Raw genomic sequence first — 461,373 nt, 5'->3', positions numbered from 1 at the left:
ATACGTTGCCTATCCTGTTTCAAGCAGGGTATTTAACTATCAAGAGATATATCAACGATTTGAGGCTGTATCAGCTGGGGTTTCCGAATGATGAGGTACGGTACGGTTTTTTACAAAACCTGTTACCGGCATACTCCGATATACCGTTCGGTCAAACAGGGGTATGGATAGGACGCTTTGTACAGGACATCCGTAATGGCAAAGTGGATGAGTTTATGGAGCGGATGCAAGCGATTATCTCAAGTATTCCATATGACAACTTCACCGCAGAAAACCTGAAACTGCGGGAGCAGAACTACCAAACAGCAGTGTATCTCGTCTTTGCGCTGATGGGGCAGTTTGTACAGACAGAGGTGCATTGTTCAACTGGTCGGGCCGATTGTATAGTTACGACTGCTGATAGCATCTATGTCTTTGAGTTTAAGCTCTCCGGTAACGGTAGCGCAGAAGATGCCCTCGTGCAGATAAAAAAGAACGGTTATGCTGCACAGCACAAGGCAGACGGGAAAAAGATTGTGCTCATCGGTGCAGGATTTGATGAAGAAAAGCGTACCATCAAAGAGTGGAAAGTAGAGCTGCGGTGATACAAGCTAAATCCCGTACCGATCCTTTTTGTGCAGCACGAAGTAGATGCACACACCGCTACCGCTTTTGAAAACATACTCTCCGTAAGCCTTTTGAAATAGCCTGTCCAGAAGTGTACATCCGTGTACACTTCTGGACGCGAGTTTTTGCGAAGCAAAAACGTCGCTTCTGAGTGGAACCACGGACATCCTCGCCCAAAATGAACACGGATGTTCATTTTGGGCTACGAGTTTGTAAACAAACTCGCTTCTGAGTGGAACCAGTGGCATCCGTGCCAAGTTCAAAAATTGACCTCCTTGTCAATTTTTGAACGCGAGTTTTTGCTGCGCAAAAACATCGCTACTGCGTAGAACCACGGACATCCCTGTCCGTTTTGAAACGTCAAGTATTTATTTTTGTGCAGCACGAAGTAGATGCACACACCTCTACCGCTTTTGAAAACACATTTTCCGTAAGCCTTTTGAAATAGCCTGTCCAGAAGTGTACATCCGTGTACACTTCTGGACGCGAGTTTTTGCTGCACAAAAACATTGCTACTGCTTGAAACCACGGACATCCCTGTCCGTTCTGAAAAAAGCTCTTCCGTAAGCCTTTTGAAATAGACGGTGTAGATGCTAGGAGCGCACAAAAAACACCCGCAGGCGTACTTGTTGTACGTCGAGGACTGTTTTTTGTGAAGCGACAACGCAGATGCACCGTATATTTCAAAAGGACTCGCTGATGGCCCCAAGAGCGTCCACGGCCGCCTCTATCTCTTCCGTCGTATTAAACGTAGAAAAGCTGAAGCGGACAATCCCTTGCGCTTCCGTTTTATAGCTCTGGTGCACAAGCGGAGCGCAGTGGGCACCCGGACGGGTTGCAATGCCGTATCGTTCATCAAGGAGGCGGCTCACTTCAGAAGACGGCACGGTTCCAATGTTCAGCCCGATAACAGGACCGGCATTTTGTACGTTCGGTGCATAGAGCGTGATAAATGGAAGGTCTGCAGCGAGCTTGAAAAAGTATGCGCGCAGCTTTGCTAAATACGCAGCGGCGTTCTCTTGTCCAAGCTGTTCGATATATGCACATCCTGCCGTCAGTCCCGCAAAGGAAGGCACATTCATGGTACCGGCTTCAAAGACATCAGGCATTGTTGCGGGGTGTGTTTTGTCAAAAGAATGAATGCCGCTGCCGCCGGAAAACACCGGCTTAAAAGCAAAGTCGCCGTTCACGACGATGCCGCCGGTACCCTGCGGGCCATACAACCCCTTGTGTCCGGTAAAACAGACAATGGTTTGTTCATACTGCGAAATATCCATCGGCATGGTGCCGGCGCTTTGGGATGCATCGATAATCAGCGTCAACCCATTCTTTCTGCATAAGCCGTAAATTCTCTGCATATCGGGAACGGCGCCGATAACATTGGAGCAGGCGGTAACAATAATCGCCTTGGTATTGCTCCGTATCTGTGCTTCCATTGCCGTATAGTCAAGTTCGCCTGTTTCAAGGTCAAAGCCGATAATCGAAAGCTCCGCCCCCTGATTTTCCAGCTGATAGAGCGGACGCAAGACGGAGTTATGCTCGAGTGCAGTGGTAATGAGGTGATCGCCTGCTCCGAACAAACTTTTGAGCACGAGGTTCAAAGCTGCCGTTGCATTTTGGCACAGTGCAACTTGCAGCGGGTCTGTTATATGGAAAATACGGGCAACGGCAACACGGGTTTTATACAAAGAGGCGAGCGCCGCATGGGCGGTTTTATGCGCAGCACGTCCCGGATTTGCAAACTGCTGAGAGGCAATCGCGTTATACACTGCGTCCGCAACACTGTCGGGCTTATGGAGCGTTGTCGCACTGTTATCAAAATAAATCATACTACTTACCCTTCTGACTATTTCCCAGACATCTTCACCGCGGTTCTGTCTGCACCGTGGACGGTAAGGGTATACACATCCTGATACGCGGCTCCGCTTGTTTTTAATAAGTCAACCGCTTTTTCAGCATCTTCACGGTTGACCCGCAGCGCCATGCCGCAGCCTTCTGAAATTTCCGGAGGGAGCGGGATCAGGCGGGCGCCGGATAGACCGGTCACTGCCATTTCCGCTGCGATTGCCTGATGAGTACTATCAAATGAAATAACGCAAAATACTTCGTTCTGCATAACTTAGGGCTTTACGACCTTATTGGTACGCATAATTTCCGTAATACGGTACATGTTGGTAGCCGAACCGACCTGCAGTTTCTCTTTTAAGCCGTAGAAATCCAAACACAGCCCGCACGCAAGCACTTCCGTCCCCTTTTCCTGCAAGGTTTTTAAATCGTTGACGGTTTTTTCGTTCTCGGTTGCAAGGCGGACACCGGAGTTATACATTACCACCATTTTAGGAATGCGATCCTGTTCAGTCAGCGCATACACAAAGTTTTCCAACAGCTTTGTGCCGAAGCCTTCATCACCGGTGCCCATCTTATCAGAATTGATTACCACAACATATTCGTCAGCGCCTTGTTCCAACACGCTTGTGTCGTTCAAAATAGCACAAGCCTCGCAGCCTTGAAAGTCGTAGAGTACGGTATATTCCGCATCGTTCAGCTTGGTAACGCTTGCTTTGATATTCAGCTGCCCTGCCATCTTGGTCAGGTTCTGAGTCGCAATTTCGTTATCCACCCGTATCAGGATGTTTTCTCCTGCAGTGTTTTCGCGCAATACTTTTTTCGTCATAATGACGGGAATGGGACACACTTTGCCCATCGCATTTACTTCAATCATCATTTCCCTCCATAGATATTGGTAACCATTATTTCACCACAATCGGATAATCCGCACGCGGTTTTATACATCACATTCTTCAGGTTTGCTGTTAGGAGCTTTTTGTAAAACAGCTAAAAACTTTTCTCGCGATCCGTTTTTTGCCCGTTGCTCAATATACTGTTCCGTTTGTAGTGCCGATAATTTTTCTCCTATTGCAGCGGCAATAAATTGATTTATTGAAATGTTATCGATTTTAGCAACTTCTTTTATCATTGTGTGATATGAATCCGGGATTCTAATACTCAATGTGCTCATTTTTGACCTCCATTTAATATATCCATAAATTCCCGCGGTGTTAGCGCAACGATTCCTAACTGTTCCGCTTCTTTGAAATCTTTTTTATTAAATGTTATTATCATCTCACTGTTTGAATGAATCGCAAGCTCCAAAATATGATCATCAAAGCCATCTCTTAAATATGGCCGCCACAAATAGAATAGTTTTATATGCTTTCCAATCTGACATATATAATTTAAAAAATCATTAATATCAGCATCGGAATAGTATGCTCTATTTAAGTGTTTTTTCAAAACTGCTTCATATTCTAAAATAAGCGGAACTGAAATAGCAAAATCAAATCTACCGGTACCGATTTCTTGTAATAACTGATTTGACTTTCCATTTACACTTTTTAATGCCGATAGCATAACATTTGTATCTATAACGACTATTGGAACATCCATAATTGGTATTATATATGATACCAATTATTTGTCAATGTTAATCTTGTAAGCATTTTCCTCCATAGATACTAAGTAACCATTATCTCACCACAATCGGATAATCCGCACGCGGTTCAATGGCACCGATTTGGAATAGACTGATGCCTGCCTCGGCAAAGGCTGGTCTGATTTTTTCCGCTTCGGCAGGGCTGACGGCAAAGAGCAAACCGCCTGAGGTTTGCGGGTCAAAGATGATTTCTTCGAGCGCAAAATCTTTTATGCCGAAGTGAATTTTTCCTTGGGCAAAGTTCCGGTTCCGCTGTCCGCCGGCGGTAAGCAAAAATTCACCGGCTGCCTGATACGCTGCCTCGATATAAGGAATACGGTTTGCGTCAAGGCGGGCGGTAAAATCCGTGCCGGTCATTTCCGAAAGGTGTCCGCTCAAGCCGAAACCGGTTACATCAGTGCAGGCATGAACGGTAAACTTCCGGAGAACCTCGGCTGCGTACTTATTGAGGTAGGTCATTGAGGCAGCGGCTTCGTCAAAGGCAGAACGGGGGACTTCTCCTGCGCTGTAGGCGGTGGTGATAATCCCGATCCCCAGTTTTTTGGTTAAAAATAACACATCTCCCGCCTGCGGGGTGTTGTTCCGCCAAATGCGCTCAGGGTGTATTGTTCCCATCACGGAAAGTCCGTATTTTATTTTGGGGTCGTGAATGGAATGCCCGCCCACCAGCGCAGCGCCTGCTTCTTTTACCTTTTCCGCTCCGCCGGTTAAAATGCTTTGCAGCGCCGCGTATGCATTATCGCGGGTTGCTTCCTCAGGATAGCAGACAATATTCATTGCACATACCGGCTCGCCTCCCATCGCGTACACATCGCTTAAAGCATTCGCTGCTGCAATCTGCCCGAAAAGGGTAGGATCGGTTACCATTGGCGGGAAAAAATCAAGGGTCTGGATGACCGCTATATCGGGTGTCAGCTGAATAACAGCCGCATCATCGGAGCTGTCAAAGCCGACCAATAATCCTTCGTGTGAAGTCTTGGGGAGTGCTTTCAGTAAGGCGCTCAAAACACCGGCGCCGATTTTTGCATTGCATCCGCCGCAGACAAAAAGCGCCTCGCCCTGTCCGCTCGCGGATTTATTATAATTTTCCACGGATTTATTATAATATATGGGGATGCTTTTTACAAGCAAATTTCCGACTACACCCAGGATAAACGCATCAGGCCGTTTTTTTAACACCCCCCACGGAAAAATTGAAACTATTCGACCAGAACTGCCAAGGATGGCAGTAGTTCCACGCAGCAGCGATGTTTTTGCACAGCAAAAACTCGCGTTCAAAAATTGACAAGGAGGTCAATTTTTGAACGTGTCACGGACGGCGGTGATATTACATTCTTTACTGCGTATTTTCGTGTACCCGTACCAAAATCATAGAAATAAACTACAGAATACAGTACAATCTCATCCATTATGAAACAGTTTAAACTGATGGCGGATTATCAGCCTGCGGGTGACCAAGGCGATGCGATACGGCAGCTTGCGGACGGCATACTTGCCGGCGACCGGTTCCAAACGCTCAAAGGTGTTACCGGTTCGGGCAAGACTTTTACGATGGCGAATATCATTCAAGCGGTGCAAAAGCCGACGCTGATTATCAGCCACAACAAGACGCTTGCGGCGCAGCTCTACCGCGAGTTCAAAGGTTTTTTTCCGGAAAACGCCGTCGAATACTTTGTTTCATACTATGATTACTACCAGCCGGAGGCTTATGTCCCGGCGCGAGACCTCTATATCGAAAAAGACGCTGCGATTAACGATGAGATAGACCGGCTGCGGCTTTCGGCAACATTCAGTTTGATGGAGCGGCGGGATGTTATCGTTGTGTCAACAGTGTCGTGCATTTACGGCTTAGGTTTGCCCGAATCGTGGCGCGATTTACGCATTACCATAGAAAAAGGGCAGACCGTTGATCCCGGTAAACTCAAAAAGCAGCTGATCAGTCTGCAATATGAGCGCAACGATGCAGTGTTGGAACGCGGACGGTTCCGTGTGAAGGGCGATGTGATGGAAATATTCCCTGCTTATATGGAAGAAGCCTACCGCATCGAGTTTGACTGGGAAGAGATTGTGCGTATCCGCCGCTTTAGCCCGCTGACCGGCGAAGTGAGCCAAGAATACGAAGAGCTTTCGATTTATCCGGCAAAGCACTTTGTTATGCCGGAGAATGCTATCCCCAATGCCATCGAGCGGATTAAGCAGGAGCTTGATGCCCGTTTGGAAACGCTCACGGCGCAGGGAAAGCTCTTTGAGGCTGAACGGCTGAAAACCCGTACCGAATACGATATCGAAATGCTCTCCGAGATGGGGCATTGCCCGGGGATAGAAAATTATTCAGCGCCGATCGCAAACCGCAAACCCGGTGAGCCGCCTGCAACGCTTTTTCATTACTTTCCAAAAGACTTCCTCCTTTTTATGGATGAAAGCCACGTAACCTTTCCGCAGATCGGCGCGATGTACGAAGGCGACCGCAGCCGCAAGCAGAACCTTGTGGACTTCGGCTTCCGGCTCCCCTGCGCGCTGGATAATCGCCCGCTCAAAATCAATGAGTTTGAAACAATGCTCAATCAGGCGGTTTTTGTTTCCGCAACACCCGGACCCAAAGAATTGCAATATTCTACCCGCGTTGTTGAGCAGCTCATCCGCCCGACCGGTCTGTTAGACCCGCTCATCGAAATTCATCCGAGCGAGGGGCAGATGGAGCATATCTACGGTGAGGTGAAAAAGCGCATCGCAAAGGATGAGCGGAGTCTCATTCTCACCCTCACCAAGAAGATGGCGGAAGACCTTACCGACTACCTCACCGGTCTGGGCTTAAAGGTAAAGTACATTCACAGCGAGGTGGAAACCATCGAGCGGGTAGAAATCCTCAAAGGCTTGAGGGCGGGTGAGTTCGATGTGCTCATCGGAATTAACCTCCTGCGGGAAGGCATCGACCTACCGGAAGTGTCGTTTATCGGTATCCTCGACGCGGATAAAATCGGCTTTTTGCGGTCAACCACCAGCCTCGTACAGATTGTCGGGCGGGCGGCGCGTAATGCCAACGGCAGCGTGGTGATGTATGCCGACCGTATCAGCGACGCGATGAAGGAAACAATAGAAGAAACCACCCGCCGCCGTTCAATTCAGCAAGCCTACAACGATGAGCATGGCATTACGCCTAAAACCATAAAAAAATCGATTGAAGATATTTTGGTACGCGAAACGGAAATCAAAAAAGAAGCCGCCCGCGCCGAAACCGAGCCACTCGTCAACAGTTTTAATATTCTGAACCCCGCCGACCGTAAAAAGCTTATCAAAAAGCTCGAAGCGCAGATGGCTGAATACGCCGATATGCTCCTCTTTGAAGAGGCGGCGGTTGTACGTGATAAGATTGACGAGATTAAAAGATTGGGCTCTTTTTGAAAATATACGGCATATCTACTGCGTCGTACGGCAAAAAAGTGTCCTCAACGTATCAGAACGGACAGGGATGTCCGTGGTTCCATGCAGTTGCGACGTTTTTGCCTAGCAAAAACTCGCGTTCAAAAATTGACAAGGAGGTCAATTTTTGAACTTGCCACGGATGGCGGTGGCTCTCCGCAGTAGCGTGTTTGCATCGCAAACACGTAGTCAAACAATGTACAAGGATGTATATTTTTGGGTGGGGAATATCCGGTAATATCTTATGCGGTCGCCTTGAATTCCTCTTGCGTCGAAATTATCGATTATGCTAGTATACGGCCATGTTTAAATATCCTAAAAGATACATATTCGCTCTAGTATATGTACTCTTAGCAACGCTGCTCTCTGCTCAAACGGTAAGCGGTAAAAAAGATATTGCAGTTTTTAGACTTTCTCATTCAAGATATATCCCTTCCGAAGTTGCCGCAAGAATAGATCAACGGATTATGGGTGTTGTGACTTCTTTTAAACGGTTTAATGTGATTGGTATGGAGTATCGCCTCAACTCAAACAATATTGTGTCCTTTATCGATCAAATCAAAAGGATGAAAGAGCGTCAATCGGATATTTCGGAAACCGTGTTATCGGGAGAAGAGGCTTTTACCCGTGCCGATTGGGAACGGCTTACCGGAGCTTTTTTGGTATTTGCTCCCCGTATTACCGACTATGATGAACGTCTTATGTTTGAAGAAACTGTAGTTGAGGGCAAAAAAGTTATAAAAAAGTACTGGATAGTCAGAATAGAAGGGGCTATATCTATCCTTGACGTTTCCGGTTCCGCGAGTGAGCGGGTTATACCGCTGTCCGTTAGAAAAGTTGCAAAACGGCGTTCCGATGCGGTTGACGAAGCAATCGATTCTTTAATAAGTTCGGTTTATACGGCAATCAAATTTGAACCGGAGTTTGCATTGGCAAGCGGAGTACTTGCCGTTGACCATGAAAATAATACCGTTACAATCGAGCTGGGAAAGGATATCGGTATAAATGCAGGAGATGAATATATCCTTCAAAAATCTATCTCAGTTGCGGGGAAGCAGTCCGTAAAAGAAACCGGTTTGTTAATTATTTCGGAAGTACACGATACTTTTTCAGTTGCAAAAGTGATTTATGCAGACCAGCCGATTGTCGAAGGAGATCCTGTTAAAGAGCTTTTAAAGTCCGGTATTCTACTGCAAGAATATGCAGGTATAACGGTTCCCATTACCGGCGTAATGACAAAAGATTCAAAGGAGTTTTTGCGTGTTCAGCCGACTTTCGGTATACGGGCTGTATACAAGGCAAATTTTCATCTCAGTATATCGGTCGGATATGAGTATGCCATACAACAACCAACCGGAGCATCCGCTGTATTGAGTGCAAAACCGATGCGGCTTACTCCTTTCGGAACAGGATATTTAGGTATCGGGGTTTATAATTTCTATACATCCCGTTTTAAGATTACACCGGAATTACAATTTTGCTTTTCGGGTACATCCGTTGCCGCGCAATCAAATTCAGCAAAGACTTATACCGTTACTGCAACTCAACTCGGTGGGAGGGTGCTTGTATCGGCAGATTACTTTATTTCGCGGAATTGGACGATAGGCGGGAGTGCCGGATTCGGCTATATGCATAATTTACTGAGTCCCGCGCAGGCGGCTGAAAAATTGAAAAAAGAAAGCCTATTTCCCCAGCCGGAACTCGATAAGGTTAATAATTATGTATGGGATGTCCTATCATCACACATGAACTTTCATGTTTTTATAGGAATAACCCGCAGGTTCTAGGCACGTATCTCAATCTAAAGAAACTGTCCAAAAACGAAGTTTTTAGACAGTGGTCTGATATAACTCACACGATAGGGAGAAAACTATGAAAAGAAACGTTGTATTATATGCACTGCTGTCGGTGCTTTTGACATCATGTACCGTTATGCCGCGGGTTCCACAGTATACAGGCAACAACCCTTATTATGCCGGTTCCGGAGAGGGATATACGTTTTTGGAGGCACTGACTCAGGCAAAAGCGAATACCCTGCGGCTTGCCGTTATCGACCTTATCGGGGAGACGGAAGAAATGCAGAACCGCAGTAAGTTACATTCCGCTTTTTACGCCGGGACAAGACCGAATGCTTACCTTGAAACCGACTATATGCGTATTTTGCGACGTGCTCAAACGTATCGCGGATACTATTGTGAGATCACCGTACCGGTAAAAATGGATGAATTACGCCGTACACTCGATATGATCGGTACCTATTCTGCAAAGGGCGGCAATATTCTATCGAGTCCTGAAGTACGTGAGGCAAAAATCAAGAGTGAATTGCAAGGAAATAATGTCGGATTTATCACACAGTATGTCGATGGTATGCTGTATATGGTTGTGCCAAATCAAAAGGCAAAAGACGGAAGTACATTTTCCAAGTCTGCCGTCAACATGGCGAATAAATACCTGCTTGACAACGGGTACCGTGCCGTTGATTATGCTGCGGTAGAAGCATTAAAATCAGATAGTGCTACGCTGTTTACTCAAGAACCTGATACGGCTGATCTTTCGGTTGTACAGTGGATTGCACAAAAACTTGGTGCTGATGTCTATATTGAAGTGGACGGTTTTGTGCAGGGCGGTCGAGAAACAGGCGGTTACTATGCTCAAGCTGAAGTTAACTTGAAAATGTACAATCCGTCTACGGGAGAATTACTCGGCGCTGTACCCTATAGCAGCCCTAGGACGTTCGACCGCGGAAGTACCGAGGCTGCGGCGCAGAACGCGATAAAGTCAACAGTCTTTAAGGCAATGAGTGTTGCTGTTGATCAAGCGAAAAAAGCATTGGTGCGGGATTATGCGCAAGGTATTCGGTATGAAATTACTATTAACAATAGTTCCGACAGTAAACTGATGAACAAGTTCCGAAACGTATTGAACACTAAAGTCGAAACAATACGGGTTATGTATCAATCTACCGCTCAAACAAAGTATGCGGTACAATATTTCGGCAGAGTTGAAGACATGGAAACTATTGTCTATTCGGCAGCAGAAGGTGTTCCCGGTATGGAAAGTATTTCACTGGTTATGATCCGGGGCAAAACACTCATGTTCCGGTTAGGGCGGTAAAAGAACGCCGAAGGTATATCTTCTATATTTCGGTGCAGTTGTCCTGTGTGTGCTGCTGCACATACTCTTCCGCCCGTTTAAAGTCTTCAGGCGTATCGATGTCGAAGGCTTCCATTTCGGAACGGAGCGGGGAGTACAGAATCAAGTCTGGGTGAGCGTTCATCACGGTTCTGCCGCCGATGCTTCCGTCTAAACAGCTGAGTTCATTAGCTAGTACTGCCGGGAATATAACCGGAGAGCAATGCCTGCCGTTAAAGGCTGCCGAGACGATGCTGCCGGAATTGCGGCGGAATACAGAGCAGAGGTCGCGAATGCTATCGGCTTGCAAAAAAGGTTGGTCGGCAGTGCAAAATAAGAAGCCGCTTGGGGTATAGGCAGAGGAGGTATTTGCGGTTGCGGCAAAACCTTCGGCATAGCCGCGGCAAGCGGCTTGTACTGCAAGAGCCGCCGAATGTCCCTGTCCCCGCTCCGGTTCCGGATTAAAGACAATATCACAGTGGAATGGACTGAAGATTCCGCTTCCGGCAGCCGGTTCTTTTAGAGACTCGTTTTGCCCCCATTGGTTTTGTGCGAGGTGTTCTGTCATTTCTGTTATGGGCTGCTGTGTTTCGGCATTTACCGTAATCACCAGATGTGTAAGCCCTGCCTCAAGCAGTGTTTCAATAACGTATTCGATTAAAGGTTTTCCGCAAAGCGGGAGCAGCTGTTTGCAGCAGCCCATACGGGTAGAAAGCCCTCCTGCAAGGAGAATTGCAGTGGGGAGTTGGGTAGTGCTTCCGATAGTGTAGGAAACGTTTTCTCTTGTGATAGTATTCTTAGCAGTCGGTATCATTTTTTAGCGTTTGAAGATTCATTCGGCACCGATGGCATCTAAAAACGATGTAAAATTTTGCGCCTGTTCAAGCCGTTCATATAGTTTTATTCTATTTTGCAGCGTTAGCCGGTATACTATGGCTTCCGGCATTTGTTCCAAGACCGGTAAAAAGCGTGTTCCATGCGGCTTTACGGCGCCGATGATATAATAGCGGGAGTCGGAAAGCAGATCGCATACGGCTCGGAAAAAAAGCTCCGCCTCCGCTTCCATAAAGCCGAGTTCATCCATTAAGATTACCGGCAGAGCAGGGGACAGTGACGCTGCATCGCAATCGGCGTCGGAATGTTCGTCGCCAATCGAAGAAAGTATTACCTCCTCCGCTTGCTTCAAACACATAACCCCGAATATATCAAATATCGGAGCAAAACCGATCGGTTTTTGCTGGGGACATATTCCGACTTTGTTGCCGGTTGTGTATCGATATATTGCGGTACCGGCGACAACCGGATGCATATATAACGCAGGTTCCTTTACCGCTTCTTCTTTTTTTGTAATAAAGCCTGACGGCTGAAGAGCATATTTTTGCATAAGGGCTGCAAGAAATGTAGACTTCCCGCAGCCCTGTTCGCCGGTAACAAAGAATATCCGCTTTGTAGTAATCCGTTGCAAAGTTTTACGCGCCTTCTTTTTCTTTGGGTAGCACTATATTTAACAGAACTGAGGTGATAAAAGCTCCGACTATTGCCTGTTTAAAAATATTTTGGAACCAATTCGGTAAATGCTGCATAACGTGAGGGACGTGACTTAAACCAAACGCAATACCTAGCGATGCCGCAATAATGATAATATCACGTTCTGTGATCTTTCCATCTTGGTATATCAGATTTAAACCGCTTATGGTAATCATACTAAACATCAACAACATACCGCCGCCTAATACGGGATTGGGAATAGTTGATACGACTGCGCCAAGTTTAGGAAAGAAACTACACAGTACCAGGAAACCTGCGCCCATTCCGATTGTAAAACGATTGACTACTTTCGTCATGCCGATAAGCCCGACATTTTGACTAAATGAAGTTGTCGGTAAAACGCCGAAAAGGGCAGCAATCATACTACCGATTCCATCCGCATGAACCGCACCTTCTAATTCTTTATCGGTTATATCTCTTCCAAGTCCCCCTACCGCGATACCGGTATTATCGCCGATTGTTTCTACCATTGTCGCGAGATACACAAGCATAAAGGGTACTATTGCTTCCCAATAGAATGCAAAACGGAGATGTCCTGTGGCAAAGAACGGCAGCGGAGCGGAAATCCATGCCGCATTTCTTACCGGAGAGAAGTCAACCATACCGGCAAAGACTGCAACGATATACCCTGCGACTAAACCGATAAGGATGGATGACACACTTAAAAAACCGGTAAATAGCTGACGGATAAAAATAATCGCTAAAAATACGAACAGTGCGATCAATAAGTTTTTCATCGAACCAAAGGCTGATGTCCGTTCAATATCGACGCCGCCGCCTACAAACCGGATACCGACCGGAATAAGTGAAATCCCCAAGGTTGTAACAACGGTTCCGGTTACAACATGCGGTAAAAATTTATGGAGCGGCTTAACAATAAATCCGAGCAAAAATTCCATAAATCCGCCAATCAGTGTGGCTCCGAGAATGGCAGCATAACCGCTCATCCAATCCCCGCCTATCGCAGCAAATTGAGTGCCGACTCCGATGATAACAGGAATAAATGCCGAACCGGTACCCATAACAGTCGGTAATCCTGAACCGATTTTCCAAATCGGATGCAGCTGTATAAAAGTAATGGCACCCGCTGCAAACATCGCATTTTGCAGCAGCGATACTTTAATATGCGGTGGAATATTTAAAATTCCGGTAACTACTAAAATCGGTGCAAGGTTTCCTGCATACATGGCTAGAACATGCTGCATACCTAAGGGAATCGCCGTTCTTAATGGAACACGTCCTTCAAGTCTATAAATATTCTCTTTCGAGACGTCCATCGTTTCCTCCTAGAACTACTTTTTATACCCCCGATGCAAAGGAAGCCTCGGGGTATAGATTCAATCTTTTGCACTGTATGTGTGCTATCCGATATGGGGTATCGGTGTATTAAACCTTAGCTTAGCGCTCCTCATCATGTTGTCTCATCTTTTTTTGACTTCGGCAGCAGGAGGTTCAAAATAAGTGCGGTAACAAAGGCGCCGACGATGGCCTGTTTAAAGATGTTCTGGAACCACATCGGCATATGCTGCATGACTTCCTGTACGTTGCTTAAACCGAAAGCAACACCGAGCGATGCTGCGATAATGACAATATCACGTTCCGTAATCTTTCCGTTTTGGTAAATCAGGTTTAAACCGCTCATTGTGATCATACTGAACATCAGCAATACACCGCCGCCCAATACCGGGTTCGGGATAGTCGAAACGATTGCTCCAAGTTTGGGGAAGAATCCGCACAATACCAAGAAGCCTGCGCCGATTCCGATTGTAAAGCGGTTGACAACCTTTGTCATACCGATAAGCCCGACGTTCTGGCTGAATGAGGTGTTCGGCATAACGCCGAAGATTGCCGCAAACATACTGCCGAAACCGTCCGCATGAACCGCCCCCTGCAATTCTTTGTCTGTTATGTCACGTCCGAGACCGCCGACTGCGATACCGGTGTTATCACCGATTGTCTCTACAGTTGTCGCAAGATAGACGAGCAGGAATGGGACAATAGCATCCCAATAGAAGGTGAGGTTCAGGTGCCCTACTGCAAAGAACGGGAGCGGAGCGGAAATCCATGCGGCATTTCTTACCGGTGTAAAATCGACCATACCGGCAAAGATTGCAACAACGTAACCTGCAATAAGCCCGATTAGAATGGAAGAGATGCTCAAGAAACCGGTAAACATTTGCCGGATAAAGATAATTGTTAAAAAGACGAAAAGTGCAACTAACAGATTCTTTATCGAGCCGAATCCGGGTGTTTTTTCAAGACCGACTCCACCGCCGACAAATTTAATACCGACGGGGATAAGCGAAATTCCCAAAGTGGTAACAACGGTTCCGGTAACAACGTGCGGTAAGAACTTGCGGAGCGGTTTAACGATAAACCCGAGCATAAACTCCATTAAACCGCCGATAAGGGATGCCCCAAGAATAGCAGCATATCCGTTTGACCAGTCTCCCATTGCGGCATATTGCAGTCCTACTCCGATAGCAACGGGGATAAATCCTGAACTGGTTCCCATAACGGTGGGGAGTCCCGAACCGATTTTCCAGATAGGTCGCAACTGTACAAACGTAACGGCGCCGGCAACAAACATAGCGCTTTGCAGCAGCGAAACTTTAATATCCGCCGGGATATTAAGAACACCCGATATAACGAGAATCGGGGCAAGGTTTCCGGCATACATAGCCAAAACATGCTGCATACCGAGAGGGATTGCCGTCTTTAACGGAACACGGCCTTCGAGCTTATAAATATTTTCTTTTGAAATACTCATAATCTCCTCCTTAACTATAATACATATCACCCGCGTATTTTTACTCTATGAGTATATACTGATAGAGATGCGAATGTTTACTCATTCTATCAGTATAACTGCGAATATGGTAAATAGCAAGAAAAAATTGTAAGATTACCTAAAAATTATTTAGTGAACCTGTTCACCGGTTAAACCGGTAAGTTGTTCTAGAAGAAAACCGGTATCATCTTCAACGAGGACAACCAGTTTATCTCCGGGGTACAATACGGTATTTCCGTCGGGAATGGTTTCCTCTTCACCGTGTATAACGCCGACAATACGGCATTTTTGAGGCCAGTCCGTTTCTCTGATTTTCTTTAAAGCCACAATCGATTGGAGCCCGATAGGTAATTCATAAAGCTGCGGGCGATATGTTCCGTGTTTACCGCTCAAAGAATGCGTGTTACCTTGTTCGGCTTCAAATATTTGCGCTAATAAGATATGGTCATGCGCCTGCGAACCGATAAAACTTGCCGTCAGATAAGCGGTAAAACAAGTGAGTACCAAACCGCTCAGCTGATGGAACGCCCCGCTTGTTTCAAACACAATAACGCAGGCGGTAAGCGGTGCTTTAATAACGGTGGTAAAACAGGCAGCCATACCGAAAAGAATCATGGTAGTTACGTGTTCCTGCGCCAATAGGCCGAAATGCACAAGCACGGTTGCGTACAACGCACCGCTCACTGCGCCACAGGCAAGAAGCGGTACAAAGATTCCTCCGATTGCCCCTGATCCTGCGGAAATACCGGTAAAAAGCAATTTGACGATTAAGAACATCAGCAGCATTGTAAGCGGAAAGGACTGCTGTTCAGTCAGTGCTTTTATCAGCCCGTCTCCACCGCCGGATGCATAACTGTGCCACAAACCTATCGGCAGGGATAGCAAGAACGGAATCATCGGCCGCAGAATCGGCGGAATATGAAACGTTTTATAGCATCGCTGAAAAAAATAGATTGACTGTTTGAATCCGTGCCCGACAAGCGTTACAAACATCCCGAGTCCTATCAGCCATGTAAATTGCGAAAGCGGGAATTCTACGGTTGTAAAGAATCGAAAAATCGGGCCGGAACCTAAAAAGATACTTCCGGCAAAATCGCCGGCAAAAGACCCTGCCATAACGCAAGCTAAGAGTAACGGCGTTAAATGATGATGAATATCTTCCAGAGCAAAAACAATTGCGGCAAAAGGGGCATTAAAGGTTGCCGAAAGTCCGGCGGCGGCACCCGCAGTGATAAGGCATACTCGTTCGGTAAACGATCGTTTCCCCAGCCGCTCAACGGCATCTCCGACATAGGCACCAAGCTGCACGGAAGGCCCCTCGCGCCCCATCGAAAGCCCCAAGCCGATACTCAATACACCTCCGATAAACTTGAGCGGGAGTTCACACAGCGGCGAAAACTGCAATTTTTGCATAAACACGCCTTCTATCTGTGCAACTCCGCCGCCTTTAATCATCGGCCACTTTGTGATAATAAAACCGGCAAATAAGCCTATCAGCGCCAAACTAACCAGCGCAAGAACAACGCCAAGCGCACCTGTTGACTGTATGACCCCGTATAGTGCAACACGGATATTTTTAATATAAGAGATCGACAGCCTGAAACCCGTAATAACCAGTCCCGTCAATAGGCCCGTTAATAGGCTTTCAAATACCAAAAGCCACTTATTTTCTTGTCTGCTTTTAAGCAATGTACCTGTTTTTGAATATTGATTCATAATAATTATTATAACTGGATCTGGATACCGCGCGCTGCGGCAACCGCTTCTTTTAATTGACGGGCTGTACGGGTAATCGATTCAAAATCACCGGTTTTTGCCCCCTTTGTTAGTGCTCCTCCGATACCGAGTACTGCAGCTCCGGCTTTAATCCACTCGGCTGCATTTTCGGCAGTGATACCGCCGGTCGGCATATAGGTTCCCTGCGGAAGCGGTCCCTTAAAGGCGCTGATGATTTTCGGCCCGAAAAGCTCTGCCGGGAACAGCTTGAGGATATCAGCACCGAATTCAAGCGCTCGCACCGCTTCCTGCGGAGTCATCACACCGGGAATGTACGGCACCGCATACCGATTGCAGAGACGGGCGCAGCCTTCGTCAAAAGACGGCCCGACGATATATTGTGCACCGGCAAGGATACAGGCACGTGCTGTTTCCGCATCGAGTACCGTACCCGCTCCCAGTAATACATCCGCACCGAATACTTCGCTTAGCTCACGGATAATTTCGTCGGCGTGCGGTACGGTCATGGTAATTTCGATTGCCGTGATTCCTCCTGCACGCACCGCCTCCACGATTTTAAGCCCCTGCGCTTTATTTTCCGCCCGAATAACGGAAACCGCCCCCGCCTCAATCAACGCTTGTATCAGTTCGTATTTTTTCACTATTTCCTCCGCTCGGTCAATCTCATCAGACAGTTGCGAGAATATCCCCGCAGAATAATGGAGGCTGTCCAACCAGAGTTGAACCTCTTCGCGGTTCAAATGGTCGTCTAACCTCCATTCTTCTGCGATCCTTATCTATATTCTCTGATGAGATAGGCCTTCTTCTAAAATAAACTGTGCAAAATTTTGCCTAAAATTTTGCACAGTTCTTCCAAGGAAAAGGTAACCACACCGAAAATATTGCAAGCGCTTACCTTTTCTTTTGCGCAAAATTTTTTAAATTTTGCGCATTTTTTCATGAGAAGGATAAACACATCAGGCTGCTAGATAAAGATCGCAGAATAATGGAAACCGGGTAAGCATTTGAGCCGCAAAGCGGCGAAACTCTGCTTGAACGGTTTCCTTTATTCTGCGGGGTTTTAAAATACAATCTGATGTGTTTATCCTGATCCGCTAGTCTACTTGGATGGTAAACCGTTCCGATTTTTCATTGCCAGTAATATCCCGGGCTGTAATTAATATATCGGATTTTCCGCGGTTTAAGATAATCTTGCCTAAATAGAGTCCATTCTTTCGCCGGTATAGCAGCGTATCGGTAAAGGCGGTATTCCCCAGATATGATTCACCGTCTTTTTGGGTAATCGTTTCAAAGGGCAGTGTTCGAATATTAGTGCCGTTTACAAAAATCGTAATACGGAAAGGATTAAAACTCCGCCCGCCCGGTACAGCCGTATCGGAAATATCCGCGTATAGTTCATAGCTTCCCTGCCGCACATTTTTTTGCCCGCTCATTTGAAATACGGTATTTTGCTCATTTATCAAAATGATGTCTTGTATCTGCGGCGCTATTTTATCGTTGACTGACGGAAGTAGTAATAACGGATTGATATATACTTTTTTTTGATTATCGCTGACTTGAAAGATCAGCTCATTAGGATTTCCCCATCCGCTGTTTCCGGTTTTCCCGATAACAGCTGTTGATTCAGCGGTTACCCTGTTACGGAATACCGTGGTATCGTCAAGGTTTCCATAAACCGTTTGGAGTCCGTCATCGTGTAAAAATATCAATGCATTTCCAAGTGTAGAAGGGAAAGCTCCGGAGCCGTATTTTTTATCTATGACAATTAAGAGAATTCCGTCATCCGCAGCGCGTACCGTCGCCGCATCTTCAAAGGTCAAACCTTGTTCAAAAGTATTTTCACCGATGCGTTGCCCGAAAAGCCGTAAGAAATTTTGTGTATCGGCAGGCCATTCCAATGCGAATAATTCCGCAAAAAATACCGTTGCGGCTAAGAGGCAAAAGAAAAATCGTTTCATATCAGTATCCTATTTTTCACTTTATTTTATATCGATACGGGCTAACTTCGTGTCGGTTGCAAGGAATATCGTTTCCCGTTCTTGTACAAGGAACGTATTTTTTGAAGGAAAGGAGGTGTGTCCAACGACATAAAAAGGCGCTTCGATAAACGACAATGTTGAGCTTTGTTCTTGTCTGCTGATAATCGCCATCATATTCTTATACGGATTTTGACCGCCGGAAATGACCATACCGCGCTGCGGCATAATACCCGATATCAACCGATCGCAGTCGATAAAGCCGATACCTTCGGCACATTCAAACACGGCGTTATCGCCTTTTATATCGAAATCAACAAAGACCTGCCTGTGAAGATTTCCTTCCAATTTCCGGTGATGTATGATTTTATATTTATTACCGTCTATCCGTATAAGCAATGCGCGTTGACTGTTAATGCCGCACACACAGGCGGCAAGTTTTCCGTCGGTGGAGATTGCTGCTCCCAGTATAACCTGATAGTCACTGCCGCCCGGATAAAAGTCCGACCGTACATTACCTTCGGAATCAAGAACGACAAGTTTTCCATCAGAGAATCCGATAATAGCTCCGCTTTTTGTGCTATGAAAGGCGGTAATCGGCGCGGTGTGCAGATAACGCCAGCGCGGTTTCCCGTCGGCACCGTATTGCTTAACGGCGCTTCCTCCCGGCTCAAATAAGTAGAAACGGTCTTCGTCGATGTATACAAATCCTTGCTCTTCGATGACGGTTATCAGCGAACCGTCGGGGCGATAAATCGGTGTTTTAGCGGCATCGCTTCCGTATTCCGTCCACGCTGCGGAAGAAGCTGAAATGCGCTGGGTTACGGGAGATGAGCGGAGTAATTCACCGTCGGCAGTAAAGTAACCGAAGCGGCTTTCCGTCAAAAATACTTTCGGTGTTTTACCGGCAAATTGTTCCGGCGCCGCCTGCGAGACTGTATTTTCGGTTTCACTCCCCATGCCTTCCAACTCGGCTTGCGCACTATCCGGTGTTATGGTGCGTACCCACACAGGCTTTAGATAAAGATCCGATCCGAGCGGTACCGCTGCTGCAAAGATATATATGAATAAAAAAGAATAGGAAAAATAATAAAACGATTATCGAAAGCTGTAATTTTCATAGTCTATATGGTATAATAGTAGTATGAAAGATTCAAGTAAGTATGACCATCTCTTTGAACAAGCTATGAAGGCAGCGGAAAATGCATACGCCCCTTATTCTCATTTTAGAGTAGGCGCTGCATTACTGCTTGATGACGGGAGTGTTGTTACCGGCGTGAATGTTGAAAACCGTTCTTACGGATTGACCAACTGCGCCGAACGCACTGCTATTTTCCGTGCCGTTGCAATGGGCAAAAGAAACTTTACGGCTATTGCAATCGCAACCCCCGATGCGGATTATCCGGTCGGGCCGTGCGGTGCTTGCCGGCAGGTTATTTCCGAGTTTATGCAGCCGGATGCTCCGGTTATATTCGGATCATCCGCCGGTAATCGAATCGAAACAACCGTAAGCGGTGTCTATCCTTTCGATTCACTCCACGAGCTGCAACAAAAATAAGAAAATTCAACTGCCAAAAAGATTAGGAGGAAACAATGCGGCAAGAACATGATCTTTTAGGGTATCGGGATGTTCCCGATGAGGCGTATTACGGCGTACAAACGCTTCGTTGTATGGAAAACTTTAATATTACCGGCGTGCATCTTTCCGCCTATCCGGGCTTTATAAAAGCCCTTGCGATGGTTAAACAGGCGGCGGCACAGGCAAACTATGAATTAGGTTTGCTGGAAAAACCGACAGCAGAAGCTATTATCGGTGCTTGTAAAGAAATTATTGCCGGTAAACTGCATAATCAATTCCCTGCGGATATGATTCAAGGCGGTGCGGGAACGTCTACCAATATGAACGCAAATGAGGTGATTGCGAACCGTGCACTTGAATTGCTGGGGCATAAAAAAGGCGAATACCAATTCTGCCATCCGAATAACCACATCAACCTTGCACAGTCTACCAACGATGCGTATCCGACGGCAGCGAAGCTCGGTATCTGCTTACACACGGAAAGCCTGATTACCGAGCTTGAAAAGTTGATTGCTTCTTTCCGTCAAAAAGGAAAAGAATTCGGCGGGCATATCAAGATGGGGCGTACCCAGCTGCAGGATGCGGTGCCGATGACGCTTGGTCAGGAATTTGAATCGTATGCGGCGAGTTTGGAAGGGGAGGTGCCGCATATCCGGCATGCTGTTTCCGGCTTACTCGAAATCAATATGGGGGCAACCGCTATCGGCACCGGTATCAACAGCGACCCTGCCTATGCGGATTTGGTAACAAAACGGCTCGCAGAAATTTCCGGTTATCCTGTTACAAAGGCGAAGAATTTGATTGCCGCAACAAATGACACTACCTGCTTTGTTTCCTATTCGGGGCAACTGAAGCGCCTTGCGGTAAAAATTTCAAAGATATGCAATGACCTGCGTCTGCTTGGCTCGGGGCCGCGCGCCGGTTTGAACGAAATACATCTTCCGGCAATGCAGCCGGGTTCATCGATTATGCCGGGTAAGGTCAATCCGGTTATCCCCGAAGTGATGAATCAGGTATGTTTCCGTGTTATCGGAAACGATACAACGGTAATGATGGCAGCCGAAGCAGGGCAGTTGGAGCTGAACGTTTTTGAACCGGTTATCATTTACAGTATTTTGGAATCGATTTCGATTTTAAACAACGGTATGTCTACGCTTCGGCTGCGCTGTATTGACGGTATCGAAGCGAATGTAGAGCGGTGCAAGGAGCTGACCTATCGGAGTATCGGTTTGGTAACGGCGCTTAATCCGGTGCTCGGTTACGAAATCTCAAGCGATATTGCCAAGACTGCCCTCAAAGATGATCGCAGCGTCTACGACCTTGTGTTGGAACGCGGTTTATTATCGAAGGAAGCGCTCGACGAAATCCTGAAGCCGGAGAACATGACGCAGCCTAAGAAAATGCATAAACTGTAGGGAACGGGGCTGTCCAAAAAACTCAGGTTTTAAATAAACCTATTCGGAAACTTCCGTTTCCGAATAGGTTACCTTGAAATGCGATGTTCTAAATCGTGCTATTTGTGCGATTTAGAACTCGTCGACCTATTCGAAAACGCAGTTATCGAATAGGTCTAACGTATAGCCTATACTAACGCGCAAAAGAGCAGCGGTGCAGGCATCGTCCATGCATCGCTGTTAAAGCCAAAAGGGTAACTATAGATGATTATAAAAGAGAGCGTCTCTGTAGAAGATCAAATAAATATTACATTAGATATGTGGAAGCAAACAGGTATCCTAAGTAAAAATATCAAAAAGCGCAGAATACTTTCAACCTGTGTCATTATCAGCTTTCTTGTGCTGGTGCTCATGCTAAGTAAAGGCTACTTATTCCAAAGGATTATCACTGTCTCCTATATTTTATGGGCTCTCGCGGAAATTATTTTTGCAAAACAAATATATTTACGGAAATTGAAGGAGAATCTGCGGAAGCAGTATGCTCTGGCTGCCGAAAAATTTAATTTGCCAAAAGACAAAATTGAGGTCATTACAGAAATAACAGATGGTTATGTTGAGGCAATAAAGTTAGGAACATCGACGAAATTTTTATTAAAAGATTTTTTATTTGATATCGATAATGAAGCATTTTATATTTTAGAATTTACAAACGGACGTTTCTTGTATTTCAAAAAAGATGCATTTGAGACTAAAGAACAATATGAAGAACTGCTTGAGTATATAAAAAGATTTACAAAGAATAGTTAGCGATAATGCTTCAGCTTTTTGTTTGTTTTACACTTGACAGACAAAAAGAAAACCGATATGATACATTCCATATTTATGCCAACTTAGCTCAGCTGGCCAGAGCACGTGATTTGTAATCTCGGGGTCTAGGGTTCGAATCCCTAAGTTGGCTCATCAATATGGGGAGATTCCCGAGCGGTCAAAGGGGGCAGACTGTAAATCTGTTGGCTCCGCCTTCCAAGGTTCGAATCCTTGTCTCCCCATTTTTTATTTCAAAATAAATACAGGCGAATGTACCAGCTGAGGTTCGCCGGTTTTCATTTTCCATTTTTTTCATATCATCAATCACTTAGATGCTTAAAGTTTTTTAATTTTAAAATATGTTGAGTTTATTTGTACAAGGGTTTAATACCCGCCGTTCTTCTCACTTATATTGGAGCATACAATATAAAATCAACGGCAGCTATAAAATATATAATAAATAATAGATGATAGTGGAAATATTGACAGAAGATTAAAAAACACTGAAAAGATTAAATAATGCCGTCGGACAGAATCGAACTGTCGACACAAGGATTTTCAGTCCTTTGCTCTACCGACTGAGCTACAACGGCAAAAACAATAGAAAACTTATATCCGATTTTCCGATATGTGTCAAGTACCTGCTTGCAGTTTATACTTGACACTCAGAATAGGTGAACTTGTTACTCTATATCGTAGATAATTGTTGCCGGCGGTTGTTCAAGCAGTTCCGGATTTTCCAGATATTTATGCAATTCATGGAAAGCGGAGGCATAATAGAAGCCGTCACAAATCCGTTCATCGGTGGTAACGGCAAGGTCAAGGTTTCGTATATTGGTAACTGTACCGTCCCGTGCAATTTCTTGTGATCTCCGCATCGCGCTAAAAGTGATAAATACGGGTGCATTACCGAAGTCGTACAAATGATGAAATATAGGGCGGATACCTAACGAGCCCATCGAGGAAAAGACAACGGAACAGTGAAAAGGACTGAGCAGTCGCAAGCTTTCCGGCAACAAGTTATGGAAGTCAAGCCAGTTCAGAAATGCGATTGCTGCACGTAATTGAAAATTCGGCATAAATCCGAGTTTACGCGCAATTTTATCAAAGGCACTTTCTTTTTCTTCACGTTTATTTCGATACTCTTCTATTTTCTGAGTCATCTGGTGATACACATCGGTGACGGTTGCGCTTCGGTCAAAGAAAAATTTCATCATTGTTTCTTCGGCTTCCAGCGACATCTCTTTCTTAACGGCCATGACCACTTCTATGTTATGGCGGGCATAAAGTCTCAATCCACTTAAAAATCGATTAATACCCGGCCGCTGTGATATTGTCCGCACATAGGCTGCAACCAATACATGCATGATGCCGAAACCGATAAGGCCATCGGCTCTTTTTTTATGTACGAAATGTTCTATCGCAGCGACATTGATGCTGTCTTGAAATAAATTTTGTGCTCCTATTCTTGACGGCATAATAAAGGGAGCTACTACCGCCATGGGTTCTATCGAACGGATACGCCGTCCTTCTTTTCTATCGCCGAATCGCCGTTTGGTTGGAATGTCCATAGTTGTTTTTTTTAGTTCCGATTCAGTTTGTTTGTCTTCCATATTTCCTATTTCCATTAGATTTTATATTTCTTATTAGAGATGCTTTATTATTCATAAATTCCCGTTTTGTACTAGAGAACTGAATCGACCAGTGTTTTAAAAGAGCTATTCAATGCTTCGTTGTATCGTTGAGGCTGCACCATAAAAAGGCCGTTTTTAACGATAATTGCAGCATGTTCTTCTTCGTCATTGAGAGAATCGTTTTTCCGGAATTGCTGTGCTTTTTCTAAAAGCCCTGTTTGTTTATCAATTGCTTGCCTTTGTTGCACAGTCATCATTTTTGAAAGTAAATTCGCAAATTCGAAAAAGTCATCGGGAAATTTCTCCATAAGTGTGCGGCCGACATCCGCATCAGCTGTTTCGGATAACAAATCAGCAAACTCATCCCAATGCTCATTCAGAAAATGTATAATAATCTCTTTTTCCATTTTTTCCCTTGCTATAGCACTCTCTTTTTATATCGGCATAAGATGAGGGGCTTTCAATAATAAGAAAAAAAATCATCAATTAGGAAAATAGAGTTTTAGATACTGTTGGGTAAAAATATGCTTCCATGAAAATTCCGTATGGAGCGCTGTGCATGCTTGTAAAATAATATTTTTAAAATACGGAATATCGGTGAGCCTTGCTTTATCGGTTGCAAAAAAAGATTCTGCTTGGTTCAATACGGCTTCCGTCAATGCACTGATATGTATGTCGGTGTTTTGTTCTTCGCCATTCGGAAGCGTATATAAGAAGCCTGTTTTCCCGTTTATGATTTTTTGCAAGCCTCCTTGTGCGTTCGCAATCGGGATGGTACCGTAAACTTGTGCGATAAGATCTTCCAAGCCGCATGGCTCAAATAAACTCGGTAAAACAATAAAGTCCGCTGCCGCGGTGATGAGCCTTGCCGCATTGCGATTATATCCCTTGCAATACACAAATTTTCCGGGTAGTGCGGCAGCGAGGGCGATTGCTTCGGCTTCAAGTTCGGGATTTCCCTGTCCCATTACGATAAACCGCAGGTTAGGAGAGCGTTCCAGTATGCGGGGAATTGCTTTGAGTAATACATCGATGCCTTTTTGCCGAACCAACCGGCCGTGGTACATCAGGTAGAGTGTTCTCTTCTCTTCTTGTGTACTCATGCTGCCGTATTGTTGTATGCCATCATACAGCGGCGCTGTGCAGGTCTGCGATTGTAGTTTGTCCAGTAAAAATGAACGGCAGGCATATTTTCCTTCAAACTGCTCTTTTTGTATGTCAAACGCGAAAGGGAGTCCCGAACACTCCATATCGCAAGGATTATAGGCTCCAAAATCGATTCCGTTGGTAATGCCGGTAATGTGAATATGCTTTTGGGCGAGGGTTTTTGAAAAAAGATAAGAATACGGCGAATGTTCGGGTGAAATCAGCTGCTTTGCATACCACGGAGACACCGTCGTTAAATCAGCAAAGGCGGAACCGACAAGAAAGGGTTCGACCGTATAATCGACTCTGCCATATTCCAATACTCTGTGAGGAAGATCGGTTAAATGTGCCGCATATTCGAACGAATAAAAGGTTTGGCGGTAGCCGTCCCCTGCGTTATGGATGGTGATAAGTGTACGGGTATGCCGAAATAGCCGCCTGCCCGTACATCGGGCAGAGATGAACGCAGGAAGCAAAGCGGTGTGGGCATCATGGCAGTGCAATACCTGCGGAGCAGTATGGTTGCGTAATCCGTAACAATAGACCGCTTTTTGAAATAATACGTTCATTTCGTGGTTGTCGATGTAACCGTCTCCTTTTTTAAGATCAGGCCGGTGCAGCTTTTCCCGAAAATAATCGAGTTCTTCGGCGCAGTAGGTATAAATATCTTTTTTTTCCGTGAAAATACCGGAGTCGATAAAGATGAAACGGATGTTTTTCCTGAAAAGTTCAAAATATCTCACCAAATGCGGGGTATCACCGACACGTATCTGTGCTTCTCCGATGCAGTTATCGAGATCTTCGCTATTGTTTCCGTAACGGGGCAAAAATACCGTAACCGTAAGACCGTAAGCTGCCGCTGCTTCTGCCAATGACTTTACGACGTTTTTTACGCCTCCGGCTTCTGCAAAGCCGGCATATTCACGGCTTACAACCCATATCAATCCATTATTTTCCTTGGTGCTCATAAAACTGGAATATCCTTAAAGAAAGTAAAGGGTACCTCTTAAAACCGAAGTTTTCAGAAATATCCGCTATGTTGTGCGATGAAACAGATCCGGCCTGAGTTTTTCCGCCCCGCCCAAATAAACCGGTATCGCTTTCTTTTTTCCATAGTAATAGAAAAGGAAGCGAATGATACCGTGAGGACTGCCGTCGATATCCGGTTCCGTACTGCAAAAAAGGGCGACCGCAGAAGCATAACCGGCGGAGCGCAATAAAGTTGCAGGATTTGCCGCTGTTATATCGGATGTAATCGAAAATTGTAGGGAAACGATATCTTTTTCATGCAATCTGTTGAGTTCCAAAAAGCGTGTGTACGCCGTAACGACGGCTGTTTTGATCTGCTCCTGCGTATTTTGAGTACATACGGCTGCTCTTCCTGCGTACAGTTTTTTCCAAAACATCATTGTATGTCCTTATACCAGATTAAGACCGCTCGAAAGTAAAAGAATAGCGGAGGCTGCAATTGCAATTACGAGTCCGAATATACAAGCAATACCGCTGATAATACAGCGTCCGAGGTAGTAGGGCTTCCGTAAATAGATATTGTAGTTGATTTCAAACAATAAAGCAAAAACGGCAACTAAGAACAGTAAAATGCCGCCTGCGATAAGAAATTGCAGAATAATAATCTGGCTTGAATCCAAAAAGTTCTGAATATTCCCTAACACGAATAAAACGAATAAGGCAATCAGAACGGTAAAGAGGAAAAGTACGGTTCTATGCAAAAAACGAATAGTAACTTGTTTTCTAATTATCGGAGATGCCATCACTGACCGAGTATAACTTGTCCGATTGGAACATGCAAGCCCTCGCATTTCGGTTAGATTTTTACGTGAATGAATATGGACCTTTTTAGTGCGAAATTTTTCCTAAAATTTCGCACCTTTTCCTAGCAGACGGGTAAACGCATCAGGCAGAGTAAATAAAAAGCGCAGAATAAGTGAGGCTATGAGACCATTTGAACTGCAGAGCGGTTCAACTCTGGTTGAATAGACTCACTTATTCTGCGGGGCTACTAAAAAACGGCCTGATGCATTTACCCTGTCGTGTGCAGGTCGGATAAACATCAGTTCGGTGATGGGGTGCGCTTTATTGAGGCCTTTTTGTTCAAACTTGGTTTTGGGACGCCATGGCTGCGGAGGGGCGAACCCTTCGTATTTTGACCGGAGCCCTTCAGTGGCCGAAAGTTCGGCAAAGGCATCCTCTGCATAGTCGTACCAATCGGTTACCATATAGAGGTAGCCGTTTTCTTGCAGTTTTTGGGCCAGCAGGTCGGTTCTTGGGCGATGGAGCAGCCTCCGTTTATGGTGTTTTTTCTTTTGCCATGGGTCGGGGAAAAAGATATGGAAGCCTGCGATTGAGGCGTCGGGGATCATCTTTTCCAATACTTCAATAGCGTCGTGTTCGATAATGCGGATATTTTTAAGCCCGCGCTGCTCAATTTCGTTTAAGAGCTTTCCGACCCCTGCTTGAAAAACCTCAATGCCGATATAGTTGATTTCGGGATGCTGCGCTGCGATTTCAGCTGTTGCGACCCCCATGCCGAATCCTATTTCGATGATGACCGGATGATCATTCGCAAAGATTTCTTTAAAAGAAAGCTGTTGCGCTTTGTAGGGGATGCACCAGCGCGGCGCATATTCCGCATACGCTTTTTTTTGAGCCTCGGTAATCCGCCCTTTCCGCAGTACAAAGGTTCTAATGGGTCGTCCCTGCGGCGGCATATCGGCTACGCCGGTTTGTTCACTATGGTCTGTCTGTTCTGTTATCATGGTATTCCTTCTCTTAATTCGTTTTTTCGATAAGCGAAAAATACAAGGGGCCTGCTCCCCCGCAGGTATCGGGCAAAAACCGGCTGCCGAACAGCGTTTTTTCGCCGAGCATCAGCGGTGTGCTGTTTTTGCCGGCTGTTTTGGTATTGGTTGCGGCAAATTCCATTGCTGCGGTACCGCTATGAATGGCGGCTTCGGTTCCGTATTTTTTTAACAACTTTTGTACGACGCCGTCGTTTTCTGCATCGGCAAGCGCACAGGTTGCGTATACTAAAAAGCCGCCCGGTTTTAATAGTAAGAAAGCTGCCGAAAGGAGCGCCCATTGCCGCTGCACCAGCATTTTAATCCGTGCAGGTGTCCAGCAGGCAAGGTATTTCGCATCGGTAAGCACATGGCGCTCCGAAGAACAAGGCGCATCCAGTAAAATGCGGTCGTAATACGCTTGCCGATAGCGGGGGAGGGTAGCGGCGTCATAGCCGGTAACTTCGATGCGGGCGCTTATGTCCGGCGGCAGGTGCTCATCAAGTACGGTGAGCAGCCGCGCTCGGCGTGCCCGCGACAACTCGTTTGCCTGTATCTGGGCTTCCTGTCCCATACCGGAGGCAAGCACCAGCGTTTTGCCGCCCGGAGCGGCGCACATATCTAAATAGCTGCCCTCATCAATCGACGGAAGCGCCTGTGCCGCATAGATACTCGCTTGGTCAAGATAATACGGCTTTCCGCCGCACACCGAAAACGCCACCGGCTGCGTCTCTTTGAGAAGCGCTTCCCGAAGCGTCGGCCAACGGTCGCCGAAAAGAGCGCTGTAGTAAGCTTCAAACGCGGCTGCCCCACTTACCTGCTTCGACCGCTTCACGGGTGCCGCTCCGCGTCTATTTGATGGCTTGTAGGTAATGTAGCTGGAGCGGTTGTATCCGCACCTGCGTCCGCTTCTCCTTTATTTGTGAATATTATGCTGTTTGCGCATGCCGCCATGCAGGCATGCCAAAGGGTGTCGGGCTGCATAGGCGGCGCTTCAACAGTAATGTTTTGGTGCGTAACCGGATGGATAAACGAGAGCTTGTAGGAATGCAAGCGTATGCCGCCGCTCGATTCACTGCGCCGCGCTCCGTATTTTAAGTCTCCCTTGATGGGATGTCCGGCGGCTGCCATCTGTACCCTAATCTGATGCGTGCGCCCTGTTTCCGGCCTAATACGGATAAAGTCGTACCGGTCGCCTTCTCCGCACAGCGTCCAATATAAAACGGCTTTTTTAAGCGCCGGCTTCTTATGCTTTTTAGGTTTTGTGATATCGGCAGACGTTGCCTTTGCAGGAGTTATATCGATAGGAGCTGCGCCGATAAAGGCTTTTTGTGTTTTGGTATGAAAGCCGAGCCAATGCTCCAGCCGCTGCGGCTCCGATACTTCTGCGGGATGTTCTGTAGACCGTTCACATATTGCCCAATATTCTTTTTGCACAGCTTCGGCTTCAAATGCACGGGAAAACAGCGTTTGTATCTGGGCAGAAAAAGCCAGCAATACGATGCCTGACACGGGAGTATCAAGCCGGTTGACCGGAGCTACAAACGGTTTATGCGGAAAAAGCAGCGCGAAAAACGTCTGGGAATTTTCACCGCTTGCTTTATAGGCAACCGCACAGTAATCATCTTCAAAATAAATACGGGTAGTTTCTTTACACATAATTCAAGGATAACAGAAACGCATTATAGTTGTTTTTTTCTACCGAGACAATATGCTTGACAAACCATTATACGAGTGCTATGGTGATTTCAGAGGAGAAGATATTATGAAAAAGTGTATTTTTTATAGGATTACCCCCCCCCCCCCATTGGGTGTGGATTTATTGATAGTAAATTATCCGTTAGGAAAGAGTATTCGTTCTTTTGCTTCTGTTGATGACCTATACAAACAGCGGATTTCGGAATAGTATACTATGCTTGTAACTATTACGAAGGATGCTTTCTTTAACTAAGAAAAAAGTTAGGGCTGATATGGTATACAGAACAAAAACAGTAGAAGATACTATCAACTTTGGTCGGGCTTTAGGCCGCTTACTCAATGCAGGCGATGTGCTTGCTCTGCAAGGGACGCTCGCAGCAGGAAAAACGCAGCTGACAAAAGGCGTTGCGCAAGGGCTTGATATATCCGAAGCTGTTACCAGTCCCACCTTCACCATCATATCGGAATATTACGGACGTTTACCGCTTTATCACATGGATGTGTATCGGCTCAGCTCACCGGAAGATTTTTTAGATCTCGGTGTTGAGGATATGCTGTACGGTCAGGGCGTGTGTATTATCGAGTGGAGTGAAAAAATTATGTCGGAATTACCGGCACGTACCGTACTTATTCATATCAAGCCGGAAGAAGATACGAGCAGAACTATTACCATCACGAACTGGCCGTATGAAACGGACAGCTTAATCGAATATGAGGCAGCACCATGAATATACTTGCAATAGATACCCTCACTTCAACCCTTTCAGTTGCGGCATACGGTCCTAACGGATTAGTTACGCAATCCTTCGCCGGTAACGGTCCGTCCCACGCAGAACGGTTGCTCCCCCTTATCGATGCAGCCGTATCAGCCGCGGGATTTACTGCCGCCGATACGGAAACGGTATTGGCGCCGGAAGGTCCCGGTTCTTTTACCGGCCTAAGACTCGGATTTGCAGCGGCGAAAGCATTACAGCTCAGCAGTAACAGCTGTTTTATTCCTATTCCTACGCTCCCATGCATAGCATCGCAGTATGAGGCGTGGAACGGAAATATTGCCGTAGTAATAGATGCAAAAAGAGAACGCTTTTACGCTCAGCTTTTTAAAAACGGAACAGCGGTAACAGAAGCTTTTGACAAACCGGCGGCTGATTTACTCCCGCACTTTTCGGAAAACGAAGAATGGCTGGTTACCGGCTATGGAACGGCGGCGTTTAGAGACGCTGCTGCAATTTCACAAAGTAGTATCCGCTTTCATTTTATTGAAGCGGATGCCCTCTCTTTTGCATATTCGATGATTAAGTATATGCAAAAGCACGGTAATGTACTGAAGAATGCTGCAGACTATGCAGGGCCTCAGTATATTCGGAAGAGCGATGCGGAGAAGGACTAAACTATGGAAAAAAGTATATCGTTGGAGCGGAATCAGCAGATTACAAGAGATATGTCGGCAGAAGAACAACAGGTGTATTTTGATGAACTTTCTGAATTAACAAAGGCAGGAAGTATTCCTACTATGATTCTTGACAGTAATTTAGTTATACGCCACATGACCAAAAGTGTGTACACATTATTTGCAGGTTATTACGCATTGGAGAAAAAGCCGTTTTTTAATGTATTCGGTAGGGTTTTTACTCAGGCGGAGATAAAAGACTTTTTTGAAAGCATACGATCGCGAGAAAAAGGCTGGTCATGGATCGGCAATATGGTGCATAAATCGCATACGTTAAAAACGCTGTATACGCGAGTACGATTCCATCCGCTTTTTGATAAGGAGAACCGTTACCTGCTTGGATACTGGGTGATTATTGAAAATATAACAGCAGAGCAGATTGGAATGTATAAAATGATGCTAAACGGTTTGTTGCAAGCTTCAATGCTGAAAGACAACGATACCGGAAACCATGCACAACGGCTCAATTTCTATTGTCAAGAGTTTGCCGAATATTTGTTTTCGCTTAATCAATACCCGCAAATTACACCGGATTTTGTTGATAATATTTCTTTTTTGGCCGCTATTCATGACATAGGCAAGATCGGTACACCGGATTATATTCTGCAAAAACAGAGCAAATTAACCGGCATTGAATGGGAAGTGATGAAGGAACATACGATCAACGGTGCGCTCATTGTGTCATCTTATCCTATTGCAATGGCAAAGGAAATAACATTAAGCCATCATGAACGGTGGGACGGCAGCGGATATCCGTTTAAGCTTGAAGGTGAGATGATACCGCTTTCGGCAAGGATTGTCGCAATAGCCGATGTATATGATGCACTGCGTATGAAACGATCGTATAAAAGCGAGCTTTCACATGATGAAGCTGTCCAATATATTTTTGAGAACGCAGGGAAGCATTTTGATCCGCAGCTCGTAACATATTTTAAAGAGATTCACCACGTATTTGATAAAGTATGGCACACTCTCAAAGATGATGAGACGGAACATTCACGCGTACCTGAGGATCGGGCTGTAGTATAATCGGCGACTGCAGCAGGTGATCGGGAAGGCATCGCAGTAATGCAATGCCCCCATATTGTATTACCGTTTTTTACTTTAATCCCAGTTGAGCAAGCGAATCGATATTGCCGGTCGCGAGCGCCGCTTTATTTTCACGCTGAATTTCGTCGTAAATTTCTTCGCGGAATACTTTGACGGAGCGGGGGGCTTCAACGCCGATTTTAACCTGATCGCCCCGTACTTCGATAACGGTAATTTCAATTGAATCGCCGACGCGGATTTTTTGGTTTGTTTTTCGGGAAAGGATTAACATGACGAACCTCCGCGTTTCATTTCAGCGACGATATCATGCTTAGTCTTCCATTTTTCCCCGCCGATGACCAGCTGCATTGCCTTTTTATTCTTTTTATTGATAATGAGCGGGCCTTGCAGATTTGCTGTAATTGCCGACCCGTCCGACGGAACGGTAACCAATGCAAACACCAGTACGTCCGACGGAGATTCAATGCCGAGCGGTTCGAGCAAACTATCATCGATGTCCAGTTCATAGTCAGGCCGGAAGATAAAAGGATCGATGGCGATAAACGCAAGCTCTGCATCGTCAAGCGACTGAATCCATATAAATGGCTTTTGCTTTGCATCGAGCAACGCAAAGCGGTGATACTTTTTAAATCCGTAAAAACCTTCAGACAGGGTGATGATTTGATCTTCTTCAATCCGAACCGTACCCAGCGCCTTCGTTTTTATTTCCATACTAAAACTCCCTTTCTTTTGTCATCGTTATCTTAAATAATTGAGCAGCGTGTTTTTATATAAATTGCCGACCGTACTTAACGATGCTTGATGCGTATACTCATACATTTTAAGATCGGAAATAGCTTGTGTCAAATCCAAATCGGCTTCGCGGGATTCCGCTCCCGTTACGTTCGGTATCTGGGTATTCAAACGGGCGAGCGCCGCTTCCGCGCGTTCATAGCGGGAACCGTTTTCCGCAAGCCGCGCTGCGAGGTTGTCGATAGCTCCGTCCACACTGCCGAGTACTTTGCCGCCGAGCGATTCATGGTCTCCTGCATACATCGCGTTGCGCATCGCGATGACCGCATCAAAAAGCGAACCTCCCGATACGCGCACCGAATCGGCAAGGTTGTACGGCGGCCGCTGCTGAGGTTTGACAATACCGAGCGAGGCGAGTACGTTTCCCTCTCCGGCATCGCGCAGCCAGAGCTGCCGTGCATCGGTCGTTTCGATATTCATACCGTTGGTAACGGGGTCGAGCGAAGCCTTAACCGCTGCGCCTGAGCTGTTGATCTTAGACATAATCGCATAGACGTTATCGCCTGCGATGAGCGGGATAGTAACGCCGTCTATCTCGATGGCACTGTCCTGCTGTATGATAAAGTTCCGTGCATCGGTTGCGGAAAAGAGCGTTTGCCGTTCCGCCCAGAAGATACGGTTCCCTGCCTGATTTGCCTCCATAAACGAAAGCTCGTCGCTTTCCACCTGTTTGGTGTCGATGGAACCGTTGTACCGTACATTGGTGATAACCGCGGAACCTGCGCCGTCGATGTCGCCCATCACAATCTCAAAAGGTTCGGTAAAACTTTTAGTACCGGCAAAGAGACGGGTGCCGTCCGCACTAAAACTGTTTGCCGTTTGAACAAGCTCGTATAACAGCTCATCTACTTCCGGCGCCATCTTTTTAAGATCCGAAGCGGTATAGGTACCGGTTGCACCCGCTACGGAAAGTTCGCGGAGCCGCTGCATAATGTTGAGCGCACTCTGCATCGGCGCCTCTGCAACCTTATATTGGTCGTTGAGCGTCTTGGCATTTTTTTCAAAGCGGTCAAGCCGTGCCAAAAGCGATTTATAGCGTACCGAGTGTCCTGCAGCGATAGGATCATCGCGGAGCTGCTGAATACGCCGCTGAGTACTGAGTTGACTATTTACCTTGTGCAGCCTGCTTTCTTGTCTCCGCACCGAATAGCTGCTGTCCGAATGCTGCATATTTGAACTAATCCGTTGCATACTTACTCCTTTTTCCCGGTAAATATATCAGGGGTAGTGTGATATAGCCCGCAGAATAAAAGCGGCCGTCCAACCAGAGTTGAATCGCTTCGCGATTCAAATGGTTTTCCTGCCGCTTTTATTCTGCGGCTTCGATTAGTCACCGCCCCCTGATATATTTACCCATGGCCTAGACACCAAGGCGGTTGATAATGGTATCGAGCATCTCGTTGACGGTAGCGACAAAACGAGCAGTCGCATTGTAGCCGTGCTGGAATTTAATAATATCCGCCAATTCTTCGTCGATGTTGACACCGGAAATTGAGTCGCGCATATCGCGGAGTTCCTTGCCGATAGCGGTTTGTGTATTCAACGCAAGCTCGGATTGTTCGCCCTTTAAGCCCATATTGGTAACAGCCTCGGCGAAGAATTCGTCAAAGGTGCGGGTGTTGCCGACCATAACCGGCGTATTCCGTATCTTTGCGATAGCGACGGCGGCACGGTTGTCTCCGGGGTAGGGGATACCTTCAAGACTGGGGTAACCGGCGGCGATATTCTGTAAATCGCTTACGACAACCGGATTGATTTCCATCCAACCGGAGGGGTGCGCAATGGGGGAAACTGCATACTGTGCACCTTCCTGCGACAGTACGTTCACCGCATCGGGTTGCTGCCAGTCGTAGGCGTTTTCCGCACCGCTTCCGGTAAGCACGCCGGCGTATCCCGCTAAAAAGCGCCCTGAATCTTCGACGTGTCTGATAACAAAGTCGGGATTTTCGGTATCCTGCGCCGCTGTCCCCTTGAGCACGAGCTTATTGTTTTGGTCGAGATATGCGACGACTTCTGCGCCGGAACGGTTGATGCGGTCTACAAGGTCGGCGACCATATCAGTGGAAGCGTAGGGTACTTGAACTGTTCTCGTTCCTGCGGAAAGGGTGATCGTCCCTTCCAATCCGATTTGTTCGCGCGGATCAAGGCTATATGCGCCGGTCAAACGGAAGATATATGAAGAATCGTATTCACCGTCGCCGTTCCGGTCGAAATTACCGACCGTATTGTTGATAAAATATTGTTCTTTGAAAAAATCGATACCGGTTTTTCCGTTTAAGCCCATCGCATTGCGGTGAATGTCGTTAACAAGGTCGACAAAGTTCATTGCCATCGTATCGAGTTTATTGATTTCGTCGCGGACATCTCCGTCGCGCAGTTCGATAAGGGCAGCCAGCCTGCCGCCGCCGAAGTGCGCAAGATTGCCGGAATCTTCCCATACGACATTGGCATACCCTTCGTTTCCGGTACCGCTTTTAAGTCCGAAGGTGCGGAATGTCCGCCCTTGTACCAACTCCATACCGTCCGAATAAATGATGTAGGATTCGTCGGCATCCACCTTCTCTACAGAGATGGAGATAAGGTTGGCTAGTTTTTCGGTTAATACATCGCGCTTATCCATCAAGTCGTTGGGATTGTCGCCCATCGCTTTAACTTTTACGATTTCTTCATTGAGCGCCGCAATCTGCCGGGTAAAGGAGTTTACCTGCTTAACCCGCGCTTCAATGTCGCCGTTGATCATATCGCGGATGCCCTGCAAGCCCCGATACTGATGGTGCACGGCATCGGTCAGCGTTTTTGCGCGGGTAGCAACCGCACTGCGCGCCGCCGTCGATTCGGGATAGACTGACAGCTCCTGCCATGAATCCCAAAATTGATCGAGCCGTGTCCGAACGGAAGTATCCTCCGGTTCGTTATACAACTGTTCCAGCATATAGATGTAGGAATCGCGTGTTTCCCAGTACCCCTGCTGATCGGTTTGGGCGACAATCCGCTGATCCAACAGCTCGTCGCGCAGGCGGGTAATGGAGCTGACGGCAACACCCTGTCCGATTTGTCCGGGAGTTTCCGCCCGTGAAAGATCGGGACGGTACAGCGGCTCGTAAGAATCAAGCTGAACACGCTGACGGGTATATCCTTCCGTGGATGAGTTCGATATGTTATGACCGGCAGTTTGAATGGACTGCTGGTGTGCAAATAAACTGCGTTTTCCCAATTCAATCGAAGCAAATGTAGACATTTTTATCACCTTCCTCCTTGAATACTATCCGTTAAAATACCGTATCGATAACCAAACTGCTGTAATTCGATTGGCTCGGTGCACCGGTGCGGGTATAAAATGACGTTCTTGTACCGATTGCCGCGGCATCCATCATATCTTGTACCAACGTCTGTACATGCGTAACGTAGGCATCAAGCGTATCGTTTGCAGTTTTTGAGAGCTGCACCTGCTGTTGCAGGTTACGGTATAAATAACTGAGCTTTTTTTGACTTTCCACAGGCAGCAATGCAATGTAGCCGTAAAAATCGCGTACATCGTCGTTATACGGATCAAGCTGATTGAGAAGCAAAAAGCACTGCTTATCGAGCCGTAAAAACTCATTGGAAGCCTCCGTACTTTTCAGTACGCAGCGTTCAATCCCCTCCCATGAACGGTTGCGCACGGAGTCCGAAAGCTCTTTTTGATATGCATATACTTCTTTCATCACGGTAATTTGCTGCTGCAAGACCTGTTCGATTTTCTCTGCAGCCGATATTTTGTCCATTTTATACCCCTTCTGCTACAGTGTCGGAATTTAGCGGAAAACCTTGAGGAAAATCGGGAAACGCATCAGATTTCTTGGTGCATTGCCCGCAGAATAAAAGGGCTATTCAACCTTTCCTTTTGAAAATATGCATACCGTCTACAGCGTTGCAGAGTGAATAACAGTCCTCGACGTGCAAAAAGCACGCCTGCGGGTGTTATTCACTCTGCGCCTTGTATCCGGCACCCCTATTTTCAAAAGGCTAACGGAAAGGTTTTTGCCAAAGCTGTAACTTCTATGTTGCGGAATTTAATTTATTCATCTGATGCGTTTGCCTCTTTTAGAATAAAGTGCGTGAAATTTTGGATAAAATTTCACGCAGAAGGAAGGAAACGCATCAGACGTTTTATGAATATTCCCCGCTTTCTTTATAGAAGAAAAAAAATGCACGAAATTTTGAGGAAAATTTCGTGCATGCGGTATGAGGTGTGTTTTGTTTTATAGATTTAGCAAAGTTGAAAGTGCTTTCAAGTTTGCGGTAATTTCGTCTTGAATGGTTTGCCACTCATTGACTTTTGTTTCGAGAACATTGACCGTTTCTTTGGGCATCACAATATCCTCAAGGATGTTTTTGCTGAATATAACCGATGCATCGGTTCCGAGCTTAAGAGTATGCTTTTCCTTCTCGAGTTCCTCCATCTCAATGTTGATGGTATCGATGTTATATGTAATCATATCCGGTTCTTTTACAACACTGCCTAATGCCTGCATTGAGGCCGCTATGCTTTCGTTCATGTTGTCATTACGCGAGGGTGTTATATCCATGTCCGTACTGATTTTAAAGTTGTCGCTCTGTTTTGCGGTATCGGCATAAAATGAACCATGCATATCGAATACCGGAAGCAGCGGAGTATCGGGATTATCCGTAAACGATACGGAGACGGAACAATCGATATCGGCTGTCGTGTCGGTTACAGAGCCCTTAGAAGCGAACACACAAGATACTATACCTCCCACCTTCGAGTCTTTATCTGCGGTATTAGCCCCTGTAATATTGAGCGTGTATGTCATGCCGTCGATCGGGTTTTCATAATTTTTGATGCCGCAGCCGAATGTAACTATCTCTTTTCCGCTGACAGCAACCGTATACTGAGCTTTTGCGGCAAGGTTATCTTTAACGGTCAGCTCTTCCGTAAAGGTACAGTCTTTTATGTTATCTTTTATTTCCGTATTAAATTTTTCTTCAATCTCTTTAAATTCTTTTTCTAAGAGTTTTTCATAAAACTTCCAGAGGAATGTTAAACGGTTATCGTTTTTTACCGCATCTATCAGCGCAGGGATAAATTTAATGACATCATCATTATTGAATACGATGGAATACGTATCACCGTTCCGTGTGATAACTGCGTTCTTATAGAGAATATCTTGCGCTTTATCATAGCGTTTTTGCGAGGCTTTATTCGGACGGATGGAACTCAGTGTTCTCAATGTATTGTAGGTTAAATCGATATTGAGATTTGTGGGAAATTCCTTAGAGTCGATAAGCGCAAGGGCTTTCCCGAGGTCTTGTGCAGGAATGGAAAATGTTTTATTGAATATCGAAGGACTCGCCGCTTCAATATTTTTTTGCCCGATAATAATATTTATCAGGTCGGTTTTCTCTTCGTTTATTAAAATATTATTCAATGCATACGAATACTTAAATGCCTTAGCCTTTTTATCGTTGACCCAAAGCCCTGTTATACCGATTTTATTTGCGATCATCGTATCGGCAATCGTTTTTGTTTGTAATATGCCTTGCGCTTTAGGCCCTTGCAGATCATAGTCGGTAAGGAAAAATTCTGCTTTTGCAGAGCCGTTATCAAAAACATCACTGCGCAGCATAAAATTATTTTCAAATTTTTCGAATGCACTGATAAGCTTTTCGGTCGATGCCTTTTTAATGCTTATGATATTCTTTGTATCTTTATTACCGCATGATACCGTAAAAATAAGCATCATAAGGGTAAAGACACATAATTTGACGTATTTCATATTATATACTCCTTTGCAGAAACGGGCTTTTTTGCTCGAAATCCAACCGTACTATATACTTTTTTTTGATATTTGTCAGCATCTTTTAAAAGAGAGTACAGACTTTAAATGCTGCGTGTGCTTGTCTATCGCCTAATTTATCGGTATACTGCGTTTGTATATTGTTAAGGGGAACCTCTAAAAAACTCGGTTTTTTAGAGATGCCCTAAATACAGTCTTTGAATACGAGGTGATAGAAAAATAATGACACGCGATACAAATATACAAGGTAAGATCCTTTACGAAGATGAAAATCATAAATTTATCTGGCTGGGCGGCGAAACAAAATACCGGAAGGGTGCCGTACAGACCATGCAGTATCTCATCATTGATAACGGCCGCGGTATTCTGCTGGATCCGGGCGGGGTACATCTTTTTTCACAGGTAGTAACCGCCGTCAGTAGATTTATATCAGTAGATAAAATAGACATCATCTTTTTCTCTCATCAAGATCCCGATGTATCTTCGGGCATCGCTCTGTGGCTTGGTGTTACACAGGCACAGATTTATATTTCTTCTCTTTGGCTCCGTTTTATGCCTCACTTCGGTATTGTTGACGTTTCACGTATGACCGGTATCCCCGATAAAGGGATGAGCGTTTCTTTACCTTCCGGCAACAAAATACGTTATATTCCCTCCCACTTTATGCATTCTCCGGGGCAGTTTTCACTCTTTGACGAATGTTCCCGTATTTTGTTCAGCGGCGATATCGGTGCTGCGGTGTTTGAGAAAGAGGAAGATGAAACGCTCTTTATCGATGATTTCCAAAAGCATATCCCGTTGATCGAACCGTTCCATGTCCGATATATGGCAGCCAATAAGATTGTCAAGCGCTGGGTTGAAGCTGTACGGCTATTAAATCCTGTCATTATTGCGCCGCAGCACGGGGCTATTTATACAGACGACAAGGTAGAGCTCTTCTTAAATTGGCTTTCTCATTTGCAATGCGGAGTCGATTATCTTGATAGGTTATTTTAGGGAATAATATATGGTAGATGAACAAGCAGCTCTGCAGAATTTTGCCGATTTAGTAGATAAAATTGTTGTTAAGTACAATAAAGGCGTTGTATTAGACTATGTAACGCGACATTCGTTTCAAATTATCAATAGCTCCATGGAGCAGCTGGAGCAACGGTTTGAAACAATCCTTTCAGTATTTGAAGAAATCCAAAAAGAGAGTAGCTCTTCCGCTGCGAATGCGAACCATGTAGATGATTTATTAGATGCGGTGCTTAGCGGACGAAAAACACTGCAAAAAGAAATCCATAATCGGCTTGGTGAAATCGATGAAGCGGCAGCCACTGCACGAACCACAGCAGCCTCATTTGAAACGCTCAAAGAACACACCGGTGAAGTTAAAGCGATGGTCTCAGATATCCAAAACATTTCGATAAAAACCGGTATTTTGGCTATTAATGCTTCAATTGAAGCCGCTCATGCAGGCAAGGCGGGCGACGGTTTTAGAATTATTGCAAATGAGGTACGAAACCTTTCTACCAAAACCGGCACCTTTGCTAAAATGATTGAGACAAAAATGGCTGAGTTACAGTCATCGGTAAAAAGCATCAGTGAAAGTATGACCCTTTTTATTTCACTCTTTTCAAAGTTTCAAGAATCATTCACCGGTATTCTTTCCACCTATGATAAAAATTCAGAGACTTTGGATGCAGCCGGTCTTGCGTTGGCAGAAATATCCTCTTCGATTAAAGAGCAGGATACTACTATCCACGGCGGTTTTAGCTCGCTTAAAGATATTGAAGCATTCTTAAAAGAGACAAGCGCCGTATTGGAAGTAGTACAGACCAGCCACCAGCATTTGGGTACCTTATTGCAGAAAAAAGAATAGAGGAAACGTTGTTGCGGTTCTAAACCATTGCCGTCCTCGTCCAAAAATGTTTTCAGAACTACACTTTTGAGCCACGGCGGATTCTTAGGTTAAACCCCTAATTGATCTTAAATTTTCCCACTTCATTTGCCAGTTTTTCGATACTTTCTCGGTTCTTCTGCGTCATCATATTGACTTCTTGTACGGCATTATTGATCTGTATGGCGCCCGATGCCATCTCGTTCATGCTGTCGGTGATAGTGCGCGTTAATTCGTCAAGTGTATGCATTTCGTGTGCTGCACCTTCTCCGCCTTTCAACATTTCTTCAGAGCCGGATTGCACTTCCATTGTTACGGTATTGATGTTTTTAATAGCCGATAATATCTCTTTGCTGCCGTGTTCCTGTTCTCTTATTGCAGCGGTTAAAAGATCACTCATTGATTTTACTTGTTCCGCCAATCCAAAAATTAAGTTGAATTTTTCTTCTACGATTTTAGATGAAGCTGACAGTGTTTCAATTTCCGCAGTTAAAGATTTAAGCGTTACCGTAATTGTCTTTCCTTGTATTGCAGAGTCTTCGGAAAGTTTACGGATTTCATCGGCGACAACGGCAAAGCCTTTTCCTGCTTCTCCAGCATGAGCCGCCTCGATAGCTGCGTTCATTGCAAGCAGGTTGGTTTGCGAGGCGATATGCTGAATAACGTTAGAGGCTTCCATTAAAGAACCGGATTCTTCGGAAATCTTCTGTGTTACCGTATTGGAAGTTACCAAGGCTGCCTTTCCGTCCCCCGTGGCGGAAACAAAGTTTTTAATAATTTGATCGGTTTTTCCGAGTGTTTGCCCGATCGAAGCAATATTTGCAACCATCTGCTCTATTGAAGACGAAGATTGTGCGACGCTGCCTGCTTGCGTTTCGATGCTGCTATTCAATTGCTTGATTGTTCTGATAATCTCTTCAACGGTTGCCGCCGTTTCGGTAACACTTGCCGCTTGGTTGATCATCTTCTCTTTTACCGTTTCTGTTGTTGCCGTAATTTGCCGTATTGCACTTGCGGTTTCAAGCATATTATCTGCAAGATTGGTACCCGTGACCTCCATATCAGCTGTATTTGCTTCTATGGAACGGATAGCTCCGGCTATCTTTCCGATTGTTTCGTTAAAGTACTGTGCTATATCGGTAAGCTCGTCTTTTCCCTTAACAGGCAGCGAGACCGTTAAGTCTCCCGTTCCCTGTGCTATTTCTTTGAGCGCATCCGCTGTCTTCTGCAGCGATCGTGAAAGTCCGAGTGAGACTGCATAAATAATACAAACCACCAAGATGACCAGTATCGTATCGATAATAATGATAAGTCTAATGGCGCCCATGTATTTTTGACGATAATCCGTTGCAATAAGTGTCCAGCCCGTTGTCGGGATCTTTGCGTATGCAGCATCTTTTACCGCGCCTTTATATTCATAAGAGCCGGAACCGGAAGTTGCCGATTGAACGGCGGTATGTTCAAAATTTCCGACACTTTCAAGGCTTTTATCCGATTGAGATTTTACGTAGGAATTTTCTTGCGAATAAATGAGCTCGAGGTCATGGTCGGCAACAGTAGTGCCGTCTTTATCAAGGATATAAACCTCGCCGGTTTCTCCGATTTTTACATTCCGTATTGTTTCATATATTTTTAAGCCGTCATATACGGTTGCGATTGTGCCTATGATCGTTTTGTGTTTTCCGTAGATGGGCGCTGCTACCGTACAGACCAACGAGCCGTCTTTAAAGGAAGAGTACGGCGTACTAATGAAAAATTCCCCTTGTATGCTCTTTTGGAACCATTCAAGGCTTTTAACGTTCGCCATTGTACCATCTGTCCTATACGCATTTCCTTGGGTGTCGGTTACGAGCATACGTAAGCATCCGTCTTTCTTCGCTATTTCCGCCTCATTTTTTAAAATTTCTATTTTTTCAGACAGAGGAATATCTGTATTTGAAATTATGGAACCTCGTGCTAATGTTTCCATTTGTGTTCTAAATTTTTCAATATATGTTTGCTCAAATATTGCCGCTTGATTTTGTGCTACTGTTACTAGATGCGATGCCGCTTGCTGCATAAGTGCGAGACGGGAGCTGCTGATAGAAATAACATTAATGACTGTCATTGAAACGGCAAATAATAAACCGAAAGTAATTGATAAACGTGCTTTGAGCGGAAATCTTTTGAGCATAACTATCCCTTCTACTTTAATCGTATATTTTATATATCGTTAAAATAGAGCCGCTTATTGAGTGTTTTACTAATTTTTTTCTATTAAAATATATCCGAGGGATTTTAATTCACTGTAGAGCGGAGTAAGTGCTGGTGTGTATCCATAGCTGACAGCATAAAAGTTCACGCACCAGTATATTTCCGTTCCGCTCGAGCTGGCGGCCTGTACATCGTTATCGCCTACGGCGATATTGTCTTTATTAAATGCACGTCTGGTAGGAGAGATTCTAGTATTTCTCTGTGGGATTCCTTTTTGAACTGAGTTTACAATAAGCTTTGCTGGATCGCTAGGAGATGAACCGTAGTCTTGTAAGCGGAAGCGGACAGTAACATCTGCAGAATGTTTATCAATCAATGGACGTGTTGATATCAGATTTGTCTCTAAGCGATAGTATTTCTTTGTTTCTTCCAAATACCTTGCCGCTTCGAACGGGTTATCATCATTATACTTGTCGATTTGACTGCGGTCGTTTTCGCAGTCATCCTTCCGTGCATAGATTCGATAGTAAATTTCGGTTCCTTGAAAGCCTGTCACAGCACTATTTGCCGTATCAGCGGTCTTGAATTGACAGTACCGCTGACTTAAATCTTCACTATTACTGTTCTCACGTACTGAATGCGGCTTTTCAAGATAGGTCAAGTTCGGAATACCGCAGGTTGTCATAAACAGACTGCAGAGACAACAAAAAAGAAAAGTATATCGTTGGTATAAAAGCCGCAACAGCTGCATAGCCCCTTATAGTGTTTTCCCGCTAATTGATGGAAAGTGCAATAATCCGCGATTTTGCAAGCAGTGTCCAATCATTATCGGGATATGATTCCGTAAGTTTGGTATATGCTTCAATCGCTTTGTCCGGATGAGCGAGGGTTTCTTCAAGCCGTCCGATGTTAAACAATGCTCGCGGCTTCAGCGGAAAGTCGTCTGAGGCTGCCGACAAGGTATACAGTTCCAAAGCTTTATCATGCTGCTGCAATTCATCGGCGCAGACTGCTGCATTAAAATAGGCGATACCGGCAGTATACGCTTTCGGAAGAGCCTCTCCTGCCTTTTGGTAAGAGGCGAGTGCTTTTTCCCAATCCTTGCGCAGTACGTAGATTTCGCCGAGGGTTGTGTAGGCTCTAAATGCGGAGTATGAGTGGCCGTTTGCTGCGGCTTGCTTTTCAAGTTTTTCGGCAAGTGCATCTTCTTTAGCCGTCATATCTTCGGCGTTTTTATCCCGTAAATCCGTCCATTCGGAGATTATTGTCTCCGTTTCTACGGATGCCTTTTTCGCCGCGCGTGTAGTGAGTGATGATGCAATCAAAGCGATTGCCGCAACCGCACAGATTGCTCCCAGTATAATGACAATCGGTTTCCGATTCTGAGTTAAAAATTGTCCGCAGCGTTCCGAAAAAGAAAGCGTCTGGTCGTTTTGTTCTGCCATATAGGTCTCCCGTTAATCCTTTGGGCATCTCTAAAAACTTGGTTAGATTTTTAGAGATGCCCGACGAGTTTCAATTTAAGTCTTTTTACTGTAATGACTTAAATTGAAACATCGCAAAATAAATCTAAGGTAAACCTCTAAAAAACTGAAGTTTTTAGAGGTTCTCCTTTATGTTTAGCTCTTTCATCAACCGTGAAAGATATGTCCTTTGAATTTTCAGTATCGAAGCTGCTGCCGTTTGATTGCCGCCGGTTTTCTCCAGTACTGTTCGGATATATGTCCGTTTAAATACGTCTGTCACGGTTTTAAGTCCACCGGTCTCTCCGGTTAGTACCGCAGCCGCAGAAGGGGGAAATAAATATTCAGCGGTAACGAGCGGCGGACATCCGTTTAAGCATCCGTATTCTACGCTGTTTTTTAGTTCCCGTATATTTTCCTTCCATTCCGCTTGCAGTAACGCCTCTTGAGCATCCGCCGAAAAACCGGCAAAGGGTTTCCGCATTTCCTGTGCTGCCTGACGCAAAAAAAACTGTGCAAGCGCTTCGATGTCTTCTTTGCGTTGCCGTAACGGCGGTATGTACAGCGGCAGTACGTTTAATTTGCCGTACAGTTCCGACAGAAAGTCTCCTTCGCGAGTTAAGCGTTCAAGGTCGCGGGAGGTTGAAGCTATCAACCGTATGTTCCGGCCGCTTTGTTCAAGCTGTAAAATCCTGTCTAAAAGCCTTTTCTGCAGTGAAAGCGGAATGGCTGCCGCCTCATCAAGGAATAAGGTACCGCCTTCGGCTTGTTGAAAACAGCTTTTATCGGAGGCATCGGTAACGGACGTACCGTCTGCAGCACCGCCGAATAAGTGGTGCGCAAGCAGCTGTTCTGCCGGTTCGGTACAGTTCACACGAATAAAGGGATGATCCGCACGGCGGCTGTGAATATGCAGCTGCTTTGCAACCGATGCTTTTCCTACCCCGTTTTCACCTATAATGAGTACCGGTATATCGGAGAATGCAAGCTGTTTACAGAGTTCAAATTTCTCCCGCATTACCGGACTGGACGCTATAAAAGGTGTTTCTTCCGTTATATAGTCTGTTCTTTGCTCCCTTTGCTTTACAGCATCCGCATAAACCTGATATGCGCATGAAGTACGATAAAGCGGTGCAGCGTATCCGGCTGCAAGGCTCAATAACGAAAGATCGGACTCTGAAAAATTCCCTCCGTCTTTTTTCCCCACTGCTTGAAGGACACCGATACGTGAATCCTCCACACACAGCGGTACTGCGATAAACCCCGATGTTGAACAAGAAGTTCCGTCCATACCGTTGGAGGTAAAACGGCTTTCCGCATCGGGTGTATTCATTCTTAGCGGTTCGTTTTGCCGTAACACCCACGCCGCTGCTGCCGATAATTCTTTTTTTGCGTTAAAGCGATAAAAGGTATCATCGCATATATATGCAACCGTTTGGGCTTTTTCTAACGTTTCATCCGCTAAAAAAAGAGAAGCAGCGGTACTATCCACTGCTTGCATACTCGAACGGAGAATTATTTCGAGCAAGGTATCACCCGAAGCCGAAGCTCCGCGGGTGAATAAGGGGGTGTTGATGAGAGCAGCTAATCTTTCGGGTAAAATACGGCCTGAAATATACATACGCTGCTCTCACAGCAAAACTATTCCGATGCTTTATTCTTCATAAGATCGCCCAACGTAAAGGCTCCCTCACCGTCTTCCTGTTTGGTGGACATATAGCGTGAGAGTTCTTCTTGTTGAAGGCGCTTCTTATAGTCGCGAATTGAGAAAGCCGTTTTCTTATCCTTAACGTTAACGTCAAGAACAGCTGCTTTTACTTTATCGCCGACAGCGTATTTCTTTAATACTTCGTCGGGATTATCTTCGCGGTTTTCTACAAGATTTTGCTTGTGAATAAGGCCTTCGATATCACCGGGCACTTTTACGAATATACCAAAGTCCGTTACCGAGGTAACTTCGCCTTCAACGGTTGAACCAGGCTTATATGCTTCCGCAAAGGTCTTCCACGGATCATCGCTCAACTGCTTTACGCCGAGGCGAACGCGGTGTTCTGCCGGATTGCATTCGATAACGATTACTTCAAGCTCTTGACCTGCTTCAAGCTCGCTGTTCGGGTGGCGTACCCGTTTTGTCCACGAAAGATCATCGACATGCAAGAATCCGTCGATTCCTTCTTCAAGCTCGATAAACGCACCGGCGTTGGTCAGTTTAACTACTTTACGGGTTAAGCGGGTGCCCACAGGATACCGTTCGCCGATATTGTCCCACGGATTTGCCGTTACCTGTTTTAAGCCGAGCGAGACCCGTCCAGCTTGAATATCGTAGCCGAGGATCATGCATTCGACTTCATCGCCGATTTTAACCATATCGCTCGGCTTGCTCACCTTTTTCACCCAGCTGAATTCGCTGATGTGTACAAGACCTTCGATACCTTCGGATAATTCTACAAAGGCGCCGAAATCGGTAATCTTTGTAACATGACCTTTTACGATATCGTTTACTTGGAATTTATCTTCAAATTCAAGCCATGGATCAGGTGTAAAATGCTTTAATGAAAGATTGATGCGCTTTTCAGCCGGATCAAGTCTGATAACTTTTAGATCGATTTCTTGACCTTTTTTAACGAAATCCTTCGGACGGGTAACATGGCCCCAGCTCATATCGTTGATATGGAGCAAACCGTCAAAACCGCCGAGATCGATAAATGCTCCGAAGCTGGTAAAGCTTTTTACGGTACCTTTTACAACGTCACCGATATTGGTATTTTCAAAAAATGCCTCGCGGTTTTTTTCCAGCGTATCTTCAAGATATTTTCTTCTATTAACTACAATATTATCTCTGTTTCCCTTGCGGTCAAAGACCATCTTTTCAATATAGAAAGATCCCTTTTCGCCTAACAGGGATTCAGGCTTGTCTACTTTCTGCGCAGCAGCTTGACTGATCGGTAAGAATGCAATCATATTTGCACCGAGATCGACATCATATCCGCTTTTGTTTACAAGCTTTTTGATGACGCCTGTTACCGGAGTTTTATTCCGATATGCATTTTGCAACTCTTTGCGTAAAATGTTACGGTCTGCTTTTTCTTTGGAAATAATCAGCTTACCGTCAGTTGCCTCGGTCTTTTCAATGTATACCTGTACGGTATCGCCGATCTTGGGCTCTTCGGTAAATTCTTCGCGTGCGACGCGTCCTTCCGATTTACCGCCAACGTCAATAAAAACCGAATCATCAGTTATCGCGATAATACGGCCTTCTTTTAATGTTCCGACTTCAGGAGATTCAAAATTTAAATACTCCTCTGGTAATTGTGTTTGGATGCTCTGATCGGAATTTGTAACTGCATCCATTGCCACTTCCTTTTGTTCCATAAATAACCCTTTATCGTGTATTTTGTCTTTTATTTTCTCACAAACCTGCATTATGGTCAAGTCCGATGTATCTAAATAGAAAGCATCTTCAGCAATTTTTAGACTGCCTTCTTTTTTATTCCGGTCGATAGCATCCCGTTCTTCAATACTTTTCCGTATTTCGGCTTCCGAAAGATTGCTGGTACCTTGTTCAAAGCGGCGCCGTGCCCGTGCCTCGGCGGAAGCATCGAGGTAGACCTTGCATTCGGCATCGGGAAATACCACGGTGGTCATATCTCTACCTTCGCAGACGATGTTCAGTTTTGCCGCCGCAGCACGGATTTTTTTATTGATGAGATGCCGAATTGGCACAATCGCGGAGAGAGCTGCAACAACCGATTCCACGGCATCGCTGCGGAGATATGCTTCCACACAGGATCCGTCTAAATACATTCCGTCCTGCTTGTATTCAAGCGATACGGTTTTTGCGAAATCCGTCCACTTTACTTCGTTTTCCAAATCCGGTTTTTCTGCGCCGGCGCCGCTTTCATCCCCGCCTAATGACCGCAGAACTGCGAGGGTGAGCGCACGGTAAAAGCTGCCGGTGTTCATAAAGGTGAAGCCCAAATCCGCCGCGATCATTTTTGCAACGGTACTTTTGCCCGAACCTGCCGGGCCGTCTATCGCAATAATCATTGTTTACCGCCTTTCAGAGCTGCCGGAACATCTTTTAATAATAGGGTGGTTTCCGTCCGGGTCGGCAGGTGTTTAAGGCGCACCGACATTTCGGCACAGTTCTGCGATGCCGGAGAAACGGAGAGATTGTTCGGTTCGCTGTTGCTATCGGAACCTTCCGGCAGCGGCTCGATAAAAAGCCCCCAGTCGATGCCTTTCTTTTCGGCATAGCCGTACTGCTGCTGTATCTTCTTAGGTTCGGGGAATACTTCTACACGGCAGCCGCATTGTTCCAGATAAGTCGCCGCTGCACTGTTCAGGCGGATGGCGTTACCTTTCTCGTAAAATACGATTGCGTCGATAAAACCGGCCTCTTTGGATCCGATACCGAGCTGCTCCAATCCTGCGAGGAGACGGTCAAGTCCGATCGAAGCGCCGACCCCGCTCACCGTATCCTTCATGTAGAGTCCCGTTAAATTGTCGTAGCGGCCGCCGGAACAAACCGAGCCGAGCTGCGGAAGGTCGGTTAAAAAGGTTTCGTACACAATGCCGGTGTAGTAGTCAAGACCGCGTGTAATGGAGGGGTCAAGTATGAAGCTGTCCGCGATACCTGCGTCGTATAGGAGCTGATATACGTCCCGCAACCGGCCAGTATCGGGGGCGGCGCCTCCTGCAAGCGCTTCTATGTGCGCAAGGATTGTTTCAAAATCGCTGCCTGCTGAAAGGCCGCTGCTGTATTGCACGATTTTTTCAGCCTTTTCAGCTCCGGCAATTTCCGCGAGTTGTTCGATTACCTCCTCTTTGCCGATTTTTGCCAATTTATCGACAATGCGGAGAATGTCTTCGCTTTTATCCTTTAGATCCAGCCTGTCCAAAAACCGATTGAATATGCCGCGGTGCGAAATATGAATACGGAAGTTTGTAACGCCGAGCGCTTTGAGAGCACTATACATAACTTTTAGGATCTCAAAATCGGTATAGGCACAGTCCGAACCGACGCTGTCAAAATCACATTGAATAAATTCGCGGTAACGCCCCGCCTGCGGTTTTTCGCCGCGCCAGACTTTTGCAATATGATATCGCTTAAACGGAAAATATAATTCGCTGTAGTGCTCCGCAATAAAGCGGGCAAAGGGAACGGTCAGGTCAAAACGAAGCGCAATGTCCCGGCCGCCGTTATCGTTAAAACGGAATACTTGCTTTTCGGTTTCCCCATTGCTTTTGCGCAATAGCACTTCGGAATATTCCAAAGCAGGGGTGTCGATGGGCACAAACCCTGCATTTCTAAATACATTAGTAACGGTTTCGATTAAAAGAGCCCGCCGTATTTCATCGCGCGGCAAAAAATCTCTAAACCCTTTAAGAACTTTCGGTTGTATCAATTCACTCATTTTTTCAGTATACTGAAACTTTCCGTTTGTTACCAGTGTAATTCCACACCGCCTGTTTTCAAAAGGAAAGGTTGAGCAGCCCCAATTATTCTGCGGGGCTGTTAAAAAACAATCTGATGCGTTTGCCCGGATTTTTTCGCTTGCATAAGCGGGGAAAGCAGGGTATTCTCTTTATATGACTACACATAAACGCCTCGGCATTTTAACATCGGGGGGCGATGCTCCCGGATTAAACGCTGCTATCAGAGCTTTAGCTCGGACAGCGATGAACCGTTACGGAATGGAAGTGGTCGGTATTGAGCAAGGATACCGCGGACTCATCGAAAATAAGTACCATATATTGACGGAGCAAGATCTTTCCGGCATCCTCGCGCGCGGGGGGACGATCTTGGGTGCTTCCCGTGAAAAACCGTTTAAAGACCGCGGCTGGCGTAATGCGGACGGCAGCGGGGCGGTGGACTGTATCAAAAAAAACTACAAAGACTTACGTTTAGACTGTCTTGCCGTTCTTGGCGGTAATGGGTCGCAGACTACTGCCGATATGCTCGTAGATGAAGGGCTGAACATCATCGGTATTCCGAAAACCATCGACAACGATATTGTGCATAATGATATGAGCTTCGGCTTCCACACCGCGCTTGATATTGCAACGGATGCGATCGACCGGCTGCATACGACGGCGGCAAGTCATAACCGTATTATGGTGATAGAAATTATGGGGCATAAGGCGGGATGGCTTGCGCTCTACGCGGGTATTGCCGGCGGCAGCGATGTCATTATCATCCCGGAAATCCCCTATCGGATTGAAGCAATAGCCGAGCACTTACAGGAACGCCGTAGAAAAGGAAAAAACTTTTCAGTTGTTGCAGTCGCTGAAGGCGCCGTATCGTTTAGCGAAAAGGATATGAACAAAAAAGCTTTAAAGGAAGCGCGTAAATCTATGGTCGGTTCAATCGGCTATCGGGTTGCAGGGGAGATAGAAGCGGCTACCGGCGCCGATGCACGGGTGACGGTGCTCGGCTATTTACAGCGCGGCGGTACTCCTTCAGGTTATGACCGTATATTGGCGACGCGCTTCGGCGCTGCTGCTGCCGAGTTCGCCGCGGAGGAACGATACGGGGTTATGACAGCTCTGCAACAGGGTGTTATCACTGCCGTACCGCTCAGTAAGGTCGCCGATAAGGTTAAAAAAGTACCGGAAGACCACCCGATGATTCGTGCCGCGTGGGATGTCGGCACCTGTTTTGCCGGTTAACTTACCGGCTATGCGATTAGCTGCCGAGACCGCCTTTTTTAATTTCAAAATGGCTAAAGCTCATCGTAAAAGAGGCGCGGCCCTGCGTAACGGAACGTAAATCGGTGGAAAAGCCGAAGAGTTTCGCCATCGGCGCTTGTGCATGAACAACATCGATATTCGGCTTTGAATCCATGCCGAGTACCATGCCGCCGCGCTGCGTCATCTGACTCATCGCATCTCCGACAAATTCCTTAGGACAGAGGATATCGACATTCATTACCGGCTCAAGCAGTTCGGGGGCGGCTTTTTGGCACGCCTCGTCAAAGCCCATCGCAGCGGCGGCTTCAAACGCGAAGGTTGTCGCAGTCAGCTCGTCGTATTGGGCATCGATGAGGGTTACGCCGATGTCTACGCACGGATAGCCGTATTGAATACCCGAATTAAAGGCGCCGCGAATCGCGTGTTCCACCGCCTCGACAATATCTTCAGGCAGGGAATGCGCCTGCGGAGTGCCTCCCGTAGAAACCTTAACCGTGTTCTTAAAGCTGTTTCCCGAACCTCGTTCAAGCGGTTCGATACGGAGTGTGAGCTGTGCTGTCTGTTCTTTGCCGGCGAGCACCTTGCTGAACCGCTCGGTGTGTTCTACCGTTTGTGTAACGGATTCGCGGTAGGTTACCTGCGGCTTGCCGATACGGGCTTCCACCTTAAAATCCTGCAGCATACGGGTTGTAAGAACATCCAAATGCAGCTCGCCCATACCTGAGATAATGAGCTGTCCCGTTTCCGCATCCTCACGGCTTATAAAGGTAGGATCTTCCCGTGATAGAATCGCGAGTGTTTCTTTGAGTTTATCACTTTCCGAAAGACTTTTCGGTTCGATTGCTACGGAGATAACCGGTTCGGGGAACTGCATGGATTCAAGGAGTATCGGCATTCCCTCACTGCCGAGTGTGTCGCCCGTTTGTGCCAATTTGAGCCCGACAAATACGGCAATATCGCCCGCTTCCACGCTGTCCATCGGTTCGGACTTATTGGAGTGCATCCGCAGGATACGGCCGATCCGCTCACGTTTTTTCTTGCCAACATTATATACCTGATCGCCTGCCTTTATTTTTCCCGAATACATGCGGACATAACAGAGCGCGCCCGCTTCTCGGTCATATTGAATCTTAAAGACCAAGCCGAGCGGCACGCCGTCGCTTTTGCAGGGAACGGAAACAGGCGTTTCTTTTTTCAGCTGAATTCCTTCGGCAGGTGCAACTTCATCGGGAGCAGGGAGATAGTCTACGATAGCATCGATGAGCGGCTGAATACCGGTATTGCGCCGTGAAGATCCGCACAAAAACGGAATATACTGCCGTTTGAGTACCGCGGTACGGATTTCTTTTTTAATCAAGTCTGCCGGAATGGGTTCTCCTTCAAGCATCAACTCCGTTACCGTATCGGAGTAGGCGGAAACAACATCCAGCATTTTTTCGCGGTATTTTTCCGCCTCCGCACGGTATTGGTCGGAAAGCGGGCTGCGGGTGAATTTTTCCCCTTCGGTTTCCGCATCCCAGCGGATTTCTTCCATTGTTATAAGGTCGATAACGCCTTCAAAACTTTCTGCACTGCCGATGGGAATTTCAAGCGGCATTACCGTGCAGCCGAATTTCTCTTTGACATCCTCCATCGCCGCAAAAAAATCGGCGCCGATTCTATCCATCTTGTTTACAAAACAGATGCGCGGTACGTGGTAGTGATCCGCCTGCCGCCACACCGTTTCCGTCTGCGGTTGCACCCAGCCTACCGCACAGAGTACGGCAACCGCGCCGTCGAGTACGCGCAGTGAGCGTTCTACCTCGGCGGTAAAGTCAACGTGTCCGGGTGTGTCGATAATATTGATTTGATGATCACGCCAATAGGTTGTCGTTGCAGCACTTTGAATGGTGATACCCCGATCTTGTTCCTGCTGCATCCAGTCCATTGCCGCCGCTCCGTCATCAATTTCTCCGATACGGTGAATTTTTCCGGTATAAAAAAGAATACGTTCGGTTGTTGTTGTTTTTCCGGCATCGATATGCGCCATAATGCCGATATTTCGCATAGTGTTAAGCACGCGCTGCTCCTTGTTACTATTGAGAAGTGCCGATAAATCTATTTTAAAATTAACCGGTACATTAGTTACAGCTGATTAGCTGTTCCATTGTTGTGTCGTAAAATACCACTTTATTTCTTCCGGTCTGTTTTGCACGGTAGAGCGCACAGTCCGCTTTATGGATCATGTGTTCAAAGGTGTCTTTTTCGGTAGGTTCTCCTGCAAAAACTCCGATACTGATAGTTGCTTCTCCTACCATCTCTTTAGCGTGCCGCTCATGCATTGTTGCTATCGTTTTTCGGATTCCTTCCGCAATATGCATCGCTTTTTCGGGAAGCAAATTATACATTACAATCAAAAATTCTTCACCGCCGTATCGACCTATTAAGTCTGTTTCCGTTCTAATGCGCTTTTTTAAATCAGCGCCGATTAAATGCAGCAGTTCATCACCTGCCTGATGACCGAAGCGGTCGTTATAATTTTTAAAGAAGTCGATATCGAACATCATGACTGCTATCGATGTCTTATGCTCCATCGCCATTTGCCATATTTTTAAGCCGAGCATATCGATATACCGACGGTTGCCTATTCCGGTTAAGTGATCGAGCAGGGAAAGCTCTTTAAGAGTAAAGTTGTCTTGTATCAATACCAGCTGTTTTTCTTCAAGCAGATCTGCATACCGCTGCAACCAATAGAGCTTATGGATTTTGTAGGCTAAGAAAACCATAATCGAGACTACTACGATATAAAACCAAATCATAACGGGGGAGATAAGGAAACTTTGCCGTATCGTGAACGAGATACTGTCGTGTACGATATTCTTCCCCTCGGCTGCATTTTTTACTGAGAACGTATACGATCCGGGTGGTAAGTGTGTATATCGTACATAGTTTCGGTCTGATGAAACGATCCAGTCTTTATCAATACCGGTTAATTTATATGCGTAAACCGGCTTTTTGTGCCGGGAAGAGTAGGGCGCTGCAAATGAAATTTTAATATCATTGGTTTTGTAGTCGAATGTGAGCGGCTGTTTTTTTGTATAAAGATTAACCGGTTGTCCGTCTGCGGTAAGTGCCCGTATTTTAATAGGTACAAATTGAAGCCGGAAGGCATAGAGCTTTTCTTGAGATATCTTTAATATTCCCTTATCGGTACCAAAGAAAAATAATCCTTTATTTTTTAAAGCGATAGGGGGGCAGGAAAAATAACCATATTGGCGTATGTTGGCGATATTATATGCTTGGGCTGTTTCGTGTGCTATATCGAATAAATTTAAATATTTGAGTCCCGCTATCCATAAAAAGCCGTCATCCGCATCGGTTATGCCGATGATCTGATTGGAGGAGAGGCCGACATCCTTTGTATAGGTATGGAAGAGTTCTGTTTTGGGGTCAAAGCGGCAGATACCGCCATCGTTTGTACCAAACCATAGTGTCCCCTCCAAATCTTCGCAAAAAGAATCGACACGGTTGGAGGAAATTCCCGTCGGTTTATTTACATTATATAAATATGAAGTAAAATCCTCTGTTTCGGGAATGTACCGGCATAAGCCTTTATTTGTTCCAATCCACAGTGTACCGCGGCTGTCCCGATTGATAAAAAAGACAATGTCGTTACTTAACGAGCGCGGGGCATCGGAATGACGATACTGCTCTAGAATACCGTTTTCTGGGGAAAAATGGATAAGACCTGCACCATACGTGCCTATCCAGAGAGTATCATCTGAATCTTGATAGAGAGAGTGTACTAAAAAACTTGAGGTATCGGATATTCTGTTGTTATATAATGAAATAGGCGTAAATGAAGCAGTAGTTGAATCAAAGAAAAATAAACCTTTGTTGGTACCGATCCAGGCTTTCGTATCGTTTACAACGCTGATGGAATAAATGATCGCGCCGTTCACCTCATTTTTCCCCATTGTGACCGGAAACTCTTCCGGCTCACGCTCATTAAAGTTATAGCGTACAAGGATATTATTTGAAGCCGCCCAAATGCAGTTATCACTGGAGGCTAAACAGGCAATAGTGTCATCAAGATGCGATAATTTCTTGTTGTTTCCGGCAGTTTCGGTATAGAGCGGTACTGCGATGTCGCCCGACTGGCGGCTTAAATCTGCTATGTTTAGCGCATCCGCCGTTCCGACAAACAACATATTATATTTATTGATAAAGAATGAATATATGACATTATTGGTTAAAGACCCCACCATATTCGGATTGGCTTTATATGGAATGACTTCCTTTGTTCTTTTATTGATGATGTATATACCGCCGCCCCACGTTCCTGCGGCAATGTACTCATTGGTGATAAAATTATTATAGAGCGTATATATCCGTGCATCCGGCAGCGAATATACTTCATAACTGTTTTTGCCGGGCGTAATACGGACAAGCCCTACACCCCAGACGGAAAGCCAGTATACGCCGTTGGTATCTTCTATGAAGTGGTATACAACACCGTTTTTTCCGGGGCATCCTTCAGGTATAAGACTGCACGGTTCAAAAGACCCTTCCGATTCATTGTATTGCCATACCCCGTCATACGTTGAGGCGTAGATGATGCCGCGGGAATCTTCGCTGATTGATCTGATGGTATTGTTCCCGATAAAAGAATTATATTGATGGTTATTAAAAGGAATAAAGTTTTTACAGCTTCCGTCACGGCAAAAGTATAATCCATTGATCGTTCCTACCCATAGGTGCCGTTTTGAATCGCGGAAAATCGCTGTAATCACATCATCGCTGACAGGAAAATGATTGATCGTGCCGCTTTTGATATCGAAACGCTCTAATCCGTTATAGGTACCGAGCCACAGCACATCATCAGTGTCCATATACATGGTTTGAATCTGACTTGAACGCATGGTCGTATTATCAAAAGGGAGATGCTCATATTTTTGGGTGGTAATTCCGTTATATTTAATGAGTCCCGAATGGGTAGCAAAGTACAGACACTCATGACTGTCTTCTACAATACCTACTACTGCATTAAAGGGGAATAAAGCCGGTTCGGTATAAAATGAGAGCGGTGTTAAATCCGTACAAAATACCAGACCGGCCATTAAAAAAAGTATGCTAACGAATGTAATAAAATATTTCATGCCTGCTCGTACACCCCTTCTATAGAGGAATAATCCTAGAATGAAATAGCGATATATTCATCTCGCTGCAACTTATTTGAATGCATATTTCAAGCAACAGTTATTAAATACGAGGGTACTGCTTAATGAGATGTATTTTCGGCAGCAGTTTCCTCGGAAGATTGAGGCGCCGTTTCGGTATTCTCCGTATTGCCGGCTCCATTAGCATCGGATGATGTCTCTTTCCACCATTCGGTTGCCGTTTCCGCTTGCTGAATTTGAGCATCCTGCTGCAAACCGGAGTCACCGGGGCTTTTATTCAGCCATGCAAGGAAAAACGTAACAACAAAAAAGAGCGTTATCAGTGTATAGGTTGCTCTTGTCAGTACGTTACCGGAACGCGAACCAAACGCCGAATTCGATCCGCCTGAAAAAAGGCCACCTAAGCTGTCGCCTTCTTCATTCTGTAATAATACCAGTCCGACAATCAAAAATGCAACTATAATGAAAAATACCAATAACGCGATACTTACTCCGCTCATAAATACTCCAGAAATTTAGTAAATTGCCCTCTATTATATAAATATTTACAGGGTTATGCAAGCATTATTTTTGACAGCCTTATCTCTTTTTGATGACATCAAAACCGCAATAGGGAACCAGCGCTTCAGGGATTTTGATACTGCCGTCCTTCTGCTGGTAGTTTTCGATAATAGCGACAAGCGCGCGGGATACGGCAATTGCCGTACCGTTCAGCATGTGCACGTATTTATTTTTTCCGTCATCGTCTTTAAACCGTACATTGAGGCGGCGTGCCTGATAGTCGGTACAGTTCGAGGTAGAGGTAACTTCTCCCCATTCCCCGCCGTTGCGTCCGGGCATCCATGCTTCCAGGTCCCATTTACGGTAGGCGGGAGCACCGAGGTCGCCGGTGCAGGTATCGACAACGCGGAACGCAATGCCTAAACCGGTGAAGATTTCCTCTTCGATAAGGCGGAGTTTTTCGTGGATTGCATCGGATTCTTCGGGGGTGCAGTATACGAACATCTCCAACTTGGTGAACTGATGCACACGGTACAGTCCCTTAGAGAACTGACCTGCCGCTCCCGCTTCGCGCCGGAAGCAGTGCGAAAGGCCGCAATACATCAACGGGAGCTTTGCTTTTTCAAGTATTTCGTCCGAGTGATATCCGCCGAGGGTAATTTCCGCCGTGGCGACAAGGCAGGTGCCTTCATCTTCTATAGTATAGACATTTGACTCGCTTCCGCGCGGATTAAAGCCGATACCACGGAGAATTTCTTCTTTTGCGACATCCGGGGTAATAAACGGAGTAAAGCCGTGTTTGCGAAGGATATTCAGACCGTACAATACCAGCGCTTGCTCCAGGAATACCGCTTCATTTTTAAGATAGTAGAATTTTACGCCGGAAACCTTTGTTGCGGCATCAAAGTCGATTAAATCGAGTGCTTCCGCAAGCTGGACATGGTCTTTCGGCTCAAAATCAAACTGAGGAACGGTACCAACCTGTTTTACTTCGCAGTTTTCCGTATCTTCTTTGCCGACAGGAGCATCAGGGTGCGCCATGTTCGGAATCTGCATCATTGCAGCATCAAGTGCCGCTTCTTTTTCTTTTAATGCTGTTTCTGCAGCCGCAATTTCAGCTTTAATCGCCTTACCGGTTTCGATAAGCGCGTTACGCTCTGCAGCATCCTTTGCTTTCTTCATTGCAAGAGAGTTTTCATTCCGTTTTGCCTGTAACCCTTGCAGCGCAGTTACCATCTCAGTCCGTTCGTCAAAGAGGCGGACGGCAGCCTCTGCATCGGCATGCATAGCGCGGTTAATAATATTTTGTTTAACCGCTTCCAAATTATTTTTGATAAATCGATAGTCAAGCATAGCATTCCTTAAAATTCAACAGTTGAATAAAATGTGCATTTTGGAAACTGTTGAATTAGTGCGCGGAAAGCGCACATGTTTAATAAGCGATGTTTCAGCTTTGCCGAAACTCGACGGATAACGAGGCAGCCTTATTGTGGCTGCTGAAGTTACTCCGGTATTCTATGCAGTTCCGGTACTTTTTGCAAGCGTTTTATTATTTTTTGCTATAAAGTGCTTGCTTTAATATATTTTTTTCTCTAATATGTAAGCTCCTTGCAACAAAACTCATAGTTTGAAGTAAGGGATATCACAACATAAGGAGTTACACCATGAATAAGTGGTCTGACTATTTTTCTTCATTTAAGGGTGATTGTTGGCGCACCGGTATCGATGTACGCGACTTCATCCAAAATAACTATACTCCCTATACGGGAGATGACGGCTTTTTGACTCCTGCTACGGAGAAAACATTGCGTGTGTGGAATAAACTCACGGAAATGTTTAAAGAAGAGACAAAACGGGGCGTATATGACGCTGAAACCAAAAAGCCTCAAGGGATCGATGCTTACGGTGCAGGGTACATCTTAAAAGATGATGAAGTTATTGTCGGTTTGCAGACGGATGTTCCGCTCAAACGCGGTATCTACGTTAAGGGTGGTTGGCACGTTGTCGAGAATGCGCTGAAAGCCTACGGATATGAACTTGACCCGCTCACCAAAGAAATCTTTACCAAGTACCGGAAGACGCATAACGACGGCGTTTTTTCCGTCTATACCGATGAGATGCGTGCAGTGCGCAAGTCGGGCATTATCACCGGTTTGCCCGATGCCTACGGACGGGGACGTATTATCGGAGACTACCGCCGTGTCGCACTGTACGGCGTTGACAACTTGATACAGGAACGCAAAGAAGCGATGCAGCAGCTTGATGTAAATGAATTAAGCGAATCGGATATCCGCTACCGCGAAGAAATCAGCGACCAAATAAAAGCGCTGGAGGCCTTTGTCCGGATGTGCGAAAGCTACGGCTTTGATGTAAAGCGTCCTGCTGAAAATGCGCGGGAGGCGGTACAGTGGGTATACTTTGCATTCCTTGCCGCTACAAAAGATCAAGACGGAGCGGCCATGTCGATTGGGCGTACCTCCACGTTCTTGGATATCTTTATCGAACGGGATATCGCAGAAGGAAAGCTCACCGAAATGGAAGCACAAGAGCTTATCGATCAGTTTATTATTAAGCTGCGCATTATCCGCTTCCTCCGCACGCCGGAATACAATGAGCTGTTCTCCGGAGACCCCACGTGGGTTACCGAAGCGCTCGGCGGTATGGGCGTTGACGGACGTCCGCTTGTTACCAAAACTTCGTTCCGCTATCTGCACACACTGTACAACCTGGGCCCGGCTCCGGAACCGAACATGACCGTGCTGTGGTCTAACCATGCGCCGGAAAATTGGAATAAATTCTGTGCAAAGGTTTCAATTCAGACTTCTTCCATTCAATATGAAAATGATGATCTGATGCGCCCCGACTTCGGTGATGATTACGGTATCGCGTGTTGTGTTTCTCCGATGAAGATCGGTAAGCAAATGCAGCTGTTCGGTGCACGAGCAAACCTGCCCAAGTGTTTGCTGTATGCCATCAACGGTGGACGTGATGAAAAGTCCGGCGTACAAGTAGCACCGATGTTCAGCCCGATCACATCGGAATATCTCGACTATGACGAGGTGATGGAACGGTTCGAGCAGATGATGAAATGGCTTGCCGGTGTGTATATGAATGCGCTGAAAATCATTCACTATATGCACGACAAATATTCATACGAAGCGTTTGAGCTTGCCTTGCACGATGCGGATGTTGAACGCATTCAGGCTACCGGTATTGCAGGCCTTGCAATTGTTGCAGATTCGCTTGCAGCAATCCGCGACACCAAGGTAAAGGTTATCCGCAATGAGGACGGGCTCGCGGTTGATTTTAAACGTGAAGGCGAATATGTTCCCTACGGTAACGACAATGATGCGACGGATCAGCTTGCGGTTATGGTTGCACGTAAGTTTATGAACTACCTGCGCCGCCACGAAACCTACCGCCATGCAAAAGCAACGCAGTCGGTATTGACGATTACCTCGAACGTCGTATATGGAAAGAAAACCGGTGCAACACCGTGCGGACGCTGTGCGTATGAACCGTTCTCTCCGGGCGCAAACCCGATGAACGGGCGCGACACCAACGGAGCGATTGCTTCGCTTGCTTCAGTTGCCAAGCTGCCGTTTGAAGATATCGGTGACGGTATTTCGTACACCTTTGCAATCGCGCCGAATGCGTTGGGTAAAGAAACAAATAACCGTGTAGATAATTTGACCTATCTGCTGAGGGGTTACTTTACTCCGGAAGGCGGACAGCACCTGAATGTCAACGTGTTCGACAGGGCGCTGTTGGAAGATGCAATGGAAAATCCCGAAAAATATCCGCAGTTGACCATCCGCGTTTCCGGTTATGCGGTAAACTTCGTGAAGCTGACGCGAGAGCAGCAGTTGGATGTGCTTTCGCGTACCATCAACCAGTCCTTTTGAAATATACGACGCATCTACGGCGTCATACGGTAAAAAAGTGTCCTCAACGTATCAAAGATACGCCTGCGGTACTTTTTTACCGTATTCCTTGTATCTGCATCGTCTATTTCAAAAGGCTTACGGATAGGGGGCATCTGCGTTGTCGCTTAACAAAAAACAGTCCTCGACGTACAACAAGTAGGCCTGCGGGTGTTTTTTGTACGCTCCTAGCATCTGCATCGTCTATTTCAAAAGGCTTACGGATAGGGGAGCATCTACTGCGTCGTATCATTAAAAGTGTACATCCGTGTACACTTTTAATGGCGAATTTCGGCAAAGCCGAAACATCGCTGCTGGTTAATACGAGCGGCATCCGTGCCGCTTCTGCAATAAATGCGCAACGTATCAGAACGCCCAAGGATGGGCGTGGTTCTAAATAGCAGCAAGTTTTTCGCTAGAAAAACTTGTCGTTGAACAGTGTACACGGAAGTACACTGTTCAACAGGCTTACGGCAAAAGGATTTTATACAACAGTTTCTATGGCATATATTCATTCGTATGAAACATTTGGGACGGTAGATGGGCCGGGATTGCGGTTTGTGGTATTTCTGCAAGGGTGTCCGATGCGCTGCAAGTATTGTCATAATTGCGATACGTGGGAGCGAAAGGATGCTCGTATTCTGGATACTGCTGAGGAGACGTTTGAGCGGATCAGACGGTACAAGCACTACTACCTTTTTGCAGGCGGTGTTACGGTAACCGGCGGGGAGCCGCTCGGACAGCCTGAATATGTAAAAAATCTCTTTGAACTGTGCAAAAAAGATTCACTGCATACGGCGGTGGATACATCCGGCTATTTTCTAAACGATAAAGTAAAGGCGGCTTTGGAGTACACCGATCTTGTTCTGCTCGATATAAAATCGATTGATGAAGAGCAGCATCAGGAGCTGACCGGAGCGCCGCTTTCCCGTGTTTTAGCCTTTTTGGATTATCTTACTTCTATTAATAAACCGGTGTGGCTGCGGCATGTGATTGTACCGGGCATTACATATAATACAGCGCTATTAGAAAAGCTAGCCGACTTTATTAAGCCGCTGCCGAATGTGGAAAAAGTTGATCTTCTTGCCTACCACACACTCGGTGTATTTAAATGGAAAGAACTCGGCAAGGTCTATCCGCTGGAAGGCGTGCCGCCGCTTTCGGCTGAAGAGTATGCAGTTGCAAAGCAGATTTTTCTTGACCGCGGTTTACCGCTTACATCGGGTGCGGCAGAGAAATAGCGCGGCGCTCTGCTTATACAAATGAAACGGCTCGTCTTTGCATGAAAACGGAAGCACATACTGAAAACCGCTTACTTATACTGAGGATTTGTTTCGTAAAAATCTGCGGGTAGAATATCCATCAGGATGATATTGTGGTATTCCATATTTCGGATTAAACCGTCGCGGATTTCTCCGATTTTTTTAAAGCCGACCTTTTCGTAGCAGGCAACGGCACGCCGATTAAAGTCATATACTCGTAACAGAATATTATGCAGGTTAAGCTTTTTAAAAGCGTAATCCAGCAGCAGCGACAGTGCTTCTCGCCCGTATCCCTTACCCCAATAGCTCTTATTGCCGATGAAGATACCGATTTCCGCCGTCCGGTGAAGGTGATTGATGTCGATAAAGCCGACATTGCCGATCAGCTCATTAGTCTTTTTGTCGATGATACCGTAATTGTGATCTTGAGCGAGTTTTTTTAGAAGCTCCCTTTCTCCATCGACAGGAATAATCGATGAAACTAATTGCAGATTTTCGGTCACTTCCATATCGTTCAGCCAAACGGTATATTGTTCGGCATCTTCGATATTGAGTGGCGAAAGATAGCATTGAGTGCCTATCAATTTTTTTATGTACATACAAATCTCCAAAAGCCAACCGTATCAGGCTGCTGTGTGTATCCCCGCAAAATAAGTGAGGCTATTCAACCAGAATTTCGCCGCATTGCGGCTCAAATGGTCGCCTAGCCTCACTTATTTTGCGCTGTTTATTTACTTGTCTGATGCGGTTGGCTTTTTCTGAAATCAATAACCCCGACGCAAAGCATCGGGGCATTAAACCCTCCGCACGAATAAAAATTGCTCGCGCCTTGTATCTACACCGTCTATTTCAAAAGGCTGACGGAGAGATTATTTGCAAAAGCGCTGGCTATGCAAAATCACGATGGCAGCCGGTAGTTCTAATCAATAGCGTGTTTGCCCAATGAACTTGTAGTTAAACATGGACAAGGATGTCTATTTTTACCGTGCGCCGGGAATCTTTACGACGATGTTTGCAAGTTCCGGTTTCTTTTCGAGGTCTTTTTTTAGGCCTTCCGCGCGAGCTTTGTTGACATAGTCGGGCGACTGGAATGAATAGGTGAACTTGGTATGCACGTCGTAGGTTCCCTTCATCAATGCATATGCGTCTTCCGTCATAACGAGTTCTTCGTCGGTGGGGATAACGAATATCTTTACCGGCGAGTCATCAGCGCTGATGCAGGTTTCCGCGTTGCGGGTACGGGCAAGTGCATTCTTCTTGGGGTCAATCTTGATACCGAGGTGAGTTAAGCCTTCGCAGACGGCGAGCCGGGTGTCGAAGCCGAATTCTCCAACGCCGGCGGTGAAGACAATTGCATCCGGTTTTTGACCAAGCGCGGCGATATAGGCGCCGAAGTATTTTTGCAAGCGATATACTTCCATATTAAAGGCAAGCCGTGCCCGTTTATCGCCTTCTTCCATCGCCTTAGAAACATCGCGGCGGTCAACATATTGTCCGGTAACGCCGAAAAGTCCTGATTTTTTGTTCAAGGCAGTATCCATTTCCGCCGGTGTCATGCCGGTTTTCCGCATAATATAGAAGGGAAGGGCGGGATCGCAGTCGCCGGATCGGGTACCCATGACCAAGCCTTCCAATGGGGTCAGTCCCATCGAGGTATCGAAGCACTTGCCCTGCTTGACGCAGCACATCGAAGCGCCGTTCCCGATATGCGCGATGACGATATTGGTATCCTCCGGCTTTTTCCCGAGGATGACGGCAGCTCGCTTTGCCGTGTAGAGAAAGCTGGTGCCGTGGAAGCCGTAACGGCGGGCGGAATATTTTTCGTACCATTCGTGGGGAATGGCGTACATAAAGCTTGTTTCGGGCATCGTCTGATGCCACGCCGTGTCGATAACCGCACAGTGCGGAACATTCGGCAGTACTTTCTGAGCAGCTTCGATACCCATAATATTGGCGGGATTGTGCAGCGGTCCTAAATCCTGCACTTCGCGGAATGTGTTGATGATTTCGGGGGTTACGATAACCGACTTGATAAATTTATCTCCGCCGTGGGTTACGCGGTGGCCGACAGCCTTAATCACATTCATGTCGGTGATAACACCTACGGACGAATCCGTTAGGGTCTTGATAATGAGTTCAACCGCATGGGTATGGGTGGGACAGGGGCTTTCCAGCACATACTTGTCTTTTCCCTTTGCCTCGTGGGTAATAACGCTGCCGGGCTGAGTTACCCGTTCTACAACACCCGATGCAAGGACACTTTTGTTGTCCCAATCATACACCTGATACTTTACCGAAGAACTGCCGCAGTTCAATGTCAAAATAACCATGAAAAAACTCCTGTTTATTGATAATAAGTATAGAATATCGATAGACTTTCTTTCTTTAAAGAGCCTCTATCATTCATGAGCTTTCAGTATATAGCGAAATCGGAGAAATGTCAAAAAGTAAGAGCTATTCTATCTTATGGTGAGGTGGGCTGTAATTTTATCTTCTCCCCATCAAACATCATAGCAAGATTATCGATTTGAATAGATTGATTGAAATATTTACTGTCAAAACCTTGTATCTCTATTGAACCTATATAAGTTTCAACATCATACTCACCGATTATGTGATCTAGAAATAGATATGCAATTTGATAATAAATTGTGCTTTCGGATTCATTATATCCATTCAGAAAAAGTAATATTCCAATTTTATCTTTTTCATCATCATTAAATAAAAGGAATCTGATTTCTTTCGGCTCAATCTTCTTTTCATGGAATTGAACTGTATGTATTGTATCACGTCGGGGTCGGAATTTAATAAACTCCCATTCAGCGATCTCCGGTTTTGCCGAGTATAGTTTTTCAACCGCCGGAAATGAAGCTTTTATTCCGCCGGCACTTATTATAAATTCTCTTTTACCGTTTTGTATAGGACCAAATTCAAAAGTTAAGTCTTGATTTATTTTTCCAAGCTGAAAAGCAAGCTCATTAAATATTTCTTCTTGTTCATTTTCAAAATGAAACAACCGCGATGAATTTTTCTTAAACCAAGTCCAAAATACTTCTTCTTTATTTCTACTGTTAAAGCAAGAAAATAAACTCATGATCGATACCCCTATTATGCATATTCGTAAAATCTTTTTCATTTTTTGCCAAGACTTTCTGTTAATCATAAATGAATCCGGTATTTTAATTATTTAAAATAAATCCATCTAAAGAACAAAAATCAGGAATAATCTTAATGTAATTTATACAGGTGTCCTCCCATTTGGTTCCTTTATAAACTTCTTTAATTACCAGTTTTATAGACTGACATTTTTCTGCAATTTTAAAAATCTGAGGATTCGGCGTATCTTTAAGTTCAATTTCTTGAATTTTTTTGCCATCCTGATTATAGACATCAAAAAGTTTAACACGATTATTATTTTCATAAAGATCCGGTTTATTAAAATGTACATATCCATTTGAAATAATAAGCGCCTGAATCTGATCGTACTGTATATGTATATACTCACCGATTCCGTCTCCCTTTACAGCTTCAACCCAAGGCGCATTGCCATCTTGATTATCAAGATTTTTTGCAGAATATAAAGTGTTCTTTTCTTTTAACTCACTGGAGGCGGAAAAAATATGTGGCATAGAAAATCCAAATAATTCCTTTCTTAGTACGCTGATTCCATCAACGCCATAGTAAATTTCTTTGTTATAATCATTTATTAATGATATAAGATTATCATTTGCAAGCATTAGATATTTTTTATTATTAAAGTTGATATAATCTAATTGATATTCTACATCTTTCTTTAAAGGAAAAAGTCCGCTTATGTTATTATTTAATACATCCGTATCAAAATCATCTGTCGCACATATATGAATAGCATTTTCATAAAATACGATAGTCGTAAATTCATCGCTATAAGATTTTTGAAATTTCAACTCAGGTAATTCTTTTAGTGAACCTGTGATAAACTGTATGTTATTTACCGAAATCCACCGCCAGTCTCCTTCTAAAAGTTTTATATAGACCCATTGACCATCAACTTTTCCGCTTGCAAGAAATTCGCAATTAGGATGTATAAGGTATTGTGTATAATCATCTTTCTGAGTGTTTTTAAAATCGGTATATACTTTCGTTTTTCGGTACATTTAATAATGGTTGTTTGATTTTTACATTTTACGGAATTTGATTTTATTTCCCAGATATTATGATATTGTTTATTTCCCTGAGTTATTTTTACCCGCCCGGTATACTGGGTATTATTATTTACAGGCTTATTTATATATTCTTTTTCATAAGATTCGGAAGCATATGCAAATGAAAAGAAACAAAGATATATAATAGAAATAATAATATTTTTTCTCATTATTTTATCCCCTTAATTCATTGATATAACTGTTATTTTGGTTTTGAATTACATTGTTATTTTTCAGATAGACATATATTAATTGCAGATTTATTTTTATATCTTCAAGCATTGCCTTTGCTTTTTTTTCGAATCGATAATTCCTTTGTGTATATTTTCCAAATAAAAAATAATCTGTTATAGTGGCTTTTCCTACCCAATTTAATTTTATAAATAACTTTGGTAATTTTATATCAAAATTCACGGGAATATCTGAAAAAAGCTCAACTGATTTTAAGGCTTTACAATATTCTATATACGTTCTATGGATTTCAGATATTTGAAAGTAATCATAATATTCTTCATCAATAATCTTATTTATTGAATTGGATAATCTATTCAGAGAAGCTATAAAATCGTTTCTTAAACTTTCTGTTAACTTCATTATCAGTTCCTATATTGTGTAATAAAGACATAAATAATACATTGCCTAAAATAGCAGCGTTAAAAAAATTCGTGTCAAAATAAATATCTCTAATATTTATATATTCCGGTTCCTTTACATCTATGACACTTTCCAGAACCTTTACACGCAACACAATTATGATTATAATAATGCGTATCGTAATCTTGTCTAGTCCCATCGCAGTGTGAGCATTTTCCAGTTCCACGGCATTGCAGACAGGGTTCTTCTTTTACTTCACAACTTGCAAATCCAACTGCTACTGATATTGTCAATAGACAGACTAGTAGCACAACAAATGTATTCCTTTTCATTTAAGAACTCCTATAAATTTTCCGCAAGTGATTGGCTTGTCGACCTAACCTTATAGTTTCAGAGTTTTATTTTCATCCCATTTACATATTATATACATCTATACTATACATACTATTTTATCGATTTGTCAACACAAAATATTTTATAAAAATCGGTGAGTATGTGATGTGAAAAAGCTTTTTAAACTGAATCTTAAAGTTCGGCTTATGTTCAGCAACTAAAACTTGCTAAAAAAGATTTTTCTCATCTATTATCCCATTACAGCGCCCCAGCGGGTGTTATATCAAATAAATTGTTTAATAAGCATTCCAAAATATAATGAAAATAAATACACATCCCCATGCATTCTTTGTTATAGTTCTAATTATTGATGAAAAACTATTGTATAAAATAATAACAAGCATTGTTGATATAAAAATGATCCATAAATCAATATCCGATTTTTTCTTTAGTTCATTTTTTTTCATTCATGCTTTATAACTCCTGAATTGATAATTCGTACGATAGTACGTTCATCTAACATACAGTTAAGTTGTAAAACGTATCGGTGTATAGCAGACTGCCATTATTTATTTCTTTTTTTGCTATCAAACCTTTCTCTTATCCATTCAATTAGACAGTGAATTAACAGAAAAGGTACTAACAAGATTAAAATGATTATATTTTTTATACATTCTTCTTTTCTATACTTCTCTTTTAATTCAGGTTTCTTTTTTATAAGTTTTTTTATTCTTTTGTTTCGATTACGGTTTTTTTCGAATATGTAATTAACACATCTTGCTAATAATATAATAAATAAACCTCCCATTGCACGGATAAAATTTCCATTTATTTCATTTCTTTTATACGCTTCTTTTTCAGCTATTGGAAGTTTGAAATCATTTTTAGAATCGTGAATAATTTGTATTCTTTTATTTTCATAGTATTCTTCACTTGGCTTGAAATCAAAAGAACAAATTTGTTTTAAATTTTCACCAAGCAAACTATATTCAATTTTTACATGATAATATGTTCCACTTCCCTCTATATGGCTTTTTATTGAATATGATTTTATAATTGCGGTTTCAATGATTCCAAATTTTTCCAAGTGTGAAAGATTATAATAATTCTTACATGCTAAAAATAAAAAAATACAATTAGTAAATAACAAAGTATTTCCCAACCGCTATTTTTATCATTATTACTAGTCTTCTTCATTTTTTATAAAACACAAAAGTTGAGTATTAGCATAACTTTGTTTTAAACCGCATTTGTGGTTTTTGCCAACGGCAAAAATTGGCGTGAAAAGTTGCAGTGTGGCAAAGGCACGAAAAGCAATTTTTATGACAAAACAAATGTCAGGTTGAAGCGGGTGTTAGGAGTCTCTTGGGGTTACTTCATATTCAAAGATATAACGACCAATTGGAATTGACAGAGATTTATCTTTCGATGTGAAATTTATATGAAAATCATAAGTTGTTCCATTTCCAATATGATATGGCATTTTCTCGGAAATATATTCATGGGGGCTTGAAATTAGTTTTACAGTTGTCTGAGGTATATCATCAAACGGAGGTATTAACTTACATGTTCCAGTTGCAATTTTTGTTTCTCTTAAAACTCTTATTTCCATAGTTCCTTTCTGATAATTTTCACTTCTTTCGTCAATAGTATAATTTGTTATTACAGACCTTATCACAGACATTCTACTTGAAGGTAATATTTGCATTAACATCTGTTGCTTAAGCAGATTATTTTTTTCATTATGAATATCATACTTTGTATTAGGTGTTTGACGGCTATCATTGGTTTCAAAAACAACTTCTTTTATAGTATTAAATTTAATCTCAAGATTTTGTTTACAACTATCAGAAACAACACCAAGCCAATCACTTCTAAAAGTGTCATTTGAAGAACTTAATGAATTCACTCTATCCGCCGCTGCTAATATTCTTTGTCGATAAACAGCTTGAATAACATCAGAATCCTTCAATTCATCCTCAAGTGCCTCTTCTGTACTTAACAAATAAGTTCGTAAATTTTGCAGTTCTAGAGAAAGATTAACCATTTTTTCACAAGATCTTTCAGCAATTGTGTCTATTTTTTCTGTAGATAAACTTTTATTAAATAAATAACCAGAAATAACAGAACCAACTGTAGTAAAAAGAAATAATAAAACATTACTTATAATTATTTCATAATTCGATGATTTTGATCCACGTAGTCCCATGACAATCATTACAATAAAAGCTAATATAAAAGAAGCCCAAAATACAATACACAGCAATATTTCCTTTTTACTTCCTTTTGGCATACATACTCCTTGCCTTTTCTTCTTATTGCGCCGAAGGCATCAACCTAACTATGTAGCTAAACCGCAAACGGGCTTGTCCCGTTTGTCGGCTTTGAGCTACTTGTTATGTGATTTTTTACTCATTTGCAACCAATTTTACCACAGCTTCCACAAGCTTCTGATAATTTTCTTCGGAAAGTCTTGACACCTTCTTTTCAAGGCAAAATTTATTTACCGCACCAATAAGATGAATTACTGCGACCGAATCTTTCGAAAGCCCAGTTTCCTCTTTTTCAATAAGAATATTAGGCTCAAAATCTGCTCGGTTTAGATTCGAAGTAAAAGGAATTACCACAACTGTATTCAGATCTTTTATTCCAAGCAAATCATTTTGCATTATGACGGCAGGACGTATTTTTGACGGCAAGCTGCCTACCGGTTGCCCAAAATCAATTGTCCATATCTCACCATGTGTCATTTTTTAATTCCTCCCACATAGTGTTCATTGAACTTCGGGCAATATCATTTTCCATTTCGGTATAATTTTCTTCATTCCGTTTTGTTTTCAAAGACTCGAGCATTTTCCCCATTAAAATAATTGTCTGTTCATAGGAAAGAGAAAGCACTTGTTCCGTAAAATCTGCGTAGGCGGTATCTGACATATCGCACCTCCAACTTTCATTATACCATATTTCAAACAATTTTTCACAAAATTATGCTTTTTTTATCGGATGTCTGATGACCGTTTTCCATTTTTCCGGAGAACTTTTTCTGGGGTCTGAAAGATAAATTTCATGGTGCAAACGTTTTTCCGTCATATCGTTTTCATATCCATTTGATCGAATGAAATCATCCATAATTTTTACGCTTGCCGGTTCATCGTCATAAGAACCGTTATGCATTATCTGAACGCACAAGCCTTCTTCAATCGATAGAAATTCCGCAGAGGAGCAATCGATTTTTTTCTTTTCAGCAGCAGTCTTTACAGCCCAATCAAAATCTTTTTTTGTAACAAAATCTGGAATACGAATTACCGAAATCCAATTGAAGCTTGATTTGTCTGAATAGTCTACGCCGTCAATCCCGGCCTGCCATCAAAAACCTTCCAACGGAGGAACAACATATTCAAAAAATTCGTTAATTTTATAATCAGTCTTGTAACTCATTTTTAGAGTATACGCTACCGCATATAATACTCCAACTGCCCGCTGATAAGCGCCGCCTGCTTCATTTGGATTTCCTTTTCCCCTAACTGCAATATAATTCATTTTTGGAACTGTTACAATTTCCGGTTGATTTTTGGGAAGATAAAATTCCCGATATTCTTTCTTGAAATCAAATGCCATTCTTTTCTCCATAATAGCTGCCCACTGGGCAGTCCACATAACACCTTTTCGATCTTTCCTCATAATATCATAGAAACTATGCGCTTTCAATCTAAGCTGTACCTCTCCAAACAACTGTATCTTTCTACCATAATACTCGCTTGAACACATCATCAGCAGACAGATTAGGCCTATCTTCACTAAATAGGCCTAAGAAAATCACATCCTGTTTATAGGGCTTTTGAACGCCGAGACCGCCGCGGTTGAGGGCGTGGATGTCGTTCCAAATCCGGAATCGGTATGTACAAACTGCAAAAGCAGTATGGAATCCCTCTAAACAAGTTCTAAGTGAGTTTTTAGAGCTGCCCCATGTATTGTAGGTGTATCATAGACGAGAAAATCCATCGTATAAAAACGGTTCGAGCGTTTTTTTGCCGCCGAGCAGCATGATTAAGCGGTCAAAACCCATCGCGACGCCCGAACATGGGGGCATACGGGCGCAGATCCCGCCGAAGTTCTCCGGTACGGGATGCGGAACCCGCGCCGTTGCATTTTTGATCGCAGTCTCGTCCGTAAAAGAGCGGTTGATTTCTCCCGCATCCCGCGCTTCGGTATAGCAGTTTGCGAGCTCTACTCCGCGTACATACACTTCCCACCGCTCTTTTGTCTTCCATATATATGTCCGTCCGTCCGCGGCTGTACGCTGTTCCGACCGTTCCTGTGCAAGGCAGGGTACCCGGGCGGGATAGTCCAGCAGCGCAACCGGCACATCGGGCGGAAGCTGCGGTTCGATGCAGTGCACCAAGAGCAGCTCGTATAAATCATCCCACGCCCAGTCTTCATATTGCGCCCTGTCGCCGAGGCCGAGCTGTTCCGCATGAAAGGCAAGCTCCGGTGTTTCCGCTTCGGCAAGGGAAAAACCGGCGAATCGTTTAAAGGCTTCGTCCATAGTCAGCTGCAAAAACGGTTTGGAAAGCACCGCACCCAATTCGGGGGCGGCAAGCGGCAGTCCCGCAACTGCCTGCGCCATAGTCTGTAGAAAAGCTTCGGTAAGCGTGACGGAATCGCGGTAATTCGCCTGCATGGTGTAGTATTCCAGCATGGTAAATTCGGGGTTGTGAATATGCCCGACTGATTCGCAGTTGCGGTAACATTTGGAAAGCTGAAACACCGAGCGGCCGTGCGCGGCAATAACCGGCTTGATGAATACTTCCGGGGAGGGGACAAGAAAGAGCGGGACTGCCGCTTCTTCGCCGGTCTTAAAGGGTTTGAGGTATTCTGTGCGGAACACTTCGAGACAGCTTTCGGGGATGAGCGCCGGAGCAAGCGCCGGAGTGTCCAGCTCCAGATATCCATGTGTAATAAAAAAATTCCGCGCGGCCTGCAAACAAGCCGCACGGAATTCAAGCGCTTCGATGTCCACTGCTTATTCCCGAATGCTCAAGTGCAGTTCGGCAAGCTGCTTTTCGTCAACCTCGCTGGGGCTTTCGTCCATGGGGCTGACGGCAAAGGTGTTTTTGGGGAAGGCGATCACTTCTTTAATTGAGGTTTCGCCTGCCATCAGCATTACGATGCGGTCAAGACCGGGTGCAATACCTCCGTGGGGCGGCGCTCCGTATTTGAACGCTTCCGTTAAAAAGCCGAACTTCTTTTCCGCATCGGCGGGGTTAAAGCCGACAATGTTGAATATCCGTTTTTGCAGCTCCGGATTGTGGATTCTGATTGAGCCGGAAGCGACTTCGTAGCCATTGAGTACAAGGTCGTACAGGTCTCCCTTTACCTCGCCGGGGTTTTGCTCCAATGTATCAAGGTAGCGTTCCTGCGGCGCGGAGAACATATGGTGTGCGGGATCCCATTTTTGTTCATCTTCATTCCATTCAAAGAGCGGGAAGTCGATAACCCACAAAAAGGCGAATACTTTTGGATCGAGCAGATTTAAATCCTTACCGAGCTTGCTTCTGACGGCGCCGAGCGCGGTGCAGGCGGTTTTATATTTTGCATCAGCAACAAAGAGGAGAAGGTCGCCGTCTTGAGCGTTCAGCTTTTTGCATATTTGAGCCTCGGCACCGGCACAGTATTTGGCAATACCGCCTTCGAATGCGCCGCCTGCAACTTTTGTCCATGCAAGCCCCTTTGCCTTGTAGATTTTTGCCGCAGCTTCAAGCTCTTCAATCTTTTTGCGGCTGTAGTTTTGTGCCTGTCCTTTCACTACAAGCGCCTTGACAGCTCCTCCGGCGGCGACTGCATCTTTGAACACAGCAAACTCGGTGCATTCAGCCATCCATGCGGCATCCTGCATCTTCATCTCAAAGCGGATATCGGGTTTGTCCGTGCCGTACAGGTCGATGGCATCGTCATAGCTGATCCGCGGGAAGGATTGCGCCAAATCCGCATCGATCGTCTTTTTGAACACCGTGCGGAACATATTTTCGGTAACATCGAGCACGTCATCACGGGAAACAAAGCTCATTTCAATATCGATTTGGGTGAACTCAGGCTGGCGGTCGCCGCGCGCGTCTTCATCACGGTAGCAGCGGGCAATCTGAAAATAGCGGTCAAAGCCGGAGACCATCAGTATCTGCTTGTACAGCTGCGGGGACTGCGGCAGCGCATAGAACTTGCCCGGATAGAGGCGGGAGGGCACCAAATAGTCGCGCGCGCCCTCCGGCGTCGATTTAATAAAGGTCGGCGTTTCAATTTCCAAGAAGTTTCTTGCTGTGAGAAACTCCCGCACGGCGAATGTAACCTTTGAGCGCAGTATCAGGTGATCCTGCATTGTCTGGGAACGCAGGTCAAGGTAGCGGTACTTGAGCCGGAGGTCTTCGTTGGCGTTGGTTTTTTCGTCAATCTGGAAGGGCAGTACAGCGCTTTTCGACAGCACGACAATGCGCTGCGCCTTCACCTCGATATGTCCGGTTGTCATTTCGGTATTGACCATGGAATCGGGACGTTCCCGCACCATACCTTCAACGGCAATACAATACTCCATCTTCAAACCGGCTGCGGTTTCCTTCAGCTCAGCACTTGCATCGTCATCGACAACCACCTGTGTCAGCCCGTAGCGGTCGCGTAAGTTTATAAAAGAGATACCGCCGTGGTCGCGCTTGCGGTGCACCCATCCGTTTAATACTACTGTTTTACCGGCGTCGCTTTTTTGCAGCTCTCCGCAGGTAACTGTCCGTTTCATTTCTATCATAATAAAATAAGTATAGTTGAAACGGGGCGTTTATGCAATTCGTGTTCTGATTCATGCTGGACAGAGAAGAGCGAGTAATCCCCTCAACTTGCAAATAGGTGGAGCAGATGCTAGGAGCGTGCAAAAAACACCCGCAGGCACGGTACGAAATGTACATCCATGTACATTTCGTACCTACGTGTTTGCAAAGCAAATACGCTACAGACTAGAACCACCGCCGTCCGTGGCGGTTCTGAAATATCCGTCGGCGTAAATAGAGGGAGCAGATACGAGGCGCGTGTAAAAATTAACCGGTGGCGTATCTTTGATACGTTGAGGATTAATTTTTACTAAGCAACGAAGTAGATGCCCTTCTATTTACGCCGACCACTGGTCGCTTTCTCTCTGCAGCCGATACATCTCACGGTAAATACCGTCTTTTTCCATCAGCTCTGTGTGGGTGCCTGTTTCGGCAATGGTGCCTTTGTTGAGCACGATAATCTTATCGGCGTTTTCTACGGTGCGGAGGCGGTGAGCGATGACGATAACGGTTTTACCTTTTATAAGTGTACCGATGGCGTGCTGGATAAGCGTTTCGTTTTCCGGATCGAGGGCGGCGGTTGCTTCGTCCAAGAGGATGATCGGTGCGTCCTTGAGGAGAGCGCGGGCGATGGAAAGCCGTTGGCGTTCTCCGCCGGAAAGGGTATAGCCGTTTTCGCCGATTTCCGTATCGTAGCCCTGCGGCAGTTTTTCGATAAACGATTCGCACTGCGCGGCTTTTGCGGCGGCGAGCACCTGTTCTTTTGTTGCATTCCGGTTGCCGATTAAAATATTGTTGTACACCGTGTCATTAAAGAGCACGACATCCTGAAACACAATCGAAAATGCACTGAGCAGGGTTTCCGGTTCTACCGTGGAAACATCGACGCCGCCGATGCTAACCGTACCCGATGACGCATCCCAAAAGCGCGCAGCCAATCGCGCAATGGTGGATTTTCCGCAGCCGGAGTGTCCCACGAGCGCGGTAATTTCGCCCTGCTTTGCAGTAAAGCTGATTCCGCTTACCGTGTTTTCTCCGCCATCGTTTGCGGCGGTGCCTGCATTATTTGAATTATCGGCAGCGCTTCCGCCGATGTTACTCAGACCTTTGCTGCTCGGTTCATTATACGAAAACGACACATTATTGTAGCAAATGTCGTAGCCGTTTGGCTTAAAACTTTCACTGCCCGTCTGTTTGGGATAATTGACAATCGCCTGCTTCCGCTCAACAGCAATCAGTGTATAAAAGAATTCGGCGAGCAGCATAAACACCGTCGTCAACGGATCGAAGATACGGCATGAGACCAATAAAAAAATGATATATGTCAACAGTTCGATTTTCCCCTGCGACAGCAAGTACGCTCCGTAAGAAATGACGAGCGGAAAGCCGAACCGGATTAACGCGGCCACACCGAACATAAGCGCGCCGATTGCAGCTTCCGATTTGAGCGCAGCGTGCGTTGTTTCGGTAATATCGTCTTTGAGCTTTTGCACATACAAAGCTTTTTTATCAGAAGATTTCAACACCTTGATATTGTCTATCATCTGCTGCAGCGAATCGTATATTCCATCCTTCCGTACGATGACGCTTTTCATCTTTTTTTCCGACAGCTTCCGGCAACCGACAACAATAAAAAATCCTGCAAAGGCGCAAACAAACAATGCAATAGTCATCCGCCAATCCAAAAACGCTAAAAGAGCCGCCGCAATTAAAATCGAAATAATACCGCCGAACATTTCCGGCACGACATTTGAAAACGCTTGTTCAATCGTTGTAACATCGTTTAAAAGCGTTGAGGTTAAATACGATAAATCCTGCCTGCCGAAATACGACAGCGGGAGCTTCCGAAGCGACTCTGCAAGCGAAATACGCACGTTTGCCGCTTCTTCATACGCGCCGTTATACGTCCTGCCGTACTTTAATTTTTCGAGGATAAACAGCACGGCTATAAACGCCGCTCCGGCTGCTACTACCGCCCATACATTCGGGGCTTGAAAACCTTGCTGCATAATGCGCGCCAAAAAATACTGCAGCACATACAGCGAAAGTCCCAGCGGAACCATTATAAATAAGTTGATAATAACCGCGAGCGTAATCGACAAACGTAAATTCCGCGTCCCCGCATCGGATAATGCAAAAAATCTTTGTAACATAATTCCTCCTTCATTTAATTGGTAATTTCAATTGGTAATGTGTAATGGTTAATTGGTGAAGTTTCAAACATTACCAATTACCAATTATGTTGAGCTCTTCCCGTCCGTAAACATTTTAAGCCCAAACAAATCACTCATCAGGCTGAAATGTTTATCAAATGAAAACAAAAAAAGGTCATTATTAATCGCATTTTGAGCAATTATTAGATCGGGAATACCGACTTTATTTATACCGTTTAATAGGTTTTTAGTTTGCATATCGATAATCTTGTCCCAGTCTATTTCGATATCTATTTGATTAACCGTAAGCAGGAGCCGCTTCAATTTAGATTCTTTTTTCAGATTAATTGAAGGAATCAGTTCTGCCAGCACAAGGTTATTGATACAAAGCGCGTTGTTATTGATCAGCTCATTAAGCACAGCTGCCCGTCCGGTTCCCTTAAAATATTCTATCCAAACGGAGGTATCCACCAGTACCATCTTATGTCCTTTTTCTCAGCGCATCTAAATCGATATCCAAATCAATTTTTCCGTAATAGTTTTTCAGCTGCTGCACTTTCTCTTTTTGGATCAAATTTTCAAGCGCACGTGTGATAACCTCTGTTTTTGTCCGAATTTTTGTCAACGCCATTGCCTCTTCGAGCAAAGGAGCGGACAGATCAAGCGTCGTTCTCATAAAAATCCTCCATACGAGCATATTATAGCATTGAATTATATGCATGATCAAGAATTTATATATGCACTTCCGGAGCCTTTTCAGAAATTATCCATTATCAATTATTTCACACCTTCCACTCGATACCTTTTTGGAAATTGTCCCACATACTTGCGTACAAACCCTTCCGCGCAAGCAGTTCCTTATGTGTGCCTTCTTCTGCGATTTTGCCTTCGTCTATAACACAGATTTTATCAGCGTTTACGACTGAGGAAAGGCGGTGTGCAATCATGATGACGGTTTTATCTTTGAGCAGTACGTCGAAGGTCTTTTTGATTTTGTATTCGTTTTCGGCATCGGCAAAGGCGGTTGCTTCATCCAGCACGATGATAGGTGCGTCCTGTAATAAGGCGCGGGCGATGGCGAGCCGCTGAGCTTCTCCTCCTGAGACGTATGTGCCCTTGGTGCCGTACACGGTATCGATACCGGCGGGGAGTTTTTCGATAATATCCATACACTCGGCTTTGCGGAGCGCTTCCATTACCTCTTCGCGGCTTGCGTCTTTTTTGCCGTAGCGGATATTTTCTAAAATGCTTTCCTTAAAAAGCTTATTCTCTTGGAACACAAAACCGACGGTGTGCAGCAGGTCTTGTGTTTTTATATCGCGGATGTCAACGCCGCCGATGCTGATACTGCCGGAATCGATTTCCCAAAAACGGCCGAGCAAATTGACCAGTGTGGTTTTGCCGCCGCCTGAGGGACCGACCAGTGCGGTGAGCGAATGTTCGGGGATGTGCAAACTGATACCGTTTACCGCGGTTCGGTTCTGAGGAGATGGGGCTGCTCTGCCGGTGTTTCCTCCGTCTGTTTCCGGCACGGTCTTTGCAGAGGCGGCAGCCGGTTCCGTCTTATATGAAAATACTACGTCGTTAAATGCAATATCATATTTTTCAGGGAGTATGGATATTTCCGGTTCCTTGGTCAGCGGTGCTTGCAAAATATCTTCAATACGGTTGAGCGCATCGTTTGAGCGCTGATAAAACGTGTTTGCATACATAACTTTCATCAGCATCGTGTAGGTAACCGGTGCAAAGGCGAGGTAAAACACAAAGCTGTAAAAAAAGTGCGGGTCAAGCGTTGCCGTTCCAGCCATCAATAACGCTGCCGGAAGTAAAAAGACAAAGCCTAGTTTAATAAGCGATAAAAAAATCGAATAGCCGTTTTCCCACGACATCGAATATTGGAGAACGAACTCTTTATAGTTCATAATAGAGGTGTAAAAGTTTTTGAAATAGTAAACAGACTGATTAAAAGTTTTGATAACCGAAATACCGCGTACATATTCGGTACCCGCGTTATTCATTTGCTCAAGCGCGTCTTCATACTTTTGCATAAAACCGGAGTTTGTACTGATCCGCATTAAAGTAGCTTGTAAAACAAACGCAAGCACAAGCGGTAAAAGGGAAATCAGCCCGAGCCGCCAGTCGAATACCAATGTAAGCGCAAGTATTGCAAAAGGAGAGACCATGTTCTGTGCGGTGTCGGGCATATTATGAGCAATGAGCGTTTCAAGCTGATTAACATTTTTTTCAAACACCTTGCGCACCTTGCCGCTGACATGCGTAATATGCCAGCCGATGGGTAGGTCCGCCAGCGCTTCCGCCATTCGTATCGAAAGGTTTTGTTGAATGGTAAATGCCGTCGCGTGCGAAAGCATGAGCGCTGCGTAATACAGCACAAAGCCCGCCGCAGCAGCACCGACCGCCCACAGCCCGTAGCGTGTAAGAGCTGCTGCATTCACCGCTTCTTTTGCCGCAACTGCGGAAATCACATCGCGCATTACAAAGAACACCATAATGTACGGCACAAAACTGACGAGTGCGCTTAAAGCGGAAAGCACCAGCGACAGCGATAAAAATTTCTTGCTGCTGCCCGCATAGCTTAATAGCCGTTTAATGGCTTGCTGTTTCGCCGGATTGCGTTCCTGCTGCGGTGCATTTTTTTTCTGTGCCGGATTTTTCTCTGTAGCATTTGCCGGGAATTGTTGCTCTTTTGTAGAGCTTTTCCCCTGCGTTTTTTTTGTATCATTCATAGAGAATAGTCCTCCATATCAAATAATCGACGGCATCGTCAGTTGTTTAATATGAAAAAATATATCTAAACAGAAACAGATTGTCAACAACATCTAACAAAGATGCTTGTAGACAACAATCGCTTCTTTAAGTGCTTCATATAAGCCGTTTTAATTATGCAGCACCGATTACCAATTACACATTATCAATTAAACATTATTTTCGTCTTTTCCATGGAATAAAGCGATTAACCCATTTGCAATATGCTGCATATTCATCGCCGAAGCGTTCTGTGAGCCATTTTTCTTCCGTCAACTTCATAAACACGGTGAGGTATAACCAAAAGAGTAGCGGTAAAATCAATACATACCAATTTCGGCAAAATAGCAGCACGCCGGTGCAGATAAATAAAAAAGCGGAATAAATCGGGTTACGCACGAGGGCGTAAACACCATCCGTTGCAAGCTGATTTGATTTTATCTTAATATCGATACGGGAACCGAATACTGCAGCACACCACAATGCGATGCCGCCTCCAATACACAATATTCCGGCAATGACAAAAACGATTGCAATGATTGCACTACGCACGTTTCCGCTTGTCAGTAGATCGAATTTTACCACGGTAATACCTGCGGCAGTGAACGCAATCATAATTGCAATACATACAGGACCGATACCCATTACAGGGAGATGTTCTTGTTCAGTTGTTTTCATTTAAGTATCCTTTGTCTCCTTTTTACTACGAATAGTGCCGATCAGATGTTGTAAGCTCAAAATCGGATGTCGGAATAACATACGCGGGCCGCTGTAACGCATAACTGCGCGGATTTGCCGACGCATCTCCGGCTTGTAGCAATGTACCGGACAAACATTACAAAACGGTTTTTCATGCTTGCCACGGTATCGGCATTGTTCAATTTGTTTATGTGTATATGTCTTTAATGACTCTATGTCCGGTACCGCTGCCTCAATAACTTCCATATCAGACTTTGAAGAATCATACCGATGCGCCGTTGCATAGAGATCGATCATCGAATCAACTAAGCGCACTTCATCTTCTACCGTCATCTTATGCATATCGGTACCTCATTGTTGCGTAATCGGAACAATTTATTCGCACGAAGCGTTTACGACTTCGATGCTCTGCCTTTGGGAATTCGATTGCTCACATTCGGGTACTGTTATCGTTTGGTTCCCTTTTATATGAATGTCGAGCTGTTGGAAAGGTATCTCAATATTTTCTTGCTTAAGCCTTTCATCTATTTCGACAAACAGTGAATTACGTAAATTTACAAAGTCTTCGATTTTTGTCCATGCCATAAGAGTCAAATCAATACTTGAAGTTGAAAAACTTGTCCAAAGAATTGATGGCGCAGGATCATCAATAATAAATGCATTATTTTTTGCAACGGATAAAAGTATTTGCTCCAGCTTTCTTAAATCAGTACCGTAAGCGACACCCAATTCCGTCTTAACCCGTCTATACGGAAACTGAGAATAATTTATCAGGTTTGCTTTTATTATCGTCTCATTTGGAATTCTGACGTATTGACTGTCAAATGTTTTTAGGATAACCGACAATAAATTAATCGATTGCACCGTGCCGATAGCTCCTTCAACTTCAATGACGTCGTTTATTCTAAATGCTCGTTCGGTTATAACAAATAATCCGGAAATAATATTCGATATTGAAGTTTGAGCTGCAAAGCCTATTGCGACACCGGCAATTCCCGCAGCACCAAGGAGTGCCCTGATGTCTATCCCCAACCGATGAAAAACCGTCAGCACCATAACGGCAAAACCTGCGTATCTGATACCTTTATCAATTATATGCTGTATTTGCAATGAACATTTTTTTACCGTGATTTTTTTTACGATAGAATTCAGTATTTTAAAAAAGAGAGAGATAACAGAAAGAATAAAAACAAATTGTATAATACCAAATATTTTTGCCGATATGATTTCGTTATTTTTAAAAAAATCTATAAAAGTGCTTAAGCTATTCATGGGCGACAGTTTAACATAGTTATAAAAAAAATAAAGGCATGGGTACATCAGCGCGCAGCAGCTTAAAACATATCTGACTAAAATCACACAAATTAGCAATACTTGACATATCCTTCTTTTTTATGTTATAAACCCACGATTTAAATTAAAAGAGGCAATGATGATAAAGCGCTTACGGCAACACCAGTATAATCCTTGTGTACCATTCGGGGGTATAATCCGCAGGGGTTTACCCTTTCAACTGCCGGTAAGCATTATTACCGTAACCGATAAGGATACTGTTTTCTAAATGAAGACAGTATCCTTTTTTTTTGCTTGAGGAGTGTAAAATAAAAGCCGTACAAATAGCACGGCTTTTATTTACTCAAGTTTGCTCAAGCGCAAACTTGTATATCTTATGCACGTTCTCACTTCGTTGCGAACGCGCGTAAAAAGTCAATCGAAAGTTGATACTTTCTTCTTGACTTTTTATGGGAGGTTCTATGATAAACGGGAAGAAGGATATCATTTCAATGAATGATTTCACCGCAGAAGAAATTCTGCACATTTTGAAAAAAGCGGAAGCAATAGAAAAAATGTCTGATGAGGAAAAACTTTCGCTGATGCACGGCAAGATTGTTGCAACCATGTTTTATGAACCGAGCACGAGAACCAAACTATCATTTGAGTCGGCTGCAATGCGGCTCGGCGCAAATATCCTCTATTTCGATACGGAACATTCATCCGTTAAAAAAGGAGAATCCTTTTCGGACACCATACGCATGGTGGAATCCTATTCGGATATCATTGTGATTCGTCATCCGCTGGACGGAGCGGCGCGTCTTGCTGCTTCCGTTTCGCATAAGCCGGTGTTAAACGGCGGCGACGGTTCAAACCAGCACCCAAGTCAAACGCTCCTCGATTTGTATACCATTATGAAAGAAAAAGGCACTTTGGAAAATCTCCACATTGCTTTTACCGGCGATTTAAAATACGGCCGTACCGTTCATTCGTTGGTTAAAGCCCTCAAGCATTTTCATCCGGTTATCTACTTTGTTTCTCCGTCAAACCTCGCCATGCCGCAATATCTGCTTGACGATTTGGATGATGCAGGAGTGACTTACTATATAGAAGAAAACTTTACCGGCTGTTTGGATAAACTCGATGTATTTTATATGACCCGCATTCAGCGCGAACGCTTCCCCGATCCGGAAGAATACGAAAAGGTGAAAGGCATTTATATCATCAATAGAGGCAACATAGAAGGGAAGTGCAAAGACGATATGATTATCCTGCATCCGCTGCCGCGTGTGAATGAAATCGATGTGGATTTGGACACTACAAAATATGCGCGTTATTTTGAGCAAGCGCGGAACGGCATCCCGATTAGACAGGCAATGATGATGCTCTCTCTAGAACAATAACAGCTCAAGAAGCGATGGAGTATTAAATCCTCCGCACGAATAACGGAACGACAAGAAGGAGTTGAATGATGGAATTACAGATAACTGCATTGGAAAACGGAATAGTGATTGACCATATACCGCCGGAGCGTACCTTTGCGATCGTCAAAATGCTGAAATTAAAAGAGTATACCGACATGGTAACCGTCGGTTTTAATTTGCATAGCAAGGCGCACAATAAAAAAGGCCTGATTAAGATTGCCGATAAAACATTGACAAAATCGGAGCTGGAAAAAATTTCGCTGTTGGCGCCCCATGCGACGGTCAATATCATTAAAGACAGTAAGGTTGTACAGAAAATACCACTCGAACTGCCTGATGAAATTGAAGCGTTTATGCACTGCGAAAATTTTAAATGTATTTCAAATAATGAAGCGGTACCGTCGCGGTTTATAAAAGTACATTCGCATGGACAAGACTGCTACAAGTGTTTTTACTGTGAACGGGTTATTCCGGTCGCCGACATTAAGCTTAATTTAAATTAGCGGAGAAGCGGAATGGAACACCGGTGCGGAAAAAAGTATTTTGAAAAAACCGAAATTGTTTCCCATGAATATGCGGGAGCCGATTGTTACTGTCTCACTGTCCGATTGCCGCGGAAGGTGGAAGACTCCGAGCTTCCCCGTGCGGGACAGTTTTACATGATCAGTTTGCGCGATAAATCTCATATTTTACCCCGCCCCATCAGTCTGCATTCATTTGATGAGAAACAGGGGACTTTGAGCTTTGTATATCGCCCCATAGGCGCCGGCACACAAGAATTAACACAGTACCGTGCCGGTGAAAGTCTTGCTATTCAAGGCCCCTTGGGGAACGGCTTTACGGTTCCTTCCGCCGGCTCCTGTCATATTATCGCGGGAGGCGGTATAGGGCTTGCACCGCTGCCTCAACTGATACGGGCGATTCGCAGCAGGCAGCCGGAAGCGCGCATTGTTTTTTTTGCAGGAGGACGCGACCGGCATATTCAAGAACTTATCGATTTTTTTGCCCTGCCTGCGGATATTGAACTCATCCTTTGTACCGATGACGGCAGCCTCGGCATCCACGGCTTTGTGCCCGATGCGCTTTCAGCCTATATTGAAAAACACCGCAGCAGCGGGGCTTCCTCTGCGGATATTGCGATGATCTATGCCTGCGGGCCAACTGCGATGCTGAATAAAATACGTGCTTTTTCCCGGTCGGCGCAGTTACCCTGTCAGCTTTCCCTTGAGCGTCGAATGGCTTGCGGTGTGCGCGCCTGTATGGGATGTTCGGTTCAAACAGATGCGGGGGTTAAAAAAGTATGCGCCGACGGCCCTGTTTTTGATTCGCTTTTATTTCCGTACGGGCTACCGTAACAATGAGAGAATGAGCCGTAAAAATGAGAGAATGATATGAGCAAACTTACACTGGATTTTTTAGGTTTACATTTAGCGAACCCGTTAATGACGGCGAGCGGCTGTTTCGGCTACGGTACCGACTATGCGGATTTCTTTGATCCGAATATACTCGGCGCAGCGGTACTGAAAGGGTTAACGCTTGAGCCGCGAGATGGTAATGCAGGAGTGCGGATTGCAGAAACGCCGTCCGGTATGCTCAACTGCGTCGGTTTGGAAAATGTCGGTTATGATGAGTTTGTGCGGCGGGTATTACCGGAAATCCTTCCGCAGCTGCACATTCCGTTGATTATTAATATTAACGGTAAAACCGCAGAAGAATATGCGGAACTTGCCGCCCGGCTGAACGGCATCGCGGAAGTCGCGGCCGTAGAGCTCAATATCTCCTGTCCGAATGTAAAGCACGGAGGGATGGCTTTCGGTACCGATCCGGCGCAAACGGAGCGGGTGATCTCGCTGGTACGGGCGGCAAGCCGGAAACCGCTCATCGTGAAGCTGTCGCCGAACGTTACCGACATTACGGTTTTTGCCCGCATCGCGGAGGCTCAAGGCGCGGATGCCTTGTCGCTGATTAACACGGTTTCCGGTATGGCAATCGATATCAATACGCAAAAGCCTCTGCTCGGCAATATTTTCGGCGGACTGTCCGGCCCGGCGGTAAAGCCCATCGCGGTCAGGATGGTCTATCAGGTGTCGCAGGTTACGTCGCTGCCGATTGTCGGGATGGGCGGTATACGGACTGCGGAGGACGCAATCGAATTTATACTTGCAGGCGCTTCGGCAGTTGCGGTCGGCTGCGGTCTTTTTAATAATCCTTGCGCTGCGGTAGAAATACTTGACGGTCTTGAATGGTATTGTGAAAGGCATCAAACTGCCGTTACGGATTTGGTCGGCCGCAGCCATCCCGACGGAGGCGCTGCATACCGCAGCAAACTCAAACGCCGCGGCGCCGTTCGCAGTACTGTTCAATAAGAAGAGAGTAGGGAAGTCTCGAAAGCAACCAGCTTTGAGATACCCTCATCCCGGAGGAGTTTTACAATATGGAAAAGACACAATGCGGAACCATCAGCAGCGCTGTCCGCGAAAAATTGATTGTTGCGTTGGACTATAACACACTCGGCCAAGCAGCCGCCCTCGTGGAGCAGCTCGGCGATAGTGTTACAGTGTATAAGGCAGGGCTCGAAATTTTCTTACGGACGAAGGGAGCCATTGTCGATTACTTGCACGGAAAAACAAAAAAGTATTTTTGGATTTAAAGTTCCACGATATTACCAACACTGTTGTACAGGCCTGCCTTTTTGCGGTGGAGCAAAACGTGTTCATGTTCAATGTGCATTGCTCCAACAGCGAAAAAACCATGCGGGCAGTCGCCGAGATGCTCAAAGAAAAAGGTTCTCGGAGCATTTGCATCGGCGTAACGGTCTTAACCAATTTAAACGCACAGGACTTACAGCAATTCTACGGAGCTGCCGTCGATGTTGAAACAACCGTCGAAGCGATGGCGGCCGCTGTCAGCAATGCCGGTTTGCAGGGTATTGTCTGTTCCGCTCAGGAGGCTGCCGCTATTAAACAGCGTTTCGGCAAGAGTTTCATTACCGTATGCCCGGGAGTCCGCCCAGCCTTTACCCAAAGCGGGTCGTATGCTCAAAACCGCAAAGAAGATCAGGCGCGGGTGATGACTGCCTACGAAGCGGTAAAAAACGGAGCCGATTATTTGGTGGTCGGCCGCCCGATTACCCAACATCCCGATCCCGTTCAGGCGGTGCACGCGGTTTTGGAGGAAATTAGGCAGGCAACGGAGGGCTAAACGGTGCTCATACTCAAAAACGGGAAAACCGTCCGCAACGAAATTATCGATCTTGTCATCAACGGCGGTATAATAGATGACATCATCATCAAACAGGCGCTGTCCGGTCAGGACTATCCAAAAGAGGTGGATGCCGTACAGGATTCGCAGGAGATTGACTTGGAAGGTCGCGTCGGGGTTGTTGACTTGGAAGGCCGCCTCGTTATGCCGGGCATTATCGACCTGCACACCCACATGAGAGATCCGGGGCTTACTCATAAAGAAGATTTTTATACCGGCTCGCGCGCCTGTGCAAAAGGCGGCATAACGACTTTTTTTGATATGCCGAATACGCAGCCGCCGACGGTAACGGCTCAGGCACTTACGGAAAAAATTGCACAGGCGGCACGGGTTTCAGCCGTTAATTTCGGCTTCCACTTCGGAGCCTCAAAAAACAATAATATTGATGAAATCCGGCGTGTTATCGGCAGCGGTCAGGCGCGCAGCACGAAGGTGTTTATGAATGTGAGCACCGGTCTTATGCTGATTGAAGATACCGCTCTGCTGGCTGACATTTTTAAGGCCGGCGGCTTGGTCTTTGTCCATGCCGAAGCGGAGATGATCGGCAAGGCGATTGAGCTGAATGCCCGCTATGGGAACGGTTTGTATATTTGCCATATTTCTTCCGAAGAAGAGATGCGAGCGGTCATCAAGGCGAAGCAAAATCCTGAATTACATAACCGGCAGCATCCCATCTATGCGGAAGTAACGCCTCATCATCTTTTTTTACACGCCGGTATGCGGAACGCGAATGCCGAAGCCGATATGCTGTTGCGGATGAAGCCCGAACTAAAAGAGCAATCCGATACTGCATTTTTGATGCAGGCCATTCGGGACGGATATGTCGATACCATCGGCACCGATCACGCGCCTCATACGCTGGATGAGAAACTGGCACAGCTGACTTTCGGCATCCCCGGCGCCGAAACCTCGCTGGCGCTGATGCTCACTGCGGCCGCGGAAGGAACTATCACGCTGCCGCTGCTCCAAAAACTGATGAGTGAAAACCCTGCTGCAATACTCGGATTAACGCGCAAGGGGGTACTTGCAAAAGGCGCCGATGCCGATATTACCGTTGCCGACACCGCGGTACACTGGCAGCTCGACCGAAAGGACATCGCATCGAAATGCGGATGGTCGCCTTTTGAGGGCTGGAACTTTATCGGTAAAAATTATATGACTATTGTAAACGGCAAGATAGTCTACCGCGACGACAGTTTCACCGCCGACTTACCGGAACGCCCCGCCGGACGTTTCGTATTTCAGTCATAGGGCAACCGCATCACAATTTGTTTTAAGCGGTTGGCTTCCTTCTGTACGAAATTTTAATAAAATTTCGTACAGTTTTTTCAAGAGAAGGGTAAACGCATCACACAGAATAGATCAGAATCGCAGAATAAGTGAGGTAGGGAAACCATTTGAACCGCGAAGAGGTTCAACTCTGGTTGAACGATCTCACTTATTCTGCGGGGGCACTGAAAACGGTCTGATGCATTTACCCGATTAGGAGTATAATTATGAATGCTGTTCACTGTGATAAAAAAGAAATAGAAATTGCGGTTGCCCGCACGCTCTTTGAGGTAAAAGCCGTCAAGATTAACGTTGCGGAGCCTTTCACCTTTGCTTCGGGGATACGCAGCCCTATCTATTGCGATAACCGCTCTCTTTTAGGTTGGCCTCAACAGCGCACTCTCATTACAGAGGCTTTTACACAATTAATTCCTGCCGATACCGATGTGATTGCAGGCGTTGCTACGGCGGGAGTTCCGTGGGCGGCCTTCATTGCGAATGCCTTGAATAAACCGCTTGCTTACGTGCGTTCCGCGCCGAAAGATCACGGAACGGGCAGCACAATAGAAGGAGCGGCCGTTGCAGATAAGAAGATAGCGCTTATCGAAGATTTAATCTCGACGGGGAAGAGCAGCATCGGCGCGGTAAAGTCCTTACGTGCAGCCGGAGCCGCAGAGGTGAGTTTAAAAGCGATTTTTTCTTATCAATTTGCACAGGCTGATACCAACTTTAAAAACGAAAACTGCCCTTTTGAATCGCTCTCCCGTTTTTCGGTTTTAATTGAGCTCTTGCAAAAAGAAAAATATTTAAGCCCCGAAGAAGCCGCTATCGCGCTTGAATGGAACAAGGAACCCGAAACTTGGTTTGACCGTGTACGGCGCGGGTAAGGGGAAGGGACTATAAGCATTTTACGAGTGACAGAAAGATGGCTTTTGCCGGCTTTCTTTTACCTATCCAAAAACAGCGTTGTTTTTTCGTCAAAGCCGAGTGATACAATGTCTCCGCTTTGGTAGAGTTTCATATCCGGCTTAAAATCGACACTTGCTTTGATAGCTGTTTTTTCATTGAACAACAGATCGTATTCGACGTGACTGCCGACGAAAACAGAAGTCTGCACAACGGCTTTGACGGAACCGGCATCTTTATCCTGTACGGAAATATTTTCGGGACGGACAACAAAAAATACGTCTGCATTCACCGCTGGAGAGTCTGCACAGCCCCGTCTCGCAGTTACTTCATTGACGGAAGAAATCGACGCGGTAATCATATCTCCTTCGATTTTTTGCACTTTTGCAGGAACGATATTCGCTTGACCGATAAAATCGGCGACAAAAGTCGATGCGGGGCTGCCGTATATTTCAAGCGGTGTTCCGATCTGTTCAACTTTACCGCGGCTCATAACAACGATTCTGTCGGAAACAGTGAGCGCTTCCGATTGGTCGTGCGTAACATACAAGCATGTTGTTCCAAGCGCTTTTTGAATTCTGCGAATTTCCGTGCGCATGTGAATCCTCAGTTTTGCGTCAAGGTTCGAAAGCGGTTCGTCCATCAACAAGAGTGACGGTTCCATAACGATGACGCGGGCAAGGGCAACGCGCTGCTGTTCACCGCCGGACAGTTGATTGGGGTAACGGTTTTCGTCTCCGCTTAACCCGACAAGTTTCAATGCATTGATGATTTTATCATGGATGTCCGCGTCTTTTTCGCCGCGAGCTTTCAATCCGTATCCGACATTTTTGTAAATCGTCATATGCGGGAAAAGCGCGTAGTTTTGAAACACGAATCCGATCGCGCGTTCATTTACCGGTACACTCGTCATGTCTTTGCCTGCAATAGTGATGCTGCCGCTTGTCGGGCTGACAAACCCCGCTATCATGCGCAATGTCGTCGTTTTACCGCAACCTGACGGCCCCAAAAACGTAACCATCTCTCCTTTCGCGACTTCGATATTGACCTTATCAACTGCATTGAAAATGCCGCCGTGCCGTTCGGGAAATGTTTTTGTAACATCTTTTAAAACAAGTGATATATCTGCCATAATATTCTCCGTGTAAATCCGTTTATAATTTTTGCTTCGCTTCTTTTGTAAACTGCATCGAGTATAATTTCATGCACAGTGCGATAAGTGCATCGGCAGCAAAGACGATGATAATGAGCACGATCGAAAATGCAGAGGCTTGCGGAAATTGCAGTTCCGTCATGCTTTCGAGGATGCGTGTCGTCAAAAGTGTCCAGCGCGCCGAAACAAGGAATATCGTTGCACTGATCGCTGTCATACAATGGATAAAGAGGTAGCGCATGCCCGTAAGTATCGCCGGGATGATAAGCGGAATCGTTACATGTGTAAATGTACGCACGGCTCCCGCACCGAGACTCGCGGATGCTTCTTCGAGGCTAGGATCAATCTGCTGCAGCGATGCGATAACAGATCGGATACCTGTTGCATAGTAGCGGAAAATATACGCGGCGACGAGGATTGTCATTGTACCGGTTAATAAAATCGGACGTTTATTGAATGCCGCAATATACGCAATACCGACGACTGTACCGGGCAGCGCATAGTTAAGCAGCGAAGAAAAATCGAGCAGGCGTTTTGCCGGAAATTCCTTCCGCTGAATGATGTAACCGATGACAACCGAAAGCAAAGCACCGAGCAGCGTCGAGATAATTGCGATTGTCAGCGTATCGGAAAGCGCCTTTTTTCCATTTGCAAAAACGTATCGGTAATTTTGCAGTGTCAGCGTATTGTCGATGCCCCATACTTTAACAAACGAACCGGCAAGGATAATAAAATACAAGTAGATAACAAAAATAATTACGATAAAGGCAATACAATAGCAAAGTATTTTCATCCACTTCGGCAACGGAATGAATTTCGATTGCGCTGCACTCTTACCCGAAACGGTTACATAGCTTTTTCGTCCAACAAGCATCTGCTGGAAAAAGAATACGAACAGCGCAGGGATTATTAATAAAAACGAAAGGGATGATCCGCCATTCAAATCGAACATACCGGTGATTTGCAGATATGCCTGTGTCGGCAAAATGGGAAATTTATGACCGCCTAAAATGAGCGGCGTCGCAAAATGGAGTGATACAATAAAAGTACAGTGCCAAAATTGCCGAAAAAGAGAGGAGGAGAGGCAATGAAACGGTACGATGAGAACTTTAAAATCGAGGCATTGAAGCTGTCGGACTATATCGGAGTGAAGAAAGCGTGTGAACAGCTTAACGTGAACTATGGAACATTGGCAGGATGGAGAAAGCAGCGGGTAAAGAAAAACAAAGAAGGAAAAAATACAGAAGCTGACATTCACAAAGAGAACAGCAGGCTCAAAAAAGAAATAGCCGAGCTTAAAAATGCGAATGAGATACTCAAGGATGCACTCGGTTTTTTCGTTCAAGACCGGAAGAAATAGAAAAGGATGGTCTTTTCGCTTACATCCACCACCGTACTGCTGAGAAGCTGTTTTCAGCACGGATGCTGTGCGCGACTCTTCCGGTCAGTGAAAGCGGTTTTTATAAATGGAAGCGAAACAGGAAAAAGGTGAAAGCATGGCAGAAACTGCTTGCTCAAATGCATCAGATTCTTGATGAGGATGAAGAAAACAAGAACTATGGGGACAGGCGTATGCAGATAGCACTTGAACAACGGGGCATTAAGCGTTCATTGTCAACGGTAAGACGCGCGATGGCACGAGGAAATCTGCTGCATGAAGACAGAAGAAGCCCTGACGGTCTTACAAAAGCCGACAAAAAGGCGATGAGGCCGCAGAATATCATCAAGCAAGACTTTAGTGCACAAGAGCCGTTGAGAAAATTGCTGACGGATATAACGCAGATACTGTGCAAAGACGGAAAACTGTATGTGTCGCCGCTTTTTGACTGTTATAATGGAGAGATCATTTCTCTTGTAATGGACACAAACATGAAAAAGGAACTATGCATAAAAACGATAACGGAGGCATACAAAAACTTTGATATAAAAAGCAGAGCGATAATTCATAGCGATTGCGGAAGCCAATATACGAGTAGCGAATACAAAAAGACGCTCGGACAGCTGCACGCTGTCCAGAGTATGAGCGGAGTTGGGAAATGCTGGGATAATGCGCGAATGGAAAGTTGGTTTGCGACGCTGAAAAAAGAAAAGCTGTATCAGCTTGATACGACAAAACTCACTGTTGAGGAAGTCAAGACGATCGTCTGGAGATACACGTTTGCTTATTACAACACCAAGCGTGTAACGACGGTAAATCCCAATGGCTTACCTCCACTGGTATACAGAAAAACAGCAGCTAAAAAAAGTGCTGCTTAAATACATTTGGGGTATTTAGGCACTGCACTAATATTGACTATTCCATAAGATATACTCAAAACAAATTAGTAGATTTAGGCTTAGGAATTGCATCAGGCAATATCACTCGTGAGAAAATCAAAAAATGGATTTCGTTACATACTGAAAACGAGGAAGAAAAGGAACAGACCTATGCTTAAGCGTTTTCCCGAATACACGACTGACTACATTGCAGGAATAATGAGCCTCAGAAAACCTCAAAAAGAATCTCTTGAAATACTTGCAAAAATAGTCGATTCGGTAAAACCCGATAAACAAAGCAATAAACAAGCTGCCCTCAAAGCGGTACATAACAGCTATCCTACCTGCAGCGATTTTGAGCGTGATTTTATTTCGCTTACCTTTGCTCTTGCAACGGGAGTCGGTAAAACCCGTTTGATGGGAGCCTTCATTGCCTATCTTTATACAAACTACGGTATCAAAAACCTTTTTGTAACGGCTCCCAATACCACCATCTACTCAAAATTAAAACAAGACCTTGGAATGCCTCATAGCGAAAAATATGTTTTAAAAGGACTCGGCTGTTTTTCTTCTACTCCGGTCATCATTGCCGATGAAGACTACCGCTATAAAAATCTTGAACTCTTCGACTCCGATATCCGCATCTTTATTTTTAACATAGATAAATTCAACAAAGAGCGGGCAAAAATGCGGAGCCTTTCCGAATATCTTGGTACCTCTTTTTTTGGAAGTCTTGCTTCTATGAACGACCTTGTATTGATAATGGACGAGTCTCACCACTATCGGGCAGAAAGAGGTGTACAATCGCTGAATGAACTTAAGCCGATTTTAGGCTTGGAGCTTACGGTGACACCTTACACAAAATCGGGAACAAAGCAGATCAACTTTAAAAATGTTGTGTATGAATATCCGCTTTCAAAAGCGATTGCAGACGGCTACACTCGTACCCCCTTTGCAGTAACCCGTCAGGATATTCAATTTTTCAATTTCGGAGAAGAAGAAATTGACAAGGTTATGCTCAATGACGGTATTCTCTGTCATGAACGGGCAAAACTGAAACTTGAACAGTATGCCCAAAACACCGGTAAGCGGAAAGTAAAACCTTTCATGCTTATTGTCTGTAAAGATACAGCCCATGCCGAAAAGGTGCAAAACTACCTCAGTTCGGATTCTTTTAAGGACGGAGCTTACAAGGGAAAAATCATTACAGTACATTCAAATCAAAGAGGCAGCGAAAGCGAAGAGAACATGAAGCTTTTGCTTGAGGTCGAAAAATACGAAAATCCGATTGAAATTGTTATTCATGTAAATATGCTCAAAGAAGGCTGGGACGTTAATAACCTCTATACAATAGTTCCTTTGCGGCAAGCAGCTTCAAAAATCTTAAGGGAACAAATGGTCGGCCGCGGTTTACGCCTTCCCTACGGCGAGCGGACAGGCAATAAAGAAATTGACATGGTAATGCTTACCGCTCACGATAAATTTGCCGAACTTTTAGAAGAAGCGCAAAAAGGCGATTCCATATTTAAAGCCGAAAATATCATAAAGGCGGAAGACATTACTCAGGAAAATCTTAGGTACACTCAAGTATCCCTTCAATTCGATGAAGATGCGGAATTGGAAAAAGCCTATCGGATAACCGGAATGCAGAAAAACGAAGCACATGCTGCATTGTTCAAAGATACCCGAACACTCATACAAAAAACGGTAGGGACATATATTCGCCGGCAAACCGGTACGGACATAAAGTTGAGTTTCTCAAGTGGCCAAAAAACGGAAATTACACAGACCATTAAAAAGGAACTTTCATCGGATAAAGATTTAAGTGCAATCTATACAGAGAATGCCGATCCGCTTGCTTCGTGGATTAGCGAAACCGTTTCCGACTATTGCGAAACACTTTCTTCAAAATACATACCTATTCCGCATATTACCATTACCGATTCGGGCTTACCGGAATACCATTTTGCGGATTTTGATCTTGACCTTGAACCCTTTAATCATACGGTAACGGGTGAAGATATCCTTATACAAAATTTGGAAGATCAGGGGGACAGGCTTCATATCAAAGGTTCCGCCATTGACTTTGAGGCTTACAACCCGCTTGCAGAGATTATGAACTGCCTATGCGAAAAATCTGAAATTGATTATCGGCGTTCTGCAGCACTGTTACAAAAGCTGGTTATTCAAGTTTGTTCTCATTACAGAAATAAATATTCCGAAAACGGTATGAGAAATATCGCAATGATGAATAAAAAAGATATTGCCGATAAAATTCACTCACAGCTTATGAAGCATTTTTATTGTGAAGAAGCTTTCCTTGAAGAAAAAGTTTCGTTAGTGCAGCCCTATAATCTTGAACAAGCCTACAACTACTCGACCGCTTCCCGTTTCTTTGATTCTTATGACAAAGACATACAATCGGTTGTATTTACCGGTATAAAAAAAGGAGTATTCGAGGAAGCAAAGTTTGACAGCAAACCGGAACTCATTCTCGCCCGTATCATGGAACAAGATCAGACGGTTCAAAAATGGCTTCGTCCTGCAAAAAAAGAATTCAACCTGCAATACAACGGAGGCAAGCATTACGAACCCGATTTTGTAGCAGAAACATCTTCTTGCATTTATTTGATTGAAGTAAAAGGAGAAGACAAACAGGACACACCCGATGTCATTGCAAAGAAAAACAGGGCAGTCCGCTACTGCAAAACCGTTTCCGAATGGATCGCGGCACATAAAGGCAAACCATGGAAACATCTTTTTATTCCCTCAATGCAGATAAGCCCTTCTTCCTCTTTTACCCGGCTGGCAAAAACCTATACTATCGAAACGGAATCTACCGATATCTACAAACCCGAGCCCGGACATGGTACACAGATTGCTGCGGAAAGATAAAACCTTCAACTCTTGTCATTGTTTTTAAGATTGATCTATTATACTTCCTATAAACCCAATTGGACTTTTACCTTCATTATGTATAAATACACTTATGCAAATAATTGAAGTATAGGTTTTCATTAGCTACTTACAGATTAGTCATAAAAAACGCTTAATTATATTCTCATCTTTTGCTGCCTTTTTTTACTTGTAAATCGTTCGCATTTTTCCCATACCACCTACACACCACCGCAACGGCAAACAGGAACGATAAAACATCGGAGACCGGCTGCAGCAGGTAGATACCGGTTTTCCCGTATACGGCAGGCAGAAGGTATAGGAGCGGTACATAAAAGAAACCCTGCCGTGAAATTGATATCAGGAGCGCTGAAAAATAATTGCCGATATTCTGCATGAACATACTGCTGACGGCAAAAACGCCTAACAGCGGAAGCGAAAAACATTGCATCCTGAGTATCGAAACTCCGGTAGACACTACTTCCTCATCGGTTGACATCAGCTGCATCCAGTGGTCGGCAAAGATATATAAAATTATTGAGGCAGCTGTTAAAAAAAGTGTTCCCACGGCGACGGTAGTAATAAAGGCTTTTTTTACTCGCGCATATTGTTGAGCGCCGTAATTCATTGCACAAATCGGCTGAAAGCCTTGCCCCCAACCGATCATAATCATAAAAGCCACTGCAACAATTTTTGAACTTATTGTTAAAGCAGCGATCATACTTTCGCCGTAGCGTGCTGCCGTAACATTGAGCAGCACCAATGCAGCGCCGGTAATTGCCTGCCGCGAAAAATTAGGAAGCCCCCCTGCAAGAATATGATACACACGCGCTTTGCTGCATTGTACTTTTTTTAGATTGAACGAAATACTCTCGTGTCGTTTTGCTAAGAGCGTCAGCACAATACACCCGATTATTTGACCGATCAGTGTTGCATATCCGGCGCCGATAAATCCCATGTTAAGCGGAAACATCAGCAGCGGATCCAGCACCATATTGCTCAGCATTCCGGAAAGTAATCCGATCATTCCATCGCGTACATTTCCGCACAAACGCAGCTGATTATACACCGTTACTGCATATAAACTGAACGGAATGCTGATGATAATGATCTTTAAATACTGCACGGTAAAGGTGAGTACGTCCTGCGATGCGCTACCGCCGATGAGTTTTGCAAGCGGTACAACAAAAATATATGCTGCGATTGCGATTACGATGCCGGTTACGATTGCAATGACAATACCTATCGAAGAAATGATTTCCGCTTCTGCATAGTCTTTTGCTCCGATTTTTTTAGACATTGCATTACCGCTGCCGTAGCCGTACCAAAAACCGATTGCTTGAATAACACTGACAAAACTGAATACCACACCGATTGCCGCAATCATTGATCTGTTGTGTAATTGTCCGACAAAAAAGGTATCGGTTACATTGTATATAACGCTGATCAACATACCGATGATTGTCGGAATTGCCGTTTTAATGAGCAACGGAAAAATCGGTTTTGTTAAAATGTTAAACCGTCTTTGCTCTTTTGAATCCATCTCAACAGCTCCGTAATTTAAGGCAAACGTATCGAAAATCTTTTGAGCGGTTGCCTTCTTTTTGTGGGAAATTTTAAATAAAATTTCCCACTATTTTTCAAAACCAGTGCAGACGCATCAGGCGAGTATATAAAGTAACGCAGAATATGTGAGGCAGGGCAACCATTTGAGTCGCAAAGCGGCGAAATTCTGGTTGAACGGACTCACATATTCTGCGGGCGTAGCTAAAAAGTAGCTGATGCGTCTGCACTGCTCCGCACTTCTCCTTTGTTTCCGTCAACGGTGATGAGGTCACCGTCCTTGAATTTGACGGTGGCAAAACCGACACCCAATACTGCTGGGATAGTAAATTCCCGTGCAACAATTGCTGCATGGCTGAGCGCAGAGCCGGTGTCTGCAACGACAGCGCTTGCAAGTTTAAAAAGCGGTGTCCATTCGGGATCAGTGAGATGACACACCAGCACATCTCCTTTTTGCATCTTATAAAACTCTTCAGGACTACGAATAATGCGCACCGTTCCTACAACAGTTCCCGGGCTTCCGCTTACGCCCTTCAGTACATCACCAGTTGAATCGAACACCAGTAATTTTGAAGCTTCCCAAACCTTTTCCGCAAGCGGGAATTTTTCATTCCGCCTTGCGATCTTTTCTTTATAAACATCACTGATATATCCGGCTTTCAACACTTCCAATAATTCACAGTGAAAAAGATTTGTAATTCCGTGTTTATAATTTCCGCTGTTTAAGAGCAGAATATTTATCCGCTTTACACACTGCCTAACATAATAAAAGAGTGTTTCCCATAAATACTGCGATTCTTCTCGAACAACATGAAAATACCGGAAGTGCTGTATGTCTTGTTCTAGACGCGGATATTTATTTCCATAAATATGCTTTAATTGCTGCATTAAATCCGTATAATTTTTATTGTTGTTATTATGAGAATTTTGATCCGATACATCAGAGGTATTTAATAACGGGCGTATAATATTGACAAGTCTATCGGGATCTTCGATAAATGTTTTTGCTTCGATGCAATAGCAATTGTAATCAGACTTAAAACCGTTGCATTTAATAAAATCATCCGCAAGCTGCTTAAATACAGGGAAATCGGCACACAGTGTGTTGAATCTTTCGCCGGATAGTATTGCTTCCGTTAGAGTTGTGTTTTTCCGTATCGTATCCGCCATGCGAGAAATATCGTTTGTAACAACAGCTGTTTTATTATTGAGTTCCCAATAGAAATCAAAGGCAGAGTAGTTTGTATCTACACGTTTTATTATTTTGGAGAATTTTTTGCTCATTAGAAAAGACGGAAATAAGGCATATTTAAATCTATCGTATGCAAGTTTTTCTGTCAGCGCATAACTGTGTTCCATAAATGCAGTACATTCGGCTAATGTCATATTCTCAAAATCTAAGGTTTTAATATGCGCTAGCTCTTGCTCATATTGCGCCATAAAATCTTTACATACTTCCGCGCAATAGTCAAAATTTTTGAGCATCCGAATGATTGTAAAGATATGAAAAATACGCAGAGTAAGACCTTTTTTATTTTCAGGAAGTGTCTGAATACCATCGTCATCAATTACAGGATTTGAATTAAAAACAATACCGCCTTCTGCGAATATCCGGGCTTTTTGGTCATTAATTGCTAGCATATAATCAAAGTCCAGCGCACGGTAAGCAAACGGCATTTTTTCAAACTGAAAAGCCATATTTTGTTTCATCATGCGTGTTAATGTAGTACCTTTGATATATTCCTGAACCAGCTTCTCATCATCATTATTTTTTAAGGTTGTTATTGCGCGTGCCTGCAAAATATATACTTGGTTCTTTTGTATTGCCCATTCAATATCCATCGGCATACCGTAGTGTTTTTCTATTTTTAATGCAGCGCGCACCAGAGCTGCAATCTCACTATCATTCAACGCCCGCGCGGTTCTTTTTTCCTCGCTTACCGATTCTTCTTTGGTGTTTTTATCCGCGTAGACAATTTGCGTTTCTTTGGTTCCGATAGTAACTTCCAGTATATCGCCTGATTTATTTACGATATAACTATCTGCCGTTACCCTGCCGCTTACTACACTTTCTCCCAATCCGTAACTTGCGTTGATTTGCATTTCATCTTTGTTTTGTGTTACCGGATTGACGGTAAACAGAACGCCCGCTTTTTCGCTTTCTACCATTTCTTGAATAACAACGGCAATCGCAACAGCGCTCTGATCATATCCCTGATTAAATCGATAGCGTACCGCTCTCTCCCCCCATAGCGAAGCATAACAATGGCGTATTTGAATTAAGACATCTTCTATCCCTTGCACATTCAAATAGGTTTCCTGCTGACCTGCAAAACTCGCATCGGGTAAATCTTCCGCCGTTGCCGATGAGCGGACCGCAACCCTCGCAGCTTCCCCGAGTTCCGCATATTTCGCTCTTATCTCTTTTTCCAATTGAGCAGGAAAATGTCCTGTTATGATTTTTTTCCGAAATGTGCCGACTGCGGATAACAAGGCTTGTTCATCCGTTTGCGCCGCTGTAAGAACACGCAAGATAATTTCATCTATGTTATTTTCTTTAAGGAATTCCCGATACGCATCTGCGGTAATCACAAATCCCTTAGGAACCGGTATTCCCGCAGCAGTCATCTCACCAAGGTTGGATCCTTTGCCGCCTGCAATGAGTACATCATCTTTATGTATCTGTGTAAAATCAGCTATCCGCATTGTATTCAACTCCTTTAAGGGAAAACGCTTACATTCATACTTCTATATATTTATTTACGATTACAGATATAAATATTCGTAAGATTTCGTTAAAATAGGCTGCATCAAACTGATAGCATTGAGAACACAAAACCGCACTTCCGATAAATGCGCTCATCAGCCCTTTTTGATCTACCCGCGTAATTGCTCCGTGCTGTTCCCAATATCGTATCAGCTTTGCTAAAAAATCTTGATACAGTATTTCAATTTTATGTGCCTCATTTTGCCCCTTTGCTTCAAATAGCTTAAACGCATCCTGATAAATAGGCTGGCTTTGAATTTTTGTCATAAGATCAATCGAAGATTTGTATATCATATCCGTAAGAAATGCTGCCGGATTGGTAAGCGAAGTTGAAAACTTTTTTTCAATAGTGCGTAGTTTTTGATTTGCGCGGTACACAATGAGTTCTATAATGAGAGCGTCTTTATCCTTCCAAAAATTATAAAAACTCCCTTGCGCAATACCGACCCGTTTGGTCAATTCCGCTATGCTCAAGGATTTTGTTCCTTTATCGTGAAATAAATTGAGCGCGGTTTCCATAAGCGTTTCTTTTATTTTTATGCGTTCTTCTTCGGTAAAAGCTTTCGGCATAGTAATCCTTTTTTGTATGTGTGAATATCTTGTATAATATTCATTGCCAATATAGCAAAATGAAGGCTTTGTGTCAATGAATATCTTGTTTTATATTCACTGATAGTAATACGGTGGGGAAAATATGCAATAACAGAATATTTTTAAACATTGCACCTAAAAAGTACAATGGAGGGATTTTGACTAAAAACGTTCTGATTGACAAAAAGGTTCAAAATCCATGGATGTTTACGTAATGCTCAAAGGTTCATGCACCGAATTAAAGATTCCCACTGAACCTATCTATTTAACCGCAAGGCTGCGTCAGCCGCAATAGCGGTAAAGCCTGTATTGAAAACGTGCTGCCTTAAAAGCGACTTGCCTTTTTGATATACCCCATCTGATAAATATACAATCTCATTTCAGGGCTTTATCCTAGGCGTTTTTTGTGATATGCTATCTTTGTTTTTAAAGTCAGGCATTCCTGAAAAAACGACTGAGTTTTTCGAGATGTCTATGAGACATTTTTCACCGGCGTTGCCGGCGGGTACTGTCCGTCAATCCCTTTTCGGGCAGTAGGTTTTACAAAATGGTCTATATAGGAGCCATAGTTATGAAGAAAATCGGTGTTGTAGGCGCAGGCACGATGGGGCAGGGGATTGCCACATCATTTGCTTCAAATGGGTATCAGGTTACGGTATGCGACATAAAAATCGAATGGGCGCAATCGGGAATAGATAAAATCGTAGCAAATTACGATAAATTGGCAGCAAAAGGCAAAATAACGGCGGAAGCGGTCGCTGCCATAAAGGGAAATTTAAAGACCGGTTCATACAAAGATTTGGCCGACTGCGATTTAATTATCGAAGCCATACTGGAAACCAGCGAAGCGAAAAAAACGCTTTTTACCGAACTGGACGGTATTTGCAAAGAAGCTACCATTTTTGCAACAAATACCTCGTCTCTGTCCGTTACCGAAATTGCAAAGGGCATTAAACACCCCGTTATCGGGATGCACTTCTTTAACCCTGCCGATAGAATGAAGTTGGTAGAAGTGATTTCAGGAATCAATACGCCTGATGAAGTAAAAAATACTATTATAGAAACCGCTAAGAGTTTAGGAAAAACACCGGTTGAGGTACACGAAGGCCCCGGCTTTGTTGTCAACCGGATTCTTATCCCCATGATTAACGAAGCTGCTTTTATTCTGCAGGAAGGTATTGCGACTGCCGAACATATCGATACGGCAATGCAGCTCGGTGCAAATCATCCGATGGGGCCGCTTGCGCTCGGTGATTTAGTCGGTCTTGATGTTGTATTGGCTATTATGGACGTATTGTACCGTGAAACGGGAGACAGCAAATATCGCTGCTGTACGCTTATCCGTAAAATGGTACGCGGCGGATTACTCGGACGCAAAACCGGAAAAGGTTTTTACGACTATTCAAAGTAAAAGCGGAGGAGGTGTGACAGATGAATACGGTATTGTTTCATATAGATGGACATATTGCAACTATTACCATTAATAAACCGCAGGTTTTAAATGCGCTCAGCACCGAGGTGTTGACCGACCTTAATCATGCATTGGATGAGGTTGAAAAAGCTGAAAATATTTACGCGGTGATTCTTACCGGAGCGGGCGAAAAAAGCTTTGTAGCGGGTGCCGATATTTCGGAAATGAAAGATAAAAATAAGGCACAGGCAGCAGAATACGGCGCCTTTGGGAACAAGGTGTTTTTCCGTATAGAAAACTTCCATTGTCCCGTCATCGCTGCCGTAAACGGCTTTGCTTTGGGCGGCGGCTGCGAGCTTGCGATGGCATGCGATATCCGTATTGCTTCGGAAACCGCCCGTTTTGCCCAACCTGAAACAGGTTTGGGTATTACACCGGGATTCGGCGGGACGCAACGGTTGGCCCGGCTTGTTGGCGCCGGACGCGCAAAAGAGCTGATCTACACCTGCCGCACGATAAAAGCAGAGGAAGCGCTCGCAATCGGTCTTGTTAATAAAGTAACAAAACCGGAAGCCTTAATGCAGGAAACGCTCGCCATGGCGCAAACTATTTGCCAAAAAGCTCCCTTTGCAATAAAACAGGCAAAAGCAGCCATCAATAAAGGCTTGCAGGTAAGCATCGACAAAGCAGTTGCCGTTGAAACGGAAGAATTTGCTCAATGCTTTACAACGGAAGACCAAAAAATGGCTATGAACGCTTTTGTCAAAAAAGAAAAAATCGAAAAGTTCAATAACCGCTAGGAATGGTCATGGATTACAGTTCGTTATACAAACAAAAGCTGACTACAGCAGAAAAAGCTGCACAGGTAGTCAAGTCGGGCGATTGGCTCGATTACGGATGGGGCAATAACACCCCTGTTGCATTCGATAAGGCATTTGCCGCGCGGCTGCCTGAGCTTGAAGACGTCAATATTCGAGGTGGTGTGGTACTGCGGGAACCGGAAATCTTTAAAATAAAAGCTCCTGCGGCTCACCTTACGTGGAATTCTTGGCACATGTCGGGGTATGAACGTAAAACCATCGCTGCTGGATTCGGTTTTTATATACCGCTCCGCTATTCGGAATTGCCGTGCTGGTATTACGAAAATATTAAGCACCTTAACGTATCGGTTTTTCAAACGGCGCCAATGGATAAAGACGGCTTTTTCAATTTCGGATTGAATGCCTCGCACCTCAAAGCAGTTACGGATTGTGCGGACATCGTCATTGTAGAAGTCAATACCAATATGCCGAACTGCATAAACGGCGTCGATGATAAGATTCACATTTCCGATGTCGATATGATTATCGAAGGCAGTAATCCGCCGATAGATGAACTTGTCGATAAAGGTGAACCGACCGAAGTCGATAAGGCTGTCGCAAAGCTCATCATCGAAGAAATTCCGAATGGAGCATGTTTGCAGCTCGGTATCGGCGGTATGCCTAATACGCTCGGCGCGATGATTGCAAAGTCCGATTTAAAAGACCTCGGCGTACACACGGAAATGTATGTCGATGCCTTTGTCGATATTGCCAAAGCGGGAAAAATCACCGGCGCAAAGAAAGCAATCGATACGGGGCGACAGGTATTCGCCTTTGCCGCAGGGACAAAAAAGCTCTATGACTATGTGCATAACAACCCCGTATGTATGGGCGCACCGGTCTCTTACACAAACGACGCGCGGGTGATTGCTCAAATCGATAACTTTATGTCCATCAACAATGCAGTAGATATCGACCTGTTCGGTCAAGTGAATGCCGAAACGTCGGGAACCAAGCATATTTCAGGCGCGGGCGGACAGCTCGACTTCGTATTGGGCGCGTATTTATCCAAGGGTGGAAAAAGCTTTATCTGCTGTTCATCCACCTTTAAGGATAAAAACGGGGCACTTACCTCCCGTATCCGCCCGACGCTTGCGCCGGGGTCCGTCGTTACGGACACAAGAACTAATGTCCATTGGTTCGTTACCGAATACGGAAAGGTCAACTTAAAGGGCTTATCGACATGGCAGCGGGCAGAAGCCTTGATTTCGGTCGCGCACCCCGATTTTAGAGATTCGCTTATTGCCGAAGCGGAAAAGCTCCATATCTGGAAGCGCTCCAATAAACGATAGCTTTTCTCCTGCGCGGAATTCCGCACAGCTTTTTCAACTGAAGAACAAACGCATGAGGCTCTTGTCTCCAATGCGTTTGTTCTCGATATATCCTCTATAAGGGAAAAGAGTATGCAATCAATTAAAAATATAAAAGCGGTCTTTTTTAGCCCCACCGGCAATACCAAGCGGGTAGTTGAACAGCTGGCTTCGCAGTTTTCACAAAAGCTGAATATTCCGGTTGAAGTTGATGACTTTACGCTGCCGGCTGCCCATATCGAAACCAGGACATATTCACCTGAGGATTTGGTTGTCTTCGGTGTGCCGACCTACGCAGGACGCATTCCGAATAAGGTATTGCCCTTTGTGCAAAACCTGTTCAAGGGGAATCAAACACGTGCAATAGCGGTGGTTACTTTTGGAAACCGCAGTTTTGACAATTCTTTGAGCGAGCTTCACATGGAGTTGGAAAAGAATAATTTTTCGGTAATCGGAGCCGGTGCGATAGTCTGCAAACATGCGTTTGCAGAAATAGGCATTGGGCGGCCGGATGATGCCGATGAGGCACTGCTAACTGTTTTTGCCGAAGAGGTGGTTAAAAAGCTGCAAAATTCCGGAAAGCCCCTCGCCAATTCCAAGATAAAAAGAAACGAGTCGCTCACTGCCTATTATGTTCCGCTCGGCACCGATGGAAAGCCGGTTAATTTTTTAAAGGCAAAACCGATTACCGATAAAGCAAAATGCGACAACTGCGGCGTTTGCGCGGCCGTATGCCCGATGGGCTCCATCGACAAAAACGACGTTTCGTTAGTTCCCGGCATTTGCATAAAATGCCAAGCCTGTATTGTGCATTGCCACACAGAAGCAAAATCATTCGACGACCCGCTGTTCCTATCGCATAAAGCAATGCTGGAACAAAACTACGCACGCACAGCTATTTCGCAATGCTTTGCGTAATATCATACTGCCGTTGAAAGGCTATCATACTATCCATCGGTCTAACGGTCAGAAGCAAGAACACCAAAATGATGAGGGGCTTTACGGTTTGCATTTTAATCAGTATGTTATACGGAAATGCAATCGGTAAAATTTGCCGATTAATATGAGGAGCCTGCTATGGTGCGTTCGTTATTATTAACTGTTAGGCAGCTGATCAATGTCTATCTCTTTTTATGTTTTATTAAGATTTTGCTGTCGTGGGTTCCCTCTGCAGCCTATTCGTCTTTCGGGCGGATGTTGTCATCCATTTGTGATCCTTATTTGAATTGGTTCAGACGGTTCGGATTTACCCGCATCGGTATGGTTGATTTTTCTCCTGTTTTGTCGCTCGGTATCTTGTCCATTGCGGCGCAGCTTATCACATCCCTTCTAACCACCGGTACCATTTCGCTTTGGGGGCTCTGTGTCAGTATCATAGAACTGGTATGGTCGTTTATCGGTTTTATGCTGAACTTGCTGATCATCTTTTTGACTGTCCGGTTGATGTACGATCTCTTCGGTTCGTCAAGCAGTTCTCCGTTTTGGTATAATTTAGATAGATTTTTAAGTCCCGTTATTGCAAAGGTTACCGGTTTTCTCCCGCAAAAACCGCTGCAGTATCGTACTCGGCTCATATTGACGATTCTTATTATCCTGTTACTCCGTATTGTACTTGGCCTTTTTGTCGGTTCTCTGTTATTTCAATTTAAAGTGATAAGAATCATCTAAGAACTCCTATACGCATAGCCTCCCTTTTCTATTGTATTTTTACCGGTTTTTGTATATGGTATTATAGAAGAGGGGGGATGGGAAATTGTCTTCGGGAAAAAAACTGATAAAATACAATAGCGAGCTTATCCACGATTTACCGCCGTGGGCACAGGAGCTCGCAACCAAATATTGTACCGAAACGGTCAACCTTTATTTTGTGCACGGCAATATCCGCGACTTTTTACCGCACAACCATCGGGCAAGCGCTCATTTTGTTTTTGTAAAGATATGGGACTATATTTCGGAAGTTATTTTCGGCAATAAAGATATTATCGTGTTTTACGATAAATCAAGCGGCGTGTCTTTTTGTATGCAAGAGATGGAGCAAGCCTATATTGCGACGATGCACAGCCGGTACCCCGAAGTTCCCGTCGAAGATTTTTATTCCCGCGATCCCGTCAAAGCCTTTGCGTATCTTGAACGCTATTTTACACTCAATATGGGCAGCGGCCGCAGAATGGTGCTTATTATCGATTATGCTGAAACGGTTATTCCTGCGGAGGAGATTGGAAACCTCGATGCGGTTGACCGTTACTGCTTGGTTACCCTGAACCGCTGGTCGCACGATCCTCAGTTTACCAATGAAGATATTTCGATCGTCATGCTGACCGAGAACCTTGCCGATGTGAACTCACGGCTTGTCGCCTCTCCCTCAACAGTAAAAGTTGCCATCCCGCTCCCATCGGAAGCAATTCGTATCCATTTTTTAACGTATTTGCAGAATAAGGAAGAACTGTTGTTGGAGCGGCTCCTCAACGCGGAACGGGTGGGAAAACTGACGTCGGGATTAAATTTATTAAACCTTAATCAGCTGGCAAAAGAGTCGTATAACGAAGACGTACCGATTACGTTTGAATATCTCCGCAAAAAAAAGCAAGAGATTATCGAAAACGAAGCGGGAGGTTTGCTGGAATTTTTGGAAACGGAGCATGACCTCTCCTTTATTGCAGGACATGAATTTGTAAAAAAGCGCTTTAAGTCGATGGCCAAGGCGCTTAAACAGGGAAGAACCGATGTACTCCCGATGGGGTATTTAATTTCCGGGCCGATCGGTACGGGTAAGTCCTTCCTTGTTTCGGCATTTGCCGGAGAGATCGGTATTCCGATGGTACGACTTAAAAATTTTCATACGCAATGGCAAGGAACAACAGAATCTAATTTAGAAAAAGTGCTGAATATTCTGCGGGCAATGGCGCCCGTTGCCGTAATGATCGACGAAGCCGACGCTGTTTTAGGAAACCGTAAAATGCAGGATGGTGCCGGTTCCTCCCGCGTCTTTGCGCAAATTGCAAATTTTATGGGCAATACCGACTACCGCGGAAAAATCATCTGGTTTTTGATTACGAGCCGTCCCGATTTGTTGCCGATAGACTTAAAACGGCAGGGAAGAGCGGAGGAGCATTTGGCGCTTTTTTATCCCGAAACGTTAGAGGAAAAGGTTGAAATTTTTGAAACGCTGCAACGGAAGTTGAAGATTAAAACAAAAGATATTTCGTTTTCGAATGTCGTCAATAAAAAACTGAAATTTCCCGTATCGGGTGCGGACATTGAGGCTATTTTGGTTAGATCAAAAATGAACGCAACCGCCGACAACCGCACGATGCTGACGACGGAAGACATTGAACAAACTATCGACGATTTTATTCCGCCTTCATATCCCTATGATATTGAATTACAGAATTTGGTCGCCGTACTCGAATGTACCAGTAAAGAAATGTTGCCTAAGAAGTATCAGAAAATTCAGCGTTCGGAACTGGTTGCAGAGATACAGGAATTAAAACAACTACTTGGAGAAAAATAAACCGCTCCGGTCTATTCAAATAGCGAATAGCGTGCTCAGAGCGGTTTGGGATGCGGTTTCAATTACGCAGCCGTTTCCGGCTCTATACCTAATTATTCAGAGACAACCGATTATTTACCTGCGTTTTGCTCTTCCAAATTCGGCCATGTCAGAACCTTGGAGCCTAAAAGCGCAAATTCTTTTGCAGCATTTTTTGCATCACGAACCGGAATTCCGGCTTCCTTATTCAATGTCTGTTCAAAGAACAGTTCGATGGACTGGAATACATCCGGAAGCGGGTAAAACAGGAAAGCAAAGTTTATACCAGTTGGCTTTACGACAGTAAATGCCGACAGCGCTTCTTGCGGATCCTTGCTGAAAATAATCTTTGATTGATTCTTTGCAGTGATGATATTTGAATCTTTAAATCGCAACGGTACCTGAAAGTCACGTTCACGGCAATAGGGTTCCATAGATTTATGCGGATAGTTTTCGGGCTCAACAAACAGAAAAAGCTTTTTTCCGTTTGTTTGAAAAGTTAATCCGTTGCTGGTTAGGTAAATATCCTTTAGGGTCGCATAGGAAACGATCTCGTAAATACTGTATGCAGAATCTTCTTTAAAGAACGATGAAACAATATATCCTTGATCCATCGGTAGTTTCTGTTTTGCATACGCTTCAAAAAGATCCATCGCTTTAACTGTTGCCATACCTGTTCCTCCAAATTATATGCCCTTGTAGATGCAGCATACTACAAAAGTATATTCCATTTTTTGATAAACTGCAACGCTTCCTTTTGAAATATACGGTGCAGATACAAGGCGCGAACAAAAATAAAGCGGAGGCACGGTAAAAAATGTACTTCCCTGTACATTTTTTACCTACGTGTTTGCAAGGCAAACACGCTGCTGATTAGAACCACCGCCATCCGTGGGCGGTTCTGCATAGCCAGCGCTTTTGAAAATAGACGATGTAGATACAAGGAATACGGTAAAAAAGTACCGCAGGCACGCCCAAAAATGAACATCCCTGTTCATTTTTGGGCTACAAGTTTGCAAGAGCAAACTTGCTTCTGCTTGAAACCACTGCCCTCCTTGGCAGTTTTGATACGTTGAGCGGCGGCATGGATGCCGCTCGTATTAAGCAGAAGCAAGTTTGACACCGGTCAAACTTGTGTTCAGCGAAGTACATGGATGTGCTTCGCTGAACGAGTGACGCAGTAGATGTGCCGTATATTTTCAAAAGTTATAGGAGGGCAATCGTATGCAACACCAACATCGCCGAAATACGTGAGGCCTCTTTTGAAAATTGCTGATATGAGATTGCGGCAGGCTCCCCCGCATTGTCGGAAATACAGCGCAATATCACAAAGGGGACAGCGTTCATTACGCAGGTTTGAGCAACCGCAGCGCCTTCCATTTCGACACAGTCGGCATGAAACGTCGAGATAATTTCTTGCTTTACCGCGGGGTTTACAATAAAATGGTCTCCCGAAGCGATGCGTCCGGCAATCATGCTGTTGGTATTTGCAAAATCTTCCGTATGGTCATTTTTCAGCTGTGTAAAGGTTTTCATGAAAGCGGCGCGCAGACCGTCGTCAGCCTTCCAAAACGGAGAGGGGGTTCCGGCGATCTGTCCTTTTGCATAGCCGAAAACCGACACATCCACATCATGCTGTACTGCATCGATCGAGACCACCAAATCGAATACATGCAGCGAATCGTTTAAGCCTCCGGCAGTACCGGTGTTGATAATCACTTCCGCGTGAAATTCCGAAATCAACACTTGCGTACAAATTGCTGCATTCACTTTACCGATGCCGCCGCATACGCTGATAACCGTATGCTTACCATAGCCCGCTTCATAAAACGCGAGTCTGGCTCTTTCGATTTTCCGTCCTTGCAGACTGTGCTGGATATTTTCTATCTCTTGCTGTTCCGCCGCAAAAATCCCTATTCTCATCTCTCTTCCTTCTGGGGAAGCGCATCAGACATTTTTACGAATATCCCCGCGGAATAATGAGGCTGTTCAACCAGAGTTGCCAAGGATGGCAGTGGTTCCCTACAGCAGCGATGTTTTGTGCATGCACAAAACTCGCCTTCAACTGTTGTACACGGATGTACAACAGTTGAAGAAGGTTCAAATGGTCTCACAGCCTCATTATTCCGCGATTTTTATCTATCGGTCTGATGCGCTTCCCCTTCTTCATAATATAACCTGCACAAAATTTTTTCAAAATTTTGTGCAAAAGGAAAGCAACCGCTTAACTTTCGGGACGGTTGCTCTGATTTTTATCCTCTCACTCGTTAGAATTCTTCGACGGTTCCGTTTGAGCGGCTTAAAAAGACGCGCGGAGGTTTTTGGGTAAAAAATCCGTTTTCGATAATGCCCGGTATGGCATTCAGTTCACTTTCCAATTTAGCAGGATTGATTTTTGTATTGGCCGGCCATTTTATATCCATGATGAAGTTTCCGTTGTCGGTGATAACCGGCCCTTTTTTCCGGATTCCATCGCGGATAATCATTGAGACTCCGTAAGATTCAAGTTTTTTCATAATGCTGAGCCGTGCTTCCGGTACAATCTCAATGGGGAGCGGAAAATTGACGCCCAATGTTTTGACGCTCTTTGTTTCATCGCCGATAACAACGAACAGTTCGCTGTTATACGCGATAATTTTTTCACGCAGCAATGCCGCTCCGCCGCCTTTGATAAGATTTTTTTTGGAATCGATTTCATCTGCACCGTCAATTGTTAAGTCCAGCGAACCGTTGATTCGTCCCGAACTGAGGGAAAAAATCGGAATGTTGAATTCTTCACACGCTATCGATGTCTGAAAACTGGTGGGAACGGCGGCGATATTTTTTAGCTTCCCTTTTGCAATATATTCGGCCAAACGCTTTACGGCAGGCATTGCGGTAGAGCCGGTTCCAAGACCGATCTTCATACCGGAATGGATGAGCCCTTCGGAAACCAATTTATCGATAGCGGTATGGGCTACCAATACCTTCTGATCTTCAACACTGATAGTATTACTCATAGGAACCTCCTGTAAATAGTTCAAATTGTTTATAAGCTTGATACCGAAGCATATCGTATCCGTTGCAAATATCACAGCCGGCAGCTTCGGCTCGTTTTAAAAGTGCGGTTTTTTCGGGAGTATAGATAACGTCAAATACCTTTTCGGAGCCTGAGAAACTGTAAAATTCAAGCGGATCTTCATTTTCATGCATACCGACGGAGGTTGCTTGTATGATAACGTCGGAATATTTTTTAAGTGTACGGACGGAAGCCAAGTCCGACACCGCCCACCGGAAGTTATACCGCCCTGCCAGCTGTTTCGCCTTTTCTGCAGAACGGCCGAAGATACAGGCTTTTCCATGCAGCAGATGTACGGCATTGGCAACTGCATGAGCCGCTCCGCCGGTACCGATAATCGCGATATGTTTAAACCTAAGACTCCGAACGTGTAAAAATGCTTGCAAAGCCCGCGAAAACCCATCGATATCGGTATTAAAGCCCCGCCGTTTACCGCCGTCAAATAGTACCGTATTCACTGCGCCGCATGCCGTTGAAGCAGGCCCGATCGAATCCAAAAAAGGAATAATATCGAATTTAAATGGATGGGTAACCGAGAGTCCTGCTATTCCGGTGTAATCGGCAAATGCAATAACTTCCTTGCTGTCTACAGCGGAAATCGGGATATAGACGGCGTTGATTCCTTTTCGTTCAAAGCCTTTATTGTGAATAGCCGGGCTGAGGCTCCTTGTCGTATCTGTACCGACAACCCCGTATATGCTCGTTGCGCTGTTTATTGTGCGGAAGTGATATAGCTCGTTGAGCGTAATAGGATCGATGAATTCCCGTTCCAAATGATGCTGTGCAATATATTCCCGCGGCATAGTATATACAATTGAAGAATGCAGCTTCGACGCTAAAATACGGGATGGGATACCGTATTTGCCCATCGCAATCAGTATATTCTGTCCGTTAAACTGCGGGGCATGTTTGAAAAGCGCCGTTACATCCGCAAGGTTATCGGCCTTATATGCAATTTTTACAATCTCTTCATCCGTCCGCCGAATATCCCGTATTTTAGCGGCAATATCCTTGATCGGTGCTTTGATGCTGTGGACGCTGCGTATGATGCCGATATTAAAAGCTTGTGCCGCTTCTTCCAAACTCGATGCCTGCACATCGGATTCCAGGTCGAGAAATGCAAAATTATTCAGCGGTTCGGTATCCGCAAAGGAGAGCCCGCGTGCAAACAGGGTAATACGGGATCCTTCTCCGCCTTTGAATGCTCCGCCATCCAAAAACCTGCGGATGGTTAAAATAGCCGGTATACGGGCAAGCTTCGGAAACCTGCGGATATACAGCAACTCCTGCGGGTCAAGAAAGTCTGCCCGTAGTTCAACGATGTCGATCCATGAACGGTACCGTTCAATTAACTGAATATTTTTGTCGATAGTATTTTCCGTCAATACGAGACATATTTTAGGTACCATGTTAACAGTATAGCACAAAGCGATTTCTTTTGAAAATATGCATACCGTCTACGGCGTTGCTGCACAAAAATAAATGCTCGACGTACAACAAGTACGCCTCCGCTTTATTTTTGTTCGCGCCTTGTATCCGGTATCACTATTTTCAAAAGCGTTGGTTCAAAGATATACGGTGCATCTACTGCGTCTATTTCAAAAGGCTTACGGAGAGCATCTTTTCATCCGTGCCGCTACTGAAAGTCGGTATCGGGAAAATTAAAACTTGCAAACGAGGTGAAAGGGGTATATAATGAGCGTATGATAGCAAGAGTTTCTGCTTCGCAAGAAGATTATTTGGAAGTTATTTATGATTTATCACACGGTACCGAAGCTGTCCGTTCAATTGATATCGCTAATTTATTGATGGTTTCGAGAGCAAGTGTAAATAAACGCCTTGGTCTGTTAAAAGAGGCGGGTTTTGTTGAACATGAGCCTTATGGGTTGGTGCGTCTCACCGAAAAGGGCTGTGCCGTTGCAAAAAACGTTCGCGAACGGCATAACACACTGTATAAGTTCTTAACCGATATATTGGGTGTGGACGCAGAAATCGCTGATCATGAAGCGTGCGAAATGGAACATGCAATCAGTCAGGATACGGCAGATAAGCTCTATGCGTATCTGAATAAGTTGGATAAGGCTCCGACTCCGGAAGATAAGGTCTCTAAAACCCAAAGGGTTCAAAACTCTTACGACCGTCTTATTAAATAGAGGAGAGAGATATATTAGAACTTTGTGCTATTTCCCTAAAGATAATCTCGTTAATGGTTATTATCAGTTTTAACAATCCCTCATCCTCAAAACGGAGGAACGTATGCGCAAAGTTTTTACCCTTTTAACTGGAATTTTTTTCACTTTTTTATGTACCTCTTGTGAGCAGTTTACCTCGAATATAGATACATATTTGAGTTATTGGGCGGCGGAGGTTTCTGCAACAGGCTATAGCATTGATCAGCTTCAAAAGCCGTACCCAACAAATAAAGACGGTGTTCTGTGTATACCATCAACAAGCGATGTAACGGTTACGATTAACCTGCGTAATCCGAAAAACTTTCAGCTCGTTATGCCTGACTCCTCTTCTTCCTATGCAGGAAAGGTTATCACATTTCCCGGTCTTTCATCGCCGCCGAATTATAATACGGACTACACTTTAACACAAACCGCAAACGATAAACTGGAACTTAAATACAAATCGACCTTTTTGAAAGCGCACGAGTGGGGTAACGGTAACATTAGTCCTGAAATTACCTTCATCACTGATGATCCCAGAGTATTCCGTAGCAAGTTTAGCTTAAATTTAAAAGTTGACACCGCCCCTACGTTGGAGTACGCCGGAATCGGAAAAACGGCAACGGCTGATTCGGACGGCAATCATTTTTATGTGCTTATATTCCGCGTAAAAGACATGGATAAAATGATAGACAGTCAGAGTGTCCATAAAGACATCAACACAATGAACATTACGGCAGGCGGCGTATCACGTCCTCCTATTACTTTGAACGTAACAGGTTCTGATTTTACACCGGACGGAAACCTTTTAGCGGCAGATGCGGTACAAAAACTTAAACCGACCGATCCCGAACTTCCTACAGGGAACGGGCTTCTCCGCTTAAAGACCGATGTAAAAGTCGGCGGCCCTGAAAAAGCATACGAGGTGTGCATAAAAGACGAACAAGGCTTAAGTTCCGAAGTGATACGGGCAAGCACCCAAAAAAATAAGCTTGCTAATGTGCAATTGTTTGACGGTTCGACCGAAATAACGGGAACATCGGACAGCAATCCAAAAGGAATCCCCGGCATAAAGGGCAAAACATTGACGGCAAAAGCTGCATTCACCGGAACCGCCATAACGGGAACCGTCTATAAGCAAAGCGGCGGCGCTTGGATACCGATAAGCGGCGGAACGGTAAGCGGCACAACACCCGTTACCATAAACTTGCCGGCACTCGCCGCAAGCGGAACCGAAGTGCTCTACAAAATCAGTCTGAAAGCGCAGTTAAGCGGCTACGACGACAGCGACACAAAAGACTTTTTTATAAAACTGGTACGGCAGGAAATTCCCGTCCTTAAACTGAAGCAGGATTTTAGCTCCGGTGATAATAATTTGCACTGCATCAGTGCAGGCACTAAAGCCTATGTTACGGAAGACATCATACCCGATGAGGGACAGTATAACAACTCCTCAAAAGCGCTGCTTATTTACACCGCCCCCTCATCAAACTTCAAGCTTGAACTGAGTGCGTCCGCAGGAACTGCGGTAAAGTATAAGCTGGACAGCGGCAGCGAACAGTCGCCATCGGCGCCGGCGGAAATAACGGTAACCGGCGGTACAGAACACACACTTGAAGTATGGGCTGTAAGGGGCGGAATAGCAGGGCCGCACACTACCGTACATATTAAGGGGATTGCCACCCTAAACACCTATAGCGAGCTTAAAAACGTTGTAAAAAACGCTCCCGAGAAGGGTACGGGACCGGGGCAGTATGATTACAGCAGCAACATAGATATTAAAATCGGCGGCGACCTGAACGCTTCCTCCGCCGATACCGAAATAGCGGTAACGGGCGGCAAAGATCTGATGCTGTCAGGTTCGCCATTCGGCACCGTCCGCACCGTCAACGCAGGCAGTCTTGGGCGCATCCTTAAAATAAGTGACAGCGACACGGAGCTTACGCTGAGTAATATAAAGCTTACAGGCGGCTATGCCGCCGACGGAAAAGGCGGGGCGGTTTGCGTCGAAACCGGATGCTCGCTTTGGCTGTACGGTAAGACAGTCATTACCCCGTCAACGGGAAGCGACATAAACACGCCGGGCAAAAACGATGTGTATCTTGCAGACGGCGCCAAAATCAAGCTGGACGACGCTTTGCAGAGTCCTGAGCCTATTGTTGCCCGCATTACGCCCGAACACTACAACGACGGGGATGAGGTGCTTGGCGGCGGCAGTATAGGGTCCGGTACACCGCCAAACTACACCAAGTTCAGCGTAACACAGCCTGTATTTGCAACGAACCTATGGAAAATAAAGAGCGACGGAACGTTGCAGGCAATACCCACAACCATAAACAGCGGTTCCGGTGCATGGCAAAAACTCAAAGAAGCCGTGCAAGTACTCCCCGAAGGCAGCACCATCACCATCAACGGCGAAATTAAAGCGACGAACGAAGGCACCGCAGGTGTAGATGCCAATTGGGGCGAAATCGTCATCGACAAAAACCTTACGATAAAGGGCAAAACCGGAGCGGGTTCGGACATTCTGAACGCAAACAGTACTACGACCGATCCCAATGCCCCCACAGCGAAACACCGCATCTTTAATGTTGCAAACGGCAAAACGCTCACGCTGGAAAACCTGACGCTGAAAAACGGCAAAAATAACGAAACAGATCCCGGCGGCTCTTCTAATCCCAACGGAAAAGGCGGCGCTATTTATTCGAAAGGTGAGCTTGAAATACGCAATGTACTTATTACGAACTGTGAAGCAAAATATAGCGGCGGAGGCATTTATTGCAACATGTTTGGTACAACTTCTACCGATGAGCGTAAACTGGTAATAGCAAATACGGAGGTTGCGAGCTGTAAAGCCTTAGATACTACTTATGGGCTTGGCGGAGGAGTGTCTATTCAAGGATCGGACTGCCTTATGAATGTGAAGATAACCGATGTCATGATCAAAAACAATGACGCAGGATCTTCTGCAGCAGGGCTTTGTTTGTATGGAAACCATAATGCAACAACAACCGCCGATTCCGTTGTTTTAACGCGTGTTACTCTACATAAAAACAAACTGACCAGCACCAGTGCAGCAGGCGGAGCAGGTATGGTGTTTGCAACATACGGCCCAAACAATGCAATTACTTTAAAAAACTGTACTGTTACCAAAAACGAATCTACAACTATCGGCGGCGGTATATTACTTCGCACTTCGAGTAGTGGCAATGTTTGTGGAAAACTCATACTGGAAAACAGCAGTGTAACCGAAAATAAAGCGCAAAACGGGGGAGGTGTTTATGTAAACTGGTCGAATCTGGTTATGAAAAACACCGATTTTACTTCCAATACGGCAACGGCCGAAGGCGGCGGCGTGTATGTAGCCAAGGGAACATTTGAGATGGAAGGTTCTGCAACCGTTACCCCTTCTGCAGAAGCTCATAAAAACGACGTTTATTTGGCCGCAGATACAACCGCCACTGCAAAGATAAAACTTAACGGGGCTTTGACCGGCACACCCCCCGTAGCGCGCATTACGGTGCCGAACGACAAATACCTGCCGACCACGCAGGTGCTTGACGGCGATATAACAGACGGTACACCGCAAAATTACACCAAGTTTACGGTAACGCCGCAAACATTGAGCGACGGTAAGATACTGTATTGGGAAGTAGATGCCGCCGGTAAGCTGATGGGCATTGTAGACGGCACAAAATACCCGAATTCGGCATGGAAGGCGCTGAAAGATGCCGTTGACAATGCGGCAGCAGGCGAAACTATCTTCATAAGGGGAACCGTGCAAGCGACAGCCAATACCTCAACCGTTACCGGCAACTGGGGCGACATCACCATCAACAAAAACCTCACAATAAAAGGAGAAAGCGAGACTTCTATAGGCATACTGGATGCAAACAAAAACACCGGCGGCAAACCGAAGCACCGCATCTTTAAGGTAGAAAGCGGTAAAACGCTCACCATCCAAAACCTGACGCTTACCGGCGGAATAGCTGACGGTACGGGAGAAGCAGGCACAGGCGGTGCCATCTACGCAAAGGGTGCCACCGTCAATATAAACGGCTGCACCCTCAAGGGCAACGAGGCAAAGTCCGGCGGCGCAATCTGTGCAGAAAAGGACGGCAGCACCTCGTCCAACGTAACCATCAGCGGGGGTACCATCGGCGGCACGGGAGCTGACGCAAACAAAGCGACCGGTACCGACAGCGACAACGGCTTCGGCGGTGCAGTATTTATAAAAGGTTCAACCGTCGCCCTAAACGGCTGCACCCTTGAGGGCAACAAAGCAAAGAACGGCGGCGGCGTATACATGGAAGGCGGAAACTGCACGTTAAACGGTTCGCTTAAAAACAATAAAACAACGGAGCTTGCTTCCTCTTACGGCGGCAGTATCTACCTTGAAAACGGCACGCTCACAATGAAAACCGGAGCCGAAATTTCAGGCAGCGAAGCAAGTGTCTCCGGCGGAGGAGTTTATATCAGTGCCCGTGACGGAGGCACCGCTTCATTTACAATGGAAGGCGGAACCATTTCCGGTTGTAAGGTAAGCTCTGCCTACTTTGTCGACGGCGGCGGTGTGTGCGTTGAAGTGGCGCATGGCAGCACCGGCACGGCAAACTTTATAATGCAAGGCGGCAGCATTACCGGCTGTAAAGCAGCATCGGGGGGACTTAGCGGTTCTCCATCCGGCGGCGGTGTATGCGTAAAAAACGGAGCAACATTTAATATGACAGGCGGCAGCATTACCGGCTGTAAAGCGGTAATTAACGACAATGCAGGCACCCCAGAGTCTCGAGGCGGCGGCGTGTACATGGAGAACTCAACGTTTAATATGAGCGGCAGCAGCATTACCGGCTGTACTGCGGAAAGTTCCGATTCTGATATTAGCGGATCCCCGTCCTTTTATGGCGGCGGCGTGTATGCAGCCGGCTCGACCGCAACATTTACAATGAAAGACAGCGCCGTTATCACACCGTCCTCAGAAGTACCCTCGGGCATGAAGAGATCCAACGACGTGTATTTAAACTCCGATGCAAAGATAACCGTTGCAGACACCCTCAGCCCCGAAGGCGGAATCGCTGCACGCATCACGCCTGCCGCCTACAATACGACCACACAAGTGCTTACAGCCGGCACGGGCGTAACCCTTGCGAACGAGACATATAAGTTTGCCGTAACGCCGCAAACCTCTCCCGCACAGCCGTGGACGGTCGACGGAAACGGCTGTCTCAAACAGGGCAGATATACGGAAGTACCATACGGTAAGTTGGCAGCCTTCCTTGCCAATGCTTCGGAAAACGAAGTAAATTATATCGAAGTAACCGGTATGTCCGCAGCGGCCTTAAAGGGTACATACGGGTCCCCCCCGAATCCAGGACCACTCGGAGCTCTGCTAAACAATAACTCCTCTAAAAAAGTTGCGCTTAAACTGCCTAACAGTATTTCAGGTCTTACCGATATGGGCTGTTGTTTTGTTAAGTGTACAAACCTTGTTTCTTTGGAAAACTTTCCTTCCGGCGTTACGGATATGCGAGCTTGTTTTTACCGCTGTGAAAATTTAACTACAGTTCCCGATATTCCTGCAAGCGTTACGGGTATGAAGGAATGTTTTCGTTTCTGTAGAAGTTTAACTACAGCTCTCAATATTCCTGCAGGGGTTTATGATATGACAAGTTGTTTTCAAAACTGTAAAAAATTACAAAGCATAAAAATGAATTGCTCTTATGCCCCCGGCAATTTTAACGGCGCTTTTATCGGCTGCGACGCCTTGCCGAACGGGGGGATAAAGGTGCCTTCGACTGAGCTTACAAACTATCAGAATGCTGCGAACTCTATGGGAACAACGGCGAATAAGTTTTCTGCAATACCTTAATTAAACGGGGAAAAAGCGATGGGGAATAATCGGTAATTAACGCAACCGAAGGTTGGGCAGTTGTACAGGGATGTACAACTGCCCAACAGCGTCCCCTACGCCTTGGCGGTGAAATTCCCTATTAACATCATCAACTAAAAAGGTGTCTCTTACAAAAATAATTATCAACAGTACTGCTTCGGAACAGGCGGAAGTAGAAGCTCTTTGCTAATTAATTTTCCATTTTCCGTGCTGCTGAGAAAAACGCTGGGCAGGCATGGAAATAACCCGTCCGTCTTCTCCCGCAAGCGCAATAATACCGGTAATCAGATTTATTTCGCTGATGCGGAAGAGCGTATTATCGTAGTAGAGGCTGGTACCGATTGAGGGTAGTTTTTTGCGAGTTTCCACATACCAATCATACTCATACGACAGGCAACAGAGCAGACGTCCGCATTGCCCCGAAATTTTGAGCGAATTTAACGACAGGTTTTGTTCCTTTGCCATCTTGATAGATACCGGTCTCAGCTTGTCGGTTACGGCATGGCAGCAAAACGGCCGGCCGCAGCAACCGATACCGCCTGCTATTCTCGATTCATCGCGGACACCGATTTGCCGAAGCTCAATACGGAGACGCAGAATGGCAACTAAGTCTTTAACCAGCTTACGAAAGTCAATACGGGTGTCTGCCGTAAAAAAGAAGATAACTTTAGGATCTTCGAGTAAGTAGTGACAGTCAATCAGCTTCATATCCAGCTTGTGGGCGATAACCTTTTCTTTAAAAAGAGCGCTTGCCGTTTTCTCTTTTTCGATATTTTCTTCCGCACGGCGAAAGTCTTCCTCCGTTGCTTTCCGACTGACGGTAACGATATCCTTAATTGCTACTCTGATCGGATGCTGTACCAAACCCATTACACGAGCCATGTCGTCTCCGTAACGTGTGGGACTAATGACATAATCTCCGCTTTGCAGATTTAATTCCGTCGTTGTTGCATAAAAAGTCTCTTGTGAATATTCGAGCTTTAACTGATAGAGCGGTTGAGGGAAAGCACCTTCTTGTATAGGTTCTTCCGCTTGTGGTTCATCATTATCTTCCAAAGCGCTTAAATCATCTATTTCTTCGTATTCGGTATATGTTTCTACAAATTCAATATCCATTTCTGACTCCTATTATGTAATCAAATCTATAATTAGGCCGTATATTTCCTCTAACCGTTCAAGAATAAAAAGTTGACTTTTTTGGTCGCAGAGTAACTCGCCTGCAAATTTGTCAAGCTTTTCATTGATAATAACAATTTGGGTAAAAGAACGCGGTCTTAAATGATTGGTCTTATCACGCCGTAAATGAGTCCGTGTTGTAACCGTATATGCTTCACGCGCGACATAGCTGATAAAGTTTTTAACAGCCTGCTTGTACTGCAAAATCGTTTCAGGATTTTGGCGTGTCCGTAATGTATCCCCTGCAGACCGTACTTCATCTTGCAATAGAGCGACCGCTTCTTCCGGCGGTAATTTGCTCAGCTGCTCGATTATATCGGCTTCATTTCCCGGCTGAGTTTGGGGTAAGACGCTTCTCAGCATCTCTTTAAATTTATTCGGTTTTTTTTGTCTTTTTCGGATTGTGCCGTTGGGGGGTGTAAGGACGGTTGAACGGTTACTCCCACTGCATAATTTGAACTTTCTATTTGATTTCCCATTTTTCTCCTCTATTTTGAGTAAGAAAAAGTGGAGGAGTGGAGTGCTTGCCGGTTTGAATATTTCTTTTCCGCTTCCTCAAAACCGGTTTGATCGCCGGTAGCAGAGCAGAATCCGTGTAGAATGACATCATCATCAACCCGCAACTTTTTTGTTAGAACCGATCCGATAACCATACCCGATGAAAGAATGACAACATAATCCGGCGCAATAATATCGCCTTGTACAATTCCTCCGACGCTAACCGAAGCTGCCCTAATATTTCCCCGTATCCGGGCGTCTTCTCCGATAATGACACGTCCTTGGGTTTGCACATTACCATCGATATCACCGTCTATCCGTAAAAATCCGGAAACCGTTACGTTTCCCGATATCAGTGCTCCCGGTCCTATAATGGTATTGACCGAAATGTCATCGATAAAGTTTTTTTTTGCCATAGCTATTGCTTTGTATTGGAAGCTTTTATATTAAGATATTTAATCGGGTCTACAACATCGGAACCGATATGTACTTCATAATGTAAGTGCGGCCCGGTCGAAATACCGGTTGTTCCGATATATCCGATGGTTTGTCCCTGCTGTACATACTCGCCTCTGGTAACGCGGTAAGACTGCATATGTGCATAGCGGGTGTAGAAACCGTGTTTATGCTTAATAATGATATAATTTCCCCAGCCGGGGTCGAACTCTACGGTAACAACCTGTCCGTCGGCAGTCGCCACGATCGGGTCTCCCGAACGATAAGTTGAAAGGTCGATACCTTTATGAATATACCACTGACCGGTAAAAGGATGCCGGTTTTGACCGAACGCCATCGAAATATGCCCGATGCCGCCTTTAATCGGCCAGAGACTCGGAATATCGGAAAAGAGAGTCGTCTGCATATTAAGGAGTTTTCCCATTTCCTGTACCGGTAAAACGGCATCGTTAAGATATGAAGTCAGTTGCTGCAACTCCGCAGCTTCTTTTAGAGAGCCTTCCGCAACTTCATGCATATTAAATAGAAAGGATAAGTCGCCGTTTGCCGTTTGTCCTGCCGGTGCAGCGGTCTTTAAACCGAGTGAAGAAAACGTTGTGGTAAGCGCTGTTTGAAAATTCCGTGCCGTTTTTAAAAGCTCATTTGTTTCATCCCGTAATACATCCAGGCTTGCCTGTGCTTTACGGGCTTCCTCTTTGGTAGCGGAAAGATCTTGTACCGATGCCGCTGTTTTGTGTGCAAACCAAAAGAATGAAGAGAAAAAGCCGATCGCGATAATCAGTGTAAAAAGTAAGCTAAAAATACTGGTTTGAAAGTTTAATACTTTTTTCTGCGAATGGGGTACGATCATAATGGTCAGTTTTTTCCGACCGCCGGCAATGATACGCTGAAAAAAATGCAAAACCGCTTCAGCTGCTTTCCTTATCTTTTTTGAGATGTATCGTACAATATTGTTTTCAGTTTTCTTATATCCTCGTGTTCGAGACACTTTTTTGCCCCTCTTTATATAAAACTATTGAAAAAGTATACCAATTAACAGGCTACCTGTCCAGCATTCGCATTCAGGGAAAACGTAGCAGACTAATTTTTACAGCCCGCAGAATAATGGAGACCGTTCAACCAGAGTTGAACCTCTTCGCGGTTCAAATGGTTGCCCAATCTCCATTATTCTGCGATATTTATCCCATTGGCCTGCTACGTTTTCCCTTCTTTCACAATAAACTGTGCGAAATTTTAATAAAAAATTTCGCACATACTGATAATTCAAAATTGAATTATCAGTATGTTTCTTCCATTTGGATAAATTCGGCGCGGACTTTGGCGAGCCGTTCCAATTCCCGTGTTATCGTGCGTTCATAGTTAAGTTTTTTTTGTGCGATTCGCTCCCGTTCATCCTCCCAATACTGTAGGTCGGTTAAGAAAAGAAACTGAAACTTCCGCACATTTGCTTTTTCCGCCCAGAGTGTTGCTTCTTTCCAATAAAACAAGGCGGTATTATAACAATCTTCGGCCATTTTTAAGCTTTCGATGTTTTGCTCTTTCCACGGCGCATTATAAAAATATGCGACCTGTTTATCATATTTCATACCGAGCCTGAGGTGCTGTTCTACCATTTTCAGGTTTAAGTGCATCATAAACAGGTACCGGTATTTTTCCCAATCCGTTTTATCGTTGATCTTTCCCAATGCATACAGGGGATTACAAAAATCCGCATTAATTGCCTTTTCCAGCCAATAAATGTTCTCAAGCGTATCATCGGGATACTGCTGATAATGGATATGGTAGAGCTTATAATACTGCTCTTTATACGTTACAAAGTACGCAGGCAGCAGCGCCGTTTGCGCGAACGAGAAAAAAAGTAACACTGCGGATAAGCAAAAACGCCTTTTCATCCCTCATACTATCGGCAGATTGTGCACAATACTCCAGATTTTTTCGTGAATTTCTGTTATCGATTGAGCAGCGTCGATACGGATAATCCGCATATCCGGTGCCGTTCCCGCATAATACCGGAGAATAATCTGATATTCGTCCGCAACTTTTTGCTGAAACGTCTCTTTTTCGTATATTTCCCGCGGGATATTCCGTTTTTCGATTCGCTCCATCGCAGTTTTTGCCGGCAGGTCAAAGAAAAACAGGTATTCGGGGAGCGGAAACGGCGCATTGATTGCCCGTGCCAGTTCTTTTCCGGCAGCCAAACCTTGGTAGGCAAGGCTGGAAAAAAAATACCGGTCGGAAAACACCGCCTTCCCCGCTTTAAGCTGCGCTAAAATACCTTCTTTACCGTATATATGCTCACAACGATCCGCTCCGAAAAGGTAGGCTATCGTTTGAGCATCGAAGTCTACTGTACCCGAAAGCGCCCCGCGGATTAACTTCCCAATGGAGCCATCGGTGGGTTCACAAGTAAACAGTACGGCATCTTGCCGCCCGCGGGAAGCAAACGCTTCTTGTAACAACCGTATCTGGCTCGTCGTCCCCGTCCCGTCCAGCCCCTCAAACACCACAAAATTTTTCAAAATCATCTATAGTTTTTCCTTTTTGTGCGAAATTTTAGATAAAATTTTGCACATTTTTCTACAGAAAGGCAATCGTATCAGACAAAAAATAACCTTTCCATTAGCCTTTTGAAAATAGATGGTGTAGATACAAGGAGTTAGCTGAAAATAAAGCGGAGACGTATTTATATACGTTGAGCATTTATTTTCAGCGTACGACGCAGTAGATGCGCCGTATATTTTCAAAAGGAAAGGTTGAACAGCCTCAGTATTCTGCGGGGAAATTTAAAGAAGTCTGATGCGTTTATCTTCCTTTTGCATGAAATTTTAGACAAAATTTCATGCGGTTTATTTTAAAAAGAGGGCAATCGTACCAGACAGATAAATATAAATCGCAGAAACAGGAGGTTGTGAGACCATTTGAACCGCGAAGAGATTCAATTCTGGTTGAACAGCCTCATTTATTCTGCGGGGATATTTGACACAATGTCTGGTACGATTGCCCTGACTTTTGCCCTCGTCTATCATAGCAATTTCTTTTCTGATATAATAGCCCTCCGATGAAACCTGCGGTACGGTCTAAAATAGAATTTTTACTATTTTTATGTATACTTGTATTCTCTTTTGCGATGCTCCGTCCTCTGATGCAGACGCTGGAAAAAAAATTGACGGCAGTGCGTTCGGTAGTTTTGACGGAATTGGAGCAAACATACAATATACGTCTGTCCTACGAATCGCTTTCTCCTTCGATTTTGCGGTCGGTTTCATTACGGAATGTAAAAGTCTATGACGCTGAACATAATATGGAAATGGCTTCTTTTGAAGATTTTTCCATCCGATACCGATTCTGGGCGCTCTTATGGGGGAATACTGCCGAAATTTTAGATTCCGTGAATATTGCCGACGGATTTATAGACATAGACTTAGTGCACAATAAAGCACTTGCCGACAAGCTTAACGCGGCGATGGATGCTCAACCTTCCGTTCAGTCATCTGCAAATACCGAACAGATTCTTTCTTTTCTTTCCTCTCAAATGCTGAATGTGCATGTTAAAAATGTCCGTTTGAGATTTAGGAATGCTGTGCACGATATTGATGCAAAAATAACGGAAGGCTATTTCGGCATCAATGCGGAGGCATTAACGGTCAGTCTGAGCAGTACGGCTTTCTACCGCAATGCTGATTATACAGCCATCGGTCAGGCCGAAACGGGTCTTACTATCGAAGGAAAGTTTAACAAAAATTTGACTGCCGGTTCGGCTGTTGCCGATTTTTCTCATATTTCCACCGATCGTTTCGGTATACACCGGGTAAAACTATTTGCTGATTATCGTGATCAAGTTTTTACCTTTAACACTATGCAAGATTTTCAGCCCGTTGACTTTACCGCAAGCTGGAATATTGCAACAAACGATATAAACGGACGGTTTAGCTGCAAAGATTTTGCTCCTTTGCAGTCCGTGAGGGTATATAATGCCCCCAAAAGTATCGCCCAATTCGCTTCTATAACAATGTCCGGCAATGTTCAATTTGCGCTTTCGGGGCAGCATATCCAATGGGATACCGATTTAAGTTTCGATCTGCCGCCGTTGACGTTCTCTTCATACCGGCTTGCATCTTCTCGCTTGCAGCTTGCGGCGGAAGGAAAAGATGCAAAGATAGATGTTTCACGGCTTTCATTATCAGGGGCAGATGTAGATATTTTTTCCGAATTTACTTTTAACCTCAACACCATGATTCCTACCGGAACGGCTGCCATAAGACGGTTTAACCTTCCGTCCGGCGCTTCAGCGGCTGCAGATTTTCAGTTTTTTACGCGAGGAAAGACCTTCTTTTGCAAAATACCGAAATTGACCGCCGGCGAAGGAGCCCTTCATAACATCACTTTAGCAGTTAATCCTTCGGCCCAGAAAGCCGATTATACCTTATCGGCCGAAGACGGATATGGAAAGTATCGTTTTGACGGCTCTTATATTTATAACGAAGGCAGCAGCACTTCCGCTTCTCCTCATTTTGTAGAGCTGCATGGAACATTCGACGCTGTGGGTATCGGTACAATCTGCAGCTTTATTGAAGCGGCCTTTCCGGGTGTCGATATACCGCATGAAGCCGTTGAATCGCTCCAATGTACAACCGAATTTTATATTTCGAGTGATTTACGCAGTTTTTCATATAATTGCACCAGGTTCGTCTTAGTTTCAAACATACTGAATGACTTTTATGCACTGTTATCGGTAAAAGGCAATCAATCTTCCTTTGCATTGACCGATATCGAACTATCCTACAAAAATATGTCCGTTCGCGGAAATATCAATGCCGAATTTGAGCATTTAAGCGATATTATTTTTACCAGTTCTTTAGCGATTAACTCGATCGGTTATCAGGTGCAGGGAGTCTTTTCTCAGAATGTTCTCAATATTTACGGTGACTATGGTCTTGCAATCAGTGCTCTTTATGAAAAAGGTTCCGGCTTCAAAGGAACCGTCAAAACCAATGAAATACCGCTGCCTTTTTTGCCCCTCTTTTTAACCCTGGATTCGGAGTTTCAATATCATAATCGTACGGATTGGCTTTATGCTATCGATAACGGGTACGTCAGTTATGGTACACCTGTTTCATTTGCTCCGGCAAAGATTGGCTTTAAGTTTATGGGAAAAGCAGATCCTTCGGGATTGCTTTTGACTGAAGTAAAACTTGGCGATGACGACGCGCTGACCGGTACGCTGGCCGTAACGACAGCTTCCGCATCTGATAGTGAAGGCGGACAGAGCTACACTGCTGCGATGAATCTCGTTTCCCCCGATGCCGCCGAAAAACTTGAGTTTGCAGCAAAGCTTGATCTTTCAAGCGGAGATATCCGTGCAGACGGCTCGCTTAAACTTGATGCCATTTCGTTGGCTCGCTTTTTATACACGCAAGGAAAGCAGCATGCGGTGTCGGCGGATGTGGTGTTTTCGGCCGCTTCGGATTCCTTTTTAGCTCGATTGGATTTGTCTCAACTTTCGATGCTTGTTCAGGGAGAAGATTTGAACCTGGCCGGTTCCCTTATGATAGAAGATGAAAAAGCGGATCTGAATATTACCCGGCTTAAATGGGGTACGCATGAGGTTTCCGATATAGCAGGTAATTTTTCACTCGCTGAAATGTCCGGAAGGCTCGAAGCCGATTATGCCGGTATGATTGCCGACAAACAGCTGAAGGCGCATATCGGTACTGTGTATACCGGTGTACAACCTGACGAAAAAGCTCAATCTGCGCTGCTTTCCCGGCTCAATAACGTAACAAAGCGCTTTACGATTAATATTTCTTTGAGCGATTGGCAGTTCGGTGACTTTAAGGGAAAGAATACGGTGCCGCTTTCTATGATCCGTGATCCGGGGGTTACCGCGTTTTATGCCGGAAAGAATGATGATATAACCGGCTTTATTTTAGACGATGGGGTTGTTTCGCTCCAATTGGCGGAATCTCTTCCGCTCAAGTTTAATTTGGACGGCACGGTAAAAAAAGATGCTTTAAATTTGCAAGTGTCGGGTATCCGTGCTGACGTTAAACGAATATGGGATATAACCGGTTTGGATTATGTACTCTTTTACGGCGGAACGCTTACAGGGGATTTGACGATCGGTGGCAAACCGATGGAGCCTGAGTTTAACGGGAAATTAGTCGGGCAGAATATAACCGTCAATTCTCCCCGCTATGCACCGGAGGTCTATGGGCCTGTTTTACTCGATATCATTGCGGACGGTACGGGGCTTGAGGTACCGTATACCGTATTGAAAGGGCCTTCGACGGATATTTGGGCGCGGTGCACCGCAGAATTTTCGGGTTGGATTCCCAACAATATTTCAGTTCAATGTGGAACGCTGGGAACCAAGATGGGGGTATTTAAGACCGATAATATCCTGTTCAAAGCGGACGGTCTTGTCGGCTGTACCGTTGAGATAAAGGTAACACCTACGCTTGTCGGCGTATACGGCTCCGCAACATTCGATTCAGGCTACTTTGTGTTTAAATTTGATAATCTTGATAAGTTCAATGCCGAATATGGAGGGGAGAGTAATATTGCTTTTGATATGAAGCTGGATTTACAGTTTGGTCATAAGGCCGAATTCCGCTGGCCGACTGCAGATTTTCCAATCTTAAGAACACTTGTTCCTACCGATTCTCCACTTTCACTGATTGCCGATGCCGAAACCGGTAACTTTACAATGAAAGGTGATATAAAAATGCGGGGAGGAGAAGTTTTCTATATTAAGCGCAGTTTCTATATCCGTGAAGGTTCCATCTCCTTTGCAGATGTGGCTAAGGAAATTGAACCGTTGGTAACATTAAGGGCAGAAATCCGCGATCGTGACAGTAGCGGTGAACCGCTCCGGCTTGTCTTGACGGCAAAGGATCAGTCATTATTCAGTTTTAATCCGGAAATCAGCTCGGATCCGCCCCGTTCTACGAATGAAATTATGCAGCTATTGGGACAAGTGGCTATCGGCGATACGGGGAAAGATAATCTATGGCAAAATCTGTTGGTTTCCAGTTCCGATATTCTGGCACAAGTAGGTTTTCTCAAAAAAGCGGAAAGCAAAGTCAGGGATTTTTTAGGGTTGGATGCTTTTTCTTTCCGCACGTTGTTGCTGCAAAATGCTATTTTTGGTAACCTGTTCGCTGCAAACCAGAATACTGTTTTAACAATGAGTAACTATCTTGATAATACAAGTGTTTATATAGGGAAATATTTCGGTTCGGCGATCTATGCGGATGCGCTGCTGCACTTAAGCCACTATGATTCCAAATCGCTTAAAAACGGCGGCTCAAAGCGTCCTGTTTATAAGGATCTTTTATTTCAACCTGAAATCGGTTTGGAAATGGCAACACCCTTCTTCTTGCTTCGTTGGTCGGTCGCCCCTACAAAACCGGATACCTTATTTGTAGGAGATGCTGCATTGACTTTTTCATGGAAATATTCATATTAAACTCAATACCCTCAAAGAGGGTATTGCCGTGCAGTTCAAAAATGCTCGGCGGTAATCATATTGTTGATAAGATGATGTAAATGAGATAGAGGAGTCTTTAATGTTAAAAAAGGTGATAGCCGTAACGGTACTCATGTTATCCTTCTGCTTTTTATGGGCACAAGCTCCCGATAATTGGTATGAAAACAAACCGATAACAACCATCGTTTTTCAGGGGTTGAAGAGCGTATCAAAAACCGAAATGGACGGTATTTTTGATTCATTTAAAGGAAAGCCCTTTTCTGATGCAACGTATTCGGAAATACTGCAAAAATTATATGCGCTTGATTATTTTTCCGACATTGTGCCCAAAGCGGTTCCTGCCGACATCGATTATCAGTATGTTCGGCTTGAATTTGAAGTAACCGAAAAGCCTGTCGTTACCCTAATAAAGGTAACGGGAAATTATCAAATTTCGCGCGGCGATATTTTATCCAAGGTACTGTTGAAAAAAGGCGATATCTACAATGAGATAAAAAAGAATGCCGACGAACAAACTATCAAAAATTACTATATAGAAAAAGGTTATGCATCCGCCGTTGTGAATTCAAATGTGTCCGAAAGTCCCCAAGGCGGCGTTATCCTTGAATTTACCATTACGGAAGGAAAGCAAACGATTGTTTCCGAAGTTGCCTTCCAAGGGAATACCGCTGTCGGAGAAAAGGCTCTAAAAGGTGTCCTTCTTACCAAACCAGCCAAATTCCTTGTCAAGGGAATTTTTCAAGAGAGTCTGCTCGCAGAAGATAAGATAGCTATACAGCAATTTTACGGTGAACGCGGTTATATCGATGCTCATGTTGAAAATATTGTTAAGGATATAGATTCAGAATCCGATCCGCAAAAGAACATGGTAAAGCTGACATATATCATTATGGAAGGCGAACAGTATACTTACAACGGAACTTCTTTTGAGGGAAATAAGATTTTTTCTACCGAAGATTTAAGTGCAAAAATAAGACTGGCACCGGGCAGTGTTTTGAATATGACTCGATTTGAACAGGGGTTTCAAGCCATCGCCGATATGTATTTTGAAAACGGTTATACTTCGAATTATATTGCAAAAGCAATGCAGCGTGATTCGACCACTAAAAAAGTATCATTCGTGATTACTATTGTTGAACGAAGTAGAAGTCATATCGAAAATATTATTATCCGTGGTAATGCACGGACAAAAGATTATGTTATACTTCGTGAGCTCCTATTTGAGCCGGGAGATGTGTTTTCAAAATCAAAATTTACCAATAGTTTGCGTAATTTATTTAATTTGCGTTATTTTTCTACGGTTGTTCCGGATGTACAGCCCGGTTCCGAGCAGGATTTGATCGATGTCATCCTCAATGTTGAAGAGCAGTCGACGGCAAGTATTCAATTCGGAATTACCTTTTCGGGTATTTCGGATGCCGACAGTTTCCCACTTTCGTTATTTGTGCAATGGCAGGAACGGAACCTTGCAGGACGCGGAAACGAACTATCGGTTAATGCGACTGCGGCAACGGATAATCAAACACTTCAACTCGGTTATGCTGAAAACTGGTTTCTTGGCTATCCGTTGACGCTTGGGTTTGATTTATCGATTACGCATAAATCGTTGTTTGATTATCAGGATATGGTATTCCCTTACGGGCCGTTTAAAAATAAAGAAGAATTTGAAAAGAATAAAGACTTGGCAAATGCTTACCGGATGCGATATGACCGCTTTGAAACAACCTTCGGCGTTCATACCGGATATCGATGGTATAACCGTTTCTTTACAACTACGCTGCGCGGCGGTGTAAACTTTTCATTGGTCAAGAACTTCTATGATACGTCTCTCTATCGCGCAGCTGATCCGACGATACGGCAGCAGGAGGCTAAATGGCGGCTCAGCAACTCGTTTTGGACGCGGCTTTCGCTTGACGGGCGCGATATTACCTATGACCCAAGCAAAGGCTGGTTCCTGAGTGAACAAATCTCTTTCTTCGGTCTTATACCAAAAGTTGAAGATGAATATTTCTTCCGTTCCGAAACAAAAGCGGAAGCATATATTACTCTTGTCGATTATCCTGTTTCTGAAATTTGGAACCTCAAATTTGTACTGGCCTTTTATACGGGTTTCTCGTTCCAGATACCGATGCCGAACAGCCTCATCGGAGATAGCAGTAAACTCGCTATTGATGGTATGTTTACCGGCCGAGGCTGGCTGACGCTGGGATCGACCGGCAAGGGGAATGTGCTGATCAACCATTGGATAGAATTTAGATGGCCATTAGCGCACGGTATTCTCTCCTTTGACTTTTTTGCTGATGCGGCCGCCGTCAAAAAGGATTTGGCCGATTTAAAAACCTTTAAAATTGATGATTACTATTTCAGCTTTGGGCCGGGATTGCGCTTTGTTATTCCTCAATTCCCGCTGCGGCTGATGTTTGCAAACACCTTTAAAGCACAGAATGGTAAGCTGGTGTGGGGAAACGGAAGAGGAGCCGATTGGCGCTTCGTATTATCGTTTAATGTACCTAACCTATAAGAGGAGCAAATAGATGAAAAAATATGCTTTTATATTATTCTGTCTTGCTGCAGGTGCCGTTGCACTATCCGCGCAGCAGATAACCCGTTTCGCAGTTGTCGATACTTCCCGTATTTACTCTACTTTTTTGCGGGATTCCCGTTCCGTTCGCGACTATCAGGCAAAACAGGTAAAGTATCAAGCTGAAATACAGCGGATGTCCGATGAAATTATTGCCCTTCGTCAAAGAAAAGTAGATGCGGAAGCAATCGGAAGAGTCGATGCCGTCCAAAAATATCAGGCTGAAATCGACGTAAAGACAAGTTTCTTGCTTGAATATTCCAAGGCATGTAACGATGAGTTGGCAATGCTGCGGAAGAGCTTGGTAAGTGATGATGTATTTTATTCCCGCCTTTATGCCGCAATTAAAAAGATTGCAGAAAGTCAGGGGTATACGATGGTACTAAACTTACAACAGGGCGAAGCAATTATCTGGTACAGCCCGACTGTCGATATTACGGAAACCGTTATCCGAGAGCTCAGTTCAAACTAATATGACAAAACCGGCGTCGCTCACCCCGATGATGCAGCAGTATCTCTCAATAAAGGCGCAGTATAGAGATGCTGTTCTCTTTTTTCGCTTAGGCGATTTTTATGAGATGTTCAATGATGATGCACTTGAGGTGAGCAAACTGCTGAATTTAACGCTGACACAGCGGACGGGAAGTCCTATGTGCGGCATTCCTTATCACGCTTCACGTATTTATATTGCGCGTCTGCTGCGCGCCGGAAAAAAAATTGCGATTTGCGAGCAAGTTTCGGATGTCGTCCCCGGAGAACTGACCGAACGAAAGATTGTAGAAGTGATTACCCCCGGTACCGCTACGGGGGAAGATTTTCTTGATCAAGGACAAAATAATTACCTTGCTGCCGTTTACTGTACACCGAAAGAAATTACCTGCGGCGCCGTTACGGACGTATTTATCGGGTTTGCCTACCTTGACGTCAGTACGGGGGAATTCTTTGCTACTTCTTTTCCGCGTGCCGATTTTACAGAGCAATTCAAAAAAGAACTCGGCCGTGTACAGCCGCGGGAAATCCTTATTCAAATATCGCTGGCCGATTCGGTGCCGGATTTAAAAACCTTGTGCGGAGAATATCCGCAGATGCTGCAAAACCTCTATCCCGACTGGCATTTTTCCGCCGCGTCCGCAGAAAAGCGGCTGTGTGCGTGCTTCGGTACCGAAACCCTTAAATCTTTTTCTTTAACGGCAGCGTCTCCCGAATTACCGCCGGCAGGGCTGCTGCTTCAGTATTTGGAGCAAACGACAGGAGCGGCGCTGCCCCATATTACAGGTATAAAGGTATACCGCGACTCTGATTTTGTGATGATGGATGATGCGACACGTAAAAACCTTGAGCTGCTGCAAAATCTGCATGACAATACGGATTCTTTTACCCTGTTTGAAACCGTCAACTATACAAAGACGGCAATGGGGACGCGCCTTTTGCGGCACTGGCTTTACCATCCGCTGCGAACCGCCGAAGAAATAAACGCACGGCTTGATAAAACGACGCTGCTTTTCCGCAATGAAAAGGCGCTCGCTGCCGTGCGGAATACCCTTGCGGCAGTGCTTGATATCCACCGGCTTACCGGCAGGGTTGCCATGCAGCGGGCTCACGGAAAGGATCTGTTAGGAATTAAGCAGAGCCTTAAAGCCTGCATCGAACTTGCCCGGCTGAGCAAAAGGAACGGCCTCTTTTTTTTACAGCTGCCGCAAAAACTGAGCGATGATATGGAGGGGATCTATACGCTTCTGGATAACAGCATCGCCGAAGATTGCCCGATTGTCCTTTCAGAAGGCGGACTGATTAAGCAGGGCTGGTCAAAAAAACTGGATGAACTGCGCGATACGCGGGATAACGCCAATAAGCTTTTAGAAAACTATTTGGAAAAAGAGCGGGAAAAATCGGGGATTAAAAACTTAAAAATCAAGTATAACCGGTTAAGCGGTTATTTCCTTGAGGTAACCCACGGCAGCCTTAAAACGGCAGAAATTCCTCAGCATTTTATTAGGCGCCGCTCGCTGACAACCGCCGACCGTTTTACGACGGAAGCATTAAGCAAACTTGAAACAAAGCTGAACGATGTCGGCGAAAACATTATCGCGTGCGAAAAAGAGCTGTTTTTTGCAGTACATACGGAAGTATATAATCGAATTGACCTATTGCATCTTCTTGCAAAAGAAATTGCAGAATTGGATGTGCTTCAATCCTTTGCATATACTGCAGCGCTTCATGCATGGGTAAAACCGGAATTTTCCGCCGACGGGATTTTGGATATCTGCGAAGGGCGGCACCCTGTCGTAGAAAACCACTTGCCTACAGGCGAATTCGTGCCGAATAGCATACGGCTTTCTTCTTCTGCCGCTTCTGATATCCCTTCGTTTGCGCTTATTACCGGGCCTAATATGGCCGGTAAGAGCACCTTCTTGCGGCAGACTGCCCTCATTACGCTGCTTGCTCAGGTCGGTTCTTTTGTGCCGGCTGAAAGAGCGCTGCTTACCCCCGTCGATTGTATTTTTTGCCGGGTTGGCGCCAGCGATAACCTCGCCCGCGGGGAATCTACCTTCCTCGTCGAAATGACCGAAACTGCCTATATCTTGCGGAATGCCTCGGTTAACAGCCTCGTTATTATGGACGAAATCGGCAGAGGTACTTCGACGGGGGACGGGTTTTCAATCGCGCGGGCGGTAAGCGAATATCTTTTGCATACGATCGGTGCAAAAACCCTCTTTGCAACTCATTACCATGAGCTGGCTCAACTTGTCCATCCGCGGCTGCAAAAGCTTTGTTTGGATGTGTTGGAAACCGAAGGAAAAATCGTATTCTTAAAGAAGGTTATCGAAGGGATCGCAGCCCATTCATACGGGGTGCACGTTGCGGAACTTGCCGGACTGCCGGAAACGGTTATACGGCGGGCGACGGAGCTGCTGAACGCACAGGTGCCCGGTACTACCATACCTACGGACTTTACCGTGCCGGAGAAGCAGAAAACGAGTCCGGAAAAGAATCTCTTTAGTGATGAAGAAATGGTTATCAACGAAATCCTTTCTACAAACGCCGACGAAATTACGCCGCTTCAAGCGCTGCAAATGATTATCCGTTGGAAAAAAACGCTCTTTGCCGGGTGCTCCTGAGCCTTGCAATTTTCAGCCGTTCTGATTATGATACGGGCATCACACATATCAAGGAGTATGATTATGGCTTATAAGATCTCCGATGCTTGCGTCAATTGCGGTGCATGCGAGGGCGAATGTCCCGTAGGTGCTATCAGTGAAGCAAATGGAGCACGAGTTATCGATGCTGATGCTTGCATCAGCTGCGGTGCATGTGCCGGCGTTTGTCCTACGGAAGCAATTTCCGAAGAATAACGTGTAGGTTTCTTGGCGGCAGTTCTGGAACCGCTCTCAACGGTTCGGTATGCACAGGCTGCCGCTACTATTTTATTGTAAAAGGTTTAAAGCGTGAAAGAGTATTTTCATAAAATAGCGGTCGGTTATAAGTCCCTATTTTTGAAGGTGTGTACATTTGTTTTACTTTTAGGAGGCTGCCTCCTTTTCAGCTTTTGCATTGTCTATCCGCTCTGGCTGTTGGCAACTCGGTACACACAAACGTATACCGCTATCAGTCTTTTGCTTTTTTCCGCGCTTTTGTTGTTTTTTATTGTTAAGCGCAGTATAAAAAGCTATAAAGCCCATCCGCGGAAGTTCTTCTATTCGCTCATAAAAAAGCTCATTCTCTTTGGAGGATTGATCCTCTTCTTTATATTTATTTTTGCTTATCATCGTATCTTAGCCTTTTCGGTGCTTATCCTCTCGTTTATATTATACGGTTTCGTAGCCTTTGGGTTTTTGGAAGACCGGATATAGCGCTTCCGGTGATGAAAAAATTTCCGCTCTGCTGCACATTTATCTTTTTTATTCATATTGTTGCGGCAGCCCAGTATGCGGAACTACCGCTGATACCGGAGCTGTCTCCGCAAAATCATATTTTTCAGCAATATAGCGATGATGTCCTCTATGCACGGAAAGCACTTGCAGCGGGAAAAACCGCCCATGAATTACCCCTGCAATTTTACCGCTATAGAGCGCGAAAAGAGGATACCATTATCCGAATCGCTGCCCGATGTAGTATTCCGTATGATGCATTGATCACTTTAAACGGTATCGAATCCGTCAAAACCGATATTTCAGGCAAAATGCTCTTGCTGCCGGCTTTACCGGCGCTCTATCTTCCCGAAAAAGCGGTTTCCGATATCGAAAAATTGACCGAAGCGCTGAGTAAAAAGCTTAAAACCGAATCCTTTTCCATTACGCTCCCTTCCGCTGCAAATCCCGAAAAAAAGATACGGGTAGAATGTTTCCCAAATGCGATGCTTGACAGCACCGTGCGCAGCTTCTTTTTTGTTCCGTTCTATCGGTTTCCGTTGCAGCATGCCGTTGTTACATCAGACTTCGGTATGCGGAAAAGCCCTTTTACCGGAAAATCAACCTACCATGCGGGTATTGATCTTGCCGCTCCAACCGGAAGTCCTGTCTATGCCTGTGCAGCAGGTACGGTTATTGAAATTGCATACAGCAATATCTACGGCAATTACATCCTGATACGCCATGATGACGGCAGGGAAAGTCTGTACGGACATCTCAGCAAGGTTCAAGCCCGCTTGTATGAAAAGGTAAAATCAGGTATAGTAATAGGGTATGTCGGTTCTACCGGTCTTTCCACGGGGCCTCATCTACACTTTGAGGTACGTGAGCAAGGAAAGGCAAAGAATCCGTCCCTTTTCATTGATACAAAGAAAGCAAAGTCATGAAGCAGCTCTTGTGTATAACATCATATTTTTTCTTTTTTGCCGTTTCTTTTTTTTATGCTGACAGCTTTAGGGTCGGTAATATGCATTCGTATGTCTTTGACAGGGATGCGTTTGAACCCGTATCGCTTACTATCGGTTATAATGACGCTGTTTCGTTTGCGGTTAAAAGCGGTTTTTTGTTTTTGGAAGGGATAGAACTTGAAATAAAGCAGGATAAGGCAAGTATGAATTATCCTAATTCCATCGCCTATACGGTGTATACCGATATAAAACCGCAACCTTCAAAGAAATATATCGACTATTCTGCAAAAAAGATCAGCACGGCGCTGCTGCCGAATAGGTTTTCGCATATTCTGAGGATTCCGGTAAAAAAAGACTATACTTTTAAGCACATAAAGAATAGCGAACTCTTACCGTATACAGGCCTCATTGGTGTAAGTCCTCTTATGCTGCGGCTGAGTCCTGTTATGAAAGGCTTGCCTGACGATTTTGAGCAAGCCTCTTTTACAGTTATTATCCGCCCTCTTCTGATTGCTGAAGGCGGCTTAAAGCTGAAGCTTCAATTTCCCGAAAAGGAACAAAAACCGATTACCGTGCAGCTGAATAACGAATATCTTACACAGTTCGAAGATTTGCAGCTGTTATTGCCGGGAACGTATTCGGTAAGTATCAGTTCGGATGCGTATCGAACCGAAATGCGCTCCTGTATTGTCGAGCGGGGAAAAATCACGCAGCTGGAAGTTCAGTTGAAATCTATTACGCCGTTACTGCACATACAAGCACCCGAACACACTGCAGTGTTTCTTGATAATCAAGAGATAACGCTTTCAAAAGAACCGCTGCCGGTTGCCGTAGGTGTGCATACCGTTGTCTTTAAGATGGGAACGTATGAACTCACCCGTCAAATTACCGTTGAGGAAGGAAAGACCTACGAAATGACGATGACGATGGATGTTCTCTTGCAGGAAATTACAAATTAAAATTGAAATGCATTAAGGTTTAGTACATCAAAGCCGATATATAGAGTATCGGTCGGTTAGTTCCCCTCCCACCCATTAACCGGCCGATAGCCAGACGGCGGGCCGGTTCTTTAACCGGCTTTTTTTTTATGCACCCGCTTTCATTCCTCTAAAGCGCTGCGGTGTAATAGGGATATGAAGGCGGATACGGCCGCTTTAAAATACTAATCTTATTCCTGCTTTGATATTTAACGAATTGGCAATCTGTCCGGGTTTGTGTGGATCTCCTTTTGTATTGGCGGAACCGTCACTGTGTTTTGTTTTAGTTACCGTGTATACAGGGGCATATAAAGTATCCGACACGCCGCCGTAAATACCGACCATTTTGGTAAACATATAGGAAACATCCAAATTGACACCGCCGCCGATATTGACCTGTGATTTTTCCTTTTTTGTTAGCCCATCAGGGTAGTTTCGCCCGCTGCCGCCGATGCCGAGTCCGGCACCGAGTCTTAAATCCAAATTCTTTACGGGGTGGAATACGTAGAAGAACCCGAACTGGCTGTCTATTACATAGGTTAAGTCTGCATCTATCAAGTTTCCTGAATATGACCGTGGGTATGAAGTCTTATACCAATAGTCCTTTCCGAAAGCAAAATTTGCAGTTCCGTATACTCCGAAATTTTGAATAAATTCGACGCCGAACAGTATATTCAAACCGCCGGTATGAGCTGTCCATGATTTGTGTCCGCTGCCGGAAGGCTCGCGGCTGCCAAAATAGGTATACACCGGGCCAAGCTCAAGGTTCATCTTTACGTTAGCAGAAAGAAAACTTACTGAAAATACGGTAAGTAAACAGAGCATACAAAGTCTTTTCTTCATATCTTATAATCCTCCTAAAAAGGTGTAAAGTTAGCGCAAGTATGACATTTTTACTTGTTTCAGTCAATGAAACTTGATAGTAAAGAGGGAAGTTTTTTCAAGGGGTTTGCCCCTAAAACAGCAGTTAATAGCACACGAAAAAGCATCATTGATTAAAAAATCGTTACAGCTTTTTCTACACTTATTTTTTCTATACTGCTATCGTACACTATATTCATAAAAAGTCAAGCCCTTTTTGATATATTTTTGGACATTTTATATATTTATGCAATAAGCGTCTCGCTTGTAATTGCTTGTGCAATTGCCCTGCTCATCTCTCGCTTCTTTTCTTTCCTCGCCTGCGTTTCATGGTTGCAGTAATGGCGTAATACCCAAAGACTTTTATGTCCGGTAACCATCATAATTTCCCGCTCTAGGAATCCTTTATCCCATAAAATGACAGCTGCTAAATGACGATAGGAATGAATACTCAAATGCGGTACATAAAAGTCGAGCGCTTTCATCACGCGGATAAATTCTTTCCGTATTGAATCATACCCGATGGGACGGTCTGCCCTTGTGTTATTATAGAACAAGAACGCATCGTCGTTATCTTTTTGCGGATGGGTCTCAATGAATTCCTTTAATAAGACGGTAAGGTGCGGGGAAATAGGAACTTCTTTATGAGATTTGTTTTTTGTGTCTTTCAAGATATGGCTACTGAAATGATAGTTTTTTGTAATACGCACGGTTGCCTGCGTTTCGCCGTCATTAAAAAGAATATCGGAAATTTTAAGAGCAGCGACTTCACCGATACGGCAGGCTGTTTCCAGAGCGAGTTTATTGATACAGTAGTGCATTTTATTCTTAAAATGTTCAGTAGTCGAAAAGAGCTGTACCGATTGATCGATGGTTAAAATGGGCTTTATCTCACATTCTCCTTTCGGCGGATGAATTTGCGAAGATATATCAGTATCGAGTAACCCTTCTTTATAGGCGAACTTAACCGTCTGCTGGAGCCATTCACTCATTTTCTTGAGGCTGCTTACTTTAAGAGAGCCCAAAAGGGAGACAAGAAATTTATTGATGTCTTTTGCCGTTACTGTATGAAGCGGGGTATTCTTAAAATACGGGAATAAACGCTTTTGCAGCATATAGCGTATTTTTTGAAACCGTGTTTTCCCCGGAAGGAGTTTTTCCGGTACGCCTTCCTCACGGAGGGCGGCAATATAGGGGGAGCATTTCCAATCCCAAAAGGCTAAGGTGTAATCGACAAATAAAAGGGATGCACGGCTATTTACGGTAGCGTTTTTTTTTACGTCGAGCGATTCAGTGTGCGGTGGTTGTTGAGGATGTTCGCTCTTTTTTTGATTATCACAAGGATGAACGGAAGAGGATAAACCGTACATATAAGAAGCGAGGGAGAGAATGTGAGAAAGCTCATCGGAAGGAATACGCTTATTTACGATCATTTTTTTGAATGTTTCGATAACCGCATGAACTTCAAGGATTTGTTTTTCTTCTTTATTGTGTTTTTCGGTATGCCGCCATAGAGCCATGCAATAACGACTTCTTCAGCTTCTTGTCTGGAAGACTTACCCGTTGAGCGGGCTGTTAAGGGTTTGCCGGTCACCGGATCGGTGAAGCGGCAATACCAAATGCCGCCGCGGAGATAAAGGTAATATTTTTTTGTTTTCATCAGTTCGTGTGCTCCTTAAAAAATCCTTCTATCAGGAAATAAAAATACGTATGGAAGGGCGGTATTCGCGTTGTATACCGGGGGCAATAGTTTCATAATGAAATGAACCACCCCTCCCTGTCCATATTTTTCCGATAAAGGCGGCGCATACTTACCGTCGTATCTTTCGTTCTTTTGATGTGTCGAACGATAAGGTTATTGTACCATTAACAAGGGAAAGAATGCAAGAGAAAACTTTTCCGGCTTTGCTTTTGCAGTTCTTTTTACGTACGGATTTTCCATTTAAAAGTAAAGCTGCATCAGAAGCGGATAAAAGCGTGCCGTATGTTTTTTTCCATATGGTGAAACGGCAGCCGGTAACGGGATACTGATTACAAGAGAATGCTTTTTCCATTTCAACGACTGCGCCGCCGCAGAGCGGACAGATACCAATTTTTTGTTTTTCAAATACGGCTATGGAAAGCTGCTTTTTGCAGACATTCGAGACAAACGCTTCTATTTTTTCTAAGAACGTTTTTGAATCGGTTTTTAAGGCATACTCCCATTCGGCTGTTTCCCGTGCTGAAATAAGCGGAGAAAGAAGCGGAAATTTTTCAAGCTGCTGAATTAAGAAAATCCCTTTTTCCAAAAGATGAAGATTCTTTTTTTCCTCATGTATGTAGGCGCGATCCAAGAGCGTTTGAATAATTGCAGCGCGGGTTGCTTCGGTGCCAAGGGAGGCACTGTACTTTCCGTTCTCTTTCGGCTTTTCCATAAATTGCAAAAGCGAATCATAGCGATAGGGCTTTTTACTCTGTGTTTTCTTTTTTTCTGTCCGTACTTCCTTGCAAAGAAGATGAGTTGTATCAATATCATCAAAAGTATTTTCTTCACCCTTATCCGGTGCATCGGTTTCATCGGATGATTCACCTTCCTTTAAAAAAAGCGATTTCCATCCGATTTCAAGCGTCTTCCGTCCCCGTGCAATAAAAGGTACACCATCTATCATAAGAAAGAGTGTTTGCATTTCATAAACAAAGAGATGAGAAAAAGAAGCAAAGAATTGTTTTACGACAAGAGAGAATACCGCCTTTTCACTTTTTGAAGCAGTATCGGGAATTGCTTGCAGGGGGATTAGTGCATGGTGATCTTCAAGTTGCGCATCATTAAAGAGACGAGCATTACAAGCCTCCAGTAACGCAGTATCAACAGCGTCCGTATATTCAGGATATACAGCGCTCATACGTTCAAAGACATCTTTAATAAGCGGAACGTCAGCACTTCCCATCACACGGCTTGGAGTACGAGGATAAGAGAGACATTGATACTTTTCATAGAGTGTTTGTGCAATGGCAAGGGTTTGATCGGGAGAAAGGGAAAGAGAAGCAAAGGCAGCACGTTGCAGGGCACTTAAATTAAAAAGGAGCGGAGGGACTTCTTTTTTTTGTTCTTGTTTTATTTCTTGTACGACTACCGGTTTTTTTGAAAACCGGTCAGGAGTAAAACAGTCGTTTTGGAAAGCAGTGGTAATCGAGGCGTCTTCATTTTTTGTATAGGCCTTTGCCGTGAAAATAGCCTCACTTGAGGCTATTTCCGCGACATACTCATAATAAGGAGTTGGGATAAAGTCGGCGATTTCTTTTTCCCGCCTGAATATTTCGGCGAGTACGGCTGTCTGCACTCTTCCGACCGAAAGGAGTGTTTTTGCATGGATGGATAACAGACGGGAGATATTGATTCCGACAAGCCAATCGGCTTTTTGGCGAGCATAGCCTTGACGAGCGATATCATTATAGTCGCTTAACGGTTTTACCTTTTTTAAGGCTTCTGTAATAACAGGCGGTGTAAGCGCAGAAGATGTCCAAAATCTAAAAATATTTTTCGTATCAGTGATACCCGCTTCGCTTAAAACGATGCGAGCAATAAGCTCCCCTTCACGACCTGCGTCGGTCGCGATAATGATAGTGTCACTTTGGTGTGTTTGTAATAATGACACGACAAGGTTAGCTTGTTTTTTTGACGCTTCAATTTTTTTAAAACGTATTGTGTGAGGGATAATCGGCAAATCCGAAAGGTTCCATTTTTTATAGTGTACTTCATAATCTTCAGGATCGAATGCTTGAAAAAGGTGTCCGAGACAATTGGTAATAAGATAGCGGTTGTTTTCATAGTATGAGCCGGTAAAGGGAACAGCGAGGGCGTGGGCAAATGCTTTAGCGACGGAAGGTTTTTCAGTTAAAATAAAAGTCATAAAAATAATATAAAGTATTGCAGTAGTAACATCAATATGCTATATTCACAGGTGTCCTAAAGAGGCAAGATAAAGGAATGTTAACGCATTTTTTTTTCTGCCTAGTGCATGAGATAGAAATTTGTGAACACCTGTGTGCAATGTTATCTGAGCAAACAAAATTATATTTGGTGCATCAAATATAATTTTGTTATACATGGGGCGTTTTGGTGATTTTTCAGTTCTTACCGGTTTTTAGCAATACACTTGAGGCTTAAATAGCCTCAAGTGAGGCTATTTAATTTTAAAGGAAAACGATGGCAATACAGTTGAACCTTGAAAGGCTTGGTGCATACGAAAAAGATCTTTTTAAGATCAAGCGCGCGCATAAAAAGAATGACATGAAAGAAGCGCAAAAGCTTTTTACTGCACTAAAACGCCGACTGCACAGCGGTGGACAAATAGGGGTGCCAAAAAACGGCGGTAGAATAGTCGGCTCTTTACGAAAGCGTCAGCAGCGCTGCATGGTGAAATTTTTTTATGGGACAAAAATGAGTGCGCATCAAAAATATCTGGAAGAATATATGCCGCAAAAAAATAAAGAAGCGGTTCTTGAAAAACCTGAACTATTCGGAAGCGATAGCGAAGAATATAAGGCGCACATGAGTGATAAACATTTTAAGTTTATTATTTCTCCCGAGCGAAGCGATATAAACTTAAAAGTCTTAACTGAAACACTGGTGAAAAAAATCAATACGCTTTACGGGCTTGATGTTTATTATCAAGCGGCAGCACATTACGACACCGCGCATCCGCATGTGCACCTTCTTATCAATGGCGTCGATAAAAACGGGCGTGTTATTGAGCGATTTCCGAAAGATTTTATCAAACATACCCTTCGTGTGATGGCACAGGAAGTATGTACTTCACTTTCAGGGTATCGTACGGTCGAAGAAGTTCGGCAAAGTAAAAGCGACTTATATAAAAGTAATCGCTTTACCGCACTTGATAAAGCAATACAGGCAAGTGCATGGAGACGTGATGAGCGAAGTAAAGCAATTATTTTCACCCATGATTCACTGTCAGTAAAAAAGCGGCTTGAGTACTTATCAGCGCTTGATCTTGCCTGTCATACCGGAAGCGGCCGGTATGAGCTTAAAGACGGATGGGATGAATCGCTTAAAAATATGGGCAGGTATAACCGCTTCCTTGAAGTATGGAATACTTATAAAGGAAGCGGAAAACAGGTGAGTGTCTATCAAGGAAAAGAGGAGCTCACCGGAATTATAAAGAAGGTGTATACGATGAATGACGAAGATACATGGAATAACGGGTTTGTCCTTGAGACGGAAAAAGGGATTTATTATGTTCCGACACTGCACAATATCGCAGAGCGTTTTATTGGAAAGACAGTGAGGTATCGCGGCGGAAATACCCACGGGAGTGGAAAGCAGCGAGGAAAGATCACGCTTTATGGCAGAAATACGTAGGCATTTTATATGAAAATGAAAGGAGCAAAAGATGAGTAAGAAAAGTGAATTTATACGAGGTAAGCCGACTCGAAAAAAAATAACGGTCATTATGGATATCCTTAATTTTGTTATTCCGGTTATCACCGTAGTCGGCGGCTTTTGGTGGAGTACACAAGTTTTCGCACACCTTATGCGCTATAATCCTCATATTGTCAGGTATCCGTTATTTCGTTTTCCTTCAGGATATCCGGTGTATAATCCGTTTGTGTACTTCGGCTGTTTCATCAAATACTTTCTTCGTCCCGGCTTTGATGTGTATTTATTCCGCTCAATAAAGCCGGCGCTCATTGGAACAGCAATCGCGATCGGTTTTATTATTCTGTATGTCATTCGCTCGTTACGGCAAAAGGAAGAACATCTTTATGGAACGGCGCGATGGGCAACAGAGAAAGACCTTAAAAATGCAGGGATGTTTCGTGAAACCGGCGTCGTATGCGGGCAGACAGCAGATGCTGAAATCAGTGCCGAGTACAATGCAAAAGATGATGCCGTACGCCTTAAAACAATATCCGAAGGCAGAAGGCTCTTGTGCCATTCGGGGAAAACCAACACCCTCTGCCTCGCTCCAACGCGGAGTGGAAAAGGCGTATCCGTTATTATCCCAACACTATTGAACTACCCGCATAGCGTTATTGTCTTTGACCCTAAGGGAGAAAACTAGAATATTACGGCAGGTTTTCGAAAGCAATTTTCACACTGCCTTAAATTCTCTCCCATTTCACGTGATACGCTGAGGATCAATATTATCGATGAGATACGGGACGGAGACTTTATGTATAGCGATGCGAACCTCATCGCCGATATTCTTTTCGCAAGTGATAGTGCCAAAGATTCAGGGACGGAACAATTCTTTAATAATAGCGCCAAAGATTTTGTTACCGGTGTCATTTTGCATGTAAAATATTCTGATCAATACCCTGCAAAAAATCTCACCACCGTGTTACGGCTCATATCGGAGTCAAATGCTTTTTTCTCACAAGGACAAACGGAAACCGATATTAAAAATCCGCTTGTTGAGGCGATGCTTAAAGATAGGCACAGCGGCAATAAAAGTGCTTGTAAGACAATCGCCGGATGCGCAAGCAGGCTTTCAAAAAATCCGAAAGTCCAAGCAGACGTTCTTTCAACGTGTTTTTCAAAATTGCAATTGTTTGAAGATCCGCTTATTGAAAATGCGACGTGCGCAAGTGATTTTTCAATTGAAGATTTTATTTCAACGAAGACCCCAATATCATTATATCTGACCGTTCCATATGCACATATTAAACGGATCGCACCGGTATTCCGCTTACTCATTGAATTTATGCTCAGGAAATTTTCTGAAGGGGAAACACAGTATGGAGCAGTTAAGCTTTCTGAAGATTTACTTTTTATCCTTGATGAGTTTCCGATACTCGGCTATTTCCCGTTTCTTGCAGAAACGATGGGTGTTCTTGCAGGTTATGGGGTACGTTTCTTAATCATCTGCCAGGCAATGAATCAACTTGTGAAATTATATGGACAGGAACATCCATTTTTAGACCACTGTGAAAATACGATTGTTTTCAGGCCGAGAAAGCCCAGTGATGCAAAAGTCTTTACTGACTTACTCGGTAAAGAATCGGTTGTGCATGAAAACATTTCACAATCGGGAAGGAGGTTCGGCCCGCTTGATAACCGCAACCTTGCCGCACAAGAGATACAGCGGGACTTAATGAATCCGGATGAGCTTACCAAACTTGATTGGAATTCACTTCTTTTAATTAACAATGGTATGCCGTATATCGGAAAGAAAGTTGTCTACTTTGACAGTCCTCGTTTTAAAGACCGTGCCAATATGAGTGCGCCGCAAAAGAGGAAAGAGCTTTTAAGCGAATGTGTAAAACTCCCATCTAACAATGGAATCGATATTTTAGCACGGTCAGCTGAAGTTGAAAAAGCCATGCAAAAAGATACACCGCTTTTTTTAATGAGCGGACAGGATATCCATGTCGGAGAAGCGACGATGGAAAACGCAACACTTGCCGATTTTCTTGAACCGCTTCCGCAAGAAGGGGAACGGCATTTTTGCGACCCTTCCGATCCGTGTATCCAAGAATTAAAAAGGAGAATTAGCACACTGGAATTACAAATAGCCGGTGAGAGTGAAAATGAATGGGAGAATCAAGATCATGAGGTCTTCTAAACGAAAAGAATGGAAATTCTCTATCAGAGTTGACAGAGAACTGTATGAAATTTTATTGATAAAGAGCAAAATGCGGTGCGTTTCCGTTTCTGAAATTGTCCGCAATGAGCTAACTCGTGTACTAATACCAAAAACGAAAGACCCCAATACGCAGGAAAAAGCGCTAATAAAAAAACCTCGTCACAGAAAACAAAAGCTGTCAAATTTTGAACGATTAAAAATACGAATCGCCACAATTGCCAGAAGACTTTTTGCGAACAAATGAAAGAGAAAGTTGGAGTTCTAGTATTCTGGTTTGATTTAAGGAGGAATCAGATGGCACAGTTTTGCATTATGAGAACAAAGAAGCTCAAGACTGACCAGAATGTTGGGGCGAGTGTCTCTCATGCTTTGAGAACTCGCGAGACCTTAAATGCTGATGAACAAAAAACACCGGATAACTGGTGTTGCTGGAAAGGTACGAAGGAAGAATGCAGAGACAGAGCGATGGCAGAATATCGCAAGCAGCTTCCGGAAAGGGTGAGGAAGAATGGGGTGCGAGCAGTTGAGCTGATGATGACGGCAAGTCCTGAAGTTTTCACAAGAATAAAGGCGAATGAATATCTTAACGCTTGTGACGAATGGGCTAAAAAAGTATTTGGTGCATCAAACATTTTTCTCATCACGCATCATTATAACAAGACCACTCCTCATACATCGATACTCCTCGTGCCAATCGATCCAAAGGGAAAGCTCAACTGTCGGCATTTTCTTGGCGGAAAGGAGAAGATGAGCGGGTTACAAGATAGCTTTGCGGAAACCGTCGGGAAGTCGTTCGGTCTTGATAGAGGTGTGAAAGGCTCGAAAGCAAGACATCAGACGATAAAGCAGTTTTACGGTAAGGTGCAGGCTTTGGACAAGGCAATAACTCCGCCAAAGAAAAAACTACTCGAAAGTCAGACAGAGTATGAGGAGTGGGGCAAGGAGCTGGGAGAGAAGATGAGGAATAAGAGGAGTATTTGATGAAAAAGACAAATAAACCATCAGTGCCAGCTTTTTCAGGAAGAAAAGGGCGGTTTATTGCTACACGCGTTGATCAAAAATTGTATGAACTGCTGCAGCTAAAAAGTAAAGAACAGCGTCAGTCGCTTTCCGATATTGTTCGTGATGCACTTGCACTCTATGTTACGCAAGAAGTGAATGATAAAAATTTATTCTATGATGCAATTTCTCAAGTGAAAAGTCTCCTTTATTTTCTTGAAAAAAAGGTCGATTTTCACCGGGAGCTATGGTTTTATTCTCTTATTCCACAGTTTGCCAATTACGTCGATTATTTCGATAAAACGGCAGAAGAAAAAAACAGATTGGATCTATCGCTGTCAAACGACGTAATGACCTTTTAAAAAGTTTCACCCAAAGAATGTACCGGCAGCCGTCAGTGATAGAAAATTTTTTACAAGATTTTCTTGAACAAAGCAATGCAGTGGAAGAAAACCAGGAATAGACAGTATGAGCGATGATGATATTCGATTAAAACGACAATATGATAACCTTATGCGGGATTTACAGCCGCTTGAGTGTTATCTTGCTGACAGTGAAGTCACCGATATTGCAACCCTTTCCGATGGGGAAATTGTCATAGAAAAATTTTGTAAAGGAAAAGAATTTACCGGAATATATCTTACGGAAGGACAGACACAGCAGATTACGCGAAGTCTTGCGACGGTTCTCCATAAAGAGATTGAAAACTCGCGTATTCCAACGCTTGAAGGTGTTATTCCTCATTACAATGCACGTATCCAAGCGGTCTTTCCTCCGTGGACAAAGCGGACACAAGTATATATCCGCCGTCCTGCGCAAAAAATATTTACGCTTGAGCAGTATGTTGATCAAGCATTTATGACGGATGAACAGTATGACGTAGTGACAAAAGCAATTAAAGCGAGAAAAAACATTATGGTCGGAGGAGCGACCGGAAGCGGAAAAAGCACATTTTTAAATGCCGTGTTACACAAGATGGTGGAATACACGCCCGATGACCGGTTTCTCATTATTGAAGATGTCCCTGAATTACAGTGTACGGCACATGATGCGTATTTTCTTTTGACAAGTTCAAAGGAAGCTTCCGAAGCAATCGCCTCGGCAATGCGTATGAAGCCGCGCCGTATTATTTTTGGGGAATTACGTTACGGCAGTGTCGCTAATGAGCTCTTGAAGGCATGGCAGACCGGGCATCCGGGAAATGCTACGACTATTCATGCAGAAAGCGCACCGCTCATGCTTGCGCGTATTCAAGGGCTTTTACGGGAAGTCATTATTGGCTCATTACCTCCTGTATCGGATGCAATACACGTATGTGTGCATTTGACTGCAACGGAAACGGGACCAAAGGTCACCGAAATACTCGATACGTCGATAAGCGGACTTGATGAATACATCAAGGAAATGCAGCGCATTTCTTCATGATGCTATTGATGGTATAACCGCAATATATTATAGTATTATAGACTGTACGGTAATAAAGTCTGCGCTATCACAGATGTGGTAGGTATATGGGTAGATGACGGCGGCGGAGCTTCATATCAATGAAGTATTCAATGTGTCGATAAACAGCACGTTTTTGCAATGATATTGATGTAATAACATCAATATCATTGCAGTATATCGCGCGCTGTAATTTTAAGGAGTGTTACATGAAAAAGAAAGTGCGTGAAAAACTTTCACACAGCACAAAGCTGTCCTCTAAACGGACAGGGAATGGGAAAAAAATAATCGCATTTTGTATTGTTTTTTTCATCTCAATTGTATGCGCCTATGCAGATAGCGGGCGAAGCATTGGAAAGCTTGATGATTATGCTCGATTGATTTTGGGCATCTTTACGAGTTTTTGGATGAAAGCCCTCTGCGCGGTAGCTTTTATCATTATTTGTATACGGGCAATTACTGTCGGTCGTGACGAGCCGGGGCTTATCAAAAAATACATTCCGTGGATGATGGGCGTTTTATTACTTATGAGTGCCGGAGACATTGTTAATTTCTTCTTCAACGGAAACGAAAATATCGCCGACCAGCTCGGAGGCTTAGTACAAGCGGTATCGCTGCTTGTTGCATAACAGACTATAGGTAAGGAGAAAAAAGAATATGGCGAAAGTTGTAACCCATTTATGTGTTGCGATACGGCAATACACAGATAAGGACGGAAAAGAAAAAACACAGTATCAACGGATTGGCTGTGAAATGGAAGATGAAACCGGAAAACGTTTTATCATTCTTGACCGCTTCATCGCCCTTTCAGGGCTTCCTGATTTTTCAAACGGGAAATATAGCGATTCGGTTTTGGTATCGAAATTTCCGGTAAAGAAAAAAGGAGAAGCTGAGAGTGAGATGAGTTTTGAAAGTGAAGAAGCCGATAACGGCATCTTTTAAACCTCTGTGATATGAAACAAACGGAGCGTATTGAAGCGTCAATGCGCTCCATACTCGTAAGATGAGGAGTGTAAAAAAATGGAAATGATCAGTGATTATGCAATACCGGTTCATAGAAGCCTCATACAGGTTGATATGCTTTTTGGTATCGGAACAAAAGCGGCGATCCTTCTTTTAATTGTTACGGTGGTCATGATACAGATTACCGGCGCGTGGTTTTTAATCGTTTCAGCGGCACTTTTTTTTCTCATGCGATTACTCGCAAAGAATGATCCATATTTATTGGATATTCTTTTTGATTCGGTTTTGCAACAGGATATTTACTATGGATAAAGAAGAAGGCGAAGATCTGCGTGAATACGATTTCGCACTCGCTTTAAGCGAAGAGCGCAGGATAAGCGTACAGGAAGCGCTCTATAGCTGCCAATACTTACGGGATTTTTTCCGTGAAAAAATCCTTGAAGGAAAGTCTGTGTATATCCACGGCATTGGCCGATTCCAGGTGAAAAAAAGGAAATTTCGGCATTGTAGAGATTTTCAGTCAGGGCAAGACATAGGGGAAAAAGAAGTTTCGATTCTTCAGTTTACAAGTGCCCATTCATTACGAACACAGTTAAGAAAAAAATAATGGAGGTGGAAAAACGAAAAACCTATTAAAAAGCCTTTTTAAACCACGCCGGTTTATTGAAGGGTTCGACTTAAAAAGGTACAAAGAAAGAAAAAATATGTTTTCCTCATGGTGTCCATGGGCGACACTGTTAGCAGATGGACTCGTTCTTTTAAAGAATGGAGCACTGTTACAAAGCTTTGCCTTTTCAGGGCCGGATCTTGAATCGGCATCAGCGGCAGAAATTGCAGGAGTATCGGCACTTTTTAATGACGCTGTAAAACAGCTCGGCGGAAGGTGGGCGGTACAACTTGAGGCGCAACGGTATAAAACAACCGTGTATCCTTCAGCGCAGTTTGACAATCCTGCAGCATACATTATCGATAAAATACGGGAAGGCATATACTCAGCCGGTAAGGAAAATACGCATTTTGCTTCTTCATATTACCTTTCCTTTACGTATGAACTGCCCTCTGATTTAAAACGAAGCAGTACTCGCTTCTTTTTTTCCGGAGGAGATAAAAACAAAGGAAGTTACACGCTCAACATCGATGCAATTATGGGGGAGATAAAAAGTTTTCAATCGGTAACGAGTAAAATAACAGACACGCTCAAGCGCGCGCTTGTTATTGAACCGCTCAATTCCGATGAAATGCTTACGTATCTTCACACGTCCGTTTCACTGAAATGGCATCCGTTAAAAGCCCCTGAGTACCTTTTGTTTTTGGATAAGATTATTACCGATTCAAATATCGAAAACACGATTCCATTAAAGCTCGGAGACTATTACGTGCCGGTTATCACAATTAAAGATTTCCCGCAAGAAACGTATCCTGCCATTTTTGACCGGCTTAATCGCACCGGCATTGAATACCGCTGGTCAACCCGCTTTATCTGTCTTGATAAAAAAGACGGATTAAAAGAAATCGACAAGTGGCAGGGACGTTTTCATGGGGGAAGAAAAAGTGCGAAGCAAATTATGACTGAGTACACCGAAAAGCACGAATCAAGCCGTGTAAATCAAGGTTCGGTTGCCCTTGAAGCAGATGCTTCGGCTGCACAGGTAGAGGCGATGACAGACTTATACCGGTTCGGCTATTACACCTCGACACTCGCCGTATGGGATTGCGATCTTGAGAAAGCGGAAGAGAAAGCGCGTATTTTGGAAGGTGAAATAGCCGCTTGTATGTTTAACAGCATCCAAGAGACGGCCAATGCATTCGAAGCATTTCTTTCGATGATGCCGGGTAATGTCTATGCGAATATCCGCCGCCCCTTAATTTCAAGCGGGAATCTTGCCCATATCATTCCGCTTTCTGCCGTGTGGACAGGGATTATCCATAATGATTTTACCGAAAGTATTTCAGGATGTGCATCGCCTCTTTTAACCTGTTCGAGTAATTATGCAACACCGTTTTTCTTTAACTTAAATGTCGGTACCGTCGGACACACGTTCTTTTTCGGGCCGACGGGATCGGGAAAATCGACAATCTTAGCACTCATTGCCATTCAATTTTTAAAGTATCCTGATAGTAACGTTATCATATTTGATAAGGGCAAAAGTGCACGCAGTGTTACGATGGCCGCAGGCGGCGTCTATGCAGAGCCCGGTATCGGAGACATCGGCTTTCAGCCGCTTGCAGACCTTACTACCCCGTCAGATATTTTATGGTGTGCAAGTTTTATCGAAGTACTTTTAAGCGAACAGGCGGTTGCCGTTGATGCTTCAATGCGGAACGCCATTACCGAAGCGCTCAAGCTCATGAAAGATATTCCGCTTGAAGATCGTACCCTCACCACCTTTACCACCTATGTGAGCTACACTAATCCTTCCACTGGTATAAACGACATTAAAGCCGGTTTAAGTCCGTACCTGAAAGGAGGGCAGTTCGGCAATATCTTTGATGAATCGGAGACGTCGCTTCCGTATTCAAAGTGGACAATGATAGAGATGGGCTCCCTTATGGATTTATCTGAAAAGGCGGTTCGCCCTGCACTCGTTTTCTTATTTAAATACATCGAACGTATTTGGAAAGGAACGAATGCAAAACCGAAACGGAAAAAAGAACTCACCCTTTTAATTCTCGATGAAGCGTGGCTGTATCTTGATAATCCCGTTTTTGCGACTCGTATCAAAGAGTGGCTTTTAACGTGCCGTAAGGACAATGTGTTTGTCGTTTTTGCGACGCAGCAGGTAGAAGCCGCTCGCCGATCAAGTATCGCGCCTGAAATTGTACAGTCGTGCCTGACGAAAGTCTATCTTGCAGACCGCAGCGCACAGGATGCTATTCAAAAAGAAGCGTATCGCTATTTCGGCTTAACCGATGCGGAAATTTATACGATTTCAAAGGCACAGCCGATGCGCGATTATTTTTATAAATCTTCGCTCGGAACACGTATGTTTAATCTTAATCTCGAAAAAGGACAGCTTGCGATTCTTTCAAGCGACCATGCCTACCTCGATTTACTTGAGCAAAAGTACGGAAGGAATTCAAAACGGTATCTTGTTTTTGAAATATTAAAACATCGTGGAATCCCATTTACTCATTTTTTTGATCAGCAAACACTCACTGAATTATTGAATGAAAGGAGCTTACTATGAAAAAAGTACAGTGTATTATTCTTGCCATTCTTCTTTTCGCAGCTCATACCCATGCGCAAATGGCGGTTTTTGATCCGAACAATTGGTTAACGGCTATCGATACCCTTTATGCAACGTACGATCAACTGATGAATACGGTTCAACAGCTCAAGACACAGTACGAGCAGCTGCAACATGCATACGAGATGGCAAAGACATGGGATTTTTCAAAACTGAAATGGGATGGAGACTGGGATTTCCGTAATGAAATTAGTAATGCCGGAGCTGCGGTCAACCGGCAGCTGGCAGGCTTACGGAACATGAAAGAAGCGCTCCAAAGTCAAAACATTCGATTGGGAGGAGTAAGTTACAGTATTGCCGATTTAGTCGGTGCCGGAGATGTAAATAAAAATATTTTGCGTTTTGTTGAGCATGGCGCTGAGTGGATGAGTAATGAGCAAATGAGCCGCGCGGTACGTGGTTTCACCGGAAAAATGAGCGAAAGAGAAAAGCGTGCAATCTGGAGCAAATACGGTATCAGTCCCGAGAACTTTGTTTTTGTCAAAGAGACGGAAAAATTTTTGAGAAAGCAAGCCGATCGGGTGATTGCCGCAGGACTTGATGAAAATACGGATACACTCATTGAATCGACGACAAAAAAATATGGAGACGTGTTTGCTGCTGCGATGAATGGTAAAAACCCGACGGAACTTTTACAGCAGATTGCAGCAATGTTGAAATTGCTTGGAGAGCAGGTAAATACGCTCAATACGAATTTAAGTCAAATCGGAACGCTGTATGCAACCCATACCCAAAGAGAAAAAACGCAACAAGACATTGCTCGCGATACGGCAAATACCATCAATGAGGCGCAAAAACGAGGGACGCCTTCCAGTATGTTTGTTACCACAAGTGAGGATAAATAAAAGGAATGAATTATAATTGGATTGATGTTCCATTTCTCGATGCGATGGAATATTTTTCGAGCATCTTTTATTACTTTCTCACTGTTGCAAAACGGCTCGGCTACATCGTTGCTCTCGTCGGGATCGGCTGGACGGCAATACAGCTGATGTTTGCATCCGTTTCGACGGAAAAAGCCTTGAAAGGACTCTTTTTTAAGTTTGCCCTGTTCTTCTTTATTCTTGCAATCTATCATCCGGGGGTTACCCTCCTTGCCAAGACCGTAACGAAATGGGGAGTGAGAGCTGGAGACGGGGATAATGTTATTCAAACAAACCTCGAAACGTTATTAAAGAAAGCCGAACATGATTTACAGATTGCAGAATCTCTTGAAGCAGGCGGAAATAATACAGCTGCCTCAAGCGTCACGGCAATACCGCAAATGAAAAGCCTTAAAAACACTCACATAAACGGATCGCCGCTTGTAGGATCAGATGTCATTGATTCTCAAGGGAGAGAACAATACGTCAATGCAGTTAATAAATATCGTACTACGGAGGAAAACCGCGAATGGGCAGAAAAAACGATTGAAGCAGTGAGCGCCGTATTAAAACCTACCTATTATAAAGATAAAAACGGAAACCTCATCAAAGGATATTATCTTGATGTTATGATGAAAAGGAAAGGCAGCGTTGCAAGTTCCTTTGTTTCCCCGAATGCGATTTTACGAATCGCACTTTTAACGGCAAATATTTTAAATAGCCGTCAGATGGATTACCTCACCGTTAAAATGGAAGAAGGAAAAAAAGATGCCGGTTGGCTTTCGATGAATAATATCGGCATAGTTCATTTAACGATGGGCGACATCGGAAACACGCTTCTTACGTGGTTGTGCTGTCTTTGTCTTATCGTCGGCTCTATTTTTGCTATTATTCAATACGTTATGTGCATTTTGGAATACTCCATTATTGCAAGTATCGGCATTGTATTCGTGCCGTTTGTACTGTTTGACGGAACAAAAAGTTTTGCTCAAAAAATTATTCCCGCCCTCACCGGCTTTGCCATTAAGCTTTTAGTGATGACGTTGTGTATTTTCTTTGTCTTTTACCAGTACCTCTACCTTGCAGGAACACAAATGGGAGAGACAAGCCCGCTTGATTGGACGGTTTTTGCCTACATCGCGTTTATGATCATTATCAGCTGGGTGTTAACGCAAAATGCGCCGCAGATTGCAATGACACTTCTAACGGGAAACCCGCAGCTTTCGATGGGAGAGTTTATGCAGGCCGTTGGAACAGGCGCGGCGCTCGGAGGAGCTGCCGTTACCGCTGCTGCCGTTACCGGTAAGGGAGCGCAGATTATGAAACAAGGAGGCGCAGCGCTTATCGGCGGGACGACGAATGCAGTCGTTTCAGGAGCAGGAATGCTGACAGAAGCGAAAGCGGCAAAACAAGCGGCCGTACAAGATTTACGCGCTAAAGGATATAGCGCCGATGAAGCAGCAGCCGTTGGTAATAGAGCCTACAGAGCATCAGTTGGAAACCATATTAAAACCGGCTTTAAGAGTATGGCTCACCGGCTCTCTCATGCCGAAGGTTCTGCAGGCGGTAATGGCGGAGGAGTTACAGGAGGCGGCTCCCGCTTTGTAAACCGCTATAGCGGTAAAGACGGAAGTACCATGGATACCGTCAAGCAGCCTGACGCTAATCATAGCTCGTTTAAATATGCAAAAAATCCTGAGACAGGGGCTTCGCTTACCGCAGCCGAATTTTTAGCGGAACGGCAAAATGCCGGTACGGCTCAAGGATCTGCAATGAGTGCAGCGTATGCACCGAAAAACACACCGCCGCCTCCACCGCAACAAAATACCAAAAGCACCATCACGTTACCGCAAGCCCGTGAACAAAGAGGGCTTCCTGAACCTTCACGTGAAGCGTTACCTGAACCGAAGCCGCGCCTTCCGGCTCCGTAATAGAGGATTATAAAGAGAAAAAATTTTTTCTTAAGGAGAATAAAAAGGAATACTACTATGGGAAGTAAATTTTATTTACCGAAAGGGCCTAATACCACACCATTTAACCGGAACATTAATAAAAAAGGTGTTGAAGTAGGCTTGCGTCATTACGATGAACTTATCGGCGCAGAAAATGAACACAATATTGCATGGCGCTTCGTTGCGCTTTGCTCAATACTTGCCTTCTTTCTTTCTGTCGGCGTTAATTTTTATGCCATTACGAGACCTGCAACGGTACCGCTTGTGATCACCGTCTCTGAAACCGGAGAAGCAAAGTATGTCGGTGATATTTCACACCTGTCGTACGGAAACATCAAAGTACCTGAAGTCGCCATTAGACGGCAGCTTGAAGACTTTATCACCTACACAGGAACGCTTTCAACCGACGGCGCGGTTATAAAAGCAAACATTGCACACTGCTATGCGATGTTAAACGAAACGGCTGCCAGTAAATACTCAAATCTCTTACGTGACAAGCATCCGTTTGAGCTTTTCGGGAAGGCAAAGAAAAATATCCTTCTTGAAAGCACCTTAAAGCTTTCTCCGCAAACCTATCAAATCGATTATATCCAAAACACCACCACCCTTGCAGGGCAAATTACCTCACGCATCCGCTACCGTGCTGTTATCAGTATGGCGTGTATGCAGCCGCCTGAAGGAAAAGAAAAAATAAATCCGCTCGGTATTTATATTACCGATTTTGACATTACCGAAGTCAACGTGCTTCAAAGCTCAAAAGAGTAATTTTTTTGCATAAGGAGTTTATGATGGATAAAAAGTATTATATTTCAGTTTTTTTTATTGCTGCCCTCATGGCAACGAGCTGTATGACAACCCGTTTGGTCAATGAACCGATTCCGGCAGAACGTGTCAGTGAAGGAAATGCGCAGACGCGTGAAGAGGAAGAAAAAGCAATCGAACGCGAAGATGAAAAGCATTTGGTTGAACTTCTTGAAAAAGAAGTTGATGTTGCAAAAACGGTTGTCTATGTTGAAAAGCCCGTGTACCGGCCGGCTGAAGCAAAAAATGATCCGCTTGCACGGGAAAATGTTCAAAAAGGACTTCCTGCAGCAAAGGCGGCAATCGATGGCGCCTTACGGATGCCTGAAAAATATTCAGGCGCAAAGATGCTCTATGATTACGATGAGCGCTTCGTTTACGAAATTTACTGTAAACCATACCATATCACCGATATTGAACTTGAACCGGGAGAGGAGGTATGGGAAGCCCCTTTTGTTTCTGAGCCGGACGTATGGCAGATTGGAGCGGGGGTGAGTAAAAAAGGAGGAGTTGATGTTCAGCACTTTTTTTTAAAGCCGTCATATTCAAAGCTCGCAAGTAACATGATTATTATCACGAACCGACGGATATATCATCTCCAGTTGAGAAGTTACAAAGACGATTACATGGCGATGGTGCAGTGGAATTATCCGCCTTCCATGCCATACGTGATGGCAAAATCTGAAAATGCGGTTAATTCCGTTAAAAGCGTTTTAAGCGGTACTTCTCCTGAATTTTTATCCTTCGATTATAAAATCAAGTATTCACCATTTAAAAAACCGGCCTTTATCCCTATTCGTATCTACGATGACGGAGCAAAAACGTATATCGAAGTAGACGAGCAGGTACTGCACGGACAGCTGCCCGCCCTTTTTGCTGAAGACAAAAACATTATCAATTATCGCGTAAAGGGTAATCTTTTTATTATCGACCAGCTCATTACCAAAGCAACGCTCCGTCTTAATAAAGAGAAAGTCATCATTGAAAAGCTCAAAAGCAAAAGTAAATAATGCAGGGAGAAATGAAGTATATGAGTGATATATTCGGCTTTGACGACGTTCTTGAAGGAGCGGAAAACGATACCGGCAATGAGTTTACCGGAGGAGCGCCGGTTACGAACGATGAGCTGTCAGGAAAACCGGCACTTCGTGATGAAAAGAGCTCACCATACGGCGAACAGACAAATGGCGATGAAATTATTGCGGACTTTTTTGGAGATGAAGAAAATGCCGCTTCATCCGATTACGAACGAGCAGGTGAAATCCCAGTAAGCGATTCTGATGAAAGTGGTAACGATGCACAAGGTGCGTTCGATACGCAAAATCCAGTACCGGAAGCAGCTGCTGAAATGCAAGAAGCATCGAGCGAGGCTGTCCATGCAGATGAAAAATACTCCGCGCAACAGGCTCTCTCAAGCGGTAAAAGTGCGTTAAAACTGAACCGCCAATTGATCTTTACTGTTATGGGCATTTTATTTCTCGCTGTTTTCTCTATCTTTATCTTTTTCACTTCATTTCGGAAAAAACCGGAAGAAAAGAAAACCATTGCAAAAGCATCAGAACGCTATGTCCCGGACTTTCCGCTCTCTCAAGGAAATGAAAAAGAAGGAGAGAAAAACACCGCCCTTTCTGAAACCCTTGCAAAAGAAGATCCTCCCGATAACACGAGTCCCTATTATTACGAGGAGCCTGTCGCCTCTTCCGAACAAAATACTTATACCTATCAAGGTACGGCAGGAGGAGGAGCTTCGCGATCAAAAAGGCCTGATACGCGCAATAACGCAATTCAAAAACCAATCCAAGGGATTAAAGGCTTAACCCCCACTGGAAGAACAGCACAGAGTGCTGCACAAGGCTCCTATCAAAGTGGCACAGATTCCGCAATAGCTGCTTCTCAAACAAACCCGTATGCACAATTCGGACTGCCTGCAAAAGAAGATTTAATGAAGCAAATCCTTTCTCAGCAAGGCTTACGCGGCGGCTTTATCAATAGTTATGATTCTCAGAATAACCAAAGCGGCAAGGAAAACTTTTATACGAGCGGAAAAGGAACAAGCGATGCCGGACAATTCCTTTCTGCCTTTTCCCTTTTTCAAGGTACGATTATTCCCGCGGTTCTTATTACCGGCATTAACACCGATTTACCCGGAGACATTATCGCACGGGTAACGAGTAACGTATATTCTTCACAAACCGGTCAATTTTTGCTCATCCCGCAAGGAACACTTCTTTTTGCCTCCTATAATTCATCCGTCTCTTATGCACAAAACAGGGTACAGATTGCATGGAAAACACTCATTCGACCTGACGGGTTTATGATGGAACTGGGCAATATGCAAGGAGCTGATGCACAAGGCTATGCGGGAGTACGCGGAAAGGTTGACCATCATATATGGGCATTTTTAGGCGGTATGCTTTTAACAACCGCGGTCGGACTCGGAGAGACGGCTCGTAAAGTCGAGCAGTTACCGCAAAATCCATACCTTAATAGTGCGACTAATAGCGCCTATGATACAACAAAGCGGCTCACTGATAAGATTATCGACCGTGCCCTTGATATTCAGCCAACCATTATTATCGCTCCCGGTGAGAGTGTGAATGTTTTAACGAACGCAAACCTCGCGCTCCCGCCGGTTGAGTCCCCGGCAGTTACACGCCGATACATTCGCCATTAATGTGCTCGATTGCTAATGTTATGACATTATCAAATTATAACGAGGAGCGTTTTCCTCCTCGCATACATTTTTAATGAAGGAGAAAAAAATGATGAAACACCGCATCACCCCACTTTGGAAAGCGCTTTCACTGCTCGTTGCCCTACAGCTCAGCGCTTGTTCGCTCTTTATGAAGCCCGATACATCGAAAGGAAGTGGTATCGAGCTCAATCAACTCGAATGGGAAAAACCCATACTGCAAATGAAAGCAGGCGGTATGGAACACGTAAAGCTCACCGCTTCCCCACGGGAAAAACAGCGCAATGCCAACATTACGTTTGAGTATGATGAAAAGATTATTAAAGTGATAACGAATAACTATGGCGTCGTTATCGAAGCGCTGAAAGCTGGCCGTACCGTGCTGACAGCTCGAAACGGTTCTTTAAGTACCAACCTTGTTATTACCGTCGACGGATATGCAGAAGGCTATAGCCGTCCGCCATACATTTATTCGCAAGCAAAAGTATTAACGTTAAGACCTTTTATCCAAGAGCGTATCTCTGTTTCCCTTTATGCAGGCCAACCGGAAGACGGCAGTGAGTTCCGTTGGACGAGTGAAAATCCATCCGTCGCTGAAGTTATTCCGAACGGTCAGTTTGCCCTCATCGAGACAAAAGGAGAAGGACATACTCGTATTAAAGTAACGCACCCGAAGGCGGAACATCCCTATACGATGCTTGTCTACGTCTTTGCCGATAATCAAAAGCCGACCTTTATTACCACGCAAGAAAATGTCGTTACCCTTCAAAAAGATAAGGGACAACGTACGATTACCGTCGACCTTGAAAATCCGCAAGGAACCGTTAACCCTGCAAGTTATCGCTGGACACTTTCCACCAAAGACGGTAAAAACCCGTGCGTCAAAGTCGAAACGAACGGCAATAAGGCTGTTCTTACGCCACTCGAAGCGGGAAGTTCCCTTCTACAGGTTTCTCACCCGCAGAGTGCCTATCCGCTTGAAATCCTCGTTCGTACCGTCGAAATCGTTAAAAACGTGCATATCGAATTGACAAAAAATTATGTCGAGCTTTCAGGAACGGCGACAGAGACAATTACCGCGACATTAAAAGGGTTACCGGCAGCGTCTTCTTCTTACGATACCAATGCGTTCGTATGGAACATCGAAGAAAATACCTGCCTTGAATCCGTCGCTCATGTCGACCAGCTCTATCTTTCGGGAAAGGCAAACGGTATCGTCCGCATCTCAGTTTCGCACCCCCAAGCCCAATATCCACGCGAGTTGTTTATCTCTGTTATTAATCAACAAGCCGATGCCCTTGATGCCTCACGCTATATTACTACCACTCAAAACTTTATTCGTACTAAAGTTGGCGCTGCCGCTATTCCGGTTGATATTCAACTTTTTGGCGGCGAAGAAGGGGATGAGCGGGATTTCCTCTGGACGGTTTCAGGAAAAGACGTTGAAGGAAGTAAGGCTGATATTATTAAGCTTGAAACGCCGACCGGTACCAGTATCTCCCGTGCAGCAGCTCCTACGTATGCGTTTGGTAAAGCACTGATCACGCCGTTGAAGGAAGGCACGGCAACGATTTCCCTTACCCATAAGAAAGTAAAGTACCCGACCGATATTATCGTAAAAGTACTTCCTTCTTATGCCGTTCTTGAAGATCCCCTCTATTTTACCGGCTCTTCTCTTGAAACACTGATAAACGGTGCGGAAAAAGATATTTCCGTCCGTCTGATGGGAACTGTGAAAAAAGAAAGCGATAACGAGAAAATCAGCTGGAAGTCAAGTAACGATACAACTCTTTCCGTAACCGGCAGCGGAGAACAGGCGCACATTAAAGCTACGGCGAGCGGAAATACCGTTTCCTTTATTACCGTAAGCCACCCGAAGGCCGAAGAAAATAAAAAAATTACCGTCCTTTCAGCAGACTCAGAACAAGACCTTCAAAATATGAAAGTCCTTTATGCTGATAAATATTCCTACGGCCTAAGGGCAAAGGCGGAGGCGGAAGCGTTTATCTCGTATTACGGATTATCGGAAAGTGAAATCGAATCCCTCGTTTGGACAATACAGGATAACGGCATTATATCCCTCGAAAACCCGACCAATGAACAAACGCACAAAGTGCAGCATACGATGGCAAAGTTGCGCGGCTTAAAAGCGGGGTCAACAACCATTACGGTGAGTGTTAAAAATACTCCGACGATTAAACCGGTAAAACTCACCGTCACCGTTTACCCTGAAAATGCCGACCTTTCCGTGCAAGGACAAGCCCCCTATCTGACCACCGACCAAAATGTATTGGTGCTTTCAAAAGCCGGACAAACCGGCGCTCTACAGGTGCGAGCCATCGCGCTGAGTGAAATCAAACAGCAGGCGATTACGTGGACACTCGAAAAGCCCGGCATCATCGCGCTCGCTCCGAACGGCTCATCTGCTCATGTAACAGCCTTACAGGAAGGAGAAACGAAAGTAACCGTTTCTCATCCAGACAGCCAAAATACACTCACCCTCTTTGTCAAAGTCGGAAGTGAATACATTCACAATAACCCTAAAACGGCTTTTATTTCGCTCAGTGCCGATACGGTACCGCTCGTAAAGGATGCAAAACCGGCAACCTTAAAGGCAACTCTCACCAATGCAGGAGGCGCTCAAGGCGGCTTTTCTTTTACGATCGATCATCCTGAAATCGCCTCTCTTTCAAGTACCGACGAAGGCGTTTGCGTTATAACGCCGGTAAAAGCAGGACAGGCGCAGATCGAGGTAAAAAATAAACACTGCCCCCTCTCCCGCAAAGTTCTTGTTCTTGTTGCAAACTCTCCGGAAGAGCTGAAAGGACTTACCTATCTTACGACCAACACCAATGTCGTAACGGTTTACAAGGGGCAAAATAGAAATGTCTCTGCTGCAGTCCGCAATAGTGACGCTCCAATCCTTGACGGCTTTCGGTGGGAAAGTGCCGATAAGGGAATTGCAACTGTCGAGCAAAGTTCCGGCGCTAATGCCGTTATCCACGGCAATGAAATCGGTACCACCCGTCTTACGGTGTCGAATACCCACTGTATCTATCCGCTTGAAATTATCGTCCAATGCGTCGATCCTATCCTTGCAAAGAATCATCCGTATATCGACACTCCGGCAAACATTGTTCCGTTGACTGTACGGGCAAACAATGTGCCCGGCGGATGGCAAACCATTACCGCCTCTCTTGAAGGAGGAATTGAAGCGGATAATCAGAATTTCAGTTGGGCAATCGAAGATTCCTCTATCGCCCAGATGTATGGACAAGGCTCCTTATGTAAGGTGCGCGCACTCCTTGCAGGTTCGACCCGCATTGTGATTCGCCACCCAAAAGCAGAAGAGCCGTGTTACGTTCTCCTTCTCTGTGATGCAGCCCCTCAAACGAATTGTTCAATCTCCGTCCGTGAATCGATTATCACGATGAAGCCGTCGGAAGGTGATAAAACGATTACGGCAACTCTCATTAACGGTACCCTTGAAGATAAATATGCCTTTAAATGGTGGGCAGATACCTACGATGTCATTAGCCTTAATTACTCGGCAAATATCGCCAGTATCCGCCCCATCGGTGAAGGGGAAACAACCATCCATATCACCCATCCGAAAGCACCTTATGAACAGGAAATTAAGGTGCGCGTCAGCGAATATACCGAATTTGCCTTTGCTGCCGACTTTATTACCCTTACCGAAGGAAAGACGCAATTCCTTTCGATGAAAGTCCCGTCTTCTTCGATAAAAACGCATATCGAGTATATCAGTGAAAAACCGACGCTCTGTATGGTAACCGGTACGAATAAGACTGCGCAGCTGAGTGCCTTAAAACAAGGTTCTACAAAAGTAAAGGCACGCCTTATCGCTACTAAAACCGGCGCCGTACAGGCAGAAGCCGAAATTCTGGTAACGATTGAAAAAGCCGACCCCGATATGGTCTATATCACCGCCTCTAAAACTGTCTATATGATTGAACAAGGAGCGACGCAAACCATTACGGCGAATATTCAAGGGAAAAATATTACCCCTGTTGACGTGCAGAATTTAAAGTGGAAAAGCTCTGAGCCTTCCATTGTCAAGCTTGCCGCCGCTTCTTTTACCGGCATTTCCATGGGGCCGGAAGCGGTCTTACAAGCGGTCGGACAAGGAGAATGCACCGTTACCGTCAGCCACGAAAAAGCGCAGTCGGATTTAGTCTTAAAAATAATCGTTCCCGGAAAGGATAAACAAGAGATTACCTTAAATAAAACCTATATTCGCCTCGAGACAGGTTCTCAGACTGAAGTAAAGGCGAATATTCCGGGGGGTAAACCAAACGACTATAAGATGATTGAATGGTCAATTGCAAAGTATAATGGAGAAACAATTGCAAATGTGCTTGGCAAGGGACAATCCGTTGCCGTCTATGCGGTAAAACCCGGTAAGTCCGCTTTACGTGCGACACTTCCGAACGGCAGCGTCGCAGAGTGCGAAATCCTCGTCGAAGCAAGTAGAGACTTACAGTTTTCAACGCAAAGTATCCGCGTCGCTCCCGGCGCTACACAGACCTTTACCTATCAAGTTTCTCCTTCCGATGTCGCCGTCGAATGGCGCACCTCTTCGGATGATGCCTTCTCTTACTCCGTCGATACCGTTAAAAAAGAAGTAACCATTACCGGCCGCAATGAAGGAAACGGTATCCTCACCGGTGTTACCCAATACGGCAATAAGGCGTCCATCCGTATCGTCTGTGCATGGGATTATGCCTTGACCCTTGGAAAATCTGCAATCATAAGCGAGCCGGAAATTAACCCCGCACGCCCGGAGGACTTCGTTATCCCCTATACCGTTAATCCGAAAGACGCCGACTTAGAAATCAATTGCGACACCGATATTGCAGGTTTCATTGTCGATAAAGAGAAAAAGAAAATCTTTATCACCCCCAAAAAAGAAGGGGAGACAAATCTTACCGTTACTGCAAAAAATCCGCATAAAGACGACTATACCTTTGCTACCCGTAGCTGCATGATAAAACTACGCTACGCGAAGGTAAACCTAATTGCGGAAAAAATTACGCAAACCGGTTCCTTCAGCCGCTTTGATAAAGGCATAAACCGTATCACAATCGGCGACGGGGAAGACTTTACGTTCCGCCTCGTTGCCGATAAAGCGCGTGCCGACCTTACCGTCACCAATGCAACCTTTACAGCAGCGAATGGTACTGAGATAACGCTCAAAGAAGATTCCTCCGGTAATGCAGATATGTACACGCTTTCGCACCCGACCGATTACCTCGAGTATCGCTACCTTATCGATAAAGATGTAAAGTGCTGGATTGCAGGGCCGCAACAAGGCGTTGATAGCCATGGGGTTTCAAAATATGATTGGATCGAATGCAATAAGCTTATCTGGAAATGGTATCAAGATGAGTACCACCCAATGAACTGGGATCCTTCTGCTAACCATTATATTGATGATGTAAACCCTATTACCGATACGAGCAATATGGTAAGGTATAGTAAATTTATGGAAACGAATACCTATGAAAAGCAAAAGCTTTATCCTGATCGAAATTTCGATAAAATGGTAAAATTTACCCTTACTCCTTGTACACCTTACTATGTTTCAGAAAGGGATTTTAAACAGAATAGCATCTGGTATACCCCCGAACATTTGTGGATAAAATATCAAAACAAAGGTTTTAAGTATATCGAAATCAACAGAGTTTCATATCCTGAAAGGAATCTACATAATTTCCAACGGGTACCAGTCGACTCAAAGGAGATAAAAACCAATGGATTTGCGGGAAACCTCACCGTTACCTATACACACCTTGGAAAGAACGGTACACAAAAGATACCAGTTTACTTTGAACAAAGATCCTGTACAAAAAATCAATAAGTAAAAAATAAAGGCAGTCTGCTACAACAGCGGACTGCCTTTTATGCTTACTGTATGGCGTGTTTACGAAGGTATTGAAAGTGCAGGCGATTTCAATGGGAAAAAGGAAGTACGTGCTCTACCTGACAGGATAAACATTACATACCCTGTTGTCATACTATCTACTATTTTTTGTTTCAAAATAAGCGTCATCCCATCATATGAATATTTCATATCAAGTAATCCGAAAGATGCTGTAGCTTCTGAAATGTTATAGGTACCAATGCCTTCACCCATATCAACCCATAACTTTTTATTAATATTATATATTTCGCAATTTAATATACACGAGCCATCTTTCTTAAAAACTACTCGAACATTTCGAATCGCATCAGATAATTTTGTTTCTTTGCCAGTCGCTTTATCATAAGAGAATGTAATACCGCTACCAGTAAATACCGCCTCATCTTCTTTAGGCAAGGTCTGACCTTTACCACCGGATGTTATACCTTGCCCACAAGAGAGGGCAGCACAGACAAAAGCGGCAACTGCTATTAATTTCATTCCTTTTTTCATACAATAACTACTCCTTCATTTTTTTGTTGTGTTTATACTAACGGGCACCTGTTTTGCCGTGCCCAGTGTATTCTGATTTTATCATCAATTCCTGTAGTTGATACCGTCAGAAGTGTTACGCCGTCAAATATCCCAATCACTTTTTCTCTATGTTCACCATACATCTCTGAATTTGTCAACGATATGTTACCCCTATTTTCTTGAAATTAATTAAAAGAGGGGATTGAAAGCGCAGTTTTTTTTAACGGGATAAAAGATGCACGAGTTTTACTTGAAAGGATGTAAATTCGCCCTGCTTTTTTGCCTGCTGCTTCCGGATGCCCTAATTTTTGTGCCATATATTTATCAAGAACAGTCTTTTCTTCGTGTTTTAAAATCAGTGTCGTTCCGTCATAGGAATACTTACACCCTTCTAAAATATCTACCGTATCTTCTGAAAAAGTATATGGAACTGGAGTAGTATCCTCGATTTTAGTCCATCCTGTAGGAGGAATATACCATACTTCTCCCGTCATTGTATAAGTGCCATCTTTGTTAAAAACTAGTCGGAAATTACGTGTCCAATCGTGTAATTTATACTCTTTACCGGTATCTTCATCGTACCAATATCCATAACCGCTACCGGTAAATACCGCTTCATCTTCTTTAGGCAAGGTTAGACCTTTACCACCGGATGTTATACCTTGCCCGCAAGAGATGGCAGCACATACCAAAGCGGCAAGTACTATTAACTTCATTCCTTTTTTCATACAACAACTACTCCTCTATTTTTTTGTTGTGTTTATACTAACGGGCACCTGTTTTGCCGTGCCCAGTGTATTCTGATTTTATCATCAATTCCTGTGGTTGATACCGTCAGAAGTGTTACGCCGTCAAATATCCCAATCACTTTTTCTCTATGTTCACCATACATCTCTGAATTTGTCAACGATATGTTACCCCTATTTCCTTGAAATTAATTAAAAGAGGGGATTGAAAGCGCAGTTTTTTTTAACGGGATAAAAGATGCACGAGTTTTACTTGAAAGGATAACAATTAAACCTCCTGATTTTCCAGTTGCTTCAGGATAGCCAAAGAATTCAGCAAGGGGTTTGGGAATATTTCCGTTTGGGGTAGTCTTTAAAATGAGTGTACGACCGTCATATGAATACTTATAATTGTGCTCAAAAATAGTCATTGTATCATCGGAGATCGCATATTTATAGCTGGCTTTGGGGGTATCAGACCATTCCGTATTAAGATAATATATTTGGCCAGTAGTTGTATAAGTTCCATCTTTCTTAAAAATCACTCGTAGATTACGCAGCCAATCATATAGTTTTTTTTCTTTACCAGCCACATCAGTACACCAATATGCAAAACCTTGCCCAGTAAATATCACTTCGTCCTCCTTGGATGGAGGTGTTTCTTGGCAATATCCATCAGTAAGTACAAGAGTAGTAAATATAAACATCGCAACTGCTATTAATTTCATTCCTTTTTTCATACAACAACTACTCCTTCATTTTTTGTTGCTTATTCCATACTCGATAGCCGTTCGGTTATCGTTTGTTATACAAAATTAAGTATACGTTACCGGCACACAAAATGCAACAAGAAAAACGCTATCTTCCAATTCTATTGTTATTTTTTTAAGCAGACTATTCCTGCCGTTTTTCATAGATAAACCAGAGGTCTGGGTCAATCCAGTGCCGTAAGGCGCGTATCATAGAATACGAAGGAAAGCCAAAAGTCTTCCTGGTCTTCAAGTTATAGAGCTGATCATAATTAATGCCGTTTTCAGCACACCATGAGTAAGTAAGCGGCTCTAAGTGTTTATACCCTGCTGAATGTTCCCTCACGATTCGGTAATCATCCGGGCCGGTAAAGTGCTTTTTCTCAGGCTTCGCTTCTGCCGTCGTTGTCACCCACCAAGAAGGCGGAATAACATTCCGTAAGCGAAACATCATTTCATAGGTCGGCTTTGTCACACCGGTAATACTTTTATAAAAAGTGATGTACTCAAGTCCATTTTCAAGTGCAAAGGAGCGGATACTCCTCCCGCTATTTTTTACAAATTGAACTGCATACAGTTCGCTTTTATCTTCAGCGGGTTTGGTTGCTTCTGCAACAGGTTCTTGTGTAAGGTACTGCATCAAGGCCGCTTCGATAATCTTCGATTGCGAAATGCCGGTCTCTTGTTCTTTCTTAAGCAGTTTATCATAGAGATTTTTCTTTATATTTGCACTTATTTCTTCCATCGTAGTGTTCCTTCAAACATGCTACTCATCGTAAACCTCTTTGCGATGACCTACTTCAACAACAGTAATTACAAGCTCTTTATCAACAATTCTGCAAAGAAGCCGATAATCGCCCACCCGATACCGCCAGAAGCCTAAGAGGTTTCCTACAAGCATTTTTCCACTAGCTCGTGGATCGCTCATACCTTCCAGCTTTAAAATAAATTTTTGTATTTGCTTCTGAATAGGCGTATCAAGCTTCAAAAAAAACTTTTTCGCCTTATCAGAAAAAACAACTTTCATAACCCAGCCTCAGCAAAAACATCTTCCGAAGAAAAAGACTTTTTACCAGACTTTTCATAATCAGCCCAAGCAGCGACAGCAGCTTCATAATCTGCCTTATCTTCAAGGCATTCATTCAGGAACAACTCCGCCGCCTTGTTCATAAACCAACTTCGAGAGCAACCACGATAATCACAAAAATCATTGATTTTCTGAAACATATCGGGCTTAAAACTCACGCTCATACTCTTAGCTTTAGCCAAAACTGCCATAAATGCCCCCAAATAACACCCCTTACGGGGCTATCATCTGATACTAAAAATAGTACTTATTTAATAATTTTATTAAAAATATTAGAATTATTCATATTTGTCAAGCAGTATGGGGTAAAACAACAACCGAGAAAGGCTTCAAAGGACTAAAATTTTCTAAAATAGCATCGATTGTATTGTACGGATGGCTTTCGCGATCAAGAAAGGAATATTGTAATAACAGAAGATGGCTAAAACCGCCAGCATACTCAGCTTGAGCGCGAACATAAGGAAGCGTAACAGCCGCGATCGTCGCCGGTATGATTGGCGCGGAATAATGATAATATACGGCTCATCATCGTCAAAAAAACGCATCATTGGTTTCCTTACAGGCTGCTGTGTACCGCATGCTTATGGGGACTATCAGTTAAGCAGTCGACATAATGTGCAAGACGCATCACATAATGAATATCAAGTGGCTCTTTTATACGAACAGCAATATACAGCCGCCCATCTTTTTTAAAAAAGCGTACCGGAGACAGTTGTAAGAAGGATATTAAAGATGGAGCTGTAAAGGTAAGACGCAAGGCCATCGGATCTCGGATATTCATTTTGCCTTCCTGTCCGCAAGAAAGGAGTAGACCATGTTCGGCAATGTTTTCAATGATGCAATCATATTCATAGCCGTCTATCAAAACCGTTTGATACAGCTGTTTAAGACCGAGCATTTTCCAATACGTAACTCCTACCTGAAGCCGTCTTTCGCCTCGTTTATCTGCTGTTTCAAAGCGGCTTTGAAGAAATGCAAGTTTATATGCTAATTCTAACGGTAAGGTATGAGCGAAGACTGCTGTGTAATGCCGCCTTTTACCGCGAACACCGGTTAATTGTACCGGTACCGATAAACGTTCTCCTCGATAGGTAATAAGCAGTTTATCATGTCCCTGTCTCGGGGACAATTCCGTAATACAGTAAAGCTGCCATGCTTCTTGAAAGAAAAAAACCGGAATACACGAATGAGGTGCTCCAGCCTCCTCAATTACAATCTTTTCAATCCCTAAATAGCTTAATACCTGTTTATCGACATGAATCACAGGGGACACTCCTTTTTTCTTGTTCGGCATACCAATAGCCGTATTTTTCTAACAACGTGATAAGCGTTCTTTTACCCATCTTTTTTTGATCGAGGAGCAGCCCCAACTCTCGATAAAAAAGTGCATCAAACCCAAAATACGCACCATAAGTAAGGTTATCTAAAAGAAATAACATCCACTTTAATACATCAATACGCCTTCCGGTCGCGGTGTATAAAACGGTTACCGCAGGCCTTACCAAAGGAAGTATCCGTTTACATCCGGTTTCTTTCCCATAAATAATGTATGCACGGCGCGTGGAAGGGAAGGTGTAAAAAAGAATGACGGGACTTTTATCATCAAAGGTAAAGACGGTCGCATCCGGAAGCGTTTCAACATGGGCGGCTCCTCCGTGTGCGAATACAGACAGTCCCTTTTTTTCAGATGGAATAGATACGGTAATCATACTATATAAGATAATGTATTGTAGTAATAACATCAATACGATATACTAATAGTATAATATTGTAGGAGGAATTGTATGCAAGGATTCTTGCCTCCGGCGCCTGAAGTGCGCGTTTTAACTCAAATTACCGAATCATTTCATCTTTCAAAAGATGAAGCGGAAACCGCTTTGTTACTCCTGAAAGCCCGTGCCAAAACCCTCGATATGTCATTCGATGAGTACCTTTCAACGTACCATCCGAAAGGTTTTGTTGTTTCCGATACGAGCCTTCCGGATGATGTAAAAGGCTATACAGCCTTTTTATCAGGTGATGCCCGTGCCCTTATCGGGGCAGGGAAAAATGCGGACTTTTTCACCTTTATCCATGAAGCCGCTCATGTCTTCAGGCGGCAGTTAACCGGAACGCTTAAAGAAAAGGCAGAGAAAGTCTTTAAGGTAGAAGAAAGTACATGGACTGAAGCGCAGGAAGAAGCGTTTGCTTTCGGGCTTGAACAGTATATCCGCTTACGCCTTGCGGCTTCCGAAGACCACCACCTCGTCTTTGAAAAAGGAGCGGCCTTCGTACAGCGCGTTTATAACGGCCTTGACCGAATTGTTCCGCTTAATCCCGAAATGATCCGGGTATACGATGAGCTTTTTACAGCCGAACGGTTTATGTTTAATCAACAGCGCTTTGATGAAGCAGTCGATACCATCAGTACTCAAAAAGATGCATCACAGTTTGCTGAAAGTCATCTATACCTTGGTATGACGCCGCCTATCTATCAAGAACTCGGCTTTGAACGCTTACCGGTGATGATAACTGCTCGTCATATTCAAAATATTATGCAGCCGGAAAAAGAAGGAAGTGCTCCCAATTACCACGGACTTACGCCTGAGATGATAAAACAAATTCCGGATGCGTTAAAAAAGCCGCTTCTTGTTATGCAATCGCAACGGAGCGATAGTAAAGAAGATATTATTGCGGTTGTGTCACTAAAAGATAGTGAAGGCCGCCCGATCATTATCCCGCTTTCACCGAATAAAAAAGGTTTTTTCAATGGTATCGAAATTGATATAACGCTTGCAAAAACAATATACGGAAAAGATCGCTTTACCACTTTTTTACAAAAGGCAGTACAAGAACAAAGAATTTTATATATAAATGAAAAAAGCCGAGAATTAGCAATCCCGGAGCTCCAATTGCTCCGCAACTACCATTCTCAGCTTCTGTATGAAAATATAGCAGCATATCATGATTCTGTCAAGCAGAAAAATCCCGGCATTCCGCTTCTGTATCAAAAAACAGCGTATTATGCAGGGCAGCAGGGGGCATTTGATTTTTTAAATGATCCGGTAAAGCAGGATGCTGTAGCAATGTCTCACAGTCCTCATCATACCGTTTCGCATATCGATATCGCAGCGGATAAAAAAGAGGCAGACGGTATTGCGAATGCGAATACCCTAAAAATAGTCAATAATACCGCACTCAAACGCGTGCAGCTCTTTTTTCCGGATAAGCCATCTGATGACGTCAGAAGCGATTTAAAAGCGCATGGCTGGAGATGGTCGCCGCGCAATTTTTGCTGGCAGCGGCTCAATACCGAAAACGGCCTTGCCGACGCCGCCAGAATTCAAAAAACATGGTATCCGGAAAAAGACGAGAAACAAGCACCGAATATAAAGCCGGAAATAGGGGCGAGCCAAAGTATCACTGATAAAATAATACAATGGAAAAAGGAAGGACGCACCATTGTAAAAGATGAACATGGCCTTAATTTTTATGAGGGGATGACGGCAGATGAAAAAATAGCATGGATCCATACTGAAATTGACCTACTCCGCAAAGAGAATGCCCTACTTAAAAAGTCTGATAGCAAGCTCTTTTATGAAAGTGATGTAGCAGACTTTTATAGAAACGGTGGCAAAATAGAAGATTTACAGAACTATCTTGAAAGGCAGGAAAAAGATCGGCAAAAACGTTTCAATCAGGTGATACAAAACAATGAAAAAGAAATTGCCGAATATAAAGCTGATATTGACTATTATACCGAACATCGTGAAAGACCGGAGCAAGGAGCGGTGATAGCAACGCCGCTCGCTTCTGTCGAAAAACAAGAGATAGTACTTACCCGGAAAGACTTTGCTAATGCCCAAAAGGTTATTCCACCTTTGCAGTACCGCACAACGGTCGCTTTCACACGGCAGTCAGAAGATGCAGAATTCTTTAAGGGAATTATTAAAACCGTTTCCGAAATAGTTGAAACAGATCGCGCTACCTCTGACAAAAGACGAGGGGGAAAACAAGGACATCCGATTCTTTTGCGCTATTTTCATCCCTCCGGTACTGAATACTACGTGTCTGACATTGATAAAACAAACGGAGAAGTCTATGGCTTTGGTATTTTAAACGGCGACCTTGAAAACGCCGAATGGGGATACAATAACCTTGACCAATTACGTTCGGTGCCGAACATGGAGCTTGACTACCATGTCCCTGAAGGGATGACCATTGAGCGGCAGCTGCATAAAACGTATCCTTCTTACTTCCCTGAACCGGAAGATGAGATTGAAAACAGCGGAAAAGACCTCAAAAAAGAAGTAAACCAGATGCCGCAACCGATAGTAGCGCCGCTCGCTTCTAGCGAAAAACACGCGACAGCGCTTACACACAAAGAAGCGTATCCGCCGGTACAAGAAGTCGATCAGCTTCAAGCGGCTCAAGGCTCATGGAATATTTTTTACCCGCCACACCGCCACCGGTGGAATAAGGGGCCTTATATCGAAATCTATCATATTGACGATTTTAAACAAGGAGCCATAGGAACAGCCAAAAACGGAAAGTCAAAAAATGATTTTGGCGCATTACTGGAAGGTCTCGACGATGTGGTATTCAAGGCGGATCGTTGCGGAGAAGAAAAAACTGAACGTTTTTTGGAGCAATTTAAAAGCTACGGCTTTCACCCACAAAAGCAGTATACCAATAAAAGAGGACAAAGGCAGTTTATCCTCATGATCCGTGATGGCTCAAAATCGGGCAACGTCGAAATGATCCCAGAACGGAAAGATAAGCAGTTACAGTATACCGTCTTAACGAAAGACGATGACGGTACGATACTTGAAAGGAAAACTTTGAGTGGGGTCCCGCTCTTTAATGTACACTTCTATATGGAAGAGAAACGACAACAGCTCAAAAGGGAGAAAGAATATGGATGGAACCTTGATAGCGGAATACCGGACGGACAGGGGAACCGTCATACGGAAATGGGAGATGCCGGACGGACAGAAGATACAGGAAGAAATACCGGCATGGATGACGGAGCGTTTGAGCGCAGAAGAGAAAACGCTGACAGAGCGAATAGCGTACCGCATTACGCCGGAGAAGTTCGGCCGCGTTCTCAAAACGATGAGCGTGGAAGAGTCTCTTTTGTGGGCGGTTCAGATAAACCGAAAAATGGGAAGGCCTCTTACCGAGGAACATCTGATGTCGGCTCTGATCAACCTCGAAATGGATCTATAAAGGCTGAAGGCAACGATAAACAAACTATCGGGGATATAAAGCGTATCCGCGAACAGTGCCTCATTCTCTTAAACGAAAAACGAGCCGATGAACTGACGACTGAAGATAAAAAAATGCTTATGCAGTATGAAGGAGGAGGCGGAACCGGCGAAGCGGATCGGAGTGCATCCGGTGTCTTATATGAATTTTATACACCGAAAGCCGCCTGCGATGCACTCTGGCATCTTGTCGACGCGTATGATCCTACCATAAAAACAGTTCTTGAACCGGCCGGCGGAACCGGACGCTTTTTAGAAGGGCGAGAGCACAATGACTGTACACTTATCGAACCGGATGAGACTGCAAGTCGTATTGCTCGGCTTTTGCACCCTACAGCTGAGGTAAAAACACAAGCGTTTCAAGAACTCTTTTTTAAAGACGGTGTTATTCACAATGCACAGTATACGGGAAAAAAGTTTGACCTTGTAATCGGTAACCCGCCGTACGGTGTCTATAGCGGCTTTTATAAAGGAAAGGGCGAGGGATCTACTCATAGCCGCTACGAGCAGTATTTTCTCGATCGGGCGCTCGATGTCGTAAAGGACGGCGGCCTTGTTGCGTTTGTCCTTCCTTCTTCTTTTTTACAGAGTACCCACACGGAAGGCAAGCGGCTTATTGCTGCAAAAGGAACGCTCATCGATGCGTGGCGCCTACCTTCCGGTGTTTTCCCAACAACCGATATCGGTGTTGACCTTGTTATCGTCAAAAAAGAAAGAGGATATGAAAAAGATTTTTCACTTGATTCTTTTTTTGCCCGGCACCCTGACCATATTCTCGGAGAAGAAAAAGAAGGAGTCAATCGGTTCGGCCGGAAAGAAATGAAAGTCATTCCGTTCAAAGGAGAATCGCTTGAGACAACCCTTGCGCGTGTCATTCCTGAAAGCATTCTGAAACCGGAAAAAGAAGAACTACACCAAAAGGTCGTGGAAACTGATGCAGCCGAGAAGGCAGCGAACAAAACGGGAGTCGTTAGCGGCAATAAAGAACCTATTGGAAGTACTAAAAACTGGTTTGAAGATTACTACAAAAACTCTGTAGGCGGTATGGTGCTCCAGTCAGTAAAGGACGGTAACGTCCATATTATTGACCTTACCGGAAAAAATAAGCGAGTATCAATAGCACAAGAAGAACAAACTAATACCGTTTCCGCTGAAAACGAAAATGTCAAATCCGGTACTGCTTCACGGATGAACGGAAGCGTACTGGCAGATGAGGGCATAAGCAGCACATCTACAAAATCAGCGCAAAAGCAAACCCTAAAACGGCAGCCGGTACCGAATAACGATGAGATGAAACGGCATGAAGGTAAGCTTCTGTCCGCTTCTGAGTTTGCTGCTAAGTACGGTAAAACGCTCGATGAGCGGGAAGCGCCGCTTTGGAAAGCGACTGACTATGAAGGAAAAATTGAAAACGCATTGCTAACGGCTGAACAACGCGCCTTTATTGCCCAGCACCCCGATTATATCAAAATCACTGAAACGGCATGGATGCACACGGTCAATTTTACCAAAGGTAATATTTATGAAAAGCTTGAGGTGCTTGAAAAAAATAAAGAGTCGATTGGCGAAGTGCTGTACCAAAAGCAAAAAGAGATGCTTGAACATGCATTACCGCCTGAAGTACCGTATGAAAAACTGACCATTCCCGTTCATTCAAATCTTGCCCATGAGTTTATCGTCGCTCGTGATGACAATGGAGTTCCGTATAACCTGAGGGAAGGTTTTATTAAATGGGCAACCGGTGAGCAGTTCCTTTTTGAAGCGGGACTGCCTCTTTCACACCCCTCACGAGTGACGCTCAACGATGAATCGCCGGTGCGACCGGAAGACTTCCCTGCAGGCATCTACTGGAGCTCTATTGTCTCGTATATTGATCGGGATCCGGTGCGAGCACATCAAGAGTATACGCCCCAAAAAAAGAAGGCGGCACAGCTTGAAGCTAACAGAACGCGCACTCTTCGGCGCGAAACAGCTGAACGGCTTTTTAACCGTTATATCCAAGAAGGGGTACCTGAAGGAAAACGCCGTGAGCTTTTAACGCTGTGGAACCGCCGCTTTAACGGGTATCGCGGTGCCGATTATGCTAAGCTGCCGCTTTTTGTTTCGGGTATGAGCGAGAAGAAAGACGGGGAAGTGTTTACCCTCTATGAGCAGCAAATAAAAGGGATTTCATTTTTAACCGACAAAGGAAACGGTCTTCTTGCCTATGATGTCGGCGTCGGTAAAACTGCTTGCGGTATTGTTGCAACCGTCAATCAAATCCAAGCAGAAAGAGCTCATCGTCCCCTTATTTGCGTTCCAAAAGCGGTGTATTCAAAGTGGCTCCATGATATAAAAGAACTGTTCCCGACTATCCCGGTAAACGACCTTGGAAACTTTAGTGAAGAAAAGCTCAAACCCTTTTTGGTCGGTGAACACGGACTTTCCCTCGAAAAGGGCAGTATATCCTTATGTACGCATGAAGCGTTACAAGCGGTAACCTTTAAAAAACAGACGCTTGAAGGAGAGTTAACCGTCGATTTACTCGATGCCCGCAGTACCGTAAGCGGTAACGCATGGGATAATGCACAAGAGAAAGAAAGTATTCAAAAGATACTGGGGGAAGCCTCTTCCGTAAAAAACGGGTACGTCTATTGGGAAGATACCGGATTTGACCACATCACCGTTGATGAAGCGCACCGGTTTAAAAACCTTTTTACCATGCCGCGGCCGCAGTATGATGATGGGGCAAAACGGCAAGCCAATGAATTTGAAGGCATTGGAAGCGGCACGCCTTCAAAGCGAGCACAAAAGCTTTTTGCCATTACCCAGCTTATCCAAAAGGAAAATAACGGTAGAAATGTCTTTCTTTTAACGGCAACACCCTTTACGAATTCGCCGACGGAAATCTATTCAATGCTTTCATATGTCGGGCGGGAAAAACTAAAAAATATGCACCTGTATAATCTCGGCTCCTTTATGACCGAGTTTGCCGAAACGCATACCGAATGGGCGGTAAAACCGAACGGAGAAATACAGCCGAAACAGGTGATGAAAAACTTCCGCAATGTGCAGAGCCTCCAAAATCTTTTGACGGAATATATTGATAAAGTCGGCGCAGAAGAAGCAGGCGTTATCCGGCCGATAAAACGCGTTCATGCGATTGAGCTTGAAGCGACGGAACTCCAGAAAAAAATTATCGAAGCAGAAACAGCGCGCTTAAGCACAATTTCAAAAGATGATCCGGGCGGAGTGCTTGTCGCGATGAATAATATGCGCATGGCGCTTTTATCCCCAGCGCTCGTGAAAGCAAGCGATTATGATTTTGCGCTGCCTCCCATGAATAAACTGGTTGAAAGTTCTCCGAAATTAACCTTTGTCTGTAATGCCATTGTGGCTTCTTATAAAAAGGTTCCAAACGGTGGGCAGGTAATGTATATGCCGCGCGGGGTGCAAGAATCGGAGGAGGTAAAACGGTATCTTATTGCGCACGGAGTTCCGGAAAAAGCAATCGGTATTATCAATTCCGGAACATCGAGTAAGAAAAAAGATGAGATGACCGAACAGTTCAATGATAAAACAGAGATATTAAAAATCATTATCGGAAGTGAAACCATCAGCGAAGGAATCGATTTAAACGGCAATTCTTTTGCCCTCTATAACTGTATGCTCGGTTGGAATCCGACTGAAAGTACGCAAGTTGAAGGGCGTATCTGGCGGCAGGGAAATGAGCAAGGTCATGTCCACATCACCTATCCTCTTATCACCGACTCCATCGATTCGCTGATGTATCAAAAGCATGATGAAAAGTCATCCCGCATCAATGCCTTGTGGAGCTATAAAGGGGATACGCTTGACGTGCAGGATATTCGCCCCGAAGAATTAAAACTTGACCTTATCAAAGACCCTGAAAAAAAAGCAGCGTTTATCATCAGTCGGAAGAAAGCAGCATTGGAAGGAGATCGGGCAGTCATTGACCTCAAATTGAGTACCATCGATTCGATTATCGAAAAAAAATACGCAATAGCTATCAACCTTGCTACAGCCGAAAGATGTGATGCGAAAGGAGAAGTACGCTATTATAAGACAAAATTACAGTTGCTTGAAAAAAAAGAAGCTGCCTGCGGTATCGACAGTGAGCACAGCGCCGCTATGCGGATTGCCGAACTCAATGAAGAAAAAAGAAAACTTACTGAACGCATCGATTCAATCGAAAAGGAAAAACCGCGTCTGATTGCCGAGGCGAAGAAAGCGCAAGCTGCGGAACACTCTCTTGCAGGCTCTCTCGTTGATATTACCGAAAACTATGTACAAAATCTCTTAAACGACTTAAAACCGATGGCAGAGGTAAGAAAAGAAATTGAGCTGGACAGGAAACACAACACGCTTTCTACAAAAGAAGTAGTTGAAAATATACCGAATGAAAAAGTTCTCTCACATAAGAATGTCGAGATACCGCTTGAAGCGGTTAACAAAACGCAATCGGTGCAGCCGATTATTGCCCCCTTACGTTCATCTTCCGGCAGCACGATCGCGTCGGTTACGCAAACCGTATCCGGACAAAGCAAGACAAAAACCGCACAGAGTGCCAATAAACATGATATGTCATTCGAGCGTGCAGTCCCTTCGTGTTATGCACGGATCGGTGGCAGAACGCTTTCTGTACAGTCTCTTGCACAATTGCAAACACACTTTTCTTTTCGAACCGTTGCGGGCAATAATACTTCAACTTTACAACCGCACGAGATTACCGCTGTCGCCCATGCGTTCGCCGATATGGCCGATGTCTTACACCTACCTGATACACAAATCGGAGTTTTTTCAACGCTCGCCCTTTCACTCGCCGGAACACAACAGAAAAGAAGTGGCACCCATTACGATCGGAATAAACAAACACTCTCCTTAATGCATGGAAAATCAGGCGGCCTTTTAGCTGAAAAATGGTTTTCTGCCTTCGACAACCTCCTTTATAGTGCTGCTACCGGTCAAAAAAAAGATGTGTGTCTCACTGAGATTCCTCAAGGAAAAGGAAAAATCAATCAAGCGTTTCAAAACCTTATCACAGCTATTACGGAAAAAGAGGATAAAACCCCATCCGATTATCTCCGTCATGCCCAGCTGCTTGACGGAAAAGAGGCGGCTCATCCGTATTGGGCACGGAAGCAGAATTTAGCAGCACGTGCATTTTCTGCGTATGTTTCTGACAAGCTTGAAAGCTTAGGGAGAAAAAATACGCTTTTATGTTTTAAGCCGGATAACACCTTTTATAAAACACATACTCCGGCGCAAGGAGTACCAAAGCCGTATCCTGAAGGGGCAGAGCGTGCCCGCATCAATAAAGCGTTCGATGCACTGTTTGACGCGCAGCGGCAATTCCTCTACGCGAAAGAACACCGACCACTTGTCGCACAGACGGTAAAACCACAACCTACTTTTACCTTTGAGCGATAGATTTTCATCTACTGTATATTGATGTTATAACATTTATATTGTATACTGCTGATAGAAAAGATGTTAATTGATAAGCGGCACCGGAAACCAGTTGCCGCGTAAAAGATGCTTTTCATACGTTTTATTCTTGTACGGTGATAATGATGAATACTCAAGAAGAAAAAATGACCAATCAAACAAATGACCGTAAAACAGGCGTTACTTTCAAACCCATTACGGAACTACAAACCGAGCATATGCTCGATCTTTTGGAAAAAAGGAATCTTCCCTTCCTTCCGGATGAAAACGGATTCTGCGATACCCGCGCTGTTCGTAATGCCCTGACCGGTTATGAGTTTACCGGTATCAATCAAATCCTTGCAAAAGCGTATTTGCATGAAAAAGGTTTAGACGGACACAATATTTTGACCTTTGATCAAGCCAATAAGTGCGGCGCCGGTATCAAAAAGGATGCCAAAGCCTTTCTGCTTTCTTTTCAAGATATGGATAAGCGTGATGAAAATGGAAAGGCAAAGGTGGTTATCAATCACTACTTTGCCGATTCCCACGTAAAGCGGCCGGAGAAATTGCCATCACTTTGGAAAATATCGATCTATACAAAAGATAGTATCGAACCGCGCTTTTCAAATCCATCAAAATATCTTGGGGGTTATCTTCTTAGCATACACTATGGTATTGGGTTTACCCCGCCTTCTGAACTTGCAGCAGAATTTTCTCAGAAATTTAAAGAAGCACTCCAAGCTTCCCCCTCCAATTTATTTAAAATCGGACGGGATGCACACAGATGGATGAAAGAAGATGTTTCACAAACAGCTGAACGAGCTGAACGAGCAGCGCCGACTCACAGCGCATCTTCTTCTTTCTCTCGATAACCGTATACCGCACAAGTACATCTAAGGGAGACCGCTCAAAACAAACGTTGCGAGTGCTCCCTTTAATAAGGAGCAAATGCTACTATGCCTTCTTTTTTTGACACCTCAACACCTATCAATAAAAATGCCTATCGTTCAACCGTATACCTCGGCGAGAAAGATGAAGTCCTCGATCAATGGACATCAAGCGATACTGCCCGTCACGGAAGCCCTGAAGAGTTTTATACCGACCAAGTCAATAAACTCCTTTCCGTTTGCGTTACCGAACATAATGTTCCTTTTTTCAGGCAGGGAGATAAACCGGTGCCGAACAATCTTTTAAACGGTACGGTAATGAAAGATATCAATAAAGCTGCCGCTGAACTTCATGCGACAGCGACCGGCTGTAAGAAAACCGATTATATTTTCGGTCATGAAGCACGTTCTTTAGGACTTACCCTTGACGTAAGCAAAAACACGACGCCGCTTTTAGTCTGTAACGACACAAAATTTGCTTCCCGCAGCCCGCTTTTAAACGAAATACGAGTTGCCGGAGAAGGAACAAAGACAGGCTTTCAGTATATGTATAATGTCGAACAATTTGACGATCGCAGCCGGAAGCTTTTACACAAAATATTGCCTGAGCGGAAAACGTTTGAAAGTGAACAAGTACAAAGCCATGCTCAATCTCAAAAGAACTTTCTCGATAATACCCGTAACCCTGCTATCAAAGAAGCGATGCGTCTTGAAAACGAAAAGCGGAAAGATGAACTTTCCACTGTAGGACTTTTAAATGTCTACAAAGCCATACAAACGCATAATATTGTACAGCAACATGGATCGTATGACCTCGTAGGCGGCGTTCCTTCTTTTGACGCTGATGCCCGTATGAGTGCACTTTTTTCTATGGAAGTGCAAAATGCTTTAAAGAAAATTGATAAAGGAACACTTCCAAAACAAGCGCTTCTTTACAGTATGTATCAAGGGCAAGATTTTTCAAACCGCGCGGTAATGCCTCAATTCTCCTATGAAACGAAACATCAAATGGATGAAAAGCTCAAAAAAGAGAAAAATATTCACCTCTCCGCTGCTCCATCCGTCTCTATAAGCCGATAAGCAAAGTATGACTCTTTCTCGCTATGTAAAACAGCACCGGCATCCTTTCGATTTCCCCGACTACCTCGTCGAAAAACCGATTGACATTACTGCTGATGGAACCCTTGCTGAAAAAGGGCTCCATCAGGCCTATCACCTTTTATACCGCTACCGCAGTAAAAAGGTAGAAACGTTCCGCCATATCATCGTCGATGCATCCGGTACTATCCGAGATCAAATCGCCATCACCAATAAAAGCCTTATCTCCGCTTCTTTTTCAGCAGAGAATAAAGATGCAAATACCAAACAAAACCACTACTGGAATGCTATTAAATCCTATTTAAAAGAGCATAACTATTCGCTGCTTATTGCGCATAATCACCCGACAGGACAAATTGTCCCTTCTACACGCGATGAAACATTAACTGCCCAAATCGAACTTGAGCTTTCTTCACTTGGTGGCACTTCCCGCTTTTTAGGACATATCATCCTCGATCATGGTAATTTTGCTTTTTATAAGCCGGGTAAGGGCTGGCAGTATTCCGCAGATCCCGAGACTCGTAAAATACACGATCCGCTCATGCATCCTAAAAAAAATAATAGCATTATTCCCTTTATGATAAGCGGAGATGATACGCATAAAATGATGTGGATTTTAAACGATATTGATGGAAAATCACACTGGAAAACGGAAGGAAAAACACCCTTTTTTGCTCTTGATCAGCGATATGTCATCGCAGGTATTTACTTTTTTAATAACCGTGATATTATTGCAGCCGCTCAGTCGCCTGAACAATGGAACCGTTTTTTCATTGATTTTCATAAAAAGGCAGCCTTACTCGCCGCCGATTCTTTTTTCCCGGTTAACCGAAGCGATGATGAAAAATTAGAAAAGGCATTGCTGTTTATGGCAGAAAAAAAGATTTTCCTCGACGGCTACAATAAAAACTATTGCTTTTCCGATAAAGACCCTGACCTCGCTTCTCATTACATCGATCCCCTCTATTCGCCGACTGTCATTGCATCTTCAAAAGACTTTAAAGAATTTGCACGGCAAAAGAAATTAAAACGAGTGAGTACGTATATCGAACGATAACACGCTTCCATTTACCACAAGCTCCACAGTCAAAAGTCAGCTCCGGGATGTTTTGGGCATCCCTTCACCCGCCTTTTTCGTGTGGATTTGTGGAAAATGAAAGCGGCAAGTCCCTTACTTCTCTTCGACTGAAACGAGCCGAACACTACCGTCGGCATTTTTTTCATACTTTTCAGTTCGCTTAAAGCCGTTCGTACTGATTTCTTTCAAAACTCCTTCCTCCCAGTACTCGATATGTCCCGGCCCCTCAATTGCCGGATACGCCTCATTTCCGTGTAATAACCCATTTTTTAAGCGACAGATGTATCCTTCAACGAGCATATGTTCTCCGTTAATTGGAGTCGGATCATCCCCTTTCGTAAAAACCGCTTTTCCTTTTAACGCATGCGGAAGAATACTTGATGTTTTCTCATTCATATTGATCTCCTCTTTTATCGGTATCATTTATACCATAGTTCTTTGTGTTTAATTTACTCAACGCTTTATGCATCTTTTGCCGATGTTTCATTGAATTCCATTCGTAGGCAAGATACAGTGTGCCAATACAGAATATTACTATGAACGCAATACAAAAAAGAGCGCAGAGTTCACCTGCTGCTTTGATGACAATCATTCCTCTTCTTTGTACACGCTCAACAGCTTGCCCCCCTCCCAATATTCTTGCACACCGGTTGCAAGGTCATAGAGTGCCGGTAATCCTTTCCGGTGTAAAAGTCCTTTTTGGCGATATTCGACATAGCCGGTTGCACTCTCTATTGCCGGCTGCGTCCCTCCGTCCAAATAGCCATTCTCGTCAAAGCGGAATATCGTTCCGTCGGCGCTTATCATATCGTCGGTAAAAATATGCCCGCGGCGGTCGGTAATCTTCTTTCCGCTTAACGCTAAAAATTTGCATATCGTTTTTAGTTCATTCTTTTCAGCTGTCATACAGACACTCCTCATCATAGTATTGCTCGAACTGCTCAATTTCCATTTTCTGCCACTGACATTTTTTCTGAATTCCTTGCGTAATACACACTAAAATTCGCTCAGTTTCAGGAGAAATACCGCAATCCCGATTTTTTAAATCTTTCCTGATTTCGTGCAACTGCTCCGGCCGCACATCAATCAACACTCTCATGAGTTTCACACCTCCTTAAAAAACTTTTTTCTCAGAGCCGTTTTACAAGGCTCTTTTTAAAGCAAGTATACAACGCTTAAAATACAACCCCGCTCAATAAATCCTGTTCATCACAAGACTTTTCAAGACGGCTGTGTTTAAAAAGTTCCGGTAACGCTTCCTCGCTAAAATCTTGTTGAGGGGGTGGAGAACGTGCCGTATCTTGAAGCTCAAATGCCGCAATTTCGAAATGATCAGGTAAAAACCGTGAAATAATTTTTTCACTGCAAAAACCGCTAAAGGGTAATCGGCTTTTCCACCACGTTTTACCGCTTTTTTGCAGTGCCAACACCTGCAGATAGTTTTTACACGCGCTAAGAATATTGGCATCAAACGGAATTGTCCGCTCTTGCAGTTTGGTAAGTCCATATTTAAAATCGCGTTGTAAAAATACTAGAAACTGATCGGCTTTGTTTATTTCTGCCTCTACAAACAGCGCATAAATCTCTTCTGCCAGTTTTGTAACAGACGGATTTATTGCTTTTTGATAGGCAATCTTTTCTTCCTCCTCCTTTTTTTTCGTATCTGTGATTTTTCTTCATCTCCGTCTAAGCTTGATCGTACTTCAAGGGAAGGAGAAGAAGTAATCGTTGAAGGTAATTGATGTATGTAATCGATGTTATTAGTAGATTCGGACAATTTATCCGAATGGATTCGGTCATTTTGTCCGGATGGATTCGGACAATTTGTCCGGATGGATTCGGACAATTTGTCCGGATGGAACCGGTCATTTTGTCCGGATGGACTTTTATCAACTCCTCTGGATGACGGCAGAGTGTTTTGTACGCCCTCATCCTTATTTGAATGCGGCATAATACAATTATCTATCACACCTTTTTCAGAAAGCGAGCCTTGTTGCTCTTCTTGTTCAACCGGCGTAGACTCATATACCGCCTCGTCTTGTGTGTTGTCACAAGATACGACAGCGTCTTGATTTTCATCGCTATCATGTACACCATGATCCTGTGATTCCTCTTGATTTTTTCCGGTATAGAGCATAAGAAGACTGTCGATTACTTTTAACGTCACTCGCCAATGACATACCGGTATTCCATTCCTGTGCAGAATCTTCATTTCGATATAGCCTTTTGCAACAAGGTAGTCTTTAAGCCTTCTAAGCTTTCGCTCTTTGATAAAAAGCTCTTTTTCCCATTCTGCATACGTTTTATATATCCAGCCATTTTCAAGGTACGATTTATCAGACCAGTAAATAATTTGGCTTAAAAAGACTGCTGCCTCATAATCATAATCGCACAAAACGAGGTATTCTTTTTGAATACTTACTACGTTCCCTTGCCCTGAAAAGGCAACGAGTAGTGCAAAAACATCTTTTTTATCTACATATTTTTTATCATTCATACTCATATTATCCGTGATTGATTAAACTGGTAATATGTCCACGTCCTAAAAGCGGCCGGTCGGATCGAGTACTGCGTACGTATCCCTTTTTCTTTTGCGGCTCAGGAAGCGGTTTTTGCGCATCCTCGCGTTTTACTTGTACTTCTTGGCGGATATTTTCAGTAGTAGTCATTATTCATCCTTTAGGAATTCAAGCATCGTTTCCCGCATAACGCTCACCGGAATATAATTTCGCTCAGCGACATCCGTAATGATGGCATCAAATATTCCTTTTAAACCTGTTAAAAGCACCTCGTTTGTGCCGCTTGCAGATAAATACGCTTTATCAGAGCTTTCGTCTAGTTGCCAGCTAATATGTGCCCGCTCTTTCATATAGTTATTCCTCCTTCTTTAAACCTTGAGCGTTTGAAATTCCGCCCATGCAATAACGTATGGATTATTCCTCTTACGTTCCCATGTGTCTGAGATAATCATTCCTCGCTCTCCTTTAGAAGCAAAATAAAACAGGTACTCTTTATCTTCTTGAGGAGGGGTATCTCCGTCTTTCAAAAAGTGCCAACCGTATTCATTAAGGCAACTTTGATAACCGGCATCAAAGGCTTCTTGCAGATTATCTTCCATGAAAAAAGCAATCTTTGCCCATTGTTCGGCATTGTCGCTTTCACTATATGGTTCTGCAGGTCTATCACTGATATACTCTTCTTTCCATTGTTCAAAAGTAAAAGACATCGCTATACCTCCTCAATTTTTTGCTATCGGGTTAAACCCAATATGCTCCGCAAGTACCTCGATATTGCCATTTGTCATATTCTGTTTCAGGTGTCCGACAATTTGTATGCTTATGCAAATTGCACCGTTGACAGGATGGGAAAAGATTGTCCTTTACATCTTCTCCAGCTATCGCAGGTTTTTCATCTAAACCTCTCAATGATCAAGAGTGTCTATTTTCCATCCATACGGAATATGTTTTGCAAACATATCGCAGGGAGAACCGACAAAGATAAAATTCCCTGTTCCTAAGTCTGTTTTTAATTCTTTTTCGTCAAAGTGCAACGGCGGCTGTTTGCCCCAGCGTTTCATATAACAGTAGCTGCATCCGTGTGGGCATTCACCCTTAATTGTGTTCCATGTGTGTGTGATAAAGTTATACATATTTCCGATCGATTTATTTAACGGCATGTGATATCCCCTTCTAAACTCTGGTATAACTTATCACCCAGAAGCTGAATAATTTTTGTTACTACTTGTCTTTGTGATAAATCGTCATTATCAATACATTCTGCTATATCACTATCAGTAATATAGCTTTCTGCTTGTATCGCCTTAACATAGAATTGTGCAAATGCTCTATTATCATCTAATGATAATCGCTCTATTTTTTGTTTAACAGAAAAACGATTAAGTACAGCATCATCAATAATATCAATCCTATTAGTGGCTGCAATCAAAATAATATTATTTGGCAGCATATCAAATTCCTGCATTAAGGTTATGGTAACTCTTGAAAACTCTTTTTCTGCTCCATTAGCACAACAACGGCTTTCTGCTATACAATCTACTTCATCAAGCATAAAGACACACTCATGCTTTTTTACATAATTAAATATATTTGCAATATTTCTCCCAGTATTCCCTAAAAGAGAATCTATGATGCTTGAAAAATTAAGATAAAATAACGGTAGATTAAGCTTATGTGCTACATAGCGAGCGAATTCTGTCTTTCCTGTGCCGCTTTCTCCATAAAGAATTGTTGCATTGCGGTAATGAATACGCATAGAAGCCATCATCTCTGCAACCGTCTTCATTTTCATAATTGATTGTAAAACGGAATCAATCCATCTTTGTTGGGTGTAATACCGTCCAGGAATAAAGTTTTCAGGTGAATAACAGATTACCTTACCCTCAATATTTGTCGGAAGTCTTACGGACTGCTCTGTAAGTTTCTTTTTCATCTGTGCAACAAAATCGGTATTTGCCGCTTTCGTATCATCATCTAAACAGTTTGTTATGCATCTTTTCACTGAATATGATAAGTAGTCATTTTCAGTTACAAGTGTTTCTAACAGTGCTTTTGTATTTTTATTTAATGGCATTATTTATCTTCCTCTTTTGTCTTATTTGAATAGCGGCTATCTATTCCTGCTTTGTTGTAAAAATAGTTTTCAAGTTCTTTTTCAAGATAATTAGTCTTGATTTCCCTCTTCAATAAGCGTAAAGCAATCAAAGAAAAACAACTCAGTAATAACCCGCTTATATTTATTGGAAAGGTGTTAATTATTATTCCTACAAGAACTGCATAAATGATAATTATAAAAATAACTGTTTTTTTCATTTTATTTTCTCCTCTATCCTTTTAATCCTTTCCCCGATCCAACGCATGATAGGGATTGCCATGCTGTTTCCGATTGCCTTATATCGTAAACTGTCGGGACATTGTTCAGCAGGTTTTCCATGCCATTCAATCTGTGTATAATCGTCCGGGAAACCTTGTAACCGTTCGCACTCAAGCGGGGTAAGGCGGCGTATATATTTTTTTTCGCTTGCTAAAACTAAATCAAAGCAATCAGGCGATGCACTATTCCTTAATGTTGAGGCTTTTTTGTCTCTATGGTATTTATAATTTCCACCTCTGCGAAAATATGTAGGTTCTACTATAAGCGAAGTGTTGCCGCCACCGGTACTACCATAATGGGCTGTAACCGAGCCCATTGTCTTTTCAGCTTCTTTAAAACGGCTATCCGAAGGATGTGCTAGATACATTGTAATTTCAGAGCTTCCTCTAACGTTTTCGGAAGTTTCTTGTTTCTGTTCTTCGCCCTTCTTAAAATCCCTTCGCATGCTTTCCGGCTCAAATAATACTTTTGCGGCAAGGTCTGTCCTATTATCAGAATGTCCGACAACGAAGACTCTACGGCGGCGTTGGGGTACTCCGAAATACCGAGCGTCAAACACCCGGTAAGCCCACCCATACCCGCATTCTTCCAAGCCGGCAAGGAACGATGTAAAATCATATCCGCTGTTCGAGGATAATACACCGGGTACGTTTTCCCATATAACCCAACGGGGGCGGTATGTTTCCACAATTCCCAAATAGGCATACATGAGAGCGCCTCGCTCGTCAGCGGTTCCGCCTCGCTTTCCGGCAACACTGAAAGACTGGCAAGGTGTTCCTCCGACCAGAATGTCAAATTGTCCGATATTCCATTTTTCATATTGCGTAATATCTCCATAATTTTTTACGGCAGGGTATTTTTGCTTCAACAATTCGCAAGGGAATTTTTCTATTTCTGCAAAACCTACAGGCATAAACCCTAACGGTTCCCATGCAACGCTTACCGCTTCTATACCGGAGCAGACGGATAGGTAGGTCATTTACTTACCTTTTGTTTTTTTGAATTGTGTTCTCCACAGCTCTATTTTACGACGCAGTTTTTTTTCTTTTTTAAGATAAACTCTCCAATCAAGATTTATTCCGCAAATTGGGCAGCATTTAAATTCTCTAGCTCCACCTGCTAAATTAGCGCGCACTCCAGTAGCCCTGCAGACAGGACAAGATGCTTTAATCTCTGTATATTGTCGTTCATCATTGGGAATTTCTCCATATCCATAATAGTGAAGAATAGGCTTTACTTTGAGTTTTCTTTCACAAACATATTTAGCATTATTGTCAATAATCATTAAATCAGTCTTTATTTTCATTTACTCCTCCACCAATTCCCCGCAGGGGCTGTCGTCGTCGGCAAAAACATAATATCGAAGTATATCATTAAGGGAATACCAAGAATTCAGTATATTTATTTGCTCATCACTTTTTAAGAATACAATACTCAATATGTTATTCCTTTTATCTTTAACCCACCTGCCGTGTGCCTTTATCGCCGCCATTGCCTTTTCAACGCTCTGGAACGGCTCGTACATACGATCGGGGGGCGAAGAGATAAGGTAGGCGTAACGATACTTAACACAGTAACGATACTTATAATTATAATAAGCTACAAACCGTACCCCCCTAATACCATTGTGCAGTCCAATGAATGTGTCCGCGTAAATGGCATCACTAGTTTGTACTATCTTTTTCAAAGCTCTTGTTGTGTTCGCAAAAAAACACTTGCTTCCTATCTTTAATTCTTCTGCATTAAGTGCAGAAAATACACGGGATTTGTCAAATTCTATAATGCTAGCACGGGTTTTTAAAAATACGAAATCATCTATTTTTGATTTTAACCACTCGACGATATTATCAACGATATTATCAATTTTCTCATCTATTTTATTTGCTATTTCTTCTCTTATATCTTCTGTTGCATCGTAACATTTCGTACCTATAATTGTTACGAAACTAAGAATTACACTTATCATTACTATAGCAATAAAAATCAGTATAACTATCATTTATTCCCTCCATTATCAAATTTTACTTTCCGCAACTTCGGCCGATAGCTTTCCCAGTTACAAAGGACAACTTCACCGACTTCATCAATACGATCTTTGAGTGCATGTTTGCCACTCTGATCGATACGGCTGCAGAGGGTTTCAAGATCGATATTACCGCAAAGAACGAGTGGCAACATATCGTTATACCTTTTGCGCAATATGATATTGAGCCAATTGATGCGACCGGCTGTTGGGTTTACTTTGTCCACTTCATCAATAACTAACATTGGGGCGGATGCATATTTAGAAATTACTTTCTTCATCCCCTCTCCGGATCTTTTTTGTGCATCCTGCATATCGATAGCGATGTCATCGAACTCACGAAATATTCCACCGGTCATTTTTAAGACCGCATGAGCGAGGTGTGTTTTTCCGGTACCATTCTCTCCGAGTAATAACAACCACGTGTTTCTCGGTTCTTTTGCAAACTTCAAAACACGATTAAATGCAGCTGTCTTTTTTTCGGTTAACTCAAAATTTTTAAAACCGGCATTCCGATATTTTGCAGGAAGCCCATCAATCCTATTGAAGATTGTTTTAATCTTCTCACGTTCTCGATTTTCTTTCTCTTCCGCTTCTTCCTGTTCCTTACAACAAAGAGGACACATTCCTTCCTCTCCTGAATCGGTAACAAATGTCTGATAGGTGCCATGTTTTTCACAAACCCTTTCAGCAGGCTTATATTTTTCAGGAAGAAGACGCATAAGAAACGAATCACGAGGATGGATAGGAGACGAGGTAAGAGTACCTTCTGTTTTTGTTTGCATGATTCACACCTCCTTCTTTTTTAATCCTTTGCGCTGTTCAACCGTTTCTGAAATTCATACATACACCGCGGATATTCTTTTCGTGTTCGCTTTAAATACCGCATAATGTTGATCGCAAGTTCTGTTGCTTCCTGCTCTTTTTGTTCACTCAGTAGTGAGCAAACCATACACATCTCTTCAAGACATACCAATTTTGCCGTATGCATCCAAACTCGTAATTCTGATTCTTCTTGCGGATTAAATGAGGTACAACCTGAGGTAAAGATAAATTCCTGATCACCGACCCCGATAAATACTTTCCCGTCTTTTAAGACGGGGGCTATCTCATACATGAGATTCACCTCCCTTACTCTCAGGCTTAGTCGGTAACGCCGAAAGCGGTATCCAGTACAGGCCGGTTAAAAATGTATGGAGAGTTTCAAATTGTCCAATATCGTGCTGATATGTTCCTTCGTAAATATATCCGGTGCTCTGTTCATTCGATGAACTTGTAATAAACAATACCGGTGTATTTTCTTCAGGTTTCTGTTCTGTTATCGATATCCATTGTTGCACCGGTGTTTTTTTAGTGGAGTCGTTCTTTTTGCGTATCTGTTTCATTGTGTCGCTATAGGCAGCATGGATACTCATTGTTCCCGACTCAACCGCTGCCTTTATTTCAGGGCTCGCTTTATTCTGTATGGTACGAGCTTTCTCAACCTTTGATCGTGATATACCGATTTTCTGTGCGGTTATTTCCGCTGATTTTCCTTGTTGTCGAGGCTCATTATCATCAGTTGTTCGTCCGCGGCTCTTTAAACTATCCAGTGTTTGCAGAGTTTTATAAATCTCTGCATCAGACAAATTACGTCGGTCGGTTTGAAGTAAAATGGCATATTCCAATGCTTCTTCCATACTATTAAAGTGATGGTAAAAAACCGGAACCTCACGTAATCCTGCTTTAATAGCCGCAAGCCGCCGATGATGCCCATCAACTAAAAGCATTCTTTCTTTCCATACATGAAGAGGTTGACTTTTGTCATAACCTTTCTTTTGCATCGATCCACTGATTCGGCTAACCATCACCTCATTAACCGGAAATAAATCCTTAAAATGAGTATCAAGCTGTATATCATCAATCGATACAAGAACTGATAATTCTGCGGCTCCCGAATTGGCGATTGATGCCTTTGCTAAATTACTTAATGCGGTTAGTGTTGCCATTGATCTCCTCCTCCAATAATTCTCATTTGTGTTTTAAGAGCCGATGAAAGTGTTTTTCGGTAATGCTTTTTTATCACGACACCATTGACAATAACGTATATTTGATGTGTGTATGCGCGAGTCGGTGTATTCATTACGACCGATTCAATAAAATCGGTATGCTGTAGTATATGCTTCCAGTTCTGCTCGTATGACGGGTAATAGATTTTCATAATGGTTCTCCTTCCATAATAATACCCCCGAAAATAATACCCCCGAACAATATTAGACTCAGTACGCAAGAAAGAGCAAAAAAATACGGCAGTATGGAACGCCTCCCTTTTACTAAAACCTCACATTCAGCCTCACTTGAGGCTATTTCTGCATCAGGAAATAAATCAGGATATTTGTTTGTATCAACTTTTGCTAATCCAAAGGCAAAGCGATCTATGAACTTGTTATAACTAACAATATCTTCTGCTAATTTCTTTCTATCTTCATCCTTGAGTTCAGAAATAGTTTCACATGTTTCTTCCAAAGCGTATTTATACGCAAAAGTACAACAAATCCACAAACCAAATACAACGACAAATAACGATACAAGAAGAGAAAATTTCACAGATGAACTTAGGTTCTTGCAATATATAAAATACATGATAAACAAGAGCAATAATAACCCAGATACAAATAGAATAAGATAAAAATACTGCATTTTACTTCGCTCCTTTGAGTCTATTTTTATTGGCAAAAATGACGGGTAATTCATTGTGCTTAATAATTTCTTCCGCTAACTGTTTCTTGTCTTTTTTCTTTCAGAAGAATAATCCCGCACAATATTAGACTCAGTATGCCCCAAAGAGCATAAAAATACGGTAATATGGACACCCTCTCTTTTCCTAAAACCTCACATTTAGCCTCATTTGAGGGTATTTCTGTATCAGGAAATAAATCAGGATATTTGTTTGTATCAACTTTTGCTAATCCAAAAAACAACAGGTTTACTATCTCATTGTGCTTAATAATTTTTTCCGCTAACTGTCTCTTGTCTTTATTGTTTAGTTCAGAAACAGTTTTACACTTCTCCTCGATAGAATATTTATTCATGAAGCAGAGGCCTGTAAAATTACCCCATACTATGATAAATACAGCTAGTCTGATGAGAATACTGCGCGGTGTTTTTGTAAAACAAGATAAAACAACCATAACTAGTAGCGTAAAAAAGAAAAACATTGTTCAAACTCCTTTTATTAAACTTTTTATTTTTTTCGGAACGCATCCTCAAGTTGTTGGATGTCTCTTTCCGCAGCCTCACAGGCTATCGCTTCTTTCAAATCAGGATATTCTTCCGTATCAATTTTGTATAATTCAAAATAAAAGAGGTTTGCCGCATTATTATGTTGAACAATTTCTTTTGCTAACTCTCTTTTATTTTTATCATTTAGTTCGTAAGCTATCTTACACTTCTTCTCGAGGGAGTCTTTATCGAAGGAATGCATACAGAGTCCTGTAATCCATGTGAAAAGTCCTAAAATTATTCCGATAAACATTCGTTTATATGGATCCTCTATAAATGCAAAAAACATCAAGAATGCAACAGCCATAATTACCAGTACCAAATAACCAATCATTTTCAAACTCCTTTTATTAAACTTTTTATTTAGCCTCAGTTGAGGCTATTTTACGGAACGCATCCTCAAGCCGTTCGATGTCTTTTTCTGAAACAGCATTCCTTCTTTCCATACATGAAGAGGCTGACTTTTGTCATAGCCTTTCTTTTGTATCGATTCACTGATTCGGCTAACCATCTCCTCATTAACCGGAAATAAATCCTTAAAATGAGTATCAAGCTGTATTTGTTTTGTTCTATCTTGATTTATAGTAAGCATTTTACTTCACTCCTTTTGCAGCTATTTTTATTGACAAAAAATAGAAATCATCAAATAGAAAACCAACAAAATCATATTTATTATGATGAGAGATCTTAGATTCACGTGTCGGTAGTTTTTTATAAAAATAAAATTAACCGTAATCGTGATACTGGCGAAAAAAAGTTTTATTATATAATGTCTCTGGTCTGAATTATTTTGAGGCCGCTTTGTTGTCTCAGTTGAGTTTATTTCCGTAGCAGAAAATAAATCAGGATATTTGTTTGTATCAACTCTTGCTAATCCAAAGGCAAAGCGATCTAGAAACTTGTTATGACTAACAATATCTTCTACTAATTGCTTTCTGTCTTCATCCTTGAGTTCAGAAATAGTTTCACATGCTTCTTCAAAAGCGTATTTATACACAAAAGTACAACAAATCCACAAGCCCAATGCAACGACAGGTAACGATACAAGAAGAGAAAGTGTCACAGATGAACTTAGGTTCTTGCAAGATATAAAATACATGATAAACAAGCACAATAATACTCCAAATACAAATAGAATAAGATAAAAATACAGCATTATTTGCCTCCTTTATGATTTTTTAATCGATTGATATGCTCAAGCAGGAAAAGGCAATGACTGGTACTGCGTTCCTGTTGTTTACTGCCGACCATAAAACTATAGCCGGTCGGAATAAGTTTAATGTCTTTAAGAACACTCCCGTCATAGTTAAAATAGGTTTGTTTGATAGGATAATATTCCTTGCCATATGAAAATTCTTTTACAAGAAAAACCATTGCAGTCGCCATATTACAATTTTCGCGAATAGTAATAGTATCCTCTTTATCATCGCCTACGGTTACATAAACAGGGTATGCTTCTTTATTTGCAACAATCTTTTCAAGAAGTTTTTTTGCTCGCTTTGAAATCGGTTTAAGAAAAATACCCGCTAACTGTTGTTCTCGTTTCCGTGCCTCCATACTGACAGCTATACGGTTAAGAGCCTTTTCAATTGTTTCTTTCATATTTCGACCTTTTAAAACTTTTCGGGACGAATCTCTTCTTCCAACAGTATTGAACATAGCTCGCACACCGCCTTGTGGAGCTTTTCCGTTTGCCCTTTGTTGCAAAGGGCTTCATTGGTATCCGCAAATTTCCGCATATTGCGGGTAAAAGGAAATCTTACCGGTAGAAGTTTTTTTCCTAAGATGTCATGCTGCGAAAATAACAGGTGATATTGGTTCTGGAGACTTTCAGGATTCCCGTCGTATCGGCTTTCATAGCCGTTGAAGAATAAGAACCATTTATCAAAGCTTTCCGTCTCTAAACGGAGCTTTTGACTTAAGAATATGGACGTATTGAAGTTAAATTGATCGTAATTTATCGGGGTGATAATATAATCTGCTGCGTTTATTGCATTAAGTACAATATTATCGTATGTCGGCGCCGTGTCGATAAACACGGCATCATACCGATTGTTAAGACTTGTCATTAGTCTTTTTAATATGCTCGTCGACATCGCTCTAAGATCGACGAGACGTAAGCTTGACGGAATAATATCGATATTTTCATTCTTTGTAGTAATGATGAAATCGGAAAGATTATCGCTTTGCAATGCGTAGGCGATATTTTTTTGCCCACTCTCATTACTATTTTGTAAAAAATAGAATGAGACCGAATTGTTTATGTCCATGTCTATGACAAGGACTTTTTTACCGGCAGCCGCGCAGCATTCCGCAGCGGTTATCGTTGTCGAAGATTTGCCGGTGCCTCCTTTGAGGCTTGCAAATGTGTACACCTTCATCTTTTGCTCCTGTGTGTGTAGGGTTGGGTTAGTCGATAGGATAAAAAAACGCCCTCAAAGGCCGTTTTCTTTTTGAGGGCGTCCCGGAATGATAGTCTTTAAGAGAGAGCTATTATCCCTATTAACCAACGACTAACCGTCATTGATAAAAATAAATACATGGAAAAACGGCAAAGCCATATACTTATTTTTCACTACAATGGAGCGAATCGAGCCTTTAGACCGCCGAAACAGGTTCTAAAGAGCGCTATCCGCGCTTTGTGTGTAAAAATAGCTTTGTCAATTTTTGCTACAATGAAGGTATGCTCTTTTTCGTAATTGTTATAAATACTGTTTTGATAATGACTTACCTGTTTTTATCATGTTTCAGTCAATGAAACACTACAGGGCAAACGCACCGGCCGGAATCCCTATGAAAGGCGGTTTGTCCCGTATACTCACGATTTGTGTTTGTGTTTTTATCGAAAACGGTGTATACTATATTTAAAAAAAGGGTAAAGTGTGGGTACTTAAAAAGATAGCATATTTAATTCTATGATAAAGCCTAAAGACTAGTACGAGGAGGTAGGATATGAAAAAGCTGTATGTGAACTCTGTCAGTATTCTTTTTGCAGTACTGTGCCTTGTATTTACGGCATGTAACGGTATGCTTACCGACGGAGATACCGGCACCGTACGGGTTGTTATTGGGGGCGGGGGAGCAGCCCGTTCAGTTGATGCGGCAGGACTGCCTATTTTTCACAAAGATAATACAACAATCACCGTTACCGATGAAAATGGGCATAAGTTGGTAGATGCAGAACACAGGACAGATGTAATGCTTCAACTTCCCGTCGGTACGGAAATTACTATAGAAGTGAAGGTTACAACGGCGGCAGGCGAGTGGCGCGGTTCAGAAGAACACACCGTTACGGCAGGGGACAATTTAATTTTCGTAAAGCTGTCTAAAACACCGAAGATCATGCGGAATATCCTTATAAACGGTGCCGGACGTGCGGCATCTCTCAAGCTGGAAAGCGGTGAACAGCTTTTAAAGAATATTCCTATCGAGCATAGTGCGCATCATGATGTTCACCCTGTTATTGCACGGGACAGTATCGGCAGAATATATGTACTGTATCGGAATAAGCACTCGGTTACCCAGACTACTCATTTACGGCGTATCGATGTAGAAGGGAATGGCGGTACCGATACCGGATTTCACGATAAGATTGTCGATGCACTGCCGCCCTCTACTATCGATACGATAACGAATATGGCGATTGATGTAAAACATAACTACATTTTTTTGTTTGACGGTAGTACCGTTTATTGCCTCAAAGAAAAAGAAGACCATTCGTTTGAATATATCGTACAGGACAGCTTCCCGATTCCTGTTTCATCCCCTAATGTTAGTGCTGCGGCAGTTTATGATGATGTATTATTTGTGGTGTATGGCACTACCTTGTATGCCTGTAAGTTTAAAATTGAAGAGTTGCCTGCTCATCCGGGGCGTAAGCGATTACAATTTAAGCCGGTTGGAGGACCTGATGCTGCGAGTCTAAATCTTCCTAAACTGCGTACAGATACCGTTTTCGGCAATAACCTCACTAACTGTACAGGCCTTTTTGCCGACGAAGACAATGTGTATTGCCTGCTCAGCGAGAATAGCGTAGCGGGTAACCAGTGGTATATGGTGGGGTCGGTTGTGCAGTGTGCGTATAAAGACAACGGCACTCTTGAACAAAAAGGCGTTAAGGGGCTTAATCCAAAAGCCGGCGGAACTGATCCCGTTATTACATTTGATACACGGTATTTTTCCAATCCGGTAGGCTTTATCGGCAGCGATGAGGACAACCTGTACATCGCAGACGATGGAGTTGATTTTGCCTATATAAATGAGAACTGGCATATAACCGCCAACAAAAACCGTATCGCTGTGCTTAATCGGAAAACTCATGGGGTAACTTTCAAAGATGCGGGTGCAACGTGGTATGAGCAAAAACCTGAGTACAAGCTCCCCAATACGAAGATACTGTTGTGGGAGAAAAGCGATAACGGTGTTACTGTGCCTAACTATTATGGTATGAAATATTGGCTCGCCGATAACGCGAACACACCTTGCCCAACAATTCCTGACGATCAGTTCTGGTTTTCCAGCGAACAGACTACTGCTCCTACCGATGTGTTCTGCTATGACCAAGACGGTAATCTGTATATACTGTGGAAAGACAACAGTTTATATTGCACGGTAAGACGCTTTGCACTGAAAGAAGACGGTTCGTACGATAAGACTTCGGCTCGAGACTTGGATTTACGAACATCGACTACTATTGCTGCTATTGCTGTAGATATTTCCAATGGGGAAAATTATTTATATTATGCAGAGGCGAATAGTAGTAGTCCGCATACTATAAAAAGGTTTAAATGGGGGCACGCCTCCGGTTATGAAGACTTTCCGGATGCCGAGGCTGAGACTTATAGTATCACAGTTCCGGCAAGTGAAAAAGTTACCGCACTTGCCGCAAATAATGATGGGGTGTTTGTCGGTGTAAGGACAATAAGCATATCTCCTGCCGGTTATACATTATCGGTAAAGAAATACGCCAAGCAGGACGGAGCCGATAAAGGAGCAATTACTGTCGGAGAACTTCAATTGACTCCTACGGAACCTAGTGGTCCCTATCCGCAATATACGAAAATTGATAACACTGTTAATGATCTGCGAATAGTTAACGGTGTGTTGTATGCTATTACATCAAAGCTAGAGAAGAATATGAAATATGGCGATCCGGCTTTTTCCTATTATGGAATTGATGAATTTAAGAGCAGTGGAATACTGTATAAAATCGCTGAAACTGCAAAAACATTGTTCTCCGGTGACGCAGAGAAAGTGCATGAAAAGAGTCCCATACCTCCGGATGGTACGGATCCGGGAGTCAGCTATGGATTTTACCGCTTTATCGCTGTTAAGCCGAAAAAGCTCGTCATTGCTTCGGATGGAGCTTATGCTGTAGGAGGAAATACTTCGGGGGCGCTGAGTCCGCTGCCTGATCCTCAGAGTGACAATAAAGTTTTGGAATACGATTTAGACGGAAATTTGAACTCACCGGAAGAAAAGGAAGCCGGTGGTAAATTCTCTATGGAGTTATGTCCCGGTTCCGGTTTTGAGTGGAAATAACCCGTAAGATGACTTTTCGCCAACGCTGCGCAGTGCGCTTCGGGCGTGCAGCGCAGCACAAGCCGCTTGTCAGCCTCTGCGTTCCGGTGTACGGGACGGAGGGGCTGGTCGGGCGGTTTTTAGACACAGTGTTACAACAGGCGGATGCACCGCTGGTTGAAACTATTATTGTCAACGACGGCAGCCCGGGCACAAAAGAACTGCGGAGTATTGTTAAAATATACGCAAAGCGATTTAATGCGCAGGGGCTGCCGTTCGTGTTTTTGGAACACGGGAAGAACCTTGGGCTGGTGGAAGCACGCCGGACAGCGGTAAACGCTGCATCGGGGGAATACATCGCCTTTGCCGACTCCGATGATGAGCTGCCTCCAAAGGCTCTCCATATACTGTACGATGCCGCCTGTGCGTCCGGCGCGGATATTGTGCATGGAAAGGCAGCGGTATTCGGTACGGAAGGGGAACCGGAAGCACGTGTTGCCGTTTTTGTACGAAGAGCTCAAAACGTATACGAGGGTGTTTTACATGGCGATGCAATTATGCACGGATTTCTGATAAAACGCCTCTATTCGGACTTTTTGTGGGGCAAACTTTTTAAAACTAATCTTGTTCAAAAGGCCTACGCAGCCATTCCCTTTACCTATTGCACTATGGCGGAAGACGTTCTTACCTACTTTTTTATTGCCTTATATGCGGATAAATATCGAGGTATTCCCGATATTGTCTACAATTACTGCATCAACACCGGCGTTACTTCCCGCAAAGAAATCTCCGACCTTGCCGAATGGGAAAAAGTATGCTCCGCTGCTTCGGTGTTTACCATTATCCTTTCTTATTTGGATGACCACCCCTCCATCGGCAGCGAAATACGCAAAGCAGTCAAAGCCCTCGGACGCACATACCGTACCGATAACCTCAAACAGCTGGAAGCCTGCGTTACTCCTGTATTACAGGAAGAAGCGCGAGCAATGCTCGATGAATGGTGGGGAATAGGGGTACGTAATTAAGAATTTTGGTTCGTTTTGCAGGAGCTATTAAAAACACTCCGATGTATTTGCTTCGTCATGTGGCGAAACATCTCGCCGTAAGGCTTTTTCTTGTGGTATACTGCCCCTATGCTGATTGGAGAAATTCAAACACCCGTGTCAAATTTGTATGGGGCGGGGAAAACAACTGTTGAACAACTGAATCGGCTGGGGATCTCGACGGTCGGTGATCTACTACGGCTCTGGCCGCGCGCATGGGAAGACCGCAGCAGGTATAATACGCTCAGCGAATGGAATGCGTTTCATAAATTGAATGTTCCGGTAACGATTATGGATCAGCAATGGTTCGGCTACGGGCGTATGAAAACGCTCAAGTTGATTGTCTGCGATTCCGAAGGAACCCGCGGCGAGCTTGCGTGCTTTAATCGGCCTTTTTTAGAGAAATCGTTTCCCGAAGGTACAAAGGCGTTGGTCTACGGAAGTTTTTCCGTTAAATACGGGGCTATCCAATCGAGTTCGTTTGATATAGAACAATACGATACGGCGGAGCGCCGTATTTTGCCGGTGTATCCGCTAACGCAGGGGCTTACCCAGACAAAGCTGCGCAAGCTCATCGAGCAGGCGCTTAATTCGTATGCGCGGGGCATCGACTCCGAACTTCCCGCCGATGTATTAAATAAATACGGCTATCCCGATAAAAGAACCGTGTTGTTTGCAATGCACCGCCCCTCTTCCATGCAGGAGGCGGAAAACGCCCGTACCGCGCTCATCTTTGAGGAGTTCTTCCTGTACGAGGCAGCTGTCGGTATGCGTGCGCTTGAGCGGCGCGGTGTGCTGCCGCGTACGGCGGTGCGGGATGACGCTTCGGAAGGTACGGCTCAACCGGCGGCGCTGCAGTACGCCTACAGTCCGCTGCAAAAGGAGCTGCTCTCACGCCTGCCGTTTACGCTTACCGCAGACCAGCAAGCCGTTACCGCAGAGATTAACGCCGACCTCGACGGAACGGCGCCCGCCGCCCGCCTTATTCAAGGTGATGTCGGTTCGGGCAAAACCCTCGTTGCGTTTTTAGCCTGCTTAAAAGTGATAGAGGGCGGCGGACAGGCGGCGCTGATGGCGCCGACTGAGCTGCTGGCACGGCAGCACGCCGATAATGCGGCAAAGCTTTTGGAACCGCTCGGCGTGCGGCTTGCTTTTTTAACCGGCAACCTCAAGGCGGCGGGACGCTCTCAGCTGTTACAGCAGCTTGCTTCCGGTAATATCGACCTCATCATCGGTACGCACGCCCTTTTTTCCGCCCAGACGCTGTATAAAAACCTGCGTATGGTTGTTATCGACGAACAGCATCGCTTCGGTGTACTCCAGCGCTCTGCAATTATCCAAAAAGGTATCGACAGCGGAAAAAAGGCTCCGCATTTTTTGATGATGAGTGCGACGCCCATACCGCGGACGCTTGCGCTGTCGATGTTCGGCGACCTCGACATTTCTGTTATCAAAACGATGCCTCCCGGGCGCAAGCCGGTGATTACCTATGTTGCCCCCGAAAGCAAGGCCGAAAAAGTGTATTATTTTATCGGGCAGGATATCCTTGCCGGAAAGCAAGCCTATTTTGTGTACCCGATTATCGAAGATTCGGAGACGCTCAGCCTTAAATCGGCGGAAGATATGTTCGCGGAGCTGACGCGGGATTTTCCCCATCACCGGCTTGCACTCCTGCATTCCAAGGTGCCGGAGGACGAAGCGCGGGCTATTATGCAGGAGTTCCGAGCAGGAGCTATTCACATCCTTGTGGCTACCAGCGTTATTGAAGTCGGCGTCGATGTGCCGAACGCCACCTGTATGGTCATCGAACACGCCGACCGCTTCGGCCTTTCGGCGCTGCATCAGCTGCGGGGTAGGATCGGGCGGGGCAGCGAGCAATCCTATTGCTTTTTACTCTATGGGAAAAATATCACCGAAACCGGTATGGCGCGGCTCAAGGTGATGGCAAGCACGGCTGACGGGTTTGTCATTGCGGAAGAAGATTTAAAGCTGCGGGGGCCGGGAGACATCGGCGGCGTTGAGCAGTCCGGCTATTGCGGTTTTGAACTTGCCGATCCCATCCGCGACTTTGCGCTATTGGAAAAAGCCCGCATCGCCGCCTTCGAAATGCTTGCCGCGCAGCGCGGATTAGCTCAACGGGAAAACTCAAATGCTTGACCTGTTCGATAACCGCATTGTCGAACAGGTTTACTGCAAATGCTTCCGAATAAAAAAAGAGCGGCCTTATGGGGATATATAAGACCGCTCAAAAACTTATTTTGGGAGAAATAAATTCCTACTCTTCATCAGGTTATTTTGTCGCCTCTCTTAAAAGCTTACGACATGTATCGAGTACGCGCTTTGCAACCAGTTCTTCAGAGCTGTCTGCCGGAATACAGGTCGGCTTTTTACCGTCCGTCTTTTCGATTTCGCTCGGCTTCATACCGTACCATACATGCATGTGCGCGGGACTGCCGTGCGGTGTCGTCATCGATAAAAAGGCGAATTTTCCCGCTTTTTGCCGGTCGGATGCAACAAATGCATTTGCCGTAGCGCGCAGTTTATTAGCGCCGTCACGGCTGTAAGCAACTCTCGAAAGTTCGGTCATACCTTTCCATACAACCATTTCGTTTTTATCGTTTCCGGTAACGAATTCAAGGTGTGTAAAATCGGAAGCAGTACCGTAGCTTTTCTTTGCCATCTTAATGATTTCTTCTTTGGTAAAGTCGCTGCCGTCTTTCTTTCCGGAAAATTCTTTAATGAGCTTTGCGTACGCTGCCTGAACGGCGGGACGCGGATCGTCATAGATCAGTGCAGTGTTGATCCATTTACCCGTATACGGCATAAGAGGAGCTTTCGGCAACATCTCCGCAACTTCCTTAATCGTATCGGTCATTTCTTTTAACAGGTTTTCGTTCGAGACTGCCGTATCGGCGTAGGTCGGCCACCAGAGCGGATCGCTTTCTACCAGTGACTTAATGTCTCTGCTGCCGAACCGTGCGTGCCAGTGCAATAAGCTGTCTTCGGAATCTCGATGCGGAGGTACGATAATAAAATATTGCGCTTCCGCTAAGCCTTGTACCGGTTTGATCGCTTCAAATGCATACCATGAATGGCCTTCAAACCCTTGCATGGGTTTCATTCCGGTATAACGGTATTCGCACGGAATTTGTTTTTCATTACCGTCTTTGTCCATTACGGTAAACAATACGGTATTAGAACCGTCAAACTTGACTTTTGCAATCGGTGTTGCAAACATATTGGAAACTGCTGCCTTTAATCCGTCTTCGGTATAGTACGGCATCTTTTCCGCTTGCGTTCTATATGCGTCGTTCAGCTGAGTCGCGCCGGAAATCGCACTAAAGGATTGCCATTCGCCCTTCCACGCAGAAAGTTCATTTCCCGCTTCGAGCTTTGCAGCTGCGGATGTCGATTTACATCCGGTAAAAAATACGGCAAGCAGCAATACCGCCGCTCCGTATACGATATGTTTTTTAGATAACATCTAAACCTCCTAATGTTTGCCTATACTTACAAAAATCGTAAAAAATGTCAACTACTGCTGACAGATTGTATAATCCATAATCCCGATGCAGAGCGCCATGGTATTAAATCGGCAGGAAGACACAAATACCGCCGAATAAAAAAAGAGCGGCCTTATGGGGACTTATAAGACCGCTCTAACACTTATTTTTGGGAGGAATACCATCTACTACACACATAGCTGATTCATAGCTGTATAATGTGAATCTATCATAATCAACTGTAATTAAAATGTCAACCGTTTCTAACAGATCGTTCGATATAGTACTTTGATTTACGCTGTATAAAAAACATAATCTATAAGGCCTATGCGGTCGTTTCCGAATTTTCACGGTTTTTCGTACGCACAATAAAACCGCTGCGCAGCGGTACGTTCGTTTCGATAATGCAGGGATGTCCGTGGCATACCCAGTCGCGGGTAGCGCCGGTTTCGGGGTCGAGCAGGGTGTAATTGCAGTCTTCGATTGCGCAGATGTCGGGGCCGATATATTCAAGCGGCATATCTGCGGTAATCTTATTCATCGATATGAATTCGTAGCGGTTGCCGCCGAGTTCTTTCCCGATGGTACCGGCCATGCTATACGGCGACTTGGATTCCCCGCGGGTTGTTTTATTGGCATCATCCTTTGAAAAATAAAAGCCGGTACCGAACGCACGGTGCGCCGTATTGTACAGCTCTTTCACAAAGGGCTCAGCTTCGGCCGGGGAGATTTTGCCGAATAAGGCGTCGATCCGTTTCCGGTAGGCGCGGGTAACGAGCGCTGTATAATAGAGGCTTTTCATTCTTCCTTCTATTTTAAGCGCATCTGCCCCTGCCTTTTTCAAGTCGGTCAGGTAGTCTATCATGCAGAGGTCTTTAGACGAAAACAGCGCCGTATAGCCGTCGCCCTCTTCTACGGGAAAGTATTCTCCCGGGCGCTCTTTTTCTTCAACGGCAAGCGAATAGTCCCACCGGCAGGAGTGGGTGCAGGCTCCTGCATTCGCGCTGCGGCCGGTAAGGTATGCGCTGATAAGACATCGCCCCGAATACGCAATGCACATTGCACCGTGCACAAAGCATTCAAGCTCCATCTCCGGTACGTGCGCTTTTATTTCGGCAATATCGGCAAGCGAGGCCTCTCTACCGAGTACCACGCGTTTAAATCCCAAGTCGCGGTATACCCGCACCGCTTCATAGTTGATACAGTTTGCCTGTGTGCTGAGGTGGATCGGTGTATCGGGAAAATGTTTGCGTAATACGGAAACCATTCCGATATCCTGAATAATAAAGGCGTCGATAGGGTAGAGCCTAAAATAATCGGCTTCTGCCAAAAAGGCCTTAATATCCTCATTATGAAAAGAAATATTCAGTGCACAGAGCAGCTTCTTGGGTTTTCCCTGTTTTGCATAGTGCTCTTTCAGTGCGCTGATAGTTTTGTATTCGTCGGTAAAAAAATTATCTGCTTTTACCCGCAAGGAAAAATTTTTGAGGCCGATATAGGCGGCATCCGCTCCGTATTCCCACGCGTAGTGCAGTTTTTCCAGATTGCCGGCAGGGGCTACCAATTCCATCATGTTGATCATTCTTCCTCAATAAAAAGAGACTGCACCCATTGTCCCATTTTTTCTACTGCTAAGTGAGCTTCTTTTGCCTGTGCATCCATCGCCTGAAAGAAATGCCACATCTCAGGCCATATATCTAACTGCACCTGTCCGCCGGCCGCTTCAATCTTCTGTGTGAGAGCCTTTGCATCTGCTAAGAGAATTTCCTTACCGCCGCACTGAATAAATATCGGAGGGAAACCTGCAAAGGAACCGTAAAGCGGAGATACCAGCGGGTTCTGAAAATTGTCAGCTGCAGTATAGCGTCCGGCCACTGCCTGAAATGATTCTTTCATCAAAAATTTATCGGACTTTTGTAACGTATGCATTTCTTCGTTTGAGCATGAAACATCCAGCCACGGCGAAATGAGTACGAGCGCAGCAGGTTGGGGGAGCTTTTTCTGTTTTAAATAGTGAACAAGTGCGACTGCCAAATTTGCTCCCGCCTCATCCCCTGCAATAACGACCGATTCCGGAGGAAAATCGTATTTTTTCAGTATTTCTCGATAGGTAATAAAGATATCCTCCAAGCCGGCAGGAAAAGGATATTCCGGCGCGCGATGGTACTCCGGCAAAAATAATTTGCACGCACATTCATGAGCAAACGAAGCGCAAAAATTGCGTGAAGCCTTGCACGACCCATTTACAAAGGATCCCCCATGTGCATAAAGAATAACACGGTTTGCCGCTGCAACTTCGGGTTTCAATATTTCTACCGGCACCGAACCGATCGTATCGCGCGTTATATCCGTATTGTTCGGCAGATACGGCGAATAAAAAAAGGAATCATATTCCTCCCGAATAGTACTTAACGGTACTTTAGGGGAATACAAGGTCTTTTTAAATACTTTTTGTATTTTCCGTAGTGAATTTGTCCCATCCATCGCGGTAGTATACAAAATCTTCCTTGATAATGCTAGTCTATAGAGCAATTCTGAAAAAAATGCAAAAATATACGGTTTTTTCAGATTTATTGTATAAATATACTTGATACAATGATAAGATTATGTATAATCAAATAATATCACTCACTATAACTTAAAAGGAGAAGTAGAGTATGAAGCACAAGATGATATGCTTATTAACTGCTTTGGTAGGCGCAGCGCTGATTTTGGCAAGCTGCGGTGGGCAGAGCGGTGAAAAGGGATCAGCAGCCAATAACGCTGCAGCCGAATTTATTCTCGGTAACGGCGCTGAGCCGCAGAGCTTGGATCCCGCAAAAATTCAGGGCGTACCCGAGCACCGCATCAATATGGCATTGTTTGAAGGTTTGGTAGGCTATGATCCGAAAACCAGTACTGCAGTACCGGGCGTTGCGGAATCATGGGATATCAGCGAAGACGGTATGACCTATACCTTCCACTTACGGAATGCACAGTGGAGCGACGGAACACCGATCACCGCAAAGACATTTGTCGATTCATGGCTGCGTATGCTGGCACCGGAAACAGGCTCTCAGTATGTATTTATGATCAACATGGTTGTAAAAGGAGCTGAGGAGTATAATACCGGTAAGGCAGATGCTTCCGCTGTTGCAATTAAGGCTGTCGATGATAAAACCTTCGAAGTACAGCTGACCGGCCCCGCACCCTATGTTATTGATATGTTAGCACATTATGCCTTTAATCCTATGCCGATGCACACAATTGAAAAATTCGGTAATGACTGGATTAAGCCCGGCAACTTTGTGGGAAACGGTCCCTTTGTGCTTGAAACATGGGTCCCGCAGGAAAAAATTACCGTTGTACCGAACGACAAATACTGGAATAAAGAGAATGTGCATCTTTCTCGTATAACGTTCTTGCCAATCGAAGACAGCAATACGTCTTACGAAAAGTATAAGGCAGGAGAGCTTGACTGGAATACCGGTATTCCGGTACCCCGTATCGACGAAGTAAAGCAGCTGCCCGACTATCAGGTTGCTCCGCAGCTTTCTACCTATTACTACATCTTTAACGTAAAGCGCGGTCCGCTCCAGGATGCCCGTGTACGTAAAGCTTTGACACTGGCGCTGGATCGGCAGGAGTTGGTAGAGAAGGTAACAAAAGCCGGTCAGGTAGCAACCCGCTCGATGGTTCCCCCGATGGCAGGTTATACACCGGGGCAAGGCGCAGGCTATGATCCCGAACTCGGAAAGAAACTGCTTGCAGAAGCAGGATATCCCGATGGAAAAGGCTTCCCCTCATTGACGGTTATTTACAATACGCTGGAAGGTCATAAAATGATTGCAGAATATGTTCAGGAATCATGGAAGCGAAATCTTGGTGTTGAGGTTAAGATCCAAAACTATGAATGGAAAACCTATATCGACAAGCGTAACCAGCATGATTTTGATATAACTCGTGCAGGATGGACAGGTGACTATCAGGATCCTAATACTTTCTTGGAACTTTTCTTAACTGACGGCAGCAATAATAACGGACAATATGGCAATGCCGAATATGATGCATTAATCCGCAAAGCTGCCACAATGAAAGGTGGCGCGGAGCGCTTCCAGGTACTGCATGATGCAGAAACAATCCTGTTGGAACAAGATCAGGCTTTACTGCCGATGTATTCGTATGTCAGCCAGAACATCATCGATACGACAAAGTGGGAAGGTTGGTATAACAATCCGCAGGACATCCACCCCTACGTTGGTCTGAAGAAAGTAAAATAAAGAAGATAATTTTGGAAAGCATTTCTGTTTTTCCAAAATCTTACAACCGCCGAATAGGCATATGCCACCGAACAATCCTAAAACGGACAAGGAGGCATACAAGCTCTGCGGGTTTGCTGCCTGCGGAGCTTCTTTTTTAGAAGGAAAGCTCTAAAGACTCCCGTTTTTAGAGATGCCCGGAAGATGTTAACACTATTGGGGGAAGCATGATCCGATTTGTTATACGCCGGTTAATTAGTTTAGTGCCGACGCTTTTTTTAATTGTAACATTCAGTTTTTTCATAATGAAGGTAGCGCCCGGGGGACCTTTTTCCAGTGAACGGAATTTACCGCCTGAGGTGCTTGCAAATATCAATCGTGAGTATCATTTGGACGAGCCGCTTTTTAAGCAGTATACGCGGTATCTGGGTAATATGCTGCGAGGGGATCTCGGTCCGTCTTTCAGATATAAAGATTATACCGTCAACGATTTAATCGGAAATACCATGCCGAATTCGCTTATTCTCGGTATCACCTCCCTCTGTGCTGCTCTCTTTTTTGGTTTGCTTGTAGGGCTTGTTTCTGCGGTAAAGCGAAATTCGATTGCCGATTACGCATCGATGTCTATTGCCGTTATCGGAATTTCGGTACCGTTATTTGTTGTCGGCCCGCTGTTAATGCTTCTTTTTGCAGTAAAATTAAAATGGCTGCCGACCTCCGGTTGGATTACCGGACGGCATGGGCTTAAAACGATTATTATGCCGGCACTTGCATTGTCGTTGCCGTATTTTGCATACATTGCGCGTCTTTCTCGTGCCAGTATTTTGGAAGTACTGCGTTCGGATTATATCCGTACTGCGTATGCAAAAGGACTTTCATATCCGGTTGTGCTGTTTAAACACGCGTTAAAGGGTGCTCTGTTGCCGGTTATCAGCTATCTCGGCCCTGCTTTTGCAGGTATTATCACCGGCTCTGTTGTTATCGAAAAAATATTCTTGGTTCCCGGGCTTGGTACCTTCTTTGTTCAATCCGCTCTCAACCGCGACTATACGCTGATCATGGGAACGGTGATTATGTATTCCGTTATTTTGATTTTGATGAATTTTGTTGTTGATATTCTCTATGCGGTTATCGACCCCCGCATTTCATATAAGTGAGGCTGAAGATGGATACTAAGCAAATAGATACCGAAAACCGTACTGAAGATAACGGGCAAGTGAATGAATTCAACCAGTCGATGAAGCCGGTCTCCTTATGGGATGATGCATGGAGGCGGCTTAAAAAAAATAAAATGGCAATCGGCGGTCTTTTTATTGTAGCATTTTATGCTGCAATTTCGCTGTTGGCCCCGTTGCTGCCTATTTACTCCTATTCCGAGCAGACAATTATCCATCAGAATCTGCCGCCCTCTTTTCGTACGGCAGGTAATCTGATGCTCAAAATGCGTCGTGCGGATATGATGCGTACGGCAAAAAAAGAAGGTAGGGCTGATCTTTCGGAAAAACAAAAAGAAGAGCTCGCCGCTTTAGAGCGGGAGGTAACGAATAATCCGGTACACAACCGCCGCTATCTTTTGGGCACCGATGCGCTCGGGCGAGATGTGTTTGCCCGAGTCGTATACGGCGGCCGCATTTCGATCATGATCGGTTTGATCGGCACGATTACTTCGTTATTTATCGGCGTACTGGTCGGCGCGGTCAGCGGTTATTTCGGCGGCTGGCTCGATAACGTATTGATGCGCTTTGTCGATATTATGTACGGTTTGCCGTACATGCTCGTTGTTATCATTATGATGGCGATCTTGGGACAGAGCATTATTATCTTGTTTGTTGCGATTGCACTTGTTTCGTGGCTGACCATCGCACGCGTCGTGCGCGGGCAGGTTATCAGTTTAAAGAATGCCGAGTTTGTCGAAGCCGCCCGTTCAATGGGTGCTTCTACGCCGCGTATTATCTTCCGGCACATTTTACCGAATACGCTCGGTATTATCATCATTTACTCAACTCTTTCTATTCCGGGCTTTATTATGAACGAGAGTTTCCTTTCGTTCTTAGGACTCGGTGTTTCCGCACCTCAGGCTTCATGGGGGTCGCTTGTATCCGATGGTGTAAACGTAATGACGCTCTATCCGTGGCAGTTGTTGGTTCCGGCAATCGCAATGACGGTTTTCTTATTTGCAATGAACTTTCTCGGCGACGGCCTCCGCGATGCCTTCGATCCTCAGAGTAAAAACAGGGTGTAACGATGAATAATCAAAAATCAGACGAGAAAATCTTACAGGTTAAAAATTTACAAGCATGGTTTTGGACCGATGCAGGTATCGTCAAGGCTGTTGACGGCGTTTCTTTCGATTTGCATAAACGCGAAATGCTGGCGATTGTCGGTGAGTCCGGTTCGGGTAAGAGCGTAACCAATTTAGCGGTTATGAACCTTATTCCCAATCCTCCGGGTAAAATCATCGGAGGCGAGGTGTGGTTCGGCGGCAAAGATGTGCTCAAGATGGATAAAAATGAGATTAGACAGCTTCGGGGAAATAAAATCTCGATGATCTTCCAAGACCCGATGACCAGCCTTAATCCCTTTTTAAGAATCTCGACGCAGATGATAGAAACAATCCGGCTGCATCAGGGCTTATCGAAAAAAGATGCGCGTGATCGAGCAATTGAAATGCTCAAGCTAGTCGGTATCCCCGCGGCGGAAAAGCGAGTAGACTGCTATCCGCACCAGTTCTCGGGCGGTATGCGGCAGCGCGTTATGATTGCGATGGGATTAAGCTGCGACCCTGAGGTACTGATTGCCGATGAGCCCACTAGCGCACTGGACGTTACCATTCAGGCGCAGATTTTGGACTTAATAGGCGATTTGAGTGCACGGCTTGGTACCGCGGTTATTATGATTACCCATTCGCTCGGTTTAGTCGCCGGTATGTGCGACAATGTTTGTGTTATGTATGCAGGGCGCATTGTAGAACAGGGTGGCGTAGATGAATTATTTGCAAATCCTGCACATCCTTATACACGGGGATTAATTAAATCCGTACCGCGGATGGACAAAAAAATACGGGACGGTTATTCTCCATCAGCGGGCAGCCGCCGAACGTTATCGACTTGCCACCGTGCTGTCCGTTCTATCCGCGCTGTACCGAAGCGATGCCGCAGTGCAAAACGGAATATCCCGCTTCATATAGCCTTTCCCCTAGTCACCGCACCAGTTGCTGGCTCTATCAGTCGGGGAAGCCGGCAGGGGAAGCGGTTGCAACGGTATCGAACAATGCTGCAGCTGAATCTGCGGGAAATAACGAATAGGAGGATGCGGATTTATGGAAGAAAGATATAACGAATCGGAAGCATTATTGACCGTTAAAGACTTAAAGATGCATTTTCCGTTTGCGGAAGGGGGCATCTTCTCACGTAAGAAAGGTGCTGTCCGTGCAGTGGACGGTATCAGCTTTTCGGTAAAAAAGGGTGAAACGCTCGGTCTTGTCGGGGAGTCCGGTTGCGGAAAATCAACCGCAGCGCGCGCCATTGCGCAGCTGTATACGCCGACATCGGGTTCCGTCCGGTTTAAAGGTATGGAGCTCGCCGGTTGTTCGCACCATACGCTGATGCAGGCGCGTAAGGATATGCAGATGGTATTCCAAGACCCGTATGCATCGCTGAATCCCCGCATGACGGCAGGAAATATTATCGCAGAGCCGATGCAGATTTTAACGAAGCGCGGCATCCTTTCGTATACGCAAAAAGAAATTGATGACAGGGTCGAGGTATTAATGGAAAAGGTTGGTCTTTCCCGCTTTTTCCGCAACCGGTATCCGCATGAGTTTTCAGGCGGACAGCGGCAGCGTATCGGTATTGCCCGTGCGCTTGCACTTCAGCCGGAGTTAATCCTTGCGGATGAGCCGGTCAGCGCGCTCGACGTATCCATCCAAGCGCAGATTCTTAACCTCTTTAAGGATTTGCAGGATGAATTCGGGCTTACCTATGTGTTTATCGCGCATGATCTTGCCGTTATCCAGTATATTTCCACGCGGGTTGCGGTTATGTATCTCGGGGTTATCGTAGAAATTGCGAATGCCGAAGAGCTTTACTCAAAACCGCTGCACCCGTACACGGAAGCGCTCCTTTCCGCAGCTCCTATCCCGGATCCGGAAATCGAACGCAAGCGCAAGCGAATTATCTTATCGGGAGATGTGCCTTCACCTACGGAACAGCGCACGGGCTGCTACTTTTATGACCGCTGTCCCAAGCGTATGGAACACTGTAAAAACACTATCCCGCAGCTGAAAGACAAAGGGAACGGCCATCAAGTCGCATGCTTCCTCTGCGAATAAGCCGTCGCCGTTTTCGGCAAACGACTGAAAATTGCAATGCTGTAAGGACTAAGGCGGTAAACCTTTAAGTGTTTTCTATCTGTGCGAAATTTTGAAAAAATTTCGCACACTTTTTTCAGGCGTAGCAGAGCAAACACATCAGACGGAATCAACACCCCCGACGCAAGCGTTGCCGTGGACGGCGGGTATTAAACCCTCCGCATGAATAAATGAGAATCGCAAAATAAATAGGCTGTCAGACCATTTGAACCGAGAAGAGGTTCAATTCCGGTTGAAAAGTCTCATCCTTCTGCGGGGTTTTGCAAATCCGCCATGGATGGCGGGGGGATTAAACAACAGCGAATGTGCTTTATAGCAAATTCGCCATCACTCAATATACACGGATGTACATTGAGTGATGAAATGTCTGATGCGTTTGCTTGATTTCACTCTTCCATCGGCGCTTTGATGGGGGTATATACATAAAAGCCTTTTTTGGAGCGCAGGCCAAAAAGCTCGTGCAATACTTGCAGATCGGCGGTTTTATAGAATCGGGCATTTTCTGCGAGCAACGTTTTTAAGATTTCGTCGGCTACGGGCGGCTCTTTATATAAAACCTTTAACGAATACGTTTCTTTTATGCCTGCCTTGGTCGCGGCATAATTGACGGCATCGGTAAAACCGCCCAATTCATCAGCGAGCTGCAGCTCCTTCGCCTGTGTTCCGGAATAAATTTTCCCTTGAGCTAATTCTTCAACAGTTGCACGCGGGAGATTTCTGCCTTGCGCTACCGTATCTAAAAAGATTGAGTATGTATGCATAACTTCCAATTCCGATTGCGTTTTTTCTGCATCGGTCGGATTGCGGAAAATTGAATAGGGCATACGGCCGGAAACACTTACTCCATCTACATGGATTCCGAAGTATTCTTGTACCGCTTTTTGGATAGATGGTGAAACGGCAAAGACACCGATTGAACCGGTAATGGTATAGGGTGAGCAAAAAATATAATCGGCGGAAGACGCAATCCAATATGCTCCCGAGGCTGCTATATCACCCATCGATACAACAACAGGTTTACCGATTTTTTTTGAGAGCCGTTCCAAACTTCTCCGTATATCTTCAGAGGCGTTCACTTCTCCGCCGCCCGAATCAATCCGCAATACTACTGCTTTAATTGAATCGTCATCAGCCGCTTCGTCGAATAAATCTACGAGGGTAGGACTGTCCGCATTATCGGCAGTATTGCCGGTAGTTCCCGTAATCGAACCGGTTAAATAAATAACCCCGATCCGATTATCCGTTTCTTTCTTTTTAAAAGACTTATTATATTTATTGTAGTTGATAAAATCCCGTTCAGAAAGGTCGTATGTTTCTTCATCCAATACACCCAGTTCAACGCCGCATTCTTCGTACGTGCCGATATCGGTGATGAGATTTGCATCCAGTGCCGCTTGGGCGCTGTTTCCGTTTACCTTCCGCAGTGCATCGTTATATCGTACCGTATATGTTTCGAAGAGGTTTGCGTCGGCGGCTCTATTGGCGGCTATATCCTGTAAGTATGTGTGCCATAAGTCTTTCAGTACGGATAGATTATTGTTACGCACTCCGGTAGACATTTCGGTACGTGAATAAGTTTCCGCCATCGACTTGAAAGCCCCCGCATGGGCAACATTCCATTGAACGCCGAGTTTATGTTCCATTTCGCCGTAGAAAAGCGATTCGGTGTAAAATCCCGATAAGTCTACCTCGCCCATAGGATCAAGGTAGATATGGTCGGCAAAAGAGGCAATGTAATAGCGCCCTAATCCGTAACTTGTTGAAAATGCATAGAGCGGTTTATTGGAGTCCTTGTATTCAAGCAATGCCGTCTTTAATTCGGTAAAATGTCCTGTGGAAATACCGTAGAGACCGGTAAGATCGAGTAAAACTCCTGTTATCCGCCGGTCATGTGCGGCGTGGCGTAATGCATCGGTAATATCCGATAATAACACGGCATCGGAAGTTGTATCCGACAGCAGGTAATTCCGCCAGACAAATTCATCCGGTTTTTCGGTAAGGCGTCCTGCCGGATTAATCAATAAAAGGGAGTCGGCATAAACCGTAACGCGGGTATTTTTTTGTTTCCCCGTGCCGTCATTGTATTTGTAAATACCTGCAATAAATAGAAAAAGCAAAATGAAAAATATGAGATTAATAATAATCAGACGGATAAGATTCAAACCGCGAAAGAACAAATGAAAAAACCCGCGTTTTTTATCTTTCATAGGAAACTCCTTTGCTATAGCGCTTTCTAAAAAATTATTTCGGTAAAACTGTATTATCGGTGAAAGAAGCTTATGCGGTGCGGGGTTGAATGAAAAGGGGCATCGGTTATCCGGAGGTATCTATTATTGTATACGTTCCGTATCTGATAAAAGGACTGCCCTGGGGGGGACTTGAACCCCCATGCCCGTGAAAGCACTAGTACCTGAAACTAGCGTGTCTACCAATTCCACCACCGGGGCAAAAAACGCATTGCAATGAACACATTATAGATAAAAAGAGGCTTTTGTCAATCGCTTTTTTTTGGTATACTTCAACAAATATGAGTGTATATCCGTCGGACAAACTATTTAAACTGTTGCGAGGCATTATCATCATTCTGATTACGGTTATTGTAGTCGGAACGGTTATCGCTGTTGTCAAAAAGACAAAAGAACGGGCTTCCGGCCGGCAGGATGAAGAATCGAATGCGGGCGCCGTCTATATTCCTCCTAAGGAATATGCGTTGTATGGTGACCTTGGTCAGCTCCGTGCCGTTACAGCCGATAATCCGCCGATCACTGTTATCCTCAAGCCTTTTCTTGAATATAAGGCATCGGACACCGCGTTCCAGGAAGAATTGGTTGCGAAAAAAGAAGTGCTGAAAAAAAACATACTCGATTGGTTCTCGTTCGAAAGTGCGTATCGGCTCAGCAGTGAATTGCCGCAAGATATAAAACGAGCGCTTATGGAACGGATAAATAAACAGCTCGTATTGGGACAGATTCATAATATCTATTTTGAGGAATTCGTTATTCTTTATTAAGGAAGGAAGCAATAAAAATGGTCGCAGTGCAGATTATTATCGCCGTTATTCCGATTGTCGGGATTGTGATGGGCAGCGTTTTGGTCTTTTTTTATTTTTTATGGCGGCATAGGCAGATTATGCTTCAGATTAAGACAAATACCTATATCCGTCCTATCGTGAATGTCCGCCTTTTTTGCTTGCTGTTAGGTATTATACTGACCGTTATCGGCTGCGTATTATTCGGCTTGTTCTATTTTATTGCCGGAATCGGCTATGTTTTACTCGGAGGTCTTATTCCGCTAGCGCTTGGCATCAGCCTTACGCTCTTTTACGCAATTACCCGCCGCAGCGGGGATAATGAAGTACGGAAGCCTGCTGCTTTGCCGGAAGGAAAAACGGAGGGATAGGCGATGAATATGACAACCGATTATGCCGCCGTTTATAAAAAAGAAGGGCTTAATCAAACGCTGCGGGATTACGAGGTGTGCAAAGCGGTATTAAACGGCAATACGCAAGCTTTCGCCGTGTTGGCGGCGCAATATCAAAAACGGGTCTATATGCTCGGGTTGAGCTTTTTTGACAACACCGATGATTGTGAGGACTTTGTGCAGGATGTGATGCTGAAAGCATACTCTGCACTGGGAACGTTTCGGGCGGAAGCGCCGTTTGCAACATGGCTGATGCGTATCGCCTATAATACGGCGCTCAACTCGGTTAAAAAACGACGGAGCTATGCCTCACTTGCAGATGGTGCTGAAATTGAGTACCGGGGGGATAATCCCGAAGAAAAACATTTGAATGAATGTATCATCTTGTCAGTGCGTGAGGCGGTAAGTAATTTACCCGATAACTACCGTATTTGTATTGACCTTTACTTCTTTTACGACATGAGCTATACCGACATTGCGGCAGTTACCGAACTGCCGTTGAATACGATTAAATCTCATATCTTCCGTGCAAAGAAAATTTTACGGGAATATCTTAAAGAAGACCGTGCGGTCTTTGAATATACGCATCGGGGATCGAGTTTTTCGTATCCGGCCGTTGTGCCCCATTAGCAATTAATGGATGGAGATTCTATGAATTGTGATATTTTTCAAGATCAGTATCTTTTACTCGATAAACATGAACCGCTTTCAGCGGGACTCAAGCTGCACCTTTTATGCTGTACATCGTGTAGGCAAGCTGTTAACCGGATGGCAGCTGCAGAGAATGTTCAGCGGCAAATAGTGCATACCTCTACTGCAGTTGATGAGCGGATGCTGAATGCGACAATGAACGCAATACACTTGCTGAATAAACAGAGTACACCGGTTGCCACCCGCCAGGGAAAAGACAAAACATTTCTGCCGTGGCTCGCTGTCGGCACGTTCTTGATACTCGGATTTATTCTCCTTCCATTCAGCGATATGGGCAAAATCGATTTAAGCCAATTCGGCGATTCTTTTTGGATTCCCTTTGCGCTTTTATGTGCAGGCAGTATTGTTACCTATTCTGCAGTATTTCTTGCAAAGAACTTAGTGTTTTTTACCGAAAAATTTACGCCGCAAATGTAAGGCAGAGTACTGGTAAGCCGATTTTAAAAATGTGTTTTGCAACCTAGAGAAGCCTTTGTATATGGCGGAGATAACCGGAGAATGTTGATGTCTACAACAATGAGATTATATATGTTTTCAGTATCAGTATACGGTGACAGCGGTAATAATTAAATCATCGATTTGTTCTATTCTTTCGATTGTTCCGTACCATTCGCCCGGCAGAACAGGAGGAAATCGATGAGTACTATCGTAACTATGACGCTTGAAGAAGTTATGAATGCACCGCTGACGCAGGAAGAGATATTGAATATCCGCCAAGCTGTTGCTAAAGTACCATCAAAGCAGACAGAATACGACCCTGAATGTCCAAAACAAACCAAAGAGGAACTTGCTCAATTCCGCCCGCTCAAAGAGGTAAAACCTGAACTGTATGCGAAACTTCATCCTGAATGGTGCAAACCTAGAAAGACGGAAATTCATATAAGAGTTGATACCGATGTTTTAGAATGGTACAAAGCGCAGGGCAAAGGATATCAGACAAAAATGAATGCCGTTTTACGCGCTCATGCGTTCGGGTAATCAATACCTTCGATGCAGAGTATCGAGGCAAGGTTTATTCCTGCTGCAAAATCTTCAATATCTTTTCTTTATCGCTTGCAGCAGTGTATTCCGTAAATGAATTTCCGTTTAAGTGTAACACAATACTGCAAATCTCCATTAAAAATTCATAGTCGTGAGAAATAACAATAACGATTTTATCTTGCGCTTGCAGTTCCCGCATTTTATCGGCTATAAGACGCATATTCTTTCCGTCTAAGCCGCTCGTCGGTTCGTCGAAAATGTACACATCCCTTTTTAATAATGAGGCGGCGGCGATTGCCAGCCGTTGTTTTTGTCCACCGGAGAGGATTTGCGGATGTGTCTCCGCAACGGTGTCCAAGCGATAGTCTTTTAGGATTTCAGCGGTGTCGGCGGCGGGGGCATTTAATCGCAGTTCTTCTGCAGCGGAAACTTCAAAAAGATTACTGTCAAAGTTATTTGACAAATAGTATATTATTTTCCTCCGTGTACGGCTGTTGAGTTTTATGTCATTGCAGCTGTCTTTTCCGCACGAAGAAATACTGCCGTGTTTTTCACGCAGCAATCCGCTCAGTACTTTTGCGAAGGTGCTTTTACCGGCGCCGTTACCGCCGATGATGCCGTATATCGTGCCACTCATAAAACAATAGCTTAAATTTTTCAGTAACGATTGTCTGTTGTATGAAAAAGAGATGTTATCGATTTTCAGGCGCCGTGTTCCGGATATTGTTTGCCCGTGCGGTTCAATACAGTCAAGGGAATATAAGCGTAAGCCCTGTTGCTGAAAAAATTCAACCGGTGAATGTTCAAATATTTCCTTTGTATAGCAGCGGATAATTTTTCCGTCTTCTATGTAATAATACCGATCGATGATATCTTTGAGATAGTAGATTCGATGTTCGGAAACGATAAGCGTTTTTCCTTTCTTTTTTAACAAAGCCATTAATCGTTTTAGCGCTTCCACACTTGCCATATCAAGATTTGCAGAAGGCTCATCAAATACATAGACCGGCGGATCAAGTGCATTAATTGATGCAATCGCGACTTTCTGTCTTTCTCCGCTTGAAAGCTGAAACAGATTTCTTGTTCGTAACGTTTCGCCGTTAATCATACGTAGAGAGTCGGTAATACGCTTGACAATTTCGGTACGTTCGATACCGTAATTCTCCAAGCCGAATGCAATTTCATCTTCTACAACTTCTGCAAAAAACTGACTTTTTGGATTTTGAAAAATAGAACCGACCATTCGTCCTATCTCATATAATTCCTTTTTAGTCGTGTCGATACCGTTAATCGATATACTGCCGCCCATTTTTCCCGAAAAAAATGTATAGGCAAGCCCGTTGAGGATTCGTGTTATCGTTGTTTTTCCGCATCCGCTCAATCCGATTAAAGCGACAGCCTCTCCATCTTGTATCTCCATCGTTATATCATCAAGATTTTCTTTTGACGATTGCGGATATGCATAGTAGATATGATCTAATGTAATCATTTTTAATGCAGCTCCCAATAATATAATCCCACGGATATAACAAGAGCGATCAGTGTGATAGCCCAATCGACAGCGGTAAATACGATAGCCCGCTTAGAGGTGTGTACTCCGGCAGCGGATATTCCTCGTACTTCCGCAGCAGCAGCTAATTCTTCCGCCGTTTTAGAAGCGGAAAACATCATTGGGATAAAGACATATTCCATTGTTTGCAACGGTTTTGTTAAGGTAAATAATCCGCGCAATTTTAAGGACTCGATAATCTCTTTAAATTCATTTCCGATAATCGGAAAAAAACGCATCATAAAAATAAAAGACAACGCAATATTTCTATTGATTTTCAATTTGTTTATAACAGCGGTCAATTCTCCCGGCGGTGTTTTAATGATTGGAATAACCGATATAAGCACAGCGATCATTCGAGTGATAATAAATAAAAACATTTCCGGCAGCAGTGTGCCTAATCCGTTACCCTTTGAAATAAGCTGTATTGTTTCGACAATGAATAAAACAAAAACGCAGCGGAATATACTGTGATAGTGTTTTTGAAAAACGCCATACGCTGCCAATAAACCGATTAAACAGAAAAATACGGTATTCTTGGAAATAACCGATACCAAAAATACCGTACAAAAGAATATCGCCAATTTAGTACGGAAATCCATACCTAATTTAACAACCCTGTTTTTATAAAATGTTTTTTAAGCATTTTATTGCCGATATAGCAACCGAGCATTGCAGCAATAACGGTAAGGATTAATGAGATTGCAACCCATTTAGGATCGGTATAGTATTGTGTCTGTATATCTATTTGTTCCTTCGAAACACCGGTCTTTACAAAAGCATCATAGAAAAACCAAATTTCGCTCATACCGTGTGTGGCTCGTGTAAGTGAAGTAATAATCCACGCTATGGTAATTCGCTTGCAGTTCCGGTAGCTGTCTTTACCCCACATGGAAAGTTCGCCGATAATTCCGCCGACAAAAAACCAAGGGAACATAAACGGCCCCATAAAGACGGTTGTTAAAACAGCATGCAGCGTATTATAAATAAGAACTACGCCCGGCTTATTGACCTTCATTGCCATATACACAAAAAACGGTGCAAGTATAAACGCTGCAAACACGGCATTCAACACCATATTAAAAAATAAGGATGCGCCGGTGATCATCGAGAATGCAATAAACACAACGATCATTATTGCCGAAAAAATACCGATCGTCGCCAAATCCTTTACGGATAACCTATTTGACATAATAATACCTCCAGGTAGGAAGATATTACCATCGGTTTACATTATTGTTCTTTCCGAATCGGACAAGTTGTACCAAATAAGTCGGATAAAGAAGCCCGTCAGCACCGCCACGGACGGCAGCGGTTCCAAACAGCGTTAGCGGCGGGAGGGGAATTTTGTACATTTTTCAAAATGTACAAAATTGTACACAACCGTGCAGCAATCTCTGCACGGTTGTACCGATAGCCCCGTACAGAGCGGCCGGTACCTTGCAAGCAGTTGTTTTAGAGCAAGGTACCGGCAACGCCCATATAATGATGCTATTTTAAAAAGCGAGTATCTTTTTAGAGCTGCCGAATTAATTTTTTATATTCGCTCGGCCGCAAGTTATAGGTCTGCTTAAAGGCTTCCGAAAATTTTGCATGACTTGAGTAGCCGATTTCCAAAGCAATTTCCATAATGTTTGCGGAGGAGTTTTTAAGAAGATCGATTGCTTTTTGAAGCCGCGCTTTTTTGACCGTTTCGTGAATGGTTGTTCCATAAACCGATTTATAGCAGGTTTTCATTGTTGTCGTTTTAATATGAAAGACGGCGGAAAGCTGCGCATAACTGTAGTTTTTATTTGAGTTTTTTATGACAAACTGATGGAGGCGTTTGATAATTTCCCGATTGGTTTTTTGCGCGTATTCACGGTCGGTAAAATCGATGCCGCTTTTTAATATGCTTAAATACAAAAACAATTCCTGTATTTTTATTTTTAGATACGGAACGGCAATTTCTTCCGGCACGTGATACATTTCGTGAAATATATGATCAAGTTCGGGGGTTGCTCGTTTCAAAAAGAGGGTTCCGTTTTTACACAGGTGTTCTAAAATGATTCCGTAATCGATACAAAAATACTGCTGCAAGGTGCGGGCTTCTTCTCCTAATTCCGCCGGAATAATATAAATGCTGATACCGTGATAGTGCCGTATCGGAAACCGAGAATGCTGCGAACAATTTTCTAAAGGATTGATTGCAAAGTCACCGGCATTCATGCTGACTTGTGTTCCGTCTTTTAATATCGATTCAAATGCACCTTCTCTGCAATGGTTCAGTTCGTATTGCTTGATATTGTTATTGAGCAGAGCCGCAGCGGAAGGTGGACATAATGTATCGGTATGGATGTCGTTAAACATAACATTCACACCGGGGAAAATACGATACGATGTAACGTAGCACATTCCATTCCGTGTTTTGACGGTATGCACTGTTCCGTGCTGTAATTTTTTTACGGTTTTTATATCTCTGCCGTAGAGGTGGTTTAGGTAGTCCATTGAGTTACCCTATCACGCTTTTGATGAAAGGCAGTACTGCGATAAACGAAAAGATAAAGATGGCGCTGTAAGCCGCCAGTGAGAGCACTAATGCGGCGGTTTCGGCATATTTTTGCGTTTTGCCGATTCGCTTAAACAGCCGCTGCCGTCCCGTCCATGCGAGGTATGCTGCAACGGTGATGGGAATTGCCATGCCTGCCGATATACCGATAACCGCAATGATACCGATACCCGCCGCATCCAATGTAGAAACCAGTACCAGTACGAGTAAGGCTGCGGGGCATGGATACATACCGCTGAGCAAAAAAGCACCCCATTGTATATTTCCGGCTGTGCGGCGCTGTGGGCGGTAGTTTTTATACCGTGCGGAACCGTAGCTGCCGGTATTGTATGCCGGTTTGCTGCTTTGCCCGGGTGCGAGTGAGCGGCGGCTGAAACGAAGCCGGGGAAACCGATTGGAGAATGCGTCGGACAACAGATGCAGGATAGAGGCTCCGGAAAGCAGCAGCAGCAGAATAAAGGAAAAACCTTCAAGGTAAATTGCCGCGGAGTCGGTATGTGCGGATAACGCGCCGCTCACATTGCGGAAGATTAACAGTAACAAGAGGCTGGTTATGCCGTGCAGCCCCGCTAAGGTGAGGCTTGTTACAGCGGGCTCCCACACGGGAGCTTTTCTCGTCAGATAAAATGAGAACACCAGCGTTTTCCGGTGTCCCGGTCCCAGTGCATGCATAACTCCATAAAAGAAGGCGAGTCCGATAATTGTCCAAAATGCTTGTGCCGAATGTGTCTGTGTCCACTCATAGATGGAGTCGCCGAGCTTTGTATGCAGCTGTGCTTGCCGGTTTACAATAAAATCAGCCGGTTTCTCCGCGCGGACGGGAGCAGGCGTATTTTTTTTGCCGGTAAAGGGGTTTGCCCAGAGAGCGCCGGTTATAATACAAAATACAAACAAGATAACTCCGTATCGCATTCGGTGTTCCTTAGTAGGTAATATGAATTTCTTTCGGGTAATACGTTTGCAATCCCGGTTTCCACGAATCATACATGGTTGTCATATCGGCGGTATCGAAAGGGTCGTAGTACACAGGATATTTTTTGTTTTCGGCAATCGTATATCTTGGAGCCGTTTTACCGAAAGACCCGCGAAAGAGTACCGGAGATTTTTCATCATACCGGAAATCACAGAAAAAGCTGTAATCGTATACGGCAAAATAAAAATCACCGCTGTATTTTGACAAATCGACATAAAATCGATACGAAGCAATGCCGTCTTTTTGCCATACGGAAAAATCTCTCACCTTTTCGGGGCTATGGCGCTTATCTCCCTGCCGGATAAAGGTAAAATACGAGTAGTTTTTAGTATTGATAAAAGCATTGTCATAGACATCTTTTGTTTCAGTTTTATCAAACAGACCGTCTCGGTTCAGATCATAGCCCTGAATAATATCCGCACTGAAAAACCGGTCAAACGTCCATGTTTCATACGCGCCCTGAATTTTCCCGTCATTTACTACAAACTCGGTTTGAGTAGAAATGAAGAGGTGCGGATGGGCTATCAGTTGAACCGGTGTGGACAAAAGCAAGGTACTCAGCAAAATCGAAATGCATACTATTTTTTTATGTGTATACCGTATCATTCTTTATACCTCAGGTAGTTTTTTCATTGGAATATAGGGCGGATATAAAAAAAGAGTCCTTACTGAGGACTCTTTTTAATAAGAATAAAAAACGGATGCTTAGACTTTCTTAACAACATAGTTGCTCTTTAAGCAGCGGGAACACAGTTTCAGGGTCAACGTTCTTCCGTCAATTTCCGTTTTTACGTCGATAAGGTTGGGGCGCCATACGCGGCGTTGGTGATTCATCGATTTACTAACCGTATTACCGCTCATCGGCCCTTTTCCACAAATATCGCATCTGCGTGCCATAGTTCACCTTCCTTAGCTTTATCTATTATCAGCATTCAAAATAAAACGCAGGATAGTATACTGTAAAACGAATGTTATGTCAATCTTGCGCATTGCATCACGTTAAATCTAACCGAAAAAGAAGCGGTGCATCACGTAAAAATCTAACTCAAAATAGAAGCCCAAAGGAAGGGCGCAATGGGGTTAGACATGAAAACGAAAAAGAAATTAACCGAAGAGACGGCGAAGCGTTACTGTACGGCAAGCAAAAAGAACAAGACGAAAATAATCGATGAGTTTATCGCAACAACCGGTTACAATCGAAAGTATGCCCTTCACGTTCTGAAAAACAGTGCATACGTAAAGGTCACGCACTTTAACAATGTCGCAAGACAGAGCGTACAGGTCATTACAAAGACACGCAAAAAGCGGAACTATGAAAAATACTACGGTCAAGACGTACAACAAGAAGTCATCCGGCTGTGGATTTTTTCGATGTATCTGTGTTCAAAACGGCTCGTGCCGTTCATTCGGGATAATATCGATTACTCTGCTCAAAAGTTCGGCTATGATGAAAAACTGAAAGCAAAACTCGCCCGCATATCAAGCGCGACAGTCGGCAGGATTCTCAAACCGGAAATCCCAAAACATTCCATCCGCGGTATTTCAACAACACGACCGGCAAAGAATCTTAATAAGCTCATTCCAATCCGCACCTTTTTCGATTGGGATGAACGTAAGCCGGGTTTTTTTGAGGTTGACACCGTCGCCAACTGCGGCATAAGTACCCAAGGACAGTATATTTGCACGCTTACCCTTACCGATGTTCATTCCGGCTGGACAGAAAACCGAGCCCTTTTAAACAAAGCTCATCGTTGGGTAAAAGAAGCAATAGAAGATGTGAAAGAGAAGCTCCCCTTTCAGATGAAAGGTATTGATAGCGACAACGGAAGTGAGTTCAAAAATACACAGCTGTTGCAATGGTGTAAAAGTAATGAAGTTATTTTCACTCGGAGCAGATCATATAAAAAGAATGATAATTGTTTTGTTGAACAGAAAAATGACAGTGTCGTAAGACGCATCGTCGGTTACTATCGCTTTGAGGGAGAAGCGGCACGCATGGTTATGGCTGACCTTTATCAGCAGTACAATGCACTCGTCAATTTCTTTTTTCCTTCGATGAAAATTATTTCAAAAAAACGGATAGACGCAAAGGTCATAAAAAAATATGATACGGCAAAGACGCCGTATTGCAGGCTGATGGAAAGCTCTGATGTAAGCGAGGCGGTAAAAGCTGAGCTGTGCCGCAGGAAGAACAACTTGGATTTACAACAGCTGCTTGAAACAACGCAATACTTGCAGCGTAAACTTATCTCTATGGCCCAGCCTTGGACATAGAGTGCTATGGTTAGATTTTTACTTGAGTAACCGGAAGCCTTTCGGTTAGATTTTTACGTGAGTAAATACGTCTTGAAACTGAGGGGCAAACGCTGCAACAAACTTCGGTATGAGTTGTTCGGCAATTCCTTCTATATAAAGTCCCGCGGCCTGCTTATGCCCGCCGCCGCCGAAGGAAGAGGCAATAATACTGACATCAACAGTATCGAGAGAGCGGAACCCGACGCTGCAATGTGTTTCGGTATCCTGCCGTACAATGCAAATTGCTTTTACCCCTGCAATGCCCTGGATAAGCTGATATGCCATATCGGAATCCCTGTTTTCGATGCCGATTTCTTGTTTATCTTGATACGTTTCATACGAAACGATGAGCCTTCCGTCATAATACGGCTTCATACGGGCTAATACGCGCGAGATAAGTGTCCGCGACCCGAATGACTTACCGCCGTTAATCGTTGCAAAGGTGTATTTCGGGTTTGCTCCTGCCTGTACGAGCCGCGCAGTATGAGCAAATACCTCGCCGCTCCGTTCATCCAAGTGACGGAAAAAACCCGTGTCGGTACAAAGTCCGAAAAACAGCATCTCCGCTTCCTCTCGTGTTACGGAGCCCGTCATCGCTTCGATAATCGTTTGGATGATAAATGTTGTTGAAGGGGCATCTGCATATACAAGAGAGCCGGCTTCGTTTGTCGTATTGGTAGCGTGATGATCAATGCAAATTGAAGGAAAGTTTTTTAATTGTTCGGCAATGTCGCCCGTCCGGTCTATTCCCGAACAGTCAACGATGATAACCCCTGTGTTCTCAGGGCGTTTGATGAGCGCTTCCGGTACCTGTGCAGAAAAAAGCGGTTCATACATCCGAATTTCCGGCCGTTGAAATGGTCCGGCAGAAAGTAACTGCGTTTTTTTTCCCAACCGTTGTAAGAAAAGGGACATCGCAATACTGCTTCCGATGCAATCTCCATCGGGTTCTTTATGACCGGCTATGAGGAACATCGGGTATGAATGTAAAAAATCGATTAATTTCTGTGGAACGGCAGGTGTAATAATATTAGCCATGAATAACCTAGTTTAAATGGAAGATAGGCATATAGTCTCAAGCCGATGGGGAGCTCTGAAAATCAATCACATTTTTAGAGCTCCTTATGCCTGGGTACCTCCAAAAACTCGGTTAGATTTTTAGAGGCCCCCGTCTATTTTTGATACGGATTAGAACTCAAGTGCGAGCGATTCTACTCCGTCAAATTTATCATTATATTGTTGAGGATTCGGCAATATACCCCATATTTGAGATCCTATATCTTTCGGGGTAGAAATTCTCACATATTCACATTTTCCGTCACGGATAAAGAAAGACAGGTACGGATTAATACGGGTATTGATAAATGAAATATCCGCCTTGTTTTCTTTTGGGCTGAACCATGTGAACGGGATAAACGCCTCTCCGGTCTCTAATCCCGCTCGCCGATAGATAACATAGTACCCTTTTGGGTGGGAAAATATCTTCAAAAGCTGAGTGTTGACATAATATATATCAGCTTCTTTTGATTCGGCTGCAAGCGGAAATACGCTTACTGCTCCGAACAGTAAAACACAAAAAATGAAACAACGGCATATCCTTTTCATAAAATTCCTCCGGAATTATAATAGTGAAATTATAACAATGGATATAAAAAATTGCAAGCATACGCATTGCCTCCGAATGTACTCACTGTAGGGCATCTCTAAAAAATCGGGTGAATTTTTATAGGTTCCCTGTACACGCAGTGCCTTTTGTGATTGTATAGCGGCATGAATAAAACTTCTTCCCATGAATCCATAGGACACAATACACGTTTTGCTTTTTCACGTTCCGGCGGAAAAGGCGGACAGAAAGAAAAAGATAATCGTATTATGACTGCCGGAACAAAGACAGCCGGAACAAAATTTGAAAAGAAACACAAACGGGATTTCGGACGGGAAAAAATTACAGTCCTGTATGAAGATGAGGATCTTGCGGTGATTTACAAGCCTGATGGGATGCTTTCCGTGCCATATCCGGGAAGTAGGGCGCAGACTGCTCTCGAAGTTCTTGAGCGGATGATGCGCAAAAAAGGAACATATTCTCAAGCCCATAGACCCTTTGCCGTTCACCGTCTTGATAGAGAAACATCGGGCGTGATGATGTTTGCAATGACGGAAAAAGCTCAAAAAAAGATTATGGATCATTGGCAGACTCTGGTAACGGGGCGTATTTACCGTGCTGTTGCGGAAAATCCTGTGCAGGGAAATGCCGCGCGGAGCACTTTCGGCGTAATTAAGAACAGCGGCACTATTAACGATGAAATTGCATACAATGCGCACAATAGAGGTTTTGTTCCGTATGATAAAGCCCGCTTTAAGACGGTAAGTGCTGTAACTCATTACAAAATAATTGAACGCGGAACGCATCATACGCTTTTTGAATTAAGCCTTGAAACGGGACGAAAGAATCAAATCCGGGCGCATTTGGCATCGAAAGGGTATGTCCTTGCCGGAGATGAAAATTATCGAGCAAAGACCAATCCTTTCGGACGGCTTGCCCTCCATGCACGGACGCTTGAATTTAATCACCCATTTACGGGAGAACCGTTGAAATTTGAAATCCCTGAACCGAAAGAATGGCTTTTATACGTTAAAAATGGATAAGGTAAACACATCAGACCGATAGATCAAATTCCGCAGAATAATAGGCTGAGCGACCATTTGAACCGCGACGAGGTTCAACTCTGGTCGAATAGTATCAATTTTTTCACGGGGCTGTTAAAAAACGACTTGATGCATTTCCCCTGATAACCTGATGCGGTTACCTTGTCACTGGGAGAGGTTTTCGGGTATAGTGCTTTCCGTTTTTGAGGCCTTATGTTTACAAAAGATTTCGATTTTGAACTTCCGAAAGAATTGATTGCGCAATATCCTTCAGCCGAACGCGGAAATGACCGGCTGCTTGTGTTACATAGACGGACGGGGGCATTAACCGATGCGATGTTCTCCGACTTACCTGATTTTTTACCGCCTGATTGTTTAATGGTGTTTAACAATACAAAAGTGCGTCATGCCCGTTTGTATGCCCATACCGGTACCGGCGAGACTGAGTTTTTGTTAATTGAGCCGCTCGACGAAGGCTTTGTGTGGAAAACCATTGTAAAGCGTGCCAAGCGGCAGCGGGAAGGGAAGGAGTACACCTTTAACGACGGCACCCGTGCCGTGCTGATTCCTCCTCCTTCCCCCAATGCAGCGGAACCTGATTGCAAATATGTACGCTTTGACCGCTGCATTGATGACCGTTGGCTGGAAGCCAACGGTCATATCCCGCTGCCTCCGTACATCAAGCGCGGCGACACAAATGAAGATGCCGCGCGGTACCAGACAGTATACGCACAGAACACCGGTTCGGTTGCGGCGCCTACCGCCGGACTCCACTTTACGGAGCCGATTTTACAGGAACTGGATAAGCGGCATATAGCGCGTACCGCTGTAACACTGCACGTCGGGCTTGGTACGTTTTTGCCGGTGCGGACGGAAGTAGTCGAAGAACACACGATGCACTCCGAAAAGTTTTTTATTTCCGACGAAACAGCGGAGACAGTGGAAGCGGCACACCGCAGCGGTAAAACCATATTGGCAGTCGGCACCACTTCGGTACGGACGCTTGAATCCGCATGGAAATCCGATACGCAGCAGTTGAGCCGCGGAATGCGGGCAACGAATATATTTATCTATCCCGGCTTTCAGTTCGGGCTTACCGGAGCGCTGCTTACCAACTTCCATACGCCGCAGTCGAGTCTTGTTATGCTGGTATCCGCATTTGCCGGTCGCGACAACATCTTTGCAGCTTACCGCCATGCAATAGAAAAAAAATATCGCTTTTTCTCTTACGGCGATGCCATGCTCATTCTTTAAGAACCGTGGTAATGGACTAGGGCGGCCGTATTGGCAATATTTTAAGCGGTTGCCTGTCTTCTGTGCGGAATTTTATGCAAGATTATGCATATTTTTTGAATATTTTTTATTTTTATTGACTTTTTTGAATATTTATGCACTATTACTCCGTAGGTGACATAAGTGAAACAGCGGCTGACAAGATTAAAAACAATCAGAAAACTGATAAAATCATATCCGATTGAATCTCAAGAAATGCTGCTCGGTTATTTGGATCGTGAAGGCTTTTCCGTTACTCAGGCGACCTTGTCGCGTGATTTAAAGATGCTCAAGGTGAGCAAGGTTTCCAATGGAAAGGGTGATTATGTTTATACAGTGCCGAGCGATGACCATCCTCGTGAAACCGAGCAGGCGGGTATTCAAGATTTTTTACGCGGGTATATTTCTATAGATTATTCCGGAAATATGGCAGTTATTAAAACATATTCGGGGCATACCGAACTGATTTCGATGGCGCTTGAAAATATGGGCTTTGAGTCTGTTCTCGGTATCATTGCCGGCCGTGATAATTGCGTGTTTATTTGTTTGAGGGAAGGAGTAAGCGGCGAGCAGTTTCTGCGTGAGCTGAAAGACCGGATCCCCGAATTGGAAGACTGAGAGCTAAGAATTCAGTTGGTTTTTAGGGGTGGCTTGATAGTGCTTTAAGATATGATGCTGAAATGCCGATACCATAGAAGTATGAAAAGCGTTTGTTTTAGGATACCTTCCTGTCTTATAGGAAGTATTCTCGTATGCATAAGTATGGCGGCTGTTTTCGGAGCCGATGCCTCCGTACCGAATTCAACGACGGTCAAAAAAGATGGCGAGAGTAAAGAATCCGTTATTACGGTCGAAACGGTAGTCGGTGAAAATCTGAAAACCGTGCATCTTTATCCTTTGGATCAAATACCGGATTCTGCTGAAATTCGTGAAGCGATTACAACCTCATGGTTTTCTGCGCCGATTGAAAAAGTCGTCAAAAAGGCTCCTGAATTGCATACGGATTCAAAAGGAAATACGTTTACGGTATCGGGAAAGTATGCTGAAGACGGTAAGGATGTCTACATTATTTCTATTGTTCCCAATCTTACCGATTACAGTTTGCCGGAGCATAATCTCGTACCGCAAGGGACATGGATGCTGTACCGAAGGGTTGATACCGGTGCCCCTTTGTTGATCAAGATATATCCGCGCGAAAATCCCGCTTTGTCGGTGTCTCTTCGTCCTGCAAGTCAAAAAGCTTACAGCGGTAAGTCGTTTATCGATATATGTCTTTTTAATGCTTATGTGCGTAAAGATATCGCTATAGGCGTCCCTTTTGAAACACTCTATCATATTTCGCTTTTACGGTTGAAGGCATTGAGTCAGTCAATCATTCCATGGGATTTATTTAATCCGCCGCGTGATAACAGCTCCGTTAAAACGATGTCGCGTATAGTCGAAAACCTTCGGTATCGGTTGGTGTGGCTGAAAGACAGCTGTTTTGATCATGACGGAAAGCCTGTACATATTAGTAACTCGCAGCCTCAAACCGAATCGGAAATAACGACTGCAATGAATATCGACCAAATACGTTCTGAAGTAATCGGAGGGGTTGATTCGGCCGGTTTTGCAAAGTGGATTATTGATGGGATTATTCGTCCTGTTGCTGGGCAGGGGACGGTTGTTGAAGCTTTGAAGCGTGAGACCGATGCGCCTAAAACTCATTTTACAAGACCGTATCTGGATACACAAAATGTCTTTTTCGGATTGGATTGGATACGAAATCTCGGTGCTGCCGCTTTAAGCTTAAATTTGAAGCGTACCGTTTATCCCGACTCTTCCGGTTTGGATGTAAACAGCTGTCCTTTTGCGCTTACCGGTGCGGCGATTCCGATGGGGGCAAGTGCAAAAAACGGATCGGTAAAACAACCTGCTTTTTTGGGGTATCAACGATATGCTGGGTATCAAACGTCGTATCTTTTACCGCTTTTATATTATTTGACCATCGTCGAACCCGATCATTTTTATCTTGCATGTATTAGCACGGTGTCTTCGGCTACGGAGCTGCGAATGTATGACCGGATAGCTGTATTCTTCCCGTATTTTGACAGTTTGGGAGAATTCCATCTTGACATATATGAAGATGGCGGGAAGGTACCGGTTGATGCATTTATCGAAAAAAATAAAGATGCTTATACGGCGATGATACGGGTACGGGCTCCGGAAGCAGGTCTCTTTAATCCGTAAAATTTTCATTGAGTCCTTGACACTTTCTTATTCTTCTGGTATTCTCAAGCGTCTTTATGCTTCTGTAGCTCAGTCGGCAGAGCACAACCATGGTAAGGTTGGGGTCAGCGGTTCGATTCCGCTCGGAAGCTTTTTTGTTTTTATTAGGAGGTTTGTGATGGCTAAGAAAACATCTGTTGAGCTTATCGCATTACAATGTACTGAATGTAAGCGGAAGAACTACACTACCGCAAAGAATCGGAAGAATATTCAAGGCAAGCTTGAGTTAAGTAAATATTGTCCGTTTGATCGTAAGCATACCGTACATAAAGAAACAAAAGTTAAATAAGTATTTGAAGTCCGACTGATTGCAATGGCCTGCGACTTTTGAATAGAGGTCAGTAGCTCTAATGGTAGAGCGTCGGTCTCCAAAACCGAATGTTGAGGGTTCGAGTCCTTCCTGGCCTGTTTCATAAATAAGGGGTAGATATGTCAAAAATAATTACTTTTGGAAAAGAATGTGTTGCTGAACTGCGTAAGGTGGTTTGGCCTACTCGTGATGATGTTGTTTCTGCTGTGAAGGTTGTTATCGTATCTACTATTCTTGTTGCTGTTTTTCTCGGTATTGTTGATACTTTCTTTGTCGCTTGCCTCGGCTGGTTCTTTTAAGGAACGGTTATGGCAAAGGAATGGTATATTCTGCATATCTTTTCAGGCTATGAAAAGAGGATAGAGCGCGCAATACGTCTGTTGATAGAAAACGGTGAAATTCCTGCTGGAGTTATCTCTGAAATTAAAATCCCTGAAGAAGAATTGACCGAAGTGAAGGATGGTAAGAAACGAGTTGTTCGTCGAAAGTTTCTGCCCGGTTATATTCTTATTGAAATGGATCTGCCTGCTGTAAACTGGAAGGGGGTGTGTACTCCGATTAGAAGAATACACGGTGTTACCGGGTTTTTGGGTGTTGTCGGAGATGCTCGTCCTCAGGCTATTTCAGCTGATGAGGCAAAAAGTGTTTTACAGAAATCAGGGGAGATTAAAGGTGAAAAGGCGCGGGCTGCTCAGATGTTTACACCCGGTCAGCAGGTTAAGATCATAGAGGGTCCTTTTGATACCTTCGCCGGCACTGTCGAAGAAGTTATGGCAGACCGCAATAAGCTGCGGGTAATGGTTGCTATATTCGGTAGAACAACCCCTGTTGAAGTTGATATGCTTCAAGTTGAGTTGATTTAAAGATCGCTTTTTTTTAAATGTCGGCTCCGAGCGATGCCGATCGTCTTGTTTTTTGGTTTTTCATTTTTATGGGAGGGAATGGTTTCCCGTTAGTACCAGAAGGAGATAATTATGGCAAAGAAAAAGGTTACTGCGGTTATTAAATTGCAGTGTCCTGCTGGAAAGGCAACGCCAGCTCCGCCTGTCGGTCCCGCACTTGGTCCGCATGGTGTAAGCGCGCCTCAGTTTGTGCAGCAATTTAACGACCGCACAAAATCGATGGAGCCGGGTTTGGTTGTTCCGGTTGTTATTACAGTCTATTCAGATAAAAGCTTTACTTTTATCTTGAAGACTCCGCCGGCTGCTGTTTTAATCAGAAAGGCTTGCAATATCCAAAAAGGTTCTGCGAATTCCGTAACCCAGAAGGTTGCGACTTTATCAAAAGCAAAACTGGAAGAAATTGCAAAAATGAAGATGCCCGATATTACTGCAACTGATTTGGAAGCTGCAAAGAAGATTATTGCAGGTACTGCACGGAGTATGGGTGTGGAGGTAGAGCGCTAAATGAAACACGGAAAAAATTACCGCAATGCGTTAAAAAAATACGATAGTGCTGCTCTTTTCACTGTTCCCAAGGCTGTAGAGTTAGTAAAAGAGCTGAAGTTTGCGAAATTCGATGAAACAGTTGAGCTTCATGTCAGCTTGAAGCTGGGTAAAAACCAGAGCGTTCGTGATACCGTTGTTTTGCCGCATCAGTTTAGAGGTGAAAAGCGCGTATTGGTGTTCTGTAAAGAAGACCGCGTAAAAGAAGCTTTGGATGCCGGTGCGGCGTATGCCGGTGCTGCCGACTATATCGAAAAAGTTAAGGGTGGCTGGCTTGATTTTGATATCGCTGTCGCTACTCCCGATATGATGAAGGATGTTGGGCGGCTTGGTATGGTGCTTGGTCGGAAAGGCTTGATGCCTAACCCCAAGACGGGAACGGTTACTGCCGATATCGGAGCGGCTATCAATGAGCTGAAAAAAGGTCGGGTTGAATTTCGTGCCGATAAAACCGGTGTCGTTCATCTTGCAATCGGTAAAGTTTCGATGGATACGGACAAGATCGCCGAAAATATTACGGTTCTTTTGACCGAAATCGGGCGAAAGAAGCCTGCTGATGCGAAGGCTGATTTTATTCAATCGGTTTCTGTCAGTTCTACGATGGGACCGGGTGTCTGGGTAGATTATAAGGTAGGAGAATAAGATGGCACTGCGAGCACATAAACCGCAGCCTGCAAAGACGGCTGCTATCGAAAATATTACGAATGAGTTAAAAGCTGCTTCGTCATTTATTTTTACAGAATATCGCGGGTTGTCTGTCGAGCAGATTACACAGCTGCGCGCAAAACTTCGTGAAAATAATTGTACCTACAAAGTTGTGCGTAATAACTTTGCACGTATCGCTTTCGACTCCGTGAATTTGGATGTTAAAGACTATTTAGTCGGGCCTACCGCAGTTGCGATGATGAGCGAAGATGCAAACGCAGCTGCAAAAACGTTGTTTGAATTTGCAAAAGAAACTCCTGCACTGGTTGTAAAAGGTGCAGTGGTTGACGGGGAATTCTACGATACTGCAAAAATCGAAGCATTCTCTAAATTGCCCGGCAAGAAAGAGCTTATTGCAATGTTTATGTCCACAGTCAATGCAACGACTGCGAAGTTTGTGCGTACTCTTCAAGCTATTGTTGATAAAGAAGGGGGCGCTTCAGACTCTGCACCTGCATCGGCTGAAGCATAATTCCGAATGCGGTAGTCAGGCTTCATGCGCTGTCTTCCTGTCTACCGTTACTGCAGCTTGTATAAGCTGTAAAATTTTAATTTTATAGGAGAAGATAATATGGCGGCATTAACAAACGAGCAAATTATTGAGGCAATCAAAGAGAAGACAATTCTTGAGCTTTCCGAATTGATTAAATCTATGGAAGAAGTATTCGGTGTAACAGCAGCTGCTCCTGTTGCAGTTGTTGCCGGCGGTGCTGCGGGCGGTGCTGCGGCTGCTGAAGAGCAGACTGAATTTACCGTAACGCTCAAAGGCCTGACTGATCCCAGCAAGAAAATCGGCGTAATCAAAGAGGTTAGAAACGTTGTTGCAGGACTTGGTCTTAAAGAAGCAAAAGAGCTTGTAGAGGGCGCTCCGAAAGTATTGAAGGAGAATGTTTCTAAGGAAGAAGCTCAGAAGATTAAAGAGGCAATGACAGCTGCCGGTGCAGAGATTACGATTGCTTAATTCTTTTGATATGAGCCGGTTGTACAGTACAGCCGGCTATTGTTTGATTCTATGATTTTTCTCAAACATCATGTTAAGCTTCCTCATGAATAGGGGAGGCTTTTGTAGTTTTACCAGGTGAAAAACACGGTAGTAAAAGTAGTAAAAATAAAAGCTATTTAAAAAATAAGTCGATTATAAAACAAGCGGAAATCTCTAAATACTTCAGTTTTTAGAGATTTCCAAGTGTATACTATGTGCTGTGCAGTGTGGCGTGTTCTTCCTAAGTTTTTATAGGGGCACGGAACTGTTCGGGTAAGAGAAGGGGGATGACGGGATGCCTGTGCGGAAAACGGTTAATCGCCAGTATATTGGAAAAAATATTCAAAATTTTATGGAGCTGCCTAATTTAATTGATATTCAGCTCGCTTCGTATGAAAAATTTTTACGCCGCGGAACACACCAAAGCGGGAATACTTCGGAGGAAGTCGGTTTGGAGGATGTGTTTCGGACAACCTTCCCGATTGAAAGCCCGAACGGCGACATGACGCTGGAGTACCAATCATATACGCTGGATGAAAATGATATTAAATTTAGTGAATACGAATGCAAGCAGAAGGGGTTGACTTATGCTATCCCGTTGAAGGCTCAGATAGACTTGGTGTTTAACCAAACCGGTGAAATCCGCCGTAAGAGTATCTATATGGGCGACATTCCGTTGATGACCGAACGCGGTACCTTTATCATCAATGGTGCGGAACGTGTTGTCGTTTCTCAGATACACCGTTCTCCGGGCGTTATTTTTTCTCATGATAAGGGCGTTTATTCCAGCCGGATTATTCCCTACCGCGGAAGTTGGCTTGAATTTGAAATCGACCAGAAAAAAGATCTGATTTATGCAAAGCTTGATAAGAAAAAGCGTATTTTAGGAACGCTGTTCTTGCGGGCACTGGGATATGAAACCCGCGAACAAATTATCGATTTTTTCTATAAAACCGAAGTGCTGCCGGTTGCCGAAGGAACGACGGAATACGATAAGCTGGTAGGCCGTGTGTTTGCCAAGCGGATAACCGTAGCTGATGAATCCGGAGAGCGGACGCTCTATCAGGCCGGTGAAAAGATTCATCCCCACGTTGTCGATGAACTGCGGCAAAACCATATTACCGAAGTTACCGTTATCGATTTTAAAAAAGAGGGCAGCCTTGATTCCCCCGTTATTATCAACTGTTTTGAACGCGAGGAAATCCGCTTTGCCGATGCTGCAAAGGGGCAGGAGCCTACAAAAGAGGAAGCCTTATCGGTTGTGTATGCAGCCTTAAAGCCCGGCGATCCGATGACGGTAGAGGCTGCCGAAAAAGATTTAACCTCGATGTTTTTCTCACCCCGTCGGTATGATCTCGGCCGTGTGGGGCGGTATAAGCTGAATAAAAAATTTGACTACGAGCATCCCGTTGAAGAATGTACCCTTATTCTCGACGATATCGTAAACACAATGAAGTACCTTATTCAGGTTTATATCGGGGATGCTTCGATAGACGATATCGACCATCTCGGAAATAGACGCGTTCGTTCCGTCGGCGAGCTGATGACCAATACGCTTAAAACTGCATTCCTCCGTATGGAGCGGATCGCGCGCGAGCGGATGGGGTCAAAAGAAATTGAAACGATTAAGCCGCAAGAGCTTATTTCTATAAAGCCTATTGTTGCCACCATTAAAGAGTTTTTTGGCGCAAGTCAGCTTTCACAGTTTATGGATCAGGTCAATCCGCTCGCGGAGCTTACCCATAAACGCCGTCTAAACGCATTAGGCCCCGGCGGTCTTTCCCGTGACCGCGCAGGTTTTGAAGTCCGCGACGTTCACTATACCCATTACGGACGGATGTGCCCGATTGAAACGCCGGAAGGGCCGAATATCGGTCTTATCGTGTCGATGGCAAGCTATGCGCATGTCAACGACTACGGCTTTTTGGAAGCGCCGTATGTCAAGGTCGTGAACGGTGTTGCAACCCGCGAGGTTGAATACCTTTCGGCGATGGACGAGGATAAATATTACATTGCACAGGTATCTACCGCAGTGCAGAGCGACGGTACGATTACCGCTGAACAGATTGCATGCCGCCATCAGGGCGACTATACGACGCGCAGTTCAAAAGAAGTGCAGTACATGGACGTGTCGCCCAAACAGATTATCTCCGTGTCCGCGTCGCTCATTCCCTTCCTTGAGCACGACGACGCAAACCGTGCGCTCATGGGTTCAAACATGCAGCGGCAGGGTGTGCCGCTCGTATTCCCCGAACCGCCCCGTGTCGGTACCGGCATGGAAGGCAAGTGTGCGTATGATTCGGGCGTGTTAATCAAAGCAAAGCGGAGCGGTACGGTTACGTTCGTTTCCTCCGAAAAGATTTCTATCGAATCGGATGCGCCGGAAGGAACGGAAGCAAAAGTTCGCGACTATACGTTGCTGAAATATCAGCGCACCAATCAGGATACCTGTTATCATCAGCGGCCGATTGTTGCAGTCGGGCAGCACGTGGAGGTAGGCGATGTCATTGCTGACGGCCCTGCGACCTATCAGGGAGAGCTTGCGCTCGGCCGCAATATTCTGGTCGGTTTTGTGCCGTGGAACGGGTATAACTACGAAGATGCTATTTTGATTTCCCGCCGTGTATTGAAAGAAGATATGTTCACGTCGGTACATATTAAAGAGTTTACAACAGAAGTCCGTGAAACCAAGCTCGGCGCGGAGCGGATTACCAGCGATATTCCCAATAAGTCGGAAAAAAGCCTCGATAATCTTGATGCGGAAGGTATTATCCGTATCGGTGCGCAAGTTCGTTCCGGCGATATCTTAATCGGTAAGATCACGCCTAAAAACGAGTCGGAAACAACGCCTGAATTTAAGCTGCTTAACTCGATATTCGGTGAGAAAGCGAAGGATGTCCGCGACTCCTCTCTGCGTGTACCGCACGGTGTTGAAGGTACGGTCATCGATGTTCAGCGTTTGAAGCGTTCTCAGGGTGATGATCTTAATCCCGGTGTTGACGAGTTTATCAAGGTGCTTATTGCGACAAAACGTAAGTTGCGCGAAGGTGATAAGATGGCAGGCCGCCACGGAAACAAGGGTATTGTTGCCCGTATTTTACCGGAAGAGGATATGCCGTATATGGAAGACGGTACGCCGCTCGATATTTGTTTGAATCCGCTCGGTGTTCCTTCTCGTATGAATATCGGTCAGATTTTGGAATCGGAACTCGGACTCGCGGGCTTGCGCCTTGACGAATGGTACGAGGCGCCCGTATTCCAGTCACCGACCAATGAGCAAATCGAGAAGAAACTGGTGGAAGCGGGTATTCCCGCCAACTCAAAGGTAAAGCTGCGCGATGGACGAACCGGTATGCCCTTCCAAAACGACGTATTTGTCGGGGTCATCTACTTTATGAAACTTGCACACCTTGTTGACGATAAGATGCACGCCCGTTCAACCGGTCCGTATTCGTTGGTAACTCAGCAGCCGCTCGGCGGTAAGGCTCAGTTCGGCGGTCAGCGCTTGGGAGAAATGGAAGTGTGGGCGCTTGAAGCCTACGGCGCGGCCAATACGCTTCAGGAGCTTTTAACCATTAAGTCGGATGATATGCACGGACGCTCAAAGATATATGAGTCTATCGTGAAGGGTCAGGCTGCTACTGCTGCCGGAATCCCCGAATCGTTTAACGTATTGGTACAAGAATTGCGCGGTTTGGCTTTAGACTTCACAATTTATGATGAAAAAGGAAAGCAAATCCCGCTGACCGAGCGTGATGAAGAATTGATCACCGAAAACAGCTCCAAGTTTTAATTGAGATGAGGATGGGCTATGAGAGATATACAAGATTTCGACAATATTATGATTAAATTAGCTTCGCCTGAAGCGATCCGCGCGTGGTCGTATGGCGAAGTAAAAAAACCCGAAACGATTAACTATCGTACCCTGCGTCCTGAGAGGGAGGGGCTTTTCTGCGAGCGTATTTTCGGTACTACAAAAGAATGGGAATGCTATTGCGGTAAGTTTAAATCGATCCGTTACAAGGGTGTTATCTGTGACCGTTGCGGTGTCGAGGTTACTCACTTTAAAGTACGCCGCGAGCGTATGGGGCATATCGAATTGGCAGCGCCCGTTTCTCATATCTGGTACTATCGATCCGTACCGAGCCGGATGGGGCTTTTGTTGGACTTGCCGGTTGCGGCGCTCCGTTCGGTGTTGTACTATGAAAAGTACATTGTTATTGAGCCGGGTGGAACTGATTTAAAGAAAAATCAGCTGTTAAGCGAAGATGAGTACCGTGATGCTCAGGAACGGTACGGCGGCGCCTTTACCGCAAATATGGGCGCAGAAGCCGTTAAAACCTTATTGAGTAACCTAAATCTGGATGAGCTTGCCGCTCAGCTTAGAATGAAGATGATCGAAAAGGGCGCAAAAAGTGATAAGCGGCTTTTAAAGCGCATTGAGATTGTCGAACATTTTAGAACGTCAAACAATAAGCCCGAATGGATGATACTTGATGTTATTCCGGTTATTCCGCCCGATTTGCGCCCGATGGTGCAGCTGGACGGCGGACGCTTTGCAACTTCGGATTTAAACGATTTGTACCGCCGTGTCATTCACCGAAATAGCCGGTTAACCCGTTTAATGAGCCTTAAAGCGCCCGATATCATTATCCGCAACGAAAAGCGGATGCTGCAAGAAGCGGTGGATGCCTTGTTCGACAACTCGAAGCGGAAACGTGTTATTAAGGGCTCTTCAAACCGTCCGCTCAAGTCCATCTCCGATATGCTTAAAGGTAAGCAGGGACGTTTCCGTCAGAACCTGCTTGGTAAGCGTGTTGACTATTCGGGACGTTCGGTTATCGTTGTCGGCCCTGAATTAAAGCTGTGGCAGTGCGGCCTGCCGACTAAGATGGCATTGGAGCTTTTTAAGCCGTTCATTATGAAAAAGCTCGTTCAAAAAGAAATTGTTTCCAATATCAAGAAAGCGAAAATCATGGTTGAGCAGGAAGCTCCAGCCGTTTTTGCCGTTCTTGACGAGGTTATCAGCGAACATCCCGTTATGCTGAACCGTGCGCCGACCTTGCACCGCCTCGGTATTCAAGCGTTTGAGCCGGTTCTTGTCGAAGGTAAGGCTATTAAACTGCACCCGCTTGTTTGTAAACCCTTCAATGCGGACTTTGACGGTGACCAGATGGCTATCCACGTACCGCTTACGCAAGCGGCGCAGATGGAGTGTTGGACATTGATGCTTTCGAGCAGAAACTTACTCGACCCTGCAAACGGAAAGACAATCGTGTATCCGTCACAGGATATGGTTCTCGGTCTGTACTATTTAACCAAGCAGCGGACTTTAAAGGAAGGACAGCATATCCGCCGCTATTCTTCGGTTTCTGAGGTGATGATGGCTGCAGAGGCCGGCTCTATCGGTTGGCAGGAACTTATCAAGATAAACTACCGCGGTGAAGAAGTGGAAACAACCCCCGGACGCCTTGCTTTCAACGAAGAAATGCCTGAAGGCGTTCCGTTTGTCAATACCGCTTTGGATGATAAGCAAATCCGCAAGTTGATCGAAACAGTGTACCGCACGAAGGGAACCTGGGTTACCGTTCAGATGCTGGATAAGCTTAAATCCGTCGGCTATTACTATGCGACTTTCTTCGGCGCAACATTGAGTATGGATGATATCATTATCCCGCAGGAAAAATCGACCATGCTCGAAAAGGCAAATAACGAAGTTCTTTCTATATACAGTCAGTATCGCGGCGGCCATATCACGCAGGAAGAGCGGTATAACAGGGTCGTCGAGGTGTGGTCAAAGACAAACGAAGAGTTGACCACGATAATGATGGATACACTCGCGAAGGATCAAGACGGCTTTAATACGATTTATATGATGGCGACCTCCGGTGCGCGCGGAAGCCGAAATCAGATCCGTCAGCTCGCCGGTATGCGCGGTTTGATGGCTAAACCGAGCGGTGATATTATCGAGTTGCCCATCCGTTCAAACTTCAAAGAAGGTTTGAACGTTATCGAATTCTTTATTTCTACGAACGGTGCTCGTAAGGGGCTTGCCGATACCGCGTTGAAGACCGCAGATGCCGGTTATCTGACGCGCCGTCTGGTCGATATTGCACAGGATGTTGTTGTTAATGAGGAAGATTGCGGCACCATCAACGGTATTGAATACTCGGCGGTAAAATCCGGGGATGAGGTTATCGAATCTTTGAGCGAACGGATTGTCGGTAAATATACGCTTGAGCGGGTAGAGCACCCGATTTCGCATGAGCTTTTAATCGACGTAAACGAATACATCACCGATGAAATTGCTGCGAAAATCGAGGAAGCGGGCGTGCAGACCGTTAAGCTCCGCACGGTATTAACCTGCGAGTCCAAACACGGCGTCTGCGTGAAGTGCTACGGACGCAATCTTGCCCGCAATAAGATTGTCGAAATCGGTGAAGCGGTCGGTATTATTGCGGCACAGTCTATCGGTCAGCCGGGTACTCAGTTGACGATGCGTACCTTCCACGTCGGAGGTACGGCAAGCAGCACGACCGAAGAGAATCATATCACCTTTAAATATCCCGTCATCATCAAGGATATCTTGGGAACATCCATTCCGCTTGATGACGGCAATCTGCTGTTTACCCGCCGCGGTACGCTTCTGTTTGAGAAAGTGCTTAAAGAGTACAATCTTACCGCAGGAGATTCCGTTGCAGTGCAAACGGGTGTCCGTATTCTGCGCGACGATGTGTTGTATACCGCTGCGGACGGTACAGTGGTAAAAAGCCCATTGAATGCTTTTGCTTATTTGAACGATTCGACGCTGTATTTGACAGCTCCCGAACAAAAAACCGAAATCAGGAACGGTTCTACCGTTGTTGTCAAAAAAGGCGATTACATACCGGCTACTTCGGTTATTGCTACCTTCGATCCGTATAATGAACCGATTCTTGCGGAGCAAGACGGGTTTGTCCGGTTTGAGGATATTATCCCCGGTTCGACCCTCGAAGAGGATGTCAACGATGAAACCGGCGTCGTGGAGCGCCATATTTCCGAATTGAAATCGGATATGACCTTACAGCCCCGTGTATTTATCTCCGATGAATCCGGTAACGCACTCGGCTTCTATTACCTGCCGGATGGCGCTCAGCTGATGGTAGAAGAAGATACTCAGATTAAGGCCGGTACGGTTATCGCAAAACTTGCGAAGGCTGCTGCAAGAACGCAGGATATTACCGGTGGTTTGCCTCGTGTTTCGGAGCTCTTTGAAGCTCGCCGTCCGAAATCTCCGGCTGTGCTTGCTCAGGTCGCCGGTACGGTTTCGTTTAAAGGCTTATTGAAGGGTAAACGAATTGTTATCGTGAAGGATCATTACGGTAAAGATTATAAACACTTGGTTCCGATGTCCAAACGGTTGCTTGTCCGGGACGGCGATACCGTTGAAGCGGGCGAGCGGCTGTGCGACGGAAACCTTGATCCGCATGATATTCTCGCAATTTTGGGTGAAAATGCACTCCAGAATTATTTGATGAATGAGATCCGCGATGTCTATCGGATGCAAGGCGTTTCTATCAATGATAAGCATATCGGCGTTATTGTCCGCCAGATGCTTCGGAAAATTGAGGTTATGTCTGTCGGCGATACTCGCTTTATCTATGGTCAACAGGTTGATAAATACCAATTCCATGCAGAGAATAAGCGTGTTACTGCGGAGGGCGGTCAGCCTGCTATTGCACGTCCGATGTTCCAAGGTATTACCAAGGCGGCATTGAATATCGATTCATTCATTTCGGCGGCTTCGTTCCAAGAGACAACGAAGGTCTTAACAAATGCTGCTATTGCCGGTAAAACCGATGAGCTGCGCGGCTTAAAGGAAAACGTTATTATCGGCCATCTGATTCCCGCCGGTACCGGTATGTCGCAGTATCGGTCGGTTAAGCTCTTCGATAAGAATATGAGCGACTTGGACGAGCAGGTAAACGAAATCCTCGAACGGCGCAGACGAGAGTTGGAAGAAGCGGAGGCTGCCGAAGCTCAAGCGGAGATGGAAGAAGACTTCGATACGGATGACGAACTCGGTTATGGGGATATGGAATCCGCTGAAACTTCTTATGATGAAGCGCCTCTTGATGAACCTTCAGGAGATTTCGAGGATTGACAGACTGCGTATACTACATTAAAATGAACAGCTGTTGTTATAACTTAATCCGTAGTGCTGGCGGAGAGATATAAGGAGTTAGGGCAAATGCCTACAATTAATCAATTGATAAAGCAGGGCCGAAAAGCGGTCGTCTCGCGAACCAAGAGTCCTGCATTGCAGTCATGCCCGCAGAAGCGCGGTGTATGCACCCGTGTAATGACGGTTACGCCGAAAAAACCGAATTCCGCATTGCGGAAGGTTGCCCGTGTGCGCTTGAGCAACGGTATCGAAGTAACTGCCTACATTCCGGGTATTGGACATAACTTACAGGAACACTCTGTCGTTTTAATCCGCGGCGGCCGTGTTAAGGATTTACCGGGTGTGCGGTATCACATCATCCGTGGAACAAAGGATACGCTCGGCGTTGCCGATCGTAAACGCGGCCGTTCAAAGTACGGCGCTAAGAAGCCTAAGGCGTAAGGGAGGTTTATTATGGGACGGAAAAAGAAGACTATCAATAGACCGATTGCCCCTGATGCACGCTACAACAGCGTTGTGCTTTCAAAGTTTATTGCTCGTATGATGCTCGACGGAAAAAAATCCGTTACTACAGCTATTCTTTACGACAGCTTTGATGTAATTAAGTCGAAGACCGGAGAAGATCCGCTTACCGTATTTACCAAAGCGCTTGAGAATGTTAAGCCGCTCGTTGAGGTAAAATCACGCCGCGTTGGAGGTGCCACCTATCAGGTACCGATCGAAATCCGCGAATCCCGCCGCGAGGCGCTCGGAATGCGCTGGATTATCGGCGCTGCCCGCAGCCGGAACGGTCATGCAATGTCCGAACGTTTGGCTGCCGAGGTTATCGACGCATACAACAATACCGGTACTGCCTTCAAAAAGAAGGAAGATACCCACCGTATGGCGGAAGCAAACAAAGCGTTTGCTCACTATCGCTGGTAGTTTTGCACTTACCGCGTTACCGATCGTTATCGGTAATGCAGCGTAATACGAAAAGCCTTGAAGCATACTGTTTCAAGGCTTTTTTTATTCATCTTTCCGGTAATGCTTGTATCCGGGGTGCTTACCCCATACGTTATAGTCGGCGCGCATACGGCACAGGCGATCGATATTATCGCGGGAGATTTCTTTTTCTCCGCCGAGGATATGAGCATAGATGCTGATCTTTGCGGAAAGTTCCAAAGTTTCCATGCGGTAATATGCCATTAGCAGATCGCGGCCGAGGGTGAGTGCTCCGTGGTTTTCAAGAAGAAATACATCATGTTCAGGTAAATACGGAGCAATCGCTTCGGGAACTTCGTCGGTGGACGGTGTTCCATAGGGGGTAAGCGGTACCGAACCGATGGTAATAACGGATTCAATCGTGGTATAGCGATCCATCGGCAAATGTGCAACTGCAAAGGCTGTTGCGGCGGGCGGGTGTGCATGTACGACAGCGCCGACATCATCGCGGTCTTGATAGCAGCGTAAATGCATTTTAATCTCCGACGAAGGTTTATAACCGTGGGCACCTTCAATAATTTCGCAATCCTTGGTAATGAGCAGCAATTTTTCAGGCGTGATAAGGCTTTTGCTGATGCCTGTCGGCGTTACCAAAAAATTTCCGTCTTCCAGCTTAGCCGATACATTTCCGTCATTTGATGCTACCCAGCCAAGCTGCCACATTTTGTGGCAAATGTCGCACATCTGATCTTTAATCTCTGAAATATTCATAGCGTTTAGTATACTGCGGAATCTCGTTCTGTCAATTTCGCCCGCTTATTATTTTGACAAAACCTATGCATATTTGTATTATTCGTGCGGATGGTATGTTCACAATCCGGTCGTAAGGAGTATAAATCGTATGGAAAAGTCGATAGAACAGCCGCTGATATTACGCAGAGGGTTTCCGTACTTTTTGCTATTTTCACTGTATGCAATAATCAATTCCTATCTACCGATTATGCTGAGAACACTTGGATTTTCAACAGCACGGATCGGCATCCTACTTGGCGTTATTGAAATCGTAGGTGTGTGTGCACCTTTTTTTATTACACGGCAGCTTGATAAAACCGGCCGATATGGATTCGTAATGTGTGTATTCGGGATTGATATTGCAGTATTGCTGCTGCCTCTTCTCCATTTTCATTCATTTTTTAGCACAGCTATTTGCCTCGGTATTTTTGCCATTGGCTTTAAGGGGATGGTGCCCGTGCTGGACGGTTTTACTACAAAGGTACTCGGACAACATAGTGATCAGTACGGAAAAATACGGGCACTCGGTTCTGTAGGATTTGTCGGTATGAATCTGTTTTTACAGCTCCATCCGCTTATTTCGGGAAAAAAGCCGACATCTATTGTTTTAAGTATAAGTGCAGGTGCATTGTTGTTTATACTAATGCTCAGGTGGGTACCTGATCTATACGATTTCTCATTTGCTTGTGTAAACGAAGACAATGATGAGGAACTTCAAAACCGATGGGCTGCTGAGATATCGGATGGTCAAGAACCATTGGTAGTAGAGCCGTCCCCGAAAGATTTAGTAAAACCGAAAGCACCGTGCTCAACAAAACCTGCTGCTTTCTCCAAGCAGTTTTGGGAATGCTTGCTGTTGATCTTTCTCGCATTCTTGGGATTGGTTCCCAGCCAAAGATTTTTTTCGCTCTATGTCGAGGAATATATTAAAATAGAAGCATCTGCCGGTTTATGGGCGCTGTCGGCAATGGCGGAAATCCCCTTGCTTATTATTTCTGGGAAATGTATCCGGCGTTTCGGTAAAGAGCGACTTCTTCCCCTCTGTTTATTCACTGTCATTGTGCGAAATTTTTGCTATATTTTTATTCCCGGAATCCGTGGGGCTATTGTCGGGCAGCTTTTGCATTCGCTTAGTTTCGGATTATTCCATCCATTGAGTGTGCTGCTCTGCGTTTTGCACAGCTGCGGCAAAACGGTAACCGCTATGGCCTTTTTTACTGCCGCAAACGGTATTGCCTATGTAATAGGAAGCATAATCGGCGGGTATATTATCGAATACATGGGGTACCCTGCGCTCTTTTTATTATTTAGCGTATTTCCAGCTATCGGCATCGCATGTTATCTGTTGATCATGCGAAATGAAAATACTAGCGGGAACTCTCCAAAAATCTAAACCAACTGTTTCTAGCTCTCCCGGATTCGTGTCTGTTAGTATTTTCCAACTATCGACACATCGGCACCGAACCACTTTGCGGATATTCTCCGCAGCGATCCGTCTCGTGCCATATCGTAAAGCAAAGCATTCATCGTTTCCGCTAATTCTTTGTCTTCTTTTCTGAATGCATAGCTATAGGTAGTAATGATGATCGGATCTCCGAGAGCCTCGTATAGTTTCTTTTCTATTGTAATTTTACTGTAATATGTCAGCAAATTCATTACGACAGCATCAAGCTGTTTGAAGTCCAACGCAGTCAGCATATCTTCTTGATGGGGATAAAGATATGGGCGGCGGCCGTTATTTATATAGAGGGGAGACTTCATAACTATTTCGCGCATCTCTTCATCTGCCAACATACCGATCCGTTTATTCCGTAAATCAGAAAATTGATTGAACATTACGGTACCGTCCATACTGCGAAGCACCACAACTACCAACGCGTCCCGTAAATAAGGTGTACTTAATAAAAAGCGTTCGGCATTTGTCTCATTATTGATAAAACCGCTTGCGATATAATTAATTGTCCTGTTTTCAAGTTTGGCAATTCTGTTTGCTGTGCTAATTGGTACAAGTCTTAACTTTACACCGAGTTTATCGGCTACCGCTTGTGCAATATCTATTTCGTATCCGGCAATTTGACCTGTACTGGAGTAAAAGCTAAGAGGAGGAGTGGATGGATCAACCCCGACTACGAGTTCATTGTTGATAATAACTCTTGCCAATGAGGAATCATTGATTCCTTCTTGATCCGTCCGGCGGCCAGTACAAGAAAGGATTGTAAACAACAAAAAAATACCGAAAATAAATTTTACCTTCATTTTACCTCAGCCTCATTACAGTCTGATATTAAGTATGGATAGATTGGAACCGAACCATTTCCGAGAAAAAGCCGGAATAGTGCCGTCGGACTCCATTTCAGCTAAAACGGATTCGATTTTGGCGACAAGCGAACCGTCCGTTTTCCTAAAAGCGAACGTGTAATATTCGGTTGCAATCGCCTCGTTGATAATACTGTATTGAGGATTTCGATCGAGCGTATTACAGGAATAAATAAGATCCAATACGATGGCATCGCACACTCCGTTATTGAGGGCGGTATATAAACTACCGATAGAGTTGTACGTTTGGATAATAACATGATCTTTTAACACCTCTGTGTTCAATAATGCTTCGTCGCCTCCGGTTCCTGCCTCAACTGCTATCCTTCTGTCCCGCAGCTGTGCCAATGTTTGATAGTCTTTTCTTGCAAGCGCTACGACAATTTTAGTATTCTGAAGATACGGCGTACACATTCTATAGTGTTGTTTACGTTCTTCCGTAAGGCTGAAACCGCTTGCAATACAATCGATTGTTCCCCTATTCAAAAGCATTTCTTTTTGCGTCCAATCTATCGGGTAAAAAACCGGATGAATACCGATCCGGCGGCATAATTCCGTCAATATATCGATATCATACCCTACTATTTCATTCTTTTCATTTCTAAAGGAGAGAATGGGAACAAAATCTGAAACGCCGATGACCAGTGTGGCTTTTACCTGAACTTTTGACCAAGACGGATCTTCAATGTATTCAATTTTATGACTGCGGCGGCATGAAGAAAATAAAAGAAATAGTATACAGAATGCCGCAGACACAGCTATCCATTTTTTCATATTTGTCTCTAAAACCTTCAATAATATCTTATTCGTGTGGAGAAGTATACTAACACTACCATTTTTTATGTGTCCTGTAAAGAGAAATTATTGCCTACTTCAGGGCAACCGCATCAAAAATATTTTTAGCGGTTGCCTTCCTTCTGTGCGAAATTTTACTCAAAATTTCGCACATTTTTCCAGCCAAGAAGTAAACGCATCAGGCAGAGCAGATATAAATTGCGGAAAAATTGAGACTGTGAGACCATTTGAACCGCGAAGAGGTTCAACTCTGGTCGAATAGTCTCAATTTTTCTGCGGGGATGTTAAAAATCGATCTGATGCGTTTACCCTGTTGCCTGCTCTCCTGTTGGAAAAAATGTGCGAAATGTAGTATGGTTTCACTATGGAAAAGAATACACGGATACAAGAACTTGAAGCGCTAATAAAAAAGCATCAGGACTTATACTATAACGCAGAACCGGAAATTTCGGATGCGGATTTTGATTTATTGTGGGACGAACTGCGAAGCATCGACCCTCAGAATGTCTTATTTGCAACGGTACCTAAGGACAGCGCCGACGGCTTCCCGAAGGCGGAACACATTATCCCGATGGGGAGCCAAGAAAAAGCAGCGGATCCCGAAAGTTTCCAAAAATGGGCGGAAAAGATGCCGTTCTCCGATTTTCTGGTACAATACAAACTGGACGGCGCCAGTATGGAGCTGCAATACGAAAAGGGGCGGCTCGTTCGGGCGGTAACACGGGGCGACGGCAAAATCGGAGACGATATTACCGCGAATGTTAAAAAGATGCAGGGCGTCGTACTTGAGCTGAAAGGCGATTCCGCCTCTACCGGCATAGCTCCCTTTTCCGGTGGTATCCGAGGCGAAGTGCTGATGACCAAAGAGGTGCTGCGCCGTTTTTATCCCGATAAAAAGAATTGCCGGAATGCGGCGAATGGGTTGATGAAGCGGAAGGACGGCAGCGGTAGCGAGCACCTCGAAATTATTTGCTATGATGCTGCCGCAGGAACAGTTGGAAAACCCTTTACCGAAGCGGCGCCGTTCACCACAGAAACCGAGAAACTCAGTTGGCTTGAAGCACAGGGCTTTTTACAGGTACCGGTTACACGGTGCGCCGGCGTCCGGGAAGTTATCGATTACCGCGCCCATGTTATGGATATCCGCAGCACTATTCCCTACGACATCGACGGCCTTGTCGTTAAAAACGACCGTATCGATACCGCAGACCTCAGCAGGGCGCGGCCGGAAAAACAAATCGCCTTTAAGTTCAGCCTTGAAGAAGCGGTTACCGCGTTGCGCAGCGTCGAGTGGAGTGAGTCGGGCGCTACCTACACCCCCATCGCGCTGATCGATCCGGTTCAGCTGGCGGGCACAACCGTTAAGCGGGCAAACCTCTGCAACCCGAACATGATTGCGGAGCTGAACCTCAGGATCGGCAGTAGAGTGTTGGTAACCAAACGAGGGGAGATTATCCCTAAGATAGAAGCGCTTATCGAAAATCCCGATTCAAGCGCGCCCATCGAACAGCCTTGCAAGTGCGGGAGTTGCGGTACTGCACTCCGCGACGAAGGTACTCGCTTGTACTGTCCGAATCCGGCTTGCCCTAAGCTCATTCATCACCGGATAGAAAAATGGATCAATACCCTCGATATTCAAGACTTCGGGACAGTGCTCCTCAAACAGCTCTTTGATGCACAGCGCCTCCGTTCTATTTCCGATTTATATACACTGACTATTGAAGAACTCGCAGCGCTCGAACGCATGGGAAAAAAGTCGGCGGAAAAAGTACACCGCGCATTGCACGCTAAACGTGAAATCTCACTGCCGGTCTTTATTGCCGGTTTTGATATTGAAGGTATCGGCCGTATCATGGTAGAAAAGCTGGTTGACGCAGGCTTTGATACCCTCGAAAAATTGCTTGCAGCTTCAGAGGAAGAGTTTGCCGCCGTGTACCAATTCGGCAGCATCCTTGCCCATACGCTGACGCTCGGTCTCCGCGATGCAAAAGAAGAAATGCTGCAGCTTACCGGTTCGGGAATGATCGTTATTCAAGCACCAGCCGCCGCTCAAGGAAATCTTCCGCTCGCAGGAAAAAGCTTCTGCTTTACCGGAGAACTGAATACGCTTAAAAGAAAAGAAGCTGAAGCGATGGTTCAAGCAAAGGGCGGGGCGGTAAAATCGTCGGTAACCAAGGGACTTACCTATTTGGTAACCAATACGCCCGATTCCGGTTCGTCAAAAAACAAGAAAGCTCAGGAACTCGGCACTGCGATTATCACCGAAGACGAGTTTTTAAAACTATTTTAATGCCGGTCTCGTAGATACCTCGTCAGCAAATGGACATCCGTGTGCATTGTTTAATGATGAGTTTTTGTTCAGTACCGCCACGGATGCCGCTCGTATTAACCGGAAGCGATGTTTCGCGTGAGCGTGAAACTCGCAGTCAAAACTATACACGGACGTATAGTTTTGACGATGTGACAACGCAGATGCGCCGTATCTCCAACGCTTTTGAAATTAACTTTTCCGTTAGCCTTTGAAAATAGCCTGTTGAACAGTGTACTTCCGTGTACACTGTTCAACGCCGAGTTTGCACGGCAAATTCGGCGTTGCATGGAACCACGAATATCCGTGTCCGTTCTGAAATTTCAAGGTGCGAGCAAAAATAAAGCGGAGACGTACTTTTTGTACGTTGAGCATTTTCAGAAGTGGCACGGATGCCACTGGTTCAACCAGAAGCGATGTTTCGTGTGAGCGTGAAACTCGCAGTCAAAACTGTACACGGACGTATAGTTTTGACGATGTGACAACGCAGATGCGCCGTATCTCCAACGCTTTTGAAAATAGGCGGTGCAGATACAAGGAGTTAGGCAAAAAAGTACCGCAGGCGTATCTTTGATACGTTGAGGACACTTTTTTGCCGTGTGACGCAGTAGATGCCCCGCATATTTGCAAAAGACATATAATTGACAGAGCTGTGTTTATATGATATACCTTTTGCGCATATTTTGTTTTTTACCTTTTAATTAAGACGGAAGGAGTATATAATGTCTGGACACAGTAAATGGGCGACGATTAAACACGCAAAAGGGGCCGCTGACGCAAAACGCGGTCAGATGTTTACAAAGTTTATTAAAGAAATTTCTATAGCTGCACGTATGGGTGGCGGGGATCCGAATGGTAACCCCCGATTAAGAACTGCAATATTAAAAGCACGCGCGGCTAATATGCCGAAAGATAATATTGAACGGGCTATAAAGAAAGGTACCGGCGAATTGGGCGGTGCAAGCTATGAAGAGCTGTTGTACGAAGGTTATGCGCCGGGCGGCGTTGCGGTATTGGTGGAAGTACTGACCGACAATAAAAACCGGGCTGCAGCCAATGTGCGTAACCTTTTTTCCAAAAACGGAGGTAACCTCGGTGCCACCGGTTCGGTAGCTTATATGTTTAACCGCAAGGGCGTTATAGAGTATGATGCCGAAGTCGTCAGTGAAGAAAAACTGATGGAAGAGGCATTGGAAGCCGGAGCGGAAGATATTCAGGCTGACGGCGGTATTATTACGGTAACAACAGATCCCAACGACTTTGCTTCCGTGCTTGAAGCCTTACAGGAAAAAGGATTTGAATCCGTTTCTGCAGAAGTTTCCATGGTTCCCGCAACATATATGAGTTTGGAGGCAGAAACAATCCGTAAAGTGTTAAAAATGGTTGAACGTCTTGAAGAAGATGACGATGTTCAGAACGTATACACAAACCTCGATATTCCCGATGATTTTGAGCCGGAGGAATAGCGGTACATTTTGTAATTTTAATATCGCAAAAATAATCTAATCTAAGGAAAATCTCTAAAAACTGAGGTTTTTAGAGGCTTCCTCTATAAAAAAACGCCATACTCTCGTTGTTTTCAGCGGTTTGTATGGCGTTTTTGTTTTATTGCGGCCGTAGAATCAACGCGGCACTTCCCGTGGTCTCTCTAATTAAAAATTCTTAATGAAAAATATTTAATTAGTTAATCGCTTCCACTTCTTCTTTGCTCAATCCTGTCATTTTTTCGATAAACGGTATTTCGCAATTGGCTTGCTTCATCAGTCGTGCCGTTTCAAGCGCTTTTTGGTGGGAACCTTCAGCAAGACCAAGCGATTTGCCTTCATCCATCGCATCCATCAGGGCTGCCGGTAATATGTGGTATTCTTTCCGTGCTAATTCATTTCTTTTTACCGTCTGTATCATCTGCTCTATCCTCCTCGTGTAATCGGTTGTTGCTTTGCCTGTTTTCACATACTGTAAAAAACCTTGTAACTCTTGATTATCTGTTCTTTTAAATGCCTTCGCATTCAGTATAATCTTTTTTGTTCCATCCTGTAAGGGGATGTTTTTATCTTCGATACAGATATTTTCAAACGTGTAAACTGCTCTATCATTACCTATAGGATCAAAGAGACAGACAAAAATGATAATGCTGTTATTTAATGCCTTATAATAATAACCTTTATCCAAGAATGCGACATCAAGTACTGCCTGATAATACCGCATCCGTTTGGGGATGTTATACTCGTTTCCTACTTGCATTTCAATGTCGTAGGATGCACCGTCTTCATCTTTTACCAGTACATCAAGGCGGACGGTTTTTGCGCCCAAATTAGTCGTAACCGTATTCTGAGACGAAAGATACGTGATTTTATCGATCTGTGCACTAAAGAGCATTTCAAGAAACGGCCGGCACAGCGATTCGTGTTCCATGACTTTACAGAACATAAAGTCATCGGAAATAGTTAGTTCTTCAAAGGGTTTTCTAGTCATTCACACCTCCTACAGTCCTTATGCGACTTTTGGAGGAAAATGGCTGGAAAAAGCACTTCTTTTTTTATTTTTTATGAAGAACAGCGAAAAAAAGAATTGCACAAAGACTGCAAAGAATGCAATAACAGCAAGCATTTCAGGGTAAACGCATCAGGTCGTTTTTTTAATGCCCCCGCGGAAAAATTGAGCCTATTCGAGCAGAGCAACGCCAAGGAATTGGCATCCGTGGCAGTTCTGTCTGCGGTTCAAATGGTCTCCACAGTTTCAATTTTTCCATGGTTTTTACCTACTCACCTGATGCGTTTACCCGTCTGCTGGAAAAATGTGCAAAATTTTAAGTAAAATTTCGCACAGAAGGAAGGTAACCTCTGAAAATATTTTATAATGCGGTTGCCCTGGTAAGCATTTCTATTTGTATTTTTTTTAAAGACAGTATATAATAAACTTGCGAAAAAAGGTAAAGTGTGGTTACCTAAAAAGATAGCATGTTTAATTCTATGATAAAGACAAAAGGGGATATACGAGGAGGTAGAATATGAAAAAGCAGTATGTGAACTCTGTCAGTATTCTTTTGGCAATGCTGTGCCTTGCGTTTACGGCATGTAATGGTATGCTTACCGGCGGAGACACCGGCACGGTACGGGTTGTTATTGGAGGCGGAACTGCCCGTTCAGTTGATGGAAAAGGCCTCCCTGCGCTTAATGAGAATAATACCGTTATCACCATTACGGATGAAGAGGGAACTGAATTAGCACGGAAAACAACATCGGTTACGGTTACGCTTGCTATCGGTACAAAAATTACCGTAAAAGCGGTTGTTACAACAGCGGCAGGAGCGTGGCACGGTTCCGAGAAGCACACTGTTATGGCAGGGGATAATTTCATTGCCGTAAAGCTATCTAAAACGCTGAAAGTTGCCGCCAATCTGCTGTTTTATATTACAGGAAAAGACCCTTCGGGGAGTAATATCGTATCCTTGAGCACGCAAAACGGTAGAAAACTGCTCGATGGAATTCTTATCGGCAAAAAACCGGTAACGGCACGGGATAAAATCGGCAGAATATATGTGCTGTATGAAGATACTTCATCTACTCATCTTAAACGCTTTAATGTGGAGGGAAATGAGGATACCGAATTTGAAGCTGCTCTTGCTGCTGTACTGCCGTCCGGCGTTGTTATCGGTAGTATTGATAATATAGTGATTGATCAGGACGATAACTATATCTTTTTGCTTAAGGAGGATACCGTCTATTGCTTCAAGGAGAAAGAAGATCATTCGTTTGAATCTTTTAGCAGTGCTGCATTCCCGAGTGCACCGGCATCAAGTGCTAGTGCCGTTGCGGTAGATGATGATGTACTGTTTGCTGTGTATGGTCAGACTTTGTCTGCCTGTGAGTTTGGATTTGAAGATCTTCCCACTCCGGGCAATAAGACTTTAAAATTTAAATCGACGACACTAGCGAGTCAGAACTTGAATCAACTTCGATCAGCTTCCGCCTTTGGAAATGATCTTCCCGATTGTACCGGTCTTTTTGCCGAGGATGACGACGTGTACTGTCTGCTTACCCAGCAGAAAGAGGAAGCAGGAAAAAAGTATGCGCTTGGGCAGCTCGTTCGCTATGAATATTCCGGCAGTACGCTTACCAAGAAAAATACGGAAGGACTTCATTCCAAAGCCGGTAGTACTGATCTCTCCCTTCCCTTCGAGTCAGCCTCTTTCTCTAACCCCGTCGGTTTTATCGGCTATGACGAAGACAATATCTACATAGCGGATGACGGTGTAAATATCGAGTATCTCAATGAAAATCTCCGTGTAAACGGCAATCAAGATCGCATCGCCGCATTCAACCGCAGAAACGGTAGTCTGTCTTTCCGTGACTCTGGTGCAACATGGTTTACAGAGCACGCCGTCTATAAAAAGCCCAATACAAAGATACTGCTGTGGGAAAAGCAAAGCCCTGCCATGGTTCTTTCCCCCATGAACTATTGGATAAGCACAGACGGAACGGAAGCATTTTCCGCTACGAATAAGCTTTTTGAAGACTCCGTGCAGCCTACCGATGTTTTCTGTTACGACCAAGACGGCAATCTGTATATTTTGTGGAAAGATAGTTCTGGTTGCAACGTTAGACGGTTTGCGCTGAAAGAAGACGGCTCGTATGATACGCAGGGTGTGGATGCTTTTCTAACACCCCATGATGTTTCTGCAATTGCCGTAGATATTTCCGACGGACAAAATTATTTGTATTATACATATGAGGATGGTCCCGGTGGACACATAGTAAAATATAGCTGGCCTTTAGGCACTCCGTTCAGTAGTGCGTCAGTTGCCAATAAACCTGATGGGTTACCATATGATGTAACGTTTGATGTGGATACCGCTCCCGTTACCGCGCTTGCAGCAAACAAGGACGGGCTGTTTGTCGGCACAAGGACAAGGAGCACATCTCCTGCCGGTTATACATTATCGGTAAAGAAATATGACAAGCAGGACGGAGCCGATAAAGGAACAATAGATGTCGGATCATTTCAAGAAACTCCTACGGAACCGACTTCGCCTCCGTTCGACCCCTATACGAACACGATAGCCTTTGTTAACGACTTACAGGTTCTCGACGGTGTGTTGTATGCCATCACTTCAAAAGAAGAGAACGGTATGAAAGAAATTAGTTTCGATTACCAAGCCGATACCTTTAAAAACAGCGGCAAGCTGTATAAAATCGGCAGCACGAAGGATGGATTCTCCGGCAGTGCCGTCGAATTGGCTAAAAAGGATCCTGTAGGTACGGCAGGGAATGAAGTCGGTTACGGCTTTTATCGCTTTATTGCCGTAAAATACGACGAAGCCGAGCGGATTAGGCTCATCATCGCCTCGGACGGTGCATGGGGTAAAGAAGGACTGGCTAGTTACCCTGATCGGCCTTACTGTAAAAATGCCGATAAGGTATTGGAGTACGATTTGAAAGGCCGTTTACAAGACGAACAGAATTCGGGCGGAAGCTTTTCTAAGACGTTACAAGAATCAGGCTTTGAGTGGGACTAAACTGTCGGATGAGTTTTATTTCTCGAGCCGCACGCTTTGGGCGAGCGGCTCGGCAGAAGCCGCTCGTTAGCCTCTGCGTTCCCGTGTACGGGACGGAGGGGCTGATCGGACGGTTTTTTGAAAGCGTGTTACGGCAGGATGCAGCGCCGCTTTTTGAAACCATCGTTGTAAACGACGGCAGTCCCGGTGCAAAAGAACTGCGGGGTATTATTAAAACATATACAAAGCGGTTTAAAGCGCAGGGGTTGCCGCTCGTGTTTTTGGAACATAGTAAAAACCTCGGTACGCTCGAAGCGCGCCGGACAGCGGTTACTGCGGCATCGGGCGAATACCTCGCCTTTGCCGACCCGGACGATGAGCTGCCGCCTAATGCTCTCCGTCTATTGTACGATGTAGCCGCTACGTCGGGTGCCGATATTGTACACGGCAAGGCTGCGGTGTGCGGTATGGAAGGAGAACCGGACACGCGTGTTGCAGCCTTTGCTCAAAGGGCGCAGAATGTGTACGATGGTGTTTTAACCGGCGATGAAATCCTCCGCACATATATCGTTGAACACTCATACAGCAGTTTCGTATGGGGCAAGCTTTTTAAAACAGACCTTGTTCAAAAAGCGTACGGCGAAATTCCGTTTACCTATTGTACAATGGCGGAAGATATGCTGCTCTATTTTTTTATTGCCTTGACTGCATCGAAATCTGTAGGCGCATTAGAGGACGGGTATACCGAAAAAGTGCATACATATGTCGGCATACGGGATGTTGTGTATCACTACCGTATCAACACCGGCGTTACTTCCCGCCGTACAATCGCCGACCTTTCCGAATGGCAAAAGGTATGCTCCGTTGCTTCGGTTTTTACCATTATCCTTTCTTATTTGGATGAACATCCCGCTATTGACGGCGATATCCTCAAGTCTGTACAGGATTCAGGCCGCGCTCACTATGCCGATAACCTCAAGCAGCTGGAAGCCTGTGTGGTTCCTTCATTACAAAGAGAGGCACGGGCTATGCTGGATGAGTGGTGGGGGCTTGCATAGGCGCGGATCTATGCGCTCTTGACGCCGGATGCCGATCTATCAGTCCGGCATATTTCTTTGATACGGATGTACCCTTGTTTTTTCCCCGGAAAAAGGATAAATTGACGCATTCTCCGTAAAAATCATTAAGGAAAGTCAGAGCTTATGCCGCATCTTTATATCCCCGAACACTACCGGCCGGTTTTAACCGGTAAAGAAACGGAACAGGCTATCGTCCGTATCAAAAACTTTTTTCAGCTCACTTTATCGACCCGTTTGAACTTAACCCGCGTTACGGCGCCGCTCTTTGTGCCCAGAGGAAAGGGCTTGAACGATGATTTGAACGGTACGGAACGGGCAGTACATTTTCCGGTAAAGGATATGAATGAGCAGGAACTTGAGATTGTACACTCGCTTGCAAAGTGGAAGCGTGTTAAAATAGCGGAAATGGGATTACAGTCCGGCTTCGGTATTTATACCGATATGAATGCGATCCGAGCTGATGAGGAACTTGATAATATCCATTCGCTCTATGTCGATCAGTGGGATTGGGAGCTCGCGATGGAGGAGTCCGACCGAACGCTCGATTTTCTGAAGGCAACGGTAGAAAAGATATACGATTGCTTAAAGTGTACCGAGTTTTTTATCTATGATAACTATTCGGCGATCGAGCCGATTCTGCCGAAACATATCACCTTTATCCATGCGGAAGATCTCTATGCGCAGTATCCCAATCTTTCCGGAAAGGAGCGGGAGCGGAAATGCGCCCGACAGTACGGTGCTGTCTTTTTAATCGGTATCGGCGCTCCGCTCAAAAACGGAGAACCGCATGACGGTAGGGCGCCCGACTATGACGACTGGATTACCGAAACCGGCAGCGGACGGCACGGATTAAACGGAGACTTGTTGGTGTGGAATCCCGTATTGGAGGATGTGCTTGAACTCTCTTCGATGGGGATCAGGGTAAGTCCTCAAACGATGAGGGAACAGCTTGCCGCCCGCAACTGCATGGAACGGGCATCGCTGTTTTTTCATACCAAACTGCTGAACGGAGAACTGCCCCAAACCATCGGCGGAGGAATCGGGCAGTCGCGGCTCTGTATGTTCTTCTTGCGGAAAGCCCATATCGGTGAAACGCAGGTTTCGGTATGGCCCGACGATATGCGGGCGCAGTGTGCGGGACGGAGCATTCTACTATTATAGAATGGGCATCTCTAAAAACTCGGTTAGTTTTTAGAGATGCTTTGAGCTGTCCAAAAACTTCAGTTTTTGGACAGTTTCCTTAGATTTAGATGCGATGTTTAAAACTAAGTCATTACTTTATAAAGACTTAGTTTTAAACTCGCGGGGATGTCGAAAAAGTAACCAACTTTTGAGACATCCCCATGAATTTATCGGGAGGCATTACAATGGACATTCGGCATTCGGTCGCTGCGTTTTTTGGACGGCATAATTTTGATGCGGAAGGCCCCACGGTCAATACGGTTATCGATACGCTGCTGTATGATATAGAAGAAGGGCTGAAACGGGATCCGAGCATTCCCATTGGTACGGGGCCGGCGCTGGATATGATTCCGACGTGGTTTATGCCGCCTCAGCAGCCGCCCAAGAATACTTCGGTTATCGTTATCGATGCGGGCGGAACCAATTTCCGGTCATGCTTGGTTACCTTTGACGAAAACAGCATCCCGTCCATCAGTCAGCTTGAGCGGAAGCCGATGCCGGCAACCGATAGGGAATACTCTAAAGCGGAATTTTTTGCTACCATCGCCTCCTATTTAGACCATTTGAAAAACGCTGCGGATTCTATCGCGTTTTGCTTTTCGTATGCGATGAAAATTACTCCGGCAGGCGACGGCGAAGTGCTGCAATTCTCTAAGGAAATCAAAGCGCCCGAAGTGATCGGCTCATTGGTCGGTCAAAATCTGGAGGCGGCGCTGATGCAGCGGGGCTGGAATAAGCTGAAACGCATTGTACTATTAAACGATACGGTTGCGGCGCTTCTCGCAGGGGCATCGACTGCTGTCGGCGGGAAAAAATACGATTCGTATGTGGGCTTTATCCTCGGAACCGGAATGAACGCTGCGTATATCGAATATCAGAATATTCCGAAAATTGCGTCGAACAGCGCCGGTACGGTCGCCTTGCCCGCACAGATTGTCGTCTGCGAGTCGGGGAAGTCGAACAAACAGCCGCGCAGCGATTTTGATGAAGCATTTGCAAAAAAGACCGACCAGCCGCAGATGTTTTGGTTTGAAAAAATGTGCTCCGGCGCCTACCTCGGATCGGTTGCTTCGGTGATGATACGGGCAGCCGCTGCGGACAATCTTTTTTCCGCCGGCGTTAAAAAGGCTTTTGCTACCATTACCGACCTTCCGCTTATCGATGTAAACCGCTTTTTGCAAGCACCGTATTCCGATCAAACCCCGCTCGGACAGCTGTTAGCAGGCGGCACGGAAGAAGACCGCGAGGTTCTCTGCCGGATATTGGATGTGTTAATTATGCGCACGGCACGGCTTGCTGCGGGGAATATTGCCGCGGCTGTTATTAAAACAGGCAAGGGAAAAAATCCTGCGCTGCCGGTTTGTATCCTTTCAGAGGGTACAACGTTTTTAAAAACGTACCGCTTGCATGATGCCGTTATTGCGCACCTCTATCGGGTGCTGACGCAAGAGCGAGGCCTTTATTTCGATGTGGTATCCCTCGACAATGCAATTACGTTCGGCACCGCCATCGCGGGCACGATTTAACAATGTAGCGCACCTCTATTCCGAAGGATACGAAGCAAATCTAACCGAGTTTTTAGAGGCGCGCTGTAACAATGTAACGGAGGTTTAACGAGACTTACATGGCGGAGCTTTTTTATCTGGCAAAAATCGGAGAAATCAACCTTAAAAAAGGGAACCTAAAGGATTTTGAGCGGCGGCTTGCGCAAAACTTCAGAAGCTATTTTGACGGAGCGGTACCAAACGTACAGGTACGCGCCGGGCGGATGTATGTACGGGCTGATGAGGCCTTGCAGCCGCGGGTAGAAGCGGCTCTAAATCACCTTTTCGGTATTACGAGCTGGGCGCAGGCAAAACCGGCGGACAAAACGCTTGAGTCAATTTCCGAAACGGCTGTTACCGAAGCCAAGGCCTTGCAGGCGCAAGGCGCACGCACCTTTAAAATTGAAGCCCGCCGCGCCGATAAGCAATTTCCCCTTACTTCGTATGATATTGCACGGGAAGTAGGAGGCACCATCCATACGGCGGGGATTTTAACCGTCGATGTGCACAAGCCCGATGCGGTTATCAGCATCGAGGTACGCGAAAAGCAAGCGTTCATTTACGGCGTTGAGCATACCGGCAGGAGAGGGCTTCCCTGCGGCTGTTCGGGGCGGGCGCTGCTGCTGCTCTCGGGCGGAATCGACTCCCCCGTTGCCGGATATAAAATGCTCTTCCGCGGTATGAAAGTCGATTACGTGTATTTTCATTCCCATCCGTATACGTCGCCGGAAGCTCAGCAAAAGGTAGAAACCTTAGCCGGTATTTTATCCCGCTACGGACTCGGCGGATACATGACCGTTGTGTCGTTTACCAAGGTACAGCAGCATCTAAAGCGGACGGTGCCTGAAGCCTATTTGACGCTTTTGCTCCGTATGTGTATGATGCACACGGCCGAAATGCTGGCTGAAAAGGTTAATGCGCAGTGCTTGGTTACGGGAGAGAGTCTCGCGCAGGTGGCAAGCCAAACAATCGAAAACCTTACGATTACCGACAGCTGTGCAAAACTTCCGATTCTGCGTCCGCTTATCGGTATGGACAAGGAAGAAATCATACGGTATGCAGTTGATATCGGTACCTATCAAACTTCCATACTGCCGTATGAAGATTGCTGCGTACTGTTTTCTCCCAAACATCCGGTACTGCATACACGGCAGAAAGATGCCGAAGATATCTATGCGCGTATAGATATAGAGCCGTTGCTCATGGAAGCCTTCGAGCAGCGTGAAACAAAAAAAATAGAATGGGCTTTGCCGTAAAGAAAGGATTTTATTTATAATGCATAAAAATTATTACCTGTTTTATATCTTTTGTTTTTTCTTCCGTTCTCTTAGTGGGTATGAGCGCTGATGAGGCATATCCTGTGATTGAAAAAATAATTTCGACGAGGCCGATGCAGGAGAACAGTATCTATTATGTAAACGATGAAGATATACAACTCATACTCGGCTCAGCAGCAGAGACAAATATTAACTTGTTTGAACTGATCGATTGTATGTACCGTTATCTTGCGATGAATAACAAACGGCTTGAAATATCGGGAGATATGCTCCGTAATGCACGAACATTGTTTAGTTATGGGGGATATCCCGTTGAGCAGCTTTTACCGATAGATAATCTTGTGAGCGTACAGGTTGGGGCTTGTTTTAATCAAAATCAAAATCCGCTTGAAATGGAGCTTAATGCTCCTTACAGTGTTTACATTGAGATTGCAACGGCTGCATACGATACTCGATGCGGTTTTACGAAGCTGCAGCCGCTCAATTTTCTGGAATCTTATGGTATGTACATTAAGAAATGGAACATAACAAAACAGATACGAAAAATTCATCTGTATGAACCCGGTTTCGGCGCTGTATACGCTCAAGGTTTCTTTAAACCGAAAAAATGGGAATTGGGAGCTATCACTCGAATTCCTTCTCAGTCCCCTGAGCCTTGAGATTTCAGTTCATTATTTCTTTCCTGAAGCCCCAGTTTTATTTCTTCTGCACGTGCGATATCCCGTTCGGCTGTTTCGATGAGCTTTTCGTACTGAGCAATGCCGTCTTTATATCCGGCAATGGCTTTTTGTAATGTTTCTATTTTATGTACCTCGCCGGCAAGGGCGATTTCGTTTTCGATACATTCGATGTCGATCGCATTTTTTTCCAGCTTTACACGATACTCTGCAATAGAATCTAAGTACGTTTTAAATGGATCCGGTACGCTGGAAAGGGGTTCTTCGGTACGTGTGCCTGCATCGGTATAAAAGATATCGCTATACTGTGAACCTTGCCGTCTCTCGGCTTCTTCAATTTTCTCATCCGTATTTTTTATGATGTCCGCCAGAACATTGATTCGCTTCTGGGGAGTATCGATAACACCGCATTCCGTTAACGTTTCAGTAAGCTTTTTCTGCTCGGCATTCAGTGTTGCCTTTCTGTCTTCCATTTCATCTTGCTTGGCAACGATTGCTTGGAGGGCAAGATACGCTGTTTCAAGTTGTTCCGGAAAGGAAGCGCCGCGTACCTCTTTTATAACAGTATCGGTGAGGAATTCTTCTCCTGCGGCAATAATTTGCTCATTCATCTTTTTCTGCAAACCGGTTAATTTTCCTTTGAGTGATAACAGCTGCGGACTCAAAGTCAGCTTTTTAAAAAAGTGTGCATCGTTTTTTTGGCGTTCAAGTTCTTGTTTGTCTTGCTGTACCTTCTCGATAGAGTCTTTGAGCGGTTCAATTGATTGAACGATCTGTGCAATTTGCGGTAGTGAATTATTGTGATAGGTTTGAAAGAACAGTAAAATAAAATCATTCCGCGCTGCTTCATAGGTACGCTGTTGTTCATGCAATAGTTTATCAACTTCTTTAGAAAAAACTTTTAATTCATTTTGCCGCGATTGTGCCGTCTTAATACTCAAAACAGTATCCGAATCCTTTCGGCGGGACTCTCTCAGTATTTTCCATGCTTCAAAGTCCTGTTCGTTAATATGAGGTATTGTTTCTTTACGCTGCAAAACATATTCGAATTGGGTTTCGCCGTATTCTCTGTACAATGAATTAAGCATTGTTTGTAAAGCTTCCCGCTCTTTTTTTCTGTCCGCTAAATTTTTCTTCAGATTATCCATACAAAACCGCCTTTGTTCATCCCATGATTATAAGATAAGAGAACACTATCAATATATACGTTTGTTGTAAAAAATACTATATCATCGGTTCAAACACGCTACTGACTAGAACCACCGCCGTCCATGGCGGTTCTGAACAGTCTTTTTACCGTAAGCCTTTTGAAAATAGCCTGTTAAGCAGTTATACCTCCGTGTACAACTGCTTAACGACGAGATTTGTGCATAACACAAATCTCGCTGCTGCTTATAACCCCGGACATCCCTGTCCGTCCTGATACGTTGAGGATTAATTTTTATGAAGCGACAAAGTAATTACCCGTATATTTTTGAGCCAACGCTTTTGAAAAGAGACGATGCAGATGCTAGGAGCGCATAAAAAACACCCGCAGGCGTACTTACTGTACGTTGAGGACTGTTTTTTGTGAAGCGACAACGCAGATGCATCGTATATTTTCAAAAGAACAAAAGGATGATAGAATATGATTATGCATATAAGTATCTGGGCGCTTGCGTTCTTATGGTTTTTTGTCTTTTTAGGGGGCTTTGTCGATTCTGCAGCAGGGGGCGGAGGCTTAATCTCGCTGCCTGCGTATCTGTTTGTCGGACTTCCGCCTCATACGGCAATCGGGTGCAATAAGTTTTCCGCTGCGTGCGGCACCACACTTTCCGCAGCGCGTTTTTTTAAGAATGGCGCGGTTGACTGGCAGGTCGCGGCGGTTTCCGCCGTCTGTTCGTCTCTATCTTCATATATCGGTATCAGAATCGCATTGATGATCAATCAGGAAACGCTTAAAACCGTACTGGTTATTGTTCTCCCGATTGTCGCCGTGCTTCTTTTATTTAAACGCAACTTCGGTACGGAGAATCAGTCGGCCGAGATTCCAAAAAAGAAAGCGTTTGTCTTGGCTGCGTGTACCGGTCTGCTTATCGGCTTCTACGACGGACTGATCGGTCCGGGAACAGGCACCATCGCCATTATCGTTTTTTCCGCATGGATGAAGTACGACCTTAAAACCGCTTCCGGCAATGCGAAAGTTATGAATCTTGCATCGAATTATGCAACACTCATCGCTGTCATAACCGGCAACAAGGTCGTCTATTCCATTGCAATTCCTGCAGCCGTATTCGGTATCATCGGAAACTATATCGGGGCGGGGTTTGCAATAAAAAAAGGCACTGCGTTTATCAAACCGTTGATGATCTGCGTTATTATCTTGCTGTTCGGAAAACTCTTTTACGATGTTTTCGGGACATTCCTGTTCTCATAGGTACTTATGAATTATTCGCTTTACGATCCTTATGATTATCCGCTGTATCGTCCGCCGAGCGAGGCTTATTCGTTAATCTTGCAGGTAACGCTCGGCTGTTCGTATAACCGCTGTGTGTTCTGCGGAATGTATCAGACAAAAGAATTCCGGATTAAGCCGATTGAAACGGTGAAACAGGAACTCGTCATGTTTGCCGAACACTACCGCCGTGTCGATAAGGTGTTCTTGGCTGACGGCGACGCGTTAACCGCCCCGACAGAATACTTGGCCGCAGTATTGGACGCGATTACTGCCGTTATTCCGCAGTGCAAACGGGTGTCCTGTTATGCAACTCATCTCAATATCAGACAAAAATCTCCGGAAGAATTGAAGCTGCTGGCTTCAAAGGGGTTGACGCTTTTGTATCTCGGTGTGGAAAGCGGCGACGATGAAACGCTCAAGTTTATCCGGAAGGGAACAACAGCGGCGGAGATGATCAGACTTTCCAACAAGGTGAAAGATGCGGGAATGGAACTGTCGGCAACCTTTATTTTAGGGATTAACGGCGCCGAACGGGATAACACACAGCATGCGATTAAAACCGGCGAGATTATCTCCAAAATGTATTTGACGTATGCGGGATTGCTCACGCTGCGGCTTGAGGACGGCAGCTATCTTACCAAAACCGCCGCCGAAGGGAAATACACGGTTGTCGGGATTGAAGAGGTTGTGAGAGAATTAAAGCTGATTTTAGAGAATATCCATGTTGAAGAAATGACCGCTCCGGTGATTTTCCGCTCCAACCACGCCTCTAACTTTTTAACGCTGAAAGGAACGCTGCCTCAAGATAGAGATGCGATGCTTGCGCAAGTCAACCGTGTTCTGGAGCGGGGCGTATATCCTGAACACCGGAAATATTACCTATAGGGCATTTTTAAGAGCTGTTTCCCGGGCAGCGGCGATCACTTCTTCCGCTTGAGCCTGCGTGATCCGCGCCGCGGCAGCCGCCGCTTCCACGGAAGCGGCGGCGAGCTTTTCAATACTTGAAAAGCTGCGCAGCAAACGCGCAGCCCGTTTTTCCCCGATGTGGGGCAGCTGTTCAAACTGTAAGTGCAATTCTTCTTTTGAGCGTAACCGGTTGTTGCGGGTGTTGGCAAACCGGTGCGTTTCGTCGCGTACCCGCTGCAGTACCCGTAAGGCTGCGCTCCGCCGCGGCAGTACAATCGGCTTGTTGATATGCGGCCGGTAGAGTTCTTCATTTTTTTCCGCCAAACCTACCAGCGGAATATCCAGCTCCAATGCATCGAGTACCGCTTTGGCCGCATTTACCTGTCCGATGCCGCCGTCTATCATAATCAGGTCGGGCAGTTCCGCCGCCTCGTTCAGCAAACGGGTATACCGCCGCGCCACCGCTTCCCGCATGGAGGCGTAGTCATCGATAATGCCGTCCGTAGTGCGCAGTCTGAAAATCCGGTAGTTCTTTTTGTCGGGATTGCCGTCCTTAAACGAGATGAGGCTTGCAACCGTGTACTTGCCGTGCAAATGAGCGATATCGAAACCTTCGATGCGGTGGGGCGGACGGTCAAGCGATAATATCTTTTGGAGTTCTTCCAGGGCAGGGAAGTCTCCCAGTTCCTTTACGCGGCGGGCAGCGTCCTCTTTGGCGTTAAACTGCGCCATTGCAAGCGCCGCTTTATGCCGCCGAAGTACGGAAGGAGACAGACGGTCTGCTCCCGTCCGCTCCGGTATCTCCGACCTACCTGCGGTATTTGATGTAGCCACTGTTTGTTTTGATACCTCCGGTTCGCTTGCGCTGCCGGATACCGGTGTGGTATCAGTCTCATCAGGTGTAACGACGCCATATACAGGCGTTTTTTCGGCGGCTGCCGCTTCGGTGTTATCAATATGATATGCATGTTCGTTCTCAGCGGTGATGCTTTCCGTATCCGTTGCAGCGGCTTGTTTCCGCTCTTCCAACAGAATCGCCGTGATAGTAACTTTAACGCCGAGCCGGTCGGCAAACCATTGCTCCGCGAGTTCATACTCCTGTCCCGCACACACAAAGATATGCGGCGGAATCTGCTTCGGGTCGGTGTAGTAGGCAATGAGAAATTCGGGTAATACCTCGGCTTCATCTTTGAGGCTTTCCGTTCGGTATAAGTCCCGTCCGACAACCTTGCCGCCTCGCATTTTAAACACGGTAAACGTAATCAGCGCTCCCTCCGCCGCCCATCCGATATAGTCGCGGGCTTCCGGATCCATATCTTCAACGGAGTTCTGGCCTCGAAGCGCTCGTACTGCTTGCATCCCGTCTCTGATACGGGCGGCCTTTTCAAATTCGCGGGCAGCAGCTGCTGCTTTCATCTTTTCCGTTAATTCGGCGAGCGGTTTTTTCAAGTCTCCTTCAAGCAGCAGCGCAATTTCATCAATATCTTTCCGATAGTCGGTTTCGGAAATTTTATCCGCACAGGGCGCGCTGCATCGGCCGATATGAAAATACAGACAGGGTTTACGCTTTTTTAGACGCTTGCATTGCCGCAGTGTATAGGTCCGTTTAATGAGCGACAAAAAGTCATCAACAGCCGGCACATTGGGAAAGGGGCCGAAATACCGGGCGCCGTCGTTTTGTATCCGCCGCGTTCGGTACAGCCGCGGATAGCGTTCATTGGTAATTTTGAGCACGGGATAGGTTTTTCCGTCTTTGAGATTGATATTGTAGCGCGGCTTGTATTTTTTAATCAGATTATTTTCAAGCAGCAGTGCCTCATACTCATTATCGGTTTGAATATACTCGATACGGCGCGCACGCGAAACGAGGATACGGGTTTTAATATCCCGCTTTGACGCAAAATACGAACTCAGTCTATTCTTGAGCGATTTCGCCTTGCCGACATAAATAACGATATCTTTTTCATCCCGCCACAAATACACGCCGCTGGTTTTAGGCGCCGACAGCGCATATTGATGAAGCACTTCCCGCACATCCGCTTGTTCACTCATACCGTAAGGATAATACTAAGACCGGTGCGTAATGGCAATATTAAACCTGTTCGGAAACTTCCGTTTCTGGACAGGTTACCTTGAAATGCGATGTTCTAAATCGTGCTATTTGTGCGATTTAGAACTCGTCGACCTGTTCGCAACGCAGTTACCGAACAGGTCTATTGATAGAGCATAACCGGATATTTTTATCGTTCATGAACTATGCTAAATATTCAGTTAGATTTAATTTAAGAAATGATGCATTTTTCCAGCCATTTTCCTCCAAAAGTCGCATAAGGACTGTAGGAGGTGTGAAAATGAGCAAATCCCATAACAGCTCAATGCGTTTCACCGCTCGAAACGACTACGCATTCAAAAAGCTCTTTGGTACTGAAGAGAATAAGGATATCATGATCGAATTTCTCTCTTTGGTTACCCTGTTGAGCAAAGATGATTTTGATGACGTCCGTATCGAAAATAGCGAACAGATTCCCCGATTCTACAACGATAAAACCGGGCGGCTCGACATTAAAATCCGCTTACGCGACGGCCGTAAAATCGATGTAGAGATGCAGAATACCTATTTTGATTATTATCCTAAACGCAGTATCTTTTACTGTTCTAAACTGATCCATGAACATTTTATGAGCGGCTTCCAGTATGCGCAGTTGAAAAAGTGTATTGCAATCAATGTGCTGAATAGCCCGTTTAAGCTGAGCGAAAAGATACATTCAATCTATCAGATACGGGAAACGGAAGAACAAACACTCTTGGATGAGCTTTTGGAGATTCACTTTTTAGACTTAACAAAGCTGCAAAAAGAGAGTTTGACAAGCCTAGAAAAATGGCTTATGTTTATCAAAACAGACAGTAAGGAGGAGCGGTCTATGCTCGCACAAGGAAATCCGGTAATGGCGAAGGCAAATAAGGTGATGGACATCTTTTATCTTGATGAGCAAGAACGGAAGCGGTATGAGGCAGCATGGGAATATGAAAGCGACCGGCTCTCGATGATAAGCGAGTCTGAACGGAAAGGCCTTGAACGTGGCAAATCGCTCGGTCTTGCCGAAGGCTCCCGCCAAAAAGCGCTCGAAACGGCAAAGAACTTATTGCAATTCGGCTTATCCGTACAAAAAATAGCACAGGCAACCGGGCTTACCAAAGAAGATGTTGAAGCACTGTAATCTACCTTTACCTAGTATTGTACATGGCAGCGCGATATTGTAGAGCGGTAATTAAATGTGCTACAATCTACGGCAACAGTTTTTTATAGGAGATAGTATGAAAAAATTGCTCTGTGTTGTATGTGTATCGGCTGCAATGCTGATACCGGTTTTTGCCTCTGCGGGTGCGAAAGAGTATGAATATACCGAACAAGATATATTTATCACCGCAGGAGATCATGAAATTCCTGCTACGCTGACCCTTCCTAAAGGAAAAGTCGACGAAAAGTTTCCCGCAGTGGTGATGCTGCACGGAAACGGTTCAAACCGCCATGAGGCAGGTATGGCCTACGATTACACTGCGCCTGAAATGGCGCGTGCCGGTATTGCCACCATTCGGTTCGATTACATCGGAAACGGCGACAGCAAGGGCGATTATATCGACTTTACCTATGATAAAGGTATCGAAGACGCTCTGAGCTGCTATCGATATCTTTGTGCATTGAAGAATATCGATGCAAAAAGAATCGGGATTATGGGATGGAGTCAAGGCGGAAGGCTCGCTCTTTTAGCGGCCGCACGGAATGATGTCTTCAAAAGTGTGCTTACATGGGCAGGCGCCTACGATCAGAAAAGCGGGGAACAAGAACAATACGAAATAGCAAAGAAAAACGGCTATTATGAAGTAACCTATTCATGGCGGACGCCGCTTAAACAAAGCCCCGCTTATTATGAAAATGCAATGGCAATCAATTATCCGGCGGAACTTGCTGCGATTAAAGCCCCGATTTTAGCCATCGCAGGCTCCAAAGATGATGTAGTGCTGCCTTCCGTAGCGCAGACGATAGCAGCCGGTGCCAAGAACAAAAAAAGCCGTGCCCTTATTCTGGAAGGCGCTGATCATACGTTCCTTGTATTTTCCGGCGATTTAACTATGCTGCATACCCTTACCGGTGAAACGATTGCATGGTTTAAAAAGACGTTATAGACGCTAACCGTTTAAAAGTACCAGGAATATAAAATAAAACAATAAAGGAAAAGTTCAGCAAGGAAGGGCAACCGCGTTGGAAATATCGTAAGCGGCTGCCCTTTTTATTAAAGACGGTTCTTTTCGCTCTTCCAAACTCATACCCTATTAAATCTGCCTATTGATGTATCCCAAGAGTGATTTACTGAGGCATAACAGCACGACGCAAAATTTCGTTGATTCTTGTCTGATACCCTTTACCGCCTGCTTTTAACGCTTCCAGAATATCAATATCAATCTTGATATGAACATCAGCTTTTTTAACTTTGTACCATTCTGGATGTATCACATGGGCTGGTTTCATTTGTGCCAGCTGCTCCGACGTGAGCGGAGGGCAGTCAGGATCATCAAATTTTTCATCGAAAGCCATTATTTCTTCTATACGCTCTTTTGATAGTTTAGGTGATTTATTAATTTCGTCTAAAGTCATTGTTTTTATAGCCATTTATTTCCTCCTTGTTCGCCTTGCGAGCTGATATAATCCTCAGTGTACCGTCATTCCTCTCTGTATAGACAACAAACAGGATAGTCTCGACAAAACCAATGGCATTCCACCGTTCTTCAGAATCACATGGATCTGGAATAAGAAGAAGGTGCGGATCAGTAAATATCTGACACGCCTCTTCAAAAGAGATGCCATGTTTTTAATATTTGTCTTATTTTTCTTCTCGTCCCATTCAAAATACATGAAAGGTTACTCCATAAAATAATGTACATCATGAAATGGGTGTTGTCAATATCGTAAACAGCGCCAAGAACAAAAAAAGCCGTGCCCTTATTCTGGAAGGCGCTGATCATACGTTCCTTGTATTTTCCGGCGATTTAACTATGCTGCATACCCTTACCGGCGAAACGATCACATGGTTTAAAAAGACGTTATAGACGAGCCGTTTAAAAGTAGCAGGAATATAAAATAAAACAATAAAGAAAAAGTTCAGTAGGGAAGGGCAACCGCGTTGGAAAAACTGCAAGCGGCTGCCCTTTTTGTTAAATGACGGTGTTGTCGGGGATAATTGCGTTCTTGGTGATAACGTAAATGCGGTCAACAACGTGATAATAGCCGTAGTCGCCGTCGGGCGGAATTTCCCCCATACCGATGGATACGTTATGCCCGATACGTGCATTCTTGTCGATAATCGCTTTTTTAATATGACAATTTTTTCCGATACCGACACGAGGAATGTCGGCTTTTTCGTCTACCGCCTTGCTGCTGTCGGATTCGTAGTAGTCCGCCCCCATACAGACAACACCTTCCAATATACTGCCGGATTCGATAATAGTTCTGATACCGATTACGGAGCGGGTAATTGTTGCATAGGTAATAACACAACCTTCGCTGCAGGTAACACGATCCAACTGCGCTCCGTTGATTTTTGAAGCCGGCAGATTTCGGTAGTGGGTATAAATCGGCGCTTCCGCATCATAAAAGTTAAATTGCGGCGTAATTTCCGTTAAATCAAGGTTTGCTTCGTAAAAACTACGGATGGTACCGATGTCTTCCCAATAACCGTTATGCACAAACGCCGAAACCTTATGATCTTTAATCGAAGCGGGGATAATTTCTTTTCCGAAGTCGGTCATATTGTTGTTTAAGCATTCTTCCATCGCCTTTGCATTAAAGATATAAATACCCATCGAAGCGAGATATTCTTTATCGGGACTTGCGACTGAAATACCCGACTGTGCAGGGATCTTCCATTCATCGATATTTCTATCGGGGCCGGGCTTTTCCATAAAAGCGGTGATGTTTGATTGTTTATCAATCTGCATAATACCGAATCCGGAAGCGTCGCGGCGGTTTACTGCCGTACAGGCGATAGTAATGTCTGCTCCGGAAGCTTCGTGCTGCGCTAAAAACTCTTTTAAGTTCATACGGTATAATTGATCGCCTGAAAGGATGATATAGTATTTCGGATCTTGCGTTTTAAAGTGAGTAAAGTTTTTTCTTACTGCGTCCGCGGTGCCTTCGTACCAGCCTGAATGTTCAAACGTTTGCTCTGCAGCAAGGATTTCTACAAAGCCGTTTGAAAAACTGTCAAAACGGTATGCCCGTGCAATGTGCAGATGCAGCGATGCGGAGTTAAATTGAGTCAATACGTAAATTTGCCTAAGACCGGAATTAATACAGTTGGAGATAGGTATATCGACGATACGGTGTTTCCCTCCGAACGGTACGGCCGGTTTTGAACGGGATTGAGTAAGCGGGTATAAACGAGTTCCTTTTCCGCCTCCCAAGATAATCGATAATACTTTCGGCATATATCCTCCTTTTATGATATTTGCAGAGGCGTATTCCGCAAAAACCGAGAGAAGTATCTATGAACACACTGAGATTTAAGCGTTGTTCTATTACTATCAGTATAAACGAGTTTTTTATTTTTTGCCATAAAAATAAATAAGAATTATTCTTGTTCTTTATACTGCGCTTGACAAAGCATTGAATTATCGGTATACATCAAGTGAGATTTAGTAATATATGCGGTAATCTGCCGCCCTCTAAAAGTCATCCATAAAAAGTAATCGTATAAAAAGTTTATTACTGGCAACATTAAAGTTTTGCGCTATTGCTGCCGATACGGGAAGCGGGATAGCAGAAAGTTGTAGCGGTCATGCCGCTACCGCTCAGAGGTGAAAGCAAGACGGTAAAGCTCTGCCGCAGAGAAGCGAAGCAGAAGAAATTATAGTGCGTTTTTATCGCCGGAGTGTGTTAGAAACGCTTGCTCAATGGAGCGGAGAAAAGGCTTATGAAAAAGATGAATCGCGCAGTATTTCTTGTACTGATTATATTAACTGCCCTTGCAGGTATTACCTGTAAACCGTATGTAGGTTTGGGCGGTCAGATCGATATTCTTCCGCCGAGCGGTGAGATTACCTATCCTGATGCGGGTGAGACGCCGATACGGGGTTCGTTTGTTTTAAAGGGTACGGCAAAGGATGACGACGGTATCCAATCGATTTCGGTTGTTTTTGAAAATATCGAAACCAAAGAAAGAAGCCGCGCGTATGAAGCCGAAGGATTTTCCAAAGGGAATGTTTCGGCCTCGTGGACAATAAGCGTAAACAACGAATCGACGGGAACCGAACCGGGGCACGATCTGGTAAAAGTGTATCCCATTCCCGACGGCGAATATACGGCAATTGTCAGCGTTACCGACAAGGGTGGAAAGACGTCCACATTTACCAAGAACTATAAAATAGACAACACGCCGCCGGTATTTATTGTGTCGCGGCCGTCGACGATTGTGGGTAAAGATGAAACGACAACGCCCCAGGCAGACGGATACGGAGCAACTTTTTCTGTTGTCGGGCAGGCAGGTGAACAAAATACGGTAGAAGAACTTGAAGTACTTGTCAACGGAACGGCGCCTATAAAAAACATGTATGTCGGCAAGAATATAAATGCTAAAATTGCCGTTTACAGCACATCTCCTACAAACCCTTTATATGATTTACAAGCGCAAGATAGAACAAAGCCTATTAGAGGCCGACTATATTTGTATGATAACGCCCGCGAATATAAGGGCGGTAGTGCGTCCGGAGAAGGAAATAAGGCCGACTGGTATTATGTGTGGGATTCTATTTATATCGATGTCATAGCAAAAGGATATACCCCCGAAGTAATCAGCGACTATTTTGCCGGTAAAAAAGGTTCGGATAAAAACGAACACGACCAAAAGATACTGGCCTTGCGCGGCGATACGAACGCCTTAAACACGCTTAAATCGGCAATGACAAAAATGGAAGAAAAGCGGAGTACTTTTAAACTGGATCCCAGCATATCGCCGGGATTTAAGGTTATCGGCGTAAAAAACCTGCCTAAAAACACTTTAAATTTGGGGCATACTTCTTCCATGCTGTTTAAAACCGGAAATGAGACCTCCTTTTCGGTAGAGCTTATCCGTAATAAGGATAACACTCCATTAGTAAAAGGAGCCGCTCTTGCACAGTATAAAGAAAGCAATATTGAAATTGTATTGGCAAAGTGGAACGGAACCGGCACTGCAGAAGACAGCTTTAAAACCGGCACAAACCTTGAAGAAAAAACACTTGTAAAGTTTTCCGATTTGGCAAATACAAACAATATCACCGTAGAAGGCGGGTCTTTACGCATAACCTGTGTCTTCAATCCCGATTGGGGCGAAGGTTACTATGCCTTAAAAGTTAAAGGCACAGATACGCATCCTTCAGGCACACATACCTTTGAAGCGTACGACGATTCCAACTCCGTGAACGACGGTATATACATCATAAATTTTCTTGCCGTCGGAAACGGGCCGCGTATACGGGCGATTCGCCCGCAAGGTTTCCAAAAAGGGAATTTTGAAATCTTTGCCGCTGTTACCGGCATCGATTCAACGGGTGTTGTTTATTATAATATAGGTGGATCTGTACCCACCAGTCCGTACCCAGCGACAGTGCTTACAAAAGCTGATCCCGCAGATCAGAGCGATCATAAATATAAGGCTACAATTGATGTAAGCAGCCTGTCCGACGGCGACCATGAAATTCACTTTTTGGTTAAGGCGGGTTCAGGTTCAACCGATGCGGATAAAACCGATTTTGCGATTGATAAAACACCGCCCACTGCTGATATAAGCTACCCTCTTCCTGCCGACCCGCAAGCGGGGAAAATCACTATTTCGGGCACTATTACCGACGGAACAGGATCGAGCGTTAAAGAGGCCGGTACAAAATATATACTGGGTAAAAAGTCTTCTACACCTGCGCTCACCGATTCAGGTTGGCAGAATATGACCACTTCTACAAAGGGGTCATGGAACGTGGATGTTGATTTGGATACGATGAGTGCTCATCCGGAAAATTACGGAACCCAAGTCGGCACGAGTTCTTACTATAAAGTACCGCTTTATATCCGTAGTGAAGATATGCTCGGTAATGCAAAGGTTCATGTAAAAGAAATTCTTTTTAATTCTGACGGAACGAAGCCTGTAGTAAGAGTACTTTCTCCGCAAGCAGATGCTGTTGTCGGCGGTACTATACAAATTTTCGGTACGGCAAGCGCTGTTACCGGCGGACCAAGCGCTGTCGGTGAGGTATATGTACAGTTTTCAAAGACCACTGATTTTACCAATCAGGCGAACATGACCTTCGGAACAAGCGGAGGTGGGTATGATGCCAATTGGTATCAAGGCGGAAACGGACAGCGTGTCCCGGGAACAGGTTCCGGGCCTGGCGAAAAAGGATCTGAGTGGCGGCTTGAAATAAATGGAAACGGCGCGTTTAACGGTACATCTCAGCGGCAAGATTTGTATTTCAGATTCCGTGCAAAAAATAAGAACTACAGCGATCGGTGGGGCGAGTGGACGACACCGGTAAAAATAATCGTTGATAAAGATGCTCCGTTAATTACCGACGTAAAAATCGAAAATATTTCGATGCCGCCGTCACCACAAAATTACGAAACGAATATGTGGATTGGAAGTGGCAAAAAGCTTACGGCAAAATTGACCGATCCGTCTGGAATAAAAGAGGTTAAAATTACCTCAAGCAAAATGAGCGGCGGTATATCGTATACGAAAGCTACGGCGCCCACAGGGTGGCTTACACCTTATAGTGCAGGTGGTGTTTCGGGCTATACGTTAAGCATACCGCTTAATATAAGCGGTATGTCGGGTAATGATTTTTCGATCAAGGTTGAAATTACAGAAGATACAACTACAGGTCTAAAGTCTGATAGTACGTTTACATTCCGATTTGATACGACTGCCCCGACAGGTTTCTTCGGCTCGGGCTTATATATCAACAGCGGGTACTTCGGCGATTCTTCGGTTACAAATGCTGCTCTTGCCGATAAATTACGGGACTTGGGAGCAAACACATCTTCGGGTGCGGGGTGCAAAATATTAGCCAACAATACTGAATTGACAGTAACAAGCGTATTGGGAAGTACGGTGAGTTTTACTCCTTCGACAACAACTAAAGAATACAACTATATCCTCTATAAACCGGAAACCTTGATATATAATGAAAGCTCCTCCAGTCCGTGGATCGTAAAAGGCGTTGCGAATGACGACGGTTCCGGTGTTGCAAAAGTTGAGGCATGGGTTACGGTAGATAATGGGTCAACAGCCCACACGATTATAACCGAAACCGATAATACAAATAAAATAACGCGGCAGCTTGGCGGGCAGGTTACTTGGAAAGGACAGATAAATCTCGATTCGCTTAAAGACGGGAAGGGAACGTTGCATTACAAGATAACCGACAAGAGCGGTAATGAATATAATGCTCCTCCTGTCGATGTGCGGGTAAAAAATAAGCCGATAAAGGTAAAGACAATAACGCTCGTTACTGACATAGGAGGAAGTGCTGTCGAGTTCGCAAATAATAATGTGAACAAAGCCCTCAAGAATATAGACGTAGATTCTAATCTCGACTTTACCGCGAATTATACCAGCAGTGCATTTGCTTTTAAAAATGAAACCAATTCGAAAATAAAGGTGAATTTTGACGGCGGACAGGGACAGGTTAAATACAGTCTGAAATACAACAATGCTGTTTTAGCCGGGCATGATATGCAAAATATCGGCAACGGCGGCATCATAACATTGACCCCAGCCAATTTGAATACGATCGGTAATACTACAGGCGAAACAACCAAAGAATTGACGCTGGAATTGTGGGATAGTGCACACGACTGTTCACCGACCGGCACAGCTCCGTTTGGAAAGAGTTCTTTTGCTGAAGTTAAAATCAATACGCTCTTTGAAGCTATCGATACTAAACCGCCGACGGTGGTCATTCTTCCGTTCCACTGGAATAAGGAGGACGACAACTCATTGTATCAAAACAGCCGTGCTAACGGACATGTGGAAATTGCAAAGATTAACAGTTTAGGCAACGATCACCCTTCCGTTTCGGGCAAGGTTACAATCCGCGGGTTTGCGTATGACAATATTAAAATTGATTCAATTACAGCTGAGGTATCCGGTAAAACGTTAACAGCTGCGCTTTCCGGCAATGGGCCGTGGACGGCTGGAACAATAACTTCGGCAGATGGTATTGTATTAAAGGTAAAAAAACTCGGTGCCGACTATCTTGGCTATTACGTTACATGGCAGATTGATTGGGACACTGAAAAAGCGGGCGTAGGGCTTGCGAAAGACATTAAAGTAACGGCTAACGATGGAACAACGACATTTTCCGACACCGGAGTGACTACAGCCAAAACAACAGGCGTTACCCGGACTGAAAAAAGATCTGCAGAAAACGCTGTTTTCGCAAATAAAAAGCCCGGACAGTTTGTTGTGTTTACAAAAGGAGAAACGCAATACCTCACACGTATAAGAAGCGTAACAGGTAATACGGCAACCCTTGAAGATGATGTTCCGATTGAGGCAGATGAAGTTTATATGTACGCTTATACTGCAAACAAGCCTAAAACAAAGGTCAACGTTGTTCCATATATAACGGAGGTAGTAACGGGATTAACAAGTGCAGACGGCGGATTTAAAGGGGCTTTCTCACGTGCATCGACCGGCGAATATCCGGTACGGGCTGGGGAAACAACCGAATCTTCTGCAGAAAAAGAAAAAAGAAAAATACATATAAAGGGTTTTAACCTTAAGCATAATAGCACTTATGGAAATGCTTTTTTGGGAACTCGAGATTTAGGCAATGCACTCGAAAGTATTTATCTTGATTCTTCTACCAGTACAAGCGACGAACTGAAGGTTAGCGTAAACAGTATCGATTCGATAAACAACAAGGTGGATATTACCAAGCCGTACAATCTTGAGGATAACGGAATTAATAACGATATCCTCAATGCAAACCGCAAGCTTTTTGTATGGAAGATGGAACCCATTATCAATAACAATGCGATGGAAAGCCCGCAGTTCGTGATGGATAAGGAAAGTAACTATTATCTGGCGTTCGGAAACTTACGCACGATCGGTAGCGGTGGTTGGGATGCTATGCGGCTTTCAACTAAAATTAGCAAGAACGGTACAGTAACGGCATCAGATGACTGGGAGTTTTGTTATAGTAAATTCCAGAATACAATGATAGGATATGATGGCAATGGTAATCCCTACTTGGGTGCTACAGATACAGATCGCGCTACCGGTCAGAGTACAGGTTTTTCGTTCTGTTTCCAACAACCTTCTAATAGTTCTAACTACAGCTTAGGTATGAATAAAACACGATTGGAAAACTGCGACAATGAGTTGACAAATGTATATGATGTAAACCGTGTACGTATTCCGAAGATAGCCGTACGCGGTGGAGGTACAACAGCTGATCCTGCTAAAATTGCCATGGTTTATTTTGACGGAAATATGAAAGATGATTCGGCTGTTAAATTTAGGTTTGGAACGGTTATCAATGTAGAAACAAGTGTACCGACAGTAAGCGGCACACGAACTGCCATAACTGGTGGAATTGCCTACAATGTCGGCAACAATGGTGTCGGTAGCGATCCCGATTCACCCAAAAAATCCGGTTCCGCCAAGGGGTATGAAATCATTGCAGATACGGCCGATTCCACAACTTATAAAAGCGGCTTGTATGCTGCGGTGGGACTGACTTCTACAAATCGTGCTGTTGCCGTATGGTATGATGCAACGGGTTCCCGATTGGTATACAGCTATCGCGATATGGGTGCAAGCTACACGGCTCCGGGTGTCGGAGGAGACCGTAAAACAAACGAATGGCAGGCTCATGCGGTTGAGATTGACGGCGGTGCACCTCTCTATGTTGATGTGGTAATTGATGATGAGGACGGTTTGCATATCGGTTACTATTCAAGCAGTAAAGGCGGGGTAAAATACGCCTACCTGCCGCCGGATAAAGTAAAAGGGACAACAAAGCCTGTTTCTACAGACTTTAAAGTTGCTACAGTCGATACCCATATGAATCCGGGGACATTCCTTAAAATAGGTGTACGTAAAGAAGGCACCAAGCAGGTTCCGTACATCAGCTACTATCATAACGGTTTTTACGGTTCCAAAAATGCAGCACGTATTGCATGGCTGAAAGACGGCATCGGTTCCGATGGTACGGTAAAAACCGGTGTGGTAAACAATAAGTTTACCGGTGACTGGGTTGTAATGACTGTTCCCGCAAGCAACGGTATTCAGCAGTACACGATTTGTCAGGGTGTACCTTCGAGCGGTGATTATGCAAATAAGGTTGTTGCCGCGTACTTTACAACAAAGAATTACGAAATGGCGGTGCTGTCTAAGAATTGACATCCGTGTCAATTCTTGGACGCGAGATTTGTGCGCAAGCACAAATCTCGCTACTGCATGGAACCACCGCCGTCCGTGGCAAGTTCAAAAATTGACCTCCTTGTCAATTTTTGAACGCGAATTTTGGCAAAGCCAAAATATCGCTACTGCTGAGAGAACCACCGCCATCCGTGGCGGGGATGATTGAAAGCCTGGTATGCAGCACTTACCGGGCTTTTTATATGAATGGTGCGGTGTTCCGAGCCGTTCGGATAAAAGGGTTTGCAAAAGTGAGGAAAACATGATAACAATCGGTAACAATGAATTACGAGCGGTTTCAGGAATCTCTGCTGATGAAGAAAGAGATATTATAAACTTTCTGCAAGGTGCGGTGTATTGTTGGTGTAAAAATAGAAAAAATGAATGGTTCTCTCTACGTGATTTAATGGGAGGTGATAATTACTACTGGAATGATACACCTATGATTAAATTATGGGAAAAGCATAATAATTTAAAAAAAGCCGATCCCGTTGATGAAGCAGGAAAAGATGGTGGATGGTTATTAAAAAAAGTAGTGCAGAAAGATAAAAGAAAATTTGAAACAAAAGAAGAAGATATGATTAGAAAGTATCGGTGGATACCATAGCAAGTTAAATGGATATTGGTCGAGTATTTTTGGCTGAGGTAAAAAGATAGTATGAAAAAAAATAATCAAGAAATAATCGAAAATAATTCTTAATTTTTAATTATTTTCCCCCATTGAATGAATTACAGCTTTTCAATCTCTTCGCGGCTTAAGCCGGTTGCTGTTGCAATATTTTGAATAGATAAGCCGAGTTGCAGAAGGTTCCGTGCTGTTTCGAGCGCTTTTTGGCGGGAACCTTGGGAGCGTCCCCTTGCTTCTCCTTCTGCGAGACCGATGGTTTTACCTTCCGCAAGACCCCATTCGGCTCCTGCCTTGAATTGCACTTCAGAAATAGTTGCAATGTCACTTTTCAGCTTCATCCTCGATTCATACAGCTTCCGCTCCTCAGGACTTAGACTCAAAACATCAATTTTCTCATTTAGTATTTGCAATATCGGAGAGGTCATTGCTAACATTGCTCTTTCCTCCTTGTCGTCCGTTTCTATAAACCGTAACCAGTTTAGCAGCTTTTCCTGTTTTTTGGTAGTGATACTTTGCCGTATCTCAGCTCCTTTTACTGCCGATAAGTTTAGAAAGTGTATCTCTAATAAATCAGTGAGCGGCTGATAGCTATTCTGCTCCTGTATGCTATAGCCAGAGTGCATCTCTCTATTGAGCTTAAATCCTTGTGAGATTAGATTGATGGCAATGCATCTTGTAAGGCTGGTGTATGATTCACCCTCTTTAAAGCCCTCAATGTACATTTTAGCCCAATAGAACAGTGTTCGAGGAATAAATTCGGCAGACCAAGAGTTTTGAATTTCAATATCGATTGCTGTTCCGTCTTTTAATCGAAGTTTAACATCGAGAATACCGGTCTTATCGGTGATCGCATCTTTGGTAAGTTCCTTATCCAGCAGTTCGAGGTCGGTAATCATACCGGTCGGCATATCCAGAACACATTCAAGGAAGTCCTGCAAGCAGGCTTTGTTCTCTTCCGAGCCGAGTAAGAGCTTGAATAAATAATCGTTTTTAAGAGTGAGGGTCATTGTGTCGTTCATCTTTTACCTCTGTGAATATATCTCTTATATATAGCACGGATGCAAAAATGGCTAAAAAAATGGGGAAAATTATGAATTTTTAATTAGGATTGCTGAAGTCCTTCCGTAAGCCTTTTGAAATAGACTGTTAAGCAGTTGTACATCCGTGTACAACTGCTTAACGACGAGATTTGTGCACAAAACAAATCTCGCTGCTGCTTGGAATCTCTGACCCCCTGTCAGAGTAGCAACGCGGTAGATGTGCTGACCATAGTGCCGCAGGTTAAAGGTATGTTAGAAGGCTCTTTCAGCCTCCTCAATATATACGATGCGCATTGGAGCAGCGATATATGGGTGAATGATAATCGTGGACAACGAGTATCGGTACCTCCGGCGCATTGATCGGAGACTGGGTGGTTATGACGCTTCCTGCAAGCACCGGTATCCGGCAGTGCGGAAAAGGTTAGTGGTAAGTTTTACCACCGACCGATTGGATTATAGTTTTTCGATTTCAGATTTTGAAAGCCCTGTCATCAGACAAATTTCTGTCGGTGGATAGTTTCGCTCGAGCATAATCTTTGCCGTTTCAAGTGCTTTCCGGTAAGAGCCATCGGCAAAACCTTGCTGTATGCCTTGCTGTATACCTTCGGCGATGCCTGCTCTACGTGCATCCATTTCAAATGATTTTAATAACATATACTCCCTCCATTTTTCTTCGTCTTCTTTGGTTTCATTTACTCGCTTGTCAAGCTGTTTGGTAAATGCAGTTTCCGGTGGTTTCCTGTTCATATACGATAAAAAAGCTTTTAACTCTTTTTCGGCATGTTCGGCAGCTGTACTATTTGCGATTATTTTTGTTGTACCGTCATTAAAAATCTGTCCTGTTTATCCCCTATAGCATCACCGGTAGAAAAACAGCTTGAAAAAGGGAGTGATAATTCAGAACTTTTTCGTTAAAGATATCAGTGGTTAGATTAAATGATTCCCGCTCTCTGTCTCTGCGGCGAGGTTGTAGGAGAAAGAAAAGGCAATTCATAATTTTTAATTATGAATTGCCTTTTCTTATGCGGAAGGTTGATTATGTAATCGAAGCGTCGTAGATGCCCTTAATTGCGGCCGCGAGCGTTTTGTCGAATTCTTCTTGCGACTGTTGTGCACGCAAATCCTCAGCAAGGGCGCGGGAGAAGCTCGCGATCATACCGTGGTTCTTTGCCAGCAAGGCATTAGCCTCTTCTCTGCTGTAGCCTCCCGAAAGCGCAACGACACGTACAACCTGCGGATGGTCAATAAATTCTTTATACAGGTCTGCCTGCGTCGGAATGCTGAGCTTGAGCATAATCAGTACATCCTTCGGCAGTTTTGCAATGTGCTCGCGGATTTCCGTTTTCAGAATCTCTTCGCACTTTGCTTTATCGGGGCTGTGAATATCGACTTCCGGCTCGATAATCGGTACAAGCCCGTGCTTTGCGATCTGGAGTCCGATTTCAAACTGCTGGTCGATAACTTTTTTGATGCCTGCAGGATTTGCTTCCTTTATCACCGAACGCATTTTTGTTCCGAAGATGTGCTTCTGTACGGCGCGCTTCAGCAATGCTTCCAAATCGGGCATCGGCTTCATCATCTGAACGCCTTCAGCTAAGTCTGCAAGTCCTTTATCAACTTTTAAGAACGGAAGAACACCGCGTTTATCCCACAGATAATCTGCCGTCGGGATACCTTCTATATCGCGATCCATTGTTTGCTCAAAAAGAATAGCACCAAGGATATGTTTTTTATCGAATTCTTTACTGGTGATAATCCGTGTCCGCATGGCATGCACCATATCGAACATCTCTTTTTCATTTGAGTAAGCATCGCCCCCAACACCGTAGGCAGCTAAGGCCTTAGGCGTGCTGCCGCCGCTCTGATCGAGGGCTGCGATGAATCCTTTTCCGGTGCGCATCCGTTCTATTTTTTGCTTGTCCATAGTAAAACCTCCTGCAACATACTGCGGTGTTAGTATATCCTATGATGGCGAAAAACGCTAGTCTGTCGGCATCTTCACATCTTCGGATATTCAGCGTATAATTGAAGAATACGAGGATATTTTATGCAAAAAGTGTATGCCGATAGCTTTCTTCAAACGATGGAATTTCATATCAACCGCAATATACGTACAAAATGCCGGTTTTCAAAAACGCTTTTTTCATCGACCGGAAATGTAATCATACGGAATATCAACGATATTTATGCGTTTACTTTTCAGTATAACGAAGTTGTCGAATCGGGTGCGTTCGGTATGCCGGTGCGCGCCGAGCAGTATTTAAAGGCGGGACAACTGAATGCGATGGGACTCATCGATGAAATATTCCATTATATGTGCCGGCTCTATCGGCGGGATGTACGTACCGATTTTTTTAGCAGCGGCTATGAATTTGTGCAAGCGGAGCTCGCAAAGGAACAGTTGCCCGACCTCGACGATTTATTACTCGAATTTTGCACGGAATTTCCTCCTGCCGAAGTGTACGGCGGAACAATGTCCGTCGAGGATTGGTTCGGCAATACCGATCCGGTATCAGGTATTGAAAATAAATACCGTGCGTTTGAAGAATTGATTCTTTGTAAACTTGCAAATGAGAATCCTGCCTTCCAACCTTTTTATCCGCTTTTTACCGATGAACAGCTCGCAGCGAATCCTGCGTATAATTGTTTTTGGAACAGCCTTTGCGAATGGTCATCCCAAAATGAGGTATTCGGTCCGGAAAAAATCGATCTGATTTCGCTGCTTAAAGCGCCTGTTTCTTATGCGCCGTTCAGTTTGAAAGGGCAGCTTGAATATATCAAAATGCACTGGCTCGATTTGCTCAGCGAGTTTATCGGCAGGCTCTTAACAAGTCAGGATATCCTTTCCGAAGAAGAAAAAGCTGCATGGCAAGGATGCGGAAGTGGCGGAGCCGACGCGTATCATTTTGAAGACCTGACCCAGGAGTATGAACGGTTCAGCGCCGACCGCGAGTGGATGCCGAACGTTGTGATGATTGCCAAAAGCACGTTGGTGTGGCTGGATCAGCTCAGCAAAAAGTATCAGCGGTCTATTACCCGCCTCGATCAAATTCCCGATGAAGAGCTTAACATCCTTGCGGAAGCGGGCTTCAACGCACTGTGGCTTATCGGCGTGTGGGAACGTTCCCCTGCAAGCGCACGGATTAAGCAGATATGCGGGAATCAGGAAGCGGCAGCGAGTGCCTACAGTTTGATGGATTATGAAATAGCCGGTGAAATCGGCGGATGGGAAGCGCTTGAAAATCTGCGCAGACGCGCCGGTGCACGCGGTATTCGGCTTGCCGCGGATATGGTGCCGAACCATACCGGTATAGATTCAAAGTGGGTTATTGAGCGGCCTGATCTTTTTATACAAACCCGCGAAAGTCCCTTTCCGGGCTATAGCTTTGACGGTGAAAATCTTTCTCACGATTCCCGTGTCGGTATTTATCTTGAAAACCATTATTATTCAAAGACGGATTGCGCCGTGGTGTTTAAGCGGGTCGATCACCATACCGGCGATACCCGATATATTTACCACGGAAATGACGGAACAGGGCTGCCGTGGAACGATACCGCGCAGATTGACTTTCTTAATCCCGAAGCCCGTGAAGAGGTTATCAGAAAGATTTTGCACGTTGCACGGAATTTTCCGATTATCCGCTTCGATGCGGCAATGGTACTGGCAAAAAAGCATATCCGGCGGCTGTGGTATCCTGAGCCGGGCAGGGGAGGGGATATCGCAAGCCGTTCCCGTTTTGCGCTTTCTACAGAGGAGTTCCAAAAGCGGCTTCCCGAAGAGTTTTGGCGTGAGGTAGTAGACCGCTGTGCAGCTGAAGCGCCCGATACGCTTCTGTTGGCAGAAGCCTTTTGGATGATGGAAGGCTATTTTGTCCGAACACTCGGTATGCACCGTGTCTATAATTCCGCATTTATGAATATGCTCAAGCGGGAAGATAATGCACAATACCGGTTGACTATCAAGAACACCCTTGAGTTCGACCCGCAAATATTAAAGCGTTATGTCAATTTTATGAATAATCCCGATGAAGAAACCGCTGTGGCGCAGTTCGGCAGGGATGATAAATACTTCGGCGTTTGTACCATGCTGGTTGCGATGCCGGGACTGCCGATGTTCGGGCACGGACAGATTGAAGGCTTTGAAGAAAAATACGGTATGGAATACCGCCGTGCTTATTACGATGAGCAGGTAAACACCGGTCTTGTTGAGCGGCATTGTAGGGAAATTTTCCCGCTGATGCGGCTTCGCCGTCTGTTCTCCGGTGTAGAGAACTTCCTGCTCTATGATTTCTGGACGGATGGACAGGTAAACGAAAATGTCTTTGCGTGGTCGAATGTTCACGGGGATTCCCGATCCCTCATTCTCTATAATAATAAATATGAACAGGCTGCCGGCTGGATCAATATGTCTGTTGCTTATGCCGTTAAGGAAGCCGATGATGAAAAACGGCTGGTACAGCGGACGCTTGCGCAAGGCTTGCAGTTGACGGTTACTGCGGATCGGTTTGTCATTTTTCAAGAACAGCGTTCAAAACTATGGTTTATCAGAAAAAACAGCGAGATTGCGGAACACGGTTTGTTTGCTGCTCTCAACGGTTTTGAAACACAGGTGTTTTTAAACATCTATGAGGTAACCGACACTCCGGACGGACAGTATCAAAAGTTGTATGAAAAACTCAACGGCAGCGGTATTGCAGATGTTGCGATGGGAATCAACGAGATCAAGTTTAAGAAGCTCTATGATGCGCTTGCTGCGTGCGTGTCAAAAGAGACAATGCAAGATTGTATGCAGCTGGTAAAGGATTGTAAGCATACTGAAACCCCGCGCGAAACGGAGTCAAAGATACATTCGTTTATCAACAAGCTTGAACCGTTAGCTGCCGCTTTTTTGACCGCTTTAGAAGAAACGTACCGCAGTGAGGAGACTGCACAATTCCTTGAAGAGAAAGTTCCGGCAGCTAAAACATCCGTAAAGCGGTTATTGGCTCTGTTCCGGGCGCGTATGTATCGGCTTCTCCTCTCGGCTTCCGGTTTGCTGGTACGGGAAATGCCGCTGACTGCGATGACACCTGCCGTAACCGTCTTTATTCATAAAATGTGCGGAACGGCTTCGCAGCTTTTCGTATCGTTCGGTTCGGTGTTCCTTATGGCTGTTGAAGATATTGCTGTCTATTACAAGATGGAAGAAAATATCGGAAGGCTCTTTGCCTTTTTGCACCTCGACGAAAAGCTTGCGGCACTGGTTCGTTCAAAGGGCTTTGATATTGATCCTATTGAAAATAAGGCCGATACGGTAAAGTATCTCTATTATGTGCATAATGCCCGCGGAAAGAAAGCTATCCGCAGAACCGGTATTGTCAACCGGATGGCGCAGGATCCTAATGTCATGATCCGGCTCGGTATTCATGAATGGGACGGCATTAAGTGGTTTAACCGTGAATCGGGAGAGTTGCTTGCCGACGATATGGCAGCGATGCTTTTTCTTTCCGCAGCACGGCCGGTTAAACAGGCTGAGTGTATGAAGAAAACTGCCGCTTCGGTAGAAAAATATTGCCGGTTTGATGCGGAATTTTCTGCAGCAATCCATAAGTCGGGATATCAAGTGGATCGGTACCTCAAGCTTTTTGCCGGTACGTTAAAATAGTACGGCTTATCCGTGCAAGGTATGTGAAATCGAAATGAAAAAGCATTGTTTTTTTCTCTTGATTGTGTTGTTGCTTGCTTCTTGTAAGCCTGCCGTTAGAAAAGAAAGCCGTACTGTGTTTGCGCTTGGAACCGTGTGTAACATCCAACTATTTACGGAAATGCCGCAGGCGGAAGCCGAAGCCCTACTTCAAACCTGTACACAACGGCTTGAGGAGCTTGAACGGCATTTAAGCGCAAATGCCGACAGCTCTACGCTTATCGATATCAATAAGGCGTCCGGTATATCCGCAGTTAATGTACCGGCAGATATATACCCGCTGTTTGAACGTGCTGTGTTTTTTGCCGAAAAGACGGACGGTGCGTTCAATCCTGTTATCGGCAGCGTGGTCAAGCTCTGGAATATCGGATTCGAGAATGCGCGGAAGCCCGAAGATCAGGATATTCAGGCGGCGCTTTCCAGTACCGGCTATAAGGATGTACAGCTGACCGGCGCAGCGGTTTTTCTGAGAAAGGCTGGGATGAAGCTTGACTTAGGGGCGATTGCAAAAGGGTTTGCCGCCGATGAGCTTACCCGCATCGTGAAACAGGCTGGGATTGTGCACGCCGTCATCGATATCGGCGGTACGATTTCCGTTGTGGGAACCCGGCCGGACGGCAAGCGCTGGAATATCGGTATTCGGGATCCGCGTGTCCGGCAGGGGCAGCCGGTTATTTCCGCTCCGATTGAAAGCCGCAGTATTTCTACGTCCGGCAGCTATGAGCGGTATTTTGAGCAGGATGGCGTCCGCTATCATCACATTATCGACCCTGCAACCGGATATCCGGTGCGGAGTACTATGATTGCGGTATCTGTTTTTTCCAATTCGGCAACCGACGCGGACGCTTTGTCAACAGCGTGCTTTGTGCTCGGCTATGAGAAGGCTGCTGCACTGCTTGCTGGACTTCCCGATACGGAAGCGCTTTTTATCTTTGATGATAACAGCGTCCGTACAACAGGCGATCTTGAAAAAAATATCGTGATTTTAAATTCTGCCTTCCAGTTCGCGAATACGAATGAAAACGCTGCAAACAAATAAACTGCCGGTTTTGCGTATTGCAAGATAGTTAGGGAGGCCGCTGTGAAAATGATAAAACAATACACCAAAAACACCCGCTTTCAAGATATGGTGCAGACGGTAATCCTCTTCGGCTTCGCGCTGTATTTTATCGGCGTCGTTGTTTCCGGTTCGGTATACCGCTATGTGCATGAGCGGCATATACCCGTGCTGTTATTATCAGCGGCGGTATTTTTTATTATCGGCATACTCAAATTTAAACAAGTGATACAGGAATCGCAGCGGCATACCTCATTGCATACGAGTGGCTATTCTGCGGTTGTTTTTGATCGTCCTGTAGGAGACGTCCGCAGCGGACGCGCAGGTGTTTTCGGTATTGCCGTCTTTGCCGTTGCCTTGGTTGGTATGTCAGCGGCATTGGGAACAGTGGTGCGATTTTCTCAATTTGCGTATACCGGCTCGCTCGGTGAAGGGACTGCGGGTTCTTCCATTACAGCTGCGCCTGTTGCTGCATTGCCTTCCGCCGGTGATGCTCGGGCAAGCGCCTCTTCCGGTGCTGTGCTGCCTTCTGTTGCTGTGTCTCCTACGGAAGCATCTTCCGCTACTTCTGCCATTGCAGAACGGAACATACCGAGTGCAGACGGCGGTATCGTTATGGACAGCGATACGTTTGCGCAATGGCTTACCAAGCTGTATACAAAGCCCGATGCATGGGTTGGAAAGAAAATCACGGCAACCGGCTCTGTGTGGAAGGATGGGGAATTGTTCGAAAAGGATGAATTCGCCTTAGCCCGTATGATGATGACATGCTGTGCTGCCGATATGCAGCCGGTCGGTGTCCTTGCGCAGTGGAGTGATGTTCAAGCGCTTACCGAGGGCGAATGGATTGAGGTTATCGGTACGCTGTCAAAAAAGCCGTATAAGGATAGTTTTGATCCGCTTATTATTGTAGAAACGGTAAAAAAGATCGAGCCGCCGCAGCGGGAGTATATTTATCCATAGATGTGCGTTTTTTACAGCTGTACGCGGGCGAGAGCTTCCGCCGCTTCTTTATAATCTTTCCGTATATTAAGCGCCCGTTGGAATGCATCCCGTGCGCTTTGTTTATATCCTGCCAGTTCGCGGGCAAGACCAAGCCGGTACCACCACAGTGAATTCGACGGTTCCAAATGCACTGCTGCGGAATAGGCAATATCAGCCTTTTGATAACGTTTTGTTAAGCGGTAAATGTCGCCGACATAAAAGTAGGCAATGCTTGCCCGCTCTCCGGTCGGCGCCATATCGATATACCGTTCCATTTGGCGGAGGGACTCTTTATAATCGTTGAGATAAAAGTAGGCTTCTCCTAATGTTTCGATAATCCGCACATCCGACGCGATTTTAAGCGCCTCGTTGCAGACTGTTACCGTTTCACGGTATCTATGCAGACGGAACAGCGACCACGTATAGACAGTGTATGATTCCATATTGCGCGGGTTTTGGCGGAGCTCGGCAAGGCATACATCGACTGCCGCCGTATATGACGTTTTTGCCTCCTCTGTTCGCCCCGCACTGTCTAAGCTGCGTCCGGTGCGGTATAACTTCAGCGCATCCGCCTTTTCTTGCGCATAGATGACTCCCGATGCACATAGTAACACTGTAAGGATCACCATAGTGCGTTTTATAAAATTATACGTTTTCTGTTGTACGTTCATTTTATCAACCTCTCTTTCGTAGGGGATGCCTAGCCGTCAACCGTTGAACCGCAGCCGATAAATAAGAAAGCCTCTAAAAATCAATCCTTTTTAGAGGCTTGTAATTACATTCCTAGAATGCCGCGACAACTTCTCCGTTAGGATATTTTTCCGTAATATACTTACGTACTTTATCGCTTTGCAGCGCTTTTATCAATGCTTTGATGCGCGGATCGTTCTCATTTCCCTGTTTAACCGAAATCACGTTCGCATAGGGAGAGTCTTTTCCTTCAACAAGCAGACCGTCTTTTGCAGCGGAAAGACCTGCCGGGATAGCATAGTTTCCGTTGATGACAGCTCCTTGGACATCTGCAAGCACGCGCGGGAGTGTTGCTGCTTCAATTTCCTTAAACTGTAAGTTGTAAGGATTTGCGGTAATGTCTTGCGGAGTAGCCGCTAAACCTGCGCCCTCACGCAAGGTGATAATATGTGCGGACTCAAGCAATAACAATGCCCGCGCTTCGTTTGTCGGGTCATTCGGAATGGCAATGGTATCGCCGCTTTTAAATTCGGAGAGGTTTCCGTATTTTTTTGAATACAGCGCAAGCGGTTCAATATGAACCGTTCCTACACTGACTAGGTGGTACCCATGTTCCTTGTTAAAAGTATCCATATAGGGAACGTGCTGGAAGAAGTTTGCGAATTGTTCGCCCGTTTCGACCGCATCGTTGGGGGTTACATAGTCGGTGAACTCGGTAACCTTGAGCGTAATATTTTCCTTTGCAAGATCCTCCGTTACAAGCTCCAAGAGTGCTTTATGAGGTTCCGGACTTGCAGCAACAGTCAAAATATTTTGACTGCTTTCTTTTTTCGCGCAGGAAACCGATAAGCTTGCGCAAAGAGCTGCGCCAAGCAGTAATGTGAGTAGTTTTTTCATAAACTAGTCTCCTTTCCATTGGAATGAACGCTAGATTACTATATATCTTTAAGCTCTGTCTAGGGTTGTTATAGAAGGGAATATATGAGGTTAAGCGGGAAAAACTACCATTGTTAAAAAGGGCTGTGCAAATAGAGAAAAATGTTGCAGAAACCCGATATTTCGATTATCATCTATAATGTATACTATAAAATGTAAACGATATACAAACACGTTATATATTTGGAGGAAAAATAATGACGATAGATACGCTCAAACATACAAGAGCTCGTCAATGGGTTGATGAGGTAGCGGCGCTGTGTACACCGGATAGCGTATATGTGTGTGACGGTTCGACGGCAGAATATGACCGGCTGATGAAAAAATTGGTTGATGTAAAACTGGCGACTCCCTTAAAAAAGCGGAAGAACAGCTTTTTGTTCCGTTCCGATCCTTCCGATGTCGCTCGTGTAGAAAGCAGAACCTTTATCGCGTCAAAAAAAGAAGATGATGCCGGCCCTACAAACCACTGGACGGATCCCGTTGAACTCAAAAAAACAATGAGTGCGCTGTACAAGGGCTGCATGAAAGGGCGTACCCTCTATGTTATTCCCTTTTCGATGGGACCCGTTGGTTCCGATATTGCAAAAATCGGTATCGAAATTACCGACTCCGAGTACGTTGTCTGCAATATGCACATTATGACACGGGTCGGCACAAAGGTGCTCGATGCGCTCGGTACCGATGGTGCATTTGTTCCCTGTCTGCACTCGGTCGGGAAGCCGCTTGAAGCAGGCAAAACCGATGACGGCGTGTGGCCGTGCGCTCCGCTGGAACATAAATATATTTCTCACTTTCCGGAAGAGCGGCTGGTATGGTCTTACGGCTCAGGTTACGGCGGAAACGCCTTGTTGGGTAAAAAGTGCTTTGCGCTGCGTATCGCTTCCGTACTTGCGCGGGACGAAGGCTGGCTGGCCGAGCACATGCTCATCTTAAAAATTACCAATCCTGAAGGAAAATCAAAGTATATTACCGGAGCCTTCCCCTCAGCTTGCGGTAAGACAAATCTTGCGATGCTTATTCCCACGATTCCCGGCTGGAAAGTTGAAACCGTTGGAGACGATATCGCATGGATGAAGTTCGGTGAGGACGGTCGCTTGTATGCCATTAACCCCGAATCGGGCTTCTTCGGTGTAGCGCCGGGAACTTCCGACCAATCGAATAAAAACGCAATGGAATCGATAAAAGAAAACACCATCTTTACCAACTGTGCCTTAACGGAAGATGGGGATATATGGTGGGAACAGATCGGTCATCCTGCAAAGGGTAAGCTGGTAGACTGGAAGGGTAATACCCGCGATGCGCTGCCGACGGATAAAAGCCCGAAAGGCGATGAATTTGCACATCCGAACGCCCGCTTTACCGCGCCTGCTAAGCAGTGTCCGGCGATTGCAAACGAATGGGAAGACCCCAAAGGCGTACCGATTTCCGCGTTCTTGTTCGGCGGCCGCCGTCCGAGCACTATCCCGCTGGTACACCAATCCCGCGATTGGAACCACGGCGTATTCCTCGGCTCGATTGTCGGCTCGGAGATTACCGCCGCAGCGCTCGACTTAAAAGTCGGCAGCATCCGCCGAGACCCGTTTGCGATGCTCCCCTTCTGCGGGTACAACATGGGCGACTACTTTCAGCATTGGATTAACATCGGTAAAAAATCGACGGCGGACAAGCTGCCCAAGATTTTCTACGTCAACTGGTTCCGCAAGGATGCGGACGGTAACTTTATCTGGCCCGGCTACGGAGAAAACAGCCGTGTACTCGCATGGATATTCGACCGCTGCAACGGCAAAGACAATGCTGTAGAAACCGCTATCGGCTGGATGCCTAAAGACGGGGCTATCAATACCGAAGGACTCAACGTGTCGAAGGAACAAATGAAAGAAATTCTTTCGGTAGACGCTGAAGGCTGGAAGAAGGAGATTGCGGATATCCGCGAAAATCACTATCCAAAATTCGGTAGTAAACTACCCAAAGAGCTTACCGAAGCCTTAAACACGCTGGAAAAACGGCTCGGTTAATCATACCGGAACATTGTCGGGCGTTTCTATTTGGAAGGCTGCAAAGCACATGTAACCGACTTTTGTAAACGCCCTGTATCTATTTTGTGAAACTGCTGCATAAAGGAGGAGCCGCGATGCAAATTTTTGATACCCATGCCCATATCGGATTGCTCTACAACGATCCTCTTGCGCAGCTGCGCGCTATCCAAGAAGCCAAACGGGCTTCCGTAACCAGAATACTCAGTATTTGTAATAGTTTGCATGATTTTTATTCGGTATATGAAACGCTCAAAACCGAACAGTCAGTGTATTATGCTATCGGCGTTTCACCGTCGGAGGTAACGGCTCCGGGGAAGGACTGGGCGCTTCAGGTTGAAAAAGGGGCGCAGCTGCCGGGGGTTATTGCCATCGGGGAAACAGGGCTCGACTATTACAAAAAATACGGAGACCAGCGCTCGCAGATAGAGTTGTTTATTACGCAGCTGGAAATAGCGGCAAAAGTGAAAAAACCGGTCGTTATTCATAACCGGAATGCGGGAAAGGATGTGTTGAACATCCTTTCCGAGCGGATGCCCGAAGCAGGCGGCATTCTACATTGTTATTCAGAAGATGCCGAATTTGCTCAGCTCGCGCTGAAGCTGCCGCTCTATTTCTCGTTTGCGGGTAATCTGACATACCGGAATGCCCGTAATCTGCATGAAACAGTACGCACGCTGCCGCTTGACCGCATATTGGTTGAGTCCGAAAGTCCGTTTATCCCGCCTGCGCCCTACCGGAAAGAGCGTAATATGCCGGCGAATACCGTGGCTACGGTTGAGTTTATGGCGAAGCTTTTAAAGATGGATATGGAAGCATTAGCGGCTCAACTGTGGAAGAACAGCTGTAAAGCGTTTAATCTGCCGGAATGAATAACTTGAATGCAGCAGAAACGGCCGGCGGATTTTACCGGCCGGTAACAATAGGAAGCCTAACACTTCCCGGGAATATTTTTTTAGCCCCCGTAGCAGGGTATTCCGACAGGAGCTTCCGGTCTATTTGTGTTGATTGGGGCGCGGATTTTACCTATACTGAAATGGTTTCGTCGGAGGCATATATCCGCAACTCGGCAAAAACGGAAAAGCTTATCGCCCGTGCATATAACGAGCGGCGGTATGCAGTACAGATATTTGGAGCAAATCCCGACTTTATGGCGGAAACGGCAGTACGTATCATCGAACGGTATCATCCGGAATGTATCGATATCAATGCCGGCTGCCCGATACCGAAAATCACCAAAACGGGGGCTGGTTCCGCATTAACGAGGAATCCGAAAAAGCTCTATACAGCGGTTAAGGCGGTTACGGAAGCTGTCGGCAAAATGGATGCCGCTGTTCCGGTAACGGTAAAAATACGCTCCGGCTGGTCGCAAAACGAGCTTACGTGGAAAGAAGCTGCCGCGGCAGCCGTTGATGCAGGAGCGGCGGCGTTGACCATTCATCCCCGTACCTGTGTGCAATGCTACAGCGGAACGGCAGATTGGGATATTTTGGCACAACTTGTACAGCTGATGCAGGGGCGGGTACCCATATTCGGGTCGGGTGATTTGTTCAGCCCGGAAGCAGCGCATGATATGCTTTCTTCCACTCAATGTGCGGGGGTTATGTTTGCGCGCGGAGCTATGGGCAATCCTTTTATCTTCCGGCAAACACGGGAACGGCTGCAAACCGGCGCCTATTCCGAAATAACGCCTGAGGATAAAATCGGAACGGCAAAAAAAGAACTCATGATGCTGTGTGAAGAAGTAGGGGAACAGATCGCCTGCCGAGAAATGCGGAAGCGGTTTGCCGCTTATACCAAGGGAATTGCAGGGGGAGCAAAGCTTCGTGAACAGTTGGTACAGGCGAGTTCCATACAAGACTATGAAAGGATTTTAGAGAACTTCTCATTACAAGCGGTACAGCCGCATACCGATAACAATAGGTGAGGATTATTATGTTTGATTTTATCAATACTCTTATTACGTCAATAAAGGATTTTTTTGAAGGACTCTTTTTTTCCTCATCACCGGAGTATCAAAAGAAACGGCAGCTTAAAGGCTACGCCGCAGAACTCAAAAAGCTCAATCCGCCGTTATACCATACCGGTAAAATACTGCTTCCGGCATTCGGTTCGTTGTTGTATCAGCTGTATCATTTTTTACAACCGGTGAAAGCGATTCTGGACAAGACGGTTAATTCCCCTGATATACGCGCGTCCGAAAAATATCAAGACCTTTTTTTTGAGGCGATCTTGTCGGAAGAGCAGATAAAACAACATCGGAGTTTTACCTTTCAGGCTCGGAGCCAGCTCTTATCAAAGTGTAAAAACTATCAGGAAACGGAACATACACTGCAAGAACAAATACATAGTTTTAAAAATTTTATCCGCTTGTTTCATACACCCGCATTTAAGACCCGTGAACAGGAGTTGATCAAACTCTTTTATCTTTCCGATTTGTGCGATTTTGACTATGCGTCTTTTCTCAATCAATTTAACAATAACTTGCAGCTCAATACCGCTGCACCGGCATCGATTTCTCAAGATAATTTTGAAGAAGTATTTGCCGGTGATGTGGTAAAAAATTTGCTGGATTTCCAATTTATCGTACGGCATGTTGCTATCACACAGACGACGATTAACGATGTCATTTTTTTGGCACGGAGTTTAGGAAATTTTACCGATGAAGCAGGTGCAAAACTGGAAAAAACGCTGAATACGGTCGAAAACCTTCTTGCAAATCAGCTGAAGCGGACAACGATACCGATAATGTTGAAATTGATTAAGGAAGACCCCAATTTTAAAGAAAAAATAACCGTTTCCGAATCCAAACCGCTGCAGGAATATATTGATCGAAGCAGTGAAATCTTTCAGGCAGATTCAAAACGCCTTTTAAAAATCACCAAGGAAACGAATATTACCGGCTTAATCGAAAAATGCTTTGGGAGCGGTCAGTTGAAGCCGTTGGAAGGATATAATGATGCAGTTAATGACGCTATTCAAAATCTTTCACCGATTTCTTTTGATTGGGTTAAACCGATACAATTGTTAAAGGCGTTTACCGAAATGTATTTTGAAACGCACTATAAAACTTTTTTAAAATCTCTGTTGATTGAAGGTTTTTTTGCGAACAAACAGATTGAAGGTCAATATGCGGCAATCTACCGTTCCTGCGAAATGCTGTTGGGTAAAATAACTAATTTTGAACAGCTTTTTAAGCCGAAAGGTCAATGCAATCTTCTTGAAATTCAAGGCTATATTACAGAGATCGAAAAAGGCAAGGATATGAAAAAACAGCTGCAGAAAATCGTTGATATTGCAAATATGCAGGCAAAGGCTATCGTACAAACCGGAAGCAAAGCTTATGCCGACCTGTATGCTTTTACCGAGCATTTATTGGAGGACATAAAAGCGCCTACTTCCGAACTGATTACAAACATAAAAGCTCTTGTCGTCAGCTCAAAGAACAAAGAATCCTTTATCCGCTTGGAACAGGATCGGCACATCTTTGCTATGTTTCTCGAGATAATGAAAAATTATGCAGTGTTCGGTTCTATCGAAAAAGGAAAACCGGGGGCACCGCTTCCTACTGCCGTACCGAGTACGGGGTCTACCGTAAAACCGGTGCAAAAGTAGTGTTTAAACATTAGTGCCGGAAAAATTATCAAGTAAAATGATGATATACAAAACTATGCTGTTTCGTAAGCTATCCTTTTTTTTCTTTTTACTCTGTGCTGCCTCTTTCTTATATGCCGACAGCTATTCGGGTTCAGGAATAAACGATGCCCTCATTATCCGTGCACCGGTATGGGTTTTCCTTGAATCTCAGCCTGGAGTTATGGATAACGACACACAGGGCACACGATTACCGCCGCGAAAAGCGCTGTCCGAATTATCGAAAACAATAATGGAGGGCATGGTCTACGGTTGGAAGTTCTCGTATACCCCGTTTGATAAGCGGAGAGCCGTTGCAGAAGAGTTTGAACTGGAACCGCTTCAATCCATCCATTCAAACGACAGCCGTTTATCCGTTACGGAGCTTCGCCCTCAATATCCATACCTGTATTGCTGGGCGGAATACCGCGTTACCGACGCCATTGCTTTACATCGAACGGAATGGGTTCGCATCAATTATATTACCGGCAAAGGTTCCGGAAGTGCAGAACGCAATCTTGAGATAGAGGGGATACGACAGGCCTATCGGAATGCAGCGCTTGCCGCCGTTCGAGGATATTTACGAAAAAACGTTAAAAATAAGCCCAAGACCGTCCACGGAGAGATGCTGATCAAAGATAACCCGCGGCTCTATGTTTCGGGCGGAAAATTTACTACCGAACTGACTGTTTATCTTTATATTAAGGAAGTTATTCCTTACGAGATCTTTTGAACGCCGCCGTAAATGCAGGGCACGCCGTATTTGAAGAAGCAACCCAATATCTGCCGGAAGAAAAACAATAACCGGTGAGCAAAGTGTCCCTCTTGCTTAAACAGATGTCAATATGTTAAACAGGTAAGGTTTATTGTTGCTTTTTAGAAGGATATAGTATGATTAAATATAAGCCATATAAATATATACGTTTGATACGGTCTATTATTGTCAGCGTATGCATTTTCTTTACTGCAGTTGTTTATGCACAGGAAACGGAACCCGCACCAGCTGCTCTTATTGATGTTCCGGCAGAGTCTCCCCTAGCCGATAAACCTGCCGAAGAACCTCTTGTGCAAAGCTATCAAATAACAGCCGTCAACTACAATATTAAAGGGCTGACACGGAAATATCCGCTTTCTCAAGCTGTTCCGATTGACACCGTCCGTATTTTTAATTCGGAAGAAGAGATGCTGCATTATCTTAGAGAGCTTGAACAGCAATTTAAAAATATCCGGGTTATTCAATCGGTTCAAATCGATAGAGAGTATGGCACTCCGGATAATGGAGCAGTAATACCTGTTACGATTACAGTTTCAGTCGTCGATACATGGAATTTCATTGTAGTTCCTTATCCTTCTTTCGATTCGAATAGCGGCTTCCAATTGAAGCTGAAAATGCAGGATTTCAATTTTATCGGAACATTGCAACCCTTAAAAGTAGATGTTGTATATCGTTCAACCGAAACAAATCAGCAGATTTTTTCATCTTCAATCAATTTTGCATTACCGTTCAAAGTGGGAGCATTTAATCTGTTATGGGATAACAACTTCGAAATTGTTTACGCATACAAAGAACCCCCTAAAATAAATATCGGTACGGGACTGACGGCATCAGTCAAATTTAACAAGCGGCTCTCTCTAATATTCGGGCTTTTACCTGAATTGGCAATTAACGACCGTGCATCCAGCCAAATGTCTATTACGGGGTCGTCAAGCTCCTCTGAAGAAGGACAAATCGAACAAGGACGGCCGAGCGGGTTAGGCTATTTATATCCTGATGACCGGTATTATTTTAAAACGACATTATTTGTACGTGCTCCTGTTATGATTACTGAGGTGAAAAACTTTGGCTCGCTCGTATGGACACCTTCCATGAGCCTTGCGGGAAATTGGGCGTTTGACGGTATACAGGCAGACAGTCTTAGAAAATGGACATTTCATTGGGGGCATACGCTTTCTCTTTCAAAGGTGAATTGGGAATTGAATTTTAGGAAAGGGCTTTCGTTTTCGCTCAGTAATACGTATGCTTATCAATTTTACGACAAACGAAATATGAGTATCAGCTTTTCCACCTCTTTAGCCGGATATTATCCATTTGTCAACCGGGTGGGAATATATGGGCGGACGCAGTTTTTTTATCATTTATTCGGAAGTACCAGTACGCAGGCAGGTTCTACGCTTCGCGGTATTTTAAATAAACGGATCGAGACGGATACTGCTTTTACCTTTAATCTTGATATCCCTATTCGGATTGCTTCACTCGATTTTCAAGCTATTACCGGCGTTTCATGGACGCGTTTTTTTAATTGCGATATCCAGCTTGTTCCTTTCTTGGATATTGCTTTAGTACACGATAAAAAAACGGGACGGTACTATCATCCGGCAGACGGATGGTATGCGGGCGGTCTGGAAGTGATTGTCTATCCTGAAAAGATGCGGAGTATCTATGTCAGGGCAAGTGCCGGCTTTGATTTAACGGAACTTAAAAATCTTTCCGGTCTCGGCGGGCGAGCAAAACGAGACGGAGAATCAATCACCGAAATATTTATTGGAATCGGTCTACATTATTAACGGCTTTTGCTAAAGATTAGCGAGGCTTTTTATACCAATCAGATACCCGTCTATTGAGTGATAGCGGTTTGTCATCACCGGCAAATATCCGCGTTTGATCCCGTAAGTACGGAAAGATAATTTCTTTTTTAAGCAGCAGCCAGTTATGGGGTAAGATATGCGGCGCGGAGAAATCATCGGTTTGCGGCAAATGTTTGAGCAAAAGGGGATAATAAACCGGAAAAATATTTTCAGTTACATTCTTTATAGCGGAAAAACCTCCCGCTAATCCGAAAGAAGGCGCGATCATATTATCGGTTTGGGTGCGGGCAAGCAGATCTTTTTGACTTTCTTCATTAAAGAACCAAAGCAAGAATGCTCGTGCTGCTGCCGTATTTTTTGCCTTTTTACAAATTCCTGCATATATAATTTCATCCTGTACCGGTGTTTTGCCGTTGTAACTCATCCACCGATAATCAAGCGATTTTAATCTTTCGTTATTTAATGAAAACAGTTTATCGCTTGATAAGTACCAGAATAGGCAGCGTCCATTTGTAATCAATGTATACGGCGGATCATAGAGGTATTTGAATTTGAATTCATCCTCAGCCGCAGCGCTTGTATTGACTTCTTCCGACCAGCGCCGCGTATACGTAATCAATTCCTGCAGCATTTTGTCATTCCACGAAAAGAGGCTTTTTGTTTCTTCAAAAGATACGTCAAGGCCTTGTGCGGTAACATAGAGGAAATCGGTATCCCAGCGGGGTGAAAAACCCATTTTAGTATATTCCGAGCCGCTTTTTTTATTGTACGCTGCGGCAAGCTCTCTCATTTCTTCAAGAGAAAGTGTAAAATTTGTTTTTACTAAATTTTTTTGTGATGCGGAAAAAATAATGGTTGGTAAATTAAAGCTGACCGGCAAGAGATACTGTGCCCCGTTAATATTTCCCAGTTCAAATAATAACGGATAAAAAGTATCCGGATCAATTTTCTTTTTAGAAAGCATCCCTCCTAACTTACTGAATTTTACCCGAGTTGCATCACCTCTGAGCCAAGGGCCAATGACGATATCCGGTTCTTCGGATGCTGCCATTAAAGCATCCGATGGGTTTTCTTTATAGCTGACAGTGATTTTATAACGGCTTTGGGCGTTGTTAAAAGCCTCACAATAAGAGATGAATTCAGTACGGTTAGTCCAAATAACGGCAATCGAATCCTCGGCATTTTTGCACGCAGATAGCATACAACTTACAAACGCTGCAATAAAAAGGAATTTTTTCATACTCATCCATTATGACTACAATAACCTCATTGTCAATGACTCTTTAAGTGTGCAATATCCTTGCGCGGATACGGGCTTTAAAGTATAATCCGTAAGTATGAAAAAATTGCGTTGTTTTTACAATACTAAGCTTATTTTAACGGTTCTTTGTTTCGTTTTTTTACGATAACCGGGTGTTCAAAAAAATCGGTTACGGCGTTGTCAATTGGTCAATCCCTGAGTATAACTTGACAGCATCGGATGTAGTGCCGATTCTCGTCCGGTCGAATATTTCGAAGGTATATATTGCCGAGCTGAATAAACAAAAGATAGAAATTCCGCTCTGGCAGCTCACCTTTTGCGCTTCAAAGCGTGAAGCGGAGGCCTATATTAAAAAGACTGCCGAATACCGTTCTGTGTATGCCGCGGTAAAGCTTGACGGTCTGCCGCTCCGCTCTACGCCTGATAACACCGGTAAGCAAGTGTACCGTCTGCGTGAAAGTCAGATTGTAAAAGTGCTTTGGAAAGGGGAGGGGGCGCCGGTTATCGCACGGGATAAACCTTTGGAAGGTGATTGGCTTTATGTGATGACCAACGACGGCACCCGCGGTTGGTGTTTTTCTTACAATCTCTTTATGTATGATGAAGGGGAACCATCCGTATCCCGGCAGACAACGGAAACGGTGGTCGATGAGATTCTGACGAGTATCTTAAAAAGCCGATGGTATCCCGAATATTACCGTGATATGATTCGGAAAAAGCAGATCGATCCCGAACGGATGACGGATAATTTCGGTTTTTTCCCCGGCGAAGGAACAGGCGTCGTGCGTATTATGCTGAAAGATGAGCAGCTTGCTTTTTCTTATACCGGTATCGTAAAAAACCGGATGGGTGCTTATCAATTTGAAGGTTCGCCGCTACTGATGCAAATTAGAGATTCGGATACGATTGCCGTCAATTATACGGATGAGAAAGGTCGGGTACAAATACGGTATTTTATTACGCTAAAAGAAGACCCGCAGGAACTTGCACAAGCGGAAACGGAACGCCGGAACGATGCGCTGCAAACCCTTGTTACAACCGGTCCGGTGTTTAATTCCGTAAATTACGGTGTGCTCGAATTTACGGATGGCGGGCGTTTCCATTGGAAAGGGTACCAAGTGTTATCCCCGACGATTATTCCTAAGGGGGTAGGGAATTCCGGTTCCGTTGCAATCCGATATTTTATCAGTGCTAAACTTAAAACCGAATATATGGGGATTCTGTCGTTTAAATTTGACGGCAGTGGAGACTGGATCGATTTCTTTTACACGGTGTCAAAGCAAGGCGTTAAGCTTGAGTATGTAAAGCCGGAGAATATTACCGACGGTGTCGCTTCCGTGCGCAGCCTTAATCCTGTTATCCTCTTTTTCGGGACGGAAGGAACGGAAGAATAATGCCGTTTGTCCAGCTTTCAAATATATCTCTTGCGTTCGGCGATCGCGATATTCTCCAAAATATCACGCTTGTACTGACACAGGGGACAAAGGCGGCGCTCACCGGAGCCAACGGAAGCGGTAAATCAACCCTGATGAAGATTATCGCAGGGGTGATGCAGGCAGATTCCGGTTCTATTTCGATGGAAAAGAACACCCGTGTTGCCTATCTGCCGCAATCCGGTATCGTGCACAGGGGTAAAACGCTGGCAGAAGAAGCCGATACCGCCTTTTCCCGCGGGGCACAGCTGGTAGAACAGCTTGAAGCGGTCGGCAAGCTTATGAGCGAAGAAGCCGATACCGCCAAGGCGGAGCGGCTTGCGCACGATTATCACGCCCTGCAAGACGAGCTTGAACAATCAGGTTGGTATTTTAGGCAGCGGTTGGCAGATGAAACGCTGCGCGGGCTCGGCTTTACATCGGAAGATTTTACCCGTTTGACCGATGAGTTTTCCGGCGGATGGCAGATGCGCATCGCGCTTGCGAAGATTCTTTTGAGCGGTGCGGATATCATTATTTTGGACGAGCCTACCAACTATCTCGATATTGAAGCGCGCAGCTGGCTTGAACTCTGGCTGAAAAAGTTTACCGGCGGTTTTTTGCTGGTTAGTCATGACCGCTCGTTTTTGGATGCAACGGTTAACGAAACGTATGAACTTTTTAACGGAACACTTAAGCGCTATGCCGGAACCTATACCAACTATGAAAAAACGCGGGAGATAGAGCTTGCATCGCTGATAAAAGCATATGCGCAGCAGCAGCTGGAAATTGCAAAAACAGAAGACTTTATCAGGAAGTTCCGCTACAAGGCGACAAAAGCCGCAGCGGTGCAGGATCGGGTAAAGAGACTCGAAAAACTTGAGCGCATCGAATTACCGGAACACTTAAAGAAAATTCATTTCAGTTTTCCGCCCGCCCCTCATTCGGGAAATATTGCTCTGCAAGCCGAAGGGATTACCAAGGCATACGGAGAACGGCTCGTGCTGAAAGACGCGGAACTCACCGTTACCAAACAAGAGCGGATCGCATTGGCAGGACGAAACGGCGCCGGTAAAACCACTTTTTTGCGGATACTGGCAGGTGAAGATTCCGAGTATACCGGCTCTGTGAAGTACGGGGCGGGCATTATCACCGGTTATTTTTCGCAGGATGAGGCCGAGCGGATTACCGGCAGCGAAACCATCATGCAGCTGATGGAGCGGGAAGCACCGACCCATCTTATACCGAAACTCTACGATATGCTCGCTGCCTTTTTGTTCCGCGGCGACGACATCCATAAGCAGCTATCCGTGCTGTCGGGCGGGGAAAAAAGCAGGCTGGCATTGCTCCGGCTGCTGTTGAGGCCGCTTAACCTCCTCATCTTAGACGAGCCGACCAATCACCTTGACCTTCATTCTAAAGATGTGCTGCTCGATGCGCTGCAGCGGTTCGAAGGGACGGTTATCTTTGTTTCGCACGATAAGTTTTTTATCCAAGGGCTTGCGACCCGCATCCTTGAACTGACAGCTTCGGCAACGCCCGGCGCCGGTACCCGTATCAGAAACTTCCCGGGCACCTACGACTATTACCTGTACCGGATCGCCGCCGAGGCAGCTGATAGTCCGATTGAAAAACCGGGGCAGGCGGCGGATTCTCCGGGCGCCGGAAAAACAAGCAGTGCCTTCTCCGGTAAAGCATCGATGGCGTCTTCCGGTTCACAAACAGAGCTGCCGTTAAGCGGTATCGGCGGCGGAGCTCTTTCTTATGAAGAACAAAAAAGGCTGCGGTCGGAAAAGCGCAAACGTGAAAAGGAAGAAGAACGTATTTTTGCACAACTCGCCGAAACCGAAAACAAAATAAGAGAACTGGAAAACCAACTCGCAGACCCCGAAGTTTATACCGACGGCGAAAAAGCTCGCAGCATTCTGCAGCAGATTCATGCCTTACAAGCAACCTCCGCTGAACTTACAGAACAGTGGGAAGCTCTCGCCCAAGATTCAGGCAGTTGAACCACCGCCGTCCTCGCCCAAAAATATACATCCGTGTACATTTTTGGGCTGCCAGTTTGCAAGCAAACTGGTTGCTGTTTAGAACCACCGGCATCCGTGCCGCTTCTGCCACGTTGAGGATTAATTTATGTGCAGCACGAAGTAGCTGCACCCTTTCCGTAAGCCTTTTGAAAATAGCCTGTCCAGAAGTGTACATCCGTGTACACTTCTGGACGCGAGTTTTTGCTGCACAAAAACATCGCTACTGACTAGAACCACGGACATTCCTGTCCGTTCTGAAACTACAAGGCGCGTACAAAAAACACCCGCAGGCGTACTTGATGTACGTCGAGGACTACTTACAGTAGCGGCACGGATGCCGCTGGTTTAAACAGTAGCGATATTTCGGCAAAGCCGAAATTCGCCATCAAAAGTGTACAAGGATGTACACTTTTGATGATGTGCCGTATATTTCAAAAGGTGAGGGAGAACTCACAGCCGCAGTAATCTTGTCTATACAACCCCAACTCTTTGCTCAGTTTAATGGACTCCAGATAGCCGTCTTTTTTCTTGAAGTCGCTCGGCAGCCATCGGCACTTGTCTGTGGCAAGCTCCATGCCGATTTCGTTGATTTTTGCCGCACTTTTGAGCGGGCTGAGAGAAAGCGTTGTACAGAAAAAATCGAAATCTTGGGCTGTTGCCTCGCGTACCGTTGCTGCAAGCCGGAGCCGATAGCAGCGGAAGCACCGCTCTCCACCTTCGGGGCAATCCGTATAGCCTTCCGCTATTTCGAGAAATTCTTGATGATTATAGTCCCGTATCAGGTAATCGATTCGGTACGGAAATTCTTTTGACGTATTGTACTGTTCGATTAAACGGATTTGTTCATCCGCACGGGTACGGTATTCAAGTTGGGTATCGATGTTAGGATTATAATAGAAGATAGTTAGCTTAAAATGCCCTGCCAGCCGCTTTATTACCGAAGAACTGCATGGGGCGCAGCATGAGTGGAGCATAAGACGCGGTGGAGCTTCGGCAGTAAAAGAATTGCCAAGAGCCGCGATGGTTTGTTCCATCAATAATTGAAAATTTTGCTTCATACTAATATGTTTTGTTTAATAAAAGATTGGATGTCTTCAAGCAGTGTATAAAGCGAGTTTCCGGATTCTCGGGGAAGCCGAAAGGCGATCGCGCCGGGATGTCCGCCTCCGTCCGTAATCTTAAAATGACTGAGAATTGGGTGTAAATTGATGCCTCGAACTGCTTCGCTCGCACGGATACGGCACTGTATTTTATTGGATTTGCCGGGAGAATCGTAGTAGGCGGAAATTCCTATGCCTCCGACTTTCTCTGCAATGGCATTGGTTGCCTCCTTAATCATACCGGTAAACTGTGTATATTCGATACTTTTAAGGAAAGCATTCGACTCATCTTCCGATAAAATGACCATTCCGATGTGTTCGGTATATCTCGCACGGTCGATAATGGTATGATAGATTTTCTCGGTTTCGGCATCGGTTGTTTCCATCACATCCAGCAGCCGTTCCATTGATTCGATTTTTTTTGTACGCCCCTCCGAATGAGTGCTTATCCGCAGCATCAAATTTAAATGCTTGGAAAAATAGTCAAAAACTTCTTTATCATGCGGGTTGGAAATATAATTTCCCATTTTTGCATCGCCGAGCATACCGGTCAAAAGCGTCAGTACCAGATTCCGCGAATAAAGCTCTTCGATGCTGTAACGCTGTAGTATTTCGGGGTGCGTTGCTAATTTATAGCATATCCGGCATAATATTTCGCAGGTACTGGACGCATGGAGAACTAAAGAATAGGCGGGATCTCCGGAATATGCAGCATCGGAATCAAAGTGATGGTCTATTTCAATTTTTGGAATAGATGGGGTATTCAGAAAATCATAGATACAGCCGTTTGCCGCGATCATATCCGGTTTCGGCGTATCCAAAATACAGAGAACTTCGACGGAACGGATCGGCGGCATTGTTCCGTAATATATATTGATCTTGTTATATTTGCAGATGGAAGTGAGAAATTTAAGGTTTTCAGGCGGTACGGATTCTAAAAAAATGCTGACGTGTTTATTAAATTTACGCAACAATAGTGCGCCTGCCACGGTCGAAGCATAACAATCTTCATCAGGGTTTTCGTGACCGAGAATCAAGAATGAACGATGTGCTTTCATGAGATAATACATATTCTGTATAACACGATTCCGCGCTCCAATGGTCATATTCTGCCGTTTTAAGCGCAAATCGGGTCTGAATTTATTCCCCTGAGAATCCATATAAAATCATTATACCATACTTTCCAATAAAGTGTTATCCCAAAATACATTTTTTCAAAAAATGTCTGATGTGGTGCGCCCCTAGGCTTTTTAACGGTTTTTTGATAAAATTACGCAAATTTATGGAGAAAATCATGGAAAATGCACTTTGTTTTCATAATGCAACGGTAGTAACCGGTTACTCCTTAATGGAAAACGGTTGTGTCTATGTTAAGGACGGCAAGATTGAGGATGTCTTTAGCGAGCGCCGCTTTTTAAATAAACGTTTTTCTCCCGAAGTACGTATCATCGATGTCGATAAAGCATATATTGCTCCGGGACTGATCGATACCCACATTCACGGCTTTGCAGGATTCGGGACGGAAGACGGCTCTCCCGATTCCATACTTGGTATGTCGAAGGCTCTTGCCGAATACGGCGTAACGGCTTTTAATCCTACGCTGTATCCGACGGAGCCGGAAAATATGACGAAATGTATCCGTGCGGTTGTCGATGCAATGGGACATGAAGAAGGTGCTGCCATCATGGGTTTGCACCTTGAAGGTCCGTTTATTTCGCCGGAAAAACCCGGAGCGTTAAGCCCTTCTGCAATCAGCTCTGTCAATCTGGATTTGATGGATAAGCTTTGGGCTGCTTCAAACGGCAATATCGTCAATATGACCGTAGCTCCGGAGCTTAAAAATATGCGCGAGCTGGCGCTCTACTGCATCAAAAAAAATATTGTGCTGCAGGCGGGGCATACCAATGCACTTTACGAAAATATGCTTGAAGGAATGCAGGCGGGTATTTTACATTCGACGCATCTTTTTAACGCGATGAGCCAAATGCACCACCGCAACCCTGGTGCCGTCGGTGCGATTTTAATCCATCCGGAAATGTCCTGCGAAATTATTGCGGACGGTATCCATGTTCATCCCGACCTTATTCGCTTATTGGCACGGGATAAACCGATCGATAAGATTGTTTTAATAACCGATAGTCTCAAGCCTACGGAACAGTGTGAAGGTACTCTGATTGCAAACGGAGAAGAGGTTGTACTCCAAGGCGGGTGTTTCCATCGTAAGACGGACGGCGTTATCGCGGGTTCGAGTCTTTCGATGATTCGCGGGGTTAAGAACCTTGTATCCTTCGGTTTTCCGGTAGAGACCGCCGTCCGCTTCGGATCCGCAAATCCGGCAGAAATTATGCGGTATTCTAAACGCGGTTCCATTATGCCGGGGTACAAAGGTGATCTTATCGTATTCGATAAGCAGTTCAATGTGCTTGCAACCGTCATAAAAGGAAATTTGAAAAAAAATTTATTTTAATAAGGCTAAAAATTTTATAGGAGAAGCTATGCGATTAATTATAAAACCTGATTATGATGCCTGTTCCGTATGGGCGGCTGATCATATTTGCAAAAAAATTACGGATTTTGCTCCGACTGCATCAAGGCCGTTCGTACTCGGCTTGCCGACGGGGTCTACACCGCTTGGTGTCTACAAAGAATTGATTAAACGCCATCGGGAAGGGAATATTTCGTTTAAACACGTGGTTACCTTTAACATGGATGAATATGTGGGATTGACTCCCGATCATCCGCAAAGCTACCACTACTTTATGTATGAAAACTTCTTTAAGTACATCGATATAGACCCTGCAAATATTCATATTTTAGACGGGATGGCAAAAGATCCAAAAACCGAGTGCGAACAATACGAAGCGGCGATTGCGCAGTACGGAAAAATTCATCTATTCATGGGCGGGGTCGGAGCAGACGGGCATATCGCTTTCAATGAACCCGGTTCTTCCCTTGCGTCCCGCACACGCCAGAAAACACTGACACAGGACACGATTGCGATGAATGCCCGCTTTTTTAACGGCGATGCGGCAGCAGTTCCCAAGACAGCGCTGACTGTCGGAATCGGTACGATTACCGATGCGGAAGAGGTGATGATCCTCGCAACCGGTTACAATAAAGCGCGGGCGGTACGGCATGCGGTGGAAGGCAGTGTCAATCATATTTGGACGATTTCGGCACTACAGCTGCACCCGCATGCAATCATCGTGTGCGACGAACCGGCTACCGATGAACTCCGTGTCGGAACCGTTCGGTATTTTAAAGATATAGAAACTTCAACTTCATCGGGCGGAACAAAATAAGCATGCAGAAATCACTCAAGTTTCAAACCGTTTCTTTTTTTATCATATTGGCGATTACCGTTGTGCTGGTAGCGCGGGTGTTTTTGCCCTATGCAAGCGTACTGTTGTGGTCAGCTATCCTCTACATCATGTTTGGACCGCTGTATCATAAACTGCTTAAAAAGCTGAAGCCGGAGTCCCGATGGTTTAGAATGCAGCAGAGTATTATCGCCGCTTCATTTTCGGTCGGTATTATTATACTGGTTGCCGGAATTCTGTTCTTTTTTGTTATTAAACTGATCGGGCAAGGGCAGATGTTTGTAAAGAAAATAATGAACTTTTTTATTACGCATCCGCAGTTATTTAGAATGGAAAAAGATGCACCGCTGAATGAATTAGTCATGCAGATTTCGATGGGAACAATCGATCTTTCGGTGTTTGATGTCAAAAAAGAACTTATGAATTTCTTTCTACAATATGCGAATACGATCGTCCGCTACGCGACAAGTATTGCCAAAAATATCGGTAATTTTGTGCTTTCGCTCCTGTTCATGTGTTTTGCCCTCTATTTTCTTTTTATCGATGGGCAATATCTCGGTACGGTGTTTGTAACGGCTATTCCGATTCAGGTGTCGGAAGGTCAAAAACTGGCGGCAAAGATAAAGGACACTATCTCCAACCTTTTTATGGGGTATTTTCTCGTTTCAATATGTCAGTTTGCAGCGGCGTTTATCGTGTATACTATTTTTCAGGTGGAAGGCGCACTGCTTTTATCGTTTTTAACTTTTTTTAGTTCCTTTTTGCCTTTCTTTGGCTGCGCGTTGGTATGGGCCCCGATTGGAATCGAAATAGTGTTAACGGCAGGTTTATTTAAAGGTCTCCTCTTTCTCTGCGTCGCAGGCTTTTTTATCAGTTCAATCGATAATTTTTTACGACCGATGTTCTTGCAGAACCGTGTTCAGATACATCCGTTGCTGATTTTCTTTTCGATACTCGGCGGTATTCGTTTTTTTAAGCTGAACGGAATTGTGCTTGGTCCGCTGTTTGTTATCCTCTTGTTTACGCTGATCGATATTGCGCGGACTTCGGACAGTACGGATGCTGAAGACTAGCCTTGACCATGAATAGTCGCCCGCTGTTATACCATCGGCGTATTGAACGAATACACCCGTTGATTTCGCCGCAGCAGATGCTCGAAAAAATCCCGGTATCGGAAAAAGCGTGTCACACAGTGTTGACGGGAAGAAAAGAGGTAGAAGCGATTTTGTCCGGCGCCGATAACCGGTTTTTATTGGTTGCCGGCCCTTGTTCCATCCACGATCCGATCTCTGCACTGGATTATGCGAACCGGTTAATGCGTCTGCGGATAAAATACCGCGACCGCTTTTGTATTATCATGCGCGTGTATTTTGAAAAACCGCGTACCGGTTTGGGCTGGCGCGGTTTGATTGTAGAACCTGCGCTTGATGGAGTGATTAATATTACCGGCGGGTTGGAGATGGCGCGCAAAACATTGAGTGCTATTACCGAACTGGGACTGCCGGCTGCTTCGGAGTTGCTCGATCCTATTGTACCGCAATATACTGCGGATTTTATCAGCTGGGCGTCTATCGGTGCGCGTTCCGCCGAAAGTCAGATACACCGGGAACTTGCTTCGGGGCTGTCGATGCCGGTCGGTTTTAAGAACCCTACCGACGGCGATATTAGTACGGCGATAAACGCCATTGTTTCCGCACGGGAACCGCATGCCTTTCTCGGCCTCATGCAAAACGGCAATCCCGCAGTAATGCATACGAGCGGCAATGAATACGCGCACCTCGTATTGCGGGGGAGCATTCACGGAGCAAACTGCGGCAGGGTTTCAATAGAAGAAAGTTGCCGTCTTTTGACTGAACAGGGGATACAGCCGGCGATCCTGATTGACTGTTCGCATGGCAACTCACAACGGCAGCCGGAAAAGCAGTGGGACATCCTGCTTGAAAGCCTCCGGTTAAGGTTGGAGCAGCCGCAGATTGAAGCAATCCGCGGTTGTATGCTCGAAAGCTTTATTCAGGCGGGGTCCGTTTCGCCGGAGCATTGCTCAAAAAAGAGCGAATACGGTAAATCAATTACCGACCCCTGCATGAGCTGGGAAATGACCGAATCGCTTCTCACCGAAGCCGCGGATATATGGACAGGGCAACTGCATTAGAAATATTCCAAGCAGTTGCCTTCCTCTTGTATGAAATTTTGTTAAAAATTTCATACATTTTTTTAAGGAAGGACAAGCGCATCAGACAGACAGATAGATAAAAATCGCAGAATAATGGGGTTGTGAGACCATTTGAACCGCGAAGTGGTTCAACTCTGGTTGAGCAGCCCCATTATTCTGCGTGGATATTCACAATGATGTCTGATGCGCTTGTCCTGTACTCGGAGATATTATTATGAAAAAAATTAAATTGTACACCGATGGAGCATGCTCCCAAAATCCCGGGCCGGGCGGATGGGCGTTCGTGATGATCCTCAAAGATATGCAAGGTGATCAGCCGGATCAGGAATTACTGCGAGGTTCCGGCGGAGAAAAACTGACTACAAATAATAGAATGGAATTACTTGCGGTTATTCAAGCCCTTATTGCCTATCAGGAAAAAATATTGCCCGGCTATGCAGACTGCCCGGTAACCCTGCATACGGATTCCCAGTATGTGCAGCAGGGGATCTCTTCGTGGATAAAAAAGTGGAAGCTGAATGGCTGGAAAACAGCTGCCAGAGAGCCGGTAAAGAATCAAGACCTTTGGCAGCAGCTCGATGCACTCGCTTCTCAACTCAACCTTGAATGGATGTGGGTAAAAGGACATGCCGGCAACGTCTACAATGAACTGTGCGACACCCTTGCTGTAGAAGCGGCAAAAAAAGCGAAATAACTTATCAGAAACGGAAGGGAGGCTCGTATGAAAAACGAAACAGCATATCGGGAATTGGCGGATCGCATAGCAGCGGCAAAACACTGCGTTGCCTTTACGGGCGCGGGAGTCAGTACCTTGTCCGGTATTCGGGATTTTAGAGGTAAGAACGGGCTTTATACGCTGCCTGAAACCGATAAGATGTTCGATATCGAAGTCTTTAGGGAAACACCCTCCGTGTATTACCGGCTTGCAAAGGAATTTATCTACGGATTACAAGAAAAAGAGCCGTCAATTGTGCATCAGGTACTTGCCGGACTGGAATCTCGCGGAATCTTAAAGGCGCTTATTACTCAAAATATCGACTTATTACATCAAAAAGCCGGAAGCAAGCACGTGATAGAAGTACACGGTTCTCCTTCGCGGCATAGCTGTACGCATTGTTCCTATAGTACAACCTTTGAGGATGTCGTCGAGGTTGCCCGTAAAGGCGAGGTACCGCTCTGCCCAAAGTGCGGCTATGCATTAAAACCGGATATTACGTTTTTCGGTGAAGCACTCCCATTTGCAGCGATAACGGAGGCACAAAATGAATGTAATAGGGCGGATTTACTGCTGGTGTTGGGCAGTAGTCTTACCGTGTACCCCGCCGCAGCGCTGCCGCAGCTGACCTTAAAAGCGGGCGGTGCTGTTGCCGTCGTTAACGAACAGCCGACATATTTTGACGAGTACGCGGTTCTCCGCTGTACCGATTTGCAGGAGTGTTTTGAATATCTTGAACATACTCTGCTGGGATAGTACGGGTATACTGCCGCTTAGATCCCGATTCACGCAGATATCTCTAAAAATTCGATGAACATTTGCAGCTTTCAAGAACTTTTGAAAAATTTTTGCTGGTAAAAAGCGCAAATCAATGATATACTATTTACTATCTACTATATTTAAAGTTGACAATTGAAAATTCATATCCGAATTACTAGTTGTCTACCTGAGGAGGATGCAATGAAAAAAAGCATTGCGCTATTGTTCTTATGCTTGTGTACTGTTCTTTTCGTACTTACAGGCTGTAAACCGAAAGAGAATAACGCCGATTCGAATGCACCGGTAACCCTTTCGGTGTATATGCAGATGGATCTTGCCAACCCGCAATCAGCGTATTGGCCCGAGACCGTTGCAGCTTTTGAAAAGCAATACCCGAATATCAAACTTGAATTCGAGTACGTGAATGGCGAAGCATTCCATGATAAATTCCAAATCATGGCCGCTTCAGGGGATATTCCCGATGTCTTTACTACGTATGCGGGAGCCCGTTCAGGTTATGTACTTGACCGCGGTATGGTAAAAGACCTTCGCCCCTATCTGACGGACGATTTAAAAAATCAATACAATCCTGCCGTTTGGGCACCACAGGGACCGAATGGAGAAATCTATATTATTTCTCAGAACCTCGCAGTGTGTACGGTTGTGTATATCAATCCGAAACTGCAAAAACAGCTTGGTCTGACTACTCCGAAAACACTCAACGAAATGATTGCGCAAGTTCCCGTTATCAGAGAAGCCGGTTTAACCCCGCTTGCTTTTGCGAATAAGGGACAGTGGCAGGCTCAGTCGCTCTTGTTATCCATGTTAACCGATCGTATGGCCGGTACCGCATGGTTTGATAAAGCGATGGTCGGAACGGCAAAATTCTCCGATCAGCAATTTGTCGATGCAATCAATGTTATTAAAACGATGACCGATTCAAAGCTGTTCCCTCCCGGAGTAAACCAGATGGAAGGTACCGCTTCTTGGGGTGAATTTATTGCCGATAAGGCCGTGTATCTTTTGGATGCAGGATGGCGTATTTCCGCATTGAAAAAAGCTGCAAAACCCGAAGACTATGAACAGTATCAGTTAATGGCATTCCCCGCCGTTGCAGGAGAGGTTACACATGGCTCAAGCGCTGCGACAACCGGTGAAGCTTTCGGTATGAATGCAAAATTGACCGGTGCAAAAGCCGACGCTGCATGGAAATTCATTTCCTTTATGTCCGGTAAAGAAGCCTGTGAAATTTTGACAAAACACGGCACGACTACCACCTATAAGCTTGATCTTTCAAAATTCGATATCGATCAGCTTACAAAGCAATACATCGACCTGATTAACAATCAGAGCATGGGCTATGTTATCGATGCGAAGATGGATAGTGAAGGCGTAAACAGCGTACTCAACCCCGGTATCCAGGCGGTTATGATTGGGCAGAAAACCCCCGCTGAGCTTGCAAATGAATACGAAGCTTGGGTTGCTGCTAACGATTCTCATCGCAAAAAGTAAACCTGTTCAGAAACTTCCGTTTTGGAACAGGTCTAGTAAAACAAAAATATAAACGTAAGGGAATGCTTATCTCCATGGATGACTGTGGAGATAAGCAAATTTTCCATGCTAAAAATCTATAGGACACTTCTAAAAATCTAACCGAGTTTTTAGAGGTGTCCTATACTACAATAAATCTTGGGAACACGAATATAAAGACATGAACTTTACACGAGAACTGCCGATCGGCATACAGAAGCTTAAAACACTTCGCCGTAATGGCTGTATCTGTTTAGTAATGCATAATTATAATTGATAATTTAAACACTAAGGCGGTTTACGGTATATGACCTACTTACGGCAAAAGCGGATGAGTTATATTTCTTTTATCTTGCCTGCTTTTATTATTTACATCGGCATCATTATCTTTCCCGTGCTGTTCAGCTTTTATTTAAGTCTGACAAAGTGGAAAGGGTATGGAAAAATGGAATTTATCGGGCTTGGTAACTATATCAGAATGTTTACCGATCCTGTTTTCTACATTGGCTTACGGAACAATATCCTCATTGTATTAATTTCAGTACTCGGGCAGATTCCGCTTGGGCTTTTACTTGCGTACATGCTCTACCGAAAAATGGTAAAACACGCAAACTTTTTTGAAGTACTGATTTTCTTACCGATAACTATTTCGTCCGTTATCGTTGCACAGCTGTGGAACCGAATATTTTCTCCTGTCGGCGTGGTTCCTGCAATTATACGCGATCTAACCGGCAATCCCGACTACATTATGACGATATTTGAGGATAAATATCTTGCGATTGTGCCGATCCTCTTTGTATTACTGTGGCAGCATACCAGCCTTTATATGGTTATCTTTTTAGCTAACCTGCAGCGGATACCGTACAGCGTTATAGAGGCGGCTCAGCTGGAAGGCGCACGGGAAGGAACGATTTTTGCCCGCCTTATTGCGCCGATGCTGGCAAATGTTATTTTTATCAATACTATTCTGGCAGTTTCGGGCAGTTTTAAGAGTTTTGACCTCATCTATTCGATGACCGGCGGAGGGCCTGCGCACTTTACGGAAGTTATCGCCGTTTATATGTATAATACAACCTTTGTATTCCAGAATTACGGATACGGTAGTGCGCTGGCTGTTATCATTATCATCTTTACCGTTATAGCCTTGATGATAAGCCGAGCCGTAACAAAACGCTTTGATTATTAGGAGGCTGATATGACTACAAAACGAAATCTGCTGCAGGAAGCCTCTCATGGTTGGCAAACAAGCGCCTACATTTTAATGCTGACCTTTGCGGTGCTTACGCTGTTCCCGCTTATTTGGCTTTCTTATTCATCTTTTAAACTGAATGCGGAAATTATGATTCACCCGTTGGCGCTGCCGAAAGCTCCAACCTTTTTTAACTATACCGAATCGTGGGCAAAGGGCGGATTAGGTATTGCACTGGTAAACAGCTTTATCTATACGATTACGGCGACCGTCTCTACCATGCTGCTTGCAATGGCTGCTGCTTTCGGTTTAACAAAATTCCCTTTCAAATCGTCAAAGGTCTTTACTTCGATTTTTGCCTTTGGTTTAATGATCAGCGTTCATGCAGTTATCATCCCGTTGTTCCAACTGGAAGCAAAACTCGGTATGGTGAATACGCGCTTAGGGGTTATCATTCCGTATGTTGCTTTCAACCTGCCGATCTCTATTATGATTGCAATTTCGTATGTTAAGGGAATCCCCAATGCGCTCATTGAATCGGCGGAGATAGACGGCGCAAAGTACCGCTACATATTCTGGACGATGATTATGCCGCTCTCCGTTCCCGTCATTGCGACGATGATTATTTTATCTTTCTTGCAGCACTGGAATGAATTTTTATTCGTATTCGTTTTTACCACGAAGGCAACATTGAAAAGTTTACCGGTTGCGATTACCCAATTTGCCGGACGGCTCAACATCGACTACGGTTTACAATATGCCTCCCTTGTTATCGGGGTACTTCCGATGATTGTATTCTATATTGTCTTCCACGCACAGCTGATTAAAGGCTTTGGAGAAGGGGCTTTGAAGGAATAGCGGCATTGATATTCGGCATTGATATTATCGAAGGAGTTTTTAAATGAATAGAAAAAAGCGGGTGCTCGTGGGCGGAATGCATCACGAGTCCGATACCTTTAATCCGATTACCACCGGACCTGATGATATTTGGGTGTTACGGGGAAAGGAGCTTTTAGAGGGAAAGGGGCAAAGTTCCGTTTTCGGTTCGATTGCGACGTTGAAAGAAGCGGGATACGAGGTTATTCCGGCGCTTATCGCACGGGCGGTTCCGAACGGCGAATGGGACAAAGATTACTACCTTTCGTTAAAACAAGAATTTTTGCAGGCGATTAAGGATGCGCTGCCGCTGGATGCGCTGTGTCTTTCCTTGCATGGTTCGATGCGGGTGCGCGAAATCGGTGAGGCGGAAGGCGATTTACTGGAGGATATCCGTAAAATCTGCCCCGACATTCCTATTTTGTCATCACTTGATATGCACGCAACGATTTCGCAGCGGATGCTCGACTATGTAGACGGCTATGTAGGATATAAGTGCGCCCCGCATACGGACACGTATGAAATCGGCATTCATGCAGCGCGTATGACTATCGACACGTTGGAAAAAGGCATCAGGCCGGTTATGTCGGCGGTTAAGATTCCGTTCCTTATCGCAGGTGAACAATCGGAGACCAGTGTTGAGCCGATGAAAAAGCTAACGGCAACATTACGCGAATACGAAAAACAGCCGCACATTATGGCTGCTTCGTACCTGCTCGGCTTTCCGTGGGCTGATACTGCCGACAACGGCGTTACGGCGATGGTGGTAACCGACGGCGATAAGCAGCTCGCAACGGAAAAGGCGCGGGAGCTTGCGCAGTTGTTCTGGGATACCCGAAAAGAATTCTGCTTTTACAACGAAACCCGCGAACCCGCCGACGCCCTGGTTCATGCACGCTCAAGTGTTGAAGCAGGTGTGTATCCGGTGGTGCTTTCCGATTCGGGCGATAATCCGACTGCCGGTTCTTCGCAGGATGTAACCAACTTCTTAAAGGCGATCCTTGCCGATCCCTTCTTAACCTCGCTAAACCCGCCGCTGTGCTATCAGGCTTTTTACGATCCCGCCTTAGTTGCAGCCGCCTTTAAAGCCGGAGAAGGAAATGTCGTGGAGGGAACGCTCGGCGCCGCCTTCGACAAGGAAAAGAGTTCACCCATTCAGGTAAAAGCGACGGTAAAAAAACTATGCAAGGCATGGGCAGAGGCTCAGAACAGCGATATGGCACTCTTGGATGTCTGCGGCGTCGATGTCGTTGTAACGTCAAAGCATGTCGGCTGCTATGACCCCGAAATGATGCGGGCGCTCGGCGTTGAACCTACGGAACGCAAGGTCATTGTCGTCAAGCTCGGCTACCTTGAACCGGAAATCCGCGCCATTGCAAAACGCTCGATGCTCGTGCTCACCGACGGCAGCACCAACGAAGTGTTCTCCCGTCTGCATTATAAATACTTGCCGAGCCCGATGTATCCGATGGATCAAGAGATGTCCTGGAAGGCCTTTTGAAATATACGGTGCATCTACTGCGTTGCTGCGCGAAAATTAATCCTCAACGTATCAAAGATACGCCTGCGGTTAATTTTCGCTCGCGCCTTGTATCTACGCCGTCTATTTCAAAAGGCGCTGGCAGGGCGGTTTCACTAAGCCGCTACTGAAAATCCTCAACGTATCAGAACGGACATGGATGTCCGTGGTTCCACGCAACGGCGACGTTTTTGCTCCGCAAAAACTCGCGTCCAGAAGTGTACACGGATGTACACTTCTGGACAGTCTATTTCAAAAGGCTTACGGAAAGGTTTCTTTCAATTGGAGCTTACCGGTATGTTCGACATGACGAAACAATTATCCCATGAGGAGCTCACCTCGGCGCTTGAGTCGGGTTCCGATCTTAACAGTATGAATTTTGCCGGTCTTACGCTTACCGGTGTTGATTTTTCCGGTAAAAGACTTGCCGGCTGTTCATTTGCGCATGCCTGTTTTACGGATTGTTCCTTTACGGGTACGCGGGTTCGGCTTTCTTTTTTTGACTTTACCCGCTTTGTCAATTGCACCTTTGATAAAGCCGATATTCAGTTTTCCTGCTTTGCGGGAAGCATTTTTGAAAATACCGTTTTTACCGATTCGGAATTGCTTATCAATAATTTTACCGGGATTACAACGTGTGAATGCGGTTTTAAGGATTCGGATTTATACGGATCCCGTTTTATTCGATGCTCGTTGCGTAAGACACCGTTTGAAAATTGCAATATAAAAAAAGTGTATTTTACAAAGAATATATACGATGACGTATCATTTAAGTATTCTAATACGCGCGTTGCTCATTTTGATACTGAGGAATTTGTAAAATGAAAATATATCCTCATTATTCACACGAAGGTTTTGTAAACAGCTATCTTGTCGGCAATGAAGTCAGTAGAGAAGCGCTGATTATCGATCCGGGAAAGATAACCGGTGAAGTAATCGGTCACATCGAAAAGAACGGTTATACGCTCAGTGCTGTCTGTATTACGCATAATCATATCCGGCATTACGGGTACGGGCTTTCGACGTTGTTAAAAATATATAACCCGCGCATATATGCAGCGGATCATGCATTGGTCGGTAAACACGGAAAGATGCTGCGGGGCGATTGTACGCTTTCAATTGCCGGTTTTTCCGTCGAATGTTTTTCGGTACCCGGTCATTCGCCCGATTCTTATCTATTTAAGATAGATAACTGTATTTTTACCGGCGACAGTTTGACTGCGGGAATAACCGGTAGTACGCTGCATAGTTTTGCGGCAAAAACGCTTGCGGAGCAGCTCGAAAAAAAGCTATTTATCTATGATGATGCGTTCCTCCTTTTTCCGGGACACGGCCCGCCGACTACGATCGGAGCGGAACGGAAATTCACGCAGCATACCGATTTTCAAGGTTGACAAAAGTACGGTATACCCTATACCATATAAGATTGTAAATAAAATCTAAGAAAAATCTTTAAAAACAAAGTTTTCAGAGATTTCTCGTAGTATGTAAAGGAGTTGTTCATGAAAAACAAAATTATTTGTTTGCTTTTTTTTCTCAGTGTTACGGCAGCGTTTGCTGATATCAGAAATGCTGTTTGTATTGTAAGACCGAATTACAGTGAGAAAACCGCTGCTTTTATGGAAGCGGCGTCGGATAAACTGGAAACAGCCGGATATTCGGATTTAGCCGAGCTTTTTAAAAATGCAAAAGAAGGTGTGTTCGGATCCGGTTTTTTATTAAAGGACAAAATAAAAAAGACTATGTTTTAACCAACTATCATGTTGCTGCTTATGCGGCATCTCTTACGTTGGAAATTGAAGACGCTAACGGTGGAACGGCAAAAATTGAAAACTGTAAAATTATTGCTGTTGACGAAGAATTGGATCTTGCAATTGCCGAAGTCCCAAGCGGTAAAGTTGATTCGTATTTGACATTTGCATCAAAAACTCCTGTCGACGGAATTGACGTTTGGTCTGCCGGTTATCCGGGGCTGGCAGGAAAACCGATGTGGCAGCTCGGAAAAGGTACTGTAACAAATGCACGCGCACGACTGCCCGATGATATTGATCCGAAAATATCTACCTTCATTCAGCATTCTGCCCCTATCGACTCCGGAAATTCCGGCGGTCCTCTTCTTGTAAAAGCGGTAAATGCTCCTTCGGGATACGAAATTATCGGTATTAACTCTGCAAAGGCGGTTTTTAGACAGGCCACCAATTTTGCAATTCCTGCTTCTACAATCACTAAATTTATGGATGAGAAAGCTTTTGCCGGAAATAAAAAAATCGAACGCGATTTAACCGCTTCTTTAAATATATTTGCCGAATCCTGTAAAAATTTTAAAATCGAGAAAGAGAGTGACAAAAATAAAGAGATCGTTAAACGGATCAGAAAATTAACCGTTTATGTTTCCGAAGATTATGCGATCCAAAGCGGACTTGATGTATACTTGAAAGCGTTGCGAAGGGCTCCGAAACTTTTTAGAAATGAAATATTAGCTGCGTCAATTTTCGGAAATCCTATCAACGGCATCAGAACAGCTCTTGCATACGATATCTATACTGCGGTCGATCCGGAGGAAAATACCTATTTACCCGATACGGGGACGGATATCAATAGCTTGAAAAAGACGGACAACGGTTATGAATTTGTTCTGTATGATGAAGTTCAGAAGTCGAAATTCTTTACCGTTTGGAAAAAAGCCTATAATTCATGGCAGATGGACGGTACCGGTCTGAATGAGCCTCCTCAAAGCGGCACGGGTTCGAAAGACCAAAATAAAAAGAGTGCAAAAAAAGATAAAAAATCTTCCGGAAAATTCTCGGTCTTTATCGATGAAATTCCTACAAAAATGAGAATGCCTTTATCGTATCTCGGCTTTAGTAGGGATGGACGTTGGAGATCGGCTTTTTCGTTCGGTTTCTTTTACAGTTTTAAATATGCAGAAGTTGGAATGTCGGCTATTATTGATAAACCGCGCGATGGCATATCTTCATTCAGTCCCTCGCAGAGCGGTTTATTTAGCTTTACATTCGGACTCTGTCCTGAGCTGAAGGGGCAGATACCGATCAATATTAATAATGTCCTATACATTGCACCGCAAGCATTTGTCGGCGTAGGCCTGTTTATTCCTCCGGTCGATACGTTTGTACATTACGGGGCCGGTGTGGAATTTGTTCCGGCTAATTTTACAACACTGTCGTTCGGCGCCGATTTTATTGCACGGACATACTTAAAGAAGCCGAACACAACGAATCCTGGAGTTCGTATCAACGTATCAATACGGTTCTAATTATATTGAAAGGAGATAATAGTATATGAAAACAAAAATCAGTAAGAAGGGCGCGGTGCTTTTCTGTTTGTTGAGCGTGCTGACGGCATTTACTTCCTGTTCTATGTTCCGTAACTTTAAAGTTATGGCAGAAGACGGTTATGCAAGTCTAAACGGCAAAAAGGTTACTATAAAATCGATGGGAGATCCGGAAACTGACTGTCTGGTATACGGGTATGTGGATTCGTATGTTAGTCTACAGATGTATGTGCAAATGGATGCTTCCAAGGAGGCTATTTATACGACCCCATTAGCCATGGGAAATGGGCCTTTTTGTTTTCCTCCGTTGGACACGGGACTGAGTTTTCAGCTTATACAGCTCCGTCAAACAGCTGCATTTGGGGTCAATATCTATTCACCCAGTGTAGGAAAAGAAGGGTGTATTACATTTACTACGAAAAAAGCAGGCTTGCAGTTTATCGGCGCATATAACTTTCAGGTTGATTTTAAGACCTCTATAGGAGCGCTTACGCCGTATCCCCGCAGCGAACAGTCTGCGTATGAGTTAAAAACATTGACTAAAATGAAAAGTCAATTTAAAAACACTGACTGGGAAGCGCTTATCAATAAAAGAATAGAGGAGATTCAAAATGAGAAAAAATAACTACGCTGTTGCTTCATTTATTATTGCCGTTGCGTTTTTTATTATCGGTACGGATATCTTTGCCGCTGACAAGAACCGTCCTGCAGCCCCCGGAAAGGATGAGATTGTTATGGTATTTTCTTTAAAACTCCAGCCGTCCCCGGATACTGAATTTTTTGCAAAGTATGCAGATATGTCGTTTGCCGCACTCTCGCTCAAGCGGTACGGTGACGGAAATGATGTTATCATGTTTAAGGGTAAAAATGCTAAATATTTCCTTCAAGGGTGGACTGAAAAAGATACCGATTCCGGTGAGTTTGCTATGCTGCACGTCGGTTTTGCGGCTCGGAAACGATATATTGAGATTCACTCTTTACGATACTATTTTGCGGGAGCTGAGGCGCTATTTCTTACGCTCCCGTTACAGGTTAAAATCGAAGTGCCTGATGACGTACGCTACGTATATATCGGTGATTTTACCTGCAAATGCAGCAGGCCGTTTTATGATATAACCGATGTAAAAAGAACTGATAATTTCGATGCCGCTGCAAAAGCTGTCAAGGAAGTATACGGTAAAGATGCCGAACTTGAACGGGTGCCGTTGATTTCTTTGAATAAGGAAGATTAACAAGGTTTTATATGGAATTTGAAAAGATTATTCTTGCCTCCGACCTTGCAGCGGTACAGGGTGGAAACGGCTTAATAGTTGATGCTAACATGCTTGCTGTCTTTACAGAGCAAGCGTTTAAACGATTGTCCTTTACCTTTCCTCAGGAGCATTTGGAAAGTTTGCTGAATGTTGCATGCGATCCCGCATCTTCGGAGAATGACCGGCTTGTTGCAGTAAAATTGCTGGAGAATGCCGTCATTGCAGCAAAAGGTACGCTGCCGCTCTGTCAGGATACGGGCGTTGCGCAAGTTTTTGCATGGAAGGATTCCTCTGTGTATTCGGTCTTAAACGCTGTGGATGGAACGGTACCTTTTGCTTCCGATACGGAAGCGCTTACGGCTGGTGTCGGGAAGGCGTATAAAGAGAATAATCTGCGGTTTTCTATCAACATTCCTTCTTCGCTTTTTGATGAAAAAAACTCGGCTACCAATTTACCGGCTCAAGTCGATGTATTCAGTACAAATGGAAGCGGCGAGCCTTCGTACCGTTTCTTGTTCTGTGCGAAGGGCGGCGGTTCCTCCAATAAAACGGATTTTACCTGTGCAACAAAGGCGCTGTTAAACCCGCAATCCTTTGAGCGTTTTTTGCAAACGAAAATTGCCGCCCTTGGAACGGCTGCCTGTCCGCCATACACGATTGCCGTTGTTATCGGCGGGTTGAGTCCCGAACAGAACTTACAAACCCTCAAGCTGGCAACAACCGGCTATTGGGATGCGGTAGGGGCGTTAAACGAAGCCGGCGGCGCTATCCGTTGGACGGATACGGTCGGCGGAGTGCGCCCCCTGCGGTGTAAGGATTGGGAAGAGCGGGTATTACAGATTGCAGCGGAAACAGGATTGGGCGCCCAGTTCGGCGGGTCTCACCTTGCAGCGCATGCCCGTGTGTTCCGGTTACCGCGGCACGGTGCAAGCTGCTTTGCTTCCATAGGCGTATCTTGTAATGCGCACCGGAACCTTGTCGGTTATATCAGCCGCGAAGGCGCCTTTTTGCAAAAAAATGTTTCCGATCCTCAGCCGTTCTTTGAAAAAGCCGCAGCATATACATCCGGTGCCGATGCGCATCATGGGGAGCCGGTTAAGGTCGATCTCAGTTCTATTGATGCCGCCCGTACCAAGCTTTCCAGCTATCCGGTAGGGCAGGCTTTCCTCTTTTCGGGAGAGATTTTAGTTGCACGCGATGCGGCACATGCCCGCTGGAAGGCATTACTGGAAAGCGGTAAACCGCTGCCCGATTACACGCTGCACTATCCGATCCTCTATGCAGGACCGGCGGAAACACCGAAAGGCGCCGTTATCGGCAGCTTCGGGCCGACAACCGCGAACCGCATGGATCCCTATGCCGATGATTTGATGAGCAGAGGGGTTGCGTTGATAACCATTGCCAAGGGGAACCGGTCTGAAGTATGGCGCACCGCGTGTAAAAAATACGGCGCCTTTTATCTCGGCACCATCGGTGGTGCTGCGGCGTTGATTGCGGAAAAGCATATTACTGCACGTAAAGTCCTCGACTATCCCGATTTGGGAATGGAAGCCGTACAGCTGATTTCGGTTAAGGATTTGCCGGTATTCTTGATTACGGATGATAAAGGAAACGACTTCTACGCTTCCCTATAAGTAAAAACGGCTAATCCGATGAGGATTAGCCGTCTGGCGGGAATGTTATTTTTTAGCTTGTATCTTATCTTTTTCCTTTCGTACTTTTTGATCTAAAACATCCATCAATTTATTGACCCCTGCTTTAAAGTCATAATCTTCGGTGGAAACGTGTGCGGTTCCGCCCTTAAAATTGATGGTACATTCGTAGGTGAACTTTTTGTCGAATTTTATCGTGCAGAGGACATCGACAATTAAATCTTCCGCATACTTAATCCGTTCAAATTTCTTGTGTACGAAGGTTTTTTGATCTTCGTCCAGCGTAAATTTTACCGCCTGTAAATTGATGTTCATACGAGACCTCCTATACGGTATCAGGTGTGTGAAGACGGCGCAAAAACAACTGCTTTTTGCAGCGCTCCTTCTTTCAGGTCATTCTAAAAAGGTTGAACACGTTTTTAGAAGCCCTCTCTATTAAGTATACGTAATAAAATGCAAAAAGTCGAGGAAAAATCCACACATATTCATCTTTTCCCTTTGTGTGAAATTTTGTTTTCTTTAAAATGTAACAGTTGAATGAAATATGAATTTTGAAAACTGTTGCATTGGAGCACAACGTCATTTTAGAGGCTTATTTTATACCTACGAAATTTCGCATACCTCCTGAGTAACCATGGTTCTTTTTACGAAAATTTATTGACCGCGAAAATAAAAACCTCTATTATGACAAACACTATACCGTAACGCGATACAGTGTAGGAGGTATCACCGATGACTACTGTAGTTTCAAAGCCGCCAAAATCTATTTTTGTCTTGAATCTTTTCATATACAGTGGTGTTTTTATTTTTATTTTCTTATATGCATTGTATACGAAGATAGTCCCCAGAGAGGCACTCTTTAAAATTTTTATGGCGCCATCTACATTGTTGACCGCCTGTATTACAATTGTCTTTCCTATTGTTCTCTATAAAAAAACTATGAATATCGTTCTTAACTGGCAAACGGAAGAAGGTGGTATAAATAAGGCGAATAGAGCGCTGAATATATATTCAAAACTCAGCATTGTGGTTCCGATTGTATTATCAACGGTAACGCCGGTTGTATCGCTACTATGGGTAGGTATAAATTCTACCGTACAGTTTGCTGCAGCGGTTTTTGCATCGGCTGGATGCTTGTTTTTTATCGCACTCTTTTTTTATGTGATCTGGATTCAGCAGCTTGAACAATATGTAAAATTTTTACCGCTTGAAAGAGAACATATTGCTATGTCCTATACGACGCGAGGAATGCTTGTCGGTTTCTTCCTTTTTTTAGGTATCATTTTTCTCTGTGTATCTCCGTTTTTAGCAAGCCTCTATAACGGTATGACGATCGTCGGTACGATAACACATTCAATTATTCCGATATCGTTGGTGGTGTTGGTGGGGGCTCTTTTTGTCACGTATACGCTTTACAAAGGTATTAATAACGAGATCGAAACTATTGTGTCGTTTACCGATAAGTTAGCGGTTGGAGATTTTACTCCGAGTCACTTGGAATTACGGCGCCGCGATATTTTCGGGCTTTTGGGAACAAGATTGAATGTGTTCCATAAAAGCACAGTCGCTTTACTGACCGGTGTCAAAAACAATACCCAAGCAATGAAAGACGCTATCGGAGTGCTTTCCGTGAACACGGCACAAACCGCAGATTCGGCTCATCAAATAAATACCAATGTCGAAGGTATGAAACAACAGACTATCGCACAGGCTGCAAGTGTTATGGAAACATCGGCTGCAGTTGAAGAGATAATCAACACGATAAAACAACTGAATGCGAGTATTGAAGTACAAGTAGAAAGTGTCGCTCAGTCTTCATCATCGATAGAACAAATGGCGGCGAATATCGCTTCTATTACGCAAACGCTGGAAAAAACCGATGAGGCAATCAAACGGCTTGCCGATGCGACTGCGGACGGAAAAACAACGATTGTAAATTCCAATGTCGTAACAAAAAAGATAGCAGAAGAATCAGGCGGATTGATAGAGGCAAGCAATGTTATCCAAAATATTGCAAGTCAAACAAATCTCCTTGCAATGAATGCTGCAATCGAAGCTGCCCATGCCGGAGAAGCGGGCAAGGGATTTGCAGTTGTTGCAGACGAAATACGGAAGTTGGCAGAAGAATCTTCCGCACAAGGTAAAACTATTACGATGACATTGAAAATGCTCGGCTCCGAAATCACGAGTTTATCTACGGCATCAAAAACCGTGGAAGAAAAATTTGCCAGTATTTTCGAACTTTCCGAACATGTAAAAGCAATGAGCGCCAATCTTATGAAAGCAATGGGTGAACAAGAAAACGGTAATCGTGAAATCTTGGGGGCAATCTCGAATATAAAAACAGTAACATCGGATGTCAAAAGCGGGTCTGAACAAATGCTCAAAGATGGAACACACGTTACCGGTGAGATACGGAAACTTGACAACTTAACAAAAATCATCACCGATAATATGAACGCAATGGCGCGCGAAGCTGTTCAGATAAATAATGCCGTACAGGAAGTAAATGCTATTACGCAGCAGAATAAAGACACTATCGAAAGCTTGTCTGCAGAGGTCGATAAGTTTAAGGTATAAATTGGTGTCCACCCGGAATTATTTCAGGCGTTTGCCATGAATGCATTGGGTAAGCCTCTACGAATTAACCGATTTCCCAATCTGTTTTATTTTTAAACCTATATCTTATCTTTTTTCCCCAGACAGATAAATCATAATCGAAGAAAAAGAGAGACTATGAGACCTTTTGAACCATCTTCAACTGTTGTACATCCATGTGTACAGGGATGTACATTTTTTAGCGATGCCATCCTTGGCAGTTCTGGTCGAATAGTCTCTCTTTTTCTGCGTGGGTGTAAAAAACAGCCCGGTGCGATTACTCTGTCTTAACCCTACAAGACAATTCTATCGTTCTCCTGCCGTTTTACCTTGCCGTTTTTTTCCAGAATATTGAGTAGGGGGATAACATACTTGCGCGAAAGATTGGTCGCGGTACGGGCATCTGCAATGGTTATGATGTCGCCTGCTTTTTTCCCTTTTAAGATAGCGGCAACCGCTTTGTCGTATATCTCGCGGTGGTAGTGCAAAAAATTTTCCAATACGACGAGCTTACCGAGCTTTACCAAATCGCGGGCGTCTTTCCGCACCTGCGGCAGCTGGATTTTATCTATTTCGATACCGTCGAACCCTGCTTTAAGTGCCAACTGTAACAGCTGCTGTGCCGTTTTCGACAAGGTATCTCCGCTGCCTGCCAGCTTGTACACACTGCCTTCACTGACAAGTTTGTTTTCCGCGCACAGTTTTTTCAGGATTTCCTGCCGCACCTTTACCGGCACAGCCGTATCGATTTCCTCTGCCGCAAAACCTGCCTGACTTTTCTTTGCGGTCTCTAAAATCTTTGCTTCCCATTCGGCAAGTTTTTTGGTAAAGATGAGCTGTTTGCCGCAGGCCGTAACATCTTTTGCGTCAGCCGAAAGCTCCTTCGGTTCCGCACGGTCTTTTTCTATAAAGCCGGTGATAAAAAAGCCGCAGCTTTTCCACGACGGTAATTCCCGTCCGGCATACACCGAAAAAAACTGTTTAAAGACTGCCGCGCGGTAGGAGTCAAAGGCTGCAAGTATTCTGCATGAGGCAAGAATGGAACTTCCGCCATGCCTGATAAGGACGGCCGGTTGGTTCCATCGTCCGGCGATAGGTTCCTGCAAGGACACCCGCGCCAGCGTGGGATCTGTTTTGTTAAAGTGAATCGCGCCGATGGCATTGGTACTGCCGGTGGCAAGTTCCAGTTCGATATGATTTTTGATACCGGCGCCGGTTTCCTGTTTGTTAAAATATTCATCGACGCGGACAAGCAGCTCGGAGCCTTGCAGTACGGGGCTTTCGCCAAGGCCTGCAAGCAGCATACCGCGCGCTACCTTTTCCTTTTCGGATATTTTCAGGTTGAGCGCCGTCCGCATTCCCGATTCGGAAGAAGATACGTCGGCGTGGTGATTTTGAATGTTTTTAATCTTGCATTCGGTTCCGCCGGGATAGAGTGCAAGCTGATCGCCGACGGCAATGCTTTTACCGCGGAGCGTACCGGTTACCGTGATGCCGATTCCTTTCAGCGTAAAGGCGCGGTCGATATACAGGAACGGCTTATCCAACGGAGCGGTACGGACGGTGCTCAATAATTCCGTAATTTTTTTCTTGAGTTCGTCGATACCGGCGCCGGTATGTGCGGAAACAGCCACCGAGGGTAATTCCCGTCCGAGGATTTCGCGGCAATGCCGATTTGCATCTCCCCGTATCAGCTCAATCATATCGGGATCGGCCAAGTCTGATTTGGTTATGACCAACAGGATGGAGTTGATATGCATCGCTTTTAGTACCCGTAGGTGATCCGACGACATCTGCATCCATCCGTCGTCTGCAGCGACAATCAGCATTGCCGCGTCAAGTCCCCACGTGCCTGCTACCATGTTACGGATAAACCGTTCGTGTCCAGGAACATCGACGATGCCGACCGTTCCGTGTACGGGATCTTCCAAGGCTGCAAAACCCAGCTCAATGGTCATACCCCGCTTCTTTTCTTCGGGGATGTGGCTGGTTTCCACTCCGGTTAAGCATTTTACCAATGCGGTTTTGCCGTGATCGACGTGTCCGGCGGTTCCTAAAATATATGCCATAGTCAACGCACCTCTATAATTTTTTAATGAACCTCTAAAAGCCGGGCGAGTTTTTAGAGATTTCCTGTAATTCTTGGATAATATATGCATCATCGGCAGGATTTACGGCGGCAAGGTGTAATAGCAGCCTATCCTCCGAAATAATAGCGATAATCGGAATGCTGCAAAACCGCAGCGCCGTCTTTACCGCTTCCGGTTTATGCGTGTGCAGCATAATTGCCCATGACGGGAAGGCTTCGTCGGGAGTGCTGCCGCCGCCGAGCGAGAAAGGGTAGGGGACAACACATGCGGTTCCGGGCGGCAATTTTCTCACAATCTTTTCGCTGCGTTTTTTTATCACGGCAGGGTCAAGCAGCAACGCTTCGGCCGCGGTGCTCTTTCCGTTATTCAAGTAATGCACGAGGGTTTCTTCCATTAAGGCGGCAACGGCGCGGCCTACCCGATAGGTGCGCATCAGCGGATGGCGGCCAATGAGCGCGATTAAATCTTTTTTGCCGGTAATCCATCCGCATTGCGGGCCGCCGAACACCTTATCTCCCGAAAAACACACGAGGTCGGCGCCTTCTTTTAATAAGGCCGGTACGGTCGGCTCATCTTGTATGGTAAGCGCAATAGCGCCTGACCCTTGATCTACCGCAAGGATTATCTCAGGCGGTAAGGCCTTGCGGATGGTGCTCAGGGATGGCTGCTCCGTAAAGCCGCGGATTTTATAGTTTGAGGTATGCACCCACAGTACCATTGCCGTCTGTTCGGTAACGGCGGCGGTAATGTCTTCAAGGGTGGTGATGTTGGTAGTGCCGACTTCTACGAGCGTACAGCCTGCCTCCCGCAGAATGTCGGGAATGCGGAAGCCGCCGCCTATTTGCACCTGCTGGCCGCGCGCAACGATAACTTCTTTCCCGCCCGCAAGCGCTTTAAGTAACAGAAACACGGCGGCGGCATTGTTGTTCAGCATCAGCGCCGCTTCCGCACGGACAAGCGTACTCATCGCTTCGACGGCAAAGGGAAACCGCTGCCCCCGTTTGCCGTCCTCCAAATCCATTTCGATAGCCGAATAGGATTGGGCGGCTTCCTTTGCCGCATCCCAAATACCGTGCGGAAGCGGGCTTCGTCCGAGGTTGGTGTGCAGGATAATGCCCGTCGCGTTGATAATCTTCGAAATCCGCTTCCGTATATGCTTCGTGCATCGCTGCCGGATGTCCGCTATACACGCATCAAAAGACGGAACGGCGGCTCCTTTTAAAGCCTCAGCCCGTATCTGCTTAATATACTCCGATACGATAGAGGCTACAATCGGTCTGCCGAGCTTTTCGATGCAGCCGGAAAGGTCATGATGCGACAGAAGTTTTTCAACTTGCGGTATCTGTGCCAGTGAACCGTGCATGGCGGTTACTCCTTTTCTTCAGTGGTGATGGTGAGTGCTGACACCCATTTTGTCCGCAAAATGAGGACGGTTGCGATAAGCGCGGTTGTTATGTTTGAAAAGAGATTTCCCCAAAAAATAGCGTAGTATTGCAGGATGTGTTCCGTTGCCAATACAAAGATGTAACGCAGCAGCCATATACGGAGCACACCGAGCACAAGCGGCATCTTCGTTTTGCCGAGTCCAATAAACGCGCCTTGAATGGTCATACAAATACCGAAGCCGATAATCGAATAGGTATAGATGTTGAGCGCATTGTTTGCAATACCGATAATTTCCGGCTCCCGCCTGAATAAGACAGTCAGATAAGGTGAAAGCGGAATCATAATCGAAATCATTATAACGGCGATAATGATGCTGGTGATGCAGCCGAGGAGACAATCCCGTTTTGCCTTTTGCGGATATCCTGCACCGATGTGCATACTGACCATCGTCGTAATTGCCGCGCTAAAAGCGGCAGGCAGGTTGAAGCACAGCGCATTGATATTGCTCGCGATTCCTTGTGCTGCGACGACGATGGCGCCATATTTTTCAATTTCTTTATTGATAAGAAAAAAGCCTAAGTACAAAAAAGAATAGTTGAACATTGCCGGAAAACCGACTTTCAGAACCTCTTTGATGATCTTTGAATCGAACTTGAAGTTTTTGACATCGAGCTTGTCCGGACTTTTGTGGATGAACAATTCGTATACCATCCAGACTGTGATTGTTGCGTTTGCCAAAAGAGAGGCGAGTACGCAGCCGAGAATTTCGAGCCGCAATACGTAGAGAAAGAGAAAATTCCCGACAACCTTCATGATAAAGAGGATGGTCATTCGGGTAAAAGCCGCTTCGGGTTTTCCATTCGCGTTTTTAATACCGTTGTATACGGACTCCAAAAAGCTGAACGGTAAGACGATGCTGTACCATGCGATGTACTGACGGACATACGGCGCAATATCGCTCTTCAATCCGTTTGAAATCGTCACACTGATGATCAGAAGCAGCGGCGCGCTGATGATACCGAGTATGACCGCAAATAAAAATATCTGCGCTGCAACCCTTTTCCCTTCTTCGATTGCACCTTTCCCATTCAGCTGTCCGATAATTGCCATCGCGGCAACACTTAACCCTTGTGATAAACCCAATACCATCGAAATAATTGGCTGGGAAAAGGTTACTGCCCCCGTTACTGCATAGCCGGTGAGGTTATTGATAAAAAGCCCATCGGTAAACGGCATCATCGCCTGCACGGTATTCATCAGCAGTGATGGGAGAGAGAGAATAAGCAATGTTTTAATAGGGTTGGCGGTCAGGATGAGTTCGCGCCGCGCTTCCGTCGATTGCTTCAGGAATGTCTTCATAGGCGGGGAGGCAATACGCTGTGTTATTTAACGGAAATAACCGAAGCTGTTCTCCCGTCGGCCATGTAGACGTGTTCGCGGTTTGTCGTATCGGGAATCTGCTTTCCGTCTTTAAAGTATGCGTAATACCAAACGCCGTTCGGCAGCGGAAGATATAATTCGTATCTGCCCGGCATCACTTCTTCCAAGGTATACATAAAGGGATCCCAATTATTGAACGTGCCTGCAAGGTATATTCGTTTTCCCGATTCTCCTTGATAGACAAAACGAGTCCTGCCGTTGTTTTCAACAGCGGTTCTATATTCTTTTTGATACGGAATCTTTAAAACCGAAAGAGACATTCCGGCGGAGTAGTCGAATATTTCATCGGGATTGAGCGGGTCTGTAGACCAAAGACCGTTAATAACCAGCCGATAGCGCAGCTCTCTCATTTCTTCAGGTATCTGCATGATATAGAAGAGGATTGATTTTTTAGTCTCGGTGCTATCATCACTTCGATATAAGCGCTGGAAAGAATGAATTGATTGAAAGTTTTCGTGTTCAAAGGCGATACCGACATGACGTGCGGATCCTGCTGCCGTAAAAATGATATATTTTCCGGTGATAAGCGGCGCATCCGTCCGTGCAATCGTTTCAACAAGTTCGCCGTAGGTGTATGTGTCGATGGCAGTTTGTTCCGCCGCTTGCGCCGCGATCAGTATACACAAGAAAAAAAAGACCGCCACGGCTTTTTGCCGTATTGCATTGCGCATGATGTCCTCCCCGAATATTTTAACCGGTTGTTATCTTTTAATAATAACATACTTCCATTTAATAAGCATCGGAAAATAAACCGAAAACTTTAAATTTGAATCATTTTATCCTCAGGAGCCTGTTCAAAGTAGGTATGCAGCGCGTGCTCCATTTCTTCTCGGCTCTGTGACCGCAGCAGTTGTGTTCTACAATAATGCGCAAACGAAAAATTGTCGCAATAAAACTGAAAGAACCGCTGCGCCCGTGTAAGGAAGAATTCAGGCGGCTGTTCGGTTTCGAGGTAGTGCAGAAACGATACTGCCGTTTGTTCAAGGTCGATACGGTATGGTATGGAACTCGAATTGCCGGCACGTTTGCGGCGTATTGCTTCAAAAATCCACGGCATTTGTACCGCTGCGCGTCCGATCATCCACCCCGCGCAAGGATAGTGCTGGGCGGCGGTTTGCAGTTTTTCTGCCGAATTGATGTCTCCGTTGCCGTATACCGGAATAGCTAAATCCTTTGCAAGCGCAGCCGTGTATTCGTGGAGAGCAGGCCGCGCATAGCTTTGCCGCTGAAGGCGCGGGTGGATTGTGATAAGCTGCACGCCTTCATCAATCAGCATCGTGCAAAAGCGTAAAAGACACGCATAATCGATGGTAGCTCCGAGCCTCAGCTTTACGCTCAGTCTAAACGACTTGCCTTGTTCTGTAGAATATGCTTCAAGCGCTTGTTTAACCGAGCGCACCGCTTCGGCTGTCGTGTTAAGCGGCTTGAGCATCCAAGCAACGCCTGCTCCCGTCCGTACAATCGGCGGAGCGGAACAGCCCATGTTTAAGTCAACCCCGATGCCGCCGTGCTGCAGTACAACCGGTACCGCCTGTGTGAATGCTTCCGCCTTAGGCGAGGTAAGCTGCCACACCAGCTTTTCCGGCACGGGGTTTGCCCGCAGATACCACTGTTCAAACCGCCCGCCCGCAAGCAGCGACGGCGCATGAATCATCTCGGTAAAATATTCGTCGGGATCGCCGAAAGTGTGGATAAGCATCCTCAATCCCGAATGGCTGATATTTGCCAGCGGCGCCAGTATGAGCTTCATCGCCGCTCACTGTAACAAAAACTCCGTGATTTTGCAATGCGTGGAATTCCGCACATTTTTTTCTAGCAATCAGACAAACACACTACTGACGAGAATCAGCGACATCCGCATCGCTTCTGAGATACGTTGAGTATTTTCAATAGTAGTGGTACGAAGTATATAGCTTTCCGTAAGCCTTTTGAAAATAGCCTGTCCAGAAGTGTACATCCGTGTACACTTCTGGATGCGAGTTTTTGCGGAGCAAAAACGTCGCCGTTGCGTGGATCCCCGGACATCCGTGTCCGTTCTGAACATACAAGGCGCGAGCGAAAATTAACCGCAGGCACGGTATAAAATGTACTTCCCTGTACATTTTATACCTACGTGTTTGCAGGGCAAACACGCTGCTGCTTGGAACCCCCGCCATCAGTGCCGCTGTTGAGCAGTGTACCTCCTTGTACACTGCTCAACGATAAGTTTTTCTAACGAAAAACTTACTGCTGCTTGGAACCACGGACATCCCTGTCCGTTCTGATACGTTGAGTATTTTCAGCAGCGGCGCGCAGTATATACCCTTTCCGTTAGCCTTTTGAAATAGACGGCGTAGATACAAGGCGCGAGCAAAAATTAACCACAGGCACGGTATAAAATGTACTTCCCTGTACATTTTATACCTACGTGTTTGCAGGGCAAACACGCTGCTGCTTGGAACCCCCGCCATCCGTGGCGGAAATGATACGTTGAGGATTAATTTTCGCGCAGCAACGAAGTATATAGCTTTCCGTAAGCCTTTTGAAATAGACGATGCAGATACAAGGAATTAGGCAAAAAAGTACCGCAGGCGTATCTATGATACGTTGAGGACACTTTTTTGCCGTATGACGCAGTAGATGCGTCGTATATTTCAAAAGGTCTTGACTTTATTTGTAATCTTAGATATAGTACATCACTGTTACAAATGCGGCGGTGGTGGAATTGGTAGACACGTCAGCTTGAGGTGCTGATGCCGCGAGGTGTGCTGGTTCAAGTCCAGTTCGCCGCATGAAGGCTTCTTTTGATTTTCAAAAGAAGCCTTTTTTTATGTACGAGGCATATCAGTTTCCGGAATTTTGTTTTGAAGCTGCCGTTTTTGTGTCTTTTTTTGTAAAGTTGATCGAAGTTTTTGCCGCTCCTCCCGAAAAGATGATGCGGCGTTTTGCTTTCGCGCTGCCGTATTCTCCCGGGCTTTTGGTAAGCTCATTACCGGCAATGGTGAGCGTCCCTCCGTTTTGGACGTAATCGATATGATATTCAGCCTCTTCCGAAGGGAAGACTATGGCAGCGGTTGCATCGGTTACGGTGAATGCACAGGATTTTACAATTTGCGTTTTATCATAGGATAGCGAACCCCGCGCAATATTGATTACGGCATTTTTAAAGACACATTCGGACGTTGTTACCGAGCCCATATTCAGCATTGCAAGGATATGTACCGCCTGCACACCTTCGAGCCGGATATCCGCGCGGTTTACCCGTATACTGCAATTTTCAAGCAACATCTTTTTCGGTATAAAGACATACAGCGTGCCCTGCGAAGGAGCCATTTGGCGTATCCGCAGTGTTTTTTGCGTTTCTATGCAGGAAAGTTTTTTGCCTTCCGCAAGTTCAAATCGATATGCGATGCGTTCTTCATCAAACGCTTCGGCAATCAAATGTACCTGAGAAAGCTCAATATCAAGGCCGTTGGTTTTCGGCCGCGCATAGGTAAGCTCCTCACCGAAAGCGGCTACTGCGGATAGTAAGAATACAACTACAAGTAAACTCTTTTTTTCATCATTCCGTTATCATTATGAAGGACTTTGTTCATTCCAGTAGTAAGTATCGGGGTACTGACGTTCGCCGAATATCGCCGTACCGATGCGCAACATGGTTGAACCTTCTTCAATGGCGATTTCTAGGTCGCCCGACATCCCCATCGAAAGAATATCCGTAGAAACATTCGGCAGCGCCAGTGCTGCAACGCGCTTTTGCACCTGTTTAAGGCAGCGGAAGCACGCCCGTACCTTATCTTCTTCCCCAGAGAATAATCCGATAGTCATAAACCCGCGGATAGTGATATGGGGCAGGGTAGCGATGGCTTTTATCAAAGTCTCCGCTTCTTCCGGTGCACAGCCGAATTTGCTTTCCTCTGCCGAGGTGTTTACCTGCACTAAGATGTCGAGGTTACGGTCTTCTTGCGCAAGCCGCTGTTCCAGTTTTTGTGCCGTATCGAGGTTATCGATTGATTGGATACATTGCGCATACTGAATCACCTCTTTAATCTTATTCGATTGCAGATGCCCGATAAAATGCGCCGTATGCGGCACTGCGGAAAGCGCCTCATATTTATCGCGCAGCTCCTGTACCTTGTTTTCGCCGATTAAAGTGCAACCGCAGGCAAAAGCCTGTAGAATCCGCTCCGGCTCGACGGTTTTAGTTGCAAGCAACAGCTGAACTTCTTTAGGATCGCGCCCTGCTTTTTTACAGGCAGCCTTAATCCGTTCCATAATGTGCAGGATGTTTTCTTGAATAATATGTTCCATAAGAAATGTATTGTGATGCTCCTGATAGTTTAAATTATATAATCCATTCGGTATTTATGCAAGGATTCATATTGACTATTTTCAGGTTCACGTATAATATGGAATATCTTTTTGTGATTTAATTATGAATAGGGAGGTTACCTTATGGCAGTGCCAAGAGCTAAAACGTCAAAAGCACGCACACGCCGCCGTCGAGGAATCAATATGCGGTTAAACGCACCTCATCTTGTGGAGTGTGCAAATTGCGGCAATTTAATTTTATCTCATCATGTATGTTCAAAATGCGGGTTCTACCGCGGACATCAGGTCGTTGATCCGGATACATTAAATTAAGAGAGGATTTTCTTATGGACGAATTATTTGTTCAAATTCAAAAGTTGATTGCAGACAAGTTGGAAATTGATGCGGATAAAATTACGCTCGATTCTTCATTCCGCCAAGATCTCGGTGCAGATAGCCTTGATACGTATGAGCTGGTGTATGCAATCGAAGAAGAGATGGGAATCAAGATTCCTGATGGAAAAGTAAGCGAATTCGAAACCGTTAGGGATGCTTACGATTTCATTAAATCTCAGTCGAAGTAATATTGCAAAAGATGTCGTTCTTGTTTCCTTTTATCCATGTTTTAGAAAAACATCGGAAGCAAGAACTGCTTACTTTTCAAAAAAAAGCAGGATGTAAATTTAAAAATATTGGCTTATTGGATATAGCCTTTTGTCATCGTTCATTTTCTAATGAACACAGCGATTCTCCTATCAATAATGAGCGGCTTGAGTTTTTGGGTGATTCCGTACTTGGTATGATTGTTGCAACAGAGTTGTATCTTGCTCATCCAGATAAACCTGAAGGCGATCTTGCAAAAATTAAAGCTGCGGTTGTTTCCGAAGACTCTCTTTTTCCCATTGCACTGAATCTCAATATCGATACATATCTAATGCTGGGGCACGGTGAAGAAGTGTCGGGCGGTAGGAAGAAAAAAGCCCTGCTCGCCGATGCGGTGGAGGCACTTATCGGTGCACTCTACTTAGATTCGGGATTCAAGGCTGCTCAACAGTTCGTATTAAAAATTATTGAACCGCAGATGCAGTTGGTCGAACAAAATAAACATCGATATCGGGATTATAAATCCTTGCTGCAAGAATATGTGCAAAAAAAATATCGCATTATCCCTAAATATGTGCTGGTAGAGACATCGGGGCCGGATCATGACAGAGTTTTTCAAGTAAAAGTTGTCATTAAAGAGAAGGAATATGAACCTGCTTTAGGGAAAAGCAAAAAGGAAGCGGAACAAGCTGCCGCGGAGGCTGCTTGGAAAGCCTTGTGTCTGTAAACAAAGGGGAAAAAGTATGTTTTCATTTACAAAAAAGGATTCGGAAGCGGAAAAGCATGAGATAGCGCCTATCACAAACGGTATCGTGTTTGAGGTAAAAGAAGTAGAAGCATTGATGACTGCTGCGGAAAATATTGCACTTAATATCAGAAGCAAGATAACCGGTGCGTCTCAGGTTCTTTTTAAAAACCTCAAGCAAGAACATCAATTTGAGGCGTTTACCGATAGTATCCATTCAATTCTGGATTCCATCATGTCGGTTCAGGAACAGCTGCAAGAGGTGCATAGCTGCACTACTGCACTGGAGGATACGGCCGGAAAAGCAAGTTCGTCGGTAGAGCAAATAACCGATTCGGTAAATCGTGTTGCGGACATCGTTACCGATAGAATTTCGGTTACTTCTCAGTTAACGGATGCCGTCGCAAAAGGCTCATTAAAGGTAAAAGACTTATTTACGGTTATCGACAGCCTTAATCAAAACATTGATGCGGTTAAAGATATTATCGGCTCGATAAATGATGTCAGTGCTCAGACAAACCTGCTTGCAATGAACGCTGCCATAGAGTCGGCACATGCAGGGAAGGCTGGCCTCGGCTTTGCCGTTGTTGCGGGTGAAATTAGAAAGCTTTCTGAAGCGACGGCGCTCAATGCTGCCGATGCTTCCAAAACCCTTAAAAATATGCTTGAAGCGCTTCAGATTGCGCGTGATACCGCTGACGAAACGCGTACTGCGATGACGCTTATCGGTAATTCGGTAAATGAAACAGCCTCTTCTTTCGTAGAAATTTCTTCTGAGATGAATATGCTTGCCGGAACAAGCACATCGGTACGCGATGCTGTTATGTTGGTGCCGGAATCTGCGGCAGACTTGAATAACCGTGCGGACACCGCTATTGAATATATCAATAAAATAGCTGATCAGGCGGATAAAGGCGGCAATATGCTGACCTCTTTGCAGACAACTGCAAACGAAGTAAGCGATTTGATGAGCAGCGCCCTGTTTAATATGAACAATATTATTGATAGTACCGTTGTGGTCGATGCTGCAGTCGAAAAAGGTATTGATCTGGTAAACGGAAAGACAGTAGCGGATGAGTATGCTATGCCATTTGCGCGCATTGTATTGAAACATCTCGGTTGGGTTACTAAGGTGCGTGCCTTGATTGATGGGCGGCTTGATGTAAACACAATAGAATTGGGTGACCATAAAAAATGTGATTTAGGTCAATGGATTGAAAAAGAAGCTCCGCTGCATGAAGGTTTAATGCAGCATCCCGAGTTTAAAAAGCTTATGGTACACCATGAGCAGCTCCATAATGAGACGAAAGCTATTGTCGGTCAGCTTAAAACATCATCGAGAACCGAATTGGAAGCTTCTTATTCAAAATTGCTGGATTATTCTGCATCGGTTATCGAAAGTTTGAGTATCTTGCGTCAATTTATCGATAGTAAAAACTACACAAAAAATAGAGAACAGGGGTATCCCGAAAATTAGTTACTTTCGAGATACCTCCGCTTTGCTGATTTTATAGTTCGGCAAGCGGAATATGGTAGACACTGGAGCAATTCCGGCAGACAATCTCAAGCGGATCGTCTGCTGTTTCTTTTAAGTTTTTCCGTTCAGCTTCCGACAGCTTCTGCAATGCTTCCAGATAATACTCTTTTGAACATGGGCAATCGAAGGCTATGTTCCGTGCTGCAACCGCTTGAGGATTGAACTCTCTCAGTAAGCCGAAAATGATATCTTCGCAGTTCCCGCCTTCACTGAACCAATCGCCGAGCGGAGGACAGGCGGTAAACGCCCGTTCCATACGGGTAACGGCATCTTCAATTTCTTCTTCCGTTTTTGCCTGTTTTCCGCGGCGAGTTCCTCCTTCCGTCGGCATCCGTTGGATAAAAAAGCCTCCGGCGCCGACTACTCTGCCAATGCTGTCAAACCTGATACTCGTATTAAAGGCCGTATAGAGCTGTTCCGATTGCTGAAAATACCACGCAAGGTCTTTTGCGATATTCCGGTATTTAATTTCGACAATACCGCGATGTGGTTCCCGCCCGGCAGCATGATCTGCCTCCGGAAAGCGGGTAACGGTAAGTGTGCCGTTTCCTAAAAAGGGGGCGAGATCCCAGCTTTCAAGCGGAGTTTCAATCGGTATGGGATTTTGCAGAAGATAGCCGCGCACAAAGCCTCGCGAGTCTGCTTCTACTGAAAAGCCGGTTGCAGGGCCGTCCGTTTCATAGCGCAGCTGGAGTGTTTCGCGCCCTTTCATCGTTTGAATCATCAGTGCTGCACAGAGGCCTGCCTGTCCGAGCACAAGGGTTTCGAGGATTCCCAGCCGGTGCTGTGCACGTATTCGGTTTACGAACCGCGTGCCGTGGAAAAGCCCTCCGCGGAACAGGCCGTCGTCGGCAGTAAAGATATGGAGTTCATCTTTTTCAAGTTTATCAAGGTGCTGTTGCAGCGCCGTGTCGTCAATAGGTGCGTATATCATGGTTCTTATTATGCCCTCTTCCGATTCATTCCGTCAGGATGTTCACCATACGGTGCATTTGCCAACAGGAGCTTGAGGCGATTGAGTTGATTTACCTCGCTTGCACCCGGGTCAAAGTCGATTGCGGATATCTGCGCATCAGGATACCGGCGACGCAGCTCTTTTATCATACCCTTGCCGGTAACATGGTTAGGCAGGCACGCAAACGGCTGCAAGCAGGCGATGCTGACAACGCCTGACTTGATAAGTTCAACCATTTCGGCGGTAAGGAACCATCCTTCACCGGCGACGTTCCCTAAATCAAGAACCCCGTGGACACCCTTTGCTAAATTATAGATCGATTCGGGGGCGGTAAAACGGCGGCTTTTGTTCAGCTGTTTTTTCATCCCGTTGCGGTACCGTTCAATATACCAGATTGCGACGTGATATTTAAATCGGTTAAATGCGCTCGATTCCAGCGATGTTTCGTAATAAACTCCGTCGAATAGCGAGTAGAAGAAGAAGTCCATCAAGTCGGGCATGACACATTCTGCGCCTTCCCGCTCAATGGTGCCTACAATATCGTTGTTGGCTGTCGGATGAAATTTTACCAAAATTTCGCCGACTACCCCGATTCGGGGTTTTTCTTCTTGAATAAGCGGCAGCGTATCAAAGTCGTGTACAATATCTCGTACAACCTTACGATAATCCCGCCCGCTCATGTGTTTCAATTCGGTCTTTATCCTGTCTGCGTAGTGCCGATAGAGCGTATTTGCCGCGCCCTTTTCTTGCTCGTAGGGGCGGGTACGGTAGAGTACACGCATCAGTAAGTCGCCGAGGCAGAGCGCTTTTAACGCGCGGTCTGCCAAACCGAATGTCGGCTTAAAGCCGGAATTCTTTTCAATCTGCTGCGCGCTTAATCCGATTACGGGGATATATCCTAAGCCCGCATCTTCCAATGCCCGCCTGATAAACCCGATGTAGTTTGTTGCGCGGCATCCGCCTCCCGTTTGCGTGATGATGAGCGCCGTCGCATTCAGATCGTATTTACCCGATTGCAGCGCCGAAATCATCTGTCCCGCAACGATGATCGCCGGATAGCAGGCATCATTATTGACGTATCGTAATCCGCAGTCGATTGCCTGAGGATCGGTATCCGGCAATATGACGAGATTAAAGCCCGAATGTTGAAAGGCTGCTTCCAACAAATCAAAGTGAATGGGCGCCATCTGTGGAGCGAGGACGGTATACCGTTTACTCATCTCTTCGGTAAATTCTACGTGCTTAAAGCCGCGGTATCCCTGCGCCTTGACGGAAGCGCCTTTACTGCGTTCACGGATAGCCGCCATAAGACTGCGGATACGGATGCGCACTGCGCCGAGGTTGGAACCTTCGTCGATTTTGAGCAAGGTATACATTTTCCCATGCGCTTCGGTAATTTCCTGCACTTGATCCGCAGTAACCGCATCCAAACCGCAGCCGAAGCTGGTAAGCTGAATAAACGCAAGGTTATCTTGCCGTGCGGTAAATTCGGCGGCGCGGTACAAGCGGTTGTGATACACCCACTGGTCTACAACCCGAAGCGGGCGGGGGAGTTTACCTAAATGCGCAACGGAATCCTCGGTTAATACGGCGAGTCCCAAGCCCGTCAACAGTTCGGGAATTCCATGGTTAATTTCCGGATCAAGATGATACGGCCGCCCGGCAAGTACAATACCGATAAGCCCCTGTTCTTTTATTTTTCGGAGCGCCGCCTCTCCTTGGAACTGGGTCTCTTTTTTTACCTCTTCCGCTTCCTCTTTCGCCTTCCGCACGGCAGCACGGATTTCGGCAAGCGGAATATCCCAGTATTTATTGAGTTCTTCATGGAGCCGCTCGCCGAGCCGTTTTTCGTTATAGAGCGGCAAGAACGGGTTAAGGAACCGGATATGTTCATCCTGCCGTAACGCATCGATGTTGTTTTTGAGCACTTCGGGATAGCTCGTTACGACGGGACAGTTGAAATGGTTGTTTGCCTTAGGGTCTTCTTTCAATTCGTAGGGGATACAGGGATAGAAAATCGTCGTAACGCCTGCTTTTAAAAGCGCTTCGATATGTCCGTGGGAAATTTTGCCGGGATAACATACCGATTCCGACGGGATGGATTCCAATCCCAGTTCATAGAGTGTACGGGATGAACGCGGAGACAATTTTACCGAAAATTTCAGCTTGGTAAAAAGTGTGAACCAGAACGGATAGTTTTCGTAGAGGTTGAGTACCCGCGGAATACCGATGGTGCCGCGTTCCGCTTCGGCTTCCGGCAGCGGCTTATATGAAAATACGCGTTTGTATTTCCATTCGAAGAGATTGGGAATGCCGCTATCCTGTTTCTTTTTACCGAATTTTAGCAGCGATTCTTTTGCTTGAGTATTTTCCGTTTCCGCTATTTCGGCACCGCGTTCACATCGGTTTCCCGTAATAAAAATACGGGTGCCTGCCGCGGGTGTATTGAACCGGTTGACGGTTAAAAGGCAGTTGTTGGCACATTTACCGCAGCGGGAAAGATCGAGCTTGACGGTTAATGCATCAAGCCCTTCCGCCGGTAAGATATCCGACTTAACCTGTATGTCTGCCCCTTGCTCAATCCATTGATCGCGGGCAAGGAGCGCGGCACCGAATGCACCCATCAAGCCGCTGATATCGGGGCGCACCGCTTCTCTGCCGGTAATCAGCTCGAAGGCGCGTAATACCGCATCGTTGTGGAACGTACCTCCTTGAACGATGACCTTTTCACCGATAGCGGCGGTATTTCTCAGTTTGATAACCTTAAAAAGGGCATTTTTGATAACCGAATACGAAAGTCCCGCCGAAATATCGCCGACGGACGCGCCTTCCTTTTGCGCCTGTTTAACGCGGCTGTTCATAAAGACCGTACAGCGGCTTCCGAGGTCGATAGGTTTCGGTGCGAGGAGCGCTTGGGTTGAAAAGTCTGTAACCGCCATACCGAGCGACCGGGCAAAGTTATCCAAAAAGCTGCCGCATCCCGAAGAACAGGCTTCGTTTAATTGGATGGAACTGATGCAGCGATCTTTCATGCGGATGCACTTCATATCCTGTCCGCCGATGTCGAGCAAAAATTCCACGCCGGGCAGGAAAAAATCGGCTGCACGGTGATGTGCGATGGTTTCAACTTCTCCCGCATCTACACCGAAGGCTGCTTGGAAGAGTCCTTCACCGTAGCCGGTGGATAAAGAGCGGGCAATATGCGCTCCGCTCGGAATTTGTTTATAGAGGGATTGCAGCATGGTTACCGCAAGATTGACGGGATTGCCTGCATTCGATTCGTAGAACTGCCAGAGGATTCGTCCTTCTTGGTCGATAAGCACGGCCTTCGTCGTTGTTGAGCCGGCATCCATACCGAGGAACACGGGTCCCGTTGCTGCTTCAAGCGGGGCGGTTTCCGCTCGTTCTCGCCCGTGCCGTTCGCGGAACTCTGCAAGCGCCGCATCATTTTCAAAGAGGGGCGGAAGCCGCTGGACTTCCTGCATTTCCGCATCGGCGAGGGAGCCGAGCTTATCCCGCAGTACTTCTACGGTCAACGCGGCGGGATTGATAAACATCGTTGTATTGGTGATTTTAGGGGTTGCAGCAGGCTGAGCGCGAAACCCCGTGCGTAACAGTTGGGTCTGCGTCGGCGCTGTGCAGGAAATTTCCGCCGTTTCGGAGCCGTTGTTGACAGCCCTGTGGGGCGATGCCCTCAGCGATTGATTGGAACCGGCGCTGAGCGCTGCGCCGAGCGCGACAAAGAGTTCGGAGTTTTCCGGCACAATGATTTCGTCGTTCGCAAGCTTCAGTGTCTCGATAAACCGTTGCCGCAGTTGGTCAAGGAAGTGTAAGGGGCCGCCCAAGAAGGCACAGCGCCCGCGGATAGGCTTGCCACACGCAAGACCGGAAATTGTTTGGCTGACAACCGCCTGAAAAATACTTGCGGCAATATCTTCCCGCCGTGCTCCTTCGTTGATAAGCGGCTGAACGTCGGTTTTTGCAAAGACACCGCAGCGGGCGGCAATGGGATAAATGGTTGTTGCATTTTTGGCAAGTTCATTTAACCCCGTCGCATCGGTTTCGAGAAGCGCCGCCATTTGGTCGATAAAGGCGCCCGTACCGCCTGCGCAGGTGCCGTTCATACGCTGTTCAACCGAATGGCCGAAGTAGGTAATTTTGGCATCTTCGCCGCCCAACTCGATGGCGACATCGGTTTGCGGAATCTTTGCCTGCACAGCGACGGCCGCGGCGACAACCTCCTGAACGAACGGTACGGAGAGCCATTTTGAAACAGCCAAACCGCCGGAACCGGTTACCTGTACTTGCAGCTGAGCATGGTCGCCGTATATTTTTGCGGCAGCATCCAATGCTTCCGTTACCACCACGATAATCGTTTTGCGAATATCTGCGCGATGCCGTTCATAACGGCTATATACTATGGAACCGTCAGCTGCAAGAATGACCGTTTTTACGGTTGTGGAGCCGACGTCTATTCCCATTTGGAGTTTATCATTGAAAATCATATATACCATACTGCCACATTGCATAAAAAATTACAAGCTAATTGCCTGCTTGAGGTAAAACTCATTGTTGTTAAAAAAATGCCGATACTCAAAACGTAGAAAGGGAGGAGTTCTATGCTTAAAAATACCGCATTTCATGATAATCTCTATCAACTTGCAAAAATAGTCAGTATTACCACCGAAGGGCTTTCGCTTGAACTGTCAGAGAATATGTTTTTAGATAAAATGCTTGCCGATATATCTTTTGTATCAGATACATTACAAACCTTATTTGGCGAAGTACAGAATCTTTCGCATTTACCCGAATATCTCCCAATTATGCAGAGTCTCTATTCGTGTGAAACGGATTATTTATTACTCTTAAAAGCATTCGCCGCTAAAACGATCGAAAAACAGATTACTTTGCCTGTTTCCGGCACCGATCTAAGTGCTTATTATAAGCTGCATAGCGATGTGAAAGATCGAATAGAAAAACGGATTCAAGAAAGCGATAAGAATCTTGATGCATATCAGATTGTTTCTCAAAACGAGTTAAGTCAGCTTCTTTGTATTTAAATATACCGATATGCGAATAACAGGCGGAACACTAAAAAACCGGCAAGTTCAATGCCCTAAGGGGATTATCCGGCCGGCAATGGATAGAATGAGGGAATCTCTTTTTGCGATTTTAGGTGATTTGGAAGGCAAGTCTTTTTTAGACCTCTTTACCGGATCGGGTATGTGCGGACTTGAAGCCTATTCACGGGGAGCCTATCCTGTCGTATTGGTGGAAAAAGATAAGGATAAATTCCCCATTTTGTTAAAGAATGCCGCGCTTGCAGATAAAAAACTTGAGTGTAAATGTATGCCGGTGGAGCTTTACCTTCAGCGCTCTAAACATATCTTTGATATTATCTATCTTGATCCCCCTTTTCCGTATCAGTTTCATTATGATTTACTGCATACAATCGCCGAAAAGCCGATTCTAGCCGTGGGAGGGCTTGCACTGATACATCGTCCCAAAGAAAAAGAGCTGCCCGATCAAATCTTGTCATTAACGCGCGTTGATCAACGCGCTTATGGCCGTTCGATAGTGGATTTCTACAAAAAATCAATGTAGTGAAGCAATTTAAAGTATATTCTGACTTTTTCTATATTCACGGGCGTTGACGATGTCGTCAAGAATTGCATCTTGCTGTTTTAGCCCCTCAGCTTTCCATTCGGCTTCTTTCCGCTCCCGCAGTTTTGATACGATGAGCCGTTCTTGATGTGCTTTGATATAGATTTTCCGCATTTCTTCGACTACAAGCTCCGCTTCCACGAGTGCTTTTTCCTGCTTTTCGCGTTCAGTATGAAGGCGTGTTAAATAGTTTTCGTGTAAAGACAGCTCTCCAGGAGTTTTAAGGCTGCTCCATAACGACCGGCGCGTTTTTACTTCTTCTTGTGCAATTTCGGCAAGGCGCAACACAATCGCTTCGCGGGCGGCAACGGCACGTCCGAGGTTGGTTTCCGCTTCTTTTTCGCGGAAGGCACGGATATCCAAGAGCTTTTGCAGGGTAAATTGAAATTTTTTCATACGGAATTAGCCTTCCGTATGCTCCGCGGCCGGTTTTTCAATTTCTGCTTTGTATAAATCGGCGGCTTCCGACGGCATCAAGTATTTTTTTGCTGCGCCTGCACCCGCTTGGAAACTTTCTTCATTCGGTATGTCGATATGGGTAATGGCGCTGAGTTGTTCCAGTGTTTTTTCAATCGGCGCGGGATCGTTTACCTCTTGCTGTAAAAAAGTTTCGATTTTATCATGGTGTGCGATCGCCTCGTCGATGGCGGGATTGCTGCCTTTTTGGTATGCGCCGACCTGAATCATATCTTCGGCATCGGCATAGACTGCCATCAATTTACGCATATACTGTGCTGCTTTTTTACTGCATTCCCCTGAAACGCGGTTTGCCAAACGGGAAATACTGCCGAGTATATCGATGGCAGGGTAGTGTCCGCGCTGGGCAAGTTTCCGGTTGAGTAGAATATGTCCGTCCAATATACCGCGCACCGCATCTGAGATCGGCTCGTCCATGTCGTCGCCGTCAACGAGTACGGTATAAAAGCCGGTAATCGAACCTTTTGCGGATGTTCCGCTCCGCTCAAGCAATTTAGGCAATGTTTCAAAGACACTTGGAGTGTAGCCGCGGGTTGCCGGCGGTTCCCCGATAGCGAGGCTGATTTCGCGTTGAGCCTTGGCAAAGCGGGTAACCGAATCGAAAAGGAGCATTACATCCTTTCCTTGGTCGCGGAAATACTCGGCGATTGCCGTTGCCGTATATGCGCCGCGGATACGGGCGAGCGGGGTAGTATTCGATGTAGCGGTTACCACAACCGAATGTTTTAAACCTTCCGGGCCGAGGTCGTGTTCCAAGAAGTCGTTTACCTCGCGGCCGCGTTCGCCGATGAGTGCAATGACATTGACGTCGGCGCTCGTATTCCGCGCAATCATGCCCATCAAGGTTGATTTACCGATACCGGAACCGGCGAAGATGCCGATACGCTGCCCTCTGCCGATGGCAAGGAGTGCGTCGATAGCGCGGATACCCGTTACGATGCGTTCTTTAATGGGACGCCGTTCCAGCGGATCAGGCGGTGAAGCAAGGATGGGGTAGTGCAGGGGAGCGTAGGGTTCCTGTTTGCCGTCCGCCGCCCTTCCGAGTGAATCGACGACGCGGCCGAGCAGCACCGACCCGACCGGTACGGAAAGCATCACCCCGCTTGCAATAACATCACAGCCGATTTCTACACCCTGTATATCTTCGTAGGCCATCAGCTGTACGGTTGAGCCGTTTAAACCGATAACCTCGGCGATGATACTTTCTGTGTTATCTCTTAGATTGATTCTGCATAATTCCCCGACAGAGGCTTGCGGGCCGCGGCTTTCGATAAGAAGCCCTTGTACACGGCTGACGACACCGGTACGTTTAATGGGTTCCGTTTCGGAAACCGCGTCAAGGTATTTATCAAAAATCGACGTCATAGGCTACTTTCGATTTGAAGACCCGTCGGAGGAAGCCGCGCGTGTCCTTATCGGAGATATTTCGAGGATGCGTTGCTCAAGCTCATGCAGCTGAGAGGCGATACGTGCATCTACCGAACCGAAGTCGGTTTCGATGATACAGCCGCCCGCATCGACCGATAAATCCTCCACAACGGTGATATTTTTGATATTTTCTGCCGCTGCCAAGAAGTCTTTGGTATGCTCGCTCGTTAAACCGACATCGGCAAGGTTTACCCGTATAATGACATCGGCACGTCCCTTTACCTTGCGCAGCGCATGGATAATATTCGATGTTACGACATTCCGCTGATTTTCTGAGATTACTTTTACAATCTTGCGGGTCATCAGCAGTACAAGGTCGACAATCTGCTGTTCCGTCTGCGCTAAAATCTCCTCGCGTTTATCCATTGTGCGTTCGATCATCGTATGGAGGCGTTCTATCAAACGGGTTACTTCGACTTTTCCTTCTTTAAATCCCGCTTCCCGTCCGGCATCGAAACCTTCGGTAAAAGCTTTCTTTTGTGTAGCCGCTTCGGTTTGTTCAGCTTTATCGACAATGTCTGCAGCTCTTTTTTCCGCATCGCTGACTATTTCTTGGGCTTGTTCACGGGCTTTTTGCGCGTCGATTTGGGACACATCCATCTGCCGCTTTGCTTCTTCAAAAGCGGTTTTCTTTGCGTTTTCGATAATTTCATCGGCTTCGCGGTGAGCGTCGGCAATGAGCTGTTCTTTTTCGATTTCCCATTGACGCTTAAATTCTTCCGCTTCGTTTTTGAGATCCTCAAGCGTCGGCCCCTCAGGAACCGGAACTGCTTCTACCACTTCGGTAGTTGTTTCCGGTTCAAAGGTTTTCGCTAATGCCAGCACCATATCGCCGTTGAGCTTTTTAACTTCAAAATCACGAAAAATATTTTTAGCCACTTTCAGAATCTCCTTTTGCCGATTTGACTACGCTGCCCGGGTTAGACAATCATCTCGTCTTCGTCGGAACGTGCAATAACGATATCGCCGTTGTCCTCCAAGTGCCGGATAATCGAAACAATCTTCTGCTGTGCCTCTTCGACGTCTTTCAAACGGGTCGGTCCCATGTATTCCATTTCTTCTTTTAACATGCTTGCCGCGCGTTTTGACATATTTCTGAATATCTTGTCCTGTACTTCGGTATCGACAATCTTGAGCGCTTTTGCAAGCTCTTCACTGTTAACCTCACGCAGCACCTTCTGAATAGAACGGTCGTCGAGCATAACGATATCTTCGAATACGAACATCCGTTTCTTGATCTCTTCCGCAAGGTCAGGGTCTTGGTCTTCAAGCGATTCGATAATCGACTTTTCGGAAGAACGGTCTACAAGGTTGAGTATTTCAACGATGCTTTCGACACCGCCTGCCGCCGTATAATCTTCGCTGGAGAGGGTAGAAAGCTTCTTTTCGAGTACTCGTTCAACTTCACGCAAAACATCGGGCGATGTTCTGTCCATCGTTGCGATACGGCGGGCTACGTCGCTTTGAATTTCATCGGGCAGGTTCTGCAAAATAACCGACGCTTTTTGCGGTTCCAAATATGCAAGGATGAGCGCAATGGTTTGCGGGTGTTCCTGCTGAATAAAGTTTAAAAGGTGCGCCGGATCGGTACGCCGGATAAAGTCGAAAGGTCGTACCTGTAACGAGCTGGTGAGCCGGTTGATAACCTCAATCGCCTTTTGGCTGCCTAAAGATTTCTCTAATAAGCCGCGCGCATAGTCGATACCGCCGGTCGTAATAAAGTTTTGGGCGGCCATGAGTTCTTGGAACTCTTGTAATACCGCTTCTTTCAGCTCGGATTCAACCGTTTCGGTACGGGCAATTTCGAAGACGAGTTTTTCAATCTCGTCTTCGCGCATCTGTTCCATGATTTTGGCGGAGATTTCTTCTCCGACTGCAACCAAGAAAATTGCCGCCTTTTGCCGCCCATTCAGCGATTTTATATCTTTCTGCTTTTTGCTGTTTGCTGCATTCGCTTTTTCTTTTGCGGGTGATACTGCCATACTATTCCTCCATCAACCATGTGCGCAGCAGCAATGCAACATCTTCAGGATGTTCACGCGCATTGTTTATCACATTTTCCAACAGTTCTCGCCGTTTCATCTCTTCTACGGACATTGAAACTTCCATGCCGGCCTGTTCAGCCTCCCACAGCGCTTTTTCTCGTTCAAGCTGATGTTGCCGCAAAAGTTCTTCTTCTCTAAGCCGCTTTCTGCGTTCGAATTCGCGGGTGGCAATACGGTAGATGATAAAGAGGAGTAAGAGAACCGCTAAGCCTGCTAAACTGACCAGTAATATCAACCGCCGCTGAACCGCTCTAAAATAAGCCTCATCTTCTTTTTCAAATTCCGATAAGCGGTCGAATTGGATGTTAAGAACGCTGACTGAATCATTCCGCAGTGCGTTGTATCCGATTGCGGCTTGCACAGCCTGTGTGGCTTTCTGCAATTCTTCATCGGAAATCGGGATATACTCACGCTCAATCTGTCCGTCTTTAATGATGAGATTGCCGTTTGCATCTTTCTTTTTGCGCCATTGCCCGTCGATGTTTACCGACACGGTACGGCGTCCCATTTCAGGGCTGACAATCTCGGATGTTCTCCGGCTGCCGATTTCTTCGTTTGTTCTTACAATCGACTGCGTAGACAATCCCGTTAAATTACTGGTATCCCGATATGAAGGAGCTGTTTGTCCTTCCACACCGGCGGGGCCTTCAGGATTAAAGCCTGTTCCCTGATAGGTTGTTGTTGCCGTTTCCGAAGAGCGGGTTACCGAAGCTCGTACCTCGGATTCATCGTACGGGGTTTCAGGATTGTCCGGTCTCAGCTGGAAGGGCAGGAATTCTACCGTTTCGGCTGTCTTTTCCGACATATCCATATCGATCTTAATACTGAGTTCCCGGACACGATCGGTGCCGTAGGTCTTTTGCAGAATATTAAGAATTTTGATTTCATACTGCGTTTCCAGTTTTGCAATAATCTTCTGTTGTTTTTCGATAATGGAGAGGCGGTCAAAGTCCTTCATCCCTGCAAAATCATTGAGAATATTGCCGCTGTTATCGGCAATAGTGATATTGTCATCGGTCAAACCTTCAACGGCATATTTTAAGACCTTTTGGATACCTTCAATTTTTTTTCGGTTTGTACTGATGTCGCTGCCCGGTTTCGGATAGAGTATAATACTTGCCGTTACGGGATTTTGCTCTGATTGAAAAAACTTATCTTTCGGCATATTGACTACGACACTTGCGTCATCTACATCGTCCAATGCTTTAATGTGCTTGCGGACTTCTTCGATAACAGCGCGCCGTACGTCGATATTGCGTTCAAAGTCCGTGCGTGTCCAGCGTTCTACGTCGAAAATAGCCCACGGGTCGGTATTCTGCGGAATAAGGTCTTCACGCAAGAGGATGGCGCGCATCCGGCGAGCGGTTTGTTCGTCATTCACCGAAATAACTCCCGATTGCGAAACGGTTGCTTTCACATTCTCTTCGTTGAGCCTTAGAATGATACGTTCTCTGACCGTTGCATCCGTTACCGGGGTATCGATGAGCGGCACAAGAGAGGGCTTAGCTGACCATGAAGTAAGCAAGACGATAATGACAATCGCTGCAACAACTACGGCTGCCAGTATGCCTTTTTGGATAAGCGTCCACTTACTCCACAGTGTTTTGATTTGCGTTAATGTTTTTTTAAACCATTCGTTCATGTGTCCTCCCCCTTACTGAACGAACCTGCTACAATAATTATAACAGCTCCATTATCTGGTTATGGTAATATCATTCCAACTTTTTACGACGCGGTCTATCAGCGTCTGTGCAATTTTCAGCGACATACCGGCTTCCGCCATTGCGATGGTAATATCGTGTACATCTACGGATTCCGGATCGACAATCATCTGTTGTCCGAGTTCCGCAGTCCGCTGCTGTTTTGCATTTACTTCGTCAAAGGCCTTGAGCAGGGTTTGCTCAAAGCTCATTGCTTTTTTATTTACTGCCGTGTCAACTAAATCCGTATCAGAAACCATGCGGCTGCGGAAGTTATCGACGGCGATCGGCGCTATTGCCGGATTTTTCATAATAGCCGGAACCTTATACAAGGTTGCCGTATTGGTAATAGTCATAGGTGCCCCTTATCTCGTTAGCGTCCGATCTCGAGCGCACGCTGAAACATTTCTTTTGAACCCTGAACAACTGCCGCATTCGCTTCATACGAGCGGGATGCAGAAATCAGGTCAACCATTTCCGTTACGATATTCACATTCGGATATTCCACGTAACCCGCTTTCGGCCCCGAAAGTATTGCATGGGGATGGTCGGGTTCATAGGAAAGCCGCGGTTCGGAGTTATCTTTTTCGATACCGGTTACACGAACCCCTGTTCCGACGCCTCTATCCATATCGGAAGAAACAAAGGGAAGCCGCCAATCGATGCCGTCATTTTTCTGCGCAAGAACGACGCGGCTGCGGCGGAAATAGCCGCCTTCCTGTGAACTGGTGGTGGAAGCATTGGCGATGTTATCGGAAATAACATCAGTCCGTAACCGTTCGGCGCTCATGCCGGTCGCCGCTATGTTGATACTGCTGAAGATACCCATTTACTGCTCCTATGGGCATCTCTAAAAACTCGGTTAGCTTTTTAGAGATGCCCGACGAGTTTTCAAGATAAGTTTTTACGTTAAAATGACTTATCTTGAAAACATCGCAAATAAATCTAAGGTAAACCTCTCAAAACGGAAGTTTTGAGAGGTTTGCTATACCCCTTATTTTAACACCGACTGTACTTGGCTGTACTGAAAACCGGTCATCTGACTTAACAGCTGATACTGCATCTGAATCTTGAGGATAGTCATTGCTTCTTCTTCAGCATCTACGTTGTTGCCGTTTGCCTTTGCCGTCGTGGTATAGTCCAGCACACGGCGCGGAGAAACCGAACGATAGTCGATAACACCGTCCGACTTAATATGATTCGGATTGGTTACCGTTAACTGAAATTGACCGGCAGCCCGTTTTTCGGAATCGAGCGCATGTTTTAACTCCGTTTCAAAATTGACTGATGTCCGCTTGAAATCCGGTATCTCCGAGTTTGCAAGGTTATTTGCCGACACGGTATAGCGAAGGGCGTTTACATCAAGCGCACGGTGTAAAAGATCAACTGTCTTTTGAAAACTGTTTATGTGCATCTCAACTCCTATCTATTTCTATTAAGCTATTCGTATACTCATATATCGGCATTATAAAAATTCCCTTGAGGAACGTTACAGAATATAACGGGATAAATCTTGATCCTGTACGATGTCCTTCAAGCGCTCATCGACGTACGCGCGGTCTATTTCGACGGTTTTTTCCGTCATGCCGCTTGCATTAAATGAAATATCCTCCAGCAACATTTCCATAATCGTGTGGAGACGGCGGGCGCCGATGTTTTCCATTGTCGAGTTGACCTCCGCTGCGAGGTTGCTCATGCGGTCGATTGCTTCATCCTTAAAGATGACGGTCAGCCCTTCGGTTTCGAGCAGCGCTTTGTACTGTTTGGTCAATGCGTTCTTAGGTTCAAGCAAAATCCGCTTGAAGTCTTCCGCATGGAGCGATTCCAGTTCCACCCGCAGCGGGAAGCGTCCTTGAAATTCGGGAATAAGGTCACTCGGTTTTGAAATGCTGAAAGCCCCCGCCGCGATGAATAGGATGTGACGGGTATCGACGACGCCGAACTTTGTGTTGACTTTGGAGCCTTCTACAATAGGAAGAATATCGCGCTGTACCCCTTCGCGGGACACGTCGATGCCGCTGCTCCGCTCGCTTTTGGAAGCAACTTTATCGATTTCGTCGATGAAAATGATGCCCATTTGCTCAACCCGCTCTTTGGCTTCCTCTACGATTTTATCGTGATCAACGAGCTTATCGAGCTGATCGTTCATAATGATCATACGGGCTTCTTTTACGCTGGTCGTTTTACGTTTGTTTTTACCGGCACCCATCAGCATACTGCTGATATTCGACATCGCGCTTTCGAGATCTTCCATGCTGGAACCACCGGCAAAGATTTCAAAACTCGGCATACCGGACTGCTGCACGGAAACTTCTACCATTTTATCTTCAAACTTGCCGTCCCGCAGCATCTTGCGGAATTTTTCCCTCGTTTCGTGCATATCGTCTTCGGCTTGTCCGCTGTCTTCTATCGAACTAACTTCTATTCGGATTTCTTTGTTATTTTCAGCATCCGCATCATGTTCCGATCCGGCGATTAAAAGCGGCTTAGAACCTCCTTTCCGATCCCGCTTCTTTTTGTTGGAGCCCGGTAGTAAAAGGTCAAGGAGGATTTCTTCCGTGTTTTTTTCCGCCTGTGCTTTCAGCGTTTCCTGCATCTCGCTTTTTACCATAGAGTAACCGACAGCCATCAGGTCGCGGATCATCGATTCGACATCACGGCCGACATAGCCGACTTCGGTGTACTTTGTCGCCTCTACTTTAAGGAACGGCGCTCCCGAAAGTTTTGCAAGCCGGCGGGCAATCTCGGTTTTACCTACGCCGGTCGGCCCGATCATCAGAATATTCTTCGGCGCAATTTCTTCGCGGATCTCTTCGCTCAATTTGAGCCGTCGTGTCCTATTCCGCAGAGCAACGGCAACAGCTTTTTTCGCCTTTGTCTGCCCGATAATATATTTGTCCAGTTCCGCCACAATGTGCGGAGGGGTGAGTTCATCCAAGTTGATTGTCATTATATTTCCTCTATATGTACGTTTTCGTTGGTGTATACGCAAATCTGTCCGGCGATATTTAAGCTCTTTTCGGCAATTTCGCGGGCTGATAAGTCCGTGTTGCGCAGTAGGGCAAGCGCTGCTGCATACGCATAATTGCCGCCCGAACCGATTGCGAGCACATCTTCCTGCGGTTCAATGACATCCCCGTTTCCGGAAATCAGTAAAATGGTCTTTGCGTCCGCGACCAGCAGCAGCGCTTCAAGATTTTTCAGTATTTTGTTGGTGCGCCACTCTTTGGCAAGCTCGACCGCAGCGCGGGTAATGTCGCCTCCGTATTCCTTGAGCCGCCCTTCAAACTTTTCGAGCAGTGTAAAGGCATCGGCCGTTGCACCGGCAAAACCGGTCATCACTTTGCCGTCATAAATCTTGCGGACCTTGCGGGCATTGCCTTTCATTACCGTTTGCCCCATCGTAACTTGTCCGTCGCCTGCCATCGCAACCTTCCCGTTGCGTCTGACGGCAATAACGGTTGTACTCCGCACCTTCATGTTTCCCATGTATAACCTCATTAGCAATATTAAAATACATTGATATCGCTTTTTATTATACCATAATGCGTTCCTTTTGAAAATATACGGCATATCTGCATTCAGGGGAAACGCATCAGGCCGTTTTTTTAACACCCCCGCGGAAAAATTGAGACTATTCGACCAGAACTGCCAAGGATGGCAGTGGTTTCATATAGTAGCGATGTTTTGGCTCTGCCAAAACTCGCCTTCAACTGACGTACATGGATGTACAACAGTTGAAGATGGTTCAAATGGTCTCACAGTCTCAATTTTTCCGCGATTTTTATCTATTTTGCCTGATGCGTTTCCCCCTTTGCTGGAAAAATGTGCGAAATTTTAAGCAAAATTTCGCACAGAAGGAAGGCAACCGCTGCAAATATTTTATAATGCGGTTGCCCTGTATTTGCATTGGCTCTTTTCAAAAGTGCTGGGCTGGATACGGCGCAGTCGATGTGCTGCATTGCTAAAAGGTTGATTTTATCGCCTATGCGATGTATTATTACCGTCAGTTTACATACGGTACATCAAACCGAGAGGAGTTATATATGAATATTTCACCTGAACTTTTAAAAAAGTTTGAAAGTGATTATCGTGCAGACCCGTCGAATACGATTATTGCAGGGGCTGTCGCCAAGAGCGGCATCGAGGACGCATCGTTTAACTATGATGTCCGCCGCCGCCACAATTTTTGTTTTTCTCACGAAACAGAGCGCGGAGAAATTACCAATCAAAAGAAGAGCGGACGCTGCTGGATGTTTGCTTCGCTAAATGCCGCCCGTGTAGAAATAATGAAAAAGCTCAACTTGGAAACCTTCGAGCTTTCCCAGAACTACACGCTGTTTTGGGATAAACTCGAAAAATCCAATTACTTTTTTGAAAGCATCCTAGAGACCCTAGACGAACCGCTTGAAGGACGGTTACTCGCGCATTTGCTGGCCAATCCTATTCAGGATGGAGGACAGTGGGATATGTTCTCCGGTATTCTGCAAAAATACGGCGCCGTGCCTAAGGATGTGATGCCCGAAACCTTCCATTCCTCCGACACGCGCTTTTTTGTTGCCGAATTAACCCATCGCCTCCGCAAATATGCGCAGCTGTTGCGGGACGGGCACAAGGCCGGCAAGTCTATCAAAGAGCTCCGTGCAGACAAAGAAACCTATCTTTCGCATGTATACAGCTTTTTGGTTAAGGCACTCGGCGAACCGCCGCGCGTATTCGACTTTGAATGCCGCGATAAGGATAAGAAGTTTCACAAAGCAGAGCAAATTACCCCGCAGCAATTCTTTAAGGAATATGTCGGCTGGGATTTAAACAATAAAATCAGCTTAATCAATGCGCCGACGGCGGATAAGCCTTACGGCAGAGCCTACACGGTAAAATTCCTCGGTACCGTGAAAGAAGCGGAGCCCATTCACTACATCAATGTGCCGATCGACGTGCTTAAAACGGCGGCTATTGAATCGATTAAAGCCGGTAAACCAGTCTGGTTCGGCTGCGATATGGGGCCGTATATCTGCCGCCCCGAAGGCATTATGGATACCGAAGTATACCTCTACGATAAAACGCTTGGCGAACTGCCTGAATTCACAAAAGCGGAACGGCTCGATTACGGCGATAGCCTGCTTACTCACGCAATGGTGTTGACCGGCGTCGATCTGGATAAATCAGGAAAGCCGATTAAATGGCAGGTAGAAAATTCGTGGGGTGATGAATCAGGCAAAAAGGGAATGTTCTCGATGTCCGATGCGTGGTTCGATGAGTATACCTATCAGATTATGGTAGAAAAGACCTTTGTTGAACAAAAATGGCTTGACGCCTTAAAACAGCCGCTCGTACAGCTTGAGCCGTGGGATCCGATGGGGGCGCTGGCACGGATATAGGAAAACGGGTTATCAACTCAGATTTTACGACGATTTCTATTCCGAAGAAAACGGAATAGAAATCTGATGCGAGATGTAGAAAATTTGATGAATTTATCATATAATAGAGCATCTCTAAGAACTTGGGTAGATTTTTAGAGAATTGTATAGGAGACCATATATGCCTTATACAGTTTTAGAAAAAGAACTTGCAACGCTCCCTCATGCTGCAATAAGTGAGGTTGTTGATTTTATCCGCCTGATAAAATTGAAATTTCCTGAAGAAGATGCTATTTCTGAAAAGAAGTCTCTTTTTGGCGTTTGGAAAAATGAACCTTTTTATATGTCTCCGGATTTTGATGACCCTCTCGAAGATTTTGCAGAGTATATGTAATGAAGTACTTGCTCGACACTCATACAATTCTTTGGTATTTATTCGGGAATGAACGATTGTCGAAAAGCGTTCAAGATATCATTGAATCTAATGTTTGTTTTTACAGTTATGCCTCATTTTGGGAGATTTCAATAAAACAAAGTAAGAAAAAATTGGAATTTACTCATACTGTATATGAATATAGATGAGATGTGCAGACGAGCAGGATTTAGAAAACTTCCGATTACACTTGATGATTTCAACAGAATTCGAAATTTGCCGTTTCAGGATAATGTAAAACATAATGACCCATTTGATAGAATTTTAATTTCGCAAGCACTTGAAAATGATTTAACAATCGTAACTACGGACGGAAATATTCCGTCATATAATGTAAAAACTATTTGGTAAAAGATAGAAAATCTCATCACCCGCTTCAAATCTGACATTTGTTTTGTTATGAACGTTTCTTAGATTGGTGCTTCGGTAAATCTGTCGCAGCAATGTATCAGTTATAGATACATTTCAATGAGATTAATAATTGTTTTTTTAGCCTCATCTTTTGACAAAATGCTATTCTGCGGAAATAATACAGATGGATCAATTCCCATTGCCGTACATAATTTTAACAGTGTATTTAAGGTGGGGGTTCGTTTACCCGTTTCGATGTAGGTAATCATATTCTGCGATACACCCGATTAAAGAGCAAATAATCCCAACTTTCTTTTAAAAAATATAATACTTACTAACTATTTTAAATGCTTTGGTATGAAAGTTGTTTGCTAATACGTACATATCTATTTACACAGTTTTCCTGACAGGCTCTAGAAATTTGTGCAGGAACATTACGGAAAATAACTGTTGTATTGCCGCTGGTAAGTACAACTTGCCAAAACCCTATTTGCATTTTTCAAAACTTGCAAATAGGGCATTTCATATCAATTTTTCCTCTTGGTGAAATCAGAAGTCCATAATGGAAAGCTCAAACTTAAATCAATTCAAAATACGCTGCCGGTGTAAAGATGAGTGGTTTATCAATTTTTATATCTTCAAAATCCTTATCACCTGTGATTAAAATATCCGAATCGGATAAAATTGCAGATACAAGAACCGGTAAATCTTTTATATCTCGAATTTCCGGATATTTCTTTTCATCAATTTTTTCGGGAGTCTTAAATTCTTCAAACCTGATTCCATTAAAAAAAATATTCAACTGTTCTTTTTTTAATGGAAATTTCTTTTCAAAAACTTCTTTACATTCGTCTTTTATGTATGAAGCAATTATTACCGTGTGCTTTTCAATTAAATGAGAAAAAACTTTAGCAACTTTAGCATTGGGAAAAAGTATCGCAGAAATAATGATATTGGTATCTACGAAAACTCTCAACGTGTTTTCCTTAATTCTTTGATGTATGCAACAACATCATCTTCCGTTTGAAAGCCTTCTTTTTCTGCCTCTCCTCGCATTTGAGTTTGAATATTTGACAAAGTTATTTGAGAAGCATTTGCAATATACACTTTTCCTTTGCTTTCTTCAAAAAAAACTTTATCACCGCTTTTTAACCCAAGCATATCTCGTATTACAAGAGGAATAGTGATCTGCCCTTTCGATGTTACTTTTGCCAGTTCCATAAAACATCTCCTTACTTTCCTTACTTGTACTATATACTAACGGAGGAAATGCCGTCAAGGGACTGTTCAGCGGAAGGGCGGAGGCGGATATCCCCTATCAGGTGCTATACATCCGTGTACAGCACCTGATAACGAGTTTGACGAGATGTCAAACTCGTTGCTGAGCAGAACCACGTCCATCCGTGGACGTTTTGCAGAAAAAGAACAGCAGGAAGGCTTTGTAGTGGAGCGGAAAAACCTGCCTCCGATGATGCAGGCACGGGAAAAAGATTGGAGCCGGAGACCGGTTTTTGCGTAAGCAAAAAGCCGCCCAAATATTGACATAACAACACAAAAAATTGAAACTAGTAAGAACAAATAGATGTGCGTTTTAGTGAAAGAGGGGCATTTCTAAAGATTGAGTTTTTAGAGATTCCGGATAACGCCTTTTATAGACAAGGAGTATGAGGTATGTATACACCGGTTGATCCTAAGGTGGATTTTCCGAAACAGGAAGAAGCGGTTTTGCGCTTTTGGGAAGATCACGATGTTTTTAAAAAGTCAGTTGCGCAGCGTGAGGGGGCTGATGAGTACGTGTTTTTTGACGGCCCGCCCTTTGCAACGGGGCTGCCGCATTTTGGGCATTTTGTGCCGAGTACGATTAAGGATATTATTCCGCGTTATCAGACGATGAAGGGGAAGAAGGTTGAGCGGCGGTTTGGATGGGACTGTCATGGGTTGCCGGTAGAAAACTTGATCGAAAAAGAGCTGGGGCTGAACTCGAAGACCGACATTGAAAAGTACGGTATTGCCAAGTTTAATGAGGCGTGCCGGGCGAGTGTGCTGCGGTACGTGAAGGAGTGGCGGCATACGATTAATCGGCTGGGGCGCTGGGTTGATTTTGATAACGACTATAAGACGATGGAACCCGCGTATATGGAGTCGATCTGGTGGGTGATGAAGCAGCTGTGGGATAAGGGGCTGTTGTATGAGGGGCACTATATTCTGCCGTACTGCCCGCGCTGTTCCACGGTGCTTTCCAATCATGAACTGAATCTCGGCGGTTATAAGGATGTACACGATCCTGCGATTACCATCCGCTTTAAGGTGCGGTACACCGTTGCGGGAACTCCTGCAGCGAAAACCTTTGCTGCCGTGGCGCTTCCGCCGAACACCTATCTTTTGGCGTGGACGACCACCCCGTGGACACTGCCGAGCAACCTGGGGCTTGCACTCGGCGCGGATATCGACTACGTGCTGGTTGCCGATGAAGGGGAGCACTATATTCTTGCGGAATCCCGCTTAGCTGCGTACTACCGTGAACCGGAAAAATGCACCATTGTATGGAAGAAAAAAGGCGCAGAGCTGCAAGGTATTTGCTATGAGCCGCTCTTCCCGTATTTTGCGAATTTGACCGTAAAAGAGGACGGCAGTTCCGATGATGCAGGACGGGGTGCGTTCCAGACTTTAATCGGCGACTTTGTTTCGACGGAAGACGGTACGGGTATTGTCCATACGGCGCCGGGCTTTGGTGAAGAGGATAGCACGCTATTCAAGGGCAGCGGAATACCGATGATCTGCCCTGTTGATGCCGAATGTAAGTTTACAGCGGAGGTTCCGGACTATCAGGGACGCTTTGTAAAAGATACTGATAAAGATATTATGGAGCGGCTGAAGGCTGAGCGGAAACTGGTGAAACGGGATCAAATCCTGCACGCCTATCCGCACTGCTGGCGCTGTTCAAGCCCGCTCATTTACCGTGCAGTGAGCAGCTGGTTTGTTTCGGTGGAAAAGGTAAAGGACGCGATGCTGCGGGCAAACAGCAAAATCAACTGGCAGCCTGCTCATATCAAAGAAGGACGCTTTGGTAAATGGCTTGAAGGCGCCCGCGACTGGGCAATCAGCCGGAACCGGTACTGGGGAAATCCGCTGCCGATTTGGAAGTGTTCCAATCCCGACTGCGGACACTCCCTCTGTGTGGAAAGTCGCGATGAACTGAAAGCATTGAGCGGTGTTTATCCTGAAGACTTGCATAAGCACTTTGTTGACAAGATTACCATACCGTGTAAGCAGTGCGGCAAAACGATGTACCGTGTTCCGGAAGTGCTGGACTGCTGGTTTGAGTCCGGTGCGATGCCCTATGCGCAAGTGCACTATCCCTTTGAGAATAAAAAATACTTTGAAGAGCACTTCCCCGCTCATTTTATTTCCGAAGGGCTGGATCAAACCCGCGGCTGGTTCTATACGCTGACTGTCTTGGCGGCTGCGTTGTTTGACCGCCCCGCCTTTGAAAACTGTATTGTCAATGGGCTGGTATTGGCAACCGACGGGAAAAAGATGTCTAAGTCGCTGCGGAACTATACCGATCCCAATGAGGTTGTCCGGCAATTCGGGGCGGATGCGCTGCGCTTGTTCCTGATGCACTCAAACGTGGTCAAGGCGGAGGATTTGAAATACTCCGATGACGGTGTGCGCGATATTCTGAAAGGTATTTTAATCCCGCTGTGGAACAGCTACAGCTTCTACGTTACGTATGCGAACATCGACGGTGTTACGCCGCCTGCCCATGCGAAACTCGACGGCACGGATGCCCACATCGCCGCCTTTGTGAAAGAGCTGAACAATCCGCTTGATCGCTGGATTCTCTCCGTAACTGAAAAGCTTGTGTTTGATGTAACGGCGGCGTTGGACGATTACGACCTTACGAAGGCGATTGACCCGATTGTTGCGTATATCGATCAGCTGAACAACTGGTATATCCGCCGCTCCCGCCGCCGCTTCTGGAAGAGCGAAAACGACGGCGATAAGGCGCAAGCCTACGAGACTCTGTACCGCGCGCTCAAGAAGTTTGCACTGGTCGCGGCTCCGGTCGTGCCGTTTATTACCGAATCGATTTGGCAAAACTTGAGAACAGCGGATGATCCCCTTTCCGTACACTTGGCGGATTATCCCGTCTATGCGGAAGCGGCGCGGGATACCGAGCTTGAGTTTAAGATGGAGACGGTGCAAAAAGCCGTGTCGATGGGACGGGCACTCCGGTATCAGTTCAATTTGAAAATCCGCCAGCCGCTCAAGGCTGTGGAAATTGTTACGAAAAACCAGCAGGAGAAGTCGGTCTTACGTGAAATGGAAAGCAGCATTATGGAAGAGCTGAACGTGAAAGAGGTGATTTTCCACGACAAAGAAGATGAGCTGGTTGAGTATTCCGCAAAGGCGAATTTTAAGGTGCTGGGAAAAGAGCTCGGTGCAAAGATGAAAACCGCAGCGGCTCAGATTGAAAAACTCTCTTCCGCGGAGATCGAAAGCCTCTTTGACGGTGCAACCTTGAGCATTGATGTTGAGGGGCAGGCTGTTGAGCTGACTTCCGGCAAGGTGATCCTGAACCGCATTGAAAAGGCGAACCTCAAGGTGCTGAACGAAGGGACGTTGACGGTTGCTCTTAATACGCAGGTAACCGAGGAGTTGCTGCTGGAAGGCTATATCCGCGACCTCGTCCGCGCGGTGCAAAACTTGCGGAAGGAGTCCGGGCTTGAAGTAACCGACCGGATTACGCTTTCTGTTTCCGGCACCGATACGGACGGAAAGCGCCTCTTGCAGAAAGCGTTCGAGGCAAACAAGGACTACCTGATGAATGAGACCTTGGCTGTCGAGGCGGCCTTTGGCGTGCAGCTGCCTGCAGGAAAGACTGCTGCTGAGCTTGACATGGGCGACGGGCTTTGCTGGCACATCGCGCTGGAGAAGGCGGCTGGAGTGTAGGAGAGGTAGAGCCTCTGAAATTGCAGAGTATGAAAAGAAGTGTACGGAAAACGCTATTGATAATAGCGCTGATATTAAACATAGGTCTCATTCCGCTGCAAGCGCAAGCGACGACGGTCTTTACCTCATTTTATAGTGCGTGTGCAATTGCAATAATAGGCGGTGCTGACGGACCGACTTCTATTTATATTGGGCAAGGCGAGCTTCTATCGCTTATTTTCCGAGCAATCATGGTGTGCATACATATTTATACGATCGGTATCCTCATCATGGCGCTTAAAGAATGAACATCACGTGGTGGGGGAAAGGGCTTGCCCTTTCCCCCACCTGAATACGACGGAAAAAGAGACTGCTGAAATGATATCGGCAGTCTCTTTTTTTGTGGTGCTATACACTTTTAATCGTTTTCCTGCGTATCGCTTTTTTCTAATTTTTTTTCAACACGGCTCATAAAATGAGTAAGCGACACATCGGCGGATGCACTTTCAAAAGAGTATGTAGAAAATGAAGTTATAAAGCAGTATATAGATGACCCTAAGTATACGATTATTCTATCTCTGATGAACTCATATTGCCTGTGAAAAAAATTCATGAACTTTTTAGTACAAAGTATTATGAGAAATCCGATTTTAGGGAATCAACCTTTGATGGTATTTTAACTGGTCTCAATGGACTAGAAGCAGATGATTCAGTAAAAAAGAGAATAAAACCGCTTTACAGTAAAGATATGCTTTGCTATTTAGTGGCTGATAGTGTGGGTTTTGATAATCCAGATGCAAAATCAAGTTTGCTTGTTGCTGGTAGGTACAATGGAAACGGTTGTTATATTCATAAAACCAACTATTTAGAAAAGCTCCCAATGTTTGCAGCTAGCCGTTACATTACCTACAACCGTGAATGGACTGAACGTGCGAGAATTATGAAATCAGCAGATAAAGCGGAAATATTTTTTTATGATGCGAAAAATGGAAAATTGAATACTTTTACGAATATGACTCAAATGGTGATATGACATATTTTCATAGCACGATTGGTGGTGAACCATATTTAAATTACCATGCAGAATATGAAAATCATAAATTAGTTCATAGATATAGTCAGGCAGTACTTGGTGAACATCATGAATGGTGGACATATACAGATGACTTTAGAAAATGTACTTATAAAAATTCTCTAAAAGATGGAACTACATATTACGAATATGATTCCCATATTAGAAAATCCACAATATTCTGATGATTTCAAATTGACAGTATGTCCTCGTACGTATTATAGTGGGCTGGGATGGCGAAAAAACAACTAACTTTTGCGTCTTCCTCAAGGTTGAATCATTCAAGATAAGGGGAATTACATGCAAAAGCTTTACTTTTCTAAAATATTCGGAGTCGGCTGTATTATTGCGGCACTTATACTGGCAAGCAGCTGCGTATCACGTTCTGTTGAGTATGATATACGAGCATTCGGTGCTGTTGGATCGGACGCCGATGTGTATATAGTTGCTCCGGTTATCGGGAACGAACCGCTTTTAAAAGCTCTGTTTACCGCTTTTGTGCCGGAGAGAACCGCTCTGCAGTACTTAAACCGGACATCGGTACTGTATATCGGTGCAGACTACGGGGCGCCGCCATCGGTAACCGTTGTTTCGAGCGGTTCTTATCCTGTCAGTTTGGGAGATTTGCTGTTTTCTAAAAAAGACGGTTGGGAAAAACGCCGCTCGGCAGCACTGAACAATCGTACCTATTATTCTTCTGCGGTTGCTGATATAGTGGTTCAGGAAAAAATAGCCTTTATGTGCTTAGGCGGCAATCAACGAAATTCGGCAGCGTTTTTGCAGCGGATAGCCGAGCCTCAGCCCCCGATATTTCCGCCCCGATTTCAAGCGCTGAGTGAAGCCGGTAGGGTAGGTGAAATCGGCTTATATGCCCGTTCGGGAGGCTCCGTAGTATCCGCTTTGTTAGGCTTAGAGGATATTGAGCTGCCGATACGGTCGATAGAGCTTTATCTGAAAAGAGATATCAACTCAATGTATCGTTGTTCTGCAGTATTTGAAGCAATAGACGCTCGCGCAGCTCTTGTTGTCCGGCTGCTTCTGAGTCATGGTCTGAATGGAGCTTTTTCCGTTCAAGACTCTTCTATTTTTGTAGAAAATGCCGATATTACAGAAACAGAGCTCATTACAATGCTACAGGGTATAACTTCGGCTGCTAACATTGCGCAGCCTCGTTAACCGTCAAGTTTTCTACTGAAAGCTTACTTATTGTACGCCATTTCTCATTTTATTCCGAAATGGCATAATGCATCAGTTCTCGAGAATTGATATTCTCTCAACCGTTGCATTTTAAGGACGGTATAACTTCGGCTGCTCATAGAGCGTTTTAATTACTTGATTGATCTGTGGAGGGCTTATGCCTACGTATGACTATATGTGCGATTCTTGCGGAGCTTCTTTCGAGGTACAGCATAAAATGACCGATACGCCTGCTGTAGTTTGTCCGCAATGCGGAGCATCTGCTCATCAAGTATTCTCGGCTGGTTTTGGATTAAATTTTACCGGTAAAGGCTTTTATCAAACCGATACGCAAAAAGCATCTGTATCTGCAGATGCGAAGAAGGCTGATGTGCAAGGTTCCTCTTCGCAAGGGAAAGACAAAACGGCTCATTCGTGCAGTAGAGGCTGCGGATGCTCAGGCGGCTGTTCGTGTTCAAGCTAAGTATATGAATAAACAACCTAAGTTTTTTTGTGAAAATTGTAATGCAGAAGTTCGTCGTGATGCAGTGATCTGTCCTCATTGCGGTCGTTTTTTTGCCTCCGTGCGGTGTCCCAGTTGCGGATTTACCGGAACACATAAAGAGTTTAAAGACGGATGTCCCTCATGCGGCTATGCGTTCACTCCTGATCAGCAAGAGAACAAAAAAGATAATACAAAAAAACGAAAAAAAAGAAATTCCGTATTGTGCAATACGTCGGACATGAAGCCGATGCCCGCACCGACGCCGACCCCTTACCTTTATGGGTATACGGGGTAGTCCTTTTACTTTGTGCGGTTCTTGCGGCAATTTTCTTCCTCGTTTAAGTTATTTATTTCGAACAACAACATCGATGCTATTCTAATACCCTGAAGATACGGTAAATTTTTGCTTGACTGTTAGCAATTTCGGTTCTATACTTATAGATAATATAAGTGAGGTAAAATGAGTATAGCTAAAGTTTTTAGTTCCATTTTTACCATAATATAATTGTTTGCTGAAACTTATTGTGGAGGAGTTTTATGAGCAAAGAAACCTTAAACCCGTTAGCGAATGCACAGGCACAAGTAAAAAAAGCATGCGATGCTTTGGGTACGGATCCCGCGGTATATGAATTATTGAAGGAACCGCAACGGATAATTGAAATTTCCATTCCGGTAAAGATGGATAACGGTTCTATCAAGGTATTTAAGGGATATAGATCTGCACATAACGATGCGGTCGGTCCCTACAAGGGCGGAATCCGATTCCATCAAAATGTTAATGCAGATGAAGTTAAAGCTCTGTCAATGTGGATGAGTATTAAGTGCCAAGTAACAGGTATCCCGTATGGTGGATCAAAGGGCGGCATCACGGTTGATCCTTCGGAACTTTCTCAGCGCGAGCTTGAGCAGCTTTCACGCGGCTGGGTACGCGGTATGTATAAGTATTTGGGCGAAAAAGTAGACGTACCTGCTCCGGACGTCAATACCAACGGCCAGATCATGGCATGGATGCAGGATGAATACAATAAACTCACTGGGGAGCAGACCATCGGTGTATTTACCGGTAAGCCGCTCACCTACGGCGGTTCCAAGGGAAGAAACGAAGCAACCGGTTTCGGTGTTGCCGTTATTATGCGTGAAGCATGCAAAGCAATCGGTATGGATTTAAAGAAAGCAACCGTTGCCGTTCAGGGTTTCGGAAACGTTGGAAAGTTCACCGTTAAGAACATCATTAAGTTGGGCGGAAAAGTTGTTGCAGTTGCAGAATTCGATAAGAAAGAAGGCACCTATGCGACCTATAAAGAAAGCGGTTTTACCTTTGAAGAATTGAACGATGCAAAGACAAAAGACGGCAGCTTGCTCCACGTACCCGGTGCGAAGAAAATCTCTCTCGATGACTTCTGGGCATTGAATGTCGATGTTATCAGCCCCTGCGCAATGGAAAACGCGATTAAAGAGCACGAAGCCAACCTGATCAAAGCAAAATTGATTTGTGAAGGTGCAAACGGCCCCATCACGTTGGAAGCGGACGATATCCTTTACAAGAAAGGTATCCTCGTTACTCCCGATATTCTGACTAATGCCGGCGGTGTTACGGTTTCTTACTTTGAATGGGTACAGAACCTCTACGGCTACTACTGGACTGAAAAAGAAGTTGAAGAGAAAGAAGAGCGTGCAATGGTCGATGCATTCAACCCGATTTGGGCATTGAAGCAAGAAAAGAACGTTTCGTTCCGCCAAGCAACCTACATGAAATCCATCAAGAGAATTGATGAAGCGATGAAGGTAAGAGGCTGGTATTAATCCCGAACTTCCTATCTGCCTGAAAATATACGAGAACCTCTAAAGACTTTCATTTTTAGAGGTTCCTATACGGTTAGATAAAAGGGTTAATCTGCAAGGCGTATCGGTTCCTTAAAAAGAAGCCGATACGCCTTTTTTTATGCTAAACATCCCCTCCGTCGAGGTCAAGCTCTCCGTTGAAGGTTGTTTCCGAAGCGGGCGGCGCGATGTCTTCTTCATCCTCGCGTGCAACCACATCCAACCCGATGAGCTGGTCGGGGCTTTCGATATCGAGAATTTTAACACCCTGCGCGGCGCGTCCCATCACATTAATAGAAGAAACCTGCACGCGGATGGTCTTTCCCTGTCCGGTGATGCAGACAATTTCGTCATCGTCAGCGACGGCAAGCAATCCGACCACTTCGCCGGTTTTTTCGGTAATGGTGTACACCTTTTGCCCGCCTGTACCGCGCCCATGCGGAGAAAACTCGGAAAAATCAACCCGCTTGCCGTAGCCGTTCTCGCTCATCACGAGGAGCTTACCGCCGTTAATCCGAAGCGCGCCGGTCAGCTCATCCCCGCCGGACAACCGAATACCGATTACCCCATGCGAAGCGCGGCCTTGGTCGCGTATTTCGGTTTCGGAAACGCGGAGCGCCTGTCCGTGCCGGGTTACCAGCATTAGCTCATCTTTACCGGTGGTAAGGATTGCACTCACGAGCTTATCCCCTTCATCGAGCTTAATGGCGATAATACCGCGCGTTTTGGCATTTTGGAAGCTATCGGTCTGCACTTTCTTCACAATGCCGCCCGCCGTCGCCATCAGTAGGTATGTGTCGCTACTAAACTCTTTTAAGGATACAATCGTGGTAATTTCCTCGTCGGAAGATACGGCGAGCAGCGACTTGATATGAGAACCGCGGCTTGTACGGCTCGCTTCGGGGATTTCGTGTACCTTAACCCAGTATGCCTTCCCCTCATTAGTGATAAACATGATGTAGTCGTGCGTGGAAGCAGTGAAAATCTGGTCGATAAAGTCATCTTCAACCAAGGCTGCCGAATTGGAACCCTTGCCGCCGCGGTTCTGCCGCTTGTAGGCGGTAACCGGCACCCGCTTGATGTAGCCAAGGTTGGAAACCAGCACTACCATCTGCTCTTTTTTGATGAGGTCTTCGATGTTAATCTCTTCCACCTCATCGCTGACAATATCGGTACGGCGGTCATCGCCGAATTTCTCTGCAAGTTCATCGGTTTCCTGCTTAATCAGCGCAAGAATCTTTTCAGGATGCGCCAAGAGGTCTTTCAGGTGTTCGATCAGCAGTTCAAGCTCCTGTAATTCCTTGCGGAGGTCTTCAATTTCGAGGCTGGTGAGGCGCTTGAGCTGCATATCAACGATGGCCTGCGCCTGTATGTCGTCAAACGAGAACCGCTCCATCAATGCATTCTTGGCGCTTGCCGTATCGCGGGAGCCGCGGATAATCTTGATCACCTCATCGATGTTGTCGATGGCGACGATAAGAGCACGTAAAATATGAGCTCGTTCTTCAGCTTTTTTCAGGTCGAAACGGACGCGGCGGGTAACAACCTCCTGCCGGTGTGCCACAAAGTAGCCGACCAGCTGTTTGAGCGTCAGTGTTTGCGGCCGCCCATCCACCAATGCAAGGTTAATAACGCCGAAGGATGACTGCAGCGCGGTCTTGGAAAAGAGCTGGTTCAGCACCACCTTTGCGATAGCCCCTCGTTTGAGCTCGATAACCAGCCGTAAGCCGGCGCGGTCTGAGGTTTCATCGTTGACTGCCACAATCCCTTCTATTACTTTTTCACGGGCAAGTTCACCTATCTTAGCAACGAGCGCCGTGGTGTTTACCTGATAAGGCACTTCGGTAAAGATAATCGTTTCCTTGCCTTTTTTGTCAACTTCGATATTGAATCTGCCGCGGACTAAAATCTTTCCGCGTCCGGTTTTAAACGCCTGCCGGATGCCCTTTTTGCCGAAGATAATACCGCCGGTCGGAAAGTCTGGTCCTTTGATGTACTTGGCAAGCTCATCAATGGTAATGTCAGGATTGTCGATATAGGCGGACACCGCTTGAGCAATTTCACGTAGGTTGTGCGGCGGCATATTGGTTGCCATACCGACGGCGATACCGCTTGAACCATTCGCCAATAGAAATGGAAATTTGCCCGGCAGGACGGTCGGCTCCTGCGTAGAATCGTCAAAGTTTGGAATAAAATCAACGGTATCTTTTTTGATATCCTCTACCATCGACTCCGCAAGCCGCGCCATCTTTGCTTCCGTATAACGGTAGGCTGCAGGCGGGTCGCCGCCGATGGTTCCGAAGTTTCCTTGCGGATGGATTACCGGATACCGGAGGGAAAAATCCTGCCCCAAACGGACAAGCGCATCATAGACGGAGGCATCGCCATGCGGATGGTAACTTCCCAGTACATCACCGACAATCTTAGCGCATTTGCGCGTCGGGCCCGAATAACGCAAGTTCTTCTCTTCCATTGAATAGAGGATTCTGCGGTGTACCGGCTTCAAGCCATCCCGCACATCAGGCAGGGCACGGCTCACAATAACCGACATCGAATAGTCTATATATGCACGTTTTACTTCAGTTTCAATCGGAATGGGGATTAACACCCCGCCTTCCGGCGTTTTTATCTCTTCCACGTTTTATGCTCCATTATACATCGAGATTTGCATACACCGCATTTTCTTCGATAAATTTGCGGCGCGGCTCTACTTCTTCGCCCATCAGCGTGCTGAAAATCCGGTCAGCTTCTACCGCATCGGGCAGGGTTACCCGCATCATCTTACGGCGGGCAGGATCCATCGTGGTCTCCCAGAGCTGCGTGCCGTCCATTTCACCCAAACCCTTGTACCGCTGTACCGCGGGGCTGACGTTGCGTCCGATTTCATTCAAAATGCTGTCCCGTTCGCTGTCGTCATACACGTACCATTCTTTTTTATTATAGGAAATTTTATACAACGGCGGCATTGCGAGATACACATAGCCATGTTCAATCAGTTCCGGCATATAGCGGAAAAAGAAGGTGAGTAAGAGCGTGCGGATATGGGAACCGTCCACATCGGCATCAGCCATAATGATAATCTTGTGGTAGCGGATTTTATCAAGGTTAAAGTCTTCACCGATGCCGGTACCAAGTGTTGCGATAATCGGCTGGAGTTTCTCATTACTGAGTACCTTGTCGAGCCGGGTCTTCTCGACGTTCAGCATCTTTCCCCAGAGCGGTAAAATTGCCTGCGTCTTGCTGTCGCGTCCCTTCTTTGCGGAACCGCCAGCTGAATCACCTTCTACAATGTAAACCTCACATTTTTCCGGGTCTTTGGAAGAACAGTCGGCAAGTTTTCCCGGCAGTCCGAAGCTGTCCAGCCCGCTTTTCCGGCGGGTCGCTTCTTTTGCCTTGCGCGCTGCGATACGGGCGGTTGCTTCTCCTACTGCTTTTTCGAGGATTTTATCGATTTCGGTCGGGTTTTGCTCAAAAAAGAGGGTGAGTTTTTCGTTGATAAAGGTGTCAACGATGCTGCGCACATCGCTGTTGCCGAGTTTGGTCTTCGTCTGTCCTTCAAACTGAGGCTCGGGAACTTTGACCGACAGTACCGCCGTTAAACCGGCACGCACATCTTCACCCATCAGCTTTTCTTCTTTTTCCATCTTTTTAGAAAGCTTGGCGTTTTTTTTCAAGAATTCATTCATCACGCGAGTGAGCGCCGTTTTAAAACCTTCGAGGTGGGTACCGCCTTCCCGTGTGTTAATATCGTTGACAAAGGAAAGGATGTTTTCTTTATAACCGTCGTTGTACTGCATTGCAAGTTCAACAATGACATCGTTTTTTTCACCGTCAAAATAGATCGGTTCTTTTGGCAGCACCTGTTTGTTCTCGTTCAGGTAACGCACAAAGTGAGAAAGCCCGCCGTCAAAGGCAAAAGTAACTTCTTTGGGTGTAGAAAGCCGCTCATCCCGCAATACGATGCTGATGGTGTTGTTCAAAAAGGCGAGTTCGCGCAGCCGGACTGCCAGTACGTCAAAGTTATAGGTGGTCGTTTCGGTAAAAATAGTCGGGTCGGCAGTCCAGCGGATGGTAGTGCCGCGCTTTTGCGTTTCTCCTCGTTTGGCAACCGGGCCGAGCGGTTCACCGGCGGCAAATTTCTGCACATATTCAAAGCCGTCCCTGCAAACAATCGCTTCCATACTGGTGGAAAGCGCATTGACGACAGACACACCGACACCGTGCAAACCGCCGGAAACCTTGTACGAACCCTTGTCGAATTTACCGCCTGCATGGAGTCGTGTCAAAACCAACTCCAGCGCGCTCACGCCCTCTTCGGGGTGAATATCGACGGGAATACCGCGTCCGTTATCTTCTACCCTGACGGTATCGTTTTTTTCCAATACGACCAAAATGGTATCGCAATAACCTGCCATCGCTTCGTCGATACAGTTGTCGACAACTTCGTATACCAAATGATGCAGCCCATCGGGACCGGTAGAGCCGATATACATTCCGGGGCGCTTGCGGACGGCGTCCAGCCCCTTTAAAACCGTAATATTTTCCGCTGAATATGAAGGCGTTGTCATGCACTATCCTTAGAGAATAAAATGAAGGGAACCGATAAAAGGGTGATTTTTAGCGGTATCCTATGAATTATGGGGTATTCTATAAAATGATGATAATGATAGAAGTTCCCGTTCTTTATGAAAATCGAGCTATCATACTATAATCGGCCGAAAAAGTAAAGGCGCTGGAAAATGAGTGTTTATCCTTCCGTATAAAATAAACTCTATGTAAAATTTTGCATACAAGCAAGGAGTATAATCTTGACACTGTAAAGATTATAAGCTATTATCTTGTCAGTGTAAAGATTGAGAGGAGCTTATGAGTACATCGAATTTACCTTACCACCGCAAGGATTTAAAAAATCTATTGATTGAAAAAGGAATCGAAATTGTTAACGCCGATGGCTTACAATCTTTTTCGCTGAGAAAAGCGGCAGCTGCCTGTAAAGTCAGTCATGCTGCTCCGTACAGTCATTTTCACAACAAGGAAGAATTGCTGAGCGCAATGCAGCTGCATATCACCGAGCGCTTTTCGCAAATACTCGAGGCGGCTATCGTCGAAAATAAAAATCCTGCCGCATTATTAAAAGATATAGGTATAGCCTATGTTTCTTTTTTTATTGATAATCCCTCTTATTTTCAATTTTTGTATGCCAACTCCGATATCAAGGTAGATTTAACTTTATCGATACCGGATGAGGAAAATTATACCCCCTTTATTCTATATAAAAACAGCCTTCTTTCATTGCTCGATCAAAGTACGGTTTCAAAAGAAAAGCAAAACGATATTCTTATAACGACATGGGCTTTTATACACGGACTGACGGCATTGGCAACAATGAAAAATGTCCGCTACGACAAAAATTGGAAAGAAAAAATCACCGATTTTATGGATTTGCTTGAACCGTCTTTTTTAAGCAGTGCTCATTTTCAGCGGGCAGCGGTAAAGTAGCGATATAAGGACATACTATGAATGGTATTTATTTTAGCGGAACGGGCAATACAAAATACTGCATGGAAGTATTAGTAAAAGCAACGGGAGGCAAGGCTTTCAGCATCGAAACAAGAGAAGCCCTTGAAGTCTTACGCATATCGGATGAAATTGTGATCGGTTACCCCATTTATTTCAGCGACATTCCGCGTATTGTAAAAATGTTTATTGTAGAACATGCCGATATGTTTTACAGAAAGCGCGTTTTCGTTATTGCGACGATGGGGCTTTTTAGCGGAGACGGCGCGGGACTTGCGGCGCGGCTGCTTCAAAAATACGGCGCCGTTGTTACAGGAGGTTTGCACATACGAATGCCGGACTGTATTGCCGATGTAAAGCTTTTGAAAAAAACGCTTGAAGAAAATAGAACTCTCATATTGGTGGCAGAAAAAAAAATTGAACAAACGGCAGATGGTATAAAGCGGGGCATCTATCCCAAAGACGGCTTGTCCCTTTTGCATCACATTGCAGGTTTATTCGGACAACGCCTGTGGTTTAAACGGCATGCAAAAAAACTGACTGAGCAGCTTAAAATCCGAACGGATCGCTGCATCGGCTGTGGTATATGTGCGGCACATTGTCCTTCAAAATCATTGCATATCGAAAACAATAAAGCCGTATTTTGTCCCGGAAACTGCACGATATGTTATCGATGTATCAACAACTGTCCTACAAAGGCGATCACACTGATAGGTACGGACGTATTCGAACAGTGCCGCTTTGAAAATTATGGAGAGGAGAAAATAACATGAAAAAGATAAATACGAAAAAAACATGTGCCGTATTTTTCTGTCTGATGTGTCTTTGGTTAGCGTATGCCCAAACAACGCAGAACGAAGTGCACTACGATGTTGAAATCGTCGTTACCGGTATACAAGAACATTCGGGGATGATTGCGATAAGTATTCATGATTCAGCGGAAAGTTTTAACAAACGGCTCCCGTATCGAACTGCCGAACTGGCTGTAACCGGAGAGCAAGCGGTGTATCATATACAGCTAAAAGCCGGCGAGTATGCTTTTTGCGTGTATCACGATGTCAACAACGATGGAAAACTCAATACAAATGCGATAGGCATACCAAAAGAACCGTACGGCTTTAGTAACTATAATGGAAAAGGATTTCCCGGCAACTTCAAAAAACACAAGGTGTTAATAGGCGAGGCAATGACGATAACAATCCCTTTGATCAAACTGTAAACAGGGCAAACGCATCAGGTTGTTTTTTAACGACTCCGCGGAAAAATTGAGACTATTCGACCAGAGTTGAACCTCTGCGCGGTTCAAATGGTCTCACAGTCTCAATTTTTCCGCGGTTTTTATTTACGCTACCTGATGCGTTTGTCCGCTTGTTGAAAAAAATGCGCAAAATTTTGGATAAAATTTTGCACAGAAGGACGGCGTATCTCTCTTACAATATTGATAATGCAGAATTTTTGAAACTATAAAGGCACAATCTTGACAAAAATGGATATTTTAAGATAAGCTATATCATTATGTTCTGCCGTACGCGGCTTTCATCTCGATGAAGTACGGTAAGCATGATCCGGTAAACGCTGATAATCAAATGCGGTTTTGGGCGTTTGCCATGCTCTTTTTTATCGTTCCCTAATAAAAGAGACTACTGTAACACCGCTGCGGTGTTCTTATTAGATTTACGAGGTGAAAAATGGCAACGAGACAGCCGAAAGGTAAATTGGTCCGCCGGTTCGGATCAAATATTTTTGGAAATCCTAAGTACAGTAAGTTATTGGATAGAAAACCGAATGCCCCCGGTAAGGAACGCGGTGCTAAACAACGCGGAAAGCTTTCCGTTTACGGCGAACAGTTAAAGGAAAAACAGAAATTCCGCTTTGCGTATGGAATGTCCGAGCGTCAGTTCAGCAATCTGTTCCAAAAAGCATTTAAGATGTCCGGTGTTACCGGTGATAATATGCTCTCCTTAATGGAACAGCGGTTGGATAATACCATTTATCGCATGGGATTTGCAGTAAGCCGTGCGCAGGCGCGTCAGATGGTTTCTCACGCTTATTTCTTATTGAACGGTAAACCGGCAAATATCCCGTCCATGCGGGTTAAAGTCGGTGATGTCATTACGACAAAAGACAAGAAAGGCTTCCAAAATCTTATCCGGCACAACTTAAGCACCGTACAAGGTTCAAAGGGAGGGTGGCTTTCCGTTAATGATGAAAACTTATCTGCAACGGTAACGGCACTTCCTACTCCCGCCGATATTCAACCGGTTGGAAATATCCAGTACGTCGTCGAATTCTATTCTCGGTAGTATAGAACTACTTTAAAAAATTCAACATCTACAAAAGGCTTCCTAATATATGCCGTATGTGCATAAGAAGGAAGCCTTTTTATTTATATTTTAGGTCGTGCAATATTATGTTTACTCCGTATTTCAGTAAGATGTGATTATGATACCAATTTTTGCCTATTTTGATGGTGAGAACTTGACAAAATCAATATCTTGTTTAAGATCTATCTAATACATCAAAAGAGTGATGTTAAACCTAAAGAGGAGGAATCTATGTCTTTATGGGATATTGTAACCGATGCGGGGCTTTTAGGAGCACTGCTGCTCATCGGTCAATTTTTAAGAGCTAAAGTTAAGTTTTTTCAGTCTATACTGATGCCGGCTTCATTGATCGGCGGTTTTATCGGTTTGGCGCTCGGACCGAGCGGTTTTCATATATTGCCGTTCTCAGCTCAATTAACAAAGTATGCAGGGGTGCTTATCGCGGTTGTGTTTGCTGCTACTCCTATTGGAGATAAGCCTATCTCCAAAAAGGATATAAAGGGGGTAGGCGGTTTCTTCTATCAAAATACGGGAATCCTTATGCTGCAATATGCAGCCGGAATGGTCTTAGCACTGGGTATCCTCAATAAGATTTGGCCCAGTCTAAACGATGGTTTTGGTTTGCTGATGGCAACCGGATTTTACGGCGGACACGGAACTGCCGCTGCTGTTGGCGCGATTTATAAAGAGCATGGGTATCCGGAATTTTTCGATTTGGCAAACGTCTCTGCAACTGTCGGATTAGTTGGTGGTATTGTGCTCGGTATGGTTCTTATCAACTGGGGAACACGGAAAGGTTATACGAATTATGTTGAATCACCGAAGCAGCTTCCAGAACATATCCGTACTGGTCTTATTCCTGAAAGTCAGCAAAAAAGTGCTGGAAAAATCACTATTTCGAATATGTCCTTGGATCCCCTTGCATTCCATATTGCAATCATCATGATTGCTACGATGTTGGGTAAATGGTTCTCAGTTATGGTCAAGAGCCAAGTGAGCTGGCTCTCCATTCCGGAATTTGTTTCTGCATTGATCTTCGGTTATGTCATGCAATTCTTTTTAAAGAGAACCGGTGCTACAAAGTATGTTGATAGATACACCGTACAAAGAATAAGCAGTACTGCAACGGATTTATTGGTTATATCCGCAATTGTCGGCTTAAAACTCAATGTTATTGCAGCAAATTTTGGGCCGCTTTTAATCAGCTTTGCCTTTGGTCTTATCCTCAATATCGCGTGGTTCATCTATGTCGGTAAATATAGTTCTTCTAAAGATTGGTTTGAACGGGCTATTATGAATTACGGCCGCGCAAATGGTGTTATTGCAACGGGTGTCTTGCTCAGTAGAGTTGTTGACCCTGATCAAAAATCGCGAGGTTTGGAAGATACCGGTATAACAGACTTGCTTAATAGACCGATTGCAATTGCTTTACAAGCATTACCCCCTATTTTTATTGCAATGGGCGGGTCGTATCCGATGTATACAACATTAGTTATGTGCGCAGGTTTTATAGTGTTAACCATTGTAGCCTTAGCATTTAAGTGGTGGACACCTGGAAAGATGCAGTATTCAAAAGAATAGGTGAAAACTAGAATGAATTACGATATAATGCATTTTGAAGCTCTTGGTAAGGAAGCAGAGTTTTTAAAGAATATAACAGAAGAACTGCAAAAGAAAGGTGCATTGCCTACTTCTTTTACCTCTTTGATTACCCCGTTGACTATTCAAGAGTACCTGAAAGAAAATACAGTTGATTTACCCGATATAATTACGACAAAAACACATTCAAAGTTGCCGGATACGTATGTTAATAACGGAATTAAAAAAAGCGTTATTACACGAAGTGCGGGGTATGATCATTTTGAACATTTGCAATACAAGATTAACTTAGCAAGTTTAAGAGAGTATTGTATCGATGCCGTTGCACAAACTGCAATAAAATTTCTTTATTGTACAGCTGGCAATTTGAATGAATATTCGTATAATACGAAGGTTTTTGAACGAAAAAATACCAAATCTTTTATGGAGTTGGGAAAAAACAGGATTGCTACCGTGTACGGTGTTGGGAAGATTGGTAAGCGAGTTTATGAAGATCTGGAAGCGAACGGTTTAACTGTTCAAGCTGTTGATATTCGCGAAAATGAGTTGAAACAACTACCGGAATACAAAGATTGCTGTTTTACAGATCGGGACACCGCTATTGCAAATTCCGATATACTGATCAATGTGATGAATTTAACAAAAGACAAAAATAGCAGGTTTTATAATGAAGGATATTTCGATGAAAAATATCTTTTAAAGGCAAAAAAACCGTTGATTTTTATCAATGTTACAAGAGGAGAAATTGCTCCCGAAGCAACGTTACTGAAGCTATATCGAGAAGGTAAGATTACCGGTATCGCAGCGGACGTGTTCAGCCAAGAGTCTGAGTTAACGGATTACTTGCGAGCAGATGATTTTACAGGGTGCCGTAATGAAAATATTCTGGCAGCTAAGGAAATTATCGATGAATCGTTGTCAAGGAAATCGAATTTCTATGTCCAGCCCCATCAAGGGTTTAATTCAGATATAGCAGCAAAGACTAAAGCTGCCGAAGCAATGAATCATGTCGTATTCTGGTTGAATAACGGTAAAACTCACTTTAAAGAGCAATTGCCGTATTATAAATAGTAATTTTATTTTTTAATAATGTGAGCGTCCTGTGCAGTATATTTCCTGCGCAGGAAACTGCACTGCCTGACGCTGCTTTAAGATTAAACCTGTTCGGAAACTTCCGTTTCGGAACAGGTTACTTTGAAATGCGATGTTCTAAATAAATCGTGCTATTTAGAACTCGGCGATCTGTTCAACAACGCAGTTATCGAACAGGTCTATTCTAAGGCGTTTATTTTTTCAAAGATATAAAAGATTAAACTCATCAATACCGCAACAGCGGAAGCGAGTACCATACCCTTAAACTCGATTTGTCCCAATCTGATGGATACCCCGCTCAATCCTGTTGTAAAGACAACGGAAGTCAGCATAAGGTTTTTCGGTTTGGAATAATCTATTTTTGAGTCAACCAAGAGTCGGATACCCGAGGCGCCAATCATTCCGTATAATAGAAACGTTACACCGCCGATAACATCGCCCGGTATGGTTTGGATAACTGCTGCAAGGGGGCTGATAAAGGCCATTAGGATGGAAATGACCGCAGCTCCGCCGATAACGTACACGCTGTACACGCCGGTAACTGCCATAACGCCGATATTTTCACCGTAGGTTGTCGTGGGAACGCCGCCGACCATACCCGAAAGCGCAGTAGAGAAGTTATCTGCAAAAATGGTGCGGTGCAAACCCGGATCCTTAATAAGATCTCGCTTAATAATATTCGATGTAACCACCTGATGGCTGATATGCTCACTTGTGATGACTAGCAGCACCGGCAGCATTGTTAAAATTGCTTTGATGTCGAATTTCGGTAATTGAAAGTGGGGAAGGGTGAAAAGCCCCGCTTCTTTAATCGGTGTAAAGTCGATCAACCCAAAAAAGACGGAAGCTGTGTATCCGGCGATAATTGCGATAAGGATCGGGATGGTGGAAAAGAATCCTCGAAAGAGAACTGATCCGAATACCGCGACGCCGAGCGTTATAAAAAACACCGTGATATCCGCCGTGGTAACGGTATCTGTCATAATATTAGCCCCGATATTGCCGCCGCGGACGGTAAGGCTGACCAGCTCAAACCCGATGAGCGCAACTACGGAACCCATTGCTGCAGGGGGAAGGATAATATCAATCCATGACGAACCGAACTTATAGATAATCAGCGCAATCAGACAGCCGAGCAGGCCTGTTACTACGAAGGCGCCGAGTGCATATTGGAATCCCATGCTCGATATAATCAAACCGGCAGGGCCTAAAAACGCAAAACTGGAACCGAGGTAAGCCGGAGCCTTTCCCTTTCCGATAAGGATGAAAAGCAGCGTTCCTATTCCGTTCATCAAAAGCACTATTCCCGGGTTGATTTGGAAAATGATTGGAACCAGAACCGACGCGCCGAACATTGCGAACGTGTGTTGTAAACTGAGTGGGAGAAAAAGACTTGCCGGTATTTTTTCATCTACCTGATAGATTTTTTTCATCAAAACCTCCATCTAACATATTAAAATGCAGGCAGTATCGAGCTGTATCGTCGGTAGTTGCCCAAAAATTTTTGACTATAGCATTTTTACCGGTACCGGTACAAGAGGAGATTTTCTTTTTATCGGGGTGTTAGTTTTAATGTTTTTTTTCAAAAAATTTGCGGTGGTACGATTCCAACTCCTTGTCTTCGATATGAGTGTAAATTTGCGTAGTAGCGATACTTGCATGACCGAGGAGACATTGCACGGAGCGGAGGTCAGCGCCGCCTGCGAGCAGATGGGTTGCATACGAGTGACGGAGTGTGTGGATTTTTGTGGTAACGCCGCTCAGTTGTTCGATTTCCTGCAAGCGTTTCCAAATACCCTTACGGGTAAGGCGCTCCCCGTGGTGATTTAAGAACACCGCCCCTGTCGTTTCGGTGTTTTCGCGATGAGCCGGTTTTAAAAGAAGGGGGCGGGCAGTTTTTAAATAGACACTGAGCCGCGCTTCCGCCTGCGTTCCGAAGGGGATGATGCGCTCCTTTCCGCCCTTGCCGTGAACTTTCAGCAGCTGTTCGTTAAAGAACACATCTTCCAGTGAAAGCGTTACCGCTTCGCTTACGCGCAGCCCCGCCGAGTAGATAAGCTCAAACAGGGCGCGGTCGCGGATACCGTTCGGCGTATCCAGCGGGATGGCTGCCAAAAGTTTGTCTACTTCATCGGGGGCGAGCGCCCGCGGTAAATTTTTTTCACGGCGGGGGCTTTCCAGCTGTTCTGCAGGATTATCGGCGCGGACGTTTTCCAGCTGCAAAAAGCGGTAAAAGGAGCGGAGCGCCGCCTGATCTTTTGCAAGCGTTCTCCCCGTTACCCCTTCTTCCGCCCGCGCAAGAATGAAGCCGATACAATCGTCTTGAGACGCGTCTTCGATAAGGCGCTCCCCGCCCAGCTGCTGCTGAAAGAGCCGTAGCGTATTGAGATATGTTTTAGCGGTCAGCTGCGCCCGCGCCTCCGCCGAAATTAAATACCCGTAAAATGCCCGTAATTGTATTTCATTCATCGTAATTTACTCAGGATAAGCACACCAGAACGTTGTTTGAATCTCCCCGCAAAATAATTGAGGTCGTTCAACCAGAGTTGAACCTCTTCGCGGTTCAAATGGTCTCACGACCTCAATTATTTTGCGATTGTGATTAATTCATCTGGTGTGCTTATCCTTCCTCTAAAATAAATTGTGCGAAATTTTATCCAAAATTTCGCACAAAAGGACTGTAATCAACAACCTCGATGCAGAGCGTCGAGATATTAAGCTCTTATATAACTAAAGGTGGTCATAAATTTTGCACCTAGCCCTTCCGTTAGCCTTTTAAAAAAGACTAGTTTCAGAAGCGGCATGGATGCCGCTGGTTCCATCAGAAGCGATGTTTCGGCGGAGCCGAAACTCGCCATGAAAAGTGTACAAGGATGTACACTTTTCATGATGCGACAACGCAGGTGCCCGCATATTTTTAAAAGGAGTTACCTTTGGTTGCGTAGATAGGCCGGCACATCCAAATCGGTATTGGCGCCGGGGAGCTGTACACGGATAGGCTGCCGCGGGGTTTCGGTCATTGCCGGTTGTTGAAGCGGCGGAGCTGCTGGTATTCCTGCATTCCGCGGGCCGAGACCGGGGAGGCTCGGCTGTTGCGGTGTTTGCAGCTTTGCCCATTCGCTTGCCGAAATAAAATCGTTTTGTAAAAACGACGTATGGAGAGATTCAGGTTGAGCCGCTGACTCCGCTGACTGTCCCTGCTTCTGCATCACTCCTTGAATCGGATCCGTGTCAGTAGGGAAGCCCGTTGCGATTACCGTTACGGTAATTTTATCCTTCATGGATTCATCGGTTTCATCAACGGTAATACCGTGAATGGTTTCCACATCGGGATGGGCATTTGCCGTAACGATTTCCATAATATCGTTGACTTCCACGGTAGAAGGCATCTCTGCTGCATAAATATTAACCAGTATCCGCATTGCACCTTCGATATGGGAATCTTCTAAAAGCGGGTTGTTGATGGCATTCGTTGCTGCATCGACTGCGCGGTTTTCTCCTGATCCGGTACCGACACCCATTAAGGCATCGCCTTGACCTGCCATCGTAGAACGTACATCCGCAAAGTCGATATTGACTAATCCGTTTTTTGTAATGATATCTGCAATGCCTTGTACTGCACGGCGCAACACATCATCTGCCATTACGAAGGCATCTTTTATTGTCTGCTTGCTGTCTACAAGATTTAATAAATGCTGATTGGGGATAACAACGAGTGTATCGACATTTTGCCGAAGCTTTGCAATTCCCGCTTCGGCAGTACGCATCTTTGCCCGTCCTTCAAAGGAAAAGGGCTTGGTAACGACACCGACTGTTAAGGCTCCTTGGTCGCGGGCTATCTTTGCGATAACCGGCGCAGAACCCGTACCGGTGCCGCCTCCCATACCGGCGGTGATAAAGACCATGTGCGCTCCGCGGACGGCATTCGCAATAATTTCGGTGTCTTCCATAGCGGCTTTTTCGCCGATTTCAGGCTTTCCTCCTGCGCCGAGTCCTCCGGTTAACTTTGAGCCGATTGCCAATTTCATCGGCGCTTTTGAATAATTGAGTGCCTGTACATCGGTGTTTGCTACGATAAAATCGACGTACTGTATGTTGCACTCCAACATCCTATTAACCGCATTCGAACCGCCGCCGCCCGCACCAATTACCTTAATAACAGTGGGATTAACCGGTAACAGTTCATTTTGCTGCATCACTTGATAATCCATATATGTTCCCTCCCTTTCCTCTATTAAAATAGATTTTTCCAAAAGTCTTTGATTTTGCCGACAATTTTACCCGGCTCTGCTTCTGTTTTTTTTGTTTCTTCATCGGAAGCCGCTTGCTGTTTGTACTGAGATAAAATCAGTCCGAGTACGGCGGCAAATTCGGGGCTGCGGTATTCTCCGGTTAAACCGCCAAAGGTTCCCGGGATACCTAACCGGACAGCCGGTGTGCCGAAGATTTCGGAGGCAAGTTCCGTAGCACCAGGCATAAGCGAACCGCCGCCGCAGAGAATTACATTACCGGCAAACCGGTTTGAAGCAGTTATGGGTGTTATTTTATCCTTTACCATCGTAAAGATTTCTGCCATTCGGGCTTGCAGAATATCGCATATATCCGCTTTTTCAATCTGTATCGGTGCCCTTCCGCCCGGAGCGGAAATTAGTACGGATTTATTATCTTCCAAAAGCGGCTGCCAGCAGCATCCGTCAGTTATCTTGACCTTCTCGGCGGTTTCGGATGAAAGCCCTTTTACGATTGCCAAATCGTTTGTCGCATGGCTCCCGCCGACGGGCAGCACTGCCGTAAGTACCGGCGCTCCGCCGGACATCACCACAATATCGGTGGTGCCGCCCCCGATATCGATGAGTACCGAACCGAGATCCTGTTCTTCCTGTGTCATAACGGATTCTACGGCGGCCAAACCGTGATACATCGGGGTATCAACTTGTAAATTAGCACGCTTTACACAATCGACAATATTTTTGATGCAGGTAACCGAGCCGGTAATAATATGTACTTCCGCTTCGATGCGGACGCCGATAACATTATGCGGATCCACAATACCGCGCTGGTCGTCAACGATATACGATTGCGGGATAACATGCATAACGCGCCTATCCATCGGGATAACGACTGCTCGTGCTGCTTCTATAACACGGTCGATGTCCTGCTGGTCTATTTCGCGGTTTCCTTTACCTTTATCGGTAACGGCGACAATACCGCGTGAATTAATTCCTTCAATATGGGTGCCGCCGATTCCCGTAATGCAGTGGGTAATTTCTACGCCGGACATCATCTCCGCGGCTTCCACTGCTTCGTGGATTCCTTGTACGGTCTTTTCAATATTGACAACCGTTCCTTTCCGTAAGCCTTCAGAAATACCGGTGCCTACGCCGATAATTTGCAAGACTCCTGTTTCCAGTTTTTCAGCAACAACGGCTCTGATTGCGCTGGTACCTATATCCAATCCGACTATGATATCACTCATTGGCTTCACCTCTTAAGCGGTAGGAAGCGGTTCCTGCCCGTACATCCAACTCCTCAATCTCCGCACTCAGATCAAATTTTTGTATGACATCCAATGCCAACATCATATACCGCAATCGCTCCTCATTCAATGTACTGTCGGTACGTACCTTAACTTGTGTTTGTACCGGATAGAGGATGAGATCAAAACCGCCGTATTTTTTCTGTTCAATTTTTATTTCAGATATCTCGCTGAGTAAAACCGGATTTTTTTTCTGCAAAAGATCCAGCTGCTTGAACAGCGGTACAAGCTGCTTGTGCACCTTCATTCCCGCCCGTATAGTCTGAAAGGAAAGACCGCTGATAACAGGCAGCTCCGGCTGCCCTTTCTTGGAAGCCGTTTTAAATACTGTTCCCGTTTTATCTATTTCCATCGGGATAGTGCGTCCGCTGACTGTTGCAAGCAAGACACCGACCGGCTTCCGTTCGGTTATTTCAATTAGCACTTTGTCCGGATACTTTTTGAGTACCCGTGCTTCCGCAACGAGCGGATAACTTGCAACCCGATGCAATAACACATCTTTATCGATCTTTCCCCATTTTTCCGTTCCGGTCAGACCGACAGCTTTTTTCAGTTCCGCTTCGGAAATGGTATCATTTCCTAAGACCTGTATCTTTGCCGTTGAATTAAAAGGCAGAATAAAAAGGTGATAGACGGACTCTCCTGCTAAAAATAACAGCATCGCTAAAATAAGGATTTTCAGGAGCTGCTTTCCTTTTGTTTTTTTAACGGCTTGAGGTAATTGACGCGGTTCGGTATATGCGTGGTTTTGTAAACCGATAATATCAGACATTATGAAGCACTCCTTTTTGTATAACTTGAAACATTGATAATCAGTCCGCATAGGCAAAGACTGGTAATGAGCGAAGATCCTCCGAATGAGAAAAAGGGGAGGGGAATACCGGTTGCAGGCAGCAGACGGACAACGACTCCTAAATTTAAAAAAGATTGAAGGACGATTGACGATGCTGCTCCGAATGCAACATAGCAGCCGAAGCGATTCTTACAGGAAAACGCAATCAAATAGGCTACCGCGGTAAATGCAAGCAAGAGTGCAAGATAGCCGCAGACGCCTAAAAAGCCCATTTCTTCCGCCCATGCGACAAAAATAAAATCGGAGTATATTTCGGGAACACTCGAAATTTTATGTACACCGTTCCCTATTCCCGTACCGTAAAGACCGCTGCCGGCAAGCGCTTCGATGGCTGCATTGATTTGATAACCCGTATCGAGCGGATCGCTATCGGGGGAGATAAAAGAGAGTACACGCTTCATCCGGTAGGTTGAGGTAACAACCATAAGTACCGCGCAGGGAATGGTAACAATCAATCCCTTCAGGAACCAGAGCAGCGGTCCTCCTGCCGCAAAAAACATCACCATAAAGATAAGCATTAAAAAAATTGCACTCGAAAAATCATTTTCAAGGTATATTAGCAATACGAATATGGATGTGATAAAAAAAGGCGGCAATATTGAAATCAGCGGAACATCCAATTGATCTGCTTTTTTATCAAAGAAGTTTGCAAGAAAGATAATGAGCAGAAGTTTGATAAATTCCGACGGCTGCAAACTGAAACCTCCGATGGAAATCCAGCGGTTGGCGCCGTTTCGCGGTGAAGCGATGCCCGGAATAAAGGGAAGCAACAGAAAAATAAAGCCTGCTATCAGTAGATAGGGCAGCAGTTTTCGTAAATGATCAAAACTGAAGAATGAAAAAAAGATGAGACCGATGCAGCCTATAAGGAGATTACGGAATTGCCGGACAAGGAAGTAAGAAGAATCATCAAAAAACCGTTCGGCATAATGCAAAGAACCCGAATAGAGAACGGCAATTCCGATTCCAACCATGATGAGTACGAGCAGAATAAATGTGAAGCTGTACCGGTCGCGGTTGATATTCTTTTCGACGGCGATAGTGTGGTGCATCATACCCGCTCCTTTTGCAGAATAGGTTCAAACTGCTCGAGCGCAAGGCTGCGGGATCCTTTCAGGAATACAAAATCGTTCCGGTTTAATAAACCGTCTAAAGTGTCGCGGAGTTTATCGGCAAAGGCTTCCGTAAAGCAGAAAAAAGGTTTATTTGCAGTGTTTTCTTGCTCGATGGCTGCCGTACACATCTCTCTGCCGAAAAAGAACAATGCGTCGGCATCGGAAGCGAAGGCTGCTGCACATACGGCTTTGTGTGCAGCATGGGATTCTGCACCCAGCTCCTTCATCGAGGCAAGTATATAAATCTTTTTGCCGCTTACCCGGATATTTGCACACAGAGCAAGCCCTGCATTCATCGAATCGGGATTTGCGTTATAGCAATCGAGCAGATAGGTTACCGGCCCGCGGATAATTTGCGATCTTCCGAATAAGGCATGCATCTGTTCGATGCCCGCTTTTATCGACTGCAACCGGATATGACAGTATTCCGCAACGGCAATCGCGGCAAAGGTGTTTTGTACGTTATGGATTCCCGGAAGCGGTAAGCGGATAGTTTCTCCCCGATACCGTATCTCCGCGCCGGAAAGTCCTTCGAGGGTATAGGAGCTGGGATCGGCACTGTAGGTAACTATTTTTCCGTGCGGTACTTCTTGCAAGAACGCCGTATATTCATCTTGAGCGGGGACGAATCCGACGGAGTTTTCATCAAAACAGGAAAAAATTTCTTTTTTCTCCTGGGCAATAGCGTCTTTGGAACCGAGCATCCCGATGTGAGCGGTACCGATATTGGTGATAACGGCAATGTTCGGTTTCAGGACTGCGGCAAGCTCCGTAATTTCTCCCTTCCGGTTCATACCAAGTTCAAAAATGCCTACTTCATGTTCTTTCGTTACGGTAAAAACCGACAGCGGCAAACCTGTTTCGGAATTGAGGTTGCCCTCATTTTTTATAATTCGGTATTTCTGTGCAAAGATGGATGCAAGCAGTTCTTTGGTCGTCGTTTTACCGTTTGAACCGGTTACCCCGATTTTAATGAGCTGCGGGAATTGTTCCAGATAGGCCGCTGCGGCGTCTTGCAATGCCTTTAGCGTATGATCAACGCGGATACAGGCTGCCTGATATTTTTCACAGAGGGTGAGGATGAGTTGAGTGTTTTCTTGAACGCCGAGGTACGCTGCATCGGCAAGTACGCAAGCAGCTCCATGCTGTAACGCTTGTTCGATATAGCGGTGTCCGTCCTGCTGTGTACCCCGCAACGGAATAAAAAGCGCATGATCGCCTACCGTTCTGCTGTCCGTGGTAACAGAGTCAAAACCTTGATAAGGAGAATAATTGCAAATAAATGTTCCCGCAACTGCCGTGCAGAGAGCCTCCCAACCCAACAACATGGCGTTATCCCTTCTTTTCCTTATCTAAGGAGATGCGGATAATTTGAGAGGAATCCGCTTTATGCATACCCAATTCTTCCACAGCGATCTTTTCGATCCGCTGCGGTTTTGAGAGGATGGAAATAGCCGAAATCTTCCGTTTGTTTTCTGCAATCAGACGATTCTGCTCATTGTTATAGGCATTTACTTCGCGTTCAAGTGTATTATAAACTTGAGACTGCTTAACAGTGAAGAAAAGCAGACACGGAATACTGACGGTAAGAATCAAAGCTACAAGGTGTTTCATATCGGTTATGACCTCCTCAAAGAGAGCTTTTTTATAACGCGGAGCCGGGCGCTGCGGGACGGTGCGTTACCGGCTGTCTCTTCGGCAGAGGGGCCGACCGGTTTTTTCGTAAGCAAAGCTGCACGGGGCACGCCTCCACATGTACATATCGGCATTTCAGGCGGGCAAATACAGCTTTTTGCAAGGTCTCTAAAAAAAAGTTTAACAATGCGGTCTTCCAGCGAATGAAAGGAAATAACGCCCATTTTACCCTCTGCCGCAAGGCACGAAAAAGCTTTTTCCAACAGGCGCGGCAGCCGGTCAAGTTCGCTGTTCACGGCAATCCGTAAGGCTTGGAACGTCTTGGTTGCCGGATGTATGGGGCCGTGTCTAAAGCGGGTGGGAACCGCATGGAATACGGTTTCACTTAACTGCCGCGCTTCCGTAAAAGGGTGCTTTTCCCGTTCTGCAACAATAGCGCGGGCAATCGGCCTCGAAAAGCGTTCTTCCGCATAGAGGTACAGTAAATCTGCGAGTTTTTTTTCGCTGTAGGTGTTTACGATATCAGCGGCTGTCAGCGATTCATTCGGATTGATACGCATATCGAGCGGTTCATCTGCGCTGAATGAAAAGCCGCGCTTTGATTCCATATAATGGAAAAGAGAAATACCGAGGTCAAATAAGATGAGCGAAGGCGCCGCTCTATCTTGAGGGTATTGATCAAAAAAAGTATCCGACCAGCCTAAAAAAAACTGCATACGCTCGCCGAATGGGGCAAGCCGTGCCCTTGCTTTTGCTTGAATAGCAGGGTCGGCATCGATACCGATAACCTTTAACTGCGGAAAACGGGTTAAAAAGGCTTCGCTGTGGCCGCCTTCGCCTAATGTTCCATCAATAAGAAGCGGGTCGGATGTTTCCGGGGCAAGCAATTGCAGGCATTCTTGTAATAAAACCGGTGTGTGTACAAAGTTCATACATGTTAAAAACGGATAAGCCCCAAGTCCTCGCTCGCTTGATGGAAATCCGCCTCGCTTCCCTCCAGATAAGCCCGATATTCATCCGCATCCCATAATTCTAGATAACGGTTGATGCCCAATAGCACGCAGTCTTTTTCGAGCTGCGCGTATTCACGTAAACTTTGGGGTATTGAAACACGTCCGGCCTTATCAATGTCTATTTCCTGTGCGGGAGCGATAAGCCTGCGCAGTACAAGACGGGAGTTTGCCTGAAACAAAGAAGCGGATTGCATAACTTTTTCGGATAGCAATGCCCATTCTTCGGGTGGAAATATCCATAAGCAGCGGTCAATTCCGCGGGTAATCACTACTTGTGATCCCGGTAGTAAACAGCGTAATTTTGCAGGAAACATAATACGTCCCTTTTCATCAAGCGTATTATTATACTCTCCTGAAAACACACTTTTTTCCACTTTTACCTACTTTCCTCCACTTTTCCCCATTTACTTTTATTTTACCGGTAAAATGATAAATGTCAATGCTCTTTTTGCCGATATTATAGGGCAATCGAATCAGACGGCTTTTCCCTTCCCCCCGGATATAAATCCTCTAGTAGGAAATACAAAAAAACGCTATTTTATCGATAGGAGGATTGTATGATAGCTTTTAAATATGTGAAAAAAATTGTGCTGCTACTGATGCTGAGTATCGCTCTTACTGCCTGTACGACTACGGGACAGGGTAAGCGGCCGTCAGCATTATCGAAGCCGGTGCTGATAGAACGTCCCGAACGCTTTTTTTGGGAGATACGGGGTAATAAGGGATCCGTTTATGTGCTCGGAACCATTCATGTTGCCGATAAAAAGTTTTATCCGCTTGAAAAGAATGTACTGCGTGCCTTCGATAAAGCCGACCGGTTGGTGAGTGAGATTGGCGGTATGGCCGAAATGGAAGCTCTCGTCGGTGAAATGCAAACCGTTATTATGAAAAATATGAATACCGACCCTAAAAAGAGTTTACTTAATGTCTTATCAGAGGATGAACTTGTTTTTCTGTATGAAATGATCGGTGATGATACGATGCACCGGTTCGCCTTATTTAATCCGTGGGTCTTAAATACGGTACTGGTTCAATTACTGACGTTTAAGGCTGGGATGGATCCCTCAGATGGTATCGATATGTATTTGATGCAGCGTGCGGAAAATAAGAAAATCGAGGCACTCGATACGGCAGAGCAGCAAATTGCAGCTTTGTCATACGGTACTTTTGAAGATCAGCTAGCAATATTAAAGGATTCTATACAAGCGCTGCGAGATATAGACAAGAGTATAGCGGAAGTACATACGATTCGAGACCTTTACCTCAGCAATAATCGAAAAAAACTTTCAGCGTTACTTGTCGAATTACTTTTGGAAGTACCGTCCTCTTTTTCTGAGAAAAAAGCGCAAGCTTATATCGATGCGTTGTTGACCGATCGGAACCGGATATGGGCACAGAAATTCGATGAATACCTGCGCGAAGGCGGCAATACGTTTGTCTTTGCCGGTACTGCGCACTTCCTTGGAAAGTCGAGTGTTTTTGAAATTATGCGGCAGAAGAATATGCTTGAGTAAAAAAGCAATAGGGCACCTCTAAAAAATCGGTTAGATTTTTAGAGGCTCCCAATAGTGCTTATTCCTTCTTACCGAAACCGTATTCGTCCCGTTCGGGCGGAACGTACCAATCGACGGCGAACCAGAGGCGGGGATCGGCAAGGTCTTGTGCGATTTTGCCGAGCGCAACCTTTGCCGTTGTTTCTGCAATAAGATAGCGCTTGCCGTTGTGGGTAAAGCGTGCCCCGTCGCCGGTACAGTCTACGGCTGCAACCGCATGCTTTTGTTCCGGGGCAATCATCAAGATTGAATCGATATTGAAGTACTGCAATAGTACGGACATCAGCAGTGCGCGGCTGTCGCAATCGCCGCTTCGGTCGCTGCACACGGCCGGAATATTGAGAAAGTCGGCTCCGCTTTCATCCCTTGCATAGGTAAAATCCTGCATCCAATCAAGTAGGACTGCGGCGACGGTTTCCGCAGCGGGCATTTTTCCTTTTTTGTCCACTTCTATTAATTCTTTTTCCAGCATCAGCGCAAGATGGCGGCATCGGGCAATACTGTCGCGGTAAATCATCCGGTAATAGCGCTGCCATGCTTTTTGCTGCAGCGGGGAATTAAGATAGCGTGTCAGCAGGGCAAACTCGCGGTCTATTACTGCTTGGTTTGCTTCGGAATCCGAGCGGTCAAAATGCACGGAAAGTTTTTTTCCGTTAAAGAGCACTTCTTTTTTTACCGTTCCTTCTTTGGGATAAACGGCCTGAATCATCGGACCGGGTTCAAAAAAGGACTGACGGCTGATGAACACCGCATCCAAGCAGGAAATCATCATCGGCTCATATTCCTGCGCTTTTGCCGCCTGTGTTGTTGTTAAGACAACCAGCCATCCCTTTTGTTCGGCGAGCGGCTGCACCAAAAGCCACCCCGCCTGTTTTTGGTTTTGCTGTGTAAATTGAAGGTTTGCAACGAGCGCGGGGTTGCCCTGCATCAAAAATTGTATCGCTTTTTTTTGCGCTTTCAGTTGAGAAAAAATATGTTCCGCCGCAGCGGTCACCGTACCGAACTGCTGATACGGGTAGAGTGCAACCTGTAATCCGACGGGGATAATTGTATTTTGATAAAGATAACGGGAATTATCCCGGGAATTCACCTGTCTGAATCCCTCCGGTAAATCCAATGTATAGCCTAATGAAGGATTGCTGATCAGTTCCGCCCGAAGCGGATGGCCGATACAAAACGATAAAAGAATGAAACATAACAAGTGCTGAAATTTTTTCCGATTCATCATATACTCCCCACTATGCACAATAGTCAACAAAATATTGTAAAGAAATCCATTCCGATTGTATATGAGGACGAGGCAATTTGTATCGTCAATAAGCCTTACGGTATTCCGGTACAGGGCGGGGCGCACATTGCCGTGTGCCTTACCGAGATTTTAAGCAAGCAGCTCAGGACAGAAATATTTCCGGTACACCGGCTGGATAAAGAGACTTCCGGCTTATTGGTAGTTGCAAAAAGCGCCGCCGCCGCCCGTTCGTGCCGTACCTTGTTTGAGTTGCGGGCGGTCGAAAAGGAATATCTTGCATTATGCTTCGGCAGTTTTGAACATTCTGTAAATAAAAAAACACTGAAACTCATTCCGAAAGAAGGCATTATCGATACGCCGATTATGGAAAACGGCACGCCAAAGCCTGCCTCAAGTGCATACAAACTGCTTGCGGGTACTGACGCATACAGCTTGTTCTCCGTCCGATTGCATACCGGCAGAATGCACCAAATCCGTATTCACCTTGCCGGTATCGGCTGCCCGATTATCGGCGACGATAAGCACGGAAACTTTGCATTAAATAAACAGCTTTGGAAAACCGCCCGCATTAAAAAGCTCCAGCTCTGCGCATACCGCCTCCGATTTCCCATCGGCGGCACGCTTCGCCTTTTTACCGTGCCGGTACCCGAACATATACAGGCGGCTATCGATGTGCTGATGCCGGAAACTATATGCGGACTTTCTTGACAGGTGCATAAGCGCAGGGTATAGTTTCGGCACTATGCACTATAAAGTTTTATTCAGAATAGAAAAGCTTCAGTTAATTGCTAAATTGCAAAATAAATTAGTCAATTACCGAAATTATTGCAAAGAAACCGGCGATACAGCGGAAATTGAAATCGTGTTTGCCGGAGACGTTGTGCAATATTTTAAGAATCTTGAAAATGATTTTACAGACTGCGGTTGCGACATAGCTCTGTGCCATAATGCCTTAGCGGGGCAGGGGATGGACGACATACAGTATAAAAATATCAGAACCGTACGCGCCGGAATCGGAGAAATCATCAAACGGAAAGCACAAGGCTTTATCGAGTATACGATTGAGTAAAAAAATTATTCTGTGTACTTTCGCTCCCCGTTTTGACTCTCCGCTGCGAGGTCTAGCAGCGCCTGCCGCTCTTTTGCAGTAAGGTCGCGGAACTCTCCTGCTTTCAGGGTTCCCAGCTCAAGATTCCCGATGCGAACCCGCATCAGCCGCTTTATCGTGCAGTTAAAGGAATCCAGCACGCGGCGGATTTCTCTATTTTTCCCTTCAACAAGTACAATCCGCAGCTTACGGTGGTTTACGGCAGCGGCTGAACGGCATTTGTAAAAAATGCCGTCAACGCGGATACCGCGTTCAAAGCGGGTGAGCAGCTCCGGCGGAAAGTCCTGCGTGGTTTCGATGACATATTCCTTTTCGATCTGCGCCGACGGGTGTTCTATCTTTGCGGCAAAATCCCCGTCGTTGGTAAAGAGGATTGCCCCGCTCGAAAACATATCGAGCCTGCCGATGTTGTAGAGCCGCTCGCTGTAGGTCTCTTTTAAAAGGTCTGCGGCAGTGGGGCGTCCTTTTTCGTCGGAGAGCGTGCAGACAAAGCCCGCCGGTTTGTTCAAAAGCACGTAGCATTTGCGCGCTTCGGGATGCACCGGCTTCCCGTCAAGGAGTACCGTATCACCCATGCGAACCTTGCTGCCCATGTCGGTAACAAGCGTTCCGTTTACGGAAACGCGCCCCTCCGCGATGATCTTTTCGCAGGCACGCCGCGACGCCACCCCCGCATGGGCAAGATAGACTTGCAGCCGCATCTCCTCCTTGCCGCTTTTTCCGTTATCTTCGGGAGCTGTACCGTTGTTGAAATATTCGGTTCGCCTGCCGCTGTTTTTGTCGTCTTTGTTAAGAGTGCCGTTATCGAAAGATTTTATCCGTTTGCTGTCGAAAGCTCGGGGCGATTTGGAAAAATGATTGTTACCGCGCAAGTTCGAACCGCTCCTGCTCCGTCTCATCCATCTTGGGTAAGTCCGCAATGCTGTTGAGACCGAATACTTTTAAAAATTCTTTGGTCGTGCCGAATTGCACCGGTTTTCCGGGAATATCTTTTTTCCCCACTTCTTTAATCAGCTCTTTTTCTACTAAAAGCCTAATCATTGTGTCGGCGGAAACTCCGCGGATTGCCTCGATTTCGGCACGGGTTATCGGCTGAGAATAGGCGATAATCGACAGCGTTTCCATTGCAGCGCGCGAAAGCCGGTTCTCGTTCTTTTTACCGTAGCGGTCTTTCAGCGCATCCCAAAATTCTTTTTTGGGCGTGATAATCCAGCCGCCCATCATCTGTGTAATTTCGATACCGCTCGAACCTTCCGAATATGAATCTTTCAGATTTTTAATACATTCTTTTACGACATCGACCGATAAGCCGGCAATTTTACTGATTGCAGCGTCGTCAAGCGGCTCTCCTTCCAAATAGAGGATTGCCTCTACGAGAGCTGTTTCTTTTTCCATTTTATACTCCATCATCATTGCGGGCAGCTTCCCACGGGCGTATTTTTATATCGCCGAACATCCTGTTTTGCCAGATACTTGCCATCCTGAATTTGACCGCCTCAAGCAGTGCCATAAAAGCGCAAATAACATCCAGCAGATTGCCCTTCCGTACAATTAAATCGGTAAAAAGGCATTCACCCTTTTCTTCCAAAAATTCGTTCATCAGCGTCAGCTTTTCGTTTACGGACACTTCTTCGTACAGGTCAAGAATTTGTTCCGAATTATAATTAGACATCAGTTTTGAGAACGTCCGTAAAAGCTCCCACGTATCAACCCGCTCCCACAGGTTTTCTTCGGTAAAGGGAAGCGCGTGCTGTATTTTCTTGCGCTCAAAAAACCATTCGGCCTCGCTTTCTTTTTCTTCCATTAAAACCGACAGTTTTTTAAATTTTTGATACTCAATCAGCTTGTTGACCAATTCCATACGCGGGTCTTCGATATCCTCATCGTCCAGATCAACCTCGACGGGAAGGAGCATCTTGCTTTTAATGTAGATAAGATGCGCCGCCAATTCATAAAACTCGGTTAAGCTGTCCAGATTGAGGCTTACCGCATAATCGAGGTATTCAAGATACTGTTCGGTTATGTCCCCGATGGGAATATCGTAGATATTGATCTCATTTTTCTTAATTAAAAAGAGCAGAAGGTCGAGCGGCCCTTCAAAATCATTGACTTTAAACGCACTCAGCGCCTCGTTGTTCTGTTCTTCGTGCTTTTCATCTTCGCCTGTTATCATGGGCGGTATTATATCGAAGAATGGAACTTTTGAAAATATACGACGCATCTACCACATCAGAGACTTTTTCGTACGCCTTGATCGGGTAGGGCAGCGAGTGCGGCGGCGAGCAGCTGTTGCGTAACGGGGTCACTGTAGTCAGGATACAGTTCCAACAAGGGGATGAGTGCAAAAGCTCGCCGGTATACTGCGGGGTGCGGGATGATAAGCGGAGGATTATCGAGCTTAACAATTTGACTTCCGAAAAAGAGAATATCGATGTCGAGTGTGCGGGGGCCTTTGGGAATTTCAGCTTCACGGTTTCTGCCGTAATCCGCTTCAATCTGCTGGAGCGTTTTAAGCAGTGCTGCGGGGCTTCCTGCATAGTTTCCCGATACAACCATGTTGTAAAAATCGTCCTGATCGAGGTAATCCTGCGGTTTTGTAATATAGACGGATGAGGTACGGATTCCGCTTAAGAATGATGCGAGCCGTTTAATAGCCTCTGCAAGGATTGTTTTTGAATCTCCGCGGTTGGAGCCAAGTCCCAGTATAATTGTTTCCATAACTACATTTTCGGCCTCTTTACAAAAGAATAGTATACTTTTATAGTAGCGATACTATTTTACATTGTCATCATTTATAACAAAGGAGATACGAAGATATTATGAGTAAATTTTTGGCGGATGCTTCTTTTTGGGAACTTTTTCCTCAGGCGCAGCTCGGTGTGGTACTGTTAAAGGGTATAGATAATAGCGGCGAAAGTGTCCGTGATATAAAGGTATTACTTTCACGAAGCAATGCCGATGCGGAAAAATTTTTGGTAAAAAATGTGTTCAGCGAAAACCCCGTTATCGCTATCTGGCGGGATGCGTATCGTAAGTTTAAGACAAAGAAAGGCGTTCGGTGCAGTATCGAAGCGCTGTTGAAACGGGTTGAAAAACAAAATCCCGTTTCGTACATTAATCCGCTGGTAGATATTTACAATGCTGCGTCATTGCAATTCGGCTTGCCGTGCGGAGCGGAAGACAGCGATGCCTTTGACGGCGATTTAATCCTCGGTGTTACAAAGGGTGGTGACGATTTTTTTGCGCTCGGCGATGAAGAGCATAGCCAAACCATGGAAGGGGAGTTGTGCTACCGCGATAATAAAGGCGCCGTCTGCCGCTGTTTTAATTGGCGTGACGGGCAGCGCACGATGATTACGGAAAATACGAAAAATGCGTTTATCATTATGGAGAATCTCGATCCTGCCCGCTTGGAAGACTTAAAAGGCGCATTGGCGCTTATCGGCGAATATGCTCAAAAGTACCTTGGTGCAGCTGTTACAACCGAAATTTTGACGCAAGCGAATCCTTCTATAGAGTTGTAAATAGTATAAAGCTGAGGATCTTGGACGTTTGGATATTGTATCCTTAGGTCTGCAAGTCCTCAGCTTTTTTTATTCGTGCGGATGCGTAAAAGAAACAAGACTACTGTTATATTCCCGCTCCTAAATCGGCAATTGTTGTTTTGTTAAGCGAATCTGCCATCGCTTGTTGCGCCTCTTGCAATGCAGCATCAAGCACGCGGTGAATCTTGCTTCCGACAGGGCATTCCGGATTCGGATTCGGATGGAAATTGAAAACCTCCCGTTCCTCTGCTCCCTCATTGATTGCGTTGTATACATCCAGCAGCGTGATTGTATCAGCCTTCCGTGCCAAGTGTGAACCGCCGATCCCTGCCGCAGTTTTTACCAATCCCGCCTTTTGCAGCTGCAGCAAAATTTTTCTTATGATAACAGCATTGACACCCGTGCTTGCAGAAATAAAATCCGAAGTAACGCGCATATCCTTTTCAAAATACTGAATGCACAAAAGCGTATGAACCGCTGCTGTAAAACGAACACTGATTTTCATATTTCACCCTTATCTGATTTTTTTATAGTAGCTCCTGCAAAACCGCGCCAATGTCATCATTGATACAGAGCGACCGCTTTTCTATTTCGTACGGTGCAAACGCTTCCCCAAAATTGATACAAACATACTGTGCATTCGGGTTTTTTGCCGTCATCTGCCAAAACGGATACTTTATAATTCCGGGGGTGTTTCTTCCAACCCCCAGTTCAAGAAACAACACGTCCCCCGGTCCTTCTTGTTGCCCTGACCGGCTTATTATCTTCCGGCTTTGTAAAAATGTTTGATAGCGGTTGGCAGCCTGATCCCAGCCCTCGTCTGTAACAAACGTGTCATCTGCCCTAAGGTTCATACTCATCGGTTTCCCGCAGACAGGGCAATGCGGTACAAGTTCTGACGGGATTTTCATCTCGCTGCGGAATTCCCACATTGCGCGGATTTGTTTTTCGTTGTCATACGTTTTGTGATGACACGGTTCACTGCATTGAAACAGCCCGTAGTCGCCCTGCGTATAAAAGAGCCGCTCCTTGTCAAAACCTGCTTTTTGGAAACAATGATCTACGTTTGTTGTCAGTACAAAATAGTCTTTGTTCCGCACAAGCGAAAGTAGGTTGTCATAAACCGGTTTGGGCGGATCCATATAACGGTTTATCATAATATAGCGGCTCCAGTATGCCCAACGCTCTTCAAGCGAGGCAAAAGGCGTAAACCCGCCCGAATACATATCTTGAAAACCGTACTTGACCGCAAAATCGGAAAAGTATTTTTTAAACCGCTCACCGGAATAGGTGAAACCTGCCGAAGTGGAAAGACCGCTCCCTGCACCGATGACAACGGTTTCCGCTTCGGAAATAATCTGTTTTAATTGCTCAATAGCTTCTCTCATATAAAATCCTCCGTCTGTGTCATCATGTACCTTCTTTGAAAGAAAGTTTTTGTTGTTCTTATGAATTTATATCTGTGACTATACAGCGGTTTGATTGTAATGTCAATAGAACTTCTGAATTTTTTCATTCGGTTAACACCGGTTAGTCAATGATTTCTGACCGATCGGTGTTTTTTTATCGTTTTCCCTCTTTACTAAATAATAAAATATCGTTATATTTATACTAATAATAAAAGGACGATTAAATATCCGCTGAGTGTAATACAACGGATATTGAATAGTTCTTTGGATTATGAAGGAGTATAAATTATGAAGTACGCAACATTCAGCATCCCCCCGAAGATTGTACACGGTGTGGGAGCCTTGGAATTCCTTTCTACGTTGGAAGGAAAGAAAGCCGCTATTGTTACCGGCGGAAGCTCGATGAAAAAATTCGGCTTTATTGATGAAGCAAAGGGCTATCTGGAAAAAGCTGGTATGCAAGTGCTGGTTATCGACGGCGTAGAACCCGATCCTTCCGTTAAAACCTGTAAAGAAGGCGGCGCAAAGATGGCAGCCTTTAATCCCGACTGGATTATCGCATTGGGCGGCGGTTCTGCAATGGATGCTGCAAAAATCATGTGGGTGTACTACGAATATCCCGGCTATAACTTTGACGATTTAGCCGCTTTCAAATTCCCGAAGCTGCGGACAAAAGCAAAATTAGTCGGTATCCCGTCTACCTCCGGAACCGCTTCCGAAATTACCGCCTTCTCCGTTATTACCGACACGGAAAAGAATATCAAATATCCGCTCGTAAGCCCTGATATTATCCCCGATATTGCAATTGTTGATGATAGAATCCCTGCAAAGATGCCGCCGCTGGTAACGGCTCAGACAGGTATGGACGTTATGACCCATGCTATCGAAGCTTATGTGTCTACCGCTCATGACGATTACACCGACCCCTATGCACTTGAAGCAATCCGGCTGGTATTCGAGTATCTGGAACGGGCTGTTGCAAACGGAAACGATATGGAAGCACGCGGAAAAATGCACACAGCATCCACCGTTGCCGGTATCGCATTCAGCAACTGCTCACTCGGTATCGTACACTCGATGGCGCATAAGATCGGCGGTGAATTCCATCTGACACACGGTGAAGCGAATGCAATCATGCTTCCGTATATTATCAACTACAACAGAAAAGAAACCGACCGCTACAGCAAGCTGGAAGGCGCTTTGGGTATCGACGATATTGCAAAGGCTGTCTCTGCCTTGAACCGGAAAGTGGGTATCACCCGCACTATTCAGGAAGGCAAGAACACTGTTATTGCAGAAGATAAGTTCCTCAAGGTATTGGATTTGATGAGCGAAAGAGCATTTAATGATGCTTGTACGCTGACCAATCCGCGCAAAACCTCTGCCGCCGATATTAAGAAGATTTATCTTGCAGCGTATTACGGCAAGGAAATTGATTTCTAAAAATATAAGGGCATCTCTAAAAACTCAGCAGAACTTTTTAGTAAATCCCTAAAAGCCGATTAGACCGTACGGTTTAATCGGCTTTTTTAGCGGCTCTGTTATTTTGAGCAATACCCCTTAATACGCAGGATTATCCCATGTTCTGCTGCAGAACTTCGGCTTGCGCTTTTGCTCTTCGGTCATGTCGATGCCGAGGGTGCCGCCCGGGTTCATAATGTTGTCGGGGTCAAAATGCTTTTTTAACGGTGATGTACAGTCCAGTCCGCCGTGGGCTTTGCTGATTTTTTTTACGGTGCGGAAGAGGTTTGAAGAAAATCCTCGTTCACCTTCCGTCCAGCCCAAGAATATACAGCGGTCGTGCGCTTTGTATCCGCGGAGATTCATCAAGCTTTTGGGTTGACAAGTGCTTCTGTTTAGCGTTAGTATGGAAATATGATAAGAAGTTTTGATGATATAGAAACAGCATCAATATGCAAAGGTAATAAAAGTAAAAAGTTACCGATGACGATTCAGAATGTTGCAAGAAGAAAACTTCGAATGATTGAAGCTGCAAAAGTTGTAGAAGATTTAAGGATTCCTCCAGGTAATCGTTTAGAAAAACTTGCTGGGAATTTAGACGGATTTTATTCAATCAGAATAAATGATCAATGGAGAATTGTTTTTAAGTTTGAAAATGGAGGTGCAGAAAATGTTAGAATCACAGATTATCACTGATAAAAAATTACCCAATGTTCATCCAGGAGAAATTCTTAAAGAAGATTTTTTAGATGCAATGAGCATTTCTGCATATCGTCTGGCAAAAGAAATCAATGTTCCTGAAACAAGAATCTCTGAAATAATTCACGGAAAGCGTTCAATTACTGCGGATACCGCTATCAGATTTTCAAAATTCTTTGGAACGACAGCAGAATTCTGGCTCAATCTTCAGAATCTGTATGATTTGGAAGAAGAAAACAATAATCATTCCCGAGAGTTTGAAACAATAAAAATGTACGCCTATGCCTAAATTGTCTAACACCGTTTTCAAAGCTGATATTTATTTTGTCACGAAAGCTGTTTAGGCGGTCGCCTGTGCTTCTTTACACATATAAAATATTTAAAATCAAAAAAGAAATAGTTGAAATGTGTGATGTTGATAATCTGGATTATGCAGTTGCAGAATTAGGCAAAAAAGTATAATAAAAGTATAATAATAGAAGTGTAGTTTCTAAAAAATGAACGTTTTTGCAGTAGAATTTTTTGATAAAATCCTTGGTATGGATTTTTACGAAGGATTTTATTCTGATGAAACATATCTAGAGCACTTCTATTGTGATGGTGATGATTTTGCTTTGACAGATGTATTTCAATTTATATTAGATAAGAATCACTGAATAAATGAGAGAATCTTATGCGAGGAAATGTAGATATTGCAATACAATTATTTCATCCATCGTTGAGTAGCAATGAAATAAAAAAACATTTTACTGCAAAACCGGATGTAGAGTTTTCAGTCGGCGCTCCATGGGTTTTACCCAATGGTAAAATTCTTAGCGGATTTCATAAAGAATCTTATATATGCTATGAAATCTCCGGTATATGGGAATGCGGCGAGTTAGAGGAAGCTGTTGAATATACCAATACATTTTTTAGAAAGATTATAGACGATACATCGTTCTTAGATATATTTGTTAAAACAGGAGGGAGAATAAACTATTATATTGGACTATACATTAATAGGCATGATGCTTTTAATTTATCGCCGGAACTATTAAAGCAGTGTGAGGAACTTCACGTAAATTTAGGGACTGAGATTTTTTTAGATAATACAGAAGAGGAATCTTCCCGCAAAATAACGATATAAGAACGAATTATAAAACAAAATTAGTAAATCCCTAAAAGCCGATTAGACCGTACGGTTTAATCGGCTTTTTTAGCGGCTCTGTTATTTTGAGCAATACCCCTTAATACGCAGGATTATCCCATGTTCTGCTGCAGAACTTCGGCTTGCGCTTTTGCTCTTCGGTCATGTCGATGCCGAGAGTGCCGCCCGGGTTCATAATGTTGTCGGGGTCAAAATGCTTTTTTAACGCGCGGAAAATATTCAGCCTATCCGTGCCGATCGATTGTTCCACCCATGCGGCCGTCATCTTGCCGACACCGTGGTGGTGGCTCATCGCAGCGCCCTGTTCCATGATATTATCAAAGATACCGAACTGATACTCTGCATATTCTTCTTTATCGCGGAATTTCCCGATAAAGATAAAATAGAGGTTGGCTCCCTGCTCATACGCATGGGAAAGGTGTGTCATGCAGACCGTGTTCGGGCGGGATTTTGCAAAGGCGCGAACCTTTTCATGCACTCTGCCCATCATCTCCCAGGTAACGGAGCATTCCATCGTGTCGATGATGATGCCGTAGTCCTGCAGCGATTCCCGTAAATAGGGGTCGGTAAAGCGGCCTTCTTCCCATTTATGTGCGGGATAGCCGGTGAGGTACAGTCCGCCGTGAGCTTTGCTGATTTTTTTTACGATGCGGAAGAGGTTTGAAGAAAATCCTCGTTCTCCCTCTGTCCAACCCAAGAACATACAGCGGTCATGCGCTTTATATCCGCGGAGGTTCATCAAGCTTTCGAGCGGTGTGCCTTCCACGCCGTAGAGCTTCATCATCGCATCGGTTTCTTCGGGGTCGGATAGGCGGAACACGGAAGGATAGCCTGCTTCGGCTTGCATAATTTCCCGCGCGGCGTCGCGTCCGCTCTGCCAGTCCTTAAACATAAAGCTGAAATACCGGCGGTTCTCCGCAGTCAGGCGGGAAATTTTCAGCGTTACATGCGTCAGTACGCCGAACGCTCCCTCCGACCCCATCATCAGCTCATCGATATCAGGGCCGACGGCGTGGGCGGGAAGTCCGTAGCTTTTAATGACGCCGGCGGGAGTAACATAAGTCTGTCCCATCACGATATCGTGAATATTACCGTAATAGGTTGAGTTCTGACCGGCGCCCCGCGTTACCGTCCAACCGCCGACGGAGGAGTATTCAAACGACTGCGGAAAGTGTCCGCACGTGTATGCGTGCCGTGCGCCGAAACGGGTTTTCGCTTCGCTCAAGATTTTTTCGAGCTGGGGGCCGGACATCCCTGCTTCAACCGTGATGGTCTGATCGGTTTCGTTAAAGTTAATCACCTTGTTAAAGTTCCGCCGCATATCAAGGCTGATGCCACCCTTAAACGCTTCCACACCGCGGGTAACCGAAGAGCCGCCGCCGTATACATAGAGGGGGATGTGCTGCTTTTGGCAGTATTCGACAATCTGCACGATTTCTTCATGGCTTGAAGGATAGAGCACTGCCCGCGGGGCATTTTCGGTGATATTTTCCCGCAGCCGGTAGAGGTCGTACATGGTTTTGCCGTAAGCCACGGAAAGCCGGTTGTATCCCTTGGTACTGACATTCTCTTTACCGCACACGGATTCAAAGAATGCGACATGCTCCGGTTCAAGCGGCGGCGTCGCTAATGTTTCGGGCACAACTTCGTGTCCGTCGGCGCCCTTCTGCTGAAAATCGGCATCGGTTAAGCCGAGCTCGCCTTTCATAAAGGTAAAGAGCCTTTCATTCGGTTCCTTAAATTCGTTGGGATCTCCCCATTTTAAAATCGATCGGAATGAAGCCGGCGGCGGGGGAACTTGCTCCCACTCCGGTTTAAAATTCTTGTATACCTTACGTTCAGCCATAGTCATCTCCTATTAAAACTACTTTTTATGACGGATAACCGGTTACTTCCCGTATCCGTTTATACACATGCTTTAAGATAGGATATATCTGCGTGTATATTTTATAGAGCTCATCATATAATTCGCGGTTATCCGGTGAAGGGTTAAATTCCCGCGCAAAATGAACCATGTTTTTGGTGCTTTCTTCGATACTTGAATAACATCCCGTCCCGTACGCCGTTAAGATCGCGGCACCCAATGCGGAAGTTTCCGTTGTCGCACCACGGACAAGCGGCTTGTTTAAAATATCGGCAGTGATGCCGCAGATACGGTCGCTCTGCGAGGCACCGCCCGAAACGGCAACCTTTTGTACGGGAACGCCGCTTTGCCGTTGCAGTTGTTCCAGCCCCTCCCGCAGCGAGTAGGCAAGCCCCTCGACGATTGCACGGTATATTGCGTGCCGTCCGTGTACGTCGCCGAAGCCGATCATCGAGCCTTTTGCGTAATGGTCTTTAAGGCTTGCTCCCCAATACGGTTGCAGCATCAGGCCGTAGCAGCCGGGTGGTGAGGAGTCGAGAAGCCGATCCATAATTTGCTCCGGAATAATACCGGTTGCCGTCGCCTTTGCCCGTTCTTCATAGCCGAGCTCGTCCTTAAACCAGCTGATCATCCAGTAGCCGCGGAATATTTCGATTTCCGGTACCCAACGTCCGGGATAGGCAGCGCTGTATGCGGGCAGGAAGCGGATAGGTTCCGTGTAGCGATCGGTACATATTTCTACCGTCGCCGTCGTGCCGAAACTGAGGGAGGCGGTTTTTGCATCGAGACATCCCATACCGAGCGTTTCGCATGCCTTATCGCTGCCGCAGGCGATGACCGGTATACCGGCAGGAAGCCCCGTTTCCAGCGTGCCTTGAGCGGAAACCCGTCCGATTTCTTTCCCGCTTTGCACAACACTGCATTTTTTATCATCATCTATCGGAAATATCTTCGCCGTGATGTGTCCGGGCGATGCCCACTTTTGCTTTTTATGATCAAAGGGAATGTGTCCGACTAAGGATGAAGGAGAATCCGCGGCAATTCCCGTAAGCCGGTATTGAAGATAGCCCGAAACCATCAAAACCCGCCAGGTTTTCTTCCAAATTTCCGGCTCGTTTTCCTGTATCCAGTTGCACTGACCGTCGCTTTGGGAGTGCATGATTTTTTCGTAGTAATCGACTGCTTTCAGCGCAGCCTTCATAATGAAATTCGGATGATACCGGCCGCGTGCCTTTCGGGTATCGAGCCACGTGATTGCAGGGCGCAGTACGTTTCCGTCTTTCCCAATGAGGATAACGGTGTCCCGCTGGGCTGTTACGCCGATCCCCTTTGCGCGGGCTATTAAATCGGGATATTCTCCTTTGAGGGCAGCCGCACCTTTGCAAAGTGCATTCCACCACACAGCAGGGTCTTGTTCCGCCCATCCCGGCCGCGGGCTGACGCACGGTTTATACATGATCTGCTTTTTTGCGAGTACCGAACCGTCTTCCGCAAAGATAATAACGCGTAAACTTTGGGTACCGCAGTCGATTGAGATAATCGTCGATTGATTGTTCATAATCATTCGGCCTCCGTACTTGCACAGGCGAGAATCGGTATTTTTGTCCCGTTTTCAGCGGTAAGCTGCGCAAGACAGTCGCCGTACCGTACCGGAGTGGAGGCGGTAATAGTGCGTATTTTTTCTATCATAGATTTCATCTCCTCAAGCGGAATTTCACATCCGGTTTTTACCGGCAGGCGAATAACCTCAGGCTCACCGAATCCTGTCGTTTTTCCATTACACCGAGCTGACCGGCAGGCAACGGTGGTCGTGAGCGTTCTCATAGGGCACAGCACTTCCTGTTTGCCGTAAATGGCTCCCTTAGGGCAGCTGTTTCCGCTTACTTCTATTATATTCGTTGCATCATCGATTGTCACGGTTAATGCACAGCCGCGCGGACACGCAATACAAGTTAGCTTTTTGATCATTTCGCCTCCTTTGCCCGATGTACCGGTTCTGGGTCAGTCAGCGAAAGGAATAGTTGCTGTGTGTAGGTCGGTATCGATGCGGTATCTACTATAATCCGCTCCATCTCCGGCGGTTTTAATGACCGGAATGTTTTTTTGAAAAGAATCTTTGAGCCTGTTTTTGTTTCCGCGGTAATCGTCAATACCGCTTGCTCCCGTTGCGCCGCAGACCGGAAGTACAGCACCGCCTGCTTCCCGTCCGGTACGATACGGGCGGGTGTTTGGTATAGCAGCGTTTTATCGGCACAGATGGGAATTTCAGCAGGATTTTTGCGCAGTGCCGCCGGCTGTACTTCCGTGAAGTATGGCTCAATCCTCGCGAGTGCCGCCATGCGATATTCCGTTGACTGACTTCTTCCCGCGATGGTATTACCTTCAAACGGTATCCTGCTGCAGAGTAAGGCAGCCCGTTCCCCGGCAATACTGCCCGACTCGGAAACATAGTCTACGAGGTCGTTGACATGGAGTGCGTTTCCGCAGGAGAAAAGTCCCGGCACGGTTGTTTCCATATATTGATTAACCTGCGGCCCCTTTGTCCGCGTGTCCATGTTCGGCGCAAGACTGTCGAGGATGTCGTTTTCGGGGATAAGCCCGACGCTCAATATGAGGGTGTCGCAGGGAATGTACCGTTCCGTACCGGCGACCGGCTGCATCCGTCCGTCAACCTGCGTAACGGTTACGCCCTCCAAGCGTCCTGCCCCGTGCAAGGCGCTCACCGTCGTAGAAAGGCGGAGCGGAATACCGTAGTCTTCAAGGCATTGCACGATATTGCGGGTCAGTCCCGACGGTTCGCTCTTTACCTCGTAGATGCCCTCTACGCTGCCGCCGATGTGTGCGGTTTCGAGGGTGAGCCGCCGCGCCATAATGAGTCCGATGTCTCCGCTGCCCAAAATGACAAACCGCTTGCCGGGAAGGTACCCCTTTAGGTTGATAAAGGCTTGTGCCTGTCCTGCGGTGAATACCCCCGAAGGCCGGTCGCCGTGAATAAACACTTGGCGGTCGGTGCGTTCTCTGCAACCCGTTGCGGAAATGAGTGCAGTGCAGGAAAGATTAAAAATGCCGTTCTGCGGATTGGTAAAGGTCAATTCAAAGCCGCTGCCGTTCTGCTGCACAATACGGATAACAAAGGTGGATACGAATATGTCGATGTTGGAATGCTGATCGAGCATATCGCGATACCGCCACGCATATTCGGGGCCGGTCAGCCGCTCGTTAAATCGAATGAGCCCGAAGCCGTCGTGAATACACTGCTTTAAAATACCCCCGATATGCTCTTCCCGTTCTATGAGTGCGATGCTGCACTGCGGGTCTTTTTCGGCGGCGGCAAGGGCGGCAGCCATACCGGCAGGACCCGCTCCAATCACAATGATATCATAAAAGCGTTTCATAATGCCGCCTTCCCTTCGCCTGCCGGTAGTGGGCTGTTCAGTATGTATGACGAGCAGCCTTTTTTCGTAATGCGCTCAAGCGGAATACCGGCTTCCCGGCTGATGATTTCCATTACCCGCGGCGTACAAAAACCGCCGTGGCACCGCCCCATTCCGACACGGCACCTGCGTTTTACCGCATCAAGGCTGATATTCTGCATACCGAGCGCAAGGCAGCTCCTGACCGCATCCCGTATCTCCCCTTCGGAAATCTGCTCGCAGCGGCAGACAATTTTCCCGTAGAGCGGATCCTGTTTGATAAGCATATGCCGCTCGGCGTCGTGCATGGTGGCTGTTTCGCGGGGTGCGGCGCGGCGCGGTATAAAGTCCGGTTTTTCTTTGAGGGTGGCAGGAAAGCGCCGGAGTGCAAGCGCTGTAATATCTTCTGCAATTGCCGGAGCGGAAGCAAAACCCGGCGATTGAATACCCGCAGCGTGAATTAAGTTGGGTACCTTTTCGGACGTTTCAACGATAAAGTCTTCCTCCCACGTTGCTGCACGGATACCGCTATAATACGCGATGATATCGCCCCGCGAAAGCGTCTTATTCATGGACATTTGCTCAAGCAAGGCGTGTTCATCTTCGGCATCGGTACCGTAGTCTTCACGGTCGTATACCTCATGCGCGGTAGGCCCGACAAGGATATTCCCTTCTATACAGGGGATAATTCCGCCGCCTTTTGAATGCTGTTTTGAAGAATTAAGAAGATTTGGCTTTCCGATAATGGTATACTGAAAATTCCGTTTCTTTTTGTCGAGGATAATATCCATGCCCTTGCGGGGATGAATCGAAAAGAAACGGTCTCCCGCAAATTCTGCAATTTTATCCGACCATACGCCCGCTGCGTTAATGATAAGACGGGCGTTCAGCGTACCGCGGTTTGTGTGCACTGCCGAAATCAAGTCGTTCGTTTTGTCAAAACCGGTTACAGCGGTTTCAAAGAAAAAAGATACGCCGTTTGCCGCAGCATTTTCCGCAAAGGCAATTGTTACCTTAAAAGGAGAAGCAATGCCGGAGAAAGGCATCCAAAAACCGCCATAGTATTCCGTACTTAGGTTCGGTTCCATGGTTTGTATTGTTGTTTTATTTCGATATCCAACTCGCCCGTCAACACCGTTTTTTGCCGCCCTCCGGTGCATAAACGGCACGAGCAGTTTCAGGAGTGGAGAGTTAAACAGCATAAAGCTGCCCGGCCATTCGGTTTGAAATCCTAGTTCTTTGTCCAGTTTACGGTAGAGACGGTTGCCGCGGGTGTTCAGTCTGCCTTTTATCTTTGAAGGATTGTCCGCAAATCCGGGATGGATCATACCATCGTTGCGGGAGGACGCCTGCATTGCGCAATCGCATTCTTTTTCGAGAACGGCAATTGTTAAATCATAGCGGGACAGTTCCCGTGCAATTGCGCATCCGACAACACCGGCGCCGATAATTACGATATCGAATGTTTTACCCGCTAAAAGATTATCCCGCACTTCCGGCATCCGCATCGGCGGTTCACCCTTTCCGGCGACGGTTATATCGTTCACCAACCCCTTATATCCGGGCAGGCGCTTACACTTTTTTACAAAAAAAACACCGGCTGCGTATCGTTCTTCAACCGTAGGCGCGTCTCCGGTCAATATTACCGACCGGCCGTCCCATGCTGCCGAAAGTTTCAGCTGGGGGTACCGTTTTTTAATCTTTTGCTCGAGTTTTTGCAGATAGGTTTTCATGATACTATATTCCGCTACTCGATTCCAAAACGGTATATGCGCCGATTGAAGTCATTTTCTCAAGCAGCGCCAATGTCTCTTGTTGGTTTCCGTCAGCAATATGAGCAATGAGTTGTGATTTTAAGGCTGAGGCCGTTTGAATATTGCCGGTATTTTCGGTAAAGAACTGTTCCAGCTTTTGGTGGTACAGTTCCCGCGCCGAATTAAAAAGCAGGAGGAATACGGTATTACCACCCGCTTCAATAATTGCACGATAAAAAAGGAAATCCAATTCGGTCAACCGCCGTATGTCGGCAGGGCGTAAACGTCCTGTATTATTTTTCTTTTCTTCTGTGTAGATTTTGTTCAATTTTTCGATAAGCGGCGAATTGGTTTCTTTTTTCGCTACATCGGAAGAAAAATACTGCATCAACGATTTTGTCAAAATCATTCGGCGGACTTCTTCCAAATCGGCATCGATACGGGCAGCCGATTGCGGCGCCGAAAAACGGTAAAGGCTCGAAAGCAGCGGCAGTGCACCTTCTTCCGTAAAGTTGTTGACAATCCAGCCATGTCGCGGGCGAATGGAAATGAGCCCCCTCGCCCCCAGCTCCAAAAGCCCTTCGTGAATCACCGGCCGAGAGACACCCATCTGCTGTGCCAGTTCCCGCTCAGGTGGCAGCTGCTCTCCCGGCAGGATAAGGTGCATCAATAGCAGCGTTTCCATCTGCTCGATAAAGCGTTCTTTATTGCTTTTGGCCGTTGTTTGTCGTTTCTTTTTCATATAATCTCGTAGATAGAACAGCGATATGTGGTAATACCACCGAGTTCCTATCTACTATAGCATGGGAAAAAACGATTTGTCAAATATTTGTTAAAATTTTGTAAAATTTTTTATAACCATTTTGAAAACCGGCTGTTTAGCGTGGTGCGTTAAAGATATTCCGTACCACCTGCCATGATTTTCCGCACTCCCTTGCTTTTCATCATGAAGGTTCTTATTTGTGTGTCCAACTCAAAACGTTGTTTCTGCTGATAGAACGTCAGTGGTTTTAAACAGTATCGAAGGGCTGACCAATAACTTCGGTTTTTGGGTGATTCCCTGAGACGTAGCTCATAAATGTATATATGTACATTTACGAACGATGGCAACTTGCATCGAATAGAATACACAGTGCAAAACATTGAGTGTTTGCCTGGATGCTGTGCAAAGGAGAGAACTATGAGTATGAAATTACGCTGTAAAATGAATCAAAAAGAGGCTGATAAAATTGCGGCTTTTTTAACGAATGTATCCGATAGACTGCTGTTCCATATTCCGCTCTATGAAATCGGTAAAGCGTTCGATATACCCCGTGAAAAAATTCTTGATATTTTTATTCAAGGTGTTTATGACGGAGTATTCATCTTGGAGTGGATTTATCATTGTCCTACGTGTGGGCATGTTGTCTATGAGGCATCGTCTCTTCAACAAGCTTCGTCGCAAAATTTTTGTACGGTTTGTAATAAGGTCTTTGATAACACGCTTGATACCAATGTTGAAGTCTGCTTTTCAATTCATCCGCGGCTCAAGACGCTTGATCCTGTATTTAAACTGAATTATATTGCTGAAATGGGTAAAAACATCCGTGCGGGGAAGTATCGGACGTGGGATACTCCTGATGCAGTACGGGGTGTTGATATTATCCAAAACAATTTATACCGTGAATTGATGCGTTCCGAAGTGCTTGTCGGCGATCGCTCACTCCAAATGGCAAATGCGACGATTCTCTTTGCGGACATTACGAATCCGACGAAATTGTATGCCTCATTAGGTGATAAAAAAGCTTTTTTAGTGATAAAAGAGTATATACGGATTCTTTCTGATACGATTGAAAAATATGGCGGTGTACCGGTTAAAATAGTCGGTGATGTCGTTATGGGTGCTTTTATCAAGCCCGATAAGGCTTTTAATGCCGCCGTGAAAGCGCAGCAAGATTTAATAAAGCATATTCAAAATAAGCCGATAGGCGAACAGCTGGAAATTAAAATAGGCTTACACACCGGTCCTGTGCTGGTGATAACCCTGAATAACCGGCTCGATTATGTCGGTTTAACAGTCAATAGCGCTATCGACATAAAAAATACAGCGCTTCCGAATGAGATCGTTATCTCTGAAGCTCTTTTTAACAACCGCTCCGTTAAGCGTGCCATCCTTTCCGTTACCGATACCGTCCAAAAACAGCAGATACGATTTAAGGGAAATCCGGATACTCATACACTGTATCATATAAAAATCAAAAATTGATGCCATAAAAACCGTTAATTTGTAGCCATTTTGCGCCTCGTGTCGTATAAGAAATCGTAAGAGGTGAGTATGGAGAGACATGTTGTTCCGCCTGTTACGATCATAGCCGTTGCGGCGGCGGCATTTTTTTACGGGTTGTATGTATTTGCGCAAACTGACGGCAGAATTACATCTTTTGTTTTTATAACGACATTCTTATTACTCTGCGCGCTATCGGTGTTTTTAATAGCGGTATCCGTGGCAGGTAAGCTGTCGAAGCAGGGAGCCGAAGGACGATCCTGCCGGAAGAAGCCGCCGCAGCCTACGATACGCTTTGTGCTTTTAGCGGTTGCCGGAGCTGCGATCGGCTCGTATTCCGTATATACACTGCAAAGAGAACAACGCCCACCTCAAACGCTTGCTGCGCTGCCTACGGTACGGACGCTTATTGGGGAATTGACCGGAGAGCCTGTTCCGGTAGGTACCGATTATTACCGCATACCGGTTAAACTGATTGCGTGTAATACCGGTCGCAATGAGCAATTCTCCGCATCGGGTACCGTGCAGCTCTTTGTTCCGGCAACGCTTGTCCGCGGAACATATTCAGGAGGCATTACCCGTATCGGTGAAGCGGAGCCATCCGAAGCGGCAGCACCGCTACTGTCCGGTACGGCTGTATTTGCGGAGGCTTTGCAAAATCCGCAAGCATGCCGGTTTTATGTACGGGGAATGAGGCTTGCGGTTCAAGGAAAGTTCGGTAAAACGGGATCGGTGTTTTATGCGCGGCCGGTGCAGCCGGTGTTTCTCGGATGGAACTCTCCGCTCAGCCGTCTCCGCGCGTTTTTCCGCTTTGCTTTTATGCGGATGTTATACGGCTGGGGCGAGGCGGGCGGACTCTTGCTTGCGCTGCTTGCTGCCGATAAGGCATTCTTACCGGCAGGATGCATCGCAGCGTTCCGCAACGCCGGACTTGCTCATATCCTTGCCTTGTCCGGAATGCATCTTTCGTTAATAGGGACGGCGGCGCTGCAAGGCGGCAGGTTATTCGGGCATAAGAGCCGCGCTGCATGGTTTTCGCTTGCGGCAGTTTTCCTGTTTGTCTGGTTTGCAGGCTCTGCTCCTTCGTTAAACCGTGCATTGGGAATGGTTTGTATCGCCGCCGTAGGGAGAGCGCTCGGGTTAAAGCCGCCGCCCTTGTCCGTGCTGTGCGCTATGTTGACTGTGCATATCGCAATCGTCGGCGCCGAAGCAATAACGCTCGGGTTTATGCTTTCGTATGGGGCATGTGCAGGTATCATCATCTTCGGCGATGCGTGCGCCCGTCTCATGGTCGGAAAAATACCGCCGGCTTTTGCAGGCAGTATTTCCGCATCCGTCGGCGCACAGCTTTTCACCGCTCCGATTGTTATCTCTGCAATCGGGAATATCGCAGCGGCGGGGGTAATTGCTTCATGCGTGGTCAGCCCGCTCGTTTCGGTTTTCCTCATTGCGGGGCTTATCTGTATTCCGCTTGCGCTTATCTTCCCTTTCACGAGTCCGCTGCTGGGATACGGATTGAACGCCGCATACCGGATAATTTTTGCGTCAGCGGATTTTTTTGCGCGCCTTCCGGTTATTGCGCCGGAAAGCGGAATGCAGCGTGTGATATTTTCAGCCGCGGCGTTTGCGGTTGGGGTATGCTGTGCGGTTCTGGCGTATGTTCAGCGTAAGCGGACAGTAGCCGCTTTCCCTCGATTGACATGAGCACGGGAAAAGCGTTTGAACTAAGCCCTGCTGTTGAATGGGGCTCGCAAAAAAGTAACCAACTTTTGAGACATCCCCGTATGTTAAAGCCGAATACCGGGCATCTCTAAAAACTCGGTTAGCTTTTAGAGATGCTCTGCTATATTTCCGCAAATCCTATGCCGTCAAAGCTTGCGCCGGAGGAAAAAAGAACTCCTGCGCAGCCATCGACTCGCTTTGTCCGCCCTGCATAAAACCTATCATGTTTTTTCATCACGCAATTTACCATTGTACTCATTGCCTGATGTACGGGAACCTGATGTATGGTATGCAGTGCTGCTTGAAGCTGAGCAACAGTATCGGGTGAAATACCGAATTCGGTTTCTATGCCTTGTTGTTTACTCAGGCAGTTGATATACGGCATATCTACCAGCTGTTCAGGTTCCATATCAAAATCGATTGCATTGACTATTCCTTGCAGCACGCCGGTAATAATTCTCGGACCTCCGGCAGAACCGATGGCCATAAACGGTACTCCTTCTTTAAAAACAATGGTCGGCGACATACTGGAAATCGGTGTTTTTCCGCCGGCTATCGCATTGGAGCTGCCGTACGATAATCCTTGACTGGTCAGTGCCCCCTCCGTTGCGGAAAAATCCGACATTGCATTATTCAATACAAAACCGTAGGCATCTACAACAATACCGCTTCCGAACCAGTCTCTGATGGTCTGCGTTTGCGATACCGTATTCCCATATCGATCCATAATGGAAAAATGAGAGGTGTTCCCTTTATGCTCGTCGAATGCAGTGTCGATGCCCGGTTTATACTCTTGTGCCGTTTTATTGATATGCTCATATTGTAATTTTGCATAATCTTTGCTGAGAATTTTATGCGTGTCGATTTTGATAAAATCGGGATCACCTAATCCGATACTTCTGTCTGCAAAAGCAATCTTCATCGCTTCCGCCAATAGATGTATGTACTGTGCCGAATTATGTCCTGCTTTTTTTATATCCGCATTTTCAAGGATATTCAGCATTTCGAGTACGGTACAGCCTCCTCCGGGCGGAGGAAAGGAATATACGGCGGCATTTCGATAATTGATACTTACGGGTTCACGGAATTTAGGTTGATATTCGGACATATCTTCATAGGAAAAACAACCGCCATGCTCATTTATTGTGTTGATGATTGTCTTTGCTGCTTCTCCGCTATAAAAATAATCAACTCCGGCTGTTGCGATTTTTTCTAAAAGCCGTCCCAGTTTCTCATTTTTTTGCATAGTGCCGAATTCATATCCCTTATCTCCGTTCATAAAATTCTTTTTAAAGGCGGGATAGGTATTCCGTTTTCTGATAACCGAGTCATCCGTACCGGTTATCGAACCGGTAAAGCTTGTCCTAAAACCGTTGAGCGACAACTTGATTGCATCTTGTGCAACCGCCTGCATTGTCATTGTACCGAATTTTTTTAACAAGACATCTAGGCTTTTCAATAATCCCGGAACGGCAACCGATCTTCCGCCTATATCCTTCCATTCGTCGCAAACCTTTCCGTCTTTTAAAAATAAATCTTTTGTCGCATTCCGCGGGGCTATTCCTCTCCCGTCCAATGCATAGACTGCATTTTCCTGCTTTGAGTACGCCAGTGTAAAGCAGCCTCCGCCGATTCCCGAATGATGCGGTTCGACAACGGATAATACCAACGAAACCGCAACGGCAGCATCAAACGCATTTCCGCCATTCCTCAAAACATTCAGTCCTGCTTGAGTGGCATACACATTATTACTGCTGATTGCCCCGTATGTTCCGTTGATAGACGGCCGATTCCATGCAGACGGCCACATATACATTTTCTTTTCCTGCATACGATTATTTACCGCCTTCTTTATATGTCAGTAACGAAACGATTATTCCAACGCCGTATGTAACGATGACAACCGGATAAATCGCTTCAAGCTTATCGCTCAAGCGCAGTAACATCCAAGCTATCCCAACGAGCATACCGCAGAGGATACTCCAGAAAGCGCCTTGCTTGGTAACCTTTTTCCATGTTAAACCGACTAAGATGGAAAAACTGATAGGAGCAGCGGCAACATGCTGGAGCGTTAAAAAGAGATTCGTAAGCGAACGGCTTGGAATAAAAAGTGCAGGTATCAGTGTAAGATATGCAAAAATAAATGTAATCTTTTTGGAAATGCTGAGAACCTTTTTATCATCGGCATTTGGATTGATATCCGTTTTATATACGTTGGTGATAATCGTACCGGTGGCCAGCATCATTGTTGCCATCGTTGCAGCGATAATCATTGTAACGAATGCAAAGATAATACCGCCGAAGAACGGTGAGGTAAAGGTTTTAATAGCATAGGCAAATGCGCTTGTTCCATCACCTAAATCAGCTCCCGAAGCTTTTGCAAGCATTCCGCAGGTTGCCGTAAAGAAACAAATCGGTGCTGCAATAAGATATCCGAGGATCGAACCGGTGCGGGCGGCTTGCGGGGTTTTTGCCGCCAATAACGGCTGAAGTACCGATTGCATAACAGCCGTACTGATACACCCTCCGAATATCCACGCGATGATTCTGTGCAGCGGCATATTTTTCATACTGTCATATCCTTGCGGTAATTTTGCCAGCAATCCGCTAAAGCCTTCAAATTTAGGCAATGTCGTTACAACAAAAATAATGAGTAAGATATAAATACCGATACAGACGATTCTTCCTACTGCTGATGCTCCTTTCATACCCGAAAAACCGGTATAAACGACGGCAACAGTTACACCGATTATCATTGCCGCCATGAAGTTTATATTGGGTAATACAATTTGAATGATGGACGAAACCGTTTTTAACTGAATGGGAATATAGAGAAAACCGTAGACAATCCATGCGTATGAGTACAGTTTTGCCGTTTTATTATCGAATCTGGATTGTAAGTATACAGGAACCGATTCACCGGGCATATTGTTTCGGATTATTTTTGCAAAAACAGCTAATGCAATAAAGTAAAACGATCCGGCTATTGAATACCACGACCCGGCGATGCCGAGGTTATATCCGTTTTGAGCTGCTCCGACAATTGCCATACCGCCGATTTGCCATGCGGCAAAAATAGCACCGAGTGAAACGGCGCTCAGGGACTTATCACCTCCCGACCACTGTGCGGACGACTTAATGGTTGTTCCGGCATAAATACCGATACCGACAACGATTAAAAACGTAATGATCCATGTTGCAATTAACATATTGCTTTCTCCTTTACTTAGCTTATATTATGATATGTAATATATTACATATCATAATATAAGATTACACCACCTTTCAGGAAAATGCAACAAAAAATTCTAAAAATTTTTCAAATTTCTGAAAAAGGAGGTTCCACCGCCGTTAGCTAAGAATTTTTAACAAATACCGCAGCTCGATACCTGCCCGCTTTAGAAAGCCGAGGTCAAGCGAATAGCCGCGTGCTGCATCGGGAAAATGGCTATAGAGGTAGTCGCGCTCTGCGAAGAGTTGTTCCATCATGTGTTCCGATATTGAGCGTTTGCCCTGTAAATGGTCATTCAGCATAGTCAACGCTTCCGCTTCACCGGTAAGATAGGCCTTGAGCGCTTCATATCGTTCGTTTGCAGTGTCTGATTCACAAATGGAATCAAAAAAAGTATCGGCTGCATTTGTCTGTGAGCGACCGGTTCCGATAGCTGTACTGTCCGCATCCGAGGCACAGGCATCGGCAAGTATCCGCTCCGCTTCAGTCATATCAGCTTGTCGGCCGTTCAAGAAGCATCCTTCCGTTCCAATGTCGATAACCCGCTCATTTCCGGAGAAGGTATGGCGATACAGTTCCGCATAGCCGGAAAGCACCGGAGTTGTCCAATAGGAAAGTCCACGCTTCCCGGAAATCCGCTGCATACCGGTAGAGAGACTGAGCTTATACGGCGATTCGGTACGGTTTATTTCCGCAAAGAGTTTTTTTATAGGGCTGCTTCCGGCGGCATGGGTAAGACCGTTTTGCCATGCAAAATCCAAGCCGGTATGCAGTACGGGCAGGTGAGGGGCGGCCAGCGCTAAAGCAAGCTGTATCGCAGTCAATCCTACCGATCCCATTGGCGGAAGTATAAGCGGCTGCAGCGTTTGATAGAGATGTTCCAAATACTTCAGCCGTGCGTACTCGGTGCAAAAAAAGTGTACACTTCCGCCGCATGCTTGCAACGCACGGGGGGAAGCCGTCAGATCGGCAAAGACCGGTATGCTGTATTTGCGCAAGCCGATGAACGCCGAATCAATCCAGTACTGCGATTCCACCAATACGATTGCGTCAGGTTGAATATCGGGTAGAAGCGCTGCGGCTGCGGCATCCACCGCAAGTAAAAAAAAGGAATTTCTATTCTTGATGATAAAATCCCGTACAGTATCGAGCGAAGGACCGGCGCCTACAACCAAAAGAGGCTTGCGGATACGCTCATCGCCGGTGAGTAAACGGAACCTGTTCTTACTCGACGGTGCCCCCCATACAGAGGATTCCGCCGGAGAATTCTCCGGCGATTTCGCGAGTGGCTCCATCATTGGTCTCGTCGGCGAGCTTGCGAGTGATCGCGCAAGCGAGAGGAGATTGCGGAATGTGTTATGTGCGTAATTCCTGCCGAGGTGCATCAGCGTTATCCGGTTTTTCCAAAACCGTGAAATAATTTCATCGGTATACAAACGCACTTCATCATAAAAAGTTTGATTCAGCTGCACCCCGCCTGAACAGGAAAGCACAAGACACTTTTTAAAGGGAAACAGCGGCAAGGATTCTATCTTTTTCAGTACCTCTGCAACCGAATCCGTCCGGATATAAGAAAGTCGCTGCTGTGCAAACGGAGAGAAATCACAATGATCGAGCGAGAACCGCATCAACATTTGATCGCATTCCAGCGCAAGAATATAAGAAGATGCCGGCAGCTTTTCCGTCAATTCTTTAAGCCCGTAGCCTAGTACCGGCGAAAGACAGAGTATTAATGTACAATCGGGTATCTGCAACGATGCAATCTGCGCAGTAATAGCTGCTTGAGGATTGTATTTTGAATAGAGATATTTATTTCGGTATAAAACGGAAAAGCCCCTGTCTGTTTGTATCAGCAGAGGCTTTTCATCTTTGTTGGTGTTAATCAATCTCTTTAGTTGAATACCGAATTAAAATTGTCGGTAAAGTTTTTACTGTTTAAGACAAAATCAATAAAGGTTTGCTGACCCCATGAAAGCTGCTGATAGGCAAGCATAGCAAGCGGATATTCGTAATACCAAATCGATGCGAATTGCCGGTATGACGTTGCGATATTGTTTTGAGTTTCTTCCGAGACTGCTTTCTCTTCGTCAAGCTGCAGTACCAGTACGTTTGCCCCCAGCAAAATCGGCTCCGAAATTTCACCCTGTTTAAGTGCAAAGGCTTTTTTAAAGAAGGTTTCATTCCGTACACCGGCCGTAAAGAAAGTATCCGACTGATAAGAAATTTGCGGTAAAATAGCGGCATTACCGTAGTTTAGTGTTATCGGGTTGCTTGTCTGCACAACCAAATTATTTATAGATGCTTCATGTGCAAATCCGCCGATTTTTGCCGCTTCCATAAAAGTTTTTGCCTTTTGTTCAAGGTAATCTTCGATAATGCCGCGCTCATTCGATTTCATATACGAAAGAACACGGTCTTGAGTTTCGGCCAGTGTAAAATCGGCAGGTGTAACCGGAGCAGTGCATTTTACGATTGCATACCCTGAAGAGGTTTTAACGACGGAACTCACCTCATCGGTACCGAGCTTGAGTACAGTATCAAGATCCTTTGATTCGGGGAATGTCCGGTTTACCGTTGTTCGGTATGGGGATAACAGTTTTCCGTTAGAATCGGTGCCCGCCTTGGTAGAGTTTGTGATAACTGCATCTTCAAACGTGATCTCTCCTTTTTGAAGCGCTTGAGCGGTTTTATTTGCGTCCTCTTGCGAGTTAAATGTCAGCATGAGTAAGTTATGTTCAGCAAATAAATCGGCATGTTCTTCGCCATACGCACGGATTTTATCCTGCGGAAATTGGCTTTCCTCAAATACAACATATTTAAAGGTGCGTTCTTTTTCCGCCATCTTCTGCACGAAAGCAGTTTCTGCCGAGCTTGTTTTCAAGCCGAAGATATTATCGTATGTACCGAAGTTATCTTCGATATAGCGTTGTGCGGTCAGATAATCGATTACTTGCCGTCTATTGGTAAGCCGCTGCTGTTCCGATGTATCCGTATATAATTTTTCAGAATAAGTACCTGTAGAATCCGTATAAAAGGAAATGAGCGCTTTATTGATATTTTTATTCGGCAGATAAAAACCGGCGCTCAGGGCTTCTTCCTGTGCAGCAAGCTGAATCATGGAAGAATTAAATGCGGTTCGCATAATCTGCCGTTCTATAAATTCCTGTGTGCCTTGTTATTATTGTCGTTTCTCAGATACCCGCGTAGTTCGGCAGCACGATGAAGCTGCCGGTATTCCCGCAAAAAAAGCCCGTCAGCAGTGTTGTCAAGTTGCTTGTTTTTCCATTTACCGAGCATTGTTTTAGCATTACTGCCCGATTGCCCGCCTGCTGCCGGAACAAAGACAAACGCAATTACCGAAAAAACCAAAATAATAATACTTCCGATTGCTAAAGTATTTTTTTAAAGCCCGCCATAGTTTTGTTTCCTTAATTATAGATTCTCTATTTAATTTTCAATATGCTTACTTTTTAGATGGACAGTTGATAACTCTACCAGCTTGACCGCGAAATGTCAATCACCGGTTTTGCGGTTATATTGCTTCCCTAAAACCCAATCCGGTAACAAATGGTACCGAGTTCTTGCTTTCGTTATGATATAGTCCGCATAGCTCTAAAAATTGGACTTTTAGAGCCGGTTGCCTGCGGAATTAATAACCCTATTCGGAAGTTTCCGAACAGGGTTAATTTATGCAAGATCTTCGAGTCTATCGATATTAACGGTTACGGTATCTTTGGATATGGTGAGCAGCTTATCTTTTTGCATATTCATCAATTCGCGGGATAGGGAAGGGCGAGGAACGGCAAGATATTCGGCCATAGCTTCTCGGTTCAGTTTAAGCGTTATTTTAGGCTGACCGCGCGCTTGCTGTAACAGATACACGGCTATTTTTTTACGCAAGGTAAATGATGAAAATATCAACAGCTTCTGGTTTAAAAAATAAGCTTTATGTGCAAGAATGGATAAAAGATTCTGTACAATTTTTGTTTGTACGGCGGGCAGTGTTGCAGAAGCTGAAAATATATTTGCCGGAATACTGAGAATTTCCGCATCGGTGATTATCCTGCATGAATAATCGTATGGGGTGGATTGCAAGAATGCATAGACTTCACCGAAGACGGTTTCCGGTGTTTCAAAGCGGTTCATAATGATTCGCTTACCATTGGTATCATTTTTTTCGATTTGGACAACCCCTGATTTAAGAACGAACAATGCCTTGGGGAGGTCTCCTTCAAAGAAAATAAAACTGTCTTTTTGATAAACGGCCGTCTTTGCCTTGACGGCGGTAAGATAGGTTTCCAGTTCCTTTGCGGGAATATCTTTGAATAACGGATTCACAGCGTCCTTCCTTTGCATCGTATGTGGGTCTTTTTTTAGTATCGGTTGTAAATAGTCTGTTATTAAATAGTCTGTTATAAGGAGAAGCAGTAAATGAATAGTTATTTTAGCATGGATGAAACGGTTTTTGACGTTACGGAACGGTACCCCGAAACAATTCGCTATTTGGCGGGGAAGGGATTTACGCCGCTTACTAATCCGGTAATGCGCAAATTGATGGGAAAGAAAATCACGCTTGAAAAAGCCTTCCTTTCAAAGAAGTTAGATATCGATTTATGCGAGCGGGAACTGGTTGAAATTATCGAACAAGCAGCCGCCTCCGGTTTTGCACATATTGATCTCAGTTTAAAGACAAAGAATAATAACCGTGTTGAACCGGATGATGGTAAACAAACGATCAGGATTGAAGGTGTTTTGCCGTGCCCGATACGGATTCCTCTTCTGGAAAGTTTTGAAGCATTTTATTCCGATTATGTCGAAACGCATAAGGAAGAGTTTGAAAAGAAAAACTATAAAATCAGGTATGATCTAAGATCGGCTAATCTCGGTATTGATTGGATAATCGATCTGGCAAAAACCGGTAAAAAAGAAAACCTGCCGGATGTGCTCCTTTCTGCCGGTTTTGAACTGTTTTTTGATAAAAAACTGATGGGCTCTTTTATTGAAAATAAAGAGTTCCACTGCGCACTTGATACGGTCAATAAAGATTTTTGCAATGACTATATCGATTTACGGGATGAGAAAAAAAATTACGCCATTATCGGTGTCGTTCCTGCAATTATGATTGTGAATACCGCACTGTTGGACGGCAGAAAAATGCCGGAAACATGGGAGGATATCTTATCTCCCGAATTTGAACATTCCGTCGCTATTCCGTTCGGCGATTTGGATTTATTTAATTCGGTTATTCTTAATATCTACGCACGTTTCGGGGACGAAGGTATTAAGAAATTAGGGAAGGCTTGTAGTGCCTATATGCATCCCGCTCAAATGGTCAAAGGCGGTAAAGCCGCGGCTGTGCAGCCTGTGGTCAGTATCAGCCCATACTTTTTCTCTAAGATGATAGACGAACGGACTCCTCTTAAAACGGTTTGGCCGGAAGACGGTGCGATTGTCGCTCCTATTTTTATGCTGGTAAAGAAAGATACTGAGGAGTTCACAAAAGATTTTGTATCGTTTTTCCTTTCGGAAAAGACCGGTACGGTTTTTGCGCAAAGCGGTTTCTTCCCATCTACCAATCCGTCCGTCGATAATCGTTTATCGGCCGATAAAAAATTCTCGTGGGTAGGCTGGGATTTTATCTATCAAAATGATATCGGTGTAGTATTGGAAAAAATCAAAGCTGATTTTGAAACCGCTGCCGGCAGCAGCTCCGAAAGCCGCCGATAAAACAGAGGGAACTTCTAAAAGATAGCAGGTTTTAGAGGTTCCCTGATCCCGTCGCTTATTATTTTACGGTGCCGATAATTTCGGACATTGCGCCGAGGTCGGCTGTTTCAAACCGGTCTTCCGGCGGGTAAAGGACTCCGCCGTAGTAGATGGCGGGGTTCCTTGCTGTCGAAGGTTCGGCAACGGCTTTTAACGCTGCAAAGTGGATCTGATTGACGCCGGTACCTTTTACGAGCTTCGCTGCATTTTTCTTTGTAATGCCGCCGCCGGGTAGAATTTCTATGCAGCCTTTTGCGTGCTTAACCATCGCGGCGATCAGCTCCATGCCTTCGTAGGCGGTCGGTTCCTGTCCGCTGGTGAGTACACGGGTAAAGCCGAGATCAATCAAAATATCGAGCGTTTTAAGGGGATCGGGTACGACATCGATGGCGCGGTGGAATACCTTTTCTTTATCGCCTGCAATTTTGATGAGCGCTTCGCACCGCTTTTCGTCTATCGTTCCATTCTTTTTTAAAAAGCCGAATACGATACCGTCCGCTCCGTTGTCAATAAACAGTTTTGCATCTTCTTTCATCGTCTTAAATTCGGATGCGGTGTACAAAAAACCTGCGGCGCGGGGACGAACCATCGTCATCACTTTGAGGTTGGTCTCTTTTTTAACGAGGAGAAGGGTGCCGAGCGATGGGGTTAGCCCTCCCAAAAACAATGAAGAATTTAATTCAATTCTTGCAGCGCCGGCTTTTTCGGCTGCAATCGCATCATCGAGCGAGCCTGCGCAAATTTCAATGGTAATAGTGCTTTTCATTCCGTAATTATAGAATACCCCTTATGAAAGGTCAACGATGTATTTCTCCGGTCTTTTCTAAAAAATATGTTTTCTCGTTGTAAAAACATCGGATATCGATTATGATAGCAAAACCGTTAAGAATATAAGAGAAGGAAAACCGGTATGAAACAATTCATCAATCTTATTCGATCGATCGTATCCGATATGAGACTTCTGGGGAAACCGTTTATCAACTATACGCTTGCCTATATAGGTTTGGCAGTTGTTTCAAACGTGCTTTCTCTGTTTAACAGTTCAAATCAGGCTGTAAACTCTCTTATAACTCTTTTAATTCTTGCCGTAGCTGTTTTGCAAACAGCCGCTATTATCTATTTTCAACGCGCATATATAAAACAACAGATAGGGAATGTCGTTTTTAATTCGATTTTCGCCGTAATTCTACATCTCTATGTTATTTATCTTATTCAGTTGATTATTATCACCATACCGGTTGTCTTTGTTATGCTGATGTTCCGTTCGGTACAGCCGGAAGTATCTGGTTTTGCCTCCGTTATGGATTGGATAGGTAAAGGCTTGGTTTTTATTCTTCTTTTATATTGGTTCAGCCGATTGGTGTTTGTACCGACTATCTTGGTGTATAAAAAAGAAAGTATGAAGATGAAGCATATTATCGCCGAAAGTAAAGCTATTTTCAAAAAAAATTTTTTTGTTGTTCTGCCGTTCTTCTTTATACTGTATGCAACGGCTTTTTATGCCGGTTTTACTCTTATGGACAATCCGCAGTCGTCGCCGTCATTAGTGCGTGTTATCGTTTTAACCTTCAATGCGTATATTTCTTCAATTTTGTATTGTAAACTGGTCATTAACTATCAGCTGCAAATGGCAAGCAGGTATTTGCCTCAGACAACCGGTACGCAGGAGTAAATAGCTACAAAAGGATTTGAAGTAATCCCAGCGAAGTTTTTAGTGATGTCCATGTTATTAGCCCATGCTACTATAAGTAGCGAAAATTTCTCAGATTGTAATATATCATTTCTTTTATAATCACTGCGGTATCGCTATCATTCATTTACAAAACGGGGGATGTTTAAAGTCCGCTCATGCTCTTGATAGAGGAGATTACGTATGAACTTTTCTGGAAAACTTAAAACTTTGCGGAAGCAGCATCATTTGTCACAAGAGGAACTTGCAGAAAAAATCCATGTAAGCCGTCAAGCAATTACAAAATGGGAAAGCGGAAACGGAATTCCTGATATTGGAAATATCATTGCTATTTCAGTTTTGTTCGATGAATCGCTCGATGTGCTTTTAAAAGAAGAAAAAAGTCTTTTATCCAAACATCAATTTTTGTATGAAAGTAAAACGGAATATGATTTAGATACTTTGAAGAAAATCGATGTTAAGATTGGTGTTGCGCATGAGGTCATCATAGAAGAAACAAAAGATGAAAAAATTCAGATTCTGCTGGCTTCAAATAAAATCGCTTCTCTTGCACAGCAGGTAAAAGTTAAGATTGTTGAAAGTGCAAAACGGATGGATATTCTTGTAAAGCGTTCTACAGATTTAAGTGATGCGAATAGTATGGAAAATCTTTTTGTGTTACTCCGTATTCCGGTAAAATTTGTTGCAGATATGGAAATCTATTCAAAGACAGAGAATCTGAAAATTCGGGATATTACATTTGAAGCCTTGGAATTTTCCGGTAAAGTTTCAAACTGTTTTTTTTCAAATGCCGGCGGACATACAGAGCTTGATACGAATTCCAACCTTTATGCAGAAATTGCTCATTACAAAGGAAAAATCGATTTTAATCAGCTCAAGGCGATTTCTAAAATTAAGTTTGCAGAAAATTCAAACTATTATTTAAAAAATGCCGGACTCGGAACTCGTTTTTTGGATTCCGATAAGAATATACTCATCCGTAAACGCGAGAAAAAAGATCCTCAAATTGAAACGGATGTGATTGTGGAATTGAACGGTTGGAAATCGGAAATTCAGATTTTATAAGGAGGATTTTTATGGAAACGGAAAAACAACGGACACAGATTTTAAACGATAATCTCTGGAAGATTTTAATAGATTTTTCATGGCCGGCAGTTATTGCGATGTTTCTGCTTGGAGCGAATAATGTGCTTGATGGAATATTTGTCGGACGCTTTGCGGAAGAAGGTTCACTTGCAGGTATTTCCATTGCGCTGCCGCCGGTAATTGCGTTTACCGGCTTCGGGCTTCTGATAGGAACGGGAGCGGGTTCCCTATTAAGTATCGCGATCGGTGCGGAAGATACCGATATTCGGCGGCGGTTATTAGGGAATGTGAATGCGCTGGTGCTTATCGCTTCGGCAGCGGTAATGTTGGTGGGCTTTCGGTTTTCGCAGCCGCTGCTTTTTGCGATGGGCGGCAGAGGAAAGGAACTGATGCTCGGTGATGTGTATTACCGGACACTTTTATGGGGGGCACTTCCTTGGATATATACCGTTGCACTCAATACGCTTATCCGCGCCGAAGGTAAAATGAAAACCGCATCCGTCATCATGGCTATCGGTTTGGCGGTAAACGGACTTTCAAACTATGTGTTGATGGTTTTGTTCAAGCAGGGCATAAAAGGCGCTGCACTCGGTACGAACATCGGTATGATTGTGCAGTCGTTGATCTGTATGCTGTATGTGAGCCGTTCACCGCTGGTACGGCAGGTTGTGAATTCCACGGATAACGGTGCATTCGTTTCTTCGTTGCAGCAAGCATGTGCAATCAGGTTGGACAAAGATATTGTCCGTACGATTATCCAGATGGGGCTGTCCGCTTTTATTATGCAAATTATGATGGTCTTGCAGAGTATGTTGGTGTTGAACGTTATTACCCGTTACGGCACTGCTCACGATATCGCTTTTTACGGCGTGGTTACTCGTCTGTTCAGTTTTGTCGTGCAACCGCTTGCCGGATTTATGATTGCGATGCCTCCCATCATCGGTATTAATTTCGGAGCAGCACAGCCTGAACGTGTGATTGCCGCATTTAAATGTTTTGTAACGGCTTCTTTCATACTCGTGCTCCCCTTTTGGATTTTTGCACTTACCATGCCCGAAGCGGCCGCCGGTGTCATGATGAACCGTGCATTGATTACCGCAGAAAACAGTATACAAATTAGGATCTTTATGGCGCTGCTGCCTGTGATGCCGCTCACGTTTTTAACGTTAAGCTTTTTCCCCGCAATCAATAAAGGTCTCAGTAGTTCCATAATTGCCCTTATGCAGCAGGTTGTGCTGTATGTTCCCGTGATGCTGCTGTTGCCCCGTTTTACCGGTGTCCGCGGTGTGTACTACGGTACGCTGTTCATCGAACTGGTAACGGCAATTCCGATCCTCATTTTAATTAAACGTGAATTCCGGCTGTTAAGAACGGGTATAACCCGCTGGGTAAAAGCGGAGTAATGGGATACTTTCTAACGCTCTTATCAAGAATTGCGCTGTTTTCAGGAGAATAGAATGGATCTTTCCCCACCTTCCAGTAACTCATTCTGAACAGCCCGCACTGCTCAAAGCCGAGTTTTTTGTATACGCGGAGGGCGGCTGTGTTGGCGGTTTTTACGAAGAGTGCGAAGCCGTGCGATTCTGCGCTGTGGGTATTGATGAGATGCGCAACGGCGGCTGCGGCTAATCCCCTGTTTCGATATGCGGGCAGGGTGTAGACGCCGCCGATTTGGAACCAGTGAAAGACCTGTGCGTTGGTTCCGGCCTTTGCGACGTATCTGTTCCGCTCAATAAAGCCGGTGTTAATTGGAATAGCAATCGCAATTAAGCTGCAGTGCAGGGACGATATCTCTTCCTGCAGTTTTGCCATTTAGCAATAGCTCTATTCTTATTTACTTATCCCCGTAATGGGAACCGCATTGAGCAATTTTTCGCACTATCACTCCTCGATAAGTTCATGTTCGGAAATATTCTTTCCTATTCGTATATCTGCGATTCTCTTATCAAGAATTGCGCTGTTTTCAGGAGAATAAAACGGATCCGCTTTCACTTCAAAAGGTATACGTCTTTCTCTTCCAAGTTTTTTCAGATAAATATTGGTTTAAACGAATGGAAATACAAAAATTTTAAAAATAGTGCTTGACAAACCAATAGGGGGGGGGGGGTATAATGGAAGAGAAGTTCACAAAACGAATGTTATTCGGAAAGGTGAATGAGTGAAGCGGAATAGACGGCAATATGCGAATGATGCGTTCTATTTGCTTCGGAGAAAGTATATTTTGGAGGAAAAAAAAGATTATGCAAAATCTTAGTGAATTGGATTTCTTAAAAGATGGTACAACTATTTTATCTGAAAATTACTCTTTTTATTCAAGAGATACAGGTGGTAATGAGGATAAAGCTTCATCACCTATGCATTTCGTAATATCAAGAATTGAAAAATCCATCATACTTACAGAAAAAGTTGATGGTTGTAAGCCTCAAGAAATTATTATCCAAGAGGGAAATTTTGCTTTCGACGAAGTGAATAAAGATTTGCTTGTTACTCGTGTATGCTTAGAAAAGAAGCCGAAAGCTTACATTTATATACTCAAAAACTTACATATAAAAAGTATTTCATAAATGAGGTTAAGAGAACCCTCTGAAAATGAAGTTTTTAGGAGTTCCCATTAATTATATGTAAAAGGGAGTAGCAAATGAAATCATTGGAAGCAATACAAGCAGAAATTCAAGCGTTAGGAGCAGTTGACCTATTCGGAACAAAAAAAGAAGTTCAATGCTTACCGGAAATAATGAAAGATACAGAGCATGTCCTCTATTTAACATCCGGTTTAATGAATGGAACAACATGGCTCATCGTATGCACGGAAGAAAGGATTATTTTACTTGATAAGGGGATGTTCTTCGGTATGAATCAGGTAGAAATGGCTTTGGATAAAATTAATTCCATATCATATAAAACAGGATTGATTTTCGGCGCGATTGAAATTTGGCACGGCGGTGCAAAAATGGTCATTGACAACTGTACCAAAGAGTTTGTCAAACCTTTTGTTGATACGGTTAATGTAGCAATAGAAAATTTAAAACGAAAGACATCCGCTGCTCAAGCTCCTGTACAAAGCGCTCCACAGCAGCTGGATATTGCTTCGCAGCTTGAACGGCTTAGTACGCTCGTCGAAAAAGGCTTTCTTTCAAAAGAAGAATTTGAAACGCAGAAACAAAAACTGTTGAATGCTTAGAACGCTTAACGGGAAGCTCTAACGAACCTAATCTTTTAGAGCTTCCTGAGTATTATTGATATTGTTTAGTTGACCTATCTGAATTATTGCAATTACCAATAAAAGGAGAAATGAAAATGCTAAAAAAAATATTGATTGTTGTTATCATTATAATTGCAATCATCGCCGGTTTATATTCGTGTGGCAAGAGAAAAATTTACAACACCATTATCGATACGGTAAAGAACGGATATTTTGAAGGGGTGCAAGAAAATGTTACTATCGGCGAGATGATGGATACGCTCTGTACACATTCTAAATGGGAATATACACCCAATACTGAAAGTGGGCTGGTATATGTTACCTATACTGGGACTATGCAAGGGCAACCGATAGTAATGCAATTTTTTGTTACCAACTTTGCCGGCGAGATGATGTTTCGATTGGATAGCTTTTCTTTAAACGGCGAAATAACTTCACGCGCAGATGATATTTTACGGACACCCAATCAAAGTGCTGAAATAGACATGATACCGTATGCATTGTACAAAGCATATCGTACGGTAAAGGGAAGATAAGAGCGATAGTGTTATGATAAAGGAGTTCACAATGAAAAAAACAATGATGCTTATTTTTGGGTTGCTGCTGATTGTCGGTAGTATTTTTGCAACAGAAAAGAATACAATCGTAAAAGAAAGTCCTGCGAGTGACTTTGAATATGACTTGAATGAGACGGAAGACGGCGTTGTTATTACCGGTTATCGCGGTAAAGGTGGGGATGTTATTATTCCTGCAGAAATTGAAGGGTATCCGGTTGTAGAATGTAATGGCACTTTTGATGGTGGTGGGTATGTAAGTATTACCTCAATTATCTTTCCCGATTCCATTACGAAGATTTCAAATCCCCGACTAAGAGATAGTGAAGCAGTTTTTAAAAATATGCAATCTTTGAAAAAAGTAATATTTCCCAAGCATTTAAAAGAAATACCGGCATATATGCTGTATGACTGTTATAATATAACTACAATACAATTACCCGCAGATGTTGAAATTATTGGAAGACGGGCATTTGGAAATCTAGCGATATCGGATATATATTTACCAAATACTGTACAAAAAATTGAGGACTATGCTTTTTCAAGATGTAGGAATCTTAAAATAGTTACGCTCCCATCATCATTAAAGGAGATTGCAGGATCTGTATTTTCCGAATGTAACAATATTGAAACATTGAACTTATCTGATGGTATTGAAAGTATCGATTCAAAGGCATTTGAAAATACTGCTATTAGAACATTGACGATTCCCTCATCGGTAAAGAAAATCGGCGAGAGCTCCTTTGCAAACTGCAAAAATCTTGAAACCCTTACGTTGTCAGACGGTATTGAAGAGATAGAATCATATGCTTTTAGGGGCACTGCTATCAAAAAACTGGTAATACCGCCGTCCGTAAAACGGATCGGGCAATGTGCTTTCGAGGAGTGTAAACAACTGGAATCGCTGGCTTTATCCGACGGTATCGAGACTATTGGTGCTTATGCTTTTTCTGAAACAGCGATCAAGATGCTTACCATACCGGTATCAGTAAAACGAATTGAAGCAGGAGCTTTTTCAGGAGGAACTTGGAGCGATACAAAACTTGAAACACTCATCATATCTGATGGTATTGAGTTTATTGGCAGGAGAGCATTTAGCAAGTCTCCCAACCTTACAAGTGTAACCTTACCGGAAAAGCAAATTAAATATGGAAATAAAGAATATAGCGACTATGCCGACTGTTTCAGTAATTGCCCTCAAATTCCTTTGAAAGACCGTAAAAAAATAAGAGATACCGGCTATACCGGCGGATTCAATGACGACAAATAAGGAATAGAGTATGCGGAAATTTACATTACAAACAACAGTGCTTTGTATCATACTTATTGCAGTAGCTTTCGTCGGCGGTTATTATGTAGGCCATTTTGTATGTGCAAAGCAAAGTATACAAAAACTATATGAGCAAGCTGATGCACTATTTACGAAAAAAGATAAAACGTTAGAAGATAGGCGGCAAGCGTTTTTTTATTATAAATTAGCAGCTGAGGGTGGACTTACCGAAGCACAATATTCGCTTGGGCTTTGTTATCTTAGACAAGACGGTACCGGAGAAAATGAAGAAGAAGCCTTTAACTGGTTTAGGAAAGCGGTACATGCGGAGGATGATATGACCGCATTGAGTCGCTTGCAGCAAGCAGCGGAAAAAGGCAACAAAAAAGCTCAGTACATTTTCGGCTTTTACTATCGGTATGGAAAAGGAGGAATTGTACAAGATGGAGGAGTTGTACAAGGTGATGAAACAGCTTTTAAATGGTATGAAAAAGCTGCAGAAGCTGGGCTTTCCTATGCTCAAAATACAGTCGGGTTTTGTTATTCTAATGGAATAGGTGTCTCTGTGAATGATGAAATGGCATTGCATTGGTATTACATTGCAGCTGATAATGGCGATACATGGGCGATAAATAATATAGGTGTATGCTATTCGAATGGAGAAGGTGGACTGCATAAAGATAAAAAAACCGCATTGGACTGGTTTCGTAAGGCTGCTGATAGCGGTAATGCTTTGGCTATGTCGAATATCGGTACGTATTATGAATATGGGGAAGGCGGGATCCGCAAAGATGAACAAAGAGCGCTGGAATGGCACCGTATGGCGGCTGATAACGGTAATGCTCGCGGTATGCGCAATGTCGGTATCTTTTATGAATACGGAAAAGGCGGATTGACAAAAGATTATTATGAGGCGCAACAGTGGTATCAGAAAGCAAATGAAAGAAGATATAGCGGAATTCAAGAAGACTTAGACAGAATTAGCGCAAAATTGAAAAAATAAACAGTAGCGATGATAACTTTGAAAATCACTTTTTATCAAAGCTGCAGACTAGGGACGATATCTCTTCCTGCAGCTTTGTCATTTAGCAAGAGCTCTATTCTTATTTACTTATCCCCGTAATGGGAACCGCATTGAGCAATTTTACGCACTATCACTCCTCGATAAGTTCATGTTCGGAGACATTCTTTCCTGTTCTTATATCTGCAATTCTCTTATCAAGTATTGCGCTGTTTTCAGGAGAATAGAATGGATCTTTCCCCGCCTTCCAATAACTCATTCTAAACAGCCCGCACTGCTCAAAGCCGAGCTTTTCGTATACGCGGAGAGCGGCTGTGTTGGCGGTTTTTACGAAGAGTGCGAAGCCGTGCGCTTCTGCGCTGTGGGTATTGATGAGATGCGCAACGGCTGCTGCGGCTAATCCTTTATTTCGGTATGCGGGCAGGGTATAGACGCCGCCGATTTGAAACCAGTGAAAGCCCTGCGCATTGGTTCCGGCCTTTGCGACAATGTGCCCGTCTGTTGAGACTTTGTAGATGTATTCGGCTGTAAGGCGGGCACGCAGCGACAGTTTACAGACGGCAGGGTTTATCGGGCGGCCTTCGTAGGCAACCTCGGTATTTTCATAATCGAGCTGGAGCGGGAAGAGTTCTGTAAGATCATTCTCCGTTGCGCGTTCAATCGACAGCGCGGCATTCAGCGTGGTATTCAGGTTTGACTCCGCTGTTTGAAAGAATGTATCCGTACAGGGTTTGGCGCACCGCATCAGGTAGTAATCTACGGCGGCATCCAGCAGGGCTGGTGTATGTTGCGCAGATACGGTTGCTGCAATCACCCGTTCAAAGAGAATCGTATGTTCGCGGATGCCCGCAACGGCGTGGAGTTCCCACTGGTGTTCGCTATAGAACACGTTCTCGTCTAAAAAGAACCTGCCGAAAGCTAAGACCGTTTCTTCTGGAATGTCCGTATCGATGCAGTGGAACAAAAGCCCATACGTGCTGAACAGTAAGACCCCGCAGCAGATTTTTTGCGGTTGCGGACAAGTTTGCCGTTGCGGGCAGGTATAGATAGCCGCCGCCTTTTTATACCGCGGAGCATAGTCGGGGTACAAGCAAAGCCGCAGCTGCTCTGCAAGATCGATGCAGCGGTATTCGTGCTGCCGCACGAATGCAGCCGCGTCATAGATAGTTTCCGGGGTGAGCAGTTCAAAACAGTAGTGCATACCGGTTAAATGCCGCGGCTGCTGCGGCTTTGTCCTGTCTGCCGATGCTGCGGCCGCTGCCTAAGAGTTCCGCTGCGAGGGCATCCTCTGCGCGCAGTTGTCCGAAGCCTGCGAGTTCGGGGTAGGGGCGGATGTAACAACAGAACGGCAGCGGACGCTCCGGCTGTGTGGGGGCAGTTGCCGGAGCGGCGGAAACAGCGGGAGCTGTCTCCGCCGAACCGTTTCCACCGGCACCTGCTGCTTGCTCTGATGCTGCATCAGATACGGCGGTAGTATCCGCTGCTGAATTGTCCTCAGGCAGAAGTTCCGGATTGTGTTCCCGCATGGTCTGTATCCATCCGTCTGGGGCGGACGGCAGCGGCTCTTCTTCGGAAAGGCTGAAAAACACACCGGCAAATACACCCGGATTTTCCGTACAAAAGTGCGCGGCTAAATCGGTATAGATTCCTTCCGCATATAAAAATATCCGTTTATTGCGTCCGTAACGTGCAACCGTTTGTTCGAGAAAGTCGGCAAAAAATGCAGCTGTCTGCGGGTCATCTTCTTTTGGTAAATACCGCTGCTCTTTTTTTCCGACGAGGTGCAGCAGCTTGCGGTAGAGTTCGATGCGCGGAATGACGCCGTGCGGTTTGAGTCTCGTGATTTCCGCAACGGTATAGCCTTGATCCGCCAAAAGAGAGGCAAGCGTTTCCGGCCGTTCGGCGTAGGGAAAGACTTCGGCAATAATTACCAGCGCTCTTTTATCGGCGCCGCCCTGCCGCTCAATCAACAATGCTTCGATAGGATTCCGCGAAGCGGATAGATTACTCGGAGAGGAAGAATCAGGTAAGGTTGAAACGGCGGTTTGTTCGGCTCTACCTTTATCGGTACCGGCGTTTGTTTTATCGGTTAATTCGATCGAACGGACGGTCAGCGGATATTCGGTTCTGATACTTGCTTCCGGCGCAAATCTGAATGCGCAATATGCTACTCCGCAAAAAAGGCACAATAACACAATGCGCAACATCATCGATGCGATGCCGTAAAAATCGTTCAGCATCCCTTGGAAAAACGCAATCAGCCGTATTATTTCCGAAAGGCAGACAATCAGTACAAAGAGAACGAGAATAAAAAGATAGAGGACTATTCCCTGTCCGATGATAATGCAGATACAGACAAAGAGGCTCAGAAAAGGTAGAATAGGAATTGCACGGCCTTTTTTAAGTTTTTTGAAAACGGGCGCAGTAATACCGGCAGTAAGAGGAGCAGAACGACAAGCTCGCTTAGTAACAGATCGGTCATATTTTTTCCTTTTAGGACACTCTAAAAACTATACTTGAGTTTTTAGAGTTGCCTTTTGTATCTCATAATCATTGAGGAGAGTGAAGCTATTGAATACATCATCAACGTCAAATATCCCGCAGCAGGCTTCGGCACAGGAGCTTCCGCTTTCAGAAATTCAATTCAATATACCGGAATCGAAAATCGCCGCATTAAAAACAAAGGCGCCGCATAAGCCGATTGTCGGACAGCTCCGCGCGGTGTCCGCATTGGAACTCGGTTTAAGTATTCGGGACGACGGCTACAACATTTTTATTATGGGAGCGCCGGGAACAGGCCGCCGGACGGTTCTCTCTTCGCTGCTCAAGGACTATAAACCAAATACCGCCGCCTTGCAAGATATTGCGTATGCGCATAACTACCGGCATCCGGCGGAACCGATCGCGCTGTTTTTTCCGGCAGGGGAGGGCAAGAAGTTTCAGCACAGCCTCAAGAATGCAATTGAAGCGCTCTATAAACAGGCGCTGCAGATTGAAAAGTCGGAGAATTTTTTGTCTGCTCAAAAGAAGATTATGTCGGCGGTTGACAGCGACGAAAATTCTCTGCTTGCAAATTTTGAAGTAACGATGCTGTCGCGGGGATTTAAACTCTTGCAGCTGAAAGACGATTCCAATCAATCCGTCGATTTGATTCCGCTCATTAAAGGAAAAGAGGTTCCGTTCGGTGAGCTGCAGCTGCTGGTAGCGCGGAAGAAGTTTTCCGAACAAGCGCTCAACGATTTGCGTGAAACATATTACCGCTCGCTCGATGAGCTGGCTGATCTTTTTGCCCTGTTGCGGAAAAACCGAACGGAGGCGGAAGAAAAACTCAAGCAGCTGTACATCGATTTACTTAAACCGATTATCGCGGCGGAGCTTGAGCAGCCTCGTGCGCTGCTGAACGGCTATCCTGCCGAAACCGATATACAGAAAAAACACAATGAAAAGATTGCGTCTTTTTTAAAAAAGACCGAGACGGATTTGATTGCCCGTGCCGTGATGTATGCAGCGCCGTTTAAGTCTCCGCGGCACAAGAAAGCTTTTTTCGGGCGGTATGCAATCAATTTGATTTGCGAAAATACGGAGGATAAATCCTACGTTATCGACGAAAACCAGCCGAATTTTTCCAATCTTTTCGGGACAATCGAGGGGCACGGTGATGAAGAAGACGGACTGCTGAACGGCCATTTACGGCTGCGTGGAGGAGCGGTACACCGTGCCTTAGGCGGCTTTTTGGTGCTGCGGCTGAAAGACCTTTTGGAAGAAGAAGATTCGTGGGTGTATTTAAAGCGGGTACTGCAGTCGGGACGTATCGCCGTGCAAGCGCCGCCCGCCGGTACCCATACGCCTTCGCTTTTAAAGCCCGAACCGGTTCCTGCACAGCTGAAGGTTATCATCATCGGCGGCGAATATTCCTATGAGATTCTCTATCAAGAGGATCCCGACTTTTATAAGCTGTTCAAGGTATGTGCCGAATTCGATTCGGTGATGCCGCTGACGGATGAAAACTTGGCCGCCGTCTTGGCGCTCATCGAAACCTTTGTAAAAGACCGGCATTCGCTGCCGTTCAGCGATTCGGGGTATGCGAAGTTGCTTGCCTATGCGGTTGAACTTTCGGAGAGTCGGCATTTGATTTCCGCTCAGTTTACGAAGATTGCGGATTTTGTTGCGGAGGCGAATTATACGGCGAAGCAGCAATCGTGCGAGCTTATCACCGATGAGATCATTACCAAAACAATCGAGCGGCGGCATTACCTTGCAGCCTTACCCGAAGAAAAATTTGCCGAGATGGTGCAGCTCAAAGAAATTTTAATCGACACCTCCGGCGCCGCAGTGGGAAAAATCAACGGGCTTGCCGTAGAGGAGCGCGGCTTCCATACCTTCGGCATACCGGTGAGCGTTACCGCGCAAGCCTCTCCGGGTACTGCCGGTATTATCAATATCGAGCGGGAGGCGGGGCTTTCCGGCGAAATTTACGATAAGGCGCACCTCATCATCAGCTCGATTCTCCGGCAAAAATACGCGCCTGATTTTCCGCTGTCGATTTCCGCTGCAATCTGCTTTGAACAATCCTACGGTATGATCGACGGAGACTCCGCTTCCTGCGCCGAGCTTTTCACGCTGCTTTCCGCAATCGGGGGCATCCCGCTCAGGCAGGATATCGCGGTAACCGGCAGTTTGAATCAACTCGGTATGGTGCAGCCGGTGGGCGGTATTTCGGAAAAGATAACCGGCTTTTTCGACACCTGCGCGATTCTCGGGCTTACCGGCACGCAAGGTGTGATGATTCCTCAGGGTAATAAGAACAATCTCTTTTTGCCGGAGCGCGTCATCAACGCTATCGCCGAAAAGCGGTTTAGAATATGGGCGGTCAGCAATATCGATGAAGGTATCGAGCTCTTGAGCGGTATGAATACGGCGGATGTTACCGTGCGCGTTTCTGCCGCGCTGCGCGACTTTGCGGAAAAAGTGAAAGCATTTAGAAAATAGAAAAAAGGATTGGACTGATATGAATACCATAGTAACCAAACTCCGTGCAAATCTTTCAGGCGTTGCCTTTATACTTAGTTTAGCGCTGTTGTTTCTGCAGCAGTTCTATGCTTCCCTCGCCGCTACTATCGTTATCCACACACTTGATGCTGTGATCTTGCTTCTTATTATTGCAGAAACGTTTTTGCCGATGCGGCATGAAAAATACTTTCAGCAATATTTTCAAAAACATGCGGCACTCTGTGTAAGCACCGTCCTTTTTTGTGCCGCCTTTATCTTTTTTAAAATAAAGATCGGTTTTATTCCTTCATCGCCGGAACTGATTCTAATGTTTGCGCTTATAAAAAATATTTTCCTGTTCGGTAAGATCATCAAAAATACTGCGGACACTGCGGGAGGCACTGAACGAGTGATGCTGAACCCTGCAGGAACTTTGCTCGTTTCGTTTTTTATGGTCATCATTACCGGAACTTTTTTGCTGATGCTTCCGGCTGCGACTCCCGGTACCGACCACTTGGATTTTTTGACGGCGTTATTTACCGCTACCTCTGCAGTCTGCGTTACCGGTTTGAGCATTATCAATGTCGCAACGGAATTGACAACGGTCGGCAAGGTTATCCTTATTTTGCTTATTCAGATTGGCGGACTCGGTATTATGGTGTTTTCGTTTTTCGGGATGCTTGCTTTTAGACGTAAACTGTCTATAGCAGAAAAATTAACCGTTTCGTATATGGTGAGCGAAGATGATATGTCGGGATTGTTTAAAGCACTTCGCGTTATCGTGGGTTCTACATTTTTGGTTGAAGCAATCAGCGCCGGATTTTTGTACCTCGGATTTTCCCGTACGATGGGAGTATCGGTCGAGACACTCGGTTTTGCAGCGTTCCATGCGGTATCGGCATTTTGTAATGCCGGTTTTGCACTCTTCCCGAATAATCTCGAATCTTTTACCGGTGATCCCATTATCAGTTTAACAATCAGTTTTACGATTATCCTCGGCGGTATCGGCTTTGCAGTTATGTACGATACGGTACGCAAAATAAAAACCGAAACACAAAATGTGTTTAAGAAGAAAAAGACAACATTTTTTCTTCCGCTCAATACGCAGATCGTGCTGGTAATGACCGCGGGTGCGCTCTTTATCTCTTTTGCAGCGTTTTATTTGTTGGAACATACCCATGCAATGAAGGATTTCTCTCTGCATGAGCAATATCTCGGTGCCTTCTTCCAAGCGGTTACGCTGCGGACGGCTGGCTTTTCAACGGTGTCCTTTGCTTCGCTGACTAATGCAACGTTGCTGATGATGATTTTTGTGATGTTTGTCGGCGGCGCTTCGGGCAGTACGGCGGGCGGTATTAAGTTGAACACCGTTGCAGTGGTTTTTGCATTTTTCCGCTCGTTCTTAAAAAACGATCGAACAGTCATCATCAAAAAAATGTCGATACCCGATGAGCAGGTAAAAAAAGCTTTTCTTATCCTCGGTTTCGGTTTGACGATTGTGTCCGCTGCCATATTTGTATTGACGGTAACCGAATCGCTGCCGTTTTTACCCATGGCCTTTGAAACGGTTTCCGCTTTTGCAACCGTAGGACTTTCTACCGGTATCACGGCGCAGTTCAGCATTGCCGGTAAACTGATATTGATCTTCCTCATGTTTATCGGCAGGGGAGGGCCGCTTACCATTCTCACTGCTGCCGGAAAAAAGGAAGGCAGCGATACCGTCGAATATCCGTACGGCGCTATTTCGATCGGGTAAAGTTTGAACTTGATACGGCCTTTTGCTTTAGTCTAAGAGAAGTGAAGTGGTAGCGTTTATCAATGACCGTTGGGAACATCCAGCGTAATGCCTTCGATAAGCTGTGTGAATACCGGGTCGTGCGTTACACATAGGACTGTCCGCCGTTGCTGCCGAACAATACGGGAAAACACTCTCGCCGCTGCCTTTTTTGTTTCGGGATCGAGGGAGTCAAAGGCCTCGTCGAGGAGCAAAATTTCCGAAGGGTAGGCGAGTGCACGGGCTAAACTGACCCGCCGCTGCATACCGCCGGAAAGCTCCGCCGGTAGAAAATGCTCAAACCCTTGTAAGCCGAACATCTGTAAATATTGCCGTGCAATACGCTTTGCCTTTTCTGTTCCGTAATCCGGCGGCAGTATATAGCGGATATTCTGTTCTGCGGTGAGGTGTGGGATAAGCCGTAGGTCTTGATAGGCAAAACCGATTTTCGCATTGGACGGCAATATGCGTATCGTTCCGCGTTGAGGATGCAGAAAACCTGCAATTAAAAAAAGCAGCGTTGTTTTGCCTCTGCCGGAGCGCCCGAGGATATAATTTATCCGCGCAGGTTTAACCTCAAGTGAAAAAGATTGAAACACCGGTACCGATTCAAAATTAAAAGAGATACGGTCAATATGTATTTCGGCAGCTTGTTTGCCGATATCTGCATATACATCAGTATCGGAGTATTCTTCGGTGTCGACAGGCGTATCGGAGAAAGCGATATCCGCTGTCTGCATCGCTTTACGGGCTTTATTATATGAAAGGATACGTTTTGCTGCCTGCTCCATAAGAGCGGCAAAGACGATCACAATGATTCCCCACCCGAAAATCGTTGCGGTATCCAACTGAGCACGCGCAATCTGGAACTCCGTACCGATGCCTCGCCGTGGCTGGCTGAGTACTTCGGCAGTAACCATAACCTTTACCAACAACCCCAGCGTTGCGGAATATGCGGTGAGTGTAAACGGCCTAATGGAAGGAATGTACAGCTGTTTGAGTTTGCGCACGAAGGAGACTTGGAAACCGGTAGACATTTGGATAAGACGAATGTCGATGTTTTTAACGCCGTTTACCACGCCGCGGTACAGCAGCGGCAGCGCGATAAGACTTGCAACAAAAATAGGGGTGATCTCGGAATTAAACCATATCAGCGAGAGGAGCAGGACACCCATTGTCGGGACGGCACGCATGGCAGTTTCAAAAGGGCTGAGCGCTGCTTCGATTCGCGCGGACACGCCGGCTGCAATCCCCAGTAAAAAAGCAATAACGGTATCTATAGCGATCGTTGCCGCAATACGTAAAAGCGTTGCAGCAACGGTTAAAAAGAAATCTTCTTTAGTAAGGATATCGGCCGTAGCGGCAGCAATGGCTTCGAGTCTCGGTACAATGAGCGGCTGTGCTATCAGCATGGCTGTCAACTGCCATAGTCCCAGTCCCACGGCGAGGCCGCAGAGCCGGTATACTGTCCGAGTTCGGTTCTTACCGTTGCCGCGGCCCGTATCGCTATTTTGCTGTGGTGTAGTAGAAATCATCCTGAGGCATAGCTCCGCCGATAAATTTCGGATCAGCCTTATATAGAATGGAAAAATATCTCTCAAGAGCAGGACGGGTTTGTTCGGCGTTCACAAACTGCATATTCATCCGGCCTATTCCTTTTGCAATAAGCGGCGCTTGAATACCTTTTTGCAGCTTTGCGGTTGCTTCGCCCGCTTGCTTGGGGTTTTCTTTTGCCCAGTTAATCGATTGTTCCAGTTGAGCTAAGAAGCGAGCAGCGTAATCGGGATGATTTTCGATAAGGCTTTTTTGCACGACCACAACCGCCTGCGGATAGGAGCTGTCGCCGCCGAGTTTTTCTTTCCAAGCGTTCTGTACGTCGAGGAATACCTTTGTTCCGGGTTTTTTAGTTAATACCATGCTAACCATCGGCTCAGGTAAAATAACAAAAGAGCCTTTTCCGCTGATAAAAGCAGCTGCCGCTTCTTGCCCGGACTGTACATAGTTAAAGGTTACGTCCTTATCGGGAGTAAGTCCGTAGGCATTTAAAAGCTCCCGTACCGTGACATCCGGAGTAAGACCTCTTCCGAAAGTGATAATTGTTTTTCCTCTTAAATCTTCGATAGAATTGACCGATTCCGAGGTAAGTCCGTAGAGAATTCCCCAAACAACAGCTCCTGCAAGTCGGACACCGGTACCTTTTGCGTATAAAATAGCGGAGAGGTTTGAAGGGACGATAGCGATATCCGCTTCCCCGGAAAGCAGCCGTGCTTGCAGCATATCGGGTGCTTGCAACACTTCATATTCCGTAACCGCGCCGTCGGCAACAGCGGTGTTGTCAACCGCCATTTTTGCAATACAAATTGCCGGAGCATTAGCGGGCACAACTACTTTTACAGTATAAGCTGCTTGAGCGGATGAATTGCCGGCCGATTCCGTCTGAACCGCCGTGGACGGCTCCTTTTTGCCGCCTGCACAGAGCATCGCGGCGATACAACAAAATAAAAACGCTATAGCATAGTGTTTTTTCATAATATACTCCTTAGATTTAATTTGTAAGCCTATTATAACATATTTGCTCAATCATGTATAGTTTGATTTTTGCGGAGAGTTTAATATGCAGGTGCTCTGCAGCGGGGTATGTTGATTATCCTCGCGTTTACATTTTGTGCTTAATCGGATACAGTTCCCATAAGCGAGGATAATACGAAAGGGAAAAAACGGAGAAAACGCAAAGGATTATATTTACTCAAAAAAGGCCGTAAGGGGCTTGTACGCGCGCTGTTTAGCCGGTTGGGGGTGTTCCTTGTCTTGTTAGGTTTGCAGGCGTTTATCTTGTTGAGCATTCCCTATCGGTTTAAAGAAATATTCCCTTACTATTCTATCGTAGAGTCTTTGTTTACCCTCGTTATGGTGCTGTATTTACTTAATTCGGATATTGACCCTACTGCAAAAATTACGTGGCTGGTGATCATTATGTTGCTGCCGGCATTCGGTGCTTTATTGTTTTGGTATACTCAAAGCGATCTGGGCAACCGTCTTGCACGGAAACGTCTTAATCATCTTTTTGCATTGACGCATGACAGTATCCTGCAAGATCCGCAGGTTGCCGATGCTCTTTCGCTACAAGATAAGGGCGCAGCGGCGCTCGCTCATTATCTGCGCCATACCGGGTGCCATCCCGTGTTTAATCAAACTGAGGTAACGTATTTTTCCTCCGGCAAAGCTAAATGGAAAGAAATGCTTGTTCAACTGAAACTGGCAAAGCATTTTATCTTTTTGGAATATTTTATTATAGAAGAAGGGGTGATGTGGGGAAGCGTGTTGGAAATATTGGCGCAAAAGGCAAAAGAGGGTGTAGATGTTCGAATCATGTATGACGGAACCTGCGAATTTTCTACGTTACCGCATGACTATCCTGAGCGTCTGAAAAAGTTGGGGATTAAATGCAAGATATTCGGGCGGCTTACTCCTTTTCTTTCAACACGCTATAATTATCGGGATCACCGTAAAATTCTGGTTATTGACGGAAGGGTTGCGTTTAACGGCGGCGTGAATTTAGCGGATGAGTATATCAATGTTGTGAATAAATACGGATATTGGAAAGATGCTGCCGTTATGCTGCAAGGTGCTGCGGTTAAGAGTTTTACATTGATGTTTTTGCAGTTGTGGAACCTGCACGAAAAAGAATGGAATTTTAATGAATATTTGAATGTTCCCGTCAAAGCCTTGCCGGTTTCCGCTGCCGGTTTTGTTATTCCGTACGGCGACAGTCCTGCTGATGAGAACAAAGTCGGTGAGAGTGTGTATATGGATATTCTGAACAGAGCGCACCGGTATGTACATATTATGTCGCCCTATCTCATTTTGGACGGGGAAATGGAAACGATGTTGAAGTTTGCAGCAGAGCGCGGTGTGGATGTTAAGCTGATTTTGCCGGGTATACCCGATAAGAAAGCTCCTTATGCATTGGCAAAAACACATTATGCTTCTTTGTTGGCTTCGGGAGTGCAGATTTATGAATATACACCGGGCTTTGTTCATGCAAAAGTTTTTGTGTGTGATGACCGGGAAGCCGTTGTCGGTACCATCAATTTGGATTACCGAAGTTTATATCATCATTTTGAATGCGCTACGTATTTATACGGTGTTGACTGTATCGAAGATATTGAAACGGATTACCAATCCGTATTAAAACAGTGTCGCGCAGTAACGGCTGAAACTGTCCGGCATGAAAAATGGACGGTTAAAGCTTCCGGCATTGTGCTTAAAGCTCTTGCACCATTGATGTAGAGGGCATCTCTAAAAACTCGGTTAGATTTTTAGAGATGCCCGACGAGTATTTTTTATAAATTTTTATACTGTAATAATTTATAAAAAATACATCGCAAATTAAATCTAAGGAAAATCTCTAAAAAACTGAAGTTTTTAGAGATTCCCTAAAAGGAGAATACGATGGATGTACAACAAAATTTTGCGGTTATCGGATTAGGTGAATTCGGTATTCGGATCTGTGAAATGCTGGCGGAGGGAGGCGGTTCGGTCGTGGCATTTGATCATGACGCACAGGCGGTCGATCGGGTAAAAAAAATTGTTCCGGCGGCAATGGTGATCGACACTACCGACGAAAATGCACTCAGAAAAGCTCCGCTCGACGATATCGATGTTGCGATTGTTGCAATCGGCGATAATAAGGAAGCAAGCATCCTAACAACAACATTGCTGAAGGAACGGGAAATTCCCTATATCGTAGCGCGGGCCGTTTCTCCGTTACATGCGATTGTATTGAAGCGGGTAGGAGCAAGTAGAGTATTAAAGATTGAAGAAGAATCTGCTTCCCGTATTGCAAACGAATTGATTAACCCTGAAGCGCTTAATTCGCTTTCCGTTGTCGAAGGATATGGAATCTGTGAGGTAAAGGTGCCGAAGTTCTTTATTGGGAAAACACTCTCGCAAGTTGCGCTCAAAGAAAAATTCAATATAACCTTAATCACGGTTGTCCGCCTTGAACTCGATATCGATACGGTCGGTAATCCTTTGAACCGCGAAGCGATGTATGAACCGGATGATAATCTTGAATTGCAAACAGGCGATAAACTCTTTGTTTTCGGCAGCCTCGAAAAGATTACGGAATTCAGAAATATCTAAATAATAGGGATGTGTTCATGATTATTATTGGAAAAAAGAAATTGATCGGTGCAATATTTTTTTCATTTGCACTTATATTAGCAACTGCAATTTGGGGATATAAAGTCGGAATGCAGAGTTCTCTTAAAAGTGATTCGGAGCTCGTGCTGTTTTTCGGATTTATCGGAGCAGGGTTGGAACTTTGCCTATTAATTGCAATGTCTGTCTATGCAAAGAGAAAAGAAAACGACTTTTTAATGGTTGCAAAAGCTATTCAGCTGAACGGCGTATTGTCGGATTCTCGTGCAAAAAAATTGGGCAACTTAGGCGTTACGCTGCAAGAGTCTCTTAACGATGCATATCAAATTACCGCACAAAAAAGCTTAAAGATTGCCGGGTTAAACGGTCTTGTTGATGAACTTTTGTTGATAATCGACCGTCCGCTTTTGGTGGTAAGTCTGACCGGCAGTATCCTTAATTTTTCTGCTAAAGCGCAGGAGAAAACGGGATGTAAACAAGGAGATGCGCTTTCCGATATTGCGCCTGGTATTAGCATCAAGGAAGCGATTCAGAATGCTGCGCATACTCGTACCGCTGTACAGCAAGATACGCATATCGTATGTATGCCGGTGTTCTCGGTTACCGGTACCTTGTCATTCTTTTTGGTTGATCTATCCGAGCAGCCGATTGTGAGCAAGGTAATGGAAAACGTCAAGCATTTAATACAAAAAACGGATACCGAAAAAAACAGAAAAAGCCGTTTTTAAAATTCTTCCAAAAAGGGCGTGAGTAACTGAGGGAAAACGCATCAGACACTTTGTTGATAGCCTCGCAGAATAAGTAAGGTTGTTCAACCAGAACTGCCAAGGATGGCAGTGGTTCCATACAGTAGCGATGTTTTGTCTATAGGCAAAACTCGCCTTCAACTGATGTACACGGATGTACAACAGTTGAAGATGGTTCAAATGGTCTCGCAACCTCACTTATTCTGCGATTTTTATATGCTGGTCTGATGCGTTTCCCCCTTCTTCTTAGATAAAGTGTGCAAAATTTTGGATAAAATTTTGCACAAAAGGAATACAACCGCTTAGAATATTTAAACACGGTTGTCCTCGGGAACAATATATGAAGTATTTGGATTCTATAAACGAAAAAAAGAAAAAACGGCGATTGGACTTATGAGCGGGACGTCTGTTGACGGTATCGATGCGGTGCTGCTGACTATTACCGGCTGCGGTATCGATACTCGCATTGCGGAGCGTGCTTTTCTAACCGTGCCTTATCCGCAAGAAGTACGGGAGCGGCTGTTGACGCTTGCTTCCGGTTCTTTCGGCGGCAGCGAAGAATTAAGCGCGATGAATGTTTATCTTGGAGAGCTGTCAGCAGATGCATGCTTTGCCGTATGCAAAAAGGCGAAAGTCGATATCAGTACGGTTGATTTTATCGGTTCGCATGGACATACGGTCTTTCATGCACCGAATGAACGGTGCTACTTCGGTAAGAATATTAAAAGCACACTGCAAATCGGCGAAGCGGCGGTTATTGCGGAAAGAACCGGATGCGTTACCGTTGCCGATTTCCGCGTTCGGGATGTCGCGGCGGGCGGGTCTGGGGCGCCGCTTGTTCCGTTTACCGAATATCTATTATACCGGGAACCAGGTACGGTAATCGGCTTGCAGAATATCGGCGGTATCGGCAATATCACGCTTTTGCCTGCCGATGCCGATATGAACGGCATTATCGCCTTTGATACCGGCCCGGGCAATATGCTGATAGACGGTTTGATGCGGCTTATTACCGGCGGTACGCAAAATTATGACGAAGACGGCAAATGTGCCGCAGCCGGTGCCGTCGATTCAACCTTATTCGATTTTCTTAAAACAGATCCTTATTTGCAATTAAAACCGCCTAAGACCACCGGCAGAGAACATTATTCCGAAGCGTTTACACAAGCGTTGTATGACAAAGGTACATCATTGCAGTTGCCGCCGGAAACAATTGTAAGAACGGCAACCTATTACACTGCGTATTCAATTGCGTATTCGCTTAACACATTCGGATTGCCGATGCCGCAAAAGCTGATAGTCGGCGGAGGCGGCTGCAGAAATCCCGTCATCTTAGATCATCTGCGGCAGCTGCTGCCTGAATGTTCCGTGCTGACCAATGAGGATATCGGTAAAAACAGCGATTCCAAAGAAGCGTGTGCCTTCGCCATACTCGCAAACGAAGCGCTCTGCGGTAATCCGAATAACGTCCCGTCTGCGACAGGGGCAAGGAAGTTTGTCGTGATGGGAAAGATCAGTATATAAAAGGGACGGTAAAGCTTTAAAAGGCGAAAACAATTAAGGCAAAAAGCTGTGAGAGGAGATATGTGGGGTATGCTATTTTTTTTATTGCTCATGTATATTTATATTCCGTTTTTAGTTTTGAAAAATGAAAAGAGTACGTTATATTTCAGAATAATTGTGATCGTATCAAATATAAGCCTAATCTTTTTATCATTATCCTCTTTTTATCTATTGAGGAGTCTCAGTTTTATCGGAGCTATTATATACGCGTGTGTATGTATATTAAGTATCATTTTAAATATTTTATTTGTGATCACAAAAACGATAAAAACAAAAGCAATAAAACAATTGTTTTTTTTAACGCCGATTATGTGTTCTCTTTTATTCGGTTTTTTGATTGAGAAAAATCAGCTATCTGAAAAAATTGCCTTAAAAATAGAATTCAAAAGATACAAAAATGAACTTGATAGTTATATCACAAACAATGTAGAAAATAAAAATATCCGGGTATTTAATAATTATGTCGGAATTATATGGAATCCGGGATTTTTAGATACATACAGCGTTATCATTTATGATAAACATAATAATTTAGATATGTTGTATCATTCATCTGCAGATACATATATGGATAAAAAGATGTACAGTGAATTTCAAAAAGCATTCAGATATGAAAGAATTGTCGATGTGATAAAGATTGAAGATCATTACTTTAGATGTAATATACATGAATAACAGTTATGTGATTCTATATTTTCAAAAGCTGATAAATCGCTTGCACTTTTTTTGCGAATATACTAGGATACGCAAACTTGGGGTGCCGGAACAATGGACAGGATCCTCTAAGAACCTCATCGGCTTTTTAGAGGTTCCCAATCGAAGCTATTCGTTCCGTGCTGAGAGCATACCCGAACAAGGCATCCGTACGGATGCCTTACACCTGATCCGGATAATGCCGGCGGAGGGAATAATGAAGTTACGTCTTTATTTCTTTTTGTTTATCGTATGTTCAATCATACTGCCTTCAACCGCTTTTGCAGGCGGAAAACAAGATACTGCGGAAAAAATCGTTGTAGTCTATACCTATGACTCTTTTGCTTCTGAATGGGGACCGGGCGCCGAAATTGCCAAACGCTTCAAAGAGCAAACGGGCTACACCGTCAATTATGTGATCTGCGAGGATTCTGGTTCCGTCCTATCGAAAGCGATGGCCGAAAAAAAGAATCCGCGTGCCGATGTGCTGCTCGGTATCAATGCGTTTCTTGTCGATAAGACGCGCAGTGCAGGCGTTCTGGAACCGTATACCTCTCCGAATTTGGATAAAGTTGTTCCGCAACACGTTATAATGACTGATGATCAACTACTCACCCCGTATGATTGGGGCTATTTTGCGGTTATGTATGACACTCAATCAAAGGTGCCTGCTCCTCAGTCGCTGGAAGATTTAACAAAACCAGAATATGCAAAATCCTTGGTTATCATGGATCCCCGCACGAGCGCTCCCGGCTTAGGTTTTGCCGCATGGACAAAGGCTGTTTACGGGAACGATTATCTTTCGTACTGGAAAAGACTGATGCCTTCCATCCTGACGATGAGCCATTCGTGGAGTGCCGGATACGGGCTGTTTACGGCGGGGGAGGCTCCGCTTGCAGTCAGCTATACCACCAGTATGGCTTATCACATCCGGTATGATAAAACCGATCGGTATCAGGCATTGACGTTTGCCGAGGGGAATATGATTGCGCTTGAGGGAATGGGCGTCGTTAAAAATGCGCCTCATAGAGCAGCGGCTCACGCTTTTATCGATTTTATGCTGACCGAAAAAGCGCAGGAAGTGTTGCCCGAAACGCAGTGGATGTATCCGGCAAATACCGCGGTGCAGCTTCCCGAATCATTTAAAACCGTCCCGATACCGAAAAAATCGCTGACGATTTCCGGGACCGAGGCGGAAACGGCGGTAGACGCTATTATTTCAGTATTGGAAAAATAACCGTATTTTCGTATTTTTATCGCAGAATTGTATGGTTTCAATTAATCGATACGCTGCGAAGCGGACACTACTGCAAAATGCTTTTGTAGTAGGCGGCGGGGTGTTATTCGGTGCGGTACTGATTGCTTTTTTCGTACCGCTCGGAGCTGCCGTTTTTCCGGCTTTCGGCGGGGGCGCTTCTGCAGCGGCCTTTCGGCCTTTATGGAAGGCTGCCCGCTTTACCGTGATGCAAGCGTTTCTCTCTGCGGCAGGGGCAAGCGGTATCGGCCTCTGTGCGGCGTTTTTTTGCGCCCGCCGGAGGTTCTTCGGACGAAAGTTGTTGCTCTCTCTTTCGGCGATACCCTTGAGCGTGCCGCCGGTGGTTATCGCGCTCGCGTTTATCCTCTTTTTCGGAAAAAACGGTTTACTGAACAAACTGCTTGCGGCGCTTTCGGCAGGACAGCTTTCAATCGGTACCTTCCTTTATTCGACGGGCGGCATTGTGCTTGTACACACCTTTTATAATTTCCCCATCACGATGCGTACCGTATCCGCCGCATGGGAACAACTCCCTGAGGAAACCGAACAAGCCGCTCTTTTGCTCGGAGCCTCGCCGCTGCGCATTTTTAGAACGGTTATCTTTCCAGCATTAAAGGCGCCGCTGTGTGCTTCGTTCGTTATTATCTTTTTATATTGTTTTTTCAGCTTTGTGATTATTCTGTTGCTGGGCGGTCTCGGCGTAACAACGCTGGAGGTTGAGTTGTATCAAACCATCCGCAGAGATATACACGCGAGTACTGCGGCGCATATTGCGCTGGTGGAAACCGGTATCGCAGCGGCTGCAGTAGGGCTGTACGCTTATTTAAGGAGCAGAACACCCGATCATGCTGAAAACACCCAATACGCCCGCAGCCGGTTGAACATCGGCGGCGCAGCGGAACAGATCTTTTTTGCCGTGCTTATCTGTGTTATCTGTTTTTGTTTACTGTTTCCGCTCGGTTCTCTAGTGTGGTACTCCCTGTCGAGTCCTAAGGCGCCGCTCACGATAACCGTTGATGCATGGCGGCAGCTTTTACAGCGGCCTCACTTTTGGAGCGCGGTACGGCACACCATGCAGACGGGGATCGGTACTGCCGTACTTTCTGTAACGGCTGCGCTTTTTTTCGCGTATGCAGCGTTTCAATCGAATCGGAAGTGGTATAAAAGCCTACCGCTCATTCCTTTTGCAGTTTCTTCTATTGTATTGGGAGCGGGGTGGTTGAAGCTTGATACCATGCCGTCGCTGCTGTTGCTGGTTATTGTGCAAAGTTCGCTTGCGTGGCCCTTTGCGTGGATGCAAATAGAGACCGGCCTCGCAAAAATTCCCCGTTCGGTACTCGACGCCGCCCGTCTTTTGTCCTCTACCCGCACGGATGCATTTTTTCGGGTATTTCTACCGTTATGCAAAACCGGTATTATATCTGCGCTGTGCTGTGTGTTTGCAATCAGTGCGGGAGACGCATCGCTGCCGCTTCTGCTGCACATTCCGAACTTTGAAAACCTCGCGCTGATGCTGTTCCGTTTTGCCGGTTCGTACCGGTTCACCGAAAGCGCCGGTATCGCGGTGATTCTTGCCGTGCTGACGGGCTCGCTCTTTTATATTCAGGACACGGTGAGGGAGCGCGGACAAATGCATTAGACGTTTTGTCATGTCCGCCACGGATGGCGGTGACACTAATCAGCAGCAAGTTTTTCGTTAGAAAAACTTGTTATGAACACTGTACAAGGAAGTACAGTGTTCATATTGTCCCGCAAAATAAAGAGGCCGTTCAACCAGAGTTGAACCTCTTCGCGGTTCAAATGGTCTCACGGCCTCTTTATTTTGCGATTTATATCAACCTGTCTGATGCGTTTGTCCTTCTGTGGAAAAAAGCGTTCAAAATTTTATTTAAAATTTTGAACGTAAGGAAGACAACCGCTTGGAAAGATTAAAGTGCGGTTGCCCTGTGTATCAAAAGTGCGTATGGTAGGGAGCGTATATGAAAGATGATTCGATGGGTTTTCCGATAAATAGAGCAAATGATGAAAGTGAGGCATTTCTCCGGCTTGTCTGTTTGACGAAGCGGATGCCGACAAAGACTATCAGTCTTTCCTGTTCGGTGGAAAAGGCAGGGACGCTTGCGCTGCTCGGTTCGTCGGGTTGCGGTAAGTCAACCGTGCTTAAAATGATCGCAGGTTTATTGCCCGCCGATTCGGGAAACGTCTTTTTAAACGGACACGATATTACCGATGAGCCGGTCAAAAACCGCAGCGTTGGTATGGTCTTTCAGGACTATGCGTTATTCCCTCATTTAAGCGTCGAGGACAATATCGGGTACGGCCTCGTTTCGCAAGGGATATCCAAAAGGGAAAGCAGGCGGGCTGCTGCGGAATGGCTTGAACGTTTCGGGCTGACCGGTATGGAAAAAAGACGGATTGAAGGGCTTTCCGGCGGGGAGCGGCAGCGCGTCGCCCTTGCGCGGACGCTTGCGGTAAACCCGCTCGTGGTTTTGTTTGACGAACCGCTTTCCGCCCTCGACGCTCCGCTGCGGCTTAAACTCCGCGAAGAGCTCAAAAAGCACCAAGCCGAAATGCGGTACACGGCAATCTACGTTACCCATGACCGCGATGAAGCCGAGTACCTCGCCGACAACATCATCGAAATGCCTTCCTCCTGATCGAAATTTCGAAGGCATAAGGTGAGCGTCTAAAATGACGCCGCTCACCTTAACCGCGAGTTTGCCATTCGGCAAATATCGCAGATTATATGTGCGCATTCGCGCACGAATGCAACAGCTTCAAAAGTTCACACTTTGTTCATCTGTTGCATTTTAAAGAAATAAAATTTCGATCAGATTATTTTTGAGATAAGGGCAAACGCATCAGACAAATAGATAAAAATCGCAGAATCACGAGGCTGTGAGACCATTTGAGACGCAAAGCGGCGAAACTCTGGTTGAACAGCCTCGTGATTCTGCGGGGATATCCAAAAAGCATCTGATGCGTTTGCCCTGTGACTGGAGGTGTAGATGTCGCTTAATTGCGCTGAAATCGATAAGATACTGGAAGAGCTCGATTTGGAAGGCTCATACATACAAAAGGTGGTACAGTCATCCTATTCAGTGATGGTGCTGCACCTCTATAAGACCCGCCCGATGAGTTTAGTCATCTGTCTTGAACCGGGGGCATGCCGCTTGCATGAAACTACGCGGAAGATTCCTAAGTTCGACAAGCCGCTCCGTTTTATGGAGCTGCTCCGTTCCCGTCTCCGCGGCGCCAAGATTACCGAGGCTGTCCAGCTGAACAACGATCGCATTGTCAGGCTTTCGTTGGAGACCGCTTCAGATACGCTCTACCTCTATATTCGGTTGTGGAGCGGAGCGGCGAATATGCTGCTTGTCGATAACGGCATTATCGTCGATGCCTTTTACCGTCGCCCTTCCCGTCATGAAGTGAGCGGAGAGCCGTGGCAGCCTCTACCGGGAGAATCCGAAGCCGCTGCGGCGCAGACTTTTGGAAATGAGCCGAGTGCTGCGGCAGGCAGCGAATCAAAAGCCGTTGCAGAAAGCGCATCCGCTGCTGTATCTTCCGCATCGAATGCAAAAAACACGTCTGCTGTCGTATCTTCTCCTGCCGCTGACAAACCGGTAAAAACCTACACCATCCGCAGCTATGATGCGTCCAAGACCTTTAACGAAGCGATTGACGAATGGTACGCGCGGCAGGCGCCTGTGCTTTCGCTCGAAGCCTTACGTGCGGAAGCGGAGCGTTTTTACGGCCTTAAAATAGAGAAGATTTTCCGTGCGCTGGAAAAACTCGAAGCGAAAAAGCATTCGTTTTTGCAGGCTGATACGCTGAAACATCAAGGCGATTTATTGCTGGCAAATCTCTACCGGATTCCGCAAGACTCCTCTTCTGTCGAGCTTGAAGATTATGCGGCGGACAACCGGATTATCCGCATCGCTCTCGACCCGAGAAAAACCGCGCAGGAAAATGCCGCCGGATACTATGCGCGGTATAAAAAAGCGGTTTCGGGGCTTGAGGCGCTCACCGATGACATCGAAGCCTCCAAGCAGACGCTCGCCGCGCTTAACGAAGAACTTGCAAAGCTGCGGGGTGAAGAAAATCCTTACCTTATCGAAAAGGTGCTGCACAAGCGGAAGATACCCGTGCAGCGGAAACAGGCGGCTCAAGAAAAAGAGCGGCCGGGACTTACGTTCTACCATGACGGATGGATTCTGTATGTCGGCAGGACAGCCGCCGAAAACGATGAGCTGCTGCGGCATCACGTGCGGGGCAAGGATATATGGCTCCATGTGCGGGACTATTCCGGCGGCTATGTCTTTATCAAAAACAGAAACGGAAAGACCGTTCCGCTGCCGGTGCTGATTGCCGCAGGGAACCTCGCCGTATTTTATTCAAAGGCGCGCCGGAACGGGCAAGCCGATCTCTACTACACTGCAGTGAAGGATTTGCGGAGGGCGAAGAACGCACCGAAAGGAACCGTGCTCCCGTCAAACGAAAAAAATCTTTCCGTTAAACTTGATCCGGCGGTTCTGAAACAGCTTGAACAGTCACGGGGAGAAGCACTTAGCTGATGGGTAATGGGTGATAATTCTTAATTATGGATTAAAAATGAGAAAGTGCGGGAGTGAAGAGCCTGTAATGCGTCCGTTTTCCGCTGCTTCCTAAACCACGTTTTTTTCCAGAGCTGTTTCCGTTGCCGCTTTCTTCGTTCGGCGGGAGAGAGCCATGCGAGCGGATGTTCCATATACACAACCGCTTTTTTGCAAAACGCGGGGCTGAACCGGTATGCTACTGCTGAGATAAGCGCAATTACTAAGAAAAGCGCGGGTAGCCAGTCCTTCCATTGTGCATAAAAAGTCCGGCGGTACGGATAGATCGGTACGGAAACGCTCAGAGAATCTGCGGTAAAGAGCGGAAGGCTTGCGGTAATATTTCCGACAGGATCGACAACGCAGGTATAGCCGCCGTTGGTAGAGCGGACAAGCGGCGTTCGCAGTTCAATTGCACGGAAATAGGCGACGGCAAAATGCTGATATTCCGCGCTCGCCGTTTTTGACCATGAATCATTGGTCAGGTTAATTAAGATATTGCTTTTCTGATTGTGCAAATCGGCACAGAGTGTCGGAAAGGCATCCTCAAAACAGATGGGCGCAGCGAACCGGACATAATTTCTGTTTTGCGCGGTAAACGTCATCGCTTTATATTCCGTTCCCGGCGCCCATCCCGATGAAAAACCGACTAGTGAGTCAAAAAAACGCTGCACAAACGGATGGTCAATAAAGGGAATATATTCCGCAAAGCAGATCAGCTGTATCTTTGAATAAGTGTCGAGCACCGTTCCGTCAGGCGCAATAAGATAGACGGAATTCGAGTATTTTCCGCGTTCGGCATCCAGTAACAGCGGAGAACCCGTTAAAATCGGAATATCCATCCGCTGCAAAAAATCGGTGAAGGACTCTTTAAAGGGAAGCCGCCTATAATAATCTTGAAATTGGTCGTAGCCGTATGCAAGACTGCTTTCGTTCCATACGATAAGATCCGGTTTAACCGGTGATTCGGTAATTGCCTTTTCGGTGAGTTCTTGGGTGTTATGCAGATTGTCAAAAAACGAATCGAGGCCGGAAACCCACGGGTCGGTATTTTGCTGCACCAATACAAGGGTGAGGTTCTGTTGCGGTGTTCTTTTTTGGTACATACGGAAAAGTCCGTATCCGTTAATCAGCAGCAACAGCACGGCGGTAAAGATTAGCGGGCGGAGCAGCGGTCTCCCGTGCGGCTTTGAAAAACCGGCGGTTAAACCTGCTGCCGCCCGGATTGTTTCCGCAAGAAGCGCGGAAATCAATGCAACAAGAAAGGTGATTCCCCATACGCCGGTAATATCGGCTATTTGAATGAGCGGGCGCAGCGATAGCGTGGTCATCGAAAGGCCGCCCCACGGATAGGCGACAAAGCCGCTTCCCTTAAACCATTCCCAGAGTGTCCATAAGCAGGCAAAGGCGAACGGGCGCAGTCCTAGCGGTAGTTTCATTGCATAATAGAACCAATGTCCGAAAAGGAAGCCGAGGAACACATAAGCGGCGGTGGAAGCGCCGAGGGTAAAAATGGCAAAGTTTTCAAAATACGCCAACCAAAAACTGGAGAACAGGTGGACAAGGGCTATCAGAGCGCCGAACATCCACGCAATACGTCTTCGTGCCGGGCTGATGCAAAATGCGGCATATAACGGTATCAGTGCAATGATACCGAACAGTGCAGACCCAAAATGCAGGTATTCATTCGGTATCCCGAGTGAAAGCAGCACCGCAGAGCATAAAACCGCTAAAAAAGATGAAATAACCGACATAATTTTGAGGTAATTTAATCATTTTTCTTGAATTGTTTCAATATAAGGGATATTATAGAAAGTATGCAGAAGATTCTACCGTTTCATGTAGACGAATATGGAGACGAGCCGGAAATAACCGTTGCGGTTCCTGGACGCTTTCACCTTTTAGGTGAGCATACATGGTTTGCACAGGGCAATACGCTTTCGATGGCAATTGATCATTATCTGTATCTTTGTGTTTCAAAACGAAAAGATTCTAATTATCGATTCCTTTCTCTGTCGCTTAAAGAGCGGAAAAAAGTTGCGGCTGCCAACCTTCGGTATCGTAAAGAGGATCGTTGGGCAAATTCGATAAAAGCTGTTATTCTTTCTTTTATGGATCAAGGGATTGAGATGACAGGGCTCAATTTTACCATCCTTTCCGAAATACCGGCGGATGCAGGGCTCGGTACGCCGAATGCGCTCAAGGTTGCAACGGCGATGGCATTACGGAAGGTATTTGCACCGCGGCTTACGAAGGCTGACCTTGTCGATATTTTGGAAAATGCAAATGTGCAGCACCTGAAAACCTATCCTCACCGCGCGGATATTCTGTGCGCATTATATGCAAAGGCGGGACACTGCATACGGACGAATCATCGGCGGAAGACAGCCGATATTTATCCCTTTCCCATCAGTAACTACCGGATCATTTTGACGGATTCGCGGGTGCCCCGTCTGTTGGCGCGTGAGGAGCTGAACCATAGAATTCAGGAATGCATGGAAGCCTACGAGCGGGTAAAAAAGATGCCGGATATTCCTCAGGATTTCAGTAAGCTTGCCGAAAGTGATCTTGAAGAGCTTGCCATTCCCGAATCGGTACGCCGGCGGGTTCTGTATATTATCCGTGAATCCATCAGTGTCGATGACGCTATCGGCGCTTTAAAGAAAAACGATTGGGTAGTGTTTTCGCGCATCGTAACGCGCTCTCAAGAAAACTTGCGCGACCGCTTTGAAATTTCCTGTCCCGAATTGGATTGGCTGGTTAAACGGGCGATGGAATTTGTTGCGCCCGATATGAACGATATTGTCTGTTCGCGCTTGACGGGACGGGGATTCGGCGGATGTACGTACAGTATTTTAAGAGCGGATGATATCCAAACCTATATTGAAAAACTGGGCGACTATGAACGTATTTTCGGATTTAAGCCTTTGTACTATAAAGTTAAGCCTTCCGGCGGAGTACGCATACTATGAGGGAGACACTAAATGGATACGATTCTTAAAGAAGGGGTACAGTTGTATCGAGAAAGTCGGTATGAGGAAGCGCTCGCCGCATTTTTAAAGATATCTTCTAAAGATACTGAACTCAATTTTGACTTGGCGTATTATATCGGTCTCTGTTATGCGAGCCTTTTACAATATGATAATGCGCTTGTCTATTTGGAGCAGATTATCACTGCGGGAACCGATATTGCCCGTGTATATCAATGCCGGCTTATTTTAGCCTTTATTTATACAAAAACAGGCCGTGTCCGTTTGGCGGAATTTGAGCTTTCAAAACTTTTGGATGCAGGATACGATTCTCCGCAGGTACATACCTCGATGGCGTATTTGGCGTATGAGCAAGAGAAAGTCGATAAGTCGTTGAGCCTTTATGAAAAAGCGTTGGAGCTTGATCCGGATAATTCGACAGCGCTCAATGGACTTGGCTATATTCTTGCCGATACTGAAAAAGATTTAACCCGGGCTTTAATCCTGTGCAAAAAGGCGCTCGATGCACAGCCCGATAATCCCGCTTATTTGGATTCGCTGGCGTGGACATATTATAAGATGGGCTTTGATACCGAAGCCCGATCATATATCCAACGAGCGGATGCACAGCTTCCCGATAATAAAATAATTAAGCGCCATTTGCAGCGTATTATGAATGGATAACCTCTAAAAAAAGGATAAGTATCATGCGTATAAAGAGACTATTGCAAACAGCCGGTTTAATGCTGCTTTTATTGTGCGGCGGTATGGCGCTGACTGCGCAAACAAACAGTCTGCAGCCTCGTTTAAGCTCCGCCGACAGAGACCACGGATTTGAAGAATTCCGCCGCGGCGTGCAGGCGTATTATCGCGGAACTTTTAACGAAGCGATTCTGCTGTTTGAAAAAGCCCTCACGCATATCCCCGGCGATCCGCTCATCTTGGATTGGCTTGGGCAGGCTTATTACCGCTCCGGTATTGAGGGCGCTGCGCTTGAGCAGTGGTCGGCGGCTTCCGCTTCCGGATACGGCGGACAGCTTTTGAAAAACAAAATAGAGGTTGTTAAAGAACGACGCAGTTCTCAGCCCGATTTTGCGGAATCGGTACGCTATGTAGAGACCGCCGTATTTGAATCAAAGCACGGAACGGAAGTCTTTTTTAGACAGCCGCTTTCGGTTGCGGCAATGGGAGACGGCAGTTTCTGGGTAGTCGCCTACGGTTCCAACGAATTGGTACACTTCGATATTAATGGCATTGTGCTTGACCGGACGAGCGGCCCTTTGCAGGGCTTCGACCGTCCTTTTGATATTTTACCGCTTAAAAACGGGAACCTGCTCATTTCCGAATTTGCCGCCGATCGGCTTTCGCTGCTTACCAAAGACGGAAAATTCATTAAGTCGTTCGGAACCAGAGGAAGGGGCGACGGGCAGTGTATCGGCCCTCAGTTTTTAGCGCACGATTCTTATGGAAATATTTTTGTAACGGATTTCGGTAACGCCCGCGTTGTGGTGTTTTCTCCGGACGGAGAAGGGCTTTTTACGTTCGGGCAGCGCAGCGGCATATTCCCGGGCTTTACCGCTCCGGCAGGTATCGCAATCCTAGACGATTTGGTCTACGTTGCGGATTCGGTAAAAGGCTCTATCTATGTGTTTGATACGGCGGGAAACTATATCAGAACTCTGCTGCCGGACGGAAGTGTTGTACAGGCGGAGTCGATGCGGGTATGGAAAAACAATCTGCTGGTGTCCTGTGCCAATAAGGTGTACTTGGTCGATATCGGCTTAGCGAGTTTGTATACCGTTGCAAGTTTAGGAAATGCACCTGCCCGTGTAACCGCGGCGATTCCCGATGCCAACGGCAGCCTTTTGTTAGCCGATTATAAAAACGGAAATATTCAAGTCTTTTCTCATATCAACGAACTGGCGGGCGGTTTGTTTGTCCGCTTCGACCGCGTCTATGCCGATAAGTTCCCGACAGTTACCGTCGATGTCCGCGTAGAAAACCGGATGGGGCAGCCGCTGGTCGGTTTAACGGCGAATAATTTTTTCTTGACCGAATCGAACCGGCAAGTCAATGATTTTACTTTAAAAGGCGCCGCCTACCTCAATACCGGCTGCGATATTGCTGTTGTAATTGAGCGATCTCCTCAGTCGGAAAAGGAATTTGAGCTGGTTAAGACGGTGGTAAAAGAGCTTGCCGAGTCAATGCAAGGGAAAGGAAAAGTTTCCGTTGTGTCGGCATCTCAGCTTCCGGTATTGGAAGGGAAGTTTTCTCCCGAAGCGCTCTTATCGCAGCCGCTTAAATTAAAGGCGGCATGGTCTCCGGTATGGAACTGCGATCTTGCATTGCGGCTTGCGAGCGGGGAGCTTATTAATGCGGCTCCGAAGCGGGCTATCGTGTTCTTGTCGTTTGAAGATATCGGTTCCGACAGCTTTAAGCAGTACAGCTTAAACGATCTTGCCGCATATATGACCAACAACGGTATCCGTTTTTATGCGGTTAATCTAAAGCCGCGGACATTACCGGCAGAATTGGCATATCTTTGTACAAAAACGGGCGGAACGAGTACGTATATCTATGCCGAACAGGGACTGTCTCCGATTATTGAAGATTTAATCGCCAAACCCATAGGTTCGTATCAGTTGAGCTATACCTCGACATTGCCCACCGACTTCGGCCGCGCCTATTTACCGGTTGAAGTTGAAGTACGGCTTTTAACCCGTTCGGGCAGAGATGAAACCGGCTATTTCGCTCCGTTGGAATAAAACCGGCCGTTCCGCGAATACACGGCGTATTGTTCGGTTTTGCAGAATGATACGCCGATCTAATAAAATCAGTTCATGGCACGCAGTAAGTACGGAATGACACCGTGGGGCGCATGGTTTTTACGGATGATCGAAAGCTATGACGGCGACGGGCGGGTGTCGCGGGGGAAAAGTTACGCGAATACCGGTAAGGTAGATTCCCTCGTTATTACCGGTAATAAAGTTGCTGCCCGTGTTGCGGGGCATTATGACCCCTGGTACTATATTTCGCTCACCTTTCCCCGTATTTCCGAACCGAATCGAAAAAAATTGGAAAAAATCTTAACGGAGCATCCCGCCGACTTCATCGCATTGGGAAGCGGTACGATGACGGAACGTCTTGTAACGCTCTTTGAGGCAAAGGATATACGGTTTATTCCCCGCCGCTGGAGCCTTATCGAAAGCGATTGCTCCTGTCCCGACTCCGCCTCCCTGTGTAAACACATCGCTGCGGTGCTGTATATTTTGGCAAAAGAAATCGACCACGATCCGCGGCTCCTCTTTCAGCTTGCGGGCATCGATCTCGCCGAACTGCGGGAAAAAATACTGCCCGCCGCACGGGAAAAGTCTGCCGAATCGGCTCTAACCGTCGTATCGGAGCAGGGCGCATCACCGGCGGATACTACGGCAGCGGATTCCGCAATGGGTGTTACACCGGCGGATAATACTGCACCGGCAACCGATAATGCCTCAACCGCCGGAGCGCAAAGAAAAGCGAGGCAATCCGGCGTGGCGGGTAGGGCAACTAAAGCATCGTCTTTTTCAGTGCCGTCAGAACCCGAATACGAACATCCGGTGCCGTTATCCCTGCGCCGTGCGGATGAGCCTGCGCTGGACGTACCCGCGGAGCTTCCCCGCTTTCCACTTGAAGAATCGTTTTTACCGCTGATTTCCGCGCTGCTTCCGCCGCTTACACCGTTTTATGATGATGACTTGGTGGCTGCCTTTAAAGAGCTATACCATAAACTGATTGTCCGGCAGAACAAAGAATTCGAGTTGACGCTTGAGCAGCGGATTGCCGTTTTAATGAAATCCGGTACGGGCTGCGCATCGGCGGCAACGCTGTGCGATTCAAGCCGCCTTTTGTACACGCCGGTTCGGCTCGATACGGCAAAACTGCCGACGCAAAAAACGACAGAGGTTCCGGCTTTCCCCTTGCAGAAAGAAGCAGCGTTGCAGCTCCGCGTGCGGCTTCCGAACGGTACGGAGGCCGCGCTGACACTCGTGCAAGCACTTCACCTGTTGCGCGGCGTTACACCCCTTACGGATTCTCCGGATGGTATGAAGGCGGCATATACGGTACTGACACTCGGAGAGCGGCTCGTCGCCGAGTCTGCGCTGCTGCCGGCGGTATACCTCGATCCGGGAACGCGGAAACTGGCGATATTTTGGAAGCCGCTGACTTCGGCGCAGGCTGTTTCCGCAGCAATCGACCGCTGCGCCCTCTTTATCACCGAAGCATTTTTTCCGCAAGTTAAGAGCTGGGGCAGGCGGTACTGCACCGAACTGCTGCTGACGGCGTTCCTCACCGAATATGTGCATACTACCGGTTTTATGCCCTCCGGTATCCGCCAAGCGGAACAGGAAATTGCGGCTCTCTTTTTCCAAGGCGCGACTATCAACACGAAGGCGCCGGGTATGCGCCGCCTTCCCGCATCGATTACCCGTTGGCTTGCCGTGCTCTACTACGACAGCAACAGCCTCCATTTCCGGCTCATCTTGGAGGAGGCAAAACAGTCTGACTTTCAGATTTCCGCCGAGGTGTGCCACAGCGAAGAAACGAACAACCGGTTCGTACCGTTTTCCCGTATCGCCGACTCCGTACAGCTGGAAAGCAAAACGGTGGAGTTCGCGATTGCGCTTTCCGCATATCTGCCGAAATTAACGGAGATGATCGGGCAAAAGTCGGTTCCGCTTACGCAGGAAGAGACGGCGGTGTTTTTACGGACGGCGGCGCCGCTCCTCTCCCGTTTTGGGATAGAGGTCGTGCTGCCTAAGACGTTGCAGCGGGCGCTGAAACCGCGGGCGGTGTTCCAGCTGAAACGACAAAAGGGAGCCGGCGCCGTACAGTCGTACCTCAGCCTTGATAATCTGATGGATTATGACCGCAGCATTATGCTTGGCGATACCGTCATCAGCGCCAAGAAATTCCGCGCATTGATGAAGCAGAGCAGCGGTTTGGTGAGATTTAACGACCGCTACATCCTTGTCGATCCCGAACACACGGCGCGTCTTCTCGAAACCATGCAGCACGAAAGACCCGGCATCAATGAGGTCATTCAAGGGACATTGACCGGAGATACCGTAATGGCGGACGGCGCGCCGTTTTCTTATTCGCTCTTTCGGGAAACGGATGCCGCAGTACCCCGCACATTGCAGGCGACGCTCCGGCCGTATCAGAAAAAAGGTTTTCAGTGGCTCTATTCTACCATTAGAAGCGGCTTCGGCTGTCTATTGGGGGATGATATGGGGCTTGGTAAAACGCTGCAAGTTATCGCCCTTATTCTCAAATTGAAAGAACAGGGCTTTGAGCATAGCGGCATCCTTATCGCAGCTCCGGCAAGTCTTTTGCCGAACTGGGAACATGAGCTGCACACCTTTGCTCCGTCGCTGCGTTGTACAATCTTGCACGGACAGGGGCGGCGGTTTTCCGCAAAGTCTGACATTCATATTACGACGTATCAGACCCTCCAGCGGGATGTAAAAAAACTTTCCGAAAAGACCTTTGACTGCCTGATTATCGACGAAGCGCAGGCGGTTAAAAATACGCAGACCAAAAACGCTCAAGCGCTCAGGCTTTTGCAGGCACAGTCCCGCATCGCGATGACCGGTACGCCGGTTGAAAACAGCCTTGAGGATATGCGCGCCTTGTTCGATTTTATCATTCCGGGTTATCTCGGCTCTTCGGAAACCTTCCGTAAAAAATGGCGCATACCCATCGAGCTGCACGGCGATGCGGAGACTGCGGAATCATTCCAAAAGATTACCGCGCCGTTTTTACTCCGCCGCCTTAAAACCGACCCCGCCGTTATTTCCGACTTACCGGAAAAAGTGATTACGCCGCAATACTGCCGCCTGACGCCGGAGCAAATCGCGCTGTACGAAAGCCTTGTTGAAACGCAGCTGAAAAGCGTGTTGAAGGCGGAGGAGGGGATTCAGCGGAATGCGTTGGTACTGAAACTGCTGACCGCCTTAAAGCAGGTGTGCAACCATCCCCATGTCTATGACGAAAGCTTTCAGACCGATACGGCGCTTTCCGGCAAGACCGCCGCGCTGATGCAGCTGCTCGGCGAAATATTGGACGCCGGCGAAAAGACACTGATTTTCAGCCAATACACGCAAACGCTCTTTTTACTGCGGAAGCTGATACAGGAGCAATTCGGCGATGAGCCGCTCCTCTTGCACGGACAGATGCCGCTTACCGCACGGAAGGCCGCGGTCGAATCGTTCCAAACCGATCCGGCGCAACGCATCTTTCTTATTTCGCTCAAGGCAGGCGGTACCGGCTTAAACCTTACCGCTGCGACCCGCGTTATCCACTTTGACCTCTGGTACAACCCTGCGATAGAAGATCAGGCGACCGACCGCGCATTCCGAATCGGGCAGCACAACACCGTGTTTGTGTCCCGTTTTATCTGCGCCGGTACCTTTGAAGAAAAAATCGATGAGATGATTCAAAAGAAGCGGCATATTTCTCAGATGACCTTGAGCGGCGGCGAATCGTGGATCGGCAAGATGAGCAATGAAGAACTTGCCGAGTTGTTTCAGTAAAGAACCGCAACACACTTAAGCGTTTTAGGAGATGCCTCATTGTAAACAGTTCACATGGAACGGTATAGTCTAAAAGAGCAAGCGAGGATATAATCATTTGAATGAGTTACGATAAGAATGCGGTGAAAGAAGCCGTCAAAGAGCATTACGAAAATCTGGCACAGGGAAGCCTTTCCGTACATGGTGAGGCTGAAAAGATAACGACTTCGATAGGCTATGCCGCACAAGATTTGGTCGGCATTCCGAAAGAGGCCGACCTCGGGCTCGGCTGTGGAAATCCGCAAGAAGCTGCCAAGCCCCGCTTAAACGAAACCATCCTTGACTTAGGATGCGGAAGAGGACTTGACTGCTTTATAGCGTCAAAAGCTGTCGGTAAAAACGGAAAAGTTTTCGGGCTTGACAGCTCAAAAACTATGATCAGCCGCGCTTCGGAAATCGCCGTAAAAAACGGGTTTACCAATTGCGAATTTATACTTGGCGAAATTGAACATATTCCGCTTTCCGATAGTTCCCTCGATCTCATCATGAGTAATTGCGTGATAAATTTGTCAACGGATAAATATGGAGTGTATTCAGAGCTTTACCGCTGTCTTCGCAAAGGCGGAAGAGTCGCGATTTCCGACATCACTTTAAAGGCTGCTTTGCCGCACGAATGGATCTCTGATCCCGATATGGTAAAAACGTGAGTGGGGGGAGCTTGGTCTGCGGAGCAGATAAAAGACACCTTTGAAAAAATCGGCTTTATCAACATAATCATACGTTCAAAAGACGTTTCAGACGAATACGCAAAGAAATGGGGACACGGCTTGGCAATAAAAACCTATATCCAAAGCAGCCTCATTTACGCAGAAAAATAAATGTTATACCCTTTCGTTCCGGAACGCCTTCGGCGCAGCTCCCATCGCTAACCTTTGGGATAAAAACACAGGCTCCACGCCCTAGAGTTTCGGTAGAAAGTCTTTGTAAATACCGGGCGTAGAGCCGTCAATTAAAACGGCGCCGACGGTTTTTTGATAGAAGGCTTCGGGACCGACTCCTCCGATAATGGCATAGGCATACCCTTCGTTGCGTAGGGCATGGAGCGATGCGAGCAGCAGCGCTTTGCCGATACCTTTCCCCTGCTCATCTTCCAATACCTTTGTAGGGCCAAAAAAGTCGGGCGCGGTTGCGTTATAGCACGCATATCCGAGTATGTTCTGCCCGCGGGTAGCGATAAAGCAGCTCACCGGTATGCGGGAAAAGCAGGTATCGCATTCGCCTGCTGCGCTTAAAGTGGAATGTTCTTTCACCCATTCAACGATTCGAAACTTATCGGGCGTCATCGCGCGCCGAATATGCACATCGTATTTCCGCTGCAATTCCGCATAAAGCTCTTCTGCCGGAGGCAGCCGGAGCAAGTTCACCAACATATCTGCCATATCTTTTCCTTTCTCTCATCAGATAAAACAGTATAGCATAGAATAGCGGGAAACATAAAGGAAGGTTTTATTTTGGCAGGGGAATAACGGTGTGTAATGACTGCATTGATATTTATTTATATACTTATAGGCGATTTGTTTGCTTTGAAAATCAAAGATGTGAAAAAATATTACATTTACAATTACTACCTAGATAGAAGCATATCATTTGTTAGGAGGAAAATATCCTAAAGAGTTTGAAGATGTCTTCAAAAGAGAAGGGGCTGTCCAAAAACTTCGGTTTTTAGACAGTTTTCTTACTATTTAGCCTTTTACCGAGCCGATTGTCAGCCCTTTCACAAAGTATTTTTGCAGGAAAGGATAAAGCAGGATAATCGGCAGCGTCGAAACGATAATGACAGCGGCTTTAATCGAAATACCGATAACCGACATATCTGCGCTGCCGGCTCCATCCCCCATTGTTGCCGTACCGTTGACGATATTGCGTAAGAACAGCATAACAGGGAACTGTGAAGACTTTAAGTAGATCAATCCGTTAAACCAATCATTCCAAAAGAATACTGCCGTATAGAGACCAATTGCCGCTAAAGCAGGAGTCGAAAGAGGAATGACAATTTCCATGAAAATTCTAAAGTAGCCGAGTCCGTCTATCAATGCAGCTTCTTCCAGTTCATGCGGAAAGGCTTTAAAAAAGTTTATTAAGATAATCAAGTGGAACTGATTGATGGCAAAGGGAAGCAATATCGCGAATACCGTACCTGTTAAATGTAATGAAGAAATAAGCAGATAGGTGGGGATTAAACCTCCCGAAAAAAACATCGAAAAGACTATCAGCTTCATGATGATGCCGGTTCCTCGTAAAAACTTCTTTGAAAGCGGATACGCAAAAGTCGAGGTAAAGCAGAGTGCAATAAGGGTGCCGAAAAAAGTATAGAAAATAGTATTACCGTATGCTTTAAAGAAATTCGGGTATGTGAATATTTGCTTATATGCCGCAGTTGTAAATCCTACCGGTAAAAATGATACTTTGTTTTGCATGATGGCTGCGGGGTCGGAAAAAGACAGGGCAATCATATATATGAACGGTACAATGCAGATGAGTACGATAAACGCCATCACAATGAACAGAATAAGATTAAAAATAGTGAACGATTTTTGTCTTGATTGCATAGATCACTCCGTATTAATAGATACTTTCGTCGGTGAGGCGTTTGCTTACAGCGTTTGCAGAGGCAACGAGGAAAATGCCGATAACGCCGGTAAATAATCCGATTGCGGTTGCATACGAATAATTTTGATTTGCTAAGCCGGTACGGTATACAAGTGTTGCGATAATATCGCTGACGTCCGCATTGTTTGGGGTATACATAAGCAATATCTTCTCAAAGCCAAGCGTCAGTAATCTGCCTATTTCCAGAATAAGCATAACCATAATAGTCGGCAGGATGGATGGTATAGTGATATACAGTATCTGCTGCAATTTTCCTGCTCCATCGATCTTCGCCGCCTCGTATAATTCTTCGTTAATCCCTGTAATTGCCGCAAGATAGATAATGGCAGTCCAACCCATATATTGCCATGTGTCGGTGAAGATGTACAAAGTTCTAAAATAGGACGGTTCGTTCATAAAATAGATCGGCTGCATATCGAACGTGTTTTTTAACAGAAGATTTAAAATACCGGTACTCGGCGAAAGAATTTCCGCAGCCATTGCAATAACGACAACGGTTGAAATAAAGCGCGGCATATATGAAACCGTCTGTACGAATTTCTTTAAAAAAACGGAACGTATTTCGTTTAAGAGGAGTGCAAAGATAATCGGTATCGGGAAGTTTATGAGTAAATTCATTAGCGATAGAGTCAGCGTATTTCTAAATGCGCGCCAAAAAGCAGGGTCTTTAAAAAACATCGTAAAATAGCGCAGCCCTACCCATTCGGTGCCGAATGCGCCGAGTCCCGGACGGTATCGTCTAAATGCAAGTACATTACCGAAAATCGGAACATATTTAAATATGATAAAATAAATTAAGGGCAGCAGAAGCATCGCATAAAGCTGCCAATATTGATGAAAATAGCGTTTTGTTCTTTGATTCATAGTGTTAAAAATAATAAGGCATCTCTAAAAGCTAATCGAGTTTTCAGAGATGCCCAATACGCCCGCAAAGCGATGCTTATGCAGGCGCAGCAAGAGGTTATTTCCTTACGTGCTCGTTATAGAGTGTAAGGTACTTTTCAATGCCGACATTATTCATTTCGGTAACATAGGCATTCCAATCCTTATCAAGATCTTTTTTCCCGGTGATAAAATCATTGTTCCATTTTTCAAATGTATCTAAGAGCGGAGTACGTAGAATACCTGCTTCTTCCGCGACAGCATCATCAAACAGCGGAGTAGGGGGAATCGGCTGGATCGCCATATCCATCTTTTCTACTTCTGCATTGATACGAGCATAATTGTCATCGTACTTGGTCATTTCTCTGCTGTTAATCCATACCAGCTGCGTCGTATCGGCGCCGCATCCGTATTTCAACTGCATCGTCTTGTAAACACCTTCAGGAGCTTCGGTAATTTCCTTTGCATACTTGATTTTACCGTTTTCAACCGTATAGGTTACGCCTTCTACTCCGAGACACCAGAGTTTTGCACCTTCATCGCTGAAGAAAATGTTGTCGATTGCACGAACAATTTGTTCAAAGTCAGCGCGTTTTGCTGTCTTTGACGGGAACATGATACCCCATTGTGTTCTGCTCTTGGGCTGATGGTGTGCGCCTGCAGGGCCTGCAAGAGGCGGATACATTTGCAGCTTAAAGCCTTCGATAGCCGATTTACCCGTAACGCCACCGATTTGGTCATAGTACGCATAGGTGGCAACCGCTTTGCCGGTAGCGAGCTTTTGCGCCCATTTATCACCATCGATAGGCTCTGCCATTTCAGGATCCAGCAGTCCCTCTTTGTAGAGCTTTGCAAGGAAACGTGCATAGGCCTTATACATTTCCGTTACGGCGCCTGCAAAATAGTTACCCTTTGCATAGTCCCAGCTTAAAACGCCGGTACCGGTTGAAGAATTTTTGCCGAGGCTGATGCCGAATGACGGCATTGTCATTCTATATAAAACCCGCGGGCCGGCCAAAATGGTCAGGGGGTAGGAGTCGGGATTATCTTTTTTGTATTTCTTTAAGAAGACATAGAGGTCATCGAATGTTTTCGGCTGAGAGAGGCCGTATTTATTCAGCATGTCTTCGCGTAAAATCAATCCGCCGTCGTAAAAAGGAACATCAAATAAAGAAGGAAGATAATAATATTTTCCGTCCTTTAGGCGCACTGCGTCGATGTCTTTTTCCAATCCGAATTTTTTTACTTGTGCATTAAAGTTCGGAGTCCATTCGGCATAGTCGCTGATCGGAATAAGCGCGCCGTTTAATGCCAATGAACCGTTTTCGCCGTTCGTGTTTTGGTAAAGGATTACATCGGGGCCGTTGCCGGTATTTAAGGCTAACGATACTTTGGTGTTGTAATCGGCAATCGGTATCGGCTCAAAGTGCAGTTTTGTGTTTGAGCGTTTTTCCGATTCCTGCACGGTCAGCCAATCGGCTTTGAAGGGAAGCGTTGCATTGTCTGAATAGTACAATGAGATTTCAATCGGCTTTTCCGAATTGGTTTTCGCTGCGGATGCGTCCGTTTTTTTCGTATTGCACCCGCTCAGCAAGGTACCGGCAATCAACAGTGCGGCACAGAGCTTCAACATACGTTTCATAATTTCCTCCGAATTCATGAGCATCTTTAAAAGTATTTTGGTTTGTATCAAGATGCTCTTTAAAAAGGGTAACCTGCTATTATCCATTTGTCAAGTTTTACTGTGTGTTTTGATACGAATTTTTGAGTATGTACTTGCGAAGATGCAATAACCGGCTTATACTAAACCGATATGCGGTTTTTTGATAGGTTTTTTCGCTGGGTAAAGAGACCACAGATATATGCGCTGGTTGGCGGTAACGGTACCGGAAAAAGTTTTAGAGCACGATTGGTCGCCCAAAAATACGGAATAGATTTAATTATCGATGACGGATTGGTCATTAAAGGCGATAAAATACTCGCGGGACATTCTGCAAAACGGGAAAAAACCTTTTTGGCAGCGGTAAAAACGGCTGTTTTTGACGATAAGCAGCACCGTGATGAAGCGGCCAAAGTCCTTCATCAATTAAGCCGTAAAAAAGTGCTTATTTTAGGTACATCGGATAAGATGGTCAATAAAATTGCGACGAGATTGCAGATCCCGCCGCCGCAAAAAATTATCCGCATTGAAGATATCGCAACGAGGGAAGAGATTGAAACCGCTATCCGGAGCCGCCGTGTCGAAGGGAAGCACGTTATTCCTGTTCCGTCTGTCGAGGTGAAGAGGAACTATCCGCAAATATTTTATGATAAAATCAGACTGCTGTTCCGTAATGCAAATATCGGGCACTTAAAAGAAGAAGAAACGTTATTTGAAAAATCGGTTGTGCGTCCTGAATTCTCAAAGGTTTATGCGGCACAAGTTTCCGATACCGCATTAAAAGAAATGGTTATACAATATGCGGCTCAGTATGATAGCGCGGTGAATATTAAGAAAATTACCGTTCAAACCGAAGATAACGGTTATAGAGTTATTATGATGGTCGATATGCCGGCAGGGCCTGATTTGACTGGTAGGATATTGGCATTAAAAGATTCTATTATAAAAAATATCGAGCGGTATTCCGGGATTTTTATCGAAGACCTTAATATCGTATTAAATCAGATGATTGATATACAAACGGAGGCGTAAAATGGCACGGACACTGATCCCTTTATGGCAAAATTGGCAATTTGCAGAAAACTTTACAGAACAGTACATACAAACCCATTGCGACGAAACACATTTTACCGAAGTGCAGCTTCCGCATACGGTAAAAGAATTGCCGTATCATTATTTTGATGAAAAAGTATATCAAGTAGAGTCGTGTTATCGAAAAAAATTTGCCGTCTCTTCTCAGTTGCAAGGGATGCGCCTTTTTATCGATTTTGACGGAGTGATGTGCTATGCCAAGGTCTTTGTTAACGGACAGCCGGTCGGCGAGCATAAAGGTGGGTATGTTCCTTTTCCTGTGGAGATTACTCAATATGTTGAGTATGGAGATGAAGAAAGGAACGTATTGGTTGTATATGTCGATTCGACGGAACGAGCCGATATCCCTCCGTTCGGCGGTGAGGTTGATTACCTTTGTTACGGAGGTATTTACCGCGATGTTACGCTGCGTGCAGTACCCTATTGTCATATCGAATCGATGTATGCCCGCCCTGTTTCCGTTTTAACGGCAGAAAAAAGTTTGCAGGTTGATATTGCGATTGCACACAGCGAACGGACAAATAAGTCGATCGATGTTTCCGTAGCGCTCTTCGATTCCAGAAACCGGAAACGGGCAGAGTTGAGCAGAAGTCTTGTTGTATCCGTTCCCTCTCTTTCTTTATCGATGCTTATGGATGAATTAATCGGCTTAAAGCTATGGACGCTTGAAAAGCCTGAGTTGTATCGTGTCGAAGTATCTTTACTGGAAGACGGTATGATATGTGATACCGTATCTACCCGTATCGGTTTCCGCACGGCTGAGTTTACGCCGGAAGGTTTTTTCTTAAACGGCAAGCCGCTGAAGCTGCGCGGTTTAAACCGGCATCAGTCTTTTCCCTACGTCGGGTATGCGATGCCTGAACGGGTACAGCGGAAAGATGCAGATATTCTGAAATACGAGCTTGGCGTTAATATCGTCCGTACCTCGCATTATCCGCAGTCGCCGTATTTTTTGGATCGATGTGATGAGATCGGCTTATTGGTTTTTGAAGAAACGCCCGGTTGGCAGTATATCGGCGATTCCGCCTGGCAGGATATCAGTTGCGAAAGTATCCGGAAGATGATTATCAGAGACCGGAATCACCCTTCTATTGTATTGTGGGGAGTACGCATTAATGAATCGCCTGATTGCACGGCGTTTTATCAGCGCACAAATACGATCGCCCATGAGCTTGATCCGTACCGGCAGACCGGCGGCGTCCGCTGTATTGAAAACAGTGAATTTTTTGAAGACGTCTATACGATGAACGATTTTATATACGGTTCTCAAGGATTGCCTGCCGGTAATGGAGCGGGAACTGCGCGGGTGCTTCGTTCTCAACGTGAGGTTACGGGACAGTCCGATGTGGTGCCGTATCTGGTAACCGAGTTCGGCGGACACATCTATCCGACAAAACGGTTCGATCAGGAAGAGCGTTTGGTTGAGCATGCAAAGCTTCACCTCGCGGTACAGAATGCCGCCGCCCTTGACCCGCAAAAATGCGGCGCAATCGGATGGTGTGCGTTTGACTATAATACTCATGCGAATTTCGGTTCGGGCGACCGTATTTGCTACCACGGTGTGATGGATATGTTCCGCCTTCCTAAGTTCGCCGCAAGCGTCTATGCAAGTCAGCTGTCTGCGGAAGTACGGCCGGTGTTGGAACCGTTAACCCGTTATACCGTCGGCGACCGTGCAGTCGGCGGAATTGCGCCGCTTATCATCTGTACGAACTGTACCGCAGTTAGGCTTACTATCGGCGAAAAAGATTTAGGTCTGTTCTATCCCGCTTTTGACCGGTATCCCGGGTTTGTGCATCCGCCTGTTGTTATCGAGAACCTTCCAAGCGTGTGGGGCGGCGGATGGGAAGATGCCGTATTCACCGGCTACCATAACGGTAAAGAGTGTATTACCCGCCGCTTTACTGCAAATCCCGTTGCGGCGCAGCTTGTACTTATCGCCGATGAGACAAAACTTCGGGCGGACATACCCGATGCCGTCCGCTTTGTTGTGCGCCTCCTTGATCAGGCTGGAAACGAATTACCGTATAGTTCCGAGGTTGTGCAGATTAAGCTGAAAGGCCCCGCCGAGGTTATCGGCCCTAAAGAGTTCGCCCTCATCGGCGGTGCCCGCGGCTTTTGGATTAAAACGCTCGGAAAAGCCGGCACGGTAAAGGTGTCCGCACAAACCGGTGAATTTAAAAGCGGGACCGTTTCAATCCGCATCCGGTAAAAATTTTAAGGGTAATTGACAAAGATTTTATTTTACGCTATATTCTTCAAGTATTTTTACGGCGGTATAGCTCAGTTGGTAGAGCAAACGGCTCATATCCGTTAGGTCATAGGTTCAAGCCCTATTGCCGCTAACTCCTTTAAAAGACACTCGTTCAGAGTGTCTTTTTTTTCGCAAATTAAATCTAAGGGAAAACCGCTGAACAAAGCTTACCTTTCAAAAACTGATTCGCAGTCCGCAAAACGGATATGATAAATTATTTCCTTACAGAACAAACCGATAAGACTTGCGTTTTTAGAGGCTTCTACTCATTCAACAGTGAATACAACCGATACCTCTTCATCGCCGCAGCGGACGATAAGCCGGTGTTCTCCTTTTTCCAGCGGAAGGCTGCCTGAAAACGGGCGGTTTAGGGTAATCGGAGCGCGGCCGTCGTAGCTAATGTATACGGTATCTTCCGCTCCGCCGGTAATTTCGATTGGAACACCGGTGCCTTGGTAACGAGCATTGCTGACAAAACGGCTGCCATCTGCCGGCCGGATGACCGTTAACGCATTGCTCGGCTGTCCGATTGTACCGTGCCGTGTGATGTTCGCAAACCAGCGCCGGTATTCTTCGGGGTATACGGTAACTAAGTGCCCGTTTTGTATTTGGTGCCAGCTGCATTCGCCGCCCGCTTGTTGATATGTGTTCCCCGCTTGTTCATATTCGCCGTTTTCCCGTTTATATGTGCCGTGCCGGTTGGGTGCATCAATCCGGTTGGATGTGCCGAAGCTGCCGTATCCTGCGTTGCGTCCATTGTACCTGTTGTGCTCGCTGAAAGCGGTGAATGCGGACGGCAGATATTCCTGCACTGTGTTGTGGCATGCAGGACCGGCGGGCATTCCCGAAAGGGCGCAAACGGATTCGCGGCGCCAATGCTCCGGTTCTGCAAAGTTTTTTGCCGGTACCGTAAGACCGTCCGCGAAGGGCTGGCTGTGCAGCCGGACGAGTAAGTTCCGAGCAATCGAAGCGGGAGCGGAGCTTCCTGTTTTTCCGATGACGGTATTGCCTGCAAAATTCCCCATCCAGATGCCGACGGTAAAGGCTGATGATGATGCGAGGGCGATAAGGCTTTGGAATTGATTCGCCGTTCCTGTTTTAAAGATGGAAGGGAAGGGTGTGTTCAGGGGTGAAGAGAAACCGAATCCCTTTGCCCTTGCTGCGGAATCTGAAAGGATTGAGCAGATGAGCCGCGCGGTGTCTGCGCTGAAAACCTGTTTCGGTGCGGAAAAGCCGTCGGCAGTGCTCCCATCCGTAAATGAGCGCAGCGGAAGGAGTACTCCGTCGCGCGGAAAAACGCTGAATGCGCGTACCAGTTCGTAGAGGGGAACCGGTACGCTGCC

Annotated in this window: 404 protein-coding genes, 8 tRNA genes and 4 pseudogenes (2 of these 416 only partly in view); 204 read left to right on the top strand and 212 right to left on the bottom strand. The window is 45.2% G+C overall.

Translation table 11 applies throughout. The annotated features are described in order from the left end of the window. On the top strand, positions 1 to 584 hold the 3' end of the coding sequence (locus QI63_RS02830) for an ATP-binding protein (protein WP_044013706.1). The gene continues 1,039 nt to the left of window position 1, outside the view; the window shows 584 of its 1,623 coding nt (coding positions 1,040-1,623); the start codon falls outside the window, past its left edge; it ends in the stop codon at positions 582 to 584. Positions 585 to 1,289: 705 nt separating this feature from the next. On the opposite strand, the gene QI63_RS02815 is transcribed toward QI63_RS02830, so the two are convergent. The 6 genes from QI63_RS02815 to selD form a co-directional block, all read right to left on the bottom strand. Further along, entirely contained in the window at positions 1,290 to 2,435 is a 1,146-nt protein-coding gene (locus tag QI63_RS02815) for an aminotransferase class V-fold PLP-dependent enzyme (protein WP_044013701.1), read from the bottom strand. Between the two features lie 17 nt (positions 2,436 to 2,452). Beyond that, complete coding sequence (locus QI63_RS02810) at positions 2,453 to 2,722, bottom strand: putative Se/S carrier protein (protein ID WP_016670444.1); 270 nt, start codon at positions 2,720 to 2,722, stop codon at positions 2,453 to 2,455. A gap of 3 nt (positions 2,723 to 2,725) precedes the next feature. Further along, entirely contained in the window at positions 2,726 to 3,328 is a 603-nt protein-coding gene (gene yedF, locus QI63_RS02805; protein ID WP_044013699.1) for a sulfurtransferase-like selenium metabolism protein YedF, read from the bottom strand. 63 nt (positions 3,329 to 3,391) lie between these two features. After that, positions 3,392 to 3,625 (bottom strand): toxin-antitoxin system HicB family antitoxin, encoded by a 234-nt coding sequence (locus QI63_RS02800; protein ID WP_016670442.1) that lies wholly within the window; start codon positions 3,623 to 3,625, stop codon positions 3,392 to 3,394. Beyond that, positions 3,622 to 4,053 carry a putative toxin-antitoxin system toxin component, PIN family gene (locus QI63_RS02795; protein WP_044013695.1) on the bottom strand — a complete coding sequence of 144 codons (432 nt, stop codon included), beginning with the start codon at positions 4,051 to 4,053 and terminating at the stop codon, positions 3,622 to 3,624. Before QI63_RS02795 ends, QI63_RS02800 begins: the two co-directional genes overlap by 4 nt. A 79-nt stretch (positions 4,054 to 4,132) precedes the next feature. After that, positions 4,133 to 5,191 carry a selenide, water dikinase SelD gene (gene selD, locus QI63_RS02790; protein WP_044016955.1) on the bottom strand — a complete coding sequence of 353 codons (1,059 nt, stop codon included), beginning with the start codon at positions 5,189 to 5,191 and terminating at the stop codon, positions 4,133 to 4,135. Between the two features lie 318 nt (positions 5,192 to 5,509). Between selD and uvrB the strand changes: the two genes are divergently transcribed. The 3 genes from uvrB (at position 5,510) to QI63_RS02775 (ending at position 10,633) form a co-directional block, all read left to right on the top strand. Beyond that, positions 5,510 to 7,501: an excinuclease ABC subunit UvrB gene (gene uvrB / locus QI63_RS02785; RefSeq protein ID WP_044013693.1), complete on the top strand. Its 1,992-nt coding sequence runs from the start codon at positions 5,510 to 5,512 to the stop codon at positions 7,499 to 7,501. A gap of 320 nt (positions 7,502 to 7,821) precedes the next feature. Further along, positions 7,822 to 9,306 (top strand): hypothetical protein, encoded by a 1,485-nt coding sequence (locus tag QI63_RS02780; protein ID WP_044013691.1) that lies wholly within the window; start codon positions 7,822 to 7,824, stop codon positions 9,304 to 9,306. 85 nt (positions 9,307 to 9,391) lie between these two features. After that, positions 9,392 to 10,633, top strand: a complete 1,242-nt coding sequence (locus QI63_RS02775) for a lipoprotein (protein WP_044013688.1) — start codon at positions 9,392 to 9,394, stop codon at positions 10,631 to 10,633. A gap of 22 nt (positions 10,634 to 10,655) precedes the next feature. Here the strand turns inward: QI63_RS02775 and QI63_RS02770 are convergent, their stop codons facing one another. The 8 genes from QI63_RS02770 to QI63_RS02735 all read right to left on the bottom strand — a co-directional run bounded on the left by QI63_RS02770 (position 10,656) and on the right by QI63_RS02735 (position 19,714). After that, entirely contained in the window at positions 10,656 to 11,465 is an 810-nt protein-coding gene (locus QI63_RS02770) for a nucleotidyltransferase family protein (protein ID WP_052185459.1), read from the bottom strand. An 18-nt stretch (positions 11,466 to 11,483) separates the two neighbouring features. Beyond that, positions 11,484 to 12,116: a nucleoside-triphosphatase gene (locus QI63_RS02765; protein ID WP_044013686.1), complete on the bottom strand. Its 633-nt coding sequence runs from the start codon at positions 12,114 to 12,116 to the stop codon at positions 11,484 to 11,486. A 4-nt stretch (positions 12,117 to 12,120) separates the two neighbouring features. Then, positions 12,121 to 13,476 (bottom strand): uracil-xanthine permease family protein, encoded by a 1,356-nt coding sequence (locus tag QI63_RS02760; protein WP_044013684.1) that lies wholly within the window; start codon positions 13,474 to 13,476, stop codon positions 12,121 to 12,123. Between the two features lie 134 nt (positions 13,477 to 13,610). Then, positions 13,611 to 14,969 carry a uracil-xanthine permease family protein gene (locus QI63_RS02755; protein WP_044013682.1) on the bottom strand — a complete coding sequence of 453 codons (1,359 nt, stop codon included), beginning with the start codon at positions 14,967 to 14,969 and terminating at the stop codon, positions 13,611 to 13,613. A 150-nt stretch (positions 14,970 to 15,119) separates the two neighbouring features. Continuing rightward, on the bottom strand, positions 15,120 to 16,706 hold the full coding sequence (locus QI63_RS02750) for a ClC family H(+)/Cl(-) exchange transporter (protein WP_235619758.1): 1,587 nt from the start codon (positions 16,704 to 16,706) through the stop codon (positions 15,120 to 15,122). 8 nt (positions 16,707 to 16,714) lie between these two features. Next, positions 16,715 to 17,368 (bottom strand): bifunctional 2-keto-4-hydroxyglutarate aldolase/2-keto-3-deoxy-6-phosphogluconate aldolase, encoded by a 654-nt coding sequence (locus QI63_RS02745; RefSeq protein ID WP_044013679.1) that lies wholly within the window; start codon positions 17,366 to 17,368, stop codon positions 16,715 to 16,717. 453 nt (positions 17,369 to 17,821) lie between these two features. Further along, complete coding sequence (locus QI63_RS02740; protein ID WP_044013678.1) at positions 17,822 to 18,685, bottom strand: peptidoglycan DD-metalloendopeptidase family protein; 864 nt, start codon at positions 18,683 to 18,685, stop codon at positions 17,822 to 17,824. Between the two features lie 21 nt (positions 18,686 to 18,706). Further along, positions 18,707 to 19,714 carry a PQQ-like beta-propeller repeat protein gene (locus QI63_RS02735; protein WP_235619757.1) on the bottom strand — a complete coding sequence of 336 codons (1,008 nt, stop codon included), beginning with the start codon at positions 19,712 to 19,714 and terminating at the stop codon, positions 18,707 to 18,709. 133 nt (positions 19,715 to 19,847) lie between these two features. On the opposite strand from QI63_RS02735, the gene QI63_RS02730 reads away from it, so the two are divergent. From QI63_RS02730 to QI63_RS02710, 5 genes are all read left to right on the top strand, one after another. Continuing rightward, entirely contained in the window at positions 19,848 to 20,261 is a 414-nt protein-coding gene (locus tag QI63_RS02730; protein ID WP_044013675.1) for a cytidine deaminase, read from the top strand. A gap of 35 nt (positions 20,262 to 20,296) precedes the next feature. Further along, on the top strand, positions 20,297 to 21,697 hold the full coding sequence (gene aspA, locus QI63_RS02725; protein ID WP_044013673.1) for an aspartate ammonia-lyase: 1,401 nt from the start codon (positions 20,297 to 20,299) through the stop codon (positions 21,695 to 21,697). Positions 21,698 to 21,940: 243 nt separating this feature from the next. Next, entirely contained in the window at positions 21,941 to 22,483 is a 543-nt protein-coding gene (locus QI63_RS02720; protein WP_044013670.1) for a hypothetical protein, read from the top strand. A 77-nt stretch (positions 22,484 to 22,560) separates the two neighbouring features. Then, positions 22,561 to 22,634 (top strand) — tRNA-Thr (locus QI63_RS02715). A 9-nt stretch (positions 22,635 to 22,643) separates the two neighbouring features. Next, positions 22,644 to 22,725 (top strand) — tRNA-Tyr (locus tag QI63_RS02710). 278 nt (positions 22,726 to 23,003) lie between these two features. Here QI63_RS02710 and QI63_RS02705 read toward each other — a convergent pair. From QI63_RS02705 to QI63_RS02665, 9 genes are all read right to left on the bottom strand, one after another. Next, positions 23,004 to 23,076 (bottom strand) — tRNA-Phe (locus QI63_RS02705). A 90-nt stretch (positions 23,077 to 23,166) separates the two neighbouring features. Beyond that, positions 23,167 to 24,096: a hypothetical protein gene (locus tag QI63_RS02700; protein WP_044013668.1), complete on the bottom strand. Its 930-nt coding sequence runs from the start codon at positions 24,094 to 24,096 to the stop codon at positions 23,167 to 23,169. Between the two features lie 71 nt (positions 24,097 to 24,167). Beyond that, positions 24,168 to 24,524 (bottom strand): hypothetical protein, encoded by a 357-nt coding sequence (locus tag QI63_RS02695; RefSeq protein ID WP_044013666.1) that lies wholly within the window; start codon positions 24,522 to 24,524, stop codon positions 24,168 to 24,170. Between the two features lie 75 nt (positions 24,525 to 24,599). Next, positions 24,600 to 26,231, bottom strand: coding sequence for a glycogen synthase (locus tag QI63_RS02690; protein ID WP_044013664.1), 1,632 nt, complete (start codon positions 26,229 to 26,231; stop codon positions 24,600 to 24,602). 66 nt (positions 26,232 to 26,297) lie between these two features. Next, positions 26,298 to 26,672: a chorismate mutase gene (locus QI63_RS02685; protein ID WP_044013662.1), complete on the bottom strand. Its 375-nt coding sequence runs from the start codon at positions 26,670 to 26,672 to the stop codon at positions 26,298 to 26,300. 9 nt (positions 26,673 to 26,681) lie between these two features. Continuing rightward, complete coding sequence (locus QI63_RS02680) at positions 26,682 to 27,035, bottom strand: hypothetical protein (protein WP_044013660.1); 354 nt, start codon at positions 27,033 to 27,035, stop codon at positions 26,682 to 26,684. A gap of 228 nt (positions 27,036 to 27,263) precedes the next feature. Next, positions 27,264 to 27,992, bottom strand: a complete 729-nt coding sequence (trmB, locus tag QI63_RS02675) for a tRNA (guanosine(46)-N7)-methyltransferase TrmB (protein ID WP_081984459.1) — start codon at positions 27,990 to 27,992, stop codon at positions 27,264 to 27,266. A 61-nt stretch (positions 27,993 to 28,053) separates the two neighbouring features. Then, on the bottom strand, positions 28,054 to 28,896 hold the full coding sequence (locus QI63_RS02670; RefSeq protein WP_044013659.1) for an RsmB/NOP family class I SAM-dependent RNA methyltransferase: 843 nt from the start codon (positions 28,894 to 28,896) through the stop codon (positions 28,054 to 28,056). Continuing rightward, positions 28,893 to 29,720, bottom strand: coding sequence for an RluA family pseudouridine synthase (locus QI63_RS02665; RefSeq protein ID WP_044013657.1), 828 nt, complete (start codon positions 29,718 to 29,720; stop codon positions 28,893 to 28,895). The genes QI63_RS02670 and QI63_RS02665 overlap by 4 nt, the downstream gene beginning before the upstream one ends. Before the next feature lie 311 nt (positions 29,721 to 30,031). Between QI63_RS02665 and tsaE the strand changes: the two genes are divergently transcribed. Genes tsaE through QI63_RS02650 form a run of 3 tightly spaced genes read left to right on the top strand, consistent with a single transcriptional unit; the run spans position 30,032 to position 32,238 of the window. Next, complete coding sequence (tsaE, locus tag QI63_RS02660; protein ID WP_044013655.1) at positions 30,032 to 30,487, top strand: tRNA (adenosine(37)-N6)-threonylcarbamoyltransferase complex ATPase subunit type 1 TsaE; 456 nt, start codon at positions 30,032 to 30,034, stop codon at positions 30,485 to 30,487. Continuing rightward, entirely contained in the window at positions 30,484 to 31,149 is a 666-nt protein-coding gene (gene tsaB / locus QI63_RS02655; protein ID WP_044013653.1) for a tRNA (adenosine(37)-N6)-threonylcarbamoyltransferase complex dimerization subunit type 1 TsaB, read from the top strand. Before tsaE ends, tsaB begins: the two co-directional genes overlap by 4 nt. A gap of 3 nt (positions 31,150 to 31,152) precedes the next feature. Beyond that, the gene (locus tag QI63_RS02650; RefSeq protein ID WP_044013650.1) at positions 31,153 to 32,238 is read left to right on the top strand and encodes an HD-GYP domain-containing protein; all 1,086 of its coding nucleotides are present in this window, start codon (positions 31,153 to 31,155) and stop codon (positions 32,236 to 32,238) included. Positions 32,239 to 32,308: 70 nt separating this feature from the next. Here QI63_RS02650 and csrA read toward each other — a convergent pair whose 3' ends face one another. From csrA to QI63_RS02615, 6 genes are all read right to left on the bottom strand, one after another. Beyond that, a complete protein-coding gene (gene csrA, locus QI63_RS02645) occupies positions 32,309 to 32,530 on the bottom strand; it encodes a carbon storage regulator CsrA (protein ID WP_006188992.1) in 222 nt (73 codons plus the stop codon). Then, the gene (gene fliW, locus QI63_RS02640) at positions 32,524 to 32,970 is read right to left on the bottom strand and encodes a flagellar assembly protein FliW (protein ID WP_044013647.1); all 447 of its coding nucleotides are present in this window, start codon (positions 32,968 to 32,970) and stop codon (positions 32,524 to 32,526) included. Before fliW ends, csrA begins: the two co-directional genes overlap by 7 nt. A gap of 27 nt (positions 32,971 to 32,997) precedes the next feature. Continuing rightward, positions 32,998 to 34,242 carry a flagellar hook-associated protein 3 gene (locus QI63_RS02635; protein WP_044013645.1) on the bottom strand — a complete coding sequence of 415 codons (1,245 nt, stop codon included), beginning with the start codon at positions 34,240 to 34,242 and terminating at the stop codon, positions 32,998 to 33,000. A 169-nt stretch (positions 34,243 to 34,411) separates the two neighbouring features. Then, entirely contained in the window at positions 34,412 to 36,289 is a 1,878-nt protein-coding gene (gene flgK / locus QI63_RS02630) for a flagellar hook-associated protein FlgK (RefSeq protein ID WP_044013642.1), read from the bottom strand. Positions 36,290 to 36,320: 31 nt separating this feature from the next. Next, positions 36,321 to 36,815 carry a hypothetical protein gene (locus tag QI63_RS02625; protein WP_044013640.1) on the bottom strand — a complete coding sequence of 165 codons (495 nt, stop codon included), beginning with the start codon at positions 36,813 to 36,815 and terminating at the stop codon, positions 36,321 to 36,323. Positions 36,816 to 37,292: 477 nt separating this feature from the next. After that, a complete protein-coding gene (locus tag QI63_RS02615; RefSeq protein ID WP_044013637.1) occupies positions 37,293 to 38,828 on the bottom strand; it encodes a hypothetical protein in 1,536 nt (511 codons plus the stop codon). Positions 38,829 to 39,071: 243 nt separating this feature from the next. Between QI63_RS02615 and QI63_RS02610 the strand changes: the two genes are divergently transcribed. Further along, the gene (locus QI63_RS02610) at positions 39,072 to 39,845 is read left to right on the top strand and encodes an oxygen-binding di-iron domain-containing protein (RefSeq protein ID WP_044013635.1); all 774 of its coding nucleotides are present in this window, start codon (positions 39,072 to 39,074) and stop codon (positions 39,843 to 39,845) included. A gap of 10 nt (positions 39,846 to 39,855) precedes the next feature. Further along, complete coding sequence (locus tag QI63_RS02605; protein WP_044013633.1) at positions 39,856 to 40,713, top strand: methyl-accepting chemotaxis protein; 858 nt, start codon at positions 39,856 to 39,858, stop codon at positions 40,711 to 40,713. Positions 40,714 to 40,810: 97 nt separating this feature from the next. Here QI63_RS02605 and QI63_RS02600 read toward each other — a convergent pair whose 3' ends face one another. From QI63_RS02600 to hisS, 6 genes are all read right to left on the bottom strand, one after another. Then, positions 40,811 to 42,904, bottom strand: a complete 2,094-nt coding sequence (locus QI63_RS02600) for a methyl-accepting chemotaxis protein (RefSeq protein WP_044013632.1) — start codon at positions 42,902 to 42,904, stop codon at positions 40,811 to 40,813. 69 nt (positions 42,905 to 42,973) lie between these two features. Then, positions 42,974 to 43,609: a hypothetical protein gene (locus QI63_RS02595; protein ID WP_235619756.1), complete on the bottom strand. Its 636-nt coding sequence runs from the start codon at positions 43,607 to 43,609 to the stop codon at positions 42,974 to 42,976. An 88-nt stretch (positions 43,610 to 43,697) separates the two neighbouring features. Beyond that, on the bottom strand, positions 43,698 to 44,369 hold the full coding sequence (locus QI63_RS02590; protein WP_044013629.1) for a tetratricopeptide repeat protein: 672 nt from the start codon (positions 44,367 to 44,369) through the stop codon (positions 43,698 to 43,700). 154 nt (positions 44,370 to 44,523) lie between these two features. Further along, positions 44,524 to 46,008 (bottom strand): sigma 54-interacting transcriptional regulator, encoded by a 1,485-nt coding sequence (locus QI63_RS02585; protein WP_044013627.1) that lies wholly within the window; start codon positions 46,006 to 46,008, stop codon positions 44,524 to 44,526. 20 nt (positions 46,009 to 46,028) lie between these two features. Continuing rightward, entirely contained in the window at positions 46,029 to 48,434 is a 2,406-nt protein-coding gene (locus QI63_RS02580; protein ID WP_044013625.1) for a bifunctional cytidylate kinase/30S ribosomal protein S1, read from the bottom strand. Continuing rightward, positions 48,431 to 49,804 carry a histidine--tRNA ligase gene (gene hisS, locus QI63_RS02575; RefSeq protein ID WP_044013623.1) on the bottom strand — a complete coding sequence of 458 codons (1,374 nt, stop codon included), beginning with the start codon at positions 49,802 to 49,804 and terminating at the stop codon, positions 48,431 to 48,433. Before hisS ends, QI63_RS02580 begins: the two co-directional genes overlap by 4 nt. Positions 49,805 to 49,979: 175 nt before the next feature. On the opposite strand from hisS, the gene QI63_RS02570 reads away from it, so the two are divergent. Beyond that, a complete protein-coding gene (locus QI63_RS02570) occupies positions 49,980 to 51,059 on the top strand; it encodes a 6-phosphofructokinase (protein WP_044013622.1) in 1,080 nt (359 codons plus the stop codon). A gap of 16 nt (positions 51,060 to 51,075) precedes the next feature. Here the strand turns inward: QI63_RS02570 and fusA are convergent, their stop codons facing one another. The 4 genes from fusA to serS form a co-directional block, all read right to left on the bottom strand. Then, positions 51,076 to 53,139, bottom strand: coding sequence for an elongation factor G (gene fusA, locus QI63_RS02565; protein WP_044013620.1), 2,064 nt, complete (start codon positions 53,137 to 53,139; stop codon positions 51,076 to 51,078). A gap of 61 nt (positions 53,140 to 53,200) precedes the next feature. Next, a complete protein-coding gene (locus QI63_RS02560; protein WP_044013618.1) occupies positions 53,201 to 56,218 on the bottom strand; it encodes a ligand-binding sensor domain-containing protein in 3,018 nt (1,005 codons plus the stop codon). Between the two features lie 122 nt (positions 56,219 to 56,340). Beyond that, positions 56,341 to 56,739, bottom strand: a complete 399-nt coding sequence (gene secG / locus QI63_RS02555; protein ID WP_044013615.1) for a preprotein translocase subunit SecG — start codon at positions 56,737 to 56,739, stop codon at positions 56,341 to 56,343. A 79-nt stretch (positions 56,740 to 56,818) separates the two neighbouring features. Continuing rightward, positions 56,819 to 58,093: a serine--tRNA ligase gene (serS, locus tag QI63_RS02550; protein ID WP_044013613.1), complete on the bottom strand. Its 1,275-nt coding sequence runs from the start codon at positions 58,091 to 58,093 to the stop codon at positions 56,819 to 56,821. A gap of 311 nt (positions 58,094 to 58,404) precedes the next feature. Between serS and pflB the strand changes: the two genes are divergently transcribed. Together pflB and pflA are read left to right on the top strand one after the other, a co-directional pair. Continuing rightward, entirely contained in the window at positions 58,405 to 60,645 is a 2,241-nt protein-coding gene (gene pflB, locus QI63_RS02545) for a formate C-acetyltransferase (protein ID WP_044013611.1), read from the top strand. 518 nt (positions 60,646 to 61,163) lie between these two features. Further along, complete coding sequence (gene pflA, locus QI63_RS02540; protein ID WP_044013609.1) at positions 61,164 to 61,904, top strand: pyruvate formate-lyase-activating protein; 741 nt, start codon at positions 61,164 to 61,166, stop codon at positions 61,902 to 61,904. Between the two features lie 71 nt (positions 61,905 to 61,975). Here pflA and QI63_RS02535 read toward each other — a convergent pair whose 3' ends face one another. From QI63_RS02535 to QI63_RS02440, 19 genes and pseudogenes are all read right to left on the bottom strand, one after another. Next, a complete protein-coding gene (locus QI63_RS02535) occupies positions 61,976 to 62,524 on the bottom strand; it encodes a GNAT family N-acetyltransferase (RefSeq protein WP_044013607.1) in 549 nt (182 codons plus the stop codon). A gap of 381 nt (positions 62,525 to 62,905) precedes the next feature. Beyond that, positions 62,906 to 64,255 (bottom strand): acetate kinase, encoded by a 1,350-nt coding sequence (locus tag QI63_RS02530; RefSeq protein ID WP_044013605.1) that lies wholly within the window; start codon positions 64,253 to 64,255, stop codon positions 62,906 to 62,908. Positions 64,256 to 64,389: 134 nt separating this feature from the next. Continuing rightward, positions 64,390 to 65,019, bottom strand: coding sequence for an Hcp family type VI secretion system effector (locus QI63_RS02525; protein WP_144389696.1), 630 nt, complete (start codon positions 65,017 to 65,019; stop codon positions 64,390 to 64,392). Positions 65,020 to 65,104: 85 nt separating this feature from the next. Continuing rightward, the gene (locus QI63_RS02520) at positions 65,105 to 66,061 is read right to left on the bottom strand and encodes an NADase-type glycan-binding domain-containing protein (RefSeq protein WP_144389650.1); all 957 of its coding nucleotides are present in this window, start codon (positions 66,059 to 66,061) and stop codon (positions 65,105 to 65,107) included. 222 nt (positions 66,062 to 66,283) lie between these two features. Next, positions 66,284 to 66,703 (bottom strand): hypothetical protein, encoded by a 420-nt coding sequence (locus QI63_RS02510; protein WP_044013597.1) that lies wholly within the window; start codon positions 66,701 to 66,703, stop codon positions 66,284 to 66,286. 898 nt (positions 66,704 to 67,601) lie between these two features. Beyond that, on the bottom strand, positions 67,602 to 68,123 hold the full coding sequence (locus tag QI63_RS02505) for a hypothetical protein (protein ID WP_144389649.1): 522 nt from the start codon (positions 68,121 to 68,123) through the stop codon (positions 67,602 to 67,604). A 267-nt stretch (positions 68,124 to 68,390) separates the two neighbouring features. Then, a complete protein-coding gene (locus tag QI63_RS02500; protein WP_044013592.1) occupies positions 68,391 to 69,329 on the bottom strand; it encodes a hypothetical protein in 939 nt (312 codons plus the stop codon). Between the two features lie 115 nt (positions 69,330 to 69,444). Continuing rightward, entirely contained in the window at positions 69,445 to 69,786 is a 342-nt protein-coding gene (locus QI63_RS02495) for a type II toxin-antitoxin system PemK/MazF family toxin (protein WP_044013590.1), read from the bottom strand. Further along, a complete protein-coding gene (locus QI63_RS02490; protein WP_016522332.1) occupies positions 69,773 to 69,970 on the bottom strand; it encodes a hypothetical protein in 198 nt (65 codons plus the stop codon). Before QI63_RS02490 ends, QI63_RS02495 begins: the two co-directional genes overlap by 14 nt. A gap of 51 nt (positions 69,971 to 70,021) precedes the next feature. Then, positions 70,022 to 70,654: pseudogene (locus tag QI63_RS02485) on the bottom strand (GyrI-like domain-containing protein). Between the two features lie 364 nt (positions 70,655 to 71,018). Continuing rightward, on the bottom strand, positions 71,019 to 72,056 hold the full coding sequence (locus tag QI63_RS02480) for an amino acid--tRNA ligase-related protein (RefSeq protein ID WP_044013587.1): 1,038 nt from the start codon (positions 72,054 to 72,056) through the stop codon (positions 71,019 to 71,021). 3 nt (positions 72,057 to 72,059) lie between these two features. Further along, positions 72,060 to 73,820 carry an aspartate--tRNA ligase gene (aspS, locus tag QI63_RS02475; RefSeq protein WP_052185458.1) on the bottom strand — a complete coding sequence of 587 codons (1,761 nt, stop codon included), beginning with the start codon at positions 73,818 to 73,820 and terminating at the stop codon, positions 72,060 to 72,062. A gap of 366 nt (positions 73,821 to 74,186) precedes the next feature. Beyond that, positions 74,187 to 76,001, bottom strand: coding sequence for an ABC transporter ATP-binding protein (locus QI63_RS02470; protein WP_044013583.1), 1,815 nt, complete (start codon positions 75,999 to 76,001; stop codon positions 74,187 to 74,189). 84 nt (positions 76,002 to 76,085) lie between these two features. Next, positions 76,086 to 76,481, bottom strand: a complete 396-nt coding sequence (locus QI63_RS02465) for a PIN domain-containing protein (RefSeq protein WP_044013581.1) — start codon at positions 76,479 to 76,481, stop codon at positions 76,086 to 76,088. Position 76,482: 1 nt separating this feature from the next. Then, a complete protein-coding gene (locus QI63_RS02460) occupies positions 76,483 to 76,677 on the bottom strand; it encodes a type II toxin-antitoxin system VapB family antitoxin (RefSeq protein ID WP_044013578.1) in 195 nt (64 codons plus the stop codon). A 106-nt stretch (positions 76,678 to 76,783) separates the two neighbouring features. Beyond that, complete coding sequence (locus tag QI63_RS02455) at positions 76,784 to 78,748, bottom strand: ABC transporter ATP-binding protein (protein WP_052185457.1); 1,965 nt, start codon at positions 78,746 to 78,748, stop codon at positions 76,784 to 76,786. Between the two features lie 196 nt (positions 78,749 to 78,944). Beyond that, complete coding sequence (locus QI63_RS02450) at positions 78,945 to 79,445, bottom strand: methyltransferase family protein (RefSeq protein ID WP_044013576.1); 501 nt, start codon at positions 79,443 to 79,445, stop codon at positions 78,945 to 78,947. After that, positions 79,446 to 79,808: a nitrous oxide-stimulated promoter family protein gene (locus tag QI63_RS02445; RefSeq protein ID WP_044013575.1), complete on the bottom strand. Its 363-nt coding sequence runs from the start codon at positions 79,806 to 79,808 to the stop codon at positions 79,446 to 79,448. Positions 79,809 to 79,841: 33 nt separating this feature from the next. Beyond that, positions 79,842 to 80,738, bottom strand: a complete 897-nt coding sequence (locus tag QI63_RS02440; protein ID WP_044016945.1) for a mechanosensitive ion channel family protein — start codon at positions 80,736 to 80,738, stop codon at positions 79,842 to 79,844. 482 nt (positions 80,739 to 81,220) lie between these two features. Here QI63_RS02440 and pyrB point away from each other — a divergent pair, with 482 nt between their 5' ends. From pyrB to pyrE, 8 genes are all read left to right on the top strand, one after another. Then, positions 81,221 to 82,141: an aspartate carbamoyltransferase gene (pyrB, locus tag QI63_RS02435; protein WP_044013572.1), complete on the top strand. Its 921-nt coding sequence runs from the start codon at positions 81,221 to 81,223 to the stop codon at positions 82,139 to 82,141. Positions 82,142 to 82,206: 65 nt separating this feature from the next. Beyond that, positions 82,207 to 82,665, top strand: a complete 459-nt coding sequence (locus QI63_RS02430; RefSeq protein ID WP_044013570.1) for an aspartate carbamoyltransferase regulatory subunit — start codon at positions 82,207 to 82,209, stop codon at positions 82,663 to 82,665. Between the two features lie 12 nt (positions 82,666 to 82,677). Beyond that, positions 82,678 to 83,517 carry a dihydroorotate dehydrogenase electron transfer subunit gene (locus QI63_RS02425; RefSeq protein WP_052185455.1) on the top strand — a complete coding sequence of 280 codons (840 nt, stop codon included), beginning with the start codon at positions 82,678 to 82,680 and terminating at the stop codon, positions 83,515 to 83,517. Positions 83,518 to 83,553: 36 nt separating this feature from the next. Next, positions 83,554 to 84,528, top strand: a complete 975-nt coding sequence (locus QI63_RS02420; RefSeq protein ID WP_044013568.1) for a dihydroorotate dehydrogenase — start codon at positions 83,554 to 83,556, stop codon at positions 84,526 to 84,528. 68 nt (positions 84,529 to 84,596) lie between these two features. After that, on the top strand, positions 84,597 to 84,812 hold the full coding sequence (locus QI63_RS13015) for an orotidine 5'-phosphate decarboxylase / HUMPS family protein (protein ID WP_200877766.1): 216 nt from the start codon (positions 84,597 to 84,599) through the stop codon (positions 84,810 to 84,812). Continuing rightward, entirely contained in the window at positions 84,803 to 85,363 is a 561-nt protein-coding gene (pyrF, locus tag QI63_RS02415; protein WP_235619755.1) for an orotidine-5'-phosphate decarboxylase, read from the top strand. Before QI63_RS13015 ends, pyrF begins: the two co-directional genes overlap by 10 nt. A 3-nt stretch (positions 85,364 to 85,366) precedes the next feature. Further along, a complete protein-coding gene (locus QI63_RS02410) occupies positions 85,367 to 86,674 on the top strand; it encodes a dihydroorotase (protein ID WP_044013567.1) in 1,308 nt (435 codons plus the stop codon). Positions 86,675 to 86,919: 245 nt separating this feature from the next. After that, positions 86,920 to 87,579 carry an orotate phosphoribosyltransferase gene (gene pyrE, locus QI63_RS02405; protein WP_052185454.1) on the top strand — a complete coding sequence of 220 codons (660 nt, stop codon included), beginning with the start codon at positions 86,920 to 86,922 and terminating at the stop codon, positions 87,577 to 87,579. A gap of 59 nt (positions 87,580 to 87,638) precedes the next feature. Here pyrE and QI63_RS02400 read toward each other — a convergent pair whose 3' ends face one another. Then, positions 87,639 to 88,730 carry an ABC transporter ATP-binding protein gene (locus QI63_RS02400; protein ID WP_044013565.1) on the bottom strand — a complete coding sequence of 364 codons (1,092 nt, stop codon included), beginning with the start codon at positions 88,728 to 88,730 and terminating at the stop codon, positions 87,639 to 87,641. A gap of 22 nt (positions 88,731 to 88,752) precedes the next feature. Further along, the gene (locus QI63_RS02395) at positions 88,753 to 89,736 is read right to left on the bottom strand and encodes an ABC transporter permease (protein ID WP_052185453.1); all 984 of its coding nucleotides are present in this window, start codon (positions 89,734 to 89,736) and stop codon (positions 88,753 to 88,755) included. Positions 89,737 to 89,838: 102 nt separating this feature from the next. Here QI63_RS02395 and QI63_RS02390 point away from each other — a divergent pair, with 102 nt between their 5' ends. The 3 genes from QI63_RS02390 to QI63_RS02380 all read left to right on the top strand — a co-directional run bounded on the left by QI63_RS02390 (position 89,839) and on the right by QI63_RS02380 (position 93,902). Further along, the gene (locus QI63_RS02390) at positions 89,839 to 90,111 is read left to right on the top strand and encodes a transposase (RefSeq protein ID WP_044013562.1); all 273 of its coding nucleotides are present in this window, start codon (positions 89,839 to 89,841) and stop codon (positions 90,109 to 90,111) included. Further along, positions 90,108 to 91,007 (top strand): IS3 family transposase, encoded by a 900-nt coding sequence (locus QI63_RS02385; protein ID WP_369792419.1) that lies wholly within the window; start codon positions 90,108 to 90,110, stop codon positions 91,005 to 91,007. The genes QI63_RS02390 and QI63_RS02385 overlap by 4 nt, the downstream gene beginning before the upstream one ends. 171 nt (positions 91,008 to 91,178) lie before the next feature. Beyond that, a complete protein-coding gene (locus tag QI63_RS02380) occupies positions 91,179 to 93,902 on the top strand; it encodes a DEAD/DEAH box helicase (protein ID WP_081984379.1) in 2,724 nt (907 codons plus the stop codon). Between the two features lie 166 nt (positions 93,903 to 94,068). On the opposite strand, the gene QI63_RS02375 is transcribed toward QI63_RS02380, so the two are convergent. The 3 genes from QI63_RS02375 to QI63_RS02365 all read right to left on the bottom strand — a co-directional run bounded on the left by QI63_RS02375 (position 94,069) and on the right by QI63_RS02365 (position 98,802). Continuing rightward, the gene (locus tag QI63_RS02375) at positions 94,069 to 95,445 is read right to left on the bottom strand and encodes an MATE family efflux transporter (protein ID WP_044013559.1); all 1,377 of its coding nucleotides are present in this window, start codon (positions 95,443 to 95,445) and stop codon (positions 94,069 to 94,071) included. A gap of 224 nt (positions 95,446 to 95,669) precedes the next feature. After that, positions 95,670 to 98,171: a PEP/pyruvate-binding domain-containing protein gene (locus tag QI63_RS02370; RefSeq protein WP_044013557.1), complete on the bottom strand. Its 2,502-nt coding sequence runs from the start codon at positions 98,169 to 98,171 to the stop codon at positions 95,670 to 95,672. A 34-nt stretch (positions 98,172 to 98,205) separates the two neighbouring features. Further along, complete coding sequence (locus QI63_RS02365; protein WP_044013555.1) at positions 98,206 to 98,802, bottom strand: TetR/AcrR family transcriptional regulator; 597 nt, start codon at positions 98,800 to 98,802, stop codon at positions 98,206 to 98,208. A gap of 586 nt (positions 98,803 to 99,388) precedes the next feature. Between QI63_RS02365 and QI63_RS02360 the strand changes: the two genes are divergently transcribed. The 6 genes from QI63_RS02360 (at position 99,389) to QI63_RS02335 (ending at position 105,915) form a co-directional block, all read left to right on the top strand. Continuing rightward, on the top strand, positions 99,389 to 100,234 hold the full coding sequence (locus tag QI63_RS02360) for a 3-hydroxyacyl-CoA dehydrogenase family protein (RefSeq protein ID WP_369792418.1): 846 nt from the start codon (positions 99,389 to 99,391) through the stop codon (positions 100,232 to 100,234). A gap of 20 nt (positions 100,235 to 100,254) precedes the next feature. After that, positions 100,255 to 101,034, top strand: coding sequence for a short-chain-enoyl-CoA hydratase (locus QI63_RS02355; protein WP_044013551.1), 780 nt, complete (start codon positions 100,255 to 100,257; stop codon positions 101,032 to 101,034). A gap of 8 nt (positions 101,035 to 101,042) precedes the next feature. After that, a complete protein-coding gene (locus QI63_RS02350) occupies positions 101,043 to 102,386 on the top strand; it encodes a butyryl-CoA:acetate CoA-transferase (RefSeq protein ID WP_044013548.1) in 1,344 nt (447 codons plus the stop codon). Between the two features lie 111 nt (positions 102,387 to 102,497). Next, the gene (locus QI63_RS02345) at positions 102,498 to 103,322 is read left to right on the top strand and encodes an EFR1 family ferrodoxin (RefSeq protein WP_044013546.1); all 825 of its coding nucleotides are present in this window, start codon (positions 102,498 to 102,500) and stop codon (positions 103,320 to 103,322) included. Between the two features lie 159 nt (positions 103,323 to 103,481). Further along, entirely contained in the window at positions 103,482 to 104,072 is a 591-nt protein-coding gene (locus QI63_RS02340) for a YggT family protein (protein ID WP_044013544.1), read from the top strand. A gap of 85 nt (positions 104,073 to 104,157) precedes the next feature. Then, entirely contained in the window at positions 104,158 to 105,915 is a 1,758-nt protein-coding gene (locus QI63_RS02335) for an ATP-binding protein (protein ID WP_044013542.1), read from the top strand. A 110-nt stretch (positions 105,916 to 106,025) separates the two neighbouring features. On the opposite strand, the gene QI63_RS02330 is transcribed toward QI63_RS02335, so the two are convergent. The 4 genes from QI63_RS02330 to QI63_RS02315 all read right to left on the bottom strand — a co-directional run bounded on the left by QI63_RS02330 (position 106,026) and on the right by QI63_RS02315 (position 110,400). Continuing rightward, positions 106,026 to 106,604 carry a hypothetical protein gene (locus QI63_RS02330; protein ID WP_044013540.1) on the bottom strand — a complete coding sequence of 193 codons (579 nt, stop codon included), beginning with the start codon at positions 106,602 to 106,604 and terminating at the stop codon, positions 106,026 to 106,028. A gap of 535 nt (positions 106,605 to 107,139) precedes the next feature. Continuing rightward, a complete protein-coding gene (locus QI63_RS02325; RefSeq protein ID WP_044013538.1) occupies positions 107,140 to 107,856 on the bottom strand; it encodes a 5'-methylthioadenosine/adenosylhomocysteine nucleosidase in 717 nt (238 codons plus the stop codon). 344 nt (positions 107,857 to 108,200) lie between these two features. Continuing rightward, positions 108,201 to 108,932 carry a ribose-5-phosphate isomerase RpiA gene (gene rpiA / locus QI63_RS02320; protein WP_044013536.1) on the bottom strand — a complete coding sequence of 244 codons (732 nt, stop codon included), beginning with the start codon at positions 108,930 to 108,932 and terminating at the stop codon, positions 108,201 to 108,203. Further along, complete coding sequence (locus QI63_RS02315) at positions 108,925 to 110,400, bottom strand: type I 3-dehydroquinate dehydratase (RefSeq protein ID WP_044013533.1); 1,476 nt, start codon at positions 110,398 to 110,400, stop codon at positions 108,925 to 108,927. Before QI63_RS02315 ends, rpiA begins: the two co-directional genes overlap by 8 nt. A 294-nt stretch (positions 110,401 to 110,694) precedes the next feature. Between QI63_RS02315 and QI63_RS02310 the strand changes: the two genes are divergently transcribed. Continuing rightward, entirely contained in the window at positions 110,695 to 111,144 is a 450-nt protein-coding gene (locus QI63_RS02310; RefSeq protein WP_044013531.1) for a metal-dependent transcriptional regulator, read from the top strand. A 103-nt stretch (positions 111,145 to 111,247) separates the two neighbouring features. Then, a complete protein-coding gene (locus QI63_RS02305; RefSeq protein WP_044013529.1) occupies positions 111,248 to 117,031 on the top strand; it encodes a leucine-rich repeat protein in 5,784 nt (1,927 codons plus the stop codon). A 207-nt stretch (positions 117,032 to 117,238) separates the two neighbouring features. Here the strand turns inward: QI63_RS02305 and QI63_RS02300 are convergent, their stop codons facing one another. The 6 genes from QI63_RS02300 to tmk form a co-directional block, all read right to left on the bottom strand. Then, on the bottom strand, positions 117,239 to 118,168 hold the full coding sequence (locus tag QI63_RS02300) for a PSP1 domain-containing protein (RefSeq protein ID WP_052185452.1): 930 nt from the start codon (positions 118,166 to 118,168) through the stop codon (positions 117,239 to 117,241). A gap of 12 nt (positions 118,169 to 118,180) precedes the next feature. After that, a complete protein-coding gene (locus QI63_RS02295; protein WP_235619754.1) occupies positions 118,181 to 118,591 on the bottom strand; it encodes a YaaR family protein in 411 nt (136 codons plus the stop codon). A 125-nt stretch (positions 118,592 to 118,716) separates the two neighbouring features. Next, on the bottom strand, positions 118,717 to 119,142 hold the full coding sequence (locus QI63_RS02290) for a bactofilin family protein (RefSeq protein WP_044013527.1): 426 nt from the start codon (positions 119,140 to 119,142) through the stop codon (positions 118,717 to 118,719). Between the two features lie 2 nt (positions 119,143 to 119,144). Then, positions 119,145 to 120,170, bottom strand: a complete 1,026-nt coding sequence (locus QI63_RS02285) for a M23 family metallopeptidase (RefSeq protein ID WP_044013525.1) — start codon at positions 120,168 to 120,170, stop codon at positions 119,145 to 119,147. 289 nt (positions 120,171 to 120,459) lie between these two features. After that, on the bottom strand, positions 120,460 to 121,074 hold the full coding sequence (locus tag QI63_RS02280; RefSeq protein WP_044013523.1) for a hypothetical protein: 615 nt from the start codon (positions 121,072 to 121,074) through the stop codon (positions 120,460 to 120,462). A 3-nt stretch (positions 121,075 to 121,077) separates the two neighbouring features. Beyond that, complete coding sequence (tmk, locus tag QI63_RS02275; RefSeq protein ID WP_044013521.1) at positions 121,078 to 121,707, bottom strand: dTMP kinase; 630 nt, start codon at positions 121,705 to 121,707, stop codon at positions 121,078 to 121,080. A 617-nt stretch (positions 121,708 to 122,324) separates the two neighbouring features. On the opposite strand from tmk, the gene QI63_RS02265 reads away from it, so the two are divergent. The 5 genes from QI63_RS02265 (at position 122,325) to QI63_RS02245 (ending at position 132,605) form a co-directional block, all read left to right on the top strand. Next, positions 122,325 to 126,650, top strand: a complete 4,326-nt coding sequence (locus QI63_RS02265) for a translocation/assembly module TamB domain-containing protein (protein WP_235619753.1) — start codon at positions 122,325 to 122,327, stop codon at positions 126,648 to 126,650. Between the two features lie 100 nt (positions 126,651 to 126,750). Beyond that, positions 126,751 to 129,192, top strand: a complete 2,442-nt coding sequence (bamA, locus tag QI63_RS02260; RefSeq protein WP_044013514.1) for an outer membrane protein assembly factor BamA — start codon at positions 126,751 to 126,753, stop codon at positions 129,190 to 129,192. A gap of 13 nt (positions 129,193 to 129,205) precedes the next feature. Then, the gene (locus tag QI63_RS02255; RefSeq protein ID WP_044013513.1) at positions 129,206 to 129,724 is read left to right on the top strand and encodes an OmpH/Skp family outer membrane protein; all 519 of its coding nucleotides are present in this window, start codon (positions 129,206 to 129,208) and stop codon (positions 129,722 to 129,724) included. A gap of 1 nt (position 129,725) precedes the next feature. Then, positions 129,726 to 132,371 carry a DNA mismatch repair protein MutS gene (mutS, locus tag QI63_RS02250; RefSeq protein ID WP_044013510.1) on the top strand — a complete coding sequence of 882 codons (2,646 nt, stop codon included), beginning with the start codon at positions 129,726 to 129,728 and terminating at the stop codon, positions 132,369 to 132,371. Positions 132,372 to 132,434: 63 nt separating this feature from the next. Then, the gene (locus tag QI63_RS02245; RefSeq protein ID WP_044013508.1) at positions 132,435 to 132,605 is read left to right on the top strand and encodes a DUF362 domain-containing protein; all 171 of its coding nucleotides are present in this window, start codon (positions 132,435 to 132,437) and stop codon (positions 132,603 to 132,605) included. A 168-nt stretch (positions 132,606 to 132,773) separates the two neighbouring features. Here the strand turns inward: QI63_RS02245 and QI63_RS13010 are convergent, their stop codons facing one another. Next, positions 132,774 to 133,019, bottom strand: coding sequence for a hypothetical protein (locus QI63_RS13010; protein WP_200877765.1), 246 nt, complete (start codon positions 133,017 to 133,019; stop codon positions 132,774 to 132,776). A gap of 95 nt (positions 133,020 to 133,114) precedes the next feature. Between QI63_RS13010 and QI63_RS02235 the strand changes: the two genes are divergently transcribed. After that, a complete protein-coding gene (locus QI63_RS02235; protein WP_044013503.1) occupies positions 133,115 to 134,047 on the top strand; it encodes a LysM peptidoglycan-binding domain-containing M23 family metallopeptidase in 933 nt (310 codons plus the stop codon). Further along, positions 134,044 to 135,027, top strand: coding sequence for a hypothetical protein (locus tag QI63_RS02230; RefSeq protein WP_044013501.1), 984 nt, complete (start codon positions 134,044 to 134,046; stop codon positions 135,025 to 135,027). Before QI63_RS02235 ends, QI63_RS02230 begins: the two co-directional genes overlap by 4 nt. 195 nt (positions 135,028 to 135,222) lie before the next feature. Here the strand turns inward: QI63_RS02230 and QI63_RS02225 are convergent, their stop codons facing one another. From QI63_RS02225 to QI63_RS02210, 4 genes are all read right to left on the bottom strand, one after another. After that, complete coding sequence (locus QI63_RS02225) at positions 135,223 to 135,888, bottom strand: DUF2715 domain-containing protein (RefSeq protein ID WP_044013499.1); 666 nt, start codon at positions 135,886 to 135,888, stop codon at positions 135,223 to 135,225. Positions 135,889 to 136,151: 263 nt separating this feature from the next. Further along, a complete protein-coding gene (locus QI63_RS02220) occupies positions 136,152 to 137,339 on the bottom strand; it encodes a tyrosine-type recombinase/integrase (RefSeq protein ID WP_044013496.1) in 1,188 nt (395 codons plus the stop codon). Further along, positions 137,336 to 137,566, bottom strand: coding sequence for a hypothetical protein (locus QI63_RS13110; protein ID WP_044013494.1), 231 nt, complete (start codon positions 137,564 to 137,566; stop codon positions 137,336 to 137,338). The genes QI63_RS02220 and QI63_RS13110 overlap by 4 nt, the downstream gene beginning before the upstream one ends. A gap of 151 nt (positions 137,567 to 137,717) precedes the next feature. Continuing rightward, on the bottom strand, positions 137,718 to 139,796 hold the full coding sequence (locus tag QI63_RS02210; RefSeq protein ID WP_044013492.1) for a DNA topoisomerase: 2,079 nt from the start codon (positions 139,794 to 139,796) through the stop codon (positions 137,718 to 137,720). A 296-nt stretch (positions 139,797 to 140,092) separates the two neighbouring features. Between QI63_RS02210 and QI63_RS02205 the strand changes: the two genes are divergently transcribed. The 16 genes and pseudogenes from QI63_RS02205 to QI63_RS02125 all read left to right on the top strand — a co-directional run bounded on the left by QI63_RS02205 (position 140,093) and on the right by QI63_RS02125 (position 162,334). Further along, positions 140,093 to 141,265, top strand: a complete 1,173-nt coding sequence (locus QI63_RS02205; RefSeq protein WP_044013490.1) for a relaxase/mobilization nuclease domain-containing protein — start codon at positions 140,093 to 140,095, stop codon at positions 141,263 to 141,265. A 31-nt stretch (positions 141,266 to 141,296) separates the two neighbouring features. Continuing rightward, positions 141,297 to 143,471, top strand: a pseudogene (locus tag QI63_RS02200) (type IV secretory system conjugative DNA transfer family protein). A 261-nt stretch (positions 143,472 to 143,732) separates the two neighbouring features. Then, positions 143,733 to 144,473, top strand: coding sequence for a MobV family relaxase (gene mobV / locus QI63_RS02190; RefSeq protein WP_081984377.1), 741 nt, complete (start codon positions 143,733 to 143,735; stop codon positions 144,471 to 144,473). Beyond that, on the top strand, positions 144,473 to 144,853 hold the full coding sequence (locus QI63_RS02185; protein ID WP_044013485.1) for a ribbon-helix-helix domain-containing protein: 381 nt from the start codon (positions 144,473 to 144,475) through the stop codon (positions 144,851 to 144,853). Before mobV ends, QI63_RS02185 begins: the two co-directional genes overlap by 1 nt. 106 nt (positions 144,854 to 144,959) lie before the next feature. After that, positions 144,960 to 145,916, top strand: a complete 957-nt coding sequence (locus QI63_RS02180) for an ATPase, T2SS/T4P/T4SS family (RefSeq protein WP_044013483.1) — start codon at positions 144,960 to 144,962, stop codon at positions 145,914 to 145,916. A gap of 227 nt (positions 145,917 to 146,143) precedes the next feature. Beyond that, positions 146,144 to 146,563: a hypothetical protein gene (locus QI63_RS02175; protein WP_044013480.1), complete on the top strand. Its 420-nt coding sequence runs from the start codon at positions 146,144 to 146,146 to the stop codon at positions 146,561 to 146,563. Between the two features lie 28 nt (positions 146,564 to 146,591). After that, positions 146,592 to 146,876 (top strand): hypothetical protein, encoded by a 285-nt coding sequence (locus tag QI63_RS02170; protein ID WP_044013477.1) that lies wholly within the window; start codon positions 146,592 to 146,594, stop codon positions 146,874 to 146,876. Between the two features lie 78 nt (positions 146,877 to 146,954). Beyond that, positions 146,955 to 147,209 carry a VirB3 family type IV secretion system protein gene (locus QI63_RS02165; protein WP_044013475.1) on the top strand — a complete coding sequence of 85 codons (255 nt, stop codon included), beginning with the start codon at positions 146,955 to 146,957 and terminating at the stop codon, positions 147,207 to 147,209. Beyond that, on the top strand, positions 147,202 to 147,504 hold the full coding sequence (locus QI63_RS02160) for an HU family DNA-binding protein (RefSeq protein ID WP_044013472.1): 303 nt from the start codon (positions 147,202 to 147,204) through the stop codon (positions 147,502 to 147,504). The genes QI63_RS02165 and QI63_RS02160 overlap by 8 nt, the downstream gene beginning before the upstream one ends. Positions 147,505 to 147,601: 97 nt before the next feature. Then, positions 147,602 to 150,085 (top strand): VirB4 family type IV secretion/conjugal transfer ATPase, encoded by a 2,484-nt coding sequence (locus QI63_RS02155; protein WP_044013471.1) that lies wholly within the window; start codon positions 147,602 to 147,604, stop codon positions 150,083 to 150,085. Next, positions 150,082 to 150,990 carry a hypothetical protein gene (locus QI63_RS02150; RefSeq protein WP_044013469.1) on the top strand — a complete coding sequence of 303 codons (909 nt, stop codon included), beginning with the start codon at positions 150,082 to 150,084 and terminating at the stop codon, positions 150,988 to 150,990. Before QI63_RS02155 ends, QI63_RS02150 begins: the two co-directional genes overlap by 4 nt. Before the next feature lie 5 nt (positions 150,991 to 150,995). Then, positions 150,996 to 152,939, top strand: coding sequence for a type IV secretion system protein (locus QI63_RS02145; RefSeq protein WP_044013467.1), 1,944 nt, complete (start codon positions 150,996 to 150,998; stop codon positions 152,937 to 152,939). A gap of 57 nt (positions 152,940 to 152,996) precedes the next feature. Beyond that, positions 152,997 to 153,725, top strand: a complete 729-nt coding sequence (locus QI63_RS02140; protein ID WP_044013466.1) for a VirB8 family type IV secretion system protein — start codon at positions 152,997 to 152,999, stop codon at positions 153,723 to 153,725. Between the two features lie 20 nt (positions 153,726 to 153,745). Next, positions 153,746 to 154,771 carry a TrbG/VirB9 family P-type conjugative transfer protein gene (locus QI63_RS02135; RefSeq protein WP_081984375.1) on the top strand — a complete coding sequence of 342 codons (1,026 nt, stop codon included), beginning with the start codon at positions 153,746 to 153,748 and terminating at the stop codon, positions 154,769 to 154,771. 20 nt (positions 154,772 to 154,791) lie between these two features. Next, a complete protein-coding gene (locus QI63_RS12375) occupies positions 154,792 to 156,435 on the top strand; it encodes a TraB/TrbI/VirB10 family type IV secretion system protein (RefSeq protein ID WP_158506657.1) in 1,644 nt (547 codons plus the stop codon). A gap of 88 nt (positions 156,436 to 156,523) precedes the next feature. Beyond that, positions 156,524 to 162,334 (top strand): Ig-like domain-containing protein, encoded by a 5,811-nt coding sequence (locus tag QI63_RS02125; RefSeq protein WP_044013462.1) that lies wholly within the window; start codon positions 156,524 to 156,526, stop codon positions 162,332 to 162,334. A gap of 63 nt (positions 162,335 to 162,397) precedes the next feature. Here the strand turns inward: QI63_RS02125 and QI63_RS02120 are convergent, their stop codons facing one another. The 9 genes from QI63_RS02120 to QI63_RS02080 all read right to left on the bottom strand — a co-directional run bounded on the left by QI63_RS02120 (position 162,398) and on the right by QI63_RS02080 (position 167,180). After that, positions 162,398 to 162,889, bottom strand: a complete 492-nt coding sequence (locus tag QI63_RS02120) for a hypothetical protein (protein ID WP_044013460.1) — start codon at positions 162,887 to 162,889, stop codon at positions 162,398 to 162,400. 206 nt (positions 162,890 to 163,095) lie between these two features. Beyond that, entirely contained in the window at positions 163,096 to 163,638 is a 543-nt protein-coding gene (locus QI63_RS02115; protein ID WP_044013458.1) for a hypothetical protein, read from the bottom strand. 206 nt (positions 163,639 to 163,844) lie between these two features. After that, a complete protein-coding gene (locus QI63_RS02110; RefSeq protein WP_044013456.1) occupies positions 163,845 to 164,375 on the bottom strand; it encodes a hypothetical protein in 531 nt (176 codons plus the stop codon). A 154-nt stretch (positions 164,376 to 164,529) separates the two neighbouring features. Continuing rightward, entirely contained in the window at positions 164,530 to 165,129 is a 600-nt protein-coding gene (locus QI63_RS02105; RefSeq protein ID WP_044013455.1) for a ribbon-helix-helix protein, CopG family, read from the bottom strand. 21 nt (positions 165,130 to 165,150) lie between these two features. Further along, the gene (locus QI63_RS02100; RefSeq protein WP_044013453.1) at positions 165,151 to 165,411 is read right to left on the bottom strand and encodes a type II toxin-antitoxin system RelE family toxin; all 261 of its coding nucleotides are present in this window, start codon (positions 165,409 to 165,411) and stop codon (positions 165,151 to 165,153) included. Beyond that, positions 165,408 to 165,662 carry a hypothetical protein gene (locus QI63_RS02095; RefSeq protein WP_044016929.1) on the bottom strand — a complete coding sequence of 85 codons (255 nt, stop codon included), beginning with the start codon at positions 165,660 to 165,662 and terminating at the stop codon, positions 165,408 to 165,410. Before QI63_RS02095 ends, QI63_RS02100 begins: the two co-directional genes overlap by 4 nt. Before the next feature lie 156 nt (positions 165,663 to 165,818). Next, on the bottom strand, positions 165,819 to 166,019 hold the full coding sequence (locus QI63_RS02090) for a hypothetical protein (protein WP_144389647.1): 201 nt from the start codon (positions 166,017 to 166,019) through the stop codon (positions 165,819 to 165,821). Positions 166,020 to 166,027: 8 nt separating this feature from the next. After that, positions 166,028 to 166,735 carry a hypothetical protein gene (locus tag QI63_RS02085; RefSeq protein ID WP_044013448.1) on the bottom strand — a complete coding sequence of 236 codons (708 nt, stop codon included), beginning with the start codon at positions 166,733 to 166,735 and terminating at the stop codon, positions 166,028 to 166,030. Further along, the gene (locus QI63_RS02080; RefSeq protein ID WP_044013446.1) at positions 166,719 to 167,180 is read right to left on the bottom strand and encodes a hypothetical protein; all 462 of its coding nucleotides are present in this window, start codon (positions 167,178 to 167,180) and stop codon (positions 166,719 to 166,721) included. The genes QI63_RS02085 and QI63_RS02080 overlap by 17 nt, the downstream gene beginning before the upstream one ends. A 75-nt stretch (positions 167,181 to 167,255) precedes the next feature. On the opposite strand from QI63_RS02080, the gene QI63_RS02075 reads away from it, so the two are divergent. The 4 genes from QI63_RS02075 to QI63_RS12370 all read left to right on the top strand — a co-directional run bounded on the left by QI63_RS02075 (position 167,256) and on the right by QI63_RS12370 (position 179,189). Then, a complete protein-coding gene (locus QI63_RS02075) occupies positions 167,256 to 176,147 on the top strand; it encodes an LPD1 domain-containing protein (RefSeq protein WP_044013444.1) in 8,892 nt (2,963 codons plus the stop codon). A gap of 140 nt (positions 176,148 to 176,287) precedes the next feature. Then, positions 176,288 to 177,019 carry an ArdC family protein gene (locus tag QI63_RS02070; RefSeq protein WP_081984374.1) on the top strand — a complete coding sequence of 244 codons (732 nt, stop codon included), beginning with the start codon at positions 176,288 to 176,290 and terminating at the stop codon, positions 177,017 to 177,019. A gap of 84 nt (positions 177,020 to 177,103) precedes the next feature. Continuing rightward, complete coding sequence (locus tag QI63_RS02065; protein WP_044013440.1) at positions 177,104 to 178,114, top strand: hypothetical protein; 1,011 nt, start codon at positions 177,104 to 177,106, stop codon at positions 178,112 to 178,114. Positions 178,115 to 178,121: 7 nt separating this feature from the next. Continuing rightward, on the top strand, positions 178,122 to 179,189 hold the full coding sequence (locus tag QI63_RS12370; RefSeq protein WP_052185450.1) for a JAB domain-containing protein: 1,068 nt from the start codon (positions 178,122 to 178,124) through the stop codon (positions 179,187 to 179,189). A 114-nt stretch (positions 179,190 to 179,303) separates the two neighbouring features. Here QI63_RS12370 and QI63_RS02055 read toward each other — a convergent pair whose 3' ends face one another. The 25 genes from QI63_RS02055 to QI63_RS01935 form a co-directional block, all read right to left on the bottom strand. Further along, on the bottom strand, positions 179,304 to 179,606 hold the full coding sequence (locus QI63_RS02055; RefSeq protein ID WP_044013438.1) for a hypothetical protein: 303 nt from the start codon (positions 179,604 to 179,606) through the stop codon (positions 179,304 to 179,306). A 192-nt stretch (positions 179,607 to 179,798) separates the two neighbouring features. After that, positions 179,799 to 180,116: a hypothetical protein gene (locus tag QI63_RS02045; RefSeq protein WP_044013434.1), complete on the bottom strand. Its 318-nt coding sequence runs from the start codon at positions 180,114 to 180,116 to the stop codon at positions 179,799 to 179,801. Continuing rightward, the gene (locus QI63_RS02040; RefSeq protein ID WP_044013432.1) at positions 180,106 to 180,309 is read right to left on the bottom strand and encodes a hypothetical protein; all 204 of its coding nucleotides are present in this window, start codon (positions 180,307 to 180,309) and stop codon (positions 180,106 to 180,108) included. Before QI63_RS02040 ends, QI63_RS02045 begins: the two co-directional genes overlap by 11 nt. A 76-nt stretch (positions 180,310 to 180,385) precedes the next feature. Next, positions 180,386 to 180,637: a hypothetical protein gene (locus QI63_RS02035; protein WP_044013430.1), complete on the bottom strand. Its 252-nt coding sequence runs from the start codon at positions 180,635 to 180,637 to the stop codon at positions 180,386 to 180,388. Positions 180,638 to 180,822: 185 nt separating this feature from the next. Beyond that, entirely contained in the window at positions 180,823 to 181,707 is an 885-nt protein-coding gene (locus tag QI63_RS02030; RefSeq protein ID WP_144389645.1) for a hypothetical protein, read from the bottom strand. A gap of 7 nt (positions 181,708 to 181,714) precedes the next feature. Continuing rightward, positions 181,715 to 181,879: a hypothetical protein gene (locus QI63_RS12945; protein WP_158506655.1), complete on the bottom strand. Its 165-nt coding sequence runs from the start codon at positions 181,877 to 181,879 to the stop codon at positions 181,715 to 181,717. Then, positions 181,879 to 182,079, bottom strand: coding sequence for a hypothetical protein (locus QI63_RS02025; protein ID WP_044013426.1), 201 nt, complete (start codon positions 182,077 to 182,079; stop codon positions 181,879 to 181,881). The genes QI63_RS12945 and QI63_RS02025 overlap by 1 nt, the downstream gene beginning before the upstream one ends. Before the next feature lie 18 nt (positions 182,080 to 182,097). Further along, on the bottom strand, positions 182,098 to 182,436 hold the full coding sequence (locus tag QI63_RS02020; RefSeq protein ID WP_044013423.1) for a hypothetical protein: 339 nt from the start codon (positions 182,434 to 182,436) through the stop codon (positions 182,098 to 182,100). A 195-nt stretch (positions 182,437 to 182,631) separates the two neighbouring features. After that, on the bottom strand, positions 182,632 to 182,886 hold the full coding sequence (locus QI63_RS02015) for a radical SAM protein (protein ID WP_044016924.1): 255 nt from the start codon (positions 182,884 to 182,886) through the stop codon (positions 182,632 to 182,634). Beyond that, the gene (locus QI63_RS12365; protein ID WP_052185449.1) at positions 182,877 to 183,800 is read right to left on the bottom strand and encodes an ATP-binding protein; all 924 of its coding nucleotides are present in this window, start codon (positions 183,798 to 183,800) and stop codon (positions 182,877 to 182,879) included. Before QI63_RS12365 ends, QI63_RS02015 begins: the two co-directional genes overlap by 10 nt. After that, positions 183,800 to 184,039, bottom strand: coding sequence for a hypothetical protein (locus QI63_RS02005; protein ID WP_044013421.1), 240 nt, complete (start codon positions 184,037 to 184,039; stop codon positions 183,800 to 183,802). Before QI63_RS02005 ends, QI63_RS12365 begins: the two co-directional genes overlap by 1 nt. Beyond that, complete coding sequence (dcm, locus tag QI63_RS12540) at positions 184,036 to 185,079, bottom strand: DNA (cytosine-5-)-methyltransferase (protein ID WP_044013419.1); 1,044 nt, start codon at positions 185,077 to 185,079, stop codon at positions 184,036 to 184,038. The genes QI63_RS02005 and dcm overlap by 4 nt, the downstream gene beginning before the upstream one ends. Beyond that, positions 185,080 to 185,406 carry a hypothetical protein gene (locus QI63_RS01995; RefSeq protein WP_044013417.1) on the bottom strand — a complete coding sequence of 109 codons (327 nt, stop codon included), beginning with the start codon at positions 185,404 to 185,406 and terminating at the stop codon, positions 185,080 to 185,082. Then, positions 185,407 to 186,099, bottom strand: coding sequence for a hypothetical protein (locus QI63_RS01990; protein WP_052185448.1), 693 nt, complete (start codon positions 186,097 to 186,099; stop codon positions 185,407 to 185,409). Continuing rightward, positions 186,096 to 186,908 (bottom strand): ATP-binding protein, encoded by an 813-nt coding sequence (locus tag QI63_RS01985; RefSeq protein WP_044013415.1) that lies wholly within the window; start codon positions 186,906 to 186,908, stop codon positions 186,096 to 186,098. Before QI63_RS01985 ends, QI63_RS01990 begins: the two co-directional genes overlap by 4 nt. Before the next feature lie 20 nt (positions 186,909 to 186,928). Continuing rightward, positions 186,929 to 187,240: a hypothetical protein gene (locus tag QI63_RS01980; RefSeq protein WP_044013413.1), complete on the bottom strand. Its 312-nt coding sequence runs from the start codon at positions 187,238 to 187,240 to the stop codon at positions 186,929 to 186,931. Next, a complete protein-coding gene (locus QI63_RS01975) occupies positions 187,233 to 188,111 on the bottom strand; it encodes a ParB/RepB/Spo0J family partition protein (protein ID WP_044013411.1) in 879 nt (292 codons plus the stop codon). Before QI63_RS01975 ends, QI63_RS01980 begins: the two co-directional genes overlap by 8 nt. Continuing rightward, positions 188,099 to 188,323 carry a hypothetical protein gene (locus QI63_RS01970; protein WP_044013408.1) on the bottom strand — a complete coding sequence of 75 codons (225 nt, stop codon included), beginning with the start codon at positions 188,321 to 188,323 and terminating at the stop codon, positions 188,099 to 188,101. The genes QI63_RS01975 and QI63_RS01970 overlap by 13 nt, the downstream gene beginning before the upstream one ends. Continuing rightward, positions 188,320 to 188,802, bottom strand: coding sequence for a hypothetical protein (locus QI63_RS01965; protein WP_044013405.1), 483 nt, complete (start codon positions 188,800 to 188,802; stop codon positions 188,320 to 188,322). The genes QI63_RS01970 and QI63_RS01965 overlap by 4 nt, the downstream gene beginning before the upstream one ends. Before the next feature lie 59 nt (positions 188,803 to 188,861). After that, positions 188,862 to 189,293 (bottom strand): hypothetical protein, encoded by a 432-nt coding sequence (locus tag QI63_RS01960; protein WP_215904699.1) that lies wholly within the window; start codon positions 189,291 to 189,293, stop codon positions 188,862 to 188,864. 53 nt (positions 189,294 to 189,346) lie between these two features. Beyond that, positions 189,347 to 189,718: a hypothetical protein gene (locus tag QI63_RS01955; protein ID WP_044013402.1), complete on the bottom strand. Its 372-nt coding sequence runs from the start codon at positions 189,716 to 189,718 to the stop codon at positions 189,347 to 189,349. A 45-nt stretch (positions 189,719 to 189,763) separates the two neighbouring features. Beyond that, positions 189,764 to 189,976 carry a hypothetical protein gene (locus QI63_RS01950; protein WP_044013400.1) on the bottom strand — a complete coding sequence of 71 codons (213 nt, stop codon included), beginning with the start codon at positions 189,974 to 189,976 and terminating at the stop codon, positions 189,764 to 189,766. 27 nt (positions 189,977 to 190,003) lie between these two features. Then, positions 190,004 to 190,540, bottom strand: a complete 537-nt coding sequence (locus QI63_RS01945) for a hypothetical protein (protein ID WP_044013398.1) — start codon at positions 190,538 to 190,540, stop codon at positions 190,004 to 190,006. Next, the gene (locus QI63_RS01940; protein ID WP_044013396.1) at positions 190,540 to 190,986 is read right to left on the bottom strand and encodes a hypothetical protein; all 447 of its coding nucleotides are present in this window, start codon (positions 190,984 to 190,986) and stop codon (positions 190,540 to 190,542) included. Before QI63_RS01940 ends, QI63_RS01945 begins: the two co-directional genes overlap by 1 nt. An 11-nt stretch (positions 190,987 to 190,997) precedes the next feature. Further along, positions 190,998 to 191,765 carry a ParA family protein gene (locus QI63_RS01935; RefSeq protein WP_044013395.1) on the bottom strand — a complete coding sequence of 256 codons (768 nt, stop codon included), beginning with the start codon at positions 191,763 to 191,765 and terminating at the stop codon, positions 190,998 to 191,000. Positions 191,766 to 192,336: 571 nt separating this feature from the next. Between QI63_RS01935 and QI63_RS01930 the strand changes: the two genes are divergently transcribed. From QI63_RS01930 to recG, 3 genes are all read left to right on the top strand, one after another. Beyond that, the gene (locus tag QI63_RS01930; protein ID WP_044013393.1) at positions 192,337 to 194,925 is read left to right on the top strand and encodes a hypothetical protein; all 2,589 of its coding nucleotides are present in this window, start codon (positions 192,337 to 192,339) and stop codon (positions 194,923 to 194,925) included. An 8-nt stretch (positions 194,926 to 194,933) separates the two neighbouring features. Further along, positions 194,934 to 195,929, top strand: a complete 996-nt coding sequence (locus tag QI63_RS01925) for a glycosyltransferase family 2 protein (RefSeq protein WP_044016918.1) — start codon at positions 194,934 to 194,936, stop codon at positions 195,927 to 195,929. Between the two features lie 108 nt (positions 195,930 to 196,037). Beyond that, positions 196,038 to 198,104 carry an ATP-dependent DNA helicase RecG gene (recG, locus tag QI63_RS01920; RefSeq protein ID WP_044013391.1) on the top strand — a complete coding sequence of 689 codons (2,067 nt, stop codon included), beginning with the start codon at positions 196,038 to 196,040 and terminating at the stop codon, positions 198,102 to 198,104. Positions 198,105 to 198,237: 133 nt separating this feature from the next. Here the strand turns inward: recG and QI63_RS01915 are convergent, their stop codons facing one another. From QI63_RS01915 to QI63_RS01905, 3 genes are all read right to left on the bottom strand, one after another. Continuing rightward, complete coding sequence (locus QI63_RS01915; protein WP_044013389.1) at positions 198,238 to 199,431, bottom strand: ZinT/AdcA family metal-binding protein; 1,194 nt, start codon at positions 199,429 to 199,431, stop codon at positions 198,238 to 198,240. A 344-nt stretch (positions 199,432 to 199,775) separates the two neighbouring features. Then, positions 199,776 to 201,020 (bottom strand): peptidase U32 family protein, encoded by a 1,245-nt coding sequence (locus tag QI63_RS01910; RefSeq protein ID WP_044016916.1) that lies wholly within the window; start codon positions 201,018 to 201,020, stop codon positions 199,776 to 199,778. An 8-nt stretch (positions 201,021 to 201,028) separates the two neighbouring features. Beyond that, complete coding sequence (locus QI63_RS01905) at positions 201,029 to 201,934, bottom strand: alpha/beta hydrolase (RefSeq protein WP_044013387.1); 906 nt, start codon at positions 201,932 to 201,934, stop codon at positions 201,029 to 201,031. Between the two features lie 173 nt (positions 201,935 to 202,107). Here QI63_RS01905 and QI63_RS01900 point away from each other — a divergent pair, with 173 nt between their 5' ends. The 5 genes and pseudogenes from QI63_RS01900 to QI63_RS01880 all read left to right on the top strand — a co-directional run bounded on the left by QI63_RS01900 (position 202,108) and on the right by QI63_RS01880 (position 208,018). Next, positions 202,108 to 203,709 carry a peptide ABC transporter substrate-binding protein gene (locus QI63_RS01900; RefSeq protein WP_044013385.1) on the top strand — a complete coding sequence of 534 codons (1,602 nt, stop codon included), beginning with the start codon at positions 202,108 to 202,110 and terminating at the stop codon, positions 203,707 to 203,709. A gap of 206 nt (positions 203,710 to 203,915) precedes the next feature. Continuing rightward, entirely contained in the window at positions 203,916 to 204,845 is a 930-nt protein-coding gene (gene oppB / locus QI63_RS01895) for an oligopeptide ABC transporter permease OppB (protein WP_044013383.1), read from the top strand. An 8-nt stretch (positions 204,846 to 204,853) separates the two neighbouring features. Then, on the top strand, positions 204,854 to 205,930 hold the full coding sequence (locus QI63_RS01890) for an ABC transporter permease (RefSeq protein ID WP_044013381.1): 1,077 nt from the start codon (positions 204,854 to 204,856) through the stop codon (positions 205,928 to 205,930). A 2-nt stretch (positions 205,931 to 205,932) separates the two neighbouring features. Further along, a pseudogene (locus QI63_RS01885) lies at positions 205,933 to 206,993 on the top strand (ABC transporter ATP-binding protein). A gap of 14 nt (positions 206,994 to 207,007) precedes the next feature. After that, positions 207,008 to 208,018, top strand: coding sequence for an ABC transporter ATP-binding protein (locus QI63_RS01880; protein WP_044013379.1), 1,011 nt, complete (start codon positions 207,008 to 207,010; stop codon positions 208,016 to 208,018). A 425-nt stretch (positions 208,019 to 208,443) separates the two neighbouring features. Here the strand turns inward: QI63_RS01880 and sppA are convergent, their stop codons facing one another. Then, complete coding sequence (gene sppA / locus QI63_RS01875) at positions 208,444 to 210,264, bottom strand: signal peptide peptidase SppA (protein ID WP_044013377.1); 1,821 nt, start codon at positions 210,262 to 210,264, stop codon at positions 208,444 to 208,446. A gap of 156 nt (positions 210,265 to 210,420) precedes the next feature. Next, positions 210,421 to 210,504, bottom strand: a tRNA-Leu gene (locus QI63_RS01870). 80 nt (positions 210,505 to 210,584) lie between these two features. Here QI63_RS01870 and QI63_RS01865 point away from each other — a divergent pair. The 5 genes from QI63_RS01865 to QI63_RS01845 all read left to right on the top strand — a co-directional run bounded on the left by QI63_RS01865 (position 210,585) and on the right by QI63_RS01845 (position 213,166). Continuing rightward, entirely contained in the window at positions 210,585 to 211,067 is a 483-nt protein-coding gene (locus QI63_RS01865) for a flagellar basal body-associated FliL family protein (RefSeq protein ID WP_044016915.1), read from the top strand. Positions 211,068 to 211,084: 17 nt separating this feature from the next. Next, positions 211,085 to 211,456 carry a hypothetical protein gene (locus QI63_RS01860; RefSeq protein ID WP_044013374.1) on the top strand — a complete coding sequence of 124 codons (372 nt, stop codon included), beginning with the start codon at positions 211,085 to 211,087 and terminating at the stop codon, positions 211,454 to 211,456. 3 nt (positions 211,457 to 211,459) lie between these two features. After that, the gene (locus QI63_RS01855) at positions 211,460 to 212,107 is read left to right on the top strand and encodes an RNA polymerase sigma factor (protein ID WP_044013372.1); all 648 of its coding nucleotides are present in this window, start codon (positions 211,460 to 211,462) and stop codon (positions 212,105 to 212,107) included. Positions 212,108 to 212,128: 21 nt separating this feature from the next. Beyond that, complete coding sequence (locus QI63_RS01850; protein ID WP_044013370.1) at positions 212,129 to 212,605, top strand: hypothetical protein; 477 nt, start codon at positions 212,129 to 212,131, stop codon at positions 212,603 to 212,605. 219 nt (positions 212,606 to 212,824) lie between these two features. Beyond that, complete coding sequence (locus QI63_RS01845) at positions 212,825 to 213,166, top strand: BrnA antitoxin family protein (RefSeq protein ID WP_044013368.1); 342 nt, start codon at positions 212,825 to 212,827, stop codon at positions 213,164 to 213,166. A 34-nt stretch (positions 213,167 to 213,200) separates the two neighbouring features. On the opposite strand, the gene QI63_RS01840 is transcribed toward QI63_RS01845, so the two are convergent. From QI63_RS01840 to rpmB, 8 genes are all read right to left on the bottom strand, one after another. Next, the gene (locus QI63_RS01840) at positions 213,201 to 214,658 is read right to left on the bottom strand and encodes an ABC transporter ATP-binding protein (RefSeq protein WP_044013365.1); all 1,458 of its coding nucleotides are present in this window, start codon (positions 214,656 to 214,658) and stop codon (positions 213,201 to 213,203) included. 2 nt (positions 214,659 to 214,660) lie between these two features. Then, entirely contained in the window at positions 214,661 to 215,320 is a 660-nt protein-coding gene (locus QI63_RS01835) for an energy-coupling factor transporter transmembrane component T family protein (RefSeq protein WP_044013363.1), read from the bottom strand. Positions 215,321 to 215,322: 2 nt separating this feature from the next. After that, positions 215,323 to 215,910, bottom strand: a complete 588-nt coding sequence (locus tag QI63_RS01830) for an MptD family putative ECF transporter S component (protein WP_044013361.1) — start codon at positions 215,908 to 215,910, stop codon at positions 215,323 to 215,325. 25 nt (positions 215,911 to 215,935) lie between these two features. Continuing rightward, a complete protein-coding gene (locus QI63_RS13105) occupies positions 215,936 to 216,073 on the bottom strand; it encodes a hypothetical protein (protein ID WP_215904698.1) in 138 nt (45 codons plus the stop codon). Between the two features lie 160 nt (positions 216,074 to 216,233). Further along, complete coding sequence (locus QI63_RS01825) at positions 216,234 to 217,205, bottom strand: helix-turn-helix domain-containing protein (protein WP_044013359.1); 972 nt, start codon at positions 217,203 to 217,205, stop codon at positions 216,234 to 216,236. A gap of 4 nt (positions 217,206 to 217,209) precedes the next feature. After that, the gene (locus tag QI63_RS01820) at positions 217,210 to 218,178 is read right to left on the bottom strand and encodes a HoxN/HupN/NixA family nickel/cobalt transporter (protein WP_044013356.1); all 969 of its coding nucleotides are present in this window, start codon (positions 218,176 to 218,178) and stop codon (positions 217,210 to 217,212) included. Positions 218,179 to 218,188: 10 nt separating this feature from the next. Further along, positions 218,189 to 218,845, bottom strand: coding sequence for a DUF1007 family protein (locus tag QI63_RS01815; RefSeq protein WP_044013354.1), 657 nt, complete (start codon positions 218,843 to 218,845; stop codon positions 218,189 to 218,191). A 99-nt stretch (positions 218,846 to 218,944) separates the two neighbouring features. Further along, positions 218,945 to 219,136: a 50S ribosomal protein L28 gene (gene rpmB, locus QI63_RS01810; protein WP_006189625.1), complete on the bottom strand. Its 192-nt coding sequence runs from the start codon at positions 219,134 to 219,136 to the stop codon at positions 218,945 to 218,947. 189 nt (positions 219,137 to 219,325) lie between these two features. On the opposite strand from rpmB, the gene QI63_RS01805 reads away from it, so the two are divergent. After that, positions 219,326 to 220,513: an integrase catalytic domain-containing protein gene (locus QI63_RS01805; RefSeq protein ID WP_235619752.1), complete on the top strand. Its 1,188-nt coding sequence runs from the start codon at positions 219,326 to 219,328 to the stop codon at positions 220,511 to 220,513. A 45-nt stretch (positions 220,514 to 220,558) separates the two neighbouring features. Here QI63_RS01805 and QI63_RS01800 read toward each other — a convergent pair whose 3' ends face one another. Both QI63_RS01800 and QI63_RS01795 read right to left on the bottom strand, forming a co-directional pair. After that, on the bottom strand, positions 220,559 to 221,572 hold the full coding sequence (locus tag QI63_RS01800) for a DHH family phosphoesterase (protein WP_044013349.1): 1,014 nt from the start codon (positions 221,570 to 221,572) through the stop codon (positions 220,559 to 220,561). A 150-nt stretch (positions 221,573 to 221,722) separates the two neighbouring features. Beyond that, on the bottom strand, positions 221,723 to 222,139 hold the full coding sequence (locus QI63_RS01795) for a hypothetical protein (RefSeq protein ID WP_044013347.1): 417 nt from the start codon (positions 222,137 to 222,139) through the stop codon (positions 221,723 to 221,725). Between the two features lie 165 nt (positions 222,140 to 222,304). On the opposite strand from QI63_RS01795, the gene QI63_RS01790 reads away from it, so the two are divergent. The 17 genes from QI63_RS01790 (at position 222,305) to rpsG (ending at position 239,250) form a co-directional block, all read left to right on the top strand. Beyond that, positions 222,305 to 223,180, top strand: coding sequence for an RluA family pseudouridine synthase (locus QI63_RS01790; protein ID WP_200877764.1), 876 nt, complete (start codon positions 222,305 to 222,307; stop codon positions 223,178 to 223,180). Positions 223,181 to 223,393: 213 nt separating this feature from the next. Continuing rightward, positions 223,394 to 224,434: a tRNA preQ1(34) S-adenosylmethionine ribosyltransferase-isomerase QueA gene (queA, locus tag QI63_RS01785; RefSeq protein WP_044013345.1), complete on the top strand. Its 1,041-nt coding sequence runs from the start codon at positions 223,394 to 223,396 to the stop codon at positions 224,432 to 224,434. 162 nt (positions 224,435 to 224,596) lie between these two features. Further along, entirely contained in the window at positions 224,597 to 225,070 is a 474-nt protein-coding gene (locus QI63_RS01780) for an arginine repressor (RefSeq protein WP_044013343.1), read from the top strand. An 81-nt stretch (positions 225,071 to 225,151) separates the two neighbouring features. After that, positions 225,152 to 226,681, top strand: coding sequence for a hypothetical protein (locus tag QI63_RS01775; RefSeq protein WP_052185446.1), 1,530 nt, complete (start codon positions 225,152 to 225,154; stop codon positions 226,679 to 226,681). 58 nt (positions 226,682 to 226,739) lie between these two features. Beyond that, positions 226,740 to 226,812, top strand: a tRNA-Thr gene (locus tag QI63_RS01770). A gap of 26 nt (positions 226,813 to 226,838) precedes the next feature. Beyond that, positions 226,839 to 227,009, top strand: coding sequence for a 50S ribosomal protein L33 (rpmG, locus tag QI63_RS01765; protein ID WP_016523242.1), 171 nt, complete (start codon positions 226,839 to 226,841; stop codon positions 227,007 to 227,009). A gap of 46 nt (positions 227,010 to 227,055) precedes the next feature. Next, positions 227,056 to 227,128, top strand: a tRNA-Trp gene (locus QI63_RS01760). Positions 227,129 to 227,149: 21 nt separating this feature from the next. After that, complete coding sequence (gene secE, locus QI63_RS01755) at positions 227,150 to 227,329, top strand: preprotein translocase subunit SecE (RefSeq protein ID WP_044013336.1); 180 nt, start codon at positions 227,150 to 227,152, stop codon at positions 227,327 to 227,329. Positions 227,330 to 227,338: 9 nt separating this feature from the next. Continuing rightward, entirely contained in the window at positions 227,339 to 227,893 is a 555-nt protein-coding gene (gene nusG / locus QI63_RS01750; RefSeq protein WP_044013334.1) for a transcription termination/antitermination protein NusG, read from the top strand. 108 nt (positions 227,894 to 228,001) lie between these two features. Beyond that, the gene (rplK, locus tag QI63_RS01745; RefSeq protein ID WP_200877775.1) at positions 228,002 to 228,436 is read left to right on the top strand and encodes a 50S ribosomal protein L11; all 435 of its coding nucleotides are present in this window, start codon (positions 228,002 to 228,004) and stop codon (positions 228,434 to 228,436) included. Beyond that, positions 228,437 to 229,117, top strand: a complete 681-nt coding sequence (rplA, locus tag QI63_RS01740; RefSeq protein WP_044013330.1) for a 50S ribosomal protein L1 — start codon at positions 228,437 to 228,439, stop codon at positions 229,115 to 229,117. Position 229,118: 1 nt separating this feature from the next. Beyond that, entirely contained in the window at positions 229,119 to 229,652 is a 534-nt protein-coding gene (gene rplJ / locus QI63_RS01735) for a 50S ribosomal protein L10 (protein ID WP_044013328.1), read from the top strand. Positions 229,653 to 229,751: 99 nt separating this feature from the next. Then, positions 229,752 to 230,141: a 50S ribosomal protein L7/L12 gene (gene rplL / locus QI63_RS01730; protein ID WP_044013326.1), complete on the top strand. Its 390-nt coding sequence runs from the start codon at positions 229,752 to 229,754 to the stop codon at positions 230,139 to 230,141. A gap of 316 nt (positions 230,142 to 230,457) precedes the next feature. Further along, positions 230,458 to 233,955, top strand: coding sequence for a DNA-directed RNA polymerase subunit beta (gene rpoB / locus QI63_RS01725; RefSeq protein WP_044013324.1), 3,498 nt, complete (start codon positions 230,458 to 230,460; stop codon positions 233,953 to 233,955). An 18-nt stretch (positions 233,956 to 233,973) separates the two neighbouring features. Further along, the gene (rpoC, locus tag QI63_RS01720) at positions 233,974 to 238,305 is read left to right on the top strand and encodes a DNA-directed RNA polymerase subunit beta' (RefSeq protein ID WP_044013322.1); all 4,332 of its coding nucleotides are present in this window, start codon (positions 233,974 to 233,976) and stop codon (positions 238,303 to 238,305) included. Between the two features lie 87 nt (positions 238,306 to 238,392). After that, a complete protein-coding gene (gene rpsL / locus QI63_RS01715) occupies positions 238,393 to 238,767 on the top strand; it encodes a 30S ribosomal protein S12 (RefSeq protein ID WP_016518396.1) in 375 nt (124 codons plus the stop codon). A gap of 12 nt (positions 238,768 to 238,779) precedes the next feature. Beyond that, positions 238,780 to 239,250 carry a 30S ribosomal protein S7 gene (gene rpsG, locus QI63_RS01710; protein WP_044013319.1) on the top strand — a complete coding sequence of 157 codons (471 nt, stop codon included), beginning with the start codon at positions 238,780 to 238,782 and terminating at the stop codon, positions 239,248 to 239,250. An 84-nt stretch (positions 239,251 to 239,334) separates the two neighbouring features. Here rpsG and QI63_RS01705 read toward each other — a convergent pair whose 3' ends face one another. After that, the gene (locus QI63_RS01705; RefSeq protein ID WP_044013317.1) at positions 239,335 to 240,021 is read right to left on the bottom strand and encodes a class II aldolase/adducin family protein; all 687 of its coding nucleotides are present in this window, start codon (positions 240,019 to 240,021) and stop codon (positions 239,335 to 239,337) included. A gap of 130 nt (positions 240,022 to 240,151) precedes the next feature. Here QI63_RS01705 and QI63_RS01700 point away from each other — a divergent pair, with 130 nt between their 5' ends. Beyond that, positions 240,152 to 241,435, top strand: coding sequence for an MFS transporter (locus tag QI63_RS01700; protein ID WP_044013315.1), 1,284 nt, complete (start codon positions 240,152 to 240,154; stop codon positions 241,433 to 241,435). Positions 241,436 to 241,470: 35 nt separating this feature from the next. On the opposite strand, the gene QI63_RS01695 is transcribed toward QI63_RS01700, so the two are convergent. Beyond that, entirely contained in the window at positions 241,471 to 242,298 is an 828-nt protein-coding gene (locus QI63_RS01695) for a substrate-binding periplasmic protein (protein ID WP_044013313.1), read from the bottom strand. 15 nt (positions 242,299 to 242,313) lie between these two features. After that, a complete protein-coding gene (locus QI63_RS01690) occupies positions 242,314 to 243,132 on the bottom strand; it encodes a transporter substrate-binding domain-containing protein (protein ID WP_044013311.1) in 819 nt (272 codons plus the stop codon). A gap of 385 nt (positions 243,133 to 243,517) precedes the next feature. Between QI63_RS01690 and ligA the strand changes: the two genes are divergently transcribed. Then, the gene (gene ligA, locus QI63_RS01685) at positions 243,518 to 245,443 is read left to right on the top strand and encodes an NAD-dependent DNA ligase LigA (RefSeq protein ID WP_044013309.1); all 1,926 of its coding nucleotides are present in this window, start codon (positions 243,518 to 243,520) and stop codon (positions 245,441 to 245,443) included. 222 nt (positions 245,444 to 245,665) lie between these two features. Here the strand turns inward: ligA and QI63_RS12940 are convergent, their stop codons facing one another. After that, positions 245,666 to 245,836, bottom strand: a complete 171-nt coding sequence (locus tag QI63_RS12940; protein ID WP_215904697.1) for a hypothetical protein — start codon at positions 245,834 to 245,836, stop codon at positions 245,666 to 245,668. Between the two features lie 347 nt (positions 245,837 to 246,183). On the opposite strand from QI63_RS12940, the gene QI63_RS01680 reads away from it, so the two are divergent. Further along, positions 246,184 to 246,927: a YebC/PmpR family DNA-binding transcriptional regulator gene (locus tag QI63_RS01680; protein ID WP_044013307.1), complete on the top strand. Its 744-nt coding sequence runs from the start codon at positions 246,184 to 246,186 to the stop codon at positions 246,925 to 246,927. 214 nt (positions 246,928 to 247,141) lie between these two features. On the opposite strand, the gene QI63_RS01675 is transcribed toward QI63_RS01680, so the two are convergent. Then, positions 247,142 to 247,936 (bottom strand): Rpn family recombination-promoting nuclease/putative transposase, encoded by a 795-nt coding sequence (locus QI63_RS01675; protein ID WP_044013305.1) that lies wholly within the window; start codon positions 247,934 to 247,936, stop codon positions 247,142 to 247,144. 39 nt (positions 247,937 to 247,975) lie between these two features. Here QI63_RS01675 and QI63_RS01670 point away from each other — a divergent pair, with 39 nt between their 5' ends. The 7 genes from QI63_RS01670 (at position 247,976) to QI63_RS01640 (ending at position 256,699) form a co-directional block, all read left to right on the top strand. Beyond that, complete coding sequence (locus QI63_RS01670; RefSeq protein ID WP_044013303.1) at positions 247,976 to 248,278, top strand: hypothetical protein; 303 nt, start codon at positions 247,976 to 247,978, stop codon at positions 248,276 to 248,278. Between the two features lie 193 nt (positions 248,279 to 248,471). Beyond that, positions 248,472 to 250,979, top strand: a complete 2,508-nt coding sequence (locus QI63_RS01665) for a hypothetical protein (protein WP_044013301.1) — start codon at positions 248,472 to 248,474, stop codon at positions 250,977 to 250,979. Between the two features lie 8 nt (positions 250,980 to 250,987). Further along, positions 250,988 to 252,016: a glycosyltransferase family 2 protein gene (locus QI63_RS01660; RefSeq protein ID WP_044013299.1), complete on the top strand. Its 1,029-nt coding sequence runs from the start codon at positions 250,988 to 250,990 to the stop codon at positions 252,014 to 252,016. 144 nt (positions 252,017 to 252,160) lie between these two features. Beyond that, the gene (gene asnA / locus QI63_RS01655) at positions 252,161 to 253,198 is read left to right on the top strand and encodes an aspartate--ammonia ligase (protein WP_044013298.1); all 1,038 of its coding nucleotides are present in this window, start codon (positions 252,161 to 252,163) and stop codon (positions 253,196 to 253,198) included. 206 nt (positions 253,199 to 253,404) lie between these two features. Beyond that, positions 253,405 to 254,745, top strand: coding sequence for a hexokinase family protein (locus QI63_RS01650; protein WP_044013296.1), 1,341 nt, complete (start codon positions 253,405 to 253,407; stop codon positions 254,743 to 254,745). 98 nt (positions 254,746 to 254,843) lie between these two features. Further along, positions 254,844 to 256,019 carry a tRNA uracil 4-sulfurtransferase ThiI gene (gene thiI / locus QI63_RS01645; RefSeq protein WP_044013294.1) on the top strand — a complete coding sequence of 392 codons (1,176 nt, stop codon included), beginning with the start codon at positions 254,844 to 254,846 and terminating at the stop codon, positions 256,017 to 256,019. 104 nt (positions 256,020 to 256,123) lie between these two features. Next, positions 256,124 to 256,699, top strand: a complete 576-nt coding sequence (locus tag QI63_RS01640; protein WP_235619751.1) for a hypothetical protein — start codon at positions 256,124 to 256,126, stop codon at positions 256,697 to 256,699. Here QI63_RS01640 and QI63_RS01635 read toward each other — a convergent pair. After that, positions 256,681 to 257,865 (bottom strand): hypothetical protein, encoded by a 1,185-nt coding sequence (locus QI63_RS01635; RefSeq protein ID WP_044013291.1) that lies wholly within the window; start codon positions 257,863 to 257,865, stop codon positions 256,681 to 256,683. The genes QI63_RS01640 and QI63_RS01635 overlap by 19 nt on opposite strands. Positions 257,866 to 258,350: 485 nt before the next feature. On the opposite strand from QI63_RS01635, the gene QI63_RS01630 reads away from it, so the two are divergent. Both QI63_RS01630 and QI63_RS01625 read left to right on the top strand, forming a co-directional pair. Beyond that, complete coding sequence (locus QI63_RS01630) at positions 258,351 to 259,133, top strand: sulfite exporter TauE/SafE family protein (RefSeq protein WP_044016913.1); 783 nt, start codon at positions 258,351 to 258,353, stop codon at positions 259,131 to 259,133. Positions 259,134 to 259,139: 6 nt separating this feature from the next. Next, a complete protein-coding gene (locus QI63_RS01625; protein WP_044013289.1) occupies positions 259,140 to 260,039 on the top strand; it encodes a radical SAM protein in 900 nt (299 codons plus the stop codon). Here QI63_RS01625 and uvrC read toward each other — a convergent pair. Then, the gene (uvrC, locus tag QI63_RS01620) at positions 260,034 to 262,112 is read right to left on the bottom strand and encodes an excinuclease ABC subunit UvrC (RefSeq protein WP_044013287.1); all 2,079 of its coding nucleotides are present in this window, start codon (positions 262,110 to 262,112) and stop codon (positions 260,034 to 260,036) included. The genes QI63_RS01625 and uvrC overlap by 6 nt on opposite strands. A gap of 299 nt (positions 262,113 to 262,411) precedes the next feature. On the opposite strand from uvrC, the gene QI63_RS01615 reads away from it, so the two are divergent. Further along, positions 262,412 to 263,278 (top strand): Rpn family recombination-promoting nuclease/putative transposase, encoded by an 867-nt coding sequence (locus QI63_RS01615; protein ID WP_044013285.1) that lies wholly within the window; start codon positions 262,412 to 262,414, stop codon positions 263,276 to 263,278. A 97-nt stretch (positions 263,279 to 263,375) separates the two neighbouring features. Next, positions 263,376 to 264,245, top strand: a complete 870-nt coding sequence (locus QI63_RS01610; RefSeq protein ID WP_044013283.1) for an alpha/beta hydrolase family protein — start codon at positions 263,376 to 263,378, stop codon at positions 264,243 to 264,245. Between the two features lie 181 nt (positions 264,246 to 264,426). Here the strand turns inward: QI63_RS01610 and QI63_RS01605 are convergent, their stop codons facing one another. Both QI63_RS01605 and QI63_RS13490 read right to left on the bottom strand, forming a co-directional pair. Then, positions 264,427 to 264,729: a BrnA antitoxin family protein gene (locus QI63_RS01605; RefSeq protein ID WP_081984373.1), complete on the bottom strand. Its 303-nt coding sequence runs from the start codon at positions 264,727 to 264,729 to the stop codon at positions 264,427 to 264,429. Next, the gene (locus tag QI63_RS13490) at positions 264,695 to 264,868 is read right to left on the bottom strand and encodes a BrnT family toxin (RefSeq protein WP_369792417.1); all 174 of its coding nucleotides are present in this window, start codon (positions 264,866 to 264,868) and stop codon (positions 264,695 to 264,697) included. Before QI63_RS13490 ends, QI63_RS01605 begins: the two co-directional genes overlap by 35 nt. 139 nt (positions 264,869 to 265,007) lie before the next feature. On the opposite strand from QI63_RS13490, the gene QI63_RS12755 reads away from it, so the two are divergent. Then, positions 265,008 to 265,166 (top strand): hypothetical protein, encoded by a 159-nt coding sequence (locus QI63_RS12755; protein ID WP_235619749.1) that lies wholly within the window; start codon positions 265,008 to 265,010, stop codon positions 265,164 to 265,166. Positions 265,167 to 265,271: 105 nt separating this feature from the next. Here the strand turns inward: QI63_RS12755 and QI63_RS01595 are convergent, their stop codons facing one another. Next, positions 265,272 to 266,543 (bottom strand): glucose-1-phosphate adenylyltransferase, encoded by a 1,272-nt coding sequence (locus QI63_RS01595; protein ID WP_044013279.1) that lies wholly within the window; start codon positions 266,541 to 266,543, stop codon positions 265,272 to 265,274. Positions 266,544 to 267,028: 485 nt separating this feature from the next. Here QI63_RS01595 and QI63_RS01590 point away from each other — a divergent pair, with 485 nt between their 5' ends. Then, entirely contained in the window at positions 267,029 to 273,496 is a 6,468-nt protein-coding gene (locus QI63_RS01590) for an Ig-like domain repeat protein (RefSeq protein WP_044013277.1), read from the top strand. Between the two features lie 196 nt (positions 273,497 to 273,692). Then, positions 273,693 to 274,121: a hypothetical protein gene (locus QI63_RS01585; RefSeq protein WP_200877763.1), complete on the top strand. Its 429-nt coding sequence runs from the start codon at positions 273,693 to 273,695 to the stop codon at positions 274,119 to 274,121. Between the two features lie 122 nt (positions 274,122 to 274,243). Here the strand turns inward: QI63_RS01585 and QI63_RS01580 are convergent, their stop codons facing one another. The 3 genes from QI63_RS01580 to QI63_RS01570 form a co-directional block, all read right to left on the bottom strand. Continuing rightward, complete coding sequence (locus QI63_RS01580; protein ID WP_044013275.1) at positions 274,244 to 275,161, bottom strand: Rpn family recombination-promoting nuclease/putative transposase; 918 nt, start codon at positions 275,159 to 275,161, stop codon at positions 274,244 to 274,246. Between the two features lie 474 nt (positions 275,162 to 275,635). Further along, the gene (locus tag QI63_RS01575; RefSeq protein WP_144389643.1) at positions 275,636 to 275,836 is read right to left on the bottom strand and encodes a hypothetical protein; all 201 of its coding nucleotides are present in this window, start codon (positions 275,834 to 275,836) and stop codon (positions 275,636 to 275,638) included. Positions 275,837 to 276,218: 382 nt separating this feature from the next. Next, positions 276,219 to 277,106: a fructose bisphosphate aldolase gene (locus QI63_RS01570; protein ID WP_044013272.1), complete on the bottom strand. Its 888-nt coding sequence runs from the start codon at positions 277,104 to 277,106 to the stop codon at positions 276,219 to 276,221. A 123-nt stretch (positions 277,107 to 277,229) separates the two neighbouring features. On the opposite strand from QI63_RS01570, the gene QI63_RS01565 reads away from it, so the two are divergent. Genes QI63_RS01565 through QI63_RS01555 form a run of 3 tightly spaced genes read left to right on the top strand, consistent with a single transcriptional unit; the run spans position 277,230 to position 282,885 of the window. Continuing rightward, on the top strand, positions 277,230 to 280,826 hold the full coding sequence (locus tag QI63_RS01565) for an alpha-amylase family glycosyl hydrolase (protein ID WP_044013271.1): 3,597 nt from the start codon (positions 277,230 to 277,232) through the stop codon (positions 280,824 to 280,826). 34 nt (positions 280,827 to 280,860) lie between these two features. Next, the gene (locus QI63_RS01560) at positions 280,861 to 281,904 is read left to right on the top strand and encodes an FAD:protein FMN transferase (RefSeq protein WP_044013269.1); all 1,044 of its coding nucleotides are present in this window, start codon (positions 280,861 to 280,863) and stop codon (positions 281,902 to 281,904) included. A gap of 48 nt (positions 281,905 to 281,952) precedes the next feature. Continuing rightward, positions 281,953 to 282,885, top strand: a complete 933-nt coding sequence (locus QI63_RS01555; RefSeq protein ID WP_235619817.1) for a TIGR03943 family putative permease subunit — start codon at positions 281,953 to 281,955, stop codon at positions 282,883 to 282,885. 11 nt (positions 282,886 to 282,896) lie between these two features. Here QI63_RS01555 and QI63_RS01550 read toward each other — a convergent pair whose 3' ends face one another. Next, positions 282,897 to 283,535, bottom strand: a complete 639-nt coding sequence (locus QI63_RS01550; protein ID WP_235619748.1) for a tetratricopeptide repeat protein — start codon at positions 283,533 to 283,535, stop codon at positions 282,897 to 282,899. Between the two features lie 154 nt (positions 283,536 to 283,689). Beyond that, positions 283,690 to 284,493, bottom strand: a complete 804-nt coding sequence (locus tag QI63_RS01545; protein WP_044013263.1) for a MetQ/NlpA family ABC transporter substrate-binding protein — start codon at positions 284,491 to 284,493, stop codon at positions 283,690 to 283,692. A gap of 236 nt (positions 284,494 to 284,729) precedes the next feature. Between QI63_RS01545 and QI63_RS01540 the strand changes: the two genes are divergently transcribed. From QI63_RS01540 to QI63_RS01515, 6 genes are all read left to right on the top strand, one after another. Beyond that, the gene (locus QI63_RS01540) at positions 284,730 to 286,550 is read left to right on the top strand and encodes a phosphoenolpyruvate carboxykinase (GTP) (RefSeq protein WP_044013261.1); all 1,821 of its coding nucleotides are present in this window, start codon (positions 284,730 to 284,732) and stop codon (positions 286,548 to 286,550) included. Positions 286,551 to 286,666: 116 nt separating this feature from the next. Next, complete coding sequence (locus tag QI63_RS01535) at positions 286,667 to 287,440, top strand: TatD family hydrolase (RefSeq protein WP_044013259.1); 774 nt, start codon at positions 286,667 to 286,669, stop codon at positions 287,438 to 287,440. Beyond that, on the top strand, positions 287,437 to 288,495 hold the full coding sequence (gene dusB / locus QI63_RS01530) for a tRNA dihydrouridine synthase DusB (protein WP_052185444.1): 1,059 nt from the start codon (positions 287,437 to 287,439) through the stop codon (positions 288,493 to 288,495). Before QI63_RS01535 ends, dusB begins: the two co-directional genes overlap by 4 nt. A gap of 8 nt (positions 288,496 to 288,503) precedes the next feature. Continuing rightward, positions 288,504 to 290,183, top strand: coding sequence for a DUF5312 family protein (locus tag QI63_RS01525; RefSeq protein ID WP_044013257.1), 1,680 nt, complete (start codon positions 288,504 to 288,506; stop codon positions 290,181 to 290,183). Positions 290,184 to 290,238: 55 nt separating this feature from the next. Beyond that, positions 290,239 to 290,934, top strand: a complete 696-nt coding sequence (locus QI63_RS01520) for a phospholipase D-like domain-containing protein (protein ID WP_235619747.1) — start codon at positions 290,239 to 290,241, stop codon at positions 290,932 to 290,934. A 158-nt stretch (positions 290,935 to 291,092) separates the two neighbouring features. Beyond that, the gene (locus tag QI63_RS01515) at positions 291,093 to 292,766 is read left to right on the top strand and encodes a BamA/TamA family outer membrane protein (protein ID WP_044013255.1); all 1,674 of its coding nucleotides are present in this window, start codon (positions 291,093 to 291,095) and stop codon (positions 292,764 to 292,766) included. Positions 292,767 to 292,782: 16 nt separating this feature from the next. Here QI63_RS01515 and QI63_RS01510 read toward each other — a convergent pair whose 3' ends face one another. Further along, positions 292,783 to 294,033: an ABC transporter substrate-binding protein gene (locus QI63_RS01510; protein ID WP_235619746.1), complete on the bottom strand. Its 1,251-nt coding sequence runs from the start codon at positions 294,031 to 294,033 to the stop codon at positions 292,783 to 292,785. 167 nt (positions 294,034 to 294,200) lie between these two features. On the opposite strand from QI63_RS01510, the gene QI63_RS01505 reads away from it, so the two are divergent. Together QI63_RS01505 and abc-f are read left to right on the top strand one after the other, a co-directional pair. Further along, positions 294,201 to 295,442, top strand: a complete 1,242-nt coding sequence (locus QI63_RS01505) for an SH3 domain-containing protein (protein ID WP_235619745.1) — start codon at positions 294,201 to 294,203, stop codon at positions 295,440 to 295,442. Beyond that, positions 295,442 to 297,469 carry a ribosomal protection-like ABC-F family protein gene (gene abc-f / locus QI63_RS01500; protein ID WP_044013253.1) on the top strand — a complete coding sequence of 676 codons (2,028 nt, stop codon included), beginning with the start codon at positions 295,442 to 295,444 and terminating at the stop codon, positions 297,467 to 297,469. The genes QI63_RS01505 and abc-f overlap by 1 nt, the downstream gene beginning before the upstream one ends. 452 nt (positions 297,470 to 297,921) lie before the next feature. On the opposite strand, the gene QI63_RS01495 is transcribed toward abc-f, so the two are convergent. Further along, positions 297,922 to 298,548, bottom strand: a complete 627-nt coding sequence (locus QI63_RS01495; protein WP_044013251.1) for an epoxyqueuosine reductase QueH — start codon at positions 298,546 to 298,548, stop codon at positions 297,922 to 297,924. Beyond that, positions 298,545 to 299,750: a DHH family phosphoesterase gene (locus tag QI63_RS01490; RefSeq protein ID WP_044013249.1), complete on the bottom strand. Its 1,206-nt coding sequence runs from the start codon at positions 299,748 to 299,750 to the stop codon at positions 298,545 to 298,547. Before QI63_RS01490 ends, QI63_RS01495 begins: the two co-directional genes overlap by 4 nt. Before the next feature lie 134 nt (positions 299,751 to 299,884). On the opposite strand from QI63_RS01490, the gene nagA reads away from it, so the two are divergent. From nagA to QI63_RS01410, 17 genes are all read left to right on the top strand, one after another. Further along, the gene (gene nagA, locus QI63_RS01485) at positions 299,885 to 301,057 is read left to right on the top strand and encodes an N-acetylglucosamine-6-phosphate deacetylase (RefSeq protein WP_044013247.1); all 1,173 of its coding nucleotides are present in this window, start codon (positions 299,885 to 299,887) and stop codon (positions 301,055 to 301,057) included. A gap of 28 nt (positions 301,058 to 301,085) precedes the next feature. Beyond that, positions 301,086 to 301,892 carry a glucosamine-6-phosphate deaminase gene (nagB, locus tag QI63_RS01480; protein ID WP_044013245.1) on the top strand — a complete coding sequence of 269 codons (807 nt, stop codon included), beginning with the start codon at positions 301,086 to 301,088 and terminating at the stop codon, positions 301,890 to 301,892. Positions 301,893 to 301,894: 2 nt separating this feature from the next. Next, positions 301,895 to 302,983 carry an AI-2E family transporter gene (locus QI63_RS01475; RefSeq protein ID WP_044013242.1) on the top strand — a complete coding sequence of 363 codons (1,089 nt, stop codon included), beginning with the start codon at positions 301,895 to 301,897 and terminating at the stop codon, positions 302,981 to 302,983. An 8-nt stretch (positions 302,984 to 302,991) separates the two neighbouring features. Next, positions 302,992 to 304,062 (top strand): 3-deoxy-7-phosphoheptulonate synthase, encoded by a 1,071-nt coding sequence (locus QI63_RS01470; protein WP_044013240.1) that lies wholly within the window; start codon positions 302,992 to 302,994, stop codon positions 304,060 to 304,062. A 235-nt stretch (positions 304,063 to 304,297) separates the two neighbouring features. Continuing rightward, on the top strand, positions 304,298 to 304,777 hold the full coding sequence (rnhA, locus tag QI63_RS01465) for a ribonuclease HI (RefSeq protein ID WP_044013238.1): 480 nt from the start codon (positions 304,298 to 304,300) through the stop codon (positions 304,775 to 304,777). A 27-nt stretch (positions 304,778 to 304,804) separates the two neighbouring features. Continuing rightward, positions 304,805 to 305,554, top strand: coding sequence for a Sir2 family NAD-dependent protein deacetylase (locus QI63_RS01460; RefSeq protein WP_044013236.1), 750 nt, complete (start codon positions 304,805 to 304,807; stop codon positions 305,552 to 305,554). A 204-nt stretch (positions 305,555 to 305,758) separates the two neighbouring features. After that, on the top strand, positions 305,759 to 307,069 hold the full coding sequence (locus QI63_RS01455; protein WP_044013234.1) for an ABC transporter substrate-binding protein: 1,311 nt from the start codon (positions 305,759 to 305,761) through the stop codon (positions 307,067 to 307,069). Between the two features lie 325 nt (positions 307,070 to 307,394). Next, positions 307,395 to 308,273 (top strand): carbohydrate ABC transporter permease, encoded by an 879-nt coding sequence (locus QI63_RS01450; RefSeq protein WP_044013232.1) that lies wholly within the window; start codon positions 307,395 to 307,397, stop codon positions 308,271 to 308,273. Between the two features lie 9 nt (positions 308,274 to 308,282). Next, positions 308,283 to 309,134, top strand: a complete 852-nt coding sequence (locus QI63_RS01445; protein WP_044013230.1) for a carbohydrate ABC transporter permease — start codon at positions 308,283 to 308,285, stop codon at positions 309,132 to 309,134. Between the two features lie 43 nt (positions 309,135 to 309,177). Further along, on the top strand, positions 309,178 to 310,653 hold the full coding sequence (locus QI63_RS01440; protein ID WP_044013228.1) for a M81 family metallopeptidase: 1,476 nt from the start codon (positions 309,178 to 309,180) through the stop codon (positions 310,651 to 310,653). 246 nt (positions 310,654 to 310,899) lie between these two features. Next, positions 310,900 to 311,496, top strand: coding sequence for a pentapeptide repeat-containing protein (locus tag QI63_RS01435; RefSeq protein ID WP_235619744.1), 597 nt, complete (start codon positions 310,900 to 310,902; stop codon positions 311,494 to 311,496). Then, a complete protein-coding gene (locus QI63_RS01430; RefSeq protein ID WP_044013226.1) occupies positions 311,493 to 312,065 on the top strand; it encodes an MBL fold hydrolase in 573 nt (190 codons plus the stop codon). The genes QI63_RS01435 and QI63_RS01430 overlap by 4 nt, the downstream gene beginning before the upstream one ends. 108 nt (positions 312,066 to 312,173) lie before the next feature. Then, positions 312,174 to 312,422: a hypothetical protein gene (locus tag QI63_RS13200; protein WP_235619743.1), complete on the top strand. Its 249-nt coding sequence runs from the start codon at positions 312,174 to 312,176 to the stop codon at positions 312,420 to 312,422. Then, complete coding sequence (locus QI63_RS01425) at positions 312,377 to 313,945, top strand: trypsin-like peptidase domain-containing protein (protein ID WP_369792416.1); 1,569 nt, start codon at positions 312,377 to 312,379, stop codon at positions 313,943 to 313,945. Before QI63_RS13200 ends, QI63_RS01425 begins: the two co-directional genes overlap by 46 nt. A 25-nt stretch (positions 313,946 to 313,970) precedes the next feature. Continuing rightward, the gene (locus tag QI63_RS01420) at positions 313,971 to 314,588 is read left to right on the top strand and encodes a hypothetical protein (protein WP_044013224.1); all 618 of its coding nucleotides are present in this window, start codon (positions 313,971 to 313,973) and stop codon (positions 314,586 to 314,588) included. Further along, positions 314,575 to 315,195 carry a hypothetical protein gene (locus QI63_RS01415; protein ID WP_044013222.1) on the top strand — a complete coding sequence of 207 codons (621 nt, stop codon included), beginning with the start codon at positions 314,575 to 314,577 and terminating at the stop codon, positions 315,193 to 315,195. The genes QI63_RS01420 and QI63_RS01415 overlap by 14 nt, the downstream gene beginning before the upstream one ends. Before the next feature lie 11 nt (positions 315,196 to 315,206). After that, on the top strand, positions 315,207 to 316,850 hold the full coding sequence (locus QI63_RS01410) for a fumarate hydratase C-terminal domain-containing protein (protein ID WP_044013220.1): 1,644 nt from the start codon (positions 315,207 to 315,209) through the stop codon (positions 316,848 to 316,850). 45 nt (positions 316,851 to 316,895) lie between these two features. Here QI63_RS01410 and QI63_RS01405 read toward each other — a convergent pair whose 3' ends face one another. Then, positions 316,896 to 317,183 (bottom strand): HPF/RaiA family ribosome-associated protein, encoded by a 288-nt coding sequence (locus tag QI63_RS01405; protein WP_044013217.1) that lies wholly within the window; start codon positions 317,181 to 317,183, stop codon positions 316,896 to 316,898. Between the two features lie 417 nt (positions 317,184 to 317,600). Between QI63_RS01405 and QI63_RS01400 the strand changes: the two genes are divergently transcribed. Next, positions 317,601 to 319,448, top strand: a complete 1,848-nt coding sequence (locus QI63_RS01400) for a methyl-accepting chemotaxis protein (protein ID WP_044013215.1) — start codon at positions 317,601 to 317,603, stop codon at positions 319,446 to 319,448. A gap of 311 nt (positions 319,449 to 319,759) precedes the next feature. Here QI63_RS01400 and selB read toward each other — a convergent pair whose 3' ends face one another. The 5 genes from selB to QI63_RS01375 form a co-directional block, all read right to left on the bottom strand. Next, positions 319,760 to 321,535 (bottom strand): selenocysteine-specific translation elongation factor, encoded by a 1,776-nt coding sequence (gene selB / locus QI63_RS01395; protein WP_044013213.1) that lies wholly within the window; start codon positions 321,533 to 321,535, stop codon positions 319,760 to 319,762. A 34-nt stretch (positions 321,536 to 321,569) separates the two neighbouring features. Then, a complete protein-coding gene (selA, locus tag QI63_RS01390; protein WP_044013211.1) occupies positions 321,570 to 322,919 on the bottom strand; it encodes an L-seryl-tRNA(Sec) selenium transferase in 1,350 nt (449 codons plus the stop codon). Between the two features lie 5 nt (positions 322,920 to 322,924). Continuing rightward, complete coding sequence (locus tag QI63_RS01385) at positions 322,925 to 324,301, bottom strand: MATE family efflux transporter (protein ID WP_044013209.1); 1,377 nt, start codon at positions 324,299 to 324,301, stop codon at positions 322,925 to 322,927. A gap of 23 nt (positions 324,302 to 324,324) precedes the next feature. Then, positions 324,325 to 325,053, bottom strand: coding sequence for a glycogen-binding domain-containing protein (locus QI63_RS01380; protein ID WP_044013207.1), 729 nt, complete (start codon positions 325,051 to 325,053; stop codon positions 324,325 to 324,327). An 89-nt stretch (positions 325,054 to 325,142) separates the two neighbouring features. After that, positions 325,143 to 326,132, bottom strand: coding sequence for a tRNA-dihydrouridine synthase family protein (locus tag QI63_RS01375; protein ID WP_044013205.1), 990 nt, complete (start codon positions 326,130 to 326,132; stop codon positions 325,143 to 325,145). A 939-nt stretch (positions 326,133 to 327,071) separates the two neighbouring features. On the opposite strand from QI63_RS01375, the gene QI63_RS01365 reads away from it, so the two are divergent. Next, positions 327,072 to 327,153 (top strand) — tRNA-Leu (locus QI63_RS01365). A gap of 52 nt (positions 327,154 to 327,205) precedes the next feature. On the opposite strand, the gene QI63_RS01360 is transcribed toward QI63_RS01365, so the two are convergent. After that, positions 327,206 to 327,802 carry a hypothetical protein gene (locus QI63_RS01360; RefSeq protein WP_235619741.1) on the bottom strand — a complete coding sequence of 199 codons (597 nt, stop codon included), beginning with the start codon at positions 327,800 to 327,802 and terminating at the stop codon, positions 327,206 to 327,208. A gap of 135 nt (positions 327,803 to 327,937) precedes the next feature. Continuing rightward, positions 327,938 to 328,672, bottom strand: coding sequence for a YggS family pyridoxal phosphate-dependent enzyme (locus QI63_RS01355; protein WP_044013201.1), 735 nt, complete (start codon positions 328,670 to 328,672; stop codon positions 327,938 to 327,940). A gap of 144 nt (positions 328,673 to 328,816) precedes the next feature. On the opposite strand from QI63_RS01355, the gene rpmF reads away from it, so the two are divergent. The 4 genes from rpmF to QI63_RS01340 are packed head-to-tail and all read left to right on the top strand — an operon-like array spanning position 328,817 to position 331,497. After that, the gene (rpmF, locus tag QI63_RS12535) at positions 328,817 to 329,005 is read left to right on the top strand and encodes a 50S ribosomal protein L32 (RefSeq protein WP_016522149.1); all 189 of its coding nucleotides are present in this window, start codon (positions 328,817 to 328,819) and stop codon (positions 329,003 to 329,005) included. 14 nt (positions 329,006 to 329,019) lie between these two features. Further along, positions 329,020 to 329,256 carry an acyl carrier protein gene (acpP, locus tag QI63_RS01350; protein ID WP_016522148.1) on the top strand — a complete coding sequence of 79 codons (237 nt, stop codon included), beginning with the start codon at positions 329,020 to 329,022 and terminating at the stop codon, positions 329,254 to 329,256. 20 nt (positions 329,257 to 329,276) lie between these two features. Beyond that, positions 329,277 to 330,002, top strand: coding sequence for a ribonuclease III (rnc, locus tag QI63_RS01345; RefSeq protein ID WP_044013196.1), 726 nt, complete (start codon positions 329,277 to 329,279; stop codon positions 330,000 to 330,002). 16 nt (positions 330,003 to 330,018) lie between these two features. Continuing rightward, positions 330,019 to 331,497 (top strand): methyl-accepting chemotaxis protein, encoded by a 1,479-nt coding sequence (locus tag QI63_RS01340; RefSeq protein WP_044013193.1) that lies wholly within the window; start codon positions 330,019 to 330,021, stop codon positions 331,495 to 331,497. A gap of 31 nt (positions 331,498 to 331,528) precedes the next feature. Here QI63_RS01340 and QI63_RS01335 read toward each other — a convergent pair whose 3' ends face one another. Next, positions 331,529 to 332,491, bottom strand: coding sequence for an Hsp33 family molecular chaperone HslO (locus QI63_RS01335; protein ID WP_044013191.1), 963 nt, complete (start codon positions 332,489 to 332,491; stop codon positions 331,529 to 331,531). An 8-nt stretch (positions 332,492 to 332,499) separates the two neighbouring features. Then, on the bottom strand, positions 332,500 to 337,017 hold the full coding sequence (locus tag QI63_RS01330) for a 2-hydroxyacyl-CoA dehydratase (RefSeq protein ID WP_044016898.1): 4,518 nt from the start codon (positions 337,015 to 337,017) through the stop codon (positions 332,500 to 332,502). 114 nt (positions 337,018 to 337,131) lie between these two features. Between QI63_RS01330 and QI63_RS01325 the strand changes: the two genes are divergently transcribed. Both QI63_RS01325 and rsmD read left to right on the top strand, forming a co-directional pair. Further along, on the top strand, positions 337,132 to 337,572 hold the full coding sequence (locus QI63_RS01325; protein ID WP_044013189.1) for a hypothetical protein: 441 nt from the start codon (positions 337,132 to 337,134) through the stop codon (positions 337,570 to 337,572). Positions 337,573 to 337,582: 10 nt separating this feature from the next. Then, a complete protein-coding gene (gene rsmD / locus QI63_RS01320; protein WP_044013187.1) occupies positions 337,583 to 338,116 on the top strand; it encodes a 16S rRNA (guanine(966)-N(2))-methyltransferase RsmD in 534 nt (177 codons plus the stop codon). Between the two features lie 9 nt (positions 338,117 to 338,125). Here the strand turns inward: rsmD and fliJ are convergent, their stop codons facing one another. From fliJ to hslV, 10 genes are all read right to left on the bottom strand, one after another. Next, positions 338,126 to 338,572 (bottom strand): flagellar export protein FliJ, encoded by a 447-nt coding sequence (gene fliJ, locus QI63_RS01315; protein ID WP_044013185.1) that lies wholly within the window; start codon positions 338,570 to 338,572, stop codon positions 338,126 to 338,128. A 6-nt stretch (positions 338,573 to 338,578) separates the two neighbouring features. Next, positions 338,579 to 340,018 carry a FliI/YscN family ATPase gene (locus QI63_RS01310; protein ID WP_044013183.1) on the bottom strand — a complete coding sequence of 480 codons (1,440 nt, stop codon included), beginning with the start codon at positions 340,016 to 340,018 and terminating at the stop codon, positions 338,579 to 338,581. 3 nt (positions 340,019 to 340,021) lie between these two features. Further along, a complete protein-coding gene (fliH, locus tag QI63_RS01305) occupies positions 340,022 to 340,960 on the bottom strand; it encodes a flagellar assembly protein FliH (protein WP_044013181.1) in 939 nt (312 codons plus the stop codon). Positions 340,961 to 341,001: 41 nt separating this feature from the next. Next, entirely contained in the window at positions 341,002 to 342,063 is a 1,062-nt protein-coding gene (fliG, locus tag QI63_RS01300) for a flagellar motor switch protein FliG (protein ID WP_016524171.1), read from the bottom strand. A gap of 1 nt (position 342,064) precedes the next feature. Then, positions 342,065 to 343,768, bottom strand: coding sequence for a flagellar basal-body MS-ring/collar protein FliF (gene fliF / locus QI63_RS01295; RefSeq protein WP_044013179.1), 1,704 nt, complete (start codon positions 343,766 to 343,768; stop codon positions 342,065 to 342,067). A gap of 51 nt (positions 343,769 to 343,819) precedes the next feature. Continuing rightward, positions 343,820 to 344,182: a flagellar hook-basal body complex protein FliE gene (gene fliE / locus QI63_RS01290; protein ID WP_016524169.1), complete on the bottom strand. Its 363-nt coding sequence runs from the start codon at positions 344,180 to 344,182 to the stop codon at positions 343,820 to 343,822. Positions 344,183 to 344,199: 17 nt separating this feature from the next. Continuing rightward, complete coding sequence (flgC, locus tag QI63_RS01285; protein WP_016524168.1) at positions 344,200 to 344,655, bottom strand: flagellar basal body rod protein FlgC; 456 nt, start codon at positions 344,653 to 344,655, stop codon at positions 344,200 to 344,202. Between the two features lie 165 nt (positions 344,656 to 344,820). Beyond that, positions 344,821 to 345,240 (bottom strand): flagellar basal body rod protein FlgB, encoded by a 420-nt coding sequence (gene flgB / locus QI63_RS01280; protein WP_044013177.1) that lies wholly within the window; start codon positions 345,238 to 345,240, stop codon positions 344,821 to 344,823. 75 nt (positions 345,241 to 345,315) lie between these two features. Beyond that, the gene (hslU, locus tag QI63_RS01275; RefSeq protein ID WP_044013175.1) at positions 345,316 to 346,776 is read right to left on the bottom strand and encodes an ATP-dependent protease ATPase subunit HslU; all 1,461 of its coding nucleotides are present in this window, start codon (positions 346,774 to 346,776) and stop codon (positions 345,316 to 345,318) included. Beyond that, on the bottom strand, positions 346,776 to 347,315 hold the full coding sequence (gene hslV, locus QI63_RS01270; protein ID WP_044013173.1) for an ATP-dependent protease subunit HslV: 540 nt from the start codon (positions 347,313 to 347,315) through the stop codon (positions 346,776 to 346,778). Before hslV ends, hslU begins: the two co-directional genes overlap by 1 nt. 557 nt (positions 347,316 to 347,872) lie before the next feature. Between hslV and QI63_RS01265 the strand changes: the two genes are divergently transcribed. From QI63_RS01265 to QI63_RS13195, 3 genes are all read left to right on the top strand, one after another. After that, entirely contained in the window at positions 347,873 to 349,207 is a 1,335-nt protein-coding gene (locus tag QI63_RS01265) for a C1 family peptidase (protein ID WP_044013171.1), read from the top strand. A gap of 160 nt (positions 349,208 to 349,367) precedes the next feature. Then, on the top strand, positions 349,368 to 349,580 hold the full coding sequence (locus QI63_RS01260) for a DUF2281 domain-containing protein (RefSeq protein ID WP_044013169.1): 213 nt from the start codon (positions 349,368 to 349,370) through the stop codon (positions 349,578 to 349,580). Between the two features lie 174 nt (positions 349,581 to 349,754). Beyond that, entirely contained in the window at positions 349,755 to 349,970 is a 216-nt protein-coding gene (locus tag QI63_RS13195) for a type II toxin-antitoxin system VapC family toxin (RefSeq protein ID WP_235619740.1), read from the top strand. Between the two features lie 101 nt (positions 349,971 to 350,071). On the opposite strand, the pseudogene QI63_RS13485 reads toward QI63_RS13195, so the two are convergent. The 3 genes and pseudogenes from QI63_RS13485 to QI63_RS01240 form a co-directional block, all read right to left on the bottom strand. Next, a pseudogene (locus QI63_RS13485) lies at positions 350,072 to 350,245 on the bottom strand (helix-turn-helix domain-containing protein); the annotation flags it as partial. Positions 350,246 to 350,547: 302 nt separating this feature from the next. Further along, entirely contained in the window at positions 350,548 to 350,946 is a 399-nt protein-coding gene (locus tag QI63_RS01245; protein ID WP_044013167.1) for a putative toxin-antitoxin system toxin component, PIN family, read from the bottom strand. After that, on the bottom strand, positions 350,943 to 351,191 hold the full coding sequence (locus QI63_RS01240; protein WP_044013163.1) for an AbrB/MazE/SpoVT family DNA-binding domain-containing protein: 249 nt from the start codon (positions 351,189 to 351,191) through the stop codon (positions 350,943 to 350,945). The genes QI63_RS01245 and QI63_RS01240 overlap by 4 nt, the downstream gene beginning before the upstream one ends. A gap of 145 nt (positions 351,192 to 351,336) precedes the next feature. Here QI63_RS01240 and QI63_RS12935 point away from each other — a divergent pair, with 145 nt between their 5' ends. The 8 genes from QI63_RS12935 (at position 351,337) to QI63_RS01205 (ending at position 359,461) form a co-directional block, all read left to right on the top strand. Then, on the top strand, positions 351,337 to 351,489 hold the full coding sequence (locus QI63_RS12935) for a hypothetical protein (protein WP_158506653.1): 153 nt from the start codon (positions 351,337 to 351,339) through the stop codon (positions 351,487 to 351,489). 152 nt (positions 351,490 to 351,641) lie between these two features. Beyond that, entirely contained in the window at positions 351,642 to 354,926 is a 3,285-nt protein-coding gene (ileS, locus tag QI63_RS01235; RefSeq protein WP_044013161.1) for an isoleucine--tRNA ligase, read from the top strand. Between the two features lie 29 nt (positions 354,927 to 354,955). Next, positions 354,956 to 355,213 carry a hypothetical protein gene (locus QI63_RS01230; RefSeq protein WP_044013158.1) on the top strand — a complete coding sequence of 86 codons (258 nt, stop codon included), beginning with the start codon at positions 354,956 to 354,958 and terminating at the stop codon, positions 355,211 to 355,213. A gap of 290 nt (positions 355,214 to 355,503) precedes the next feature. After that, positions 355,504 to 355,938 (top strand): hypothetical protein, encoded by a 435-nt coding sequence (locus QI63_RS01225; RefSeq protein ID WP_144389639.1) that lies wholly within the window; start codon positions 355,504 to 355,506, stop codon positions 355,936 to 355,938. Positions 355,939 to 356,277: 339 nt separating this feature from the next. Next, positions 356,278 to 357,153, top strand: a complete 876-nt coding sequence (locus QI63_RS01220) for a hypothetical protein (protein WP_044013154.1) — start codon at positions 356,278 to 356,280, stop codon at positions 357,151 to 357,153. Between the two features lie 178 nt (positions 357,154 to 357,331). Next, complete coding sequence (locus tag QI63_RS01215; RefSeq protein WP_044013152.1) at positions 357,332 to 357,637, top strand: FmdB family zinc ribbon protein; 306 nt, start codon at positions 357,332 to 357,334, stop codon at positions 357,635 to 357,637. Beyond that, positions 357,528 to 357,953 carry a double zinc ribbon domain-containing protein gene (locus QI63_RS13480; protein ID WP_369792404.1) on the top strand — a complete coding sequence of 142 codons (426 nt, stop codon included), beginning with the start codon at positions 357,528 to 357,530 and terminating at the stop codon, positions 357,951 to 357,953. Before QI63_RS01215 ends, QI63_RS13480 begins: the two co-directional genes overlap by 110 nt. A gap of 242 nt (positions 357,954 to 358,195) precedes the next feature. After that, positions 358,196 to 359,461, top strand: a complete 1,266-nt coding sequence (locus QI63_RS01205) for a Glu/Leu/Phe/Val family dehydrogenase (RefSeq protein WP_044013150.1) — start codon at positions 358,196 to 358,198, stop codon at positions 359,459 to 359,461. A gap of 142 nt (positions 359,462 to 359,603) precedes the next feature. Here QI63_RS01205 and gyrA read toward each other — a convergent pair whose 3' ends face one another. Both gyrA and gyrB read right to left on the bottom strand, forming a co-directional pair. Then, entirely contained in the window at positions 359,604 to 362,117 is a 2,514-nt protein-coding gene (gene gyrA / locus QI63_RS01200) for a DNA topoisomerase (ATP-hydrolyzing) subunit A (RefSeq protein WP_044013148.1), read from the bottom strand. 13 nt (positions 362,118 to 362,130) lie between these two features. Beyond that, a complete protein-coding gene (gene gyrB / locus QI63_RS01195; RefSeq protein WP_044013146.1) occupies positions 362,131 to 364,047 on the bottom strand; it encodes a DNA topoisomerase (ATP-hydrolyzing) subunit B in 1,917 nt (638 codons plus the stop codon). A 298-nt stretch (positions 364,048 to 364,345) separates the two neighbouring features. Between gyrB and QI63_RS01190 the strand changes: the two genes are divergently transcribed. From QI63_RS01190 to QI63_RS01165, 6 genes are all read left to right on the top strand, one after another. After that, entirely contained in the window at positions 364,346 to 364,978 is a 633-nt protein-coding gene (locus QI63_RS01190; RefSeq protein WP_044013144.1) for a TetR/AcrR family transcriptional regulator, read from the top strand. Between the two features lie 17 nt (positions 364,979 to 364,995). Then, positions 364,996 to 365,769: an EFR1 family ferrodoxin gene (locus QI63_RS01185; RefSeq protein WP_044013142.1), complete on the top strand. Its 774-nt coding sequence runs from the start codon at positions 364,996 to 364,998 to the stop codon at positions 365,767 to 365,769. Then, complete coding sequence (locus QI63_RS01180; protein WP_044013139.1) at positions 365,766 to 366,215, top strand: DUF2141 domain-containing protein; 450 nt, start codon at positions 365,766 to 365,768, stop codon at positions 366,213 to 366,215. The genes QI63_RS01185 and QI63_RS01180 overlap by 4 nt, the downstream gene beginning before the upstream one ends. 469 nt (positions 366,216 to 366,684) lie before the next feature. Further along, on the top strand, positions 366,685 to 367,299 hold the full coding sequence (rpsD, locus tag QI63_RS01175; protein ID WP_044013137.1) for a 30S ribosomal protein S4: 615 nt from the start codon (positions 366,685 to 366,687) through the stop codon (positions 367,297 to 367,299). Between the two features lie 252 nt (positions 367,300 to 367,551). Next, complete coding sequence (locus tag QI63_RS01170; RefSeq protein WP_044013135.1) at positions 367,552 to 368,901, top strand: sodium/glutamate symporter; 1,350 nt, start codon at positions 367,552 to 367,554, stop codon at positions 368,899 to 368,901. A 12-nt stretch (positions 368,902 to 368,913) separates the two neighbouring features. After that, positions 368,914 to 369,990 (top strand): NAD(P)-dependent oxidoreductase, encoded by a 1,077-nt coding sequence (locus QI63_RS01165; protein WP_044013133.1) that lies wholly within the window; start codon positions 368,914 to 368,916, stop codon positions 369,988 to 369,990. A gap of 200 nt (positions 369,991 to 370,190) precedes the next feature. On the opposite strand, the gene uraA is transcribed toward QI63_RS01165, so the two are convergent. The 10 genes from uraA to mraZ form a co-directional block, all read right to left on the bottom strand. Then, positions 370,191 to 371,444 carry a uracil permease gene (uraA, locus tag QI63_RS01160; protein WP_044013132.1) on the bottom strand — a complete coding sequence of 418 codons (1,254 nt, stop codon included), beginning with the start codon at positions 371,442 to 371,444 and terminating at the stop codon, positions 370,191 to 370,193. A gap of 136 nt (positions 371,445 to 371,580) precedes the next feature. Then, the gene (locus QI63_RS01155; protein ID WP_044013129.1) at positions 371,581 to 372,480 is read right to left on the bottom strand and encodes a tyrosine-type recombinase/integrase; all 900 of its coding nucleotides are present in this window, start codon (positions 372,478 to 372,480) and stop codon (positions 371,581 to 371,583) included. A gap of 458 nt (positions 372,481 to 372,938) precedes the next feature. Next, positions 372,939 to 374,222, bottom strand: coding sequence for a cell division protein FtsZ (ftsZ, locus tag QI63_RS01150; protein WP_044013127.1), 1,284 nt, complete (start codon positions 374,220 to 374,222; stop codon positions 372,939 to 372,941). A gap of 23 nt (positions 374,223 to 374,245) precedes the next feature. After that, positions 374,246 to 375,487 carry a cell division protein FtsA gene (ftsA, locus tag QI63_RS01145; protein WP_044013125.1) on the bottom strand — a complete coding sequence of 414 codons (1,242 nt, stop codon included), beginning with the start codon at positions 375,485 to 375,487 and terminating at the stop codon, positions 374,246 to 374,248. Next, positions 375,480 to 376,319 carry a cell division protein FtsQ/DivIB gene (locus tag QI63_RS01140; protein ID WP_044013123.1) on the bottom strand — a complete coding sequence of 280 codons (840 nt, stop codon included), beginning with the start codon at positions 376,317 to 376,319 and terminating at the stop codon, positions 375,480 to 375,482. The genes ftsA and QI63_RS01140 overlap by 8 nt, the downstream gene beginning before the upstream one ends. Then, positions 376,319 to 377,455 carry a putative lipid II flippase FtsW gene (ftsW, locus tag QI63_RS01135; protein ID WP_044013121.1) on the bottom strand — a complete coding sequence of 379 codons (1,137 nt, stop codon included), beginning with the start codon at positions 377,453 to 377,455 and terminating at the stop codon, positions 376,319 to 376,321. The genes QI63_RS01140 and ftsW overlap by 1 nt, the downstream gene beginning before the upstream one ends. Beyond that, complete coding sequence (murF, locus tag QI63_RS01130) at positions 377,452 to 378,843, bottom strand: UDP-N-acetylmuramoyl-tripeptide--D-alanyl-D-alanine ligase (protein WP_044013118.1); 1,392 nt, start codon at positions 378,841 to 378,843, stop codon at positions 377,452 to 377,454. The genes ftsW and murF overlap by 4 nt, the downstream gene beginning before the upstream one ends. Before the next feature lie 4 nt (positions 378,844 to 378,847). After that, positions 378,848 to 379,129: a septum formation initiator family protein gene (locus QI63_RS01125; protein ID WP_044013116.1), complete on the bottom strand. Its 282-nt coding sequence runs from the start codon at positions 379,127 to 379,129 to the stop codon at positions 378,848 to 378,850. 5 nt (positions 379,130 to 379,134) lie between these two features. Continuing rightward, complete coding sequence (gene rsmH, locus QI63_RS01120; RefSeq protein WP_044013114.1) at positions 379,135 to 380,082, bottom strand: 16S rRNA (cytosine(1402)-N(4))-methyltransferase RsmH; 948 nt, start codon at positions 380,080 to 380,082, stop codon at positions 379,135 to 379,137. Positions 380,083 to 380,087: 5 nt separating this feature from the next. Further along, the gene (gene mraZ / locus QI63_RS01115) at positions 380,088 to 380,537 is read right to left on the bottom strand and encodes a division/cell wall cluster transcriptional repressor MraZ (RefSeq protein ID WP_044013113.1); all 450 of its coding nucleotides are present in this window, start codon (positions 380,535 to 380,537) and stop codon (positions 380,088 to 380,090) included. A gap of 183 nt (positions 380,538 to 380,720) precedes the next feature. On the opposite strand from mraZ, the gene QI63_RS01110 reads away from it, so the two are divergent. Beyond that, the gene (locus QI63_RS01110) at positions 380,721 to 381,677 is read left to right on the top strand and encodes a TraB/GumN family protein (protein ID WP_044013111.1); all 957 of its coding nucleotides are present in this window, start codon (positions 380,721 to 380,723) and stop codon (positions 381,675 to 381,677) included. 58 nt (positions 381,678 to 381,735) lie between these two features. Here QI63_RS01110 and QI63_RS01105 read toward each other — a convergent pair whose 3' ends face one another. Then, positions 381,736 to 382,944, bottom strand: coding sequence for a hypothetical protein (locus QI63_RS01105; protein ID WP_235619739.1), 1,209 nt, complete (start codon positions 382,942 to 382,944; stop codon positions 381,736 to 381,738). A 12-nt stretch (positions 382,945 to 382,956) separates the two neighbouring features. Between QI63_RS01105 and QI63_RS01100 the strand changes: the two genes are divergently transcribed. After that, positions 382,957 to 383,673: an RluA family pseudouridine synthase gene (locus QI63_RS01100; protein ID WP_044016895.1), complete on the top strand. Its 717-nt coding sequence runs from the start codon at positions 382,957 to 382,959 to the stop codon at positions 383,671 to 383,673. Between the two features lie 34 nt (positions 383,674 to 383,707). Beyond that, the gene (locus QI63_RS01095; protein WP_044013107.1) at positions 383,708 to 384,034 is read left to right on the top strand and encodes a DsrE family protein; all 327 of its coding nucleotides are present in this window, start codon (positions 383,708 to 383,710) and stop codon (positions 384,032 to 384,034) included. Between the two features lie 5 nt (positions 384,035 to 384,039). Here QI63_RS01095 and QI63_RS01090 read toward each other — a convergent pair whose 3' ends face one another. The 4 genes from QI63_RS01090 to folK form a co-directional block, all read right to left on the bottom strand. Further along, positions 384,040 to 384,774 carry a pseudouridine synthase gene (locus QI63_RS01090; RefSeq protein ID WP_052185574.1) on the bottom strand — a complete coding sequence of 245 codons (735 nt, stop codon included), beginning with the start codon at positions 384,772 to 384,774 and terminating at the stop codon, positions 384,040 to 384,042. Positions 384,775 to 384,934: 160 nt separating this feature from the next. Further along, entirely contained in the window at positions 384,935 to 385,468 is a 534-nt protein-coding gene (scpB, locus tag QI63_RS01085; protein ID WP_006189743.1) for an SMC-Scp complex subunit ScpB, read from the bottom strand. A 1-nt stretch (position 385,469) separates the two neighbouring features. Beyond that, positions 385,470 to 386,246: a segregation and condensation protein A gene (locus QI63_RS01080; RefSeq protein ID WP_144389692.1), complete on the bottom strand. Its 777-nt coding sequence runs from the start codon at positions 386,244 to 386,246 to the stop codon at positions 385,470 to 385,472. 56 nt (positions 386,247 to 386,302) lie between these two features. Continuing rightward, positions 386,303 to 386,791 carry a 2-amino-4-hydroxy-6-hydroxymethyldihydropteridine diphosphokinase gene (folK, locus tag QI63_RS01075; protein ID WP_044013104.1) on the bottom strand — a complete coding sequence of 163 codons (489 nt, stop codon included), beginning with the start codon at positions 386,789 to 386,791 and terminating at the stop codon, positions 386,303 to 386,305. Between the two features lie 101 nt (positions 386,792 to 386,892). On the opposite strand from folK, the gene QI63_RS01070 reads away from it, so the two are divergent. Then, complete coding sequence (locus tag QI63_RS01070; protein WP_044013101.1) at positions 386,893 to 387,597, top strand: B3/B4 domain-containing protein; 705 nt, start codon at positions 386,893 to 386,895, stop codon at positions 387,595 to 387,597. Between the two features lie 106 nt (positions 387,598 to 387,703). Here QI63_RS01070 and QI63_RS01065 read toward each other — a convergent pair whose 3' ends face one another. Then, positions 387,704 to 388,123, bottom strand: coding sequence for an Rrf2 family transcriptional regulator (locus tag QI63_RS01065; RefSeq protein WP_044013099.1), 420 nt, complete (start codon positions 388,121 to 388,123; stop codon positions 387,704 to 387,706). 22 nt (positions 388,124 to 388,145) lie between these two features. Then, complete coding sequence (locus QI63_RS01060; RefSeq protein ID WP_044013097.1) at positions 388,146 to 389,006, bottom strand: SIR2 family NAD-dependent protein deacylase; 861 nt, start codon at positions 389,004 to 389,006, stop codon at positions 388,146 to 388,148. Positions 389,007 to 389,315: 309 nt separating this feature from the next. Between QI63_RS01060 and QI63_RS01055 the strand changes: the two genes are divergently transcribed. Next, positions 389,316 to 390,470, top strand: coding sequence for an iron-containing alcohol dehydrogenase (locus tag QI63_RS01055; protein ID WP_044013095.1), 1,155 nt, complete (start codon positions 389,316 to 389,318; stop codon positions 390,468 to 390,470). A 117-nt stretch (positions 390,471 to 390,587) separates the two neighbouring features. Here the strand turns inward: QI63_RS01055 and QI63_RS01050 are convergent, their stop codons facing one another. After that, entirely contained in the window at positions 390,588 to 390,854 is a 267-nt protein-coding gene (locus tag QI63_RS01050) for a hypothetical protein (RefSeq protein ID WP_044013093.1), read from the bottom strand. Between the two features lie 48 nt (positions 390,855 to 390,902). Between QI63_RS01050 and QI63_RS01045 the strand changes: the two genes are divergently transcribed. From QI63_RS01045 to QI63_RS01035, 4 genes are all read left to right on the top strand, one after another. Further along, entirely contained in the window at positions 390,903 to 391,184 is a 282-nt protein-coding gene (locus tag QI63_RS01045; protein WP_044013090.1) for a type II toxin-antitoxin system RelE/ParE family toxin, read from the top strand. Further along, a complete protein-coding gene (locus QI63_RS01040; protein WP_044013088.1) occupies positions 391,159 to 391,476 on the top strand; it encodes a HigA family addiction module antitoxin in 318 nt (105 codons plus the stop codon). Before QI63_RS01045 ends, QI63_RS01040 begins: the two co-directional genes overlap by 26 nt. A gap of 208 nt (positions 391,477 to 391,684) precedes the next feature. Beyond that, positions 391,685 to 391,843, top strand: coding sequence for a hypothetical protein (locus QI63_RS13095; protein ID WP_215904706.1), 159 nt, complete (start codon positions 391,685 to 391,687; stop codon positions 391,841 to 391,843). 17 nt (positions 391,844 to 391,860) lie between these two features. Beyond that, on the top strand, positions 391,861 to 392,313 hold the full coding sequence (locus tag QI63_RS01035) for a hypothetical protein (RefSeq protein ID WP_044013086.1): 453 nt from the start codon (positions 391,861 to 391,863) through the stop codon (positions 392,311 to 392,313). A 100-nt stretch (positions 392,314 to 392,413) separates the two neighbouring features. On the opposite strand, the gene QI63_RS01030 is transcribed toward QI63_RS01035, so the two are convergent. The 6 genes from QI63_RS01030 to QI63_RS01005 are packed head-to-tail and all read right to left on the bottom strand — an operon-like array spanning position 392,414 to position 400,107. Continuing rightward, positions 392,414 to 394,180, bottom strand: coding sequence for an FAD-binding oxidoreductase (locus QI63_RS01030; RefSeq protein ID WP_044013083.1), 1,767 nt, complete (start codon positions 394,178 to 394,180; stop codon positions 392,414 to 392,416). A 25-nt stretch (positions 394,181 to 394,205) separates the two neighbouring features. Beyond that, a complete protein-coding gene (locus QI63_RS01025) occupies positions 394,206 to 395,762 on the bottom strand; it encodes an FGGY-family carbohydrate kinase (protein WP_044013081.1) in 1,557 nt (518 codons plus the stop codon). Beyond that, positions 395,759 to 396,166, bottom strand: a complete 408-nt coding sequence (locus QI63_RS01020) for a DUF1667 domain-containing protein (RefSeq protein ID WP_044013079.1) — start codon at positions 396,164 to 396,166, stop codon at positions 395,759 to 395,761. The genes QI63_RS01025 and QI63_RS01020 overlap by 4 nt, the downstream gene beginning before the upstream one ends. Further along, positions 396,163 to 397,593: an NAD(P)/FAD-dependent oxidoreductase gene (locus tag QI63_RS01015; RefSeq protein WP_044013077.1), complete on the bottom strand. Its 1,431-nt coding sequence runs from the start codon at positions 397,591 to 397,593 to the stop codon at positions 396,163 to 396,165. Before QI63_RS01015 ends, QI63_RS01020 begins: the two co-directional genes overlap by 4 nt. Continuing rightward, positions 397,590 to 399,344, bottom strand: coding sequence for an NAD(P)/FAD-dependent oxidoreductase (locus QI63_RS01010; protein WP_044013074.1), 1,755 nt, complete (start codon positions 399,342 to 399,344; stop codon positions 397,590 to 397,592). Before QI63_RS01010 ends, QI63_RS01015 begins: the two co-directional genes overlap by 4 nt. Before the next feature lie 4 nt (positions 399,345 to 399,348). Beyond that, complete coding sequence (locus QI63_RS01005) at positions 399,349 to 400,107, bottom strand: FadR/GntR family transcriptional regulator (protein WP_052185443.1); 759 nt, start codon at positions 400,105 to 400,107, stop codon at positions 399,349 to 399,351. Positions 400,108 to 400,545: 438 nt separating this feature from the next. Between QI63_RS01005 and QI63_RS01000 the strand changes: the two genes are divergently transcribed. Both QI63_RS01000 and QI63_RS00995 read left to right on the top strand, forming a co-directional pair. Further along, on the top strand, positions 400,546 to 401,610 hold the full coding sequence (locus QI63_RS01000) for an adenylate/guanylate cyclase domain-containing protein (RefSeq protein ID WP_044013073.1): 1,065 nt from the start codon (positions 400,546 to 400,548) through the stop codon (positions 401,608 to 401,610). 69 nt (positions 401,611 to 401,679) lie between these two features. Beyond that, complete coding sequence (locus QI63_RS00995) at positions 401,680 to 403,332, top strand: ComEC/Rec2 family competence protein (RefSeq protein WP_044013071.1); 1,653 nt, start codon at positions 401,680 to 401,682, stop codon at positions 403,330 to 403,332. 139 nt (positions 403,333 to 403,471) lie between these two features. Here the strand turns inward: QI63_RS00995 and ggt are convergent, their stop codons facing one another. The 6 genes from ggt to QI63_RS00965 all read right to left on the bottom strand — a co-directional run bounded on the left by ggt (position 403,472) and on the right by QI63_RS00965 (position 410,920). Further along, entirely contained in the window at positions 403,472 to 405,181 is a 1,710-nt protein-coding gene (ggt, locus tag QI63_RS00990; protein ID WP_052185442.1) for a gamma-glutamyltransferase, read from the bottom strand. Between the two features lie 4 nt (positions 405,182 to 405,185). Then, positions 405,186 to 406,559: a sodium:solute symporter family protein gene (locus QI63_RS00985; protein WP_044013069.1), complete on the bottom strand. Its 1,374-nt coding sequence runs from the start codon at positions 406,557 to 406,559 to the stop codon at positions 405,186 to 405,188. 142 nt (positions 406,560 to 406,701) lie between these two features. Then, complete coding sequence (locus QI63_RS00980; RefSeq protein WP_044013066.1) at positions 406,702 to 408,468, bottom strand: 6-hydroxymethylpterin diphosphokinase MptE-like protein; 1,767 nt, start codon at positions 408,466 to 408,468, stop codon at positions 406,702 to 406,704. Between the two features lie 5 nt (positions 408,469 to 408,473). Then, positions 408,474 to 409,724 (bottom strand): peptidylprolyl isomerase, encoded by a 1,251-nt coding sequence (locus tag QI63_RS12355; protein WP_235619738.1) that lies wholly within the window; start codon positions 409,722 to 409,724, stop codon positions 408,474 to 408,476. An 11-nt stretch (positions 409,725 to 409,735) separates the two neighbouring features. Then, entirely contained in the window at positions 409,736 to 409,951 is a 216-nt protein-coding gene (locus QI63_RS13190) for a hypothetical protein (protein ID WP_044013063.1), read from the bottom strand. Positions 409,952 to 410,269: 318 nt separating this feature from the next. Next, positions 410,270 to 410,920 carry a Crp/Fnr family transcriptional regulator gene (locus QI63_RS00965; protein WP_044013062.1) on the bottom strand — a complete coding sequence of 217 codons (651 nt, stop codon included), beginning with the start codon at positions 410,918 to 410,920 and terminating at the stop codon, positions 410,270 to 410,272. 93 nt (positions 410,921 to 411,013) lie between these two features. Between QI63_RS00965 and QI63_RS00960 the strand changes: the two genes are divergently transcribed. Beyond that, the gene (locus QI63_RS00960; RefSeq protein WP_044013060.1) at positions 411,014 to 412,309 is read left to right on the top strand and encodes an ABC transporter substrate-binding protein; all 1,296 of its coding nucleotides are present in this window, start codon (positions 411,014 to 411,016) and stop codon (positions 412,307 to 412,309) included. Positions 412,310 to 412,367: 58 nt separating this feature from the next. Here the strand turns inward: QI63_RS00960 and QI63_RS00955 are convergent, their stop codons facing one another. Beyond that, entirely contained in the window at positions 412,368 to 413,114 is a 747-nt protein-coding gene (locus QI63_RS00955; protein ID WP_044013058.1) for a copper homeostasis protein CutC, read from the bottom strand. A 144-nt stretch (positions 413,115 to 413,258) separates the two neighbouring features. Here QI63_RS00955 and QI63_RS00950 point away from each other — a divergent pair, with 144 nt between their 5' ends. The 3 genes from QI63_RS00950 to QI63_RS00940 all read left to right on the top strand — a co-directional run bounded on the left by QI63_RS00950 (position 413,259) and on the right by QI63_RS00940 (position 416,527). After that, positions 413,259 to 414,020 carry a hypothetical protein gene (locus tag QI63_RS00950; RefSeq protein ID WP_044013056.1) on the top strand — a complete coding sequence of 254 codons (762 nt, stop codon included), beginning with the start codon at positions 413,259 to 413,261 and terminating at the stop codon, positions 414,018 to 414,020. A 201-nt stretch (positions 414,021 to 414,221) separates the two neighbouring features. Further along, complete coding sequence (locus tag QI63_RS00945; RefSeq protein WP_052185441.1) at positions 414,222 to 415,103, top strand: helix-turn-helix transcriptional regulator; 882 nt, start codon at positions 414,222 to 414,224, stop codon at positions 415,101 to 415,103. 11 nt (positions 415,104 to 415,114) lie between these two features. Next, the gene (locus QI63_RS00940) at positions 415,115 to 416,527 is read left to right on the top strand and encodes an MATE family efflux transporter (protein WP_044013053.1); all 1,413 of its coding nucleotides are present in this window, start codon (positions 415,115 to 415,117) and stop codon (positions 416,525 to 416,527) included. Here QI63_RS00940 and QI63_RS13185 read toward each other — a convergent pair. After that, positions 416,469 to 416,936, bottom strand: coding sequence for a GNAT family N-acetyltransferase (locus tag QI63_RS13185; RefSeq protein ID WP_044013051.1), 468 nt, complete (start codon positions 416,934 to 416,936; stop codon positions 416,469 to 416,471). The genes QI63_RS00940 and QI63_RS13185 overlap by 59 nt on opposite strands. Before the next feature lie 374 nt (positions 416,937 to 417,310). Here QI63_RS13185 and QI63_RS00925 point away from each other — a divergent pair, with 374 nt between their 5' ends. The 5 genes from QI63_RS00925 to QI63_RS00905 all read left to right on the top strand — a co-directional run bounded on the left by QI63_RS00925 (position 417,311) and on the right by QI63_RS00905 (position 421,153). After that, positions 417,311 to 417,688, top strand: a complete 378-nt coding sequence (locus QI63_RS00925) for a hypothetical protein (protein ID WP_044013049.1) — start codon at positions 417,311 to 417,313, stop codon at positions 417,686 to 417,688. A 74-nt stretch (positions 417,689 to 417,762) separates the two neighbouring features. Then, a complete protein-coding gene (locus QI63_RS00920) occupies positions 417,763 to 418,305 on the top strand; it encodes a PH domain-containing protein (protein WP_044013047.1) in 543 nt (180 codons plus the stop codon). A gap of 116 nt (positions 418,306 to 418,421) precedes the next feature. Further along, positions 418,422 to 418,862 carry a hypothetical protein gene (locus QI63_RS00915; protein ID WP_044013044.1) on the top strand — a complete coding sequence of 147 codons (441 nt, stop codon included), beginning with the start codon at positions 418,422 to 418,424 and terminating at the stop codon, positions 418,860 to 418,862. Positions 418,863 to 418,893: 31 nt separating this feature from the next. Beyond that, positions 418,894 to 420,150 carry a leucine-rich repeat domain-containing protein gene (locus QI63_RS00910; RefSeq protein ID WP_044013042.1) on the top strand — a complete coding sequence of 419 codons (1,257 nt, stop codon included), beginning with the start codon at positions 418,894 to 418,896 and terminating at the stop codon, positions 420,148 to 420,150. 10 nt (positions 420,151 to 420,160) lie between these two features. Continuing rightward, positions 420,161 to 421,153 carry an SEL1-like repeat protein gene (locus QI63_RS00905; RefSeq protein WP_052185440.1) on the top strand — a complete coding sequence of 331 codons (993 nt, stop codon included), beginning with the start codon at positions 420,161 to 420,163 and terminating at the stop codon, positions 421,151 to 421,153. A gap of 151 nt (positions 421,154 to 421,304) precedes the next feature. Here QI63_RS00905 and QI63_RS00900 read toward each other — a convergent pair whose 3' ends face one another. Both QI63_RS00900 and QI63_RS00895 read right to left on the bottom strand, forming a co-directional pair. Further along, positions 421,305 to 422,372, bottom strand: coding sequence for a GNAT family N-acetyltransferase (locus QI63_RS00900; protein ID WP_235619737.1), 1,068 nt, complete (start codon positions 422,370 to 422,372; stop codon positions 421,305 to 421,307). Then, the gene (locus tag QI63_RS00895) at positions 422,356 to 423,411 is read right to left on the bottom strand and encodes a hypothetical protein (protein ID WP_235619736.1); all 1,056 of its coding nucleotides are present in this window, start codon (positions 423,409 to 423,411) and stop codon (positions 422,356 to 422,358) included. Before QI63_RS00895 ends, QI63_RS00900 begins: the two co-directional genes overlap by 17 nt. A gap of 331 nt (positions 423,412 to 423,742) precedes the next feature. Between QI63_RS00895 and QI63_RS00890 the strand changes: the two genes are divergently transcribed. Both QI63_RS00890 and QI63_RS00885 read left to right on the top strand, forming a co-directional pair. Further along, the gene (locus QI63_RS00890; protein ID WP_044013039.1) at positions 423,743 to 426,160 is read left to right on the top strand and encodes a Lon protease family protein; all 2,418 of its coding nucleotides are present in this window, start codon (positions 423,743 to 423,745) and stop codon (positions 426,158 to 426,160) included. 19 nt (positions 426,161 to 426,179) lie between these two features. Continuing rightward, on the top strand, positions 426,180 to 427,916 hold the full coding sequence (locus tag QI63_RS00885; RefSeq protein ID WP_044013036.1) for a TrkH family potassium uptake protein: 1,737 nt from the start codon (positions 426,180 to 426,182) through the stop codon (positions 427,914 to 427,916). 59 nt (positions 427,917 to 427,975) lie between these two features. On the opposite strand, the gene QI63_RS13180 is transcribed toward QI63_RS00885, so the two are convergent. Continuing rightward, entirely contained in the window at positions 427,976 to 429,469 is a 1,494-nt protein-coding gene (locus QI63_RS13180; protein ID WP_235619735.1) for an ATP-binding cassette domain-containing protein, read from the bottom strand. After that, entirely contained in the window at positions 429,441 to 430,463 is a 1,023-nt protein-coding gene (locus QI63_RS00870) for an ABC transporter substrate-binding protein (protein ID WP_044013034.1), read from the bottom strand. The genes QI63_RS13180 and QI63_RS00870 overlap by 29 nt, the downstream gene beginning before the upstream one ends. Before the next feature lie 306 nt (positions 430,464 to 430,769). Here QI63_RS00870 and QI63_RS00865 point away from each other — a divergent pair, with 306 nt between their 5' ends. From QI63_RS00865 to QI63_RS00820, 9 genes are all read left to right on the top strand, one after another. Then, positions 430,770 to 432,224, top strand: a complete 1,455-nt coding sequence (locus QI63_RS00865; RefSeq protein ID WP_235619734.1) for a phospholipase D-like domain-containing protein — start codon at positions 430,770 to 430,772, stop codon at positions 432,222 to 432,224. 162 nt (positions 432,225 to 432,386) lie between these two features. Further along, positions 432,387 to 433,079: a potassium channel family protein gene (locus QI63_RS00860; RefSeq protein WP_044013030.1), complete on the top strand. Its 693-nt coding sequence runs from the start codon at positions 432,387 to 432,389 to the stop codon at positions 433,077 to 433,079. 17 nt (positions 433,080 to 433,096) lie between these two features. After that, on the top strand, positions 433,097 to 433,825 hold the full coding sequence (locus QI63_RS00855; protein ID WP_044013028.1) for a hypothetical protein: 729 nt from the start codon (positions 433,097 to 433,099) through the stop codon (positions 433,823 to 433,825). Positions 433,826 to 434,236: 411 nt separating this feature from the next. Continuing rightward, entirely contained in the window at positions 434,237 to 435,367 is a 1,131-nt protein-coding gene (locus tag QI63_RS00850) for an anhydro-N-acetylmuramic acid kinase (protein ID WP_081984452.1), read from the top strand. Positions 435,368 to 435,655: 288 nt separating this feature from the next. Next, positions 435,656 to 436,081: a hypothetical protein gene (locus QI63_RS00845; protein ID WP_235619733.1), complete on the top strand. Its 426-nt coding sequence runs from the start codon at positions 435,656 to 435,658 to the stop codon at positions 436,079 to 436,081. A 235-nt stretch (positions 436,082 to 436,316) separates the two neighbouring features. After that, complete coding sequence (locus QI63_RS00840; RefSeq protein WP_044016868.1) at positions 436,317 to 437,336, top strand: thiamine ABC transporter substrate-binding protein; 1,020 nt, start codon at positions 436,317 to 436,319, stop codon at positions 437,334 to 437,336. A gap of 31 nt (positions 437,337 to 437,367) precedes the next feature. Beyond that, positions 437,368 to 438,993, top strand: coding sequence for an ABC transporter permease (locus tag QI63_RS00835; RefSeq protein WP_044013026.1), 1,626 nt, complete (start codon positions 437,368 to 437,370; stop codon positions 438,991 to 438,993). 340 nt (positions 438,994 to 439,333) lie between these two features. Beyond that, positions 439,334 to 440,011: an ABC transporter ATP-binding protein gene (locus tag QI63_RS00825; RefSeq protein WP_081984370.1), complete on the top strand. Its 678-nt coding sequence runs from the start codon at positions 439,334 to 439,336 to the stop codon at positions 440,009 to 440,011. A 351-nt stretch (positions 440,012 to 440,362) separates the two neighbouring features. Next, the gene (locus tag QI63_RS00820) at positions 440,363 to 441,931 is read left to right on the top strand and encodes an NFACT RNA binding domain-containing protein (protein WP_044013020.1); all 1,569 of its coding nucleotides are present in this window, start codon (positions 440,363 to 440,365) and stop codon (positions 441,929 to 441,931) included. A gap of 20 nt (positions 441,932 to 441,951) precedes the next feature. Here QI63_RS00820 and lnt read toward each other — a convergent pair whose 3' ends face one another. Beyond that, positions 441,952 to 443,703, bottom strand: coding sequence for an apolipoprotein N-acyltransferase (gene lnt / locus QI63_RS00815; RefSeq protein WP_052185438.1), 1,752 nt, complete (start codon positions 443,701 to 443,703; stop codon positions 441,952 to 441,954). Between the two features lie 63 nt (positions 443,704 to 443,766). Here lnt and QI63_RS00810 point away from each other — a divergent pair, with 63 nt between their 5' ends. The 6 genes from QI63_RS00810 (at position 443,767) to QI63_RS00785 (ending at position 452,350) form a co-directional block, all read left to right on the top strand. Then, entirely contained in the window at positions 443,767 to 444,921 is a 1,155-nt protein-coding gene (locus tag QI63_RS00810) for a galactokinase (RefSeq protein WP_044013018.1), read from the top strand. Between the two features lie 12 nt (positions 444,922 to 444,933). Further along, positions 444,934 to 445,602, top strand: coding sequence for a tetratricopeptide repeat protein (locus QI63_RS00805; protein ID WP_044013016.1), 669 nt, complete (start codon positions 444,934 to 444,936; stop codon positions 445,600 to 445,602). Positions 445,603 to 445,625: 23 nt separating this feature from the next. Continuing rightward, the gene (locus QI63_RS00800; RefSeq protein WP_044013014.1) at positions 445,626 to 447,683 is read left to right on the top strand and encodes a hypothetical protein; all 2,058 of its coding nucleotides are present in this window, start codon (positions 445,626 to 445,628) and stop codon (positions 447,681 to 447,683) included. Between the two features lie 75 nt (positions 447,684 to 447,758). Then, entirely contained in the window at positions 447,759 to 451,493 is a 3,735-nt protein-coding gene (locus QI63_RS00795; RefSeq protein WP_044013012.1) for a DEAD/DEAH box helicase, read from the top strand. A 101-nt stretch (positions 451,494 to 451,594) separates the two neighbouring features. Beyond that, complete coding sequence (locus QI63_RS00790) at positions 451,595 to 452,179, top strand: methyltransferase domain-containing protein (protein ID WP_006188063.1); 585 nt, start codon at positions 451,595 to 451,597, stop codon at positions 452,177 to 452,179. Further along, on the top strand, positions 452,180 to 452,350 hold the full coding sequence (locus QI63_RS00785; protein WP_006188064.1) for a hypothetical protein: 171 nt from the start codon (positions 452,180 to 452,182) through the stop codon (positions 452,348 to 452,350). A gap of 81 nt (positions 452,351 to 452,431) precedes the next feature. Here QI63_RS00785 and QI63_RS00780 read toward each other — a convergent pair whose 3' ends face one another. The 4 genes from QI63_RS00780 to QI63_RS00765 all read right to left on the bottom strand — a co-directional run bounded on the left by QI63_RS00780 (position 452,432) and on the right by QI63_RS00765 (position 456,666). Further along, positions 452,432 to 452,911: a GNAT family N-acetyltransferase gene (locus QI63_RS00780; protein ID WP_006188065.1), complete on the bottom strand. Its 480-nt coding sequence runs from the start codon at positions 452,909 to 452,911 to the stop codon at positions 452,432 to 452,434. Between the two features lie 303 nt (positions 452,912 to 453,214). Continuing rightward, entirely contained in the window at positions 453,215 to 454,081 is an 867-nt protein-coding gene (locus tag QI63_RS00775) for a carbohydrate ABC transporter permease (protein ID WP_044013008.1), read from the bottom strand. Between the two features lie 13 nt (positions 454,082 to 454,094). Beyond that, on the bottom strand, positions 454,095 to 455,006 hold the full coding sequence (locus QI63_RS00770) for an ABC transporter permease (RefSeq protein ID WP_052185437.1): 912 nt from the start codon (positions 455,004 to 455,006) through the stop codon (positions 454,095 to 454,097). 97 nt (positions 455,007 to 455,103) lie between these two features. Further along, positions 455,104 to 456,666, bottom strand: coding sequence for an extracellular solute-binding protein (locus QI63_RS00765; RefSeq protein WP_044016862.1), 1,563 nt, complete (start codon positions 456,664 to 456,666; stop codon positions 455,104 to 455,106). 171 nt (positions 456,667 to 456,837) lie between these two features. Between QI63_RS00765 and QI63_RS00760 the strand changes: the two genes are divergently transcribed. The 3 genes from QI63_RS00760 (at position 456,838) to QI63_RS00750 (ending at position 460,121) form a co-directional block, all read left to right on the top strand. Continuing rightward, positions 456,838 to 457,716 (top strand): peptide ABC transporter ATPase, encoded by an 879-nt coding sequence (locus QI63_RS00760; RefSeq protein WP_044013004.1) that lies wholly within the window; start codon positions 456,838 to 456,840, stop codon positions 457,714 to 457,716. A 1-nt stretch (position 457,717) separates the two neighbouring features. Then, positions 457,718 to 459,988: a glycoside hydrolase family 2 protein gene (locus QI63_RS00755; RefSeq protein ID WP_044013002.1), complete on the top strand. Its 2,271-nt coding sequence runs from the start codon at positions 457,718 to 457,720 to the stop codon at positions 459,986 to 459,988. 60 nt (positions 459,989 to 460,048) lie between these two features. After that, positions 460,049 to 460,121, top strand: a tRNA-Met gene (locus tag QI63_RS00750). A gap of 175 nt (positions 460,122 to 460,296) precedes the next feature. On the opposite strand, the gene QI63_RS00745 is transcribed toward QI63_RS00750, so the two are convergent. Continuing rightward, positions 460,297 to 461,373, bottom strand: the 3' portion of a protein-coding gene (locus QI63_RS00745) for a transglycosylase domain-containing protein (RefSeq protein ID WP_044012999.1). It continues 1,551 nt past the right edge of the window; the window shows 1,077 of its 2,628 coding nt (coding positions 1,552-2,628); its start codon lies beyond the right edge, outside the window; the stop codon is at positions 460,297 to 460,299.

The sequence above is a fragment of the Treponema sp. OMZ 838 genome (assembly GCF_000775995.1).
In the GTDB taxonomy this organism is placed as follows: Bacteria; Spirochaetota; Spirochaetia; order Treponematales; family Treponemataceae; genus Treponema.
This window is presented reverse-complemented; position numbering and strand designations above follow the sequence as displayed.

Excerpts from the sequence above, each read along its gene's own strand:
- QI63_RS02815 (WP_044013701.1), bottom strand. The coding sequence starts at position 2,435 with ATGATTTATTTTGATAACAGTGCGACAACGCTCCATAAGCCCGACAGT.
- QI63_RS02810 (WP_016670444.1), bottom strand. The coding sequence starts at position 2,722 with ATGCAGAACGAAGTATTTTGCGTTATTTCATTTGATAGTACTCATCAG.
- yedF (WP_044013699.1), bottom strand. The coding sequence starts at position 3,328 with ATGATTGAAGTAAATGCGATGGGCAAAGTGTGTCCCATTCCCGTCATT.
- QI63_RS02800 (WP_016670442.1), bottom strand. The coding sequence starts at position 3,625 with ATGAGCACATTGAGTATTAGAATCCCGGATTCATATCACACAATGATA.
- QI63_RS02795 (WP_044013695.1), bottom strand. The coding sequence starts at position 4,053 with ATGGATGTTCCAATAGTCGTTATAGATACAAATGTTATGCTATCGGCA.
- uvrB (WP_044013693.1), top strand. The coding sequence starts at position 5,510 with ATGAAACAGTTTAAACTGATGGCGGATTATCAGCCTGCGGGTGACCAA.
- QI63_RS02780 (WP_044013691.1), top strand. The coding sequence starts at position 7,822 with ATGTTTAAATATCCTAAAAGATACATATTCGCTCTAGTATATGTACTC.
- QI63_RS02775 (WP_044013688.1), top strand. The coding sequence starts at position 9,392 with ATGAAAAGAAACGTTGTATTATATGCACTGCTGTCGGTGCTTTTGACA.
- QI63_RS02770 (WP_052185459.1), bottom strand. The coding sequence starts at position 11,465 with ATGATACCGACTGCTAAGAATACTATCACAAGAGAAAACGTTTCCTAC.
- QI63_RS02760 (WP_044013684.1), bottom strand. The coding sequence starts at position 13,476 with ATGGACGTCTCGAAAGAGAATATTTATAGACTTGAAGGACGTGTTCCA.
- QI63_RS02755 (WP_044013682.1), bottom strand. The coding sequence starts at position 14,969 with ATGAGTATTTCAAAAGAAAATATTTATAAGCTCGAAGGCCGTGTTCCG.
- QI63_RS02750 (WP_235619758.1), bottom strand. The coding sequence starts at position 16,706 with ATGAATCAATATTCAAAAACAGGTACATTGCTTAAAAGCAGACAAGAA.
- QI63_RS02740 (WP_044013678.1), bottom strand. The coding sequence starts at position 18,685 with ATGAAACGATTTTTCTTTTGCCTCTTAGCCGCAACGGTATTTTTTGCG.
- QI63_RS02730 (WP_044013675.1), top strand. The coding sequence starts at position 19,848 with ATGAAAGATTCAAGTAAGTATGACCATCTCTTTGAACAAGCTATGAAG.
- aspA (WP_044013673.1), top strand. The coding sequence starts at position 20,297 with ATGCGGCAAGAACATGATCTTTTAGGGTATCGGGATGTTCCCGATGAG.
- QI63_RS02720 (WP_044013670.1), top strand. The coding sequence starts at position 21,941 with ATGATTATAAAAGAGAGCGTCTCTGTAGAAGATCAAATAAATATTACA.
- QI63_RS02700 (WP_044013668.1), bottom strand. The coding sequence starts at position 24,096 with ATGGAAGACAAACAAACTGAATCGGAACTAAAAAAAACAACTATGGAC.
- QI63_RS02695 (WP_044013666.1), bottom strand. The coding sequence starts at position 24,524 with ATGGAAAAAGAGATTATTATACATTTTCTGAATGAGCATTGGGATGAG.
- QI63_RS02690 (WP_044013664.1), bottom strand. The coding sequence starts at position 26,231 with ATGAGCACCAAGGAAAATAATGGATTGATATGGGTTGTAAGCCGTGAA.
- QI63_RS02685 (WP_044013662.1), bottom strand. The coding sequence starts at position 26,672 with ATGATGTTTTGGAAAAAACTGTACGCAGGAAGAGCAGCCGTATGTACT.
- QI63_RS02680 (WP_044013660.1), bottom strand. The coding sequence starts at position 27,035 with ATGGCATCTCCGATAATTAGAAAACAAGTTACTATTCGTTTTTTGCAT.
- trmB (WP_081984459.1), bottom strand. The coding sequence starts at position 27,992 with ATGCCGCCGCAGGGACGACCCATTAGAACCTTTGTACTGCGGAAAGGG.
- QI63_RS02665 (WP_044013657.1), bottom strand. The coding sequence starts at position 29,720 with ATGTGTAAAGAAACTACCCGTATTTATTTTGAAGATGATTACTGTGCG.
- tsaE (WP_044013655.1), top strand. The coding sequence starts at position 30,032 with ATGGTATACAGAACAAAAACAGTAGAAGATACTATCAACTTTGGTCGG.
- tsaB (WP_044013653.1), top strand. The coding sequence starts at position 30,484 with ATGAATATACTTGCAATAGATACCCTCACTTCAACCCTTTCAGTTGCG.
- QI63_RS02650 (WP_044013650.1), top strand. The coding sequence starts at position 31,153 with ATGGAAAAAAGTATATCGTTGGAGCGGAATCAGCAGATTACAAGAGAT.
- csrA (WP_006188992.1), bottom strand. The coding sequence starts at position 32,530 with ATGTTAATCCTTTCCCGAAAAACAAACCAAAAAATCCGCGTCGGCGAT.
- fliW (WP_044013647.1), bottom strand. The coding sequence starts at position 32,970 with ATGGAAATAAAAACGAAGGCGCTGGGTACGGTTCGGATTGAAGAAGAT.
- QI63_RS02635 (WP_044013645.1), bottom strand. The coding sequence starts at position 34,242 with ATGCAACGGATTAGTTCAAATATGCAGCATTCGGACAGCAGCTATTCG.
- flgK (WP_044013642.1), bottom strand. The coding sequence starts at position 36,289 with ATGTCTACATTTGCTTCGATTGAATTGGGAAAACGCAGTTTATTTGCA.
- QI63_RS02625 (WP_044013640.1), bottom strand. The coding sequence starts at position 36,815 with ATGGACAAAATATCGGCTGCAGAGAAAATCGAACAGGTCTTGCAGCAG.
- QI63_RS02615 (WP_044013637.1), bottom strand. The coding sequence starts at position 38,828 with ATGAAATACGTCAAATTATGTGTCTTTACCCTTATGATGCTTATTTTT.
- QI63_RS02610 (WP_044013635.1), top strand. The coding sequence starts at position 39,072 with ATGACACGCGATACAAATATACAAGGTAAGATCCTTTACGAAGATGAA.
- QI63_RS02605 (WP_044013633.1), top strand. The coding sequence starts at position 39,856 with ATGGTAGATGAACAAGCAGCTCTGCAGAATTTTGCCGATTTAGTAGAT.
- QI63_RS02600 (WP_044013632.1), bottom strand. The coding sequence starts at position 42,904 with ATGCTCAAAAGATTTCCGCTCAAAGCACGTTTATCAATTACTTTCGGT.
- QI63_RS02595 (WP_235619756.1), bottom strand. The coding sequence starts at position 43,609 with ATGACAACCTGCGGTATTCCGAACTTGACCTATCTTGAAAAGCCGCAT.
- QI63_RS02590 (WP_044013629.1), bottom strand. The coding sequence starts at position 44,369 with ATGGCAGAACAAAACGACCAGACGCTTTCTTTTTCGGAACGCTGCGGA.
- QI63_RS02585 (WP_044013627.1), bottom strand. The coding sequence starts at position 46,008 with ATGTATATTTCAGGCCGTATTTTACCCGAAAGATTAGCTGCTCTCATC.
- QI63_RS02580 (WP_044013625.1), bottom strand. The coding sequence starts at position 48,434 with ATGATTATTGCGATAGACGGCCCGGCAGGTTCGGGCAAAAGTACCGTT.
- hisS (WP_044013623.1), bottom strand. The coding sequence starts at position 49,804 with ATGAGTGAATTGATACAACCGAAAGTTCTTAAAGGGTTTAGAGATTTT.
- QI63_RS02570 (WP_044013622.1), top strand. The coding sequence starts at position 49,980 with ATGACTACACATAAACGCCTCGGCATTTTAACATCGGGGGGCGATGCT.
- QI63_RS02560 (WP_044013618.1), bottom strand. The coding sequence starts at position 56,218 with ATGAAATATTTTATTACATTCGTTAGCATACTTTTTTTAATGGCCGGT.
- secG (WP_044013615.1), bottom strand. The coding sequence starts at position 56,739 with ATGAGCGGAGTAAGTATCGCGTTATTGGTATTTTTCATTATAGTTGCA.
- serS (WP_044013613.1), bottom strand. The coding sequence starts at position 58,093 with ATGCTTGACTATCGATTTATCAAAAATAATTTGGAAGCGGTTAAACAA.
- pflB (WP_044013611.1), top strand. The coding sequence starts at position 58,405 with ATGAATAAGTGGTCTGACTATTTTTCTTCATTTAAGGGTGATTGTTGG.
- pflA (WP_044013609.1), top strand. The coding sequence starts at position 61,164 with ATGGCATATATTCATTCGTATGAAACATTTGGGACGGTAGATGGGCCG.
- QI63_RS02535 (WP_044013607.1), bottom strand. The coding sequence starts at position 62,524 with ATGTACATAAAAAAATTGATAGGCACTCAATGCTATCTTTCGCCACTC.
- QI63_RS02530 (WP_044013605.1), bottom strand. The coding sequence starts at position 64,255 with ATGGTTATTTTGACATTGAACTGCGGCAGTTCTTCGGTAAAGTATCAG.
- QI63_RS02525 (WP_144389696.1), bottom strand. The coding sequence starts at position 65,019 with ATGAGTTTATTTTCTTGCTTTAACAGTAGAAATAAAGAAGAAGTATTT.
- QI63_RS02520 (WP_144389650.1), bottom strand. The coding sequence starts at position 66,061 with ATGTACCGAAAAACGAAAGTATATACCGATTTTAAAAACACTCAGAAA.
- QI63_RS02510 (WP_044013597.1), bottom strand. The coding sequence starts at position 66,703 with ATGAAGTTAACAGAAAGTTTAAGAAACGATTTTATAGCTTCTCTGAAT.
- QI63_RS02500 (WP_044013592.1), bottom strand. The coding sequence starts at position 69,329 with ATGCCAAAAGGAAGTAAAAAGGAAATATTGCTGTGTATTGTATTTTGG.
- QI63_RS02495 (WP_044013590.1), bottom strand. The coding sequence starts at position 69,786 with ATGACACATGGTGAGATATGGACAATTGATTTTGGGCAACCGGTAGGC.
- QI63_RS02490 (WP_016522332.1), bottom strand. The coding sequence starts at position 69,970 with ATGTCAGATACCGCCTACGCAGATTTTACGGAACAAGTGCTTTCTCTT.
- aspS (WP_052185458.1), bottom strand. The coding sequence starts at position 73,820 with ATGAAACGGACAGTTACCTGCGGAGAGCTGCAAAAAAGCGACGCCGGT.
- QI63_RS02470 (WP_044013583.1), bottom strand. The coding sequence starts at position 76,001 with ATGTTACAAAGATTTTTTGCATTATCCGATGCGGGGACGCGGAATTTA.
- QI63_RS02465 (WP_044013581.1), bottom strand. The coding sequence starts at position 76,481 with ATGGTACTGGTGGATACCTCCGTTTGGATAGAATATTTTAAGGGAACC.
- QI63_RS02460 (WP_044013578.1), bottom strand. The coding sequence starts at position 76,677 with ATGAGAACGACGCTTGATCTGTCCGCTCCTTTGCTCGAAGAGGCAATG.
- QI63_RS02455 (WP_052185457.1), bottom strand. The coding sequence starts at position 78,748 with ATGAATGATACAAAAAAAACGCAGGGGAAAAGCTCTACAAAAGAGCAA.
- QI63_RS02450 (WP_044013576.1), bottom strand. The coding sequence starts at position 79,445 with ATGAAAACAACTGAACAAGAACATCTCCCTGTAATGGGTATCGGTCCT.
- QI63_RS02445 (WP_044013575.1), bottom strand. The coding sequence starts at position 79,808 with ATGCATAAGATGACGGTAGAAGATGAAGTGCGCTTAGTTGATTCGATG.
- QI63_RS02440 (WP_044016945.1), bottom strand. The coding sequence starts at position 80,738 with ATGAATAGCTTAAGCACTTTTATAGATTTTTTTAAAAATAACGAAATC.
- pyrB (WP_044013572.1), top strand. The coding sequence starts at position 81,221 with ATGATAAACGGGAAGAAGGATATCATTTCAATGAATGATTTCACCGCA.
- QI63_RS02430 (WP_044013570.1), top strand. The coding sequence starts at position 82,207 with ATGATGGAATTACAGATAACTGCATTGGAAAACGGAATAGTGATTGAC.
- QI63_RS02425 (WP_052185455.1), top strand. The coding sequence starts at position 82,678 with ATGGAACACCGGTGCGGAAAAAAGTATTTTGAAAAAACCGAAATTGTT.
- QI63_RS02420 (WP_044013568.1), top strand. The coding sequence starts at position 83,554 with ATGAGCAAACTTACACTGGATTTTTTAGGTTTACATTTAGCGAACCCG.
- QI63_RS13015 (WP_200877766.1), top strand. The coding sequence starts at position 84,597 with ATGGAAAAGACACAATGCGGAACCATCAGCAGCGCTGTCCGCGAAAAA.
- pyrE (WP_052185454.1), top strand. The coding sequence starts at position 86,920 with ATGAATGCTGTTCACTGTGATAAAAAAGAAATAGAAATTGCGGTTGCC.
- QI63_RS02400 (WP_044013565.1), bottom strand. The coding sequence starts at position 88,730 with ATGGCAGATATATCACTTGTTTTAAAAGATGTTACAAAAACATTTCCC.
- QI63_RS02390 (WP_044013562.1), top strand. The coding sequence starts at position 89,839 with ATGAAACGGTACGATGAGAACTTTAAAATCGAGGCATTGAAGCTGTCG.
- QI63_RS02380 (WP_081984379.1), top strand. The coding sequence starts at position 91,179 with ATGCTTAAGCGTTTTCCCGAATACACGACTGACTACATTGCAGGAATA.
- QI63_RS02375 (WP_044013559.1), bottom strand. The coding sequence starts at position 95,445 with ATGGATTCAAAAGAGCAAAGACGGTTTAACATTTTAACAAAACCGATT.
- QI63_RS02370 (WP_044013557.1), bottom strand. The coding sequence starts at position 98,171 with ATGCGGATAGCTGATTTTACACAGATACATAAAGATGATGTACTCATT.
- QI63_RS02365 (WP_044013555.1), bottom strand. The coding sequence starts at position 98,802 with ATGCCGAAAGCTTTTACCGAAGAAGAACGCATAAAAATAAAAGAAACG.
- QI63_RS02355 (WP_044013551.1), top strand. The coding sequence starts at position 100,255 with ATGAATACGGTATTGTTTCATATAGATGGACATATTGCAACTATTACC.
- QI63_RS02350 (WP_044013548.1), top strand. The coding sequence starts at position 101,043 with ATGGATTACAGTTCGTTATACAAACAAAAGCTGACTACAGCAGAAAAA.
- QI63_RS02345 (WP_044013546.1), top strand. The coding sequence starts at position 102,498 with ATGCAATCAATTAAAAATATAAAAGCGGTCTTTTTTAGCCCCACCGGC.
- QI63_RS02340 (WP_044013544.1), top strand. The coding sequence starts at position 103,482 with ATGGTGCGTTCGTTATTATTAACTGTTAGGCAGCTGATCAATGTCTAT.
- QI63_RS02330 (WP_044013540.1), bottom strand. The coding sequence starts at position 106,604 with ATGGCAACAGTTAAAGCGATGGATCTTTTTGAAGCGTATGCAAAACAG.
- QI63_RS02325 (WP_044013538.1), bottom strand. The coding sequence starts at position 107,856 with ATGAGAATAGGGATTTTTGCGGCGGAACAGCAAGAGATAGAAAATATC.
- rpiA (WP_044013536.1), bottom strand. The coding sequence starts at position 108,932 with ATGAGTAATACTATCAGTGTTGAAGATCAGAAGGTATTGGTAGCCCAT.
- QI63_RS02315 (WP_044013533.1), bottom strand. The coding sequence starts at position 110,400 with ATGGTACCTAAAATATGTCTCGTATTGACGGAAAATACTATCGACAAA.
- QI63_RS02310 (WP_044013531.1), top strand. The coding sequence starts at position 110,695 with ATGATAGCAAGAGTTTCTGCTTCGCAAGAAGATTATTTGGAAGTTATT.
- QI63_RS02305 (WP_044013529.1), top strand. The coding sequence starts at position 111,248 with ATGCGCAAAGTTTTTACCCTTTTAACTGGAATTTTTTTCACTTTTTTA.
- QI63_RS02300 (WP_052185452.1), bottom strand. The coding sequence starts at position 118,168 with ATGGATATTGAATTTGTAGAAACATATACCGAATACGAAGAAATAGAT.
- QI63_RS02295 (WP_235619754.1), bottom strand. The coding sequence starts at position 118,591 with ATGCTGAGAAGCGTCTTACCCCAAACTCAGCCGGGAAATGAAGCCGAT.
- QI63_RS02290 (WP_044013527.1), bottom strand. The coding sequence starts at position 119,142 with ATGGCAAAAAAAAACTTTATCGATGACATTTCGGTCAATACCATTATA.
- QI63_RS02280 (WP_044013523.1), bottom strand. The coding sequence starts at position 121,074 with ATGAAAAGGCGTTTTTGCTTATCCGCAGTGTTACTTTTTTTCTCGTTC.
- tmk (WP_044013521.1), bottom strand. The coding sequence starts at position 121,707 with ATGATTTTGAAAAATTTTGTGGTGTTTGAGGGGCTGGACGGGACGGGG.
- QI63_RS02265 (WP_235619753.1), top strand. The coding sequence starts at position 122,325 with ATGCAGACGCTGGAAAAAAAATTGACGGCAGTGCGTTCGGTAGTTTTG.
- bamA (WP_044013514.1), top strand. The coding sequence starts at position 126,751 with ATGTTAAAAAAGGTGATAGCCGTAACGGTACTCATGTTATCCTTCTGC.
- QI63_RS02255 (WP_044013513.1), top strand. The coding sequence starts at position 129,206 with ATGAAAAAATATGCTTTTATATTATTCTGTCTTGCTGCAGGTGCCGTT.
- mutS (WP_044013510.1), top strand. The coding sequence starts at position 129,726 with ATGACAAAACCGGCGTCGCTCACCCCGATGATGCAGCAGTATCTCTCA.
- QI63_RS02245 (WP_044013508.1), top strand. The coding sequence starts at position 132,435 with ATGGCTTATAAGATCTCCGATGCTTGCGTCAATTGCGGTGCATGCGAG.
- QI63_RS13010 (WP_200877765.1), bottom strand. The coding sequence starts at position 133,019 with ATGATAAGCAAAAATAAATATAAAGAAGAGGATCAATCCTCCAAAGAG.
- QI63_RS02235 (WP_044013503.1), top strand. The coding sequence starts at position 133,115 with ATGAAAAAATTTCCGCTCTGCTGCACATTTATCTTTTTTATTCATATT.
- QI63_RS02230 (WP_044013501.1), top strand. The coding sequence starts at position 134,044 with ATGAAGCAGCTCTTGTGTATAACATCATATTTTTTCTTTTTTGCCGTT.
- QI63_RS02225 (WP_044013499.1), bottom strand. The coding sequence starts at position 135,888 with ATGAAGAAAAGACTTTGTATGCTCTGTTTACTTACCGTATTTTCAGTA.
- QI63_RS02220 (WP_044013496.1), bottom strand. The coding sequence starts at position 137,339 with ATGATCGTAAATAAGCGTATTCCTTCCGATGAGCTTTCTCACATTCTC.
- QI63_RS13110 (WP_044013494.1), bottom strand. The coding sequence starts at position 137,566 with ATGAAAACAAAAAAATATTACCTTTATCTCCGCGGCGGCATTTGGTAT.
- QI63_RS02210 (WP_044013492.1), bottom strand. The coding sequence starts at position 139,796 with ATGACTTTTATTTTAACTGAAAAACCTTCCGTCGCTAAAGCATTTGCC.
- QI63_RS02205 (WP_044013490.1), top strand. The coding sequence starts at position 140,093 with ATGGCAATACAGTTGAACCTTGAAAGGCTTGGTGCATACGAAAAAGAT.
- mobV (WP_081984377.1), top strand. The coding sequence starts at position 143,733 with ATGAAAGAGAAAGTTGGAGTTCTAGTATTCTGGTTTGATTTAAGGAGG.
- QI63_RS02185 (WP_044013485.1), top strand. The coding sequence starts at position 144,473 with ATGAAAAAGACAAATAAACCATCAGTGCCAGCTTTTTCAGGAAGAAAA.
- QI63_RS02180 (WP_044013483.1), top strand. The coding sequence starts at position 144,960 with ATGAGCGATGATGATATTCGATTAAAACGACAATATGATAACCTTATG.
- QI63_RS02175 (WP_044013480.1), top strand. The coding sequence starts at position 146,144 with ATGAAAAAGAAAGTGCGTGAAAAACTTTCACACAGCACAAAGCTGTCC.
- QI63_RS02170 (WP_044013477.1), top strand. The coding sequence starts at position 146,592 with ATGGCGAAAGTTGTAACCCATTTATGTGTTGCGATACGGCAATACACA.
- QI63_RS02165 (WP_044013475.1), top strand. The coding sequence starts at position 146,955 with ATGGAAATGATCAGTGATTATGCAATACCGGTTCATAGAAGCCTCATA.
- QI63_RS02160 (WP_044013472.1), top strand. The coding sequence starts at position 147,202 with ATGGATAAAGAAGAAGGCGAAGATCTGCGTGAATACGATTTCGCACTC.
- QI63_RS02155 (WP_044013471.1), top strand. The coding sequence starts at position 147,602 with ATGTTTTCCTCATGGTGTCCATGGGCGACACTGTTAGCAGATGGACTC.
- QI63_RS02150 (WP_044013469.1), top strand. The coding sequence starts at position 150,082 with ATGAAAAAAGTACAGTGTATTATTCTTGCCATTCTTCTTTTCGCAGCT.
- QI63_RS02145 (WP_044013467.1), top strand. The coding sequence starts at position 150,996 with ATGAATTATAATTGGATTGATGTTCCATTTCTCGATGCGATGGAATAT.
- QI63_RS02140 (WP_044013466.1), top strand. The coding sequence starts at position 152,997 with ATGGGAAGTAAATTTTATTTACCGAAAGGGCCTAATACCACACCATTT.
- QI63_RS02135 (WP_081984375.1), top strand. The coding sequence starts at position 153,746 with ATGATGGATAAAAAGTATTATATTTCAGTTTTTTTTATTGCTGCCCTC.
- QI63_RS12375 (WP_158506657.1), top strand. The coding sequence starts at position 154,792 with ATGAGTGATATATTCGGCTTTGACGACGTTCTTGAAGGAGCGGAAAAC.
- QI63_RS02125 (WP_044013462.1), top strand. The coding sequence starts at position 156,524 with ATGATGAAACACCGCATCACCCCACTTTGGAAAGCGCTTTCACTGCTC.
- QI63_RS02120 (WP_044013460.1), bottom strand. The coding sequence starts at position 162,889 with ATGAAAAAAGGAATGAAATTAATAGCAGTTGCCGCTTTTGTCTGTGCT.
- QI63_RS02115 (WP_044013458.1), bottom strand. The coding sequence starts at position 163,638 with ATGAAAAAAGGAATGAAGTTAATAGTACTTGCCGCTTTGGTATGTGCT.
- QI63_RS02110 (WP_044013456.1), bottom strand. The coding sequence starts at position 164,375 with ATGAAAAAAGGAATGAAATTAATAGCAGTTGCGATGTTTATATTTACT.
- QI63_RS02105 (WP_044013455.1), bottom strand. The coding sequence starts at position 165,129 with ATGGAAGAAATAAGTGCAAATATAAAGAAAAATCTCTATGATAAACTG.
- QI63_RS02100 (WP_044013453.1), bottom strand. The coding sequence starts at position 165,411 with ATGAAAGTTGTTTTTTCTGATAAGGCGAAAAAGTTTTTTTTGAAGCTT.
- QI63_RS02095 (WP_044016929.1), bottom strand. The coding sequence starts at position 165,662 with ATGGCAGTTTTGGCTAAAGCTAAGAGTATGAGCGTGAGTTTTAAGCCC.
- QI63_RS02090 (WP_144389647.1), bottom strand. The coding sequence starts at position 166,019 with ATGATGCGTTTTTTTGACGATGATGAGCCGTATATTATCATTATTCCG.
- QI63_RS02080 (WP_044013446.1), bottom strand. The coding sequence starts at position 167,180 with ATGATTACCGTATCTATTCCATCTGAAAAAAAGGGACTGTCTGTATTC.
- QI63_RS02075 (WP_044013444.1), top strand. The coding sequence starts at position 167,256 with ATGCAAGGATTCTTGCCTCCGGCGCCTGAAGTGCGCGTTTTAACTCAA.
- QI63_RS02070 (WP_081984374.1), top strand. The coding sequence starts at position 176,288 with ATGATGAATACTCAAGAAGAAAAAATGACCAATCAAACAAATGACCGT.
- QI63_RS02065 (WP_044013440.1), top strand. The coding sequence starts at position 177,104 with ATGCCTTCTTTTTTTGACACCTCAACACCTATCAATAAAAATGCCTAT.
- QI63_RS12370 (WP_052185450.1), top strand. The coding sequence starts at position 178,122 with ATGACTCTTTCTCGCTATGTAAAACAGCACCGGCATCCTTTCGATTTC.
- QI63_RS02055 (WP_044013438.1), bottom strand. The coding sequence starts at position 179,606 with ATGAATGAGAAAACATCAAGTATTCTTCCGCATGCGTTAAAAGGAAAA.
- QI63_RS02045 (WP_044013434.1), bottom strand. The coding sequence starts at position 180,116 with ATGACAGCTGAAAAGAATGAACTAAAAACGATATGCAAATTTTTAGCG.
- QI63_RS02040 (WP_044013432.1), bottom strand. The coding sequence starts at position 180,309 with ATGAGAGTGTTGATTGATGTGCGGCCGGAGCAGTTGCACGAAATCAGG.
- QI63_RS02030 (WP_144389645.1), bottom strand. The coding sequence starts at position 181,707 with ATGAATGATAAAAAATATGTAGATAAAAAAGATGTTTTTGCACTACTC.
- QI63_RS12945 (WP_158506655.1), bottom strand. The coding sequence starts at position 181,879 with ATGACTACTACTGAAAATATCCGCCAAGAAGTACAAGTAAAACGCGAG.
- QI63_RS02025 (WP_044013426.1), bottom strand. The coding sequence starts at position 182,079 with ATGAAAGAGCGGGCACATATTAGCTGGCAACTAGACGAAAGCTCTGAT.
- QI63_RS02020 (WP_044013423.1), bottom strand. The coding sequence starts at position 182,436 with ATGTCTTTTACTTTTGAACAATGGAAAGAAGAGTATATCAGTGATAGA.
- QI63_RS02015 (WP_044016924.1), bottom strand. The coding sequence starts at position 182,886 with ATGCCGTTAAATAAATCGATCGGAAATATGTATAACTTTATCACACAC.
- QI63_RS12365 (WP_052185449.1), bottom strand. The coding sequence starts at position 183,800 with ATGCCATTAAATAAAAATACAAAAGCACTGTTAGAAACACTTGTAACT.
- QI63_RS02005 (WP_044013421.1), bottom strand. The coding sequence starts at position 184,039 with ATGAAAAAAACAGTTATTTTTATAATTATCATTTATGCAGTTCTTGTA.
- dcm (WP_044013419.1), bottom strand. The coding sequence starts at position 185,079 with ATGACCTACCTATCCGTCTGCTCCGGTATAGAAGCGGTAAGCGTTGCA.
- QI63_RS01995 (WP_044013417.1), bottom strand. The coding sequence starts at position 185,406 with ATGAAAATAAAGACTGATTTAATGATTATTGACAATAATGCTAAATAT.
- QI63_RS01990 (WP_052185448.1), bottom strand. The coding sequence starts at position 186,099 with ATGATAGTTATACTGATTTTTATTGCTATAGTAATGATAAGTGTAATT.
- QI63_RS01985 (WP_044013415.1), bottom strand. The coding sequence starts at position 186,908 with ATGCAAACAAAAACAGAAGGTACTCTTACCTCGTCTCCTATCCATCCT.
- QI63_RS01980 (WP_044013413.1), bottom strand. The coding sequence starts at position 187,240 with ATGTATGAGATAGCCCCCGTCTTAAAAGACGGGAAAGTATTTATCGGG.
- QI63_RS01975 (WP_044013411.1), bottom strand. The coding sequence starts at position 188,111 with ATGGCAACACTAACCGCATTAAGTAATTTAGCAAAGGCATCAATCGCC.
- QI63_RS01970 (WP_044013408.1), bottom strand. The coding sequence starts at position 188,323 with ATGAAAATCTATTACCCGTCATACGAGCAGAACTGGAAGCATATACTA.
- QI63_RS01965 (WP_044013405.1), bottom strand. The coding sequence starts at position 188,802 with ATGCAGTATTTTTATCTTATTCTATTTGTATCTGGGTTATTATTGCTC.
- QI63_RS01960 (WP_215904699.1), bottom strand. The coding sequence starts at position 189,293 with ATGGTTGTTTTATCTTGTTTTACAAAAACACCGCGCAGTATTCTCATC.
- QI63_RS01955 (WP_044013402.1), bottom strand. The coding sequence starts at position 189,718 with ATGATTGGTTATTTGGTACTGGTAATTATGGCTGTTGCATTCTTGATG.
- QI63_RS01950 (WP_044013400.1), bottom strand. The coding sequence starts at position 189,976 with ATGCTTACTATAAATCAAGATAGAACAAAACAAATACAGCTTGATACT.
- QI63_RS01945 (WP_044013398.1), bottom strand. The coding sequence starts at position 190,540 with ATGCTGTATTTTTATCTTATTCTATTTGTATTTGGAGTATTATTGTGC.
- QI63_RS01940 (WP_044013396.1), bottom strand. The coding sequence starts at position 190,986 with ATGAAAGAAACAATTGAAAAGGCTCTTAACCGTATAGCTGTCAGTATG.
- QI63_RS01935 (WP_044013395.1), bottom strand. The coding sequence starts at position 191,765 with ATGAAGGTGTACACATTTGCAAGCCTCAAAGGAGGCACCGGCAAATCT.
- QI63_RS01930 (WP_044013393.1), top strand. The coding sequence starts at position 192,337 with ATGAAAAAGCTGTATGTGAACTCTGTCAGTATTCTTTTTGCAGTACTG.
- QI63_RS01925 (WP_044016918.1), top strand. The coding sequence starts at position 194,934 with ATGACTTTTCGCCAACGCTGCGCAGTGCGCTTCGGGCGTGCAGCGCAG.
- recG (WP_044013391.1), top strand. The coding sequence starts at position 196,038 with ATGCTGATTGGAGAAATTCAAACACCCGTGTCAAATTTGTATGGGGCG.
- QI63_RS01915 (WP_044013389.1), bottom strand. The coding sequence starts at position 199,431 with ATGTTATCTAAAAAACATATCGTATACGGAGCGGCGGTATTGCTGCTT.
- QI63_RS01910 (WP_044016916.1), bottom strand. The coding sequence starts at position 201,020 with ATGGAATTGGTAGCCCCTGCCGGCAATCTGGAAAAACTGCACTACGCG.
- QI63_RS01905 (WP_044013387.1), bottom strand. The coding sequence starts at position 201,934 with ATGGATGGGACAAATTCACTACGGAAAATACAAAAAGTATTTAAAAAG.
- QI63_RS01900 (WP_044013385.1), top strand. The coding sequence starts at position 202,108 with ATGAAGCACAAGATGATATGCTTATTAACTGCTTTGGTAGGCGCAGCG.
- oppB (WP_044013383.1), top strand. The coding sequence starts at position 203,916 with ATGATCCGATTTGTTATACGCCGGTTAATTAGTTTAGTGCCGACGCTT.
- QI63_RS01890 (WP_044013381.1), top strand. The coding sequence starts at position 204,854 with ATGGATACTAAGCAAATAGATACCGAAAACCGTACTGAAGATAACGGG.
- QI63_RS01880 (WP_044013379.1), top strand. The coding sequence starts at position 207,008 with ATGGAAGAAAGATATAACGAATCGGAAGCATTATTGACCGTTAAAGAC.
- sppA (WP_044013377.1), bottom strand. The coding sequence starts at position 210,264 with ATGAAAGATAAAAAACGCGGGTTTTTTCATTTGTTCTTTCGCGGTTTG.
- QI63_RS01865 (WP_044016915.1), top strand. The coding sequence starts at position 210,585 with ATGAGTGTATATCCGTCGGACAAACTATTTAAACTGTTGCGAGGCATT.
- QI63_RS01860 (WP_044013374.1), top strand. The coding sequence starts at position 211,085 with ATGGTCGCAGTGCAGATTATTATCGCCGTTATTCCGATTGTCGGGATT.
- QI63_RS01855 (WP_044013372.1), top strand. The coding sequence starts at position 211,460 with ATGAATATGACAACCGATTATGCCGCCGTTTATAAAAAAGAAGGGCTT.
- QI63_RS01850 (WP_044013370.1), top strand. The coding sequence starts at position 212,129 with ATGAATTGTGATATTTTTCAAGATCAGTATCTTTTACTCGATAAACAT.
- QI63_RS01845 (WP_044013368.1), top strand. The coding sequence starts at position 212,825 with ATGAGTACTATCGTAACTATGACGCTTGAAGAAGTTATGAATGCACCG.
- QI63_RS01840 (WP_044013365.1), bottom strand. The coding sequence starts at position 214,658 with ATGATTACATTAGATCATATCTACTATGCATATCCGCAATCGTCAAAA.
- QI63_RS01835 (WP_044013363.1), bottom strand. The coding sequence starts at position 215,320 with ATGGATTTCCGTACTAAATTGGCGATATTCTTTTGTACGGTATTTTTG.
- QI63_RS01830 (WP_044013361.1), bottom strand. The coding sequence starts at position 215,910 with ATGTCAAATAGGTTATCCGTAAAGGATTTGGCGACGATCGGTATTTTT.
- QI63_RS13105 (WP_215904698.1), bottom strand. The coding sequence starts at position 216,073 with ATGTACAAAATTCCCCTCCCGCCGCTAACGCTGTTTGGAACCGCTGCC.
- QI63_RS01825 (WP_044013359.1), bottom strand. The coding sequence starts at position 217,205 with ATGGACTACCTAAACCACCTCTACGGCAGAGATATAAAAACCGTAAAA.
- QI63_RS01820 (WP_044013356.1), bottom strand. The coding sequence starts at position 218,178 with ATGCGATACGGAGTTATCTTGTTTGTATTTTGTATTATAACCGGCGCT.
- QI63_RS01815 (WP_044013354.1), bottom strand. The coding sequence starts at position 218,845 with ATGATACGGTATACACATAAAAAAATAGTATGCATTTCGATTTTGCTG.
- rpmB (WP_006189625.1), bottom strand. The coding sequence starts at position 219,136 with ATGGCACGCAGATGCGATATTTGTGGAAAAGGGCCGATGAGCGGTAAT.
- QI63_RS01805 (WP_235619752.1), top strand. The coding sequence starts at position 219,326 with ATGAAAACGAAAAAGAAATTAACCGAAGAGACGGCGAAGCGTTACTGT.
- QI63_RS01800 (WP_044013349.1), bottom strand. The coding sequence starts at position 221,572 with ATGGCTAATATTATTACACCTGCCGTTCCACAGAAATTAATCGATTTT.
- QI63_RS01795 (WP_044013347.1), bottom strand. The coding sequence starts at position 222,139 with ATGAAAAGGATATGCCGTTGTTTCATTTTTTGTGTTTTACTGTTCGGA.
- QI63_RS01790 (WP_200877764.1), top strand. The coding sequence starts at position 222,305 with ATGAATAAAACTTCTTCCCATGAATCCATAGGACACAATACACGTTTT.
- queA (WP_044013345.1), top strand. The coding sequence starts at position 223,394 with ATGTTTACAAAAGATTTCGATTTTGAACTTCCGAAAGAATTGATTGCG.
- QI63_RS01775 (WP_052185446.1), top strand. The coding sequence starts at position 225,152 with ATGAAAAGCGTTTGTTTTAGGATACCTTCCTGTCTTATAGGAAGTATT.
- rpmG (WP_016523242.1), top strand. The coding sequence starts at position 226,839 with ATGGCTAAGAAAACATCTGTTGAGCTTATCGCATTACAATGTACTGAA.
- secE (WP_044013336.1), top strand. The coding sequence starts at position 227,150 with ATGTCAAAAATAATTACTTTTGGAAAAGAATGTGTTGCTGAACTGCGT.
- nusG (WP_044013334.1), top strand. The coding sequence starts at position 227,339 with ATGGCAAAGGAATGGTATATTCTGCATATCTTTTCAGGCTATGAAAAG.
- rplA (WP_044013330.1), top strand. The coding sequence starts at position 228,437 with ATGAAACACGGAAAAAATTACCGCAATGCGTTAAAAAAATACGATAGT.
- rplJ (WP_044013328.1), top strand. The coding sequence starts at position 229,119 with ATGGCACTGCGAGCACATAAACCGCAGCCTGCAAAGACGGCTGCTATC.
- rplL (WP_044013326.1), top strand. The coding sequence starts at position 229,752 with ATGGCGGCATTAACAAACGAGCAAATTATTGAGGCAATCAAAGAGAAG.
- rpoB (WP_044013324.1), top strand. The coding sequence starts at position 230,458 with ATGCCTGTGCGGAAAACGGTTAATCGCCAGTATATTGGAAAAAATATT.
- rpoC (WP_044013322.1), top strand. The coding sequence starts at position 233,974 with ATGAGAGATATACAAGATTTCGACAATATTATGATTAAATTAGCTTCG.
- rpsL (WP_016518396.1), top strand. The coding sequence starts at position 238,393 with ATGCCTACAATTAATCAATTGATAAAGCAGGGCCGAAAAGCGGTCGTC.
- rpsG (WP_044013319.1), top strand. The coding sequence starts at position 238,780 with ATGGGACGGAAAAAGAAGACTATCAATAGACCGATTGCCCCTGATGCA.
- QI63_RS01705 (WP_044013317.1), bottom strand. The coding sequence starts at position 240,021 with ATGAATATTTCAGAGATTAAAGATCAGATGTGCGACATTTGCCACAAA.
- QI63_RS01700 (WP_044013315.1), top strand. The coding sequence starts at position 240,152 with ATGGAAAAGTCGATAGAACAGCCGCTGATATTACGCAGAGGGTTTCCG.
- QI63_RS01695 (WP_044013313.1), bottom strand. The coding sequence starts at position 242,298 with ATGAAGGTAAAATTTATTTTCGGTATTTTTTTGTTGTTTACAATCCTT.
- QI63_RS01690 (WP_044013311.1), bottom strand. The coding sequence starts at position 243,132 with ATGAAAAAATGGATAGCTGTGTCTGCGGCATTCTGTATACTATTTCTT.
- ligA (WP_044013309.1), top strand. The coding sequence starts at position 243,518 with ATGGAAAAGAATACACGGATACAAGAACTTGAAGCGCTAATAAAAAAG.
- QI63_RS12940 (WP_215904697.1), bottom strand. The coding sequence starts at position 245,836 with ATGCTCAACGTACAAAAAGTACGTCTCCGCTTTATTTTTGCTCGCACC.
- QI63_RS01680 (WP_044013307.1), top strand. The coding sequence starts at position 246,184 with ATGTCTGGACACAGTAAATGGGCGACGATTAAACACGCAAAAGGGGCC.
- QI63_RS01675 (WP_044013305.1), bottom strand. The coding sequence starts at position 247,936 with ATGACTAGAAAACCCTTTGAAGAACTAACTATTTCCGATGACTTTATG.
- QI63_RS01670 (WP_044013303.1), top strand. The coding sequence starts at position 247,976 with ATGGCTGGAAAAAGCACTTCTTTTTTTATTTTTTATGAAGAACAGCGA.
- QI63_RS01665 (WP_044013301.1), top strand. The coding sequence starts at position 248,472 with ATGAAAAAGCAGTATGTGAACTCTGTCAGTATTCTTTTGGCAATGCTG.
- QI63_RS01660 (WP_044013299.1), top strand. The coding sequence starts at position 250,988 with ATGAGTTTTATTTCTCGAGCCGCACGCTTTGGGCGAGCGGCTCGGCAG.
- asnA (WP_044013298.1), top strand. The coding sequence starts at position 252,161 with ATGCCGCATCTTTATATCCCCGAACACTACCGGCCGGTTTTAACCGGT.
- QI63_RS01650 (WP_044013296.1), top strand. The coding sequence starts at position 253,405 with ATGGACATTCGGCATTCGGTCGCTGCGTTTTTTGGACGGCATAATTTT.
- thiI (WP_044013294.1), top strand. The coding sequence starts at position 254,844 with ATGGCGGAGCTTTTTTATCTGGCAAAAATCGGAGAAATCAACCTTAAA.
- QI63_RS01635 (WP_044013291.1), bottom strand. The coding sequence starts at position 257,865 with ATGGATAATCTGAAGAAAAATTTAGCGGACAGAAAAAAAGAGCGGGAA.
- QI63_RS01630 (WP_044016913.1), top strand. The coding sequence starts at position 258,351 with ATGCATATAAGTATCTGGGCGCTTGCGTTCTTATGGTTTTTTGTCTTT.
- QI63_RS01625 (WP_044013289.1), top strand. The coding sequence starts at position 259,140 with ATGAATTATTCGCTTTACGATCCTTATGATTATCCGCTGTATCGTCCG.
- uvrC (WP_044013287.1), bottom strand. The coding sequence starts at position 262,112 with ATGAGTGAACAAGCGGATGTGCGGGAAGTGCTTCATCAATATGCGCTG.
- QI63_RS01615 (WP_044013285.1), top strand. The coding sequence starts at position 262,412 with ATGAGCAAATCCCATAACAGCTCAATGCGTTTCACCGCTCGAAACGAC.
- QI63_RS01610 (WP_044013283.1), top strand. The coding sequence starts at position 263,376 with ATGAAAAAATTGCTCTGTGTTGTATGTGTATCGGCTGCAATGCTGATA.
- QI63_RS01605 (WP_081984373.1), bottom strand. The coding sequence starts at position 264,729 with ATGGCTATAAAAACAATGACTTTAGACGAAATTAATAAATCACCTAAA.
- QI63_RS12755 (WP_235619749.1), top strand. The coding sequence starts at position 265,008 with ATGGGTGTTGTCAATATCGTAAACAGCGCCAAGAACAAAAAAAGCCGT.
- QI63_RS01595 (WP_044013279.1), bottom strand. The coding sequence starts at position 266,543 with ATGCCGAAAGTATTATCGATTATCTTGGGAGGCGGAAAAGGAACTCGT.
- QI63_RS01590 (WP_044013277.1), top strand. The coding sequence starts at position 267,029 with ATGAAAAAGATGAATCGCGCAGTATTTCTTGTACTGATTATATTAACT.
- QI63_RS01585 (WP_200877763.1), top strand. The coding sequence starts at position 273,693 with ATGCAGCACTTACCGGGCTTTTTATATGAATGGTGCGGTGTTCCGAGC.
- QI63_RS01580 (WP_044013275.1), bottom strand. The coding sequence starts at position 275,161 with ATGAACGACACAATGACCCTCACTCTTAAAAACGATTATTTATTCAAG.
- QI63_RS01575 (WP_144389643.1), bottom strand. The coding sequence starts at position 275,836 with ATGTTATTAAAATCATTTGAAATGGATGCACGTAGAGCAGGCATCGCC.
- QI63_RS01570 (WP_044013272.1), bottom strand. The coding sequence starts at position 277,106 with ATGGACAAGCAAAAAATAGAACGGATGCGCACCGGAAAAGGATTCATC.
- QI63_RS01565 (WP_044013271.1), top strand. The coding sequence starts at position 277,230 with ATGCAAAAAGTGTATGCCGATAGCTTTCTTCAAACGATGGAATTTCAT.
- QI63_RS01560 (WP_044013269.1), top strand. The coding sequence starts at position 280,861 with ATGAAAAAGCATTGTTTTTTTCTCTTGATTGTGTTGTTGCTTGCTTCT.
- QI63_RS01555 (WP_235619817.1), top strand. The coding sequence starts at position 281,953 with ATGATAAAACAATACACCAAAAACACCCGCTTTCAAGATATGGTGCAG.
- QI63_RS01550 (WP_235619748.1), bottom strand. The coding sequence starts at position 283,535 with ATGGTGATCCTTACAGTGTTACTATGTGCATCGGGAGTCATCTATGCG.
- QI63_RS01545 (WP_044013263.1), bottom strand. The coding sequence starts at position 284,493 with ATGAAAAAACTACTCACATTACTGCTTGGCGCAGCTCTTTGCGCAAGC.
- QI63_RS01540 (WP_044013261.1), top strand. The coding sequence starts at position 284,730 with ATGACGATAGATACGCTCAAACATACAAGAGCTCGTCAATGGGTTGAT.
- QI63_RS01535 (WP_044013259.1), top strand. The coding sequence starts at position 286,667 with ATGCAAATTTTTGATACCCATGCCCATATCGGATTGCTCTACAACGAT.
- dusB (WP_052185444.1), top strand. The coding sequence starts at position 287,437 with ATGAATAACTTGAATGCAGCAGAAACGGCCGGCGGATTTTACCGGCCG.
- QI63_RS01525 (WP_044013257.1), top strand. The coding sequence starts at position 288,504 with ATGTTTGATTTTATCAATACTCTTATTACGTCAATAAAGGATTTTTTT.
- QI63_RS01520 (WP_235619747.1), top strand. The coding sequence starts at position 290,239 with ATGCTGTTTCGTAAGCTATCCTTTTTTTTCTTTTTACTCTGTGCTGCC.
- QI63_RS01515 (WP_044013255.1), top strand. The coding sequence starts at position 291,093 with ATGATTAAATATAAGCCATATAAATATATACGTTTGATACGGTCTATT.
- QI63_RS01510 (WP_235619746.1), bottom strand. The coding sequence starts at position 294,033 with ATGAGTATGAAAAAATTCCTTTTTATTGCAGCGTTTGTAAGTTGTATG.
- abc-f (WP_044013253.1), top strand. The coding sequence starts at position 295,442 with ATGCCGTTTGTCCAGCTTTCAAATATATCTCTTGCGTTCGGCGATCGC.
- QI63_RS01495 (WP_044013251.1), bottom strand. The coding sequence starts at position 298,548 with ATGAAGCAAAATTTTCAATTATTGATGGAACAAACCATCGCGGCTCTT.
- QI63_RS01490 (WP_044013249.1), bottom strand. The coding sequence starts at position 299,750 with ATGGATTCTCAGGGGAATAAATTCAGACCCGATTTGCGCTTAAAACGG.
- nagA (WP_044013247.1), top strand. The coding sequence starts at position 299,885 with ATGGAAAATGCACTTTGTTTTCATAATGCAACGGTAGTAACCGGTTAC.
- nagB (WP_044013245.1), top strand. The coding sequence starts at position 301,086 with ATGCGATTAATTATAAAACCTGATTATGATGCCTGTTCCGTATGGGCG.
- QI63_RS01475 (WP_044013242.1), top strand. The coding sequence starts at position 301,895 with ATGCAGAAATCACTCAAGTTTCAAACCGTTTCTTTTTTTATCATATTG.
- QI63_RS01470 (WP_044013240.1), top strand. The coding sequence starts at position 302,992 with ATGAATAGTCGCCCGCTGTTATACCATCGGCGTATTGAACGAATACAC.
- rnhA (WP_044013238.1), top strand. The coding sequence starts at position 304,298 with ATGAAAAAAATTAAATTGTACACCGATGGAGCATGCTCCCAAAATCCC.
- QI63_RS01460 (WP_044013236.1), top strand. The coding sequence starts at position 304,805 with ATGAAAAACGAAACAGCATATCGGGAATTGGCGGATCGCATAGCAGCG.
- QI63_RS01455 (WP_044013234.1), top strand. The coding sequence starts at position 305,759 with ATGAAAAAAAGCATTGCGCTATTGTTCTTATGCTTGTGTACTGTTCTT.
- QI63_RS01450 (WP_044013232.1), top strand. The coding sequence starts at position 307,395 with ATGACCTACTTACGGCAAAAGCGGATGAGTTATATTTCTTTTATCTTG.
- QI63_RS01445 (WP_044013230.1), top strand. The coding sequence starts at position 308,283 with ATGACTACAAAACGAAATCTGCTGCAGGAAGCCTCTCATGGTTGGCAA.
- QI63_RS01440 (WP_044013228.1), top strand. The coding sequence starts at position 309,178 with ATGAATAGAAAAAAGCGGGTGCTCGTGGGCGGAATGCATCACGAGTCC.
- QI63_RS01435 (WP_235619744.1), top strand. The coding sequence starts at position 310,900 with ATGTACACTTCTGGACAGTCTATTTCAAAAGGCTTACGGAAAGGTTTC.
- QI63_RS01430 (WP_044013226.1), top strand. The coding sequence starts at position 311,493 with ATGAAAATATATCCTCATTATTCACACGAAGGTTTTGTAAACAGCTAT.
- QI63_RS13200 (WP_235619743.1), top strand. The coding sequence starts at position 312,174 with ATGAAAAACAAAATTATTTGTTTGCTTTTTTTTCTCAGTGTTACGGCA.
- QI63_RS01420 (WP_044013224.1), top strand. The coding sequence starts at position 313,971 with ATGAAAACAAAAATCAGTAAGAAGGGCGCGGTGCTTTTCTGTTTGTTG.
- QI63_RS01415 (WP_044013222.1), top strand. The coding sequence starts at position 314,575 with ATGAGAAAAAATAACTACGCTGTTGCTTCATTTATTATTGCCGTTGCG.
- QI63_RS01410 (WP_044013220.1), top strand. The coding sequence starts at position 315,207 with ATGGAATTTGAAAAGATTATTCTTGCCTCCGACCTTGCAGCGGTACAG.
- QI63_RS01405 (WP_044013217.1), bottom strand. The coding sequence starts at position 317,183 with ATGAACATCAATTTACAGGCGGTAAAATTTACGCTGGACGAAGATCAA.
- QI63_RS01400 (WP_044013215.1), top strand. The coding sequence starts at position 317,601 with ATGACTACTGTAGTTTCAAAGCCGCCAAAATCTATTTTTGTCTTGAAT.
- selB (WP_044013213.1), bottom strand. The coding sequence starts at position 321,535 with ATGGCATATATTTTAGGAACCGCCGGACACGTCGATCACGGCAAAACC.
- selA (WP_044013211.1), bottom strand. The coding sequence starts at position 322,919 with ATGCACGGTTCACTGGCACAGATACCGCAAGTTGAAAAACTTCTGTCG.
- QI63_RS01385 (WP_044013209.1), bottom strand. The coding sequence starts at position 324,301 with ATGAAGACATTCCTGAAGCAATCGACGGAAGCGCGGCGCGAACTCATC.
- QI63_RS01380 (WP_044013207.1), bottom strand. The coding sequence starts at position 325,053 with ATGCGCAATGCAATACGGCAAAAAGCCGTGGCGGTCTTTTTTTTCTTG.
- QI63_RS01375 (WP_044013205.1), bottom strand. The coding sequence starts at position 326,132 with ATGAAGCTCATACTGGCGCCGCTGGCAAATATCAGCCATTCGGGATTG.
- QI63_RS01355 (WP_044013201.1), bottom strand. The coding sequence starts at position 328,672 with ATGGAACATATTATTCAAGAAAACATCCTGCACATTATGGAACGGATT.
- rpmF (WP_016522149.1), top strand. The coding sequence starts at position 328,817 with ATGGCAGTGCCAAGAGCTAAAACGTCAAAAGCACGCACACGCCGCCGT.
- acpP (WP_016522148.1), top strand. The coding sequence starts at position 329,020 with ATGGACGAATTATTTGTTCAAATTCAAAAGTTGATTGCAGACAAGTTG.
- QI63_RS01340 (WP_044013193.1), top strand. The coding sequence starts at position 330,019 with ATGTTTTCATTTACAAAAAAGGATTCGGAAGCGGAAAAGCATGAGATA.
- QI63_RS01335 (WP_044013191.1), bottom strand. The coding sequence starts at position 332,491 with ATGATATACGCACCTATTGACGACACGGCGCTGCAACAGCACCTTGAT.
- QI63_RS01330 (WP_044016898.1), bottom strand. The coding sequence starts at position 337,017 with ATGATTTTCAATGATAAACTCCAAATGGGAATAGACGTCGGCTCCACA.
- QI63_RS01325 (WP_044013189.1), top strand. The coding sequence starts at position 337,132 with ATGCTTAAAAATACCGCATTTCATGATAATCTCTATCAACTTGCAAAA.
- rsmD (WP_044013187.1), top strand. The coding sequence starts at position 337,583 with ATGCGAATAACAGGCGGAACACTAAAAAACCGGCAAGTTCAATGCCCT.
- fliJ (WP_044013185.1), bottom strand. The coding sequence starts at position 338,572 with ATGAAAAAATTTCAATTTACCCTGCAAAAGCTCTTGGATATCCGTGCC.
- QI63_RS01310 (WP_044013183.1), bottom strand. The coding sequence starts at position 340,018 with ATGACGTCGATTTTTGATAAATACCTTGACGCGGTTTCCGAAACGGAA.
- fliG (WP_016524171.1), bottom strand. The coding sequence starts at position 342,063 with ATGGCAGTATCACCCGCAAAAGAAAAAGCGAATGCAGCAAACAGCAAA.
- fliF (WP_044013179.1), bottom strand. The coding sequence starts at position 343,768 with ATGAACGAATGGTTTAAAAAAACATTAACGCAAATCAAAACACTGTGG.
- fliE (WP_016524169.1), bottom strand. The coding sequence starts at position 344,182 with ATGACTATTACCAATACGGCAACCTTGTATAAGGTTCCGGCTATTATG.
- flgC (WP_016524168.1), bottom strand. The coding sequence starts at position 344,655 with ATGGGTATCTTCAGCAGTATCAACATAGCGGCGACCGGCATGAGCGCC.
- flgB (WP_044013177.1), bottom strand. The coding sequence starts at position 345,240 with ATGCACATAAACAGTTTTCAAAAGACAGTTGATCTTTTACACCGTGCG.
- hslU (WP_044013175.1), bottom strand. The coding sequence starts at position 346,776 with ATGACAATCAACTTGGATGAACTCACCCCTCCGCACATTGTGGCGGAA.
- hslV (WP_044013173.1), bottom strand. The coding sequence starts at position 347,315 with ATGGGAAACATGAAGGTGCGGAGTACAACCGTTATTGCCGTCAGACGC.
- QI63_RS01265 (WP_044013171.1), top strand. The coding sequence starts at position 347,873 with ATGAATATTTCACCTGAACTTTTAAAAAAGTTTGAAAGTGATTATCGT.
- QI63_RS01260 (WP_044013169.1), top strand. The coding sequence starts at position 349,368 with ATGCCTTATACAGTTTTAGAAAAAGAACTTGCAACGCTCCCTCATGCT.
- QI63_RS13195 (WP_235619740.1), top strand. The coding sequence starts at position 349,755 with ATGAATATAGATGAGATGTGCAGACGAGCAGGATTTAGAAAACTTCCG.
- QI63_RS01240 (WP_044013163.1), bottom strand. The coding sequence starts at position 351,191 with ATGGAACTGGCAAAAGTAACATCGAAAGGGCAGATCACTATTCCTCTT.
- QI63_RS12935 (WP_158506653.1), top strand. The coding sequence starts at position 351,337 with ATGTCAAACTCGTTGCTGAGCAGAACCACGTCCATCCGTGGACGTTTT.
- ileS (WP_044013161.1), top strand. The coding sequence starts at position 351,642 with ATGTATACACCGGTTGATCCTAAGGTGGATTTTCCGAAACAGGAAGAA.
- QI63_RS01230 (WP_044013158.1), top strand. The coding sequence starts at position 354,956 with ATGAAAAGAAGTGTACGGAAAACGCTATTGATAATAGCGCTGATATTA.
- QI63_RS01220 (WP_044013154.1), top strand. The coding sequence starts at position 356,278 with ATGCAAAAGCTTTACTTTTCTAAAATATTCGGAGTCGGCTGTATTATT.
- QI63_RS01215 (WP_044013152.1), top strand. The coding sequence starts at position 357,332 with ATGCCTACGTATGACTATATGTGCGATTCTTGCGGAGCTTCTTTCGAG.
- QI63_RS13480 (WP_369792404.1), top strand. The coding sequence starts at position 357,528 with ATGCGAAGAAGGCTGATGTGCAAGGTTCCTCTTCGCAAGGGAAAGACA.
- QI63_RS01205 (WP_044013150.1), top strand. The coding sequence starts at position 358,196 with ATGAGCAAAGAAACCTTAAACCCGTTAGCGAATGCACAGGCACAAGTA.
- gyrB (WP_044013146.1), bottom strand. The coding sequence starts at position 364,047 with ATGACAACGCCTTCATATTCAGCGGAAAATATTACGGTTTTAAAGGGG.
- QI63_RS01190 (WP_044013144.1), top strand. The coding sequence starts at position 364,346 with ATGAGTACATCGAATTTACCTTACCACCGCAAGGATTTAAAAAATCTA.
- QI63_RS01185 (WP_044013142.1), top strand. The coding sequence starts at position 364,996 with ATGAATGGTATTTATTTTAGCGGAACGGGCAATACAAAATACTGCATG.
- QI63_RS01180 (WP_044013139.1), top strand. The coding sequence starts at position 365,766 with ATGAAAAAGATAAATACGAAAAAAACATGTGCCGTATTTTTCTGTCTG.
- rpsD (WP_044013137.1), top strand. The coding sequence starts at position 366,685 with ATGGCAACGAGACAGCCGAAAGGTAAATTGGTCCGCCGGTTCGGATCA.
- QI63_RS01170 (WP_044013135.1), top strand. The coding sequence starts at position 367,552 with ATGTCTTTATGGGATATTGTAACCGATGCGGGGCTTTTAGGAGCACTG.
- QI63_RS01165 (WP_044013133.1), top strand. The coding sequence starts at position 368,914 with ATGAATTACGATATAATGCATTTTGAAGCTCTTGGTAAGGAAGCAGAG.
- uraA (WP_044013132.1), bottom strand. The coding sequence starts at position 371,444 with ATGAAAAAAATCTATCAGGTAGATGAAAAAATACCGGCAAGTCTTTTT.
- QI63_RS01155 (WP_044013129.1), bottom strand. The coding sequence starts at position 372,480 with ATGAATGAAATACAATTACGGGCATTTTACGGGTATTTAATTTCGGCG.
- ftsZ (WP_044013127.1), bottom strand. The coding sequence starts at position 374,222 with ATGGATTATCAAGTGATGCAGCAAAATGAACTGTTACCGGTTAATCCC.
- ftsA (WP_044013125.1), bottom strand. The coding sequence starts at position 375,487 with ATGAGTGATATCATAGTCGGATTGGATATAGGTACCAGCGCAATCAGA.
- QI63_RS01140 (WP_044013123.1), bottom strand. The coding sequence starts at position 376,319 with ATGTCTGATATTATCGGTTTACAAAACCACGCATATACCGAACCGCGT.
- ftsW (WP_044013121.1), bottom strand. The coding sequence starts at position 377,455 with ATGATGCACCACACTATCGCCGTCGAAAAGAATATCAACCGCGACCGG.
- murF (WP_044013118.1), bottom strand. The coding sequence starts at position 378,843 with ATGTTGTTGGGTTGGGAGGCTCTCTGCACGGCAGTTGCGGGAACATTT.
- QI63_RS01125 (WP_044013116.1), bottom strand. The coding sequence starts at position 379,129 with ATGAAACACCTTGTAGCTTTGATTCTTACCGTCAGTATTCCGTGTCTG.
- rsmH (WP_044013114.1), bottom strand. The coding sequence starts at position 380,082 with ATGAACTTTGTACACACACCGGTTTTATTACAAGAATGCCTGCAATTG.
- QI63_RS01110 (WP_044013111.1), top strand. The coding sequence starts at position 380,721 with ATGATAGCTTTTAAATATGTGAAAAAAATTGTGCTGCTACTGATGCTG.
- QI63_RS01105 (WP_235619739.1), bottom strand. The coding sequence starts at position 382,944 with ATGATGAATCGGAAAAAATTTCAGCACTTGTTATGTTTCATTCTTTTA.
- QI63_RS01100 (WP_044016895.1), top strand. The coding sequence starts at position 382,957 with ATGCACAATAGTCAACAAAATATTGTAAAGAAATCCATTCCGATTGTA.
- QI63_RS01095 (WP_044013107.1), top strand. The coding sequence starts at position 383,708 with ATGCACTATAAAGTTTTATTCAGAATAGAAAAGCTTCAGTTAATTGCT.
- QI63_RS01090 (WP_052185574.1), bottom strand. The coding sequence starts at position 384,774 with ATGCGGCTGCAAGTCTATCTTGCCCATGCGGGGGTGGCGTCGCGGCGT.
- scpB (WP_006189743.1), bottom strand. The coding sequence starts at position 385,468 with ATGGAAAAAGAAACAGCTCTCGTAGAGGCAATCCTCTATTTGGAAGGA.
- QI63_RS01080 (WP_144389692.1), bottom strand. The coding sequence starts at position 386,246 with ATGATAACAGGCGAAGATGAAAAGCACGAAGAACAGAACAACGAGGCG.
- folK (WP_044013104.1), bottom strand. The coding sequence starts at position 386,791 with ATGGAAACAATTATACTGGGACTTGGCTCCAACCGCGGAGATTCAAAA.
- QI63_RS01070 (WP_044013101.1), top strand. The coding sequence starts at position 386,893 with ATGAGTAAATTTTTGGCGGATGCTTCTTTTTGGGAACTTTTTCCTCAG.
- QI63_RS01065 (WP_044013099.1), bottom strand. The coding sequence starts at position 388,123 with ATGAAAATCAGTGTTCGTTTTACAGCAGCGGTTCATACGCTTTTGTGC.
- QI63_RS01060 (WP_044013097.1), bottom strand. The coding sequence starts at position 389,006 with ATGAGAGAAGCTATTGAGCAATTAAAACAGATTATTTCCGAAGCGGAA.
- QI63_RS01055 (WP_044013095.1), top strand. The coding sequence starts at position 389,316 with ATGAAGTACGCAACATTCAGCATCCCCCCGAAGATTGTACACGGTGTG.
- QI63_RS01050 (WP_044013093.1), bottom strand. The coding sequence starts at position 390,854 with ATGAATCTCCGCGGATACAAAGCGCACGACCGCTGTATATTCTTGGGC.
- QI63_RS01045 (WP_044013090.1), top strand. The coding sequence starts at position 390,903 with ATGATAAGAAGTTTTGATGATATAGAAACAGCATCAATATGCAAAGGT.
- QI63_RS01040 (WP_044013088.1), top strand. The coding sequence starts at position 391,159 with ATGTTAGAATCACAGATTATCACTGATAAAAAATTACCCAATGTTCAT.
- QI63_RS13095 (WP_215904706.1), top strand. The coding sequence starts at position 391,685 with ATGAACGTTTTTGCAGTAGAATTTTTTGATAAAATCCTTGGTATGGAT.
- QI63_RS01035 (WP_044013086.1), top strand. The coding sequence starts at position 391,861 with ATGCGAGGAAATGTAGATATTGCAATACAATTATTTCATCCATCGTTG.
- QI63_RS01030 (WP_044013083.1), bottom strand. The coding sequence starts at position 394,180 with ATGGCTGAACGTAAGGTATACAAGAATTTTAAACCGGAGTGGGAGCAA.
- QI63_RS01025 (WP_044013081.1), bottom strand. The coding sequence starts at position 395,762 with ATGATTATGAACAATCAATCGACGATTATCTCAATCGACTGCGGTACC.
- QI63_RS01020 (WP_044013079.1), bottom strand. The coding sequence starts at position 396,166 with ATGATCAAAAAGCTAACTTGTATTGCGTGTCCGCGCGGCTGTGCATTA.
- QI63_RS01015 (WP_044013077.1), bottom strand. The coding sequence starts at position 397,593 with ATGAAACGCTTTTATGATATCATTGTGATTGGAGCGGGTCCTGCCGGT.
- QI63_RS01010 (WP_044013074.1), bottom strand. The coding sequence starts at position 399,344 with ATGAAAACCTATCTGCAAAAACTCGAGCAAAAGATTAAAAAACGGTAC.
- QI63_RS01005 (WP_052185443.1), bottom strand. The coding sequence starts at position 400,107 with ATGAAAAAGAAACGACAAACAACGGCCAAAAGCAATAAAGAACGCTTT.
- QI63_RS01000 (WP_044013073.1), top strand. The coding sequence starts at position 400,546 with ATGAGTATGAAATTACGCTGTAAAATGAATCAAAAAGAGGCTGATAAA.
- QI63_RS00995 (WP_044013071.1), top strand. The coding sequence starts at position 401,680 with ATGGAGAGACATGTTGTTCCGCCTGTTACGATCATAGCCGTTGCGGCG.
- ggt (WP_052185442.1), bottom strand. The coding sequence starts at position 405,181 with ATGCAGGAAAAGAAAATGTATATGTGGCCGTCTGCATGGAATCGGCCG.
- QI63_RS00985 (WP_044013069.1), bottom strand. The coding sequence starts at position 406,559 with ATGTTAATTGCAACATGGATCATTACGTTTTTAATCGTTGTCGGTATC.
- QI63_RS12355 (WP_235619738.1), bottom strand. The coding sequence starts at position 409,724 with ATGCGAACCGCATTTAATTCTTCCATGATTCAGCTTGCTGCACAGGAA.
- QI63_RS00960 (WP_044013060.1), top strand. The coding sequence starts at position 411,014 with ATGAATAGTTATTTTAGCATGGATGAAACGGTTTTTGACGTTACGGAA.
- QI63_RS00955 (WP_044013058.1), bottom strand. The coding sequence starts at position 413,114 with ATGAAAAGCACTATTACCATTGAAATTTGCGCAGGCTCGCTCGATGAT.
- QI63_RS00950 (WP_044013056.1), top strand. The coding sequence starts at position 413,259 with ATGAAACAATTCATCAATCTTATTCGATCGATCGTATCCGATATGAGA.
- QI63_RS00945 (WP_052185441.1), top strand. The coding sequence starts at position 414,222 with ATGAACTTTTCTGGAAAACTTAAAACTTTGCGGAAGCAGCATCATTTG.
- QI63_RS00940 (WP_044013053.1), top strand. The coding sequence starts at position 415,115 with ATGGAAACGGAAAAACAACGGACACAGATTTTAAACGATAATCTCTGG.
- QI63_RS13185 (WP_044013051.1), bottom strand. The coding sequence starts at position 416,936 with ATGGCAAAACTGCAGGAAGAGATATCGTCCCTGCACTGCAGCTTAATT.
- QI63_RS00925 (WP_044013049.1), top strand. The coding sequence starts at position 417,311 with ATGATGCGTTCTATTTGCTTCGGAGAAAGTATATTTTGGAGGAAAAAA.
- QI63_RS00920 (WP_044013047.1), top strand. The coding sequence starts at position 417,763 with ATGAAATCATTGGAAGCAATACAAGCAGAAATTCAAGCGTTAGGAGCA.
- QI63_RS00915 (WP_044013044.1), top strand. The coding sequence starts at position 418,422 with ATGCTAAAAAAAATATTGATTGTTGTTATCATTATAATTGCAATCATC.
- QI63_RS00910 (WP_044013042.1), top strand. The coding sequence starts at position 418,894 with ATGAAAAAAACAATGATGCTTATTTTTGGGTTGCTGCTGATTGTCGGT.
- QI63_RS00905 (WP_052185440.1), top strand. The coding sequence starts at position 420,161 with ATGCGGAAATTTACATTACAAACAACAGTGCTTTGTATCATACTTATT.
- QI63_RS00900 (WP_235619737.1), bottom strand. The coding sequence starts at position 422,372 with ATGCACTACTGTTTTGAACTGCTCACCCCGGAAACTATCTATGACGCG.
- QI63_RS00895 (WP_235619736.1), bottom strand. The coding sequence starts at position 423,411 with ATGCTGAACGATTTTTACGGCATCGCATCGATGATGTTGCGCATTGTG.
- QI63_RS00885 (WP_044013036.1), top strand. The coding sequence starts at position 426,180 with ATGAATACCATAGTAACCAAACTCCGTGCAAATCTTTCAGGCGTTGCC.
- QI63_RS13180 (WP_235619735.1), bottom strand. The coding sequence starts at position 429,469 with ATGATTTCTACTACACCACAGCAAAATAGCGATACGGGCCGCGGCAAC.
- QI63_RS00870 (WP_044013034.1), bottom strand. The coding sequence starts at position 430,463 with ATGAAAAAACACTATGCTATAGCGTTTTTATTTTGTTGTATCGCCGCG.
- QI63_RS00860 (WP_044013030.1), top strand. The coding sequence starts at position 432,387 with ATGGATGTACAACAAAATTTTGCGGTTATCGGATTAGGTGAATTCGGT.
- QI63_RS00855 (WP_044013028.1), top strand. The coding sequence starts at position 433,097 with ATGATTATTATTGGAAAAAAGAAATTGATCGGTGCAATATTTTTTTCA.
- QI63_RS00850 (WP_081984452.1), top strand. The coding sequence starts at position 434,237 with ATGAGCGGGACGTCTGTTGACGGTATCGATGCGGTGCTGCTGACTATT.
- QI63_RS00840 (WP_044016868.1), top strand. The coding sequence starts at position 436,317 with ATGAAGTTACGTCTTTATTTCTTTTTGTTTATCGTATGTTCAATCATA.
- QI63_RS00835 (WP_044013026.1), top strand. The coding sequence starts at position 437,368 with ATGGTTTCAATTAATCGATACGCTGCGAAGCGGACACTACTGCAAAAT.
- QI63_RS00825 (WP_081984370.1), top strand. The coding sequence starts at position 439,334 with ATGAAAGATGATTCGATGGGTTTTCCGATAAATAGAGCAAATGATGAA.
- QI63_RS00820 (WP_044013020.1), top strand. The coding sequence starts at position 440,363 with ATGTCGCTTAATTGCGCTGAAATCGATAAGATACTGGAAGAGCTCGAT.
- lnt (WP_052185438.1), bottom strand. The coding sequence starts at position 443,703 with ATGTCGGTTATTTCATCTTTTTTAGCGGTTTTATGCTCTGCGGTGCTG.
- QI63_RS00810 (WP_044013018.1), top strand. The coding sequence starts at position 443,767 with ATGCAGAAGATTCTACCGTTTCATGTAGACGAATATGGAGACGAGCCG.
- QI63_RS00805 (WP_044013016.1), top strand. The coding sequence starts at position 444,934 with ATGGATACGATTCTTAAAGAAGGGGTACAGTTGTATCGAGAAAGTCGG.
- QI63_RS00800 (WP_044013014.1), top strand. The coding sequence starts at position 445,626 with ATGCGTATAAAGAGACTATTGCAAACAGCCGGTTTAATGCTGCTTTTA.
- QI63_RS00795 (WP_044013012.1), top strand. The coding sequence starts at position 447,759 with ATGGCACGCAGTAAGTACGGAATGACACCGTGGGGCGCATGGTTTTTA.
- QI63_RS00790 (WP_006188063.1), top strand. The coding sequence starts at position 451,595 with ATGAGTTACGATAAGAATGCGGTGAAAGAAGCCGTCAAAGAGCATTAC.
- QI63_RS00780 (WP_006188065.1), bottom strand. The coding sequence starts at position 452,911 with ATGGCAGATATGTTGGTGAACTTGCTCCGGCTGCCTCCGGCAGAAGAG.
- QI63_RS00775 (WP_044013008.1), bottom strand. The coding sequence starts at position 454,081 with ATGCAATCAAGACAAAAATCGTTCACTATTTTTAATCTTATTCTGTTC.
- QI63_RS00770 (WP_052185437.1), bottom strand. The coding sequence starts at position 455,006 with ATGAATCAAAGAACAAAACGCTATTTTCATCAATATTGGCAGCTTTAT.
- QI63_RS00765 (WP_044016862.1), bottom strand. The coding sequence starts at position 456,666 with ATGAAACGTATGTTGAAGCTCTGTGCCGCACTGTTGATTGCCGGTACC.
- QI63_RS00760 (WP_044013004.1), top strand. The coding sequence starts at position 456,838 with ATGCGGTTTTTTGATAGGTTTTTTCGCTGGGTAAAGAGACCACAGATA.
- QI63_RS00755 (WP_044013002.1), top strand. The coding sequence starts at position 457,718 with ATGGCACGGACACTGATCCCTTTATGGCAAAATTGGCAATTTGCAGAA.